This window comes from Bradyrhizobium sp. 613_E4_N2_2, from assembly GCF_052075995.1.
In the GTDB taxonomy this organism is placed as follows: Bacteria; Pseudomonadota; Alphaproteobacteria; order Rhizobiales; family Xanthobacteraceae; genus Bradyrhizobium; species Bradyrhizobium barranii.
This window is the reverse complement of the sequence record NZ_CP197234.1, coordinates 1,078,559-1,531,076: the sequence shown is the minus strand read 5'-3', so window position 1 is coordinate 1,531,076 and position 452,518 is coordinate 1,078,559. Positions and strand designations below refer to the sequence as shown.

Annotated in this window: 423 protein-coding genes, 1 tRNA gene, 1 other RNA gene and 4 pseudogenes (2 of these 429 cut by a window edge); 195 read left to right on the top strand and 234 right to left on the bottom strand. The window is 64.2% G+C overall.

All coding sequences use genetic code 11. The features are described from left to right. The 5 genes from AB7290_RS07190 to AB7290_RS07170 form a co-directional block, all read right to left on the bottom strand. Positions 1 to 337 carry the 5' portion of an SDR family NAD(P)-dependent oxidoreductase gene (locus tag AB7290_RS07190; protein WP_208084725.1) on the bottom strand. The gene continues 320 nt to the left of window position 1, outside the view, so 337 of the gene's 657 nt are visible here — the first part of the coding sequence; its start codon is at positions 335 to 337; the stop codon falls past the left edge of the window. 159 nt (positions 338 to 496) lie between these two features. Next, positions 497 to 1,390, bottom strand: coding sequence for an alpha/beta fold hydrolase (locus tag AB7290_RS07185; protein ID WP_208084724.1), 894 nt, complete (start codon positions 1,388 to 1,390; stop codon positions 497 to 499). A gap of 146 nt (positions 1,391 to 1,536) precedes the next feature. Beyond that, entirely contained in the window at positions 1,537 to 2,400 is an 864-nt protein-coding gene (locus AB7290_RS07180; RefSeq protein WP_354080783.1) for a type 1 glutamine amidotransferase domain-containing protein, read from the bottom strand. 166 nt (positions 2,401 to 2,566) lie between these two features. Then, positions 2,567 to 3,697 (bottom strand): alpha/beta hydrolase, encoded by a 1,131-nt coding sequence (locus AB7290_RS07175; protein ID WP_354080781.1) that lies wholly within the window; start codon positions 3,695 to 3,697, stop codon positions 2,567 to 2,569. Between the two features lie 283 nt (positions 3,698 to 3,980). After that, complete coding sequence (locus tag AB7290_RS07170) at positions 3,981 to 5,015, bottom strand: DUF4331 family protein (protein ID WP_354080779.1); 1,035 nt, start codon at positions 5,013 to 5,015, stop codon at positions 3,981 to 3,983. 707 nt (positions 5,016 to 5,722) lie between these two features. Here AB7290_RS07170 and AB7290_RS07165 point away from each other — a divergent pair. The 6 genes and pseudogenes from AB7290_RS07165 to AB7290_RS07140 all read left to right on the top strand — a co-directional run. Then, entirely contained in the window at positions 5,723 to 8,533 is a 2,811-nt protein-coding gene (locus AB7290_RS07165; protein ID WP_354080777.1) for an ATP-binding protein, read from the top strand. Between the two features lie 301 nt (positions 8,534 to 8,834). After that, complete coding sequence (locus tag AB7290_RS07160; RefSeq protein ID WP_354080775.1) at positions 8,835 to 9,644, top strand: AraC family transcriptional regulator; 810 nt, start codon at positions 8,835 to 8,837, stop codon at positions 9,642 to 9,644. 514 nt (positions 9,645 to 10,158) lie between these two features. Next, positions 10,159 to 10,698, top strand: coding sequence for a hypothetical protein (locus AB7290_RS07155; protein ID WP_354115086.1), 540 nt, complete (start codon positions 10,159 to 10,161; stop codon positions 10,696 to 10,698). A gap of 529 nt (positions 10,699 to 11,227) precedes the next feature. Continuing rightward, positions 11,228 to 11,794: a hypothetical protein gene (locus AB7290_RS07150; RefSeq protein WP_354080771.1), complete on the top strand. Its 567-nt coding sequence runs from the start codon at positions 11,228 to 11,230 to the stop codon at positions 11,792 to 11,794. 1,054 nt (positions 11,795 to 12,848) lie between these two features. Further along, the gene (locus tag AB7290_RS07145; RefSeq protein ID WP_208084717.1) at positions 12,849 to 15,833 is read left to right on the top strand and encodes a WD40/YVTN/BNR-like repeat-containing protein; all 2,985 of its coding nucleotides are present in this window, start codon (positions 12,849 to 12,851) and stop codon (positions 15,831 to 15,833) included. Positions 15,834 to 15,890: 57 nt separating this feature from the next. Then, positions 15,891 to 16,275 (top strand): annotated as a pseudogene (locus AB7290_RS07140) (transposase); the annotation flags it as partial. A 204-nt stretch (positions 16,276 to 16,479) separates the two neighbouring features. On the opposite strand, the pseudogene AB7290_RS07135 reads toward AB7290_RS07140, so the two are convergent. Next, positions 16,480 to 16,809: pseudogene (locus AB7290_RS07135) on the bottom strand (transglutaminase-like domain-containing protein); the annotation flags it as partial. A gap of 521 nt (positions 16,810 to 17,330) precedes the next feature. Between AB7290_RS07135 and AB7290_RS07130 the strand changes: the two are divergent. Further along, positions 17,331 to 17,663: pseudogene (locus tag AB7290_RS07130) on the top strand (ATP-dependent DNA ligase); the annotation flags it as partial. Positions 17,664 to 18,358: 695 nt separating this feature from the next. Here AB7290_RS07130 and AB7290_RS07125 read toward each other — a convergent pair. After that, positions 18,359 to 19,582: an OpgC family protein gene (locus tag AB7290_RS07125; RefSeq protein ID WP_085399135.1), complete on the bottom strand. Its 1,224-nt coding sequence runs from the start codon at positions 19,580 to 19,582 to the stop codon at positions 18,359 to 18,361. An 848-nt stretch (positions 19,583 to 20,430) separates the two neighbouring features. Here AB7290_RS07125 and AB7290_RS07120 point away from each other — a divergent pair. Then, positions 20,431 to 21,408, top strand: coding sequence for an AraC family transcriptional regulator (locus AB7290_RS07120; protein ID WP_085399136.1), 978 nt, complete (start codon positions 20,431 to 20,433; stop codon positions 21,406 to 21,408). A gap of 770 nt (positions 21,409 to 22,178) precedes the next feature. Here the strand turns inward: AB7290_RS07120 and AB7290_RS07115 are convergent. Both AB7290_RS07115 and AB7290_RS07110 read right to left on the bottom strand, forming a co-directional pair. Further along, complete coding sequence (locus tag AB7290_RS07115; protein WP_161495760.1) at positions 22,179 to 22,997, bottom strand: BA14K family protein; 819 nt, start codon at positions 22,995 to 22,997, stop codon at positions 22,179 to 22,181. Positions 22,998 to 23,248: 251 nt separating this feature from the next. Next, positions 23,249 to 24,043: a class I SAM-dependent methyltransferase gene (locus tag AB7290_RS07110; RefSeq protein WP_441253366.1), complete on the bottom strand. Its 795-nt coding sequence runs from the start codon at positions 24,041 to 24,043 to the stop codon at positions 23,249 to 23,251. Between the two features lie 1,107 nt (positions 24,044 to 25,150). Between AB7290_RS07110 and AB7290_RS07105 the strand changes: the two genes are divergently transcribed. From AB7290_RS07105 to AB7290_RS07095, 3 genes are all read left to right on the top strand, one after another. Then, positions 25,151 to 26,164 (top strand): helix-turn-helix transcriptional regulator, encoded by a 1,014-nt coding sequence (locus AB7290_RS07105; protein ID WP_081369135.1) that lies wholly within the window; start codon positions 25,151 to 25,153, stop codon positions 26,162 to 26,164. 169 nt (positions 26,165 to 26,333) lie between these two features. Continuing rightward, entirely contained in the window at positions 26,334 to 26,684 is a 351-nt protein-coding gene (locus AB7290_RS07100) for a hypothetical protein (protein ID WP_144030629.1), read from the top strand. Between the two features lie 36 nt (positions 26,685 to 26,720). After that, complete coding sequence (locus AB7290_RS07095) at positions 26,721 to 27,299, top strand: hypothetical protein (protein WP_085399140.1); 579 nt, start codon at positions 26,721 to 26,723, stop codon at positions 27,297 to 27,299. A 317-nt stretch (positions 27,300 to 27,616) separates the two neighbouring features. Here the strand turns inward: AB7290_RS07095 and AB7290_RS07090 are convergent. The 4 genes from AB7290_RS07090 to mnmA all read right to left on the bottom strand — a co-directional run bounded on the left by AB7290_RS07090 (position 27,617) and on the right by mnmA (position 30,294). Continuing rightward, positions 27,617 to 27,693 (bottom strand) — tRNA-Met (locus AB7290_RS07090). 242 nt (positions 27,694 to 27,935) lie between these two features. Beyond that, positions 27,936 to 28,298 (bottom strand): hypothetical protein, encoded by a 363-nt coding sequence (locus AB7290_RS07085; protein WP_085399141.1) that lies wholly within the window; start codon positions 28,296 to 28,298, stop codon positions 27,936 to 27,938. A gap of 154 nt (positions 28,299 to 28,452) precedes the next feature. Next, on the bottom strand, positions 28,453 to 29,091 hold the full coding sequence (locus tag AB7290_RS07080; protein ID WP_063981205.1) for a class I SAM-dependent methyltransferase: 639 nt from the start codon (positions 29,089 to 29,091) through the stop codon (positions 28,453 to 28,455). 21 nt (positions 29,092 to 29,112) lie between these two features. Further along, positions 29,113 to 30,294: a tRNA 2-thiouridine(34) synthase MnmA gene (mnmA, locus tag AB7290_RS07075; RefSeq protein ID WP_085399142.1), complete on the bottom strand. Its 1,182-nt coding sequence runs from the start codon at positions 30,292 to 30,294 to the stop codon at positions 29,113 to 29,115. A 355-nt stretch (positions 30,295 to 30,649) separates the two neighbouring features. Here mnmA and AB7290_RS07070 point away from each other — a divergent pair, with 355 nt between their 5' ends. From AB7290_RS07070 to AB7290_RS07030, 9 genes are all read left to right on the top strand, one after another. After that, positions 30,650 to 32,215, top strand: coding sequence for a flagellar hook-length control protein FliK (locus tag AB7290_RS07070; protein WP_085399143.1), 1,566 nt, complete (start codon positions 30,650 to 30,652; stop codon positions 32,213 to 32,215). Positions 32,216 to 32,228: 13 nt separating this feature from the next. Continuing rightward, complete coding sequence (locus AB7290_RS07065; protein ID WP_085399144.1) at positions 32,229 to 32,936, top strand: flagellar hook assembly protein FlgD; 708 nt, start codon at positions 32,229 to 32,231, stop codon at positions 32,934 to 32,936. A 389-nt stretch (positions 32,937 to 33,325) separates the two neighbouring features. Continuing rightward, a complete protein-coding gene (gene sciP / locus AB7290_RS07060) occupies positions 33,326 to 33,601 on the top strand; it encodes a CtrA inhibitor SciP (protein ID WP_002714638.1) in 276 nt (91 codons plus the stop codon). A gap of 188 nt (positions 33,602 to 33,789) precedes the next feature. After that, a complete protein-coding gene (gene fliF / locus AB7290_RS07055) occupies positions 33,790 to 35,400 on the top strand; it encodes a flagellar basal-body MS-ring/collar protein FliF (protein ID WP_028153249.1) in 1,611 nt (536 codons plus the stop codon). A gap of 17 nt (positions 35,401 to 35,417) precedes the next feature. Beyond that, positions 35,418 to 36,509, top strand: coding sequence for a flagellar motor switch protein FliG (fliG, locus tag AB7290_RS07050; RefSeq protein WP_028153248.1), 1,092 nt, complete (start codon positions 35,418 to 35,420; stop codon positions 36,507 to 36,509). After that, positions 36,509 to 37,132 carry a FliH/SctL family protein gene (locus tag AB7290_RS07045; protein WP_085399145.1) on the top strand — a complete coding sequence of 208 codons (624 nt, stop codon included), beginning with the start codon at positions 36,509 to 36,511 and terminating at the stop codon, positions 37,130 to 37,132. The genes fliG and AB7290_RS07045 overlap by 1 nt, the downstream gene beginning before the upstream one ends. Before the next feature lie 3 nt (positions 37,133 to 37,135). Further along, complete coding sequence (gene fliN / locus AB7290_RS07040) at positions 37,136 to 37,486, top strand: flagellar motor switch protein FliN (RefSeq protein WP_018318401.1); 351 nt, start codon at positions 37,136 to 37,138, stop codon at positions 37,484 to 37,486. A 51-nt stretch (positions 37,487 to 37,537) separates the two neighbouring features. After that, positions 37,538 to 38,923, top strand: a complete 1,386-nt coding sequence (flbD, locus tag AB7290_RS07035) for a sigma-54-dependent transcriptional regulator FlbD (protein ID WP_085399146.1) — start codon at positions 37,538 to 37,540, stop codon at positions 38,921 to 38,923. A gap of 254 nt (positions 38,924 to 39,177) precedes the next feature. Continuing rightward, positions 39,178 to 40,326 carry a M20 family metallopeptidase gene (locus AB7290_RS07030; RefSeq protein ID WP_085399147.1) on the top strand — a complete coding sequence of 383 codons (1,149 nt, stop codon included), beginning with the start codon at positions 39,178 to 39,180 and terminating at the stop codon, positions 40,324 to 40,326. A gap of 152 nt (positions 40,327 to 40,478) precedes the next feature. Here AB7290_RS07030 and AB7290_RS07025 read toward each other — a convergent pair whose 3' ends face one another. From AB7290_RS07025 to AB7290_RS06985, 9 genes are all read right to left on the bottom strand, one after another. Continuing rightward, positions 40,479 to 40,634, bottom strand: a complete 156-nt coding sequence (locus AB7290_RS07025; protein ID WP_028160973.1) for a hypothetical protein — start codon at positions 40,632 to 40,634, stop codon at positions 40,479 to 40,481. 97 nt (positions 40,635 to 40,731) lie between these two features. Then, a complete protein-coding gene (locus tag AB7290_RS07020) occupies positions 40,732 to 41,313 on the bottom strand; it encodes a flavin reductase family protein (protein WP_354080758.1) in 582 nt (193 codons plus the stop codon). 32 nt (positions 41,314 to 41,345) lie between these two features. Further along, positions 41,346 to 42,182, bottom strand: coding sequence for an ATP-binding cassette domain-containing protein (locus AB7290_RS07015; RefSeq protein ID WP_063981197.1), 837 nt, complete (start codon positions 42,180 to 42,182; stop codon positions 41,346 to 41,348). Between the two features lie 7 nt (positions 42,183 to 42,189). Continuing rightward, a complete protein-coding gene (locus AB7290_RS07010) occupies positions 42,190 to 42,996 on the bottom strand; it encodes an ABC transporter permease subunit (protein ID WP_085399149.1) in 807 nt (268 codons plus the stop codon). After that, positions 42,993 to 44,159, bottom strand: coding sequence for an FMNH2-dependent alkanesulfonate monooxygenase (ssuD, locus tag AB7290_RS07005; protein ID WP_354080754.1), 1,167 nt, complete (start codon positions 44,157 to 44,159; stop codon positions 42,993 to 42,995). Before ssuD ends, AB7290_RS07010 begins: the two co-directional genes overlap by 4 nt. 8 nt (positions 44,160 to 44,167) lie before the next feature. Continuing rightward, on the bottom strand, positions 44,168 to 45,130 hold the full coding sequence (locus tag AB7290_RS07000) for a sulfonate ABC transporter substrate-binding protein (protein WP_085399150.1): 963 nt from the start codon (positions 45,128 to 45,130) through the stop codon (positions 44,168 to 44,170). Between the two features lie 38 nt (positions 45,131 to 45,168). Next, entirely contained in the window at positions 45,169 to 46,119 is a 951-nt protein-coding gene (locus AB7290_RS06995; RefSeq protein WP_085399151.1) for an aliphatic sulfonate ABC transporter substrate-binding protein, read from the bottom strand. A gap of 376 nt (positions 46,120 to 46,495) precedes the next feature. Next, complete coding sequence (locus tag AB7290_RS06990; RefSeq protein WP_245343970.1) at positions 46,496 to 46,954, bottom strand: hypothetical protein; 459 nt, start codon at positions 46,952 to 46,954, stop codon at positions 46,496 to 46,498. 81 nt (positions 46,955 to 47,035) lie between these two features. Continuing rightward, positions 47,036 to 48,202: a cytochrome P450 gene (locus AB7290_RS06985; protein WP_085399152.1), complete on the bottom strand. Its 1,167-nt coding sequence runs from the start codon at positions 48,200 to 48,202 to the stop codon at positions 47,036 to 47,038. A gap of 568 nt (positions 48,203 to 48,770) precedes the next feature. Between AB7290_RS06985 and AB7290_RS06980 the strand changes: the two genes are divergently transcribed. Continuing rightward, positions 48,771 to 49,022, top strand: coding sequence for a hypothetical protein (locus AB7290_RS06980; protein ID WP_085399154.1), 252 nt, complete (start codon positions 48,771 to 48,773; stop codon positions 49,020 to 49,022). Positions 49,023 to 49,405: 383 nt separating this feature from the next. Here AB7290_RS06980 and AB7290_RS06975 read toward each other — a convergent pair whose 3' ends face one another. From AB7290_RS06975 to AB7290_RS06950, 6 genes are all read right to left on the bottom strand, one after another. Then, the gene (locus AB7290_RS06975) at positions 49,406 to 50,287 is read right to left on the bottom strand and encodes a L,D-transpeptidase (RefSeq protein ID WP_085399162.1); all 882 of its coding nucleotides are present in this window, start codon (positions 50,285 to 50,287) and stop codon (positions 49,406 to 49,408) included. 345 nt (positions 50,288 to 50,632) lie between these two features. Further along, positions 50,633 to 51,373 carry a dienelactone hydrolase family protein gene (locus AB7290_RS06970; protein ID WP_354134714.1) on the bottom strand — a complete coding sequence of 247 codons (741 nt, stop codon included), beginning with the start codon at positions 51,371 to 51,373 and terminating at the stop codon, positions 50,633 to 50,635. 331 nt (positions 51,374 to 51,704) lie between these two features. Continuing rightward, a complete protein-coding gene (locus AB7290_RS06965) occupies positions 51,705 to 52,493 on the bottom strand; it encodes a helix-turn-helix transcriptional regulator (protein WP_063981189.1) in 789 nt (262 codons plus the stop codon). Positions 52,494 to 52,762: 269 nt separating this feature from the next. Beyond that, positions 52,763 to 53,968, bottom strand: a complete 1,206-nt coding sequence (locus tag AB7290_RS06960) for an LLM class flavin-dependent oxidoreductase (protein WP_085399156.1) — start codon at positions 53,966 to 53,968, stop codon at positions 52,763 to 52,765. Positions 53,969 to 54,024: 56 nt separating this feature from the next. Beyond that, positions 54,025 to 55,263 (bottom strand): acyltransferase family protein, encoded by a 1,239-nt coding sequence (locus AB7290_RS06955; protein ID WP_085399157.1) that lies wholly within the window; start codon positions 55,261 to 55,263, stop codon positions 54,025 to 54,027. Between the two features lie 125 nt (positions 55,264 to 55,388). Further along, on the bottom strand, positions 55,389 to 56,252 hold the full coding sequence (locus AB7290_RS06950) for a transglutaminase family protein (protein WP_085399158.1): 864 nt from the start codon (positions 56,250 to 56,252) through the stop codon (positions 55,389 to 55,391). Positions 56,253 to 56,581: 329 nt separating this feature from the next. Here AB7290_RS06950 and napE point away from each other — a divergent pair, with 329 nt between their 5' ends. The 6 genes from napE (at position 56,582) to AB7290_RS06920 (ending at position 61,961) form a co-directional block, all read left to right on the top strand. Continuing rightward, entirely contained in the window at positions 56,582 to 56,767 is a 186-nt protein-coding gene (gene napE / locus AB7290_RS06945) for a periplasmic nitrate reductase, NapE protein (RefSeq protein WP_027532529.1), read from the top strand. A gap of 26 nt (positions 56,768 to 56,793) precedes the next feature. Beyond that, complete coding sequence (locus AB7290_RS06940) at positions 56,794 to 57,108, top strand: chaperone NapD (protein WP_354080745.1); 315 nt, start codon at positions 56,794 to 56,796, stop codon at positions 57,106 to 57,108. 17 nt (positions 57,109 to 57,125) lie between these two features. Beyond that, complete coding sequence (gene napA / locus AB7290_RS06935; RefSeq protein WP_354080743.1) at positions 57,126 to 59,639, top strand: nitrate reductase catalytic subunit NapA; 2,514 nt, start codon at positions 57,126 to 57,128, stop codon at positions 59,637 to 59,639. After that, entirely contained in the window at positions 59,636 to 60,106 is a 471-nt protein-coding gene (locus AB7290_RS06930; protein WP_028151035.1) for a nitrate reductase cytochrome c-type subunit, read from the top strand. Before napA ends, AB7290_RS06930 begins: the two co-directional genes overlap by 4 nt. Further along, positions 60,103 to 60,756: a NapC/NirT family cytochrome c gene (locus tag AB7290_RS06925; protein WP_085398940.1), complete on the top strand. Its 654-nt coding sequence runs from the start codon at positions 60,103 to 60,105 to the stop codon at positions 60,754 to 60,756. Before AB7290_RS06930 ends, AB7290_RS06925 begins: the two co-directional genes overlap by 4 nt. A gap of 89 nt (positions 60,757 to 60,845) precedes the next feature. Beyond that, a complete protein-coding gene (locus AB7290_RS06920; protein WP_085398960.1) occupies positions 60,846 to 61,961 on the top strand; it encodes an ATP-dependent DNA helicase in 1,116 nt (371 codons plus the stop codon). Between the two features lie 177 nt (positions 61,962 to 62,138). On the opposite strand, the gene AB7290_RS06915 is transcribed toward AB7290_RS06920, so the two are convergent. Then, positions 62,139 to 63,824, bottom strand: a complete 1,686-nt coding sequence (locus AB7290_RS06915) for a caspase family protein (RefSeq protein WP_354080740.1) — start codon at positions 63,822 to 63,824, stop codon at positions 62,139 to 62,141. Positions 63,825 to 64,068: 244 nt separating this feature from the next. Here AB7290_RS06915 and msrA point away from each other — a divergent pair, with 244 nt between their 5' ends. From msrA to AB7290_RS06895, 4 genes are all read left to right on the top strand, one after another. Next, the gene (gene msrA, locus AB7290_RS06910) at positions 64,069 to 64,773 is read left to right on the top strand and encodes a peptide-methionine (S)-S-oxide reductase MsrA (RefSeq protein ID WP_063981177.1); all 705 of its coding nucleotides are present in this window, start codon (positions 64,069 to 64,071) and stop codon (positions 64,771 to 64,773) included. 45 nt (positions 64,774 to 64,818) lie between these two features. Beyond that, on the top strand, positions 64,819 to 65,238 hold the full coding sequence (gene msrB / locus AB7290_RS06905; protein WP_085398941.1) for a peptide-methionine (R)-S-oxide reductase MsrB: 420 nt from the start codon (positions 64,819 to 64,821) through the stop codon (positions 65,236 to 65,238). A 107-nt stretch (positions 65,239 to 65,345) separates the two neighbouring features. Then, positions 65,346 to 65,510, top strand: coding sequence for a DUF3309 family protein (locus AB7290_RS06900; RefSeq protein ID WP_014492503.1), 165 nt, complete (start codon positions 65,346 to 65,348; stop codon positions 65,508 to 65,510). 214 nt (positions 65,511 to 65,724) lie between these two features. Next, positions 65,725 to 66,018: a hypothetical protein gene (locus AB7290_RS06895; protein WP_063981175.1), complete on the top strand. Its 294-nt coding sequence runs from the start codon at positions 65,725 to 65,727 to the stop codon at positions 66,016 to 66,018. A 127-nt stretch (positions 66,019 to 66,145) separates the two neighbouring features. Here the strand turns inward: AB7290_RS06895 and AB7290_RS06890 are convergent, their stop codons facing one another. Both AB7290_RS06890 and AB7290_RS06885 read right to left on the bottom strand, forming a co-directional pair. After that, on the bottom strand, positions 66,146 to 66,688 hold the full coding sequence (locus AB7290_RS06890; protein ID WP_081369133.1) for a DUF4112 domain-containing protein: 543 nt from the start codon (positions 66,686 to 66,688) through the stop codon (positions 66,146 to 66,148). 67 nt (positions 66,689 to 66,755) lie between these two features. Beyond that, on the bottom strand, positions 66,756 to 67,175 hold the full coding sequence (locus AB7290_RS06885) for a DUF5413 family protein (protein WP_085398942.1): 420 nt from the start codon (positions 67,173 to 67,175) through the stop codon (positions 66,756 to 66,758). A 149-nt stretch (positions 67,176 to 67,324) separates the two neighbouring features. Here AB7290_RS06885 and AB7290_RS06880 point away from each other — a divergent pair, with 149 nt between their 5' ends. The 3 genes from AB7290_RS06880 to AB7290_RS06870 all read left to right on the top strand — a co-directional run bounded on the left by AB7290_RS06880 (position 67,325) and on the right by AB7290_RS06870 (position 68,361). Further along, entirely contained in the window at positions 67,325 to 67,570 is a 246-nt protein-coding gene (locus tag AB7290_RS06880) for a cysteine rich repeat-containing protein (protein ID WP_071909803.1), read from the top strand. A gap of 37 nt (positions 67,571 to 67,607) precedes the next feature. After that, positions 67,608 to 67,838: a hypothetical protein gene (locus AB7290_RS06875; RefSeq protein ID WP_071909802.1), complete on the top strand. Its 231-nt coding sequence runs from the start codon at positions 67,608 to 67,610 to the stop codon at positions 67,836 to 67,838. Positions 67,839 to 68,094: 256 nt separating this feature from the next. After that, positions 68,095 to 68,361, top strand: coding sequence for a hypothetical protein (locus tag AB7290_RS06870; protein WP_245343952.1), 267 nt, complete (start codon positions 68,095 to 68,097; stop codon positions 68,359 to 68,361). Positions 68,362 to 68,546: 185 nt separating this feature from the next. Here the strand turns inward: AB7290_RS06870 and AB7290_RS06865 are convergent, their stop codons facing one another. Beyond that, positions 68,547 to 70,172: a hypothetical protein gene (locus AB7290_RS06865; protein WP_085398943.1), complete on the bottom strand. Its 1,626-nt coding sequence runs from the start codon at positions 70,170 to 70,172 to the stop codon at positions 68,547 to 68,549. A 36-nt stretch (positions 70,173 to 70,208) separates the two neighbouring features. Continuing rightward, a complete protein-coding gene (locus AB7290_RS06860; RefSeq protein WP_085398944.1) occupies positions 70,209 to 71,501 on the bottom strand; it encodes an adenylosuccinate synthase in 1,293 nt (430 codons plus the stop codon). 366 nt (positions 71,502 to 71,867) lie between these two features. Here AB7290_RS06860 and AB7290_RS06855 point away from each other — a divergent pair, with 366 nt between their 5' ends. Then, positions 71,868 to 72,800 carry a DMT family transporter gene (locus AB7290_RS06855; RefSeq protein ID WP_063981169.1) on the top strand — a complete coding sequence of 311 codons (933 nt, stop codon included), beginning with the start codon at positions 71,868 to 71,870 and terminating at the stop codon, positions 72,798 to 72,800. Positions 72,801 to 72,979: 179 nt separating this feature from the next. Here the strand turns inward: AB7290_RS06855 and AB7290_RS06850 are convergent, their stop codons facing one another. Beyond that, positions 72,980 to 73,369 carry a DUF1330 domain-containing protein gene (locus AB7290_RS06850; protein ID WP_201266125.1) on the bottom strand — a complete coding sequence of 130 codons (390 nt, stop codon included), beginning with the start codon at positions 73,367 to 73,369 and terminating at the stop codon, positions 72,980 to 72,982. A 105-nt stretch (positions 73,370 to 73,474) separates the two neighbouring features. On the opposite strand from AB7290_RS06850, the gene AB7290_RS06845 reads away from it, so the two are divergent. Both AB7290_RS06845 and AB7290_RS06840 read left to right on the top strand, forming a co-directional pair. Continuing rightward, the gene (locus AB7290_RS06845; protein WP_085398946.1) at positions 73,475 to 74,410 is read left to right on the top strand and encodes a DMT family transporter; all 936 of its coding nucleotides are present in this window, start codon (positions 73,475 to 73,477) and stop codon (positions 74,408 to 74,410) included. 90 nt (positions 74,411 to 74,500) lie between these two features. Further along, complete coding sequence (locus tag AB7290_RS06840) at positions 74,501 to 75,478, top strand: Bug family tripartite tricarboxylate transporter substrate binding protein (RefSeq protein ID WP_028161006.1); 978 nt, start codon at positions 74,501 to 74,503, stop codon at positions 75,476 to 75,478. Positions 75,479 to 75,693: 215 nt separating this feature from the next. Here AB7290_RS06840 and AB7290_RS06835 read toward each other — a convergent pair whose 3' ends face one another. After that, the gene (locus AB7290_RS06835; RefSeq protein WP_071909796.1) at positions 75,694 to 77,379 is read right to left on the bottom strand and encodes a methyl-accepting chemotaxis protein; all 1,686 of its coding nucleotides are present in this window, start codon (positions 77,377 to 77,379) and stop codon (positions 75,694 to 75,696) included. Between the two features lie 261 nt (positions 77,380 to 77,640). Here AB7290_RS06835 and AB7290_RS06830 point away from each other — a divergent pair, with 261 nt between their 5' ends. The 4 genes from AB7290_RS06830 (at position 77,641) to AB7290_RS06815 (ending at position 82,131) form a co-directional block, all read left to right on the top strand. After that, positions 77,641 to 78,684, top strand: coding sequence for a C-terminal binding protein (locus tag AB7290_RS06830; RefSeq protein WP_028151051.1), 1,044 nt, complete (start codon positions 77,641 to 77,643; stop codon positions 78,682 to 78,684). Between the two features lie 86 nt (positions 78,685 to 78,770). After that, entirely contained in the window at positions 78,771 to 80,114 is a 1,344-nt protein-coding gene (locus AB7290_RS06825; protein ID WP_085398947.1) for an ABC transporter substrate-binding protein, read from the top strand. 168 nt (positions 80,115 to 80,282) lie between these two features. Then, complete coding sequence (locus AB7290_RS06820; RefSeq protein ID WP_063981164.1) at positions 80,283 to 81,239, top strand: carbohydrate ABC transporter permease; 957 nt, start codon at positions 80,283 to 80,285, stop codon at positions 81,237 to 81,239. Further along, positions 81,232 to 82,131, top strand: a complete 900-nt coding sequence (locus AB7290_RS06815) for a carbohydrate ABC transporter permease (protein WP_085398948.1) — start codon at positions 81,232 to 81,234, stop codon at positions 82,129 to 82,131. The genes AB7290_RS06820 and AB7290_RS06815 overlap by 8 nt, the downstream gene beginning before the upstream one ends. 6 nt (positions 82,132 to 82,137) lie before the next feature. On the opposite strand, the gene AB7290_RS06810 is transcribed toward AB7290_RS06815, so the two are convergent. Further along, positions 82,138 to 83,031: a LysR family transcriptional regulator gene (locus AB7290_RS06810; protein ID WP_085398962.1), complete on the bottom strand. Its 894-nt coding sequence runs from the start codon at positions 83,029 to 83,031 to the stop codon at positions 82,138 to 82,140. A 141-nt stretch (positions 83,032 to 83,172) separates the two neighbouring features. Between AB7290_RS06810 and AB7290_RS06805 the strand changes: the two genes are divergently transcribed. From AB7290_RS06805 to AB7290_RS06790, 4 genes are all read left to right on the top strand, one after another. Further along, positions 83,173 to 84,144: an MBL fold metallo-hydrolase gene (locus AB7290_RS06805; RefSeq protein ID WP_085398949.1), complete on the top strand. Its 972-nt coding sequence runs from the start codon at positions 83,173 to 83,175 to the stop codon at positions 84,142 to 84,144. Positions 84,145 to 84,198: 54 nt separating this feature from the next. Then, positions 84,199 to 85,206: an alpha/beta fold hydrolase gene (locus AB7290_RS06800; protein WP_085398950.1), complete on the top strand. Its 1,008-nt coding sequence runs from the start codon at positions 84,199 to 84,201 to the stop codon at positions 85,204 to 85,206. Between the two features lie 19 nt (positions 85,207 to 85,225). Then, complete coding sequence (locus tag AB7290_RS06795) at positions 85,226 to 85,684, top strand: DUF6130 family protein (protein ID WP_085398951.1); 459 nt, start codon at positions 85,226 to 85,228, stop codon at positions 85,682 to 85,684. An 80-nt stretch (positions 85,685 to 85,764) separates the two neighbouring features. Next, a complete protein-coding gene (locus tag AB7290_RS06790) occupies positions 85,765 to 87,120 on the top strand; it encodes an esterase-like activity of phytase family protein (protein WP_085398952.1) in 1,356 nt (451 codons plus the stop codon). A 177-nt stretch (positions 87,121 to 87,297) separates the two neighbouring features. Here the strand turns inward: AB7290_RS06790 and AB7290_RS06785 are convergent, their stop codons facing one another. The 6 genes from AB7290_RS06785 to AB7290_RS06760 form a co-directional block, all read right to left on the bottom strand. Beyond that, positions 87,298 to 88,125 (bottom strand): TonB family protein, encoded by an 828-nt coding sequence (locus AB7290_RS06785; protein ID WP_085398953.1) that lies wholly within the window; start codon positions 88,123 to 88,125, stop codon positions 87,298 to 87,300. Then, a complete protein-coding gene (gene exbD / locus AB7290_RS06780) occupies positions 88,125 to 88,571 on the bottom strand; it encodes a TonB system transport protein ExbD (protein WP_063981157.1) in 447 nt (148 codons plus the stop codon). Before exbD ends, AB7290_RS06785 begins: the two co-directional genes overlap by 1 nt. A gap of 3 nt (positions 88,572 to 88,574) precedes the next feature. Continuing rightward, on the bottom strand, positions 88,575 to 89,351 hold the full coding sequence (exbB, locus tag AB7290_RS06775) for a tonB-system energizer ExbB (RefSeq protein WP_085398954.1): 777 nt from the start codon (positions 89,349 to 89,351) through the stop codon (positions 88,575 to 88,577). A 27-nt stretch (positions 89,352 to 89,378) separates the two neighbouring features. Further along, positions 89,379 to 89,894, bottom strand: coding sequence for a heme utilization cystosolic carrier protein HutX (hutX, locus tag AB7290_RS06770; protein WP_085398955.1), 516 nt, complete (start codon positions 89,892 to 89,894; stop codon positions 89,379 to 89,381). Positions 89,895 to 89,924: 30 nt separating this feature from the next. After that, positions 89,925 to 90,260 carry an antibiotic biosynthesis monooxygenase family protein gene (locus AB7290_RS06765; protein ID WP_028151060.1) on the bottom strand — a complete coding sequence of 112 codons (336 nt, stop codon included), beginning with the start codon at positions 90,258 to 90,260 and terminating at the stop codon, positions 89,925 to 89,927. Between the two features lie 136 nt (positions 90,261 to 90,396). Next, positions 90,397 to 92,793: a TonB-dependent hemoglobin/transferrin/lactoferrin family receptor gene (locus tag AB7290_RS06760; RefSeq protein WP_085398956.1), complete on the bottom strand. Its 2,397-nt coding sequence runs from the start codon at positions 92,791 to 92,793 to the stop codon at positions 90,397 to 90,399. 249 nt (positions 92,794 to 93,042) lie between these two features. Between AB7290_RS06760 and AB7290_RS06755 the strand changes: the two genes are divergently transcribed. Genes AB7290_RS06755 through AB7290_RS06740 form a run of 4 tightly spaced genes read left to right on the top strand, consistent with a single transcriptional unit; the run spans position 93,043 to position 96,109 of the window. Next, a complete protein-coding gene (locus AB7290_RS06755) occupies positions 93,043 to 93,249 on the top strand; it encodes a hemin uptake protein HemP (RefSeq protein ID WP_063981151.1) in 207 nt (68 codons plus the stop codon). A 6-nt stretch (positions 93,250 to 93,255) separates the two neighbouring features. Continuing rightward, positions 93,256 to 94,206, top strand: a complete 951-nt coding sequence (locus AB7290_RS06750; protein ID WP_085398957.1) for a heme/hemin ABC transporter substrate-binding protein — start codon at positions 93,256 to 93,258, stop codon at positions 94,204 to 94,206. Then, complete coding sequence (locus tag AB7290_RS06745; protein ID WP_085398958.1) at positions 94,203 to 95,297, top strand: FecCD family ABC transporter permease; 1,095 nt, start codon at positions 94,203 to 94,205, stop codon at positions 95,295 to 95,297. Before AB7290_RS06750 ends, AB7290_RS06745 begins: the two co-directional genes overlap by 4 nt. After that, positions 95,294 to 96,109, top strand: a complete 816-nt coding sequence (locus tag AB7290_RS06740) for a heme ABC transporter ATP-binding protein (protein ID WP_085398959.1) — start codon at positions 95,294 to 95,296, stop codon at positions 96,107 to 96,109. Before AB7290_RS06745 ends, AB7290_RS06740 begins: the two co-directional genes overlap by 4 nt. 174 nt (positions 96,110 to 96,283) lie before the next feature. On the opposite strand, the gene AB7290_RS06735 is transcribed toward AB7290_RS06740, so the two are convergent. Beyond that, on the bottom strand, positions 96,284 to 97,960 hold the full coding sequence (locus AB7290_RS06735) for a mucoidy inhibitor MuiA family protein (RefSeq protein WP_085400855.1): 1,677 nt from the start codon (positions 97,958 to 97,960) through the stop codon (positions 96,284 to 96,286). A gap of 185 nt (positions 97,961 to 98,145) precedes the next feature. Further along, entirely contained in the window at positions 98,146 to 98,766 is a 621-nt protein-coding gene (locus AB7290_RS06730; protein WP_063986095.1) for a response regulator transcription factor, read from the bottom strand. Between the two features lie 202 nt (positions 98,767 to 98,968). Here AB7290_RS06730 and AB7290_RS06725 point away from each other — a divergent pair, with 202 nt between their 5' ends. Beyond that, the gene (locus AB7290_RS06725; protein WP_085400778.1) at positions 98,969 to 100,006 is read left to right on the top strand and encodes an AraC family transcriptional regulator; all 1,038 of its coding nucleotides are present in this window, start codon (positions 98,969 to 98,971) and stop codon (positions 100,004 to 100,006) included. A 2-nt stretch (positions 100,007 to 100,008) separates the two neighbouring features. Here the strand turns inward: AB7290_RS06725 and AB7290_RS06720 are convergent, their stop codons facing one another. After that, positions 100,009 to 101,220, bottom strand: coding sequence for an NnrS family protein (locus AB7290_RS06720; protein WP_085400780.1), 1,212 nt, complete (start codon positions 101,218 to 101,220; stop codon positions 100,009 to 100,011). Between the two features lie 141 nt (positions 101,221 to 101,361). On the opposite strand from AB7290_RS06720, the gene AB7290_RS06715 reads away from it, so the two are divergent. Then, on the top strand, positions 101,362 to 102,072 hold the full coding sequence (locus AB7290_RS06715; RefSeq protein ID WP_071909780.1) for a Crp/Fnr family transcriptional regulator: 711 nt from the start codon (positions 101,362 to 101,364) through the stop codon (positions 102,070 to 102,072). 86 nt (positions 102,073 to 102,158) lie between these two features. On the opposite strand, the gene AB7290_RS06710 is transcribed toward AB7290_RS06715, so the two are convergent. Both AB7290_RS06710 and hemN read right to left on the bottom strand, forming a co-directional pair. Continuing rightward, complete coding sequence (locus tag AB7290_RS06710) at positions 102,159 to 102,356, bottom strand: DUF1858 domain-containing protein (protein ID WP_074119546.1); 198 nt, start codon at positions 102,354 to 102,356, stop codon at positions 102,159 to 102,161. A 339-nt stretch (positions 102,357 to 102,695) separates the two neighbouring features. Then, positions 102,696 to 104,048: an oxygen-independent coproporphyrinogen III oxidase gene (gene hemN, locus AB7290_RS06705; protein ID WP_085400782.1), complete on the bottom strand. Its 1,353-nt coding sequence runs from the start codon at positions 104,046 to 104,048 to the stop codon at positions 102,696 to 102,698. A gap of 159 nt (positions 104,049 to 104,207) precedes the next feature. On the opposite strand from hemN, the gene AB7290_RS06700 reads away from it, so the two are divergent. From AB7290_RS06700 to AB7290_RS06690, 3 genes are all read left to right on the top strand, one after another. Further along, on the top strand, positions 104,208 to 104,414 hold the full coding sequence (locus AB7290_RS06700) for a hypothetical protein (RefSeq protein ID WP_085400783.1): 207 nt from the start codon (positions 104,208 to 104,210) through the stop codon (positions 104,412 to 104,414). 237 nt (positions 104,415 to 104,651) lie between these two features. Further along, complete coding sequence (gene nirK, locus AB7290_RS06695) at positions 104,652 to 105,749, top strand: copper-containing nitrite reductase (protein WP_063986094.1); 1,098 nt, start codon at positions 104,652 to 104,654, stop codon at positions 105,747 to 105,749. 52 nt (positions 105,750 to 105,801) lie between these two features. After that, positions 105,802 to 106,680, top strand: coding sequence for an SUMF1/EgtB/PvdO family nonheme iron enzyme (locus AB7290_RS06690; RefSeq protein ID WP_085400785.1), 879 nt, complete (start codon positions 105,802 to 105,804; stop codon positions 106,678 to 106,680). A 98-nt stretch (positions 106,681 to 106,778) separates the two neighbouring features. Here the strand turns inward: AB7290_RS06690 and AB7290_RS06685 are convergent, their stop codons facing one another. From AB7290_RS06685 to AB7290_RS06675, 3 genes are read right to left on the bottom strand one after another with little or no spacing between them, the layout of a single operon-like run. Continuing rightward, the gene (locus AB7290_RS06685) at positions 106,779 to 107,414 is read right to left on the bottom strand and encodes a GNAT family N-acetyltransferase (RefSeq protein ID WP_085400787.1); all 636 of its coding nucleotides are present in this window, start codon (positions 107,412 to 107,414) and stop codon (positions 106,779 to 106,781) included. A gap of 22 nt (positions 107,415 to 107,436) precedes the next feature. After that, complete coding sequence (locus AB7290_RS06680; protein ID WP_085400788.1) at positions 107,437 to 108,087, bottom strand: 3-oxoacid CoA-transferase subunit B; 651 nt, start codon at positions 108,085 to 108,087, stop codon at positions 107,437 to 107,439. A 15-nt stretch (positions 108,088 to 108,102) separates the two neighbouring features. Beyond that, on the bottom strand, positions 108,103 to 108,810 hold the full coding sequence (locus tag AB7290_RS06675; RefSeq protein ID WP_028151658.1) for a CoA transferase subunit A: 708 nt from the start codon (positions 108,808 to 108,810) through the stop codon (positions 108,103 to 108,105). 271 nt (positions 108,811 to 109,081) lie between these two features. Between AB7290_RS06675 and AB7290_RS06670 the strand changes: the two genes are divergently transcribed. The 6 genes from AB7290_RS06670 (at position 109,082) to AB7290_RS06645 (ending at position 115,602) form a co-directional block, all read left to right on the top strand. Further along, positions 109,082 to 110,971: an AsmA family protein gene (locus AB7290_RS06670; RefSeq protein WP_085400790.1), complete on the top strand. Its 1,890-nt coding sequence runs from the start codon at positions 109,082 to 109,084 to the stop codon at positions 110,969 to 110,971. A gap of 208 nt (positions 110,972 to 111,179) precedes the next feature. After that, positions 111,180 to 112,565, top strand: a complete 1,386-nt coding sequence (locus AB7290_RS06665) for an ABC transporter substrate-binding protein (protein WP_028151660.1) — start codon at positions 111,180 to 111,182, stop codon at positions 112,563 to 112,565. 97 nt (positions 112,566 to 112,662) lie between these two features. Then, positions 112,663 to 113,535: a carbohydrate ABC transporter permease gene (locus AB7290_RS06660; RefSeq protein ID WP_028151661.1), complete on the top strand. Its 873-nt coding sequence runs from the start codon at positions 112,663 to 112,665 to the stop codon at positions 113,533 to 113,535. Beyond that, the gene (locus tag AB7290_RS06655) at positions 113,532 to 114,398 is read left to right on the top strand and encodes a carbohydrate ABC transporter permease (protein ID WP_028151662.1); all 867 of its coding nucleotides are present in this window, start codon (positions 113,532 to 113,534) and stop codon (positions 114,396 to 114,398) included. Before AB7290_RS06660 ends, AB7290_RS06655 begins: the two co-directional genes overlap by 4 nt. A 211-nt stretch (positions 114,399 to 114,609) precedes the next feature. After that, positions 114,610 to 115,284 (top strand): hypothetical protein, encoded by a 675-nt coding sequence (locus tag AB7290_RS06650; protein ID WP_245344055.1) that lies wholly within the window; start codon positions 114,610 to 114,612, stop codon positions 115,282 to 115,284. 66 nt (positions 115,285 to 115,350) lie between these two features. Beyond that, positions 115,351 to 115,602, top strand: a complete 252-nt coding sequence (locus AB7290_RS06645; protein WP_245344056.1) for a hypothetical protein — start codon at positions 115,351 to 115,353, stop codon at positions 115,600 to 115,602. On the opposite strand, the gene AB7290_RS06640 is transcribed toward AB7290_RS06645, so the two are convergent. From AB7290_RS06640 to AB7290_RS06615, 6 genes are all read right to left on the bottom strand, one after another. Then, complete coding sequence (locus AB7290_RS06640; RefSeq protein WP_085400792.1) at positions 115,603 to 116,100, bottom strand: DUF6622 family protein; 498 nt, start codon at positions 116,098 to 116,100, stop codon at positions 115,603 to 115,605. It abuts the gene before it with no gap. Positions 116,101 to 116,113: 13 nt separating this feature from the next. Continuing rightward, positions 116,114 to 116,926 carry an ABC transporter permease gene (locus AB7290_RS06635; RefSeq protein WP_354078664.1) on the bottom strand — a complete coding sequence of 271 codons (813 nt, stop codon included), beginning with the start codon at positions 116,924 to 116,926 and terminating at the stop codon, positions 116,114 to 116,116. Between the two features lie 4 nt (positions 116,927 to 116,930). Then, on the bottom strand, positions 116,931 to 117,845 hold the full coding sequence (locus tag AB7290_RS06630; protein WP_085400796.1) for an ABC transporter permease: 915 nt from the start codon (positions 117,843 to 117,845) through the stop codon (positions 116,931 to 116,933). Further along, a complete protein-coding gene (locus AB7290_RS06625; protein ID WP_085400798.1) occupies positions 117,842 to 118,999 on the bottom strand; it encodes an ABC transporter ATP-binding protein in 1,158 nt (385 codons plus the stop codon). The genes AB7290_RS06630 and AB7290_RS06625 overlap by 4 nt, the downstream gene beginning before the upstream one ends. Before the next feature lie 75 nt (positions 119,000 to 119,074). Then, positions 119,075 to 120,535, bottom strand: coding sequence for a glycerol-3-phosphate dehydrogenase (locus tag AB7290_RS06620; RefSeq protein ID WP_085400800.1), 1,461 nt, complete (start codon positions 120,533 to 120,535; stop codon positions 119,075 to 119,077). 136 nt (positions 120,536 to 120,671) lie between these two features. Beyond that, a complete protein-coding gene (locus AB7290_RS06615) occupies positions 120,672 to 123,350 on the bottom strand; it encodes a sensor domain-containing protein (protein WP_063981130.1) in 2,679 nt (892 codons plus the stop codon). Positions 123,351 to 123,552: 202 nt separating this feature from the next. Here AB7290_RS06615 and AB7290_RS06610 point away from each other — a divergent pair, with 202 nt between their 5' ends. Next, complete coding sequence (locus AB7290_RS06610) at positions 123,553 to 124,656, top strand: NAD(P)/FAD-dependent oxidoreductase (RefSeq protein ID WP_085400801.1); 1,104 nt, start codon at positions 123,553 to 123,555, stop codon at positions 124,654 to 124,656. 141 nt (positions 124,657 to 124,797) lie between these two features. Here the strand turns inward: AB7290_RS06610 and AB7290_RS06605 are convergent, their stop codons facing one another. After that, positions 124,798 to 124,980, bottom strand: coding sequence for a YdcH family protein (locus tag AB7290_RS06605; RefSeq protein WP_008131172.1), 183 nt, complete (start codon positions 124,978 to 124,980; stop codon positions 124,798 to 124,800). 329 nt (positions 124,981 to 125,309) lie between these two features. On the opposite strand from AB7290_RS06605, the gene AB7290_RS06600 reads away from it, so the two are divergent. The 3 genes from AB7290_RS06600 to AB7290_RS06590 all read left to right on the top strand — a co-directional run bounded on the left by AB7290_RS06600 (position 125,310) and on the right by AB7290_RS06590 (position 126,135). Then, a complete protein-coding gene (locus AB7290_RS06600) occupies positions 125,310 to 125,516 on the top strand; it encodes a YdcH family protein (RefSeq protein WP_063986093.1) in 207 nt (68 codons plus the stop codon). A gap of 127 nt (positions 125,517 to 125,643) precedes the next feature. Then, positions 125,644 to 125,862: a hypothetical protein gene (locus tag AB7290_RS06595; protein ID WP_014492449.1), complete on the top strand. Its 219-nt coding sequence runs from the start codon at positions 125,644 to 125,646 to the stop codon at positions 125,860 to 125,862. Between the two features lie 21 nt (positions 125,863 to 125,883). Next, positions 125,884 to 126,135, top strand: a complete 252-nt coding sequence (locus AB7290_RS06590; protein ID WP_063981128.1) for a hypothetical protein — start codon at positions 125,884 to 125,886, stop codon at positions 126,133 to 126,135. A 62-nt stretch (positions 126,136 to 126,197) separates the two neighbouring features. Here AB7290_RS06590 and AB7290_RS06585 read toward each other — a convergent pair whose 3' ends face one another. Then, positions 126,198 to 126,911 (bottom strand): GGDEF domain-containing protein, encoded by a 714-nt coding sequence (locus tag AB7290_RS06585; protein WP_085400803.1) that lies wholly within the window; start codon positions 126,909 to 126,911, stop codon positions 126,198 to 126,200. Positions 126,912 to 127,052: 141 nt separating this feature from the next. Between AB7290_RS06585 and purE the strand changes: the two genes are divergently transcribed. Next, complete coding sequence (gene purE, locus AB7290_RS06580; protein ID WP_071909766.1) at positions 127,053 to 127,541, top strand: 5-(carboxyamino)imidazole ribonucleotide mutase; 489 nt, start codon at positions 127,053 to 127,055, stop codon at positions 127,539 to 127,541. Then, positions 127,538 to 128,644 carry a 5-(carboxyamino)imidazole ribonucleotide synthase gene (locus tag AB7290_RS06575; protein WP_085400805.1) on the top strand — a complete coding sequence of 369 codons (1,107 nt, stop codon included), beginning with the start codon at positions 127,538 to 127,540 and terminating at the stop codon, positions 128,642 to 128,644. The genes purE and AB7290_RS06575 overlap by 4 nt, the downstream gene beginning before the upstream one ends. A 36-nt stretch (positions 128,645 to 128,680) precedes the next feature. On the opposite strand, the gene aqpZ is transcribed toward AB7290_RS06575, so the two are convergent. Beyond that, a complete protein-coding gene (gene aqpZ / locus AB7290_RS06570; RefSeq protein ID WP_071909765.1) occupies positions 128,681 to 129,403 on the bottom strand; it encodes an aquaporin Z in 723 nt (240 codons plus the stop codon). Positions 129,404 to 129,667: 264 nt separating this feature from the next. Between aqpZ and rpsU the strand changes: the two genes are divergently transcribed. Together rpsU and AB7290_RS06560 are read left to right on the top strand one after the other, a co-directional pair. Further along, the gene (rpsU, locus tag AB7290_RS06565) at positions 129,668 to 129,970 is read left to right on the top strand and encodes a 30S ribosomal protein S21 (RefSeq protein WP_071909764.1); all 303 of its coding nucleotides are present in this window, start codon (positions 129,668 to 129,670) and stop codon (positions 129,968 to 129,970) included. A 144-nt stretch (positions 129,971 to 130,114) separates the two neighbouring features. Further along, positions 130,115 to 130,768, top strand: coding sequence for a tetratricopeptide repeat protein (locus tag AB7290_RS06560; protein WP_085400807.1), 654 nt, complete (start codon positions 130,115 to 130,117; stop codon positions 130,766 to 130,768). A gap of 86 nt (positions 130,769 to 130,854) precedes the next feature. Here the strand turns inward: AB7290_RS06560 and AB7290_RS06555 are convergent, their stop codons facing one another. The 11 genes from AB7290_RS06555 to AB7290_RS06505 form a co-directional block, all read right to left on the bottom strand. Then, the gene (locus AB7290_RS06555) at positions 130,855 to 131,814 is read right to left on the bottom strand and encodes a hypothetical protein (protein WP_085400808.1); all 960 of its coding nucleotides are present in this window, start codon (positions 131,812 to 131,814) and stop codon (positions 130,855 to 130,857) included. A gap of 93 nt (positions 131,815 to 131,907) precedes the next feature. Then, a complete protein-coding gene (locus AB7290_RS06550) occupies positions 131,908 to 132,192 on the bottom strand; it encodes a cupin domain-containing protein (RefSeq protein ID WP_014492439.1) in 285 nt (94 codons plus the stop codon). A 13-nt stretch (positions 132,193 to 132,205) separates the two neighbouring features. Next, positions 132,206 to 133,303 (bottom strand): calcium:proton antiporter, encoded by a 1,098-nt coding sequence (locus AB7290_RS06545; protein WP_063981119.1) that lies wholly within the window; start codon positions 133,301 to 133,303, stop codon positions 132,206 to 132,208. Between the two features lie 60 nt (positions 133,304 to 133,363). Then, on the bottom strand, positions 133,364 to 134,164 hold the full coding sequence (locus AB7290_RS06540) for an alpha/beta hydrolase (protein WP_085400810.1): 801 nt from the start codon (positions 134,162 to 134,164) through the stop codon (positions 133,364 to 133,366). A gap of 21 nt (positions 134,165 to 134,185) precedes the next feature. Next, positions 134,186 to 134,356 carry a hypothetical protein gene (locus tag AB7290_RS06535; RefSeq protein WP_201266166.1) on the bottom strand — a complete coding sequence of 57 codons (171 nt, stop codon included), beginning with the start codon at positions 134,354 to 134,356 and terminating at the stop codon, positions 134,186 to 134,188. Positions 134,357 to 134,376: 20 nt separating this feature from the next. Beyond that, a complete protein-coding gene (locus AB7290_RS06530; RefSeq protein ID WP_085400812.1) occupies positions 134,377 to 135,774 on the bottom strand; it encodes an NAD(P)(+) transhydrogenase (Re/Si-specific) subunit beta in 1,398 nt (465 codons plus the stop codon). Positions 135,775 to 135,813: 39 nt separating this feature from the next. Further along, on the bottom strand, positions 135,814 to 136,131 hold the full coding sequence (locus AB7290_RS06525) for a proton-translocating transhydrogenase family protein (RefSeq protein WP_014492434.1): 318 nt from the start codon (positions 136,129 to 136,131) through the stop codon (positions 135,814 to 135,816). 11 nt (positions 136,132 to 136,142) lie between these two features. Further along, positions 136,143 to 137,270 (bottom strand): Re/Si-specific NAD(P)(+) transhydrogenase subunit alpha, encoded by a 1,128-nt coding sequence (locus AB7290_RS06520; RefSeq protein WP_085400814.1) that lies wholly within the window; start codon positions 137,268 to 137,270, stop codon positions 136,143 to 136,145. 138 nt (positions 137,271 to 137,408) lie between these two features. Then, positions 137,409 to 137,561, bottom strand: coding sequence for an aa3-type cytochrome c oxidase subunit IV (locus AB7290_RS06515; RefSeq protein WP_008136857.1), 153 nt, complete (start codon positions 137,559 to 137,561; stop codon positions 137,409 to 137,411). Between the two features lie 140 nt (positions 137,562 to 137,701). Further along, positions 137,702 to 140,689, bottom strand: a complete 2,988-nt coding sequence (locus AB7290_RS06510) for a cell division protein (protein WP_085400816.1) — start codon at positions 140,687 to 140,689, stop codon at positions 137,702 to 137,704. Between the two features lie 224 nt (positions 140,690 to 140,913). Continuing rightward, positions 140,914 to 142,821, bottom strand: a complete 1,908-nt coding sequence (locus tag AB7290_RS06505; protein ID WP_085400817.1) for a M3 family oligoendopeptidase — start codon at positions 142,819 to 142,821, stop codon at positions 140,914 to 140,916. Between the two features lie 127 nt (positions 142,822 to 142,948). Between AB7290_RS06505 and AB7290_RS06500 the strand changes: the two genes are divergently transcribed. The 4 genes from AB7290_RS06500 to AB7290_RS06485 all read left to right on the top strand — a co-directional run bounded on the left by AB7290_RS06500 (position 142,949) and on the right by AB7290_RS06485 (position 149,840). Beyond that, on the top strand, positions 142,949 to 144,445 hold the full coding sequence (locus AB7290_RS06500) for a sigma-54-dependent transcriptional regulator (protein ID WP_085400819.1): 1,497 nt from the start codon (positions 142,949 to 142,951) through the stop codon (positions 144,443 to 144,445). Between the two features lie 366 nt (positions 144,446 to 144,811). Next, a complete protein-coding gene (locus AB7290_RS06495) occupies positions 144,812 to 147,067 on the top strand; it encodes a L,D-transpeptidase family protein (RefSeq protein ID WP_085400821.1) in 2,256 nt (751 codons plus the stop codon). A 284-nt stretch (positions 147,068 to 147,351) separates the two neighbouring features. Continuing rightward, positions 147,352 to 148,959: a DUF882 domain-containing protein gene (locus AB7290_RS06490; protein WP_245344057.1), complete on the top strand. Its 1,608-nt coding sequence runs from the start codon at positions 147,352 to 147,354 to the stop codon at positions 148,957 to 148,959. Positions 148,960 to 149,306: 347 nt separating this feature from the next. Next, positions 149,307 to 149,840 (top strand): hypothetical protein, encoded by a 534-nt coding sequence (locus AB7290_RS06485; protein WP_084794965.1) that lies wholly within the window; start codon positions 149,307 to 149,309, stop codon positions 149,838 to 149,840. Positions 149,841 to 149,938: 98 nt separating this feature from the next. Here the strand turns inward: AB7290_RS06485 and AB7290_RS06480 are convergent, their stop codons facing one another. The 3 genes from AB7290_RS06480 to AB7290_RS06470 all read right to left on the bottom strand — a co-directional run bounded on the left by AB7290_RS06480 (position 149,939) and on the right by AB7290_RS06470 (position 151,292). Beyond that, positions 149,939 to 150,364: a DUF1801 domain-containing protein gene (locus AB7290_RS06480; RefSeq protein ID WP_085400827.1), complete on the bottom strand. Its 426-nt coding sequence runs from the start codon at positions 150,362 to 150,364 to the stop codon at positions 149,939 to 149,941. A gap of 154 nt (positions 150,365 to 150,518) precedes the next feature. Beyond that, a complete protein-coding gene (locus AB7290_RS06475) occupies positions 150,519 to 150,791 on the bottom strand; it encodes a DUF2312 domain-containing protein (protein ID WP_014492426.1) in 273 nt (90 codons plus the stop codon). 198 nt (positions 150,792 to 150,989) lie between these two features. After that, positions 150,990 to 151,292 carry a DUF1244 domain-containing protein gene (locus tag AB7290_RS06470; RefSeq protein ID WP_085400829.1) on the bottom strand — a complete coding sequence of 101 codons (303 nt, stop codon included), beginning with the start codon at positions 151,290 to 151,292 and terminating at the stop codon, positions 150,990 to 150,992. A gap of 180 nt (positions 151,293 to 151,472) precedes the next feature. Here AB7290_RS06470 and AB7290_RS06465 point away from each other — a divergent pair, with 180 nt between their 5' ends. Together AB7290_RS06465 and pyk are read left to right on the top strand one after the other, a co-directional pair. Continuing rightward, positions 151,473 to 152,072, top strand: a complete 600-nt coding sequence (locus AB7290_RS06465; protein ID WP_085400831.1) for a DUF1036 domain-containing protein — start codon at positions 151,473 to 151,475, stop codon at positions 152,070 to 152,072. Continuing rightward, positions 152,069 to 153,505, top strand: a complete 1,437-nt coding sequence (gene pyk, locus AB7290_RS06460) for a pyruvate kinase (protein ID WP_085400833.1) — start codon at positions 152,069 to 152,071, stop codon at positions 153,503 to 153,505. Before AB7290_RS06465 ends, pyk begins: the two co-directional genes overlap by 4 nt. Positions 153,506 to 153,656: 151 nt before the next feature. Here the strand turns inward: pyk and AB7290_RS06455 are convergent, their stop codons facing one another. Both AB7290_RS06455 and AB7290_RS06450 read right to left on the bottom strand, forming a co-directional pair. Further along, on the bottom strand, positions 153,657 to 154,337 hold the full coding sequence (locus tag AB7290_RS06455; protein ID WP_063981105.1) for a TetR family transcriptional regulator: 681 nt from the start codon (positions 154,335 to 154,337) through the stop codon (positions 153,657 to 153,659). Positions 154,338 to 154,784: 447 nt separating this feature from the next. Next, positions 154,785 to 154,949, bottom strand: a complete 165-nt coding sequence (locus tag AB7290_RS06450; RefSeq protein ID WP_014492421.1) for a Flp family type IVb pilin — start codon at positions 154,947 to 154,949, stop codon at positions 154,785 to 154,787. Positions 154,950 to 155,348: 399 nt separating this feature from the next. Here AB7290_RS06450 and AB7290_RS06445 point away from each other — a divergent pair, with 399 nt between their 5' ends. Next, the gene (locus AB7290_RS06445) at positions 155,349 to 156,836 is read left to right on the top strand and encodes a hypothetical protein (protein ID WP_085400834.1); all 1,488 of its coding nucleotides are present in this window, start codon (positions 155,349 to 155,351) and stop codon (positions 156,834 to 156,836) included. A 237-nt stretch (positions 156,837 to 157,073) separates the two neighbouring features. Next, a complete protein-coding gene (locus tag AB7290_RS06440; protein ID WP_085400836.1) occupies positions 157,074 to 157,352 on the top strand; it encodes a hypothetical protein in 279 nt (92 codons plus the stop codon). Positions 157,353 to 157,586: 234 nt separating this feature from the next. On the opposite strand, the gene AB7290_RS06435 is transcribed toward AB7290_RS06440, so the two are convergent. Together AB7290_RS06435 and AB7290_RS06430 are read right to left on the bottom strand one after the other, a co-directional pair. Beyond that, complete coding sequence (locus tag AB7290_RS06435) at positions 157,587 to 158,234, bottom strand: HAD family hydrolase (protein ID WP_085400838.1); 648 nt, start codon at positions 158,232 to 158,234, stop codon at positions 157,587 to 157,589. A gap of 485 nt (positions 158,235 to 158,719) precedes the next feature. Continuing rightward, complete coding sequence (locus AB7290_RS06430; protein ID WP_441253365.1) at positions 158,720 to 160,108, bottom strand: hypothetical protein; 1,389 nt, start codon at positions 160,106 to 160,108, stop codon at positions 158,720 to 158,722. 413 nt (positions 160,109 to 160,521) lie between these two features. On the opposite strand from AB7290_RS06430, the gene AB7290_RS06425 reads away from it, so the two are divergent. Continuing rightward, positions 160,522 to 161,187 (top strand): CPBP family intramembrane glutamic endopeptidase, encoded by a 666-nt coding sequence (locus AB7290_RS06425; protein WP_085400840.1) that lies wholly within the window; start codon positions 160,522 to 160,524, stop codon positions 161,185 to 161,187. A gap of 193 nt (positions 161,188 to 161,380) precedes the next feature. Here the strand turns inward: AB7290_RS06425 and AB7290_RS06420 are convergent, their stop codons facing one another. Next, positions 161,381 to 161,830 (bottom strand): MaoC/PaaZ C-terminal domain-containing protein, encoded by a 450-nt coding sequence (locus AB7290_RS06420; RefSeq protein ID WP_063981102.1) that lies wholly within the window; start codon positions 161,828 to 161,830, stop codon positions 161,381 to 161,383. Between the two features lie 367 nt (positions 161,831 to 162,197). Between AB7290_RS06420 and AB7290_RS06415 the strand changes: the two genes are divergently transcribed. After that, positions 162,198 to 164,684, top strand: coding sequence for an arylsulfatase (locus AB7290_RS06415; protein WP_201266167.1), 2,487 nt, complete (start codon positions 162,198 to 162,200; stop codon positions 164,682 to 164,684). A gap of 255 nt (positions 164,685 to 164,939) precedes the next feature. Then, positions 164,940 to 166,733, top strand: a complete 1,794-nt coding sequence (locus AB7290_RS06410) for an adenylate/guanylate cyclase domain-containing protein (protein ID WP_354078643.1) — start codon at positions 164,940 to 164,942, stop codon at positions 166,731 to 166,733. A gap of 181 nt (positions 166,734 to 166,914) precedes the next feature. Here AB7290_RS06410 and AB7290_RS06405 read toward each other — a convergent pair whose 3' ends face one another. Then, the gene (locus tag AB7290_RS06405) at positions 166,915 to 167,826 is read right to left on the bottom strand and encodes an alpha/beta fold hydrolase (protein WP_245344058.1); all 912 of its coding nucleotides are present in this window, start codon (positions 167,824 to 167,826) and stop codon (positions 166,915 to 166,917) included. Positions 167,827 to 168,065: 239 nt separating this feature from the next. Between AB7290_RS06405 and AB7290_RS06400 the strand changes: the two genes are divergently transcribed. The 3 genes from AB7290_RS06400 to AB7290_RS06390 all read left to right on the top strand — a co-directional run bounded on the left by AB7290_RS06400 (position 168,066) and on the right by AB7290_RS06390 (position 170,639). Continuing rightward, complete coding sequence (locus AB7290_RS06400) at positions 168,066 to 168,680, top strand: TetR/AcrR family transcriptional regulator (protein ID WP_201266168.1); 615 nt, start codon at positions 168,066 to 168,068, stop codon at positions 168,678 to 168,680. 85 nt (positions 168,681 to 168,765) lie between these two features. Further along, positions 168,766 to 169,626, top strand: coding sequence for a DMT family transporter (locus tag AB7290_RS06395; RefSeq protein WP_085400841.1), 861 nt, complete (start codon positions 168,766 to 168,768; stop codon positions 169,624 to 169,626). Between the two features lie 143 nt (positions 169,627 to 169,769). Further along, complete coding sequence (locus AB7290_RS06390; protein ID WP_085400843.1) at positions 169,770 to 170,639, top strand: alpha/beta fold hydrolase; 870 nt, start codon at positions 169,770 to 169,772, stop codon at positions 170,637 to 170,639. A 487-nt stretch (positions 170,640 to 171,126) separates the two neighbouring features. On the opposite strand, the gene ftsH is transcribed toward AB7290_RS06390, so the two are convergent. The 10 genes from ftsH to tolQ form a co-directional block, all read right to left on the bottom strand. Next, on the bottom strand, positions 171,127 to 173,049 hold the full coding sequence (gene ftsH / locus AB7290_RS06385) for an ATP-dependent zinc metalloprotease FtsH (protein ID WP_071909744.1): 1,923 nt from the start codon (positions 173,047 to 173,049) through the stop codon (positions 171,127 to 171,129). Between the two features lie 259 nt (positions 173,050 to 173,308). Continuing rightward, complete coding sequence (tilS, locus tag AB7290_RS06380) at positions 173,309 to 174,391, bottom strand: tRNA lysidine(34) synthetase TilS (protein ID WP_085400844.1); 1,083 nt, start codon at positions 174,389 to 174,391, stop codon at positions 173,309 to 173,311. 72 nt (positions 174,392 to 174,463) lie between these two features. Next, the gene (ybgF, locus tag AB7290_RS06375; protein WP_085400846.1) at positions 174,464 to 175,495 is read right to left on the bottom strand and encodes a tol-pal system protein YbgF; all 1,032 of its coding nucleotides are present in this window, start codon (positions 175,493 to 175,495) and stop codon (positions 174,464 to 174,466) included. Between the two features lie 184 nt (positions 175,496 to 175,679). Then, positions 175,680 to 176,168 carry a peptidoglycan-associated lipoprotein Pal gene (gene pal / locus AB7290_RS06370; RefSeq protein ID WP_028152222.1) on the bottom strand — a complete coding sequence of 163 codons (489 nt, stop codon included), beginning with the start codon at positions 176,166 to 176,168 and terminating at the stop codon, positions 175,680 to 175,682. A 293-nt stretch (positions 176,169 to 176,461) separates the two neighbouring features. Next, complete coding sequence (locus AB7290_RS06365) at positions 176,462 to 177,187, bottom strand: N-acyl amino acid synthase FeeM domain-containing protein (RefSeq protein ID WP_085400848.1); 726 nt, start codon at positions 177,185 to 177,187, stop codon at positions 176,462 to 176,464. A gap of 199 nt (positions 177,188 to 177,386) precedes the next feature. Then, positions 177,387 to 179,720, bottom strand: a complete 2,334-nt coding sequence (locus AB7290_RS06360; protein ID WP_085400850.1) for a putative bifunctional diguanylate cyclase/phosphodiesterase — start codon at positions 179,718 to 179,720, stop codon at positions 177,387 to 177,389. A 290-nt stretch (positions 179,721 to 180,010) separates the two neighbouring features. After that, entirely contained in the window at positions 180,011 to 181,354 is a 1,344-nt protein-coding gene (gene tolB / locus AB7290_RS06355; protein WP_049807612.1) for a Tol-Pal system beta propeller repeat protein TolB, read from the bottom strand. A gap of 41 nt (positions 181,355 to 181,395) precedes the next feature. After that, positions 181,396 to 182,352 carry a protein TolA gene (locus AB7290_RS06350; protein ID WP_085400852.1) on the bottom strand — a complete coding sequence of 319 codons (957 nt, stop codon included), beginning with the start codon at positions 182,350 to 182,352 and terminating at the stop codon, positions 181,396 to 181,398. 4 nt (positions 182,353 to 182,356) lie between these two features. Next, positions 182,357 to 182,806: a protein TolR gene (tolR, locus tag AB7290_RS06345; RefSeq protein WP_028152217.1), complete on the bottom strand. Its 450-nt coding sequence runs from the start codon at positions 182,804 to 182,806 to the stop codon at positions 182,357 to 182,359. Between the two features lie 43 nt (positions 182,807 to 182,849). Further along, the gene (gene tolQ / locus AB7290_RS06340; protein WP_085400854.1) at positions 182,850 to 183,566 is read right to left on the bottom strand and encodes a protein TolQ; all 717 of its coding nucleotides are present in this window, start codon (positions 183,564 to 183,566) and stop codon (positions 182,850 to 182,852) included. Between the two features lie 711 nt (positions 183,567 to 184,277). Between tolQ and ggt the strand changes: the two genes are divergently transcribed. Then, positions 184,278 to 186,014 carry a gamma-glutamyltransferase gene (gene ggt, locus AB7290_RS06335; protein WP_085401841.1) on the top strand — a complete coding sequence of 579 codons (1,737 nt, stop codon included), beginning with the start codon at positions 184,278 to 184,280 and terminating at the stop codon, positions 186,012 to 186,014. A 213-nt stretch (positions 186,015 to 186,227) separates the two neighbouring features. Here ggt and AB7290_RS06330 read toward each other — a convergent pair whose 3' ends face one another. The 10 genes from AB7290_RS06330 to AB7290_RS06285 form a co-directional block, all read right to left on the bottom strand. After that, positions 186,228 to 186,938, bottom strand: coding sequence for an SDR family NAD(P)-dependent oxidoreductase (locus tag AB7290_RS06330; RefSeq protein WP_354078636.1), 711 nt, complete (start codon positions 186,936 to 186,938; stop codon positions 186,228 to 186,230). Between the two features lie 25 nt (positions 186,939 to 186,963). Further along, positions 186,964 to 187,731, bottom strand: a complete 768-nt coding sequence (locus AB7290_RS06325) for a serine O-acetyltransferase (protein ID WP_085401839.1) — start codon at positions 187,729 to 187,731, stop codon at positions 186,964 to 186,966. A gap of 63 nt (positions 187,732 to 187,794) precedes the next feature. Then, the gene (locus AB7290_RS06320) at positions 187,795 to 187,932 is read right to left on the bottom strand and encodes a hypothetical protein (RefSeq protein WP_201266188.1); all 138 of its coding nucleotides are present in this window, start codon (positions 187,930 to 187,932) and stop codon (positions 187,795 to 187,797) included. Continuing rightward, entirely contained in the window at positions 187,929 to 188,186 is a 258-nt protein-coding gene (locus AB7290_RS06315) for a hypothetical protein (protein ID WP_085401838.1), read from the bottom strand. The genes AB7290_RS06320 and AB7290_RS06315 overlap by 4 nt, the downstream gene beginning before the upstream one ends. A 68-nt stretch (positions 188,187 to 188,254) precedes the next feature. Further along, positions 188,255 to 188,422: a hypothetical protein gene (locus tag AB7290_RS06310; protein ID WP_144030761.1), complete on the bottom strand. Its 168-nt coding sequence runs from the start codon at positions 188,420 to 188,422 to the stop codon at positions 188,255 to 188,257. A gap of 200 nt (positions 188,423 to 188,622) precedes the next feature. After that, complete coding sequence (locus AB7290_RS06305; protein WP_028152211.1) at positions 188,623 to 189,108, bottom strand: DUF2852 domain-containing protein; 486 nt, start codon at positions 189,106 to 189,108, stop codon at positions 188,623 to 188,625. Between the two features lie 120 nt (positions 189,109 to 189,228). Next, complete coding sequence (locus AB7290_RS06300) at positions 189,229 to 189,969, bottom strand: TetR/AcrR family transcriptional regulator (protein ID WP_085401837.1); 741 nt, start codon at positions 189,967 to 189,969, stop codon at positions 189,229 to 189,231. Between the two features lie 170 nt (positions 189,970 to 190,139). After that, on the bottom strand, positions 190,140 to 190,502 hold the full coding sequence (locus tag AB7290_RS06295; RefSeq protein ID WP_063981089.1) for a YciI family protein: 363 nt from the start codon (positions 190,500 to 190,502) through the stop codon (positions 190,140 to 190,142). A gap of 65 nt (positions 190,503 to 190,567) precedes the next feature. Beyond that, on the bottom strand, positions 190,568 to 190,972 hold the full coding sequence (locus tag AB7290_RS06290; protein ID WP_028152208.1) for a YciI family protein: 405 nt from the start codon (positions 190,970 to 190,972) through the stop codon (positions 190,568 to 190,570). A 166-nt stretch (positions 190,973 to 191,138) separates the two neighbouring features. After that, entirely contained in the window at positions 191,139 to 191,504 is a 366-nt protein-coding gene (locus AB7290_RS06285) for a nuclear transport factor 2 family protein (protein WP_085401836.1), read from the bottom strand. 319 nt (positions 191,505 to 191,823) lie between these two features. Here AB7290_RS06285 and AB7290_RS06280 point away from each other — a divergent pair, with 319 nt between their 5' ends. Continuing rightward, the gene (locus AB7290_RS06280; RefSeq protein ID WP_085401835.1) at positions 191,824 to 193,491 is read left to right on the top strand and encodes a methyl-accepting chemotaxis protein; all 1,668 of its coding nucleotides are present in this window, start codon (positions 191,824 to 191,826) and stop codon (positions 193,489 to 193,491) included. A gap of 93 nt (positions 193,492 to 193,584) precedes the next feature. On the opposite strand, the gene AB7290_RS06275 is transcribed toward AB7290_RS06280, so the two are convergent. After that, positions 193,585 to 193,962, bottom strand: a complete 378-nt coding sequence (locus tag AB7290_RS06275; protein ID WP_085401834.1) for a cupin domain-containing protein — start codon at positions 193,960 to 193,962, stop codon at positions 193,585 to 193,587. A gap of 89 nt (positions 193,963 to 194,051) precedes the next feature. On the opposite strand from AB7290_RS06275, the gene AB7290_RS06270 reads away from it, so the two are divergent. The 4 genes from AB7290_RS06270 to AB7290_RS06255 all read left to right on the top strand — a co-directional run bounded on the left by AB7290_RS06270 (position 194,052) and on the right by AB7290_RS06255 (position 196,822). Continuing rightward, a complete protein-coding gene (locus AB7290_RS06270) occupies positions 194,052 to 194,840 on the top strand; it encodes an SDR family NAD(P)-dependent oxidoreductase (protein ID WP_085401833.1) in 789 nt (262 codons plus the stop codon). Between the two features lie 130 nt (positions 194,841 to 194,970). Next, on the top strand, positions 194,971 to 195,399 hold the full coding sequence (locus AB7290_RS06265) for a hypothetical protein (protein WP_425364317.1): 429 nt from the start codon (positions 194,971 to 194,973) through the stop codon (positions 195,397 to 195,399). 287 nt (positions 195,400 to 195,686) lie between these two features. Further along, the gene (locus AB7290_RS06260; protein WP_063986089.1) at positions 195,687 to 196,031 is read left to right on the top strand and encodes a hypothetical protein; all 345 of its coding nucleotides are present in this window, start codon (positions 195,687 to 195,689) and stop codon (positions 196,029 to 196,031) included. Between the two features lie 428 nt (positions 196,032 to 196,459). Then, on the top strand, positions 196,460 to 196,822 hold the full coding sequence (locus tag AB7290_RS06255; RefSeq protein ID WP_085401831.1) for a hypothetical protein: 363 nt from the start codon (positions 196,460 to 196,462) through the stop codon (positions 196,820 to 196,822). A 112-nt stretch (positions 196,823 to 196,934) separates the two neighbouring features. Here the strand turns inward: AB7290_RS06255 and AB7290_RS06250 are convergent, their stop codons facing one another. The 4 genes from AB7290_RS06250 to AB7290_RS06235 all read right to left on the bottom strand — a co-directional run bounded on the left by AB7290_RS06250 (position 196,935) and on the right by AB7290_RS06235 (position 199,693). Continuing rightward, positions 196,935 to 197,348 carry a VOC family protein gene (locus tag AB7290_RS06250; protein ID WP_028161093.1) on the bottom strand — a complete coding sequence of 138 codons (414 nt, stop codon included), beginning with the start codon at positions 197,346 to 197,348 and terminating at the stop codon, positions 196,935 to 196,937. 62 nt (positions 197,349 to 197,410) lie between these two features. Then, a complete protein-coding gene (locus tag AB7290_RS06245) occupies positions 197,411 to 197,947 on the bottom strand; it encodes an SRPBCC family protein (RefSeq protein WP_085401830.1) in 537 nt (178 codons plus the stop codon). Positions 197,948 to 198,026: 79 nt separating this feature from the next. Further along, entirely contained in the window at positions 198,027 to 199,328 is a 1,302-nt protein-coding gene (locus AB7290_RS06240) for an RNA polymerase sigma factor (protein ID WP_085401829.1), read from the bottom strand. Beyond that, positions 199,325 to 199,693: a YciI family protein gene (locus tag AB7290_RS06235; protein ID WP_063981079.1), complete on the bottom strand. Its 369-nt coding sequence runs from the start codon at positions 199,691 to 199,693 to the stop codon at positions 199,325 to 199,327. Before AB7290_RS06235 ends, AB7290_RS06240 begins: the two co-directional genes overlap by 4 nt. A gap of 141 nt (positions 199,694 to 199,834) precedes the next feature. On the opposite strand from AB7290_RS06235, the gene AB7290_RS06230 reads away from it, so the two are divergent. Then, complete coding sequence (locus AB7290_RS06230; protein WP_085401828.1) at positions 199,835 to 200,800, top strand: 2-hydroxyacid dehydrogenase; 966 nt, start codon at positions 199,835 to 199,837, stop codon at positions 200,798 to 200,800. Between the two features lie 187 nt (positions 200,801 to 200,987). On the opposite strand, the gene AB7290_RS06225 is transcribed toward AB7290_RS06230, so the two are convergent. After that, a complete protein-coding gene (locus AB7290_RS06225; protein WP_085401827.1) occupies positions 200,988 to 201,632 on the bottom strand; it encodes a TetR/AcrR family transcriptional regulator in 645 nt (214 codons plus the stop codon). Positions 201,633 to 201,738: 106 nt separating this feature from the next. On the opposite strand from AB7290_RS06225, the gene AB7290_RS06220 reads away from it, so the two are divergent. Next, positions 201,739 to 202,383: a glutathione binding-like protein gene (locus tag AB7290_RS06220; RefSeq protein WP_085401826.1), complete on the top strand. Its 645-nt coding sequence runs from the start codon at positions 201,739 to 201,741 to the stop codon at positions 202,381 to 202,383. Between the two features lie 73 nt (positions 202,384 to 202,456). Here the strand turns inward: AB7290_RS06220 and AB7290_RS06215 are convergent, their stop codons facing one another. The 3 genes from AB7290_RS06215 to AB7290_RS06205 form a co-directional block, all read right to left on the bottom strand. Then, complete coding sequence (locus AB7290_RS06215; RefSeq protein ID WP_085401825.1) at positions 202,457 to 203,224, bottom strand: substrate-binding periplasmic protein; 768 nt, start codon at positions 203,222 to 203,224, stop codon at positions 202,457 to 202,459. A 36-nt stretch (positions 203,225 to 203,260) separates the two neighbouring features. Further along, the gene (locus AB7290_RS06210) at positions 203,261 to 203,602 is read right to left on the bottom strand and encodes a c-type cytochrome (protein WP_135214749.1); all 342 of its coding nucleotides are present in this window, start codon (positions 203,600 to 203,602) and stop codon (positions 203,261 to 203,263) included. An 89-nt stretch (positions 203,603 to 203,691) separates the two neighbouring features. Beyond that, on the bottom strand, positions 203,692 to 205,410 hold the full coding sequence (locus AB7290_RS06205; RefSeq protein ID WP_063981075.1) for a pyrroloquinoline quinone-dependent dehydrogenase: 1,719 nt from the start codon (positions 205,408 to 205,410) through the stop codon (positions 203,692 to 203,694). A 604-nt stretch (positions 205,411 to 206,014) separates the two neighbouring features. Between AB7290_RS06205 and AB7290_RS06200 the strand changes: the two genes are divergently transcribed. After that, positions 206,015 to 207,427, top strand: coding sequence for a DUF4403 family protein (locus AB7290_RS06200; protein WP_354078624.1), 1,413 nt, complete (start codon positions 206,015 to 206,017; stop codon positions 207,425 to 207,427). Positions 207,428 to 207,450: 23 nt separating this feature from the next. Continuing rightward, entirely contained in the window at positions 207,451 to 208,620 is a 1,170-nt protein-coding gene (locus AB7290_RS06195; protein WP_245344107.1) for an alpha/beta fold hydrolase, read from the top strand. A 27-nt stretch (positions 208,621 to 208,647) separates the two neighbouring features. Here AB7290_RS06195 and AB7290_RS06190 read toward each other — a convergent pair whose 3' ends face one another. The 6 genes from AB7290_RS06190 to AB7290_RS06165 all read right to left on the bottom strand — a co-directional run bounded on the left by AB7290_RS06190 (position 208,648) and on the right by AB7290_RS06165 (position 214,610). Then, positions 208,648 to 210,297: a hydantoinase B/oxoprolinase family protein gene (locus AB7290_RS06190; protein ID WP_354078622.1), complete on the bottom strand. Its 1,650-nt coding sequence runs from the start codon at positions 210,295 to 210,297 to the stop codon at positions 208,648 to 208,650. 2 nt (positions 210,298 to 210,299) lie between these two features. Beyond that, positions 210,300 to 212,384 carry a hydantoinase/oxoprolinase family protein gene (locus tag AB7290_RS06185; protein ID WP_085401845.1) on the bottom strand — a complete coding sequence of 695 codons (2,085 nt, stop codon included), beginning with the start codon at positions 212,382 to 212,384 and terminating at the stop codon, positions 210,300 to 210,302. A gap of 133 nt (positions 212,385 to 212,517) precedes the next feature. Further along, positions 212,518 to 213,339, bottom strand: coding sequence for an NAD-dependent protein deacetylase (locus AB7290_RS06180; protein ID WP_085401821.1), 822 nt, complete (start codon positions 213,337 to 213,339; stop codon positions 212,518 to 212,520). Between the two features lie 185 nt (positions 213,340 to 213,524). Beyond that, positions 213,525 to 213,896 (bottom strand): signal transduction histidine kinase, encoded by a 372-nt coding sequence (locus AB7290_RS06175; protein WP_187387922.1) that lies wholly within the window; start codon positions 213,894 to 213,896, stop codon positions 213,525 to 213,527. Positions 213,897 to 213,964: 68 nt separating this feature from the next. Then, a complete protein-coding gene (locus AB7290_RS06170; RefSeq protein ID WP_063981068.1) occupies positions 213,965 to 214,369 on the bottom strand; it encodes a hypothetical protein in 405 nt (134 codons plus the stop codon). 10 nt (positions 214,370 to 214,379) lie between these two features. Next, positions 214,380 to 214,610, bottom strand: a complete 231-nt coding sequence (locus AB7290_RS06165) for a hypothetical protein (protein WP_084794963.1) — start codon at positions 214,608 to 214,610, stop codon at positions 214,380 to 214,382. Between the two features lie 425 nt (positions 214,611 to 215,035). Between AB7290_RS06165 and AB7290_RS06160 the strand changes: the two genes are divergently transcribed. Next, entirely contained in the window at positions 215,036 to 215,296 is a 261-nt protein-coding gene (locus AB7290_RS06160) for a DUF1488 domain-containing protein (protein ID WP_085401819.1), read from the top strand. 52 nt (positions 215,297 to 215,348) lie between these two features. Here the strand turns inward: AB7290_RS06160 and AB7290_RS06155 are convergent, their stop codons facing one another. Both AB7290_RS06155 and AB7290_RS06150 read right to left on the bottom strand, forming a co-directional pair. Further along, positions 215,349 to 216,185 carry an SDR family oxidoreductase gene (locus AB7290_RS06155; protein WP_085401818.1) on the bottom strand — a complete coding sequence of 279 codons (837 nt, stop codon included), beginning with the start codon at positions 216,183 to 216,185 and terminating at the stop codon, positions 215,349 to 215,351. Positions 216,186 to 216,257: 72 nt separating this feature from the next. Next, positions 216,258 to 217,577 carry a solute carrier family 23 protein gene (locus AB7290_RS06150; RefSeq protein ID WP_085401817.1) on the bottom strand — a complete coding sequence of 440 codons (1,320 nt, stop codon included), beginning with the start codon at positions 217,575 to 217,577 and terminating at the stop codon, positions 216,258 to 216,260. 163 nt (positions 217,578 to 217,740) lie between these two features. On the opposite strand from AB7290_RS06150, the gene AB7290_RS06145 reads away from it, so the two are divergent. Beyond that, the gene (locus AB7290_RS06145) at positions 217,741 to 219,075 is read left to right on the top strand and encodes a dicarboxylate/amino acid:cation symporter (RefSeq protein WP_085401816.1); all 1,335 of its coding nucleotides are present in this window, start codon (positions 217,741 to 217,743) and stop codon (positions 219,073 to 219,075) included. Positions 219,076 to 219,225: 150 nt separating this feature from the next. Here AB7290_RS06145 and AB7290_RS06140 read toward each other — a convergent pair whose 3' ends face one another. Continuing rightward, on the bottom strand, positions 219,226 to 220,821 hold the full coding sequence (locus tag AB7290_RS06140) for an ABC-F family ATP-binding cassette domain-containing protein (RefSeq protein ID WP_354115626.1): 1,596 nt from the start codon (positions 220,819 to 220,821) through the stop codon (positions 219,226 to 219,228). Positions 220,822 to 220,844: 23 nt separating this feature from the next. Between AB7290_RS06140 and AB7290_RS06135 the strand changes: the two genes are divergently transcribed. Continuing rightward, a complete protein-coding gene (locus AB7290_RS06135; protein WP_161495845.1) occupies positions 220,845 to 221,012 on the top strand; it encodes a hypothetical protein in 168 nt (55 codons plus the stop codon). A gap of 39 nt (positions 221,013 to 221,051) precedes the next feature. Then, the gene (locus AB7290_RS06130) at positions 221,052 to 221,897 is read left to right on the top strand and encodes a tetratricopeptide repeat protein (RefSeq protein ID WP_085401814.1); all 846 of its coding nucleotides are present in this window, start codon (positions 221,052 to 221,054) and stop codon (positions 221,895 to 221,897) included. On the opposite strand, the gene AB7290_RS06125 is transcribed toward AB7290_RS06130, so the two are convergent. From AB7290_RS06125 to AB7290_RS06080, 10 genes are all read right to left on the bottom strand, one after another. Then, entirely contained in the window at positions 221,887 to 222,606 is a 720-nt protein-coding gene (locus tag AB7290_RS06125) for a hypothetical protein (protein WP_063981063.1), read from the bottom strand. The genes AB7290_RS06130 and AB7290_RS06125 overlap by 11 nt on opposite strands. 135 nt (positions 222,607 to 222,741) lie before the next feature. Then, entirely contained in the window at positions 222,742 to 223,089 is a 348-nt protein-coding gene (locus AB7290_RS06120; protein ID WP_085401813.1) for a RidA family protein, read from the bottom strand. A 12-nt stretch (positions 223,090 to 223,101) separates the two neighbouring features. Next, complete coding sequence (locus AB7290_RS06115) at positions 223,102 to 224,223, bottom strand: NAD(P)/FAD-dependent oxidoreductase (protein WP_085401812.1); 1,122 nt, start codon at positions 224,221 to 224,223, stop codon at positions 223,102 to 223,104. Next, on the bottom strand, positions 224,220 to 225,638 hold the full coding sequence (locus AB7290_RS06110) for an FAD/NAD(P)-dependent oxidoreductase (protein ID WP_085401811.1): 1,419 nt from the start codon (positions 225,636 to 225,638) through the stop codon (positions 224,220 to 224,222). The genes AB7290_RS06115 and AB7290_RS06110 overlap by 4 nt, the downstream gene beginning before the upstream one ends. Next, positions 225,635 to 225,931, bottom strand: a complete 297-nt coding sequence (locus AB7290_RS06105; protein ID WP_063981059.1) for a (2Fe-2S)-binding protein — start codon at positions 225,929 to 225,931, stop codon at positions 225,635 to 225,637. Before AB7290_RS06105 ends, AB7290_RS06110 begins: the two co-directional genes overlap by 4 nt. A gap of 29 nt (positions 225,932 to 225,960) precedes the next feature. Beyond that, complete coding sequence (locus AB7290_RS06100; protein ID WP_085401810.1) at positions 225,961 to 227,097, bottom strand: NAD(P)/FAD-dependent oxidoreductase; 1,137 nt, start codon at positions 227,095 to 227,097, stop codon at positions 225,961 to 225,963. A gap of 8 nt (positions 227,098 to 227,105) precedes the next feature. Beyond that, positions 227,106 to 227,912, bottom strand: coding sequence for an ABC transporter permease (locus AB7290_RS06095; protein ID WP_085401809.1), 807 nt, complete (start codon positions 227,910 to 227,912; stop codon positions 227,106 to 227,108). After that, the gene (locus AB7290_RS06090) at positions 227,909 to 228,784 is read right to left on the bottom strand and encodes an ABC transporter permease (RefSeq protein WP_085401808.1); all 876 of its coding nucleotides are present in this window, start codon (positions 228,782 to 228,784) and stop codon (positions 227,909 to 227,911) included. Before AB7290_RS06090 ends, AB7290_RS06095 begins: the two co-directional genes overlap by 4 nt. Next, entirely contained in the window at positions 228,781 to 229,821 is a 1,041-nt protein-coding gene (locus tag AB7290_RS06085; RefSeq protein WP_085401807.1) for an ABC transporter ATP-binding protein, read from the bottom strand. Before AB7290_RS06085 ends, AB7290_RS06090 begins: the two co-directional genes overlap by 4 nt. 23 nt (positions 229,822 to 229,844) lie before the next feature. After that, complete coding sequence (locus tag AB7290_RS06080; RefSeq protein WP_085401806.1) at positions 229,845 to 230,879, bottom strand: ABC transporter substrate-binding protein; 1,035 nt, start codon at positions 230,877 to 230,879, stop codon at positions 229,845 to 229,847. Positions 230,880 to 231,152: 273 nt separating this feature from the next. Between AB7290_RS06080 and AB7290_RS06075 the strand changes: the two genes are divergently transcribed. Continuing rightward, positions 231,153 to 232,070 carry a LysR substrate-binding domain-containing protein gene (locus tag AB7290_RS06075; protein WP_085401844.1) on the top strand — a complete coding sequence of 306 codons (918 nt, stop codon included), beginning with the start codon at positions 231,153 to 231,155 and terminating at the stop codon, positions 232,068 to 232,070. On the opposite strand, the gene AB7290_RS06070 is transcribed toward AB7290_RS06075, so the two are convergent. From AB7290_RS06070 to AB7290_RS06030, 9 genes are read right to left on the bottom strand one after another with little or no spacing between them, the layout of a single operon-like run. Continuing rightward, complete coding sequence (locus AB7290_RS06070; RefSeq protein ID WP_085401805.1) at positions 232,060 to 233,433, bottom strand: amidohydrolase family protein; 1,374 nt, start codon at positions 233,431 to 233,433, stop codon at positions 232,060 to 232,062. The two genes, AB7290_RS06075 and AB7290_RS06070, sit on opposite strands and share 11 nt — an antisense overlap. Continuing rightward, positions 233,430 to 235,013 carry an ABC transporter substrate-binding protein gene (locus tag AB7290_RS06065; protein WP_085401804.1) on the bottom strand — a complete coding sequence of 528 codons (1,584 nt, stop codon included), beginning with the start codon at positions 235,011 to 235,013 and terminating at the stop codon, positions 233,430 to 233,432. The genes AB7290_RS06070 and AB7290_RS06065 overlap by 4 nt, the downstream gene beginning before the upstream one ends. A gap of 22 nt (positions 235,014 to 235,035) precedes the next feature. Continuing rightward, positions 235,036 to 235,692 (bottom strand): aspartate/glutamate racemase family protein, encoded by a 657-nt coding sequence (locus tag AB7290_RS06060; RefSeq protein ID WP_441253364.1) that lies wholly within the window; start codon positions 235,690 to 235,692, stop codon positions 235,036 to 235,038. An 8-nt stretch (positions 235,693 to 235,700) separates the two neighbouring features. Continuing rightward, on the bottom strand, positions 235,701 to 236,585 hold the full coding sequence (locus AB7290_RS06055; RefSeq protein ID WP_028151441.1) for a polysaccharide deacetylase family protein: 885 nt from the start codon (positions 236,583 to 236,585) through the stop codon (positions 235,701 to 235,703). After that, entirely contained in the window at positions 236,572 to 237,387 is an 816-nt protein-coding gene (locus AB7290_RS06050) for an ABC transporter substrate-binding protein (RefSeq protein WP_085401802.1), read from the bottom strand. The genes AB7290_RS06055 and AB7290_RS06050 overlap by 14 nt, the downstream gene beginning before the upstream one ends. A gap of 15 nt (positions 237,388 to 237,402) precedes the next feature. Further along, positions 237,403 to 238,167, bottom strand: a complete 765-nt coding sequence (locus AB7290_RS06045) for an amino acid ABC transporter ATP-binding protein (protein WP_085401801.1) — start codon at positions 238,165 to 238,167, stop codon at positions 237,403 to 237,405. Next, positions 238,164 to 239,021, bottom strand: coding sequence for an amino acid ABC transporter permease (locus AB7290_RS06040; RefSeq protein ID WP_014492344.1), 858 nt, complete (start codon positions 239,019 to 239,021; stop codon positions 238,164 to 238,166). The genes AB7290_RS06045 and AB7290_RS06040 overlap by 4 nt, the downstream gene beginning before the upstream one ends. Continuing rightward, positions 239,018 to 239,842, bottom strand: coding sequence for an ABC transporter substrate-binding protein (locus AB7290_RS06035; protein WP_085401800.1), 825 nt, complete (start codon positions 239,840 to 239,842; stop codon positions 239,018 to 239,020). The genes AB7290_RS06040 and AB7290_RS06035 overlap by 4 nt, the downstream gene beginning before the upstream one ends. A gap of 53 nt (positions 239,843 to 239,895) precedes the next feature. Continuing rightward, entirely contained in the window at positions 239,896 to 240,852 is a 957-nt protein-coding gene (locus AB7290_RS06030; protein ID WP_085401843.1) for an N-carbamoyl-D-amino-acid hydrolase, read from the bottom strand. Positions 240,853 to 241,003: 151 nt separating this feature from the next. On the opposite strand from AB7290_RS06030, the gene AB7290_RS06025 reads away from it, so the two are divergent. Then, positions 241,004 to 241,930 (top strand): LysR family transcriptional regulator, encoded by a 927-nt coding sequence (locus AB7290_RS06025; RefSeq protein WP_085401799.1) that lies wholly within the window; start codon positions 241,004 to 241,006, stop codon positions 241,928 to 241,930. 29 nt (positions 241,931 to 241,959) lie between these two features. Continuing rightward, positions 241,960 to 242,673 (top strand): type 1 glutamine amidotransferase, encoded by a 714-nt coding sequence (locus tag AB7290_RS06020; RefSeq protein WP_085401798.1) that lies wholly within the window; start codon positions 241,960 to 241,962, stop codon positions 242,671 to 242,673. A 209-nt stretch (positions 242,674 to 242,882) separates the two neighbouring features. Here the strand turns inward: AB7290_RS06020 and AB7290_RS06015 are convergent, their stop codons facing one another. The 8 genes from AB7290_RS06015 to AB7290_RS05980 form a co-directional block, all read right to left on the bottom strand. Further along, the gene (locus tag AB7290_RS06015; RefSeq protein WP_085401797.1) at positions 242,883 to 243,350 is read right to left on the bottom strand and encodes a nuclear transport factor 2 family protein; all 468 of its coding nucleotides are present in this window, start codon (positions 243,348 to 243,350) and stop codon (positions 242,883 to 242,885) included. Between the two features lie 93 nt (positions 243,351 to 243,443). After that, complete coding sequence (gene ybgC / locus AB7290_RS06010) at positions 243,444 to 243,893, bottom strand: tol-pal system-associated acyl-CoA thioesterase (protein ID WP_085401796.1); 450 nt, start codon at positions 243,891 to 243,893, stop codon at positions 243,444 to 243,446. Positions 243,894 to 243,962: 69 nt separating this feature from the next. Next, a complete protein-coding gene (locus AB7290_RS06005) occupies positions 243,963 to 244,877 on the bottom strand; it encodes a metallophosphoesterase (RefSeq protein WP_085401795.1) in 915 nt (304 codons plus the stop codon). 150 nt (positions 244,878 to 245,027) lie between these two features. Next, entirely contained in the window at positions 245,028 to 246,080 is a 1,053-nt protein-coding gene (ruvB, locus tag AB7290_RS06000; protein ID WP_085401794.1) for a Holliday junction branch migration DNA helicase RuvB, read from the bottom strand. After that, positions 246,077 to 246,607 carry a hypothetical protein gene (locus AB7290_RS05995; RefSeq protein WP_071916641.1) on the bottom strand — a complete coding sequence of 177 codons (531 nt, stop codon included), beginning with the start codon at positions 246,605 to 246,607 and terminating at the stop codon, positions 246,077 to 246,079. The genes ruvB and AB7290_RS05995 overlap by 4 nt, the downstream gene beginning before the upstream one ends. Then, positions 246,604 to 247,221 carry a Holliday junction branch migration protein RuvA gene (gene ruvA, locus AB7290_RS05990; protein ID WP_063981036.1) on the bottom strand — a complete coding sequence of 206 codons (618 nt, stop codon included), beginning with the start codon at positions 247,219 to 247,221 and terminating at the stop codon, positions 246,604 to 246,606. The genes AB7290_RS05995 and ruvA overlap by 4 nt, the downstream gene beginning before the upstream one ends. After that, positions 247,218 to 247,745, bottom strand: coding sequence for a crossover junction endodeoxyribonuclease RuvC (ruvC, locus tag AB7290_RS05985; RefSeq protein ID WP_039156321.1), 528 nt, complete (start codon positions 247,743 to 247,745; stop codon positions 247,218 to 247,220). Before ruvC ends, ruvA begins: the two co-directional genes overlap by 4 nt. Positions 247,746 to 247,980: 235 nt before the next feature. Beyond that, on the bottom strand, positions 247,981 to 248,727 hold the full coding sequence (locus tag AB7290_RS05980; protein ID WP_085401793.1) for a YebC/PmpR family DNA-binding transcriptional regulator: 747 nt from the start codon (positions 248,725 to 248,727) through the stop codon (positions 247,981 to 247,983). A gap of 203 nt (positions 248,728 to 248,930) precedes the next feature. Between AB7290_RS05980 and AB7290_RS05975 the strand changes: the two genes are divergently transcribed. From AB7290_RS05975 to AB7290_RS05955, 5 genes are all read left to right on the top strand, one after another. Continuing rightward, positions 248,931 to 250,679 carry a methyl-accepting chemotaxis protein gene (locus AB7290_RS05975; RefSeq protein WP_085401792.1) on the top strand — a complete coding sequence of 583 codons (1,749 nt, stop codon included), beginning with the start codon at positions 248,931 to 248,933 and terminating at the stop codon, positions 250,677 to 250,679. Between the two features lie 108 nt (positions 250,680 to 250,787). Next, positions 250,788 to 252,212: a methyl-accepting chemotaxis protein gene (locus tag AB7290_RS05970; protein ID WP_085401791.1), complete on the top strand. Its 1,425-nt coding sequence runs from the start codon at positions 250,788 to 250,790 to the stop codon at positions 252,210 to 252,212. A 699-nt stretch (positions 252,213 to 252,911) separates the two neighbouring features. Continuing rightward, the gene (locus tag AB7290_RS05965) at positions 252,912 to 253,376 is read left to right on the top strand and encodes a (2Fe-2S)-binding protein (RefSeq protein ID WP_201266187.1); all 465 of its coding nucleotides are present in this window, start codon (positions 252,912 to 252,914) and stop codon (positions 253,374 to 253,376) included. A gap of 8 nt (positions 253,377 to 253,384) precedes the next feature. Then, positions 253,385 to 255,553 (top strand): xanthine dehydrogenase family protein molybdopterin-binding subunit, encoded by a 2,169-nt coding sequence (locus AB7290_RS05960; protein ID WP_085401790.1) that lies wholly within the window; start codon positions 253,385 to 253,387, stop codon positions 255,551 to 255,553. Further along, complete coding sequence (locus tag AB7290_RS05955) at positions 255,550 to 256,893, top strand: c-type cytochrome (protein ID WP_085401789.1); 1,344 nt, start codon at positions 255,550 to 255,552, stop codon at positions 256,891 to 256,893. Before AB7290_RS05960 ends, AB7290_RS05955 begins: the two co-directional genes overlap by 4 nt. Before the next feature lie 269 nt (positions 256,894 to 257,162). On the opposite strand, the gene AB7290_RS05950 is transcribed toward AB7290_RS05955, so the two are convergent. Continuing rightward, a complete protein-coding gene (locus AB7290_RS05950) occupies positions 257,163 to 258,260 on the bottom strand; it encodes a cyclase family protein (RefSeq protein ID WP_085401788.1) in 1,098 nt (365 codons plus the stop codon). A gap of 120 nt (positions 258,261 to 258,380) precedes the next feature. Between AB7290_RS05950 and AB7290_RS05945 the strand changes: the two genes are divergently transcribed. Then, on the top strand, positions 258,381 to 259,448 hold the full coding sequence (locus AB7290_RS05945; protein WP_085401787.1) for a CobW family GTP-binding protein: 1,068 nt from the start codon (positions 258,381 to 258,383) through the stop codon (positions 259,446 to 259,448). Positions 259,449 to 259,660: 212 nt separating this feature from the next. On the opposite strand, the gene AB7290_RS05940 is transcribed toward AB7290_RS05945, so the two are convergent. The 5 genes from AB7290_RS05940 to AB7290_RS05920 all read right to left on the bottom strand — a co-directional run bounded on the left by AB7290_RS05940 (position 259,661) and on the right by AB7290_RS05920 (position 262,170). Further along, entirely contained in the window at positions 259,661 to 260,485 is an 825-nt protein-coding gene (locus AB7290_RS05940) for a TIGR00282 family metallophosphoesterase (protein ID WP_085401786.1), read from the bottom strand. Further along, complete coding sequence (locus AB7290_RS05935; RefSeq protein WP_071916650.1) at positions 260,463 to 261,059, bottom strand: 5-formyltetrahydrofolate cyclo-ligase; 597 nt, start codon at positions 261,057 to 261,059, stop codon at positions 260,463 to 260,465. The genes AB7290_RS05940 and AB7290_RS05935 overlap by 23 nt, the downstream gene beginning before the upstream one ends. Positions 261,060 to 261,249: 190 nt before the next feature. Beyond that, a non-coding RNA gene (gene ssrS, locus AB7290_RS05930) (6S RNA) lies at positions 261,250 to 261,410 on the bottom strand. A gap of 59 nt (positions 261,411 to 261,469) precedes the next feature. Next, a complete protein-coding gene (locus tag AB7290_RS05925; protein WP_028150902.1) occupies positions 261,470 to 261,853 on the bottom strand; it encodes a cell division protein ZapA in 384 nt (127 codons plus the stop codon). Then, on the bottom strand, positions 261,850 to 262,170 hold the full coding sequence (locus AB7290_RS05920) for a DUF4164 domain-containing protein (RefSeq protein WP_020608063.1): 321 nt from the start codon (positions 262,168 to 262,170) through the stop codon (positions 261,850 to 261,852). The genes AB7290_RS05925 and AB7290_RS05920 overlap by 4 nt, the downstream gene beginning before the upstream one ends. A 286-nt stretch (positions 262,171 to 262,456) precedes the next feature. Here AB7290_RS05920 and tkt point away from each other — a divergent pair, with 286 nt between their 5' ends. The 8 genes from tkt (at position 262,457) to AB7290_RS05880 (ending at position 271,979) form a co-directional block, all read left to right on the top strand. Continuing rightward, on the top strand, positions 262,457 to 264,442 hold the full coding sequence (tkt, locus tag AB7290_RS05915; protein ID WP_085401785.1) for a transketolase: 1,986 nt from the start codon (positions 262,457 to 262,459) through the stop codon (positions 264,440 to 264,442). A gap of 168 nt (positions 264,443 to 264,610) precedes the next feature. Continuing rightward, positions 264,611 to 265,618 carry a type I glyceraldehyde-3-phosphate dehydrogenase gene (gene gap, locus AB7290_RS05910; protein ID WP_085401784.1) on the top strand — a complete coding sequence of 336 codons (1,008 nt, stop codon included), beginning with the start codon at positions 264,611 to 264,613 and terminating at the stop codon, positions 265,616 to 265,618. 138 nt (positions 265,619 to 265,756) lie between these two features. Continuing rightward, positions 265,757 to 266,953 (top strand): phosphoglycerate kinase, encoded by a 1,197-nt coding sequence (locus AB7290_RS05905; RefSeq protein ID WP_063981025.1) that lies wholly within the window; start codon positions 265,757 to 265,759, stop codon positions 266,951 to 266,953. Between the two features lie 52 nt (positions 266,954 to 267,005). Continuing rightward, on the top strand, positions 267,006 to 268,073 hold the full coding sequence (fba, locus tag AB7290_RS05900) for a class II fructose-bisphosphate aldolase (protein ID WP_071916654.1): 1,068 nt from the start codon (positions 267,006 to 267,008) through the stop codon (positions 268,071 to 268,073). 241 nt (positions 268,074 to 268,314) lie between these two features. Further along, entirely contained in the window at positions 268,315 to 269,340 is a 1,026-nt protein-coding gene (locus AB7290_RS05895) for a class I fructose-bisphosphate aldolase (protein WP_085401783.1), read from the top strand. 3 nt (positions 269,341 to 269,343) lie between these two features. Then, positions 269,344 to 270,018, top strand: coding sequence for a thiamine phosphate synthase (locus AB7290_RS05890; protein WP_441253363.1), 675 nt, complete (start codon positions 269,344 to 269,346; stop codon positions 270,016 to 270,018). Positions 270,019 to 270,026: 8 nt separating this feature from the next. Further along, the gene (locus tag AB7290_RS05885) at positions 270,027 to 271,109 is read left to right on the top strand and encodes a tetratricopeptide repeat protein (RefSeq protein WP_085401781.1); all 1,083 of its coding nucleotides are present in this window, start codon (positions 270,027 to 270,029) and stop codon (positions 271,107 to 271,109) included. 84 nt (positions 271,110 to 271,193) lie between these two features. Further along, a complete protein-coding gene (locus AB7290_RS05880; RefSeq protein WP_028150910.1) occupies positions 271,194 to 271,979 on the top strand; it encodes an inositol monophosphatase family protein in 786 nt (261 codons plus the stop codon). A gap of 161 nt (positions 271,980 to 272,140) precedes the next feature. On the opposite strand, the gene AB7290_RS05875 is transcribed toward AB7290_RS05880, so the two are convergent. The 4 genes from AB7290_RS05875 to AB7290_RS05860 all read right to left on the bottom strand — a co-directional run bounded on the left by AB7290_RS05875 (position 272,141) and on the right by AB7290_RS05860 (position 278,715). Continuing rightward, positions 272,141 to 275,296, bottom strand: coding sequence for a multidrug efflux RND transporter permease subunit (locus tag AB7290_RS05875; RefSeq protein ID WP_085401780.1), 3,156 nt, complete (start codon positions 275,294 to 275,296; stop codon positions 272,141 to 272,143). Positions 275,297 to 275,302: 6 nt separating this feature from the next. Then, a complete protein-coding gene (locus AB7290_RS05870; RefSeq protein WP_094184113.1) occupies positions 275,303 to 276,496 on the bottom strand; it encodes an efflux RND transporter periplasmic adaptor subunit in 1,194 nt (397 codons plus the stop codon). 327 nt (positions 276,497 to 276,823) lie between these two features. After that, complete coding sequence (locus AB7290_RS05865) at positions 276,824 to 277,387, bottom strand: hemerythrin domain-containing protein (protein ID WP_063981018.1); 564 nt, start codon at positions 277,385 to 277,387, stop codon at positions 276,824 to 276,826. Between the two features lie 302 nt (positions 277,388 to 277,689). Beyond that, the gene (locus tag AB7290_RS05860; protein ID WP_085401779.1) at positions 277,690 to 278,715 is read right to left on the bottom strand and encodes an SAM-dependent methyltransferase; all 1,026 of its coding nucleotides are present in this window, start codon (positions 278,713 to 278,715) and stop codon (positions 277,690 to 277,692) included. Between the two features lie 382 nt (positions 278,716 to 279,097). Here AB7290_RS05860 and AB7290_RS05855 point away from each other — a divergent pair, with 382 nt between their 5' ends. From AB7290_RS05855 to AB7290_RS05840, 4 genes are all read left to right on the top strand, one after another. Continuing rightward, positions 279,098 to 280,123 carry a flagellar motor protein MotA gene (locus AB7290_RS05855; protein ID WP_085401777.1) on the top strand — a complete coding sequence of 342 codons (1,026 nt, stop codon included), beginning with the start codon at positions 279,098 to 279,100 and terminating at the stop codon, positions 280,121 to 280,123. Between the two features lie 152 nt (positions 280,124 to 280,275). Beyond that, complete coding sequence (locus tag AB7290_RS05850) at positions 280,276 to 281,304, top strand: peptidoglycan -binding protein (protein ID WP_085401776.1); 1,029 nt, start codon at positions 280,276 to 280,278, stop codon at positions 281,302 to 281,304. Next, positions 281,304 to 281,750 (top strand): GNAT family N-acetyltransferase, encoded by a 447-nt coding sequence (locus AB7290_RS05845; protein WP_085401775.1) that lies wholly within the window; start codon positions 281,304 to 281,306, stop codon positions 281,748 to 281,750. The genes AB7290_RS05850 and AB7290_RS05845 overlap by 1 nt, the downstream gene beginning before the upstream one ends. A gap of 276 nt (positions 281,751 to 282,026) precedes the next feature. Next, positions 282,027 to 283,202, top strand: coding sequence for an IS481 family transposase (locus AB7290_RS05840; protein ID WP_085398134.1), 1,176 nt, complete (start codon positions 282,027 to 282,029; stop codon positions 283,200 to 283,202). Between the two features lie 49 nt (positions 283,203 to 283,251). Here the strand turns inward: AB7290_RS05840 and AB7290_RS05835 are convergent, their stop codons facing one another. Further along, positions 283,252 to 285,096 (bottom strand): ABC transporter ATP-binding protein/permease, encoded by a 1,845-nt coding sequence (locus AB7290_RS05835; protein WP_085401847.1) that lies wholly within the window; start codon positions 285,094 to 285,096, stop codon positions 283,252 to 283,254. Positions 285,097 to 285,296: 200 nt separating this feature from the next. Here AB7290_RS05835 and rpmE point away from each other — a divergent pair, with 200 nt between their 5' ends. Further along, a complete protein-coding gene (gene rpmE / locus AB7290_RS05830) occupies positions 285,297 to 285,524 on the top strand; it encodes a 50S ribosomal protein L31 (RefSeq protein ID WP_007599895.1) in 228 nt (75 codons plus the stop codon). Between the two features lie 179 nt (positions 285,525 to 285,703). On the opposite strand, the gene rcdA is transcribed toward rpmE, so the two are convergent. Continuing rightward, positions 285,704 to 286,213: a protease adaptor protein RcdA gene (rcdA, locus tag AB7290_RS05825; protein WP_028148425.1), complete on the bottom strand. Its 510-nt coding sequence runs from the start codon at positions 286,211 to 286,213 to the stop codon at positions 285,704 to 285,706. A 626-nt stretch (positions 286,214 to 286,839) separates the two neighbouring features. Then, entirely contained in the window at positions 286,840 to 287,031 is a 192-nt protein-coding gene (locus AB7290_RS05820; RefSeq protein WP_085401848.1) for a DUF1192 domain-containing protein, read from the bottom strand. Positions 287,032 to 287,306: 275 nt separating this feature from the next. Between AB7290_RS05820 and metG the strand changes: the two genes are divergently transcribed. The 3 genes from metG to AB7290_RS05805 all read left to right on the top strand — a co-directional run bounded on the left by metG (position 287,307) and on the right by AB7290_RS05805 (position 293,083). Further along, a complete protein-coding gene (gene metG, locus AB7290_RS05815; RefSeq protein WP_085401849.1) occupies positions 287,307 to 288,986 on the top strand; it encodes a methionine--tRNA ligase in 1,680 nt (559 codons plus the stop codon). Between the two features lie 67 nt (positions 288,987 to 289,053). Continuing rightward, positions 289,054 to 290,052 (top strand): NAD(P)H-quinone oxidoreductase, encoded by a 999-nt coding sequence (locus AB7290_RS05810; protein ID WP_085401850.1) that lies wholly within the window; start codon positions 289,054 to 289,056, stop codon positions 290,050 to 290,052. A gap of 154 nt (positions 290,053 to 290,206) precedes the next feature. Further along, positions 290,207 to 293,083: an EAL domain-containing protein gene (locus AB7290_RS05805; protein WP_085401851.1), complete on the top strand. Its 2,877-nt coding sequence runs from the start codon at positions 290,207 to 290,209 to the stop codon at positions 293,081 to 293,083. Here the strand turns inward: AB7290_RS05805 and AB7290_RS05800 are convergent. The 3 genes from AB7290_RS05800 to AB7290_RS05790 all read right to left on the bottom strand — a co-directional run bounded on the left by AB7290_RS05800 (position 293,080) and on the right by AB7290_RS05790 (position 294,151). Beyond that, positions 293,080 to 293,244 (bottom strand): hypothetical protein, encoded by a 165-nt coding sequence (locus AB7290_RS05800; RefSeq protein WP_161495846.1) that lies wholly within the window; start codon positions 293,242 to 293,244, stop codon positions 293,080 to 293,082. The genes AB7290_RS05805 and AB7290_RS05800 overlap by 4 nt on opposite strands. 389 nt (positions 293,245 to 293,633) lie before the next feature. Then, positions 293,634 to 293,882 carry a hypothetical protein gene (locus AB7290_RS05795; RefSeq protein WP_144030762.1) on the bottom strand — a complete coding sequence of 83 codons (249 nt, stop codon included), beginning with the start codon at positions 293,880 to 293,882 and terminating at the stop codon, positions 293,634 to 293,636. Positions 293,883 to 293,893: 11 nt separating this feature from the next. Beyond that, positions 293,894 to 294,151: a DUF7662 domain-containing protein gene (locus AB7290_RS05790; protein ID WP_028148420.1), complete on the bottom strand. Its 258-nt coding sequence runs from the start codon at positions 294,149 to 294,151 to the stop codon at positions 293,894 to 293,896. Positions 294,152 to 294,288: 137 nt separating this feature from the next. On the opposite strand from AB7290_RS05790, the gene AB7290_RS05785 reads away from it, so the two are divergent. Then, positions 294,289 to 295,785: a sensor domain-containing diguanylate cyclase gene (locus tag AB7290_RS05785; protein ID WP_085401853.1), complete on the top strand. Its 1,497-nt coding sequence runs from the start codon at positions 294,289 to 294,291 to the stop codon at positions 295,783 to 295,785. A 106-nt stretch (positions 295,786 to 295,891) separates the two neighbouring features. On the opposite strand, the gene galU is transcribed toward AB7290_RS05785, so the two are convergent. After that, on the bottom strand, positions 295,892 to 296,767 hold the full coding sequence (galU, locus tag AB7290_RS05780; protein ID WP_014498169.1) for a UTP--glucose-1-phosphate uridylyltransferase GalU: 876 nt from the start codon (positions 296,765 to 296,767) through the stop codon (positions 295,892 to 295,894). 254 nt (positions 296,768 to 297,021) lie between these two features. Between galU and AB7290_RS05775 the strand changes: the two genes are divergently transcribed. Together AB7290_RS05775 and AB7290_RS05770 are read left to right on the top strand one after the other, a co-directional pair. Continuing rightward, positions 297,022 to 298,353 carry a lytic murein transglycosylase gene (locus AB7290_RS05775; protein WP_245344109.1) on the top strand — a complete coding sequence of 444 codons (1,332 nt, stop codon included), beginning with the start codon at positions 297,022 to 297,024 and terminating at the stop codon, positions 298,351 to 298,353. Positions 298,354 to 298,511: 158 nt separating this feature from the next. After that, entirely contained in the window at positions 298,512 to 300,191 is a 1,680-nt protein-coding gene (locus AB7290_RS05770; RefSeq protein ID WP_085401854.1) for an SGNH/GDSL hydrolase family protein, read from the top strand. A gap of 188 nt (positions 300,192 to 300,379) precedes the next feature. On the opposite strand, the gene AB7290_RS05765 is transcribed toward AB7290_RS05770, so the two are convergent. Both AB7290_RS05765 and AB7290_RS05760 read right to left on the bottom strand, forming a co-directional pair. Further along, complete coding sequence (locus AB7290_RS05765; RefSeq protein ID WP_063981006.1) at positions 300,380 to 300,754, bottom strand: CsbD family protein; 375 nt, start codon at positions 300,752 to 300,754, stop codon at positions 300,380 to 300,382. A gap of 73 nt (positions 300,755 to 300,827) precedes the next feature. Then, the gene (locus AB7290_RS05760; protein ID WP_085401898.1) at positions 300,828 to 301,565 is read right to left on the bottom strand and encodes an SDR family NAD(P)-dependent oxidoreductase; all 738 of its coding nucleotides are present in this window, start codon (positions 301,563 to 301,565) and stop codon (positions 300,828 to 300,830) included. A gap of 99 nt (positions 301,566 to 301,664) precedes the next feature. On the opposite strand from AB7290_RS05760, the gene AB7290_RS05755 reads away from it, so the two are divergent. Together AB7290_RS05755 and AB7290_RS05750 are read left to right on the top strand one after the other, a co-directional pair. Next, positions 301,665 to 302,444: an SDR family NAD(P)-dependent oxidoreductase gene (locus tag AB7290_RS05755; RefSeq protein ID WP_085401855.1), complete on the top strand. Its 780-nt coding sequence runs from the start codon at positions 301,665 to 301,667 to the stop codon at positions 302,442 to 302,444. A 113-nt stretch (positions 302,445 to 302,557) separates the two neighbouring features. Continuing rightward, positions 302,558 to 303,445 carry a TauD/TfdA dioxygenase family protein gene (locus tag AB7290_RS05750; RefSeq protein ID WP_085401856.1) on the top strand — a complete coding sequence of 296 codons (888 nt, stop codon included), beginning with the start codon at positions 302,558 to 302,560 and terminating at the stop codon, positions 303,443 to 303,445. A 237-nt stretch (positions 303,446 to 303,682) separates the two neighbouring features. Here the strand turns inward: AB7290_RS05750 and AB7290_RS05745 are convergent, their stop codons facing one another. Then, on the bottom strand, positions 303,683 to 304,327 hold the full coding sequence (locus AB7290_RS05745) for a YqgE/AlgH family protein (protein ID WP_063981003.1): 645 nt from the start codon (positions 304,325 to 304,327) through the stop codon (positions 303,683 to 303,685). A gap of 142 nt (positions 304,328 to 304,469) precedes the next feature. Here AB7290_RS05745 and AB7290_RS05740 point away from each other — a divergent pair, with 142 nt between their 5' ends. From AB7290_RS05740 to AB7290_RS05730, 3 genes are all read left to right on the top strand, one after another. Continuing rightward, positions 304,470 to 305,309, top strand: a complete 840-nt coding sequence (locus AB7290_RS05740) for a protein-disulfide reductase DsbD domain-containing protein (protein WP_085401857.1) — start codon at positions 304,470 to 304,472, stop codon at positions 305,307 to 305,309. Between the two features lie 325 nt (positions 305,310 to 305,634). Beyond that, the gene (locus AB7290_RS05735) at positions 305,635 to 307,002 is read left to right on the top strand and encodes a flippase (protein WP_085401858.1); all 1,368 of its coding nucleotides are present in this window, start codon (positions 305,635 to 305,637) and stop codon (positions 307,000 to 307,002) included. A gap of 189 nt (positions 307,003 to 307,191) precedes the next feature. After that, a complete protein-coding gene (locus AB7290_RS05730; RefSeq protein ID WP_071916674.1) occupies positions 307,192 to 308,016 on the top strand; it encodes a sulfite exporter TauE/SafE family protein in 825 nt (274 codons plus the stop codon). A gap of 125 nt (positions 308,017 to 308,141) precedes the next feature. On the opposite strand, the gene AB7290_RS05725 is transcribed toward AB7290_RS05730, so the two are convergent. The 12 genes from AB7290_RS05725 to cysG all read right to left on the bottom strand — a co-directional run bounded on the left by AB7290_RS05725 (position 308,142) and on the right by cysG (position 319,372). Further along, a complete protein-coding gene (locus tag AB7290_RS05725) occupies positions 308,142 to 308,930 on the bottom strand; it encodes a 3-hydroxybutyrate dehydrogenase (RefSeq protein WP_028157423.1) in 789 nt (262 codons plus the stop codon). Between the two features lies 1 nt (position 308,931). Then, entirely contained in the window at positions 308,932 to 310,107 is a 1,176-nt protein-coding gene (locus AB7290_RS05720; RefSeq protein WP_085401859.1) for a DUF3734 domain-containing protein, read from the bottom strand. A 78-nt stretch (positions 310,108 to 310,185) separates the two neighbouring features. Then, entirely contained in the window at positions 310,186 to 310,689 is a 504-nt protein-coding gene (locus AB7290_RS05715; RefSeq protein ID WP_063980998.1) for a CAP domain-containing protein, read from the bottom strand. 96 nt (positions 310,690 to 310,785) lie between these two features. Next, positions 310,786 to 311,820, bottom strand: coding sequence for a sulfate/molybdate ABC transporter ATP-binding protein (locus AB7290_RS05710; RefSeq protein WP_063980997.1), 1,035 nt, complete (start codon positions 311,818 to 311,820; stop codon positions 310,786 to 310,788). Next, positions 311,810 to 312,721 carry a sulfate ABC transporter permease subunit CysW gene (gene cysW / locus AB7290_RS05705; protein WP_085401860.1) on the bottom strand — a complete coding sequence of 304 codons (912 nt, stop codon included), beginning with the start codon at positions 312,719 to 312,721 and terminating at the stop codon, positions 311,810 to 311,812. Before cysW ends, AB7290_RS05710 begins: the two co-directional genes overlap by 11 nt. A gap of 9 nt (positions 312,722 to 312,730) precedes the next feature. Then, complete coding sequence (gene cysT / locus AB7290_RS05700) at positions 312,731 to 313,567, bottom strand: sulfate ABC transporter permease subunit CysT (protein WP_071916676.1); 837 nt, start codon at positions 313,565 to 313,567, stop codon at positions 312,731 to 312,733. Positions 313,568 to 313,600: 33 nt separating this feature from the next. Further along, on the bottom strand, positions 313,601 to 314,602 hold the full coding sequence (locus AB7290_RS05695) for a sulfate ABC transporter substrate-binding protein (RefSeq protein WP_085401899.1): 1,002 nt from the start codon (positions 314,600 to 314,602) through the stop codon (positions 313,601 to 313,603). Between the two features lie 124 nt (positions 314,603 to 314,726). Beyond that, entirely contained in the window at positions 314,727 to 315,458 is a 732-nt protein-coding gene (locus tag AB7290_RS05690; protein WP_085401861.1) for a phosphoadenylyl-sulfate reductase, read from the bottom strand. Then, on the bottom strand, positions 315,455 to 315,970 hold the full coding sequence (locus tag AB7290_RS05685) for a DUF934 domain-containing protein (RefSeq protein WP_085401862.1): 516 nt from the start codon (positions 315,968 to 315,970) through the stop codon (positions 315,455 to 315,457). The genes AB7290_RS05690 and AB7290_RS05685 overlap by 4 nt, the downstream gene beginning before the upstream one ends. Then, the gene (locus AB7290_RS05680; protein WP_085401863.1) at positions 315,957 to 317,612 is read right to left on the bottom strand and encodes a nitrite/sulfite reductase; all 1,656 of its coding nucleotides are present in this window, start codon (positions 317,610 to 317,612) and stop codon (positions 315,957 to 315,959) included. Before AB7290_RS05680 ends, AB7290_RS05685 begins: the two co-directional genes overlap by 14 nt. A gap of 30 nt (positions 317,613 to 317,642) precedes the next feature. Continuing rightward, complete coding sequence (locus tag AB7290_RS05675) at positions 317,643 to 317,951, bottom strand: DUF2849 domain-containing protein (protein ID WP_071916679.1); 309 nt, start codon at positions 317,949 to 317,951, stop codon at positions 317,643 to 317,645. Further along, positions 317,948 to 319,372, bottom strand: a complete 1,425-nt coding sequence (gene cysG, locus AB7290_RS05670) for a siroheme synthase CysG (RefSeq protein ID WP_085401864.1) — start codon at positions 319,370 to 319,372, stop codon at positions 317,948 to 317,950. The genes AB7290_RS05675 and cysG overlap by 4 nt, the downstream gene beginning before the upstream one ends. A gap of 236 nt (positions 319,373 to 319,608) precedes the next feature. On the opposite strand from cysG, the gene cysD reads away from it, so the two are divergent. The 3 genes from cysD to AB7290_RS05655 all read left to right on the top strand — a co-directional run bounded on the left by cysD (position 319,609) and on the right by AB7290_RS05655 (position 324,803). Next, the gene (gene cysD / locus AB7290_RS05665; protein WP_063980990.1) at positions 319,609 to 320,403 is read left to right on the top strand and encodes a sulfate adenylyltransferase subunit CysD; all 795 of its coding nucleotides are present in this window, start codon (positions 319,609 to 319,611) and stop codon (positions 320,401 to 320,403) included. A gap of 20 nt (positions 320,404 to 320,423) precedes the next feature. Beyond that, positions 320,424 to 322,340 carry an adenylyl-sulfate kinase gene (gene cysC, locus AB7290_RS05660; protein WP_085401865.1) on the top strand — a complete coding sequence of 639 codons (1,917 nt, stop codon included), beginning with the start codon at positions 320,424 to 320,426 and terminating at the stop codon, positions 322,338 to 322,340. A 297-nt stretch (positions 322,341 to 322,637) separates the two neighbouring features. After that, on the top strand, positions 322,638 to 324,803 hold the full coding sequence (locus AB7290_RS05655; RefSeq protein WP_085401866.1) for a malate synthase G: 2,166 nt from the start codon (positions 322,638 to 322,640) through the stop codon (positions 324,801 to 324,803). Between the two features lie 158 nt (positions 324,804 to 324,961). On the opposite strand, the gene AB7290_RS05650 is transcribed toward AB7290_RS05655, so the two are convergent. Beyond that, positions 324,962 to 325,117 (bottom strand): Thivi_2564 family membrane protein, encoded by a 156-nt coding sequence (locus AB7290_RS05650; RefSeq protein ID WP_011084288.1) that lies wholly within the window; start codon positions 325,115 to 325,117, stop codon positions 324,962 to 324,964. Between the two features lie 274 nt (positions 325,118 to 325,391). Between AB7290_RS05650 and AB7290_RS05645 the strand changes: the two genes are divergently transcribed. Then, a complete protein-coding gene (locus tag AB7290_RS05645; RefSeq protein WP_085401867.1) occupies positions 325,392 to 327,485 on the top strand; it encodes a methyl-accepting chemotaxis protein in 2,094 nt (697 codons plus the stop codon). Between the two features lie 225 nt (positions 327,486 to 327,710). Here AB7290_RS05645 and AB7290_RS05640 read toward each other — a convergent pair whose 3' ends face one another. Beyond that, positions 327,711 to 328,364 (bottom strand): DUF2865 domain-containing protein, encoded by a 654-nt coding sequence (locus AB7290_RS05640; RefSeq protein WP_085401868.1) that lies wholly within the window; start codon positions 328,362 to 328,364, stop codon positions 327,711 to 327,713. A 13-nt stretch (positions 328,365 to 328,377) separates the two neighbouring features. Next, entirely contained in the window at positions 328,378 to 329,160 is a 783-nt protein-coding gene (locus tag AB7290_RS05635) for a L,D-transpeptidase (RefSeq protein ID WP_063986079.1), read from the bottom strand. Positions 329,161 to 329,364: 204 nt separating this feature from the next. Between AB7290_RS05635 and AB7290_RS05630 the strand changes: the two genes are divergently transcribed. From AB7290_RS05630 to AB7290_RS05610, 5 genes are all read left to right on the top strand, one after another. Beyond that, the gene (locus tag AB7290_RS05630; protein WP_085401869.1) at positions 329,365 to 330,477 is read left to right on the top strand and encodes an AI-2E family transporter; all 1,113 of its coding nucleotides are present in this window, start codon (positions 329,365 to 329,367) and stop codon (positions 330,475 to 330,477) included. Between the two features lie 75 nt (positions 330,478 to 330,552). After that, positions 330,553 to 330,924 (top strand): DUF883 family protein, encoded by a 372-nt coding sequence (locus AB7290_RS05625; protein ID WP_028148389.1) that lies wholly within the window; start codon positions 330,553 to 330,555, stop codon positions 330,922 to 330,924. Positions 330,925 to 331,006: 82 nt separating this feature from the next. After that, positions 331,007 to 331,462: a hypothetical protein gene (locus AB7290_RS05620; protein ID WP_085401870.1), complete on the top strand. Its 456-nt coding sequence runs from the start codon at positions 331,007 to 331,009 to the stop codon at positions 331,460 to 331,462. A 187-nt stretch (positions 331,463 to 331,649) separates the two neighbouring features. Next, the gene (locus tag AB7290_RS05615; protein WP_085401871.1) at positions 331,650 to 332,792 is read left to right on the top strand and encodes an OpgC domain-containing protein; all 1,143 of its coding nucleotides are present in this window, start codon (positions 331,650 to 331,652) and stop codon (positions 332,790 to 332,792) included. A 182-nt stretch (positions 332,793 to 332,974) separates the two neighbouring features. Further along, positions 332,975 to 333,583 carry a TetR/AcrR family transcriptional regulator gene (locus AB7290_RS05610; RefSeq protein WP_441254515.1) on the top strand — a complete coding sequence of 203 codons (609 nt, stop codon included), beginning with the start codon at positions 332,975 to 332,977 and terminating at the stop codon, positions 333,581 to 333,583. Between the two features lie 73 nt (positions 333,584 to 333,656). On the opposite strand, the gene AB7290_RS05605 is transcribed toward AB7290_RS05610, so the two are convergent. From AB7290_RS05605 to urtA, 15 genes are all read right to left on the bottom strand, one after another. Then, positions 333,657 to 335,315 carry a CHASE domain-containing protein gene (locus tag AB7290_RS05605; RefSeq protein ID WP_014498206.1) on the bottom strand — a complete coding sequence of 553 codons (1,659 nt, stop codon included), beginning with the start codon at positions 335,313 to 335,315 and terminating at the stop codon, positions 333,657 to 333,659. Between the two features lie 299 nt (positions 335,316 to 335,614). Next, on the bottom strand, positions 335,615 to 336,238 hold the full coding sequence (gene ureG / locus AB7290_RS05600) for an urease accessory protein UreG (RefSeq protein WP_063980981.1): 624 nt from the start codon (positions 336,236 to 336,238) through the stop codon (positions 335,615 to 335,617). Positions 336,239 to 336,277: 39 nt separating this feature from the next. Continuing rightward, entirely contained in the window at positions 336,278 to 337,006 is a 729-nt protein-coding gene (locus AB7290_RS05595) for an urease accessory protein UreF (RefSeq protein ID WP_441254513.1), read from the bottom strand. Next, positions 336,987 to 337,598 (bottom strand): urease accessory protein UreE, encoded by a 612-nt coding sequence (locus AB7290_RS05590; protein ID WP_085401873.1) that lies wholly within the window; start codon positions 337,596 to 337,598, stop codon positions 336,987 to 336,989. The genes AB7290_RS05595 and AB7290_RS05590 overlap by 20 nt, the downstream gene beginning before the upstream one ends. Positions 337,599 to 337,610: 12 nt before the next feature. Next, entirely contained in the window at positions 337,611 to 337,910 is a 300-nt protein-coding gene (locus AB7290_RS05585; protein ID WP_014498210.1) for a putative quinol monooxygenase, read from the bottom strand. Positions 337,911 to 338,038: 128 nt separating this feature from the next. Next, positions 338,039 to 339,754: an urease subunit alpha gene (ureC, locus tag AB7290_RS05580; RefSeq protein WP_085401874.1), complete on the bottom strand. Its 1,716-nt coding sequence runs from the start codon at positions 339,752 to 339,754 to the stop codon at positions 338,039 to 338,041. Between the two features lie 34 nt (positions 339,755 to 339,788). Then, positions 339,789 to 340,328: an HD domain-containing protein gene (locus tag AB7290_RS05575; protein ID WP_085401875.1), complete on the bottom strand. Its 540-nt coding sequence runs from the start codon at positions 340,326 to 340,328 to the stop codon at positions 339,789 to 339,791. 3 nt (positions 340,329 to 340,331) lie between these two features. After that, the gene (locus AB7290_RS05570; RefSeq protein WP_085401876.1) at positions 340,332 to 340,637 is read right to left on the bottom strand and encodes an urease subunit beta; all 306 of its coding nucleotides are present in this window, start codon (positions 340,635 to 340,637) and stop codon (positions 340,332 to 340,334) included. A gap of 10 nt (positions 340,638 to 340,647) precedes the next feature. Next, on the bottom strand, positions 340,648 to 340,950 hold the full coding sequence (locus AB7290_RS05565; RefSeq protein WP_085401877.1) for an urease subunit gamma: 303 nt from the start codon (positions 340,948 to 340,950) through the stop codon (positions 340,648 to 340,650). A gap of 39 nt (positions 340,951 to 340,989) precedes the next feature. Next, entirely contained in the window at positions 340,990 to 341,820 is an 831-nt protein-coding gene (locus tag AB7290_RS05560) for an urease accessory protein UreD (protein ID WP_085401878.1), read from the bottom strand. 36 nt (positions 341,821 to 341,856) lie between these two features. Further along, positions 341,857 to 342,552, bottom strand: a complete 696-nt coding sequence (gene urtE / locus AB7290_RS05555; RefSeq protein ID WP_008131878.1) for an urea ABC transporter ATP-binding subunit UrtE — start codon at positions 342,550 to 342,552, stop codon at positions 341,857 to 341,859. Between the two features lie 3 nt (positions 342,553 to 342,555). Continuing rightward, positions 342,556 to 343,317, bottom strand: a complete 762-nt coding sequence (urtD, locus tag AB7290_RS05550; protein ID WP_014498216.1) for an urea ABC transporter ATP-binding protein UrtD — start codon at positions 343,315 to 343,317, stop codon at positions 342,556 to 342,558. 5 nt (positions 343,318 to 343,322) lie between these two features. Next, on the bottom strand, positions 343,323 to 344,489 hold the full coding sequence (gene urtC, locus AB7290_RS05545) for an urea ABC transporter permease subunit UrtC (RefSeq protein WP_085401879.1): 1,167 nt from the start codon (positions 344,487 to 344,489) through the stop codon (positions 343,323 to 343,325). Beyond that, positions 344,486 to 346,093 carry an urea ABC transporter permease subunit UrtB gene (gene urtB / locus AB7290_RS05540; protein WP_441253362.1) on the bottom strand — a complete coding sequence of 536 codons (1,608 nt, stop codon included), beginning with the start codon at positions 346,091 to 346,093 and terminating at the stop codon, positions 344,486 to 344,488. The genes urtC and urtB overlap by 4 nt, the downstream gene beginning before the upstream one ends. An 82-nt stretch (positions 346,094 to 346,175) precedes the next feature. Beyond that, the gene (gene urtA / locus AB7290_RS05535; RefSeq protein ID WP_063980975.1) at positions 346,176 to 347,498 is read right to left on the bottom strand and encodes an urea ABC transporter substrate-binding protein; all 1,323 of its coding nucleotides are present in this window, start codon (positions 347,496 to 347,498) and stop codon (positions 346,176 to 346,178) included. A 507-nt stretch (positions 347,499 to 348,005) separates the two neighbouring features. On the opposite strand from urtA, the gene AB7290_RS05530 reads away from it, so the two are divergent. From AB7290_RS05530 to AB7290_RS05520, 3 genes are all read left to right on the top strand, one after another. Then, the gene (locus tag AB7290_RS05530) at positions 348,006 to 349,577 is read left to right on the top strand and encodes a DEAD/DEAH box helicase (RefSeq protein ID WP_085401881.1); all 1,572 of its coding nucleotides are present in this window, start codon (positions 348,006 to 348,008) and stop codon (positions 349,575 to 349,577) included. A 23-nt stretch (positions 349,578 to 349,600) separates the two neighbouring features. Continuing rightward, entirely contained in the window at positions 349,601 to 349,888 is a 288-nt protein-coding gene (gene infA / locus AB7290_RS05525) for a translation initiation factor IF-1 (protein ID WP_008131890.1), read from the top strand. A 267-nt stretch (positions 349,889 to 350,155) separates the two neighbouring features. Beyond that, entirely contained in the window at positions 350,156 to 350,368 is a 213-nt protein-coding gene (locus AB7290_RS05520; RefSeq protein WP_028148374.1) for a cold-shock protein, read from the top strand. Between the two features lie 203 nt (positions 350,369 to 350,571). Here the strand turns inward: AB7290_RS05520 and AB7290_RS05515 are convergent, their stop codons facing one another. Both AB7290_RS05515 and AB7290_RS05510 read right to left on the bottom strand, forming a co-directional pair. Then, complete coding sequence (locus tag AB7290_RS05515; protein ID WP_063980973.1) at positions 350,572 to 351,069, bottom strand: pilus assembly protein N-terminal domain-containing protein; 498 nt, start codon at positions 351,067 to 351,069, stop codon at positions 350,572 to 350,574. A 157-nt stretch (positions 351,070 to 351,226) separates the two neighbouring features. Continuing rightward, positions 351,227 to 352,054, bottom strand: a complete 828-nt coding sequence (locus AB7290_RS05510) for a sterol desaturase family protein (RefSeq protein WP_085401882.1) — start codon at positions 352,052 to 352,054, stop codon at positions 351,227 to 351,229. 269 nt (positions 352,055 to 352,323) lie between these two features. Here AB7290_RS05510 and AB7290_RS05505 point away from each other — a divergent pair, with 269 nt between their 5' ends. From AB7290_RS05505 to AB7290_RS05460, 10 genes are all read left to right on the top strand, one after another. Then, entirely contained in the window at positions 352,324 to 352,488 is a 165-nt protein-coding gene (locus tag AB7290_RS05505) for a Flp family type IVb pilin (protein ID WP_014498224.1), read from the top strand. Between the two features lie 70 nt (positions 352,489 to 352,558). Further along, the gene (locus AB7290_RS05500; RefSeq protein WP_167768029.1) at positions 352,559 to 352,705 is read left to right on the top strand and encodes a hypothetical protein; all 147 of its coding nucleotides are present in this window, start codon (positions 352,559 to 352,561) and stop codon (positions 352,703 to 352,705) included. A gap of 123 nt (positions 352,706 to 352,828) precedes the next feature. Continuing rightward, positions 352,829 to 353,353 (top strand): A24 family peptidase, encoded by a 525-nt coding sequence (locus AB7290_RS05495; RefSeq protein ID WP_014498226.1) that lies wholly within the window; start codon positions 352,829 to 352,831, stop codon positions 353,351 to 353,353. A 126-nt stretch (positions 353,354 to 353,479) separates the two neighbouring features. Continuing rightward, on the top strand, positions 353,480 to 354,274 hold the full coding sequence (gene cpaB / locus AB7290_RS05490) for a Flp pilus assembly protein CpaB (protein ID WP_063980971.1): 795 nt from the start codon (positions 353,480 to 353,482) through the stop codon (positions 354,272 to 354,274). An 11-nt stretch (positions 354,275 to 354,285) separates the two neighbouring features. Beyond that, positions 354,286 to 355,761: a type II and III secretion system protein family protein gene (locus AB7290_RS05485; RefSeq protein ID WP_085401900.1), complete on the top strand. Its 1,476-nt coding sequence runs from the start codon at positions 354,286 to 354,288 to the stop codon at positions 355,759 to 355,761. A gap of 20 nt (positions 355,762 to 355,781) precedes the next feature. Continuing rightward, entirely contained in the window at positions 355,782 to 356,516 is a 735-nt protein-coding gene (locus tag AB7290_RS05480) for a CpaD family pilus assembly protein (RefSeq protein ID WP_085401884.1), read from the top strand. Continuing rightward, positions 356,513 to 357,778 carry an AAA family ATPase gene (locus AB7290_RS05475; protein WP_085401885.1) on the top strand — a complete coding sequence of 422 codons (1,266 nt, stop codon included), beginning with the start codon at positions 356,513 to 356,515 and terminating at the stop codon, positions 357,776 to 357,778. The genes AB7290_RS05480 and AB7290_RS05475 overlap by 4 nt, the downstream gene beginning before the upstream one ends. 21 nt (positions 357,779 to 357,799) lie before the next feature. Next, positions 357,800 to 359,263, top strand: a complete 1,464-nt coding sequence (locus AB7290_RS05470; protein ID WP_071916702.1) for a CpaF family protein — start codon at positions 357,800 to 357,802, stop codon at positions 359,261 to 359,263. 16 nt (positions 359,264 to 359,279) lie between these two features. Beyond that, complete coding sequence (locus AB7290_RS05465; protein ID WP_063980967.1) at positions 359,280 to 360,257, top strand: type II secretion system F family protein; 978 nt, start codon at positions 359,280 to 359,282, stop codon at positions 360,255 to 360,257. A 9-nt stretch (positions 360,258 to 360,266) separates the two neighbouring features. Next, positions 360,267 to 361,241, top strand: coding sequence for a type II secretion system F family protein (locus AB7290_RS05460; protein ID WP_063980966.1), 975 nt, complete (start codon positions 360,267 to 360,269; stop codon positions 361,239 to 361,241). Between the two features lie 62 nt (positions 361,242 to 361,303). On the opposite strand, the gene AB7290_RS05455 is transcribed toward AB7290_RS05460, so the two are convergent. The 3 genes from AB7290_RS05455 to AB7290_RS05445 all read right to left on the bottom strand — a co-directional run bounded on the left by AB7290_RS05455 (position 361,304) and on the right by AB7290_RS05445 (position 364,174). Then, a complete protein-coding gene (locus AB7290_RS05455; RefSeq protein WP_085401886.1) occupies positions 361,304 to 362,116 on the bottom strand; it encodes a tetratricopeptide repeat protein in 813 nt (270 codons plus the stop codon). Between the two features lie 94 nt (positions 362,117 to 362,210). After that, entirely contained in the window at positions 362,211 to 363,713 is a 1,503-nt protein-coding gene (locus AB7290_RS05450) for a metallophosphoesterase family protein (protein ID WP_085401887.1), read from the bottom strand. 257 nt (positions 363,714 to 363,970) lie between these two features. Further along, positions 363,971 to 364,174, bottom strand: coding sequence for a hypothetical protein (locus AB7290_RS05445; RefSeq protein ID WP_018454690.1), 204 nt, complete (start codon positions 364,172 to 364,174; stop codon positions 363,971 to 363,973). 220 nt (positions 364,175 to 364,394) lie between these two features. Here AB7290_RS05445 and AB7290_RS05440 point away from each other — a divergent pair, with 220 nt between their 5' ends. Both AB7290_RS05440 and AB7290_RS05435 read left to right on the top strand, forming a co-directional pair. After that, positions 364,395 to 365,768 (top strand): leucyl aminopeptidase family protein, encoded by a 1,374-nt coding sequence (locus AB7290_RS05440; protein WP_085401888.1) that lies wholly within the window; start codon positions 364,395 to 364,397, stop codon positions 365,766 to 365,768. After that, positions 365,761 to 366,615, top strand: coding sequence for a C40 family peptidase (locus tag AB7290_RS05435; RefSeq protein ID WP_085401889.1), 855 nt, complete (start codon positions 365,761 to 365,763; stop codon positions 366,613 to 366,615). The genes AB7290_RS05440 and AB7290_RS05435 overlap by 8 nt, the downstream gene beginning before the upstream one ends. Before the next feature lie 88 nt (positions 366,616 to 366,703). Here the strand turns inward: AB7290_RS05435 and AB7290_RS05430 are convergent, their stop codons facing one another. The 6 genes from AB7290_RS05430 to AB7290_RS05405 all read right to left on the bottom strand — a co-directional run bounded on the left by AB7290_RS05430 (position 366,704) and on the right by AB7290_RS05405 (position 375,220). After that, on the bottom strand, positions 366,704 to 368,341 hold the full coding sequence (locus tag AB7290_RS05430) for an ABC transporter ATP-binding protein (RefSeq protein ID WP_085401890.1): 1,638 nt from the start codon (positions 368,339 to 368,341) through the stop codon (positions 366,704 to 366,706). A gap of 7 nt (positions 368,342 to 368,348) precedes the next feature. Beyond that, positions 368,349 to 369,527 (bottom strand): ABC transporter permease, encoded by a 1,179-nt coding sequence (locus AB7290_RS05425; protein WP_085401891.1) that lies wholly within the window; start codon positions 369,525 to 369,527, stop codon positions 368,349 to 368,351. Further along, positions 369,527 to 370,636, bottom strand: a complete 1,110-nt coding sequence (locus tag AB7290_RS05420; RefSeq protein WP_028148358.1) for a microcin C ABC transporter permease YejB — start codon at positions 370,634 to 370,636, stop codon at positions 369,527 to 369,529. Before AB7290_RS05420 ends, AB7290_RS05425 begins: the two co-directional genes overlap by 1 nt. 2 nt (positions 370,637 to 370,638) lie before the next feature. Further along, positions 370,639 to 372,537, bottom strand: coding sequence for an extracellular solute-binding protein (locus tag AB7290_RS05415; protein ID WP_135214688.1), 1,899 nt, complete (start codon positions 372,535 to 372,537; stop codon positions 370,639 to 370,641). A 14-nt stretch (positions 372,538 to 372,551) separates the two neighbouring features. Continuing rightward, the gene (locus AB7290_RS05410) at positions 372,552 to 374,453 is read right to left on the bottom strand and encodes an extracellular solute-binding protein (RefSeq protein WP_085401893.1); all 1,902 of its coding nucleotides are present in this window, start codon (positions 374,451 to 374,453) and stop codon (positions 372,552 to 372,554) included. A 212-nt stretch (positions 374,454 to 374,665) separates the two neighbouring features. Then, the gene (locus AB7290_RS05405) at positions 374,666 to 375,220 is read right to left on the bottom strand and encodes a c-type cytochrome (protein WP_071916710.1); all 555 of its coding nucleotides are present in this window, start codon (positions 375,218 to 375,220) and stop codon (positions 374,666 to 374,668) included. A 219-nt stretch (positions 375,221 to 375,439) separates the two neighbouring features. On the opposite strand from AB7290_RS05405, the gene AB7290_RS05400 reads away from it, so the two are divergent. Both AB7290_RS05400 and AB7290_RS05395 read left to right on the top strand, forming a co-directional pair. Then, entirely contained in the window at positions 375,440 to 376,180 is a 741-nt protein-coding gene (locus tag AB7290_RS05400; RefSeq protein ID WP_014498245.1) for a 3-deoxy-manno-octulosonate cytidylyltransferase, read from the top strand. Positions 376,181 to 376,201: 21 nt separating this feature from the next. Beyond that, positions 376,202 to 377,062: a prephenate dehydratase gene (locus AB7290_RS05395; RefSeq protein ID WP_014498246.1), complete on the top strand. Its 861-nt coding sequence runs from the start codon at positions 376,202 to 376,204 to the stop codon at positions 377,060 to 377,062. A gap of 122 nt (positions 377,063 to 377,184) precedes the next feature. On the opposite strand, the gene AB7290_RS05390 is transcribed toward AB7290_RS05395, so the two are convergent. Then, a complete protein-coding gene (locus AB7290_RS05390; RefSeq protein ID WP_085401894.1) occupies positions 377,185 to 378,198 on the bottom strand; it encodes an LLM class flavin-dependent oxidoreductase in 1,014 nt (337 codons plus the stop codon). 399 nt (positions 378,199 to 378,597) lie between these two features. On the opposite strand from AB7290_RS05390, the gene metF reads away from it, so the two are divergent. The 3 genes from metF (at position 378,598) to AB7290_RS05375 (ending at position 384,880) form a co-directional block, all read left to right on the top strand. Then, positions 378,598 to 379,539: a methylenetetrahydrofolate reductase [NAD(P)H] gene (gene metF / locus AB7290_RS05385; RefSeq protein WP_085401895.1), complete on the top strand. Its 942-nt coding sequence runs from the start codon at positions 378,598 to 378,600 to the stop codon at positions 379,537 to 379,539. A gap of 6 nt (positions 379,540 to 379,545) precedes the next feature. Further along, a complete protein-coding gene (metH, locus tag AB7290_RS05380; protein ID WP_354115631.1) occupies positions 379,546 to 383,394 on the top strand; it encodes a methionine synthase in 3,849 nt (1,282 codons plus the stop codon). 697 nt (positions 383,395 to 384,091) lie between these two features. After that, positions 384,092 to 384,880 (top strand): hypothetical protein, encoded by a 789-nt coding sequence (locus AB7290_RS05375; RefSeq protein ID WP_071916715.1) that lies wholly within the window; start codon positions 384,092 to 384,094, stop codon positions 384,878 to 384,880. Positions 384,881 to 384,892: 12 nt separating this feature from the next. Here AB7290_RS05375 and AB7290_RS05370 read toward each other — a convergent pair whose 3' ends face one another. Further along, positions 384,893 to 385,522, bottom strand: coding sequence for a glutathione S-transferase family protein (locus AB7290_RS05370; protein WP_085403570.1), 630 nt, complete (start codon positions 385,520 to 385,522; stop codon positions 384,893 to 384,895). Between the two features lie 195 nt (positions 385,523 to 385,717). On the opposite strand from AB7290_RS05370, the gene AB7290_RS05365 reads away from it, so the two are divergent. Beyond that, the gene (locus AB7290_RS05365) at positions 385,718 to 386,872 is read left to right on the top strand and encodes a BBP7 family outer membrane beta-barrel protein (protein WP_161495885.1); all 1,155 of its coding nucleotides are present in this window, start codon (positions 385,718 to 385,720) and stop codon (positions 386,870 to 386,872) included. A 17-nt stretch (positions 386,873 to 386,889) separates the two neighbouring features. Here the strand turns inward: AB7290_RS05365 and AB7290_RS05360 are convergent, their stop codons facing one another. From AB7290_RS05360 to AB7290_RS05320, 9 genes and pseudogenes are all read right to left on the bottom strand, one after another. Then, complete coding sequence (locus tag AB7290_RS05360) at positions 386,890 to 387,483, bottom strand: GNAT family N-acetyltransferase (protein WP_085403568.1); 594 nt, start codon at positions 387,481 to 387,483, stop codon at positions 386,890 to 386,892. Positions 387,484 to 387,677: 194 nt separating this feature from the next. After that, positions 387,678 to 390,125, bottom strand: coding sequence for a penicillin acylase family protein (locus AB7290_RS05355; protein ID WP_135214683.1), 2,448 nt, complete (start codon positions 390,123 to 390,125; stop codon positions 387,678 to 387,680). 122 nt (positions 390,126 to 390,247) lie between these two features. After that, the gene (gene glpK / locus AB7290_RS05350; RefSeq protein WP_085403566.1) at positions 390,248 to 391,753 is read right to left on the bottom strand and encodes a glycerol kinase GlpK; all 1,506 of its coding nucleotides are present in this window, start codon (positions 391,751 to 391,753) and stop codon (positions 390,248 to 390,250) included. Positions 391,754 to 392,017: 264 nt separating this feature from the next. Continuing rightward, positions 392,018 to 392,796 (bottom strand): annotated as a pseudogene (locus tag AB7290_RS05345) (SDR family NAD(P)-dependent oxidoreductase). A 155-nt stretch (positions 392,797 to 392,951) separates the two neighbouring features. Next, positions 392,952 to 394,094, bottom strand: a complete 1,143-nt coding sequence (gene pimD, locus AB7290_RS05340; protein ID WP_085403565.1) for a pimeloyl-CoA dehydrogenase small subunit — start codon at positions 394,092 to 394,094, stop codon at positions 392,952 to 392,954. A 163-nt stretch (positions 394,095 to 394,257) separates the two neighbouring features. Beyond that, complete coding sequence (pimC, locus tag AB7290_RS05335) at positions 394,258 to 395,448, bottom strand: pimeloyl-CoA dehydrogenase large subunit (protein WP_085403564.1); 1,191 nt, start codon at positions 395,446 to 395,448, stop codon at positions 394,258 to 394,260. Positions 395,449 to 395,500: 52 nt separating this feature from the next. Further along, a complete protein-coding gene (locus AB7290_RS05330) occupies positions 395,501 to 396,688 on the bottom strand; it encodes an acetyl-CoA C-acyltransferase (protein ID WP_085403563.1) in 1,188 nt (395 codons plus the stop codon). Further along, complete coding sequence (pimA, locus tag AB7290_RS05325; RefSeq protein WP_441253361.1) at positions 396,685 to 398,367, bottom strand: dicarboxylate--CoA ligase PimA; 1,683 nt, start codon at positions 398,365 to 398,367, stop codon at positions 396,685 to 396,687. Before pimA ends, AB7290_RS05330 begins: the two co-directional genes overlap by 4 nt. A gap of 159 nt (positions 398,368 to 398,526) precedes the next feature. Then, on the bottom strand, positions 398,527 to 400,623 hold the full coding sequence (locus AB7290_RS05320; RefSeq protein ID WP_063980943.1) for a 3-hydroxyacyl-CoA dehydrogenase NAD-binding domain-containing protein: 2,097 nt from the start codon (positions 400,621 to 400,623) through the stop codon (positions 398,527 to 398,529). 130 nt (positions 400,624 to 400,753) lie between these two features. Here AB7290_RS05320 and AB7290_RS05315 point away from each other — a divergent pair, with 130 nt between their 5' ends. The 9 genes from AB7290_RS05315 to AB7290_RS05275 all read left to right on the top strand — a co-directional run bounded on the left by AB7290_RS05315 (position 400,754) and on the right by AB7290_RS05275 (position 410,683). Then, on the top strand, positions 400,754 to 401,620 hold the full coding sequence (locus AB7290_RS05315; protein WP_085403561.1) for an IclR family transcriptional regulator: 867 nt from the start codon (positions 400,754 to 400,756) through the stop codon (positions 401,618 to 401,620). 66 nt (positions 401,621 to 401,686) lie between these two features. Continuing rightward, complete coding sequence (locus tag AB7290_RS05310) at positions 401,687 to 402,484, top strand: ABC transporter ATP-binding protein (protein WP_085403560.1); 798 nt, start codon at positions 401,687 to 401,689, stop codon at positions 402,482 to 402,484. Continuing rightward, entirely contained in the window at positions 402,481 to 403,194 is a 714-nt protein-coding gene (locus tag AB7290_RS05305) for an ABC transporter ATP-binding protein (RefSeq protein ID WP_014498266.1), read from the top strand. The genes AB7290_RS05310 and AB7290_RS05305 overlap by 4 nt, the downstream gene beginning before the upstream one ends. A 12-nt stretch (positions 403,195 to 403,206) precedes the next feature. Next, positions 403,207 to 404,085, top strand: a complete 879-nt coding sequence (locus AB7290_RS05300; RefSeq protein WP_063980940.1) for a branched-chain amino acid ABC transporter permease — start codon at positions 403,207 to 403,209, stop codon at positions 404,083 to 404,085. Positions 404,086 to 404,087: 2 nt separating this feature from the next. Next, positions 404,088 to 405,107, top strand: a complete 1,020-nt coding sequence (locus AB7290_RS05295; protein ID WP_028151939.1) for a branched-chain amino acid ABC transporter permease — start codon at positions 404,088 to 404,090, stop codon at positions 405,105 to 405,107. Between the two features lie 40 nt (positions 405,108 to 405,147). Then, positions 405,148 to 406,377, top strand: a complete 1,230-nt coding sequence (locus AB7290_RS05290; protein ID WP_071916729.1) for an ABC transporter substrate-binding protein — start codon at positions 405,148 to 405,150, stop codon at positions 406,375 to 406,377. Positions 406,378 to 406,519: 142 nt separating this feature from the next. After that, on the top strand, positions 406,520 to 407,746 hold the full coding sequence (locus tag AB7290_RS05285) for an ABC transporter substrate-binding protein (protein ID WP_085403582.1): 1,227 nt from the start codon (positions 406,520 to 406,522) through the stop codon (positions 407,744 to 407,746). A gap of 240 nt (positions 407,747 to 407,986) precedes the next feature. Next, positions 407,987 to 409,216, top strand: a complete 1,230-nt coding sequence (locus AB7290_RS05280; protein ID WP_085403559.1) for an ABC transporter substrate-binding protein — start codon at positions 407,987 to 407,989, stop codon at positions 409,214 to 409,216. Positions 409,217 to 409,399: 183 nt separating this feature from the next. Further along, the gene (locus AB7290_RS05275; RefSeq protein ID WP_135214681.1) at positions 409,400 to 410,683 is read left to right on the top strand and encodes a glycerate kinase type-2 family protein; all 1,284 of its coding nucleotides are present in this window, start codon (positions 409,400 to 409,402) and stop codon (positions 410,681 to 410,683) included. 196 nt (positions 410,684 to 410,879) lie between these two features. Here AB7290_RS05275 and AB7290_RS05270 read toward each other — a convergent pair whose 3' ends face one another. Further along, a complete protein-coding gene (locus AB7290_RS05270) occupies positions 410,880 to 411,401 on the bottom strand; it encodes a MarR family winged helix-turn-helix transcriptional regulator (protein WP_071916733.1) in 522 nt (173 codons plus the stop codon). A 177-nt stretch (positions 411,402 to 411,578) separates the two neighbouring features. On the opposite strand from AB7290_RS05270, the gene AB7290_RS05265 reads away from it, so the two are divergent. Genes AB7290_RS05265 through AB7290_RS05255 form a run of 3 tightly spaced genes read left to right on the top strand, consistent with a single transcriptional unit; the run spans position 411,579 to position 415,122 of the window. After that, a complete protein-coding gene (locus AB7290_RS05265) occupies positions 411,579 to 412,619 on the top strand; it encodes a branched-chain amino acid ABC transporter permease (RefSeq protein ID WP_085403557.1) in 1,041 nt (346 codons plus the stop codon). 5 nt (positions 412,620 to 412,624) lie between these two features. Next, complete coding sequence (locus AB7290_RS05260; protein ID WP_085403556.1) at positions 412,625 to 414,394, top strand: branched-chain amino acid ABC transporter ATP-binding protein/permease; 1,770 nt, start codon at positions 412,625 to 412,627, stop codon at positions 414,392 to 414,394. After that, entirely contained in the window at positions 414,391 to 415,122 is a 732-nt protein-coding gene (locus AB7290_RS05255; RefSeq protein WP_063980934.1) for an ABC transporter ATP-binding protein, read from the top strand. The genes AB7290_RS05260 and AB7290_RS05255 overlap by 4 nt, the downstream gene beginning before the upstream one ends. Before the next feature lie 216 nt (positions 415,123 to 415,338). Here AB7290_RS05255 and AB7290_RS05250 read toward each other — a convergent pair whose 3' ends face one another. Continuing rightward, on the bottom strand, positions 415,339 to 415,974 hold the full coding sequence (locus AB7290_RS05250) for a pyridoxamine 5'-phosphate oxidase family protein (RefSeq protein WP_085403555.1): 636 nt from the start codon (positions 415,972 to 415,974) through the stop codon (positions 415,339 to 415,341). A gap of 121 nt (positions 415,975 to 416,095) precedes the next feature. Between AB7290_RS05250 and AB7290_RS05245 the strand changes: the two genes are divergently transcribed. Next, positions 416,096 to 416,980 (top strand): LysR family transcriptional regulator, encoded by an 885-nt coding sequence (locus AB7290_RS05245; protein WP_085403554.1) that lies wholly within the window; start codon positions 416,096 to 416,098, stop codon positions 416,978 to 416,980. Between the two features lie 146 nt (positions 416,981 to 417,126). Here AB7290_RS05245 and AB7290_RS05240 read toward each other — a convergent pair whose 3' ends face one another. Together AB7290_RS05240 and pobA are read right to left on the bottom strand one after the other, a co-directional pair. Further along, positions 417,127 to 417,546 carry a PaaI family thioesterase gene (locus tag AB7290_RS05240; RefSeq protein WP_085403553.1) on the bottom strand — a complete coding sequence of 140 codons (420 nt, stop codon included), beginning with the start codon at positions 417,544 to 417,546 and terminating at the stop codon, positions 417,127 to 417,129. Between the two features lie 316 nt (positions 417,547 to 417,862). Beyond that, entirely contained in the window at positions 417,863 to 419,032 is a 1,170-nt protein-coding gene (pobA, locus tag AB7290_RS05235) for a 4-hydroxybenzoate 3-monooxygenase (RefSeq protein WP_085403552.1), read from the bottom strand. Between the two features lie 260 nt (positions 419,033 to 419,292). On the opposite strand from pobA, the gene AB7290_RS05230 reads away from it, so the two are divergent. From AB7290_RS05230 to AB7290_RS05190, 9 genes are all read left to right on the top strand, one after another. Further along, positions 419,293 to 420,309 (top strand): TRAP transporter substrate-binding protein, encoded by a 1,017-nt coding sequence (locus AB7290_RS05230; RefSeq protein ID WP_135214680.1) that lies wholly within the window; start codon positions 419,293 to 419,295, stop codon positions 420,307 to 420,309. 234 nt (positions 420,310 to 420,543) lie between these two features. Next, entirely contained in the window at positions 420,544 to 421,053 is a 510-nt protein-coding gene (locus AB7290_RS05225; RefSeq protein WP_014498282.1) for a TRAP transporter small permease, read from the top strand. 2 nt (positions 421,054 to 421,055) lie between these two features. Beyond that, positions 421,056 to 422,375, top strand: a complete 1,320-nt coding sequence (locus tag AB7290_RS05220) for a TRAP transporter large permease (protein ID WP_071916741.1) — start codon at positions 421,056 to 421,058, stop codon at positions 422,373 to 422,375. 12 nt (positions 422,376 to 422,387) lie between these two features. Continuing rightward, positions 422,388 to 422,849 carry a DUF3237 domain-containing protein gene (locus tag AB7290_RS05215; RefSeq protein WP_085403550.1) on the top strand — a complete coding sequence of 154 codons (462 nt, stop codon included), beginning with the start codon at positions 422,388 to 422,390 and terminating at the stop codon, positions 422,847 to 422,849. 252 nt (positions 422,850 to 423,101) lie between these two features. Next, positions 423,102 to 423,911 carry a crotonase/enoyl-CoA hydratase family protein gene (locus tag AB7290_RS05210; RefSeq protein ID WP_063980927.1) on the top strand — a complete coding sequence of 270 codons (810 nt, stop codon included), beginning with the start codon at positions 423,102 to 423,104 and terminating at the stop codon, positions 423,909 to 423,911. Further along, positions 423,908 to 425,791 carry a feruloyl-CoA synthase gene (locus AB7290_RS05205; protein ID WP_085403549.1) on the top strand — a complete coding sequence of 628 codons (1,884 nt, stop codon included), beginning with the start codon at positions 423,908 to 423,910 and terminating at the stop codon, positions 425,789 to 425,791. Before AB7290_RS05210 ends, AB7290_RS05205 begins: the two co-directional genes overlap by 4 nt. Positions 425,792 to 425,816: 25 nt before the next feature. Beyond that, positions 425,817 to 426,578, top strand: coding sequence for a 3-hydroxyacyl-CoA dehydrogenase (locus tag AB7290_RS05200; RefSeq protein WP_085403548.1), 762 nt, complete (start codon positions 425,817 to 425,819; stop codon positions 426,576 to 426,578). Between the two features lie 25 nt (positions 426,579 to 426,603). Beyond that, positions 426,604 to 427,023: an acyl-CoA thioesterase gene (locus tag AB7290_RS05195; RefSeq protein ID WP_085403547.1), complete on the top strand. Its 420-nt coding sequence runs from the start codon at positions 426,604 to 426,606 to the stop codon at positions 427,021 to 427,023. Between the two features lie 90 nt (positions 427,024 to 427,113). Next, the gene (locus AB7290_RS05190; RefSeq protein ID WP_028151958.1) at positions 427,114 to 428,265 is read left to right on the top strand and encodes an ABC transporter substrate-binding protein; all 1,152 of its coding nucleotides are present in this window, start codon (positions 427,114 to 427,116) and stop codon (positions 428,263 to 428,265) included. A gap of 255 nt (positions 428,266 to 428,520) precedes the next feature. Here the strand turns inward: AB7290_RS05190 and AB7290_RS05185 are convergent, their stop codons facing one another. Beyond that, complete coding sequence (locus AB7290_RS05185; RefSeq protein WP_085403545.1) at positions 428,521 to 429,249, bottom strand: glutathione S-transferase family protein; 729 nt, start codon at positions 429,247 to 429,249, stop codon at positions 428,521 to 428,523. A 68-nt stretch (positions 429,250 to 429,317) separates the two neighbouring features. Further along, positions 429,318 to 429,590: a hypothetical protein gene (locus AB7290_RS05180; protein ID WP_085403544.1), complete on the bottom strand. Its 273-nt coding sequence runs from the start codon at positions 429,588 to 429,590 to the stop codon at positions 429,318 to 429,320. A gap of 113 nt (positions 429,591 to 429,703) precedes the next feature. Between AB7290_RS05180 and AB7290_RS05175 the strand changes: the two genes are divergently transcribed. Both AB7290_RS05175 and AB7290_RS05170 read left to right on the top strand, forming a co-directional pair. Next, positions 429,704 to 430,402, top strand: coding sequence for a helix-turn-helix transcriptional regulator (locus AB7290_RS05175; protein WP_063980922.1), 699 nt, complete (start codon positions 429,704 to 429,706; stop codon positions 430,400 to 430,402). A gap of 5 nt (positions 430,403 to 430,407) precedes the next feature. Next, positions 430,408 to 430,731, top strand: a complete 324-nt coding sequence (locus tag AB7290_RS05170) for a YkgJ family cysteine cluster protein (protein ID WP_085403543.1) — start codon at positions 430,408 to 430,410, stop codon at positions 430,729 to 430,731. On the opposite strand, the gene AB7290_RS05165 is transcribed toward AB7290_RS05170, so the two are convergent. Beyond that, a complete protein-coding gene (locus tag AB7290_RS05165; RefSeq protein WP_085403542.1) occupies positions 430,728 to 431,141 on the bottom strand; it encodes a hypothetical protein in 414 nt (137 codons plus the stop codon). The genes AB7290_RS05170 and AB7290_RS05165 overlap by 4 nt on opposite strands. Positions 431,142 to 431,519: 378 nt before the next feature. After that, entirely contained in the window at positions 431,520 to 431,867 is a 348-nt protein-coding gene (locus AB7290_RS05160) for a DUF3307 domain-containing protein (RefSeq protein WP_038933545.1), read from the bottom strand. 402 nt (positions 431,868 to 432,269) lie between these two features. On the opposite strand from AB7290_RS05160, the gene AB7290_RS05155 reads away from it, so the two are divergent. The 4 genes from AB7290_RS05155 (at position 432,270) to AB7290_RS05140 (ending at position 436,113) form a co-directional block, all read left to right on the top strand. Continuing rightward, positions 432,270 to 433,715 carry a TAXI family TRAP transporter solute-binding subunit gene (locus tag AB7290_RS05155; protein WP_085403541.1) on the top strand — a complete coding sequence of 482 codons (1,446 nt, stop codon included), beginning with the start codon at positions 432,270 to 432,272 and terminating at the stop codon, positions 433,713 to 433,715. A 124-nt stretch (positions 433,716 to 433,839) separates the two neighbouring features. Further along, complete coding sequence (locus AB7290_RS05150) at positions 433,840 to 434,058, top strand: hypothetical protein (RefSeq protein WP_085403540.1); 219 nt, start codon at positions 433,840 to 433,842, stop codon at positions 434,056 to 434,058. A 147-nt stretch (positions 434,059 to 434,205) separates the two neighbouring features. Then, positions 434,206 to 435,315, top strand: a complete 1,110-nt coding sequence (locus AB7290_RS05145; protein ID WP_085403539.1) for a cyclic nucleotide-gated ion channel — start codon at positions 434,206 to 434,208, stop codon at positions 435,313 to 435,315. A 12-nt stretch (positions 435,316 to 435,327) separates the two neighbouring features. Beyond that, positions 435,328 to 436,113, top strand: a complete 786-nt coding sequence (locus AB7290_RS05140) for an enoyl-CoA hydratase/isomerase family protein (RefSeq protein ID WP_085403538.1) — start codon at positions 435,328 to 435,330, stop codon at positions 436,111 to 436,113. Here the strand turns inward: AB7290_RS05140 and AB7290_RS05135 are convergent, their stop codons facing one another. Both AB7290_RS05135 and AB7290_RS05130 read right to left on the bottom strand, forming a co-directional pair. Next, positions 436,114 to 436,548, bottom strand: coding sequence for a DUF6157 family protein (locus AB7290_RS05135; protein ID WP_085403537.1), 435 nt, complete (start codon positions 436,546 to 436,548; stop codon positions 436,114 to 436,116). A 17-nt stretch (positions 436,549 to 436,565) separates the two neighbouring features. Next, positions 436,566 to 437,210 carry a glutathione S-transferase family protein gene (locus AB7290_RS05130; protein ID WP_085403536.1) on the bottom strand — a complete coding sequence of 215 codons (645 nt, stop codon included), beginning with the start codon at positions 437,208 to 437,210 and terminating at the stop codon, positions 436,566 to 436,568. Positions 437,211 to 437,294: 84 nt separating this feature from the next. Between AB7290_RS05130 and AB7290_RS05125 the strand changes: the two genes are divergently transcribed. Continuing rightward, positions 437,295 to 438,278, top strand: a complete 984-nt coding sequence (locus AB7290_RS05125; RefSeq protein WP_085403535.1) for a helix-turn-helix transcriptional regulator — start codon at positions 437,295 to 437,297, stop codon at positions 438,276 to 438,278. Positions 438,279 to 438,416: 138 nt separating this feature from the next. Next, a complete protein-coding gene (locus AB7290_RS05120) occupies positions 438,417 to 438,650 on the top strand; it encodes a hypothetical protein (protein ID WP_014498305.1) in 234 nt (77 codons plus the stop codon). A gap of 56 nt (positions 438,651 to 438,706) precedes the next feature. On the opposite strand, the gene AB7290_RS05115 is transcribed toward AB7290_RS05120, so the two are convergent. The 3 genes from AB7290_RS05115 to AB7290_RS05105 all read right to left on the bottom strand — a co-directional run bounded on the left by AB7290_RS05115 (position 438,707) and on the right by AB7290_RS05105 (position 441,649). Further along, on the bottom strand, positions 438,707 to 439,654 hold the full coding sequence (locus tag AB7290_RS05115; RefSeq protein ID WP_085403581.1) for a fatty acid desaturase: 948 nt from the start codon (positions 439,652 to 439,654) through the stop codon (positions 438,707 to 438,709). A gap of 15 nt (positions 439,655 to 439,669) precedes the next feature. Then, positions 439,670 to 440,689 (bottom strand): alpha/beta fold hydrolase, encoded by a 1,020-nt coding sequence (locus AB7290_RS05110; RefSeq protein ID WP_085403534.1) that lies wholly within the window; start codon positions 440,687 to 440,689, stop codon positions 439,670 to 439,672. Positions 440,690 to 440,845: 156 nt separating this feature from the next. Beyond that, positions 440,846 to 441,649, bottom strand: coding sequence for an MBL fold metallo-hydrolase (locus AB7290_RS05105; protein ID WP_085403580.1), 804 nt, complete (start codon positions 441,647 to 441,649; stop codon positions 440,846 to 440,848). A 263-nt stretch (positions 441,650 to 441,912) separates the two neighbouring features. On the opposite strand from AB7290_RS05105, the gene AB7290_RS05100 reads away from it, so the two are divergent. After that, positions 441,913 to 442,308, top strand: a complete 396-nt coding sequence (locus tag AB7290_RS05100; protein ID WP_441253360.1) for a hypothetical protein — start codon at positions 441,913 to 441,915, stop codon at positions 442,306 to 442,308. Between the two features lie 69 nt (positions 442,309 to 442,377). Here the strand turns inward: AB7290_RS05100 and AB7290_RS05095 are convergent, their stop codons facing one another. Beyond that, positions 442,378 to 442,518, bottom strand: a complete 141-nt coding sequence (locus AB7290_RS05095) for a hypothetical protein (protein ID WP_244623153.1) — start codon at positions 442,516 to 442,518, stop codon at positions 442,378 to 442,380. Here AB7290_RS05095 and AB7290_RS05090 point away from each other — a divergent pair. Beyond that, positions 442,517 to 443,206, top strand: a complete 690-nt coding sequence (locus AB7290_RS05090; RefSeq protein ID WP_245328533.1) for a helix-turn-helix domain-containing protein — start codon at positions 442,517 to 442,519, stop codon at positions 443,204 to 443,206. The two genes, AB7290_RS05095 and AB7290_RS05090, sit on opposite strands and share 2 nt — an antisense overlap. On the opposite strand, the gene AB7290_RS05085 is transcribed toward AB7290_RS05090, so the two are convergent. The 3 genes from AB7290_RS05085 to AB7290_RS05075 form a co-directional block, all read right to left on the bottom strand. Further along, entirely contained in the window at positions 443,203 to 444,210 is a 1,008-nt protein-coding gene (locus AB7290_RS05085) for a zinc-dependent alcohol dehydrogenase family protein (protein ID WP_085403532.1), read from the bottom strand. The two genes, AB7290_RS05090 and AB7290_RS05085, sit on opposite strands and share 4 nt — an antisense overlap. 16 nt (positions 444,211 to 444,226) lie before the next feature. Continuing rightward, on the bottom strand, positions 444,227 to 445,840 hold the full coding sequence (locus AB7290_RS05080; RefSeq protein WP_085403531.1) for an acyl-CoA synthetase: 1,614 nt from the start codon (positions 445,838 to 445,840) through the stop codon (positions 444,227 to 444,229). Between the two features lie 68 nt (positions 445,841 to 445,908). Beyond that, the gene (locus tag AB7290_RS05075) at positions 445,909 to 446,676 is read right to left on the bottom strand and encodes a FadR/GntR family transcriptional regulator (protein WP_085403530.1); all 768 of its coding nucleotides are present in this window, start codon (positions 446,674 to 446,676) and stop codon (positions 445,909 to 445,911) included. A 166-nt stretch (positions 446,677 to 446,842) separates the two neighbouring features. Here AB7290_RS05075 and AB7290_RS05070 point away from each other — a divergent pair, with 166 nt between their 5' ends. After that, positions 446,843 to 448,048 carry an ABC transporter substrate-binding protein gene (locus AB7290_RS05070; RefSeq protein WP_085403529.1) on the top strand — a complete coding sequence of 402 codons (1,206 nt, stop codon included), beginning with the start codon at positions 446,843 to 446,845 and terminating at the stop codon, positions 448,046 to 448,048. Between the two features lie 45 nt (positions 448,049 to 448,093). Here AB7290_RS05070 and AB7290_RS05065 read toward each other — a convergent pair whose 3' ends face one another. Continuing rightward, positions 448,094 to 449,038, bottom strand: a complete 945-nt coding sequence (locus tag AB7290_RS05065; RefSeq protein ID WP_028148873.1) for a helix-turn-helix domain-containing protein — start codon at positions 449,036 to 449,038, stop codon at positions 448,094 to 448,096. Here AB7290_RS05065 and AB7290_RS05060 point away from each other — a divergent pair. The 3 genes in view from AB7290_RS05060 to AB7290_RS05050 are tightly spaced (at most 41 nt apart) and all read left to right on the top strand, a layout consistent with a single transcriptional unit that may run on beyond the window. Then, positions 448,952 to 451,201, top strand: coding sequence for an AMP-binding protein (locus AB7290_RS05060; RefSeq protein WP_441254512.1), 2,250 nt, complete (start codon positions 448,952 to 448,954; stop codon positions 451,199 to 451,201). The two genes, AB7290_RS05065 and AB7290_RS05060, sit on opposite strands and share 87 nt — an antisense overlap. Before the next feature lie 40 nt (positions 451,202 to 451,241). Then, entirely contained in the window at positions 451,242 to 452,213 is a 972-nt protein-coding gene (locus AB7290_RS05055) for an ABC transporter permease (RefSeq protein WP_085403528.1), read from the top strand. A 41-nt stretch (positions 452,214 to 452,254) separates the two neighbouring features. Next, positions 452,255 to 452,518: the 5' end (the start) of a sugar ABC transporter substrate-binding protein gene (locus tag AB7290_RS05050; protein ID WP_085403527.1), read on the top strand. The gene runs 753 nt beyond the window's last position; 264 of the gene's 1,017 nt are visible here — the first part of the coding sequence; it begins with the start codon at positions 452,255 to 452,257; its stop codon lies off the right edge, out of view.

The window sequence follows — 452,518 nt, the reverse complement described above, 5'->3', positions numbered from 1 at the left end:
CACCACCGATATTGACGGCGAGATCATAGTTGAACGTATCGCGCGGCTGATCTGCCAACGTGGCCTTTCGCAGCGAGGCCGCATTGAAGTGCAGAACATCTATTCCGGTGAACTCGCTTTCAACCTGCGATACGAGCGCTGCGACGCTCGACGGTTCAGCCGCATCGACCGTGCGCACGCCGACCTTATGACCCTTCGCCTCGAGTTGCCCCGCAAGCTCCTTTGTCTTGGTCTCATTCCGAGCGCTCAAGATGACCCGGAATCCTTCGCTGGCAAACCGCTCGGCTGTCGCCAAGCCCATACCCGGACCAGTGCCAATGCTAAGAAACGTCTTCATGATCTACCTCCTCGATAATGGGACAACCCCACGTGTTCATCTTCGGTCGACGCAAGGAAGCGCTCGAGGTGCAACGTTTCAACGCGGCCGGCGAATCGAAACGCCTGCTGACCAAAAGGTTGCGTCGCACTTCGCTGAGCGCGCATTGCCAATTTCACCTCAAGCGGCGGAGCGGGTTGTTGATAGGGTCTCAATGAGAATTCGGACGAATTCTTCCGGACACTCCAGCGAAGCAATATGTCCGGTGTCCTTTAGGACAATCATCTTCGCACGCTTGATCCAAGCCCGGTTCGCTTCGCGCTCGGCCGGGCGTGACCAATCATGATCGCCATAGACAAGCGTCACCGGGACGTCAATTCGACCGTAATACGATCTCGCCGCGACGTAGCTCGGAAGGCCTTTATAAACGCCACGTGCAACGGTGGAATAGCCCGGCCGTCTGCCACCCTTCACTAACTCGTCGATGAAGTCCGGCGGCAGGCTGCGCGGGTCACGAAAGCCGCCTTTCAGGATACCAGCCAGACTGGCCCGGCTCTCCATAGCGGCGAAAATCGGCCCGATGAGGGGCGCGCGAACGTTTTTAATAATGACCGACGCGAGGAGGTTCGCCCGCTCCACGCCCGGCAAATAGTCGTAGGCATTGAAGGCGACGACCTGTTTCACGCGATCACCAAGCACCGCTGCCGTCGTCAATGCCAGTGTGGCGCCCAACGACTCGCCAGCCAGAGTGACGTCGCGCAGGTCGAGCCGTTCGATGAAATTGACGATATGCTCTCGCATCGCCGGTTCTCGATAATCGGCGCTCGGAACGATTTCCGACCAGCCAAATCCCGGATAGTCGAACGCGTATACGGTAAAGTGATCGGTGAGTTTTGGGATCACCCGTTGAAATAAGTCGAGCTGTGTACGGATCGAATGCAGCAGCACCAACGCCGGGCCCTGGCCGGCCCGCAAATAGCGGACCTTTGGACCGGTGGGGGTTAACGACAAAAACTCCGGCTTCTGATCAGGCCACCAGCGGAGCGTATAGTCGAACTCATTTTGACTAACCATGATCGTTCTCGTTCGCTAAGTCTGAAGTCGAGTCGACCGCAGTGCATCATTGTGATCGTTCGCCAAGTACCGCGGCGGGGGAATGCGCTGCTTGAACGGGTAAATGCTGCCGGTCGGCAGGTCCGCGGTCCGCGCATCGTGATCGGTCACGCTGTCCTCGCCTGGAGTACCTCGGCGAATGTGCGGGCAAAGCTATGGGTGTCGCCGGGCCAGCGTGCCGAGACATAATTTTCATCCCGCACCACCCAGGCAGGGCGATCGTTCGTCAACGTGTCGCGCGATGTGCCGCTTGTCTTTCGCTTGAAGTCGGGATCACTCTCGGGAACGTCGATGAAATCCGCAGAACTCGCGAGTGCGCGGGAAACCTCCTGCTGCACGGACATGTATCCTTTGGGTTGCCCCGCCGCCTCAGTGTACGTGCGATAATAGTCGGGGTCCCAGAAACGTCCGACATGAGCGAGAGCACTGCCCTTGCGTTCCAGTGCCCAAGGCAGCGCCGTGGTCTTTCTTCCATACAGCACGGACCGGCCATCGACCCGCTTGCTGCGTGCGGCCAGCAGCACGCCATGACAGATCGCGGCCACCGGCTTTTCATCGGCGAAGAACTCGGCGGTGATCCGCTGAAGAACAGCACTTTCGAGATATTCGCGCATGCCGCGCGCCCGGTGTCCACCGCCGAGCAGCAGAGCGTCGAAGTCCTTGGACGCAACCCGGTCCCAGCGTATCGGGCCGTCGAAGGCCGGATCGCGCAACATCTCGGTATACGCATTCCGGGCATCAGCATTGGCGCTCAGCAGGAGGCCCAGGATACGGATATTGCGGAGCACCGGGATGCCGCTCCAGGGGTCTAGTCCGATACCAGAGAGCATGATCGGGTCGCAGGAGCCCGGCCTGCCGTCGGGCGTCACGAAAACGACCCGATGGCCGTGCTGGGTCAGTATTTTCCAACTCACTGCGACTTCCGTGGGATCGAAATCGCGGCTGGGGATCGGGAGTAGAATGGAGCTCACTACGAGAGTCCTTTCGATGAGAAGCTGTTGGCCACCCGTGGCTTGAGATCGAGTGCTCGCGCTATAAGGCACGGCGCGACATCGACCACGCGGCGCTACGCCATCTCCCGACGACGTGGATCAGGAGCGCGAAGCGGAGCCATCCGCCTCGCTTCCCTGCATTATCTCAATGCCCGATGTGATCGCGGATGCCGTTTGCGACCTGCAGTATCATCGCTTTAGTAGTCGGGAGGTCGGCAAGCGCATTCAGCAGCCCAAAGTCGTGGATTGTTCCGTCGTAGCGCGCAGAGACCGTGGGCACACCGGCGTCCTGAAGACGATGCGCGTAGGCCTCGCCTTCGTCACGCAGAACATCGTTCTCGTCCGTAACCACCAGGGCCGGCGGAAGTCCGTTGAGTTGGTCTAGACTAGCGCGCAATGGTGAAACATAGGGATTGTCCCGTTCGGCCTTGGTGGGAGCATAGAGATCCCAGCCATACTTCATGAAGGCGCGGGTCAAAAAGCGATTGTTGGCAAACCTCTCATAGGAACAGGTATCGACTCCGGCGTCCGTGGCCGGCCACAGTAGCGCCTGATAACTGATCTTTGGTCCCTTCCGATCCTTGGCCATGAGCGTGAGCGCCGCGGTCATATCGCCACCGACCGAATTGCCAGCGACCGCAATGCGGCTTGGATCAGCACCGAGTTCTTCGGCATGTTTGGCCGTCCATTCAAGAGCGGCGTAAGCCTGATTCATTTGAACGGGGTACCTGGCCTCCGGCAGGGTGGTATATTGCAGGAAAACTGCCGGCTGTCCGGACTCGACGACGATATCGCGCAGGAGACGTTTATGGTTCTCGAAGTCCCCGACGATCCAGACGCCGCCGTGCAGAAACAGGATGACGCCGGGATGTCCTTCCAAGTGGTCGGGTTTCATAAGGAACAGCTTGACGTCACGGCCATCGACCGTGAGCAACTGTTCCGTGGTGTTAACGCCAGACATATCGACCTTGGTCTCGTTCTGTAACGCCGTCAGAATGTCCTGCGGCTTGGGCTGCGGCAGCTCCCAGAATGGAGAGGAATTCTTGTTAAGCTTGACGAGGAATTTTCGGACGGCCGGCTCTAGTTCAAGGTCGTCAGCGATATCTGATGTTGCCGGTGTCACGTGCTCCGAGCACGCCTTGGGCTTGAATGGAGCTTTTGCGTTGCCCTCATCCTGGGCGAACGCGGTCGTCATCGCCAGGACAGGCAGCATACATGTCCCAAGCAGCAGATACTTGAGTCGAGCCATCGAAAACCCTTTCTTAGCGACCATCATTGGTCTTGCGCGAGAACCTTAGCTGTCCGTCCGGAGGTGATATTTCGAATACGCGCGCGATTTTTTTAGCGATCGCATTTCGATTTATCAGAGCCAATTACATCGCCGGTTGCGCGCTGGACGTTGCTCGTGGGCTGAGAGATGCGGGCCACTAAATTCTTTATGGTCGCTTTCTCTGTGGGGCGGACGCGCTGGAAGTAGCTCAGAAAGCGGCGGGCTCGCTTCTGTCAAATGACTGATCCGATGACGGACGGTTCGAGACCAATGATCGCGTGGGGGGAAGTCAACTAACCTTTGGAACATATGGGAAGGTTGACGACGGTTTGGATGTGACCGATTCTTTGCCGATACCGAGCCGGATGGGCGTATTCGCAGCGATCGAAAACATGACGTCGGGCGCGTTGTCTATGAGCGACCGCCCATTCCAATCAGCGAATCCGAACACTGCTGACGTTCCGATAACATACGGAAGAATGTTCGGGAAAAGGCGTTGGACAACCATTTCGGCATAGGCGTTCGGGCTCTCGGCAGTGCCGGTGGCGGTCACCGTAGCGGCGATCGCTTTAGCAACAATTTTGCCATAGGTCGCAAAGTCGTCGGCCGGACAACCGGCATTGAGCCGGTTGCCAAGCAACTCGTTGTATTGGGTGAAGAGCGGGTGGATCATTGGCAGGCCCACCCGATTGATCGGACGCCATCCGCCCGCGTCGGTGGCAAGCGTGGCCACGGCCCAGACGCCGATGCGGCGGCGGCCGGGCGCGTCGACGAGCAGCACAGTGTCTGGCACCTCCAGCACGATGGAATAAACGGTATGGCCGGCGAGAAGATTCCTGGCTTGGCTCGGATCCCATCCGGCAAGATTGACCGGGGTGCCGTCCTGAAACGCATGTCCCACGGCGTGAAGCACCTCGGGTTCAATCCAGAAGGGATCGCCGGCATGGCCGGCCCAGATGCGCAACCCCTCTGAGGTCGTGACCATCTCGCCCGTCGTTCCGCGCGCGACGACCGTACCAGCCGCATCAGGATCGGCGGCGTTTGCCCCCCTGAGGCAGCGAAGGACATACGCTTGATTGCCGCGCTCGTCGCGCGCGTCGAATGTTATGCGATAGGTCATATCCTCGACAGCATCGCCGTCGCTGTCGACCTTAAACTCGTACATGCCCTCCGGATGATAGCCCGGTTCCGGTACCGGGCCGGCGATCGAGTGGCAGACGTTAATCACGAAGACGGTGCCGATCTCGCCCCGAAATAGGTACAGATCAGTAATGTCGAGCCGGATGTCCTGTCGCGCAAGCGGCGAATCAAGGTGGTGGGACATGATCTCCTCCTTCATCGTAGCGTGCGCTTCAGCGCGGACCGCCTTGGCCGGTATCGTGTCGGCTTGAATCTCTACCGGTCTTCGTCTGGAGGATTTCAAATCAAAGTGCCGGATTATGAAATTCGCACGATCTCGCCAGGAACGTTCCATTTGAGTAGAAGATCCGGTCGTCCCGGATATTCTCCTGCATGCCAATTTTTGTGCTGAAGAACCAGCCTAGACGATCGAAGGCGACTTACCGGCGATGCGCTCGGCCGGCCGCCTGAGGGGGTGGAGATCCCAATGGCGATACGATGCTGCGGGAAGTCTCTAGGACATTCGGCTCATCGAGCACGATACGCGTCGCCGCTTTGCTCGTCACCTGGCAGCAGATCCTCACCTCGCTCGGCAAGCGCTATCCACTCATCTTGGTGCGCCAAACGGGACGCCGGTCCGATGCTTCGATCGGCAATGGACACAGCTCACTTCACAGTAGCCCTGTTACCCGCAGACGTCGGTATCCCAACCGTCGACGCAGTCTGGGTGGACGAGGCGGCGAACCTCACCGTTGCGCCGGCGCAACCGGGTTGCGAAACTACCAGGTTCCCATCCCGCCACAGAAGCCCCTGGCGGAAAACTGGCGACCTCGCATGGCGGGATGCGCTAGCAGGGTGCAGATCTGCGCCTGGTGGTGCTGCTTCACAATTTCTAAGTCCAGGGGAACGCCGATGACAGGACGCCCGATAAAGGCGCCGCGGTCGAAGCGACGGCAACAAGCTGACGGAAATCGGGGGCGTACCGCGTCACCCGTTCTCTATGGGCGCGAGGACGATATTGCACTTATTGACGCGCTGATCGAGCGGGTCCGTGACGGCGGAGCCGCACTGGCCGTCAGCGGCGAACCAGGTATCGGAAAATCTGCATTGCTTGAAGTTGCGCAGGACCGCGCTCAGTCGCATGGAATGCGCGTACTCCGCCTCTGCGGGGTAACGTCCGAGGCCCATTTGCCCTTTGCGGCGCTTCACCAGGCTGTTGGACCGATGCTGAAGCAGACGAGATCGCTGCCGGCGCGCCAGCGCTCGGCTTTGCAGGCCGCATTCGGCCTGAGCGATGTTATGACCACGCCAGATTTATTCCTCATCGGTCTGGCGACGCTCAATCTTCTGACCGCGAGTGCTGCGCGCAAACCCATCCTGCTGCTCGCGGACGACGTCCAGTGGCTCGACCAGCCCAGCCATGACGTACTCGCGTTCATCTCCCGCCGACTGAGCTCTGATCCAATCGTTCTTCTAATGGCGATTCGGGAAGGCTCGAACAGATCTTTTCCATATTCGGACGAGTCGCGTCATCGACTGTCAAGGCTCAGCATGACCGCGGCCGAACGCCTGCTCGACGCCCAAGCACCCGATCTCTCGCTAGATCTGCGTCGTCGTTTTCTGGACGAGGCGGCAGGCAATCCGCTCGCGCTCGTTGAGTTACCGCGCGGCGAGCGCAGGTCGATGATCGGCGAGACGACGTGGCTGCCGCTTACCGACCGCCTGGAGCGCGCCTTCCTGAGCAGGGTCTCGGGTCTTCCGATAGCCACCCGCACTCTGCTGCTCGTGATCGCAGAGAACGACAGCAGATCGCTGCGCGAGGTATTTGACGCGGGCGAAGTGCTGCTTAACGACAGCGTCGGGCTTGACGCCCTCGCGCCGGCGGTATCAGCGATGCTGATTGAGATCGACAACATTGAAGCGCGATTTCGTCACCCTCTCATTCGTTCAGCGGTGCATCAGTCAGCGGACCCAAAGATGCGCCACGATGTCCATGCCGCACTGGCCCGCGTCATCAAGGACCAATCAGATCGTGCAATTTGGCATCGGATGGCGTCGACCGTCGGACCCGACAATACTCTGGCGGAGCAGCTCGACGAAGCTGCCGCGCGATCGCAACGTCGCGGCGCCTTGGCGATGGCAATACTCGCGCTGGAGAATGCGGCGCGACTGAGCAGCACACGCGTGGCAAGAACCGAACGGCTGCTGCGCGCGGCCGGGTTTGCCGCCGACCTCGGGCAGCCGGAAACGGTGGAGCGCTTGATACACGAGGCGGACCTGGATCAGACGCAGCCGCGCCTGCGGGCGCGGTTTGCCTGGCTCCGAGAGATTGGCCAGCCTCTGCTGGTCAACGACCCTGGGCGGACTCTCGCGCTGGTCCGCTTTGCCGAGGATGCGCGGACGGACGGCGCCAACGGCTTGGCGCTCAATCTGCTGTGGCGTGCTAGTGAGCGCTGCTGGTGGGGCAATGCGAACGATACAGTGCGCACGAGTATCCTCGCGGCCGCGAATGAACTGGGATCTCCACCGACCGATCCGCGCATGATTGCTATCGCCGGCTATGCCGAACCGCTAAAGCACGGGCATCATGTGTATCAGCAGCTTTCGGCGTACGCCCCTGCAGGTGTTGCGAACCCGGTGGCGGCGTGGACTCTGGGTCTTGCGGCCAATACGATCGGCGCGTTCGACTTCGGCGTCAGTTGGCTGACCGAGGCGAGTACTGCGTTGCGTGAGCAGGGACGGCTCGGAGCGCTGGCACGGGTGCTTTTCGCGCGAAGCTTCGCAGAGACCGAGACGGGCGACTGGATGGGCGCATTAAAAAGTTCTGCGGAGTCGATACGGTTGGGGGAGGAAACGGGTCGAACGGCCTGGGTCGTGGCGGCGACGATAGTGCAAGCGAGACTCGCTGCGATGCGGGGCAATCTCGATGCCGCGGAGGCTCTCGCGAAAAACGCGGAGCGGCTAGTGCGGTTGCCGGGCGCCAGTTTTTGGCTGGCAATGTTGCAGAATGTACGCGGTATCGCCGCGCTCGGGGCCGGCCGGCCCGCTGAGGCTTTCGAACACCTACAGCGCGTGCACATGCCCGCGGATCCCGCGTTCAACACTAGCTTGCAGTTTTACTGGCTCGTTGACTACGTCGAGGCTGCCGTGTCATGCGGCCAAGAAGCCGCGGCCGCCGCCGTCATCGATGTGGTTGAGCGACGTGCGGCGCCCATAGCCGTGCCGTGGGTCCGGATGATGCTCGCCCATGGCAAGGCCCTGCTTGCCTCACCGGCCCGCGCGGAGACGTTCTTTCAGGAGGGCCTCGGCGCCATCGGGCAGAACTGGCCGTTTTCGCGCGGGCGATTGCTGCTTGCCTATGGCGAATGGTTGCGGCGTCAGCGGCGCGTCATGGAGGCGCGAGCACCTCTGCGAACAGCGCGCGACATCCTCGATGCGCTGGGAGCGTCGCCCTGGAGCGATCGGGCAAGACGGGAGTTGCGCGCCGCAGGCGAAACCAGTCGCCCCCGGGAAAACCTCATGCTCGACGAGCTGACGCCCCAGGAACTGCAAATTGCGGAACTCGCGGCCGGAGGACTTTCGAACAAGGAAATCGGCACACGGCTCTATTTATCTCATCGGACCGTCGGCTCTCACCTGTACCGGATCTTTCCGAAACTCGGCGTCACGACGCGGTCAGGTCTACAAGCGGCGTTGAACCGCTCTCCTCGATCCACCGCCTGATCGGAGCGGAGCGAGGCCAGTCATCTGGTCAGTCATTCGACTGAGGCGACACCACCCGAACTCCTGCTATCACTTCAAGATCAACCAGAGCACTTGGATAGCAGCTTTGACAAACGACAAGACCCTTCGATTATCCAGCAACGAACGGGCTGAGTCGCCGGCTACGTGGAACACCACGCAGAGGCAATCCCGGATCCTGATTTCGCTAGAGAGGCTCCGGCCCAGTCTCGCCATCATACACCAGGAGACGAGGTGGCGGCTGCCCGACATTTTGGAGGACATGAATCTACGAAACCCGAGATTGGTCATCTCACGTTGGCAAGGGACGAGTCGAAATGAACATTCATTTGAAGTTTCCGGCGAGTATCACATCCTTGCAATTGCTCTTCAGCCTTCACAGCTCTCGCTACAGCTCGGACCAAAACTGTTCCCGCGCCAAGAGATAGTTCCCGGCATGATCCAGATTACGCCGCCAGGACTCCCGGCGCGTGCCGTCTACTCCCAACCTTATGATACCCTCCACCTTCACATTCCGAACATGCTTCTAATGGAGTGCTTCGAGTGGTCTCACGGCAAATGGCCGCGGGATGGAGTTGCTCTCCGAGATCCTCTGCATGCTCGGGACGTACTACTGCAGAAACTCGGAACGACACTAACATCGATTGACGATCTTCCGAACGGCCGTCTGTTTGCTGATTTTTTGAGCCTAGCGATTATTACGCACCTTCTCGGCCTTTACGGCGAGGCCTCACCTTCAAGAACTCGAAGGACCATCGCACTTTCCAAATGGCGGTTGAAACGCGTAGTCGAATTCATTGAGACGCACCTCGACACACCGGTGGCGCTCGCGGATCTCGCTGGCTCCGCCGGCCAAAGCTCCATGCATTTCGCTGCGCAGTTTCGCGCAGCCACTGGCATTCGCCCCCATGAATATCTGCTACGCCGCCGCATCGCGAGGGCGCAGACCATGTTGGCGACAACAGATATGCCTATTGTTGAGCTGGCCTTGACGGTTGGATTCAGTTCTCAGGCGCACTTTACGGTGGTCTTCAAACGTCTCTCCGGTCTAACGCCACTTCGATGGCGCCGCGTTCATTTCGTGCGATCATGAGATCGACTACCTGCTCCGGGAAGTGTATTCGAATCAGACTTGCCTTCATAACTTGTTTGATCAAGGGGCCGGACCCACACTCCGAAAGGAGATGTTGTCGAGACGGTCTGCCTAAACGCTTGATCCAACTTCGAGGCCACGCGGCCTGGGCTATTGCATGACCACGAGGCAGTACGCTCGACTGCTGATACCGAACGGGCGGGATATCCAATGTTATGGAAGACGTCGGCCTTCGGGTGACTAGGCTCGCTCAAGGAGCCGCACACGCAAGCAGCGCAACGTTCGCATTTGTACGATATCGAAGCCATTAATTTGCAAGTGAGCGGAGGTGGCGTCGCCCTCTGCGAGAGAGCTAATCCTCTCAACGGGCTAAAGGCTCGGCTCTATCCTCGGTCAAATGGCCTCGCTTCTCTGCATCGCAACATCGCTGATAACCATGTTTCCGCTTTTAATCTATCTTTAGCGATCTACTAAGAATTCCGGTTTCAAGGTCGTCTCGAATGGGAGGCGACCCATGCCGTTGATCAAATATTTCGGGTTTGTCGGCAGCGCCCTTGTCCTATTGCTGATCGGATTGGGGTGGTGTTTGCCGCAGCAAGTGGCGCAACCTACCGGTGGCTCGACCGACAGGCCAGCCATAAGGATAGCCTCGGCCGAACGGTTGCCCGAGCGGGTCATTATCGACACGAGTTTGCCGACGATTGTCTCGCCGCCGAGCGTACTGGAGTTTGCTGAACGGTGGCCACAAGCACCTGTTGCAGCTGTCGTCCCTCCTCCCAGGACGGCTACTTCGACGCCGGTTGGTAACGGACCGATAAAGCCGAATCTCGCAAACCGAGAACATTCGAAGAAGGTTGCTGTTCATCATGCAGCGTCAAAGACGAATATCGAACCCTCGAGGAACGACAAAGCCACGACTCCACCTGCAGTCGCTGAATTGTCTTTGTTGGACAGCTTGAAGGAAGGGTTGGGGCAAGCGCAGGCAAAACTGATGGCAAGCCTCGAACCCTTGACTACCACTGCTTCGAAGTCCCAGCTCGAGACACGGCGATGATGCTATTCCCCAACTTCATCGTTGTGGCTGACCGCGATCGCACCTGGAAAATGGCGAACACGACTGGTGAGACACCTAGGGAGCGAGTTCTCTTCGAAGGAGATACTGCACCAGCACGAGGCTGCCTTGTCCAGCCTGCGAGCGCACCGATCCTGACGATCTGCCGGAGGGGTTCGTTGTCGAACTGAAGCGCAACGAATGACCGACGGCTGAGGGGCCATTTGGTGATCCGGTCCCCGTCGTCAACAAGGTGGCTGGGAGAGCGGTGAATGGGAGATGCGGCGTCATGCACAATGTTTTCCTTGGCATCACCTTCGCCGGAGCCCTGTTGCTTGTCTTAGCGTCTCTTGTCGCCCTTCAAAGGACAATCGAGTGATCGTCGCCTGACGATCCGTTGCACTGCTCGCGAGGAGCTGCGGGCCTGTCGCGGCTTCTTCCACGTGTGTGAGCCATCTCTCAAAAGATTGGGTCGAGTCTGGCGTAAGGTGCACGTGGAGGTCGTCTTCCGCAAACCATCGTGGAGATCGAAATGGCCAAGAATCCAACAGGCTCAGGGAATGACCGGCTCCCGCATCCGTTCCGCGACTTGCTTGCTACCGCTTCCGTGCCACCGCAAGCCGAGTTCCTCGTGCACAGCGTGAAGGTCGTGTGCGGCAAGCAGACCGAGACGAACTGCTGCTGTACCGCAGGCGCCCGGCCGGGCGTGTACGCGACCGAGGTCAACATTCAAAATATCACCGGTCTGCCGGCGCAGGTCGCGAAATTCTTCGTACCTTTGATCAACGCGGGCGCCGTTATCGGGCGCGAGCCCAAATTCGCCGATCCAGCCAAGGTTTCTCAGAACACTGGCGAGCTCATCACGCTTCCACCGCTGGGGGCGACGATGGACGATTGCTGCCGTATCGCGGAATTGCTGCTCGGCGGCCCCCCAAGCCGAGAGTCAGGGCTCACGATCGGCTACCTCACCATCGGAAGCTTCTTCGACTTAGCCGTCTCAGCGGTCTACACGGCGACCCCCCTGAGCGGGGACGGCATTAGCATTGACGTCGAGTACATTCTGCCGCGGCGCCTGGGACGTGGCCCGGGTCAGGGCTAAAAGCCGCCTGGCAGAAGGACGGTCATTGCGACCCCCGAAGGAGTTCGGCGCCCCTTGCGCACGCACGGGCGGTCTTCCGCCGCCGGCGGCGCAAGCGGGTCCAGAGCTTTGGTGGATTCGATCGCTGATGGATTTGGCTTCTCACGCGAAAGCATTGAGCTTCGTTTGGAGCGCATCCGAGTTGCTGCGCGACCAAGAACAGAGATTCGCAGATCAGATGTTACGGAAGAAGTCGGCCAGTGAACGAGCGACACTCATAATTGGTGTCCCAGTGCACATATGGAAGTCAGAAATGGCGAGCAGATATGACCAGCGGCGAGTGCTGTAGCGCTTCGCCGTGTCACCGCAGAAAATGGCCTACGGTTGATCAGCGAAGCTGTCCTATCACTCGTACTCAGCAACGCAAACGGAATATCTCATCGCTCATCATCAGGTCGGCAGCGTGAATCAGAGATACCGCGATCGAATCCAAAAAGCGATTCAAGCAAAACGCATTTCGTTTTTAGCAAAGCCTGTCTTCAAGGAGCCTCTCGAGCACCACCGTCATGAGAAGGTGTCCAACGCCGTGTAGCGGCGCTCGATGGCTCAACGACCGCTTTGCGACAAAAGCGGCCCGCTTTGACCCCTTGCTGACTTTAACGTCAGCACAGCTTCGCATAGCGGCGGGAACGTGGTTTGAAGTTTTGTTTCGCGAGGTAATCGCACAGTGCGCCGCGATTCTCGCGGGGCGCGATCGCGGCGGGCGCAGAGCGGTAGGGCGAACCGAAATCTCCCGATGGTAATTAGGTATCCGCTCCAGAACTTCGAGATCTCGATGTCGGCGAGCCCGCCTTGCAGTGGGAGCGACAGTGGTCATGACTACTGCGCTAAAATTTGCGGTTGTGTGAGATAGTTCACGTCCATTTATATTGGTTGAGGGTTGCTTTCACTTCCATCTTGCACGCTGGGGTGGAGCGAATGTTCCTCTCCAGGGAAAGTGCCCCCTGCGCCCGGATTTATCGGGCTGTTGCGGGGGCGTTATCGTCCTTAATCCTTCGGGCAAATGGAGGGAAAAATGAAATGCCAGATGTACTCGGCACTTTTCCTTGCAGTTGTAGGATTCGCGCTTCCCGCGCAGTCTCAGCCATCACCAATCGATTGGACACTCGAAGAATTTCAGCCCAACGTACCCTACGGTGGACGAGCCGACACGATCGCGGTCAACCCCTCCGACAACCGCATTATGTTTGTGGCTTCGGAATCGGGTGGCCTCTTCAAGACTACCGACGGCGGAACGCATTGGAGCCATGTGGATACGCTTGGCGCCTATTACACATCGGCCGTCGCGTATGTGACATCAGACATTCTTCTGGCAACAGCGACGGATCGGTTCAGCGTAGGGAACGAAGGAGGCGGCATCTGGCGAAGTTCCGATGGCGGCGTTACTTGGTCGCACATCCCCAGCCCCTCTCTCGGCGGTCCTAGGGATCTCCGCTTTGATGCAAGGGAAATTTCCATTGCACCGGACACTGGCGATATTTTTGTTGCGACGAGCTACGGTGTGGCCAAGAGCAGCGACCAAGGCGCAAGCTGGATTGTCAGGGGCCCCATCAACTTTGCGGCAATCTCTGTGTCGGCCCAATCCGGTAATCTTGTGATTGCTGGCTCAAATGATTCAAGATTCTCCACCAAGGTCGTTCGCTCGGACGATGGTGGCGCAACTTGGGCCGCCACAAATTTTCCGGTCCCTGTCAGTTTTCCGGTCCCTGTCTTCGACTTGCACGCGCTTGCCGCCTCGCCCCTCGACGCCAATACCTTCTACGCCTATGGCGATCCAGACTTTTTCGTCAGTGAGGATGGCGGAGTGAGCTGGTCGAAGATCGTCCCGACGTTTTCACGTGGCCCGCAAGACTTTTGCGGCGGAATTGGATTCGTCAAACCTTTGGCGACGCCCACAGGCCTGACTTTGTGGTTGGGGAACCGCTGCACCGTTGCGAAGCTTGTAGCTCCGCAGATTCCGGGAACATCTCGTTTCGACTATAGCGGCCCGGTGATCCAGTCGACCGCCGATCACTGGGATACGCGCGATATGGCATTTCGCACGCAGGGGCCGGACACGGGCGCGCCGCTTCTACTGGCTACCGATGGAGGCGTGCATCGCACATTGGACGGTGGCGTCAACTGGACGCTCACAGGCTCGGGCCCGAACGGCTACAACGCGTTGCAAATTACTGAAGTGAAAGGTCAATGGATCGATAACCTGGCAAAGTACGATCTCTACATAGCGGTCCAGGACAACGGCATTTGGGCCTCCGGGGATGGAGGCTTGACTTGGCCGCCCCCTAATGCTGGTCCCGAGGGCCTCAACATCGAGATGCAAAAGCACTTCCGGTCGCCGGCCGACAGCGTGGTCACCGTGACTGCGTGTGGTCCTTGCACAAATAAAGTAGGCGGAAGGGTGTTTTCCCAAACATATGGAGCGGCGTTTTCCGGACTGCATCAATGGCCCGATCCTCCCGGCCCGGTCGTTGGACATCCGACCTCTATTTTCAAGTCGTTCCATAACCAGGGGGTCGACGACACACCAGGCAAATTCTTAAAGGGGTTTGCTGCGACTCACGATCTGGGCTCGAGTTGGACCCAATATGCCGTCGTACCGGCAGACCGCCGGGACATTCCGAAGCTCAGCGCGATTCGCGTTGCGCACCGTCAACTGCCGGTGCAGTACCAAGCGATCAGGACCGGATTCGACGCAACCCGAAATTTCGAGATCGTACATCTCGTGAGGTTGACGATGTCCCCCCCAAGCACGATGGCAAGCGTGTATTTCCCGGCAATGAATGGGTTTGGAGGCATTGGCATCTCTCCCCCCGATTGGGACTGGCATCATGTTTTTGGAGTTGACCCTAAAGACAGCCAGCATCTGATTGCGCCCGATGTCATCAATGGAAAGATAATGGAATCGCACGATGGCGGCGACAACTGGAGCGAAATTCCGGGGCTCACGTCTCTTGTAACCGATGCGGGTCGATTCCGGTCTGGCGCGGGGGCCAGCCCGTTCAACGTCGGGATTTTCCCAGCCTTCCCGTTCGACGTTGGGCACTTCCCGTTCGCCTCGCACGTTTCATTCTCCGGCGATGATCCCAACAGCGTTGCCATTGGCACTCAACAGAACGGCCTCTTTGTCTCCAGGGACAGGGGCGCTACTTGGATCAAGGTACCGAATTCGGAGCGCGCTACGGCCATCACCTCCATCGACTGGATGTCCCCGACGGATGCCTTTGTCTCAACCCTGGGCCGTGGCCTTTGGAAGCTGACCGGCAGTCAGGTCGTTACGAGCGTACGCCCGCTTTGCGTCATCCAATCCTGCCGCATTAAATATATCTTTAAAGGTGATCCCTCACCCGATCGATTCAAACGCGGTATTGTTGTGTTCGAAGGAGAGATCATGGGCGCCCGCGTAGAAGCCGGAGCGCTTCGTGAATTGTCAGTTACGCCGCAAACCTCGCTTGCGTTTGTCGGCGCTCCTGTAAAACTCGCCATACGGTACACGAACCAGCGTATCGGAATCATCGGGATAGAAACTAACAAGACCTTTGCACTGCCCTCCGGCAGGTTGCTGACCGGACTTGCGCTGGACGAACGCGGTGGGCTATTTGGAGCGCTTTACACGAGCGGGAGAATTCCGCTCTCTGATAAATCCGCGACGCGACAGGACGTGAGAACCGCTGACGCGCGCTTTGTTCTGCAGCAAAATCGCTCTCCGACCTTATCGAAGCCGTACATTTCGCTTTCGGCGACGGGCAAGGGAATGGACAACGTCGAACCGGAAGATCCGCTGACGCTGACAGGCGAACGAATGCCCAGCGGCGCAGTACTGGAAATCGTTTTGGATGGAAGTGCTATAGGAAAGACCGAGGGCGACCGCAGCGGTTTTCTGAAGACTATTATCAAAGCCCCCCGAGAACTTGGGCCTCACACGCTGATCGTACGTGACGCCAATACGAAGCGAACGATCGACGGAGCGAGTTTCGTCGTCCGTCATCGGGATGCTGAGTGACAATAGTTCCTCCTTTGAAACACATCCAACTCGCCCGACGAGCGCTTTGTTGAAGGATTGGATCGCGGCCAGAGCACACTGTTTCCGGCATCGCTCGACGACTATGTGACCGAGGATAACCCCGGTGCGAGCGGTCGACGTGTTTGTTGACGGTATCGATCTCGACAAGCTCGGATTTTTCGGTGTCCAGCCGCTCGACACCGGCCGACCCAGCTATCACCCCGGTGTTATGCTCAAGCTCTGCATCTACGGCTGCCTCAATCGCGTGCCGTCGAACCGACGCCTGGAGCGAGAATGGCAGCGTAATATCGAGATGATCTGGTTGACTGGGCAGTTGGCGCCGGACTTCAAGACCATCGCAGATTTCTGCAAGGACAATGGCAAGGCCATTCGTGAGGTCTGCCGCGAGTTCGTAGCGCTGCGCCGCAAGCTTGATCTGTTTGTTGCAGCGAGGCGGATTGCTGGAGGCGATGCAGGCCTGAGGCCAGCCTCTGCGTGACCAAATCAGCGCCTACATAAAGCTCCCCGGTTGCCACCCAGGGTGAACACCACTCAAGTGGTTTCAGAAAACCTCAAGTGAAGCGACGGGAAAGGATCGGCTTTACCTAGCTTGTCGTTCCCAAACTCAGGCGTGGCCTCGAATTGCTCAAGCACGTTGCCGTTTGGCAATCTGCTGCGATGCATCGCCATTCGGCTGAAGCGAAACCGCATCGTCGACCAACACTTCTTCAGTCATTACGTTGAAGCGTACCACCTTCGTCGGGCCAAACGCAGTTGAGATAGCGACGTCAGCAGCATCTCTTCCGCGAGCGATGACGATGCGGCCGATGCGGGGATGGTTGTGCCTCGCGTCGAACGTATACCACTTCCCGCCAATGTACGCTTCAAACCAGGCGCTAAAATCCATCGGCGCTGGATTTCGCGGGACGCCAATATCGCCGAGATAGCCTGCACAATAGCGGGCTGGGATGTTCATGCCCGCGCGTTGAGAAGGTCAAGCACGTCGTTCAGATCGAACGTTGGCGTTTCGACTACATGTTCGGTATCGATGAAACGAGCCACCGAACCGGTCCTTATTACGATATCCGACACATTCAGTTTGCAGGGCCTATTCTCGAACCGAAGGGCGTGTTGAAGGCCACTCACGGCGAGGTCATCTGCTTCCCTGACAACCGTCTGATTGGAGCATCAGAGCAGCCGATCCGAAAGTTTGGGGACAGGCTCGGCTCTCGCCTACAACGAAAGCGGCAAGCGATTGAGGAAAATTGAAGTCACCGTGGAAGACCTCTACGGCCTCGACCCCGAAGCGCCTGAGCCAGAACCTCCTTCATCGCCAGTAAAGTCCGGCAAAGTTCTGCCGTTCAAAAAGGGTTAGATCTGCTGATCAGGGCGCCCTTCTGGCAGTTCCGCTGCGGCCCACTCAAGGGTGAGCTTACAGGCAGGGCTCCGGTCGATTGTGCCAGATACCGGGAACTCCACGGCCGGAAGCCGGTCTGGGCCGTGGTGCTTGGCGTGGACGGCGTCTCAGACTTCAACGCCCTGCACTCCCGCCGGCACGATGACGAGGTTCAGCTCTATGCATTCGACAATCTGGCGCTCGGCGGCGAGGATCTGCGCCAGCTGCCGTTGACGATGCGCAAGACCAACCTAACCCGCTTGTTACGTGGCCGTCCGGATGGCATCTTTGTCGCACCGTTTGAGGGCGGGCGAATTGGGCCGGACCTATTCAAGGCAGCCTGTGGCATGGGCCTTGAGGGATTGGTCTCGAAACGTCGCGATCGCCGCTACATCGCGGGCCGCACGAAGGAATGGATCAACGTGAAGAATTGAACCCACCCGGCTAAGTCCAGGGAGTTTTGATACGAATGTCGGATTGGGCAGTCACCAGGTTTTCGCGTGCTGTCCGTATTTAACCACCCGATGTCCTAATTGATTGAATGACGTGAAATAGGCCGCCAATTTATTTTATAGGAGGAGCCCCGCATGTGGACCTTGGTTTTCATCACGGCTTTGGTGGGAGTCCCCCCGACCAACGGAGTTCACTCTACGGTCACAACCTTCAAGTTCGACACGCAAGAACAATGCGATGTTGCGGCTAAACAATTGAACATCCCGAAGCCGTATCTGACTCAGCGGTCTGCGGCGATCATCGTGTCGACTGAGTGCATTGTGGGCGCGAAGTAGGACACTCCACGTTTCAGCTTGGAATGCTGACGCCTAAATACGGACAGTACCTATGGGAAGCGCCAGCTAGGCGATCTCAAGCCGCTTACGAACCGCCTCGACCAGCGCATATCCCGCGGCCGTCAGATGAATGCCATCAGGGAGGAAATAGGCACGCGTCGGAATGCTGCGGGCGCTGAACCACGGCAAGCCGGGGCCGTTCAGGAAGAGGACCGCGCGCGCCTATCGGGTGATCCAGTAGATCTCTACATCCGCCAGACGGTCGCCTCCTCGTGCGTCCACGCTGCGTAGAGTGCGCGGATCGCCTTCAGGCGGTCATGGTAGCCGGGCGGTTACGTCAGCTAAGGGCCAAGAGCTTCCCTGCGCGCTCCATCCGCAACCTGCCAGCTAGAGAATACGGACCCGATCTTCTCGGTCGATTGCGTCCACCCGGGGTAATGACCGCGTCTGACGCTGATCCGGTTCAGCAGCATCGCGACGACGATCATCGCCAGGATTCCAGCAAGACTGAGCACGATCTGCATCGCAGGCCGGTCCGAAATGTCAAGCAGCGTCCGGTGGCTGGCCAGCGCCAGGAGGACGCCGAGACAGTAGATTGGCAGCGAATTCTCGCCACAGCACCTAGCGCAGCGCATGACTGGTGTCGCTAGCCCTCGCCAATCCCGAGGAATGAACCATAGCACCACAGTTGCAATAGCCAAGAAATGCAGCAGCCGGAACGGACTGAGATTCGATTTATCTAGCGGGAAGAGCAGGTTCGTCAAATTTTGCGGGACCAGCGGTTTGCCGCTGCAACTCAGCGTCAGGACCAGGCCAAAAACCAGATAGACAACAGCAAGAGTAAGCGTCGTGCGCGACGTCACCCAGGGCCAGACCCTCTCCCCTCCGATGACGCACCAGGCGCCCAGCACGATCAAAAGCTGCCAAGCCAACGGGTTGAAGAACCAGGCGCCGCTGGGCCAGGCTGGAACGCTCCAGCCGAAGATGTGCACGAGCGCATAAAGCAACAGCGAAACACCAAGCGTAACGTTTGGTGCACGCAGCAGCAGCCACAACAGCGGCGCGAACAACACGTGAAAGATGACGAAAGTCGGCAAGACGTCGGTGTTGACAGGGCGATATTGCAGGATTGCGGCATGCGCAAGCGTCGCGCCCGGATGATCGAGCAGAATCCGCGTATTGCTCTCGTCGGCAAGCCGATCGTTGCCCGCGAGGTAGACGAGGACGGTGCAAGCGAGCGTGAGCAGCAGAAACGCGGCATAGATGTCCCATCCCCGCCGCAGCGAACGACCAATCATGCCGCTCCAGCCCTCGCGCTGACGTGCCCTGCCGTAGGCCAGCGCGCAGGTCACGCCCGAAATGAACATGAATATTTCGGCGGCATCGCAGAAGCCGTAGTTGCGCGGTGTCAGCCAGCTTCCGATGTTGTTGGGAACATGATCAAGAAAGATCCACCATAGCGCGATCCCTCGACAGACATCGATGCGCAGGTCGCGGCCAGCCCCCCGGAACTCCGGCGGAGTTTCGCCGATCAATCGCTTCGAGGTGTGAGTTCGATCGTGCATCTGTTTGACCTGCCGGCGTGCTCGCACATCGGTCGATGAGAGGCTCCGCTGCTCCGGGCTGGGGGTGTTGCCGAGCGGGGTATCCGACCAAACGATGCGGTTACGAGCCTGAGCTACCTGATGGTTGGAGGCTCTTTCGTTCGCCAACCGGCGCTTTGATTGCCTGGGCCGGAAGCTTCGCCGTCCTCCCAAAACGTTTGCAATATGTCGTCGCTGGCAACCGGTATCAGAAGCTGCTTCCGCATTTCGGCGAGGCGGGCACGGCAATACTCACGGTAAAACATCTCGACTAGGGTGGACATGATCGAACCCTCGCTTGATCATCACCATTGACGATAGATTTCGACCATTTCAACCGGCGGTAAATATCAACGGCGCCGGAGTAGTTTGTGTCCGACGAACTCGGATGACGACGATGTGGCCGACGAGGCGCGACACAAAATCGGTATCAGAGAACGTCTAGTGCTGCAGGACAGTCTGTCCGCGGATCGTTGAGTTCGATCAATCGCGAGAATCATAGAAGCGGAGCTTACGGGTTCACCCCGCCAAGGATATCTAAACTAGATCCGATAACGGCAATCAGAAATAGAGCCATCACGACCGCCTCCTCTTAAAGGAGATTTTTTGACGCCACGGCCTTCGCAATCACTATAAACCTAATTTCCGGCCGCTAAGTGAACGAGTTCACATCAGCATTGAACTTAGCTGAGCGAGACTAGCAGGCCAATGGCGTAGCTTCTTGGACTCTTGCGCACAGATCAAACAAGTTCGGTGCGCCAACTGCAAAATGCAGATACCGGTGAGTTTGTCGCATTTGATCCCGATGTCCAACAAGGCTGGAGGTCCCCATGTCTATGGACGCAGCCGAATTTGTATCACATCGTTTCTCGACTCGGGAGTTTCCGGAGCGGATGCGAATCCCGCTATGGTGCGAGGACTTTGGGCGAGGCATAGTCCACGCTGATATTGAGCCGCTATCGAACGCACCGTTTCAGGCCTACGCAACGCTGCAAGCGATCCGAGGTTTGCGCAGGCTCGCGCTCAAAGGCTCCCCTATGCGTTTCAAGCGCTTGCAGGCGAGCATCGCTGATGGTGATGACTCGATCGGAGTCATCCTCTGTTCTCCCGGCAAAAGTCAACTATCGCAGCGCTGTCAAGAAATCGAGCTTCACGCCAGCGACGCCATCGCAATTCTGCATTCCGAACCGGTCACCGTCACCTATGTCGACGGATTGCTATTCGGTCTTGCCGTACCGCGCGACGCGCTTGCACAGCGCGTGACGAACGTCGAAAGCCGCGCCATGCGGCCGATTTCTCACCGAAGTGAAGCGCTCCGACTTCTCATGGCTTATCTCAAGTCGGCATTTACTGAGAGCGTTCTGGCCACCCCGATGCTGCGAGATGCGGTCGTGGCTCACATCCACGATCTCCTGGCGCTCGCAATCGGCGAGTGCGCTCCCTTGGGCGAGAGCAGTGCGAGCGCTGTCGTGACTGCGCGCCACGACGCCGCCCTCGATTACATCGAGACACACTTTCAAGAACCAGGGCTCAGCGTCGAGATGGTAGCTCGTTGCCAAGGCATCTCACCTCGCTATCTGCAGCGCCTGATGGCATCATCAGGATCATCGTTCACCGGGCACGTGAATGAGTTACGCCTCCAACGAGCGCTCAAACTGCTGACCGAGCCCAGCGCCAGCGCGCGGCTGATTTCCGATATCGCCCTAGAGGTCGGCTTCTCGGATGTTTCGCATTTCAATCGCTTGTTCCGAGCTCGCTTCGGCGATTCGCCGCGTGGCGTTCGTTGCGCCCGAAGGGATCCCAGCTGATCCATCTGCCCCAGATTGGCGCGTGCGCGTGACGGTCACCAATGAAGGCCGCCAATTCGTTCGCAGCTTTTGCGCCGCACGATACTGCAGGCTGTCCTCGCCCCGGCAAAGCTGGCTGCTCTCGGGCGCGTCAATGCCCCAGAGCCGGATGCGCGCTCCGTGGATTTCAAGAGTGTCGCCGTCGATGATGCTGGCTTGGCCGATTAGGTCAACAGTGAAAGCTGCGCTCGTACACGCCACGAGCGACAACAAGGCGGCGGCGCAATATCGGAAGGCCGCTAGGCACAAATCCAAATGATCACCAGCGTTATCGGCAGGCTGATACCTAATGTGCCACCAATCATCAACGCGAACGCAGAAAGCAAATTCCCATCAGGCTTTGCTGCTCGGTCGGACATAGCCCGTTACTCCATCGAGCTGCCCCGAGAGGAGGCTGAACGGTTATGGTTAAGGAAAGGTTAATTCGCCTTTTTTCTTAGCGAATGCTGGGGCTTATGCGGCAGCGCGATTTTCCTTATCCTCACCCCGCATCACGATCTTAAGCGTGTTGTCCGGCAATGGCCGCTGCAACGCCTTGGCCTCATCCCACGGCGCGCGCATCCAGACATCGCGTTCCTCATCGGTGGTCAGGATCAGGCCTTCGCATGGATCGACAAGACGACACGTTCGGTGACGTCGTCAGGAAGCCGCAGCAGACGAGTGAGGGCGGCTGCATCTCGCTGCCATAGCGGCAGGTCAGCTAGACTTGTTGCCGAAACACCGCCCCGCACTTATGGGCAGGAACGCCGCCGTCCGTCATAGCCGATGTAAGTCCCGGAAGCCGGATCGTAGGTCTGAAAGTGCTGGCAGCCGTAGCCCCCGCGCGGTTTGTGTTCAACGCGAGCTGATTCGCCTGGTCTAATTGCCGATTTGCTGTTCTCCGTGGCCACGTCCGGTTGACCTGCGGTCTGGGCGGGGTTCACGAAGGCGGCGTAGCTGTTTGCCCAGGCAGGCAAGGAGACACCGGGCCTCTCTTCCACAACGGCAGGTTTCTGTTCCATGGAGCGCCGCGCGTCCGCCAGTTCGGTTGCAAGCGCTTCGGCCCTGTCGTGCTCCTGCTGCAGAGACTGCCACAGTACCGCCGTCGCGCTGTCGACCGCTTGGCTGAACTGGTGCGCCTCGCCGTTGGGCACCGACAGCAGTTTCCCGACGTACCGCCATGCCTTCACAAGTTCTTTTTCGAGCGCCTCAGCCCTGGCGTGCTCTTGCTGCAGAGACTGCCGCAGTTCCGCTGTCGCGCTGTCGACCGCCTGCTTGAGCTGCGCCGCCTCGTCGCCCTTCGAGAATGGCGTCTGTTGCGCCATGACCGGCGGGACGATCGTGATGAGCTTAGATAACTCCTGCTGAGTGGCGTATCGTGCCACATAGGCGACGACGTCGGCGTTGAGACAGAACCCGATGAGTGCCGCCGCGACGAGGGTTCGGGCGATCCAGGAAATTGCAAATCCCCGCCGCGCGTGTGACGCCTCGAGGATGACGACGTTTGGTGCGGTCTTAATCGTATGGCGCATGTAAACCACCGCCGGGTTATCAGGCCATTGCTTCTTCACTTCGCCGGAAGCCTAACCCCACCCGTTGTGCGCCTCAAGTTTGGTGTTACTCCTCGGTGATAGCTCCGGTTGCGCGGCGATGCGCCGCCCCGAGCGGGAGAGGCAAGCCGCTACCGATTGCGGTGGACAACGTGCCGGACACAACGGAGGCCCCCGCGTTGACGCGCTCGCGTCGAGGTCGATGATGGGACGCTTGGTCCACTGCGGATGCGTTTCCCAGGATGGCTGATGGGCACGCAGTGCCGGGTGCGTTATTTTCGAGTTCCAATCGTACAGAGATAGTCGCGCGGCATGGCTAACCCGACCGGCGAGCGGTGCTTCTCATGCATCGCGATGAAGTCTCGCTGAAGTGCCGTGCGCCTTTCAGGGTCGAGCGACGCAGCCAGCGTTTTTGTTGGACCATAGCCAGTCACAAATATGTCCCATACCGTTTGGCCGCTCGGCATGCGGAGTACCGTGGTGCCAGGTTCAAAGGCCAGATCGAATGTATCGTCAAGCAATTCCCGAACGCGGCCTTCCCGGCCCCACGCGAATGGCGAAGGAGGAGGATTGTCAGGCGGTGGCGGCATGTATGGCCGCATTGTCTGGAATATTTCTTCAACCGCGCTGCCAGGCAGCCAAGTGACCAACCCCAGTCGCCCGCCCTTGCGCGTGACACGTGCCAACTCGGCAGCTGCAGCCTCGGGGCGCGAGACAAACATGACACCGAACGTCGAAGTCACACAGTCAAAGCTTTGATCCGGAAATTCCAGCGCTTCGGCATCGCCGACCTTGAAGTCGATCTCCGGTGCAATCAGTTTCGCCGCCTCGATAACGCCTTCACCAATATCGATACCAGTCACCTTTGCGCCTCGATTAGATAACCGCCGCGCAGTCCAGCCCGTGCCTGTCGCAACGTCAAGGATGCGCTCTCCCGGTTGCGGCCAGATTCGATTCACGACGTGATCAATGGCGTCTGCTATACTTTGGCTCACGGTATCGTAGGACGCGCCGCCGGAACCCCAAGTCGCGGCGGGTTTGAGGTTATGAGCAAGAATTTGCGCCATGAAATTTACTCCTCGATCTCGATGGAATAATCAGCTCAGTCGCTTGAGCCCGGCGTGATGAGAACATTGGCACGCAAGACGAACCTCAACCACAGTTTACAAATCGGTTGCGGCACAATGTCTCAGTTCAAGGTAGACCGCCTAGCGCGATGATGAGCGCGCGTCCGAAACAGATGCATGTCCTCTGCAACTGCAACCACGGATTTTCTCGCGCCAGATAATCTCGATAGGTTCGGCCGCACGGTCCCCGCGCTTTTCGTCGCCCTCCATAGGACCCTCGACCATCCTGTCGTGTCCGTGCGATGCACGACGTGGAAGCTATCGCGTCCTGCGAGGACATCAGTTTTGACGCATCCGCTAAATTGGGTCTGGATCGCTGCTACATGCCAAATTGATTATAGCTGCGCACGCGCGCGTCATTGGTTGTGAGGGGTTCAAATCATGACGAAGCACTTTTCGAGGCCATCATGACTGATGTGCTCGTAGTCCTAGTATCTGTAGTGATGATCACGATTGCAGTGACATTTTTGGGCGATCCCATTCGGGCCCGCATCGCTGCTTCTATCCCAACCCCATTCGATCTTGCGATGGTCAAGACACTCGCAACCGCTGAACCGAGCAAACTGAGTCTTCCGCGCGCGCAACCGAGTTGCCGGCTTCGTTCCGCTCCTCTGCAATGGAACGTAGACTGGCTTTTCCGGCCGCCCGCAGCTCGCGGATGATGTGGGCTTGCTAAAGAAGCAAGCCGTCTCGGTTGGCGGCCTTTAGGCACGACGCTTTCTTCACCTTTTGAGGAGTGACGCCAGTCGTATCGGCTGTGGATCACACATGCGCATCCTGAACGTTGCTCACGCAAATTCTTCGTGCCCTTGCGGCATTTCGCGCATCATAGCAACCTCGATGCGAACCGTGTCGGCATCGAAAGCCTGACGGGAAATTCCTCATCATTTTCTTGAGGTCCCTACCTCCATTTGTAATCCACCTCACACCTGCAGCGAAGCTGCGGTCCGATATTGTCTCAGTCTTGGCGTCATTCGAGGAATTTACAGATTTCGTTCGGGCGCTCAGTCGTTCTTGCGTGGTTGGGCACTGAAACGGGAGGCCGGCATGCCAACGTCATCTCCCCTTGTGCGATGGTCGACTGAGATGCTGCCGGAGCGAACAAGGTTCTCCACGTTCCGTGAAGAGTTTACGCGGCTGAACCTCGCCTTGGACGTGATAGATCACAGCGGCGGCCGCCCGCGTATCAATGTCACCTACTTGCCGCTCGGCCCGGTTGGCGTTTGTAGCATTGTCACCACGCCGGTGGAGTTTATCCGTCACAAACGCCACCTCAAGGATAGCCGTGACCAATTCGGACTTAACATCGTCGAAGCTGGCCCGGTCCAATTTGCAAATGCTGGCCAAGAACATGTCTATGATGCCGGCGCCGCTTGTTTGGTTGACCGGGGAAGGCTGCTGCGAGTATTTGGGTCGCGTGGCGCCAGCGTCAAATTCGTGACCGTGCCGGCTGCCGCCCTTAGGTCGCTGGTTGCACAGCCGGAAGATCTATCAGGTCGGCCGGTGCGTCCTGGACCGGCGCTTCGCCTGCTCCACCTCTACCTGCAATCGCTCGCATCCTTCAAAGAACCTCCGTCATCAAAACTCGCCTCCACCGTCGGCACACATCTCCTCGATCTTGTGGCCGCGACGCTCGGGCCGACCGTCGAAGCTGCAAACCTCGTTACGGAGCGTGGTGTGAAGGCCGCCAAGCTGCAGGCGATCCTGGCGGAGGTCGCGCAACGCTTCGGCGATCCCAATGTCGATCTGAACAATGTTGCTGGAGCGCTCGGTATGTCGCGGCGATACGTGCAAAAGTTGCTCGAAGAGACCGGAAAGTCGTTCACCGAGCACCTTGCAGCGTGTCGGCTTGAGCGTGCCTTCGCGATGTTGACTGACCCGCACCATCTGCATTTGGCCATCATCGATATCGCGTTTGCAGTCGGCTTTGGTGATGTTTCTCATTTCAATCGCTCGTTCCGCCGACACTTCGGCGAGACGCCATCAGGCGTGCGCGCCGCATCGATGGTGCGGCAGAAGTCATCCTGCGCCTCCTCACAATGCGCGGGCGAAGGCCGCTGAAAACGCGGACAGTTCGACCTCGCGGGACGGCAGGCAGCGCGCACCGGGCTACAGGGCTGAAAGAGTTCCTTCACCTTGATCTATGGAATACGCGAACTGGCCATAACCGGGACCGCATCGCGTTGAAGAATGAGACCGTCGCTGCTGGGGGCCAAACGGAGACAATCCGATGAACACTCGGACACTTGGTGCAGCGCTCGTGGGAGCAACTCTGTTCGGCCTTACCGCTGCGCAGGCCGCGCCGAAGCCCAAGGCGAAACAGGCGGGCGCGGTCACGGTCACGGTCACCGTGACGAACTCGCGCAAAGCGGATCTAGTCCAGCTGGAGGCGGCCAAGTCCGGGTCGCCAGACTGGAAGGAAGTACTCGGCCCGCTGAAATCCGGCAAGCAAGCGTCGGCTAAACTGCCACAGGCCAGCGATTGCCGCTTCGATCTGCGCGGGACGTTCGACGACGGCCAGTCGACGGATGCCTCCGGCATCAACGTCTGCGCCGATAAGACGCTCAACCTGACCGATTGACACAGGCTCTTTTATCGCGCTCCGCATCAGCACGACGTGGCAGACGGCAGGCGCAAGTGGCTCCGGAGAGAAGAGCACGTCTTTGGTGCTCTCGAGATCAGCCACTATCGACCGAAAGAGCGTCCGAACAGCGTGCGCATCGTCCATCCAAAGAATGACGAGGAAGCCTGGTGGCCGCTTTTCGATGAGACCGGCTCGACCTTGTTCCCGGAGCTGATGGCCGAGCTGAATGAAATCAAGCAGACGACCGTGTCCGGCCTGGTCTTTCGACGCGACCATTCGCACCGGAGGTCACCTACCCCGCTGCCATGGATCACAGCCAAGCAGGATCTTCGCTACCTGCGCGGGGTCGTGAAAAAGATCGTTCACGCTGCCGATCTTCGGGAAGAACTGTCCTTTACATCATTCCGCCACGGCGGGTTCACCGAGGGCGTTGACAGCGATCTGACGGACGCTGAGCTCAGGGCCGCGGGCCGCCATCGCTCATCGCGGCAGTTGCCGACCTATGCAAAGCGCACACGGAAACAGCTAATTTCCGGCACGAAGAAACGGCGTGAAGAAAAGTACAAAGACAGCCGGTTTGTCGGAATAGCCATGACCCGTCTGTCGGAATGACGACCGTGACAAACCCCTAAGCTATTGAAAAGCTTGGTGGGCGCACCACGGCTCGAACCTGGGAATCGGCAGCCGGACAACCACAAAGCATCGCACGGCGCTTCTGTTCCCTGCTCGATCTCACGACAACGATTAGGCGAATCCTTCATGCGCTAGGCGAACGAAAGAGAGCCCGTCCAGCCCGTCGTAGTTGCAGACACCACTTTTCAGCAAGGATTCGATTGCCGTCGGGTCGGGGATGCGTGCTACCGATTTGCTACGAGACCGTTCGCGAGTTTTCTCGCGCAGCCTAACTGCCTGATACTACGATGGAATCGTGGTAGCGGGAGAGGGACTCGAACCCCCGACCCCAGGATTATGATTCCCGTGCTCTAACCAGCTGAGCTACCCCGCCACAGGGTCGCGAGCGGCGGAACGGCCGATCTCGCGAACGCGCGGCATATAAGGAAGGGGGCGGCGGGCTGTCAATCCGCCTTCGCTAAAGCTTTGGCGGGACAAGGCCGTTTGTGCCGAATTTGGCACCAGAATCTGCGATTTTTCGGCACCGGACTCGTGGGGAGTCCCCCTCACCCGGATCGCACCTTCGATGCGCTCCGGCCTCTCCCCGCAAGCGGGAGGGGCGAAGGAAGAATCAGCCTATTTCGGCCTGACCGTCGGGTCGCCGCCGGGGCTGCCGGGGGGCGGGATGACCGGCATGGCACCGTCCGTAGAGGGGGCCGGAGCGTGCATGTCGGGGTCGACGCCGGAGGGCGGGCAGAGCACGCCGTCGGATTTGGCCAGTTTGTCGCCGAGCGGTTCCCGGGACTGGCCGGTGGTGGTGCCGTCGGGCGTGGTGGCGCGGTTCGGGCGGTCCTGCGGCATGCAATTGGCGGCGTGCTGGGCCGACGGCGGCGCGGTCGCTTGCGGCGGCGTTGCAGGTCGCGGCGGGGCCTGCGCGATCGCGGCGCCTGAGGCGGCGATCAGGAGGCTGGCCAGGATGATGTTTGATGTCGTGCGCATGGGAGGGAAACGTCTCCGGCCATGCGGAGGTTCCGGCCGACGCACGGCGAATTGAAGCGCGGGAAGTTGGCTGGCGGTTTCCTCGCGGCCGATCCTTCGAGACGCCTTGCGCGGCAACAGTGCTGGCCGACGGCGCGATCCCGGCAAATCGCTCTCACGATTTGACGTAGCGGATCAGCGAGAAGTGCCCCATCGGCGGCATCGGACGGCGCTCGGCGAGCGTGACGCCGCGGTGCCTGGCGGCCCAGTTGACGAGGCGGTCCCACGGGAATTCCGGGCGCCAGCCGAGGCGGCGGGCGATGGGCGCGAAGGCGAGCTCGAACAGCTTGCGCGGGCCGCTCTCGGCGCCGATGTGGTTGACCAGGATCAGCTCGCCGCCGGGCTTGAGCACGCGTACGAACTCGTCGAGCGTACCTTCGGGATCGGGCACGGCGGTGATGACATATTGCGCGACCACCGCATCGAAAAAGTTTTCGGGGAAGGCGAGATTCTTCGCGTCCATCACCGAGAGCACTTCGACATTGCTAAGCCGCAGCGCGCGCACGCGCGCCTGCGCCTTGCGCAGCATCGGCTCGGAGATGTCGACGCCGCAAATCTTCGTGGTGCGCGAATAATCGGAGAGTGAAAGCCCGGTGCCGACGCCGACGTCGAGGATGCGGCCGCCGATCCGGTCGGCCTCGGCGATGGTCGACTGCCGTCCGGCGTCAAAAACCTTGCCGAACACGAGATCGTAGACCGGCGCCCAGCGGCCATAGGCCTTCTCGACCCCGGCCCGCGAGATGTCTGCTGCCATGCCCCCTGCCCCGGAAATTTTCTAGCCGCGTACCGCTTCCACCAGCGGCCTCGCAGTGCTCGTTGCGACTTTCGCGGCGGCGCTCTGGATGAAGCCGCCGCCGAGCACGCGCGCCTGGCCCGAAGGCGCGTCGTAGAACACGCAGGCCTGGCCGGGCGAGACGCCCTCCTCGCCGGCGACGAGCTCGACTTCGTAATGGCCATTGCCGCCGCGCAGCCAGGCCGGCTGCGGGCTGCGGGTCGAGCGGACGCGCACGAACATCTCGAGGCCGGCGCCGATGGCGCGGTCGATGTCGCCGTCGCCGATCCAGTTGACGTCGCGCAGCACGATGCGGTGCATCTTCAGCGCATCGCGCGGGCCGACGACGACGCGGCGGCCCGGAGCATCCAGCCGCACCACGAACAGCGGCGCGTGAGCGGCGATGCCGAGGCCGCGGCGCTGGCCGACGGTGAAATTGGCGATGCCGTTGTGCCGGCCGAGCACGCGTCCCTCGAGATCGACGATGTCGCCGGGGTCCATCGCGTTCGGACGCAGGCGGGTGATGATGTCGGTGTAGCGGCCGGTCGGCACGAAGCAGATGTCCTGGCTGTCGTGCTTGTCGGCAACCGCAAGACCGAAGCGGCGCGCGAGCTCGCGCGTCTCGGGCTTGGTCATGTCACCGAGCGGGAAGCGCAGGAAGTCGAGCTGCTCCTGCGTGGTCGCGAACAGGAAGTAGCTCTGGTCGCGGTCGCTGTCGGCCGCGCAGACCAGCGCGCGCGAGCCGTCGTCGCGGCGGCGCGAGGCGACGTAATGGCCGGTGGCGAGCGCCTGCGCGCCGAGCTCGCGCGCGGTCTTCAGGAGGTCGCGGAACTTGACCGAGCGGTTGCACTCGATGCACGGCACCGGCGTCTCGCCGAGCGCGTAAGAGTCGGCGAAATTGTCGATGACGGACTCGCGAAAGCGATCCTCGTAGTCGAGCACGTAATGGGGGATGCCGAGCTTGGCGGCGACGTCGCGGGCGTCGTGGATGTCCTGGCCGGCGCAGCAGGCGCCCTTGCGATGGGTCGCCGCGCCATGGTCGTAGAGCTGCAGCGTGATGCCGACGACGTCATAGCCCTCGGCCTTGAGCAGCGCAGCCGTCGTCGAGGAATCGACGCCGCCCGACATGGCAACGACGACCCTGGTGTCCTCAGGACGGCCTTCGAGATCCAGACTGTTCAGCATGGGCCTTAAAGCGTTGTGACGGCGGCGTTCGCGATCCGCGATGACTTGGACATTTCGGCTTCCGGCGGGACATCGACGCTCCCCGGGAACTTTGGTTCCCCCGGGGGCACGACTGCCCGGTCGAAAGCGGCTGAGAGCAGCTCTTTAATATAGGCCGCATTCCGGTGAAGCAATCACGCGGGCGGCCGCTTAGGGCAATTCTTGCCGGGGAGGCAGAAATGGTGGGGCTTTGGCGCCCCTCGCGGCGAGGGCGAAAATCACACAAGATTTTGATTTTACTTGATAAAGAAGCTCTTCAGGAAGCTGGCCCGCTCCTTGCTACCCCTATGCCGAAGATGTTGCCAAGAGGTTTTCCGTGGTCGGTCGGGCGTCAGACGTAGCAGCCAGCGTGCAAGTCCAGAGCGCGCCGCAAAAGCCTGCCCGGTCGCAGAGCTCCAAAGACACGTCCACCAACGACTCCTTCGGCTCGCTGGTCGACAGCAACACCCAGGCGATCAGCAACAACGCGCCGTCGCAGGACACCGCGCCGCGGCGGACCGAGTCGTCGTCATCCGCCCCGGACAAGGGCCCGCGCGATACCGCCGCGACCGACCAGCCCTCGCAGAGCAAGGCGAACGACGACACCGACACATCGGCCCCCACCGCGAGCGACGCGACGGCCGATCCGGCCAAGCCGACCAAGGACAAGTCCGAGGCCTCCGACGCCAAATCGTCGGATAAATCCGACAACACCAAGGGCGACAAGACCGACGGCACCGTTGCCGCCACCGCCGATGCCGCCGTGCAGCCCGACGCAGCGCAGGTCGCTATGCCCGATCCGAACGCCATAGTGGTGGCCCCGCCCGTGGTGCCGGTCGATCCGAACGCAGCCGCGAGCCAGGCCGGCGACGCCGCCGCCTCGCCGCTGACGATTGCGGCCGCCGGCATCGCCGCCAGCGCCTCGACCGCGGCGCAGATCGCAGGCGGCAAGACCGACACCGCCACGGCGAGCGACAAGGGCGCCAAGACCGCGGGTGCCAAGGTCGATGCCGACACCACGACGACGCTGGGCGATGCCGCCACCGGCACGACCGACGGCACCGCGACCGATGCCAAGACCAATGGCGGCTTGGTCACCGCCGTGGACCAGGGCACGCCGAAGCCTTCGTTCAAGGCCGTCGCGACCGCGCAACGCGAGAGCGACGTCTCCAATATCGGCCAGGACGCGGGCAAGGCGAACGCCACGCAAACCGCGGCGACGACCGCGCATGCGCAAGCCGCCAAGCCGCAGGCCGAGGCGAACCCGACCGACGCGAAGGCCGGCGCCTCCGACCGCTCCGATGCGACGCCGGTGACGGCAACCACGCACGCGCATGCGGGCACGCAGGCCGCAGTGCCCACGACCGACACCGGCGCGCAGGCCGCCTCCGCCATCCAGGCGCCGCTGACCAATACGACGTCGGCCGCCACCGCATCGACTGCGACGCTCACCGCGACCGCGGCAAATTCCACACCCGTGCCGATCAGCGGCGTGCCGGTCGAGATCGCGGCGGCCGCGCGGGCCGGCAAGACGCGCTTCGACATCAGCCTCGATCCGATCGACCTCGGCCGCATCGACGTCCGCATCAATGTCGACCGCAACGGCCAGGTCACCTCGCATCTCACCGTCGAGAAGCCGGAGACGCTGCAGATGCTGCGGCAGGACGCACCGCAATTGCAGCGCGCGCTCGACGATGCCGGCCTCAAGACCGGCAGCAACGGGCTGTCCTTCAGCCTGCGCGACCAGAATTCATCGGGCCAGAATTCCGGCCAGAACAACGACAATGGCGGCAATGCCCGCCGGCTGATCATCAGCGAAGACGACACCGTTGCTGCGGCGCCCGTCGGGCGCGGCTACGGCCGCATGCTCGGATCGAGCAGCGGCGTCGACATCAGAGTGTGAGGAGTATTCGAACATGACCACCACGAATGCCGCCACCGCCCCGACGCCCGTCTCCGGGACCACCGACGTCCCGAAGTCGTCCTCGTCGAACTCGCTGAGCTCGAACACGGGCGCGACGCTCGCCGGCAACTTCCAGACCTTCCTGACGCTGCTGACGACGCAGCTGCAGAACCAGAACCCGCTCGATCCGCTCGACACCAACCAGTTCACCCAGCAGCTCGTGCAGTTCGCCGGCGTCGAGCAGCAGCTCAAGACCAACGATTCACTGTCCCAGCTCGTCACCCTGCAACAGACCACGCAGGCGACTCAGGCACTGGGCTTCGTCGGCAAGACCGCGCTGGTCGACGGCTCGACCGCGACCATGACGAACTCGTCGGCGACCTGGCATCTCAACGTGCCGACCGACTCGACCGTGGACATCACCGTTGCCAATTCCACCGGCCAGACGGTGTTCACCGGTAAATATACCGCCGCTGCCGGCACCGACATTCCCTTCACCTGGAGCGGAATGGGCAATGACGGCACGCAATGGCCGGACGGCAAGTACACGATCACGGCGACGGGTAAGGACGTGGCGAACAACAATGTCGGCATCGCCGCGCAGGTGCAGGGCGTGGTGTCGTCCGTCGACCTGACCCAGTCGCCGCCGCTGCTCACCATCGACGGCGCCAGCTACACCCTGAGCCAGGTGAAGAGCATCATCGCCACCAGCAGCAACTAAAGGCGCGCGCCTCGCCACACACGAGATGTGATCCCCGCCTAGTGCGCAACTGCGCACGGCGCGGGGATCCATCACCACAGGACGTCGTTTTCGCGTGAGACCGTAACCCCGAGTCGTCGTCAAACTACTCACTGGGGTTATGGGTCCCGGGCTCGCGCTACGCGCGCCCCGGGACGACAGTTGGGGCTTCGCCGGCTCCATTCGTTAGTAAAGTATTTACGAAGACCCTGCTCGGACGGCTCGGATCATGGTGTCCAGCCCTCCGGGCCGGCTGTGTTCCAGCCATTTTCAACGAGAATTGTATTGAAGCCTTAGGCTTAGCGGATTTTTAAGCCCGCACGCGTAGGGTTACGGCGTGAGTTCAGTGGTTGAGAGTTTGTGAGTACGCCATGACAGAACCCCATCGCCCGAGGGTAAAATACGTCATCGGGCCGGACGGCAGTCCGCTGACGATCGCAGATCTGCCCGCACCCGGCACCAAACGCTGGGTCATCCGCCGCAAGGCCGAAGTCGTCGCCGCTGTGCGTGGCGGACTTCTCTCCCTCGAGGAGGCCTGCAGCCGTTATACCCTGACGGTCGACGAATTCCTCTCCTGGCAGTTTTCCATCGACCAGCACGGTCTGGCGGGTCTTCGCACCACCCGCATCCAGCAATATCGCCAGTAAGCGATCCGGAAATCTGCAGCTTTTGACGAAAATCGGCCTCGCACCGCGAGGCCGATTTTTTTCATGTTTCCTTTTGGCGCGACTTTTGTCCCAGCTCTTAACCTTCGTTAACCATATCGAAACCATCACCTAGGCAATAATTGCCCAGTCGACCGCTCGGTTGCGGGTCGAAGCTTCGGGGCGGTTGCTTGCAAGGTCTTGCGGACTTTTTGAAGGGTATCGGCGCCGCCCGGTTCGGGGCGATGATCGCGGTCACCGCCGCGCTCATCGGCTTCTTCGCGTTCGTCATCATGCGCGTGACCACGCCGCAGATGACGACGCTGTTCACCGACCTCTCGGTCGAGGATTCTTCGGGCATTATCAAGGATTTGGAGCGACAGGGCATCCAGTTCGAGCTGCGCAATGAAGGCAGCATCATCATGGTGCCCAAGGACAAGGTCACCCGCCTGCGGATGAAGCTCGCCGAGGGCGGCCTGCCAAAGGGCGGCGGCGTCGGCTACGAAGTGTTCGACAAGTCGGATGCGCTCGGCACCACCTCTTTCGTCCAGAACATCAATCATCTCCGCGCACTCGAAGGCGAGCTCGCCCGCACCATCCGCGCCATCGACCGCATCCAGGCCGCCCGCGTCCACCTCGTGCTGCCCGAGCGCCCGCTGTTCTCGCGCGAGGCGCCGGAGCCGTCGGCCTCGATCGTGGTGCGGGTCCGCGGCTCGCTCGAGGCCCAGCAGATCCGTGCCATCCGTCACCTCGTCGCCTCCGCCGTCAACGGGCTGAAGCCGCAGCGGGTCTCGATCGTCGACGAGGCCGGCTCGTTGCTCGCCGACGGCGCCGCGACCGATCCGGAGCAGGCGGTCGGCGACGAGCGCCGCACCGCCTTCGAGAAGCGGATGCGCAAGCAGGTCGAGGACATCGTCTCCTCCGTGGTCGGCTCCGGCCGCGCCCGCGTCCAGCTCTCCGCCGATTTCGACTTCAACAAGATCACCCAGACCTCGGACAAGTTCGATCCCGAGGGCCGCGTGCTGCGCTCGAGCCAGACCCGGGAAGAGAGCAGCCTCACCGCCGACAACAACGGCCAGGTCACCGTCAACAACGAGCTGCCCGGCAACCAGCAGAACAGCGGTCCGACGGCGAAGGACCAGAGCAAGAAGACCGAAGAGACCAACAATTACGAGATCTCCCGCACCACCAAGACCGAGGTGACCGAGGCCGGCCGGGTCAACCGCATCTCGGTCGCGGTGCTGGTCGACGGCATCTATTCCAAGAACGACAAGGGCGAGCTCGCCTACACGGACCGCACCAAGGAACAGCTCGACCGCATCGCCACCCTGGTGCGCTCGGCGATCGGCTTCGACCAGAAGCGCGGCGACCAGGTCGAGGTCGTCAACCTGCGCTTTGCCGACGCCCCCTCCACCGCCCCGATCGCCGAGCCCTCCGGTTTCCTTGGCATGCTCCAGTTCACCAAGGACGACGTCATGTACTTCGTCGAGCTCGGCGTGATGATGCTGCTCGGCCTGGTCGTGCTGTTCCTGGTGATCCGGCCGCTGGTCAAGCGCATCCTCGCCTCCGAGGAGGTCGCCGCCGCGATCTCCGGCGCCCTCGCCGGCCCCGCCGCTTCGGAGGAGGCAGCGCCTGCCGGGCAGGCGCTGCTGCCGGGCGGCGCCGCGAGCGCGATCGACGTCGCCACCATTCAGGGCCAGGTCCATGCCCAGTCCGTTCATCGCGTCGGCGAGCTCGCCGAGCGCAACCCCAACGAAACCGTCGCCATCATCCGCCAATGGCTGACCGAACCCGCGAAATAATCGAGAAGTGAACTGACATGGCCGGCAACCTGCAAAACGCCAACTCCAACGACATCACCAGCGTGATCTCGACGCTCGGTGCCCGCCAGGGCAGCCGCGCGGGCGGCAAGACCGAAGCGGTGACGGGACCCAAGCGCGCCGCGATCCTGATGCTGGCGCTGGGCGAGCAATATGGCGGCAAGATCTGGTCGATGCTCGACGACGACGAGGTGCGCCAGCTCTCGCTGGAAATGTCGACGCTCGGCACCGTCGAGGTCGACACGGTCGAGGACATGCTGCTCGAATTCGTCTCGCGCATGTCGGCTTCCGGCGCGCTGATGGGCAATTTCGACGCCACCGAGCGGCTGCTGCAGCAGTACCTGCCGCCGGAGCGCGTCAACGGCATCATGGACGAGATCCGCGGCCCCGCCGGCCGCAACATGTGGGAAAAGCTCTCCAACGTGCAGGAAGAGGTCCTCGCCAACTACCTCAAGAACGAATATCCGCAGACCATCGCAGTCGTGCTGTCGAAGCTGAAGCCGGAACACGCCGCGCGCGTGCTCGGCATCTTCCCCGAGGAGCTCGCGCTCGACGTCGTCAACCGCATGCTGAAGATGGAAGCGGTGCAGAAGGAGGTGATCGAGAGCGTAGAGAAGACGCTGCGCACCGAATTCATGTCCAACCTGTCACAGACCCGCCGCCGCGACGCCCACGAGGTGATGGCGGAAATCTTCAACAATTTCGACCGCCAGACCGAAACCCGCTTCATCACCTCGCTGGAGGAGGACAACCGCGAATCGGCAGAGCGCATCAAGGCGCTGATGTTCACCTTCGACGACCTCGTGAAGCTGGATTCCGGCTCGGCCCAGACCCTGATGCGCAATGTCGACAAGGACAAGCTCGGCGTCGCGCTCAAGAGCGCCAACGAGGACGTCCGCAACTTCTTCTTCGGCAACATGTCCTCGCGCGCGGCCAAGATGCTCCAGGACGACATGGCGGCGATGGGCCCGGTCCGCTTGCGCGACGTCGACGAGGCCCAGGCGCTGCTGGTCAACCTCGCCAAGGACCTCGCCGCCAAGGGCGAGATCATGCTGACCAAGAACCGCGCCGACGACGAGCTGGTGTACTGATGGGCGCCCCGGCAAAATTCCTGTTCGACACCGACTTCGCGGCGCCCGAGCGGTCGCCGCGCGAGAAGGCTGCGACCGCCGCCGAGATCGCCCAGAAGATCGCGGAAGCCGAGGCACGCGCCTATCAGGACGGCTTTGCCGCCGGCCAGCGCGAAGCCAAGGCCGAGAGCGACCGCCGCGTCGCGCTCGCCATGGAAGAGATCAACATCAGTGTCCGCGGCGTCGCCGCCGGCATCGGCAACATCGAGACCAAGATGGAGACCGAGGCGGTCGACGTGGCGGTGGCGGTGGCGCGCAAGCTGTGCGCCGATCTGGTCGCTGCCGAACCGCTCGGCGAGATCATGGCGCTGGTCAAGGACTGCTTCTCGCACCTTGTCGCGACGCCGCATCTCGTCGTGCGCATCAACGACGCGCTCTACGACAGCGCGCGCGAGAAGATGGAGCGGCTCGCCAAGCAGAGCGGCTTCGAGGGCCGGCTGGTGATCCTGGCCGAGCCCGATATCGCCACCGGCGACTGCCGGATCGAATGGGCCGACGGCGGCGTCGTGCTGGAACGCGGCGCCATCGCGGCCAAGATCGACGAAATGGTCGGACGCTATATCGCGTCCCGCAGGGGGAGCTAAGCCATGAGCGACACCGACGGACAGGTCCCGCTGCCCGATCTCAACGGCCCGATGCCGCCGACCGGTACGGACGTCGGCTACAACGAGGACGAATATGCTGCGCGCGCCGCCGCCGACCTCGAGGCCGTGTTCGACGTGCCGGTGCAGGTCTCGGCCGTGCTCGGCCGCTCCAAGATGGACGTCAGCGAGCTGTTGAAGCTCGGGCCCGGCACCGTGCTCGAGCTCGACCGGCGCGTCGGCGAGGCCATCGACATCTACGTCAACAACAAGCTGGTCGCCCGCGGTGAAGTCGTCCTGGTCGAGGACAAGCTCGGCGTGACCATGACCGAAATCATCAAGACCGAACGCAGCTAGTAGCGCAAGGAATGACGCGCGGCAGCGCGACCAGACGGACAGGAGACTGACATGCGGCTTCTCATCGTTGGCACATTGAAGGGCCAGCTCACCACCGCCACCAAGATCGCGATGGAGAACGGCGCCACCGTGACCCATGCCGAGGATCACGAGCAGGCGATGCGCGTGCTGCGCGGCGGCAAGGGCGCCGACCTCCTGCTGGTCGACGTCGCCCTCGACATCCGCGACCTCGTGATGCGGCTCGAGGCCGAGCACATCCACGCGCCGATCGTCGCCTGCGGCATCACCAACGACGCCCGCGCCGCGGTCGCGGCGATCCACGCCGGCGCCAAGGAATACATTCCGCTGCCGCCGGATCCGGAGCTGATCGCCGCGGTGCTGGCCGCGGTCGCCAACGATTCCCGCGAGCTGGTCTATCGCGACGAAGCCATGGCCAAGGTGATCAAGCTCGCCCAGCAGATCGCGGGCTCCGACGCCTCGGTGATGGTCACCGGCGAATCCGGCACCGGCAAGGAAGTGCTGGCCCGCTACGTCCACACCCGCTCGGCCCGCGCCAAGCGTCCCTTCATCTCGATCAACTGCGCCGCGATCCCGGAGCATCTGCTGGAATCCGAACTGTTCGGCCACGAGAAGGGCGCCTTCACCGGCGCGATCGCGCGCCGCATCGGCAAGTTCGAGGAAGCGACCGGCGGCACGCTGCTGCTCGACGAAATCTCGGAGATGGACGTCCGCCTGCAATCAAAACTGCTGCGCGCCATCCAGGAGCGCGTGATCGACCGCGTCGGCGGCACCAAGCCGGTGCCAGTGGACATCCGCATCATCGCGACCTCGAACCGCAACCTGGCGGAAGCCGTGCGCGAAGGCACGTTCCGCGAGGATCTGCTGTTCCGCCTCAACGTCGTGAATTTGAAGATCCCGCCGCTGCGCGAGCGTCCCCTCGACATCCTCGAGCTCGCCCAGCACTTCGTGAAGAAATATGCCGACGCCAACGGCGTACCGGTGCGCCCGATCTCCGCGGACGCGCGCCGCGTGCTCTCCACCAACCGCTGGCAGGGCAACGTCCGCGAGCTCGAAAACACCATGCACCGCTCGGTGCTGATGGCGCAGGGCGACGAGATCGGCCCCGACGCGATCCTCACACCCGACGGCGACCGCCTCGACCTCGCCAAGACCGCGCCGGCCGTGGCGCATGCGACCATGGCCGCCGAGCAGGTGACGCGGGCGCTTGTGGGACGCACCGTCGCTGACGTCGAACGCGACCTGATCCTGGAGACGCTGAAGCACTGCCTCGGCAACCGGACCCATGCCGCCAACATCCTCGGCATCTCGATCCGCACGCTGCGCAACAAGCTCAACGAATATTCCGACGGCGGCATCCCGATCACGCCGGCGGGAACGCCGGGCGAATATCCGCGGATGCCGATGGTGGGGGCGTAAGTCTCTCCCCCTACTGAAAGAATGCAGATGCCCGGGCTGGTCCCGGGCATTTTTTTGGATGCAGGCTGCCAACCTCGTCATTGCGAGCGCAGCGAAGCAATCCAGAATTCCTCCGCGGTGATAGCTGGATTGCTTCGCTACGCTCGCAATGACGGCGTTGAGAGCGCTCCTCGCATAACGGGACCGCGCTAGCCGACTAGGCCATGGCGACGTCAGGCCCTATAACCCCGCGTGAGAACAACGCGAGGATACACATGTCGGAAGCTCAAATCACGGACTGGCTGGCGTCGCAGCGGCAGGCGATGATCGATCTGCTGCGCGATGTCGTGAACATCGATTCCGGATCCTATGACAAGGAAGGCGTCGATGCGGTCGGTGCGCGGTTCGAGCGGCATTTTGCCGAGCACGGCATTTTGTTCCGGCGCGAGAGCAACGCCACCTTCGGCGATGCGATCCATGCCGAGATCGCCAAACCCGGCAGCAACGAGAAGCCGGTGCTGTTGATGGGCCATCGCGACACCGTGTTCGGCAAGGGCGAGGCCGGACGGCGTCCGTTCACGATTGAGGGCAAGCGCGCCTATGGACCCGGCGTTGCCGACATGAAGTCCGGCGTCGTAATGAACATCTTCGTGGCGACCGCCTTCCACAAGTTCGGCGGCAGCCCGCATCCGATCAAGGTGCTGATCACCTCGGACGAGGAGATCGGCTCGCCCTCCTCGCGCCCGGTGATCGAGCGCGAGGGACGCGCCGCACGCGCCGTGTTCAATTCCGAGCCGGGACGGCCGACCGGCAACATCGTCACCGGCCGCAAGGGCGGCATCTTCATGCACTTTGCCATCACCGGCAAAGCCGCGCATTCCGGCGCCAATTTCGCCGCGGGCGTCAGCGCGATCGGCGAGCTCGCGCACAAGATCGTCCATATCCACGCGCTGACCGATCTCGACAAGGGCATCACGCTGAATGTCGGTCTCGTCTCGGGCGGACAGTCGGTGAACACCACGGCGCCCTCAGCCGAGGGCCAGATCGACCTGCGTTACGTCGATCCGGCGGATCGTGCGAGGATCATGGCGGCGATCGAGAAGATCATCGCGACACCTTACGTGCCCGGCACCAGCGCGACGCTGACCGTCAAGGGCGAGTTCGTGCCCGTGGTGCAGAGCGCGGAGTCGAAGGCGCTGTTCGAAGGCTATCAAGCCGCCGCGAAGCAGGTCGGCCTCACCACGCTCCAAGGCGAGTTTTCAGGCGGCTGCGCCGATTCCGGCTTCACGGCGGCAGTCGGCACACCGACCATCTGCGGCCTCGGGCCGGTCGGCGGGCTCGCGCACACGCCGGAGGAATATCTCGAACTCGACAGCATCGTGCCGCGCGCCCAGGCGCTGGCGCTGGCGATTTTGCGGGGGTGAACGAAGGTGCCGTAGGGTGGGCAAAGCGAAGCGTGCCCACCAATTCGGTCGCCGCGGATAGATGGTGGGCACGGCGCAAGAGCGCCTTTGCCCACCCTACGAGACTCGTACGTGGATGGCCGGGTCGAGCCCGGCCATGACGAGGAGAGAGACTACGAATAACTCGGCGCGTCCGGCTTGCGGAAGATGTGGATGGGGTCGCCCGGCACGATCGGCTGGCCGCTGAACATCGCATAGGCGTAGAGCGCGAGGTAGCCGATCGCGAGCGCGCCGATGGCGTAGAAGGCCCAGGTCGCGACGCGCTTCATCGTTCCGCTCCATTGCCGTCCCGGACGGGACGGCTAAGGGCGCTTCTAGAGCGATGACGGGGAAAAGGCCAGCCTGCGGGCCGCCCTAGCGCAGCGATCAAACGCCGCGCAGGCCGCGGGCGGGAACGCTGACCTCGGCGAGCCTCGCCGCGTCTTCGTCCTGGTCGACCGCCACATACTGGCCGTGCCAATAGGCCAATGCAGCATTGCGGGTCGAATTCCTGACGCTGCTGACGCGCCCGATGACGATGCCGTGCGAGTGGCGCTCGACGATCTCCTCGACCTCGCAATCGACCGCGGACAATGCACCGACCAGCAGCGGAACGCCCGAGACCGCGGTGACCCACTGGCTGCCCGCAAAGCGATCGGCCCCCTTCAGCCCGCCCTTGCCGGCAAAACGCTCGGCGACGTCCAGCTGGTCAGCCGCGAGGATGTTGACGCCGAAGGCGCCGTAGCGGCGGATCAGCGGGAAGGACGAGGCATCGCGGTTGATGCTGACCAGCAGCGTCGGCGGTTCGACCGCCAGCGAGGTCACCGAGGTCACCGTCATGCCGGTGATGTCCTTGCCCCGCCCGGCGGTGATGACGCTGACACCGCCGGTGAGGTGGCGCATGGCGCCGCGGAAATCGGCGGACGAGACGGCAGTTTCAGTCATGAGATCGCGAGGCACTACATTCATGGCATGGTCCCCGAAGCGGGGTTCCCCTGTATTTAGGTACGATCGTCCGCCGACAAAAGATGGCTCAGGATCGAGCCTTCGAGGCTTGCGAGCTCGGCGGAGCCGCGTTCGCGCGGCCGGGCGGTGTTAACCGTAACATCGTGGGCAATCCGGCCCTCGTCGATCACCAGGACCCGGTCGGCCAGCGCGACGGCCTCGGCGACGTCATGGGTCACCAGGATCGCGGTAAAGCCCTGGTCGCGCCAGACCCGCTCCAGCAGCCGCTGCATCGAGATCCGGGTAAGCGCGTCCAGCGCGCCGAGCGGCTCGTCGAAGGCGAGCACACGCGGATGGGAGACCAGCGCACGGGCGAGCGCAACGCGCTGCTTTTGGCCGCCCGACAGCACCGACGGCCACTGATCACGCTTGTCGGTCAGCCCAACCTCGGTCAGCGCCTTCTCGGCGCGCGCATGCGCATCACTGGATGAGCGATTACGGCCGAGACCGACCTCGACATTGGAGAGCACCCGCGCCCAGGGCAGCAGCCGTGGCTCCTGGAACATCACGCGGATGTCCTCGGGCTGGACATCCTGGCCGAAGCTGATGCTGCCGGCCTCGAACTTTTCCAGGCCGGCGATCAGCCGCAACAGCGTGCTCTTGCCGCAACCGCTCTTGCCGACGATGGCGACGAACTGGCCGGCGGGAATGTGCAGGTCGATGCCGCGCAGCACCTCGTTGTCGCCGTAGGATTTGCGCAAGCCACGGATGCTGAGCGGCAGGCCTGTCGTCTGCGCCGGGCGCTCCTCGCGCACGACGCGTGCCTGCGGCACGAAATTGGCGCGGCTGGCGAGCTCGGTTTCGGGAAGGGCCGTACGAAGAGCTGTCTGCATGTCACTCTCAGCGTTTCTGGAAGGCGGGGTGCCAGGAGAGCGTCAGGCGCTCCAGCACGCGGGAGGCGCTGTCGGCGAGCTTGCCGAGCAGGGCGTAGATCAGGATCGAGAGCACGACGACGTCGATCAGCATGAACTCGCGCGCCTGCATCGCCATGTAGCCGAGGCCTGAAGACGCCGCGATGGTCTCGGCGACGATCAGGGTGAGCCACATGATGCCGAGCGCAAAGCGGATGCCGACGAAGATCGAGGGCAACGCGCCGGGGAAGATCACGCGGCGGAACAGCTCGCTGTCGGTCATGCCGTAGATGCGGCCCATCTCGATCAGCTGCGGATCGACGGTACGGATGCCGTGCAGCGTGTTGAGGTAGATCGGGAAGAACACGCCGAGCGCCACCAGGAACAGTTTTGCGCTCTCGTCGATGCCGAACCACAGAATGACCAGCGGGATCAGCGCCAGATGCGGCACGTTGCGCACCATCTGTAACGTCGTGTCGGTGAGCTTGGCCGAGAGCTGCGACAGGCCGTTGGCGAGCCCGAACGCGAAACCGATGCCGCCGCCGATCAGGAAGCCGATCGAGGCGCGCCAGAACGACACCCAGATGTTGCGGACGAGCTCGCCGGAGAGCAGCAGCTTCCAGCCGGCGAGCACGACATCGCTCGGCGCCGGCAGCACGCGAACCGGCACGAAGCCGGTGACGCTCGCGACCTGCCAGATCGCGATGATGGCGAGCGGCACGACCCACTGGATCAGGCCGTCAACCCGCGGCAGGCGGAAGCTGCGCGGAAGTGAAACGCTGTCGATCAGGCTCATGACTCGGACACTCGCTGCTGCGGACGGTAATCGCTGCCGACGGTCTCGCCAAAGGGACCGCTATTGAAGTGCAGTTTGGTCACGTTGCTCGGCTGCTCCAGCGAGAGCAGCGGGAACACCAGCTCGGCGAAGCGATAGGCTTCCTCCAGATGCGGATAGCCCGACATGATGAAGGTATCGATGCCGATGTCCTGATACTCCCTGATGCGGGCCGCCACCGTCTGGGCGTCGCCGACCAGCGCCGTGCCGGCGCCGCCGCGCACGAGACCGACACCGGCCCACAGGTTCGGGGCGATCTCGAGCTTGTCGCGCTTGCCGCCATGGAGCTGCGCCATGCGCTGCTGGCCGACGGAGTCCATGCGGGCAAAGTTCTTCTGCGCCAGCGCGATGGTCTCGTCGCTGACATGCCTGATCAGCTCGTTCGCGGCGCGCCAGGCCTCGTCATTGGTCTCGCGGACGATCACATGAAGCCGAATGCCGAAGGAGAGCTTGCGGCCGCGCGCAGCTGCGACCTCCCTCACCTTCGCGATCTTCTCGGCAACCAGAGCCGGCGGCTCACCCCAGGTGAGATATTTGTCGACGGCGTCGACGGCGACGTCGATGCCGGCATCGGACGAACCGCCGAAATAGAGCGGCGGCCGCGGCGACTGCACCGGCGGAAACAGCAACTTGCCACCCTCGACATGGATGTGCTTGCCCTCGACATTGACGGTCTTGCCGGCGAGCAGGTCGCTATAGACGTTGAGGAATTCGCGGGTGACCTCGTAGCGCTCGTCATGGCCGAGGAAGATACCGTCGCCCTTGTTCTCGACGGGATCGCCGCCGGTGACGACGTTGACGAGAAGCCGACCATTGGTGACGCGGTCGAGCGTCGCGGTCATGCGCGCCGCCACGCTCGGCGATTGCAGGCCGGGACGGACAGCCACCAGATAGCGCAGCCGCTCAGTGAACGGCGCGACCGAGGAAGCGACGATCCAGGAATCCTCGCAAGACCGCCCGGTCGGCAGCAGCACGCCGTAATAGCCGAGCTGGTCGGCGGCCTGCGCGATCTGGCGCAGATAGTTGAAGTTGACCTCGCGGCCGCCGATTCCCGTACCGAGATAACGGCCATCGCCGTGGGTCGGCAGGAACCAGAGGATGTTGGCGTTGGACTGCTTACTCATGTGCTTGCTCACGATCCTGGTTTCCGAGCCACGTCGGAAATCTTGATGGATTTGGGGATCAGGTTGAGCGCGAAGAACGCATCCGCAACCTGCTGCTGATCGGCGATGACGGCATCGGTGATCGGCTTGATGCCGTAGGCCTGCCGCTTCAGCGCCACCTCGACCACCGGGACGGACAGGCCGATCGCCGGCGCGAGCTGCTCGGCAACCGCGTGGATGTCGCCCTTGGCCCAATCGTCGACCGAACTCAGCTCAGCCAGCACGGCGTCGACGATCTTCGGGTTGGCTTCGAGGAATTTCTTCGAGGCGAAATAGAACTGGTAGTTGGCGACGATGCCGGTGCCGTCGGCGAGCGTGCGCGCGCCGGTGGCGGCTTCCGCCGCGGCCTGGAACGGATCCCAGATCACCCAGGCATCGACCGCGCCGCGCTCGAAGGCGGCGCGCGCATCGGCCGGCGCCAGGAACACCGGCTCGATCTCGGAATATTTGACGCCCGCCTTCTCCAGCGCCTTGACCAGGAGATAGTGGACGTTGGAGCCCTTGTTGAGCGCGACCTTCTTGCCCTTGAGATCGGCGACCGATTTCAGCGGGCTGTCCTTCGGCACCAGGATCGCCTCGCCCTTCGGCGCTGGCGGCTCGTAGGCGACGTACTGGATCGGCGCGCCGGCGGCCTGCGCGAAGATCGGCGGGGCTTCACCGGTGTTGCCGAAATCGATCGCGCCGACATTGAGCGCTTCGAGCAGCGGCGGGCCGGACGGGAATTCGGTCCACACCACCTTGTACCCGTCGGCGGCGAGCTTCGGCTCCAGCGTGCCCTTGCTCTTGAGCAGCACCAGCTTGCCGTACTTTTGGTAGCCGATGCGGACCACCTTCTCTTGTTTGTCCTGGCCGTAGGACGTGCCGACCGCGGCGGCGACGATGCCGATCGACAGAACGATGGCCGCGATCAGACGCTGAATGATACGCCTCATGTTCAAACCCTTGTGCGTGGGAAGAGTAGTCGGCACGATCAGGCTGCCGGGTTTCGCCAGACGATGTCGCGAATGACGACCGGCTTCGGGATCAGGCCGAGCTTGTAGAAGCGGTCGGCGACGCCCTGCTGGGTCGTGACGATGTCGTCGGTGACGGGGCCAACCACGAAGTTCGCGCGGTCGGCCGCAACCGTCTGGATGTCCAGCGGGACGCCGGTGACGGCGGCGAGCGATCTGGCGACCTCACCGCGGTGCTGTTCGGCCCATTTGCCGGTCGCGGTCGTGACGTCGACGATCTGCTGCAGGATGGAGCCGTAGGTCTTCGCGAACTCGCGGTTGGCGATGTAGAAGGAATTGGTCTTGGTGACTTCGCGCGCATTGATCAGGATGCGGCCGCCCTGCTTGGTCTCACCGATCGCGAAATAGGGATCCCAGATCGCCCAGGCCTCGATGCTGCCATTGGCGAAGGCGGGACCGGCATCGGGCGGCGTCAGATAGACCGGCGTGATGTCGGCATAGGTGAGCCCGGCCTTCTCCAGCGTCTGCACCACGACATTGTGGGCGCTGGACCCCTTGGTGAAACCGATACGCTTGCCCTTCAGGTCGGCGATCGAGCGGATCGGCGAATCCTTCGGCACCAGGATGCCCTGGCCGTTGGTGATGGGCTGGCCCGCGGCATAGACGATCGCGGCACCCGCGGCCTGGGCGAACACCGGCGGGGAATCGCCGACAGAACCGAAGTCGACACTACCGACGTTCATCGCCTCCATCATCGGCGGGCCCGAGGAGAACTCGACCCATTTCACGTCGATGCCTTGCGGATTGAAATGCTTTTCCAAGGAAGCCTGCTGGCGCGTGATAACCAGCACGCCTGTCTTCTGGTAGCCGATACGAATTTCCTTCACCACGCCTTGCGCGTTCGCGCGGGAGGTGAACGCCGCCGCGACTGCGGTTCCAGCGGACAATTTCAAGAAGTCACGACGCTGCATTCCAGACTCCCGGCCACACGCGGCCGTCATTCATTCAGGTCTGGGGAATGATGGTGCGGGGAGGGAAAGGTGTCGAGACGCGCGGGAAAATAGCGATGCGAGCACTACGCGTGTGGCGGAGCGCATGATTAATCTTTCAATCGGCGGAGCGAATGAAGATGGAATTTTTCTGCACGCGGATGTGAAGGCCGCGCGCGTTCGATCTCATGACTGGCGGCCGGAACCAAAAACCGCGAAAACAACCCCATGCACAGTAGCCGGGGCGTGCGAAAATAGTTACTTACGTATTATCCGAAGTTCGTTTGACACGTCGGGCAAAACAGGAGCATGATGGCATCATGGCAGTGTGTGGATCGGGGCCTCCGACAAGGCGCGGTCAGTGCTCGCGCACCCAGGGATCGGACGAGAAATAGCAATTCTCGAGCACCATGCGATCCCTGGCGCGGAAACTGACGCGACATCGACGCCACACCTTTGTCTGATGCTTGCCGTCGTCTGACGTATCGACGTCGGAGATCCACACGATCGGCCGTCGCCAGCGGTAACGTCCGTCCCGATCCCAACCGTCGCAACCGCCGCGGCCGCATGCGATGTGGACACTGGTCATCGTCCCATCTGGCCTGAAGCACCAGGTCCGCGAACCCCACTCCTTGCCGGGCGGCGTCTGGGCGTAAGGCACAAGCGAGGTCTGCGTCCAGCAGCCGGAAATGGAGGACGGTCCGGCGGCGCGCGCCGGCACGACGACCAGCAACGCGATCAGCGCCGACGCGGCAGCCAGAGACGATTCAAGCCACGGCTTGGGCCAGAACTGGATGGACATGACGCCAATGGACATGACGTCATGTGTGTCGCCGGGGAACGATGCGGTTCAATCGTCCGACGACACGAGTTCGCCGTCACGGCGACCGTCGTCTGGTCAGTGCACCCACCTCACCGGCAGGTTCAGCAGGCCGCGGAACGCCCAGCCTCCGATCCGCACAGGCTCATCGTCGGCAAGTTCGAGACGGCTCGCCCTCGCGAACACCGTCGGCAGCGCGACGTCCGCGATCATCGCGCGCGAGGCCCAGGCGCCGGCACAGAAATGCGGGCCGGCGCCGAAGGCGACGCTCTTGGTGGTATCACGCCGCACGTCGAACTCGTCGGCGCGCTCAAAATGCTTCTCGTCGCGATTGGCGGAGCCGAACATCAGGAACACGCGCTCATCTAGCTCGAAAGACACGTCGCGGATCGTCCACGGCTTTGCGATGCGCCGCGGCGACATGCCGATCGGCGAGATCCAGCGGGCATATTCCTCGAACGCCTCGAGCCAGGTCACCTCGCCCTTGCGCACGAGATCGAGTTGCTCGGGATGGGAGAGCAGCGCCCACACCGTGCCGGCGATCGCCTTGCGCGGCTCGTTCTGGCCGCCAGAGATCGCGAGTTTTACATTTGCGCGCACGCTCTCCATCGGCATGCCCGCAGCGAGGAGTACGCCGAGGATACTTTGATCGGGATGCTTGCGCATCACGGGCAGAATGTCGTCGATCGCAGCATCGATGCCCGACGTCGCGGCATGGCAGCGCGCCTCGACGGCGGGATCGCCGCCATAGTTCGCGATCCCCTCGATCATGCCTTGCGACCACGCGTCCATGTCCTGGAAGCCGATGTTGGTGAGGCCGGTGATCGACTTCAGGCATTCGCCGGAAAACGGCAGCGCGAAGTCGCGCATGAAATCGATCCGCCCCGGCTCGATCGCACCGATGATGCGGTCGGCATGGGCCTGGAACAGCGCGGTCCAGTGCGCCTTCACTGTCCTCGGCGACACCGTCGGAAACATCGCGCGCCGCTCGATTTGATGCGCCTCGCCGTCCTTGCGCATCATGTTGTGCCCCATCAGCCGGTTCATCAGGCCGGCGGGCTGGTGCGAGGAGAACACGTCGATCTGCTTCTCGGAGATCGAGATGTCGTCGCGGCTCGTCAGCAGCGTCGAGCCGAGCTGCGGCACGAAGGCGATCGGCGCTTCCTTCCGCATCTTCGCGAGCATCGGATAGGGATCGGCCCAGAACGAAGCAGGGTCGATGTCGATGCGCGGCGCGGTGCTCAAGGCGGTCTCCCCTGGATTCTCGTGTGCTTCAGGACAGACTATCGAAATCTGGCGCCGGCGTCTGTCCCCAGCGATAGGGACAGACGCCATCAGGGCGTGTCGTCACGAGCCGGATGACACGCGGCCGCGATAGCGGAGTCCGCATGGCCCACAACGGCGGACATCGACAAACGCGTGAGCGGACGTTTGTTAAGGGCAATTCCGCCCGTCCGCCGCCGATAGCCCCGAGCAACGATCTATTAATCGTGAGCGCGCGCTTCACGTGCGACTTGATCGATTATCGCTTAGGTTGCAATCGATATGATTGAAAGCTTTGGTGCAAATCGCATGCAAACATACGATTGGGCTGTTGTCCTGTACTACATGTGGCCAGTCATCTTGATACCTGCGGGATGGATCCTGTTAGGGCGATTGTGCCGGGAACGTGCAGCTTCCGGCGCATCGATGATTGAGTTGCGGGAGCAGCACCTCACAGAAACATATCGGACGAGCGCTGCGATGGAGAGGATCGCAGCTGTTCTCGAGAAAAACCGCAGGAACTGATCAGAGTTGCTTTAGGAGGTTGTGGATGACTGTGGTCGATATACTGCTTGCGATGTACTCTTGGTGGCCGTTCATCCTGATAGTGGGTGGATCGACCTTAGCAATGCGTGTGATGCGCCAACGCACTTCGTCGGGCGCCACGATGATTGATCTATATGAGCAGCAGATTGCCGAAACGCGCAGAACGAACGCAGGCTTGGAGCGGATCGCTGCAGCGCTTGAGCTTGGGATTGGCAGAGCACAATCCCAGGTCGATGGAAGTGGCGAAACCGCTTGAATTCGCAAAGTATCGGCGAGACGACATCGATGGTACGGCGGTGAAGCACCCCAATTCAAGGAAGCATCGATCCATTCGGCGACTCTACTGGAGTCCGGATCGCGCGGGCATTGCATGGATGATGGTGTCAGTAGTTGTCGCGGTCACCATCTTTGCGGCAGTTGTAGTTTACTATCCTTTCCTACCACAGCGGAACGCCAGTGCGGGCTTTGGATCCGACTGGGATTGCACACCTCACCCGCGCGGCGAACCCACTTGCATCAAGAAGATCGGTCGGTAAATCAGCTATACCCGCGGCTCGCCTAGGGCCCGCAACTGACTTAAACGCGACGACTTGAATTGCCTCCTTGTCCTCAGTTGCAGACCGGGGACAGAGGACTGACTTACCGAGCTTCGGCGATCTTCGGTCCGGATGACAACATCTGCGCGTTAGCCGCCAGGGGCCGCTTCGACGGCGATGCCGGGTCCGGCAACCGGAAAGCGGCGTCGGCTGGCGCTCCCTGGGAGGGCCTGCGGGCGGCGGTTGCCGGAAGCACGATCACTTTCGCTCCGACTTTCACCCGCTCATAGAGGTCCGTGACGTCGTCATTGGTCAGCCGGATGCAGCCGGACGAAACCTTCTTCCCGATCGTATCGGGGTTGTTGGTGCCGTGAATGCGATATTCGGTCTCGCCGAGATACATCGCCCGGGCGCCGAGCGGATTGCCGGGACCGCCCGCCATGAACCGCGGCAGATAGGGCTGACGCGAGACCATCTCCACAGGCGGATGCCAATCCGGCCATTCTGCCTTACGGGCCACAGTCTGCTCACCGGACCATGTGAAACCCTCGCGGCCGACACCGATGCCGTAGCGCATCGCCTGCCTGTCGTTCAGAACGAAATAGAGGAATGTGTTTCCGGTATCGATGATCACCGTGCCCGGCGCCTGACGGCTGGCGTAGTCAACCACCTGCCGGACAAGTGCTCCGGGAACGCCAGCGTCGGCTTTGGGTGGTTCGACCAGAGGCGCCGGGGCCGGGATCGGAGCCGGGACCGGAATCGCAGCCGGAGCTGGCGCTGATGCACGAACTGGAGTCGACACGTAAACCGGAGTTGACGACGCCTGGGCCTGCTGTGCGGACGGTTTTCGTATCGGTTGCACGTCCGCCGGGCTAGACAGCAAGCTATACCCCACCACGGCGACGGCCACGGCGCCAATCGCAACTCTCGCGGCCATGGGTATTGCGAGGGCCTCTGCCTTCTTACGTTTGGCCCGCTTACTCATGTCGTTCCCCAGGTCACCATGCCCCAGAGAGGTACCCGGCAAGATTTAAGAAACTTCGAAGCGATGTCGCACGGACTGGAACCGTTAGTCGTGGTTAACGCCGAACTCTTGTTCGGCAACATAAAATTGGGCGTACCGCTCGATATTCAGGTCGTGACGAGGACGACGCGCTTCTCATCGCGGAACGAGTCGGGGTCTGAATCGCCGGGCAGAGCGAACGCGCTCCGCTCCTTCATTGACGGCGGCTTCGGGCCACGAGCGGAAGTCGTTCAGGCGGACTTCCCGCATCTATCCGCCGCCATTCGGCCGTCGTCGCATACCTACAGGCTGTGCGACTCCGCGCGGTCAGTTTTCCGCTTTCTTGGCCTCGTTCAACGCACTAATGATTGCCTTGATGGTGCCTTCCGCAGCCGCGGCATTGTATCCGACATGGTAGCCATGGAAAACGTGGATTGGCTCGTGATCTTCGAAGCTGTGGTTCGCCCCCTTCCACAGCACCGTCTTCACGGGAATCGACCGCTTGCTCTCGGCCATCTGGCCGCAGAGGATGGGGCTGGTCGCCTCGTCCTTCTCTGCTAGGAAGAGATGGACCGGGGCGTAGAACTCGACGTTCTTCATCAAATAACAGGACGGCTGCATCGCGAAGCCGCCCGCGAACATGTGCTCGTGCAGGTCGCCGATCGCCCGGTTCATGATGATCAAGGTCGTGGTCGCACCGTTGCTGCGGCCAAGGACGTAGACCCGCTTGGGATCGGCGATCTTCTGTCCGATGAGCCAGTCCAGCGCCGCATACGCATCGTCAGCCCGGCGCCGCGCCCAAGTCAACTGGCTGGGATCCGAGCAGACGCCGTCGGGTCCCAATCCCCGGCTGCCGAAGCTGTCGAGCAGGAGAACACCATAGCCTGCTCCGACCAATCTGCCGCCGTAGTCACCCCCCCATTTCCTCTCGACCCGGCCGAACCCGTCGCAGCCGTGCAGCATGATCACGAAGGGGATTGGTCCCTTGGCGCCCTGCGGCCGCATAATGTCCGCCGACAGTTCGCCCTCGGCCTTTACCTTACCCTTTTCCTCGACGGTGCCGTCCATGAAGTTTTTCGACCTGCCGTCGATGTATTCGTTGCCGGGAATCCAAGGCAAGGACTGCGCTGAAGTATGCCAAGGTATCTTGACCATCTCAGCACGCGCAGATGAGAACGACAAAACAGCGACTATTGAGAGTATGATTTGCCTCATTGGAAATTGCACCTTTGCCCCTTGATTCTGGTCAACACCATATCCGACTTGGGAAAGCGTAAGTATCCTTGAAGAGGATTCGCGCCGCGGATGTCGGCCTTGGGTCAAAAGGCGACGATCCCGGAGGGCCGGCTGCGTGTCGGCTTTGCTCTCGGAAGCAGATATCGAGGATCTAGAGTCCCCTTTAGTTCAGGTGGCCCGGCCCCGAGAGCAAGCCCAGCACGATCGCAAACAACTCGTTCTGCGAGGAGATGCCGAGCCGCTCATAGGCGCGCTTGCGGTAGGTCAGGGTCGAATGCAGGCTGATGCCCAGCGCTTGCGAGATCGCCTCGGAGCTGAAACCGAGCAGGATGCGGCGGCAGACGTCCTGCTCGCGCGGCGTCAGTGCGGAGAGGGGCGCGCGCGTTGCGAACAACGCGGCGAGGTTCTGGTCGGGCGTCGCGGTGGCCGCCTGCTGGAAATGACGCGCAACGCTGGCGCCGATCGCAGGCGCAATAACCTGGAGCCGCGCACGCTCGACGTCGCCAAAGCAGCCCTGGGCGGTGATGCGGTAGAAATTGACATAAAAGCAGGTGTCGCCGACCCAGATCGCCGTCGCATATTTGTCGACGATATCAGAGTCGTTGAAGAAGATTTTCCGGTAGCGCGCGCCATACATGCGCGGCGCGAACGACGGCAGCATGATCGGCGCGCTGCCCTCGCCTTCGAACAGCGCATCACGATTGGGATCGGATTCGTGGAACTGACCGGCATAGGCCGCGCCGAGATCGCTGCCGATCGGGATGTTGCCGGCGTCGAGCAGACAGCTCGCCGCGCCGGTGCGTGTCAGCGCGAACACCATGCAATGGCCGACGCCGGCCTGCCGGCGCAACGTGTCGATCAGGACATTCGGGAAATCAGGTCGGCCGATGGCGAGCACCGCCGGCGCGATGTCGTTCGCCGCTGGAGTTGAGGCCATGCCGTGGGGCCGCATTGGTTCCTCCGCAAAAGTTCTTTTGGCGGAAGATATCAGCAGCCGGGTTTGACCGAAAGTCGGAGACGGCGGCCTATGCCGCTTCCGGGTCCCGGCTCTGCGCAGCAGCGTTGCACTCTGCAGCGCGTCCGGGACACGAGAGTCTTGCTGGCCGATGCGGAAAAGGTCTCGTGCCCCGGACGCAGCGCAGCGTGACATAAGCGCGTTTACGCGCGTCTTCGACGCGCTATGGCGCTGCTAAGCCGGGGCCCATGCCGGATGCAGCTCCCCTACCCCGCGGCGGCCTTCGCCGGCGCGACGTTGATCGCGAGCTTGCCGTAGCGATCCGTAAACGCCTCGGTGTCGATCTCTTCCAGCTTGATCTCGCCGCTCATGACGCCCTGCTTCCACGCCGCCTGGGCCGGATCGTTCTGGAACTCCGGCATCACCTCGCGGCCGAACAGCTCCAGCGATTCGCAGATGTGCTCGTGGCTGTTCTTGCCGGCCTGGTTGAGCAGGATGACCTGGTCGATATGGGAGGACTGGAAGCGCTTCAGCTTCCTGCGGATCGTCTCGGGCGAGCCGATCAGGCCGCCGCGCAGCGCCGCCTCTTGTGCTTCCGGATTGTCGCGCTTCCACTTGTTGTACTCGTCCCACATGTTGACGGTGTAGGGCGCGGGACGCTGGCGATTCTGCGAGGCGCCGTAGAAGCGCAGCGCGAACTGGAAGAAGGTGGCGCCGTCGGCGCGCGCACGCGCCTCCTCGTCGGTCTTGGCGCACATGAAGAACGAGACCAGCGCCATGTTTGGGTTGATCTCGTAGTCGGCGAGCTTGTGCAATCGCTTGGTCATTGCATTGTAATAGGCGTGCACCCAGGCATGCGCGGCATCCGCGCTGACGAACTGAAAGCCCAGGGCGCCAAAGCCGTGGCGTCCGGCGCGTTCGATGGTCGGCAGCTGCGAGCAGGCCATCCACAGCGGCGGATGCGGTTTCTGCACCGGTTTCGGCACAACATTGCGCAAGGGAATGTCGAAATATTTGCCGTGGTGCTCGCTCCCTGCATCCTTGAACATCGGGAAGATCGCCTGCACCGCCTCCTCAAAGACCTCCTTCTTGGTCTCCATGTCGCGGCCGAACGGCGTCAGCTCGGTGATGGAGGCGCTCTCCCCCATGCCGAATTCGCAACGGCCGTTGGAGAGCAGGTCGAGCACCGCGACGCGCTCGGCGACGCGCGCCGGGTGGTTCGTCGTGAGCTGGAGGATACCGTGGCCAAGCCTGATGTTTTTCGTGCGCTGGCTGGCGGCGGCGAGGAACGATTCCGGCGAGGGTGAGTGCGAGTACTCTTCGAGGAAGTGATGCTCGACGACCCAGGCATGGTCGTAACCGAGCCTATCGGCAAGTTCCATCTGCGAGAGCGCGTTCTGGTAGAGCTTCAGCTCGTCGCCGGCCACCCAGGGCCGTGGCAGCTGCAGCTCATAGAAGATGCCGAACTTCATGACGCCTCTCCCGCTTATTCTTGTTGCGCTCATCTTAATGAGCGGGGAGGCGCTGTCTACGCGGTCGCAATTCCGCCGCGCGGGAGAACGCGCTTTTCGGCGCGGCGGCCATTCAGCACCGCGCCGATGAAGGTGAAGCGCACCAGCAGATGATAGCTCGCCAACATCGGGAGAATCGCGACGACGAGAATGATGGCGAACTTGATCGGCCCGGGCCAGTCGAGCTGCGACAGCACGACCTGTAGCGCCATCACGATCGGCATGTGGATCAGATAGAGCCAGTAGGACGCATCGGCGAGGTAGCGCCGGATCGGGCTGAAGCCGGACATGAAGCGAAGTGCGAGGCCGAGGACCGCGAAGGTCGAGATCCATATCGCCGGTGCATACAGGATGGCGGAGACAAGCCTGAGCGTGGCGAAACTAACCGGCAGTTTCGGCGCACCCGGCACGGACATCATCACCCCGACAAGCACGAAACTGATCAGAATGAGGCCGAGCGCCGGCAAGAGATTCCACAGCCAGCGTCGCTCCAAAATCCGCAGTAGATCGGTCTGCCGATGCAGCAACCAACCGAAGCCGAAGGCGGTGCCGAAGCCGACCCACGCCTGGAGGTTCGTGACGAGCGATTGATCCGGCGTCCTCACGCCCATCACATTGATCCATCTTTGATCGAGGCAGAAAGCGATGCCGATCGGGATCGCCAGAACCAGGGGCGCCAGCGGATTTCGCATAATCTGCGCAAAGAGGCGGTCGACAACCGTTCGCAGCGTGCCTGATACATCGAGCCAGACAATTGCGCCGCGCAGCAGGAGCATGGCGACATATAGCTCCAGCAGCACATAGAGAAACCAGAGATGGGTCAGCGGGAAATTCGGCAGCACCGGCGGCCAGCGAGGTGCGCCGGGGATCGGGCCGCCGTTCGGAAAGCCCGCGGCCCATATGACCACCAGGGCCATCGGCGTAAACACGATCGGCCAGCCGACCACTAGCGGCAGTCCGATCCTCTGCAACCTGTCCGTGACGAAGCCCCAGATTCCCCGGCGATGAAAGCTCATGCGAGCGAAGAAACCCGCCATCAGGAAGAAGGTCGTCATCCGGAAGACGTGGATGACGAAGAACAGCAGGCCCAGGGCCAGGCTTTGATGGGTATCCTGTATGATCCAGATCCTGGTCGGGGCCGGCACGAACGACAGGGTTGCGTGCAGGACGATGCCGAGCAACAGGGCAAAACCCCTGACCGCGTCGAGCGCGTGCAGCCGTTCCGATGCGGGGGCGATGGCGGTCGATCGGGACATGGACGGACTCGCTTGCTGGTGAAAGGCTTGTTTCCGGCAATCTGCCCGATCAAGACGGGCGAGGGATCAAGGACACACCGACTGGCCGCCAACCCGCGCTTGCCGTGATCGACCGTGGACTACGATCATGGCGATGCTGGTATTGATATGACTTGCACCGAGACGTTCATCCGGCTGAATGCATCCGCCGGACCATCCCACGTCCCGGAAAGCGGAGAGGCCCTTTCCTGTTCGCGCGTCACGGCGACGGGTATGTGTTCGCTGCCGACGATCTTGTTGTTGGTGGGATCATAGCCGCGCCACCCGGCTCCGGGGATATAGATCTCGGTCCAGGCGTGCGTGGCGCCGTGTTGTCCCTCGGACATCTGGATGTAGCCGGTGACAAAGCGCGCACCAAATCCCCAGTAGCGGGCAGCTTCCATCATGAACACCGCATAGTCGCGACAGGTCCCGCTGCCGAGCCGCAGCGTTTCGTTGGGTGATTGAACCCCGTGAGCCTCGCGGGAAACGTATTTGAACGATCGGTAGATGTGAGTATTCAAATTGTTCAGAAGGTCCAGCGTGCCGATCAACTGACCGGGTTTGTAGAGATCGCGCAACCATTCGAGCAGGGCGGTGGCGTCGTAGAGATAGCTCGGGAGACGATACACCGTCAGCTCAAGCTGCTCCTCCGGGGGATATTGGAAGGGAAATGAACTGGCGAATGGCGCAATCCGCCATTCAATGGGGTCGTCGTGGTAAAGGTCGACGTCGACCTCGCTTGCGATCCTGAGCGTGTCGGATAATTCCAAAAAGGTCACGACTGCGATGGCATTGTCGTAATTGTCGCGCAACCAGCGAACTTCGGCGTTCGGCTCGATATCGACCGACCCTCTCACGATGTGGACGTCATGTCCCTCGCGAGGCCGCATCATGGCTCGATGAGTGCCGAAGGTGACCGGCTGACTGTAAAAATATTCGGTCTTATGAATGATTCGGATTCGCCTCATATGTAGCTCCCGCCAAGTAGCAGCGATGGATGTTGCGGCGCCCGCTACCACTGGTAGTAGGTCGCGGGCATTTCCGAGGCAAGAGAAGATGTATGCGGCCTGACCCCCGAGCCGCAAAGCATCTTCGCTTTTGGGTAACGATCGTTGCCGCTTGCTTCTCTCGCGCGCACGGAGCGCCGCGGCTCGGTCCGTTGGCCGCGCCGCGACATCCGGTCAAGTCGACGGGTTGATCCAGATCAACGCGTTAGCAGCCCTGCTCCATTTAAAGTGCAGCAAGGCAACGGCCCGGATGCCGTCCCGATTCCAGCACCATTTCAGAGAGACCGAATATGTCGGCCCCTGACGACACGACTTCGCGCGTGCGCCGTAAGCGCATGGAGATTTTCGCTTTCCTGTTCCTGACCGCGGTCGTGATGCCCGTCCTCGCGGTCGGAACGGTCGGCTCATACGGGCTCGGCGTCTGGATCTACCAGATGTTCGCCGGCCCTCCCGGCCCGCCACCCTCCCCGCATTGACCTCCGAACAGCGAAAGACAGGCATCATGGCCCAATCCACACTCAACCGCCGCGCATTGATCACCGGCCGGGTGCTCACCGCCGACCGCGTCGTCGCGCCGCCAGGTTGCGAGATCGCCAGCATCATCGTGCAGGCCCGCCCCGAGCGCCTGGACGAACTGGAAGCCGAGATCGCCGCGATGCCCGGCTGCGAGATTCACGGCCGAGACCCGCGCGGAAAACTCGTTGTCGTGACCGAAGCGCCGGATGCCGGCAGCCTCGGCACCCTGCTCAACACCATCCAGTCGCTGCCCAACGTCTATTCCGCGGCGCTGGTCTTCCACGCCATCGAAACCGCCTAACGGCCGGGAGAGCCATCATGACATCGCCGAAGCTCGACCGCCGCCAGATGCTGAAGCTCGAGGCCGCCGCGATCGCGGCCGCCGCCGCAGGCATGCCGGCACCCGCGCTCGCCGCCAATCTCGTCGCCGAGCGCGACAACAGCGAACTGAAATGGGACAAGGCCGCCTGCCGCTTCTGCGGCACCGGCTGCTCCGTGATGGTCGCGACCAAGGACAACCGCGTCGTCGCCACCCACGGCGACATCAAGGCCGAGGTCAATCGCGGCCTCAACTGCGTCAAGGGCTACTTCCTCTCCAAGATCATGTACGGCCACGACCGGCTGACGCAGCCGATGCTGCGCAAGACCGGCGGCAAGTACGACAAGAACGGCGAGTTCACGCCAATCAGCTGGACCGAAGCCTTCGACATCATGGAGGTGAAGTGGAAGGAAACGCTGAAGAAGCGCGGGCCCAACGGTCTCGCCATGTTCGGCTCCGGCCAGTGGACGATCTGGGAAGGTTACGCCGCCTCGAAGCTCTACAAGGCCGGCTTCCGCACCAACAACATCGACCCCAATGCGCGCCACTGCATGGCCTCCGCCGTCGCCGGCATGATGCGCACCTTCGGCATCGACGAGCCGGCCGGCTGCTATGACGACATCGAGGCCACCGACGCCTTCGTGCTGTGGGGCTCCAACATGGCGGAGATGCATCCCATTTTGTGGACGCGGCTGGCCGACCGCCGGCTGTCCGCGCCGCATGTCCGTGTCGCCGTGCTCTCGACCTTCGAGCACCGCTCGTTCGACCTCGCCGACATCGGCATGGTGTTCAAGCCGCAGACCGACCTCTACATCCTCAACGCCATCGCCAACCACATCATCAAGACCGGACGCGTCAACAAGGATTTCGTCGCTGCGCATACGATCTTCCGGCGCGGGCAGACCGACATCGGCTATGGATTGCGGCCCGAGCATCCGCTCCAGAAAAAAGCAACCGGTGCGGCCAAGGCCAACGACTCCACCGACATGAGCTATGACGAATTCGTCAAATTCGTCTCGGACTACACGCTGGAGAAGGCGGCCGAGATGTCCGGCGTGCCGATGAACCGGCTCGAGGCGCTCGCCGAGCTCTACGCCGATCCGAAGACAAAAGTGGTCTCGTTCTGGACCATGGGCTTCAACCAGCACACCCGCGGCGTCTGGTGCAACAACCTCGTCTACAACATCCATCTGCTGACCGGAAAGATCTCCTCGCCCGGCAACAGCCCGTTCTCGCTGACCGGCCAGCCCTCGGCCTGCGGCACCGCGCGCGAGGTCGGCACCTTCTCGCACCGCCTGCCGGCCGACATGGTCGTCACCAACAAGGCGCATCGCGACAAGGCCGAGCATCTCTGGCTGCTGCCGGAAGGCACCATTCCCGACAAGAACGGCGCCCACGCCGTGCTGCAGAGCCGGATGCTGAAGGACGGCCTGATCAACGCCTATTGGGTGCAGGTCAACAACAACCTCCAGGCCGGTCCCAACGCCAACGAGGAGACCTATCCGGGCTTCCGCAATCCCGACAATTTCATCGTGGTCTCGGACGCCTATCCGTCGGTGACGGCGCTGGCCGCCGATCTGATCCTGCCGACCGCGATGTGGGTGGAGAAGGAAGGCGCCTACGGCAATGCCGAGCGGCGCACGCAGTTCTGGCACCAGCTCGTCAACGCGCCCGGCGAGGCCAAGTCCGACCTCTGGCAGCTCATGGAGTTCTCCAAGCGCTTCAAGATCGAGGAAGTCTGGCCGGAGGAGTTGATCGCCAAGAAGCCGGAGGTTCGCGGCAAGACGCTGTTCGACGTGCTCTACAAGAACGGCCAGGTCGACAAGTTTCCGACCTCGGAGATCGAGGAAGGCTACGCCAACACGGAATCCAAGGCGTTCGGCTTCTATGTTCAGAAGGGGCTCTTTGAAGAGTACGCCTCGTTCGGCCGCGGCCACGGTCACGACCTCGCGCCGTTCGAGGCCTATCACCGCGAGCGCGGGCTGCGCTGGCCCGTCGTCAACGGCCAGGAAACCAAATGGCGTTTCCGCGAGGGCAGCGACCCCTATGTCAAGCAGGGCACCGACGTGCAGTTCTACGGCTATCCCGACGGCAGGGCGCGCATCTTCGCCCTGCCCTACGAGCCGCCGGCGGAATCGCCCGACAGCGAATATCCGTTCTGGCTCTCGACCGGCCGCGTGCTGGAGCACTGGCATTCCGGCACCATGACGCGCCGCGTGCCCGAGCTCTACAAGGCGTTCCCCGAGGCGGTCTGCTTCATGCATCCCGACGATGCGTCGGAAGCAAAACTCCGGCGCGGCGACGAGGTGAAGGTGGAATCCCGCCGCGGCTTCATCCGCGCCCGCGTCGAGACGCGCGGCCGCGACCGGCCGCCGCGTGGCCTCGTGTTCGTGCCGTGGTTCGACGAATCCAAGATGATCAACAAGGTGACGCTGGACGCGACCGATCCGATCTCGCTGCAGACCGATTACAAGAAATGCGCCGTGCGCATCGAGCGGGTGAACCTGTCATGATGAAACGATTTGGCATAGCCCTGCTCGCGGTCGCGATCGCAGCGGGCGCGAGCTCTCTCACCGCGCAGACGGTAACGTCAGGCCTGCGCGGACCGGCCCCGCTCAATGACGAGGGCGCGGCGCCGCCAATGCTGCCGAACCGCAATACGTCCGAGAGAGAGGTGCGCAACTATCCGGAGCAGCCGCCGGTGATCCCGCACACCATCGACGGCTACCAGATCGACCTCAACGGCAACAAATGCCTGTCCTGCCATGCGCGGGCACGCATCGCGGAATCGCAGGCGCCGATGGTCTCGATCACGCATTTCATGGACCGCGACGGCCAGTTCCTGGCCTCGATTTCGCCGCGGCGCTTCTTCTGTACGGAATGCCACGTGCCGCAGAACACCGCGACGCCGCCGGTGAGCAACGATTTCATCGACATCGACACGCTGCTCTCGCGCGCCAGCCCCGGTGGCCGCCGATGACGACGGCCGCTGACGAGCCCAAGGGAAAGGTGGAAGCCAAGCGTAGCTTTATGCTGCGCTGCTGGGACTTCGCGCGCGAGCTCTGGCAGGTGCTGATCCGGCCGAGCTCGGTGTTCGGGCTCGGCGTGCTGGTGCTCGCGGGCTTTGCGGCGGGCGTGATCTTCTGGGGTGGCTTCAACACCGCGCTGGAACTGACCAACACCGAGAAGTTCTGCACCGGCTGTCACGAGATGCGCGAAAACGTCTTCGCCGAGCTGAAGTCGACCATCCACTTCACCAACCGCTCCGGCGTGCGCGCGACCTGCCCGGACTGCCACGTCCCGCACAACTGGACCGACAAGATCGCGCGCAAGATGCAGGCCTCCAAGGAGGTCTGGGGCAAGATCTTCGGCACGATCGACACCCGCGAGAAATTCTTGGACCACCGGCTCGAGCTCGCCGCACACGAATGGGCGCGTTTCAAGGCCAACGATTCCCTGGAATGCCGCAACTGCCACAGCGCCGATTCCATGGACATCACCAAGCAGTCGCCACGGGCCTCGGTGGCGCACCAGCGCTTCCTGTTCACGAAGGAAAAGACCTGCATCGACTGCCACAAGGGCATCGCCCACCACCTGCCCGACATGCGCGGCGTTCCCGGCTGGCAATAGGGGCGGCTGGGCCGCTTGAACCCTTGGGCCGAATGGTTAGTTTCGAGGGATGGCGAATCGCCTCGATTCTGCCCTTCCTCAAGACAGACATGGCCACTTTCACCCCGCATCAGGATGCCGCGCTCAAAGCCGTTGCCGACTGGCTCAAGGCAAAACCCGGCCGCAACGGCACGCCGCCGGTGTTCCGCCTGTTTGGCTTTGCCGGCACCGGCAAGACCACGCTGGCGCGGCACATCGCCGAAGGCGTCGACGGCGAGGTGAAGTTCGCCGCCTTCACCGGCAAGGCCGCGCTGGTCATGCGCAACAAGGGTTGCGACGAGGCCTCCACCATTCACTCGCTGATCTACCGCGCCCGCGAATCCGGCGAGGAGCAGCCGAGCTTCGAGCTGTGGGACGACGCGCCGGCCTCCAAGGCCAAGCTGATCGTGATCGACGAATGCTCGATGGTCGACGCCGAATTGGGCCGTGACCTGATGTCGTTCGATTGCCCGCTGCTGGTGCTGGGCGACCCCGCGCAGCTGCCGCCGATCCAGGGCGGCGGCTTCTTCACCAACACCGAGCCGGACGCGATGCTGACCGAAGTGCATCGCCAGGCCCAGGACGATCCGATCGTGCGGATGTCGATGGACGTCCGCGAGGGCCGCGAGCTCGACATCGGCCGTTACGGCGAGAGCGAGGTGGTGTCGCGGAAAGAGCTCGACCCGGACCGCGTCATGGGCGCCGACCAGGTGCTGGTCGGCCGCAACAACACGCGCCGCGCCTACAACATGCGGGTGCGCCAGCGCCAGAACATCGAGGATGTCTTCCCGGTCGCCGGCGACAAGCTGGTGTGCCTGCGCAACAACCGCAAGAAGGGCCTGTTCAACGGCGGCCTGTGGCGCGTGAAGTCGCGCAACACCTCGCGCTCGAAATCGCGCATCCTCAGCATGCGGCTGTCGCCGGATGAAGACTTCGGTCACAAGGTGATAAAGGTCTCGGTGCGCGCCGATTGCTTCGAGGGCGGCGTCGAGGCGATTGCCTGGGAGCAGCGCAAGCCGTATGACGAGTTCGACTACGGCTATGTGCTGACCGTGCACAAATCGCAGGGCTCGCAATGGGACGACGTCGTGCTGTTCGACGAGAGCTTTGCGTTTCAGGATAGCCGGGCGCGGTGGCTGTATACGGGGATTACGCGGGCGGCGAAGCGGTTGAGCATCGTTGTTTGACGCTGCCGTAGGGTGGGCAAAGGCGCAACGCGCCGTGCCCACCATTTCTCCAAACATTCAATAAGAATGGTGGGCACGCTTCCGCCTTCGCTCTTCGAGCTACGGCGGACAAGTCGCTTTTCCCACCCTACGACACGGCGAATGAGGCGCGGCTTTCCCGTCTCACACCGGCAGCCCTCACTTCCCCGCCACGAAATAAAAATCCTCGCGTCCCGGCGGCGAGCCGTATGAAAACGGCTGCTGCTCGTGCTTGGTGGCGGACCAGACGTCATCGCGGACGATGTCGAACAGTTTCCGGATCTCGACCTTCGGCACCTTGATCTCGCGGGCGAGCGCGGTGGCGAAGGGGCTGTCGGCGCCGCCATCACCGTCCAGCGCGGTCTCGCCGTGCTTGGCGGCGTAGACCACCATGAAGCCGGCGCCGGGCTCGATGTTGGAAAAGCCCTTGTCCACCAGCTTGAGCGACAGCGTGCGCTGCATGGCCGGCGCAAAGGGATTGTCGCGGCAGGCATCCAGCATCACCAGACGCACTTTTCTCGCAGCGCCCACCGCTGCGATCACCTGCTCCAGCGCGACCGCCTGGGTCTCGGCGTCCCTGTCGGCGGCAAGCTTGGCGTCAACAGGGACGAGATAGTTGACGCCGCCGATCTCGAAACCGTGGCCGGCGTAATAGACCACCGCCCAATCCGCATTCTCCGCTTCGGTGGCAAACGTCTGCAGCGCCTCGAAGAACTTGTCGCGGGAGAGGTCGCTGACGGAGATCACGGTCTGGAAGCCGACATCGCGCAGCACGTTTGCAATCATTTTCGCGTCGCGCGGCGGATTGGGCAAGGCGTGGACGTTCTTGTAGGCGCCGTTGCCGATCACGAGCGCCACGCGGCGCCCGGTGGACCCGGCCGGCGCCTGCGGGGTCAGTGCGGCCAGGCGCTCCTGCGCGATGGCGCGGGCGCGCGCGACGTCGGGCTCGTCGAACCTCGTCAGCGAATAGGCCGCCGCGCGGTAGTCGGCGCGGGCCTGGGCGAGATCCTTCCTGCGCTCGTAGATCTGGCCGCGGCCGGAATGGGCGCGCACACTGTTCGGATTGAGCTGGATGACCGTGTTGTAGTCCTTCAGCGCGGCGTCGAGGTCGCCCTTCATCACGTTGACCTCGGCGCGATTGTTGATCGCGAAGGTATTCCTGGGCTGCTTCTGGATCAGGCCGTCGCAGTCGGCGAAAGCCTGGTCGTACTTGCCCATCATGCCGTAGGTGATGCAGCGGTTGCCGGCGATCTGCGGCGCGGCCGGGTCGATCTTCTCGGCTGCCGCAAAGTCGGCAATCGCGCCGTCGAAATCCTTGTTCAGCGTGCGCATGCGGGCACGATTGGTCCAGCCGAGCAGGAACGTCGGCGTGTATTTGATCGACAGGTTGAAGTCGTCGAGCGCGCTTTGCAGCGCGCCCCGGCGCAGATGGATGGTGCCGCGATTGTTGTAGGCATAGCCGAAATTCGCGCGCTTCTGGATGGCGAGATTGTAGTCGGCCATGGCGAGATCGTCCTCGCCCTTGCGCTCATGGGAGAGCCCGCGCAGGTTGATGGCGCCGACATTGTCCGGATCGAGATCGATGGCGGACGACAACGCCTCGATGGCGCGGTCATAGTCGCGCTTGTTGATCAGCGCATTGCCACGCACGACGAGCGCGAGCGACTTGTCCTTGCCGCCGAGCTTATCGGCCTTCAACAAATTGTCGCAGGCCGTCGCGCGGACCTGGGCCTCCGCCTGGCGGTCGCGACAGGTGGCGAGGTCCTCGCCGGCTTGCGGCTCGGCCGCGGCGATCGCGGCATTTGAGATCATGATGGCGAGGGTCAGGGGAATGACACGCAGCATGTTGTCAGGTCAGCTCCAGCCACCACATGATTGAGTCGAGCGCGATCGCGCGCGTTCATCTAGCCCGGAGTTCCCGGCCTCGCCAAGCCGCGCCGTCTGAGGCTATTTTTCACAGACTCGTGTCCGTTTCCCCGTAACAATCGCCGTCTGCGCCCGTATCTCAGATGTCCGAAAACGCGGCCAAACAGGCTGTTCGCCCGTCCCCGGCCGCCCTACACTGTCAGACCTTCCGAAGAGGATCGCCATGCGCCGCACCGCCCTCGCCTCGCTGCTCGCCGCCACCACCGCACTGACGCTGGCCTTCGCCGTGCCGTCCAGGGCCGCGGAGGATGCCGTCGTGATCCCCGCGCCCACCGTGGATGCGTCGCCCGCAACCGGGATCCAGACCGCCGTCATCGCCGGCGGCTGCTTCTGGGGCGTCCAGGGCGTCTTCCAGCACACCGCCGGCGTCGTCAACGCAGTCTCCGGCTATGCCGGCGGCACCAAGGCGACGGCCGATTACCAGACGGTCTCGAGCGGCCGGACCGGCCATGCCGAGTCGGTCGAGATCAAGTTCGACCCGAAGAAGATCTCCTACGGCAAGATCCTCCAGATCTACTTCTCGGTGGCCCACGACCCGACCCAGCTCAACCGCCAGGGCCCCGACTCCGGCACGCAATATCGCTCTGCGATCTTCACCACCTCCGACGAGCAGAAGAAGGTGGCGGACGCCTATATCGCCCAGCTCAACGGCGCCAAGGTATTCAGCAAGCCGATCGTGACCAAGGTCGGCGCGCTGGAAGCGTTCTACCCGGCGGAGGCCTATCACCAGGACTATCTGACGCTGCACCCGAACCAGCCCTACATCGCCTACAACGACATTCCGAAGGTCGAGAACCTGAAAAAGCTGTTCGCGGATAACTACATTGAAAAGCCGACGCTGGTGAGCGCCAGCAAGGCCACCAACTGATCGCAAGATCACCGAAAACAAGTTCACCAAACAAACGGGAGACCCATGCCCGACACCAAGACGAAAACCACCGACGACAAGGTCATCAAGAGCGAAGAGCAGTGGCGCAGCGAATTGTCGCCGATGCAGTACGCGGTGCTGCGCGAGAAGGCGACCGAGCGTCCCTTCTCCGGCGAATATGAGCACGACCACCGCGCCGGCACCTATGTCTGCGCCGGCTGCGGCAATGTGCTGTTCGAGTCCGATGCCAAGTTCGATTCCGGCTGCGGGTGGCCGAGCTTCACCCAGCCCGCGGTCGATAGCCATGTCGACGAGGAGCACGATGCCAGCCACGGCATGGTCCGCACCGAGGTGCTGTGCTCCAAGTGCAGCGGCCATCTCGGCCACGTCTTCCCCGACGGCCCCGGCCCGACCGGCCTGCGCTACTGCATCAACTCGGCCGCGCTGAAGCTCGAGCCCAAATAACATTGCGCGCCGCCCGGTTCCGTCATGGAACCCGGCGGCGCGATGTGCTTTTCTCTTCTGGCGGTGCGGCCGATGCGCGCAATCCGGCAGCCGCCAGGGAGGATGCCATGACGCTTGGGACCATCCTGATCATCCTGGTGATCATCTATCTGCTGGGCGGCATGTCCGGCCGGTTCGGTGGTTACGGCTATGGCATGGGCCATTCCGGCATGGGGATCGGCGGCGTCGTGCTGGTGGTCCTGGTCGTGCTGCTGCTGCTTGGCAAACTGTAAACCATCTAACATATTGAAATTATTTGGTTTACGGCGCTCGCGGAGCTGCCATGCGCGGATTCATCATCTCCCATCGCGGGGGTCGCATTTCTGTCAAAACAGCCTATATTAGAGGGCGAAAATGACATGTGCGGCGGGCCCACTCGATGGTGGCCCCTGCCTTTCAAAACCCCACGCGCTTAAAGCCCCAGACAAGATCACGAGGTCTTTGACCATGCGTCCACTGCGTCCGTTCAACTTCAACACTTCTGCCGAGCTCTTCCCCGCCGCGATCCGCAAGAAGAAGCGTGCAGGCTTCACCTATCGCCGGTTCGGCACCGCGGCCGAAGCCGTGCAGTTCGCGATGGAGCAGTTGCCGACGGATTCGCTGAACGGCGCCTATCTTCAGGTCGAGGAAGCGCGCTTCGACCAGAACGGCATCCGCTCGCTCTATGAGAGCGAAGCTTTCCCGCTGCCCCGCCGTCCCCGGCCGGCGCCGGCCCCCGAGACTGACGCCGACGCGGCGTAAGTTTTCGCTCAACCCGATTTGCGTTGAAAGCGCGATGGCCGAAAGGCCGTCGCGCTTTTTGCTTTTTGGAAGCTATGTCTTCTCCCTCTCCCCGCAAGCCGGGAGAGGCGAAGAAAGAAGCGCCACGCTAAATCCGTGGCTGCTTGTCGAGCCAGCGGCGCAGCAGGCGGACATTGCGCATGTTGGCGCGGAACATGACGTCGAAGGCATCGCCCGCGAACGGCACCATGCCGACCACGCCGTCGACCGCGACATTGCCGAGCATGCGCGCGGTGAGATACCACGGCGCGCCCAGCGCGCGGGCCTCGCGCACCAGCCACAGCGAGATCGCGGTGGTGATGATGTCGCCGACGATCGGGATCAGCCCGATCAGGCCGTCGATGCCATAGCGGATATTCGTGCCGGGCAGGATGAAGGCGACATCGAGCAGCTTTGCGATCGCCTCGATCCGCGCCACCCGCTGTTCCCGCGTCAGATCGCCGAACGGGTTTCCCTGGCCGAACTCGAAGCGAAACTCGCGAAACCCCTGCTCCAGTGTTTCGGGACGGATCTCATGGCCGTCCTGGTCGATGATCGGCCCGCGCGCTTCGGTGCCCGAAAAACTCCCGCGCGCGCGGGACCCGGAACGGGGTCTGAGCGGAGCAAGAATATCGTCGTCGGACATGGTCATGGCCTTTGGAGAACGCACTGGTGTGGCGGAAGTTGCCGCGCCGCGCCCGAACGTCGCGCGTTCAGGTCTAAGCCGCAGCCGGCTGCGGCTCCTCGACATATCTATGCACGAGCCAGGATGAAAGCACCGCCGGCACGAATCCGACGAGGCCGTACAGGATGAATTGCACCGTGCCCGAATCCGGCCCGCGCGAGCTGTAGGTCAGCGACGCCAGCACGAAGGCGAACAGGCCGACCAGGATCATCCGCAGCACCGGGCCGATCCGGCGGACATGGATCAGGATGTCGTCGACCGCACCGATCATCAGCGAGGGCAGGAAGCCGAACAGATAGCTGTATTGCAGCGATTTGAAGAACACCGCGAACAGCTTTCCGACCTCGCCGAGATTGGTCTGGGCCCAATAACCGGACTGATAGGTCGTCGTCAGCAGCAGCAGGAACCCGCCGACGAACGGACCGACCAGCGCAAACACCAGATAGCGTTTCATCAAGTATCCTCATCCTTCGCCGCTGTTATAGCAGCGACGCGGGAACCTTGAATAGCGGGGCGCCGGCCCGTCCGGACGGGAACAAGCGGCAAGGCGACGAGTTCAGACAGGACTGAAATTCATACCTGCAGTCAGATTGGAGTTTGTCGATGTCCCGGAAATCCGTCCTTATGGCGACGCTCGCCCTGACAGCCCTGAGCGGCATGTCGATCACGCCTGCTCTCGCGCAGGGCCACATGGGTACGCCGCAGGAGCAGAACGCCTGCTCGCGTGACGCCTCGCGGTTCTGCCGGAAGGACCTCGGCAATGACGGCGCTGTGCAGGCGTGCCTGCAGGCCAACCGGGCCAAGCTGTCGAAGTCCTGCAGCAAGGTGTTTCAGAGCCACGGCATGTAAGGCCGGGAACGATCCCCGGCGCACGGAGAGTGAAGCCATGTTGCGCGAGGAACAGCTCTCGATCCTGCGGGACATCAGCCAGTCGGTCGCCTTTGCCGACGACCGGCACGGCAAGATCGGCGAGCTGATCGCCGACGGCTACGTGATGAAGGACGGCGATCTGTTCGAGCTCACTGCGAAAGGCGTCACGGCCGTCGAGGAACACCCCGCAGCATCAGGCGCGAGCGATGCGGAAGAAGCGAACGCGTCGTCCGATCGGTTGATCTGATCTCGCGCCGCATGCTGCGTGACGGACACGCAACAATTGCGAATTCATTCGAGCGGACCATTGCAGCCCTGTGACAATCGCGCATACTCGAATCGGGCGGCGCAGCACTTTTCGATTCGAACACCACGAGAGATCGAGCGACCACATGCGGGACCAAAGTTCCCGGCGTGAAGGCTGTGACATGCGGCAGATCAAGCCGCGTGCGGCGCCCCAAAACCAAGTGGTTCAAACCACGGAACTCGGGGACGCATTCGTCATGACACACTACACGACCATCGTTTCGCTCTTCGCTTTCGCAACCACCGCCATCGTACTCCAGACATCGCCCGCACTCGCCTTCTCGTCCGAAGCACAGCAGATGTGCACAGGTGATGCGATGCGGCTGTGCTCCAGTGAGATTCCCGACATCTCGCGCGTCAGGGCCTGCATGGTGCAGAAGAAGGCGCAGGTCAGCCCCGGCTGCCGCGCCGTGATGGACCGCGAGCACGCGGCCGCGCGCAAGCGGGAGGCCGCGGCGCAATAGGTCGATTCAATCCCGATCGGATCGCTTGAGAGTTCGATTCACCTCTCTCGTCGGGAGAGGTGAAGATCGGTCACGCGCCGGCCCTAGAGCCTTTCCCGTTCCGATGGAATCGGAACGGGGCTCTAGATTCTTGTTTTGACGCGTTTTCTTGACGCGAACCGGTATCCACTTCGCTCGAAAACGCTCTAGTCGCCCCACTGCGCGAACGCATCGTTGAAGGCGCGCTCGCCGGGTGCGCCCTTCTCGATGGCGATGATGGCGCGGCGCTGGTTGGCGTAGACCAGCGGCACGTCGAACCATGAGCGCTCTTTCAGGAGCTGGACGTTACGGGCGCGGTCGGCGTCGACATTGGAGAGGCCGACCAGGAAGAAGCCGTCGGTGACCTTGACCGCGAGACCCGCGAGCGGCGTGCCGCGCGCCTGCTCGTTCGACTTCATCAGGATGCCCGGCACGTTGGAGATGCTGCCGCCCGGAAAGTCCGGCGGCAGGATGAAGGTCAATTCCGCGGTGTGGCTCGCCGGCAGCGACGAGTCGGTGTTGCGGCGGAACGACATCGTCATCTTGAACTTGCGGTCGGGGATCTCGATGTCGGCGCGCACGGCGACGTCGGCCTTCTGGTTGCCCGAGGCCTTGATCGGCTCGAGCCGCCACACCACCGAGCCGACATATTGCTTGCCCTTCGGGTCGGACGGATCCTCGTCATAGAGCACGACCTTCTGCGCCACCGGCGCGACCGGCTGGTCGCTGGCCGAAGGCTGGCCGACGCGATCCGGAATCTTGGGCTTGCTCTGCGGCTGGGCCGGATCCTTCGGCGCCTCCACCACCTGGGTCGGCGAGGACTTGAACAGACCGCTCACCGTCTGGATCAGCGGCTTGCCCCAGAGGATGCCGGCGCCGACCAGGATGAGCACGATGCCGACGGCGATCGCGCTCTTGAACGGGAAGGCGGAGCCGGTGCGGGCGCGCTTCTTGGCTTCGCGCTCGGGCGCGACGCGCGGACGCGACGATGGCGGCTGCGGCGTGTAGCGCTCGGCCTCCTCGATCGACTCGTCGTAGGAATAGGGCGCGTCCTGCTCGCCGGCGCGGTTTTCCAGGCTCGGCTCCAGCCGGTCGAACTCCGGCGACGGCGAGGGCACATTGGCGTAGGTGCGACGCGCGGCGCGGTTGGCCTGCGCGGCAGCGCCGCCGAGGTCGTTCACGTCGGCGGTGATGTCGCGAAAACCGCGTACGCCCGGTGCCGGCGGCTGAGGCGGTGGCGGCCCGATGTCGGGCGGACGGCGCCCGGGCGGGCGATCACGTCCGGCCGGCGGAGCAGCCGGCGGCTCCGGCATCGGCGGCGCTGCCGGGGGACCCGGCTGGCGCGGTGCGTCGAAACGCGGGGCCCGCGGCGCACGCGGGGCGTCGCCCTGGTCATCGACATTGAAGGACGGTCGGTCGGCACGCGGCGGCGGTGGAGCCGGACGGGTGCGTGGAGCGGCCGGCTGAGACGGCGGCGGGTTGCCCTCGGCGGCGCGGGTGCTGGCCCGGCGGAAGGCGTCCCCGCTGCCGCCGCTGCGGGCGCCGCCACCGGGACCGGGGCGCGAGGCCTCCCGGGCGCGCTGGGCGGCCTCCGATTCGACCTTGCGGACGGCCTCTTCCAGCGACAGCCGTTCGCGGGTGATCTCGGATTCGGAGAGCGGCGGCTGCACGCTGCGGAGCTGCGCGATCAGGGCCGTGCGCGCGCGCTCATAGAGCGCGCGACGGCTTTCGCCGGGAGCGTTGGGGTCCAGGGCGGAAATAGCGCGGGCGATCAGCGGATAGTAATCAGCCATTTCAACTCAACTAGCGCACGTCCCGGTAAGATATCGTTAAGCCTCAAACGGATTTTGCACCAGAATAGTATCCTCGCGTTCCGGGCTGGTGGAAAGCAGTGCGACCGGGCACCCCACCAATTCCTCGATCCGGCGGACATATTTGATGGCCTGGGCCGGCAGGTCCGCCCAGGAGCGGGCATTGGCGGTCGGCTCCTTCCAGCCCTCGATGGTCTCGTAGATCGGCTCGACCCGGGCCTGGGCGCCCTCGCCGGCCGGGAAGTGGTCGATCTCCTTGCCGTCGAGCTTGTAGCCGGTGCAGACCTCGATCGTGTCGAAGCCGTCGAGGATGTCGAGCTTGGTCAGCGCCAGGCCGTTGATGCCGCAGGTCCGGACCGCCTGGCGGACCAGCACGGCGTCGAACCAGCCGCAGCGGCGCGGACGGCCGGTGTTGGTGCCGAACTCGCGGCCACGCTCGCCGATCTTGCGGCCGGTCTCGTTGTCCTGCTCGGTCGGGAACGGGCCCTGGCCGACCCGGGTCGTATAGGCCTTGCACAGGCCGAGCACATAGCCGACCGCACCGGGGCCGAGGCCCGAGCCGGTCGCGGCCTGCGCCGCCACCGTGTTGGACGAGGTGACGTAGGGATAGGTGCCGTGGTCGACGTCGAGCAGCGCGCCTTGTGCGCCCTCGAACAGCATGCGCTTGCCTTCGCGCCGCTTGATGTCGAGCAGCCGCCACACCGTCTCGGCATAAGGCAGCAGCTCCGGCGCCAGCGCGGTCAATTCCTTCAGGATCACCTTGCCGTCGAACTCCGGCAGGTTGAGGCCGCGGCGCAGCGCATTGTGATGCGCCAGCAGCCGGTCGATCTTGTGCGGGAGGGTGTCGAGATCGGCGAGGTCCATCAGGCGGATGGCGCGGCGGCCGACCTTGTCTTCATAGGCAGGTCCGATGCCACGGCGGGTGGTGCCGATCGCGGTTGCCGCATTGGCGGATTCGCGGTGCGCGTCGAGCTCACGGTGCAGCGGCAGGATCAGGGTGACGTTCTCGGCGACGCGAAGATTGTCCGGCGAGATCGCGACGCCCTGCGAGCGCAGCTTGGTGACCTCGTCGAGGAAGGCCTGCGGATCGAACACCACGCCGTTGCCGATCACCGACAGCTTCTGGTCGCGCAGCACACCGGAGGGCAGCAGCGCGAGCTTGTAGGTCTTGCCGTTGATGACGAGCGTGTGGCCGGCGTTATGACCGCCCTGGAAGCGGACGACGATGTCCGCCTGCTCCGACAACCAGTCGACGATCTTGCCCTTCCCTTCGTCGCCCCACTGGGCTCCGACGACGACAACGTTGGCCATTCGCGGGTAATCCTCTGAAGATTTTAGATGCGCCAGCCCAGCTGACGGCCGGAGCCGTTCGCACGCGAGGCAGCCAACCGGATAAAGGAAGCAGCCTCTCTAGGCAAGCAAGAACGGGGCTTTTTCGGGGCTCAAGACGCACTTTAACCCTTTGATATCCCCGTAAAATCCAGAAGCCTTCCATGGCCATTTCGTAAGCTTCGGCCAAAGCGCGAGGCTGATCCGCCGCTGCATGGTCGCGATGCGTCCGCCCCCCGTTGATGCCACTTCGATTTCCGTGTCTTTGGGCATGCCGGGCTATCAGCCGGCCCGAGCTTGCCGGGCCGGTGCCTCGGCGTACTCCACGCGGGGGCCATAACAACCACAATGTCCGCCACCGGCCAGACCACGAGCACCGAATCATCCAGTCACGGCTGGATCGCCAACCAGCCATATCTCCTGCTCAGCATCACCGCGATGTGCTGGGCCGGCAACGCCATTGTCGGGCGGCTGGCCGCCGGCCACATCCCGCCGGTGACGCTGTCGTTCCTGCGCTGGACCTTCGCCTTCCTGCTGGTGCTGCCGTTCGCCTGGAAACATCTCGCCCAGGACTGGCCCGCGATCCGCAGCAGGCTCGGCCTGATGATCGTGCTGTCGATCACCGGCATCGGCGCCTTCAACACGCTGCAATATTGGGCGCTGGAACATACCCAGGCACTCAACACGCTGCTGCTCCAGTCGGCCGCGCCGCTGGTCGTGGCACTGTGGTCGCTGGCGATCCTCGGCGTCCGCCTCACCGCGGCACAGGCGTTCGGCGTGGCCCTCTCGATGTGCGGCGTGCTGACGATCCTGCTGCACGGCGATTTCACCACGCTGTCGAACATCGCGTTCAACAAGGGCGACCTCATCTTCATCGTCGCGCTGATCATCTTCGCGCTGTATTCGGTGCTGACCCTGAAGCGGCCGCCGATGCACGGCCTGTCGTTCCTCGCCTTCACCTTCGGCGCCGGCGCCGCCTGTCTCATCCCGCTCGAGATCTGGGAATTGTCCGCGCGTCCGGTGATGAAGCTCGACGGGCCGAACCTGCTGACGCTGTTCTATGTCGCGGTGTTCCCGTCGACGCTCGCCTATCTCTGCTTCAATCGCGGCGTGCGCCTGATCGGCGCCAACCGCGCCGCGCCGTTCTTCCACGTCGTGCCGGTGTTCGGCTCGATCATGGCGATGGCGTTCCTCGGCGAACACCCGCAGGCGTTCCACTTCATCGGCTTCGCGCTGGTGCTGGCCGGCGTATTCGTGGCGTCGCGGAAGCAGGCGACGTAGCTTCTTCCTTCTCCCCTTGTGGGAGAAGGTGGCGCGAAGCGCCGGATGAGGGGTTGCTCCCGCAGACTCAAATCGAGAGGCGGACTCGCGGAGAGAGACCCCTCACCCGTCTCGCCGCTGTCGCGGCGAGCCACCCTCTCCCACAAGGGGAGAGGGGAAGAGCTTGCCGCGCGACAGCGCTACTTCATCCTGAACTTGCTGTACGCTTCGTTCGTCGCGATGATCACGTGCTCGGCGCAGCCGTTGACGCGATGCGGATCGGCCTGCGTCTCGTAGGCCTCCGACGTCATCATGTCGATGAAAGCCGTAACCGTCGGGTAATAGACCAGCGCGACGAAATCCCAGCCGTTGCCATCGTGCGGGCCGAGCGCGACCGCCTTGGCTTCGCCGGTCCACAGCAGCGTGCCGCCGCGCGCCCTGATCATGGGCACTGTGATCGCACTGTAACGAAGATATGCGTCCCAGCCCGAACCGTCGCCGTCGCGCGAGCGCTGGTGAAAACGCATCAGGTTCAGCATCACCACCGGCGCATTTGCATCGAGCCGCTCCAGGCCCTCGATGTTCAACATATTAACCGCCAATGACACCTCCTCAAGCCATGCCTGCATTGTAGCCTTGCGGCCGCGAGACTTGTGTCACAACAAGAATCCGGCGCAAGGTCGCATCCAACGCCAATGACGATTGCTTCGCCCGCGCCAAAGGCCTCGAATCCGGCCAGTTGGCTCAACAACCAGCCTTACCTGCTGCTCAGCCTGAGCTCGCTGTTCTGGGCGGGCAACATCGTGCTCGCGCGCCATGTCGGCGCGCATGTGCCGCCGCTGACGGTGACCACAATCCGCTGGTTCGGCGTGTTCCTGATCCTGTTGCCGTTCGCCTGGCCGCATCTGAAGCGCGACTGGCCGAATTTGCGCAAAAGCCTGCCGCTGATGCTGTTCCTGTCGCTGGTCGGCTTTGCCTTCAACAACGCGATCTCGTACTGGGCGATGCAATACACGGAGGCGCTGAACGCGCTGCTGATCCAGTCGGCCGGACCGCTGTTCGTGGCGCTGTGGTCGCTGGTGCTGTTCGGCGTGCGGCTGACGGGTGCGCAGCTCGCCGGCATCGCGATCTCGCTTCTCGGCGTGCTGATCATCATCCTGCGCGGCGATCTCGCCGCGCTCGCGAGCATCAGCTTCAACAGGGGCGACATCATGTTCGCCTCTTCGCTGGTGGCGTTCGGGCTCTACTCCGCCTTCATCCCGCGGCGGCCGAAGATCCACCAGCTCTCGTTTCTCTCCTTCACCACCTTCTGTGGCGCGACGATGCTGCTGCCCGCCGCGATCTGGGAAACCCTCAGCGGCCGTGTCCTGCAACTCGACGGGGTGACGCTGGCGACGCTGGGTTATATCCTGATCTTTCCATCGACGCTGGCCTATCTCTTCTTCAACCGCGGCGTGGCGCTGATCGGCCCGAACCGCGCCGCGCCGTTCTTCCATCTGGTCCCGGTGTTCGGCTCGGCGATGGCGATCGTCCTGCTCGGCGAAAAACTCCAGCCGTTTCATTTGATCGGCTATGCGCTCGTGCTCGCCGGCGTCGTGTTCGCCTCGCGCCAGGGTTCTGCGGTGAAATAATTCCGCGAGGTGGGCCGCAAACTCCCGTCTTCCGATTTTTGCGAAGAGAAGCTAGGTTCCCCGCCAACGAAAAAGAGGGAACGTCCAGACATGCTGTCATCACTGATCCGCGCTCTGCGCACGGCCGGCGCAGCCGCACTTTGTCTCGCCGCCGCATCCGCCGCGCAGGCCGACAATTATCCGAGCCGCAACATCACGCTGGTGCTGCCGTTCGCAGCCGGCAGCGGCACCGACACCACGACGCGGCTGATCTCGCAGCATTTGTCGCAGGCACTCGGCGTCGGCATCGTGATCGAGAACAAGGCGGGCGCCAACGGCATGATCGCCGCGACCTATGTCGCGCGCGCCGCCCCCGACGGCTACACGCTGCTGGTGACGACCAACACCACGCATTCGGCCAATCCCTACCTGCTCAAGAGCCTGACCTACGATCCCGTCAAGGATTTTACTCCGATCGCGCGGACCGGCGACCTGCCCTTCATGCTGGTGGTTCATCCGGAGGTGCCGGCCAAGACCGTCGGCGAGCTCGTCGCCTACGGCAAGGCCAATCCGGGCAAGCTGAGCTACGCGTCGGGCTCGTCATCGGCGATCGTGTCGGGTGCGACCTTTGCGCACAATGCCGGGCTCGATCTCCTGCACGTGCCCTACAAGAGCTCGCCGCCGGCGCTCAACGACGTCATGGGCGGCCGCGTCTCGATGATGTTCGTCGACATCCTGACCGGCCTGCCCCACGTCAACGGCAACGCGCTGCGCGCGCTCGCCGTCACCACCAAGGACCGCTCGCCGCTGGTGCCGAACCTGCCCTCGATGCAGGAGGCCGGCGTGCCGGATTTCGACATCTCGTCGTGGCAGGGCTATTTCGGCCCCGCCGGCATGCCCAAGGAGATCGTGACCAGACTCAACGCCGAGATCAGGAAGATCGTCGAGAAGCCGGAGATCAAGGCCCAGCTCGCCACGCTCGGCATGGACGCCTTCTCCGGCACGCCGGAGCAGCTCGGCACGTTCGTGAACGAGCAGCTGGTGCTGTGGGAGAAGCTGATCACGAACGCGAAGATCGAGAAGCAGTAGGGGGTCTAGGAAGGTGTCATCGCCCGCCTTGTGCGCAATTGCGCACTGGGGCGGGCGATCCAGTATTCCGAGACGTTGGTGATTGACCCGATGGGCCGCGGCGTACTGGATGCCCCGCCTTCGCGGGGCATGACAGCCGAACAGTTGAAAAAGCAAAAAGGTGGGCACGGCGCTTGCGCGCCTTTGCCCACCCTACGAATTCCGTGCGTTCGGCTTTACGCCGCGCGGACCTTGGCGAGGAAGCCGTCGACCGCGCTGCGCAGCGCGCCGGACTGGCTGTCCAGCTCGCGGGCGTTGGTGAGCACGTCGGTGGCAGCAGAGCCGGTCGCTTCCGCGGCCGAGGTGACGCTGCCGATATTGGCGTTGATCTCGTTCGAGCCGGCCGCGACCGACTGGATGTTGCGGGCGATCTCGCGGGTCGCTTCGCCCTGCTGCTCGATCGAGGCGGAAATGCCGGCAGTGATCTCGCTCATCTCGGCGATGGTCTGGGTGATGCCGGAGATCGCCGTGACCGCGTCGCTGGTCGAGGTCTGCATCGCCGCGACCTGGGCGGAGATTTCCTCGGTCGCCTTCGCGGTCTGGTTCGCCAGCGCCTTGACCTCGGAGGCCACGACCGCGAAGCCCCGGCCGGACTCGCCGGCGCGCGCCGCTTCGATGGTGGCGTTGAGCGCGAGCAGGTTGGTCTGCGCCGCAATCGAGTGGATCAGCTTGACGACCTCGCCGATCTTCTCGGCGCCGGTCGAGAGCACCTGCACGGTGGCGTTGGTGCGCTCGGCATCGCTGACGGCCCGGCTCGCGACTTCGGTCGAACGCGTGACCTGGCGGGAGATTTCCGCAACCGAGCTCGACAATTCTTCGGCGGCCGCGGCAACCGTGCCGACATTGCCGGAGGCTTTTTGCGAGGCGGCGCCGACCGTCGCCGCACGCGACGAGGCGTCGCTGGCCGTCGCGGTCATCGACTGCGCCGTGCTCTGCATGCCGGCGGCGGCCGAGGAGACCGAGCGGACGATGCCATTGACGCTGCGTTCGAAATCGCTGGCGATGCCCTCCATCGCGCTGCGACGTTCCGCCGCGGCACGCTCCTTGGCATCGGCCTCGGTCTTCTCGAGGCCGCGGATGCGGACCGCGTTGTCCTTGAAGATCTGGACGGTCGAGGCCATCGCGCCGACCTCGTCGCCGCGACCAACCCCGGGAATCTCACCCTCGAGCTTGCCGTCGGCGAGATCCTTCATGCGGGCGCCGAGCAGCTCCAGCGGGCGACTGATGCCGCGGCTGATCAGCCAGGCAACGCCGCCGGCGACGATGACGATGCCGAGCATGGCAAGACCTAGCAGCCAGTAGACCGGGCCCATCTTGGCGTCGATGTCGCTGAGATAGGCGCCGGTGCCGAGATACATGTCGAAACCGGGCACCGCGACGGCGTAACCGATCTTGCTGATCGGCGTCTCCTGGCCGGGCTTCACGTAATCATAATAGAGCAGGATCGAGCCGTTGGCCTTGACGCCGTCCATCAGCTCGACGGAGAGCTTGCGGCCGTTGGTCACGACATCCATGCGGTTGGTGCCGATCTGCTTCGGATCGGGCGCGAGCTGGGTGATGCCGTCATAGGACGTGCCGAACAAATAGCCCGAGCCGTTGTCATAGGTCATCGCGTTGCCGTAGCGGCGAAGGTCGGCCAGCGCCGCATCCTTGGTCAGCTCGCCGGCATCGACGCGTTTCTTCAGCGCCGCGGCGTAGTTGCGACCCAGGTCGACGATCGACTTGGCCTGGTCGATGCGCGCATTCACCATCTCGCGCTTCATCAGATAGCCGGCGAGAACACCGGAGAGGCAAAGGCCGAACAGGGTGACGCCGACAAGGATACCGAGCTTGGGGGCGATCTTCAGATTGCTCAACTTCACGGGACAGCTCCGGCAACAATGGGATACGGGCGCGCAAGGGAATCGATAAATTTGATTCAACTTTTAGTGTGTGACCTCTTATCAACCTGTTACGGGCGGCTCCGTAGAAGCCCGGACGGAAGGCCGAAACAGTCGAATAAATCGCCGCAGCGGCAACCGACGATTGTACGCGACCGCTCCGATTTCGCGTAAAAGACGCAAAGGCCCGCCCACAAGGTGCGGGTCACAACAAGAACCGACAGACCAAATCGGGAGCAGGAAATGCCGAAATACAGGGTGGTGACGCCGAAGGGCGCGAGCTTCACGGTCGCAGGCAGCGACTATTCCTTCGAGCGCGAGGCGCTCGATCCGATCGATGCCGAGATCGTCGAAGCCCCCGCCAATGAGGCCGAGTTCATCGCCGCCGCGAAAAACGCCGATGCCATCTACGCCAAGGGCATCCCCATCACCAAGTCGATCATCGACGCACTTGATAGCTGCAAGGTGATCACGCTCGGCTCGGTCGGCGTCGACAGCGTCGACGTGAAGGCCGCGACCGCCCGCGGCATTCCCGTCACCAACATTCCCGACACCTTCATCGAGGAGGTCGCCGACCACGCCATGATGCTGCTGCTCGCCGGCTTCCGCCGCCTGGTCGAGCAGGACAGGATGGTGCGCGACGGGCGCTGGGCCGAAGGCCGGCCAGCGCTGTTGAAGATCCCACGGCTGATGGGCCAGACGCTCGGCTTCATCTCGTTCGGCCGCGTCGCGCGTGCAGTTGCGAAGCGCGCCGCCCCGTTCGGCCTGCGCATGATGGCCTACGATCCCTTCATCCAGGAAACGCTGATGTACGACCATGGCGTGATCCCGGCGACGCTGAACGAGGTGCTGTCGCAATCGGACTTCGTCTCGATGCACGCCCCGGCAAGGCCCGAGGTGCATCACATGCTCACCGAGAAGCACTTCCGGCAGATGAAGAAAGGCTCGGTCTTCATCAATACCGGCCGCGGCGCCACCGTTGACGAGGAAAGCCTGATCAAGGCGCTCCAGGAGGGCTGGATTGCGCATGCCGCCCTCGACGTGCTGGAGAAGGAGCCGCCGTCGCACAACAATCCCATCCTCAGCATGGAGAACGTGACGCTGACCGCCCATGTCGCCTCGGCCTCGGCACGGTTCGACGAGGCGCGCAAGCGCCGGGTGGGCTACGAATTGTCACTGGTGCTTCAGGGCATGTGGCCGGTAAGCTGCGTCAATCCGTCGGTGCTGCAGAACACCGCGCTTCGCCGCTGGCAACCCGTCAGCATGGATCGCGGACCGAACAGCTAGGCGGCCGGCGCCAAGCGCGCCGGGAATCGGAACGGCCCTTCACCGGCGATCAACGCCGGGAAGGGAGACATCATAGGGAGGAACTGATGAGGAACGACATCACGCGTCGTGATGCCTTGGTGCTGGGCCTATCTGCTACGGCGCTCGCGGCAACCGGTGTTGCAGCGCACGCCCAATCCGCGATCAAGGCCGCGGACGTCCCCGCCCCAAAATTGCCGATCGAGAAGGGCGCGTCCTTGCGCATGCTGCGGCCGGTGCGCTTCGTCCAGGCCGACGAAGACGTATTCCGCGCCAACGCAGCCAAATTCACCAAGGAAACCGGGGTCGAGGTCAAGGTCGACTTCGTCGGCTGGGAAGACATCAACCAGCAGACCGCGGTGACCTCGAATTCCGGCGCCGGCCCCGACATCATCATCGGCTTCTCCGACGCGCCGCACATCTATGTTGACAAGCTGATCGAGCTGACCGACGTCGCCGACTATCTCGGCAAGAAGTATGGCGGCTGGCAGAACCTTGCGAAGGCCTACGGCAAAAAGGCCAAGAGCGATACCTGGATCGGGCTGCCGTTCGGGGCCACCGCCGGTCCCCTGATCTATCGCAAGTCCATCCTCAAATCCGTCGGGTTCGACAAGGCGCCGGACGATCATGCCGGGCTCCTGGACCTCTGCAAGAAGCTGCAGAAGGCCGGCAAGCCCGCTGGCTTTGCGCTGGGCAATGCCGTCGGCGACGGCAACGGCTTTGCGGACTGGATGATGTGGTCGCACAATGCCTCGCTGCTGGATGAGGAAGGCAATGTCACCATCAACAGCAAGGAGACCATCGCGGCGCTGAATTTCGTGAAGGAGCTCTACCCGACCTTCATCGCCGGTACGCCGTCCTGGAACGACGTCAGCAACAATCGCGCCTATTCCTCGCAGGAAATCGGGCTGACGGCGAACGGCGTCTCGCTGTATTTCTCCCTGAAGAACGATCCGGCGACCGCGGCGATCGCCGAGGATTCCGAACATCAGCTGCTGCCGAAGGGCCTTGCACCGATCTCACCGATGTCGGGACTGACGCTGAACGCCATGGTGTTCAAGCACAGCCAGTATCCGAACGCGGCGAAGGCCTTCCTGCAGTTCATGCTGGAGAAGGACCAGTACGAGCCGTGGCTCAACGCCAACAGCGGTTACTGGTCGCAACCGCTTGCGGCTTACGCCGATGCGGCGGTGTGGAAGGGCGATCCCAAGGTCGCGATCTTCAGGGACACCATGAACAGCACGTATTACGCCGGCTACAAGGGTCCGATTTCGACCGCCACAGGTGCGGTGCGTGCGGACTATGTGACGGTGCAGATGTTCGCCTCGGTCGCGACCGGTGCGGCGACGCCCGAAGCCGCGGCTGCGGAAGCGGAACAGCGCTGCAAGCGGTACTTCCGCAGGCAGAGGTAGCGCCGACGACAACGCGGCCGTCATTGCGAGGACCGACGCGACGAAGCAATCCAGACTGCAACTGCGGAGGCAGACTGGATTGCTTCCGCCTTCGCCAAGGCTACGGCGGACAAGTCGCTTCGCTCGCAATGACGGTGTGGTAACAGCCTAGAACAGGACAACGACCCGATGTCCGTGACCACCCTCTCCTCCCCCGTACTGGCGCACCGGCAGCAATCCTGGCTGGTGCGGCTGTTCGACTACAAGCCGTTCCTGATCGTGATGTGCCTCGCGCCTGCGATCGGGCTGCTCGCCGTCTTCCTCACCTACCCGCTCGGTCTCGGCATCTGGCTCGCCTTCACCGACACCACGATCGGCCGACGTGGCGTCTTCGTGGGCCTTGAGAATTTCCAGTATCTGCTCACCGATCCCCTCTGGTGGGGCGCGGTGTTCTACAGCGTGTTCTATACGGCGGTCGCGACCTTCGGAAAGTTCGCGCTCGGCTTCTGGCTCGCGCTGCTGCTCAACAACCATTTTCCGTTCAAGAGCCTGCTCCGCGCCATCGTGCTGCTGCCCTGGATCGTGCCGACGGTGCTCTCGGCGCTGGCGTTCTGGTGGATCTACGATCCGCAATTCTCGATCATCTCCTATTTGCTGGTCGACGTGCTGCATTGGCGCACCACCAACATCGACTTCCTCGGCGCGCCCTGGCCGGCGCGCTTCTCGCTAATCGCGGCGAATATCTGGCGCGGCATTCCCTTCGTCGCGATCTCGCTGCTCGCGGGCCTGCAGACCATTTCGCCCTCGCTCTACGAGGCCGCGATGCTCGACGGCGCCAGCGCCTGGCAGCGCTTCCGCTACATCACCTTCCCGATGATGATGCCGATCCTCGCCATCGTCATGACCTTCTCGATCATCTTCACCTTCACGGACTTCCAGCTCGTCTACGCCATCACCCGCGGCGGCCCGGTGAACTCGACCCATTTGCTGGCGACGCTCGCGTTCCAGCGCGGCATTGCCGGCGGCGAGCTCGGCGAAGGTGCCGCGATCGCGGTGTCGATGATCCCGTTCCTGGTGTTCGCGACGCTGTTCTCATATTTCGGCCTGGCGCGCCGCAAGTGGCAGCAGGGAGAGAGCAATGACTGATACCGTCGCCCAAACTGCCGTGGCCGACGCGAAGGCGGCGCCCGATACCATGGCCTGGGATTCCGGGCTGCGGCGGCTGATGATGATCTACCTGCCGCTCGGCTGCTTCGTGCTGATCCTGCTGTTTCCGTTCTACTGGATGGCGATCACGTCGTTCAAGCCGAACGCCGAGCTGATGAACTTCAAGGATCACAACCCGTTCTGGATCACCTCGCCGACGCTGGCGCACGTCAAGCACCTGCTGTTCGACACCGCCTATCCGCGCTGGCTGTGGACAACGATGATCGTTGCGATCGGCTCGACCACGCTGTCGCTGATCGCGAGCACGCTCGCCGCCTACGCCATCGAGCGGCTGCGCTTCCGCGGCAGTCCCTATGTCGGCCTCGGCATTTATCTCGCCTATCTCGTGCCACCGTCGATCCTGTTCATTCCGCTCGCCACCGTCGTGGTGCAGTTCGGCCTGTTCGACTCACCGATGGCGCTGATCCTGGTCTATCCGACCTTCCTGGTGCCGTTCTGCACCTGGCTCCTGATCGGCTATTTCAAGTCGATTCCCTACGAGCTCGAGGAATGCGCGCTGGTCGACGGCGCGACGCGCCTCCAGATCCTGCGTCGGATCACGCTGCCGCTGGCGGTGCCCGGGCTGATCTCGGCCGGCATCTTCTCCTTCACGCTGTCCTGGAACGAGTTCATCTACGCGCTCGCCTTCATCCAGAGCGGCGCCAACAAGACCGTGCCGGTCGCGATCCTGACCGAGCTCGTCACCGGCGACGTCTACCAGTGGGGCGCGCTGATGGCCGGCTCGCTGCTCGGCTCGCTGCCGGTTGCGATCTTCTATTCGCTGTTCGTCGATTACTACGTGTCCTCGCTGACCGGCGCGGTGAAGGAGTAACACGAGCTAAGCAAGCCGCTCCTTAAGGCGCGGCGTGGCCCAGTCGAGAAAAGATCGGAGCTTGAGCGGCTCGGGCTTGCGCTCCGCATAGACGATATGCACCGGCCATGGCGCCTGTTCGAATGGCTCCAGCATCAAAACGAGCTTTCCTGCGCGCCGTGCGGCTTCCATCTTGTACGACATGACGCGAGTGATGCCGGCACCCGCGATCGCGGCTTCGACCGCAGCCTCGGAGTCGCTCAAAGTCAATCTCGACCGGATCGGCACCGCTACTTCGCGGCCGTCGATGACGAACTTCCAGTTCCGCTGAGCCGCGAGGCTGTCGATACTGATACAGTCATGAGCAGCCAGATCGGCAGGCACCTTCGGTTGGCCGTGCTTGGCAACATAACCGGGACTCGCACAGAGCACGAACCGGACCGAGCCGACTCGGGTCGCGATCAGGTTGCTGTCCGGGAGGTTGCCGATGCGAACCGAAATGTCGATATTCTCCTCGGCCGTGTTGACAATGCGGTCGGTCAGGACGAGCCGCAGCGCGATGTCTGGAAAGGCATCCATGAATTCGAGCGCGATCGGCAACAGGTGCATGTGTCCGAGCCCCCAGGGCGACGTGACCGCGAGATCTCCTTTCGGAATCCTGTACTCGCCGGAGACCTCGCGCTCCGCGTCGTCTACCTGCCCGATAATGCGCTTGCAGGCTTCGATGTAGGATCGTCCGACATCGGTCAGCTTCATCTGGCGCGAGGATCGCTGAAATAGTTGGGCCTTCAACCGCGCCTCCAGCTCGGCGACCGTGCGGCTGACTGTCGCGACCGGCGTGTTGAGGCGCCGCGAAGCGGCTGAAAAGCTTCCTGTCTCAGTGACCGCGACGATCACCGACATTGCCTCCAACCGGTCCATCGGATACGCTTTCCATATCTTGAGAAGGTGCTTCTCAAGCATACCGTCTGCTCCCCACAGCGACAATCGGCTACGCGGTGGATATGCGCAAAGCCGCCGTGCGTTTTGAATGCCGTCGCCCGGCCGTCAATCGAGGACGCTATGGAGTTAGAGACCAGAGCCCTGCTGTCGCGCCGCAATTTCTGTCTCTGCTGCCTGAGCGGTGCGGCGATTGCCGCTACTAACGGTTGGCTTTCGCCGCGGCAGGCCTACGCTGAAGCGCGAGGCCTTGTCAGCCTGATCAAGGACAGTGCGGCGACATCGCCGATCACCACGCACAAACTCCGAGGCAACATAGCCGTGCTCGAAGGCTCCGGCGGAAATGTCGCGGTCCTGACCGGTCCCGACGGCAAGGTTTTAGTCGATGCCGGCATCCGCGTCTCGCGTCCCCAGCTCACCAAAGCGATGGCCGATCTCGGCGCCGATCCCGTCACCCATCTCGTCAACACCCACTGGCATTTCGATCACGCCGATGGCAACGAATGGCTCCATTCCGCTGGCGCCAGGATCATCGCGCAGGAGAACACGCGAAAGTACCTCCTCGAAGTTCAGCGCGTAGAGGACTGGGACTACAATTTCCTTCCGCTGGGACCAGGCGGCATCCCCAGCGACGTATTTTCCAGCTCCTATGAGCTCAGACTCAACGGAACCTCGATCGGCCTGAAATATTACGGGCCCGCGCATACCGACAGCGACATCTCCGTCACCTTTGCAGAAGCCAACGTCGTTCATGTCGGCGATACCTTCTGGAACGGCATCTATCCGTTCATCGATTACTCGACCGGCGGCAGCATCAACGGGATGATCGCGGCTTCCGAAGCCAATCTCGCAGCGACCGGACAGGATACGATCGTGATCTCCGGTCACGGCAAGCCGGTTGGCAACAGAGCCGAACTCCAGGCGTTTCGCGACATGCTGGTGACGATCCGCGACAACGTCGCCCGTCTCAAGAGCCAGGGACGAACGCGGGACGAAGCCGTGGCCGCCAAACCGACCGCGGCCTTCGATGCGATATGGGGGCAGTTCGTGATCGACCCCGGCTTCTTCACCCGGCTTGTCTACCAAGGCGTTTGAAGCCGCGGACGACTGACGTCCGCAAAGCCACCGATTCTGGACAGGGAGATCGACATGAAAAGTGCAGAGGTCATGCCGCCACAAACCCGTATCGATCGTCGTTGCCTGGTCGTTGGATTGTCCGGATTGGCCGTTGCCACTGCTTCACCGGATGCATCGGCGAAACCGCAGCGCGACAGCCGCGGCACCACCGGTTCTTATCCGGTCGTCTACCATCGAACCAAATCCGTCGACGGGATCAAGATCTTCTACCGCGAAGCGGGGCCCAAGGATGCACCGGTGGTGCTACTGCTCCACGGCTTTCCGACCTCCTCGCACATGTTTCGCAACCTGATCCCGGCTCTGGCGGACCGCTATCACGTGATCGCTCCCGACTACCCCGGCTACGGCCAGAGCGACATGCCACCGCGCACATCGTTCAAATACACCTTCGATCGCTTCGGCGAACTCGTTGACGGCCTGCTCGGCCAGCTCGGTGTCACCCGCTATGCGATGTACGTCATGGATTACGGCGCCCCGGTCGGCTGGCGGCTGGCGCTCAAGCATCCCGAGCGCGTCAGCGGCCTGATCGTGCAGAACGGCAACGCCTATGACGAAGGGCTGAAGGAGTTCTGGAATCCGATCAAGCAATACTGGGCCGACGGGTCCGATACCAGCCGACAGGCATTGATGAAGCTGGTCACGCTGGAAACGACGAAATTCCAGTACACCGACGGCATGTCGGACGTGAGTCGGATTTCACCCGACAATTGGGTACAAGATCAGGCGCTGCTCGACCGGCCCGGCAACAGCGATATCCAGATGGACCTGTTCTACGATTACCGGACCAATCTGCCGCTGTATCCCGCGGTGCAAGCCTACTTCCGCAAGTACAAGCCGCCGACGCTGATCGTCTGGGGCAAGAACGATTTCATCTTCCCGGCCGACGGCGCCCATCCCTACAAGCGCGACCTGCCGCAAGTGGAGTTTCACCTGATCAACACCGGTCATTTCGCGCTCGAGGACAGGTTCGACGAGATGGTTCCGCTGATCCGCGACTTCCTCGCCCGCAAGATCGCCTGATAACCTGGAAGGAACGAACATGAACGCGGCCCTCCACGTCGTGGCCGCTCTGGCGGTCTCCACAATGTTTGCGGCAGCCGCCGTCGCCCAAAGCGCCCGCGACGTGCGCGGGCCCTCTCCGCTAGTTGCCATCGACAAGCAGGCGCCCGCCCGCCTGATAGTCGATCCACCGCTGGCCGAACAACTGGCGCAGGGCCTCGTCTTCATCCAGTACACCACGGAAAATCTCCGGATCGTGCCGGTGTTCGGCAAGGGCGCGCTCGACGTGTCGCCGCGCATCGGTCACGTCCACATCACGGTCGATGATGCGCCCTGGCATTTTGTCGATGCCAGTGGCGAGACCGTGATCGTGGTCGGACTGCCTCCGGGCCCGCACAAGGTACTGTTCGAGTTGGCCGATCCCACGCACCGCGTGATCGACAGCAAGACCATCAGCTTCGAGATTCCGGCGCGCTCTCCGGCACCGCCGAAACAATAGCTGCTGCGGCGTTTGGCCCGCTTTCACAAAACTGCAACATGCGATCCGCATAAGGCGTCGTCCACTAACAGGAGACGCACATGCGCGCGACTTTTCTCAGCACCGTCGCAACGATCATTCTCACCGCGAGCACCGCGCTTGCACAGAACGAGGGTGAATTCCCGGCGAAGCTCGCCGGCCACGTGGTGATGCCGGCCGCAACGTTCATCGACGCGCCGGCTGACGCCCCTGCCGATCTCAAGACCTCGGGCAAGTACACCACCGGCAAGCGCGTCGACGCGCTCGGCACCGTGATGGGCAAGTCCTATGAGCGGGCGACCGGCGTCTCGCTGCCCTTCAAGGGCCAGCCGCTGCAGGGCCATTCCGGCATCAAGCACATGTCCGACGGCAGCTACTGGGTCATCACCGACAACGGCATGGGCGCGCGCGCCAACTCGCCGGATTCGATGCTGTACCTGAACCGCTACAAGATGGATTGGGCCAGCGGCAAGATCGAGCGCCAGGAAACCATCTTCCTGCACGATCCCGACAAGAAGGTGCCGTTCCGCATCGTGCATGAGGACACCCAGAAGCGTTATCTCACCGGCTCCGATTTCGACACCGAGGGTTTCCAGATCATCGGCGACACCTTCTGGATCGGCGACGAGTTCGGCCCCTATATCCTGAAGGCCGACAAATCAGGCAAGATCCTCGGCGTGTTCGAGACGGTTGCCGACGGCAAGCCGGTGCGCTCGCCGGACAACTGGGCCGTGGCGACGCCGGGCGCGCCGGGCGCGACCTACACCAACGTCAACCTCCGCCGCTCCAAGGGCTATGAGGGCTTTGCGTCGTCCAAGGACGGCAAGTTCCTCTACGGCCTGCTCGAGGGCCCGCTGTGGGACGCCGACAAGAAGGACTGGGAGAAGGTCGACGGCAAGGAAGCCTCCCGCATCCTCGAATTCGACGTCGCCGCCGAAAAGTTCACCGGCCGCTACTGGCAGTATGTGTTCGAGCAGAACGGCAACGCCATCGGCGACTTCAACATGATCGATCAGGCCTCCGGCCTCATCATCGAGCGCGACAACGGCGAAGGCACCGCCGACAAGGCCTGCCCGCAAGGCACCCGCGGCGAGAACTGCTTCCCCGACATCGCCAAGTTCAAGCGCGTCTACAAGATCGAGCTGACCGACGCCAATGTCGGCAAGCCCGTGCGCAAGATCGGCTATATCGACCTCATGAAGATCCAGGACCCCGACAAGAAGGCGCGCAAGCCGCTCAATGACGGCGTCTACACCCTCCCGTTCTTCACCATCGAGAACGTCGATCGCGTCGACGAGACCCACATCATCGTCGGCAACGACAACAACCTGCCGTTCTCGTCCAGCCGCGATCCCAACAAGGCCGACGACGACGAGTTCATGCTGCTCGAAGTCTCGGATTTCCTGAAGGCGAAGTAAGCCGACGCTCTCTCCTCTCCCTCTTCCCGTTCTTACGGGGAGAGGGCTGGGGTGAGGGGCTCCATCCACGAAGGCGGTGGGAGTGCGACTCGCGGAGAGTCCCCCTCACCCGGAATCCGCGCTTTCAGCGCGCATTCCGACCTCTCCCCGCACGCGGGGCGAGGTAGAAAGAGCGGGCTACCGCACGATAAAGTCCACCGGAACAGTAAAGCTCATCGAGCTGTTCTTGATCTCCGCCGGGATCGGCGGGAACGGCGAGGCCTGGTGGATCATCGACGTGGCCTTGGCATCGAACGCGGCAACGCCGGACGAAGCGATGCGGCTGGACGTGACCTGGCCGTTACGGCCGATCGTGAAACTCACCCGGACCAGCCCGCGCTGACCGTTGCCGCCGGACGGATAGGAGTGAAGGCGCATCAGATGCGCACGGACGCGCTGATTGTAACTCGCAACCAGCGATGCGACCGCGCCCGCGCTCATGGCGGACGCTGCAGGTGCCTCCCGCTCGGCGCGCGGTGGCGCACTGGTGCGAGGCGCGGGGGGCGCCTCTGACGGCTTCTTTGCCTCCGGACGAACTACTTTCGGCTTTTCGGGCGCCGGCTTTTCCTGCGGCACGATTTTCGCGGGCTCCGGCTTGGCCGGTGTCGGCTCGAGCTTCTGCTCCGGCGGCGCCACCACGTCGGGCTTCTCCTGCGGCGGTGTCGGCGCGATGGTCTCCTCGACCGCCTGCCGCTGCATCGGCTCCGGCGGTGAGGCATCGGCCTCCTTCATCACCGGCCCCGGCACGACGTCGTCCGGCGTCGCCTCGGGCGCCGACGTGATCGGCGCCATGTCGATCATGATCGCAGGCAGGGTGACGCCCTGCTCCGGTTGCGACCGCACCCAATTCATCGCGATCACCGCAGCGATGACATGCAACGCCACGATCACCGCGCCCGATGCACCCCAGCGCGCGGTTTCGCGCTCGCCGAGCGGTTCATGCAGGGCAAAAGCGCTCGCCGACATCAGCTGCGTCCGTCAAGGCCGACCAGGGCGACCTTGAGATAGCCGCCATTGCGCAAGGTGTTCATCACTTCCATCAGGTCGCCATAAGAGACAGCCTTGTCTGCGCGCAGATAGATGCGCTCGTCCTTGCGGCCCTTGGTGGCGGCATCGAGCGCCGTGACGAGGCCTTCGCGCGCCATTGTCTCCTCGCCGACGGCCACCGTGAGATCCGGCTTCACCGTCACGAAGGTGGGCTTGTCCGGCCGCGGCGCGGGCTCGGCGGCGGTGGCCGGCAGCTCGACGCCGATGTCGACGGTGGCAAGCGGGGCCGCCACCATGAAGATGATCAGCAGCACCAGCATCACGTCGATGAACGGCGTGACGTTAATCTCATGGGTGACGTCGAGATCGCCGGGGTCGCCGCGCCTCAGCGGCGATCCCCCGCGTGCGCCGAGTTTCGCGGCCATGGCCTACTCCGCCGCCCGCGCCAGGCGGAACTCTCTGTTGTCGCGCTGCCGGCTGACCAACAGCATGAGCTGCGCCGAGGCGTCGCCGAGCAGCGCGCGGTAATTGGCGATGCCGCGGACGAGATGGTTGTAAATCACCACCGCCGGAATAGCCGCGACGAGTCCGAGCGCTGTCGCAAGCAGCGCCTCGGCGATGCCGGGCGCGACCACTGCAAGGCTCGTGGTGTGGCTCTCGGAGATGCCGATGAAGGAATTCATGATGCCCCAGACCGTGCCGAACAGCCCGACGAACGGCGCGGTGGCGCCGATGGTCGCGAGCACGCCGGTGCCGCGCGCGATCTGCCTGGACATCGCCGCCTCGACCCGTTCCAGCCGCAGCGCCACGCGCTCCTGGAGGCCGTCATCGACAATGCCGCCGGAGAGCTCCGCCTCCTTCGCGCAGGACTGGATGAGCTGGGCGACCGCATCATGCGCGTCGCCGGTCCGCTCCGCCGCCTCCGCCAGCTTCATCCTGCCCTCGAGCGCGCGCGTCCGCTGCACGGCGAGCGCGCTCTTGCGGCGCAGCTCGATGGTCTTGGCGAGCCACACCGTCCACGTCACCAGCGAAGCGACGGCGAGCCCGACCATCACCACCTTCACGATGATGTCGGCACCGAGGAACATGCCCCAGGGCGACAGATTGCGCGGCAACAGCGCTTCGTCGATCGCGAAGGCCGGGGCCGGCGCGAGCACCAGCCCAATTGTTAGGATCACATGCCGAAGCCCGAAATTGCTCTGCATCCTGATCTCCCGATCGGCAGAAGGAAATTATGCCACGCCCTGCGCCGCGATCCGGTCCGCCAGCTGACGGAACCGCACGAGCTGATCCGCCCGCAGCGCCCGGGTCTCGTCGCGACCGACAAAGACCTTGAACATGATGCCGCCGTCGGCATTGACGAAGGCGACGAAAGCCGAGGTCTTGCCCATGAAGGGACGCTCGACGAAGGCCAAGGCCGCGCAGCGCTCGTGGCGGAGGTGGCCGTGCAATCCCTTCGGCTGCATCAGGTTGAAATAGCCGCGGCCGACCTCGCCCGCCGGGACCGCGCCCGTGAACTCGAAGATCGCGTCATCCGTGTGCACGATGAGCGTGACCTCGCCCCACGCCGCGATGTCCTGCATGGCGGCGGCGAAATGCTCGCCGCCACCAACGCGCACCATGGACGACGGCAGCGCCTCGATCACCGCGCGCGGAGTGACCTTGCGCTCGCGCGCAACGTCCTCGATCACCGCGCCGGGATTGTCAGCCATATACGCCTTGAGATCGGCGAGATCGGTGCTCAGCATGTCCGGCTCCCTTTCGTGATCCGCCGCGATCTAGGCGGCCGCGTTCGTCTTGCGCTCGGTCATGATGACCTCGAACCCTTCGAACTTGGGATGGCCGAGATAGAGGCTTTCGCCGGTCTTGTTGTCGGCGCGCGCGTGAGCGCGACGGAATTCGTCCGACCGCGTCCAGGCCTCGAACGCCGCCTTGTCGACCCAGACCGTGTGCGAGGAATACAGCGTGTGGTCCTCAAGCAGCGGCCCCTTGAGCAGGTGGAATTCGACGAAGCCGGCCATGCTGCCGAGATAGGATTCGCGGGTGCGCCAGACGGTCTCGAAAGCAGCTTCCGAGCCGAGCTTCACCTGGAAACGATTCATGGCGATGAACATAAGATTTTTCTCCTGTCAGTCTTGTTGATCGGCGAATGCCGAGCGGATGTTTCAGAACGTGCCGAAGCCACGCTGGGACATCAGCGTGGCTCTGGCGGTCAATACGGCGTCCCGTTTGCTGTCGTCGGCGTACTCCTTAGATGCCGCCGAAGTGGTACTTCAGGCCTCCCTTGACCACGAGCCCGGGGCCGGCGCTCGCCCATTTCACGTCGTTTTGCGTATCGCCCGTGCTGCCGACCGGAATGGCGTAAGGCCGGTAGTACTGGTTGAGAAGATTTTCGACCGAGAAGTTCAGCGTGAGATCGGGCCGCGGCTGATACTGGGCGTAGAGGTTGACGAGATCGTACGACGTCGCCGGCGTATAGGTCGGCGGAATGTCGGTGTTCGCGATCACCGACGTCCACATCACCGAGAGGATCAGGGTCCGGTCCAGCAACCGCACGCCGGCGGTCGTCGTGACCTTCTGCGGCGGAACGCTGTACAGGCCAAATCCCGTCTGAAGGTTTTTGCCGTTCTGGTAACTGCCGGAGAGGCCGAAGAACCAGGTGTTCGCGTCGTACATCGCCTCGGCCTCGAGACCCTGGATGCGGGCGGACGCGACGTTCTGATATTGCAGGAACGGAAGCACGGTGATGGAGGGCGCCGGCGGCGGGCCGGTGGGGACCACCAGCGGATTTCCATAGGCGACCTGATCGATGAAGTCGGAGATGTCGTTGCGGAACACGTTGATCTTGCCGCGCAGCGTATCGCCCGCCGTGAACAGATCGTTCTTCTTGATGTTGAAGCCGATCTCCTTGTTCTTGCCGACCTCGGGCCGCAGATTCGGATTCGGGACGAAGCAGAAGGTCGAATCCGCGCCCGGACCCGGCGTGCCCGACGGACAGCGGAAGAACGAGTCGTTGACCGTCGCGCCCGAATGCGGACCGCTGACCAGCGTTTCCGTGATCGACGGCGCGCGATAACCTTCGGCGTAGCTGACATAGGGCGTCACGACCGCCGTGGGAACGAGCCCTACGGTGATCTTCGGCGACAAACGGTCGCCGCCGGACGACGAGGATGCCGAGGAGAGCTGATAATTGTCGTAACGAAGCGCGCCGATCACCTCGAGCATGGAGGTGTAATTGGCCTTCCACTGCACAAAACCGCCGGACACCGTGCGCTGACCGCCAGGCGTCGTCACTTCCGACGTGCCGGTCCTGTCCTGCGTCGACACCTTGTCCTGGAACGCGTCCAGTCCGTAGGTCACCGCGTGACGCCAGCTGCCGGTATCGAAGCGCGTGGTGTTGTACACGTCGACGCCGACCGTATCGAGCAGATATCCGCGGTTGCTGCCGATACAGCCGGACACGGCATTGCCGGGCACGCCGCCGCAGAAGACCGACGGCGTCGTGCTGGTATGCGCGGTCTTGACCTGGTCGTTCTCGGTGCGATTCCAGTAGACCTTCGCATCCCAGTCGAACCACTGGTCATCCGGCTGCGAATATTTCCAGCCGAGCGTCGTGGTGTAGTTCTTGACGTCGGACCTGTAGATCGACGTGCCGCTCAGGTTGTTGGCGCCGTTCGCATTGGTCGAGTTGGGATCGCCGGCACGGCGTGGCGGCTGACCCACGCTGTAGATGTCCTCCTGGAAGATGGTGCCGAGCTTGATCTCGTGCCCGTCGGCCGGGCGCACCGTCAGCTTAGCGATACCGCTGGTGAGCCGGTTGCCGGTATTGGCGACCTCGAAGCCAGTGCCGTCTTTGTAGCTCTCCTGCGTCGAATAGGTGCCGCCCGCGAACACGTCCACATTCGGATTGACGTGAACACCGCCGAAGGCCGAACCGAGCGCGCGTCCGTAATTGCTGCCAAGGATGGTCTTGACGTCGACGCCCCAGCGCTCGCCGGCACGCACGACGTCCTCGATATCCTTGGTGCGGAACGACGCCACGCCGCCGATCGCACCTGAGCCGTAGATGTTGGCGGTCGGACCACGAACGATGTCGATGCCGCTGATCAGCTCGGGGTTGAGAAAGAACGAGCCGTTGGCGAAATGGCCCGTGCGCTGATAGTTCTGCCGCGCGCCGTCGACGACGACGGCGACCCGGCCGAAATCCTGCAGGCCGCGGATATTGATCGAGGTCGACGGCTCGTCACCGCGGTTCTGAACCCATACGCCCGGCACATTATAGATGAGATCGCCGACCGTGCTGGCCTGGCGACTTTGGATCTGCGACGACGTCACGACGCTGACCGGTGCGAGCGCATCGACCGCGCGCTCTTCGGTCTTGGACGCCGCGGCCGTGATGGTGTCGAGCGCCTGGACGCCGACGATCGCCTGCGCGCGCGCATCCCACACGCTGGTGCTGGCCTGCTGCGGCTGAACAGCTTGCGGCTTGGCCGGATTGCGCTTGGCCTGCTTGGGCTTCGCCGGCTTGGATGATTGCGCGGTTTGATCTGCGGTCTGCGCAAAGCTGCTCACCGGCGACACCGCCGCAATTGAAACCACCGACGCGCCCAAAATCAGCGCGCGCGAATACCTAGCCCCGTCAGCCATACACCCAACCCAATCATGATATGTCTTGTTTGGCTGGCGTGCGCTCGCGCGGCGAGCGACTGGCTGGCTATTCTCTGGTGCAGGCCCCCCGGCCCGCATTGTTCCATTTGGTTACGTGGCAACACCCTGACGGTCAATGTCATCGGGTTGCAGTTTATATCGATTGTAAATTGCCGCCGTTGGAATGCGCCTGATGCCGCTTATACAAACAAGACGCATCTGAAATCTCGAAAGCGCATCACACCTACCATGTCAGCAACGTCCGGAGACAATAGCGGCGATGCGGCAGGGCCGACACAAAGCCCTTCTGCAACAACGAGAAGTTTGACCATACGCGGGAGCCGGATCGACAGCCGCGAGCTGTTTGCGGCGGAGCGCGAGATCATCATCGCGCATGGCGAGGACGCCTATCGCCTTCGCCTGACCTCGCAGAACAAGCTGATCCTGACGAAGTAACCTGCAATGACATTTTGTCGCACCCTCGCAAACCTCATGTTCACCGGCACCATCGCGCTCGCCTCGACCGCGCACGCCGCCGGTATCACGGTGCATGATGCGCGCAATCGCGATGTCGCCGTTGCCGACTTCGCCCGCACGGTCTCGATCGGCGGCGCCATCACCGAGATCCTCTATGCGCTCGGGCTGGAGAGCCGCCTGGTCGGCGTCGACACCACGAGCCTCTATCCGGCGGCGGCGCTGCACGACAAACCCAATGTCGGCTACATGCGCCAGATTTCGGCCGAGGGCGTGCTGGGCCTCAACCCGACCCTGATCCTGGCGATCCAGGGATCGGGCCCGCGCGAGACCATGGACCTCCTGGAGACGGCGAAGGTGCCGCTGGTGCTGGTGCCCGAGACCTTCTCGGAGGAAGGCCTGATCGAGAAGATCAAGCTGGTCGGCCATGCCATGGGCGTCGATGCGCGCGCCGAATGCCTGAGCACCGCAGTGGCTACGGATCTTGCGCAGCTGCGCGCACTGCGTGCCAAGGTCACGAAGCCGGTCCGCGTGATGTTCGTGATGTCGCTCCTGAACGGACGGGCGATGGTCGCCGGTCACAAGACCGCCGCCGACGAGATCATCCAGCTTGCAGGCGCCACCAACGCGGTCGAGGATTACGACGGCTACAAGAACATCGGCGACGAGGCGATCGTCGCGGCAAAACCCGACGTCGTGCTGTCGATCGAGCGCGGCAAGGATTCACTGCAGGCCGACGCGGTCTACGCCCATCCCGGCTTCGCCCTGACGCCGGTCGCGGCCAACAAGAGCTTCATCACGATGGACGGGCTCTATCTGCTCGGCTTCGGCCCGCGCACGGCCGCGGCGGCCCGCGATCTCTCCGTCAAACTCTATCCGGCATTGGCTAACGGCGGCGCCTTCACGTCGGCTCTGTCGGCGGCGAACTGCCGGCAATGAGCGTGGCGATCGGGACGGACTCGCGGAGCCCGCGGCGCGCGGGCGCAGGACGGCGATTTACGTCGGTTGCCATTCCCCTGCTCCTGGTGATCCTCGCGGCCACCGCCATCGTCGCGCTGACCGTGGGCGCAGCCGGCATTCCCCTCTCCCGCCTGCCCGCTGCGCTCGGCCTTGCCGGCAACTCCGCCGCCGATGCCATGACGGCGCGCGACCAGCTCGTGCTGTGGTCGATCCGGATTCCCCGGATCGCGGCGACCGCGATGGTCGGCGGCCTGCTCGCCGCGGCCGGCGCCATCATGCAAGGACTGTTTCGTAACCCGCTCGCCGATCCCGCGCTGGTCGGCGTCTCCAGCGGCGGCGCGCTCGCGGCGGCAAGCGCGATCGTGTTCACGGACTCGCGCTTCGGCGAGACGCTGCGTTTCCTTCAAACCGAGCTGTTGCCGCTCGCGGCCTTCGCGGGCTCGCTGGCCACGACCGCGATCCTTTACGGCATCTCCAGCCGCGCGGGGCGGACCTCGATCGCGATCTTCCTGCTCGCCGGCGTCGCCATCACCGCCATCACTAATGCCGGCATCGGGCTTCTGGTGTTCATCGCCGACGACCGCCAGCTTCGCGACATTACATTCTGGCTGCTGGGGTCGATGAGCGGCGCGACCTGGACCAAGGCCGCCGTGCTCGCGCCGATCCTCATCATCGGGCTCGGCGCCTGCGCGTATATTGCGCGCGGCCTCGACCTGCTGGTGCTCGGCGAGGCCGACGCGTTTCACGGCGGCGTCGACGTCGAGCGCCTCAAGCGGATCTCGATCGTCATGGTCTCCGCCATGACCGGGGTCGCGGTGTCGATCAGCGGCGTCATCGGCTTCGTCGGCATCGTCGTACCGCATCTGCTCCGTCTCGTTATTGGACCTGCGCATCGCCTGCTGCTGCCGGCCTCGGTGCTGCTCGGCGCGATCCTGATGGTCGGCGCCGACACGCTGGCGCGCACGATCGTGGCGCCCGCGGAGATGCCGATCGGCATCTTGACCGCCGCGGTCGGCGCGCCTGTCTTCCTCGGCATCCTGCTGCGCCAGCGCGGGCTCGCCTCGCTATGAGCGCCGTGATCGAGGCGCGATCTCTCAGCAAGCGCGCCGGCCGCGCCACGCTGCTCGATGGCGTCGGCCTGTCGGTTGAAGCCGGCGAGATGGTCGCGATCATCGGCCCGAACGGCGCCGGCAAGTCGACGCTGCTGCGGCTGCTCTCCGGCGATCTCCGCCCGAGCGAGGGCGAGGTGCACCTGAAGCAGCGCGACATCAGCAGTTATACGCCGCGCGAGCTTGCCGCGCGCCGCGCGATGCTGTCCCAGCACATCAACGTCACCTTCCCGTTCACGGTCGAGGAGATCGTGCTGATGGGTGCGGGCGACCGCAGCCTGCGCGATGCCGTGTCGCTCGTCGACGCCGCGCTGGACGAGGTTGGCCTCGCACATTTCCGCGCACGGCAATTGCCGACGCTATCGGGCGGCGAGCAGCAGCGCACCCATTTCGCCCGCGTTCTGGTGCAGCTCGCCTGCGGCGAATCGGAACACGGTCCGGGGCTCCTGTTGCTGGACGAGCCGACATCGAGCCTCGATCTGCGTCACCAGATCGACCTCGTCGAAGCCGCGCGCCGCCGCGCCGCAGGCGGCACGGCTGTCATCGCGATCCTGCACGACCTCAACCTCGCGATCCGCTTCGCCGACCGGCTGATCGTCCTGAACGGCGGCAGGCTCGCCGCCGACGGCCCGCGTGCCGATGTCGTTACACGGGAGACCATCCGCGACATCTTCGAGATCGACGCCGTCGTCCATCAGGCCGACGACGGCGTGCCCTACGTGCTGCCGCAATCGATGCGGCCGGCGGCGCGAGCCGAACTGCCTCCGCGGTGAAGCTGCGCTCCCTCGCCCCGCTTGCGGGGAGAGGGTTGGGGTGAGGGGGAGTCTCCGCGGGGACGGTGAAAGTTGAATTCGCGGAGAGTCCCCCTCACCCGGATTGCATCTTCGATGCAATCCGACCTCTCCCCGCAAGCGGGGCGAGGTAAGAGGGCGTCACGCCTCAGGCTCCTAACCCGCCGGCACGATCACCATGCCCTTGTCCTTGGGCCAGCGGACGCGCCAGGCGAACTTGATCTCCTTGATCTCGCCGGGTTTTGCGTCGAACGCCCATTCCAGCACGCCGCGCTTGTCGCGCAGATTGGTGGTCGTGGGCGGCGTGGTCGAGGACAGCATCTCGACGCCAATATCCTCGTTCTCGCTGACCGGAAGTTGATCCTCGATCGCGATGCGGATCGGGAAGTCGTGCCCGTTGCGGACGACGGTGCGGAACGAACGCGTGTCGGTCTTGGAGGACGAGATCACGCCGGCCGTGCCTTCGTTCTGCCTGATGACGGTGCGCTCGATCTTGATCTTGTCGTCGGCGCCGAAGCCGAGCCGGATCGCGTCGTTCCGCGCGGCGGTCGAAAATTTGCTGCGACCGACGAACGTGCCGTCGCGGAAGATCGCGACCTTACCGGGCAGCAGATTGGTATCCTCGGCAAGCTTGAATGACGCCTCGAGGTAAGCGGTGGGATCCGCGACCGGGGCGGCGCGGATGGCGAGGTCGGGCGTCACTGTCATGGAGGAGATGAGCAGGCTCTTGGCGCCCTCATTGGCGCCAAGACTGACGCGGCCGCTGATCTGATACACGGCCTGGAAATCACCGATCTCGGCGTTGGCCTGCTGCTCGTCCGCGCGCTCACGCAGTTCGGGCTCCGCCGCTTTCGCCATCGCCGGAGATTGCGCCTGCCGCGTCATCGGCTGCGCGGGCATCGCCATGTCCGACGCCGCGCCCAATGCCAGCGGCTTCGGCAGTTGCGGATACCTCACCACCAGCGAATTCAGCTCCGGCGCGCTACCGCCGCGGCTGACGCGAACGGTGGAAACGCCGAGGCTGACATTCGACCAGTCTTCGCCGGTCGACTGTGTAACCTCGGCGCGGCGAACCAGCTCGAGCTGCGGCTTGCGGTCCTTGGCACCGGTGTCGAGCCGGGCGTCATACAGCGGCAGCCAGCGCGCATTGCGGACTGCATAAGTCACCCGCAACGTCGCCTTCGTCGCGGCGGCGGAAGCGACATCGATGCGAACCTCGAGCTTGCTCGGCGGCTTGGCCGAACGCTCCGCTTCAAGTTGCGCGAGCTGCCGATCGATCTCGCGCTGCTTTCGCGTGGCGTCGCGGATCGCTGTGTCGGCGGTCGCGATCTCCTCGGCGACCGCGGTAAAGGCTGCGCGCCATTCGGTGATCGGCCGAGCCTCCCCCTTCTCGCCAAGGCCGGCGGGAGAAGCCTCGGCAAAGTGCTGCGCGAATTTGCGCCGGGCGTTGGCCGCGTCGATGTCGCCTTGCAGATCGGCGCGCTGATCCTTCAACGCCTCGATGCGCTTATCGAGCTCGGGCAGATTCGCGGGTTGTGCCGCGCGCGGCGGCCGCGCGTCGATGGTCCCGATGGTCAGTTTTGCGCCCGCCTCGCCCTCGACACGGAGGGAGGACGGATCGAGCGAGAGCGGAAAGTCCTTGGCGACCAGCGTGCTGTCGCCGGAGGCGAGGTCCAGCGCGATGATACGGGTGACGGTGGCGCCGTCCGGATAGACCGTGACGGTGTCGATGGCCGATGTGGCGTCCACATCGGCGGCCCATGATGGCGACGCGGCCGCCATGGTCACCAGAACCAGGCTCGTCGTTGCCAAACATCTTGCGGTGATGCGCATAAAGTCCCTCCTGCCGTATCGCCGCGCCGCCAGCCGGACGCGTGCGATCGAATGCCTCGCCAACATGGTTGGACGCGGCAGGGAAGGAACTGGTTCGATTGGGGTTTCCTTGGGGCGCCGCCGCGGCCGCACCAAGGCCGCGGAACGTGTCGTCGACTCGCGGCGAAGCCGTTAAACCTAGGTCCTTAAACCGGGGTGGGCGAACCCTGGCCGAAGATGCGGCGGAGCAGATCGGTCACGTTGCGGGCGCCGGCCTTCTTCAGGATGCCTGCGCGGTAGCCTTCGACCGTCCGCGCACTCAGATGTATGCGCCGGGCGATCTCCTTGTTGGTCAGGCCGGCAGCAAGGTGCTCGAGCACATCGACTTCGCGCCCGGTCAGGGGCTCGCAGCCGGGCAGCCAGCGTTGCCGGTTTGAACCCGGCTGCGCGAACTCGTCGATGGCAGCATCGATCCGGTCGACGATGTCGCGGGTGCGGAACGGCTTCTCGATGAAGTCGGCCGCGCCGCTCTTGATCGCGTCGACCGCCATGGCGATGCTGCCGTTCGCCGAGGTCACCAGAACCGGCGCCATGCAGTTCTCCTCGCGCAGGCGCTTGAGCACGTCGAGGGCGGAACGATCCGGCGGCATCTCCAGCAGCACGCAGGCCGGCATCCGCGCCTTTGCTTCCGAGAGCAGCGACGCGCCGTCGGCAAAGCAGATTACGTCATAAGCGCTCTGTTGAAGCGCCATTGAAAGTTGTTCGCGGGAGGCCGCGTCAGTTTCAATGACGAATACCTCACCCTTGGAAAGCATGTTTCCCGGCATCATCCCGATCCAGCAATGTCTTGGTCAAATGGCCCGAGACGGCAGCGGGGCTTCGTCGCGCCGCGTCGTCACACGCACGGCATTCACGCCCGTGCTTCGGTTTCCCTTATGTATGTTCCATCCTGTTCCCGGATTTGACGGATCGGGACAGAAACTTTACATTTCGGGACATCTGCGGGAATGGCTGACAGGAACGGGTCGCATGACCGACCTCATGCGCAGCGCAGGCTTGAGCTACTACCCGGATGTCGCCCGGTCGGTCGGACTCGACCCCAAACAGATGATGCGCAAGGTCAGGCTGCCGCTGGCCGTGCTCGACAAGCCCGATACCCCCATTGCCGTGACCAGCCTGCGCCGGCTGCTCGAATTGTCGGCAGAGGCATCGGGTGCCGAAGATTTCGGCTTGCGGCTCGCCGAGCGTGGCGGGCTCACCAATTTCGGCGCGGTCGGTTTGATCGTGCGCGAACAGGCGACCGTCAGCGAGGCGATCGAAGCGTTCTCGCGCTTCATCCACGTTCATCACGACGGCATGAAGCTTGAGGTCACGCGCGACAAGCAGACCGTGACGGTCACGCTGCATCTGCGCGGCCGGCAGCCGACCGCGCCGCGCCAGTCGATCGACATGGCGCTCGGCAGCGTCCACCGCATCATCCAGTCGCTGTTCAGCAGCGATTGGCGGCCGCTCGAGGTGCATCTGCATTATCCGCCGCCACACGACCGCAAGCGCTACCGCGATTTCTTCGGTTGCCGCGTTACCTTCAATGCCGATGACGATGCGATCCTGTTGTCGGCGCATGACATGGAGCGGCGGATCCCGAGCGCGCATCCGCTGATCGCGAGCTATTTGCGCAAACGGATCGAGGCGATCGAGACGCGGCCGGCAAGCTGGGAGGAGAAGGTCAACGAGGTGGTACGCATCCTGCTCGCAAGCGGCGACTGCACGGTCGAGCGCGTGGCTGAGCATCTCGCCTGCACCCGCCGCACCATCCATCGGCACCTCGCCGCATCAGGCACCAGCTTCTCGGCGATCCTCGACGCGCAGCGCGCCGATCTCGTGACCCAGCTGATCGACGACCCCGGCCGGCCGCTGGCCGACATCGCCACCCAGCTCGGCTTCTCCGCGCAGAGCGCGATGGCGCGCTGGTTCCGTGGCCGCTTCGGCTGCACCATCACCGCATGGCGCAAGGGCGTGCGGCCGCTGGCCAAACGCCCCGGCGTTCCCTCGGCGTCCACGGCCTAGGCTCAGCGTGCCGGAGCGGGCACGCCCATGATGGCAAGGGCGCGCCGGGGGCTGCCGGCGAGCAGCGGCCCGAACGCAATCGCAAAGCCGAGGAACGCGACGACCCACCCGCAGGCGGCGATGTGCAGCAGGATATCGCCATGCGCAGGCAACACCACGGCAGCGACCCGCGCCAGCGCCGCGACGATGATCGCAGCGTAAATCCCCTGCGTCGCGGGCGAGGCCGTCAACGCCTGTCCGGTATGCCCGAGGCTCGCGCGCGTCATCACCGCAAGCGTCATGGTTCCGGCCGCGCCAGCCATCCAGGCGTGAATTCCCGCGCTCGGCGGCAGCGCCCCGAAGACAGCCAGGGCATGCAGCAGGAAGCCCAGCGGCACGAAGACATAACCGACATGGAGGATCAGCAGCAGCCGCTCGCGCGTGGTGCGATCGCCAGCCCAGCGCGCGAACCGCACCAAATGAAGCACACCGACGAGCGCCATCACCGCGCCGGTGATCATGTTCAGCGGCGCCACGATCCATGCGATCAGCGCGAGCGCGCTCAATCCGATCACCGCGCCGTCAAAACGCCCGAACGGCACCGGCAGGCGACCGGGATTGAACTTGACCAGCCAGTTGCGGGTGAAGCTCGGGATGATGCGGCCGCCGATCAGCGAGATCAGCAGCACGACCACGCCGATGCCGACGCGGATGCTGACATCGGCCGCGCCCTCGAAGTGCGCTTCGAGATGGAAGGCGACGTTACCGGCGAGCAGCACCAGCACGAGCACCACCACCGGCAGATTGCGCCAATTGCCGCCCGCGATGATCTCGCGCGTGGCCGCAGCAACAACCAATGCCAGGAAGGCGGCATCGACGACGAGCGCGAACGCCCAACCGATATCGGCGGACAGGGTCACTGCAAAACGTCCGGCCAGCCAGACGACCAGCAGCGCGCCCAGCGACGTCCCCTGGATCGGCAGCCGCCCGGTCCAGTTCGGGATCGCCGTGAACAGGAATCCCGTGATCACCGCCGGCAGGAAGCCATAGAGCATTTCGTGGACGTGCCAGTCGCGCGGCGCGAACGCGGAACTGACCGACAATTCGCCGTAGAACATCGGCAGCCACGCCAGGATCGACAGCCCCGCCTGGATCGCGGCGAGCAGGAAAAACGGCCGAAAGCTGTTCGCAAACAGCGGCCAGCCCTCAAAGTTACGGGATCGGGCGCCAGCCATGGGGGCAACTCCTGTGAATTCGGACGGTCACTTGGATCGTCATTTGGAAAAATACTGCCGTCCGGCCGGCCCGTTTTGCGCTATCGCAAACTGCCTGACGAATACAGGTGCCATCACACTCCCTGATGCCAAGGAGGCAGAATGGCCAAGGTCGACACATCGCTGGTTGCGCATTTGCCGCTGTTTTCAGGCGTCAAGCCGGACGACCTCGAGGAAATCCTGCGCGAGGCCCGCTCGGCGCGGTACCCCAGGAACACCGCCATTTTCGAGCAGGGCGCCGACGCGCAATCGTTCTTCCTGCTGCTGCACGGCCACGTCCGCGCGGCCAAGACCACCCCGACCGGCGAGCAGATCGTGGTGCGCTACGTCGCCCCCGGCGAGACCTTCGGGCTCGCGATGGCGATTGGAGCCGCGCACTATCCGGCGACCGCGATGGCGGTCGACGACAGCGTGGTGCTGATCTGGCCGAATTCGGCCTGGCCGCGGCTGATCGAGCGGTTTCCGGCGATTGCCGCCAACACGCTGCAAACCGTCGGCGCGCGGCTGCAGGAGAGCCACACCCGCATCCTCGAAATGTCGACCCAGCAGGTCGAGCAGCGCGTCGCGCATGCGCTGCTGCGGCTCGCAAAACAGTCCGGCAAGAAGCTCGACCACGGCATCGAGATCGACTTCCCGATCAGCCGCCAGGACATCGCGCAGATGACCGGCACCACGCTGCACACCGTCAGCCGCATCCTGAGCGGCTGGGAGAGCCAGGGCCTCGTCGAGAGTGGCCGCCAGCGCATCATCCTGCGCGATCCGCACAAGATAGTCGTACTGGCGGAGCGTACGGCGGACGGCAATTCTGCGTAAGATAGGGGTGAGGGCGCTCCCGCTTACGGCGCAAGCCCGCCCTCACCCGGGAATCCGCACGCGACCCGTGCGAACTCCAACCCGCCTCACGCCGGCACGCATTCGCACAGCGCAGCGAGGAATTTGTCGCGATCGATGCCATGCTCGCGGCAGGCGTCTTCCACGGTATGGAAGGTCGCGATCGGACAGCCGACGCAAGCCATCCTGAAGGCGAGGAACACGCGGATCGTGTGCGGCGCCGTACGCATGATGTCATCGACCAGATCGTCGGATCGGAAGGGCATGGACAACTCCGTTCCGAAGTGACGATAGCGGGGTGGGTCCGAGCTTCTTTGTTGAAGCGCAAGCTGGTGGTTGCTTCTCCCTCTCCCCGCAAGCCGCAGGGCTATCGCATATGAGAAAACGTGGCGGGAAGCTCGCCTGCGGCCATCCTTCGAGACGCCCGCCTCCGGCGGGCCCTCAGGATGAGGACGGAGTACGTGGCCGCTATTTCGACAGGCAAAGCTGCTGCTCAGCCTTATCCTGAAGAGACCGCGGAGCGGTCGTCTCGAAGGACGAGGCGCTCGCTCAGACCCCGCCAAGCTCATATGCAAAATTCCCTGCCGTAGGCGGCGCGAGGTGAATTACACCGCCCTGCTGTGCAACTGCTTCGCCGGGTCCAGATGAGCATCGAACGCCGCGGCGACGCTGCGGACCAGAAAGCGCGAGTCGCTTGCGACCGCGAGACGGTCGCCGTCGAGCCTGACGATGCCGTCCGAGATCAACGGCTTCAGGCGCGCGGCCGACTTCAGCATCGCTTCGGGTTCCGCACCATGGCGCGCACAGATGTCGCCGAGATCGGCGCTGAACTCGCACATGATGCGTTCGATGATGTCGGCGCGGAGCCGGTCGTCGTCGGTGAGCCCGTAGCCCTTCGCGGTGGCGAGGCGGCCGGCGGCGACGCTCTGGGCGTAGGCGCCGATCTGCACCTGGTTCTGCACATAGCCCTGCGGCAGATGCCCGATCGCGCTCGCGCCGAAACCAAGCAGGACTTCGCCCTTGTCGGTGGTGTAGCCTTGGAAATTGCGCCGCAGCGTCCGTTCCTCGAAGGCCACGGCCATCGCGTCGTCGGGGCGCGCGAAATGGTCGAGCCCGATCTGGACGTAGCCGGCCTCCTTCAACGCATTGGCGATCGCGCAGGCCTGGTCATGACGCGCGAGGCCGTCGGGCAGCACGGCCTCGTTGATCATGCGCTGGTGCTTCTTGAAGTCAGGCACGTGCGCATAGCCGAACACCGAGAAACGATCGGGCCCGAGCTCGAGGCTGCGCCGAACAGTGTCCAGGCAGGACGCGACGGTCTGGTGCGGCAGCCCATAGATGAGGTCGAAGTTGATCCCGTTGATGCCGGCGCGATGCAGCCTATCGACGACGGAGGCCGTCTGCTCATAGCTCTGCACGCGATTGATCGCGCGCTGCACGACCGGATCGAAGCTCTGCACGCCCAGGCTGGCGCGGTTGACGCCGGAGAGCCGCATGGCCTCCACCATCTCGGCAGTCAATGTGCGGGGATCGATCTCGACCGCTATCTCGGCCGAGGGCAGCACGAAGAACGAATGGCGCATCGCCGCCATCAACTCGGCAAAAGCCTCCGGCGCCATGATGGTCGGCGTGCCGCCGCCGAAATGGATGTGCTCGACCTTGATGCGGCGGCCGATGGTCTCAGACACCTGCGCGATCTCGCTGCGCAGCGTCCGCTGATAGGATGCGATCAGCCCGTCGCGGCGAACGATCTGGGTATGGCAGCCGCAATACCAGCACATCTCGCGGCAGAACGGCACGTGCAGATAGAGTGACGCGCTGGCGCCTGCCGGGAGCCCGGCGAGCCATTCGGCATAAGTATCCGGGCCGACCGCCGGCGAAAAATGCGGCGCGGTCGGATAGCTCGTGTACCGCGGCAATCTCTCTTCGCCGTAGCTCGCTGCGAGATCGGTCCTCATATCTTACCCATTCGTAAATCGATGCCGCGCGGTGGCGCGGCAAATCCCGGATGGCATTGGATGACCCGTTTTCGGGCGAACCACCTTGCGCTCGCTCAAAGTCCGAGCGCCGGATCGGAGCCAAGATCACGTTCAATCATGACTCACTGGAGATAGGCCATGGCGTCGCTCGCGCTCGATCTCGTTCTCTGGCTCACCGGCGTTCGCGGTCATATCCCGCGCTTCGACGATTTTCGTCCCGTCCCCGCGGCACCCTCCGTCGGCGCAGGTTATCTCGTGCGGGTGCTGGCGATCACGGCCGCCATCTTTGCTGCGCTGTCGCTCGCGGTCTGGGGCACGGTCTGGATTGCGATTCAGCTTCTCTGATCGATAACCAAACATTCACAGTCGAGCGTCGTTGAACATGCGAACGATTTGCCGCTGGCGCAACTGGCGCCGCGCGACGTCGTGCGCTTCGCACGGCCGATACGCGCTTCGGCAAACCTCTTAAGGATTTTACCGGAGGCGAATTCGGCAAAAGCTTGTCGCAGCGCAAACACTCTTGCCGTAACAGGCGCAGACTGCATCCGTCATCAAAACCCTTTCAGATGAAGGATGCTTCCGATGTTCACCCGCAGAGCCGCATTGATCAGCGCCGCCGCGACCGCCCTGATGCTCGCGACACCCACGTTCGCCGCCGGCGACCTCAAGCTGCCGCGACAGAAGGTCGAGCTGGTCGCCCCGCCCTTCGTGCACGCGCACGAGCAAGCGACGACGCAGGGGCCCAAGATCGTCGAGTTCAAGCTCAACATCGAGGAGAAGAAGGTCGTCATCGACGACAAGGGCACCACGTTCCAGGCCATGACCTTCAACGGCTCGATGCCGGGCCCGCTGATGGTCGTGCATGAAGGCGACTACGTCGAGGTGACGCTGGTCAATCCCGCGACCAACACCATGCCGCACAACATCGACTTCCACTCCGCGACCGGCGCCCTCGGCGGCGCTGAGCTCACGCTGGTCAATCCCGGCGAGCAGGTCGTGCTGCGCTGGAAGGCAACGCGGACCGGCGTGTTCGTCTATCACTGCGCCCCGGGCGGCCCGATGATCCCCTGGCATGTCGTCTCCGGCATGAACGGCGCGGTGATGGTGCTGCCGCGCGACGGTCTGAATGACGGCAAGGGCCACGCGCTGAAATACGACAAGGTCTACTATGTCGGCGAGCAGGACATGTATGTGCCGCGCGACGAGAAGGGCAACTTCAAGTCCTATGATTCGCCGGGCGAAGCCTTCACCGAGACCGAAGAGGTGATGAAGAAGCTGATACCCTCCCACGTCGTGTTCAACGGCAAGGTCGGTGCGCTCACCGGCAAGAACGCGCTGACGGCCAAGGTCGGCGAGAACGTGCTGATCGTGCATTCGCAGGCCAATCGCGACAGCCGTCCGCACCTGATCGGTGGCCATGGCGACTATGTCTGGGAGACCGGAAAATTCTCCAACGCGCCGGAGACCGGGCTCGAGACCTGGTTCATCCGCGGCGGCTCGGCGGGCGCTGCGCTCTACAAGTTCCTGCAGCCCGGCATCTACGCCTATGTCACGCATAATCTGATCGAGGCAGCCGACCTCGGCGCCACCGCGCACTTCAAGGTCGAAGGCAAGTGGAACGACGATCTGATGACCCAGGTGAAGGCGCCCGCGGAGATACCGGCTCCCAACACCAATTAGACGCGACAGGGGGCCGGTCATCGCCGGCCCCTTCCTTCTTCGGGGGACGACCATGCTGATCGCATTCAAGCTGAAACTGCTGCTCGCCTGCGCCGCAGGGCTCGCAGGGCCGATCGCGGTGGCGCCGCTGGTCTCGGACATGGCGGTCCATCGCGCGGCGACGGAGCCTGCCATCGTCAGGGTCGCGCCGGGCAATCTCTCCTATCGCGAGGCCGGCGATTTCACCCGCGCGGGGCTGCAGGCCGAAGTGCCGCTGCGCGCGATGCGCTTCAACCGGCCGCTGCAGATCATGCGGCACCAGGTCTCGTCATCCGACTATCAGCTTTGCGTGCAGGATAGCGCGTGCCGCGCGCTCGATCGCGGCGTCGCGATTGCGTCCGATCGTCCCGCGGTCCAGGTGAGCTGGCACGATGCGCAGGCCTATGCGGGCTGGCTGTCGCGCAAGACCGGCCACACCTATCGCCTGCCGAGCGACGCGGAATGGGCCTTTGCGGCCGGCTCCCGGTTCAGGGACGACGGCGCGCCTGTGGACGCAGACGATCCTTCAAAGCGCTGGATCAGCCGTTACGAGCGTGAATCCGAGCGCGACCTCTCCGACACGACGGCCTATCCGTTCGGCAAGTTCGGCACCAACGAGCACGGTATCGAAGATCTCGCCGGCAATGTCTGGGAATGGACCTCGACCTGCTTCGTGCGCTCGCGGATCGACGCAGCCGGCAATGCCGGCCGCCCCACCGTGAATTGCGGCGTGCGCGTCGCCGAGGGTGCGCACCGCGCCTACGTCACCGACTTCATCCGCGACGCCCGCGCCGGTGGCTGCGCACAGGGCGTGCCGCCCGCCAATCTCGGTTTCCGCCTGGTGCGCGAGGAGCCGTCATGGGTCGCAAGCGTGTCGGCGCGGTGGGGCAAGGTGTGGGCGGCAAGGTCGTAGGTATCGCCGAGTAGCCCGGATGGAGCGCAGCGCAATCCGGGATCGGACCATCCACGAGCACCCCGGATTTCGCTACGCTCCATCCGGGCTACGGCGCATCACATCGTTCGCGCGAACATGCGAAATCCGGGCGCGCCGATGATCGCCTCGAACGCGGGATCGCGCTTCTCTTCGGCGAAGACAAATCCTGCCTTGGCGTAGGCGCGTTCGGCCGGCTGATTGCCGATCAGGAACGATATCGTCGCGCGGGCAAATCCGGCCGCTCGTCCCTTATCCAGTGCGTGCGCAAGCAACGCCTGCACGAGGCCGCGACCGCCATAGGCGGGATCGGTCGCGACGTGCTCGATCATCCAGTCGCCCTCGCCACCCTGAACCCAGCAGGCGCGCGTGTAGGTGCCGCGTCGGCGGATGGCTTCCAGCTCCGGCGCGGCCAGCCCGGTCGCGGCACCGACCTCCTCGATGGCTCGCCAGGCCGCAGGTCCCGTGCCGGCCGCCGGCAGTGCGCACAACGCGGCAGCAGGCTTGCCATCGATCTCGGCGATCAGGAATTGCGAGACATGCCACATCGACACCGCGTGTGCGGTCGTGATGCGCGCGATGAAATCGCGGCACTGTGCCTGGGGCCAGCCGAGCGTGACGTCGAACCAACCGCGCGGCCGATAGCCGCGCTGCGACGACAGGATGGTTTGTGCGATGAAATCGGCGTCTTCGGGACGCGCAGACCGTATCGTCATGCGCGCCCCCGTTGCGACGACCTTACGTGTTCTTCAGCGCGACGCGGAATTCGGCCTCGGTCTTGGCCTTGACCTCGTCGAGCGAGACGCCGTCGGCGAGCTCGATCAGCGCCATGCCGCCGTCGCCATGCTTGTCGATGGTGAAGACGGCGAGATCGGTGACGACCATGTCGACCACGCGCTCGCCGGTCAGCGGCAGATTGCACTTCTTCAGCAGCTTCGAGCCGTCCTTGGCCGAATGCTCCATCACGACGACGACGCGCTTGACGCCGGCGACGAGATCCATCGCGCCGCCCATGCCCTTGACCATCTTGCCGGGGATCATCCAATTGGCGAGATCGCCGTTCTGGGCCACCTGCATGGCGCCGAGGATCGACAGGTCCATGTGGCCGCCGCGGATCATCCCGAACGAATCCGCGCTCGAGAAATACGAGGTCGACGGCAGCTCGCTCACGGTCTGCTTGCCGGCATTGATGAGGTCGGCATCCACCTCGTCCTCATAGGGGAACGGGCCCATGCCGAGCATGCCGTTCTCGCTCTGGAGGCTGACATCGACGCCAACGGGGATGAAGTTCGAGACCAGCGTCGGGATGCCGATGCCGAGATTGACGTAGTAGCCGTCGCGCAGTTCCTTGGCGGCGCGCGCAGCCATCTGTTCACGGGTCCAGGCCATCTTAGTCTCCTGATCTCAAGCTGCCGTGCGCGGGCGGGTGTTGCGGAATTCGATGCGCTTCTTGGCCGTGCCGACCTCGACGATGCGCTTCACGAAGATGCCGGGCGTGTGGATGTGGTCGGGATTGAGTTCACCGGCCGGAACCAGATGCTCGACCTCGGCGACCGTGATCTTGGCGGCGGTCGCCATCATCGGATTAAAGTTACGCGCGGTCTTGCGGTAGATGAGGTTGCCGGCGGTGTCGCCCTTCCAGGCGTGCACGATGGCGAGGTCGGCGAACAGGCCGCGCTCCATCAGGTACTTCTCGCCGTCGAACTCCTTCACTTCCTTGCCTTCGGCGATCAGCGTGCCGACGCCGGTCTTGGTGTAGAAGGCCGGGATACCGGCGCCGCCGGCGCGGATGCGCTCGGCCAGCGTGCCCTGCGGATTGAATTCGAGTTCCAGCTCGCCGGCCAGGAATTGCTGGGCGAACAGCTTGTTCTCGCCGACATAGGACGAGATCATCTTCTTGATCTGGCGGGTTTCGAGCAGGCGGCTGAGGCCGATACCGTCGACGCCGGCATTGTTGGAGACGACCGTCAGGCCCTTGACGCCGGACTCGCGGATTGCGTCCGACAGCTCCTCGGCGATGCCGCAGAGGCCGAAGCCGCCCGACATGATCATCATGTTGTCTTTCAGAACGCCTTCGAGAGCCGACTTGGCGTCGGGATAGACCTTGTTCATGCAAATAACCTTCGGGTGAACCTTCGGCTGGCAGGCGTCGCGCCTCATTGGCGGCGATTATTAGGCGAAATCGTCCAAAGCCGTCAATGATACGGGGTTCTCCGTTCCGTCCTCCGGTGATAGAAGCTGCCCACGCCGTGGGCAGACCCGTCCGCGGCCTTGAAAGCGACAAGAAAACCCATCAAGTTGCGGGGGTTGGGCGTGGGCACGCAGGTTTCCGGTCCGCCCTTCTGGCTCCCGCGACCAACCCGATCAGGACATGCCATTGACCATGGCCCAAGGAATGAAGCGCCTCGGGACGCCGATCGCGGCGCTGCTCGGCCTCGCGCTGATCGCCCTGATCGCGACCTCCTGGCTCATCAACCGCGACGCGCTGCGCAAGGCGGTGGAAACGCAGATCCGCGACGTCACCGGGCTCGAGCTCAGCGTGGCAGGCAGCATCGACATTTCGCTGCTGCCGGCGAGCTACATTTCCTTCCATGACGTCGGCCTGAAGGGCGGCGGCACCAGCGATCCCGCGCTCCATGTCGACGTGCTCACCGCCAATCTCCGGCTGCTGCCGCTGCTGCTGCAGCGGTTCGAGATCGCCGACCTGACCCTGCTGCGGCCGCGCATCCATGTCAGCCTGAAGCAGGATGGCGAAAGCAACTGGACGCCCTTCATCCAGACCATTGCGCGCACCATGAAGCCGGGCGCCGAGAACCAGGTGTCGTTCTCCGAGATCAGGATCCAGGACGGTGTGCTCAATTACGAGGACGCCACCACCCACGCCGCCGAGAAGTTCGAGGACATCGACCTGTCGCTGGCCTGGCCCTCGATCTCGCGGTCCTTCGCCGCGACCGGACAATTCGACTGGCGCGGCGAGCGCGTCGACGGTTCGATCAGCTTCGCCGATTTCGTCGCCGCCCTCTCCGGCGACCGCTCCGGGCTGAAGGCGCGGATCGCCAGCGCCCCGCTCAAGCTCGCCTTCGACGGCAGCGTCGCCAACCGCACCAGCCCGATGATGGAAGGCACGCTCACCATCGACAGCCCGTCCTTGCGCAATGCGCTGCGCTGGACCGGTCAGCCGCAGCCCGGCAGCGGCGGCTTCGGCCGCTTCGCGCTGAAGGCGCGCGCCAATGTCGTCGGCGCCTCGATCGCGCTCACCAACGTCAATGTCGAGCTCGACGGCAACACCGCCGAGGGCGTGATGACCTACGCCAATAACGGCCGGCAGACGCTGCAAGCGACGCTTGCCGCCGACGCGCTCGACTTCACACCTTATATCTCGACCTTCCGCCTGCTCGCCAGCGGCGCCCGCGACTGGAACAGGCAGCTGTTCGATCTCAACGGGCTTTCGACCACCGACCTCGACATGCGCCTGTCGGCAGCCAGGCTGACAGTCGGGTCGTCGAAGCTCGGCCGCACCGCGATCGGCGCCAATCTGCGCAACGGCACGCTGGCGCTCTCGGTCGGCGAAGCCCAGGTCTATGGCGGCATCGCCAAGGGCTCGTTCGGGATCGCGCGCTCCGACACCGTCGCCGACGTCAAGGCGCAATTCCAGTTCACCGATGTCGATCTCCAGGCCTGCGCCTCCGAATTGTTCGGCCTCAACAAGCTGTCCGGCCGCGGCAACATCAACGTCTCGCTGCTGGCCTCCGGCTCCAGCCCGTTCGGCCTCGTGCAGTCGCTCGACGGCACTGCCACCGTGACCGGGCACGACGGTGCGATCTCGGGCTTCAACGCCGAGCAGCTCCTGAAGCGGCTGGAGCGGCGGCCGCTGTCGGGTGGCGGCAATTTCCGCAACGGCTCGACCCCTTATGACACTCTCACCGTCGCGGTGAAGTTCTCCGATGGGATCGCCACTGCCGAGGACATCCGCATCGAGGGGCCGGCTGCGAAGATCACGCTGACGGGCACTGCCTCGGTGCCGACGCGCGAATACGACATGAAGGGCGTGGCGAGCCTCAACACGACGTCCGGCTTTCAATTGCCCTTCATGGTGCAGGGTCCCTGGGACGATCCCCTGATCTTCCCCGACCCCGAAAGCCTGATCCGCCAGTCGCCTGCGGCGTCCCCCTTCCTGGACCTCCTGAAGCGGCGCATCACCGGCGAGAAGCACCCTGCACCGACAGATTCGCCGACGGCCGAGAACGCCAAGGGCAACGCGAAGTCCAACTGAGGACGGCGATCGTCCGGCGCTGCCGGACCATCGCGAATTGATCCGGCCGAATTGATGCGGCGATTGGATCGATGCGCGGATTAAGCATCTCCGCTGGCCCGACACCCCACGACCTATGTCTGACAAGATGCCGCTAGATCGGCTGACGGCCATGCGCTAGTGTTTTATACGACCGGTTAAAAACACCGGCCGTTTGAGGGAGAAAAACGTGAGATCCAAGGTTATTGGCGCAGTTTCATTGGCGGTCGCTGCGGTTGGGCTTTTTGCGGCCACTGCACCCGCCTTTGCGCAGCAGAAAACGATCACGGTCTGGTGGGGCAAGGGCTTCTATCGGTCCGAAGACGACGCGCTGATCGAGACGATCAAGAAGTTCGAAGCCAAGACCGGCATCAAGGTCGAATTGTCGCAGTACGCGATCCAGGACATGATTCCGAAGACGGTCGCCGCGCTCGATGCCGGCACCGTGCCCGATGTCGCCTATTCCGATTCCTACGACGTGCAGGCGCAGGGCAAGTGGGCCTATGAGGGCAAGCTCGAGGACCTCACGGACGTCATGGAGCCGATCAAGGGCCGGTTCGTGCAGAACACGCTGGACGCGTCGATCCTCTATAACGACGTCACCAAGAAGAAGGCCTATTACGGCTTCCCGCTGAAGCAGCAGAGCATGCATGTCGAGATCTGGAACGACATGCTGGAGAAGGCCGGCTTCAAGCTGAGCGACATCCCGACCGACTGGGCGGGCTACTGGACGTTCTGGTGCGACAAGGTGCAGCCGGGTATCCGTAAAGCCACCGGCCAGCGCATCTACGGCGTCGGCCAGCCGATGGGCGTGGAATCCACCGACGCCTTCCAGTCGTTCTACACGTTCATGGACGCCTACCACGTCAAGCTGGTCGACGACGACGGCAAGCTCCTGGTCGACGATCCCAAGGTGCGCGAGAATCTGATCAGCGCGCTGAAGGATTACACCGACACCTATATCAAGGGCTGCACGCCGCCCTCTTCCACAACCTGGAAGGACCCCGACAACAACGTCGCCTTCCACAACAAGACCATCGTGATGACCCACAACTTCACGATCTCGATCGCGGCGAAGTGGTTCGAGGACTCGCAGAACCAGGCTCTCACGCAGGAGCAGCGCGACGCCGGCAAGAAGGCCTATGAGCAGGACATCGTCACGGCGTCCTTCCCGAAGGCGCCCGACGGTTCGACCATCCGCTACCGCTCCGACGTCAAGACCGGGCTGGTGTTCACCGCGGCCAAGAACAAGGCCGAGGCCAAGCAGTTCATCAGCTTCCTGCTCCAGGAAGAAAATGTTCGCCCCTATATCGAGGGCGCGCTCGGCCGCTGGTTCCCGGTGACCAAAGAAAGCCAGGCCAGCCCGTTCTGGCAGGCCGACAAGCACCGCAAGGCGGTCTACGCCCAGTTCACCGGCGGCACCGCCGCGTTCGACTTCACCAAGAACTGGAAGTTCACGATCCTCAACAACGAGAACGTCTGGGCCAAGGCGATGAACCGGGTCGTCAGCGAAAAGGTCCCGGTCGACAAGGCCGTCGACGAGCTGATCGTCCGCATCAAGCAGGTTGCAGGCTAAATCTTCTTTCTTCCTCTCCCCGCTGGCGCGGGGAGAGGCGAAACGCTAATACCGGCCGCCTCGTGCGGCCGGAAGTCCTTTCAAAGAGTCCTGAAGAATGGCGATTACGCTCTCTGGCGATCAGTCGATGCCCGCTCCGCCCTTGTCGTCGCGGCTGACCCCGGCGCAGGTCTGGGGCATCGTGCTGCTCGCGCCCTATCTGCTCGTCTTCCTCGCCTTCGTCGTATATCCCGTCTGCTACGGGCTGTGGCTGGCGCGGGCCCCGTCGAATTATGTCGCGCTGTTTCACGATCCGATCTTCGCGCGCGCCGCGGTCAACACGCTCATCTTCCTGGTCATCGGCATCAACATCAAGATGCTGATCGCGTTGTTCCTGTCCGGCTTCTTCGCGCAGCAGCGCACCTGGATCAAATGGCTCTCGGTGATCTTCATCCTGCCCTGGGCGGTGCCGTCGATCCCGACCATCCTGTCGGTGCGCTTCATGTTCAATCCCGAATGGGGCGTGGTCAACCACCTCATCTTCTCCCTCACCGGCGATGACGGCCCGAACTGGCTGAACGACCCCGCCGTGGCGCTGAGCATGGCGATCGGCGTGCACATCTGGAAATCACTGCCGTTCTGGACGCTGATCCTGATCACCGGACGCCTTGCGATCGCGCACGATCTGTTCGAGGCCGCCGAGGTCGATGGTGCGAGCTGGTGGCAGAAATTCCGCTACATCACCTGGCCGTCGATGCAGACGCTCTACATCACCTGCACACTGCTCTCGATGATCTGGACGCTCGGCGATTTCAACAGCGTCTATCTGCTCACCGGCGGTGGCCCGGCTGACCTCACGCACGTGCTGGCGACGCTCGGTATCCGCTATCTCCGGCTCGACCAGCTCTCGCTCGCGATGGCCTCCATCGTCTGCGCGATGCCGTTCGTCCTGCCGCTCGTGTACTTTATGATGAAACGGTTGTCGCGATGAAGCTTCCCGGCGTAAGCGAATTTTCCTGGCGCGACGTCGCGATCGAAGCGCGGCTGCTGCTGATCGGTATTCCTGTCTTCCTGTGGACGATGATTCCGATCTACCACATGTTCCTGTTCGCGATCTCCCCGAAGGAGGACGCGTTCTCGGGCAAGCTGTGGCCGGATCATCCGACGCTCCACAACTTCGAGATCGTGTTCAAGCAGCAGCACTACTTCCTGCGCGACTTCTACATCCAGTTCTGGAACTCGACGGTGATCGCAGTCTCCGTCGGCGTGCTGACGCTGTTCATCGCCACCGCCGCGGCGTTCGCGATCTCGCGATTGAAGGTGCCGGGCGGCCGCACCGTGTTGAACCTCGCGCTCTTCACCTATTTCATCCCCGCGGCGTTCCTCGCCGTGCCGATGTACCGCACCATGGGCAATTACGGCCTGCTCAACAATCACTGGTCGCTGATCCTGGCCATGGTGACGATTGCCAGCCCCTACGCGATCTGGGTGCTCAAGCAGGCCTCCGACAAGCTGCCTGTCGAGCTGGATGAAGCCGCGGTGATGGACGGCGCCACGACGCTCCAGATCTTCCGCCTGGTCTACCTGCCGCTGATGATGCCCTCGCTGGTCGCGATCGGCACCTATGCGGTGCTGCTCGCCTGGAACGAATATCTCTACGCGTTCCTGCTTCTGTCCAACGACCGCGAGATCACCCTCCCCGTCGCGCTCGGCAACTTCCTCGCTGCCGACGATTCGCCCTGGGAGCTGTTGATGACCACCGGCTTCATTTACGCGCTGCCGCCGGCCGCGGTCTACTACGCCTTCCGCCGCTACATGGTGGGCGGGCTCACGGCAGGCGCAGTGAAGTCCTGACAATCGAGAGCCTCGTTCCGATGGAATCGGAACGGGGCTCTCGATTCTTGTTTTGACGCGTTTTCCTTACGCGAACCGGTATCCACCTCGCTCGAAATCGCTCCCGGACGCATCGCGTCGCCGCAAGCAGGGCGTTCGAGCGACGACGTGGACAATTGCGGGTTGTCCACGCCTGCTCTAACCTCGCAGCCCTGTCACGGGGCACGTCACCATGCGCGGCAACGACGCGATCCATCTCGGCCTGATGCTGCTGGCGTTCGCGGCGTCCTATCTGGTGCCGTTCGAGCTACTGCTGCTGGCCTATGTCGTGCTTGGCCCGGCGCACTACTTCACCGAGATCTCGTGGCTGCACGATCGCAGCTATTATCTGCCCCACCGCGGGATCGCGGCGGTCCTCGCGATCATCGCCGTGGTCGCGGCGCTGATCGACAACGCCTCATGGTTCGGCCTTGCGAAGTGGGGCGCGCTGGTCGTCTGCGCCATGCTGGCAGCCACGACCTCCGCGATCGAGAGCATGCTGCTGTTCATGGTGGCGATCGTCCTGTCCGCGATCATGTATTCGAGCGGATCGTCGCTTGCGGTCATCGGCATCCTGATTCCGACCCTGATCCACGTCTCGCTGTTCACGCTGGTCTTCATGGTGCTCGGCGCGCACCGGTCGGGCAGCCGCGTGCAGGCTGCGCTGGTGGTCGTCTATGTGCTTGCGGTCGCCACGATCCTGTTGCTGCCGCCAACGGCCGAAATCCGGATCTCGAGCTTTGCCCGGGTCGGACAGGACTATTTCGGCAATGTCGGTCCAGCGCTGGGCCGGCTGTTCGGAGTCCCCGGCCTCGTCCTCGACACCCGGCTGACGAGCCTGCTCGCTTTCGTCTATACCTACCACTAGCTCAACTGGTTCATCAAAGCCGACGTCATCCGCTGGACTGAGGTGCCCAAACGGCGGCTGGCGGCGATGGCCGCCGCAAGCGCCGCCTCCACCGCGCTGTACTTCTACGACTACGCTTTCGGCTTCACCTTCCTGCTGGCGCTGAGCCTGATCCACATCCTGCTCGAGTTTCCGCTCGACAGCCTCGCGCTGCGGCAGCTCGGTGCCGCGATGCAGGGCGCGGTGCGCGCGCGATACGTGGGGCCCATCTCGGCCTCCGCGACGCGGTCGCGTTCTACGGGCACCAAGGCCGCGAAACGCGCAACCCGGTCACGCTGATCATCTCTCCGCGCTCTTGCGTCGATACGTGACCAGCAGGGCGATCGTCGAGCCGATGAAGTAGCCGGCGGTCGCGCCCGAGATGGCGCGGCCGGCGACGATCGCCAGCGCGCGATCGCCCGCATCGATCGCCGAGATCACGCCGACCGCATATTGCGAGGCGAAGACAATCAGGTTGCGGACCAGACCAAATGGGCTGCCCGGACGGATGATCTGCCCGGTCATGTGATCGACGTCGAACGGGCGCGGCGTCAGCACGCCAAGCGGCAGCAGCACCAGCGCGGCCGCGATCCATGCGACCAGCGGCCAAACGCTGTCTTGGTGGCCGAAGCCGAGCCGCGAAATCCCCCAGACGATGAACACGACCGGCACGATCAGCGCGCGCCAGATCGGCGTCGTGCGCGGCTGCATCGCCTGAACGCCCTGCCACACCAGAAAAGCGAGCAGCATCCAGACCCAGACCGGCGTGTGGATCAGGATCTGGTAGGCGAATGTCATGATTGCTCCTCGCCTACAGCGGCGCCGCGCTCTCGCCCTGCGAGTTCGAGAGTTTCGAGGCAAGCGAGGCGATGACGATAACCACCGCGATCAGGGCGATCACCAGCGTGCAGATCGCGTTGATCTCGGGCTTCACGCCGAGCCGCACCTCCGAGTAGATCCGGATCGGCAGCGTCGCCGAGCCGGGGCCGGTGGTGAAACTCGCGATCACGAGATCGTCGAGCGACAGCGTGAAGGCCAGCATCCAGCCCGCCACGATCGCGGGCGCGATCAGCGGCAGCGTCACGGCGACGAAGGCGCGAGCCGGGTTGCAGCCGAGATCCATCGCCGCCTCCTCCAGCGAACGGTCGAGCGAGCCGAGGCGGGACTGCACGACCACCGCGACGAAGCACATCGTCAGCGTGGTGTGGGCGATCGTCACCGTCCAGAAGCCGCGCTCGGCGTTGAGCGCGACGAACAGCAGCAGCAGCGACAATCCGGTGATCACCTCCGGCATCACCAGCGGCGCGTAGAGCATGCCCGAGAACAGCGTGCGGCCGCGAAAGCGCTCGCCGCGCGACAGCGCAACGGCTGCGAGCGTGCCGAGCAGCGTGGCGATGGTCGCTGAGGAGACCGCGACCCGCAGGCTCATCCAGGCCGCCTCGATCATGGCGCGGTCATTGAAGAACTCGTGGTACCAGCGCAGCGACCAGCCGCCCCACACCGTCACCAGCCGCGAGGCATTGAAGGAGTAGATGACGAGGATGAGGATCGGCAGATAGAGGAATGCCAGGCCCAATGCGAGCGAGGCGATGTTGAAGCGGGACAGGCGGGAGACCTCGCGCATCGCTTCAGCGCCCCTGTTCCAGCTGCCGCTTCTGCAGCCGCTCGTACAGCAGCAGCGGCACCAGCAGCACCACCAGCAGCACGATCGCCGCAGCGGAGGCCACCGGCCAGTCCTTGTTGGTGAAGAATTCGAGCCACAGGGTCTGGCCGATCATCAGCGAATTGGAGCCGGCCAGAAGGTCCGGGATCACGAACTCGCCCACGATGGGGATGAAGCACAGCAGCACGCCCGCGCCGACGCCGGGCAGCGACAGCGGAAAGGTGATGAGCCAGAACACCTGCCAGGGCGGCGCGCCGAGATCAGAGGCCGCCTCCTCCAGCACCGGCTCCATTTTCGCGAGCGTGGCGTAGAGCGGCAGGATCATGAACGGCAGATAGGAATAGACAATGCCGATATACATCGCGGTGTCGGTCGAGAGCCACACCACCGGCTGGCTGACCAGATGCAGCGCGAGCAGGATCTGGTTCAGCAGGCCGTCATGCTGGAGGATGTTGATCCAGGCATAGATGCGGATCAGGAACGAGGTCCAGAACGGCACGATCACCAGCACCATCGCCACCGCTTGCCAGCGCTTCGGCAACCGCGCCATGCCGTAGGCGATGGGATAGCCGATCACGAGCAACAGCGCAGTCGCGGTGACGGCGACGGTGAGGCTGCGCACATAGGCGAACACGTAGATGTCGTCTGAGGCGAGCAGCTTGAAATTGTCGATCGACAGCGCAGCGAACGCTGCCTTGAGCGCCTCCCATCCCGCCATCAGGTCGAACACCGGCTCGTAGGGCGGCTGCGCGATCGCCGTCTGCGACAGGCTGATCTTGAGCACGAAGCCGAACGGCACCAGGAAGAACAGCAGCATCCAGACGTAGGGCGCGATCGCGGCAAAGCGCGCGGGTCTTGCGAAGATGCGGCGCGAGCTCATGATTGCAGCACCACGCAGTCGTCGGGCGTGAACCAGGCGACGACACGCTGGTTCAGGCTGTAGGCGTCGACGTCGAGGCGCGCGCTGTTGGGGACCGACGCCTGCACGATTCCGCCGGCATCGAGCTTCACCTTGTAGGTGGTGGTGCCGCCGAGATAGCAGATGTCGGCGACCACGCCGTCCAGGCTGTTGATCGCCGTCTCACGACCAGCCTCGCTCACCGGCCCGCGGCGCGAGAGCTTGACCTTCTCGGGGCGGATCGCGACCGACAATTTTCCCGCGCCGACGCCTTCGCGCGGCTCGGCCACCACCAGCGCACCCGCATCGCGCGTGCCGATGATCAGACGATGGCCGTCGCGCAATTTGGACTCGCCGTCGAACAGATTGATGTCGCCGACGAACTCCGCGATCCAGCGCGAGCGCGGCGCTTCATAGAGCTCGCGGGGGCTCGCGATCTGGGCGAGCTTGCCGGCCCTCATCACGCCGATCCGGCTCGCCATTGTCATGGCTTCCTCCTGATCGTGGGTGACGATGATAAAAGTCATGCCGAGCCGGCGCTGCAGCTCCATCAGCTCGCCCTGCGTGCTCTCGCGCAGCTTCTTGTCCAGCGCGGCCAGCGGCTCGTCGAGCAGCAGAAGCTGCGGCCGGCGCGCCAATGCACGCGCCAGCGCCACGCGCTGACGCTGACCGCCGGAGAGCTGGTCGGGCCTGCGTTTCTCCAGCCCCTCGAGCTTCACCAGCGCAATCATTTCCGCCACGCGCGTGGCGATGTCGGCGCGCGCCATGCCGGCCCGCTTCAGGCCGAAGGCGATGTTGTCGCGCACGGAGAGATGCGGAAACAGCGCGTAGTTCTGGAACATCATGTTGATCGGCCGCTCATGCGGCAGCGCCTGCGCGATGTCCCGGCTGCCGAGCAGGATGCGCCCCTCGTCCGGCGCCTCGAACCCGGCGAGCATGCGCAGCAGCGTGGTCTTGCCGCAGCCGCTGGGCCCGAGCAGCGCGAAGAACTCGCCGGCCTTGATGTCGAGCGACACGCCGTCCACGGCCCGGAACGTCCCGAACGTCTTGGCGACGCCCTCGATGCGCAGCAGCGGCTGCCCCGCCGCAGGAAGCGCATCCGCGCCGGCGTCTATCTTGGGCAATTCGTCCGTCATGGTCCCTGCCAACCCCGATTCCGCCGCACGCTAGCGGCCGATCGTCCCCAGCTCAACCGGTTCGGGGCGCGTCGTTCACATCACATTCGCCATGAACGCGGCCAGCGCGTCACTGTCCGCCGCGGGTATCGTCAGGCCGAGCTTGGAACGCCGCCACAAGATATCCTCGGGAAAACGGGCCCATTCCCGGGTCATCAGATAGCGCACTTCGGCGCCGGTCAGTTCGGGACCGAAGGCGGGGCCGAGCTCGTCGCGGGCCTTCGCCTCGCCGAGCACGGCCGGCAAGCGCGAGCCATAGGCCGCGACCAGACGCTGAGCCTGCGTCTCCGACAGAAAGCGCCAGCGGTCGCGGGCGAGGTCGACTTCGGTGTCGAAACGATCCCAGGCAAAATCTCCGCCGGGCAGCGCGGCGCCGGCGGTCCAGGGCGGCGACATCGGATAGAACGGCGTCAGCTTCGTCACGGCCCGCTCGGCGCGCAGGCGCGCGGTGGTGACGTCGCCGCCGAACATCGTGATCAGCGGCGCCTTGCGCCGGCGCGCGTGGAACAGCGTCGTCCCGTCGCGCCGCCGCACGGACGCCAGCGTCAGGTTGACGCCGGAGACCGCGCGCACCACGTCGGTGGGCGCGACGCGCTCGCGGAAATAGCGGCTGGCGGCCTCGCAGAGATAGCTGACGTCAGCCCCAGGCATCGCCACGATCGCGGGATCACCGGTGAAATCACGAGTGACCGTACCGATCAGCGTAAAATCGCGCTCAAAGGGACTCGCGAAGATCAGCCGCCCGTCGCTGTTCTGGAAGACGTAGACGTTGTCGGACTCGAACAGCCGCGGCACGATGATCTGGCTCATCTGCATGGCCGCCATGGTGGGCTGCGGCTGGCGCAGCACGGTCTCTGCGACGATCGACGTCCAGCCGCCGGTGGCATTGGCCAGCGCCCGGGCCGTGACCACGCGGCGATGGCCACGATCGACCACCGCGAGGCGCCATGTGTCGGTTCGATCGGCGCGGACACAGCGCGCCCCGGTCCGGATCGCAGCGCCACGTTCGGCGGCGTCCAGCGCCGTCAGCACCACCAGGCGGGAATCATCGACGACGCAGTCCGAATATTCGAAAGCCGTTCCAAACGGGCGCTTCAGCGCGTTGCCGACCGGATGATGCGTGATGTCGAGGGTCGTCGCGGCAGGCAGGCCGCTCCGACCGGTGAGGCCGTCATAGAGGTACAAGCCGGCGCGCAGCAGCCAGGGTGGACGCTCCTCGGAATGGGCCGGGATCACGAAGCGCATCGGCCGGACCAGATGCGGCGCGATGGCAAGCCACGTCCGGCGCTCGGCCAAAGCCCGGCGCACCCGCCAAAAACCGCGGCGTTCCAGCACCGACAGATCGCCATGGATCAGCCGCGGCGTCGCGGATGACGCCGCGCCGCCGAGATCGCCCTGCTCCAGCAGAATGACCCGCAGGCCGCGGCCGGCCGCATCGCGGGCGAGGCTGACACCGTTCAGGCCGCCGCCGATGATCGCAAGGTCGTAATCCGCCATGAAGCCGTCGAATGGGAGCTAGCGCCCGCCATCACTAGAGCCATTTCCATTCCGATGAAATCGGAACGAGGCTTTGGATTCTTGTTTTGACGCGTTTTCTTTGCGCGAACCGGTATCCGCTTGGCTCGATAACGCTCTAGCCGGTCTTGAGCGCAAGCTCCATGGTCTCGGCGCGGCCGACGAGGCCGGCATATTTGCCGATCGGCAGCGGCTTGCCGAGCAGGTAGCCCTGCACGCCGTCGCAGCCCTCCTTGGCAAGAAAGACGAGCTGATCGAGGGTCTCGACGCCCTCGGCGATGATCGACATTTCGAGGCCGTGGCCGAGATCGATCACGGCGCGGACGATAGCCGCCGATTGCGGGTTGCGGCCGAGATTCATGATGAAGGCGCGGTCGATCTTGATCTTGTCGAACGGGAACGCCTGGAGATAGCTCAGCGAAGAGTAACCGCTGCCGAAATCATCCATGGAGATGCGCACGCCGAGCGCCTTCAGCCGGCGCAGCAATGCAAGACCCCGATCAAAGTCCTCGATGAGCACGCCCTCGGTGATTTCCAGCTCGAGCCGGCCGGGTGCGAGGCCCGTCTCGATCAGGATTGAATGGACCAGCCCGACCACGTCGCCGTGCATGAACTGCGCCGGCGACAAATTGACCGCGACCTGGAGCGGCTTCGGCCAGGACGCCGCCTCGCGGCAGGCCTCGCGCAGGATCCACTCGCCCATCTCGACGATCAGGCCGCTCTCCTCCGCGATCGGGATGAACTCGGCCGGCGAGACTTGGCCGCGCACCGGATGCTGCCAGCGCGCCAGCGCTTCGAAGCCGATAATCTCGCTCTCGGCGACGCTGTGGCGCGCGATGCCCTGCGGCTGGAACGCGAGCGACAATTCGCCGTTCTTGATCGCTTTCGACAGGTCCTGGTGCAGCACGCGGCGGTCGCGGATCTGCTGGTCCATCTCCGGCTGGTAAAGGCCGATCGTGCCGCGCGACTTCTGCTTGGCGCGGAACAGCGCCGCGCCGGCATTGGCCAGCAGCGATGCGCCGTCGGCACCATTATGCGGGAAGATCGACATGCCGGTGGTGACGCCGGCGCGGACCGCCCGGCCGTCGATCTGAAATTCCTGGGCAACGGCCTCGCCGAGCTGCTGCGCCAGCGCAAGGCCCGCCTCCGGCTGCTTGCCGTCGATGATGAGGCCGAACTCGTCGCCGGACAGGCGCGCCACCACGCCGCCGCGCGCGGAATCCTGAAGCCGCTGGGCCACCTCGATCAAGAGCTTGTCGCCGAGCGCATGACCGAAGACGTCGTTGACCTCCTTGAGGCCGTCGAGGTCGAGGCAGAGCACGGCGAACTCCTCGCTGGTGCCTTCGCAGGCCTCGATCATCTGGGTCAGCGCCTGGAGGAAGGCGGCGCGGTTCGGCAGATCGGTCAGGCCGTCGTGATAGGCCATGTGCGCCATGCGCGACTCGGTCTGCCGGCGGTCGGTGACGTCTTCGTGGGTCTTGATCAGATATTGCGGCTCGCCGGCATCGCTGAGCACGGTCGCCCGCCGGGTCAGGAACAGCCGCAGGCCGTCCTTGGTGGAGATCGGGTGCTCCTCGGTAATCATCCCGCGCTTCTTGATCGCGGCCTCGTCGCGCGCGATGATCAGCTTGGCTTCCTTGGGATTGAAGATGTCGGAGGCGGTCAGGCCCGTGGCCTCTTCGCGCCGGCGGTTGAGGATCGTCTCCGCGCTGCGATTGGCGAGCAGGTAGCGGCCGTCCTTGACCTGCTCCACGATCAGCGCCACCGGAATGTTGTCGACCACAAGCTCCAGGAACTTCTTCGTGCTCTCCAGCTCCTGCGACAGCGAGCGGCGGTCGGTGATATCCTCGAACACGAGCATCAGGAATTCGGGCTTGTTGCTCTCGTCGCGGACCACGATCCGGATCGAGGCAACCATGCGCCGTTCACCGGCGCGGTCGACCTCGAATTCATTGCGGAACTGGCCGTCCGGCGAATTCAGTGCCGCCTTGTCGGCCGCCTCGATGCTGGCCGTCGAGATGGGCGCGAACAGCTCCCGCGCATTCTTGCCGACGGCGTGGTCGCGCGAGAACCCCCAGAACCGTTCATAGGCGCTGTTGGCGAAGATGTAGCGACCGTCCTCGATATTCTTCGCGGCGACGCAGGCCGGCACGTGGTCCAGCACGGTTTCCAGGAATTGCTTGGTGGAGGCGAGCTGCCGTGACAGCTTGCGCTGATCGCTGACGTCCAGATGCGTCGCGACCGAGCCGCCGTTCGGCAACACGAAATATTTCACCAGGATGGCGCGGCCATCAGGCAGTTCGGTGATCAGGCCGTTGGGGCTCGCCGCCTTCTCGTAGAACTCATCGTCGGAGACACCGCCGAGGACGTCGCGCTTGCGCCTGAGTTCGAGGATGTCGTAGCCGGTCATCCCGGTCCACAGATCCGAGCGCGCCAGGCCGTAGATCTCGAGATAGCGGTCGTTGCAGAACATGATGCGTCGTTGCGCATCCGTCATCACCACGCCCTGGTTGAGATTGTTCATGGCGGAGGAGACGAAGGCGTTGCGCCGCAGCTGCAAGCGCTTGGTGCGGCGCAGCGAGGAATGGATCCACAGCGCGATGGCGGCCAGGAACGCACAGACGACGATGCCGCCGATCAGCGCTTCCCAGACCAAATTGGGATCGAGCTTGCCTGGTGGCGCGAAGCTGTCCGAGAGCGCAAAGGCGCGCGCAGGCGCGACCGCGCTGCCCAGGCACACGACGGCCTGCACAGCAATCGGAAGCGTGCTGCCCACGTGCCAGTTCTTCTCAGCCATCAGCCACCCGCGCTTTCAACGTCGGATTGTCTGGCTTCACGGGTTTGGATCGGGTAAACGCCTGTACGCGCAACAGAAAAATGTGACGCCAAATACGGCAATTGCCCTGACATGATAAATGCTTCCTTAATGGAAAACGGCCCGGTGCCGTGGTTCTCAGGCCTGATGCCACCGATACTTTCAATGGATACACTGCACAACCATGGATAGGGTCGACTGCGTCGTCATCGGAGCCGGCGTGGTCGGGCTCGCGGTGGCTCGAAAGCTTGCCCAGACCGGGCGCGAGGTGATCGTGCTCGAGGAAGCCGAGGCCATCGGCACCATCACCTCCTCGCGCAACAGCGAGGTGATCCATGCCGGGATCTATTACCGCGCCGGGAGCTGGATGGCGCGCATGTGCGTCAGCGGCAAGCATGCGCTGTATCGCTACTGCGGCGAGCGCGGCATCCCGCACAAGAATTGCGGCAAGCTGATCGTCGCGACCAGCGCCAAGGAGACCGAGAAGCTGCAATCGATCAAGGCGCATGCCGAGGCCAATGGCGTGCTCGACATGCAGCTGCTCACTGGCGAGGCCGCGCGCGCGCTGGAGCCGGCGCTCGCCTGCGACGCCGCGCTGCTCTCGCCATCGACCGGCATCATCGACAGCCACGCCTACATGCTCTCGCTGCGCGGCGAGGCCGAGGCAGCCGGCGCGGCCTTTGCATTTCACACCCCGCTGGTCCGCGCCAAGGCAGCCGGCGATGTGATCGAGATCGAGGCCGGCGGCGAAGCGCCGATGACGCTGCAATGCGGCCTGCTCGTCAACGCCGCCGGGCTCTCGGCGACAACGGTCGCACGCCACATCGACGGCATGCCGATCGACCGGATTCCACCGGCCTATCTCGCCAAGGGAAACTATTTCAGCTGCAACGCCAGGGCACCGTTCTCGCACCTGATCTATCCGGTGCCCGAGCCTGGCGGGCTCGGCGTGCACCTGACGCTGGACATGGCCGGGCAGGCACGCTTCGGCCCCGACGTCGAGTGGATCGAGACGATCAATTACGAGGTCGATCCATCACGCGCCGAGCGCTTCTATCCGGCGATCCGGAGATACTGGCCGACGCTGCCCGACGGCGCGCTGATGCCGAGCTATTCAGGCATTCGCCCGAAGATCGTGCCGCCGGCGGTGGCCACGCAGGATTTTCTGATGCAGGGCCCGCGCGATCACGGCGTCGAAGGCCTGATCAACCTGTTCGGCATCGAATCGCCGGGACTGACGTCATCGCTCGCGATCGCGGATCACGTCGCTGAGCTCGCAGGCATCTAGGGGATTTTCCATCGGAGCGGAAAGGCTCCAAGCGCCGCGCAAATAACTTTGCACGCTGCGCACCTTCATGCAGGGATGAGCACAATAGCTCTCACCCCTGCATGAAAGGGTAAGTTCAACTCTACACTGTTACAGGGGTTACTAGTGGAGCGTGTCGCCGGTGTGCTTCAAACGCTCGATCTGGTCCTTGACCATCAACTTCCGTCGCTTCAACTCAACAATTTGCAGGTCGTCTGTTGAAAGGTGCACGAGAGCTTCGTGCAATTCGTTTTCGAGCGTTTTGTGCTTCCGTTCCAATTCAACCAGATGTGCCTGAATTGTCATTCGAAACCTCCTCGGTAGGGGGAAACCTTGGATTCGATCCGGACAAACAAGTGTACATCACCGATTCGTTCTGTCGATATGTATCCGTCGTCGCAGCGTCATTTTTGAAAATTCATATGTAACGAATCGTGAGTAAGGAACCACGCTGGAAAAATCCATGATATCAATGTGCTTGCGCAACGCCGCAACGAATCGTCGAAATATCTTGCGAGAGTTCGGTGAGCGGCGGCCCGAGATCGCTTGCGATCACGGCGCGCAAGGACGATAATTTCCACAGGGCATCCACAGCCTTGAATCTCACGCCCATCGGGTTTTCGGCCACCGCGAACATGACCAATGAAGACGAGCGTGAGCTCGAAGCCGAGCTCACCCGGTTGCAGCAAGAACACCGAGATCTCGACGCCGCGATCGATGCGATGCATCAATCGCCTGCCCCCGACCTGTTGCGGTTACAACGGTTGAAGAAGCGCAAGCTGTTGTTGCGCGACCGTATCGCGTTCATCGAAGACCAGATCACGCCGGACATCATCGCCTGATCCGCGAGGCCCTTTTCGTGGCAGCTCGCCGCATCCGAATCCGCTTGACTCGAAAAGAACAAAATAGGAACATTTGGGCATCCCACCGCCCCAGGAAACGCCCAGGAAACCCCCGAGGACAACGCAGATGTCGGCAACCGCCCTTCTCGACAACAGCCATTATGAACAGGCCTGCGACCAGGCGATCGCGATGTGCGACGGCAATCTGCGCAGCACCATCAAGGCGCTGATCATGGCCAACGAATATCTGGAAGCAGAGCTGGAAGAATTACAGGCGGCGATTTCAGCCGGCTGCATTCCCGAGACCGCACGCAGCAAGGTGCGGAGCAACAGCAGCGCCGCCTGAGTTCAACATCGGAGCAACGCCATGTCGGATGTGACCTACTACGTTGCAATGCCCTTCCTGATCGATGCCGACGGATCGCCTGTCGCGGGCGCCGCGGAGGAATGCCAGAGCTCGGCGGCCGCGTTGCGGCGCGCCGAGATCCTGGCGCACGGTGCCGGCCATATCGGCGCGGTTGCGTTCAGCCGCAGCGGCGATCCCATGACCGGCGAATTCGGCGACGCCACGCTGCTGCGCAAATTCGGCAACGTGCCGGAAGATCTGGCCACGCTGTAAGGGTTGTTGCTTGAGCATGATCTCCGCGCAACGCGGTCCGCATTTGTCGCGAAGATCGTGCCCTAGTTGCTGACCAGCCTGATCAGCGGCTCGTGCCGCCGGTGCGCCTTGCGCACATACATGGCGGCATCAGCCTCCTCCAGCGCGCGGCCTGCATCGGACTGCGCCCCCAGCAGCGCGACACCTGCGGAGGCGCCCGCGGTCACGCGCTGACCGCGAAAGGCAAACGACAATTCGTCGATCGCCTGCTCGAAGGTCGCGGCCTTCGCCTTGGCGTCGGTCTCGCTGAGATTCCAGAGCAGCAGCGCGAACTCGTCGCCGCCAAGCCGGCCGACCACGTCCGAGGCGCGGACCTGCCGCGTCAGGGTGGCCGCAATCGCCTTGAGCACCTCGTCTCCGGCGGCATGGCCGAAGGAATCGTTGATCGGCTTCAGGCGATCGACGTCGAGGACGATCAGCGCGCCGCTGGCGCGGTAGCGCTTCATGTAGGCGATGGCGCGCGCGAGCTCGCGCTCGAAGCCGCGCCGGTTCGGAATCTCGAGCAGGAAATCGGTGTCGGCCGCAGCTTCCAGTTCCACAACCCGCCGCTCCGCCTCCTTGAGCTTGCTCCGCAAGCCGCGGATGGTCGCCCTGGTGTCGTCGGCGGCCGACGCTCCGCGCCGCGCCGGCTTGGCCGAGCGCTTCGCCAGCCGCCTGGGGGCGGCTTTGGAGCGGCTGGCGCTGGCTTTCCGGCCCTTTTTGGCCTTCGCAGCGCTTGCCCTTTTTGGTTTCTTCATGGGCATCCTGCTCAATGAAGGCTTGCGGGGATTCACCAAGACAGGATAGTGCATTCCCTTCTCCTTGCCACCGCCTTGCGAGCCACCGGCCGGAACCGTTAATCTGGCCTATCTTTCTGTTTTCCGAGCACAATTGACGTCATGACCGCGCCGATCGCCATCATCATGGGAAGCCAGTCGGACTGGGAGACGATGCGGCATGCCGCCGACACGCTCGCAGCGCTCGGCGTTGCCGCCGATACCCGCATCGTTTCGGCACACCGCACCCCCGACCGGCTGTTTGCATTCGCCAAGGGTGCCAAGGCGGCAGGCTACAAGGTCATCATCGCCGGCGCGGGTGGCGCTGCGCATCTGCCCGGCATGGCGGCGGCGCTGACGGAACTGCCCGTGTTCGGCGTTCCCGTCGAATCCAGGACGCTCAAGGGCATCGATTCGCTCTATTCGATCGTGCAGATGCCCGCGGGCATCCCGGTCGGCACCCTCGCCATCGGCAAGGCCGGCGCGATCAACGCGGCGCTGCTTGCAGCTTCAGTGCTCGCATTGTCCGACCCGGCCCTGTCCGACCGCCTCGCCGCCTGGCGCAAGGCACAGACCGAGGCGGTTGCGGAGCGCCCGGAGGACAAGGCGTGACTGACGCAAAGCAGGTGAAGCTGAAGCCCGGCGACACCATCGGAATCCTCGGCGGCGGACAATTGGGGCGGATGCTGGCCATGGCTGCGGCGCGACTCGGCCTGCGCTGCCAGGTATTCTCGCCCGATCCGGACTCGCCCGCCTTCGACGTCGTGCTGAACGCGACCTGCGCCGAATATGCCGACGTCGAAGCGCTCGAGCTGTTCGCCAACGACGTCGACGTCATCACCTACGAATTCGAGAACGTGCCGTCTGCCGCCGCGATGGTGCTGGACGCGCGCCGCCCGGTGCTGCCCAACCGCAAGATCCTCGAGACCACCCAGGACCGGCTCGCCGAGAAGGATTTCGTGACGAAGCTCGGCATCGGCACCGCAGCCTATGCCGACGTCACCTCGGTCTCCTCGCTGCGCGAGGCGATCGTCAGGATCGGCCTCCCTGCGGTGCTGAAAACCCGCCGCTTCGGCTACGACGGCAAGGGCCAGGCCATCATCCGCGAGGGCGACGACATCGCCAAGGTGTGGACCAGCCTCGCCACCAAATCGGCGATCCTCGAAGCCTTCATCCCGTACGAGCGCGAGATCTCCGTGATCGCCGCGCGCTCGGCGACGGGCCAGGTCGAGTGCTTCGACGTCACCGAGAACGAGCACCGCGACCACATTCTGAAGATATCCCGCGCCCCCGCACAGATTCCGGATGCGCTCGCGGAAGAAGCGCGCAGCATCGCCGGCAAGATCGCCGGCGCGCTCGATTATGTCGGCGTGCTCGCGGTGGAGATGTTCGTGCTCGCCAACGGCACCGGGCCGAAGGTGCTGGTCAACGAGATCGCCCCGCGCGTGCACAATTCCGGACACTGGACGCTCGACGGCGCCTCGGTCTCGCAGTTCGAGCAGCACATCCGCGCCATTGCCGGCTGGCCGCTCGGCAAGGCCGTGCGCCACGGCGAAATCGTCACCATGACCAATCTGATCGGCGACGAGATCAACGATTACGAGAAGTGGCTGAGCGTGCCGGGCGCGACCGTGCACATCTACGGCAAGGGCGCACCGCGCCCCGGCCGCAAGATGGGCCACGTCACCGAAGTCAGGCCGACGAAGGGCAAGTAGCGGGACCGCGGCGCATGCCGCAATCCCGCCTTTCGATCAGGCCGTCTTCACGCCCGCGACGACGCCAGAGGGCTCCTCGCTGAGCCAGCGATAGAGCACCCCGCCCAGCGCGCCGCCGATCAGCGGCGCGACCCAGAACAGCCAGAGCTGCGCCAGTGCCCAGCCGCCGACGAACAGTGCGGGCCCCGTGCTGCGCGCCGGGTTCACCGACGTATTGGTGACGGGGATGCTGACGAGATGGATCATCACCAGCGCGAGCCCGATCGCGAGCGGGGCGAAGCCTGCGGGCGCGCGGCCATGGGTGGCGCCCATGATGACGAACAGGAACATCATGGTCATCACCACCTCGGTGACGAAGCAGGCGATCAGGCTGTACTGGCCGGGCGAATGCGCGTCGTAGCCGTTCGACGCAAAACCCTTGCTGACGTCGAATCCGGGAGCACCGCTGGCGATTATGTAAAGCAGCTGGGCGGCAACGATCGCGCCGCAGACCTGTGCGATCACGTAAGGCAGGATCTGTCCCGCCGGGAAGCGTCCTCCGGCGGCAAGCCCGACGGTGACGGCCGGGTTGAGGTGGCAGCCCGAGATGTGCCCGATCGCATAGGCCATGGTGACGACGCTTAAGCCGAACGCAAGGGACACGCCGACCAGGCCGATTCCGACCTGCGGAAAGCCGGCGGCGATCACCGCGCTGCCGCAGCCTGCGAATGTGAGCCAGAATGTGCCGATCGCCTCGGCAGCGTATTTCTTCATATCCATGTGACGTCTCCCCTAATTCCAGGAATTTCCGGAGCAAAGCTCCGGGAACTGCCCCACCCTTGGCGCCGAATCACCCAAATCGGGGCCGCACGGAGGTATTTTCGCCTTATTTAATGGCTGAACTTGGCCCGAAAACCTGCTTGGCAGGTGGACATCGCGGGTTTTGTCTGATACATCCGCGCCCTCAAGGTTAAGGGCTTGTGCGTTTCGCCATCCCCTTTGACTTACCAGAATTCAAATCCGATCCACTGAAGAGGATGCCGCGTGCAGGTTCTCGTTCGCGATAACAATGTCGATCAAGCCCTCAAGGCGCTGAAGAAGAAGATGCAGCGCGAGGGAATTTTCCGCGAGATGAAGCTCCGCGGTCATTACGAGAAGCCCTCCGAGAAGAAGGCCCGTGAAAAGGCCGAGGCCGTGCGCCGCGCGCGCAAGCTGGCTCGCAAGAAGCTGCAGCGCGAAGGCCTGCTGCCGATGAAGCCGAAGCCGGTGTTCGGCGCCGGTCCCGGCGGTGATCGTGGCGGCCGCAGCGGCCCGGGTGCAGGTGCAGGTCCGCGCGGACCGCGCTGATTCCGCCTGACTTGCAAGACTTCAGTTTTCCAAGACTTCAGTTTTCGATGACGCGGGCCCTTGGCCCGCGTTATTGTTTTGTGAGCGGTGCCTTCTCTGGGACGGGGGCACTACCGATGCGGCACCAGCGCGAGCGAACCGTAGATGGCCTCCCCTTTCCCCGAACGCCGCTTGGCGCGGCTACGCCAGATCTGGCGACAGCCGTTCGCGCTCGGCTTGATGGGGATCGTGCTGTGCGGCTGCTCCTTCGACCTCGGCTCCATGATGCCCGAGAAGGAGAAGCCGCAGGAGGCGCCCAAGGCGGCTGCGACGGCCGCCGACAGCGCGGTCAGCGCCGGCAATGTCAGCGAGGCCCAGGCTCACACCGCAAAAGGCCAGACCCTGGCAAAGGCGGGGGAGACGGCTGGCGCGCTGGACGAGTTCAACCGGGCCGTCGCACTCGATCCCTACAACGCACAGGCACTTTATGGTCGCGCCCTGATCTATCAGGGCAACAACGAGCATAATTTCGCCATCGCCGATTTCAGCGCCGCCAACGGGCTCAATCCGCAAAAGGTCGAGCCGTTGCTCGGCCGCGCCATCAGCTATCTCGCCATCGGCAAGGTCAAGGAAGCGGCGGCCGATCTCGATGAGGCCTCCGAGGTCGATCCGCACAACGCGCAGGTGTGGACCACGCGCGGACAGGCCTATGAGCGGCTGGGTGACAAGGCCAAGGCGGCCACATCCTACAACAAGGCGGTCGCGCTACGTCCACGCGACGATACCGCCCGCAGCGGTCTCGCCCGCGTCGGCGGCTGACAGCGCGGCTAGAGCTGCTCGTTTTGACGCGTTTTCTTCACGCGAAGCGATGTCCACGTCGCTCGAAGACGCTCCCAGCCACCGCCTTAATCGGGGGTGGCGCTCTTCGGCAGGACGGAGTGGAACATCGACTTCATGCCCGACAGCATCTCGTCGGCGACATTGGTCTTCTTCGGCCGCGGCATGGTCGCGCCGGCATCGGCACGCAGGTCGAGTGGCGGCGCGATCACCGGCACCGGAATGTCGGCCGGCGGCGTCATCCGGTTCGGATCGTCGTTGCCGATCGAGGCGGTGTAGGGCGGATTGACCGGCGACGCGCCGCCATTGCCATAGGCTTCGGACGAAGGCGTCGACACCGTGATCGGCGGCGGCAGCGGACGGAGCGCGGACGGCTCAGCAGGAATGACGCGCGGGGCTTCCGGGGTGCGGGAGGCTTCCCGAACCGCAGGCTCCAGCGATCTCTCGACCGACTTGGTTTCAGCCGGCCGGGCTTCGGAAGGCTTGCTCTCGGAAGACTTGGTTTCGGAAGATCTGGCCTCGGCGGCCTTGCCCTCAGGCGACTTGCGCAGGCGCTCGATCGCGGCGCGCGCGAGATCGTTGGCGTCGGGCGTCGCAGCCGGGGACGCCGGTGCCGAATTGGCCTCGACCACCGGGGTGGTGGCGGGAGCCGTGACAGCCGGAGCGGACTTGGCGGCCGCCTTCTCACGCGCCGGGTTGCGGCCGCGCGGGCCGGCCTCGGCGGGAGCAACGTCCGCGGCCTTGGTCTCGGCCGGGTGTTCGCCGGATTTGTCGGCCGGCTTCTCGGCCGCCGCCTTGTCGGTCACGCTCTTCTCGGAGACGCCTTTGGCCTTGACGCCGGGCGCCGGGAGGTTGGCCACATCGGAGGGCTTGCCGCTCTTGCCGGCATCGGCAGGCGCCACCACGGCCGCGGGGGCATCGGCCGCCGGCTTGGCGTTGATGTAGTGGTTAACGATGTACGCCCCGATGATCGTCGCGAGCACCGAGGGGAGAATATCCATCGAGATTTTAGCGAGGTATTTCAGCATTTCTCGGCCACTCCCCGCGCGATCAGATGCGGGAACTTTGGGGCATTGTAAGGGATCAACTGCGACGGATCGATGGCAAAGGGTTCGCCCGCCTTACGGCTTCAGCTCGATCTCAAGGAACACGATCTCGGTTGAGGTTTCGTTAAGTACGTCGTGTTGGACGCCGGCCTTGCGAAAGTAAGATTTTCCGGCCGCGAGCTGCGCCTTGGAACGCTCGCCGCCGGGCGCCACGATGGTCATCTCGCCGGCGACGACGGGAACAATGACATAGTCCATGCCGTGGGTGTGATGCCCGGTCGCGCTGCCCGGGGCGAGCCGCCACTCGGTCACCCGGACCTGCTCGTTGTCGACCTGAACCTCGGATTTGGCGGCAAGCATCGGGAATTTCCTTCTACGGCACGAAAACCATGAACACGTAGACGGCAAATACCACCATATGGACCAGCCCGAACAGGACATTGGTCCTGCCGGTGCCGAAGGTCAGCATGCTCAACAAGAATGTCAGGAACAGGAGTGCGGTGTTCGCCGGGTTCAGGCCCAGCACGAGCGGCTGGTCGAGCAGGTAGGTGGCGATCCCGACCGCCGGAATGGTCAGGCCGATGGTTGCGAGCGAGGACCCGAGCGCCAGGTTGATGCTCTTCTGGAGGTCGTTCTTGCGCGCCGCCGCAATCGCCGAGACACCCTCCGGCATCAGGATCAGGAGGGCGACGAGGAGGCCCGCGAACGCCGGCGGGGCGCCGATCTGAACGGCGACCGCGTCCACCACCAGCGAGAACTTCTTGGCGAGGAGGACGACCGCCAGCAGCGAGATCAGCAGCAGCACGATGCTGAGCACCAGCATTCTGCCCGACAAATGCGCCTCCCCGCCCTCGCCGTCCGCCCTCTCGTGGACGAAGTAGTCCTTGTGCAGGACGGTCTGGGTGTAGAGGAACACGCCGTAGAGCACGATCGTTGCGAGATCGACGAAGCCGAGCTGGAGCGTCGAATAGATCGGGCCCGGCGTCGTCAGCGTGTAGTTGGGCATGATCAGGGTGATGGTTGCCATCGCAATCAGCACGCTGAGATAGACGTTGGCGCCCGAAACCTGAAAGCCCTGCTCGCGATAGCGCATGCCGCCGATGAAGACGCAGAGGCCGACGAGGCCGTTGCAGACGATCATCACGACGGCGAACACGGTATCGCGGGCGAGCTCCGGAGCCGGCTTGTCGCCCAGCATGATCGTGGTGATCAGCGCGACCTCGATGATGGTCACCGCCAGCGTGAGCAGCAGCGTGCCGTAGGGCTCGCCGATGCGCTCCGCGATCACCTCGGAATGATGAACGGCCGCGAACACGGTGCCGAACAGGATCACCAGCAGCACGATCGCGAACAGGGCTCCGCCCGCCGTTAGCGTAAAGCTGTAGCCGGTCGCGGTCACGATCAGGAACAGCAGCACCGCAAGAGCGGGGAAGATCCAGGACGACCGCGGCATCGGTCCGTGTGCGCTCATGCTGGCGATTCCTTCAAATGGGAGACCGATTATGCGCGAGAAGATCGCGTCCGTCAGCCCTCAGGACCCATTGATGAAGTTTCGCGCGATCTCGATGGCGCCAAAGCTGCCGAGATCGTCGTGCCCGCCGCCGGGAATGCGGACGAACTGCTTCGGCTCGCGGGCCAGCGCAAACAATTTCTCGCCGAATGCGATCGGGATGGTCTGGTCCTGCGCGCCATGCATGATCAGGAGCGGCGCCGTGACGCGTGCGATGCGCTCATCCGAGTGGAAGGGGTCGCGGATCAGGAGGCGAACCGGAGCGAACCAGAAATGCGCGGCGGCGACGTCGGCGATCGACGTATAGGGCGCCTCGAGGATCAGCTTCCCAACCGGATGTTCGGAGGCGATGGCGACTGCAACGCCGGTCCCGAGCGAGAAGCCCCAGGCGACGAGGCGCCGGGCGTCATAACGCGCCGTCGCGAACGCGTACGCAGCCGCGCCATCGCGCAGCAGGCCATCTTCGCCCGGTGCGCCGCTGGAGCCCGCGTAACCGCGATAGGACAGCGCGACAAGACCGGTGCCGTCAGCCGTGATCGCCTTGAAGCGGCCGGCAAGGCCGGCGAGAGAATCGCCGTTGCCGTGGAAGAACAACACCACGGCACGGCCAGGCTTTGGCGGCACGTGCCAGACGATGACCTTCTCGCCGTCAGACGTCGTCAGGACATGCTCTTCGGCGTCTGGAAGTCCCGCGGCAGCGGGCGCCGTGCGCTCGGCCGTCGGTATCGGAAACAGCATGGCGCGCTGTTTGGCAAACAGCAGGACGAGACCGGCGAGGTAGCCGGCCGCAAGGATGGTGGCGGTCCATTTCAGGAATGTCATCGCGGCCCGCCATTCCGGAGTTCAGGACTTGCGGCGGCTCTTGAGCAGCTTGAGGACGTTCGGCCGGATGCCCAAGGGAATCTCGCGGCAGCCGCACGCCGCCGCATGGGCGACGTGCCATGCGACACGCTGCTCGCGTGTCGCCTTCGGTGGCATGCGATGGGACCGGTGCCACTCCTTGTTCAGGGCCACGGTCCGCTCGCCTTCCCGCGCTACATCGCCTTGACGATGTTCTCGGTGACCTTCTTGGCGTCGCCGAGCAGCATCATGGTGTTGTCGCGATAGAACAGCGGATTGTCGATACCGGCATAGCCCGAGGCGAGCGAGCGCTTGATGAACATCACGGTGCCGGCCTTCCAGACCTGGAGGACGGGCATGCCGTAGATCGGCGAGGTCTTGTCCTCTTCGGCCGCCGGGTTGGTGACGTCGTTGGCGCCGATCACGAAGGCGATGTCGGCCTGCGCGAATTCGGAATTGATGTCCTCAAGCTCGAACACCTCGTCGTAGGGGACGTTGGCCTCGGCGAGCAGCACGTTCATGTGGCCGGGCATGCGGCCCGCGACCGGATGAATGGCGTACTTCACCTCGACGCCTTCCTTCTTCAGGATGTCGCCCATTTCGCGCAGCGCGTGCTGGGCCTGCGCCACTGCCATGCCGTAGCCGGGCACGATGATGACCTTCTGCGCGTTCTTCATGATGAAGGCGGCGTCGTCGGCCGAACCGAGCTTGGCGGGCTTCTGCTCGCCGCCGCCAGCGCCGGCCGCGGCGGTCTCGCCGCCGAAGCCGCCGAGGATGACCGAGATGAAGGACCGGTTCATCGCGTGGCACATGATGTAGGACAGGATCGCACCCGACGAGCCGACCAGCGCGCCGGTGATGATCAGCGCGGAATTGCCCAGCGTGAAGCCGATGCCGGCCGCGGCCCAGCCGGAATAGGAGTTCAGCATCGAGATCACGACCGGCATGTCGGCGCCGCCGATCGGGATGATCATGAGCACGCCGAGCGCCAGCGCGATGATGACGATCAGCCAGAAGTCCAGCGCGCTGCCCGACATCACCAGCCCGACGATGAAGACGACGAGCAGAACTGCGAGCACGATATTGATGGCGTGGCGGAACGGCAGGATGATCGGCGCGCCGCTCATGCGCGCGGACAGCTTCAGGAACGCGATCACCGAGCCGGTGAAGGTCAGCGCGCCGATGGCGACGCCGAGCGACATCTCGACCAGGCTCTGCGGATGGATGTTGCCGGGGGTGCCGATGTCGAAGGCTTCCGGCGCGTAGAACGCACCGGCGGCGACCAGCACCGCGGCCATGCCGACCAGCGAGTGGAAGGCGGCGACCAGTTCCGGCATCGAGGTCATCGGCACGCGGCGGGCAATCACCGCACCGATCGCGGCACCGATGGCGATGCCGACGATGACGAGCACCCAGGCGAGGCCGTCTGCCGGCGGATGGTTGGCGAGCGTGGTGGCGACCGCGATCGCCATGCCGATCATGCCGAACAGATTGCCCTGGCGCGACGAAGCCGGGCTCGACAGCCCGCGTAGCGACAGGATGAACAGCACTCCCGCCACGAGATACAAAAATGCAGAGAGGTTGGCGCTCATCTCAGGTCCCCATTGATCCCATCAGCCCGAGGTGGCCGCTTACTTCGACTTCTTCTTGTACATCGCCAGCATGCGCTGGGTGACAAGGAAGCCGCCGAAGATGTTGATGCAGGCGAAGATCAGCGCGACGAAGCCGAAGGCGCGTGCCCAGCCCGAGCCGCTCGAGACATTGGCGACGCCGCCGGCGAGCAGCGCGCCGACCACGATCACCGAGGAGATCGCGTTGGTCACGCTCATCAGCGGCGTGTGCAGCGCCGGCGTCACCGACCACACCACGAAATAACCGACGAAGACGGCGAGGACGAAGATCGACAGCCGAAAGATGAAGGGGTCGACGACCTGTGCTGCATGCTCCATGGCGGCTCTCCTTAAACCTTCGGCTGGAAGTTCGGGTGGATCACCGCGCCGTCCTTGGTCAGGGCGGTGGCCTTGACGAGCTCGTCGTCCCAGTTCACGGCGAGCTTCTTCTCTGTCTTGTCGACCATGGTCTCGATGAAATTGAACAAATTGCGCGCGTAGAGGCTGGAGGCCGAGGCCGCGACGCGGCCGGCGACGTTGGTGTAGCCGACGATCTTGATGCCATCGACGTCGGCGACCTCGCCCGGCCTTGCGCCCTCGACATTGCCGCCGCGCTCGACGGCGAGATCGACCAGCACCGACCCCGGCTTCATCGACTTGACCATTTCAGCACTGATGAGCTTCGGCGCCGGCCGGCCCGGAATGAGCGCAGTGGTGATGACGATGTCCTGCTTCTTGATGTGCTCGGCGGTGAGCGCGGCCTGCTTGGCCTGGTACTCCTTGGACATTTCCTTGGCGTAGCCGCCGGCGGTCTGCGCGTTCTTGAACTCCTCGTCCTCGACGGCGAGGAACTTCGCACCGAGCGATTCCACCTGCTCTTTCGTCGCGGGCCGCACGTCGGTCGCGGTGACGATGGCGCCGAGACGGCGCGCGGTCGCGATCGCCTGGAGGCCGGCAACGCCGACGCCCATCACGAACACCTTTGCGGCGGGCACGGTGCCGGCGGCGGTCATCATCATCGGGAAGGCGCGGCCGAAGGCCTCGGCCCCCTCGATCACGGCGCGGTAGCCGGCAAGGTTCGCCTGCGACGACAGCACGTCCATCACCTGCGCACGGGTGATGCGCGGCATCAGTTCCATCGCGAAGGCGGAGACGCCGGAATCGGCGATCGTCTTCAGCGCGGCCTCGTTGCCGTAGGGGTCCATGATGGCGATGACGAGCGCACCGCGCTTGTACTGTGCGAGCTCGGAGGCTTCGGGACGCTTCACCTTGATGATGATGTCGGCGTCCTTCAGCGCATCGGCGCTGACGGTGGCGCCCACGGCGGTGAATTCGGAATCCGGCAGGCCCGATTTGAGGCCGGCGCCCGGCTCGACGGCGATCTCGGCGCCCAACGCCTTGAACTTCTTCACCGTATCAGGCGAAGCGGCAACACGCGGCTCCGACGGATCGATTTCCTTGGCAACGGCGATCTTCATAGGCCCTCCGGCGACGCGGGACAGCGCGCGCGCAAACTTAAGCGTTACTCCCGCAGCGTTCGATACCGGTTTTGAGACCGGCTTGGATGCAAGTTTTGTAGGCGGCAGCTGCTGCTGACGTGTGCAGCTGCCGATAGGTCAGGTCAGGAAGATCGCCATCAGGATCACGATGAGCGCGACCGAGGCCGTGCCGTACTTCACCAGCTTGATGAAGCCCTCATAGGTCTGCTCGTGGGCAACGTAGTCGTTGCCGTCGGCGGTGGTGTACGCCACTTCGCTATGGTCAGCCATGTATTGTCCCCAGTCGAAAGTCGAATTCTTGGGCTGGGATACCGCAAACCTTCGGGCAGGGCAACGGCACCGATGGCCGGTTTTCGGGCAAATCAGGTGATTTGGAATTCCGATTGCCGGGAATCCGGCTGTCGCGCTGCTCAGCCCTGATCGATCATCGTGGCGGTGACGCTCGCAGTTTGCCGCCGAGGTACCGGAAGACCGAGCGCCTCGCGGACCGCGTCGATCGCCGGCTCGCCCGCTTCAGTGAATCGGGCCATATGCGGATCGACGCCGGCCCCGACCGCGACCGGATTGTCCCCGGACAGGAAACCGTGCGCCATGTGGAAGCCCAGCGCGCGGTAGACCTCGAACTGCTCCTCCGAGAAGAACTGGTCACCCGTGGTCTCGTGCGGGAAGCGGTCGTTTCGCCGCGCGTAGTCCCGGATGTAGTCGTTCTCGTCGCCATTGAGCGACGATTTGACGTAAACGAGATAACCCTGCTCGTCGCCTCCATAGTCGATGGTGCCGATCGCGACGTGGACGTGGTCTCGGGCAATGTCGTCGCGCTCGTCGGCCGCGCCGGGATCACCCGCCTTGTCGGCATTGCGCGCCATCAGCGCACGCGTGCGCTCGCGAATCGGCGTCCATGGCAGGTCGATGCGGACGCCGAGATCGATGCGGGCGTAACGCTGCAACGTCATCAGGGAACCGAAATTCATCGGCGCATCGGCTTCCGCATCGACCGCGATGATCACCTTGCAGCGGCGGCGCAACAGCTCGTAGACGCCGAGATTCTCGATATGACCGCCGTCCGTCAGATAGACGCTGTCGCTGTTCTCGTACAGGCGCCCCGAGATCTCCGACCAGAAATAGATCGGCGTGGAGCGGCGCTGCGGCCGGACACGCTCATCGACGTAACGCGGGTTCTTCAGCCAATAGCCGAGCCGGACGTTGAGGAGCGCAAGCGTGGGCGTCAGCGCCTTGATCGAGCTCGAACCCATGTTCGAGGAGGCCGCGGCTCCGGAAATCGCCATTGCGGTGGCGAGATCGAGACTTTGCTCGTCGTCCTGCACCAGAGCGGTGGGCGCATAGCCCGTCGCCTCGCTGCCGACGTTCAGGGCGGAGAACACGAAGAAGTCCGCGTTGCGTCCGCGCCGGTTGGCAAAGTCGGAGCCTTGAATATTCAGCGCCGTATTGATGAGCTGATAGGGCGCGTGCAGCTTCGGCTTAGCCGGCTGCCCTGGAGTCCGGGCCGTCGCGGCCGGAGCCGCGTAGAGATCCGTCAGCTTCATGCGGTCGAGCGCCTTGAAATCGCGCCCCTGGTCGAGACTGGCTTCGGCGGGCGCGACGCGCCCGTCGGCCGAACGCGTCGGATCGAACAGGAAGGCCTTGCTCAGGCGATCGCGATAGAGCCGGTGCAACGAGTTCGCATTCGGCGTCAGGCAGAACGAGATGGCGAACAGCAGCACGCCGGCGAACGTGTAGAGGATCACCATGTGCAGACTGTAGGAGTAGGCGAGCTCCGAAGCGTTCCCTTGGAACAGGCTGGGAAAACGCACCTGAACCACCTGCCCCGCTTTCTGAGCCAGAAACAGGAGCCAGGCGGGCGTGTGCCAGGTCGGCGTCAACTGCTCGGCATCTGCCACGACCTGCGGTGCGGCTTTCGGCGTGATTTCCGCCGACAAGGTCCCCTTGCTGACATCGAACTGAATCCTGCCTGCGAGGCTTCCGGACGGCGCGTTCGATTTGGCATTGACCAGGCACTCTCGCTGGGAGGTTGCGCCCATGACGGACGGACACCTCTCGAACAGGTCGTTGGCGATGCCCCAATAGGACAGATAGAGGTATGCGACCCAGATGACGAGCGGAAGCGCAAGACCCGCGATCCATAGCGCGACCTTGGCGACGACCGCGAGCACAAGCGAACCCCATTGCGAGGATGCGCTGTTGCCCTTCAGCAATTCCACGAATTGCTGCCTGAACGCGGTGACGAAGACGCCGATTGGCGCAGCCACCGCCGCGAGCGACTTGATCCAGGTGATCGCAACCGCAGCAGCCGGTCCACCGATTGCGCTGCTCTCGGCGACATCGAACATCTGCTCCAGCATGAAGGGTTGAAACTCGAAGAAGGCGATCACCGCCAGCAGCACCAGGAAGGTCGCGCCCATGCTCGGCCAGTGCGAACGGAACTCCTGCCGCTTGCCGGGGCTCGCGAGCGACTGCTTGAGCGCCCATCCGAAGAACAGGACGCCGCCGATGATTGCGATCGACAGGCTCAGCGCAAAATGCTGGACCTTGAGAAACCTCGCGAAGTCGCACGCGACGCCCAGCAACAGCGCGATCCCGCCAATATAGGCGAACACGACACTGGGACCGCTGCCGCGGACCGAGCGGGAGGTGAAATAGGCGAGCCCGCTGCAAGCGAACATCACCAGCGCGACGACCAGGCCGAATGTGCTGAAACCGTAACGATCGATGTCGCTGAAATCATGCAGCTCGCACAACGACCTGTTGTTGAGACTGATGCCGAAGATGTTCGCATCCGTCAGGCAGCTCCGTAGCGGCGTCGACCAGATGGTGACGGCGGCAAGCAGCAGCACGATGGGTAACGTCAACCCGATATTGGCGACCAGTCCCCGCACGACGATCGCAACTCCGGTCAGAAGATCGCGGGCACCGGCGGGGATCAGATAGTTGGAATAGTTGCGCAGGTGTCCGACCGACGGCGTATCGCTGATCTCGGCGGACGTGACGGTTCCGCCGGCGGGTCTCTCGCCGAACACAAAGCGCCGTGCGGTTGTCATGGTGGCGCTGAGCGAGGTGCCGATATAGCCGCCGCCCGACACGGTGGAGAGATAGTCGATCCGGCCGATCAGGTTGTGGTGGTTCAGTGCCTGGAGCACGCCGAGGCAAACGGCCGACGAGCGAATGCCACCGCCGGACAACGCAAGCCCTGTGACGTCGAGCAACTGGCAGGGTTGCAGGCCATCGGCATCGAGGCGCCGTTCCGGCTCGCGGCGGGTGTTGATCGCCTCGATCTCATCGCAGACGATCTGATGGTGCTTCTCGCACCAGGGCGTTTCCTGATCGACGGCGGCAGCATTTCTCGCCATCGGAACCGGCGTGGCGGGCCCTTGATGGAGCATGGGTGCCTCCCCAGGGAGAAACCGATCAATCCACAATCAATAGTAGAAAATCATCTTTCGAGTATCTGTTGAGTTAGTCTTGCGGGCCGCGCGAACGTTCAATCGCACGTAGCAAATTGCCGGCCTCCGCCGCGAAGGTCGCCCGCGCGCATGGATGGAACTGGGGGCCACAAAAACTTGCGACACCCGCATTCCGTGCGCCGGGAAGGAACTCGCGCTTCGCCTCAGCCCATCGCCTCGAGCTCGTCGATCATCCCGGCGATGACCGAGAGACCGCCGTCCCAGAATTTGGGATCCTTGGCATCGAGTCCGAACGGTCGCAGCAGCTCGGAATAATGCTTGGTGCCGCCGGCGGCGAGCATGTCGAGGTAGCGCTCGGCAAAGCCCTCGGCCGCATTCTCGTAGACGGCGTAGAGCGAGTTCACGAGACAATCACCGAAGGCATAGGCGTAGACGTAGAACGGCGAGTGGATGAAGTGCGGGATGTACATCCAGTAGTTCTCGTAGCCCGCCTTGATCTCGATCGCCGGCCCGAGGCTCTCGCCCTGCACCGACAGCCAGATCTCGCCGAGCCGCGTCGCGGTGAGCTCGCCGTTCTTGCGCTCGGTGTGGACCGCGCGCTCGAACGAATAGAACGCGATCTGCCGCACCACGGTGTTGATCATGTCCTCGACCTTGCCGGCGAGCAGCGCCTGGCGCTGCCGGGCGCTCTTGGTCTGCGCCAGCAGCCGCCGGAAGGTCAGCATCTCGCCGAACACGCTCGCGGTCTCGGCCAGCGTCAGCGGCGTCGGCGCCATCAGCGCGCCGTTCTTCGCGGCCAGCACCTGGTGCACGCCATGGCCGAGCTCATGCGCGAGCGTCATCACGTCGCGCGGCTTGCCCTGGTAGTTCATCAGCACGTAAGGATGCGCCGACGGCGTGGTCGGATGCGAGAACGCGCCCGGCGCCTTGCCCGGACGCACCGGCGCGTCGATCCAGCGATCGGTGAAGAAGCGCTCGGCGATATCGGCCATTTTTGGCGAGAAGCCGCGATAGGCCGTCAGCACCATGTTGCGCGCATCGGGCCAGCCGATGACGCCGGTCGCGGCGAACGGCAGCGGCGCGTTGCGGTCCCAATAAGCCAGCCGCTTCTTGCCGAACCACTTCGCCTTCAACGCATAGTAGCGATGCGACAGCTTTGGATAGGCCGCGCGCACCGAGGCGACCAGCGCGTCCACCACCTCGCGCTCGACGCGATTGCTCAGATGCCGAGAATCCGCGACGTCCTTGAACCCGCGCCAATTGTCGGAGATGTCCTTGTCCTTGGCGAGCGTGTTGGTGATCAGCGCAAAGGTGCGTTCATTGGCCTTGAAGGTTTTGGCCAGCGCTTCGGCCGCAGCCTTGCGCTTTGTGCCGTCACGGTCCTGCAGGAAATTGAGCGTCGGCTCGATCGCGAGCTCTTTGGCGCCGACCTTGAAGCGCAGGCCCGAGATGGTCTGATCGAACAGCCGGTTGAAGGCGGAATAGCCGGTTTGCGACTTCTCCAGGAAGAGCTGCTCGAGCTTGTCGTCGAGCTGGTACGGCTTCTCCTTGCGCAGATCCTCGATCCAGGGGCGGTAATGCGCGAGCTCGGCGGCCTGCATCGCGCGGTTCAAAATATCGTCATCGACGCGGTTGAGCTCGAGCGCGAAGAACAGGAGATGCGTGGACGCCGCCGTCAGCCGCTCCGAGACATCGCCGTAAAACTTTGAAATCTTGGGATCAACGCTGTCGCCGGCATGGACGAGGCCGGCATAGGAGCCGAGACGGCCGGCGAGATCGTCGATCGCCTCATAGCGTCGCACCGCCTCGGCGAGCCATTTTCCGCCATCTTCGTTTGCTGTCCCTGTGGCGAGCTTGCCCCTGTAGTCGGTCTCGAACGCGACGCAATCGGCGTCCATCCTTTCGAGATCGCGCGCCACTTCCGGCGCATCGATCCCGGAATAGAGGTCGGCGAGGTTCCACTCCGGAAGCCTGCCGGTCTTGCCCGCAGGCTTTGCGGGCAAAGATTTGGAGGACTTTGCCTTGGCGGCGGATTTCCTGGTGCTTGGCTTGCGGAGAGCGGGCTTGCTGGAGGCAGATTTCTTGAGAGCAGATTTGGAGCGCGAATTCATTGTGTGGGAAACCTGTGTTCAACAAGCGCAACGGCGGGCGGGGGCATCAAGGTTTAAGAGTGCGTTAATCGGCTTCGGCCAGAGTGACCCGATTCGAGACAGATAGTAGTAGCGTGCGGGGAACACCATGGCTGCCTGTATTTTGATCGCCGACGACGACGCAGTAGCCCGCCGGCTGGTCGAGAACATGGTGCAGAAATGCGGCTATGAGACGGTCGTCGTGGACTCCGGCGACGCCGCGATCGCCGCCCTCACCGCCCCCGATGCACCGGCGATCGACGCCGTCATCCTCGATCTCGTGATGCCCGGCCTCGACGGCATGGGCGTGCTGGCGAAAATCCGCGAGGCCGGCCTCGGCGTCCCCGTCATCGTGCAGACCGCCCATGGCGGCATCGACAACGTGATCTCGGCGATGCGCGCGGGCGCGGCCGATTTCGTCGTCAAGCCGGTTGGCTTGGAGCGGCTCCAGGTCTCTCTGCGCAACGCACTCAATGCCTCCGCGCTCAAGGGCGAGTTGCAGCGCATCCGTCACAGCCGCGAGGGCCGGCTGACTTTCTCCGACATCATCACCCGCGCCGAGGCGATGGCGGCCGTGATGCGCGCCGCGCAGAAGGCCGCGGGCTCGTCGATCCCTGTGCTAATCGAGGGCGAGTCCGGCGTCGGCAAGGAGATGTTCGCACGCGCCATCCATGGCAGCGGCGAGCGCAAGGCGAAGCCGTTCGTCGCGGTCAATTGCGGCGCGATCCCCGACAATCTGGTCGAGTCGATCCTGTTCGGCCACGAGAAGGGCGCCTTCACCGGCGCCACCGAACGGCACACCGGCAAGTTCGTCGAGGCTCATGGCGGCACGCTGTTCCTGGACGAGGTCAGCGAGCTGCCGCTCACCGCACAGGTCAAGCTGCTGCGCGCACTTCAGGAAGGCGCGGTCGAAGCGGTCGGCGGACGCAAGCCGTTGAAGGTCGACGTCCGGATCATCTCCGCGACCAACCGCAGGCTGCTGGAGCGGGTGAAGCAGGGCCATTTCCGCGAAGATCTGTTCTATCGCCTCCACGTGCTGCCGCTGACGATCCCCTCGCTGCGGGCGCGGCGTGAGGACATCCCGTATCTGCTCCGGCATTTCCTGGCGCGCTTTGCCGCCGAGGAGAATCGCCTCATCACCGGCATCAGCGGCGAGGCCGTGGCGCACCTCGCCCAGCTCGACTGGCCCGGCAACATCCGCCAGCTCGAAAACGCGGTCTACCGCGCGGTGGTGATGAGCGAGGGCGACCAGCTTGACCTTGCCGACTTCCCCCTGCTCACCTCGCAGCCGCATCTCGAGACCGACATCCCGACCGCGCCGCTGATGCTCGAGCCGATCGCGGCGCCCTCGGTGGTGTCGGGTGGTGAAATACCGATCGCGCCGCTGCCGCTGGCGGGGGCCCTTTCCATGCTGACCCCCACCGGCGACGTCCGCCCGCTGGACGACATGGAGAACGAGATCATCCGCTTCGCGATCTCGCATTATCGGGGGCAGATGTCCGAGGTCGCCCGCCGCCTCAAGATCGGCCGGTCCACGCTCTACCGCAAGCTCGACGAAGCCGGGGTTCCCGGACATGGCGGCAAAAGCGGTGAGGAGACGCCCTGAGCCTCATGCGAACGGAGGTTTGCCTGGCGTCGCGATGACGCCGCAAGCCCTTCGCATTACGGCAAAATCCGGCTGCGGCGTGAACCGTGACTTGGAAGTGACAGACACATGGAAAAGCGTCTGCCAAAGCCGCACAATCCGTTGCAAACGGGCTTTCTTGAAGTCAGTTTGTCGTGAGTTGTCCCGGGTAGCGCTGGCCGCCCAAACGGGGCCTGTATATCGTCTGCGTAGGATTCGTTCGTCCGCGTATGAATTGTTGCGTGCAGGCGTGCAACTTTCGAGCGGCCGGCGCAGTTTAGCCCGAAGCTCATTAGGCGATAATGAAGCTGTTCCACGAGGGACAGTTCACCCGAGGGGTGCGACACAATGCGTGACTGTTTGAACCACCGTGCGGGCTTTGACCGCGTCTTGATGACGGTCGCGGCGACCTTCCTCACGGTATCGGCCAGCTCGGCTCTGGCGCAGGATCAGGCGCGCAGCAGCGCCGCCGAACTCGCGATCGAAGCCGCGATCCCGCGCCCCGAGCCCGCAAACGTCCCGCCCCCGACCGCATCCGATATCAAGCTCGACACCACGGCGACGGTTCAGGACTCCGCAAAGGAGCCGGCCAAGGAACCGGTGAAGGCCGAAGCCGCACCGGCCCCCGACAAGGTCGAGACCAAGCCTTCCGACGTCGCCACCACGCCTGCAGCTGAGGCGCCGAAGAGCGAAACCGCCAAGATCGAGCCCGCCAAGACCGAGCCCGCGAAGTCCGAGGCCGCCAAGTCCGAGGCCGCGAAGACCGAGCCTGCCAAATCCGAACCGGCAAAGGCCGACACCGCGACGGCAACGCCGGCCGCGCCTGCGGCCCCCGCTGCGGCTCCGGCCGCCGAGCCGGTGAAGGCCGCGAGCAACGTTCCCGCCGCCGACCAGCCGGTCGCCGACAAGCTGAAGGACATCATCGGCGCCAAGACCTCGCGCCATTTCGACCGCAAGAACGAGCGCGCCGCGATCGAGAAGTTTTACGGTGCACGCGACTTCGCGCCGGTCTGGACCCAGGCCGGCAGCCTGACCGCTGCGGCCAAGGGCGTGATCACGCGGCTGAAGGATGCGGCCTCCGATGGCCTCAATCCCGCCGACTACCCGGTGCCGGATTTCGCCGCCGCCACGACGCCCGATGCGCTCGCTGATGCCGAGCTGAAGCTCACCGCCAGCATGTTTGACTATGCGCGCCAGGCCCAGAGCGGCCGCATGCACTGGTCGCAGGTCAGCGGCGACATCCTCTATCCCGAGCATCCGGTCGATCCGAGCGAGGTGCTCGCCAAGGTCACGACCGCAGCCGACGCCTCCGCAGCGCTCGACGGCTACAACCCGCCGCAGAAGCTCTACAAGGAGCTGAAGGCCAAGCTCGCCGAGCTGCGCGGCCAGGGCAGCGGCCCGGTGATCGAGATCGCCGACGGTCCGGCGCTGAAATACACCCCGGCCGGCAAGAAGCAGGCTGAAATCGTCGTTGACGATCCGCGCGTGCCGCAGCTCCGCGCCAAGCTCGGTCTCGCCGAGAACGCCAGCGACACCCGCTATGACGCCACCGTCGCCGAAGCCGTGCGCAAATTCCAGAGCGGCGCCGAAATGAAGGTAACAGGCATCCTCGACGACAAGACCGTCAAGGCGATCAACACGCCGAAGCGCGACAAGCAGATCGACGTTGTGCTGGTGAACATGGAGCGCTGGCGCTGGCTGCCGCGCGACCTCGGCGTCCCCTCGCTGGGCGATGCCTATGTCATCCTCAATATTCCTGACTACACACTGAAGGTGATGCAGCGTGGCCAGCAGGTCTGGACCACTCGCGTCGTCACCGGCAAGCCGGGCACGCATGCGACCCCGCTGCTCACCGAGACGATGAAATACATCACGGTCAATCCGACCTGGAACGTGCCGCCGTCGATCGTCTACAACGAATACCTGCCGGCGCTTCAGCAGGACCCGACCGTGCTCCAGCGCATGGGCCTCAAGCTCGAGCAGAACCGCGACGGCTCCGTGCACATCTCGCAGCCGCCCGGTGAAGCCAACGCGCTCGGCCGCATCCGCTTCAACTTCCCGAACAAGTTCCTGGTCTATCAGCACGACACGCCGGACAAGAACCTGTTCGCCAGGGACGATCGCGCCTTCAGCCATGGCTGCATGCGCGTGCAGAATCCGGATCAGTACGCCTCCGTGCTGCTCAACATCGCCATGCCGAACGAGAAGTACACGCCGGAGCGCGTGCGCAGCATGTACGGCAAGAGCGAGATCGACCTGAAATTCCCGACGCCGATCCCGGTCAACATCACCTATCAGACCGCGTTCGTGGACGATGGCGGCAAGCTGCAAATCCGCAAGGACGTCTATGGCCGTGACGCGACCATGATCAACATCCTGAAGAACAGCCGCGGCAAGGATCTCGAGAACGTCGTCGCACACTCCCAGCCGAGCTATTCGCGCCCGGCGACGACGCTGCCCTCGGGCGTTGCGGTCGCCAACAACGGTGGCAGCAGCTTCGGCTCGTCGGGTCCGAACTTCTTCGAGCGCCTGTTCGGGGCCCCGACTCCGCCGCCGGCTCCGGTCGGCCGCCGGCCGCAGCAGCAGCGGGTGTTTACCCGCTGAGGCCTCCCGACAGGGCTTTGCCGGAAATTCTCTAGTAAGATCAGCGACCTCATCCCCCTGGATGGGGTCGTTTAACGTTAACCATTCTCCACCCGAACTCCGGCAGCGGGCGTTTTTTTGCCACACTGAACCGCTTAGGTTCGTATTGTGACTTGGTTTGGGGTCGGGAAGGTCAACCTCGAATTAACCTTCTCGCTTTAAGAAAGCGTTCATCCTCTTTCGCGCGCTAACGGGGTTGCCGGGAGAGTCCATTTTGAACGCTCGTCGACTGGGTGGGCTCATTCGTGCTGACTGGTCTCGCACGCAAATTCGCAGTGCTGTCGTTGTCCCATGCGGGAGTGAAGGCCGGATCCCGGATCGGCCTCGCTTCCGCACTGCTGCTTGCTGCCGCGGGCTCGGTCCATGACGCCGCTGCGCTGAACGAGACCAAGACGCTCTCGTTCCACCACACCCATTCCGGCGAAGACCTCACCGTCACCTTCAAGCGCGACGGCCGCTTCGACGAGGCCGCGCTGAAGCAGCTCAACCACTTCCTGCGCGACTGGCGGACCCAGGACGAGACGGTCATGGACCGCCGCCTGTTCGACATCCTCTGGGAAGTCTATCGCGACGTCGACGGCAAGCAGCCGATCCAGATCATCTCCTCCTACCGCTCCCCCGCCACCAACGCGATGCTCCGCCGCCGCTCTTCGGGTGTGGCGCGCTTCAGCCAGCACATGCTGGGGCATGCGATGGACTTCCACATTCCGGGCGTGCCGCTGGAGCAGATCCGCTTCGCCGGCCTGCGCCTGCAGCGCGGCGGCGTCGGCTTCTATCCGACCTCCGGCTCGCCCTTCGTCCATCTGGATACCGGCAGCATCCGGCACTGGCCGCGCATGACGCATGACCAGCTCGCCCGCGTGTTCCCGGATGGCCGCACGGTCCACGTTCCGACCGACGGCACGCCGCTGAAGGGCTATGAGCTGGCCAAGGCCGACATCGAGCGCCGCGGCACCGGCGACGATTCCGGCAGCAAGCCGAGTTTCTTTGCCGCTCTGTTCAAGAGCAAGTCGGCTCCCGCCGCCACGAGCAGCGACGAGGATGACGAGGGCGCGCCCGCCCCGGCCGCGAAGCCTGTTGCGCCGACCGTGGTTGCCGCCGCGGCCAAACCGGCCGATCCGGTGCCGACACCGCGCGCCAAGCCGCAGATCGCCGCTGCGATCCAGCTCGCTTCGGCCGATGCGCAGCTCGTTGCACCGCCCAAGCCGAAGCCCGCGCCCGTGGCTGACAAGCCGGCAGCCGGCAAGCCCGAGACCCCGGCCGACATCATCAATGCCCGCGGCTTCTGGGATACCCCTGCGACCCCGCAGCAGGCGACGCCAGCTCAAGTGGCTGCGCTGAAGGCCCGCCAGGCGCTCGCCGCCGCCACCGAGCCGCAAGCGACCGCGAGCGTCTCCAGCGCGGCCTATCAGGCGCTGGCCTATGCGCCGGCGTCCGCCTCCCCGGTCGACCGCGCCAACGTCGTCGCCGCCTCCGCGCCGATCCCGCGCACAGGCCGCCCCGTTGCCGCGACGCGCGGCCTTGCGCCCGCGACCGAGATCAACACGGTGGTCGGCAAGAGCATCGACGGCAGGATCGCAACCGCGACCCGCCTCTCCGCCGCCAGGGGCGAGAGCATCTGGCTCAAGATCGTGATGCTGTCGCCGAGCGCCAGCCGCGCGATGTCGGTGACGCTGATGGGCGAGCTCGATACCGTTGCCCTGCGCGGCTATTTCGTCAAACCGCAGGCCGTAATCGCGATGGGCTTTGCCGACGATCCGATGCAGGGCCTGTCCTGCGACAGTTTTACGGGCAGCGCGACCGCGAAGCTCGAGACGACGTCGTTCGTGGTGCGCACCGCCGCGCTGCGCTGAGATCTTTCCCCTCACGCCGTTCGGTAGTCCCGCAAGCCGGGATGAAGCCAACGGGTCGGCGCGAAGCGCCGCCCGATGACAGGCTCCGCGCAATCCTGGGGCACGACAGCGCCACACGCTCAAGTGTCGTCCCGGCCTGGTGCGCATCTGCACTAAGGGAGATTCCCCCACTTCCAACGGGTAATCCACCCGGTATCGCTACGCATTCCAAACGCGCATTGTGGCAATGCGCCCAGAACGGACGCGATGACAAAGTCCGAGGACGCGATTGCGTTAGCCTTGGTGTTCCGCGTTTCCGCAGCGGCGCCGCATAAAGGGAAGTCGCCACAGCGAAGTAGGAGCATGCGATGTCAGTTCCATGCAAGTCTGAGCTCAGCCTTCTGAACCACGACGAGCGCGAAGTCATATTGAGTACGCACCATCCCGTGGTCGGAGAGATGGAGCGCGATGGACTTGAGAGCCTTCGCGCCCGACTTCGGGATCTGCGCGACAGGGAGCGTACATTGTCGCGGCATCGACGCCGCGAAACAAAGGGAACAGCCGACCCGCGCGGCAAGAGTTTCTCCGGCACGGCAGAGCATGCAAACCGGCGCCAATCGGTTTTCGCTGCCGCCATCAAGCGCGTCAAGAACGAGCTGAGGCGCATCCGGAAGTTTGAAGCACGACGGGAGCTCGGCGAAGCGGCGCGACGGGCGTTAGCACTCCGTCGGGCGCGTCAGTTTTCTCGCCCGCAGACGACCCCAACTTCGCATGACGGCATGCGGTCCATCCCAAGCCGTCGCCGGCTCAAGAAACTCCCACCGGAAAAAATCGGAAGAGTCTCGCAGGCCAACAAGCGGGCGCAGGCCCGACGAGACGCCAAACGCGGACGCGGCAATTGAGACCGAGACCGACAATCTTGCGGATCGAGGCTGCGTGCCGGACCGGCGCAATGGCGTCCTCGCCACTTCCAAGACTACAGTGTCGAAGCCTGCAGCTTCTATCTCGCTTTCCTGACCCGCCGATCCAGATGATATGTCAACGCCAGCGAGAGGCAGACGGTGAGCTCCTGCTTCGGCAGCGCGCCGGATAGGGGCAACAGCAAAGCCCTGGTCTGCCGATATTCGAACTCATCGGGAAAGCGCTCGCGGAACGTATCGACCAGCGTCGTCTTGCAGTTGAACAAAATGGCGGCGTGCTCGGAGTCCTTGAGGCGGCCGAGCCGGATCGTGCTGCCGCTGCCGGTCTCATCGGTCAGGTAAGCCGGCTCGCCCCATTTCAGGGTCTCGGTGAGCTTGCCGACATCGTGATGTGCCGCAGCGGTCGCGAAGATCAGCTCACGTACCTGGAGCAAGCGCTTGCCGATCGGCGCCGGAAGGGCGCGGAAGGCACGGTCCACCTCGCGCGGCAGCGGCGGCGCAGTCACAGCGGTCTCCGTTCACAAACGAAGTGCAACACGCCACGCTTGTAGCCCGGATGGAGCGAAAGCGTAATCCGGGGAATGCTTCCATACTGCGAGAACCCGGATTTCGCTGCGCTCCATCCGGGCTACGGCAGCAGTGCTTGAGGCGCAAGACGCCTCAGAGCATTCCCAGCGCCTGCATATAGGTCTCGAGGATCGTCTCGGCCTCGGCGCGCTCGTTCGGGTCCTGCTTGCGCATGCGCACGATGGTGCGCAGCGCCTTGACGTCGTAGCCATTGCCCTTGCTCTCGGCATAGACGTCGCGGATGTCGTCGGAGATCGCCTTCTTCTCTTCCTCCAGCCGCTCGATGCGCTCGATGATGGATTTGAGCTGGTCCTTGGCAAATTTCGTCGCGGGCTCGTCGTCGCGGACGGCGGCGGAGGTGGCCATCTTGGTACTCCCAATGGAACTGGCAAAACGAGGTGACGCCGGCATCCTCACCGCGCGTGCTGGTTGACCCTTAGGGTTCGCCGCTCTCGCGTTCAAGGCAGCATCGCGCTCGTCCACAGCGCGCCCACACCTTCCTGCGGCGAGGCCAAGAAAGAAGTTGTGTGGTGCGACTCACCGCCAGACTGCCGGCGAGGCCGTTCAGTGCCCGGGATGGACCTTCTTCATCGCCTCGATCTGCTCGGGCGTGGCCGTGCCCTGGTGCTTCGCCTTCCAGGTCTCGTAGGGCATGCCGTAGACGGCCTCGCGGCTCTCGTCCTTGCTTAAGCTCACGCCCTGGGCGTCGGCGGCGTCCTTGAGCCAGTTGGACAGGCAGTTGCGGCAGAAGCCGGCCAGATTCATCAGATCGATGTTCTGGACGTCGGTCCGCGTCTTCAGATGATCGACCAGGCGCCGGAAAGCGGCCGCCTCGAGCTCCGTTCTGGTTTTGTCGTCGATTGCCATGGCTGGATCCCTTCGGCCTGAATTGGTTCTGCCCCCGATGGGGGTCACCCTTACGGGATCAGGTGGGCCCTTGTCACAGATTTTGCCATATCACGGCGCAAACGGCGCCAGAGCCAACCCGAAGGCCGGTTCCCCGGCCCTACGCCAAATCGTCAATCATCTGGTATACGTTCCGCGACAATGATCGCCGAATCTCCCCGCGTCCCCCTTCGCCTGCTCGCCCGGTTGGTCCCGGTGCTGGTGGTTGGCCTGCTGTGCCTGTGGGCCAGCCCGGCCTCCGCCGACTTCCGGCTTTGCAACAACACCTCGAGCCGGGTCGGCATTGCGCTCGGCTACAAGGACGCCGAGGGCTGGACCACCGAGGGCTGGTGGAACATCTCGTCCCGCTCCTGCGAGACCCTGCTGCGGGGAACGCTGGTCGCCCGCTACTATTACATCTACGCGATCGACTACGACCGCGGCGGCGAATGGTCGGGCCAGGCCTTCATGTGCTCGCGCGACAAGGAATTCACCATCCGCGGCACCGAGGATTGCCTCGCGCGCGGCTACGACCGGACCGGCTATTTCGAGGTCGATACCGGCGAGCAGCGGGCCTGGACGGTTCAGCTCACCGACGCCAACGAGCAGCCGTCACAGCAGCAGCGCGTGCCCGGCCTGCCGGGCCCGGTCGGCCCGGGTGGCGGCGTTCCGGGTTTGCCCAATAGTCCGCCCGGTGGTACGCCCCCCGCCGCGCCTGGCCTTCCGCCAGCCCCCTCGCCACCGTCTGGAAATAAGCCATGAGGCGTCTTCGCCGTATCAAGATTCTCGCGACCCTGGGACCTGCCTCTTCGGACCTCGCGATGATCCGCCGCCTGTTCGAGGCCGGCGCCGATCTGTTCCGCATCAATATGAGCCACACCCCGCATGACAAGATGCGGGAGCTGGTCGCGACGATCCGCAACGTCGAGAGCAGTTATGGCCGGCCGATCGGCATCCTGGTCGATCTCCAGGGCCCGAAGCTCAGGCTCGGCGCCTTCGCGGAAGGCGCGGTCCAGCTCCAGAACGGCCAGATCTTCACGCTCGATTCCAACAAGGCGCCGGGCGATGCCACGCGCGTCAATCTCCCGCATCCGGAGATCCTGGCAGCACTCAGGCCCGGCCATGCGCTGCTGCTCGACGACGGCAAGGTGCGGCTGATGGCCGAAGAGACCTCGAAAGAGCACGCGGTGACCCGCGTCGTGGTCGGCGGCCGGATGTCCGACCGCAAGGGCGTCAGCCTGCCGGATACGGACCTGCCGGTCTCGGCGATGACGCCGAAGGACCGCGCCGACCTCGAGGCCGCGCTGGTCACCGGCGTCGACTGGATCGCTCTATCTTTCGTGCAGCGCGCCGACGACGTCATCGAGGCCAAGAAGATGATCCGCGGCCGCGCCGCCGTGATGGCCAAGATCGAGAAGCCGCAGGCGATCGACCGCCTCGCCGAGATCATCGAGGCCTCCGACGCGCTGATGGTGGCGCGCGGCGATCTCGGCGTCGAGCTGCCGCTGGAGCGTGTGCCGAGCCTCCAGAAGCAGATGACGCGCATGGCGCGCCGCGCCGGCAAGCCGGTGGTGATCGCAACCCAAATGCTGGAATCGATGATCCAGTCGCCGGTGCCGACCCGCGCCGAAGTCTCGGACGTCGCCACCGCCGTCTATGAAGGCGCCGACGCCATCATGCTGTCGGCGGAATCGGCGGCCGGCAAATTCCCGGTCGAGGCGGTCTCGACCATGAACCGCATCGGCGAAGAGGTCGAGCGCGACCCGATTTATCGTTCCGTGCTCACCGCGCAGCGCCCCGCGCCAGAATCCACCGCCGGCGACGCCATCGCGGACGCCGCCCGCCAGATCGCCGAGACGCTCGATCTGCCGGCCCTGATCTGCTGGACCAGCTCGGGCTCGACCGCGGTGCGCGTCGCGCGCGAGCGGCCGAAGCCGCCGATCGTGGCGATCACGCCCAACATCGCGGCCGGACGCCGGCTGGCGGTGGTCTGGGGCGTGCATTGTGTGGTGGCGGAAGACGCGCGCGACCAGGACGACATGGTAAGCCGCGCCGGCCAGATCGCCTTCCGCGACGGTTTTGTCCGCGCCGGCCAGCGCGTGATCATCGTCGCCGGCGTGCCGCTCGGCATTCCCGGCACCACCAACATGGTACGCATCGCCTCGGTCGGCCCTGAGGGCGGCGCGGATATCTAGTCCGCGGGAGCCCGGCAAACAAAAAAAGACGAAAACAACCCCATGCACAGTAGCCGGCGTTGCCGGCGAAGGTGCTCGGGTTTTGTGGAAAGGCGCGCTCGGGCAATGACCTGAGCGGAATCAGGTCTCGGCCCCGGCCGCGACCTGCTCTTCAGGCCCCGACCAGCGCTTTCGCGGTCGGCAGCAGCGTCTGCTGCACCACCAGACCGCGGGCGCGGGCGTCCATCACACCGACTGCGCGCAGGGCCAGCAGCGTCACGGTCTGCACCGCATCGCGCATCCTGGCGGGATCGTCGAGATTATCGGGCGCGAGCGGCCCGACCAGAGCCTCATGCAGCGCCCCCAACAGCGCGGTGGCGGCCAGCGCGGTATCCTGCGCAGGCAAATGGCCGGCCCGCACGGCGGCGTCGATCCGCGCGGCCATCTCGCCGGCGATCTCGCGGCGGCTGGCGAGGCGGGACGCGCTGACATCGACGTCGACCGGCTCGGCCAGGATGCCCCAGGCCAACCTGCGCTGCGACAGCGTGTGGACCGCCACGGTGGTGACGGCCGCCGCCAGCGCCGAGGATGGGCCGGGCGCGGCATCGGCCGCCCGGCGGATCGCCGCGAGCTCGTCGCGCGACACCTCGGCTATCAATTCGGAGATCAGCTCGGACTTGGACGGGAAGTAGCGGTAGACCGTTCCGGCCGCGACACTGGCCCGGACAGCAACCGGCGCGATCTGCACCGCAGCCATCCCGCCTTCCGCCGCAGCTTCCCGCGCCGCAGCAAGGATCGCACTGCGCCTGGCCGCAAGGCGCTTCACCACTTGATGCGTTCGCCGATAAACCATGGCGCGCTTCCTGTCCCACACGCCAGCCGCACGCCCCGCGCGGCCGAACGCGTCGTCCCTGCAATAGATGCAAATCGTCCCGCAAGGACTGAACAACTATTCAAAGTGAATGACAAGATGCAAATGCGTAGAACGTCACGCCGGACGGACGGGAGCCCCAGCCTGGTGACGCCGGCTGGAGGGCTTTGAAGAAGAACGTGCGGGGAAGCTTGCCTGCGGGCCCATCCTTCGAGACGCCCGCCTACGGCGTGCCCTCAGGATGAGGTCGCGTTTCGCGGCAAGATATCAGACCCTCTTGGTGAGGAGCCCACCAAAGCGGGCATCTCCGGACGATGCTCCGCATCGCCGGGCGAACCATGCAGGCCGAGCAGCCTCCGGCTCACCACCCCGCAAAAGAAAAGAGCCCCGTCCGGGACGGGGCTCTCGAAACTCTCAGATCGTCCGGTCTTACTTGAGGCTGGACGAGATCGAGCCGAACTTGGTGTTCAGCGAGCTGCCGAGGTTGTTGACGACGGTGATGATCGCGAGCGCGATGCCGGCAGCGATCAGGCCGTATTCAATGGCGGTGGCGCCGGATTCGTCCTTCACGAAACGCGAAACGAGGTTCTTCATAGACTGCTCCCAAAGAGTACACGTGGCTTACAAATGGTCTGGTCTTCTCGGCTTCCCAGCGCCGCCCGACCATGGAACCGAACCTAGAGGCAAAGAATTGCGCCGCAGTTAATTCGACTGCGGAAACACGAAGCGGATTGCACGTATTCGACGATGGTAAAGGAGAATTGAAAACAATCCGTTAAATCGCAGCTATCCGCGGCAATGCCGCGGAGGCGCGATTTACCCGAAGTTATGACCGCGCATGGTCCAATGCCGCCCGCTCGGCCTGAAGCACGACGAGATGAATCGTTCATCGCGCTTCAGGTTATTGTTTGAGCATGATCTTCTCGGAAAACCGCTACACACTTTTCCGGATCATGCTCCGGCCGACAAGAACAAGCAGGACGACGAGGCGGCATGTCACTTTCCTTTGCCAACAGCATTGCGGTGCAGAGCCGCGCGCGAGCACTGCTGCCGCTCTGCGTCGGTGCCGGCACCTATCTGTTCTTCCTCTTCGTCGGCGACACGCTGCTTCAGGACTCCGACTCGTTCTGGCAGATCAGGATCGGGCAATGGATCCTCGATCACGGCGCCCTGCCCTACACCGACTTCTATTCCTTCACGCGCCCAGGAGAATCCTGGATCTCGACGTCGTGGCTGTCGCAGGTGCTGTTCGCTTTCTCCTACGCGCAATGGGGCTGGGCAGGTCCGGTCATCCTCACCGCGACCGGGATGGCGCTCACCGCTGCAGTCTTCGTCTATCTGCTCGACGCGCAGATCGAGGCGCCGCGCGCGGTGCTGTTCGCGATGCTGGCGTTGCTGCTGTCGATCCATCACGTGCTGGCGCGTCCGCATATTCTGGCGCTGCCCGTCATGGTGGCGTGGGTCGGCCTGCTGATGGCGGCTGCCGACCGCAGAAGCGCGCCGTCCTGGACTTGGCTGCCGCTGATAGCGCTCTGGGCGAATTTACATGGCGGCTTCGTGCTGGGCCTCGCACTGATCGGTCCGATCTCGCTCGAAGCGGTCGAGCATGCCGAGAAGGGACAGCGGCTGAAGCTGTTCATGCGCTGGGTGCTGTTCGGCGTCGGCGCGCTGATCGCTGCCTGCTGCACGCCGTACGGCTGGCGGACGCTGATGGGCGCAACCAACATCCTCAGCCTCGGCGAATTGCTGTCACTGATCTTCGAATGGATGCCGGCGAACTTTGCCACCTTCACCGGGTTCGAAGGCGCACTGCTCGGCCTGATCGCGCTCGGCTATTATCGCGGCCTCGTGCTGTCGGCGCCGCGGATCTTCCTGATCCTGTTCCTGACCTGGAGCGCGCTGACCCATGTCAGGAATATCGAGGCCTTCGCCTTCCTGGTGCCGCTGGTGCTGGCAAAGCCGCTCGGCGAGATGTTCGCGCGCCCGCCAGCGGACACAGCCGGCGCCGACCGCTGGCCGGCCCGCTATGTCACCGCGCTCGGTGCGCTCATGATCGTGGCCGCGAGTTGGACCTCGACCTCGCTCTACATGGGACACCATCGCTTCACGTTCACGATGGCCCAGACGCCGGTTGCGGCGGTCGACCTGCTCGAAAAACTCAGGGTGCAGCGCATCTTCAACGCCTATCAGTTCGGCGGCTATCTGATCTCGCGCGACGTCCCTGTTTACGTCGACGGCCGCGCCGAGCTCTATGGCGAAAAGTTCGTCATGGACTTCTTCAAGGCGACGGAAGGCAAGAAGCCCGAGCTGCTGCCGCGCCTGCTCGACCAGTACAAGATCGACGCGACGCTATTGGTCGCCGATGCGCCGGGCCCGCAAATCCTCGACCAGCTCAAGGGCTGGAAGCGGATCTATACGGATGACATCGCGGTGATCCATGTGCGGGACAATGCTGACGGAGCTGCGGTGCCGTCGAAGTGAGGACGTAGCTTCAGGCGTGTCCTCTCAGATGCGACGTTCGCTAAAAGATGTGAAGCGGACTTAGGCACGCACTCCGGCCATTTCGCCGTTTGACCCAAGGCGGTCGTCAAGCGGCAATGTCAATTGCTGTTATTCGACTGATGCGCCCGGAGTCAAGATAGCAGCGATGACAAAGGCTCGCGCGGTTCTCGTGTGAGTTTCAACCATCTGCCTCGTGTCAACGACCAAGAGCCATTCATGTTCGACAATCTGATGACCCTCTTGGTTATTCTGTCCTTCGGCTTTCCCGCCGTGCCGTGGTTTTTGGGTGCGCGATGGGGGTCGAGAGGAGTTTGGCTCAGTACAGGATTTGCCGTAGTCATCCTGCTATGTTTGTTTCCAATATTGTTTTGGGTTGCATGCGGTGCCTGTGGGCAGGGCGCGATAGCCATCTTTGTGCTGGGGCCGATCTGGATCGCCTCGGCATTGCTTACGGTCACTTCGGCGGCGTTCGCTTACTACAAATTCGCGCGCTGATTTCCGCAAGACCGCGAAGGCGCCGGGGGTAACGATACCGCCCACGCTGGGCATCGCAGATGAAGTGATTGAGTAAAGCATCAGCGATGTCAGCTTGTGGCCCATCAGCGAAATGGCGACACCTTTCATTGAGGTCCGCTTGGTGGCGTAGAGCGGACTGACTTTACTCACTCTGCGTTCTTCGCATTTTGACCCAAGGCGGAAAAACCGCACAGTTTGGGATCGCCTGATGGTTCAATTCGTTTGTTGCAGCAAACTCGGAAGTTCACTCATCCGATGAAAGGTTTTCCCGCAGACCCCGCGCAATTCGATTTCAGCGCTCGGATCGCCGCCGGTAAAGCCCAGAACTTGCATTCCCGCAGCCTTTGCTGCGTAAGCCCCCGACAAACCGTCTTCGATGACGATGCAGCGTGACGGATGAACGTTCAAGGTTTGCGCCGCATGAAGGAATAAGCCCGGCTCTGGCTTCCATGAACCCACTTCGTACGCGCTGAATATACGTCCCTCGAAATGATCTAGGAGCTTCGTCAATCCGAGCGTGTGTGTCAGCTTTGACATGGGCCCGTTAGACGCCACACAGGTAGGAATAGCTATTTCAGCTAACGCCGCATGAATTCCTTCGACGGGCTTCAGTTCGGCATCAAATGCTGACGCCGTAGCTCGTCTAAGGTCCGCAACGAAGGTGTCCGAAACGCTGCGACCTAACCTGCGCTCAATTTCATGCACGCAGTCGGCCATTTTTCGCCCGCGGAAAAGCTTGATTGCTTCCTCCACGCCAATCCCAGCTCCTTCCTGCGATGCTGCGCGGGCTAAGACGGCCAGCGCGATTGTTTCACTATCGACCAAGACGCCATCCGCGTCGAAAATGATGAGTTCAATCACGGTGGGGTCATTAGAAGCACGATCACGTTAGGAACGGACGTAGTTAGGTTAGAAGCTTACCCGTTCCGACGATACAGAGGGAGCACTTTGTCTGCTTCTGGCCCGTATGAGACCTGGCGAGGGGTACTAAAGATGTCCGCTCACTGGGGCTGACCGGAAGTCGTCTCGGGAGAACCAAACCGACGCGATTGACCCAAAGCCGACCTCTGCTGAGATCCGCTATTGCGCCGCTATCAGGGGCACAGCGGACCTCATACGCGCCCTGACTGCCGGGCGTTCTGCGAGTACAAGCCTCGGTGCGCCTCGTGAAACCGGCTCAAGAACCTTCAGCCGTTTCGCTGCGCGGCTGGCGGATGGTTTCCTCGGGCGTGCCGATCCTCGGCCATGATGCCGGCATTCATGAAGCCGACGCAGGTCGAGACATCGGAAGAAGGCCATCTCGTGCGTGACCAGCATGATGATGCCTTCGGCGCTTCTGGCCCCGGTCACCCCTTGGCAGCAACGTACCCATAAAAATTCATAAGAAAGTCCCGAACGGCGAGGGGCTTGACGGCACCGGTTTTTTCCTGCGGATGCGGTATCACGTAGTCTCCATCGCCATATGAGAAGACCTTCGCCTTCACGTACCCGTTCATCACTTGTATCTTCTCGCGCAGCACGACCCAGTGCATTGTAAACGCGGAGCCTTTATCGGACTGGTCGTCATAGTCGATCATATTGGCGCTTATGAAAAGACATACGCGATATCCGCTGTCGAGCAGCCGGTTGGCTTCGTTTACATCGTCGATGTCTTTGTTGTATCGCGAAATGTTGGTATTCTCCCGCACGTCCCGGTATCCTGCCTTGCGAAACCATTGCTCCATTTCGCTCGGCAGGGTGACACCCGCAAGATCGCTGATCTTGCCTGTGTCGTCGAAATCGAGGAACCAGTTCTCCGAATCGCGTATGGAGGCGCATGTCAGCCAATCGACGTGGTCCAGCGACCAGGGTGGCGTGAAGTTCCTCACATCCTTTCCCGGCTTGATCAGCAGGCGGCCAAGGTTCGCCTGCCCCTTCTGATAGAGATCGATCGCGAACCGCGCGTAAGACCCTGGCTTGTCGGACGCGTAGCCGAACATCAGGGCGGATGGCCCGCACAGACTTCCCTGATCTTGATTGATGAGGCTCGGCTTCGCAATGCGCCTGAGAATACCTATGCCGACGCGGTGTGGGTCGAGCTTCGGAAAGAACGTCGTCCTCGTGTTTTTCAGGAAATCGCAGACCATTTCCGCGGCTAGTTTTTTCTGGTCGGAATTGAGGTCGTACGGTCCGATCCCGCGCTTCTCCTTGTATTCTTCTCCGACGAAGAGCGTGATGAGCTTTTTCGAGGTGGGGGAGAGCGTTCTGGAGGTGTTCGCAATGGTGGTCAGGTCGTCCAGCTCGAATGCGGTGACCATGCCGTCTGCGACGGTAGCCCGGATGATGTCAACGATCTCTGCGTAGTCCAGCTTTGAATCGTCGATGAGGCCTTTGCGAAGTGCAGCATCGACGGAAGGAGTCGCGATTGCGTCCCATTGGCCCTTTGGCAGGGTGGGCTTGGCAGCCGCCTTCGTCGACAGTTCAACGAGCCGACTGAATGTCGGGCCGGCAGGCCGAACATAGCCGTCAGGCGTGCCGGGAAAGTTCTTCTTTTGGAAGTACAGAATCGAGTTGTAAAGGCCGTCGCTGGCGTAACCGGTCACGACCATCTGTGGTTTAAGCGTGTTCTCGGCGCCGCCGTCGGAAATGGCGATCTTGTTGAGCAGCGAAATGACCAGCTCCTGATCCTTTTTCCAGTTTTGGCAGCTGCGCCCTGTCGTCGCGAACCGTCCGACCTTGTCTTTCAACTGCAGCATATCGCGCCTCCCCGGAACGGGAATGCTGCCTCGAACGTCCTGACATGCAGCCGAGGCAGGCGCTGTGGCAAGTCTTCCCGCTGTAGGGTTGGTCGCCCCTGCCGTCCCTTGTGTTCATTCGCAAGGACAGCGGTCGCCCTGTGGCGAGGTTCACGAATGCGTTATGTCTGCCTATCGGGGTAGACCGGAATTCGTCGGCGCACCGCTAGAATGTCGCGAATGGCCCATCAGCGAAGTGGCGACACCTTTCATTGAGGTCCGCTTGGTGGCGTAGAGCGGACTGACTTTACTCACTCTGCGTTCTTCGCATTTTGACCCTAAGCGGTCATCAGAGGCGGACAACCAACGATACCGGCATGGACGCTTCGTTCCAACTGTCTTAGGTTCAAGCCGCAGGTAATCTACAGGCGAGCATGGAAGAACGCTCCTCCGGCAATTCTAAAGAGCGCGCGAATAATCGCTCCATTACGCAACCGTTAATATGGTGGTTCGTTCTAGCCCTTATGGCGCTAGTTGCGTCACAAGTCATGCGGCTGCATCAACATCAAGCGCTAAGTTGGCTTCTCTGGGACTATGCGGGTCGGATCACTGCTCTCACCATTTTGGCGGCAGTGCCTTCTGCTCGAATCGCTGCATTTCCAACAGGTGAACGTCAAATTTCACTTTTTGAGATTGTCCTTTGGATCGTCGGAATTTGCTTGCTAGATCGCTTTGTCCAGTTGCCGCAATCTCTCCTCAATGCGGCATTCCCTACAACCGTTCTCGGCGCATATCCGCACCCGACCGGATGGCTAAAAGCGTTCGATCTTTTTTTTGGCTTAGCCTTGGTAGCTATCAGCGAAGAAGTCATATTTCGCCGATACATCCGGCTAGCATTCCGGCCTTATCTGGGTGACGGCATCCTTGCCGTTCTCACTACGTCAGTTTTGTTCGGCGCAATTCATTGGTGGGCCGGCCTTGGTAATGTCCTTTCTGCGGCTACTGTTGGCCTTTTCCTCATGTTAATGCTGCGGCGGTCGGGTGTGCTATGGCCGGTGGCACTCGCGCATTACCTGCTAGATTTGATCAATTTCGCCTAACGCGCCTTGCAGGTTCGGAAGTCTTACGACTGCTCCTGGCCCATCAGCGAAGTGGCGACACCTCTCATTGGGGTCCGCTTGGTGGGGTAGAGCGGACTGACTTTGCTCACTCTGCGTTCTTCGCATTTTGACCCATAGCGGACGTGAACATTTTGCGTTGGCAAGCGCCGCCAAGACGGACGGTGGCTCGTTGCTATGGACCCGCTCGTCTCGCAACGAGAATATTGGCTATACACTGCAAGACGATTTCGTTTTGTTGATTGCGCACTCGGATTTGGTTGCGCACGATGCCTCGATCAGGTTTCGACTTAGACTCCCGCTTCTCCAGAACAATCATTTCAAGATCGAGTTCATCTCCTGGGCGTACCGGGTTCGGCAGCCTTAACTCATCCCAACCCATTCCGGCGAGGACATGGAGCCGAGGCTGGAGCTTCGGCGTGAGCGAGATGAAGATCGAAAACGTATGGGCGCTCGATGCGGTTAGTCCTCCAAAAATTGAACGTGCTGCTGCCTCCTCATCGAGGTGACGGGGCGCTGGATCATATTGCTTGGCGAACTGGACGATCTCTTCCTTCGAGACCAGATAAGGACCAGCCTTGCTAGTCATACCAATTTCGGCATCTTCAAAATACAGCTGGGTCATGGCTTCGTCCTCTGCGGATGAAGTAAATCAGGCACGGCTCAACGCGGCGGGATTATAACCCTTTTCAAGCATCAATTTCTGTTCTTGTCCGGCTAACCCGCACGTCGTTCAGGCCATTCGCACCAATTTCCAAGGCAGACTTTCCCGGATGAGCAAACACTAAAGGTCATCATCCGAAAATCAGCTTGTGGCCCATCAGCGAAATGGCGACACCTTTCATTGAGGTCCGCTTGGTGGCGTAGAGCGGACTGACTTTGCTCGCTCTGCGTTCTTCGCATTCTGACCCGTAGCGGTCTTCCATTGATCTAGATCAACGTGAGGTACATCCAGGAAGTTTGGTTCAATCGTCGAACAAGAGAGGACGCTTATGAGCGATCATCCAGAAGACGGTCCCCCGAACGAATCCTCCTCAAACGCATTCGAAAAAAAGAGGCGCGGCAATGACGGCATGCAACGACGCGACCTTTTGCTGGGTGGTTCGTCGCTCGCTGCGATGACGGCTTTGGCGGCGACGGCGCCAGCGACCGCTCAAGTGCAACAGGCTGCACCGGCACCTGCAGCGGCACCCGCATCGACGGGGCCGAAGCTTGGCGAGATCCTGCCGTTTCCGCAGCCGCCGCGTCCTGTCATCACCGAGCCGGATTGGCGCAAGGTGCCGCAGCCGAAGCCAGTGTCGATCCGGCCGCCGAAGGGCGCCCCCAACATCCTGGTCATTCTTCAAGACCAGACTTCCTATGCGGACCCATCGACCTTCGGCGGACCGATCAACTTCCCGACCATGGATCGTCTCGCCAAAGAGGGGCTGACCTACACGAACTTTCACGTCAACAGTCTGTGTTCGCCGAGCCGCACCGCGCTATTGACCGGACGCAATCAACATCAAAATAGCCAAGCCGCTGTAGTTGACGGTGCGACCTCATATCCCGGCGACACCGGCATGCGGCCAAAGAGCGTTGCGCCCATCGCTGAAATTCTTCGACAGTGGGGCTATTGCACGTCGATGTTCGGCAAAAGCCACGAGACGCCGCCGTGGGAAACCAGCATGAGCGGCCCGTTCGACCGCTGGCCAGCGCGACAGGGCTTTGAAAAATTCTATGGCTTCATTGGCGGCGAGAAGAACTTGTTCCGGCCCTACCTCGTGGATGGCACTACCGAACTCGGCGTGCCGCGCGACCCAAACTATCATTTCAACGTCGATATCACGGACAAGGCGATAGGCTGGATACGTGGTACGCGCTCGCTGACCCCGGATCGTCCGTTCTTTATGTATTACGCCACGGGCGGCGCGCATCCGCCTCACACGCCGCCGAAAGAATGGCTCGATGTCTACAAGGGGAAATTTGATCAGGGGTGGGACAAGCTACGCGGGGAAATTCTTGCGCGTCAGATAAAGATGGGCCTGATGCCTCCGGGCACCAAGATTGCTGAAAACCCTCCTGAAATTCCAAAATGGGACGCCCTTTCGGACGACGCGAAGAAGGTGCTTTCGCGACAAATGGAAGTCTATGCAGGCTATGCCGAGCATACCGACCGCGAGATCGGGCGTTTGATCGATGCCATCGGGGATCTCGGCGAACTCGACAACACCATCGTGATCTATATCGCCGGCGACAATGGCGGCACCGCGATCGGTGGTCTAAACGGAACCTACAATGAATGGTCCAACCTCAACGACGCCCCCGAAGACATCCCGTATCTCAAGACCCGAATGGACGAGTATGGCGGACCGAACTCTTACCCCAACTATTCGGTGGCCTGGGCAATGGCCGGCTCCACGCCGGCAACCTGGTGCATCAATGCCTGTCAGGGCGGCGGCCAGAATCAGGGCATGGTCATTCGCTGGCCCGGCGGCATCAAATCGAAAGGGGAAATCCGCAGGCAATATACCCACCTGATCGACGTTGGCCCCACCATCCTTGAAGCCGTCGGCATCCCCGAGCCAAAGATAGTCAACGGCGTCGAGCAAATTCCGATGGCCGGCACCAGCATGATCTACTCGTTCGACGATGCGGCGGCAAAGGATCGCCACACCGTCCAGTACAATGAGTGCAGCGGCAATCGCAGCATCTACAAGGACGGCTGGATGGCCTGCGTGATGCACCGCGCGCCATGGGAGAGCAGCCCCCGCGTCGATGACTACGCCAAGGACAAATGGGAGCTTTACAATGTGGCCGTGGACTTCGGACAGGCCACCGACCTCGCCGCGCAAAATCCCGCGAAGCTGAAAGAACTGCAGGATCTATTCCATCAGGAGGCGATCAAGTTCGGCGTTTATCCGATGGATGACCGCTCCTTCGCACGGTTGAATGCGACCAATGCCGGACGGCCCGACATCATGGCTGGCCGTACCGAGGTGACCTACTACGCCGGGATGACCGGCATGGCTGAAAATGTCTTCATCGACACGCTCAGCCGTTCCTATGTTGTCACCGCCGACCTGGTCATTCCCAAAGGCGGCGCCAACGGCGTCGTGGTCTCGCAGGGTGGCCTGTTCGGCGGCTGGAGTCTTTACGTCAAGGATGGAAGACCCAAGCTCGCCTACAACTGGCTGGCGCGGGAGAAATACTTCATCGAAGGCAAGGAGGCTCTACCGGAAGGCAAGGTCACGCTGGTCTATGATTTCACCTATGACGGCGGCGGCCTGCACAAGGGCGGCACCGGCGTGCTGTCGATCAACGGCAGGAAAGTCGGCGAAGGCCGCATCAATAAGACGCAGGGTGCGGTGTGGTCGCTGGCCGGTGAGACCGCCGACATCGGCATGGATGCCTACTCCCCAGTGTGCGATGACTACGATCCTTGGGAAAACGCCTTCACCGGCACCATCAACACCGTGAAGATCAAACACAAGGCTTGAGCGCAAGACTTGGCCTTTCCCCGTTACGCGAGGAGGGCTCTCTTTGTGTCCCGCGCCAACACCAGTCCGCTCCTGGCCCATCAGCGAAGTGGCGACACCTTTCATTGAGGTCCGCTTGGTGGGGTGGAGCGGACTGACTTTGCCCGCTCTGAGTTCTTCGCATTTTGACCCTGACCTGACATTGACCCTAGCCCAAAAGGAACACCCTGTGCTTTGATACGTGGGACGGAATCTACCGATCTCGCGGGGGCCGTTTTGGCCGACAATTGCGTGGAACGGAGGCTTGCGGCAATTCTGGCGGCGGATGTTGCCGGATACAGCCGCATGATGGGTATGGACGAAGAAGACGTGCTGGCTCGCCTCAAGGCCGCCAGAAAGTCTCTTTTCGATCCCTCCATCGCCGCGCATCGCGGACGGATCGTCAAGACGACCGGCGACGGCATGCTGGTCGAGTTCGCCAGCGCCGTCGATGCAGCGCGATGCGCCATCGAGGTGCAGCGCGGCATGGTTGAGCGAAATGCCGCGGTGCCGCAGGCCAAGCGGATCGAATTTCGCGTCGGCATCCACGTCGGCGACATCATAAGCGACGAAAATGATATCTTCGGGGACGGCGTCAATATCGCCGCCCGCCTTGAAGGCATCGCGCAACCCGGCGGCATCTGCATCTCCGAGGACACGCAACGTCAAATCCGCGGCAAGATCGATATCGCCTTCGAGGACATGGGTCCGCAGAACCTGAAGAACATTGTTGAGCCGATGCGCGCGTGGCGATTGAGAATAAACGCGGACGGTTCTGCGGCAATCTCGAAAAGGTCGCCTGTCGAGACCACCCAGGCTCTGGCGCTGCCCGACAAGCCGTCAATCGCCGTGCTGCCGTTCCAGAACATGTCGGGCGATCCCGAACAGGAATACTTCGCGGACGGAATAGCGGAGGACATCATCACCGCGCTGTCCCGTTTCAAGGCGCTGTTCGTCATCGCCCGCAATTCGAGCTTCACGTACAAGGGACGCGCTGTCGACATCAAGCAAGTGGGGCGCGAGCTTGGCGTGCGCTATGTGCTGGAAGGAAGCGTTCGCAAGGCGGCAAACCGGGTGCGCATCACGGGACAGCTCGTCGATACCCCTACGGGAGGACATCTCTGGGCAGACCGGTTTGACGGTGGACTCACCGACATCTTCGACCTGCAGGACCAGGTCACCGAGAGCATAGTCGGAGCGATCGCACCGGCGGTTGAAAAAGCCGAGATCGAGCGCGCCAAACGCAAGCCTACCGAGAGTCTTGATGCCTATGATCACTACTTACGCGGTTTGGCCAGCTCTTATCAGTTTGCTAACCGGCAAGCGAACGAAGAGGCGTTACGCCTATTCAACAAGGCGATCAAGCTCGACCCAGGTTTTGCGTCGGCTTACGGTCGTGCCGCCCTTTGCTACACCTTTGCCAAGACCAATGGCTGGATTTCAGTCACACCGAGCGAGACTGCCAAAGTAGAAAAGCTCGTTCAGAGAGCGGTTGAGCTAGGAAAAGACGACGTGATCGCCCTCGCGGCGAGCGGATATGTATCAGCGTTTGTTTTACTCGATCTCGGGGGAGGCGCCGCCTTGATTGATCGCGCGCTCGTGTTCAATTCCAATTGGGCCGAGGCATGGTTTTGGGGTGGCTGGGTGAAGAACTGGCTAGGCGAGCCGGAAACGGCAATCGAGCGCTTCGCCCGTGCCATCCGCCTCAACCCGCTTGATCCGTTTATGAGCGGGGTGCGAACTGGGACCTCGCATGCCCATTTCTTCCTGGGCCACTATGGCGACGCGGCATCGTGGGCGGCAATGGCGTTGCAGGACAATCCGGACTTTCAACCTGCGTTACGTATGGACGCCGCAAGCAAGGCAATGGCCGGACGACTGAAGCAGGCACAAAAGGCGGTGGCCCGGCTGCGGCAATTGAATCCTTCGGTGCGTGTCTCCAATCTCAAAAGCGTGCTCGGCCCCTATCGGCGCGCCGAAGATCTCGCTCGATACGAGGAAGGGTTGCGGCGAGCCGGGCTGCCCGAATGACCTCTACGGCCACGGTGCGGCAAGAGAGTGAGAGCCGCAACTTCCGCTCTTGGCCCATCAGCGAAGTGGCGACACCTTTCATTGAGGTCCGCTTGGTGGGGTAGAGCGGACTGACTTTGCCCGCTCTGAGTCCTTCGCATTCCAAAGCGGACATTCCCATCGGGACGATGGGAGACCGAAATCACGCCGTTGCTGCCGCATCGTTGGCAACGATCGCCAATATTTCGGCGGCGTGTGAACTCGCGATAAAGTGCCCGCCATCAGCGACTTCGTGCCATACCGCTCCAGGCATCCGCTCACCCAGCGGTTTGTTGACTGCGTAAGGCACAAACGTATCGGCGCTGCCTTGCCACAGATGAACCGGCCTATGGATCGCCGTGACGTCGAATGACCACTGTTGATAGAGCATCTGCGCATCGGTCACGAGACCGTCAACGCCTTGCCGGAAACACTCGCGTCCAGACTCCACGATGGCACTCAACACATCGTCATCAGCAAGCGCCGCGAGGTCAGCGGGGCAGCTCGCCTTCAGCAATGCCTTCTTGTACTGCTCCGGAAACCGCGTCGCAGCGAGATCGATCAGGTCATACATCAGCTGGAAACCCGGCCGGAAATGCAGTGCAAGGAACCCGCCCATGGCGTCGGTCGAGGACAGATCCTTCGCCGCCCAATTCGTACCGAATGCGCCGTAGGATCCGGGAGCGATGCTGGTCACGTGTATCAGCCTCGCGGGATCGAGATACGCCGCTGCCGCGAGCGCCCAAGGACCACCCTCAGACCAGCCTGTGACCGCAAAGCGATTGGTCTCAAAAGCGTTGGCAATCGCTTCCAGGTCCGCGGCCCAGCCTGCGAAGGTGCGACCGTGTTGAGGATCTGATTTGCCTTGGCCTGGACGGTCCACGCACACAAATCTCAAACCAAGTTTGAGCGCGTGAGACGCAAAAACCTTGGCTTCGAGCCGGCTCGATGGTCCGCCATGATTGTGAAGTACGAGCGGACCGTTCGGGTCGCCGACCTGAAGGTAAGCCAGTGATCGACCGCCGATCTGGACTGCACCTTCGCCAAGGCACGCAGCGTTGCTTGAATTTCTCAAATATATGCCCTCCGTCGGGCCTCGATGACTCGTCGATCTCGCGGAGCCTTTGTCTCAGCCAACCATCTCCTTTTTGGAATTTCTCGATCGTAGGCCGCAACAACGGCCGCCATGGTCACACGGCTGTCGGATGTCTGCAACTGGCCCTCGGTAGCCATTTCCGCGTTCAAAGCTGACGCCGGCTTTCGCCCCGATGCGGGCACTTGCGATTTAAAGACCGATCGGTCTATATAACGGTCATGAGCCGCCAAGCCCCAGTGCAGTCGCCCCGTGGCCGCCCCCGAAGCTTCGACGTGGACGCCGCGGTCGAACGCGCGATGGGGGTGTTCTGGTCGCGCGGCTATCACGCCACGGCGCTGCCGGACCTGCTTCGGGCCACGAAACTCTCGCGTGGCAGCCTTTACGCCGCGTTCGGCGACAAGCACTCGCTCTTCCTGCGCGCGCTCGATCGCTACATTGCCGATGCCGTGACGCGGATGGATGTCGAGCTCGCCCCCCGCAGGGAGCCGATCGACGCCCTGCGGGCCTATCTTGCCGGCTATGTCGACCGCACCAGTGGCGCCAACGGCCGGCGCGGCTGCCTGCTGGTGGCCACGGCCATGGAGCTGGCCGGCCAGGATGCCGAGATTGGTCGTCGCGTCGCGGGCTTCTTCAGGGCCATGGAGGCCCGCCTGGCCGATGCGCTGTCCCGTGCGAAGGTGGCGGGCAAGCTGGCCGACGGTGTCGATCCCGCGAGTGCCGCCAAGATTCTGGTCTGTTTCGTCGAGGGCCTGCGCGTGGTCGGCAAGACGGCGCCGGCGCGGGCCACATCGCAAGCCACCGCTGACGCTCTGCTCGATCGGTTCGTCAGGTAGCAACCCAATCAGGTCAAAAAACCCCGGACGCCTCCGCACTTTGTGCGTCAATATCTGGACTGATCGGTCTTGAAAGGAAGATGCCATGACTGCCATCCAGATCGTCTGCGCGGTGGCCGTTCCCCTGCTCTGGGGCTATCAGTTCGTGGCCATCAAGGTCGGCGTTTCGGAGTTTCCGCCGCTGTTCTTCCTCGCGCTGCGCTTCCTCGCGATCGCACTGCTGCTCGTTCCGTTCGTCAAACGGCCGACGCGCGAGCAGTTCGGCCCTGTCGTCGCGATTTCGATCTTCCTTGGTGGCCTGAACTTCGGCCTGTTCTATGTCGGACTCGGGCTCGGCTCGGGAAGCCTGTCGGCCGTCGCGTATCAGCTCGCGACGCCCTTCACCGTCCTGCTGGCCTGGCCGCTGCTCGCCGAGCGGCCGTCTCTCACCACGTCCGCCGGAGTGCTGCTCGCATTCGCCGGCGTTGTCGTGCTGGCAGCGGAGCCTGGCCTGTCGGCCAACGGGCTTCCGCTGCTGCTGGTGGTCGGGGCGGCCTTCGCATTCGCGGTGTCCAACGTCCTGACGAAACGCTACGGCCCTTTCGATCCCCTGATGTTGATGGGGTGGTCGTCGCTGTTCACAGTGCCGCAGGTCATGTTGATGTCGCTGCTGCTCGAATACGGACAACTGGCGAGCCTCGTCACGGCGGATGGACGCGGCTGGCTGGCGCTCGCCTACACGATTTTCATCGGCGGAATTGTCGGGTTCGGCCTCTGGTTCTGGCTGATCGCCCGCTGCTCCATGGGCCGCGTCGCGCCCTTCGGCCTGCTGCTTCCGGTGTTCGCCTTGACGTCGAGCGTGCTGTTCCTTGGCGAGCGCATGACCCCGAAGTTGATCGCCGGCGGGCTGCTTGCGATCGCAGGCGTTGCGATGACACAAGTCAGACCGAGCGCGCGCCCCATTTGAGCCCGGACGTTGCGTTGTGGCATCGATGTCGTCTGCCCGGCAACGGAGATCACGAGGCTTCACGTCTCGGTGGTGGACCGTGTTGCGACGTGACGCCCACAACTTGCCGTGCGCTAATATCCGGTCGAACAGGAGGGCGTATCATGATGTTTCGCAATCTTCTCGCCGCGCTTGTCGTCACGGTCGCGATCAGCGCGGCACATGCGGCACCGCAATGGCTGAACCTGCCGCCGACGCCGACACTGCCCAGGGCGACACAGAGCGGCTTCGCGCCCGTCAACGGCATCAAGGTCTGGTACGCAATTTTCGGCCGCGGCGAGCCCGTCCTGTTGCTGCATGGCGGCCTCGCCAACGCCAACTATTGGGGCCGCCAGGTCCGCGCGCTGCAACGGCACTATCAGGTCATCGTCATGGACAGCCGCGGACATGGGCGCAGCAGCCGCAATCAGGAGCCCTATGGCTACGATCTGATGGCCTCGGACGTGGTCGCCCTGCTCGATCACTTGGGGATCAGGAAAGCTGCGATCGTCGGCTGGAGCGACGGCGCGATCATCGGCCTCGACATTGCGATGAAGCACCCGGAGCGCGTGAGCAAGCTGTTCGCCTTCGCCGCGAATTCGGATCCGTCAGGCGTTGCGGACATCGCGTCGAGCGACGTCTTCAACGCCTACATCGCGAGAGCCGGCGAGGAGTACAAGCGCCTCTCGCCGACCCCGACCGAGTACCAGAGCTTCGTCGCCGAGATTACCAAAATGTGGGAGAGCCAGCCGAAATGGACGGCGTCGGATCTCGCGACGATCAAGGTCCCGACCTGGATCGTGGACGGCGACCACGACGAGGCGATCAAGCGCGAGAACACCGAGTTCATGGCGGCGAACATTCCGGGCGCCGGCCTGCTGATCCAGCCGGAGGTCAGTCATTTCTCGTTCCTGCAGGATCCCGAGCAGTTCAGCGACGACGTGCTGCATTTTCTGGAGCGTGGCGGTGAGAGGCCCGGAGCGGCAGCGAAGTGAGATATCGTAGGGTGGGCAAAGCGAAGCGTGCCCACCGCGTCTATCGCAATTGCCGAGAGATGGTGGGCACGGCGCTACGCGCCTTTGCCCACCCTACGAGACCGGTGCAGAGCCATTACGAGCCCAACTGCATCCACGCCGTCATTGCGAGGAGCGAAGCGACGAAGCAATCCAGACTGCTGCCATGGAAACATTCTGGATTGCTTCGCTGCGCTCGCAATGACGGAGTTTGCGGGCCGGGGACGCGCACCTCTCTTGTGTCCCGGACGCGCTGCTGCGTGCAACGCTGCTGCGCTGAGCCGGGACCCAGAAGGCTACACGGCAAGATGCGGAGACATGGGCCCCGGTTCTGCAGCGCACCGGCGAAGGGGCGCTGCGCTGCGTTCAGGGCACGAGACCGGAGTTTGAAGCGCAGCTGCATCAACATCGGCCAACAAAAAACGCGGCGTTTCCGCCGCGTTTTTCGATTCGATCTGCCGCTTCTCGATTACGCCTGCGGCTGCGGCTCCAGGCCGGGATCCGGATCGGGCCGCGGACGCGACTTGCCGGCCGGGGGCACGGCGGAGGCGCGCGGCGTGGTCGGCTCGAGCACGGACTCGCGGTTCGGCTTCTTGCCCTTGAGCAGGTCGATGATCTCGTCGCCGGAGAGCGTCTCGAACTCGAGCAGGCCCTTGGCGAGAGCTTCGAGGTCGGCACGCTTCTCGGTGAGAATGCGGGTCGCTTCGTTGTAGCCTTCTTCCACGAAACGCCGGATCTCGGTGTCGATCTTCTGGACCGTCGCCTCCGATGCGTTCTGGGTGCGCGACACCGACATGCCCAGGAACACCTCGTCCTGGTTTTCGCCATAGGACACGGTGCCGAGCGCCTCCGAGAGGCCCCAGCGCGTGACCATCATGCGGGCCAGACGCGTCGCCTGCTCGATGTCGGAGGATGCACCCGAGGTCACCTTCTCACGGCCGAAGATCAGCTCTTCGGCGACGCGGCCACCCATCATGATGGCGAGGCGCGAGGTCATCTGCTCCAGCGACATCGACAGCTTGTCGCGCTCAGGCAGCTGCATCACCATGCCCAGCGCACGGCCGCGCGGAATGATGGTCGCCTTGTGGATCGGATCGGTCGCGACGACGTTGAGGCCGACGATGGCGTGGCCGCCCTCGTGGTAGGCCGTCAGCAGCTTCTCTTCCTCGGTCATGACCAGCGACTTGCGCTCGGCGCCCATCATCACCTTGTCCTTGGCCTCTTCGAACTCGGCCTGCGTCACCATCCGCTTGTTGCGGCGGGCGGCGGTCAGGGCGGCTTCGTTGACGAGGTTCATCAGGTCGGCGCCGGAGAAGCCCGGGGTGCCGCGCGCGATGGTCTTGAGGTTGATATCCGGCGCCAGCGGCACCTTGCGGACGTGAACCTTGAGGATCTGCTCGCGGCCGACGACGTCCGGATTGGGCACCACGACCTGACGGTCGAAGCGGCCCGGACGCAGCAGCGCGGGATCGAGCACGTCGGGACGGTTGGTCGCGGCGATCAGGATCACGCCCTCGTTGGCCTCGAAGCCGTCCATCTCGACCAGCAACTGGTTCAGCGTCTGCTCGCGCTCGTCATTGCCGCCGCCGAGACCGGCGCCACGGTGACGACCGACGGCGTCGATTTCGTCGATGAAGATGATGCAGGGCGCATTCTTCTTGGCCTGCTCGAACATGTCGCGGACGCGGGAAGCACCGACGCCGACGAACATTTCGACGAAATCGGAACCCGAGATGGTGAAGAACGGCACGTTGGCTTCGCCCGCGACCGCACGCGCGATCAGGGTCTTACCGGTGCCGGGAGGGCCGACCAGCAGCACGCCGCGCGGAATCCGGCCGCCGAGGCGCTGGAATTTGCCGGGGTCGCGGAGGAATTCGACGATCTCCTGCAGGTCCTGCTTGGCTTCGTCCACGCCGGCGACGTCCTCGAAGGTGACGCGGCCATGGGCCTCCGTCAGCATCTTGGCCCGCGACTTGCCGAAGCCCATCGCCTTGCCGGCGCCGCCCTGCATCTGACGCGACAGGAAGATCCACACGCCGATCAGCGCGATGAAGGGCAGCCAGGAGACCAGCAGCGAGACGAACCACGGCACGTTGTCGCCGGGCGGCTTCGCGGTGATCTGGACCTTGCTATCATAGAGGCGCTTCACCAGCGTCGGATCGTTCGGCGCATAGGTCTGGAAGCTTGAGCCATTGGTGAAGGTGCCGTGGATATCCGGCCCCTGGATCACGACATCGCGCACATTGCCGCGGTCAACTTCGCTCAAGAGCTGGGAGAAGGCGATGTCCTGCGAGGAGGCGCGCTGACCCGGATTCTGGAAGAGCGTGAACAACGCCAACAGCAGCAAGACAATGATGACCCAGAGGGCGAAATTGCGCAGATTGGCGTTCATCGATCTTCCTTCATGGTCGCGCGGATCGCGGCCTGATCCTTGGGCGGTAGCAGTTACTTTGTCAGTGCGAGGAAATCCCCAAGGAATCCTCTTGGTTAGACGGATACAATTTAGGTGCCGCCCCGGTCGCTGCCAAGGGAACGAGATGGGACTATTTATCCCATCTTAGAGCGATTCCCGCTGAAATAATGGCGATCTGCCCGGGGTTTTTCCTGCCTGGTTAAGGTGTCCTGACGGCGCGCGGCGGAAACGGCCGGTGTCATGATCCGCCCTGATCCGCCCTCGTCCGTCCCTTGGACCGCCGGGCCGGCGCCGGTGCGATGTGGATACGCCCCCCGGCAAGGCTGATCAAGGCTCCCGCAAGGGTCTGCTTCAGGACCGGCCGGCCATTTGCGGCTGCGCGGGGGCTTGCAGCTATGGCCTGATCGAGCGCGGCCAGGAGAGTCTCGACCTTGCCGAGTTCCGCCGGCCCCTCATGACCGAGGGCATTGACGGCCCGCAGCAGGAGCCGCAGCCGGACCTCCTCCGGCAGATTGGCGAATGCCGAGGCCTCGAAGCTGCGACCGCCCGCCTGCGGCGCATCGCCGCGCGCCCGAAGCTGAAGGAAGCGTTCCGCACCATCGACCAGCACGTCGACCGCCGCATTGGCGCGCGCCAGCCTGCCTGCGAGCCGCGCCAGGCTCCTGCTGTCGCCCCCCTCGGCCGCGAGCTGCTGCAGCAGCGCGCGCAGCCGCGGCCGGGTGAAGGCGGTGTCGCGATTGGTGGGATCATCGGCAAAGCCGATCTTCGCCCGCCTCAAGGTCGCGATCAGCTGCGACTTCGGGACATCGAGCAGCGGGCGCACCAGCACCACGCCGTCGCGCTCCGTGAGGCGCGCCATCGCCGACAGCCCGGCGAGCCCGCTGCCGCGGACAAGGCGCATCAACAGGGTCTCGGCCTGGTCGTCGCGGGTGTGGGCGGTCAGCACATGGCTCGCGCCGGCGTTGCGCGCGGCCTGCGCAAGCAGGCGGTAGCGGGCTTCGCGTGCAGCGGCAGGCAGTCCCGTGTTCGGCTTCGCGCCACGCCAGCGCAGGGTCCGGTGTGCCAGCCCGAGTTCGGCCGCCAGCCGCTTGACCTCGCGCGCCTCGCGCGCCGCCTCCGGGCGCAGGCCGTGATCGACGGTGACGACGGTCAATTGCGGACCGCGTGCCAGGCCGCGCTTCCAGCGCGCGGCGAGCCACATCAGCGCGACCGAGTCAGGTCCGCCGGAGACCGCGAGCACCAGCGCCGGCGCACTTCTGAGCTCGGCGAAGAGTTGCTTCGCCGCGCGCGCCGAGATCGGTGAGTTGTCGTCGTCTGACATGACGCTGCCCAGGCCATCACCAGACTATTTAGCGCAGCGCCATCCGCATTGTCAGGGCGCAAATGCCGCGCGTCAGCACTTCACCCGCTTCTGCTCGCGATCGACGGCGGATTTGACGCCGGCGGAGGCGCGCGGATATTTGCGGCCGACCTCACCGAAGGCGGCGCAGGCGGCCTCTTTCTCCTTCAGCGCGGCCAGCGACTGGCCGAGCCGCAGCAGGGCATCCGGCGCCTTGGCGGACTTGTCGTATTTGGTGGTGACGGCGAGGAAGGCTTCCGCGGAGTCGCGATATTGCTGGCGCTGGAAATAGCTTTCGCCGAGCCAGTATTGCGCGTCGCCGAGCAGCGGATCGCTCGGATGTTTCTGCGCAAAATTCTTCATGGTCTGCTCGGCGAGCGCATAGTCCTTGCGCTGCATGTAGCCGATGCCGAGGTCGAACTCGTCGCGCGGCGTAGCCGAGGGCGGCAGGGTCGTCAGACCGGTGCCACCCGATGGCGCCGGATAGCCCGATTGTGCCGGCGGGTAGCCGGGCTGGGCTGCCGGCGGCACGCCTTGCTGGTAGCGCGGGCTGGTGTTGGCGAGATCGAGCGGCTCGCCGGCAGCGCGCCCGCCGCCAGGGGCGCCTGCCGCCATCGGCTGCTGCCCGCCACCAAGCGCGCGCGGCGCGCCGGGCGCATTCGGGTTCTGGTTCGGATCGAAGGAATCACCGCGGCGGCGCACGCCGGGCGCACCGGGCGCTGGCTGCTCCTGAACGATCGGCGCGGGAGCCGCGATCTGCGGCTGCTCGTAATTCGGCTGAGCCTGTTGCTGCTGGCGATAGGCCGGCGCGGACTGCGCAGGCGGTACGGCTGCGACCGAGGGCTGGACCGGCGCCTGTCCGGGCGCGGCCTGCGCGCCACCCTCGAGCGCCCGCAGCCGCTCCTCGAGCTGGCGGTTGCGGTATTGCAGCTCCTCGTTCTGGCCGGTGAGCTGGCGCAGCTGGTTCTCCAGCCGCTCGATCCGCATCTCGGGATCATCGTCCGACTGCGCCAGTGCGGGCGAGCACAAAGAGAACAGCGCGGCGATCGCCACGGTGCCGGTAAAGACCTTGGATCTGGATGACATCTTGCCCTGACGACGAAAACGAAATCTGCGACGGAACCTGCGACGCGCCACACATTGAAAGGCAGTACGCCAAAAATGTGACTGGCACCACGGGGTTTCGGTCACAGATGGCTGAAACAAAACCGGCGCCCGAGAGGGCGCCGGCATAATCGGTTCCTGAAGATGAACGGCGCCTGACTGATCGTCAGGAGCTCGCGTTCAGCACGGTGACGGCGCGACGGTTCTGCGACCAGCAGGAAATATCGTTACAGACAGCGACCGGCCGCTCCTTGCCGTAGGAGATCGTGCGCATGCGGTTCGGATCGATGCCGCGCGAGGCGAGGAACGAACGCACCGACTGGGCGCGGCGGGCGCCGAGTGCGATGTTGTATTCGCGGGTACCGCGCTCGTCGGCATGCCCCTCGATGGTGAAGCTGTACTGCCGATAGTTCTGGAGCCACTGCGCCTGCTTCTCCAGGGTCACGATCGCCTGCGGCGTCAGATCGGTCTGGTCGCTCTCGAAGAACACGCGGTCGCCCACGTTAACGACGAAATCCTGCTGGCTGCCAGGCGTCGCAGCATTGGCCATCGCATCCGTCGCTGCGTTCTTGTTCGCGCATGCGCCCATCGACAGCGCGATCGCAACCACCGCAGCCAGCTTCAATCCCTGGAGGATACGCATAGGGTATTTCATTCCGGAGCCTCCACGCTCACGTTCGTCCACTGCTGTCCGGTCTACAGGGGGTTGGTTAAGCGAACGTTCCGTCAACCTTGATGGAACCTTGCTTCAGCCGGTCAAATGCCCCCAAACCGCGAAAAGCAACCGTCATGGTTAATGGGTTCTAAATGTGGCGCGAGGGTGAAGCAACCTGCAGCAACCGGCAAAAGTGCAGGTTTTTGCTGGAATTTTGGGCTCGGACGATGATGGGGATGAACGGAGCTCCGGCCGAAAGGCGCGCGGCGGCTCAAGGCGGTGACGGCAGGCAATCAGACGTGAACGGCTTCCGGGACCAGTGACGACCGCTGCGGGATCTCGCGCTGCCCGCCGCGCCCGAACAGCATCCGCCGCTCGAAGGCGGTGGAGCGCATGATCGGATAACGCTCGAACACCTTCTTCCGGAAGGTCGGGAAATCCGCCGCCATCAGTCCGAACGGCTTGGTGAGGCCAGGAACCAGGCGGGGCTCGGCGATCGTCTCGTGCAGGAACACCCGCCGGTAGAAGGCCTGATGCTCGGGACGCACGATGGCGAGGCCGAGATCGGCATTGAAGTGCTCGCACGCCATGTAGGCGAGCCGGGTCGTCAGATAGGGCAATTCCGGAACCCGCTTCACCTGGTCGGGATCGGCGACAAAACGGGTCGGGTCGATCATGACCTCGCCGCGATCGAGCCGCGGCAGCAGGATGTCGGGGAAGACGTCGGCCGAGGTGGACTCGCGCCATTCCGAGGTCAGCACGCTGATGCGCACAGAGCTGCAGAGCTGGCCACGGAGATAGACGCCGAAGGTCCACGCGTTCGGCAGCTCGTCGTAGCGGTCGGTGACGCGGGCTTCCGCGGATTCCCTGACGGCACCCTCGCGCAGATAGGCGCGGTAGCGGAGGTTGTAGATTTGCTCCTTTTCCGCGTCCGTCGCCGCGAGATGATAGTCGACGTCGGTCAGAAGCTCCGCTCCCCGTCCAACAGCCGAAATGACAGATCTGGCTGAGGACTGCATTCGAACTCCTTACCCACCACCAACAACACCACCACGCGAACCTGGGCCATTTGCCGCTGAACAACTTGCGCGCGCGTGACGATTTATTAACACCTCCTTAACGACGATGCAAAGCAATCGACGCGATAGGGTTAACCTCCGTAGCACTACGGTCGGTTCAGCAACTGCCTGAAACGACGTGCAATTTCTGGATGTGGACTCAGGCGAAGGAGCGTGAGCTGACAACCTGGAGCAGGCCCTCGCCGCGCCGTCCATGCGAGGCGTTGAGGAGCTGGCGCATCCGCACGGCGGGCACCGGACGGCTGAACAGATAGCCTTGCGCCTCGGAGACGGTGCCGTCTGCGCTGATCAGCTCGAGCTGCTCATTGGTCTCGATGCCCTCGACCACCACGGCCATGCCGAGGTCGGCCGACAGCCGCGCCACGCCACGCAGCAGCGTCAGCGGCCGGTCGGTGTCGATGCCCTCGAGGAAGGAGCGGTCGATCTTCACCTTCTGCATCGGGAAATTGTGCAGATAGCTGAGGCTGGAATAGCCGGTGCCGAAATCGTCGAGCGAGATGCGCACGCCGAGCGCATGCAGTTGCGACAGCGTGTCGTGGGTGAGCTGGGTGTTACGAAGCAGCGAGGACTCCGTGATCTCGATCTCCAGCCGATGGGCCGGCAGCCCCGAGACCTCGAGCGCGTAGCGGATTTCGCTGAGCACGTCGCGCTGGTGGAATTGCTGCGGCGAGAAGTTGACGGCGACGCTGACGCCGTCGGGCCACTTCATGCATTCCATGCAGGCGCGGCGCAGGATCCAGCGGCCGAGATCGACGATCAGCCCCATGTCTTCGGCGACCGGGATGATGTCGACCGGCGAGACCGTGCCGCGCACCGGATGATTCCAGCGCAGCAGCGCCTCGCAGGTGGTGATCTTGCCGGACTTCAGATTGACCAGCGGCTGGTAGAACAGCTCGAACTCCTCGTTGGCCAGCGCCTTGCGCAGGTCGAGCTCGAGGATGCGGCGGGCCTCGACGGTGGCCGCCATCTCGTCGCGGAAGAAGCAGAAGGTGCCGCGGCCGTCGGCCTTGGCGCGGTAGAGCGCCATGTCGGCGTTCTTGAGCAGCGTGTCGGCCCTGACGTCGCCGTCCGGCGAGGTCAGCGCGATGCCGACGCTGGCGCCGATCTCGACCAGATGATTGTCGATTCGGTAGCGCTCGCTCAGGCGTTCGACGATGCGGCGGGCGAGGCTCGCGGCATCCTCGGCCGAGCTGATGTTCTGCTGGAACACGACGAACTCGTCGCCGCCGAAGCGGGCGACGAAATCCTCAGGACGCAGCATCTCGCGCAGGCGGTTGGCGACCGCGCACAGGAGCTGGTCGCCGCAGGGATGGCCGAGCGTGTCGTTGACCTGCTTGAACTGGTCGAGGTCGACGAACAGCAGCGCCGAGAGGCGCTCGGCGTCGTGCGAGATCGCCAGCAACCGTTCGATCTCGTCGCGGAAGGAGACCCGGTTGGGCAGCGCCGTGAGCTCGTCATAGCGGGCGAGATGGGTGATCCGGGCTTCCGCGTTGGTACGTTCGGTGATGTCTTCCAGCAGCAGCACCGTGCCGCCGCCGGTCATCGGCTGGAACGTCCAGGCGAGCGCGCGGCCGCGCGAGGAATCCGGATCGGCGGTGACGATCTCGCAGATCCGCGCATGCTCGATCTCGGCCAGGATCTGCTTGCCGCTCTCCGCCGAGATGGAGCCGGCGGCGATACAGGCCGATACGATGTCGGCAGCGGTGGCGCCACGCTTGACCAGATCTTCGGGCAACGCCATCAGCTCGCCGAAGCGATGGTTCATCACCGCAAGGCGGCCGTCGGCGCGAAACATGCACAGGCCATGCGGCATGTTGTTGAGCGCGGTGTCGAACTGGCTTGCCAGCGCGGACTCACGAAAGCTCGAGGTCAGCGCCTTGACGAAGATCGCATGCAGGCTGAGATTGATGTTCTTCAGCCCGACGAAGAAGAACACGAGCAGGACGGCGAGCCCGATGTGGTAGAAGCCGCCATGCAGCAGCAGCGCGAGCGACATCGGTGCGCAGGCGAGCGCGACGTGCCACTGGATCACCCGGGGCTGGCCGTAATTGCGGGCGGCGCCGCCCGCGGTGTAGCCGATGCCGATGGCGACACAGAGCATGTCGGCAATCGGATCGTCATTGTTGTAGATGACGACGAAGGACCACAGGCCGAGCACCGCCGCATAGCTGAGCGCGCCGAGCCAGTAGCGCGGCTCCAGGTGCTTGGCTTCCTCGAACGAGAGTGGGTGCGTGCGGTTTTCGTATCCGCGCATCTGGAACGCGCGCGCGGTGCCGATCGCGATCAGCAGAAATGCGAGCGGCCACAGCCAGACATCGCCTGTCTTCAGCGCAGTCATGACCGCGGCCACGGCCGCGGAGGCCGAGCCCAGGAAAATCGCCCAGAAATTCTGCACCATAGAGTTGATGAGAGCGGCGTAGAGTATTGGCTCCAGCTCGTCTCGATCGCTCTGCTTCTGGTCGGCCAGCTGCATCGGCTTGTTACGCGTCCTGTTTGGCGCGTACTTTTACCCAGACCTGATGAAGCCTTTCTGAGGGAACATCGTTAAAGTCGAGTTGTTTTTCGGCAATAGCGAACAAGTTTCCGCTGAAATATCAAGCAACTAGGCAAGCGTTGCCGGGCACAAGGTGAAGGAAAGCTTGCGTCCTGCACCAAACCCCGAAAAAATCGGCATGTTTTTTCGAAAACATCGCGCGTCTGAACGCGCAATGTCTTAGCCCCGATGTTTCACGCGAACCTGTATCCACTTCGCTCGCAGGCGCTCTAGCCGGGTGTCGAGGACAGCAGCGGCGACCATGCCGGGTCGGAGGCGAAGCCCGGCGTCGGCACCTTGAGCTCGTTGCGGCCGGAGATGTCGACGGAGAACAGCGACGGCCCGCCGCTGCCGCCAGGATCGCGGAAGAACATCAGCACGCGGCCGTTCGGCGAGAAGGTCGGGCCTTCGTTGTGATAGCCTGAGGTGAGCAGACGCTCGCCGGAGCCGTCCGGCTTCATGACGCCGATCGAGAACTGCCCGCCGCCTTGCCTGGTGAAGGCGATGTAATCGCCGCGCGGCGACCACACCGGCGTCGAATAGGTGGCGTTGGTGTCGTCCTTGGAGAAGGAGATGCGCTGCGCCTGTCCGCCGCCCGCGGCCATCACATAGATCTGCGACCTGCCGCCGCGATCGGATTCGAAGCAGATGCGGGTGCCGTCCGGTGAGTAAGACGGAGAGGTGTCGATCGCCGGCGTATCGGTGAGCCGCGTGGTCGAGCGCGAGCGCAGATCCATCACGAACAGGTTCGAATTGCCACCCTGCTGCAGGCTCATGATGACGCGCTGGCCGTCCGGCGAGAAGCGCGGCGCGAAGGTCATGCCGGGGAAATTGCCGACGATCTCGCGCTGGCCGGTCTCGATGTTGAAGAGATAGACCTTCGGATCGCCCTGGCCGAACTCCATGTAGGTGATCTCTTGCGAGTTCGGCGAGAAGCGCGGCGTCAGCACGAGGTCGGAGCCGCGGGTCAGATAGCGCACATTGGCACCGTCCTGGTCCATCATCGCGAGCCGCTTGACGCGACGCTCCTTTGGACCGGTCTCGTCCACGAACACCACGCGGCTGTCGAAATAGCCCTTTTCGCCGGTCATCTGCTCATAGATCTGGTCGGAGATGATGTGGGCGATGCGGCGCCAATATTCCGGCGAGGTGAAATATTGCTGGCCCGCAAGCTGCTGGCCCGTGATGACGTCCCACAGGCGGAATTCCGCCTTGAGCCTTCCGTCCTGCCCCCGCGTCATGCGGCCGGTGACAAGGGCCTGGGCGTTGATGGTCTTCCAGTTCTGGAATTGCGGCGCGACGTCGATGTTGCTGATGCGCTCGATGAAAGCGGCCTGGTCGATCGGTGCGAACAGGCCCGACCGCTTCAGATTGTTGGTGATGACCTGGGTGACGCCGTTGCTGACGTCGCCGTCGGCGGGCGAGCCCGGCACGAAGTTGGAGATCGCGATCGGGATCGGCCGAAACTCCGTTGGATTGAGTTCGAGCCGCTTTTGGCCCTGGGCCAGGGCATGTCCGCCCCCGAGCGTCGCGAGCGCCGATCCTGTCAGCGTCATGAAGCGGCGGCGGTTCATCGATAGGACGTCATTCATCGCAAAATTCTTTTGTTCGGATGTCACAACATATCTTTCAGGCCGAAGCGCATTGGAATGGTCTTCCAAGTGTCATACTGCTGCTTCGGCAGGAACGAATAGACCTGACACTGCACGATGGCGCGCTTGGCGCTCTCCGCCACCGCCTGAGCAATCGACCGAGACGGGCCGCGAACCGCGACGATAATCGGCTCGGACGCAAGTGAGCCATCGATTTTCATCGGGATATCGATGTCAGCCTCGTATTGCTCGGCGTCTTGCCCGTTATAGGTGGGCGTGAAGCAGCGCCGGACCGCATTCGTGAACGCGCCTCCCCACGTCGCAACGTTGTTGGCAGCAGTCCCGGTTGTCGATCCCAGCGCAGCCGACGCATTCAGCGCCGCGCCGGAGAGCTCGTGCCGGGTCGCCGCGCGCTTGTCGAGGTCGCGCTGGATCTGCGCGGGATCGAAGCTGCGCTCCTTGGGCTTCGGTTGCTGTTGCGGCTGCACCGCCGCGACCTTCTGCTCGACGGGCTTCGGCGGAGACTTCTTGGTCTCCAGCTTCTTCTGGAGCTCGGCGATCGGATCTTCCTTCGCCGGATCAGGTTTCTTTTCCTGCGGCTTCGGTTCTTCCTTCGGCTTCGCCTCGGCGACAGGCTTCGGCGGCTCGGGCTTCTTCTCGACCGGCTTTTCGACGGGTTTCGGCGGCGGCTCGGGCGTCGAGTTGGTCTTGATCAGCTCTTTCTTCTCGGTGACCTTGCCGACGGCGTCTTCCTCGGGCTTGGCTTCCGCGATCTTCTCGACCTTGGGCTTCGGCTCTTCCTTTTTGCCGGTCTTCTGCCCCGACATCATCTGCGCAAGCTGATCGGTGGAGATGATGTCGATCGGAAGCGACTCTTCCGCGACAAAGGCCTTGCTGCTAAAGGTGACCAGTCCCCATCCAAGCACGAGGACGTGGAGGGCAATCGACGCAACGAGTGTCTTGTCGACGTTCACCTTCACCGGTTTACCCCTGATCCGCCTCGGTCACGAGCGCCAGCTTCTTGAAGCCCGCGCCGGACAACAGGCCCATGACCTTGGCCACCGTTCCGTAATCCGCCTTCTTGTCGGCGCGCAGATAGATGCGCTCCTCGAGCCCGCCGCGCGCGTCCGTGATCGCCTTCAGCTTCGGGATCAACTCGTTGATCGCGATCTCGGCGTCGTTGATGAACACCTTGCCCTTGATGTCGACCGACATCTGGATCGGCTTCTGGTCGTTGTTTTCGAGGCTCTTGGCCTGGGTCTGAGGCAGGTCGAGCGGCACGCCGACCGTCAACATCGGAGCCGACACCATGAAGATGATGAGCAGCACCAGCATCACGTCCACCATCGGCGTGACGTTGATCTCGGCCACGACGGGCTTGCGCCGGCCACGGCGCCCGCCGCCTCCGGACGAACTAGCTACGTTCATCGCCATGATCGAGTGCCCAAATTGCCCCTCACACTATACATGCCGTCCGTCAGCCCCGCTCGTCGATCTGACGCGACAGAATGGCGGAAAATTCATCGGCGAAACCTTCGAGCCGCTGGGCCTGCCGGTTCACCTCGGAAGTGAACTTATTGTAGAAAATAGTGGCAGGAATGGCGGCGATAAGGCCGACGGCGGTCGCAAACAGCGCTTCCGCGATGCCCGGCGCGACCACCGCCAGGGAGGTATTTTTGGATGCCGCGATCGACTGGAAGCTCGACATGATGCCCCAGACCGTGCCGAACAGGCCGACAAAGGGGCCGGCGGAGCCGACGGTAGCGAGCACCAGCAGCCGGCGTTCCAGCCGCTCGACCTCGCGGGCGATCGAGACGTTCATCACCTTGTCGATGCGCATCTGAAGGCCCGCGACCGAGCGAGCGTGGCTCTCGAACGAGCGCTTCCACTCGCGCATGGCGGCGACGAAGCAGGCTGCCATGGAATGCGTCGGCTTGGCCGAGAGCGTGCGATAGAGCTCCTCGATCGACTCGCCGGACCAGAAGGCCTGCTCGAACCGGTCCATCGAGCGGCGGGTGCGCGCGTAAAGAAAGATCTTGTCGATCGCGATGGCCCAGACCCAGACCGAGCAGGCGAGAAGCCCCAGCATCACCGCTTTCACGATCCAGTGAGCCTGCAAGAACAGCGCAATCAGCGACACGTCCGCGGAAGCGGCAACCGGAAGGGCTGACTGAGCCACGTCGGCCGGATTCATAAGCAGTATCCTCTCAAGGCGATCATTTACCTGACCTCTCCGGCCAGCAAATGGCTGCCGGTTCCCCAACAGCCGCGCTAGCACCGGCGCGGCCGGCAAGCCCGCTCAAAGCCTTGTCTTTCTGGGGTGCAGGGGCTCGTCCAAAGCCGGCCGTCTGCATTCCCTGCCAAGATGTCAAAACTATGGGCCTTGAGCACGGCTCCGGGCACGACTGTCCGCAATTACCAGAGCCCGCCGATGGTTAACGTGCGGTTACCACGGCCGAATTTGGCTGCCGGAAAGGTAGGCAGCGCAGGCGGTTGGCCGCTTTGCCGCGGGACATGGCGGCGACGGATCGGAGCCGGGTCCACTGGCGAGGTCGGTTCCCTCCCCCCCTTGCGGGGGAGGCTAGGGAGAGGGGTACCACACGGGGGCTCCCACCGAAATCGAACACACGCAACGAGCACCTTTTCCTGGGCGACCCCTCTCCCCCGCCCTCCCCAGCAAGGGGGGAGCGCAGTGGGACTCGTGGCGCTACGACACCGGGCGCAACGGACGCCCCTTCTGGAACCCCCGCCCCTGCCCAGCCCGAAATCGCAGGGAGCGTCGCGTGCGCCACAGCTACACCACGTCCACATGCTCCATCTCGCATCTCACGGCGGGCACGAGCCGATAGGCTGCGCTCGCTGACAATAACGTGCCGGCATCACCGGCCAGCCCGAGGAGCGTCCCATGCCGAAACCACAAGCAAATCAGCGGTGGATCGTCGCCGCGATCATATCGGTCAGCCTCGTCACATCCGGCGCCGCGCGCGCGGCGTCGGTCGCGCCGGTCGCCGCGCAAAACGGCATGGTGGTGTCCGCGCAGCATCTGGCGACCCAAGTGGGTGTCGACGTGCTGAAGCGCGGCGGCAATGCCGTCGATGCCGCTGTGGCCGTCGGCTATGCCTTGGCCGTCGTCTATCCGGCCGCCGGCAATCTCGGTGGTGGCGGCTTCATGACGATCCAGCTCGCCGACGGCCGCAAGACCTTCCTCGATTTCCGCGAGACCGCGCCCAAGGCGGCGACGGCCAATATGTATCTCGACAAGGACGGCAACGTCATCAAGGGCATCTCGACCAAGGGGCATCTGGCTGTGGGTGTGCCAGGCTCCGTCTCGGGCATGGAATATGCGCGCGAAAAATACGGCACCATGAAGCGCGCCGACCTGCTCGCTCCCGCGATCCAGTTCGCCGAACAGGGATTTGTGCTCGACCAGGGCGACATCGACCTGCTGCGCACGGCAACCGACGATTTCAAGGACGATCCGGCATCGAGCGCCATCTTCCTCAACAACGGCCAGCCGTTCGGCGTGGGCGATCGACTGCTGCAATCCGAACTGGCGAAAACCCTGCGCGAGATCAGCAGCAAAGGCACCGACGGCTTCTATAAGGGGTGGGTCGGCAGCGCCATCGTGGCATCGAGCCAGGCCGGCAAGGGCCTGCTGACGCAGGACGACCTCGACGGCTACAAGACGCGCGAGCTCGCACCTGTCGAATGCGACTATCGCGGCTATCACGTGATTTCCGCGCCGCCACCGAGCTCGGGCGGCGTCGTCATCTGCGAGATCCTGAATATCCTGGAGGGCTACCCTCTGAAGGAGCTGGGCTACCATTCCGCGCAGGCCGTGCACGTGCAGATCGAGGCCATGCGGCATGCTTACGTGGACCGCAACAGCTATCTCGGCGATCCGGATTTCGTGAAGAATCCGCTCGACCGCCTGCTCGACAAGAATTACGCGACCAAGATCCGCGCCGTGATCGATCCGAACAAGGCCGCAATCTCCAAGGACATCAAGCCGGGCGTCGCGCCGCACGAGGGCAGCAACACCACGCACTATTCAATCGCGGACAAGGACGGCAACGCGGTATCGGTGACGTACACGCTGAACGATTGGTTCGGCGCCAAGGTGACGGCGGCCAAGACCGGCGTGCTGCTGAACGACGAAATGGACGACTTCACGGCCAAGGTCGGGGTGCCGAACCTGTATGGCCTGGTGCAGGGCGAGGCGAATTCCATCGCTCCGGGCAAGCGACCGCTGTCCTCGATGAGCCCGACCATCGTCACCAAGGACGGCAAGACCGTCATGGTGGTGGGCACGCCCGGCGGCAGCCGCATCATCACGGCGGTCCTGCAGACCATGATCAATGCGATCGACTACGGCATGAACGCGCAGGAAGCCGTCGACATGCCGCGCATCCACCAGCAATGGCTGCCTGATATGACCAATGTCGAGGACTATGCGCTGTCACCGGACACGCGCAAGATCCTGGAAGGCATGGGCCACAAATTCGGGCCGCCGCAGCCGGCCAACCATCTCGCGGTCATCATCGTCGGCGCGCCGTCACTGAATGGCGAGCAAGTCGGCAACAACCGTTACTACGGTGCGAACGATCCACGCCGAAACTCGGGATTGGCCGCCGGGTATTGATCTACGCCACCCTTACGACTGTCATCCCCCGCGACCCGGCTACGCCAAGGCTTCGCCGGGGCTGCGGTCCAGGGGCGCCGAAGCTTTAGCGTAGGCGTCAAGCGGGGTATCCAGTACGCTGCGGCTCCTCCGCATCTCAATGCTGTCTCTGGAATACTGGATTGCCCGCCTTCGCGGGCAATGACGGCGGTAGAAATGGTCGAGGACCGCCCCTCACCATTTCTCCTTCGAGGTCCGCACATCGAGCTCGAACGACCAGGCGCGCTCGGGCTGGCGATAGAGGAAGGCGAAGGCATCGACGATGCCATCGATGTCGATCAGGCTGTCCTCGCGGCCGGCCGCATCCGGGAATCGTGAAAAGATCTTGTCGCCGGCGATCGCGCCATCGACCACGACATGGCCGACATGGATGCCGTCGCTCGCGTATTCCTTGGCCATCGCCTGCGCCAGCGTGCGCAGGCCGGCCTTGGACGAGTTGAAGGCGCCGTAGCCGGAGCGTCCGCGCAGCGAGGCACTGGCGCCGGTGAACAGCAGCGTGCCGGTCTTCTTCGGCACCATCCGCCGCACCGCCTCGCGGCCGAACAGGAAGCCGCCGAAGCAGACCACGCGCCAGGCATTCTCGAAATAGTCGGCCTCCATCTCGATGATCTTGCCGGGCGTGTTGTTGCCGGCGTTGTAGATGGCGAGGTCGAGGTTGTCGCCGGCGGCATCGAACAGCGCGACGATGTCCCCCTCCCTGGTCGCATCAGCAACGAAGGGTACGGCTGCGCCGCCCGCCTTCGTGATGTCGTCGACAACGGCCTGCAAGGCAGACAGCGTCCGGCCCGCGACGATCACCTTGAGCCCATCGGCCGCAAGGCGCTTGCAAAGCCGGGCTCCGAGCCCGCGGTCCGGACCAACGCCGATCACGATTGCCGTCTTCATTGCAACTCTCCGAAGGTTGATGGGGTCAAGCCGCCGAGGCAGGTTCGGGGCAATTGGTCAATCGCGCGGGATTGCCGATCGCGGTGCAGCCAGCGGGCACGTCACCGGTCACAACAGCGCCGGCACCGATCTTTGCGAAATCACCGATATTGATGTCACCGAGAATGGTCGCGCCGCCACCGATGTAGACGCCGCGGCCGATGCGCGGCGAACGCGTCGGCAATTCACCGCGACGGCCGATGCTGACGCTCTGGAGGATGGTGACCTCGTCGCCGATCACCACATTCGCACCAATCACGATGCCGGTGGCGTGGTCGAGATAGACGGACAATCCAATGGATGCGGCCGGATGAATGCTGATCTGCAGCAGGTTGGACGCCTCGTTCTGAAACAGCAGCGCCGCGTCGCGATGGTCATGACGCCAGAGCCAGTTCGAGACGCGCCAGGCTTGCAGCGCAACGTAGCCCTTGTAATGCAGCAGCGGCGGCAGCAGGTCGGTGATGGCGGGATCGCGCAATGCGATGGCCTGCAGATCTCGGTTGGCGGTTTCGATCAGGTCTGGCTCGCCTTGAAAGGCGTCGCGGGAATAGGACGTGAAGCGCGTGCGCCCGGTGGTGCCACTGCCGAGCCGCTGCCCGATCAAATCGGCTAAGGCGGCGGCAAAATCATCATGAGCGAGAATGGTACGCGCAAGGGCCGTACCGAACACGGGGTCGGCATCAGCCGCGCGCTGCGCCTCGCTGCGGACCTGTTGCCAGAGGCCGTCGCTCGCCGTGATCGCAGCTTCCGCCATTGTCGCCTCCGGTCCGCCCACTCTTGTGAAGGCGAATATAGGCGGTCCGGGTCGGGGCGCCAGTCACGCCGTCGGGACGCGCTTGCTTTCGCCCTCAAGATCGGTCCGGGCCCGCTTGCGCAGGCTGAGCGTGTAGAGCCAGCCGCCCGCCGCGATCAGGATCGGCAGGACGAAGAGCGCGAAATCGCGGAGCAGGATCATGGGGCGATACTCCCCTTCGCAAACGAGACCGCGCGGCTGAGTGCGAACGAGGCGAACCAATAGAGATAAAGGCTGAGAAAGAACCGCCAGGATTCGCCGAGCTGCCACTGCGGATAGAGCTGGACTTCCGTCGGCCATCCATTGAGGAACGCGATCGCCACCGGCACGATGTTTCCGAACCGGTCGAACAGCGCCGAGGCGCGCTCAAGGAGCGCGATGCGCTGGCTGATCTCTTTGCGTTCGGCGTTGGTCATGGTCGGGCCCGTTGGCGCCGCGGGAGATGCGCCGTCGGGGCTTGGTCGGGCGTGGTGCGGATCGGGTTCTACCGGTCCTGCACATGTACGTGATCAACGCCGCAGAACGCACGCCCACCGGCGCAGAGGCGAAAATGGCAATCGGGATCAGACGCGCAGCTGCCATAGACCAAGCCAATGTAGCCCAGCACCGCCAGGGCGGTCACGGCAAGCAGCAGGCGGGTGTAGAGGTCCATGATGCGCGTCGTCCAGCAGCGCGGCGGATTGAGGTGGCACGCGCAAGTCTTGGTGTCGGATCGTCGGCGGTTGGTTCGGGTCCCCAAAAACCAAACCGCCCGCCTGCGGGTTGCGCAGGCGGGCGGCTCGGGGCCATCAGGACTTTGGGGGCATGCGCCTGAAGGCTTTGAGAGGCAGACCTCGGATCAGCCGTTTTAGATCAGCCCTGCGGCTGGTCGGTCGGCGGCGGGGTCGGACGCGTCTTGTGCTGCGCCATGAACTGGTCGAACTCTTCCTTGTCCTTGGCGTGACGCAGACGGTCGAGGAAGTTCCTGAACTCGACCTGCTCTTCCTCAAGCCGCTGCAACGTCTCGGTGCGGTATTCGTCGAAGGCACGGTTGCCGCTCGAGGGCGGGCCGAAGCCGAAGCCGAAACCACGGCGCTCCATGCGGCCGCGCATGCGGTCCATCTTGTACTGCATCCGCTCCATCTTGTTCTGCCAGCGATCCTGATGGCTCCAGCAACCCATTTTTCTGCTCCCGAGTGTGAAAAAGAGAAGGGCAAGTCCGATCGGCCACCAGATGATGAAGCCGAGGATGGTCACGGCGATCCAGCCGGGATGCCAGGGCGTATCGAGCATGTGGGGGCGCTCATAGCGTTCGTCAGAGGAACCGCGCCATCGATTGACATCAGCGGTGTAGGCCATTTCCATCTCCATCACGGCACCAGCGCCGTTGTGAATGTAAATAACATTTACATAGCTAGACCATCCCGCGATTTTGTCAAGCCGGCCGCCTGACAGGGTCGCCGAATTATTTGCGCAATTTTATTTCGGCTTGCCCCAGGGGCCGCCGGGCGGCAGGCCAGAACCGGAGGATGCCTCCGGTGGCACCGGCGGCGGCTCGGTGCTTCTCGCCGGCGGACGGCGGTCGGTCGGGAAGCCGAGGCCGCGGAGATAGATCAGCACCTCGGCTTCGAGCAGGTCATCCGGCGACATCGGCAGTTTTCGCCGCGCGGCGTCGCCGCGTGAGAACAGCGAGGCCACGCCATGCGCCATCGACCAGATGTGCAGCGCCATCATCATGGCCGGTGGCCGCGGCGTGCCGGGCGGCGCCAACGCCGCAAGCCGTTCGGCGGCGGCGCGAATGATGTTGAAGGCGCGTTCACTGGCAGCCTGCAGGGCCGGATTTGAATCGACCGGCACGCCTGATTCGAACATCGCGTTGTAGAAGGCAGGCTCTTCGCGGGCAAAGGCGAGATAGGCCTTGCCGACGCGCTCGAACGCCGAGACCGTATCCGGGCGCCCGTCGTCCCAGGCCGCGGTCAGGCGCTGCTCGAACTGCTCGAAGCCGCGCTGCGCGATCGAGGACAGCAACTCCTCGCGGTCGCGGAAATGCCGGTAGGGCGCCGCTGCGCTGACGCCAGCCATGCGCGCGGCATCGGCAAAGGTGAAGCCGGCCGCGCCCTTCTCGGCGATCAGCCCGAGGGCAGCCTGCAACAGGGCTTCCTTCAGATTGCCGTGGTGATAGCCGCGCTCGGTGCGGCCCTGGTCCTTACGCCAGCTCATGTGAACAGCTTTTACATGAGCCGGGCGTGAAGTCACTAGCGCAGGCCGGATTTGATTAACCGGCCAACTCGTCATTCCGGGGGCGGCTCGACCCGGGGCTGCTCGACGAGCCGAACCCGGAATCTCGAGATTTCCGGGCTCGCGTGTGCGCGCCCCCGGAATGACACGGCCTAGCCGCCGGGAATCGGCAGCACCGGCATGATCTCGACGCGTTCGCCGGGGAAGATCGCGAAGTGCGGGTGGTTCTCGAACATCTTGGCTGCGGCCTCATGGGACGCGGCGCGAACCACGGTGAAGGCGCCCATCTCGTTGGCGATGTCGGCGACGCCCTTGCCGTCGACCTTCTTGGTCTTGCCGAGAGGGCCGCCCATGGCCTGGATCGCGCCTTGATGCTTCTCGACCCAGCCTTTCCAGGCCGCCATGCCCTCCTGCTCCTTCGCCTTCCGCGCGGTCTCGGACATCGCGTTCCATGCGGCCCATTGCGGGCTGGTCTTGCTGCCGAGGAAAACGGCGAGATAGGTATCGGTGCTCATTGGTTCTCTCCTTTGTTGATGGATGATGGATTGACGAGCCGCGAGTTGATCCGCGGCCGTCTCGGCTACGTCTTCAGATCGTCGAAACCGGCGGCGGCTGCCTGCACCTCCGGCGGAAAGTCGGCCATCTCCTGTACCTGCCGGATCTCGATGACTTCATTGGCGGAGGCCGGGCACTTCTTCGCCCAGGCGATCGCCTCCTCGCGCGAGGCAACCTCGATCATCCAGTAGCCGCCAAGGACTTCCTTGGCTTCGGCGAAGGGGCCGTCGGTCACGATGGGCTCGCCGGTCGCGAACGAGACGCGCGCGCCCATCGACGGCGGGTGCAGGCCGTCGAGCGTAATCAGCACGCCGGCATCCTTCAGCGCCTCGTTGTAGCGCATCATCGCGGCGACGCGTTCGGGATCGAGTTGCACGTCCGGCGGCGCGGTCTCGTAGCCGAGCGGAATCATCAGCATCATGAATCGCATGAGCAGTCCTTGTTTGCTTTGTCGTTTCGGGTTTGCGCGGCGCGGCGCCACCCCCGGAAGGACGGGAGCGGCGGCCCGGGCCGCCCACCCTTACCTCTAAGACGAACCAACCTTTACGGAACCGACAGGGTGATGAAAATTATTCCGGAGGTCATTGCGCCGACCGCTAGCGCGGCTGTGGCAGGAAACGCCCATCCTTTCGGGCAGCGCCGAAATAGACGTCGATGCGGCGGACCTTGCCACCCGAAAAGGTGAAGAACTCCGTGTTGCGAAAGCTCCTGCCATCTTTCGCCAGACAGAGATAGGTGACGAAGGCCTCGTCGCCCCGGACGAAAACCCGCTCGATGTCGTGCCGCGCGATCCAGCCGGTGTCCTTCCAGCAGCGCTCGAAATAGGCCGCCTTGTCGAGGTCGTCGTCGAACGGACTGGTGAAGCGGAAATCGTCGGCCAATGCGTCGGCGACCCGTTGCCGGTCGTTGCCGAGATAGGCTGCGAAGAGGTCTCGAATCAGGCGCTCGCGGTCGTCAGGCATTGATGGTCTCCGCAGAGAAGATCCTCTTGAAGACGATGCACGAACGCGTGCCCCGACATCGCTTGCCGAATTTCAACAGAGACGATGCGAAAATATCGCGAGGCGGGTCCGTACGATTACGGACCGACTATGTCCACCGCCGTGCATATAGGACAAGAATCTTCGAAAGCAGAACAACATGGCCGGCGCACGCGGAACTACGGAGACCGCGCAACTTGCTGCAAGGGTTTACAGTTGATCAACGCGTGCATGCAACTTTTTCGGGAAGGCCAATTGCAGCTGGGCCGACGCATAGTTGAACCATTCCGGGGATCTTCAAGTGTTCAATTTCAACAGCAAGGCCAGGATCCAGCACGCGCTCGCGGAAGTCGACGCCCTCGATCGCTCGCAGGCCGTCATCGAATTCGATCTCGATGGCACCATCCTCGATGCCAACGAGAACCTTCTGAAGATGAGCGGCTATTCGCTCGCCGAGATCAAGGGCAAGCATCACAGCATCTTCGTCAGCCCGGCCGAACGCGAGAGCGCCCGCTACCGCGACTTCTGGGCCAGCCTGAACCGCGGCGAATTCCAGACCACGCAATACAAGCGCTTCGGCAAGAACGGCAAGGAAGTCTGGGTTCATGCCTCCTACGCCCCGTTGCTGGACAAGAACGGCAAGGTGGTCAGCTTCATCAAGTTCGCCACCGACATCACGGCGTACAAGATCAAGACCATGGAAGACTCCGGCAAGATCGCCGCGATCAACCGCGCGCAGGCCGTGATCGAGTTCAACATGGACGGCACCATCGTCACCGCCAACGAGAACTTCCTGGGCGCGATGGGCTATTCGCTCGACGAGATCAGGGGCAAGCATCACAGCATGTTCGTGACGCCCGAGGACCGCGCGAGTTCGGCCTATGCCGCGTTCTGGGCCAGGCTGAACCGCGGCGAGTTCGAGGCGGCCGAGTACAAGCGGCTCGGCAAGGGGGCTAAGGAGATCTGGATACTCGCGACCTACAACCCGATCCTCGACGAGACCGGCAAGCCGTTCAAGGTGGTGAAGTTCGCAACCGACATCACCGCGCAGAAGATGAAGGCCGCCGACAATGACGGCCAGCTCGCTGCGATCCAGAAGTCGCAGGCGGTGATCGAGTTCAACATGGACGGCACGATCCGCACCGCCAACGAGAATTTTCTCAAGGCGGTGGGCTATTCGCTGGCCGAGATCAAGGGCCAGCACCATTCCATGTTCGTCGAGCCGAGCGAGAGGAATTCGGCGGCCTACCGCCATTTCTGGGAGATGCTCAACCGCGGCGAATACCAGGCCGCCGAATACAGGCGGATCGCCAAGGGCGGCCGCGAGATCTGGATCCAGGCGTCCTACAATCCGATTCTGGACCTCAACGGAAAACCTTACAAGGTGGTGAAATACGCCACCGACATCACCGCGCAGGCGATCGGCCGCAAGAAGGCCGACAATGCGCGCGGGCTGATCGAGGCGGTCGCGGCCGGCAGCGAGCAGATGAGCGCCTCGATCCGCGAGATCTCCGCGACCATGGCGAAATCGCGCGAGACCTCCAAGGTCGCGACCACCAGGGTCGAGTCCGCGGACGGTCAGGCTCAGAAGTTGACTGCAGCGGCCCAGGCCATGAGCGGCATCGTCGAGATGATTTCGGGCATCACCAGTCAGATCAACCTGCTTGCGCTCAACGCCACGATCGAATCGGCGCGGGCGGGCGAAGCGGGCCGCGGCTTTGCCGTCGTCGCCTCCGAGGTGAAGAACCTCGCCAGCCAGGCCAAGCAGGCCACCGACACGATTACCTCCGAAATCGACGCGCTGAACACCATCTCGGGCGACGTTGCGAGCTCGCTCACCGCGATCAAGGCCGCGATCGCCGGCGTCAACGAGTTCATCGCCTCCACCGCGGCCGCGGTCGAGGAGCAGAGCATCGTGACCTCCGACATGTCGTCGAACATGCAGCGCGCATCGGCGGAGCTGGCGTAAGCTCTCGCTTTATCACGATCCCCGTCATCCTTCGAGGGCCGCTGAAGAAGCGGCCACCCTGGGGTGACGGTGAGAGAGACCGACGCCCTTACCCTACCGCTCCCAGCGTCGCGTCGCTTCACTCGCCCCTTCCGGCAGCATCTCGAAGACCGGCGAGGCCAACACCGCATGCACATGCAGCATGGTCGCTCCCGAATTGCGAAAACCGTGCTTGCGGCCGGCGGGAACCAGCAGCACCTGTCCGGCCGTCATCGTGATACGCCGGGCTTCGACCCACATCTCCGCCTCGCCCGCCCGCACGGTGAGCACCTCCTCGACCGTGTGGCTGTGCGTCGGCGCGCCGGCGCCGGGATCGACCCATTGCTCGAAGATGCAGAGCGCGGTCGCGCCGTTGCGCGCGGATGTGACCATGCGGGTCTTCACACCTGGCCGCCATTCCTCGAGCGGGATCGTGCTGGGATCGATGAGCATGGCCTGGAGCCCTTCTTGCCGGGACGAAAGCGAAGTAAAAGGAGCCGGCGCTCGTGCGCGCCCCTTTCGAACACAGGACAGATTAGCAAATGCCGCAGGCCCCACAAAACGTCGCCCTCGTCACCGGAGCCGCGCGAGGTATCGGGCTGGCGACGGCCAAGAAATTCCTGGCCGAAGGGTGGCGCGTCGCGCTGCTCGATATCGAGGGGGAGCTGCAGGCAGGCGCGACGGCGGCCCTGAAGAATCCCGATAACACGCTGGCAATCACCTGCGACGTGTCCGATGCAGCCGCCGTAGGAGCTGCAATGGTGGCGGTCATGAGCCGCTTCGGTCGGCTCGATGCTCTCGTCAACAACGCCGGCGTCGCCGTGTTCGCGCCAGTGCTGGAGACCAGCGACGCCGACTGGAACAGGATCATGGCGGTCAATCTCACCGGCCCGTTCCTGTGCACCAAGGCGGCCGCGCCGCTGATGCGCGAGCAAGGCGGCGGCGCCATCGTCAACGTCACCTCGATCTCGGCGGTGCGCGCCTCGACCCTGCGTTCGGCCTATGGCACCAGCAAGGCGGGCCTTGCGCACCTGACCAAGCAGCTCGCGGTCGAGCTCGCCTCGCTCAACATCCGCGTCAACGCAGTCGCGCCGGGGCCGGTCGACACCGCGATGGCGAAGCAGGTGCACAGCAGGGAGATCCGCGCCGACTATCACGACGCCATTCCGCTCAACCGCTACGGCCTGGAGGAGGAACTCGCCGAAGCGATCTATTTCCTGTGCTCGGAACGATCGAGCTACATCACCGGCCAAATTTTGGCCGTCGATGGCGGCTTCGATGCGGCTGGCATCGGCCTGCCGACGCTGCGCGGCGAACGGCGGAACGGGTGAACGTCGTAGGGTGGGCAAAGGCGCGCAAGCGCCGCGCCCACCTTCCCTCCAGATTTGCGATGCCATTGGTGGGCGCGCTACGCTTTGCCCACCCTACGGGATCGAGTTAGTGGAGTGCTCCATGCGACGCATGTTCTTTGTGGGTGCCTGGATGCTCGCATCTGCGCTCTTTACCACCACCCCCGCCATGGCCGAAATCCGCATCATCCAGTCGCCGGGCGGAGAGGTCGGGCCGTTCCTCGACCTGTTCGAGCAGGTGCGCGAGAGCGGCGAGCGCGTGGTGATCGACGGTCCGTGCCTGTCCGCCTGCACGCTGGTGCTCAGCATCGTGCCGGGCGAGCGCATCTGCGTCACCAAGCGCGCGGTACTCGGCTTCCACGCGGCGCGTTCGGTCGACCGGCGCGGGCGCTTTTATGCCGAGCCCGAAGCCTCCGACGCGGTGCTGCAGGCCTATCCCGGCCCGGTGCGCGACTGGATCAGCCGGCACGGTGGCCTCTCGTCCAGATTGCTTTTGCTGAAGGGCCGCGACCTTGCGGCGATTTATCCGCGCTGCCGCTGAGCAACAGGCGGCCGCCAGCGATGCGACCGGGTTGCATCCGCCGCTGTCCGGCGATTAGGCAGTTTTGCAAAATTCCGACGATCCGGACACGAATCCGCTCAACCGCTTGGCAATGCCTGCCCAATTTACCCGGTTTGCGGCCTTTCCCGACCGTCTATGATGGTCCCGTCCAGATTGAGGCCGCTCGGGTCACGATGGCTGCAGGGCCGTCATAATCGCAGCAATGGTCACAGACTAGGATGGTTCCGCTTTTTCAAGATTACTCATTTTCAAACCGGTCGCAGGCCGTGCAGCCCATCGATTTTCACTACCGCCTGTCGGACCAGGGACGCATTGTCCTTGGCCAGTTGAGCTCCCAGGAAACCGTCGAATTCGAATTGCTGTCGCGGCGCCACCGCGAGGGCCTGATGGACCTGCCGTCCGAGCTGCGGCTGCTCGAGCTCTATGTGAAATATATCGGCTCGGGCGCAGAGGCTGCGCTCGCGCCGTCGGAGCTCGCATGGCAGGCGAGCGAGCCACTCCAGCGGCGGAGACCGCCGCGTGCGCGAACGGCGCGGCCGCGCAACTACATCCTCTCGATGATCGTGATCGCGAGCGTCAGCTTCACGCTCATCGCGTTGCTGGTGAGCTAGCAGGCAAGCGCGACGGCGAAATTGCGCCGGTCACGCATTTCGTCGGGCCTAGTAAAGCCTCTGGATGGTCTGCGCCAATTCCAAGGTCGCGCAGATGAGCATACCCCAAAGTGCAAAATTGATTTGTAGCGCCGCTGCCATCGGTCGCTCCCTTCCCAAGTTACGCCCACCCCAGTTTGTAGAATTTATGAAGAAATTATTAGCGATTCTGTCGTGGAGTTTACAGCCTAATATTTCGCCAGTTGTTGTGCGATGCGATCCGCATGATTTCACGAAGCGGCCTCACTGCTCTCGCAATGTGATGCGAGAGCACGATTCCATATTGGGCCATGGCGGCCACGTCGTTTCCCTTAGGTTCCATTTAACCGGCGCGATGCAAGGCTCCGCATGCGGAGTTTGCGTGTCGCGTACCGCACCAAGGGTCCGGCATGCTGCGTCACGGCTTCGTCTTGCTCACTTTTTGCGCAGCGCTCCTCGGATGCGCGGCGGCGTCGGCGCAGGAGCGCCGACCGATCGCATGGGACGGCCTCGGCCGGGATCCGAACCAGGCCCCTCACCGCTCCTCTGTCACAAAGCGGCGCGCCGCGAACCCGGCGCCTGCGCAGGACAATCCCAATCAGGAGCGGGAAAGAGTGCTCGGCACGTTGCGCCCGTTCTCCGAGGCGTGGTGGGTGGTCCATGACGAAATCGAGGCGGAGAACGACAGGCAGCTTGGCACGAAACTCGTGATCTGCCCTCGCTGCGTTGAATCGCCGCCGCCAAGCGATGACGCGACCGGATCGCTCCGGTGAGCGAGCACGCGGCGATCAGCCGTGTGACATGACGACGGCATGAGTGACAGTGACCCACTCCCGTAACAACGGGAGTGGGATCGCGGCTTGGCGTGTCAGGCCGACGCGCCCGTCACATGCCCTCGGCCGGGCAGTTCACCATCCAGGGAATGCCGAACTTGTCGACGCACATGCCAAAGCCCTTGGCCCAGAACGTCTTGCTGAAGGGCATGGTGACGGTGCCGCCGTCGGCGAGCGCGTTGAACTTGCGTTCGCCATCCGCGGGGTCCGTGACCGTGAGCGAGACCGAAAAGCCCTGGGCTTTCTGAAAATGCTCGGGTGGCGCGTCGGAGGCCATCAGCACGCTGCCGTCGGGCAGCGACATCCGCGCATGCATGATCATCTTCTCGCGGCCGGGCGCGGCGGGCATGTCCGGCGGCGCTTCCGATGAGCGCATCATGGCGTCGATCTTGCCGCCCAGAACCTTGGCATAGAAGTTGAACGCCGCTTCGCAGGTGTCCTGATAGAACAGATAGGCATTGATCATCGTTTCTCTCCTCTTCGTTTTCTTGTCGGTTCCTTGGCTGCTCCTTGGGGCAGCAAGCCTTGCTACTTCTCGGTGAGCTTCTTCAGGCTGGCGAGGCCGGCCTCGAAGTCCTTGCCGATCATGTTGTCCATATTGATGAACACCTGCATCACCTTGGACATGAACGGCGCCGGACCGTACATCGCCCATGTGACCAGTGTGGCATCGCCTTGCGGCACAAAGGTGAACTCGGCGGTGTTGTGGCCTTCGAACGGGCGCTCGAAATCGAGCTTGATCCGAAGCTTCGACGGCGTGCTTGCCTCGAGGATCTCCATATGCCCGGCGCCGACATTATTGTTGCCGTCCCAGGCATAGGTCGCGCCCTTGCCTGACGCGGTTCTGCCGAAGGTCCGCTTCATGCCGGGGTCGCGATCCTCATAGGGCGACCAGCTCATCCAGAAATGGAAATCGGCAACGTGCGGATAAATCGCATCGGCCGGCGCCTTCACGGCGAGCGAGCGCTCGACGCGGAACGTGTCGGGTTTTGTCAAGGCGAAGACGAGGACCGCGGCTATGCCGACGACGAGCACGACGGCGATGATGGCAATGGCTTTCAGCATGAGTGGGCTCCCTGGATATGGAATTAAGACGAAGGGGAACGGCGGGAGCCGACAATTGGCGGGACGAAATTTTTGGCCGTCACTTTGCCTTTGCGCCCTGCCTGGCGCCGCCATTGGCGCCCTTCGGCTGGCTGTCCCGGATCAGGCGATCAATATGCATGCGGATATGGGCGGCTTCCGCCGAAGTATTGGCGAGTGCGATGGCGTGGTCGAAGGCGATGCGGGCTTCGTCGTTACGGCCGAGCTGCATCAGGAAGGCACCACGCACGCCGTGGAAATGAAAGTAGTTGGCGAGTTTCGGCGCCAGCGGCTCGATCAGCTCGAGCGCCGCTTGCGGCCCGCGCACCTTGGAGACCGCAACCGCCCGGTTGAGCGTCACCACCGGCGAAGGCTGCATCAGTTCGAGCGCGCCGTAGAGCAGGTCGATCTGCGTCCAGTCGGTTTCCTCGGGCGTCGACGCGCGCGCATGCAGCGCGGCGATCGCGGCCTGGACCTGATAGGGGCCGCTGCGGCGATGGCGCATCGCCTTGTCGATCAGCGCCAGGCCTTCCGCGATCATGTTGCCGTTCCACAGCGTACGATCCTGGTCGTCGAGCAGGATCACCGCGCCGTCCGCGGCAAAGCGCGCGGCGCTGCGCGCATGCTGCAACAGCAGCAGCGCCGCGAGCCCCATGATCTCCGGCTCGCTCTGGAACAGCCGCAGCAGCAACCGCGCCAGCCGGATCGCTTCCTCGCACAGCGGCTTTCGGATCTCCGCCGTGTCGCCGCTGGCCGAATAGCCTTCGTTGAAGATCAGGTAGATCATTGCGGCAACGCCGGCGAGCCGCTCGGAGCGTTCGACCGCGCCAGGCGTTTCGAACGGCGCCCCGGCCTCGGCGACCTTCGCCTTGGCACGGGTGATGCGCTGCTCCATCGCCGCTTCCGAGACCAGGAAGGCGCGCGCGATCTGTTTCACGGTGAGACCGGAGACGATGCGCAGCGCCAGCGCGATCTGCTGCGTCGCCGGCAGCTGCGGATGGCAGCAGATGAACATCAAACGCAGGATGTCGTCGCGGTAGTGCGAACCGTCGAGCCGCTCGGCGAGCGCGCCCTCGGCGTCGTCGAGATCGGAGATGGCCTGGTCGTCCTCGGGCAGCGGCTGCTGTTTGCGGGCGCGACGGACCTCGTCGATGGCGACGTTGCGGCCGACCATGATCAGCCAGGCCGCGGGATCGCGCGGCGGCCCGTTCTGCGGCCAGGTCTTGAGCGCGCGCAGGCAGGCGTTCTGGAAGGCCTCTTCGGCGGTGTCGAGATCGCGGAAATAGCGCAGCAGCGCGCCGACCGCCTGGGGTCGCGCCGAGGTCAGCGCGGTCTCGATCCAGGCGGTGTCGGCCTCGCTCACGTCGAAATTCCTCCGGGCCGGAATACGCCGACGGGGCGCACCTCATAGGCGCCGCCGGGATTGGCCGCGCCGAGGTCGCGCGCGACGTCGAGGGCCTCGTCGAGGTTCTTGCAATCGACGATGTAGAAGCCGAGCAATTGCTCCTTGGTCTCCGCATAGGGGCCGTCGAGCACCAGCGGCGGGTCTTCCTTGCGCAGCGTCGCCGCCGCCGTGGTCGGCAACAGCCGCGCCACCGGACCGAGCCGGCCCTGCTGTGTGAGCTTGTCCTGCACCACGGCGAGCTTCTTCATCACGGCCTCGTCCTGGTCCTTGCTCCAGGAGCCGACGAAGTCCTCGTCGTGATAGCAGAGGATCGCATAAAGCATGGGCAGCACCTTCCTGAACGCTTGTTTTTAAGACGATCCAATATGCCCCGCCCCGACAGGGCTGCGGAAAAAATTTGCGAGAAAAATCCATCGGATCGTGCCAAGGAGGGTTTTCAAAACGGAACCGACGAGGCACTTCGAATGAGCATGGGCACACTGGCCGTCCTGATCAACAGCACGCAGCAGAACTGGCTGCCGGAGCGCTGGAAGGCCCGGTTCGACGCGGTCTGCGGCGGCCGCCGCGTGGTGCTGCTGCCCGACGCCGGGCTCGATCCGGCCGAGGTGCACTATGCCGCGGTGTGGAAGCCGGTGCCGGGCGACCTCAGCTCTTTCCCCAATCTGCGTGCGATCTTCAATCTGGGCGCCGGCGTCGACGCGCTGATGGCCGACAAGAGCCTGCCCGACGTGCCGCTGGTGCGCGTCGCCGTGCCTGATCTCACCAATCGCATGACCGAATATGTCGTGCTGCACGTGCTGATGCACCACCGCCAGGAGCTGTACTTGCGGGACTCGCAGCGCGCAAAACGCTGGGAGCCGCAATATCAGTGGCCGGCGAGCGCCGTCACCGTCGGCGTGATGGGGCTTGGCACGCTGGGTGCCGATGCCGCCGACGTGCTGCGCCGGCTCGGCTTCCGCGTTGCCGGCTGGAGCCGCAGCCCGCGCACGATCGAGGGCGTCGAATGCTTCCATGGCGCCGCGCAGATCGATGCATTCCTGCGCAAGACCGACATCCTGGTCTGCCTGTTGCCGCTGACGCCTGATACGCACGGCATCCTCAACCGCGACGTCTTCACCAAGCTCAACCGCAGCAGCCCGCTCGGCGCGCCCGTGCTGATCAATGCGGGTCGCGGCGGCTTGCAGAACGAGGCCGACATCCTGGCCTGCCTCGACGACGGCACGCTTGGCGCGGCCTCGCTCGACGTTTTCGTGCAGGAGCCGCAGCCTGCGGACAGCCGGTTCTGGACCCACCCCAAGGTGCTGCTGACCCCGCACAACGCGGCCGACACCGACGCGGATGCAATCTCGGCCTATGTCGCCGAGCAAATCGCAAAGTTCGAGGCCGGCGGTGCGCTGGAGAACGTGGTGGACCGGGCACGGGGATATTAGACGCTTCGGCAGGCTGAGAGAGGCACGCATGCGCCCCACCCTCGCTGTCGTCCCCGCGTACGCGGGGACCCATACCGCGTGATTTATCGTTGCGGATGGTCGCAGTACCGAACGACCAGTCGTCGCCAAACGCCTCCCTGGGGTTACGGGTCCCGGGCTCGCGCTACGCGCGCCCCGGGGCGACGGCCTAACTTTTGGCCCCCACCATCACGTCAATCGCGCCCTTCACGATCGCCTCGAGCTCCTTGCGCGACACGCGGGCGCGGGAGCGGATGGCGATCGAATGCACGGTTGCGGAGGCGAGTTGCGCCAGCACGACCGGGTCGGCGCTCTCCGGCAGTTCGCCCTTCTCCTTGGCGCGGCGGAAGCAACTAGCAAAGGCCTTGTCGAGCTCGGTCAGCCCATCCAGCACCATGGCACGGATCTCGGGATCGCCGACGGCTTCGGACGCCGCGGTCACCACCGTGAAGCAGCCGCGCGGACCGGTCTCGCCGGAGAGATAGATGTTCAGCGCGGACGCGAAGATGCGCTCGAGCCGCTGGCGCACCGGCATCTCCTGGCGAAAGATCTCCACCATCGAGGCGCGCGCGTCCTCGCGGTAGCGCTGGTAGCTCTTGATGTAGAGCTCGCGCTTGTCGCCGAAGGCGCCGTAGAGGCTCGGCCGGTTCATGCCGGTCGCTTCGCTGAGATCGTCCAGCGATGTCGCCGCAAAACCCTGCCGGCGGAACAGGTCGAGCGCCTTGCCGAGCGCGACGTCGGGCTCGTAGGCGCGCGGACGGCCACGCCGCTTCGGTTCATTGGCAGCAGCTGGCGGCTTCGATTTTTGTACCATTTCGCAAATTAATCCTTGACCGCTGCGATATTATACAAGATGGTACAAAAATCAATCTGGCCAGGTTGAGCGACACCCAAAGAGGAATTGCCCAAGGAGGCCCAAGATGGATCTTTATTTCTCGCCGCTCGCCTGTTCGATGGCGACCCGCGTCGCGCTGTATGAAGCCGGCGCCGAAGCGAATTATCTCGAAGTCGATCCGCCGACCAAGACAGTGCTGAACGACGGCACCGACTTCCGCACAATCAACCCGATCGGGCTCGTGCCGACGCTGCGCACCGACGAGGGCGTGGTGCTGACCGAGAACGCCGCGATCCTGCAATATGTCGCGGATCGGTTCCCGCAATCCGGCCTCGGTGCGGCCCAGGGCATCGATCGCACCCGGCTGCATCAATGGCTCTGCTTCATCGGCACCGAGCTGCACAAGGGCCTGTTCATCCCCCTGCTCGACCGCAAGGCGCCGCAGGAAACCAAGGCCTATGCGCTGGAGAAGAACCTGTCGCGGCTCGACTATCTCGACAACTACCTGAAGGGGCGCGACTTCCTGCTCGACCATTTCAGCGTGGCCGACGCCTATCTCGTCACGGTCATCAACTGGACCATGGCGACCCCGCCGGTCGAGCTCGCCAAATGGCCGAACGTGAAGGCGTATCACGACCGCCTGCGCCAGCGGCCGTCGGTCGCGAAGGCGATCGCCGAAGAGTTCGAGCTGTACAAGGCCGAGCAGGCGCGGAAGAAGGCGGCGGCTTAAGGCCAAAGCGATATCTTCGCAAAGCGACGTCGTCCTGGCCAAACCGGGACGGCGTCGTTCTTTCGGCAATCGGCTACCTCGGCGCTTGCAGCACGATCCCATAGCGACCGTAGATCCGATCGATCGTGCCGTCGTTGCGCAGCCGTTCCAGCGCTCCGTCGATCGCCTCGCGCAACGCATCATCCGGGCGGACCATGCCGACGGCGACATTCCAGTTGAGGTCGGCCACGCCCTCGTCGCGATCCAGGATCCGGAGTGCCTTGTCGGGATGCGTCAGATTGAAATAGCCCGCCGCGGTGGGCGTGACCGCAGCCGCATCGATCTCCTTGTTTGATACGGCGTCGAGGCTGTCGGTCTCGAAGCCGAAGATCGATATGGGCACGTGCCGTTGACCGATGATCATGGCGGCGACAGAGCCGACCTGCACGCCCACCTTGGTATGCTCGCTAAGGCTCTTGAACGATGTGAGGGAGCTGGATGACGGCACCGCGAGCGCGACGCCCGTGCGATAGTACGGTTTCGAGATCCTCAAGCGGGTCTCGCCTTGCGCTTCGCGATCGGCGATGACATCCAGGAGAACGTCACAATTGGCGCTGCGCATTTGATACTGCGTGATGATCCAGTCGAGCCGCAGCGAGACACCGAGCTCGCGTGCCAGCACCTGTCCCAACTCGACCTGAAAGCCGGGCGGATCGCCGCCCTTGCGCGCGAAAGGAAGCGAGTTGGGATGCGCGCATAGTCCGAGCGCGCCACTCGCGCGGATCGCCTCCAGGGTTCGCGCCTGCGCCGGTCCGGACAGCCCGATGGCGGCACCGACGATAATCAGGACAATTGCCTTCATGCCGCGTCTCATCTGGATGGATCAGGTCCCGGCGGGTCAGCCCTCGCGCGGCTTCAAGGCGCGGATATATTTGACGATCTGGTCGATCTGCGCGTCACTGAAGCTCTCGCCGAATGCCGGCATCGCACCTTGCTTGCCGATCTTGATACGGTTGTGCAGAAATTCGTCGTCTCGTTGCGAATTCATCAGTTGCGGTCCCCTGCCAGCAGCCCGGCCGCCGTCGGAGTGGCAAAAGCCGCAGGTGCCTGCGAACAACTGCTCGACGTCCAGTGACCCGTTGTCCGGCGCCGGCGTGGCAGATTGAGCTCGAGCCACCACAACGCACAGCAACGAAGCGCCCAGCACCGCCGGAAGCGACTTCAAATGCAGTTTCAACACGTCCGCTCCATTCCTGAATCACGCCCGGCCGCTGCAATCGACCGAGGAGCGGGTTTGCACCCGCTCCTCGGCAGATCGTTTGAGACAGACTATTTCAAGCTGAAGACGACGAGGGCGCCGTCGTCACGCGGCATGCTCTTGTAGACGCCGCCGAAGTTTGGCGCATATTCGTCCGCCAGCATGCCGCCGAAGCCGGCCGCCACGGCGATATATTGCTTGCCGCCGACGGAGTAGCTGACGATACCGCCCTGGTGGCCGGTGCCGTTGTTGTGCTTCCACAACTCGGCCCCGGTTTCGGCATCGTAGGCGTGAAGGATGCCACGGGAGTCGGGTACGAACACAAGATTACCCCCGGTCGACAAAACGCTCCCAAGCGGCGGCTCGGGAAAGCGAACCTCCCATTTTTTCGCGCCCGTTATCGGGTCGCGCGCGTCGAGATGTCCGTAGATCTCGCCGCTCGGAGGCGGCACCATCTTGAAGTCGGCGCCGATGTTGAGCTGGACCTGGGGCGCGGTGACCGGCGTCGTCTTCTGAATATCCAGCGTCATGCACCATTCCTGGCCGATCTTGTAATAAAGACCGGTCTTCGGGTTGTACGAGCCGGCATTCCAGCTGATGCCGCCGCCAATGAAGGGACACAGCGGTACTTCAGTGACTTTCCCGACAGGGAAATCGCGACGGCCGATCAGCGCGCCGGTCTTGGGATCGATATCCTTGACGAAGTTGATGTTCTCAACCAGCCGCCAGACGTTCTTCACGCCAAGATTACGGTCGTAGACGAAGACGAAGCCGCCCTTGTTCGGATGAACCACGTATTTCTGGCCATCGCGCTCAAGCATCACGAACTCGCCGACGGCGCTGTCGAAGTCCCAGGCGTCGTGAGGCAGTTCCTGATGGTAGGATTTCAGCTTTCCGGTATCGATATCGAGAGCGATGACCGAACTCGTATAGAGATTGTCGCCGGGACGCGCACCTTGCGTCTTGTAATCAGCGCCCGACCAATCGTAGAGCGGCGCCGGGTTCGCGGTGCCCCACAGGACGGAGTTGGTCTCGGAGTCGTAGGTGCCCGGCATCCAGCCGCCGCCACCGCCCGTGCGCCAGGAATCGTTGCCCCAGGTCTTCATGGCCTCGTCGGTGCCCGCGACCGTCAGGAACTCCCACTTCTTCTTGCCGGTGGTGGCATCGACAGCGAAGATCGGGCCACGGCCCGGCCATTCACCCCCCTGCGAGCCGATGATGACGCTTCCCTTCGCGTAAAGCGGCGCGCCAGTGAAGCCGACCGTGAGCTTCTGCGAGTCGATCAGCCTGGTTTCCCAGAGCACCTTTCCCGACTTCGCATCGAGCCCGAACAGACGACCATCCATCGTACCGACGAAGACCTTGCCTTCACCAAGGGCTACACCGCGGTTGTAGGGCGAGTGGGTCTGTCGGCTGATGAGCGCCTCATCGAGTTCCGGAAAGAACGACCAGATGACCTCGCCGGTCGCGCCGTTCAGCGCAAAGACCCGGCTGTACGAACCCGAATAATAGAGCACGCCGTCGGCCACGAGCGGCATTGACTGCAGGCCGCGCGTCGATCGTCCGGGAATGTGCGTCCAGGCTACGCCCAGATTGCCGATGTTGCTCGCATTGATCTGCGCGAGCGGGCTGTAGTGATGGGATTTGTATGAACCATGATAGGTGAGCCAATCGTTCTGACCGGCGTTCTCGATCCGGGCAGTATCCACGGATTGGGCCAACGCCGCCGACGCCGCAAGTGTCGCGCCGACAACAAGAGGTAGACCAGAATTACACCAACGCTTCTTCATCCGTTCCTCCCGCTTTTGTGTTTTGTTGAACTCGCGTCTCGCAGACGCTGCGAGGGATGTTTGCAGCTCGCTAAGTGTCGGTTCTTCTCCATCGCATATGAGCTGCCAACAGCTCTCGATCTCTCTCGGCGGACATCGCCAAAAGGAGCTACGTTTCCTGGGCTGGTTGCTGTTGCACTCCTGCTCGCTCTCACAGAGTACGCCGGATGAGGGAGGGCGCAAAGATGGAATGCGCGAGCGGCGCGAATTTAACGCGCAGCACGAATTTGAAACGTCAGCTGCGCTGACCGTTTCGTCTTGGCCGCAGATCTCGGACTCAAAAATCGCAGCGCCCACGGAGAAGCTTCATCGCGTGATCATTTGGACGGGGGCGGCGTCAATCTCTTTTGAGCAATTCAAGAACGGCCATCATAACGGAGCGATATACAAAGCCTTGCTCAAAGCGCGACGCCGCGCCATACAAGTGCCGCGATACGCGACCATTGAATACAAGCAATAGTTGATCAACTGACCGCCCTCTCCTTCCGCGATTTTGCTCTGAAGACCGAACGGCACCGCTGCCGGCGGCCTGGGCGCGAAGCAGGGCCAAGCTGGAATAAAAAGAATGCCCGTTTCCTTGCGAATTGTTCGTTCGACGAAACGTGCCGGGCTTGTTGCGCTCGCCCTCACCGCACTCGCGCAAGCCGCGCACGCCGCCGACAAGCCGCCGCTCGCTCCCGATCCGCCGGCGCCGCTCGCCACGACCTCGCGGGTGTCCGCAACCATCGAGTTCGGTCTGCCGGCGCTCGCCAAGGCGATCGAGCAGGATATCCCCAAGCGGCTTGCCACCATCGACGAGCGCGTCAACTGCGTGCACCGCCGCGTACTGATGTTCCGTGTCAACGCCAATTGCGACGTGTTTGGCTTCGCCAATCGCACCAGCGGCGTCTCGCTCTATGGCCGCGGCGACCGCGTCTATGGTGCAGTCTCGATCTACGGCGCGGCCGAAGGCCAGGGCGCCAACCGCTTCACCGCGCGCATCCGCGGCCAGACCGAAGCGCGCGCGACGATCGAGGCCGAGGCACGGCCCGCGCTGCGCAAGGACTGGTCGCTCGACCTGAATTTCAGCGACTCCTTCCACTGGAGCGAAGCACCTTATTTGCACGTGCTCGGCCGCGAGTTCGATCTTGCGCCCTACGTCGAGCCGCGCATCCGTACGCAGCTCGCGCGCGTGCGATCACGTGCGCTGGCCGCGGCAAGGAAACTCAATCTGCGGGACAAGGCGGCCGCTGCCTGGACGCATGCGTTCGAGCCGATGAAGCTCACCGACGAGCCGCCGGTCTGGCTGCAAGTGACGCCGCAAGCTGCCGCATTTGCCGGCGTGCGGGCCAACGACAAGGTGTTGTCCGGCTCGCTCGAACTCTCCGGCAGCGCCGTGACGTCGATTGGGCAGCAGGGTGCGAGCGTCACCCCGACATCGCTGCCGCCGCTTGGCAACGACGTGACCGCGCCGGGAACGTTCGACGTCATCCTTCCGGTCCGGCTCGGCTATGACGCGATCAAGGACAAGATCAGCCAGGCGATCGCCGCGCTGCCGGCGCAAGACAGCGCGTTGCGCGAGGTTCAGGTCTATCCGTCGGCGGGCAAGCTTGTGATCGGCCTGCGTCTTGCGAAGACGTCGGACAGCGACCCCAATGCAGGCCAATGGAGCTATCTCTCCGGCGCACTGAAGGTGGACGATACCAGCAAGAGCGTCGCGCTCGCCGATCTCGATCTCGCCGCGCAGGACGGAGAGGCAAACCCTGGCTTGCAGTCGATCGTCGCGCAATTGAAGCAGGCCGTGAACATTGACTATGGCGTCTCCTACCAGAACCTGCTGATGGCGGCGAACCAGCGGCTGACGCGTCCGCTCAAGGACGGCTTCCGTATGGAAGGCAAGCTCTCCTCGGTGCAGTTCGACAAGGCCTTGCTGCTTGCCGACGGGATCACACTCGCGCTGCGCGCGAGCGGCGAGCTGAAAATCCTGTACGGGATGTGATCGTGCGCTGGAGCGGATCGCAAATGCTTGTCGCCGCCCGCGCTCTGATGGCCGTACTCGTCATGTTCGCCGCCGGCATCGTGACTGCCCACGCGCAATCGGCATTTTACGACGCGCCGGCATCGCTCGCTGATGGCCCGCCCGGCAGCCTGGTGCGACAGGAGCCGATGGATGGCGCGCCGCTCGGCGCCTCGAGCTACCGCGTGCTCTACCGATCGACCGGATTGAAGGGTGAACCCATTCTCGTCTCGGGCGTCGTCATCGTGCCGCAAGGACCGCCGCCACCGGGCGGCCGCTCGATCGTCGCCTGGGCGCATCCGACGTCAGGCATTGTGCCGCGCTGCGCGCCGTCGCTCGCGATCTTCCTGTTCCAGCAGATCCAGGGACTGCGCTCGATGGTGGCGCGTGGCTACATCGTCGCGGCAACCGACTATCCCGGGCTCGGCACGCCGGGTCCGCATCCTTATCTCGTCGGCGAGAGCGAGGGCCGCGCCGTGCTCGACATCGTGCGCGTCGCGCGCGATCTGCCGGGCGCCGGCGGGACTAAGGATTTTACCTTGTGGGGACACTCGCAGGGCGGACAGGCTGTGCTGTTTGCCGGGCAGCTGGCGCCGACCTATGCGCCCGATCTCCATCTGCTCGGCGTTGCCGCTGCGGCGCCCGCGACGGATCTCGCCACGCTGATGAGCGACGACATCAACTCCGTCGGTGGCAAGAACATCACGGCGATGACGCTATGGTCGTGGCATCGCGTCTACGGCGCCGCGCTCGACGGCGTCCTCGATCCGCGCGCGCTGCCGGTGATCGACCGGCTGGCACGCGAATGCATCGAAGGTCCCTTCGATATCTTCATCCGGCAGCGGACCGAGCGGCCGCTCCAGGAATATTTTCTGACCGTGCCGGATCCGACCAAGCGCGAGCCCTGGCGCTCGCTGCTGGAGAAGAACAGCGCCGGCACGTTGGCCGCCGGCATGCCAGTGTTCCTCGCTCAAGGGACTGTCGACCAGATCATCCGGCCCGCGGTGACGCGCGCCTATATGAGCCGGCTGTGCAAGGCGGGCAGCCCCGTGAAAATGGTCACCCTTCCCAACATCGGACACGGCCGCGCCGCACAGGCGAGCACGATGGCCGCTGTGAACTGGATGACCGACCGCTTTGCCGGGAAGCCGGCGCCGAACGACTGCGGCGGGTAATCGCCGCAGTCGTTGCCGGAGCGTTAGCTACCCATAAACGGCAACAGCGTTGTCAGCCGACACGAGACCGCTCTCAACGTCATCCTTGATCGCTGCACGATCGCGCTCCTTGGGGTCACCGATACCGGCGCCGCCCGGCGTCATCACCACCAGCCGGTCATCCGGTGGAATGGTCTGAAAGCCCTTGCCACGCATCTTCTGGCCGGACTTCAATCCGACATAGCCGGCCTCGCCGTTCTTGCCGCCGTCGCGACCGCGCGGCGGATGGTCGATGCGGTCGAATGCAGCGAGGATGTCGAAGGGCGCATCGATGCCGCTGCCGACCTCGATGATCTGGCCGAGACCGCCGCGGGTGCGCCCGGCGCCGCCGGAATCCGGGCGAAGCTCCTTGCGCCAGAAGATCAGCGGCGTTTGCGTCTCAGCGATCTCGACCGGCGTGCCGCGCACGCCGCTGGGATAGGCGGTCGCGGACAGCCCGTCCTTCGCAAAGCGCGCGCCGGTACCGCCATTCGAAGTTACCGCCATCGAGAACCCGTAATTGCCGCCGGCACCCGAGCGGGTCTGGCCGCGCACGTTGAGATTCCACAGGCAGGAGGTGCCTTCCGCCGGTACGCGCTCCGGAATGATCTGGCGCAGGCAACCGAACACGACATCGGGCAGCATCTGCCCGACGATGTGACGCGAAGCGACCGGCGCCGGCTTCGGCGCGTTGAGGATTGCACCAGGGGGAGCCGACACCGTCAGCGGCGAGAGCGAGCCGGCATTGTTCGGGATCTGCGAGGCGACGACGCAGCCGAGGCCGAACACGGTGTAGGCCGTGGTGTAGGACAGCGGCACATTGATGCCGAACTTCGAGGCGGCCGAGGTGCCGTCGAAATCGACATGGATGCCCGTCTCGGAGATCGTCAGCGTCGCCGCGAGCGTCACCGGCGCATCGTAGCCGTCGACGACCATGGTGTTGCGCCAGCTGCCCTTCGGCAGTTTTGCGATCTCGGCCAGCACGGCCTCGCGCGAGCGGTCGCAGATGTAGTCGCCGAGCTCATCGAGCGTGTCGATCTCGAACTCGGTCATCATCTCGACCAGGCGTTCGCAGCCGACGTCGTTGCAGCCGGCCAGCGAATAGGTGTCACCCTCGGTGTCGATCGGCAGCCGCGTGTTGGTGCGGATCATCGCCATCAGCGTCTCGTTGACGACGCCCTGGTCGATCAGTTTGAGCATGGGGATGTAGAGCCCCTCCATGAACACGTCGGTGGCGTCAGGGCCAAACCCGATGCCGCCGATGTCCATGAGGTGGCTGGTGCAGGAGAACAGCGCGACCGGCTTGCCGTCCTTGAAGCAGGGCGTGGTGACGACGAAGTCGTTGAGATGACCTGTGCCCATCCAGGGATCGTTGGTGATGTAGGCGTCGCCTTCCTTCATCGTCTCGATCGGGAAATGCGCAATGAAGTGCTTGACCGATTCCGCCATCGAGTTGACATGGCCGGGCGTGCCGGTCACCGCCTGCGCCAGCATCCGTCCCCGGAGGTCGAACACGCCGGCGGAAAGGTCGCCGCATTCGCGCACGATCGGGCTGAAGGCGGTGCGGAGCAGCACCTGCGCCTGCTCCTCGACCACGGCGATCAGCCGGTGCCACATGATTTGAAGGTCGATCAGGCTCGCGCCATTTGCCTTGCTCATGATCAGGCCGCCTTTCGTTCCATGACGATGCTGCCGGCACCGTCGATATGGGCGTCAAAACTGTTGGAGACGAAGGTGGACGTCTCGTCCTCGGCGATCACGGCGGGACCCGCAATGGTCGCGCCCGGTGCCATGTCCTCGCGGCGATAGAGCGGGATCTCGATCACTTCCCCCGCGCGTCCGTCGAAGAATTTGCGGCTGCCCGAGGCCTTGCCGGCGGGCTTGCGCGCAACGGAAGCGACGACAGAGGGATTGTGCGCATCGGTGGTCGCGAGCACCGACCAGCTCAGAACCTCGATCGCGGCGCCCGGGATCGGCCGCTCGAACATCGCCGAATAGTCGGCCTCGAACTTCTGGCGCAGGCCGGCGAGATCGGCCGATGTCAGCCGCCGGTTCGGCAGCTCGACCGAGATCTCGTGGCCCTGGCCGACATAGCGCATGAAGGCTGCACGGCGCTCGCGCACCGGCGCACCGGCCGCGCCCGGCTCCACCAGCGCGCGCGCTTCAGTCACCATCTCCTGGAGCAGCTCCGAGACCCCCTCCGTGTCGAAATCATCGAGGCGGACATGGCGGCTGCGCACCAGCTCATAGGCAATGGGAGTAGCCAGGAAGCCGACGGCCGAGCCGACGCCGGCATTCGAGGGCACGATGACCCGCGAGACGCCGATCTTCTCGGCGACGCGCGCCGCATGCAGCGGCGCGGCACCACCGAAGGCGATCAGCGTGTGCTGGCCGACAATCTCGCCGCGCTCGACCGCGTGCACGCGCGCCGCACTCGCCATGTTCTCGCAGACGACCTCGTGCACGGCATAGGCCGCGGTTTCCGCCGACAGCCCCAGCGGCTCACCGACGGCGCGCAACAGCGCCTCCTTTGAAAGTTCCGGGTTGAGCTTGATCGTGCCGCCCGCAAAGGCATCAGGATCGATCATACCGAGGGCTACGTCCGCGTCCGTCACGGCCGGACGCTGGCCGCCGCGGCCGTAGCAGGCAGGCCCCGGCTCCGACGAGGCGCTCTCGGGGCCGACAGTGACACGCTTCATCGCATCGACATGCGCGATCGAGCCGCCGCCGGCGCCGATCTCGACCATCTCGATCACGGGGATGCGCACCGGCAGGCCGGAGCCCTTCAGGAAGCGCGCCGCGCGATCGACCTCGAACACGCGCGAGGTCTCGGGCTGGTATTTTTCGATCAGGCAGATTTTTGCGGTCGTGCCGCCCATGTCGAAGGACAGCACCTTGCTCTCGCCGAGCCGCGCTGCGATCTGCGCCGCGAAGATCGCGCCCCCGGCAGGACCGGATTCGACGAGCCGCACCGGAAAGCGCCGCGCCGTCTCGATCGAGGTGACGCCGCCGCCGGAGGTGACGAGATAGATCGCGCCGCGGAACTGCTCAACCTGCAAGGCATCCGCCATGCGAGCGAGATAGCCGTCGATCAGGGGTTGCACATAGGCGTTGGCGACCGCGGTGGAGGTGCGCTCGTATTCGCGGATCTCCGGACACACCGCAGAGGACACGGTCACGGAGATGCCGGGCATCTCCTCGCCGAGGATCGCGGCCGTGCGGCGCTCGTGCTCGGGATTGGCGTAGGAGTGCAGGAAGGCGATCGCGACGCTCTCGACGTTCAGCGCGCGCAATTTTGGCGCGAGTGCACGTACTGCCGCCTCGTCCAGCGGGAGGCGAACGGCGCCGTGTGCGTCGATCCGCTCCGGCACGGTGAAGCGGAGCGACCGCGGCGCCAATGGCCTCGGCTTGTCGATGCTGAGATCGTACTGGTCATAGCGGCTCTCGGTGCCGATATCGAGCACGTCGCGAAAGCCGTCGGTCGCAATCAGCGCGGTCTTGGCGCCGCGGCGCTCGATGATCGCATTGGTCGCGAGCGTCGTGCCGTGAATGAAGACGTCGATGTCGCTCATATGCGCACGCGCGTCAGTGAGAATGAGACGCATGCCATCCAGCACCGCCTGCTCCGGCCGCTGCGGCGTCGTCAGCACCTTGCGCGTCTTGCGATCCTGCCCCACGTCCAGCACGATGTCGGTGAACGTGCCACCGATATCAACGGCAAGCCGCACCTCGGCTCCCTCAAGCATTCCAAATTCTCCGTGCTGATCGACAAACTGCGCGAAAACCGCAGCAATTTTCATACCAGCGACAACGCCCGGGGTGAAGCGTCCGAGCCGCTTTGCGTGGCACCTATGCGGTAGAAGGGTGCGGCCCACGCGCTCAGAGCAGGAATGCAAGCGCCGCCTCGCAGCGCTCCTCGACCTTGAGCGTGAGGAGATCGTCGGCGCGGGTGCGTCCGAGATTGACCGCGGCGATCGGGATCTGCCGGTTCGCGGCAGACTGCACGAAGCGGAATCCGGAATAGACCATCAGCGAGGAGCCGACGATCAGCATGGCGTCGGCCTGCGCCAGATGATCCTGCGCGGTGGCAACCACGTCGCGCGGAACGTTCTCGCCGAAGAACACGACGTCGGGCTTGAGGATGCCGCCGCAGGCTTCGCAGGCGGGCACCTCGAACGACGAGAAATCCGCATGCTCGAGATCGGCGTCACCATCAGGCGCATCGGCGGCGTCGAGCGTCAGCCATTCCGCATTGGCACGGCCGAGCCTGTCCTGGAATTCGTTGCGCGGGGTCTTCGCCCCGCAGCCCATGCAGCGGACCAGATCGAGCCGGCCATGCAAATCGATCACCTGCCGGTGGCCGGCGGACTGATGCAGCCGGTCGACGTTCTGGGTCAGCAGCATCTCGCAGCGCCCGCTCGCCTCGAGCCGGGCAAGCGCATGATGCGCATCGTTCGGCCTCGCCCGGCCGAACCGCCGCCAGCCGATCAGGCTGCGCGCCCAATAGCGCTGGCGCGTAGGCTCTTCCGACATGAAGGCCTGGAAATTGACCGGCTGGGTCCGCTTCCAATTGCCATGGCTGTCGCGATAATCGGGAATGCCCGAATTGGTGCTGCAGCCGGCGCCGGTCAGCACGAACAGACGTTCGTGCCGGCCGACGAAATCTTCGAGCGAACGGTTTGCCTGCGGAGGGTTTGCCATGGCGCAGATGTAGTTCACGCCGTGTCGTTTTGCCAGATCACTCCCGCGCCAGCAGCTCGAAGCCGGCGATCAGTTTTTGGCCTGCGTCAGCCCGAGCAGGTCGGCCAGAGCCTCCACGCCTCCCATCTTCATGACGGGGCACATTGGCAAACCAGTGACCGCTACCGGGCGGCGTTCCAATCGGATCAGGCGCGCCGGTGAAATGCCGGCGGCAACGGCTCACGCACCAGTTCGCTGAGATTCAAGGTCTCCCCGCTTTCCGCGATGTCCGAGAACAACACCTCGACAAACGGATGCTGACGGTTGAACGCGGTGCCCCGCTGGTATTTGGCGCTCACGATGCGCTCAAGCGCGGCAAAGTTCCGTTTCCCAAGCGCGCTGTATTGCTTCCGGAACAAACTCTGACGTCCGCCACTGTGCTCGATCGATTCGGCCCAAACGTCCATCACCTTGCGACTGACGAACGCCTCGACTTCTCTCGTGCCTTCCTGGGCAAGAAGCCGCAGACCGTCCATGGCATGCGGCTGTTCATCGATACGGAATTTTGTCAGTGCCATCTGGATCCTCCTGTTGTTTGCGTCCATATGCTTCGCGAACCGCGCCTCTCGCTCAGCCCCTGAACATGTCAGATCTTGGCGGGATCGGCGTCGTGCCTATGCTTGTGAAGAAACCGGGCAATCTGCCCACGGAGCGCCGCCGTATCCAGCAATGTCCCAACCGATCCGGCGGTATCGAAGATCTCCCGCTGGAGCGTCGTCGGCAATGAATTCCATTGCATGATGACGGCCGCACCGAGACAGCGCAAAACGCGCTCTTCCTCCGCCGCGAGGGCTGCGCCGCGCAGTCGCTCCGTCCCCCCGGCATTGACTGCATCCACGTATTGGTCCGCGAGCATCTGCTCGTTGTCCGCGCGCGATGTGTGGCTATCCTGCAGTTGTTCGAATTTGCGCGTATCGGCTTTGCCGGGCGAATTCCTCGCCAGTTCGCCATACGCGGCCGCTTTTGCACGATACTGCAGAAATTTAAACATGCGGGCTCCTTCAACAGCGATCCTTCGCCGCCGAGAAATACGTGAGGATTTCAGCGGCATTTCCGAGAATCGCTGCCCGGCGCATTGCCACCGTGCGCTTGTCTCCCGACGGCATCTTGCGGGCAAGGTCGAGGGCGTTGATCGCCCTGGCGCTCAACTCGCAAGCCAAAGAGGCCGGGATCGATTCTGACGAGCTGCTTGCTTGAGCCGATGGCGAAGGCACGCCAAGACCGGCTACCATTGTATGAGCATCGCTGCGGCGATCAACACCACGAAGAAAACCGGTAGCAAGACCGGAGGTACGAGCCACTCGCGAAGGCTGAATCTAGGGGAATCCGACATACTGACCGCCTGTTGGTTCTGGCGGGAGCGCAATGCTCTCAGTCACCGATGACAGCCGAGGGGCGCGCGGTGATAAACTGTATGTAGTGATCCCTTCGCCGAATAGCGAGGCTTATCAAGAAACTATTTGTCGCGATCGGCATTGAATCGGATTGCTGCCCTGTTGCCAAATCTTCATTTGAGAGAGGCGCAACCGGCGCGTCTTCGTCTGGACGGAACGTCCGTGTTCCTGACGTACGCGGGCCGAGCGTCGGCCACCCGGCGAGCCCCGACTCAAACGGCGAAAGGCTGGCGCGCGGCACCTGCAACCTGATCGGCCTGACCATGATCGACTTTCCAAATCACAGCCGCTCGTATGACCGGACGCGGCATGCCGTGCGGTTCTGGGGACACGACAGCGCCATCGAGGCCTCGTTCTTCATCGACGAAGACGCATTGAAGCGGATTCAACCGGGTACCCATTCCAGCGAATCGGGATTTCTGATTGCGTTCGATTCCAACCGCGACTTGATATGTGCCGCTGCGGCCAAAAAGTATGTCCGCGGCAGCCGGGGCTCCTACGACCTGCTCGCGGGAGATTTTTGAAGCGGTCGGCACGGGGTGATGAGTTCGTGGCTTCGGTCGTGAATCCACGTTTCTAGCTCGCCCAGTTCTCGCGAAACTCGGGGAACAGCGTCAGGCCTCCGCAGGCGTAAATGGTCTGGCCCGTAATGTAACTGGCGTCATCCGAGGCGAGGAAGGCGAACACAGCGGCGATCTCTTCCGGGGTGCCGACCCGTCCCAGCGGAATGTGGCTGGTGACGACGCCGCGCTTGGCGGGATCACCCGTCCACGCCGCGTTGATCGGCGTATCGATCGCGCCCGGGCCGACCGCATTGACGCGAATCCCGCGGCCGGCGAATTCCAGCGCCAGCGTGCGTGTCAGATTGGCGATGCCGCCCTTGCTGATCGAATAAGCGAGATAGCCCGGCTTCGGGATGATCTGGTGGACGCTGGAGCAGTTGATGATGCTGCCGCCTCCGCCGCGCGCGACGAAATGGGCGAGCGCCTTCTGCGCGCAGAGCACGGCGCCGTTGAGATTGACGTCGATGATGCGGCGGTAGGTGTCGATGTCGAGCGCCTCGCTCGGCGACTCCCGCTGGAAGCCGGCATTGTTGACGAGGCAGTCGAGCCGCTTCCAGCGCGAAAGCACCGTCTCGAACATCGCGGCGACCTCCTGCTCATTGCTGACATCGGCCTTGACGACGACATGATCGAGCTTGCCGTGGCCGCGGTCAGCCGATCCTGTCCTTGCAAGCGCGAGCGTCTCCTCGGCCCTCTCGGGGTGATCGACATAGTTGATGGCGACGGTCGCGCCCTCCTGCGCGAGCCGGATGGCGACGGCGCGGCCGATGCCTTGCGAGGCACCGGTCACCAGCGCGTATTGGTCGACGAGGCGGGAGGAAAACGGGGTCGAGCGATCGGTCTGCGGCATGTGTTCTCTCCGGAATGTCTCATCATCGACGGACGGCGCGTTTTGTTCCATCCTTCCGTGCATCCTTGGGATTCATTCCGCGCGCCGCGCCAGCGGCGAGGTCAGGATCTGATAAAGGATGATGGCGCCAAAAGTCGCCGTGCCGATCCCGCCGATCGTAAACGCGCCGAATTTGAACGTGAGGTCGCCGGCGCCCGCGGTCAGCGCCACGGCGACGGTGATCAGGTTCGCGGGATTGGCGAAGTCGACCTTGTTCTCGACCCAGATCCGTCCGGCCATCGCGGCGATCAATCCAAACAGCACGATCGAGAGGCCGCCGATGACGGGACCGGGAATCGACAGGATCAGTGCGCCGAATTTCGGCGAGAAGCCGAGCAGGATCGAGACCGTGGCCGCGAATGCAAACAACAGTGTCGAATAGACTTTCGTCGCCGCCATGACGCCGATGTTCTCGGCATAGGTGGTGACGCCGGTGCCGCCGCCGCAGGCTGCCACGATGGTCGCGAGGCTGTCGGCGAACAGGGCGCGGCCGAGATAGGCATCGAGGCTCCGGCCCGTCATGGCGCCAACGGCTTTGATGTGACCGAGGTTCTCGGCGACGAGAATGACCGCAACCGGCGCGATCAGAAAGATTGCATCGGCCTGGAAGGTCGGCGTGGTAAAGCTCGGCATGCCCAACCACGGCGCGGCCGCGAGTTGCGCGAAGTCGATCGGCTTGCCGAAGCCAAGGCCGTTCGCGAACAGCAGGTACAACAGATATCCGCCCACCGCGCCGAGGATGATCGGCAGGCGGCGCCACAGGCCTGGAGCGGCAACGGCCACTATGCCAATGATCAGCACCGTCGCGAGCCCGATCCAGGTGTCGAACGCGTTGACGCTCACCGCCTTGACCGCCACGGGCGCGAGATTGAGGCCGATCGCGGCGACCACGGCGCCGGTGACGGCCGGCGGCATCAGGCGCTCGACCCAGCCAACGCCCGACCACATCACGATCAACGCGATCACGCCGTAGAGCACGCCGGCGCCAACGATGCCGCCGAGCGCGACGGAGAGGTTTGGATTCGGCCCCTGCCCGGCATAGCCGGTGGCGGCGATGACGACGGCGATGAACGCGAAGCTCGAACCGAGATAGCTCGGCACGCGCCCGGCGACGATGACGAAGAAGATCAGCGTGCCGATGCCGGAGAACAGGACCGCAACATTGGGATCGAACCCCATCAGCAGCGGCGCGATGATCGTCGAGCCCGACATTGCGACGCAATGCTGAAGACCGGAGACGACGGTCTGGCCCCATGACAGCCGCTCCTCCGGCATGATCACGCCCGAGGCCTTGAATTTCCAGCGCGGAAAATAGCTTTGCGGCTGCTCGTCCGAGCCCATCGTGGTTGTCATATTCCCCCCGTTGCGGTGCAGCGACCGATCTTCGTGCGATCCGACAAAAATGTGATTGTCGCTTCTGCGGCGACCATCACATGATGCGAGTCATGCAAGATTCAAAGCTTGCAAAAGCCAGATCTTGCAGAATCAAAAATCAATGCGTTCCGGGGCACACACTATGACAGAAGTCGCGATCCAGCCAGCCGTCCATCGCCGGCATCAACCCTGGTACAAGATCCTCTACATCCAGGTTCTGATCGCGATCGCGCTCGGGGTGCTCATCGGCTATTTCTATCCCGATCTCGGCAAGGAGCTGAAGCCGCTCGGCGACGGCTTCATCGCGCTGATCAAGATGATGATCGCGCCTGTCATCTTCTGCACCGTGGTGCACGGCATTTCCTCGATGGGCGACCTCAAGCGCGTCGGCCGGGTCGGGCTGAAGTCGCTGATCTATTTCGAGACGGTCTCGACCGTCGCGCTCGCCATCGGCCTGCTGGTCGGCGAGATTCTCCAGCCCGGGCACGGCTTCAACATCGATCCCGCCACGATCGATCCGAAATCGGTGGCGACCTACGTCACCAAGGCCAAGGAAGAGGGCATCGTCGCCCATCTGATGGCGATCATTCCCGACAGCTATGTGGGCGCGATCGCGCGCGGCGACCTGCTTCAGGTGCTGCTGATCTCGATCCTGTCGGGCTTCGCCATCGCCTTCCTCGGCAAGGCCGGCGAGCCGATCGCGGAGGCGATCGACAAGGCCGCGAAAATGTTCTTCGGCATCATCCGCATCATCGTGCGCGTGGCGCCGATCGGCGCGTTCGGCGCGATGGCGTTCACTGTCGGCGCCTACGGCCTCGGCTCGCTGCTCAACCTCGCGGCCCTGATCGGCACGTTCTATCTCACCAGCATCCTGTTCGTGTTGATCGTGCTGGGCTCGATCGCGCGGCTCTCCGGCTTCTCGATCCTGCGCTTCATCGCCTACATCAAGGACGAACTCTTGATCGTGCTCGGCACCTCCTCGTCGGAAACGGTGCTACCGCAGATGATCCAGAAGATGGAGCATCTCGGCGCCTCACGCTCGGTGGTCGGCCTCGTCATTCCGACCGGCTACAGCTTCAACCTCGACGGCACCAACATCTACATGACGCTGGCGACGCTGTTTCTGGCGCAGGCGACCAACACCCATCTGACGATCTGGCAGGAGCTCGGCATTCTCGGCATCGCCATGATCACCTCGAAGGGCGCCTCGGGCGTGACCGGCGCCGGGTTCATCACGCTTGCCGCGACGCTCTCGATCGTTCCCGACATCCCGATCCAGTCGATCGCGATCCTGGTCGGGATCGACAAGTTCATGAGCGAGTGCCGCGCGCTGACCAACCTGATCGGCAACGGTATCGCCTGCGTCGTCATCAGCATCTCCGAAGGCGAGCTCGATCGCGAGGCTCTGCACGAGACCATGGCTCATCCGCTGGAGATGGGCGAGGCGCTGGAACCGGGCGGCAGCGCGGCCTCGTAGGCCGCGCCACGCAGCCGGTAGTCTCCCGGACTGGAGAATTGGCAAGGCACGCGTCACAACAATGGCGTTGGGTTCACCGATTGATAGTCTATCTTTCCACCCGACGCGCTGGGGGCAGGGCGTCGGGTATTTGTTGTCGACCAATGAGCCTTAGAAGGCCGAGCTGGCGACCAGCTCGACCCTGCGCGTGATATCGATCGCCTGCAGGAACGCTTCGTCGTGACTGACCACGAGCAGCGCGCCGTCATAGGCCCTCAAGCCTGCCTCGATGGCTTCGATGGACTCGATGTCGAGATGATTGGTCGGCTCGTCCAGGATGAGCAGGGACGGCGGCGCCGCCCCGCCTAGAACGCAGGCGAGGCCCGCACGAAACAGCTGTCCGCCACTCAGGCTCCCCACGATCTGCGCGGCGGCATCGGCGCGAAACGCGAACCGGGCCAGGGCCGCATGGCACTCGTTCGCGCTCGCTTTCGGATTGAGACGCCCGAAATTGTCCAGGATGGAGATCGCGGGATCGAGCAGGCTGACCTTCTGGTCGAACAGCGCGAAGTCCGGCCTGACCCGCACGGTGCCCGCGAACGGGCGCAACTCGCCTGTGACGAGCTTGAGTAACGTTGTCTTGCCGGAACCATTCGGCCCGACGACCCCGACGCGCTCCGGGCCGACGAGCGTGAGTGAGAGATCGCGCAGGACCGGCTGCTCCGGCTGATAGCCGGCGTTGACGCGATCGAGCCATACCACCTCCCTGCCCGCCGGCAGGCCGGTCGGGGGCAGCTTGACCGACAGCGGCTGGCGAATCTCGACGCGCCGGCGAGCCGTGTCGACGGCCTCGAGCGCCTCCGCACGCCGCCGCTCGGCGATCTGCGTGGTCTTGCCGCCGGAGTCCTCGCTGCGATCCTTGCGCGCGCCGGCCAGGATGCGCGGCATGTCGCCCTTGGCGCGTTTCTTCCTGCCGCCGCTGTCCTTGCGCGCCTTGCGTTCCGCTGCCTCCTGCGCCTTGCCGTCGATCTCGGCGAGATGCTTCTCGGCATGCGCAAGGTCGTGCCTGACGGCAGCGAGCTCGATGGCCTTCTGCTCGCGGTAACTGCTCCAATTGCCGCCGTACCGTCTTGCCCCGAGCGATGTCATCTCGACGATGGCATCCATGGTCTCGAGCAGGTCGCGGTCGTGACTGACGACGATCGCCCCGCCCCGCCAGCCTGCGAGCAGGTCGACCACTGACTTACGTCCATCCCGATCGAGATTGTTGGTGGGCTCATCGAGCAGCAGGAAGTCCGGCTCGGCGAAGACCAGCGCGGCCAGACGGATCCGCGTGATCTGCCCGCCCGACAAACGATCCAGCTCCGTGTCGGTATCAGGATCGAACCCGACACGCGCGAGCGCGGACGCAAGCCGCGCTTCAAGCGTCCAGTCGACGTCGGTGACTTCGTCGGCGAATGCATCGCCCCGCTCGGCACGGCGAAGCAGCTCCAGCGCTGCGCGCGCGCCGAACAGATCGATCACCGCGGCGCCCGCAGGAAGCTGGACGTCCTGGCGGAGCATTCCCACGGTTCCGCTCAGGAGAACGCGTCCCGCTTGGGGAATGTGCTCTCCGGTGATCGCAGCAAGCAGCGTTGTCTTGCCGACGCCGTTGCGGCCGACGAGACCAGCCCGTTCGGCACCAAATGTCAGCTTGAGGTCGGAAAGGAGAGGACGGCCGTCAGGCGTGGACAGCGAGAGGTTCGACAGAATGATCGATGCAGGCATGGAATTCCCCGTGAGCAAGGCGGATGGGCGTTGCGGTCGGGGTGAAATCCATGGATGCGAAACTCCTGATTGATGTCTCGCTGATAATCCCGCCGGGCGCCGAGATCAAGGCGCATTCCGTGCGAAGCGTCCGGGCCAATCAGCAAAGCATCACGAAGCTGTTGATGGACGCTGCATGGGGCATGCGGTAAGGGGCAAAAAACAACGTGTCTCAACCAAGAGGCCATCTCTTGAGCGGCAAGCCGAATAGCCCCCTCGCCCAACTGCTTCAGCAAGCCTTTCTGGCGCTACGTGCAAAGCAGTTCGACATTGCAAGGCAGCTTGCGACCGAAGCCCTGAAATCAAATCGCACCGACCGGAATGCCGTGCTGATCCTCGCCCATGCCCTGCTCGGCCAGGAGCGCGCGGAGGAGGCGATTGCGCCGCTGGAGAAAGCCGCGAAGCGCAATAGCGATCCCGAAATCGAGACGCTGCTCGGCCATGTGCTGTGTGCCGCGCGGCGCAGAAGCGATGGACTGGCGCAACTGCGGCGAACCGCAGCACGCCGTCCGCCCTATCTGCCCGCGTTCCAGGAGCTGGCGGGCCAGCTTGCGAACGCCGGCGAGGTTGGCGAGGCGGTCGGGATGATCGAGCAAGCCCTCGCGCTCGCCCCGGCCAGCGTCGATCTGCAACTCGACCTTGGCCGCATGCATGTCCGGAATAACAATCGCGCCAAAGCGCGTACCGTGCTGACCGCGGCGCGCGCGATCGGGCCGGGACGCACCGATATCCTGACCGAACTTGCCTGGGCCGAGCTTCTCGACGGCGCCTATGCGGAGGCCGCCGACACCTACCGTCACGCGCTCGGGCTTCGCCCGGACGACGCTCTCTCCCGCGCCAATCTCGCGATCTGCCTGATGGAGATGGGCGAACGCGATGGCGGCGAGGCGGCGCTGCGGTCCGTGTATGGCGGACGGCCGCAGATGCTCAGCCGCGCCGCCCTCACACTCGCCGCCTCGTCGCACGGCCGCTTCTTCTTCCGCCCGAGCGCCGCGGCGAAATTCCTGGGAGCCAGGCCCGAGCGGGCTACGCCCTGAATTTCCGCCGGTACAGACCCGGCTCGCGCTTCAGCGCGGCGCGCAGGGCGTGGACCTTCTGCGCTTCATCCTCGGTGAAGGCCGAGGTCTGCCGCGTCCAATCCTCACGCTTGACCGGAATGCATTGCGCGATCGGTGTGCCCTTGGGCAGCACGCCGCGAAAGCCCGTATTGTGCCAATGCGCCGGAAAGTGGATCCAGCTGTCGCGATAGCGATCGCAATCGACGAGGCCGCTCAGCGTGATGAACGGCAGGTCGAAGCGATTGACCGGATGGGTGAAGAACAGCGAATAGCCTTCCGGCGCCTCGATGGTCCAGAGATTGTGAAACTTGATGACGAAGCGATCGGCCTCGAACAGCGGCGAGCCGGTGAGCTGGCCCTGATCGTGAAAGCTGATCGGCGAGCGCGGAAAATCGATCTCACCGCCGGGCGGGATGTCGTTGTCCCAGCTGATCTCGCCATCCTCGACCCTGATATCGCAGATTAGCGGGATCAGGAAACCGCATGTCATCGCGTCGATGAACGGCGGGCAACGCTTGACCGTCTCGTCATCCTGCTGATTGAGGGCACTGAAGGCCGTGGTCGGCATCGCCTTGAGCCAGTCGGGAACGCCGAGATTCGCCGGCACCGGCTGCGGCAGCAGGCCTTCGAGTTCTCCGGGGCAGCGAAATTTGATCGCGAGCTTGTTGTTATTATTCTGCGAGGACATTGGGCATTCCAGCCGAGTCCCCTACTGATAAACGGAAACTGCGGCGCGTCAAAGCGCCGCAGCTAATCCAGACCATTACATCTTCGTCATGTTCGGATCGACGGCTCTCTTCACGGGCCCGTGAGAAGAGCGCAATCAGCCCTTGAGTGCGGTCACCACCACCTCGATCAGAGCACCGCCGCCGAGATCGGCGACACCGACCGTGGCGCGCGTCGGCAGGTTGTCGCCGAAGAACTCGGTCCAGGCCGCGTCCATCTCCTTCTTCTTGGAGAGATCCGTGACGAAGATCGAGGTGCTGACGACGCGCGACTTGTCGGTGCCGGCTTCCTTCAGATAGCCGGCGATCTTGCCGAGGATGTTGCGGGTCTGATCGCCCATCGAGACCGAGGTGTCGTCGGCGATGGTGCCGCCGACGAAGACGAAGCCGTTGGCCTCGACGGCGCGGTGCATGATGGGCGTGCGGATGCTGCGGGTGATGCTCATGATGTCCTCTTCTTAGAGCGTGGAAGGATGGAAACGGTCGATGCCGAGATCGCCGATTCGGGTCTGGGTGCCGCCATTGACGATCAGCTCGGCCATCACGGCGCCGGCGCCGGGGCCGAGCTGGAAGCCGTGCAGGGAGAAGCCGAACTGGTGATAGAGGCCCTTGTGGCGGCTGCTCGGTCCGAACACAGGGATATCGTCCTTCATCTTCGCCTCGATGCCGGCCCAGGCGCGGACGATCGTCGCGCTGCGCATCACCGGGAACAGCTCGAACACGGTGCGCGCGCTGATCGCGAGGCTCTTCCAGTCCAGCACGGTCTCGTTGCGATCCTGATAGGGCGTCGCCAGGTGGCCGCCGCCAATCAGCACGGTGCCGTTGGAGAATTGCTTGAAGGAGAGCTTGCGCCCGCGCAGGATCACGACGGGGTCGATGAAGTGCGGCACGCGCGAGGTGATCATCAGCATCGGCGCCACGGTCTCGACCGGAACGGGCTCGCCGAGCGCGGCCGCAATGTTTCCGGCCCAGGCGCCGGCGGCATTGACGAGCACCGGCGCGGCATAAGTCTCGGTGCCGACATCGACATACCAGAGGCCGTCGCTGTAGCGGATGTTGCTGGCCGCCACGCCCTCGCGCACGGTCGCGCCGAGCTGCTCCGCCTTGCGCCGGAACGCCGTCGTCGTCTGCGCCGGATTGGCGGCCCCATCGCGGCGCGACACCACGCCGCCCGGACATGTCTCAGCCACGGCCGGCACGAGGCGCCGCAATTCAGTCGCGTCGATCAGCTCTTCATGGGTGAAGCCAAGCGCGTTCAGCTCGGCGACACGCGCGCGGCAGACCGCGAGCTCCTCCTCGTTCTCCGCGACGAGAACCTGACCGTAACTCTCAAAGCTGCAATCGTCGTCGAGGAGATCGGTGATCTTCTCCCAGATCCCCATCGAGCGGATCGAGAGCGGGATTTCGGGCATGTGCCGCGCGAGCTGGCGGACGCCGCCGGCATTGACGCCGGAAGCATGGCGGCCGGCGTAGTCTTTCTCGATCAGCACCGGCTTCATGCCGGCGAGGCACAGATGCAGCGCGGTCGAGCATCCGTGGATGCCGCCGCCGACGACGATCGCATCCACGTTTTGGGTCATCCGCGTACCACCGCCTTGACGTCGGCCTCGCTCTTCGGGACGGAGGCGAGCTCGGCGAGCGTGATCGGCTTGACCGGCGCGCGCAGCCGGTAATAGCCGATCTCCTGTGCCGTCTTGCCCCGCGCCTGCGCCATCAACTCGGTGACCGTGAGGCCGCAGAGCCGGCCCTGGCACGGCCCCATGCCGGTGCGGCGATAGGCCTTGAGCTGGTTCGGCCCGGTCGCGCCGATGGCAACGGCATCGAGAATGTCCTTCGCGGTGACTTCCTCGCAGCGGCAGACGATGGTGTCGCCCGTGGGAATGCGGAACTGCGGCGCCGGGCGGAACAGCGTGTCGAGAAAGACGCGGCCGCGCTCGGCCTTGGCGAGATCGGCGCGGAGCGTCGCCATCGGCGCAAGCTTTGTCGCAACCGCAGGCGCCAATGCCTCCACTGCCGCGCGCGCCGCGATGCGGCCACGGACCACAGCCGCATTGGCACCACCGATACCGGCGCCGTCACCAGCGATCGCGATGCCCGCTACCGACGAATTGCCGCTCGCGTCTAACACCGGCGACCAGCACAATTGCAGATCATCCCAGCGATGCTCGATACCGGCGGCCATCGCCAGATTGACATTGGGCACGACGCCCTGATGCAGCAGCAACAGGTCCGCCGGAATCGTCTCACGCTTGCCGCCGGCGACATAGCTCACATTCGCGAGCTGGCCATCACCGGATGCTGAGAGCTCGGTCACACCTGAGACGACCTGCGCCTTCGCTTTCACCTCGCGCATCATCGACAGCCCCTTGGTGAAATAGGGCGAGGTCAGGAAGGCGAAGGCGTGCGGCAACGCGGCGAAGTAATTGCCGCGCTCGGTGGTGTCGAGGATGCGATCGATGCGGCCGCCCAGCCGCAAGATCTGCGCGGCGAGCAGCCAGAGCAGAGGCCCCTGCCCCGCGATCACGGTGCGGCCGTCCGGCACCAGGGCCGATGATTTCAGCATCGTCTGCGCCGCGCCCGCGGTCATCACGCCCGGCAAGGTCCAGCCGGGAATCGGGAACGGCCGCTCCAGCGCGCCGGTCGCGAGGATCACGCGCTGCGCCTTGAGGAAAGCGGAGGCACCGCCGATCGAGACGGCGATCTCGAGATTGCGGTCGAGGCTCCAGACGGTGGCGCGATGGATAATCTCGGCGCGGCTCGCGCGGAGCGACTGAACGAGATCGGCACCGACCCAATAGTCGGCGCCAAGCTGGTTGCGGTCGGTCACGGGCGTGGACGAGATGGCACGAAACACCTGGCCGCCGGGGCCGATGTTCTCGTCGAGCAGCAGCGTCGACAGGCCGGCTTCGGCGGATGTCGCAGCGGCCGCGAGGCCGGCGGGCCCGGCCCCGATCACCACGACGTCATAAGCTTCGCGCTTGGGAGCCACAGTCATTTTCCGATCTCCCGCTTGCCCTTCTGAATCTCGATCTGCATGCCCTCGGCGACGGGCACGAGGCAGCCCTGGCGGTTACCGACGCCGTCGATGGTGACGAGGCAGTCGAAGCACACCCCCATCATGCAATAGGGCAGACGCGGCGCGCCGCTCACTGCGGTGGAACGGCGCGCATCACAGCCGGAGGCCAGCAGTGCGGCGGAGACGGTGTCGCCCTGGCGCGCCGCGATGGCCGTGCCATCCACGAAGATCTGGACCTGCGGTCGCTTGTCCTGTTCGGATCGTCTAAACATGGGATGCCTCTTGGCTCCTTGAGATATCTCTAATAGCCGCTGTTGTTCGCAGCACCGGCGACGCCGAAACGGCTGGCCGAGAACGCGCCGACCAGCTCCGGCTCGAGCGCGCCAGCTGCGACCATGCGCGCGATCTCGAAAGCGTGGTTGGAGGCGAGCGTCACGCCGGAATGGCAACAGGCCACGAAGGCGCCGGGATGCGTCTCCGACTGGTCGTAGATCGGAAAGCCGTCCTGCGGCATGACGCGGATGCCGGCCCAGCTCCTGACCACGTTGAGCCGCGCCAGATGCGGAAACATCCTTTGCGCGCGATCGGCCATCACGGCGCTGACGGAATGCTTCAGGGTGCGATCGTCGAGCTCGTCCTCCTTGCTGTCGCCGATCATCACGGTGCCCTCGTCGGTCTGGCGGATCGTGGTCAGCGGGTGCGGCAGGAACGGCATGGTGCGCTCGGTCACCACGATCTGGCCGCGGGTCGGGCCCATCGGCGCGTGGAGGCCGACCATCGGTGCCAGCGTCTGGTTGGCATTGCCGGCCGCGAGCACGATCTTGGCGGCGCGCAGTTCGCCCTTCGGCGTGGTCAGGCGGAATTCGCCACCGCTCTTGCTGATCGCCGAGACCGGGCGCTCCGGAAAATAGTCGATGCCGAATGCCTTGAAGCCGGTGTGGAAGGCGCGGAAGGTCCGCAGCGAATTGACGTGGCCGTCGAGCGGACAATAGCTGCCGCCGGACACTTCCGGCCCGATCAGCGGCAACGACTTCTTCACCTCGGAGGCGGAGAGCATCTCCATCTTGTAGTCGGCAGCGCCGGTCTGGTTGTGCATGCGCTTGACCAGCTCGGTGCGCTGGCCGAACTCGTCATCGCCAAGCGTGAGATGAAAGCCGCCATTCTGCTGAAGCGAGACGTCGAGGCCTGTCTGCTGCTTCAGCTCGGAGGCGAGCCGGCCCCACGCTTGCGACGCCTGCACGGTCCAGACAGTATAGGCCGGCATGCCGAGCCCTTTGCTCTGAACCCAGACCAGCGCAAAGTTCGCGCGCGAGGCGCGCTTGGTGATATCGCCTTCGTCGAGAACGGCCACGCTCTTGCCTAGCCGGCCTAGACCCCAAGCAATCGCGGAGCCGAGCAATCCGCCGCCGACGACGGCGACGTCATAATCCCTGGACATGGGTTCTCCTATCGTCCCGTATCGCCCTTGCCGGCGAGCACACGGTCGAGCCCGTAGAAGCGGTCGAGCAGAATGAGGGCGGTCATGGTAACAGCGATCACGCAGGCCGAGACCGACGTCACCAGCGGATCGATGTTGTCCTGGATATAAAGGAACATGCGCACCGGCAACGTCTCGGTGCCGGGTGCCGCAAGAAAGACGGTCATGGTGAGATCGTCGAAGGACTGGATGAAGGCGAGCGCCCAGCCGCTGATGACGCCGGGCAGGATCAGCGGCAACGTCACGCGGCGAAACAAAGTCCAGCCGTTGGCGCCGAGCGAGACTGCCGCCATCTCGACCGAGAGGTCCATGCCGGTCGCCGCTGCCAGGGTCAGCCGCAGCGCGAACGGAAACACGATGATGACATGCGCGATGATCAGCGCGGCAAAGCTGCCGCCGAGGCCGGCCGAGGTGAAGAAGCGCAGGAAGGCGATGCCGAGCACGACATGCGGGATCATCAGCGGCGACAGGAACAGCGCCGCGAGCGCATCGCGGCCGCGGAAGCGATAGCGCGCGATCGCGAGCGCCGCCGGCACCGCGAACAGCAGCGCCACGAAGGATGAGAGCGCACCGAGCCCCAGGCTGACCCAGAAGGCATGGATGAATTCGGGATAGTTGGCGATCGCCCTGAACCAGCGCAGCGAAAAACCGTTGGTCGGCAGCGACAGAAAGCCTTCCGGCGTGAAAGCAACGAGGCAGACCACCAGGATCGGCGCGACCATGACGATGACGAAGATGGTGTGGAAGATCAACGCGAGCGGGCCGTTCCGGCTCATCGGAACACCTCCGCGTAGCGGCGCTCGATCAGCGCGTTGCTGCCGACGACGATCAGCACCAGCGCGACCAGCAGCAGCGTTGCGACCGCTGCACCGAGCGGCCAGTTCAGCGTGTTGAGGAATTCGTCATAGGCCAGCGTCGCCGCGACCTTGAGCCGGCGGCCGCCGATGATCGCCGGCGTCGCGAAGGCGCTGGCCGAGAGCGAAAACACGATGATCGCCCCCGACAGCACGCCCGGCATGATCTGCGGCATGATGATGCGGCGGATGATGGTCACGGGTCCCGCGCCGAGCGACATCGCGGCGTTCTCGATCTGCGGGTTGAGCCGCTGGAGCGCGGCCCACACCGACAGCACCATGAACGGCATCATCACATGGGCGAGCGCAACCACCATCCCTGTCTCGGTGAACATGAAGGGAATGGGCGAGCGGATCACTCCGAGCGACATCAGCAGCTTGTTGACGAGCCCGTTGTTGCCGCCGAACAGCAGCGCCCAGCCGAGCGTCCGCGCCACCACGGAGATCAAGAGCGGCCCGAGGATGACGAGCAGAAAAAGACTCTTCCAGCGCCCGCTCATGCGGTTGAGGATGTAGGCTTCCGGCGCACCAAGCACGGCGGTGAGCAGCGTTGTCAGGATCGCGATGCGAAACGTTCGCCAGAACATTTCGGCGTAATAGGGATCGGTCGCGATCTCATGCCAGTTCTTCAGGATGAAGACGGGCTCGATGCCCTTGTACTGACCCCAGTCGTGGAACGACAGCATCACCGTCATCGCCAGCGGGATCAACAGCACGCCGACGAACAGCATCAAAGCCGGCGCCGTCAGTGCCCATGGCGCGCGTGCGCTGCGCTCCTCGGCGGCCGTGCTCATGCGACACCCCTCGCGCGCACGCTCATGTCCTCGGGCCGCCAGACGAGGCGAACCGCCTCGCCCTCTGCCGGCGGCGCCGTCCCGTCATTCTGGCGGATCACGATCGCGGGCCCGCATTCGCTGTCGCACTGGAACAGCCAGTGATTGCCCTGGAAGATACGCGTGACGATCTTTGCGCCGAGCCCCGTATCGCCAAAGCCGATCCGTTCAGGGCGAATGCTGACAGTGACGGGGCCACTGAGCCCGGCCGGCGCCGGCGCGTTCCAGGAGCCAGCCACCACCCGCACCGGCGTCGCGGCCCGATCAATCGTCGCCGCAAAATCGTTGGTCTTGCCGAGGAACTGCGAGACGAAGGCCGAGGCCGGCTTCTCATAGGTCTCCTGCGGCGAGCCGATCTGCTCGATGCGGCCCTGGCTCATCACCACGATGCGGTCGGACAGCGACATCGCCTCGTTCTGGTCGTGGGTGACCAGGATCGTCGTGGTGCCGATGGTGCGCTGGATCTGGCGCAGCTCGATCTGCATCTCCTCGCGCAGCTTGGCGTCGAGATTGGACAGCGGCTCGTCGAGCAAGAGCACGCTCGGCTTGATCACCAGCGCGCGCGCCAGGGCCACGCGCTGCTGCTGACCGCCGGACATGCGGCGCGGATGGCGGTCCTCGTAGCCGGCAAGCCCGACCATCGCGAGCGCGGCGCGGACGCGCTCGGCTCTTTCGGCGCGCGGCACGTTGCGCATCTCGAGGCCGAACGCGACGTTCTCCGCCGCCGTCATGTGCGGAAACAGCGCGTAGCTCTGGAACACGATGCCGAGCCCGCGCTTCGCGGGATGGATCGCGGTGAGGTCCTTGCCCTCCAGGCGGATCGCGCCGCGTGTGGGATCGAGGAAACCCGCGATCATCTGCAAGGTCGTGGTCTTGCCGCAGCCGGACGGGCCGAGGAAGGAGATGAACTCCCCCTTCCCCACCGACAGACTGAAGTCATCGACCACAGTCTGCGCGCCGAACTGCTTTGCGACCCGATCGAGCTCGAGATAGGCCATGCGCTGTCTCCGCAACGATCAGATCAACGCTCGACCTCGCGATTCCAGCGCTTGGTCCACTCCTCGCGCTTCTCGTTGATCACAGTCCAGTCCGGATTATAGAGCTTTGCCGCGCGCTCGCCGATCGGCGCCATCTTGCCGAGCTCCAGCGGTACCACCAGTGATTTCAGCACCGGGCCGTAGCCGTAGTCCTTCAGCAGCACGAGCTGGATCTTTGGGTCGAGCAGCATCTTGATGAAGCTGGAGGCCAGCGGCGAGGCATTCGGCTTGGTGATCGGACACGCCGTCGTCAGCAGCGTCGCCGCGCCTTCCTTGGGATAGACGAAGTCGACGGGGAAGCCGGTGTTGGCAAAACTCTGCACGCGGCCGGTGCCCCACACCGCGATCACGGCCTGGCCGGATTGGAACAGCTCGGTCATCTTGCCCGGCGACGGCTCATAGGCGAGCACGTTCGGATTGATCTGCTCCTTGAAGATCTTGAAGCCGGAATCGACGTTGGTCTCGCCGCCGCCGTTCATCTTCGACAGCATCACCAGCGCTTCGAGGCCGTAGGTGTTGTTGATCGGCGGGATCACGAGCTGTTTGGCGTATTTCGTGTCCTTCAGATCGTTCCAGGAGGTCGGCGGCGCCCAGCCTTTCTCGGCGAACACCTTGGTGTTGTACATCAGGCCGGTCGCGACGATGCCGATCGCAACGGCGCGATCGTCCTTGAAGCGGGCGGTGTCATAGAGATCGGCCGGCAGACCGTCGAGCTTGCCGCAGAAGCCGAGCTGAATCGCCTGGTACATCGGGCCGTCGTCGACGATGGCGACGTCGATCTGCTGATTGCCCTTCTGCGCCTGGAGCTTGGCCAGCGTGTCCGTGGAGTTGCCGGCGACGTATTCGACCTTGACGCCGTTCTCCTTCTCGAAGGCCGGGATCACCTCGTCGCGGATGGTCTTCTCGAACGAGCCGCCGTAGCCGGCGACGTAGAGCGTTTTCTGCTGGGCCGAGGCGGCCGACGGGACGGCGATGAGCGCTGCGATGCTGACCGCGGTCAGAAGGCTGAGAGTCTTCATATGGACCGATCTCCAATACCGGGATGAGGTGACGTGCCGAAAAATCTCTGACTGAGGCGCCTTCCGCATTTCCTTCCGCGCCAACCCTCTCCGGACAGGGCTCCGGCCCCTGTTCGCGAGGTTTTGGCGCGATTCGGAGGTTTGAACCCCTCCAATCTGCCGAAAAAGCGGGCTGTCTCCAGTCCTGATGAAAAAGATCGCAAACCCTGGCTTCCATCGTCCAATGAATAATGGCACCCTCTGCATGCCTAAATGTTATGGATGGAATTGGAGATGGCGCGGATCAATTCGCGGCAGGTGGAGGCCTTCCGCGCGACGATGCTGACCGGCAGCGTGACTGAGGCGGCGGCGCTGATGACCGTGACGCAGCCGGCCGTAAGCCGGCTGCTGCGCGACCTCCAGGCGCTGCTGAAAATGGAGCTGTTCGAGCGGCGCGGGACTGGCCTCGTGCCGACCGCCGCGGCGATGGCGCTCTATACCGAAGTGGAGCGCTCCTTCGTCGGGCTCGAACGCATCACGGCGGCGGCGGAAGAAATCCGCGGCCGTCGCACCGGGTCGCTGCGGATCGCAGCTCTGCCGGCGCTGTCGAACGGCTATCTGCCGCGGCTCGCCGGACATTTCCTGAAGGAGCGGCCCAACCTCAACCTCGCCTTCTTCGGCGTGATCTCACCGATCGTGGTCGATTGGGTGCTCAACAATCAATGCGACATCGGCTTTGCCGAGGTGCCGATCGCCCATTCCGGCCTGCCGAGCCAGCGGCTGCCCGCGTTGGCGCGCGTCGCGGTGCTGCCGACCGGTCACCGCCTCGCGGAGAAGGAGGTGCTGGAGCCGCGCGATTTCGGGGGCGAGACATTCATCTCGCTGTCGGCGGGATCGTCGAGCCGGCACCTCGTCGACCAGGTCTTCCATCGCCACGACGTCCGCCGCGTGCTCAGGGTCGAGACCACGCTGTCGGAGATCATGTGCGGCATGGTGTCATCAGGGCTCGGCGTCGCAATCTGCGATCCCTTCACCGCGCAGGAATTCTCCACCCGCGGCATCGTCGTGCGCCGCTTCCTGCCGCGCATCGACTTCGAATTCTCCGCGGTCTTTCCGGCGCAGCGCAGCCCCTCGCCCGTGGCGCTCGATCTGGTCGAGACCATGCGCAAGGCGCTGGTTGAATTCGAGGACGACGCAACACTCAGCCGTTGAACGCGGCCTGCGCCTCCGGCAGGTCCCAGATCTTGCAGATCGCAGCGGTACCAGCCGCCGTGATCGCCGCTTCGTCGGCGCCGAGATAGCATCCCTCATCGACTAGCATGCGGCCGTCGACCATGACCTGATCGATGTTGGCGCGGTTGGCAAGCGCGATCAGCGCGCGGCGCGGATCGAACAGCGGCTGAAGATGCGGATGGGTGAGATCGACGACGGTGAGATCGGCCGTCGCGCCCGGCTCGATCCGGCCGAGATCAGGCCGCTTGATGACGTCGGCGGCCACGGCCGTGTTGGCCTCGATCAGCTCCGGCGAATTGGCGACATCGGCGCGCTGCGACGTGACCTTGGAGATCAGCGACGCCGCATTGAGTTCGCCAAGCAGGTCCATGTTGTAGCCGTCGGTGCCGACCACGGTGCGGACGCCGTGCTCCGCGAACCGGCTGAACGCCGCGGTGACGCCGGCGCGCGCGAATACGCGCGGGCAATTCAGCACGGTCATGCCGCAGGCGGCCATCAGCTTGAGATCGTCGTCGGTGCTGAACATGCAGTGCGCGGCCATGAGGTCGGGCGCGAGCAGGCCTAGCCAGTCCAGATATTGCGCCGGCGTGCGGCCACCATAGCGCTTGCCGATGGTCTCGACCTCGGCGCGGCTCTGCGCCATGTGCGTCGTGATGGGCACGCCAAGCTCGCGCGCCCGTGCGGCGCAGGCTTTCAGCAGATCGGGACCGCAGGTGTCCGTGGCGTGCGGGCTCATCGCAAGACTGATGCGGCCGTCGCCGCGATTGTTCCAGCGCTGATAGAGCGCGTCCCAGGTTGCCATGTCGGCGGTGCCATCGTCGCCGGAATAGCGGACCACGCCGTCAGGACCCGCCTTGGCATCTGATGTCGAGAACAGATAGGGCGCGCCGTAGAAGCGGATGCCCATCTCCTCGGCCGCATCAAACATCTCGGGGATCGAGTTGCGGAACGGCTCCATCACGGTGGTGGCGCCGCCCTTCAGAAGTTGAAGGATGCCCAGCCGTGCGACGGCCATGCGCTCTTCCGCCGACAACAGATCGGCGCCGCGCTTGGTCAGCGGCAAGAGCACCGTATAGACGATGCTCTGGTTGTTACGGCGTCCGTTGCCGTCCTCGGTGTGGCTGCGCGCCACCGCCTCGGAGAAGCAATGATTGTGCAGGTTCAAAAGACCAGGCAGCACGAAGCGGCCGGGACGATCATAGACCTGATCCGCGCTCGGCCTGTCGCGCGTGATTGCCGCGATCTTCTTGCCTTCGACCAAGACCCAATGGTCGCGCAACACGTCCTGCGCGCCGTCCTTGCGTGACAGCACATAGCTGCCGAAAATTGCTGTGGTGCTCATGCGGGGCGTACGTTCCAGAAGACGGCGGTGCCGTCGAGAATGCCGGTGATGGCTTTGCGATAGGCGGTCGGCTGCTTGTACAGGCCGATCGGAATATAGGGGATTTCGTCGAACGCGACCGCCTGGATCTCGCGGCAGATGCGCTGCTGCTCGGCGAGCTCGGAGGCCGCCAGCCACTGGCTGCGCAAGGGCCCCATCTTCTCGCTCGCGTACCAGCCGGCGACCTTGCCTTCGCCGCGGATGTTGGTGTTGCCGGCCGGATTGAGCCAGTCGATGCCCTGCCAGTTGCCGACCGCGGCGCTCCAGCCGCCCTGCCCGATCGGGTCTTTCTTCAACTGGCGCTGCAGGACGACGGCGAAATCGAGCCCGGCATATTCGACGTTCATGCCGGCCTTGCGCAAGCTGTCGACCGCGATCTCGCCGAGTGGCTTCTGCGCCAGCGAATTGGTGGGGACCAGCACCACGATCTTCTCGCCATTGTAGCCCGCGGCCTTCAGCTCGGCCTTGACCTTGGCGTAGTCGCGCGGGCCGCGGAACACGTCGAGGCCGACGTCGCTCGCCATCGGGGTATCAGGCGCGAAATAGCCGATCGGCGAGACCTGGAAGGCCGGATCGGTGCCAGCCACGGCCGTCATGAACGCGGATTGATCGATCGCACCCAGCAGCGCGCGGCGCACGGCAGGATTGTCGAACGGCGGCTGCAGATGATTGAGGCGCAGCATGCAGGCGTAGCCTCTGGGGTCAAGGATGCGCGTCTCGATATCGCCGGCGGCCTTGATGATCGGCAGCAGATCGTGCGGCGTGGTCTCCTGCCAGTCCTGCTCGCCGGTCTGGAGCGCGGCGACGCCGGTGCCGGCATCGGGCGTTGTGGTCCAGACCACGCGATCGTAGTGCACGATCTTCGGTCCCGCGGTCCAGTCCGGCTTGCCGTCGGTGCGCGGCTGGTAGCGCTCGAATTTGGCATAGGCGTTGCGCGCGCCCTGCACGCGCTCGTCGGCGAGATAGCGGAACGGGCCGCTGCCGATGACTTCGGTCAGCGGCTTGAACGGGTCCTGGCTCGCCAGCCGCTCCGGCATCATGAAGCAGGGATTGATCGCGGCCTTGCCGAGCGCCGGCGGCAGCAGCGGGAACGGACGCTTGAGGCGGAAGCGGATGGTGCGGTCGTCGGCAGCCGAGAGCTCGGCGGTCGCCTCCAGCAGCTCGCCGCCAAAGCCGTCGCGCGCCGCCCAGCGGCGGATGCTGGCGACGCAGTCGCGCGCCAGCACACGTTCGCCATCGTGCCAGAACAGGCCATCGCGCAAGCTGAGGTCCCACTGCAGCAAGTCAGCGGAGATGGCGTGGCCCGACAACATCTGCGGCGAGACCTGGAGCGAGGAGCTCATGCCGTAGAGCGTGTCGTAGACCATGAAACCATGGTTTCGCGACACCTGCGCGGTCGAATAGATGGGGTCGACGAAGGCGAGGTCGATGACGGGAATGAAGCGCAAGGTGCTCTGCGCTTCGGCGCGTACGATGCCCGGCAGTGAAAGCGCGGGCACTGTTGCGGCAGCCTTGAGGAGCGAGCGGCGGGAGATCGGCATGACAAAAGGCTCCTGAAGGATCTTACGTATTCAACAAGACCGCGCCGATTGCAGCGGCGACAGCCTGCTGCGCCGGCTCGATCACGGGCACGCCGATCGCATCCACAATCGCCGCGCGGTGCGAGGCCATGCCGGCGCACCCCATCACCACGACGTCGGCGCGGCATTGGGTGACCAGCGCGCGGCCGGCTTCGATCAAGCGGCCGCGGATATCGGCGCCTGCCGTTTCCGCCGCACTCGCACCCACCGACCAGCTTCCGGCGTAACGGCCATCGACGCCCATTACCCGCGCCATGCGTTGCTGGCGGCGGATGCTCGATGGCGACAGCGCGATGATGCCGAAGCGTTCGCCCAGCATCAGCGCGCGAAAGATGCCGCATTCGGCGATGCCCAGCACCGGACGGCGGCCTGCCGCCTCGCGCACGGCATGCAGGCCGGGATCGCTGAAGCAGGCGAGCACGAAGGCATCGGCATCAGCGCGCGTGACGCGGTTGACCAGCGGCATGACCACGCTATCGGCATCGCGCTGCGAGCTGATGCCTGGCGGTCCCTCGGCGAGGCCAACCACCTCGATGTCAGGCCCGCCGGCAATGCGCAGCGGCGCGACCGCCTCGTCGATCGCCCCCGTCACCGACGCCGAGGAGTTGGGGTTGATGACGAGGATGCGACGACGGGTCATGGCACTGCTCAGCGGTTACCGGCTTCGTGGCGCAGGAAGTTCTCCGCGATCTTCTCGCCGGTCGTGATCCAGACGTCCGGGCACGACTTTGCGTAGGTCAGGAACTCGCGCAGCAGGCGCAGCCGCATGGGGCGGCCGCTGCACTGGGGATGCAGCACGGTCGTGACCATGGCGCCCCAGTCCCTGGTTTCGTCGAGCTCGTCCTTCCAGATCGAGAGCACGTGCTCCTTGGGGAAGATCGAGCGCGGGCTGAAGCGGGCAGAGAGGCCGTGCATCCAGTCGTCATAGCTCGCTGTGACCGGCAGCTCGATCGTGCCGGGCTTGCCGTCGGCGAGACGATGGCGATAGGGCCGCACGTCGTCGCGGAACGAGGACGTGTAGACGATGCCGTGACGTACGAGTGCTGCGCGCAGCTCCTCGGTGAACTCGCCATAGGGCGCGCGGTAGCCGGTCGGCCTGACGCCGAGCCGGCGCTTTAGCGCCTCAAAGCCGCGCTCCAGCTCCTCCTCGATCCAGGGATCGCCGGGATCGGGCAGCAGATGGTGATAGCCGTGATGGCCGATCTCGTGGCCGGCCTTGAGGATCGACTCGGCCATCGCCGGATGCGCGTCGACCGACCATCCCGTGACGAAGAAGGTCGCCTTGAGATCGAGCTGGTCGAGCAGCTCCAGCAGTTTTGGCGTGCCGACGCGCGCCTCATAGCCGCCATAGCTCATGGTGATGAGCCGCTGCGCGTGCACCGCGTCCTTGCTGGTCCACGCGCTCTCCGCGTCCACGTCGAACGACAGGAACATCGCCGAAGTGTAGGGTTTCGGCCAGGGATATTCCGGCGCGGGATCGGCGGTGTTGGCCGGAACGAGCGGGATGCTCTTGAGTGCCTTACTGTCCAGCATTGATGGTCGCCTTCTCTAATCCGTTGTCGTTCAGTTTCCACTTGGCAAGCAGGGTCTTGTAGGTGCCGTCGGCGATCAACCCATCGACCGCTTCGAGAATGGCCTGCTGAAGTGCCTTTTCCTTGACCGGCAGGGCAATGCCGGTGAATTGCTGCGCGATGGGCTCGCCCACGGACGCATAGGCGCCGGGCTCGAGGTCCATGATGTAGGGCAGCGTCTCGTTGCCTTGGGCGGCGGCATCGATGCGGCCCTGCCTGAGCTGGGTGCGGGCGTCGGCCGAGCCGTCGGTGCCGATGAACTGGATCGGATTGCTGCCGCAATTCTTCTCGCTCCACGCCGCGATCTGCGCCGGGAACATGGTGCGGCGGCTGGCGCCGACCTTCTTGCCGCAGAGCGATGCCGCGTCCTTGAACTCCGCCTTGCGCGACTGCTGCACGAAGAACTGCGGGCCGCTCCTGAGATAATCGACGAAGGACGCGATGTCGTGACGGCTCGCGTAGTCCGTGAAGCCGGACAGAATGGCGTCCACGCGCCCGGTCGAGATCGACGGCATGAACTCGGCAAAGCTCGTCTCCTGCCATTCGATCTTGACGCCGAGCTTGCGGCCGATGGCTTCGCCGAGATCGATGTCGAAGCCGGACAGCGCGTTGGTGGCGGGATCGCGGAATTCCATCGGCGGATAGTTCGGGACCAGCGCCACCTTGAGACTGCCGCGCTTGGCGATCTCCGCCGGCAGCTCGATGGACAAGGCCGAAACGGTCATGGCGCCGAAAAGCGCCGCCGCAACCCAAAGTCTCTTCATCAACACGCCCCCATTTCAGATCACAGCCGAAAGAAATGCCTTGGTGCGCTCCTCGCGCGGCGCACCCAATACGTCCGAGGCGCGCCCCTGCTCGACGATCGCGCCCTGGTCCATGTAGACGACGCGGTCGGCGACCTCGCGCGCGAAGCCGAGCTCGTGCGTCACCACCATCATGGTCATGCCGCTCTTCGCCAGCTCCTTCATGACCGCGAGAACCTCGCCGACGAGTTCCGGATCGAGCGCACTGGTCGGCTCGTCGAACAGCATCAGCATCGGCTTCATGGCGAGCGCGCGCGCGATCGCCACGCGCTGCTGCTGGCCGCCGGAAAGCTGCGCGGGATACCAGTCCGCCTTGGCGGACAATCCGACGCGCCGGAGCAGTTCGAGCGCCTCCGCGCGCACCTCGTCGGACTTGCGCCCCTGCACCTGAAGTGGACCTTCGGTGATATTCTCTAGCGCGGTCTTGTGCGGAAACAGGTTGAAGCGCTGGAACACCATGCCGGTCTTCAGCCGCTGCCGCCCGATCTCCCGCTCGCTGAGGCGATAGAGCCGCCCGCTTTGCTCGCGCACGCCAAGCAGCTCGCCGTCGAGCCAGATGCCGCCAGCATCGATCATGGCGAGCTGGTTGATGCAGCGGAGCAGCGTGGTCTTGCCGGAGCCGGAGGCGCCGATCAGGCACATCACCTCGCCGGGCCAGACGTCGAGCGAGACGCTTCTGAGAGCCTGGAATTCGCCAAAGCTCTTGCTGACGGAGCGGATCGCGACGAGGGGTTTTGTCATCGCGCCAGCCGCAATGTGCCGCGGGCAAAACGGCGTTCGAGCAGCATCTGGAGCGGCGTCAGGATCGAGACCACGAGCAGATACCAGAGCCCGGCGACGATCAGGAGCTCGATCACGCGCGAATTGGCGTAGTAGATGTTTTCGGCGTTGTGCAGCAGTTCCGGATACTGGATGACGCTCGCGAGCGAGGTCGCCTTCACCATGCCGATGAACTCGTTGCCGAGCGGCGGGATCACCACGCGCATCGCCTGCGGCAGGATGATCCGGCGCAGCGCGCGCAGCCGGCCCATGCCGATCGCCTGCGCCGCCTCGTATTGCCCGATGTCGACCGACAGCATGCCGGCGCGCATCACCTCGGACGTATAGGCGCCCTGGTTGATGCCGAGCCCGAGCAGCGCGGCGAGGAACGGCGTCATGACGTCGACCGCGCGCGCAGACCACAGGCCGGGAATGCCGATGGTCGGAAACACCAGCGCGAGGTTGAACCACAACAGCAGTTGCAGGATCAGCGGCGTGCCACGGAACAGCCAGGTGTAGCCGGCCGCGACCGTCTTCAGCACCGGATTGGGCGACAGCCGCATGACCGCGACGACAACGCCGAGGACAATGCCGAGCGCCATGGCCAGCACCGCCATCACCATCGTGTTGACGATGCCTTCGAGAATGACTTTTGCGGTCAGGAAGCGACTGACATAGGACCATTCGATCTGGCCGCCGGCGAAGGCGCGCACGATCGCCGCCAGCACGAGGACGATCAGGGCCGCGCTGAGCCAGCGAAACCAGTGCGGCTCGCGCGCGATCCGCATCCCCGACAGATCAGGGAAACCCTCCGCGAGTGCCGGCACCGGCTTCATTGCGGCGCCGCATTCAGCATGGGCTGGGCCACCGCGTTGGCCCCCAGGCCCCATTTGTCGAGGACGGCCTTGTAGGCGCCGTCGGCGATCATTGCCGTGAGCTTCTCCGTGACTACTTCGCGCAAGGCCGCGTCGTCCTTGCGGAACATGATGCCCTGATAGCCTTTGGCGAAGGGCTCGCCGACGACGCGATATTTGCCGGGCTCCTGCGTCTGCGCGTAAGGCAGCGTCTCGCTGCCCTGCACGGCGGCGTCGATGCGGCCCTGCTTGAGCTGGTTGCGGACGTCGATCGAGTTTTCGCCGGGGACGTACTGAATGGCCGGCTTGCCGGCCGGCTCGCAGTTCTGCTTGCTCCACTTCTCGATCTCGACCGGGAAGCTGGTGCTGCGGGTGGTGCCGACCTTCTTGCCGCAGAGATCTGTCGCGTCCTTGGCCGCATTGTCCGCCATCACGAAGAACTGCGGGCCGGTCGCGAGGTAGTCGACGAAATCGGCGGTCTCGCGCCGCGAGGCGCGGTCGGAGATGCCGGAGATGATGAAGTCCGCGCGCCTGGTCTGGAGCGACGGGATCAGCTCGGCGAACGGCGTCTCGCTCCAGACGATCTTGACGCCAAGCCGCTTGGCAAGTTCGTTGGCCAGATCGATGTCGAGCCCGACGAGCTCGTTGGTGGCGGGATCGCGATATTCCATCGGCGCGTAGGTGGAGTTGACCGTGAGTTTTACCACGCCCGCCTGCTTGATCTCCGCCGGAAGCTCTGCCGCTTGCGCTGACGTTACGGTAGCCAGTACTGCGAGACCGAGAGAGAGCGAGAGGCGTATCATGTCAGCTCCTTTGCCAACGTTTTGCTTTGAGTCCTTTGCCAGCGCCGTGCCAGTCAGTCCGCGTCGAGAACGGCCGGCTCGATGACGCCGGCGCGTTCGGTGATCACCCTGTATTGCTCCGGCCGCCGGTGGGCGGCGAAGTTGAACATCTTGTCCTTGCCCTGGCGGCAGAGATCGAGATCGATATCGGCGACGATTACCTCGTCGGCCAAAGTCTGGGCTTGCGCGACGATGCGGCCGTTGGGATCGACGATGCAGGAGCCGCCGATCAACCCGGAGCCGTCCTCCTCACCCGCCTTCGCCACCGAGATCGCCCAGGTCGCGTTCATGTAGGCGTTGGCCTGTGTCACCAGTGTCGAGTGGAAGGTGCGCAAGGACGCGTCTTCGGTGATGCCGCCGTTGGGGTCATAGGCCGCCGAATTGTAACCGATGCAGACCAGCTCGACGCCTTGCAGGCCGAGCACGCGCCAGGATTCCGGCCAGCGGCGGTCGTTGCAGATCATCATGCCCATGATGGCGTGGGCCCAGGCCGATCCGGCGCGGAAGGCGGGGAAGCCGAGGTCGCCATATTCGAAATAGCGCTTCTCGAGCTGCTGGTAGCGCGCGCCTTCGCGCGGCTCGACCGAGCCCGGCAGATGCACCTTGCGATAGCGGCCGAGGATCTCGCCATCGCGATCGACCAGGATCGCGCAATTATAACGTCGACCGTCCGGCGTCAGCTCGGCATAGCCGACATAGAAGCCGACACGCAGCGCGCGCGCACGGTCGAACAGCTTTGCCACCGCCGGGTTCGGCATGCCGCGCTCGAAGTAATGGTCGAGCGCGTCGCCTTCGAGCAGCCAGCGCGGGAAGAAGGTGGTGAAGGCAAGCTCGGGAAACACCACGAGGCTGGCGCCGCGACCGGCGGCCTGCTCCAGCAAGTCGAGCATACGCGCCAGCGTATGCTCGCGCGTATCGGCTTTTTGCGTCGGCCCCATCTGTGCGGCGGCGGCGCGAAGGACACGAACCAAGATTGCCTCCAATATGTGCGCAGTGCTGCCTCAATGGGCGAATGAACCCTTTGATGCGACGTGCAAATCCGCGACCATTACGCGGAAGCGGGGCTGCAAAATCAATTCGTTCTGCTATGATGTTTTGGCCCAGAGTATAATCGGCAGTGATATGAACCTGCGTCAGCTCGAGATCCTGCGTGCCGTCATCCGCCATCGCACCACGGTGGCGGCGGCGGACGAGCTGGCGCTGTCGCAGCCGGCGGTCAGCAACGCGCTGAAGACGATGGAGGCGCAGGCGGGCTTTGCGCTGTTCGAGCGCGTCAACAACCGGCTGTTTCCGACCGCGGAGGCGATGGCGCTCTACAAGGAGAGCGAAGCGATCTTCGCGCTGCACGCCAAGCTCGAGAACCGCGTCCGCGATCTGCGCGAGAACCGCTCCGGGCATCTCGCGCTCGTCGCGACGCCGCCGCTGGCCTACAGCATCATCCCGTCGGCGCTCTCAAGCTTCCTTCGCCGCCGCCCTGAGACGCGCGTGTTCTTCGACGTGCGGCGCTATGAGGGCATCATCGAGGGCGTGCTCAGCCGCGTCGCCGAGCTCGGTTTCGCGCTGGGGCTGACGCATCATCCCGGCATCGCGCATGAGGTGGTGCACACCGGCGAGATGGTCTGTGTGCTGCCGCCGCGGCATCCGCTTGCCGACAAGCCGGTGATCTCGGCCGCCGATCTCTCCGGCATGCCCTTCATCGGGCTCGAGCGCGGTACGCGCCTCGGTGAGGCCGTGCGCGACAGCTTTGCCCGCGCCGGTGCGCCGTTCCAGCCGACCGTCGAGGTCCGCTACTGCAACACGGCTTGCGTGCTCGCCGCCGCCGGCGTCGGCGCCGCCGTGGTCGATCCGTTCTCGCCGCGACAGAACGGCGGCAGCGGCCTCGTGGTGCGGCCGTTCACGCCCACGACGCACGCCGTCGCCTATATGCTATGGTCGGAAGCCGAGCCGCTGTCGCGCCTGGCCAAGGCGTTTCTCAACGAGGTCCGGAAAGAGAGCGCACTGCTGGCGCGCCCAGCGCCACACCAGCAACATGGGGCAGAAAGCGACTGAGCTTCGCAACCTTTTGACCCGGGGGGCACATGGCACGCATCACCATCATCGAGACCGGACAGGTCCCGCAGAAGTACCGCGAGCAGCACGGCTCGTTTCCCGACATGTTCGAGCGCATGGTCCGCGCCGAGGATCCGACCGCCACGGTGGACGTCGTCAGCATCCCCAATGGCGACGCACTCCCCGACCCGAGCAAGCTCGAGGCCGTGCTGATCACCGGTGCTGCCGCCGGTGTCTATGACGGGCTCGACTGGATCGCGCCGCTGGAAGATTTCGTGCGCACGGCTTACGCCAACAAGACGCCGATGGTCGGTGTCTGCTTCGGCCATCAGCTGATCGCGCAGGCGCTCGGCGGCACCGTGCAGAAGTCGGAGAAGGGCTGGGGCATCGGCCGCCACGTCTATCAGGTGCTGCCGGAGAACGGCGTCGTCGACGGCAAAGCGGTTGCGATCGCCGCCTCGCATCAGGACCAGGTGGTCGAGCCGCCCAGCGATGCGCTGACGATCCTCTCGTCCGAATTCACCCCGCATGCCGGCCTGCTCTACGCCAACGGCACCACGCTGACCGTGCAGCCGCATCCGGAATTCGACGTGGAGTTTGCGCAAGTGTGCTGCGAGCTCCGCGACGGCAAGGCGCCGGAGGATGTCGTTGCGACCGCGAGGGAGTCGCTGGCGGAGCCGATGGACAACGCGAAGCTGGGTGCGGCAATCACGCGGTTTTTGGCGCGGCGCGCGGCGCCTTAATTCAAGGTCCTCGCCACGCGCACCTCTTCCCTTCTCCCCTTGCGGGAGAAGGTGGCGCGAAGCGCCGGATGAGGGGTTGCCTCAGCGCACTCAATAAGAGTCGGACTCGCGGAGGGAGACCCCTCACCCGTCTCGCCGCTGCGCGGCGAGCCACCCTCTCCCACGGGGGGAGAGGGTGCAGCGTGCTCGCTGCACTATCTCCGCAAGCCTCAGAACGGATCCGTCCCCAGCCCCGGCACATCCGCCGGCCGCGGTCCCGGCGCCGGCCAGTGAAACCGGCGGTCCTTCTCGGCAATCGCGATATCGTTGATCGACGCCTCGCGCCGCCGCATCAGCCCGTGCTCGTCGAACTCCCACTGCTCGTTGCCGTAGGAGCGATACCACTGGCCGCCCGCATCGTGCCATTCGTACTGGAAGCGTACCGCGATGTGGTTGCCGTCGAAGGCCCAGAGGTCCTTGATCAGGCGGTAGTCGTGCTCCTTCTCCCATTTGCGGGTGAGGAACGCGACGATGGCCTCCCGGCCCTGAAAGACCTCGGAGCGGTTGCGCCAGCGGCTGTCCTCGGTATAGGCGAGCGAGACTTTCACCGGATCGCGCGAATTCCACGCGTCCTCGGCCATGCGCGCCTTTTGCGCGGCGGTCTCACGGGTGAAGGGTGGAAGTGGCGGGCGCGACATGGTGGCCTCATCGGTTGGTCCGGGCCGCAATCTATCGCTGCAATTGCTGGAGTCGATAGGCCATCACCTATCGGCCGATCACTTATCGGGTGATCAGGAAATCAGATCGGCCCTCATCAATGACCGGATCGATTTCGGGATCGGCTGGGCGCGGCCGCCGCTGATGAAGGCGACGCGCACCTCGGCCTTCACCAGCACGTCCTCGGCTCGCCGCACCTCCTGCGCCAGCATGATGGAGGCGCCCTTCACCGCAACCGGCCACGTCACGACGTCGAGCACGTCGTCCATCCGCGCGGGCTTCAGAAAGTCCAGATGCATCGAGCGCACCACGAAGGCAAAGCCCGCGCCCTCTGTTTCGACCTGGTCGAACAGCGCCTGCTGCTCGGCGCCCATCAGCCGCAGATGGTTGGTGCGCCCGCGCTCCATGTATCGGAGATAATTGGCGTGATAGACGATGCCGGAGAAGTCCGTATCCTCGTAGTAGACGCGGACCTGCATGTGATGGCGGCCGTCGCGGATCTCGCCGTCGAGATGGGCTGTCACGTCGCGAGCCTCTTCGCTTTTTGCAACCGGTCCGTTTTGCGCAAAAACAGCCGGCCGCGCAAGCGCAGGTTATGCCACGGCCGGCGTCCTTCCCAGCGTCACCTCGACGATTTCCGGCGGCACGCCGACGCGGACCGGCATGATGCTGCAACCGAGGCCGCCGGAGACGATGACGTCGCATTTCAGCCGGAAGTGACCATAGGCGAGCCGCAGGCCGTGCTGAGGCGAAACAGCCGGCGACCAGCCGAACAGGCGGACCTGGCCGCCATGGGTATGGCCGGACAGTTGCAGCGCGACGCGCGCGGGTACGAGCGGCGCGATATTGGGCTCGTGCGCGAGCAAGATGACCGGCGCATCGTCGGTGACCTTCGCCAGCGTACCCGCGAGATCGTCGGCGCCAAGCCGGTGCACGCGGCCATAGCGCTTCGCGGGATAGTAGGCGAGCTGATCGCCGAGGCCCGCGAGCCAGAAGGAGCGTCCGTCCTTGGTGAGACGCACGACGTCGTTCTCGTAGACGGGAATACCGGCCGCCTCCAGCGCGCGATGGGCGGCTGTCGGCCCGTGCCCGGCCTGCTGCACGGCCCTGTCCACCCAATAGTCGTGATTGCCCATGACGGCATGGACGCCGAGCGGTGCCTTGAGGCCCGCGAGCACCTTGGCCCATTCGCTCGACGGAATGATGCGCGTGACCTGGTGAACACCCGCGACATAGTCGCCGAGCAACACGATGACATCGGCGTTGAGCGCATTGGTGCGATCGACGATGCCCTCGATCCGCTCCAGCGACATCCAGGGATCGCAGGCATGAATGTCGGTGACGATGGCGATCTTGAGCGGAAAATCCGCCGGCCATTGCCGCGGGGTCGGGTGATAACGGGTGACGCGGAGCCGCAGCGGCTCGATGCCGACGCCATAGGCCGCGGTCGAGACGCCGAGCGCGGACAGGCCGCCGATGGAACGGATGAGATGACGACGCGTGATCATGGAAGCCCGATGGTGATGCAGCTTTGTGATGCGGTCCGATTGGAGCGGAATTGGGGTCCGCTCGTGCAGACGGCCTGCATTCGCGTGCAGACCGTTTGCACAAAGGTTACCGGAAGTTCATGACAACCGACGCACCTTGCATCAACGCAATCAGTCGTCGCTCTCGTCCGTGCCGAACAGGCCGAACTGTGCCGCGGCATCGCGCGAGGGCTCGGCGATGCCGAGATGGCGGAAGGCGTGCGAGGTGAGCAGGCGGCCGCGCGGGGTGCGCTGGAGATAGCCGCACTGAATGAGATAAGGCTCGATGATGTCCTCGATCGCATCGCGCGGCTCGGACAGCGCGGCGGCCATCGTCTCGACGCCGACCGGGCCGCCGCCATAGTTCTGCGCGATGGTCGTGAGGTAGCGGCGGTCCATGGCGTCAAGGCCCGCGGCGTCGACCTCGAGCGCGCTCAGCGCGTGGTCGGCGATCTTGCGGTCGATCGAGGCGGCATCGGCGGCGGAGGCGAAATCGCGCACGCGCCGCAACAGGCGGCCGGCGATGCGCGGCGTGCCGCGGGCGCGGCGCGCGATCTCGTTGGCACCGTCGGCGCTCATGCCGACATTGAGCACGCGCGCGCCGCGGGTGACGATGCTTTCCAGCTCTTCGATGGTGTAAAAATTGAGCCGGACCGGGATGCCGAAGCGGTCGCGCAAGGGATTGGTGAGGAGGCCGGCGCGCGTGGTAGCGCCGACGAGCGTGAATTTCGACAGCTCGATCTTCACCGAGCGTGCCGCCGGGCCCTCGCCGATGATCAGGTCGAGCTGAAAGTCCTCCATCGCGGGATAGAGCACCTCTTCCACCGCCGGGCTCAGGCGATGGATCTCGTCGATGAAGAGCACGTCGCGCTCTTCGAGGTTGGTGAGGAGTGCGGCGAGATCGCCGGCCTTGGCGATCACCGGACCCGAGGTGGCGCGAAAGCCGACGCCGAGCTCCTTGGCGACGATCTGCGCCAGCGTGGTCTTGCCGAGGCCAGGGGGGCCTACGAACAGCACGTGATCCAGCGCCTCGCCGCGCTTGCGCGCCGCCTCGATGAAGATCGAGAGGTTCTTGCGCGCCTGCTGCTGGCCGACGAAGTCGGACAGCGATTGCGGACGTAGCGCGGTGTCGCCGACGTCATCGGAGCGGCGCTCGGGCGTGACGATGCGTGGGGGAGTGGTCATGCGGGCAGGATAACACGATGCAGCGGTTTCGCGAGCCACCAGCACAGGCTGGCCGGAATGACGGCGACGACGGCGAGCATCGCCGAAAGCTTCAGCGCCTCGGGCGCGGAACGGACACTCGGCACGATCACCGCCGAGGTTTCGGAGGGCACGACGAACATGCCAACCATGACGAAGCCGGCCGCGCCCACGGCCGCGGCGAGCCACGCCATCCAGATCATGTTGAGATCGGCGTAGACCGCCGCCAACGCAAATATCAGGCCGGCGACGACTGCAGGAAGGAACGAGGCGAGAATCGTGACGATGGCCAACAGCACGACCGCGATCGAAACCAGAGCACGCAGTGCTTCCAGTTCGAGGAACACGAGAAACATCTGCAGCACCGCGGCGCCGAGCGCCGTTACCGTCACAGCAACCAACGCGGCGGTCGTCAGCGGCCCGACAATGGAGAAAATCACGACGATACCGGCCACGCGCGAAAGGCGACGAAACAGGGCGGCGACGGGATTGGCGTGGGCCGCGCTCACTTCGACAGCTCCTTCAGGCCTAGCCGGATGAGTTGCGCGGTCTCGGCGCTCTCGCCCGCGCTGCGCGATGCGGATGCAATAGCGGCAGCCGCCTGCGGCTGGCCGTAGCCGAGATTGACCAGCGCAGAGATCGCATCTGCCACCGGGCGCGGCGCGCGCTGGTCGTCGACGGCGCCGGCGAGATGCACGACGGCGGGATCGACATTGGCGAAAGCAGGCGCCTTGTCCTTCAGCTCGGTAACGATGCGCTCGGCAACCTTGGGGCCGACGCCCGGCGTGCGTGCCACCGCGGCCTTGTCGCGCAGCGCAATCGCGTTGGCGAGGTCGGAAGGCGCCAGCGTGCCGAGCACGGCGAGCGCGACCTTGGCGCCGACGCCCTGCACGGTCTGGAGCAGGCGAAACCATTCGCGCTCCTGGTCGGTGCGGAAGCCGAACAGCTTTATCTGGTCCTCGCGGACGTAAGTCTCGATCGACAGCACCGCGGCCTCGCCGGGCGAGGGCAGATGCTGCAGCGTGCGGGCCGAGCAATGCACCTGATAGCCGACCCCGCCGACGTCGAGGAGCACATAATCCTCGCCGTAGGAATCGATCAGGCCCTTGAGCTTGCCGATCATAAGCCCGCCACCTTCAGCCTGAGCGCCGTGCTTTGGCGATGATGGGCGTGGGTAATGGCGATGGCGAGCGCGTCGGCGGCGTCCGCTGACGGCGGCTCGGCTTTCGGCAGCAAAATCTTCAGCATCATCGCGATCTGGTGCTTGTCGGCGTGGCCGGCGCCGACCACCGTCTTCTTGACTTGGTTCGGCGCGTATTCGGCGACAGTAATGCCGAACATCGCGGGCGCCAGCATGGCGACGCCGCGGGCCTGGCCGAGCTTCAGCGTCGCGACGCCGTCCTTGTTCACAAAGGTCTGCTCGACCGCGGCTTCCATCGGCTTGTGACCGGACAGGACAGCGGCAAGCCCCTCATGGATCGCGAGCAGCCGGCTCGCCAGCGGCAAATCGTCCGGCGGTTCCACCGAGCCGCAGGCGACGTAGATCAGGCGATTGCCCTCGGCCTCGATCACGCCCCAGCCGGTGCGGCGCAGGCCGGGGTCGATGCCGATGATGCGAACGGGGCCACGAATCGGGAGCGCAGTCATGGGCCAGTGATAGCGGCTGGCTGCGGTGGGGGAAACAGAAACAGAACGGAAGTAACAGGGGAAGTGGGGTGTCGCGATTGGGCGCCCGCGATGACGACCACAAGGCACGCGGTCATACCCCGCGAAAGCGGGGTATCCAGTACGCCGCGGCTTCTCCGTATCCTTCTGGCGTCTCTGGAATACTGGGTCGCCCGGTCAAGCCGGGCGACGACAGCGGAGATTGGGATTAGCGACCTCAGCCGCCCATCTTCGCCAACAGCGCGTCCGACATCTCGAAATTGGCGTAGACGTGCTGGACGTCGTCGTGCTCGTTGAGCAGATCCATCAGCTTCAGGAGCTTCTCGCCGGTCTCGTCGTCGACCGCGACCGTATTCTGCGGCTTCCAGATCAGCGCAGCCTTGCGCGGCTCGCCGAACTTGGCTTCCAGCGCCTTGGCGACGTCGCGATAGCCTTCGGTCGAGGCGTAGATCTCGTGTCCGCCTTCGCTCGATACCACGTCGTCGGCGCCGGCCTCGATCGCGGCATCCAGCACCGCGTCGTCGGAGGCGACGCTGCGGTCGTATTCGATGATGCCGGTGCGGTCGAACATGAAGGAGACCGAGCCGGTTTCGCCGAGATTGCCGCCCGATTTGGTGAAGAAGGAGCGGATGTCGGAGGCGGCGCGGTTGCGGTTGTCGGTCAGCGCCTCGACGATGACGGCGACGCCGCCGGGGCCGTAACCCTCGTAGCGGATCTCGTCATAGTTCTCGCCCTCATTGCCGAGCGCCTTCTTGACGGCGCGCTCGATATTGTCCTTCGGCATGTTCTCCTGGCGCGCCGCGATGATGGCGGCGCGCAGGCGCGGGTTCATGTTGGGGTCGGGCGTGCCCAGCTTGGCCGCGACGGTGATTTCCCGCGCCAGCTTGCCGAACAGCTTCGACTTCTGGGCATCCTGCCGCCCCTTGCGGTGCATGATGTTCTTGAATTGGGAATGTCCGGCCATGCGTGTCTCGTAAGGAATCGTGCGCCAAAGGTGAGCGTGGGAAGCGCGGCCTTATAGGCCGCCAACCCACCGGAATGAAAGAGGCTCTACGACTTTAAGGTAATACCGTAGTGCCCCGTGCCTAGGAGCCAGGCACCGTTAACCCTGATTTCATTCCGGCCTGCGAAAATAGCAACCGCCCGTTCCCCGACAAGAGTGACCTGATGGCGTTCGCATTGTTTCGGAAGCGTCTGCCCGACTTGTCCGCGCCCGTGGCACCCCCGCAGGCCGCGCCGTCGCCGGTCGATCCCGCGCCTGCCCTGTCGGCCGAGGGCGATTCCGCCAGGGAAATCCTGGAACTGCTGGAACTCGAGCTCGGCGCCATGATCCGCCAGCTCGAGCGGGCCGCCAACTCGGTCGCCGGCGGCGCGGAGGCGACCGCGGCAACGCTCGCGGATATTCGCGAGCGCACCGACGCCCTCACCGGTCGCACCAATGCGGCGCAGTCGAACGCCTCAACCTTCGCCCATGCCGCCGACAAGTTCACCCAGTCCGCGCAAGGCATCGGCGCGCAGGTGCGCGAGGCCGCCAAGCTCGCCGACGAAGCCAGCGCCGCAGCGCAGGAAGCCCGCGCCAACGTTGACCGCCTGCGTGAATCCTCCGCCGCCATCGGCAACGTCGTCAATCTGATCGCGCAGATCGCGCGGCAGACGACGCTGCTCGCGCTCAACTCCACCATCGAGGCCGCGCGTGCGGGTGCGGCCGGCAAGGGCTTTGCGGTCGTAGCCACCGAAGTGAAGGCGCTCGCGGTGCAGACCCAGGGCGCGACGGAGGAGATCACCAGGAAGATCGACGCGCTCCAGCGCGACGCCGCCGGCTCGGCCGACGCCGTGCATCGCATCGCGCAGGCGATCGAGGCGATCCGCCCGGTGTTCGACACCGTCAACGGCGCGGTCGCCGAGCAGAATGCCACCACCAGCGAGGTGTCCGGCAACGCGGCCAGCGCATCGCAGTTCATCATCTCGGTCGGCGAGAGCGCGGCCGAGATCGACGCCGCGACCAAGGCGGCCGAGACCCACGGCGAGAACGTCGCCAGCGCCGGCAAGGCCGTCACCACCTTCGCGCGCAAGCTGAAATCGCGCTGTGCGGTGCTGCTGCGCCAGAGCGAGCACGACGACCGCCGCAAGACCGAGCGGCTGCCCTGCCATCTCAAGTTCGAAGCCGCGCGCGGCGTGTTGCAGGTCTACGAGATCGCGATGGATGGCGTGCTGATCGGCGGCGCGGAGGCGGCGAAGCTTGCCACGCAGGCCGTCGTCGACGGTACCCTCGAAGGCGTCGGTGCCTGCCGCCTGCGCGTGATCGAGCAGTCCAAGGCCGGCGCCCGCGCGCAATTCGTCAGCCCGAACGCCGATCTCAGCGAGAAGATCGAAGACAGGCTCTGGTCGATCCACGAGGAGAGCACCGAGTTCGTCACCCGCGCCATGGAAGCCGGCACCGCGCTGACCCGGATTTTCGAGCAGGCGGTCGCGCGCGGCGAGGTCAAGATCGACGACCTCTTCGACACCGATTATGCGGAGATCGCCGGCACCAATCCGCAGCAATACCGCACCAGATATCTGGACTGGGCCGACCGCGCGCTGCAGCCGTTCCAGGAAGCCTTTCTCGCCAAGGAACCGCGCATGGCGTTCTGCGCCATGGTCGACCGCAACGGCTTCCTGCCGGTGCACAACAAGATCTATTCGCATCCGCAGCGGCCGGGCGACACCGCCTGGAACACTGCCAACAGCCGCAACCGGCGGATCTTCAACGATCCGGCGGGGCTCGCCGCCGCGCGCAACCTGCGCTCGTACCTGGTCCAGAGCTATGCGCGCGACATGGGCAACGGCAACACCGTGATGATGCGCGAGATCGACGTTCCGATCCGCGTCCAGGGCCGGCACTGGGGCGGATTCCGCACGGCTTACAAGCTGTAGTGCACGCTCAGGCAAGACGCCGGCCGCGAATCATCCTTTAAGGCTGGAATTGGAATGGGAATGCCGCGGAGGGCCGGCGAACGGCTCTGACTGGAGGACTCTCAAAACATGTCCGTCGCACAACTTGCAGTCCTGGACACCGGCTCCAACCGGACACTTGCCGAACGTCTGATCGACCAGCTCGCCGACCGCATCGGCGGCCTCGGCGTCGAGCTCGCCGACATCGCCGGCAACGTCCAGGAAGTCGCAAACCGCGTCGCGAACCAGTCCGAACGGTTCCATCATCTCCAGGAGACGGCCGAGACCATGGTCTCGGCCAATCACGATATCGCCAACGCATCGCAGGCGGTGCAATCGACCGCATCGGCGGCGGTCGGCGAGATCGCGCAGTCGCGCGGCGCGGTCGACACCGCGGTCAGCCACATCTCCGAGCTCGTCGCAGCCGTGGAGCGGATCGAGGCGCGCTTGAGCGCCGTCGGCTCGGCGCTGGCGCAGGTGGCAAAAGTGTCCGGCTCGATCGAGGCGATCGCCAAGCAGACCAACTTGCTCGCGCTCAACGCCACCATCGAAGCGGCCCGCGCCGGCAATGCCGGCCGCGGATTTGCGGTGGTGGCAAGCGAGGTCAAGAATCTCGCGGAGGCTACCCGTGCGGCCACGCATCAGATCTCCGACACCGTGCGCGATCTCGACGGCCAGATCGAAGGCCTGATCGGCGAGAGCAGCGACGCCTCGCAACGCGCCAAGACTGCCGGCGAAGGCGCCCAGCAGATCTCCGGCATCATCTCGCGGGTCCAGCAGGGTTTTGCCTCGGTGGAGGCGGAGATCGACAGCGTCACGCGCGCCGCGACCTCCAATCTCGGCCATTGCGACACGGTCATCAGCGAGCTCAACGAGCTCGCCAAGGGCGTCGACCTGTCCTCGCGCGATCTCAAGAACGCCGATCAGCGCGTGACAAAACTGCTCGACACGTCCGAAGCGCTGATCGCGATGATCGCCGACAGCGGCGTGGAGACATCGGATGCGCCGCTGATCCGCGTCGTCGTCGCGACCGCAAAGCGGATCTCGGACGAGTTCGAGGCCGCAATCGACCGCGGCGAGATCACGCTCGACCAGCTCATGGACGAGACCTACCGGGAAATCCCCGGCACCGATCCCAAGCAATACAAGACCAACTACGTCGACTTCACCGACCGCGTGCTGCCCGCCATCCAGGACCCGATCCAGAAGTCAGACCCCCGCATCGTGTTCTGCGTCGCCTGGGCCAAGGGCGGCTATCTGCCGACCCACAACCCGAACTACCGCCTGCCGCAGGGCAAGGACCCCGTCTGGAACAACGCCAATTGCCGCAACCGCCGCCTGTTCAGCGACCGCGCGGTGAAGAAGGTCGCGGCCAACACAAAACCGTTCCTGCTCCAGACCTATCGCCGCGACATGGGCGGCGGGCAGTTCGTGCTGATGAAGGATTTGTCCTCGCCGATCGTGATCCGCGGCAAGCACTGGGGCGCCTTCCGGATGGGTTTTCGGCAGAGCTGACGCCCGCCGCGCCTACGACCCTGAATCAAAAATCTGGAAAACAACCCCATGCACAGTAACCGGGGCGTGGGGAATCAATGGCTTACGCCGGCAGGCCAGGACGCAGTTTGAGACGCAGTTTGACTCGTCGGGCAAAACAGGCGCACAATACTACTATTCCGAAATTCCCATCTCCTCCTCTTCCCTTCTCCCCTTGTGGGAGAAGGTGGCGCGAAGCGCCGCATGAGGGGTCTCTATCGGCGGACGAGGCTGCTTCGGAATGAGAGAGCATCATACGCGGAGACGGACCCCTCACCCGATTGAGTCTGCGTCTACCGGCGTCGCTGCCCTCTCCCACAAGGGGAGAGGGCACAGCAATGAGCCGCTGGGACTGATCCCGCCAGACTCGTCGTCCGACTTTCCCAATCGCACGAATTTCGTCATCGCATGATTTTCCGCATTCGCACGATCATCTGCGGCGATCAACGATGCGTACGACGAAAATGCGTCACAACATGACGATTATCATATCAATTAGCCCAATTCCGCTGCAGCGATCGCCGCACAAATTCGTGAACGTCATGGCCTGACGCGTCGCCAGCGCAAATATGCATCGCCGGAAATTCTGGCGCTTCATCGTTTCGCATCAGTATGATTATTGTCGCGCACGAATTCGCCGACGAGATCGCCGCAAGCGATCAAGCGAGCAAGGGGATGCTTATGGCAACAACTCTCACCATCAACGGCGAAACCAAATCGTTCGACGCGCCGCCGGAAATGCCGCTGCTGTGGGTGCTGCGCGACATCCTCGGAATGACGGGCACGAAATTCGGCTGCGGCATCGCGCAATGCGGTGCCTGCACGGTGCATGTGGACGGCAAGGCCGTGCGCTCCTGCGTCCTGCCGGTCAGCGCGGTTGCGAACCGCGCCATCACCACCATCGAACATGTCGGCAATACGCCCGCAGGCGCGAAGGTGCAGAAAGCCTGGCTCGATCTCGAGGTGGTCCAGTGCGGCTATTGCCAATCCGGCCAGATCATGGCGGCCGCCGCTCTACTGGCAACCACCTCTCATCCGGATGATTCCGACATCGACGCCGCGATGGCTGGCAACATCTGCCGCTGCGGCACCTATGTCCGCATCCGCGAGGCCATCAAGCAGGCGGCCTCCGGCCGGCAGTCGTGAGGTCCGCCATGAATGCACACAACAGCCTCTCCCGCCGCACGCTTCTGACCAGCGGTCTCGCGACCGGTTTCCTGCTCGCCTTTCACCTGCCCCTGCGGGCCGCCGTCAACGAGCCGGAGCAGCCGAGGGATACGACCGACGGCAAGTTCGCGCCCAACGCCTTCATCCGTATCGACGAGACCGGCCAGACCACGCTGATCATGCCGCAGGTGGAGATGGGTCAGGGCATCTACACCTCGATCTCGATGGTTCTGGCCGAAGAGCTCGACGCCGATTGGGCAAAGGTCGGGGCGTTGCACGCGCCGCCAAACGACAAGTTCTACGCCAATCCCGCCTTCGGACTGCAGGCGACGGGTGGTTCGACGTCGATCCGCGCCTGGTGGAAGCCGCTACGCGAAGCGGGTGCCAGCGCGCGCGCGATGCTGGTGCAGGCCGCCGCCGCGCAATGGCAGGTCGAGCCAGCGAGTTGCACGACGTCCAAGGGCGAAGTCATCCATGCGGCAAGCGGCCGCAAGCTCGGCTATGGTGAGCTCGCGCTGGCGGCACAGAGCCAGACACCTCCGAAGGATGTCCCGGTCAAGGACCCCAAGGACTTCGTCCTCATAGGCCAACCGCTGAAGCGGCTGGATACACCGGACAAGGTCAACGGCAAAGTCGTCTACGGCATCGACGCGATCCTGCCCAACATGAAGATTGCCGCGATCGCCAATTGCCCGGTGTTCGGCGGCAAGGTCGGCAAGGTCGATGACAGCGCAGCGATGAAAGTCGCCGGCGTGCGCAAGGTCGTCGTGCTCGACGACGCCGTCGCCGTGATCGGCGATCACATGTGGGCGGCCAAGAAGGGTCTCGAAGCGCTCAAGATCGAGTGGAACGAAGGACCGAACGCCAAGATCTCCACCAAGGACATCTGGGACGATTTACGCAAGGCCAGCGAGAAGGATGGCGCGATCGCGAAATCCGTCGGCGACATCGCCAAGGGGCTTGCCAGCGGAGACAAGTTCGAGGCGAGCTTCGAACTGCCGTTCCTCGCGCATGCCTCGATGGAGCCGATCAACGCCACCGTTCACGTCAGGCCGGATGCCTGCGAGATCTGGACCGGCACACAAATCATGACGCGCGTGCAGTCGGAGGCGGCGAAGGCCGCCGGCCTTCCCGTCGAGAAGGTGATCGTCAACCAGCACCTGCTCGGCGGCGGTTTCGGCCGCAAGCTCGAACCCGACATGGTGGTTGCGGCGGTCAAGATCGCCAAGCAGGTCGACTATCCCGTCAAGGTGATATGGACCCGCGAGGAGGACATCCAGCACGACGTCTACCGCCCGGTCTATCGCGACCAGGTCAATGCGACCCTGGTCGACGGCAAGGTGGCGGCCTGGAAGTACAAGATCGCAGGTTCTGCGGTGATTGCCCGCTGGCTGCCGCCAGCGTTCCAGAAGGGCGTCGATATCGACGCGGTCGACGCCGCCGTGGAGACGCCCTACGACTTTCCCAACTTCCACGTCGAATATGTCCGTGCCGAGCCACCGGCTGTGCCGACCGGCTTCTGGCGCGGTGTCGGCCCGAACAACAATGTGTTCGCGTTCGAATGCGCGCTGGACGAACTTGCGCGCAAGGCCGGCAAGGATCCGGTCGAATTCCGAAGGTCGATGCTGACCAAGACTCCGCGTGCGCTCGCGGTGCTCAACCTTGCCGCGGAGAAATCCGGCTGGGGCCAACCGCTGCCGGCCCGCGTTGGACGTGGCGTCTGCCTGCAGCCATCGTTTGCGAGCTTCCTCGCAACTGTTGTGGAAGCCGAGATCGACGACATCGGCGAGATCACGCTGCGCCGCATCACCTCGGTGGTCGACACCGGCATTGCGGTCAACCCCGATACGGTGAAGGCGCAGATCGAGGGCGGGCTGATCTTCGGCCTCACGGCCGCGCTCTATGGCGAGATCACCATCGACAAGGGCCGCGTGCAGCAGTCGAACTTCCACGACTACCGCATGATGCGCATCAACGAGACGCCGAAGATCGAGGTCATCGTGGTCAAGAGCGGCGAAGCGCCCGGCGGCATCGGCGAAGCCGGCGTCAATGCCGGACCACCGGCGCTGCGCAACGCGATCTACGCCGCAACCGGCGTGGCGCTGCGGCGCCTGCCGATCGACCGGAAACTTCTGGCTGTGGGGAAGAAGGCATGAGCGGCAAGATGCGTATCCTCACAAGCCTGGTCGTGATCGCCATCGTGGTGGCGGCGCTCGGCGTCTGGATCATCCGCGGGCCCGGTCCGCTCGACTTCGCCGGCGGCACCAAAGTGGCGCTGGCGGATTATCGCGCCGGCAAGCCGACCGGCGTACCGGCCAAGCTGGAGAAAGCGAGTGTGGTCGAGCGCGGCGAGTATCTCGCGAAGGCGGCCGACTGCATGGTCTGCCACACCAAGCCCGGGGAGAAGGAATATTCCGGCGGGCTCGGCTTCAAGCTACCGTTCGGCACGCTCTATTCGACCAACATCACGCCGGACAAGGACACCGGCATCGGCAATTACAGCGACCAGGATTTCCTCAACGCTGTCCAGCGCGGCACGCGTCATGACGGCGCGCGGCTCTATCCGGCCATGCCCTACACGTCCTACACCTACATGACGGACGAGGACGTGCTGGCGGTGAAGGCGTATCTGTTCAGCCTGCCGGCAGTGCGCGCGAAAGCGCCCGACAACACGCTGTCGTTCCCGTTCAACCAGCGCTGGGCGATGATCTTCTGGTCGGCCGTGTTCAATCCGGACACGCGCTTTACGCCGGATACCTCGAAGAGCCCGGAGTGGAACAGAGGTGCGTATCTCGCCGAAGCGCTGGCGCATTGCGGCGAGTGCCACACGCCGCGCAATCTCGGCTTTGCGCTCGACAACCGCAAGAAGTTCGGCGGCGCGATCACGGCCGGCTGGCGCGCTTTCAACATCTCCTCCGACAAGGCCACCGGCCTCGGCAATTGGCGCGACGAGGACCTGATCTCGTATCTCTCGCTCGGCCACGCGCCGGGCCACGGCTCGGCCTCGGGTCCGATGGGCGAAGCGGTCGATCGCAGCTTCAGCCAGTTCGCTCCCGAAGACATCCGCGCGGTCGTCGCCTATCTGCGTAGCGTGCCGCCGGTGGCCTCGCCCGACCTGCCTGCGACCACGGCGCCGGTCGCGCCCGCCTCGCACAAGGACGGCGTCACGGCCGACGCACGCGGCAAGATGGTGTTCGCCAGCGCCTGCGCCAGCTGCCACGGCTGGAGCGGCGAGAGCCCGGTCTCGCCGATGGCGACGCTGACCGGCACCTGGGCCGTCAACGACCCGGCCGCCACCAACGTCGCCCAGATCGTACTCTCGGGCACCAAGCGGCATACGCCGGATGGCGCTCTCTCGATGCCGGCATTCGGCGATGCGTATAGCGACGACGAGATCGCGGCGGTGGCGAACTACGTCACGGCACGGTTCGGCACCAAGGGCTCGAAGCTGACGGCGAAGGATGTTGCGGAGCTGCGGGAGCAGACGGCGGAGTAGTGTACGACGAGATTGACGCGTGATCGCGCGCCAATCTCCGCCGTCGTCCCGGACAAGCGAAGCGCAGATCCGGGACCCATACCCACAGGGCGGGATTTGGCGAAGATTCGGTGTGGGAGCTGTGCCCCACACCACTCCCTGGGGTTATGGGTCCCCGCCCCCCGTGCGCAATTGCGCACTAGGCGGGGACGACACCGAGGATGTGGCAACGCTTTCAGCCCAACCAAAACATCGGCGTGGGCTTCCCTCACCCACGCCGATGCGTATCGTCACGTAATCGCAATCGGGCAGCCGTTGCTTCCCGTCGCGCCCTTGATGGGCGCCGGGGTGAACGAATAGACGAACTGATACTTCTTCTCGGCGATCAGATCGTCGAAGATCAGATTCTCATGGTTGTGGATGCCGTACTTGGTCTGCAGCTCGGCGTGGACCACGAAAGCGAGCGACTTGTCGGGATTGGGCACCACCTCGACCGCCCAGGTGTCGGCGCCGGTCAGCGCAAGATCCTTTTCGACCACCCACTTCGCAGCATCGAGGCCGATGCCCGGCTCGCCGCTGTTGAAGCGATCGTTGTTCTTCATCCACAGCGAGCCCCAGCCGGTGTGGAACATGATCGCGTCGCCAGGCTTGATGTCGCTCTCGGGGATGTTCTGCTTCGCCAGCGCCGCCTTGATGTCAGCCGAGGTGATCTCCTGCCCCGCATCCATCATGCCGCCCTTGAGCGCGACCATGTCGAGCAGATGCGCGCGGGTGAAGATCGGCTTAAGCTTCTCGACGCCAAGCTTCTTGAGCCCGTATGCGTCGCTAATTTCTGCGGCTGTGAAGCCATTGTAGAATCGCATCTCGCTCTTGTCGCCGTCCTTGCCCATCTGGATGCCGATATGGCCGAGGCCGTCGAACTGCGTACCGGTCTGGCCGATCTCGGTGGCCAGGAATTCGTCGTGATAGACCATCTTGTTGTCACCGAACGGGCCGCCGGTCGGGCTGCCGGGAATGCGCAGTGCGAATATGCGCGCACCAAACAGCGGCATGGCGGCTTCGTAGACGCGGCCGATCTTGTAGATCTTGCCGTCCTTGATCCATTTCGCCGCGTCGAGGACCTTCGCCGGGGTGATGTGGTTGGATGCGCCGGACTCGTCATCCTTACCCCATTTCGATGGCCACCAGGGCTTGTCGGTGCCCTTGGGCATGGAGGTTGCAGTCTGCGCCTGGGCCTCACTGATCGGTGCAAGCGCGAACTTGCCGTGCATCGAGCCGGCGAGCGCGGCTCCAGCAACGCCGGCGATGCCCGCGGTGCGGAGCAGGGTCCGGCGATCCGTCGTGGAGCCGCCGCCGTCTTGATCTACGTTATTGATCTCGTTAGACATTCCACCCTCCCAGGTTGTGGTCAGAACAATGTCTGACTCTAAAATTGTTTCCGCTAGCCTCCTCCTCCGCTACGCTATTGTCCAGCGACAAAAATAAGACGGCCGACGCGAGAGCTTCCCATGGGCCTGTTCGAAAGCGATAAATCCGCGCAGCGACTTCCGGTCTCGCTGATCACCGGCTTTCTCGGCAGCGGCAAGACCACGCTGCTCAATCGCCTGCTGCGCCACGACGACATGAAGGACAGCGCCGTCATCATCAACGAGTACGGCGAAGTCAGCCTCGACCATCTCCTGGTCGAACGCGTCGACGGCGAAGTCGCCGTGCTTGCGAGCGGATGCATCTGCTGCACCATCCGCAGCGACCTGGAGCAGACGCTGCGAGACCTTCTGGTGAAGCGGGACCGCGGCGAGATTCCGCCGTTCCGCCGTATCCTGGTCGAGACCACCGGGCTCGCCGACCCCGCGCCGATCGTGCAGCTCCTGCTCAACAATCCGCTCGTCTCGCACTTCCTGCGGCTCGACACGGTCGTGACCACGGTCGATGCGGTCAACGCGCCGCATCAGCTAGACCGGCAGTATGAGGCGGTGAAACAGGTCGCGTTGGCCGACCGGCTGTTGATCACCAAGAGTGACCTGGTCGAGGACATCGCGGCGCTTGAGCTGCGTCTGCGGCGGCTCAATCCCGGCGCCAGAATCGAAAGCGTCAGTTATGGCGAGATCGATCCCGCGCAGCTATTCGGCGCCGGCCTGATCGATCCCGAGCTGAAAAGGATAGACGTCGAGCGCTGGCTCAACGAGCGGGCCTTCGCGGAACCAGATGCGCACGCCGGCCATGCGCATCACGATCATCACGCGCACCATGATCATGGCCATCATGATCACGATGCGTCGATCGCGAGCTTCATGCTGGCGTTCGACGAGCCGCTCGACTGGATGGCCGTGACGCACTGGCTTGCGCATTTACGCAACGCGCGCGGCCAGGATCTGCTGCGGGTGAAGGGGATCCTCAATCTTCGTGACGAACCGACGCCGATCGTGATCCATGGCGTGCATCACGTCTTCCATCCGCCGGTCGCGCTTAGCGGCTGGCCCGACAGCGATCGCCGCTCGCGCATCGTGTTCATCACGCGCGGGATCTTGCGTGCGGACGTGCTTGAGCTCTGGCAGGCGGTTCGCGCCGCGGCGTGAGGCGATTGATGCGCAGTTGCGCGCGTCAATTTCAACTGTCGTCCCGGACAAGCGAAGCGCAGATCCGGGACCCATACCCACAGGAAGCAGTTTTGCGAAGACTCGGAGTGGCCAGTCTAGCACCACAACTACTCCCTGGGGTTATGGGTCCCCGCGCCCCGTGCGCAATTGCGCACTAGGCGGGGACGACACCGAGGGTGTGGCGGCGTACTTCAGCTCAACCAGAATTTCGGCGTCGCCGGCTCCAGCCGGCCGCCCACGCGCACAGGCGCAATCCGCAGCGCGAGGCCCGTCGCATCATCCGTCTCGACCGCCACGCCGCTCAGCGTCGCGACGCCAGCCGCCGGCTCGAACCGGCCGGAGGGAATCCCCGACGTGAAGCGCCGCAGCGGTTCTTCCTTCTGCATGCCGATGATGGAATCGTAGTCACCGGTCATGCCGGCGTCGGTCATGTAGGCCGTGCCGCCCGACAGGATCTGGTGGTCGGCGGTCGGCACATGGGTGTGGGTGCCGACGACGAGGCTGGCGCGGCCGTCGCAGAAGAAGCCGATGCCCTGCTTCTCGCTGGTCGCCTCGCAATGGAAGTCGACGACGATGGCGTCGGCGGCAACGCCGAGCGGACAGGCGCCAAGCTCGCGCTCGAGCGCGGCAAAGGGATCGTCGAACGGGGTCATGAAGACCCGGCCGAGCGCGTTGACGACGAGCGCATGCTTGCCGTTCTTGGTCTCCACCAGCGCGGCGCCGCGGCCGGGCGTGCCGCGCGGGTAGTTCGTCGGCCGCACCAGGCGTTCGGCGCGCTCGATGAACACCAGGGCTTCACGCTGGTCCCAGGAGTGATTGCCGAGCGTCACCGCGTCGGCCCCGGCATCGAGAAACTCCTGATAGATCGCTTCCGTGATGCCGAAGCCGCCGGCGGAATTCTCACCGTTGACGACGACGAAATCGAGCGACCAGTCCTTGACCATGCCGGGCAGATATTCGGCGATGGCGTTGCGGCCGCTACGGCCGACGACATCACCCACGAAGAGAATGCGCAACTTCAGAACTCCGGAAATCGAACACGTCCGATTCCGTTAGCACATAATCCAGCGCGACGTCGTGCGATAGTGCCGGAACCGCCTTGATCTCCTGGGCTGCAAAAGCAAGCCCGATACCGACGATCTGCTTGGTCTTGCGCAGATGCGCGAAGGTGTGGTCGTAGTGCCCCGCGCCATAGCCGATGCGATGGCCGAGACGGTCGAAGGCCGCGAGCGGCGTCAGCATGATGTCGGGGATGACTTCGGCCGCGGCCGGCGACGGCTCGGGAATGCCGAGCGGGCCGAGCATCAGGCGGTCGTTCGGATGGAAGATGCGGAAGATCAGCGACTGGCCGCGGGCGGTGACGCAGGGCAGCGCGAGCTTTGCGCCCGCCTCGGCGAGTGCCTTCATCAGCGGCAGCGGATCGATCTCGCTGCGGATCGGGGAATAGCCGGAGACGATGCTGCCGGGCAAAAGCGGGAACGGCAGCCCGCGCTTGGCGAGCTTTGCGGCGGCGGCGGTGCGCTTCTTCTCGCTCAGCGCGTCACGCGCCGCGAGGGCTTTGGCACGGAGTTCGGCTTTCGAATTGGACATGCGCTTTGGTCCCCCACGTCATCACCCACCTTGTGCGCCCTTGCGCACCGGGGCGGGTGATCCAGTATTCCAGAGGCGGTGGTGATTCACACAGAGGCCGCGGCGTACTGAATGCCCCGGGCGAGCCGGAGCACGACATCTACCGAACTGGCCGCAGTCGTTTCGACAAGCACAAACCAAGCAAAAAAAGTGCGAAGCCGCGAACGCCGTTGAAGCACTCGATCCCGGAGTTCCCTACGAAAGTAGGTGGGCACCATATGTCCGAGCCCACGGGCCCGGCCAGGGACAGTTCCCTAAAGGATCGATAAGGCCCCGGGGATATATGGCTCCTGACGCACGTCGCAGCCTCGCCCGCGCAATGTAACAACGATACTGACGAACCGCCAGCCCAACGGGCGGTCCGCCCAAAATCAGCCGATCGCGATGCCGTTGCCCACCGTCCGGTTCAGGACCTGGGTCGACTTCTCGATGCGCTCGGCGGCGGCGTTGAGCGCATTCACCACGGCGGTCTGGGTCATCCGGGCGCGCTCGACGGCGGCGTTGCGGAAATCCCTGAGCTCAGTCAGCTCCTGCTCCATGGTGCGGACGCGGTTGCCGACGTCGACCAGCTCGTCGCAGACGGTCAGCGCCGCCATCACGGTGAGCCTGGCATCACCGATCTCGCCGAATTTTCCGCGCAGCGACTGAATTCGCGTCTCCAGGCTTTCGGCGAGCTTGAGCAGCCGCACCTCCTGGCCCTCCTCGCAGGCCATGCGGTATTGCCGGCCGTTGATGGTGACGTTGATGTGGCTCATCCGTCCTCTCCGGTATCGAGCACCGAGCGTATCGTGACGATTGCGGAATCCAGCCGATCGGAGATTTCGCGATTGGTGCGCTCGAGCTTGCGCGCCTTCACCAGCGCGCCGTCGAGCTCATCGGCAAGCCGCGAGCGATCCGCGCCCAGTGCCTGGATTCGTGCCGCGAGCTCGTTCTCGTCGCGATCGGCATCGCGCCGCCGCTCCACCGCGCTTTCGAGCGCGTCGAGCGCCGCCATGAGTCTGCGGGTCGCGATCTCGATCTCGACGGCCGAGGACTCCGTCATGGCAGAGCTGTTGGAAACGCGATCGTTCATGCAGTCAGCGGCGGAACCTGTGGCCTTGCCCGTGGGGCTTGCCGTCCGGCAAAAGACTCGGTTCGGCAAACGGTTAGAAGCAGAAATTTACGTGGCAAGCTAGCGGAGCGCAACGCCGCCGCGAAACTATGCACTGCTAAGCAACTTTTACGGCCAAACCGACGTTTGATTGCCTTGGACTCCCGGAACCGAGGTGCTATCCCAGCCCAACCTTCCGTGGCCGCCAGGCTCCCCCCCACGCGGCCCGCACCACTGCCAAGCGCCTCATTTCAGACGGATTTCAGACATGACGCAAGTCGACCACAACCGCATGGCCAACGCGATCCGTGGCCTCTCGATGGACGCTGTCGAGAAGGCGAAATCGGGCCATCCCGGCCTGCCGATGGGCGCCGCCGACGTCGCCACGGTGCTGTTCACGCAATTCCTGAAATTCGACGCCACTGCCACCGACTGGCCCGACCGCGACCGCTTCGTGCTCTCGGCCGGCCACGGTTCGATGCTGCTCTATTCGCTGCTGTATCTGACCGGCAATGCCGACATGACGCTGGATCAGCTCAAGCAGTTCCGCCAGCTCGGCGGCTTGACCCCGGGGCATCCCGAGAACTTCCACACCAAGGGCATCGAGACCACTACCGGTCCGCTCGGCCAGGGGATCTCGACCGCGGTCGGCATGGCGCTCGCCGAGAAGATGCTGGCCGCCGAATTCGGCAAGAAGATCGTCGACCACCACACCTATGTGCTCGCCTCCGACGGCGACCTGATGGAAGGCGTGTCGCAGGAAGCGATCGCGATGGCCGGGCACTGGAAGCTCGGCAAGCTGATCGTGCTCTACGACGACAACGGCATCTCGATCGACGGGCCGACCTCGATCTCCGATTCCGTCGACCAGGTAAAGCGCTTCAAGTCCGCGGGCTGGGCCGCCGAAAAGATCGACGGCCATGACCAGGCCGCCATCACTGCTGCGATCACCCGCGCGCAAAAATCCAACAAGCCGACGCTGATCGCCTGCCGCACCACCATCGGCTTCGGCGCGCCGCACAAGGCCGGCACCGCGAAGGCGCATGGCGAGGCGCTCGGCGCCGACGAGCTCAAGGCCGCCAAGGAAAATCTCGGCATCTCGCTCGAGCCGTTCTCGGTGCCGGATGACGTGCTGAAGGCCTGGCGCGCCGCCGGCAGCCGCGGCGCGGCGGCACGGCAGGAATGGGAGGGACGGCTCGGTGGGCTCGGCAGCCGCAAGCGCGCCGAGTTCGAGCGCCGTCTGCGTCATGAGCGTCCGGCCTCGCTCGCGAAGGCCGTGCGCGCGTACAAGAAGGAGCTGCTGGAAAAGCCGATGACCGCGGCGACCCGCAAATCCTCGGAAGCGGTGATCGAAGTCATCGCCGGCGCGATGCCGATGGAATTCCTCGCAGGCTCCGCCGACCTCACCGGCTCCAACAACAACAAGGCGAAGTCGGCCACAGCTTTCTCGGCCAAGACGCCAAAAGGCCGCTTCATCCATTACGGCATCCGCGAGCACGGCATGGCGGCTGCAATGAACGGCATCTTCCTGCATGGCGGCTTCGCGCCGAACGGTGCGACCTTCCTGGTGTTCACCGACTATGCGCGTCCCGCGATGCGCCTTGCCGCGTTGATGGGCGCCGGTGTCGTCTACGTGATGACGCACGACTCCATCGGCCTCGGCGAAGACGGCCCGACCCACCAGCCGGTCGAGCATCTCGCCGCACTTCGCGCCATTCCGAACATGCGCGTGTTCCGCCCGGCTGACTCCATCGAGGTCGCCGAGTGCTGGGAGCTTGCGCTCAATCGTATCGACGGGCCGACCGTGCTGGCGCTGACGCGTCAGAACCTGCCGCAGCTCCGCACCAATGCGCCGAACGACATTCCTTGCGCGGCCGGCGCCTACGAGCTGGTCGCCGCCCAGGGCGAAGCCAAGGCAACGCTGTTCGCTTCCGGCTCCGAGGTCGAGATCGCGGTCGCCGCCCAGAAGCAGCTCGCCGAGCGCGGCATCGCGTCACGGGTGGTCTCGGTGCCCTCGCTCGAGCTTTTGTTAGCGCAACCAGAAGCCAAGCGTGCCGAGATCATCGGCAACGCGCCGGTGAAGGTCGCGATCGAGGCCGCAGTGCGCTGGGGCTGGGATGCCGTGATCGGCCAGGATGGCGATTTTATCGGCATGCATTCGTTCGGCGCGAGCGCGCCGGCGAAGGATCTTTACAAGCATTTCGGCATTACCGCCGAGGCTGCGGTTAACGCTGTGCTGAAGCGCGTTAGCTGAGAGTTGAGCTTGCCAAAAAAAAGGACTACGTAGTCTCTCATATGATCAAGCATCGCCCGGCCGAACCGGGCGTCCGCCCTAAAAAACCCTCGCAGGCGCGCTAAGCGCGTTGTGCGGGATGATCGGGGTTATCGAACACGTCATTGAACGGTCATAAGGAGATGAAACATGGCAGTCCGCGTCGGAATTAACGGTTTTGGCCGCATCGGCCGCAACATCCTGCGGGCTATTGCCGAGTCCGGCCGCAAGGACATCGAGGTCGTCGGCATCAACGACCTCGGCCCGGTCGAGACCAACGCGCACCTCCTTCGCTTCGACAGCGTCCATGGCCGCTTCCCCGGCACCGTGACCGTCGATGGCGACTCCATCAACCTCGGCGGCGGCAAGATCAAGGTGACCGCCGAGCGCGATCCCTCGAAGCTGCCCTGGAAGGATCTCGGCGTTGACATCGCGATGGAATGCACCGGCATCTTCACCGCGAAGGACAAGGCGTCCGCGCATCTCACCGCCGGCGCCAAGCGCGTTCTCGTTTCCGCGCCCGCCGACGGCGCCGACGCCACCATCGTCTACGGCGTCAACCACGACACGCTGACCAAGGATCACCTGGTCGTCTCCAACGGCTCCTGCACCACCAACTGCCTCGCGCCGGTCGCCAAGGTGCTGAACGACCTGGTCGGCATCGAGACCGGCTTCATGACCACGATCCACGCCTACACCGGCGACCAGCCGACGCTGGACACGCTACACAAGGATCTCTACCGCGGCCGTGCGGCGGCGATGTCGATGATCCCGACCTCGACCGGCGCGGCGAAGGCAATCGGCCTCGTGCTCCCGGAACTCAAGGGCAAGCTCGACGGCGTCTCGATCCGCGTGCCGTCCCCGAACGTCTCGGTCATCGACCTCAAGATCGTCGCCAAGCGCGCCACCGACGCCAAGGAAATCAACGCGGCGATGAAGCGTGCCTCCGAGCAGCAGCTCAAGGGCATTCTCGGCTATACCAATCAGCCGAACGTCTCGATCGACTTCAACCACGATCCGCACTCCTCGACCTTCCACGAGGACCAGACCAAGGTGCAGAACGGCACGCTGGTGCGTGTGATGTCCTGGTACGACAACGAGTGGGGCTTCTCGAACCGCATGGCGGACACCGCCGTCGCGTTCGCGAAGGTGATCTAACTCCGCTCTCGTGTCCCGGACGCGATGCAGCGTGAAACGCTGCGTCGCAGATCCGGGACCCATGTCCCTCCAGCGTAGGTCCCGGTTCTGCACGGCGGCACTCCGCGCCGCTTTGCGCCCGGGACAAGAGAGTGTCCGATGACCAACAAATTCCGCACCCTCGACGACGTCGATGTGAAGGGCAAGCGCGTGCTGCTGCGCGTCGATCTCAACGTGCCCATGGACAACGGGCGCGTCAGCGACGCAACCCGGCTCGAGCGCGTTGCGCCGACCATCACCGAAATCTCGGACAAGGGCGGCAAGGTCATCCTGCTCGCGCATTTCGGCCGACCGAAGGGACGCGACCCCAAGGAGTCGCTCAAGCCGGTTGCTGAAGCGCTGTCGAAGGTCGTGAACAGGCCCGTCGCCTTCGCGGACGACTGCGTCGGCGAGCCCGCGGCCACGGCCGTAGCGGCGTTGAAGGATGGCGACATCCTGTGCCTGGAAAATACCCGCTTCCACAAGGAAGAGGAAAAGAACGATCCCGCCTTCGTCGCCGAGTTGGCGAAACTCGGGGACATCTGGGTCAATGACGCCTTCTCGGCCGCGCACCGCGCCCATGCCACGACCGAAGGCCTCGGCCACAAGCTGCCGGCCTATGCCGGCCGCACCATGCAGGCCGAGCTCGTCGCGCTGGAGAAGGCGCTGGGCTCGCCGACCAAGCCCGTCATCGCGATCATCGGCGGCGCCAAGGTCTCGACCAAGATCGATCTGCTCGAAAACCTCGTCACCAAGGTCGACGCGCTCGTGATCGGCGGCGGCATGGCCAACACCTTCCTGCACGCCCAGGGCGTTGGGATCGGCAAGTCGCTGGCCGAGAAGGATCTTGCCGCGACGGCGATCCGCATCATGGAGAAGGCGGAAGCCGCCAATTGCGCGATCATCCTGCCGGTCGACGCCACCGTCGCCTATCATTTCGCGGCGAACGCGCCCTCGCATGCCTACGGGCTCGATGCGATCCCGGCCGACGGCATGATCCTCGACGTCGGCCCGCAATCGATCGCGCGTGTCCACGCCGCCATCGACGACGCCGCCACGCTGGTCTGGAACGGACCGCTCGGCGCCTTCGAGATGCAGCCGTTCGACCGCGGAACCGTGTCGGCCGCCAAGCATGCCGCCGAGCGCACCAAGGCCAAGAAGCTGATCTCGATCGCGGGCGGCGGCGACACGGTCGCGGCCCTCAACCAGGCCCATGTGGCCGGTCAATTCACCTATGTCTCGACCGCCGGTGGCGCATTTCTTGAATGGATGGAAGGCAAGCCCCTTCCCGGCGTCGAAGTTCTGCGCACCAAGTAATCAGTCGGCCTTTTAAGTCGGCCTTGCAGGCCCAAACCGGAGAAAAAGACAGATGGCTCGGATCACGTTACGTCAATTGCTCGACCATGCAGCGGAGAACGATTACGGCGTACCGGCCTTCAACATCAACAACATGGAGCAGGCGCTGGCGATCATGGACGCGGCCAACACGGTCGACGCGCCCGTCATCATCCAGGCCTCGCGCGGTGCGCGCTCCTACGCCAACGACATCATGCTCAAGCACATGATGGACGCGGTGACCGAGATCTATCCGCACATTCCGGTCTGCGTGCATCTCGACCACGGCAACGAGGCCGCGACCTGCATGACCGCGATCCAGGCCGGCTTCACCTCGGTCATGATGGACGGCTCGCTCAAGGCCGACGGCAAGAGCCCGGCCGACTGGACTTACAATGTCGGCGTCACCAAGACCGTGACCGACATGGCCCATCTCGGCGGCATCTCGGTCGAGGGTGAGCTCGGCGTGCTCGGCTCGCTCGAAACAGGCATGGGCGACAAGGAAGACGGCCACGGCGCCGAAGGCAAGCTGAGCCACGACCAGCTCCTGACCAATCCGGACGAGGCCGTGAAGTTCGTCCAGGAGACCAAGGTGGACGCGCTCGCGATCGCGATGGGCACCTCGCATGGCGCCTACAAATTCACCCGCAAGCCCGACGGCGACATCCTCGCCATGAAGGTGATCGAGGAGATCCACCGCAAGCTGCCGAACACGCATCTCGTGATGCACGGCTCCTCGTCGGTGCCGCAGGACCTCCAGGACATCATCAACGAGTTCGGCGGCAAGATGAAGCCGACCTGGGGCGTTCCGGTCGCCGAGATCCAGCGCGGCATCAAGAACGGCGTGCGCAAGATCAACATCGACACCGACAACCGCATGGCCATGACCGGCCAGATCCGCAAGGTGTTCAAGGAGCACCCGGAAGAGTTCGACCCGCGCAAGTACCTGAAGCCGGCGATGGAAGCGATGACCAAGCTGTGCAAGCAGCGGCTCCAGGAGTTCAATACCGCAGGCCAGGCCTCCAAGTTCAAGAAGGTCCTGACCCCCGCCGAGATGGCCAAGCGCTACGCCAAGGGCGAGCTGGATCCGAAGGTGGCGTAAGGCCTTCAGCCACATCCTCCCGTCATTCCGGGACACGCGAAGCGTGGGCTATGATGCGCAATTGCGCATCTGAGAATCCATAACCACAGCCTGGGGTTATGGATTCCGGGCCTGCGCCTTTCGGCGCATCCCGGAAGGACAGAGGGCCCCCTTTACCCTGCGACGAACGTTAACTCGGCAATTGCCCGAGAACGGTCTATTTTCACAGGCAAGGGCAGCATCGTTTTGGGAGGACCTCTCGATGAATCTGACTGAGCTCAACAGGATCGCGACCGCCATGGTCGCGCCCGGCAAGGGCATCCTTGCCGCCGACGAATCCTCCGGCACCATCAAGAAGCGATTTGACGCGATCGGGGTGGAATCGACGGAAGGCAATCGCCGCGACTATCGCGAGATGCTGTTCCGCTCCAGGGAGGCCATGAGCCAGTACATCTCCGGCGTGATCCTCTATGACGAGACGATCTGGCAAGACGCGAAGGACGGCACGCCACTGGTCAAGCTGATCGAACAGAGCGGCGCCATCCCCGGCATCAAGGTCGACGAGGGCACGCAAGCCCTGCCGATGTGCCCGGGCGAGCTCGTCACCGTCGGGCTCGACAAGCTCGCCGAGCGCCTGAAGAAATATTACGAGCGCGGCGCGCGCTTCGCCAAATGGCGCGCCGTGATCGATATCGGCAGCGGCATTCCGTCGATGACCGCGATCGGCGTCAACGCCCATGCGCTGGCCCGCTACGCAGCGCTGTGCCAGGCCGCGCAGATCGTGCCGATCGTCGAGCCGGAAGTGCTGATGGACGGCGATCACGACATCGACCGCTGCTATGAAGTGACGACCCGCGTGCTCAACAAGACCTTCCAGGAATTGCGCGTGCAGCGCGTTGCGCTCGAAGGCATGGTGCTGAAGCCGAACATGGCGATCTCGGGCAAGAAGTGCGCGAAGCAGGCTCCCGTCGAGGAAGTCGCGGAGAAGACAATTCGGCTGCTGAAGGCCTGCGTGCCCGCGGCCGTGCCCGGTATCGCCTTCCTCTCCGGCGGCCAGTCGGGCGAAGAGGCGACGGCGCATCTCAACGCCATGCACAAGCTTGGCCCGCTGCCCTGGGGCCTGACCTTCTCCTACGGCCGCGCGCTGCAGGCCGCGCCGCAGAAGGCCTGGTCCGGCAAGGCCGAGAATGTCGCAGCCGGCCAAAGTGCATTCAGCCATCGCGCCCGGATGAATGGTCTGGCGTCCAAGGGCGAATGGCAAAGCAGCCTGGAAAAGAAAGCAGCCTAGATCTTGTCGAACAAATCGCCTCCGCCGCGCCCGGCGCCGCGTCTCTATCTCGCGACGCCTGCCATCGATGATCCCGCTGCGTTCGTCGCCGAGCTGCCGGGCCTGCTCGCTGCCGCCGACGTCGCGGCCGTGCTGCTGCGGCTGAAGGAGACCGACCAGCGCAACATGATCACGCGCATCAAGGCGCTGGCCCCGCCGGTCCAGAAGGCGGGCGCCGCGCTGCTCGTTGAAGGTCATGCCGAACTGGTCGCACGTGGCGGCGCCGACGGCGCGCACCTGCCCGGCATCGCCGCGCTGAAAGAGGCGCTGCCATCGCTCAAGCCCGATCGCATCGCCGGCGTCGGCGGGCTGACGACGCGGCACCATTCCATGGATGCGGGCGAGATAGGCGCGGACTACGTGCTGTTCGGCGAACCTGATGCAAAGGGCCAACGCCCGTCGTCCCAGGCGATCGCCGAGCGGCTGGACTGGTGGGCCGAGCTGTTCGAGCCGCCCTGCGTCGGCTTTGCCACCTCGCTCGAAGAGGCGCACGACTTCGCCGCCAGCGGCGCCGATTTCGTGCTGGTCGGCGAATTCGTCTGGTCCGATCCGCGCGGTCCCAAGGCCGCGCTGATCGAGGTCGACGCTGAGATCAAGAAGGCCCATGCGGCCGCGCTTGCGGGTCAGGAGCACGGCTAGCGCCCGACATGAAGCTCCCGCGCATCACCATCCTGGCCACGCTGCTGCTGACGGCGCCCGCGGCCGCGCAGCTCCAGATCACGCCGCCGGTGGCCACGCCGAGCGCCGTGCCTGAGAAAGAGAAGCCCAAGCCGCCTCCGGCCGCCAAGAAGAAGGAGGCCGCGCCGGCGCCAAAACCTTCGGCCTCGCCCAAGCCGGCCGCCTCGCCCAAGCCGGCGCTGCCCGCAACCGTGATCCCCGCACCGGCAACCGACAATCCCAATGTCGACCTGGTGTTCGGCGCCTATCAGCGCGGCCAGTACAAGACGGCGTTCGATCTCGCCACCGCCCGCGCACAAGCGGGCGACCCCAAGGCGATGACCATGCTCGGCGAGCTCTATTCCAACGCCATGGGCATCCGCCGCGACTACGCCAAGGCGCTGGAATGGTACAAGCGCGCCTCCGATGCCGGCGACCGCGAGGCGATGTTCGCGCTCGCCATGCTGCGAATTTCCGGCCGCGGCGGCTCGGTCGACAAAAGCGAGGCGGTGAAGCTGATGGCTTCCGCCGCCAAGCTCGGCGAGCCCAAGGCGGCCTATAACCTCGCGCTGCTTTACCTCGACGGCCAGACCCTGCCGCAGGACGTCAAGCGGTCCGCCGAGCTGCTGCGTCAGGCCGCCGACGCCGGCCTGCCCGAGGCGCAATACGCGCTGGCGACCTTCTACAAGGAAGGCACCGGCGTGCCGAAGGACCCGGAACGCGCGGTGCGGCTGCTCCAGGCGGCTTCACTGGCGGACAATGTCGATGCCGAGGTCGAATATGCCATCGCCATGTTCAACGGCACCGGCACGGTGAAGAACCAGCCGGCCGCCGTCGCGTTGCTCCGCAAGGCCTCCCGCCAGGGCAGCGCGATCGCGCAGAACCGCCTGGCCTGGGTGCTGATCAACGGCATGGGCACGTCCGTGGACAAGGTCGAGGGCTTTAAATGGCACCTGGTGGCGAAAACCTCCGGCAAGGGCGATCCGGAGCTCGACAAGCAATTGTCCGACCTGCCGGCCGAGGACCGGGGCAAGGCCGAGGCCGCCGCCAGAAAATGGCTCGGGACCAAATGACTTGACGCAAAGGCCCTCGCAGGGCACCCCATCCTTCAAACAGGCGCGATTTCGCGCCATTTCCCCCGATCAAGACCAGAGCACATGCTGTATTCCGCCACTATCAACGTCATGGTCAAGGCCGCGCGCCGCGCCGGCCGCAGCCTCAAGCGCGATCTCGGCGAGATCGAGCATCTCCAGGTCTCGCTGAAGGGGCCGGCCAATTTCGTCTCGCTCGCCGACAAGCGCGCCGAGGAGATCCTCTACCAGGACCTCGCCAAGGCCCGCCCCGGCTACGGCTTCATCGGCGAGGAAGGCGGCACCCGCGAAGGCAGCGACAAGAGCCACACCTGGATCGTCGACCCGCTCGACGGCACCACCAACTTCCTGCACGGCATCCCGCAATTCGCGATCTCGATCGGCCTCGTGCGCGAGGGCACGATCATTGCGGGCGTGATCTACAACCCCGCCAATGACGAGCTCTACATCGCCGAGCGCGGCAAGGGCGCCTTCCTCAACGACCAGCGCCTGCGCGTGGCCGGCCGCCGCCAGCTCAACGAATGCGTGGTGGCCTGTGGCCTGCCGCATATCGGCCGCGGCGACCACGAGGAATTCCGCCGCGAGATGACCGCGATCCAGGACCGCGTCGCGGGCCTCCGCCGTTTCGGCGCCGCCTCGCTCGACCTGGCCTTCGTCGCCGCCGGCCGCCTCGACGGCTACTGGGAGCGCAACCTGCAATCCTGGGACATCGCCGCCGGCATGATCATGGTGCGCGAGGCGGGCGGCACGGTGAGCGACATCGCAACGCCGGGCGACGCGCTGGTGACCGGGCATGTCGTGTGCGGCAACGAGTTCGTGCACGGGGAGCTGGTGAAGATTTTGCGGAAGTAGGCGTAAGGCGAAGCCCTGCGCTTCACACTCCGCCGTCATCACCCGCCTTGTGCGCACTTGCGCACTGGAGCGGGTGATCCAGTATTCCAGAGACGTTTGTTGGATACGGAAGGGCCGCGGCGTACTGGATGCCCCGCCTGCGCGGGGCATGACAGCTCGCCTTATGGCTTCACCGGCGCGGGCGGCCCGTACGCCTCGCCGTCCTTCGCCGCAGCCGGCTCCCGATCTCCCGCGAGCACGCGCTGCACCGAGACGAAGAACACCGGCACCATCAGCAGCGCCAGGATCACCACCGCGATCATGCCGCCCATCACGATGCTGCCGAGCGCCTGCTGGCTGGCGCCGCCGGCGCCGTGCGCAATCGCCATCGGCAGCACGCCGCAGATGAAGGCAAGGCCGGTCATCAGGATCGGGCGGAAGCGCAGGCGGCAGGCTTCGATGGTGGCGTCCACCAGCGGCTTGCCTTCCTTGCGCAGGTCCTTGGCGAACTCGATGATCAGAATCGCGTCCTTTGCCGCGAGGCCGATGATGGTGATCAGGCCGACGGTGAAATAGACGTCGTTGGGCAGGCCGCGCAGCATCGCCGCGGCCACCGCGCCGACGATGCCGAGCGGCACCGTGAGCAGCACCGCGAGCGGAATGGTCCAGCTCTCGTAGAGCGCGGCAAGACACAGGAACACCACGAACACCGACAGTGCCAGCAGGAACGGCGCCTGCGAGCCCGACAGTTTTTCCTGGAGCGACTGTCCGGTCCATTCATAGCCGAAGCCGCGCGGCAATTTGCCGGCAAGCCGCTCCATCTCGGCGATCGCGTCGCCCGAGGTGAAGCCGGGTTTCGCCTCGCCGGAGATGCGCACTGCCGGATAATAATTGAAGCCCGCGATCTGCGTCGGGCCGCGCGCCCATTCGACCGTGGCGAAGGACGAGAACGGCACGAGCTGGCCACGGCTGTTCTTGACGTTGTAGTTGAGGATGTCCTCGGTCCGCATGCGGTCGCGGGCATCGGCCTGCACCACGACGCGCTGCATGCGGCCGCGGTTCGGGAAGTCGTTGATGTAGTTCGAGCCGAGATTGGTCGAGATCGTGTTGTTGATGTCCTCGAAGGTGACACCGAAGGCGCCGGCCTTCTCGCGGTCGATCACGAGATTGACCACGCCGGCCTCGGGCAGGCCCTCGATATAGACCTTCTGAAGCACCGGGCTCGCATTGGCCTCCGCGATCAGCTGGTCGGCGGCGCGCATCAATGCCGGATAGCCTTTCTGGCCGCGGTCCTGGAGGCGGAACGAGAAGCCCGAGGAGTTGCCGAGATTGTCGATCGGCGGCGGCTGGAGCGCAGAGATCTTTGCATCGCGGATCGACGACGACAGATCGCGGTTGATGTCGTTGACGATCGCCGCGGCAGAGTCCTTCGGCCCGCGCTCCGACCAGTCCTTCAGCGTGATGAAGGCCTGCGCGGTGTTCATGCCCTGGCCAGAGAAGCTGAAGCCGGTGAGGAAGGTGACATCCTTCACACCCGGCCGCTCGGCGAGATATTTCTCGACCTTCTCGATGACGGCCTCGGTGCGGGGATACGACGAATCCGACGGCGTCTGCACGTCGGTGGTGACGAAGCCCTGGTCGTCGATCGGCAGGAAGCCGCCGGGCAGGCTGACGAAGGCCCAGGAGAGACCAGCCAGCAGCGCGACATAGACCAGCATCAGGCGGCCGGTCCGCTTCAGCGAGAAGCCGACGGTGCGGGAATAGCCCTCCTTGCCGCCTTCGAGCATGCGGTTGAACCAGCCGAACACGCCCCGCTTCGCATGGCCGTGGCCGGCCGCGACGGGCTTCAGAATCGTCGCGCACAGCGCCGGCGTCAGCGACAGCGCGAGGAAGGCGGAGAAGCCGATCGCGGCGACCATGGTCACCGAGAACTGGCGGTAGATGATGCCGACCGAGCCTGGGAAGAACGCCATCGGCACGAACACCGCCATCAGCACCAGCGTGATGCCGATGATGGCGCCCGATATCTGCGCCATCGCCTTGCGCGTCGCTTCCTTCGGCGGCAGGCCTTCCTCGGACATGATGCGTTCGACGTTCTCGACCACGACGATGGCGTCGTCGACGAGGATGCCGACCGCGAGCACCATGCCGAACATCGAGAGCATGTTGATGGAATAGCCGGCGAGCAGCAGCGTGGTACACGCGCCCAGCAGCGCCACGGGCACCACGATGGTCGGGATGATGGTGTAGCGGATGTTCTGCAGGAACAGGAACATCACCACGAATACCAGCACCACGGCTTCGACCAGCGTCGTCAGCACCTTCTTGATCGAGGCCTCGACCACGGGCGTGATGTTGTAGGGGATCTCGTAGGAGATGTTGGCCGGGAAGAAGCGCGACAGCTCCTTCATCTTCTCCTCGACCGCGCTCGCGGTCGCCAGCGCGTTGCCGGTCGGCGACATCAGCACGGAGAGGCCCGCGGTCGGCTTGCCGTTCAGGCGCGTGTTGAACTGGTAGCTGAGGCCGCCGACCTCGATGCGTGCGACGTCGCGCAACCGCACGGTCGAACCGTCGGCATTGGCGCGCAGGATGATGGAACCGAATTCGTCCGGCGACGAGAGCTGGCCCTTGACCAGCACCAGCGAGGAGGTGCGCTGGCTCGAGGTCGACGGCTCGGCGCCGATGCTGCCCGAAGCGACCTGTGCGTTCTGCGCGGCGATCGCCTTGTTGACGTCGTCCGCGGTCAGCCCGTAGCCGACCAGCTTTGCCGGATCGACCCAGACGCGCAAGCTACGTTCGGTCGAATAGAGCGTGGCCCGGCCGACGCCGGGGATGCGGCGGATCTCGCCGAGCACGTTGCGGATCATGAAGTCGCCGAGGCCGACTTCGTCGAGGCTGCCGTCGGTCGAGTTCAGCGTGATGATCTGGAGCACGGCGCTCGAGGCTTCCTCGATCAGGATGCCCTGCTGGATCACCGCACGCGGCAGCCGCGCTTCGACGCGCTTGATGCGGTTCTGCACCTCGACGGAGGCGGCGCTGGTATCGGTGCCCGGCTGGAAATTGGCGATGATCTCGACCTGGCCGAGCGAGTCGCTGGTCGATTCGAAATTGAGGATGCCGGAGGCGCCGTTGAGCTCCTCCTCGATCAGCCGGGTGACGCTGTTGTAGAGGTTTTCGGGCGAGGCGCCGGGATAGCTGGTCGAGATCGAGATCGAGGGCGGCGCGATGATCGGATATTGCGCGATCGGCAGCAGCGGGACCGCGATCGCGCCGATCAAGCAGATGAACAGCGCGACCACCCAGGCGAAGATCGGCCTGTCGATGAAGAAACTCGCCATGGCGCGTTACCGCGTCAGCTTCTGGGCGTGCCGATTGTCCGCGGTGGCGTCCGCTTCCGACCAGGATTGCGGCTTCACCTTGTCGCCGGCCGCGAACTTCTGGAAGCCTTCGACCACGACCTTGTCGCCGGCCTTCAGGCCCTCGGTCACGAACCAGAGTCCGTCCTGCACCGAGCCCGTGCGCACCGGCTGCACGGCGATGTGGTTGTCGTCCTTGACGACGAACACCTCGCTGCCGCCGCCGCCGTTGCGCTGGATCGCCTGCTGCGGCACCGCGATTGCGTCGCTGTCGAGTCCCTGGTCGATCCGGACGCGGACATACATGCCCGGCAGCAGCTCGCGCTTGGGATTGCGGAATTCGCCGCGCAGGGTCACCTGGCCGGTATGGGCATCGACCTTGGCGTCCGAGAACAGCAGCTTGCCGTCGAGCGAATAAAGGGTGTTGTCGTCGAGCACGAGGCGCACCTTGGCGGCATCGGCGGCGATGCGCTCGAGGTCGCCGCTCTCGAAGGCGCGGCGGAGCTGGTTGAGCTCGGTCACCGACTGGGTGAAGTCGGCATAGATCGGATCGAGCTGCTGGATGCTGGCGAGGTTGGTCTCGTTCTGCACCGCGAGCGCACCCTCGCTGACCAGCGCCGCACCGACGACGCCGTCGATCGGCGCGCGCACGGTGGCGTAGTCGAGATTGAGTTTGGCGCGCGCGAGTTCCGCCTTGCGGCCTTCGACCTCGGCATGGGCCTGACGCTCGGCCGCGATCGCCTTCTCGTTCTCGGCTTCTGGGGCAGCGCGATCCTTGGTGAGGGTGGCGATGCGGTGCGCCTGCTGTCTCGCCTGCATCAACCCGGCCTCGGCCTTGGCGACGGCCGCCTCGGTGGCCATCACCTCGACCTCGAACGGACGCGGATCGATGCGATAGAGCGCATCGCCGGCCTTCACTTCGCTGCCCTGACGGAACAGGCGCTCGACCACGATGCCGGAGATGCGCGGCCGCACGTCGGAGACGCGCGTCGGCGCGATGCGGCCCGGCAGCTCGCGCACCACGGCGCGCGGCTGCGGCTTGACGATGACGATGCTGACGTCAGGATCGGCGGGCTGGGCAGCGGACACCGCAGAGACGGATTCGTCGCAGCCCGCGAGCAGCGGCGTAAGGGCCGCGAGCATCATTGCAACGCATGCCGATCGCGCGCGAAGTCCTGACATGAAGTTAAGTGCCCCGATGTTGTTGAAACTGAAATCACGCTCCGCGCGAACCCGTTCTGGGCGATTCCATGCGGCTGATGCCGTCAAGATAGAAGGTACTTGCTGCGACGCAACGCATTGCGCGGGCGGCTCAATGCCACATGACCTATCATGCTGAGTTCAGGGCGCTTTTCGGGACTCACCGGATTGTGAGTCGGGTTCCATCACCGCGAGCTGCGACAGAAGATCGCAACGGAACGTTACGAGGGTGTGTACCCATAAAGACGATCAAAGCGTTATGCGCGTGATCCGAAGCCGACGTCACCCGCGAGAGCAACGCTCGCTCGACTAATGTCGGCCGGCTTCAGCCTCCTGCTCTAACTGCAAGATCCGTGCTCGTAGCGTGTCAAAGGTTTCTTCGGCAGCCTCGCTAAACAGCGGGTCCTCATGATTGATTGAAGCAGAAGCGATCTCGGTCCAATCCTGAGGCTCTAAAGCCTTGAGGGCGGCAGGAAAGAAATCACGATCTTCCATCATGATGTGACGCCGCTCGCTCTCTATGAAATCGCGAACGACCTTGTCCACATTTTGCCGCAGGATTTCACGATCCGCGAGGACGTAATCGACCGCTTGAGCGACGCGGCGCAAACGCTCGGTCCCCTTCTGGTGCTCAAGTGTGAGGTTACCGATCTTTGCAGCCGCAGCGGGATCGCGACGTTTTAGCTTGGCGAAGACCAGCTCCTCAAGAGGATGATGGTACATCTCGGGATAGAGTTCGAAATAGCTGATAACCGCGCGAATAACTTCGTAGTCAGGGCGGTCCCCGCGATCGAAAATTTCCAGCTCGCGCTCGAGGACGGCGAGCAGTGTCTCGATATTGCGATGTTCTCGGGACAAGCGCTCAATGATCATTGCAGCCTCCAATGAAGTCATTGAGAAAAAATTACATTAGCGTGAAAACATCTCAGCGCTTTGCGCTAGATCAAACCCGGGCCGGAAAGGGAAAAGACGTTATGTCATTGACCAGGGGTCAGTGGGTCACAATGGCTTTCCTGAGGCATTCAGATGTGTTGGCGCCGCGCAGCCTCATCACATTCACCCGCCTTTTGGACCCAACCCGGACCTCTGGCGAGGTCCGCTATCGCGCCTATCAGGGGCGCCGCGAACCTCATACCCTTCCCTGATCTTCGGCGCGAAATTGACGTGTACTCGCCCTAACCCGCCTTCATCCGGTAGTGGCTGACACCCCATTCGCTGCCATCGGCGTAGCCGAACAGCCCTGATGTCGCGAGGAAGAACCAGCGCCAGCGTCGCATCCACAAAGCGGTCTCCTCGCCATGGACGCTGCGCAGGGACGCTTCGATCGTGTCGCGATGCGCATCGAAATTGGCGAGCCAGTCGTTCGCGGTGCGCTGATAGTGTGTACCGCTCCAGCACCATTCCTTCTCGATCCTGAAGACGTCGCCGAATTGCCTGACGAGGTGATGGCTCGGCATCAATCCATCCATGAAGACATGCTGCGCGATCCAGTCCTCGCGATTGGCGCGGTCGAACAGATGAGAGCCGGAACGATGGGTGACGATGTGCATGAAGAAGCGCCCGTCAGGCGCGAGCCAGGACCGCACGCGCGTCATCAGCTTGCGCCAGTTCATCATCTGCTCGAACATCTCGACCGAGACGATGCGGTCGAACTCCCCATCGGGCGCGAACACGTTCATGTCCGCGGCGACCACGCGCAGGTTCAACAGCCCGCGCAGCCGCGCCTGCTCCTCGACATAGGCGCGCTGGGCCTGCGAGTTCGACACCGCCGTCACCTTCGCATGCGGGAACCGCCGCGCCATCCACAGCGACAGCGAGCCCCAGCCGCAGCCGAGCTCGAGGATGGTCTGGCCGTCGGCGAGACCGGCGTGCTCGACGGTCTGGCGCAGCGCCTCCTCCTCCGCCTCCTGCAGGGTGCTCGCATCGGACTTGTAGAAGCAGGACGAATAATTGCGGTTGGGGCCGAGCACCTCCGCAAAGAACGCCGCGGGCACCTCGTCATGCCCGGCATTGACGGCATCCGCGTCCCCGGCGATCGGCCGCAGGATCATCCGCCCGGCGAAGGCGGCATCGTCGGCCGCGCCCAACGCGGACATGCGCGTCGCCGTGCGCGAGCACAGGCGCTGGATCGCGGCGCGGATCACGACGTCCGGCAGCGGCACGCGTTCGGCAGTCCCGAAGATCGCGGAAACGACGCTCATGCGATCACTCCGTTGATCAGGTCTCGTTGTGGCGGCGGCGGAAGGAACGGGCAGGTTCGGGCGTTGCCACCGGCCCGGCGGGCTCTGAGGTCCAGACAGGATCGACCGCGCCGCAGATGCTGCCGCGCCACCCAGGCGAGCGCCATCCGGACCGCGAGCAAGAGCGCGATGACGGCCACTCCCCAGGATTCGTCACCATGCAAAAAATCCGACCTAAGCCTGCGGAATGCCGAAGTTTTGCAAATTGCGCCTCTATCAAAGCGCGGTTTCAGCTTTGGGTTCCGAGAGCTCTCCACGAAATCGGCACATCCGGCGCTTTTTTTGGGCTGCCGCTGTGCCATAGTGCGCCCCGCAAGCAAGTTCGTAACGGATGATACCGGCCATGCCGCCAGGCGCCTCGCCCCGCTCCCCCATCGATATCGAATATACCAAGCTATCCTCGCCCAGCGTTTTCCTGGTGCGGATGCTGGTCTTTCTGGTGCTGTGCACCCTGGTCGGCGTGGTGCTCTACAAGCAGATCATCCTGGCCTTCTTCGCCAATCCCGGCCTCAATGCCCTGATCGGCGGCGTGCTGTTCATCGGCATCATCCTGGCCTTCCGCCAGGTGATCCGGCTCTACCCCGAAGTCTCCTGGGTCAACAATTTCCGCATCGCCGATCCCGGCCTGGCGCCGTCCCGGCACCCGAAACTGCTGGCGCCGATGGCCATGATCCTCGGCGGCGAGCGCACCGGGCGGATGACGATCACCCAGACCACCATGCGGCACCTGCTCGATTCGATCGCGACCCGCCTGGACGAGGCCCGGGACATCTCCCGCTACATGACCGGCTTGCTGGTCTTCCTCGGCCTGCTCGGCACCTTCTGGGGCCTGATCGAGACGGTCGGTTCGGTCGGCAAGGTGATCGACGGGCTCAAGGTCGGGGGCGATTCCGGCGCCCTGTTCGACACGCTGAAGGAGGGCCTCGCCGCCCCGCTCGGCGGCATGGGCATCTCGTTCTCGAGCTCGCTGTTCGGCCTCGCCGGCTCGCTGATCCTCGGCTTCCTCGATCTGCAATCGAGCCAGGCCCAGAACCGCTTCTACACCGACCTCGAAGACTGGCTCGCCACTACCGTGCGCGAATATGGCCACGGCGAGGTTGCGGTCGCAGCCGCCGGTGGCAGCGGCGGCGTTGCCAGCGGCGAGCTCCAGGCCGCCGTCGAGCGCTTACGCTCCGTGCTCGAGGAAGGCAGCGCCAGCCGCGGCACCACGGCGGCAATGGCGAGCCTTGCCGAAGCCATCCAGGCGCTGGTCTCGCACATGCGGACCGAGCAGCAGATGATCCGCGAATGGGCCGACGGCCAGGGCGAGCAGAACCGCGAGATCCGCCGCCTGCTGGAGCGCATCGCGCGCCAGCCCGAGAAGGGCTGAGCCGCGCAAGAAGTATCGTGCGCCGGACGCAGCGCAGCACGCAGTGATGCGCTGCTGAGCCGGGGCCCAGAGAAACAAGGAATGGGTCCCGGCTCTGCGCAGCAGCGTTGCACGCTGCAGCGCGTCCGGGACACGAGAGAACGGAGACGACAATGGCTCTAGCCCGCGGCCGCCGCAGCGAAGCCGGCTTCAACTACTGGCCCGGATTCGTCGACGCGCTGTCGACGCTGGTGCTGTCGATCGTGTTCCTGCTGTCGGTGTTCCTGGTCGTGCAGTTCTTCCTGTCGCAGGAGGTCACCGGCAAGGACAAGGCGCTGGAGCAGCTCAACGCCAAGATCGCCCAGCTCAACGAGCTCTTGTCGCTGGAGAAGCTCGGCAAGCTCACGCTGGACGACCAGGTCTCGCAATTGAAAGCGGGCCTCGCCTCGGCCGAGACCGAGCGAGATCGCATCAAGGGCCTCTATGACGGCCTCGCCGCTGCCGGCAACGACGCCCAGGGCAAGACCACCGAGCTCGGCAAGGCGCTGGACTCGGAGAAGGCGGTCTCGGCGCGGGCGCTGGCGCAGATCGAGGTGCTGAACCAGCAGATCAGCGCGCTGCGCCGGCAACTGGCCGCGCTGGAGGAGGCGCTCGACGCCAGCGAGAAGCGCGACAAGGAATCGCAGAACCGCATCGCCGATCTCGGGTCTCGCCTGAATGTCGCGCTGGCGCAGCGCGTGCAGGAATTGTCGCGTTATCGCTCGGAGTTCTTCGGCCGCCTGCGCACCATTCTGGGCAATCGCCCTGACATCCGCATCGTCGGCGACCGCTTCGTGTTCCAGTCCGAAGTGTTCTTCGACACCGGCCAGGCGACACTTCTGCCCGAGGGCCGCGCCGAGCTCGACACATTGGCGACCGCGCTGATCGATCTCGACAAGAAGATCCCGAGCGAAATCCCCTGGGTGCTGCGCGTCGACGGCCACACCGACATACGCCCGGTCAGCGGCGCGAATTTCAAATCGAACTGGGACCTGTCCGCGGCGCGCTCGATCTCGGTGGTGCAATATCTGATCTCGCTCGGCGTGCCCGCCCAGCGCCTCGTCGCAGCCGGCTTCGGCGAATTCCAGCCGCTCGACACCGCCAACACGGAAGAGGCCTACAAGCGCAACCGCCGCATCGAGCTGAAGCTGACGGAGCGGTAGTGAGCGCCCTCCGCCTCCGCCCCTACCGCCCCGAGGACGAAACCGCCTCGATCGACCTCTGGCATCGCACCTGGCAGCAAGCCTATCCGCAGATCGATTTCGCCGCGCGGCTGGACTGGTGGCGCGAGCGCTGGCGCAAGGATCTGGTGCCGAAAGCCTCGATCGTGGTCGCAGAAGCGGACGGCGTTCTGACCGGCTTCGTCACCATCGACGGCGAAGGCTATCTCGACCAGCTCGTGGTCGATCCCGCGCACTGGGGCTCGGATGCGGCCAGGCTGCTGGTGGATGAGGCCAAGCGCCTGTCACCGTCGGGCGTCACGCTGCTCGTCAACAAGGACAATGCCCGCGCCATCCGATTCTACGAGCGCAACGGCTTTGCCCATGCCGGAGACGATTTGAACCCGACCTCGGGACGGCCGGTGCTGAAGATGACATGGCGGGCGTGACGAGGTTTGCTGCCGCCCCCCTCCGCTGTCATGCCCCGGCTTGCCGCCTTCGCTGAAGCTTCGGCGTGCCGAGCGCTCGTGTGGGCCTCGGCGTAGCCTTGGCGGAGCCGGGACCGAGACATCCAGTACGCCGCGACTTCTCCGAATCCCACTACTGTCTCTGGAATACTGGATCACCCGCTTTCTTGTTTAGCCCGGACAGATCACTGACGGGTGTTCGGAGACATAGCTGACACATCAACATTGGCTGGATTGGTCCGATTCGGGAGGCCGTCCATGCCTTGGAGCGAGGTGTCAGTGATGGATCAGCGCCACGAGTTTGTGCGGCTGGCTTTGCAGGAGGGCGCCAACCGGCGCGAACTGTGCCGTCGGTTCAACATCAGTCCTGACGTCGGCTACAAGTGGCTGGCGCGCTGGCAGGCCGGCGATCGGGAGCTGGCCGACTGTTCCCGGCGCCCGCATGCGATGCCCAAGCGGAGTGAGGCTGCGGTCGAGGCAGAAGTCCTGGCTGTACGCGACAAGCATCCGGCTTGGGGAGCACGGAAGATTGCCCATTGCCTGAAGCGGGGCGGGCAGACGGTGCCTGTGCCATCAACGGTGCACCAGATCCTGTGTCGGAACGACCGGATCAAACCGAGTGAGAATGCGCCGCCCAATCCGGGCCACCGGTTCGAGAAGGAAGCTCCCAACCTGCTGTGGCAGATGGACTTCAAGGGTCACCTGCCGCTCGCCAATGGGACGCGGTGCCATCCGCTAACGATCGTCGACGATCACTCGCGCTACGTGCTGTGCCTGAAGGCATGTGCCGACGAGCAGCGCCTCACCGTGCAGAATCACCTGTCGACGACGTTCCGCTGCTATGGCCTGCCGGAGGCCTTCTACACCGACAATGGCTCACCCTGGGGCGATACGTCCGGCATTCGTTGGACCGGACTGAAGGTGTGGCTGCTCAAGCTTGGCGTCAGGGTGGTGCACGCAAGGCCATGCCACCCACAGGCCCGCGGCAAGAACGAACGCTTCCATCGCACCCTGAAGGCCGAGGTGTTTGCAATGCGCCGCTTCCGAACTCTCCCGGAAGTCCAGCGCGCCTTCGACGCCTGGCGGCCGGTCTACAATCTGGAGCGGCCTCACCAAGGCCTCGATATGCAGGTCCCTGCCGATCGCTTCCGGCCAAGTGCTCGCCCCATGCCGGCCCGCGTTCCGAACGTCGAATACGACAGCGGCGAGATCGTGCGCAGGGTCTCATCGACAAGACCCTACATCTCCTTCAAGGGACACTTCTGGAAAGTTCCCCAGGCCTTCGCCCGCGAACGCCTTGCCATCCGGCCGCTGGATCGTGACGGCCACTACGGAATCTTCTTCGCCAGCTGGCAGGTCGCATCGATCGACTTGACCAATGGCCAACCTGTCAGTGATGTGTCCGAACAGGTGTCAGCCATGTCTCCGGGCTAAACATTTCGCGGGTGATGACACCGTCAGTGAGGCGACAGTCAGGAGCCCCTCACGCCCCCTCGAACTGCAACCTCGCGAGCCTCGCATAGAGCCCGTTCTTGGCGACGAGCTCCGCGTGCGTGCCCTGCTCGACGATCTTGCCCTGGTCCATCACCAGGATGCGGTCGCAGGAGAGGACGGTGGCGAGACGATGGGCGATCACCAGCGTGGTGCGGTGTCGCATCAGCTCTTCCAGCGCGGTCTGCACCAGCGTCTCGCTTTCGGCATCGAGCGCGGAGGTCGCTTCATCGAGCAGCAAGAGCGGCGCATCGCGCAGGATCGCGCGCGCGATGGCGATGCGCTGGCGCTGGCCGCCGGAGAGCGTGACGCCGCGTTCGCCGAGCGGGGCCTCGAAACCTTCGGGCAGGCGGCGGATGAACTCGGCGGCATGCGCGAGTTCGGCGGCACGCTCGACCTCGGCATCGGTCGCATCGGGCCGGCCGAAGCGGATGTTCTCGCGGGCGCTCGCGGCAAACACGTTGGATTCCTGCGGCACCAGTGCGATGCGCAAGCGGAAATCGCGCGGGTCGGCGGATTTGACCGGCACGCCGTCGAGGGAGATCGCGCCGCCCCGCGGGTCGTAGAAGCGCAGCAGGAGATGAAAGATGGTGCTCTTGCCGGCGCCTGAGGGCCCGACGATCGCGACCTTCTCGCCGGGGCGCACGGTGAACGACACGGCATCGAGCACATTGACGTGAGGCCGCGCCGGATAAGCGAAGCTGACCTGGTCGAAGCCGACCTCGCCGCGCGCCGGCACGGGCAGCGCGCGCGGTGACGCCGGCGCGGTGATCTCGGGCCGCACATGCAGGATCTCGAACAGCCGCTCGGCGGCGCCGGAGGCGGCCGAGACTTCGCCCCAGACCTCGCTGAGCTGGCCGAGGCCGGCCGCGGCAAACGCCGCATAGAGCACGAACTGGCCGAGCCGGCCCGGCGAGATCGTGCCGATCAGGACGTCATGCGAGCCGATCCAGAGGATCGCGACCACGCTTGCGAACACGATGAAGATGATGATGGCGGTGAGCACGGCGCGGGCCTGCGTGGAGGTGCGCGCGGCTTCATAGGCCTGCTCGACCTCGCCGCCAAAACGCTTCTCGGCGAGCCCTTCGCTGGTATAGGCCTGCACGGTGCGGATGGCGCCGACCAACTCGCCCGCATAGGCGGAGGCATCGGCCAGCGTGTCCTGCGCATTGCGCGACAGACGCCGCACCCAGCGCCCGAACGCGACCAGCGGCAGCACGATCAGGGGAATGGCGAGCAGCACGAAGCCGGAGAGGCGCGGGCTGGTGATCACCATCATCGCCGCCGCACCGAAGAACATCATGAGATTGCGCAGCGCGATCGAGACGGAGGCACCGACCGCGGACTTGATCTGGGTGGTGTCGGCCGTGAGCCGCGACACCAGCTCACCGCTGCGCGCGGAATCGAAGAAGGCCGGCGAGAGCGAGAGCAGATGCGCGAAGACGTCGCGCCGGAGGTCGGCGACGATGCGCTCGCCGATCGTCATCACGAGGTAGTATCGCGAGGCGCTGGCAAGCGCGAGCACGGCGACGACCGCGATCATCACGGAGAAGTAGCTGTTGATCAGCGCGATGCCTTCCGGCGTCAGGCCGAAATCGATCATCCGCCTCACAGCGATCGGCACCAGTAGCGTCGTCAGCGCCGCGACCGTGAGCGCGACGAAGGCGAGTGCCGCGCGGCCGCGATAGCGGGCCACATAGGGCGCGAGCGCCAGCAGCGGCCGCAGCTTCGCGCGGCCCTTCGCCGGCGTCTCGATCAACTCGGCTTCGATCGACGGGGCCTCAGGCCCGGCGCGCTCGTCGCGGTACTGGTCGTCAAGCCGTTCCACAGCGCTCATGAGATCGGACCCAAGGAGACATATTAGCTCCACATAGGCCGCTGCGGGGGGAGTGGCAAATCCGGGATGTCCCTTAGGGGACGGCCCGGTTCTCCTTTGCCCACAATGGCTTGTTTTAAAGGGGCCTGTGGGGTATAGACCCCGCCAAATCCGTCATTCGATAGCCACTCAAGACAGGCGCCGGGCGCCGAGGAATTGCCATGAAAGCCGAAATTCATCCGAATTATCATACGATTAAGGTCGTGATGACCGACGGAACCGAGTACCTGACCCGCTCCACCTGGGGCAAGGAAGGCGACACGCTGAACCTCGACATCGACCCGAAGTCGCACCCGGCCTGGACCGGCGGCAACGCCCAGCTGATGGATCGCGGCGGCCGTGTCTCGCGCTTCCAGAAGAAGTTTTCGGGCTTTCTCAAAAAGGATTGATCCCGCCCGCAAGGCTGGACACGAAAAACGCCCCCGGTCAGACCGGGGGCGTTTTTGTTTTGCCGTCATTCCGGGGCGCGACGAAGTCGCGAGAATCCATACTCCCGATCGTGGTTATGGATTCCGGGCCCGCGCCAAGAGGCGCGTCCCGGAATGACGACCGTGATTGTTGATAGACCTTACCGCTCGAACGCGGCCTTCAGCGCGTTGAGCTGCGGCACCAGCGGGTTGCCGATCGCCACGTATTCGACCGGCGGGGTGTGGATGGTGGTGTCGAGGCGGCGCACGCGGGTCTGAAGGCTCATCGAGCGATGGATCAGATCCTGCAGCTGCGAGGGCAGCTTCTCGACGGTATCGGACGGGCCGGGATCGGCGGCGCTGAGCTTGACCTTGGTCTTCTCGCGATTGGCCTGGCTCAGCGTCATCTCGCCTTCCTTCACCGCGCGGTGCAGCAGCAGCCATGAGGCAAGCTGCATCAGGCGGGTGGTCAGGCGCATGCTCTCGGTCGCATAGGTGAGGCTGACGGCGCGATCGAGCGCCTTGGCCTCGGTGCGGCCGGCGCCATCGAGATAGGCGGCCGTCTCTTCCACCAGGTCCATGCCCTCACGGAACAGGACGCCGAACGCCGCAGAATTGGTGAACCGCTCGCTGAGTTGAACGAGAGCACCTTCGGCTTGCAAACGTTCCATGGTTAACGCCCCTTACGCAACTGTCTGACTGTCCGGCTTTGGCGCCGGCTTATGATGAACAAATCATTGCGCGAGCCGGACGCGGAGTCCAGCGACAAGCGCGGATATGGTTTCCGCGCGTCTTTCCTCGGAATTCAACCGGAACGGGACCCAAAAAGGCAAAAAAAGAGCCGCCGGAGACCGGCGGCTTTGAAAGTTGATAACAGGGAGGCGTCAAACAGAGTGGACAGGAGCCACTCGGTGTCCAAACGAGGACAGCTCCAGTCATAAACCCGAAAGCTTAATTGGAAGTAAACGAGCTAATTTTTTGAGAGTTCGTTAGCCATGTCGGTCACTGGCCGAGGGGGCGGCGGAACAAACTCGGCACTCGTCATTCCGGGGCGCCACGAAGTCGCGAGCTTTGATGCGCAATTGCGCATCTGAGAATCCATAGCCACAGGCGGATGCGGTGGCCCGGCTCAGCCTGCCCGTTTCAACTGCCCGTGATTATGGATTCCGGGCTCGGCGCTGCACGCCGCCCCGGAATGACGACGCGAGATAGTTTTGCGCGAAGCATGGGTCCCGTCTCTGCGGAGCAGCGCTACGCGCTGCACCGCGTCCGGGACACGAGAGGTGAGCGCTGGGCCCTACTTCTTGAAAAAACTATCCGCCGCATTGCGCGAGGCTCGCTTCTTGGTGGCGGCTTCCTCGAGCCTTGCGATCTCGGTGTTGAGCAGCGCCACGCGCTCGGTCAGTTCTTCCACTGACAGGAGTGAGAGATCCTGTCCGATTTCATGGCTGACCTTCTTGCGCGGCTTGTCGTCGTCCTCGATGGCCATGTGTCCTCCCGGGCAGTCCTGTCCTGAACGACGCCGATCTGGCGCTTTCCGAGCCGAAATGGTATCGCTTCTGCACAAGGAGAATTTGCAGTGACTTTCGCGAGCGCGCAACACCTGACGCGAATGCCCCGGCCCGACCGCAAGGAGGTTGACCGGACGGGATAAGCGCGCGTCCACGCGCGTGAGGCATGAGCCGACCCCAAGCCCTTCCGATCATGCGGGAGGGCTTTTGATTTTTCGTCGGTCGGCATCACCAAACGCGAAAGACCGCAGTCATGACCAAAATTCTCATCACCAGCGCCCTTCCCTACGTGAACGGCGTCAAGCATCTCGGCAATCTCATAGGCTCGCTCCTCCCTGCCGATGTCCATGCCCGCTTCAGGCGGCAGATCGGCGACGACGTGCTCTTCATCTGCGCCACCGACGAGCACGGCACGCCGGCCGAGCTCGGCGCCGTTCGCGCCGGACAGGATGTCCGCACTTTCTGCGACGCGCAGCACGCAATCCAGGCCGACATCTACCGCCGGTTCGGCCTCTCCTTCGACCATTTCGGGCGAACCAGCTCGCCACAGAACAGCGCTCTGACGCAGCACTTCTATCGCAGGCTCGACGATGCCGGATTGATCGAGGAACGTAAGTTGCCGCAGGTCTGGTCACCCACGGACGGCCGCTTCCTGCCGGACCGCTACGTGCTCGGCACCTGCCCGCATTGCGGCGACCCGTCCGCGCGCGGTGATCAATGTGACCAGTGTGGCGCGCTGCTCGATCCGCCCGAACTGATCGACCCGCGGTCTGCGCTGTCGGGCGACCGGGCGCTGGAGGTCCGAGAAAGCCGCCATCTGTTCCTGCGCCAGTCGCAACTTGTCGGAGCGTTGAGCGCGTGGATCGATAGCCGCTCCGGCTGGCCCTCCTTCGTGGTATCGACCGCGAAAGGCTGGCTGACAGCCGATCTGCGCGATCGCTGCATCACGCGCGATCTGGCCTGGGGCATCCCGGTTCCGCGACAGGGATTCGCCGACAAGGTCTTCTATGTCTGGTTCGACGCGCCGATCGGTTACATCGCCGCCACCCAGGAATGGGCCGCCGCCGCGCCGAGCCGCGACTGGCGAAAATGGTGGTGGCAGGCCGATGACGTCCGCTACGTCCAGTTCCTCGGCAAGGACAACATCCCATTCCACACCGTGAGCTTCCCGGCGACGCTGATCGGCTCGAACGAGCCGTGGAAGAGCGTGGACGTGATCAAGGGATTCCACTGGCTCAATTACGAGGGCGGCAAGTTCTCGACCAGCCGCAATCGGGGCATCTTTACCGACCAGGCCCTGGAGGAATTGCCCGCCGATCTCTGGCGCTGGTGGCTGGTCGCCAACGCGCCCGAGAGCGCCGACACCGATTTCAACGTTGCCAGGTTCGTCGCCGACGTGAACAAGGATCTCGCCGACATCTTCGGCAACCTCGTCAATCGCATTGTCAGCTTTGCCCATCGGGCCTTCGACGGCCGGATTCCGGAAGGCGGCGCTCCTGACGAGGCCGAGCACCTGCTCGCACGGGAACTGGAGCAGCGTATCGCGACGCTGCGACGCCACCACGAGGCGCTCGAGTTTCGTGCCGCGGCCGCCGCAACGCGTGCGATCTGGGATGTGGCGAACGCTTACCTGCAGCATGCCGCGCCGTGGACGGCCATCAAGTCCGATCGGCTTCGCGCGGCGATCGTGACGCGAACAGCCCTCAATCTGGTCCGCACCTGCGCCGTGCTGGCGTGGAGTATCGTGCCCAGCCTGTCGGAAAATGTGCTGCACGCCTTCGGTGGCGAAGATGCCGCGCCACGCTGGCCCCGTGGCCCAATTGCGGACCTGCTCGACGGCGGCGCCGGCACAGCGATCGCGCCGATCGGTCCACTGGTCGAAAAAATCTCTCCCGAAAGAGCAAGCCATCTGGCGGCGCGGTTCGGGCCTTAATGTCGTTTCACTTCGGCGGAAAAAGGCGATATGCCATTCGCCGAATTCATTCATCCAAGGACACATCATGGACAAGCTGCCCGCGCAAATGACCGTGGTCGCCATCTCCAAGCCCGGCGGACCGGAGGTGCTGGTGCCGGAACAACGTGCCGTTCCGCAGCCCGGTCCCGACGAGATCCTGGTCAAGGTGCAGGCCGCGGGCGTCAACCGGCCCGACGTGGCGCAGCGCTCCGGCGCCTATCCGCCGCCGCCCGGCGCCAGCGACCTGCCGGGGCTCGAGATCGCCGGCGAAGTGGTGGCGGTCGGCAGCAACGCCAAACGGCACAAGATCGGCGACAAGGTGATGTCGCTGGTCGCCGGCGGCGGTTATGCGCAGTACTGCATCGCGCAGGACGCCCAGGCGATGAGCGTGCCGCCGGCGCTGTCGATCAAGGAAGCCGGCGCGCTGCCGGAAACCCTGATGACGGTCTGGCACAACCTGTTCGAGCGCGGCGGCCTGAAGGCCGGCGAGACGCTGCTGATCCATGGCGGCTCCTCCGGCATCGGCACCATGGCGATCCAGCTTGCGAAAGCCTTTGGCGCGAAAGTGTTCGTCACCGTGGGATCGCAGGACAAGATCGATGCCTGCCTCAAGTTAGGTGCCGACCGCGCCATCAACTACAAGACCGAGGACTTCGTCGCCGTGGTCAAGGCGGAGACCAATAATACCGGCGCCAACCTGATCCTCGACATGGTGGCCGGCGAGTATGTCGACCGCAACTATGATGCCGCGGCGGTCGACGGCCGCATCGTGCAGATCGCAACCCTCAACGGCCCCAAGGTCAGCGTCAACATCGCCAAGGTGATGGTGAAGCGCCTGACCCATACCGGCTCGACCCTGCGCCCCCGTAGTAATGCGGACAAGGCGGCCATGGTGGCCGCAATCGAGGCGAAAGTGATGCCGCTGTTGCGCGAAGGCCGCGTCAAGCCGCTGATGGACAGCAGTTTCCCGCTGGAAAAGGCATCCGATGCGCACCGGCGCATGGAGACCTCGGCACATATTGGCAAAATTGTGTTGGAGGTCTAGGCCAACGGCCCATCAGGCAAGGCGGAAACCCTTTGATTTTCCTCGCTTTCGTGGCATCTATCGCGACGCGCCGAACCATCTTGCTCCGTTCGGAAAACGCCTTGCACTGACCATCTTGCACTGAAGAGTTTGCGTCGAACGCGGAGAACCGACCTTGCGTCTGATCAGGTGCCTCGCGCCCATAGCGCTGGGCCTCATGATTCTCGTCGCCGCATCCCAGGCGCGCGCGCTGGATGCCGTCAGCGTCCGCGGCGACGCGCCCGCGATCGACCTCACCGGCGTGCTCGAGCATCAGCGCAGTGACGCCGATCGCATCCAGGTCTCCACCGCACCCGGCACCGACGGCATCGTCCGCCGCATCGAGGTGCGCGCCCGCGAGGGCGGCCAGAACTGGGTGGTGTTCGCGCTCGCCAACAACACCGACGACCAGCTCGACCGCCTGATCGTCGCCCCGCATTACCGCATCGTCTCGTCGGGCCTGCTGTGGCCCGACCTCGGGCTGTCGCGCATCGCGACCATCACGCCCTCGATCGGCGACCGCCCGGAGCGCCAGGAGAGCGCGACGGCCGACGTGTTCCGCATCACGCTCGATCCCGGCGCCGTCGTCACCTTTGTCGCGGAACTGCGCACCGACAAGCTGCCGCAGCTCTATCTGTGGGAGCCCGAGTCCTACAAGGACAAGGTCAATTCCTTCACGCTCTACCAGGGCATCGTGATCGGCATCTCCGGGCTTTTGGCGCTCGTGCTCACCATTCTGTTCGTGGTGAAGGGCAGCATCATGTTCCCGGCCGCCGCGGCGCTGGCCTGGGCGGTGCTGGTCTATATCGGCGTCGATTTCGGCTTCTGGGGCAAGGTGCTCGATATGTCGAACAACGCCGAGCGCATCTGGCGCGCGGCGGGTGAAGCGATATTGGCGGCGACGCTGCTGGTGTTCCTGTTCGCCTATCTCAACCTCAGTCGATGGCACGTGCGCTATTCGCACATTACGGTGCTCTGGCTTGCCTTCCTGGGTTCGCTGGTGGCGCTGGCCTTGTTCGACCCGGCGGTGGCTTCCGGCATCGCCCGCATGTCGCTGGTGCTGATCGCCTTCGCTGGCTTCGCGCTGATCGTCTACCTCTCCACACATGGCTTCGACCGCGCGGTGCTCTTGATCCCGACCTGGTTCCTGCTGGTGGTCTGGGTGGTCGCGGCCGGCATGACGGTCGCGGGCTCCGTCACCAACGACATCGTCGGCCCGGCTCTGCTCGGCGGCCTCGTGCTGATCGTGATGCTGATCGGCTTCACGGTGATGCAGCACGCCTTTGCCGGCGGCAGCGCCAGCACCGGCGTCGTCTCCGACATCGAGCGGCGGGCGCTGGCGCTGGCCGGCTCCGGCGATCTGATCTGGGACTGGGACGTCTCCGCCGACAAGGTGTTCACCAGCCCGGAGACCGAAGCCCTGCTCGGCCTCAAGCGCGGCACGCTGGAAGGCCCGGCCGCCTCATGGCTTGAGGTGCTGCATCCGCTCGACCAGGACCGGTTCCGCGCCGCGCTCGACAGCGTGCTCGACCAGCGCCGCGGCCGCCTGGTGCAGGATTTCCGGCTGCGCACGCCGGACGGTCATTTCATGTGGTTCGCGCTGAAGGCGCGCCCGGTGGTCGGCTCGGACGGCGAGGTCTCGCGCGTGGTCGGCACGCTGACCGACGTCACCGAGCTGCGCAACGCCGAGGAGCGCCTGCTGCACGATTCCGTGCATGACAACCTCACCGGCCTGCCCAACCGCAAACTGTTCATGGACCGGCTGGGTGCGGTCGCGCATTTCGCCAAGACCATGCCGACGCTGCGGCCGACGCTGATGGTGATCGACCTCGACCGCTTCAAGCAGGTCAACGATTCCGTCGGCATCGCGGTCGGCGACTCGATCCTGCTGACGCTGGCCCGCCGCCTCACCCGCATCCTGAAGCCGCAGGACACGCTGGCGCGGCTCGCCGGCGACCAGTTCGGCCTGATCCTGCTCTCGGAGCAGGACCCTGCCCGCATCACCGCCTTCGCCGAAACCATCCGCAAGACCATCCGCGCCCCGATCGCCTTCAACGACCGCGAGATTTTTCTCACCGCCTCGATCGGGCTGGCGCTGTCCGATCCGCAGACACAATTGACGGACGAGATCATCAAGGACGCCGAGCTTGCGATGTATCATTCCAAGCGCATCGGCGGCGACCGCATCGACGTCTACAAGCCGGCGATGCGCGCGCGAAAGACCGACCGCCTGACGCTGGAGAGCGAGCTGCGCCGCGCCATCGAGCGGCAGGAGCTCACGATCCTGTACCAGCCGATCGTGCGGCTGGAGGATCGTTCGATCGCCGGCTTCGAGGCGCTGGTGCGCTGGGATCATCCGAAGCTCGGACGCATGGCGCCGTCGGAATTCATCAGCATCGCGGAAGAGACCGGCCTGATCGTCGACCTCGGCATGTTCGTGCTCGACCAGACCGCAAAGCAGCTTTCGGTGTGGCAACGCGCGATGCGCTCGCGCGAGCCGATCTTCGCCTCCGTCAACGTCTCCTCGCGGCAGCTCTTGCGCCACGACCTGATCCACGACATCCGCACCGTGCTGTCGCGCTCCTCTGTGGCGCGCGGCACGCTGAAGCTGGAATTGACGGAATCGCTGGTGATGGAGAACCCGGAGCACGCAGCCCAGATGCTGACGCGCATCCGCGAGCTCGGCACCGGGCTGTCGCTCGACGATTTCGGCACCGGCCATTCCTCGCTCGCCTATCTCCAGCGCTTCCCGTTCGACACCATCAAGATCGACCAGTCGTTCGTGCGCACCACCAACCGCGGCACCCGTCCGGTGATCCTGAAGTCGATCATCGCGCTCGCGCATGACCTCGGCATGGACGTGGTCGCGGAAGGCGCCGAGACAGACTCCGACGCGGTCGAGCTCTACCAGATGGGCTGCGAATACGCGCAGGGCTTCGCCTTCGGCGAGCCGATGGACGCGGACGCGGCGATGCGTCTGCTCACGGAAGTGCGGCTGGAAGCGGCGAGTTAGCGCTTATCTTCTTCCGCTCTCCTCCCGGAAAGGGTCGCTCGCAAAGCGAGCGTGGGGTGCCGCACCGGCGCGCTCATGCCGGGCTTGATCCAGATCAATGGGCCCTGCTCGACCACCATGAAAGATGGCACGCAGCATTCGATCCAGAACGGCTTCGTCATCGAGGTCACTGGGCTCGCAGCTGTCGTTCTCAGAATGAGCAGACCACGCGTCTTTCTCAGGAGTCACGGATGACTCGGCACCTTTTCTACGCGATGACCCTCATCGGCACCGGAGTGTTCCTCGCCTCATCGGCCGAAGCAGTGACAGCCGCACGATGCGAGGATCGAGGCGCAAATTGCCTCGGCACATGTGCCGACTACACCGGCGGGGCCGGTGACGTTCGAGGGCGCCAGAACACATGCGTGCGCGTCTGCGACCGGCAGACAACCAGATGCCTGATACGAGCCCATGACGAACGCTGGCCCCATAATCGCCAATGAAGGCCGTGGTTCTACACTTGGGCTAACGCCCCCCGTCTCGCGCTTGCGGCGCACCGCGTCCAGCTGACCTACCCTGGCTTGCGTCGTAGCCCCGCGACCAAACAAAATCCCACCACCAGCGAGATCGCGGCAAGACCGCCCCAGACCATTCCCGCCTGTTCGAGATAAACATCCTGCGTTACCGGGTCGTAGCAGCGGCCGAGCTCGTTGAAGCAGTCGCGCCAGCGCCAGTAGCGGGCCTCGAAGGCGAGCGCGAACAGCACGCCTGTTGCAATCAGGGCTGCGCCAACAATCCCCCTTAGCCAGCGCAAAATCATGCAGCGTCAGCTCACCTGCGCTGCTTCTTCTTGGTGAAGCGCACGCTCTGGCCGTCCGGCATCCGCGTCGCGACGAACCCCGCGGCGAGGCAGGCTTCGCGCTGGGGCATCTGGATGTCGGGGCTGCGGAGGCTGTCCCACCATGAGGCGCGATTCGCCGCCCGCGGCAGGGCCGAGCCGATGATCTCCTCGATCTGCTCGAAACTCAGCACGAATTCCGTTTGCTTCTGCCGCATCAGGTAATCCCGCAGCGCGTCGTAATCGTTCACAATCGTCCTCTCGTCCCAGCTCCGCTGCCCAAAAGCGATGCCCGCGGAAACCAATTCTTAACTCATTGTGGCAGCGCCGTCCCGGCTTAAACACTACGCAAGATTTCGGGCGCATCCACTAGTGTTGGGAGCACTCGATGCAGTCTGGATGGCGCGACGTCACGACCCGCCGGCCGTGGCGGATTTCGGCGAAGCTGCTGATCATATCGTCCGTCGTGACGGTGATCGGCTTTTCCGCCATTTGCGTCAACGTCATGCTGGACATGCGCCGCGGCGAGGAGGCCCTCGCGCGCCAGACGCTGGACAATCTGGCCACCTCCATCGAAGCAGATATCAGCCGCAACATCGAGATCTACGATCTCTCCCTGAAGGCGGTCGCCAGCAACATGCTGCTGCCGGAGATCAACGCGGTCTCGAAGCCGATCCGTCACCTGATCCTGTTCGATCACGCCACCACGGCGCGGCACTTCGGCGCCATCCAGGTGTTCGATGCCGAGGGCAGGCTGACCATCGACGCCTCCACGCTCGATCCCCTGCCGGAGAACCGGAGCGAGGAGGACTACTTCAGGGTTCATCGCGACGATCCCGACGCCGGCCTCTTCATCAGCCGTCCGATGCTGTTCCGCGGCGCCTATTCCATCGTGCTGAGCCGGCGCATCAGCGATACCGACGGCGGCTTCTTGGGGGTCGTCACCGGCTCGATCCGTTTCAGCTATTTCCACGAATTGTTCGAGCGCCTGAACCTCGATCCCGACGATACCATCACCGTGCTGACGCGCGATCGCACCATCATGATGCGGCGGCCGTTCGATCTCGACGTCATCGGCAAGAATCTGGGGACGCGGCAGAGCTGGAAGGCCGACAATCTCAAGGCCGGCGGGTCCTATGCGGGCCAGGGCCCGGTGGACGCGACGCCGCGCCTCTATGTCCGCAGCACCGGCCCGGGTCCGCTGTTCGTGGTGGCAGGCAAGCCGCTCGCCGCCGTGTTCGAGCTCTGGCAGAAGGAAGCCTACCGCATCGGCGCGGTAGTCCTGGCGCTCATCCTGTTCATGCTGGCCTCGACGCTGGTGCTCGCCCGCGAGATCGGCCGGCGTGCCGAAGCCGAGCGCAAGCTCGAGGAGATGGCGACGACGGATGCGCTCACCGGCCTGAAGAACCGCCGCAAGTTCGATCAGGTCATCGACGTCGAATGGCGCCGCGCGATGCGCCAGAAGACGCCGGTCGCGCTGCTGATGATCGATGCCGATCACTTCAAGGCCTACAACGACACGTTCGGCCATCAGGCCGGCGACCAGGTGCTGGTCGGCATCGCCATCTGCATTTCCGATTCGGTGCGGCGGTCCGGCGACTGCGCCGCGCGCTATGGCGGCGAGGAATTCGCGGTGCTACTGCCGAACACTTCGGCCGCCGAGGCCTTCAATGTCGCCGAGACGATCCGCGGCAAGGTGCAGGGTTGGTCCGACGACCAGGCGATGTCGACGGTCTCCTGCGGGATTGCGGGCCTGGTCCCTACCACCGGCCTGGACTGGCCGGTCCTGGTCGCCGCCGCCGACAAGGCGCTCTATGCGGCGAAAGCCGGCGGCCGCAACCAGTCCGTGGTCGCGAGCCTTCCGAAGCTATCGCTGGTGGCGTGAGGGGCCCCCTCCGTCATTGCGAGCGAAGCGAAGCAATCCAGACTGTCTCCGCGGAGGCAGCCTGGATTGCTTCGTCGCTTCGCTCCTCGCAATGACGAGTGGAGCGCTACTGCCCCAGATACTTCTTCATCTCCGCGATGAGCCCATCGCGCAGTTCCGGCCGCTTCAGGCCGTAGGCGATGTTGGCGCGGAGGAAGCCGGGCTTGGAGCCGCAATCATGGCGCTCGCCCTCGAACTCGACGCCGTAGAATTTCTGCGACTTGGCGAGGCCGATCATGGCGTCGGTGAGCTGGATCTCGCCGCCGGCGCCGCGCTCCTGGGTCTCCAGGATCTTGAAGATCTCCGGCTGAAGGATGTAGCGGCCGGTGATGGAGAGGTTGGAGGGCGCGGTGCCCTTGGCCGGCTTCTCGACCATGCCGTCGACCTCGAACATCTTGCCGGTGCGCTTGCCGACGCCGCAGATGCCGTATTGATGGGTAAGATGGTCGGGCACCGCCTCGACCGCGATGACGTTGGATTTTTCGCCGAGCGTTGAAGCCGTCTCGATCATCTGCTTCAGGCAGCCGGTCGTGTTGAGCACGAGCTCATCGGGCAGCACGACCGCGAACGGCTCGTTGCCGACGATGTCGCGCGCGCACCAGACCGCGTGGCCGAGACCGAGCGGCGCCTGCTGGCGGGTGAAGCTGACGGCGCCGGCCTCCGGCTGGTTCTGCGCCAGGATGTCCTGCTCGGCCTTCTTGCCGCGCGCGGCGAGCGTCGCGTCGAGCTCGAACATCTTGTCGAAATGATCTTCGATGACGTTTTTGTTGCGGCCGGTGACGAAGATGAAGTGCTCGATGCCGGCTTCCCTCGCCTCGTCATAGACGTACTGGATCAGCGGCTTGTCGACGATGGTCAGCATTTCCTTCGGCATCGCCTTGGTGGCGGGCAGGACGCGGGTGCCGAGGCCGGCGACGGGGAATACGGCTTTGCGAATTTTCATGGGACAGATCGAATACCTGAGGACGTGAAGGGAGCAATGGTATCTTGCTAGCTTGTTTGCAGCCGCTAACAAAGGCGGATGTGGGGCCTCGCGCTCACAGAGTTGAGAAAAAGGCCGACACCAAAATTTCACCTTTGTTAAGCTATTGGCAACCGGTACCGGGCCTCCTGAAGGCGGATTTTCGGCCGGACAGGTAGGGTATGATGCAATCAGTGGCAGGGCTGGCAAAACGTGCTGGATTTGTGACCGGCGCAATGATGCTTGCGGCCGCTGTGCTGCTGCCTGTCAGCGCGCGCGCCCAGGCGCAGAACGGCTTGTCGAACCTGTTCGGCGGTATTTTCTCCGGCTCGAATCCAGCGCCCTCTCAGCCGGCGCCCGGCCCCGGCGGCGCCTTGCCATGGACCGGCGAGGACGGCGCCTCCGGCCACCCGTTGATGACGGCCGCCGCGATCCGCGAAGCGGCCTCCAACTTCAACAATTGCGTGGCGGGGATGTGGCCCGATGCCGCACGGCGCAACATCACGCAGGAGAATTTCCAGCGCTTCACGGCCGGGCTGTCGCCCGACCTGCGCATCATGGATCTGATGGATTCGCAGCCGGAGTTCACCAAGTCGATCTGGGACTATCTCGACATCCTCGTGAACGACAACCGCCTCGCCACGGGCCGCGAGGTCCTCGCCAAATACAAGGCGCAGTTCGACGCCACCGAAAAGGCTACCGGCGTCGACCGCTACATCATCGCCTCGATCTGGGGCATCGAGTCCAATTACTCGACGCAGATGGGCGACCGCAGCGTGCTGCAATCGACCGCGACGCTCGCCTGCATCGGCCGCCGCCAGGCCTATTTCAAGGACGAGTTTCTCTCCGCGCTGGAGATCCTCAACCGCGGCGATCTCAGGCCTGAGCAAATGCGCGGCTCCTGGGCCGGCGCCTTCGGCCCGACCCAGTTCATGCCGACTGCGTTCAAGCGCTTTGCCGTGGATGGCGATGGCGACGGACGGCGCGACGTCGTCGACAATCCCACCGATCTGATCGCCTCGACCGCCAACAATCTGAAGAAGGACGGCTGGCAGGCCGGCCAGACCTGGGGCTACGAGGTCGTGGTGCCCCAGGGCTTCAACTACATGCTGGCCGATCGCGCCAAGGCGATGACGATCCCGCAGTGGGAGAAGCTCGGGCTCAAGCGCCCGGCCAACCACCCCTTCCCGCATCCGGCCGAGAAAGCCTATCTGCTGGCGCCCGCCGGGGCGCAGGGCCCGGGCTTCCTGATGCTGCAGAATTACCGCGTCATCATGAAGTACAACCCGGCCGAGGCTTATGCGCTGGCGATCGGCCATTTCGCCGACCGCCTGCGCGGCGGCCAGCCCTTCGTGCAGCCCTGGCCGCGGCAGGAGCGCGAGCTGTCCCGCACTGAACGGCTGGAACTCCAGCAGCTCTTGGCCCAGCGCGGCTTCTACAAGGGCACCCCGGACGGCCAGTTCGGCGGCCAGACCCGGGAGGCGCTGCGCAATTTCCAAGCCTCGATCGGGGTCCCCGCCGACGGATTTGCCTCCTCGGACGTGCTGGATCGCCTCCGCGGGCGGTAAAACCGCCCCGAAAGTAACCCTGAACAGGGAAATTGCCCGATCGCCTTGACGGGGACGGCGGTTCCCCGGTGTATGGCAGAAGAATCTGCCCGTTTGGCGCCTGATTCCGCTATTATATCGAGCCTGTCCCAATCCCCATTGCGCGTGCCTGAGATCGCATGTCGAAGAAGTCCCTGTTCAAGGCGCTGACCGAGACCGGCCCGCTGATCGCGCTGGGGACGGCGCTTGCGATCCTGGTCTCCGTTGCGGGACCCGCCTCGGCGCAGTTCTTCAACTTCCCCGGCTTCGGCGGCCCGCCGCAGCGGCAGGCCCCGCCACCGCGAAACGGTGGAGGCGGCGGCTGGTTCGGTGGCGACTTCTTCGCGCCATTCCAGCAGCAGCAGCAGCAGGCGCCGCGCCAGGATTTTTCGCGCGCGCCGGCACCAGCCAAGCGCGACACCACGCCCGACAAGAACGTGCTGGTGATCGGCGACGCCATGGCCGACTGGCTCGCCTACGGCCTCGAAGACGCCTACACCGAGCAGCCCGACATGGGCGTGATCCGCAAGCACAAGACCACGTCCGGCCTGATCAAGTACCAGCCGAAGGGTGAGCCCGCAGACTGGGCGGCGGCAGCGAAGGGCATCCTCGAGACCGAGAAGCCTGATGTGATCGTCGTCATGCTCGGCCTCAACGACCGCATCTCGATCCGCGAGGCCGCGCCCGACAAGGCGACGGACAAGGACAAGAAGAACGACAAGGGCGCGCGCGCCAAGCCACCGGCCAAGCCGGGCGATGCTAAACCCGACACGGCCGCCAAGCCGGACGACAAGCCCGCCGACGCCGACCTGCCGCAGGACGATGCCGACAACGCCGACACGCCGGCGGTCGCAGCGCCGGAGAAGACCGCGCGCAACCCGAACGGCCTCTACGAATTCCGCGACGAGCGCTGGGTCGAACTCTACAGCAAGAAGATCGAGGAGCTGGCCAACGTTCTCAAGTCCAAGGGCGTTCCGGTGCTCTGGGTCGGCCTGCCCGCGATCCGCGGCCCCAAGGGCACCGCGGACATGCTGTTCCTGGATTCGCTCTACCGCGAAGGCGCGGCCAAGGCCGGCATCACCTATGTCGATGTCTGGGACGGCTTTGTCGACGAAGCCGGCCGCTTCCTCCAGAAGGGCCCGGACTTCGAGGGCCAGATCCGCCAGCTCCGCAGCTATGACGGCGTCTATTTCACGAAACCCGGCGCACGCAAGCTCGCCCACTATGTCGAGCGCGAGATCACGCGCCTGCTCGCCGGACGCTCCGGCCCGATTGCGCTGCCGAGCGAGCCTGCGACCCCCGACACCAGCGCCGAGCCCGGCAAGCCCGCGCCGCGGCCGCTGGCGGGACCGATCGTGCCGCTGGTTGCGGCCTCGATCTCGGCCGATCAATTGCTGGGCGGACCGGGTTCGCGTCCCGCTGCCGTCGATGCGCTCGCCGCGAAGACGATGGTGAAGGGTGAGCCGCTGGCCGCGCCCGCCGGCCGTGCCGATGATTATGCCTGGCCGCGCCGCGAAGTCGGCCGCGAGCAGGCCAAGGGCGATACGCCGATGGCTGCGACGACGCCGGATGGTGCTGCTGCTGCTCCCGGTACGCCAAGCGCTGCCGCCGCGATCGCGCCGCCCAGACTCGCGCCGAAGAAGCCGCCGGTGCAGCAGCCGCAGCAGCCGGCCCAGGCAACGCCGGCATTCCGCGATTTCTTCGGCTTCGGCTCTCCGCAGCCACCGCCGCGTCAATTCGCACCAGCGCCGCGTAATCCCAATCCCGCGATCCCGCGCCCGCCTGGTAACGTCGGGCGATCGGCGGAGATGTTCCGGTAGTTTTTCTGAATTGAGATCTCGTGTCCCGGACGCGCTGCAGCGTGTAACGCTGCTGCGCAGAGCCGGGACCCAGCACTGCGACATTCACAAAGAATGGGCCCCGGCTCAGCAAAGCGGCGTTGCCGGACGATGCCTACGCATCGCCTAGTCCGCATTGCGTCCGGGGCACGAGAGACGGGGGCTTTGGCTCAGCCGTAATAGCGCCAGCGCGGCGGCGGGCGACGGGCGGGACGCGACATCAGAAGCGCGAGTGCGAAGCCGATCCCGCCGGCGATCAGCAGCGCACCGAGCGGATTGTCCTGCACCTTCTTGGCAATCGCCTGCGAACCGTCGCGCAAGGTCTCGGCCGGCTTGTCGTAGGCATCCTTGGCGTAGCCGGCCGCAGTCTCGCCGGCGTCGCGCACGGCGTCCTTGGCCTGGCCGTAGAGATTCTGCACGGTGCCGGCGGCTTCCCGCGCCTTGCCTGACGCCTGCGTCTGCGCATCGCCAGCGAGATCACCGACGGCGCCTTCTGCGCGCCCAGCGAATTCCTTGGCCGATCCGACGATCCGATCCTTGTCCATGTTGCTCCTCCTCGGGGGTCAACCCAAGTAACCGATCAGGAGCAGCGCAGTTCCAATCGCCTCGCGCAATCGCCTAAAGAATAAGCCCCCCATCGACGACCAATGTCTGTCCGATGATGTAGGACGACAGCGGCGAGGCGAGGAACAGCGCCGCGCCCGCCATGTCAGCCGGCGTGCCCAATCGCCGCAGCGGAATGCGTGACAGCGCGCCTTCGAGCCGCTTGGGATTGTCGGTGGTCACCTTCGTCATCTTGGTGTCGACGAGGCCGGGCGCGATACCGTTGACGCGGATGCCATCCTCGGCCCAGGCCTCGCCCAGCGTCCGCGTCAATCCGACTGCGCCGGTCTTCGAGGCGTTGTAGGCGGGATTGCCCATGGTGGAATGATAGGCTGCGGTCGAGGACACCATGATCAGCGCGCCCTTGCTATCGCGCAGCATGGAGTGAAAGCGCGTCGCGCAGGCCATCAGGCTCATCAGATTGACCTCGACGACCTTGCGGAAGCCGGCCATCTCGAACTCGCCGCGGCGATAGAGCACCGCGCCCTGCGCGAGCACGAGCACATCGAGACGGTCGAAGGACGGCTTGAACGCTTCCACCGCGCCGGCGTTGCCGACGTCGAGCTGCGCATAGGAAAGACCCGTGAGATCGGAGCCTTCTTGCGCCGAATATTCCGCGGGATGAGCACGCGTGCCGCAGACTGCAACTTGCGCGCCCCTGGTGCGAAAGGCTTGCGCGATGCCGTTGCCGATACCGCTGGAACCGCCGACCACCAGCACCTGCTTGCCTGAGAAATCGAGCTCGTTCGCCATCGCGGCCTCCCCTTTTGTTTTGCTTGTTTGACCTGTCTGCGGATCGATGCCAGCCTTGTCCCATCTCATAACAAGAAACAAGAGACGCGAGGAAACGGCATGTCCGAATTCAAGGAGCTCAGCCGGTCGGTGAAGGGCCTGACCGTTCTCGTCACGGGTGCGGCGAGCGGCATGGGGCGCGCCACCGCGCGCGTGTTCGCCGCTGAAGGCGCGAACGTCGCCGTTACCGACTTTGACGAGCAGGGCGCGCTGTCCGTTGCCAAGGAGATTGCCGCGAACGCCGGATCCGCGAAGGCGTGGAAGCTCGATGTCGCCGATGGCGGCGAGATCAAGCGCGTGGTTGGCGATGTCGCGGCGCATTTCGGCGGGCTCGACATCGTCGTCAACAATGCCGGCATCTCCGTGCGCGTCGCGATCGACGACGAGGCTTACGAAGACGCCTGGGCCAAGGGCATCGCCGTGATGCTGACGGCGCATCCGCGCATCATCCGCGCCGCGCTGCCGCACCTGCGCAAGTCGAAGAGCCCGCGCATCGTCAACATCGCCTCGACCGAGGCGCTCGGCGCCACCGCATTGCACAGCCCCTATTCGGCGGCGAAGGGCGGCGTGGCGAGCCTCACGCGCTCGCTCGCCGTCGAGCTCGGCCGCGAAGGCATCACCGTCAACTGCATCTGCCCGGGCCCGATCCGCACCGCCATCACCGACCGGATCTCCGAAGAGCACAAGACCATCTACGCCAAGCGCCGCACTGCACTCGGCCGTTACGGCGACCCCGAGGAGGTCGCGCATACGACGCTGAGCCTGTGCCTGCCGGCTGCGTCTTTCCTCACCGGCGCGGTGATCCCTGTCGACGGCGGCCTGATGGCGCGCAACGCGTGAGAGCCATGACGCTTAAGAGATATGCACGCCGAGCGTTGACAAGTCCGGTCGCGGGAGTAGCTTTTTCACCGGCAGAGCGGGACCAACCGCTCGCGGCTCGCGGGAGAAACACCATGACGATCGCCATCCAGCAGCTTCAGAAACATTTTGCCGGCGAGGTTTCCGGCCTCGATCTGCGAAAGCCTCTCACCGAGGCCGAGGCGCGCGAGGTCGAGGCAGCCATGGACAAATATGCGGTGCTGGTCTTCCACGACCAGGACATCACCGACGAGCAGCAGATGGCCTTCGCGCTGAATTTCGGCCAGCGCGAGGACGCGCGCGGCGGCACTGTGACCAAGGAAAAGGACTACCGGCTCCAATCGGGCCTCAACGACGTCTCCAATCTCGGCAAGGATGGCAAGCCGCTGGCGAAGGACAGCCGCGCGCATCTGTTCAATCTCGGCAACTGCCTGTGGCATTCCGACAGCTCGTTTCGCCCGATCCCCGCAAAATTCTCGCTGCTGTCGGCGCGGGTGGTGAACCCGAAGGGCGGCAATACCGAGTTCGCCGACATGCGCGCGGCCTATGACGCGCTCGATGACGACACCAAGGCCGAGATCGAGGATCTGGTCTGCGAGCACTCGCTGATGTATTCGCGCGGATCGCTCGGCTTCACCGAGTACACCGACGACGAAAAGCAGATGTTCAAGCCGGTGCTGCAACGCCTGGTGCGCACCCATCCGGTGCATCGCCGCAAGTCGCTGTACCTCTCATCGCATGCCGGCAAGATCGTCAGCATGAGCGTCCCCGAAGGCCGGCTGCTGCTGCGCGATCTGAACGAGCATGCGACGAACGCAGAGTTCGTCTATGTCCACAAATGGAAGCTGCATGATCTCGTGATGTGGGACAACCGCCAGACCATGCATCGCGTCCGCCGCTACGACCAGTCCCAGCCCCGCGACATGCGCCGCGCGACGGTGGCGGGGACAGAGCCGACGGTACAGCAGCAGGCGGCGGAATAGGCGGCATTGGAGTAGCCACAAATTCCGCCGTCGTCCCGGACAAGCGTAGCAAAGCGAAGCGCAGATCCGGGACCTATAACCACAGGCCGTGGTTTGGCGAAGACTAGTGGTGACCAGCCCGCTTCAACAACGACTTCCTGGGATTATGGGTCCCGGATCTGCGCTCCGTTCTGGACAACGCTACGCGTTGCCAGAAGCTCCGCTTGTCCGGGACGACAGCGGAGGTTGGCGCAACAGCTACGCGTGTCCCGCATCGTTCGAGAGCATGCCGGGATCGATGCCGATCTTGCGCAGCGCGCGGCCGTACTTCTCGTCGACATCGTCGCCGAAGATCAAATCCGAATCCGCATCGCAGTGCAGCCAGCCATTGCTCTGGATTTCGGTCTCGAGCTGGCCCGGCGCCCAGCCGGCATAACCAAGCGCGAGGATGGCGTGCTTCGGGCCGGAGCCGTTGGCGATCGCCCGCAGGATATCGACGGTCGCGGTGAGGCAGACGCCGTCGTCGATCCGGAGCGTCGCGTTCTCGATGTAGAAATCGCTGGAATGCAGCACGAAGCCGCGGCCGGTATCGACCGGCCCGCCACGCAGCACCTTCATGCTTTCGGCGTTCTCCGGCAGCTTGATGTGCTCGCCCTTCTTGATGATGCCGAGCTGCTGCAACAGCTCGGGGAAGTCGATGCTGCCGGCGGGATGATTGACGATGATGCCCATCGCGCCCTCGGCGGAATGCGCACAGAGATAGATCACCGAGCGCTCGAAGCGCTCATCGCCCATCACGGGCATCGCGATCAGGAGCTGGCCGTCGAGATAGCCGGCCGAGCTGGGAAGCGCGGGGGCCGCGCTGCGGGTGCTTTCGCCCGTCCTTTTGCCTGTGGGAGCCATCGGTGAAGCACTCCGGTTTCGATTCCTATCCTGATGTCGGGCCGGGCTGCTGTCAAATCAAGGCTTGCATAGACTTGATTCAGGTGCATCCATCACAAGCAATTCAATGGTTTGCCCAGGGGCGACCCTGTAAAGACGTGCCATGCTGACAAGAGTTCCCCTGCATGCGGCGTTTGGCGTCGCAACAACCCTGCTTGCGTCGTCGATGACGCTTGCTGCCCGCGCCGACGACGCTTCGCCCTGGCAGCGCGACGGCCATTCCGCAGTGCGATTGCTGGCGGGATCGCGCAGCGGCGCCGTCCTGCTCGGCGGTATCGCCTTCCAGCTCCAGCAGGGATGGAAGACCTACTGGCGCATCCCCGGCGATTCCGGCGTTCCGCCGCGGTTCGATTTCTCCAAATCGGACAATGTCGAAGCGGTGACGGTGATGTGGCCGGCGCCGCTGAAATTCGATGACGGCGCGGGCGGGCATTCGATCGGCTATCACGGCCAGATCGTGCTGCCTCTGCGCATCGTGCCCAAGGCGCCCGACAAGCCGGTGACGCTGCGTGCCGAGATCAACTACGCCGTGTGCGAGAAGCTCTGCGTTCCCGTCGAGGCCAATGTCGAGCTCGGCTTCAACAACGTCGCCTCGACCGAGGACGCCAATCTGCGTGCCGCGCTCGACACCGTGCCGAAGCCTGCCACGATCGGTGATCCCAATCCGCTGACCATCCGCGACGTCAAACGTGACGGTCCCAAGAATGTCGTGGTCGACGTGGTCGTGCCCGATAGCCGCGGCGTCAATTTGTTCGTGGAAGGGCCGACGCTCGATTGGGCGTTGCCGATTCCGGCGCCGGTCGAGCGCAGCCCACCCGGTGTGCAGCGATTTTCATTCGAGCTCGACGGACTGCCGCCGGGCGCCAAGCCCGACGGGGCGGCGCTGAAGTTCACGCTCGTCGCGCCTGAGAAATCGTACGAGTTCAATACGAATTTGGAGTGAGCCGGAGCTGAGTTGCGCTGCCAGCGCCCCATATTCAGCTGTCGTCCCGGGGCGCGCGCAGCGCGAGCCCGGGACCCATAACCACAGGGAGTGGTTTGGCGAAGACTCGGAGTTACCAGCCAGCGCAACGATTTCTCGCTGGGGTTATGGGTCCCCGCCTCCCGTGCGCAATTGCGCACTAGGCGGGGACGACGCCGGTGGCTGGAGCGGCAGCATGCCTCACCCAACCCAATCTTAACGAATGGTTGCTAATCCCCAAGGGCTACCGCATCGGGCCTGCCGCAGCATGCGGGACGCCTGATACGGACGCCCTGGGGATCTCGAATTGGCCGTGATGGATGCAGAACCCGCTACGACCGGACCTGCCGGCCTCATCGCGCGGCTGCGCGCGAAGCTGACGGGCGGGTCGAACGAAGCGTCGCTGACGCGGCGGTTGGCCGGCACCATCTTCATCATCCGGGTGATCAGCGCGGGCCTCGCCTATTTCTCGCAAGTTCTGCTCGCGCGCTGGATGGGGACGTCCGACTACGGCATCTATGTCTACGTCTGGACCTGGGTGCTGCTGCTCGGCAGCATGATGGACTTCGGCATCTCGGCCTCCGCGCAAAAGATCATTCCCGAGTATCGCACCAGCGGCGAGCATGCGCTGCTGCGCGGCTTTCTCTCCGGCAGCCGCTGGCTGACCTTTGCCGCGTCCACGCTGGTGTCGCTGGGGCTCGCCGGTATCGTCAAGCTGCTCTCCCCCTGGATCGATCCGGCCGAGGTGCTGCCGCTCTATATCGGCTGCATGACGCTGCCCGCCTTCGTCGTCGCCAACACCCAGGACGGCATCGCGCGCTCGCATGACTGGATGCAGCTTGGCCTGATGCCGCAATTCATCATCCGCCAGGCGCTGATCATCGGCATCACGGCCGCTGCCTTCCTGCTCGGCTATCACCTCGGCGCAGTCGCCGCGATGGTCGCGAGCGCCGGCGCGGTGTGGATCGCGATGACCGGGCAGATGGTGGTGCTGAACCGCAAGCTCGCCGATCACATCGAGCCGGGCCCCAAGACCTACGACATCGGTGGCTGGCTCGCCGTCTCGCTGCCGATCCTGCTGGTCGAGAGCTTTTACCTGCTGCTGTCCTATACCGACGTGCTGGTGCTTCAGCAGTTCCGCCCATCGGACGAGGTCGGTGTCTATTTCGCGGTGGTGAAGACGCTCGCCCTGGTCTCGTTCATCCACTACGCGATGTCGGCGACCACAGCGCATCGCTTCGCCGAGTACAACGCGCTCGGCGACAAGGCGCGCCTGTCGGCCTATGTCGCGCATGCCATCAACTGGACGTTCTGGCCGTCGCTGGCAGCGACCATCGTGCTGCTTGCGCTCGGCAAGCCGCTGCTCTGGCTGTTCGGCCCGCAATTCACGGTCGGCTACGACATCATGTTCGTCGCCGCGATCGGCCTCGTGGTGCGCGCCGCGATCGGACCGGTCGAGCGCCTGCTCAACATGCTCGGCCAGCAGAAGATCTGCGCGCTGGCCTACGCGCTGGCCTTCGTGATGAACCTCGTGCTCTGCATCGCGCTGGTGCCGCGCTTCGGTGGCCACGGCGCCGCGGCCGCGACCTCGATCTCGCTGACATTCGAGACGGTGCTGCTGTTCTGGATCGTGCGCCAGCGGCTCGGCCTGCACGTGCTGGCGTTTGGCAAATAGGCGCTGCCACCCGGTTGCCGGCCTGGAGAATGGCTGTTTCGCGCCTTGCGCGGCGGCGACTGAAACCCCCTACCCGCCAGCCGTCCGTAGCAAGATTTTTCTTATTCAATCGAAGCGATTGCGCTTCAGGGAAATTTTATTCTACGTCATATTGCTCAACCGACGAGATAAACCTAAGATTCCCCAGACATGATTGATCCGCTCTATGTCGCCTCCGGATTTGGCGTCGGCCTGCTTGTCGGGATGACCGGCGTGGGTGGCGGCTCGCTGATGACGCCGCTGCTGATCCTGCTGTTCGGCATCCACCCCTCCACCGCCGTCGGCACTGACCTGCTCTATGCCGCCGCCACCAAGACCGGCGGCAGCGTGGTGCATGGCTGGTCGCGGAGCGTGCACTGGCCCGCCGTGCTGCGGCTCGCCTGCGGCAGCATCCCGGCGAGCGCGCTGACGCTGCTCGTGCTGTGGAAGCTCGACCTCAGGAGCGATTCCGAGCGCAGCCTGGTCAATCTGGTGCTGTGCTTTGCACTGCTGCTGACCGCGACCTCGCTGATCTTCCGCAAGGCCCTCATGGAGCGCTATCGGAAGCGCCTCGAGCAGGTCAATGAGCGCACCACCGCGATCGCGACCGTCGTCACCGGCATCGTGCTCGGCGTGCTGGTGTCGATCTCGTCCGTCGGTGCCGGCGCGGTCGGCGTCACCGTGCTGCTGCTGCTCTATCCGCGCCTGCCGATGGCGACCATCGTCGGCTCGGACATCGCGCATGCGGTGCCGCTGACGCTGGTCGCGGGCATCGGACATTGGGCGCTTGGCGACGTCGATTGGGCCCTGATGGGCGTGCTGCTGCTGGGCTCGCTGCCCGGCATCATCGTCGGCAGCCTCAGTGCGACGCGCGTCCCCGAGACGGTGCTGCGCCTGACGCTTGCCTGCGTGCTGTTCGTGGTCGCCGGCAAGATCATGTTCGCGGAGCTGAACCTGTCGTCGGCGATCGTGACGGCGCTGGCCTGGACGCATTGAACGAAGACTAAGCGCAGCTCTCGTAGGGTGGGCAAAGCGAAGTGCGCCCACCGCTTTTCATCAATCGGAGAAGAATGGTGGGCACGGCGCTGACGCGCCTTTGCCCACCCTACGGCATCGCGTGATTACTCCGCCGTCCAGCCGCCGTCGATCGACAGGTTGGTGCCGGTGATCTGCGCGGCATCGTCGCCGCACAGGAACAGCGCGAGGGCTGCGACCTGCTCGGAGGTGACGAACTCCTTGGTCGGCTGCGCGTCGAGCAGCACGTCGTTGATGACCTGCTCGCGCGTGAGGTTGCGCGCCTTCATCGTGTCGGGGATCTGCTTCTCCACCAGCGGCGTCCAGACATAGCCGGGGCTGATGCAGTTGCAGGTGATCTTGTGGGTCGCGACCTCGAGCGCCACGGTCTTGGTCAGTCCGGCGATGCCGTGCTTGGCCGACACATAGGCGGACTTGAAGGGCGAGGCGACCAGCGAGTGCGCCGACGCCGTGTTGATGATACGGCCCCAGCCCTTCTTCTTCATGCCGGGCACCGCCGCGCGGATGGCATGGAAAGCCGAGGACAGGTTGATCGCGATGATCTGGTCCCACTTCTCGACCGGGAATTCCTCGATCGGCGAGACGAACTGGATGCCGGCATTGTTGACGAGGATGTCGACCGAGCCGAACGACTTCTCGCCGAGCGCGATCATCCCGGCGATCTCGGCGGGCTTGGTCATGTCGGCCGGCGAATACACCGCCTTCACGCCGAAGTCGGACTCGATCTTGGCGCGCTCCTTCTCGATATCTTCCGGCGAGCCGAAGCCGTTGATGACGACATTGGCGCCGGCGGCGGCGAAGGCGCGCGCGTAGGCGAGCCCGATGCCGCTGGTCGAACCGGTCACGACGGCGTTCTTGCCTGACAGACTACCCATGTTATTCGCTCCTTTTTGGCGGGGGCGCGGTGACGTCCCCCGTGAGATCGTAGGTCACCATGGTCTCGCCGGACTGCGGCCGCTCGAGCCAGTCCTTATGGCGCATCGACAGATGCACGTCGCGCACCCCGGCTTCCCAATGCTCGACCATGGCGACATGCGAGAAGTCGTAATCCTTCGACGAGGATTCGTAGTTCTTGCTGCGATAGATCAGGTGCACCACGGTGACGGTGCTTTCGCGCGACACCTTCGCGAGGAATTCGACGGAAGGATCATTCTTCAGATAATCGGGCAATTTGGAAATCAGATCGCGCACGGCCCGGCGCGCATTATGGATCTGCTTGTTCTTGTCGGTGTTCATCCGCGTTCGGCTGGAGAAGCGGATGTCCTTCTCGCGCTCGGTCGCCTCGAGCAGCGAATTCGGCAGATCGCCGCGGGCGCTGAACAGATCGACCTGGAAGATCAGCATGTCGCGAGCGACCTCGGCATCGAGTACGTAGTCGAGCGGCGTGTTGGAGGCGATGCCGCCGTCCCAATAATGCTCGCCTTCGATCACGACGGACGGAAAGCCCGGCGGCAGCGCGCCGGAGGCCATGATGTGCTCGGGGCCGATGGTCTTGCCGAGCTTCTTGAACTCGTAATTGTCGAAATATTTGAAGTTGCCCGAGGTGACGCCGACGGCGCCGACCGACAGGCGCGTCTTCAGATCGTTGATGCGGTCAAAATCGACCAGGCGCTCCAGCGTCTTCTTCAGCGGCGCGGTGTCGTAATAACTCTCGGCCTGCTTGCTGCCGGGCGGCCAGAGCGGCGCGGGCGGAATGCGCGGCGTGAAGAAACCGGGCACGCCGAAGGTCGCGATCAATGCGGCACTGGTCGAATTGAACAGCTCGCGGCTGTGATCGCTCTTGCCGATCGGCTTCCACGGCACCGGCGCCGACACCATCTCCCAGAATTCCTTGAGCCGCTTGACGCGGGTCTGTCCCTCGTTGCCGGCGATGATGGCGGCGTTGACCGCGCCGATCGAGATGCCGGCGACCCATTCCGGCTCGAAGTCGAAATGGCACAGCGACTGGTAGGCGCCGGCCTGATAGGAGCCGAGCGCGCCGCCGCCCTGGAGGACCAGGACGCGCTGCGCCTTCGCGGGGACTGTTGCGACTTCCGGGCTATGATCTGTCATCTGGGAACAATAGCAAAAGGCGAGCCACCGTGGCGACAGTCCGCCGCGGCGTCAATGCATCCCGGGATCAAGTCTGGCTTATCGGGGGTCCGTCGAGGCCAGGATCATGGTCCAGAACACCTTGTATTTGGTGCCGGGAGCATAGCCCGCCGCGATGCCCAGTTTTGTGACACCGCTCTTGAGCATGTTGGCGCGGTGCGGAGGCGAGTCGCGCCAGCCGGAAAACGCTTCCGCCAGCGTATGATAGCCGGCCGAGACGTTCTCGACCGCCACCGTCGCCGGATAGCCGCCCGCGCTGAGGCGCTTGGCCAGCGGTGCGCGGACGTCATGGTCCATCTTGTTGGCCGCCGCCATGGCCTGGGACTGGGATTCGGCGAGCCGCATCAGATCGGGGTCGATCACGACGGTGCCGAGGGCGTTGTTCTGGCGGTATTGCGAGATCATGATCGCTGCCGCCTGCGCATCGAGCTTGGTGCCCGGGACCGACATGTCGGCATACATCGACGGCTGCTGGACCGGTGCTTCGTTGCCGGCGCAGCCGGCGAGAAGCAAAGTGATGAGTATTGCGGCCGCAGCGCGCATGTTCAGGGGCCCCCAAATGAGGGGCCGTTGTTGCATACCAACCGTGGCTGAAAGGTGAATATTGAGGAAGATTTGAGCTTTCGGCCGAGGCGCCTGCTAGCCCGCAAATATCCGGTAGCGGCGCGGTTCGAGGCCGATCGTGTCGCCGGCGCGCAGTTCCCTGTCGCGGGGGGCGTCGATCTCGATGGTCTCGCCGCCGGATAGCGCCACCTCGGCCCGCTGCACGGGGCCGAAATTCCGGACGTGCTGCACAGCGCCCTCGAAGGCACCGCTTCCGGGCGGGCCGACCAGCATATCATGTCGCCGCACGAACAGTTTTGACGCGCCAGACACCAAGCCGTCTGCTGCAAGATTGAGTGGGCGGTCGCCGAGCCTGATGACGCCGCCTTCGACCTGGACCGGCAGCTCGATGGATTCGCCGATGAAGCCGTGGACGAAGGCGGTCGCCGGGCTTTCATAGACGTCGTCGGGCGAGCCGATCTGCTCGATCCTACCCTTGTCCATCACCACGACGCGGTTGGCGACTTCGAGCGCCTCCTCCTGGTCGTGGGTGACGAAGATCGAGGTGACGTTGATCTCCTGGTGCAGCGAGCGCAGCCATCGGCGCAGCTCCTTGCGCACCTTAGCATCGAGCGCGCCGAAGGGCTCGTCGAGCAGGAGGATGCGCGGCTCGATCGCGAGCGCGCGGGCGAGTGCGATGCGCTGGCGCTGGCCGCCGGAGAGCTGGCTCGGATAGCGGTCGGCGAGCCAATCGAGCTGCACGAGATCGAGCAGCTCCTTGACGCGCGCACGAATGGTGGACTCATCCTTGCGGCTGGCGCGCGGCTGCACGCGCAGGCCGAAGGCGACGTTCTCGAACACCGTCATGTGGCGGAACAGCGCGTAGTGCTGGAACACGAAGCCGACGTTCCGTTCGCGCGCGCCCCGCGCCAGCGCATCCTCGCCATTGAAGGAAACCTCGCCGGAATCAGGCCAGTCGAGGCCGGCGATGATGCGCAGCAGCGTGGTCTTGCCGGAGCCGGACGGACCGAGCAGCGCCAGCAGCTCGCCATTGTCGACCTTGAGATCGACGCCATCGAGGGCTTTGAAGCTACCGAACTGCTTGACGAGATTCCTGACTTCAATGGTCACTTGCGTCGTGTCCTTCGTCGAGGTGACGTTCCAGAACGGTCTTGGCGATCAGCGTGATCAGGGCCAGCATCGCCAGCAGCGAGGCGATCGCAAACGCAGCGACGAACTGGTACTCGTTGTAGAGAATCTCGACCAGCAGCGGCATGGTGTTGGTCTCGCCGCGGATGTGTCCTGATACCACCGACACGGCGCCGAATTCGCCCATCGCGCGCGCGTTGCAGAGCAGCACGCCGTAGAGCACGCCCCATTTGATGTTGGGCAGGGTGACGCGGAAGAAGGTTTGCAGGCCGGAGGCGCCGAGCGAGATCGCGGCCTCCTCCTCCTGCGTGCCCTGCTCCTGCATCAGGGGGATCAGCGCGCGCGCCACGAACGGGAAGGTCACGAAGGTGGTGGCGAGCGCGATGCCGGGCACCGCGAACAGGATCTGGATATCATGATCCCTAAGCCAGCTGCCGAAATAGCCCTGCGCGCCGAACAGCAGCACGAAGACGAGGCCCGAGATCACCGGGCTCACCGAGAACGGCAGGTCGATCAGCGTGATCAGGAAGGTCTTGCCGCGAAACTCGAACTTGGCGATGGCCCATGCCGCGACGAGGCCGAATACGAGATTGAGGCCGACCGAGATCGCCGCCACGATCAACGTCAGCTTGATCGCAGCCAGCGCTTCAGGCTCGGCAAGCGCAGAGAAATAAGCGAGAACGCCTCTCGAAAAGGCCTGCGCGAACACCAGAACCAGCGGCAGCACGACGAAGACGCTGAGGAAGATCACCGCCAGAGCGATGATGGCGATACGTATTGCGGGTGGCTCGGTGCGGAGGCTGTCGCGTGCCGCAGCGGCGTGCGCACGTGCGCGCGCATCGGTCGAAGGCAGCGAGACGGAATCTGCGATCTGCATCGTCATGATCTGCCCTCAGCGCGCCGGAATCCGGCTCTGCGCCCAGCGCTGGAGCCGGTTGACGGCGAAGATGATGACGAAGGAGACGACGAGCATGACCACGGCGATGGCGGTCGCGTCGGCATAGCGGAATTCGGACAGCCGGATCACGATCAGGAGCGGCGCGATCTCGGAGACATTAGGCAGATTGCCGGCGATGAAGATCACCGAGCCGTATTCGCCGACCGCGCGGGCGAAGGCGAGCGCGAGGCCGGTGAGCAGCGCCGGTCCGAGCGAGGGCAGGATCACGCGGATGATGGTCTGCCAGCGGCTGGCGCCGAGGCTGCCGGCGGCCTCCTCGATCTCGGGGTCGAGGTCCTGGAGCACCGGCTGCACGGTGCGCACCACGAAGGGGATGCCGATGAAGATCATGGCGACGAAGATGCCGATCGGCGTGAATGCCACCTTGATACCGAGCGCGGCGAGCGGCGCACCCAGCCAGCCCGTCTCGGCAAACAGCGCGGTCAGCGCGACGCCGGCGACCGCCGTCGGCAGCGCGAACGGCACGTCGACGATAGCGTCGAACAACCGGCGCCCGGGGAAGCGGTAACGCACCAGCGCCCAGACGATGATGCTGCCCATGACGAGATTGACGCAGGCCGCCGCAAAGGCGAGGCCGAAGGAGACGCGCAAGGCGTTGAGGGTGCGGCGGCTGGACAGGATGTTCCAGAATTGCTCGGGGCTAAGCTCCAGCGATTTCAGGAACAGCCCGGCGAGCGGAATCAGGATGATGATGGAGAGCCAGGAAAGCGTCAGTCCCATCGTGAGACCGAAGCCCGGCAATGTCCGTCGTCGTGCTGCAACTGCGCTCACCAGGCCCCCTGCTACTCCTAAGACGGCGCCCGATCAGTTCTTGTAGATCTGATCAAAGACGCCGCCGTCGGCAAAATGTTCCTTCTGCGCCTTGGTCCAGCCGCCGAAAACGTCGTCGATCGTGAACAGTTCGACCTTGGCGAAGGAGTTTTCGTACTTCTTGGCAATCTCGGCGTCGCGCGGACGGTAGAAATTGCGCGCGGCGATTTCTTGACCTTCCTTGGTATACCAATACTGGAGGTAGGCATCGGCCGCGTTGCGGGTGCCTTTTTTATCGGCAACCTTGTCGACGATCGCGACCGGCGGCTCGGCGAGGATCGATTGCGGCGGCGCCACGATCTCGAACTTCTGCGCACCAAACTCCTTCAGGGCGAGATAGGCCTCGTTCTCCCAGGCCAGCAGCACGTCGCCGACGCCGCGCTCGACGAAGGTCACGGTGGCGCCGCGCGCACCGGTGTCGAGCACCGGCACCTGCTGGTAGAGCTTTCCGATGAAGTCCTTGGCCTTGTCGGCCGAGCCGTATTTCTTTTGGGCAAAGCCCCAGGCGGCGAGATAATTCCAGCGCGCCCCGCCGGAGGTCTTCGGGTTCGGCGTGATCACCGAGACACCGGTCTTGAGCAGATCGTCCCAGTCCTTGATGCCCTTCGGATTGCCCTTGCGCACCAGAAACACGATGGTCGAGGTATAGGGCGATGAATTCTGCGGCAGACGCTTCTGCCAGTCGGTCGCGGTGAGGCCCTTGTTCGCGACGGCGTCGATGTCATAGGCGAGCGCGAGCGTCACCACATCGGCCTGCAATCCGTCGATCACGGCACGCGCCTGCGAGCCGCTGCCGCCATGCGACTGCTTGATCTCGACGCTCTTGCCGGTTTCCTTCTGATAGGCATTCGCGAACGCCTTGTTGAACTCGGCATAGAGCTCACGCGTCGGATCGTACGACACGTTCAAGAGATTGATGTCAGCGGCGAGAGCCGAGCTTACCAACAATCCAGTCAAGAGCAGCCCTGCCGCGAGCGGAACGATACGGCGCATCATGTCCATCTCCATTTACCTCGACGACGTCATCGTCATCGATGGCACGCGGGCATAACTCGGGGCGAAACGCTCTCAAGTCAACGGAACCGGATTTTCTTGTTCGTAGCCGGACAGCTCGACTGTGCTACGAAGTCTTCATCGTGTGGATGCCGCATTCTGTCTTGGCTCGGCCGCGCCAGCGACCGGCGCGTGCATCCTCGCCCTCGGCCGTTCTGCTGGTGCAAGGCATACACCCAACCGACAGGAAACCGGACTCCACCAGCGGATGACGCGGCAATTTGGCGCGGACGAAAATGGCTTCGAGTTCCTCGCGCGAGACATTGGCGAAGGGGTTGAACTTCAACCGCGCGCCATCATCCTCGACCACCGGAATGTCGGTGCGCGCATTGCCCTGAAAGCGCTTGCGGCCATTGAGCCACGCATCGAACGGCTTCAGCGCACGCGCCAGCGGCTCGACCTTGCGGATGCGGCAGCAGGCGTCTGGATCGGAGAACCAGAGGTCGCGGTCGGGATCTTCGCGCGACAGCGTCTCCTCGGCAGGCTTGATCGAGCGGACGTCCTTCAAGCCGAGTTCCGCGATCAGCGTATCGCGATAGGCCAGCGTCTCCTCGAACAGCCAGCCGGTGTCGAGGAAGATCACGGGGATCGCCGGATCGACGTCGGCCATGACCTTCAGCAGCGTCGCCGATTCCGTGCCGAAGGACGACACCAGCGCAAGCTTCTCGCGCCCGACCGCCTTCAACGCCGCGGCGATGACCTCCGCGGGCGAAGCATCGCGCAGCGCACGATCGAGCTCCTCCGCCGAGGGCAGCGCAGACACGGACACTGAAGCGACCTGGGGCGCGATTGCGTTCACGTGCCGACACCTTCGGAGTGACGCAGCTGCATTCGCCTGTGCAGCGCGGTGATGCGGCCGTCGCCGGTCGGCTGATAGAACACCGAATAGCGCTTCGCGGTCTGCATGAAGGCTTCCGCGTCGGCCTGCTTCTTGACCTCGAAGGAATCGAAGCCGGCGCGCAGCATGAACACGAACTGGTCGCGCAGCACCTGGCCGGTGGCACGCAAATCGCCGCGATAATTATAGCGCTCGCGCAGCAGGCGCGCCTGGCTGTAGGCGCGGCCATCGCGGAAGCTCGGGAACACCAATGCGACGACGGCGATCTTGCCGAGATAGGGCACGAGCTCGGCGATATCGCGATTGTTCGGCCAGATCACGCCGACCTTGCCGCCGCGCTTGAGCAGCGCGTCCGCATCGCTGAGGAAGCGCTCGGCCGGCACCAGGATGTCGCCGCCCTCGGGCAGCGGCGTGTCGACGGCAAGCTTGGCGAAGCTGTCGTCGGCGATTTTTCCGCCGTTAACGAGTGGCATAGACGCGCTCCTTGAAGGGTTCGACGCCGAGGCGCTTCACCGTGTCGACGAACAGCTCCTCCGGCCGCTCGCGCAGCGCCAGATAGGCTTCCACGATGTCCTCGACGACGTCAGCGACCTCGTCAAACTTGACGCCGGGGCCGATCAGATTGCCAAGCGCGGCGCTCTCGTCGGCACGGCCGCCGATGGTGATCTGGTAGACCTCCTCGCCGTTCTTCTCGACACCGAGAATGCCGATATGGCCAACATGATGATGGCCGCAGGCATTGATGCAGCCGGAGATGTTGATATGCAGCCGCCCGATCAGATTGGCGAGCTCATGGTTGGCAAAGCGCCGCGTCAGCTCCTGCGCGATCGGGATCGAGCGCGCATTGGCCAACGAGCAATAGTCGAGCCCCGGGCAGGCGATGATGTCGGTGATCAGGTTGACGTTCGGCGTCGCCAGCCCAAGCTTGTCGAGCGCCTTCCACAGCGCCGGCAGGTCGCGCTTGGCAACATGCGGCAGCGCCAAATTCTGCTCATGACCGACGCGGATCTCGCCGAAGGAATATTTGTCGGCGAGATCGGCCAGCGCATCCATCTGCTCGGCGGTGGCATCGCCCGGAGGCGCGCCGATCGGCTTCAGCGAGATCGTGACGATGGAGTAGCCCGGGTTCTTGTGCGCGGCGACCGAGTTCTTGCGCCACGCCTCGAAATCGGGATCGGCCGCGGCCTGGCGCAGCTCGTCCGGCATGTGCGGCAGCTTCTCATAAGCCGGATAGATGAAGCGCGAGCGGATGTCCTCGATCACCTCGTCGTCGATCTGAAGCGAGGAGTTGCGGATATGCTGCCACTCCTCCTCGACCTCGCGGGAGAACTTCTCGATGCCGAGCTCGTGCACCAGGATCTTGATGCGCGCCTTGTAGATATTGTCGCGGCGTCCGTACTGGTTGTAGACGCGCAGGATCGCCTCGATATAGCTCAGGAGATCGCGGCCGTGGACGAAGTGCTTGATGGTCTTGCCGATGAACGGCGTGCGGCCGAGACCGCCGCCGACCAGCACCTCGAAGCCGGTTTCGCCCTTCTCGTTCTTGATCAGCCGCAGGCCGATGTCGTGGACCTTGATCGCAGCGCGGTCGTGATCCGAAGCGGTGATCGCGATCTTGAACTTGCGCGGCAGGAACGAGAATTCCGGATGCAACGTAGTGTGCTGGCGGATCAGCTCCGACCAGATGCGGGGATCCTCGATCTCGCCCGGCGCGACGCCGGCCCACTGATCCGAGGTTACGTTGCGCATGTTGTTGCCGGAGGTCTGCATCGCGTGGATGCCGACGTCGGCAAGATCGGCCAGCGCATCCGGCAGGTCCGAAAGCTTGATCCAGTTGAACTGGATGTTCTGGCGCGTGGTGAAATGGCCGTAGCCGCGGTCATATTTGCGCGCGACATGGGCAAGCTGCCGCAACTGGTTCGACGCCAGCGTTCCGTAGGGAATCGCGACGCGGAACATGTAGGCGTGCAGTTGCAGATAGACGCCGTTCTGCAAGCGCAGCATCTTGAATTCGTCCTCGGTCAACTCGCCCGAGAGACGGCGTTGCACCTGGTCGCGGAATTCCGAGACGCGCTCGTTGACCAGCGTGCGATCGATTTCGTCGTAAGCGTACATGATTAAAGTGCCTTACAGCCCGACCTGCGATTAAACCGGCAAGTCGATGGTCACGCCATCGCGGCGGATCTGCTCGCGCAGATTTCCGGGCACGATCTTGCCGTCCTCGCCGATCTGGACCGGAGCGATATAGGGACCAATCGCGCCGACGTCATCGGCCACGGCCTCGGCGAGCAACGCTTTCGCCTCATCGGAGTTTCGCACGATCGCGGCGTCTGCGAGGTCAGCCGACCAGCCCTTGGCAGCAGTGCGGTAGACCACGACGCCATCCCAGGTACGGTTAGCGGTCACGACGGAGGAATCGCTGATTTTAAGTTTCTTTTGCAAGGGAGAGGTCATTCGGCAGCATCCAGGAGGTCAGAGATGATTTGTTTGGGTGTTTCGCGGCGAAGTGAACCGGTATGCCGGACCACGTCGCCGATGATGAGGATGGCGGGACCGCCATGGGTCCGCCGCACGAGCTCGGGCAGGTCGCGCAGCGTGCCGATCGCGCCTTGTGCGTCCGGCCGCGTGACGCGGGCGAACACGCCGACGGGCGTCTCGGGCGAACGGCCGGCCGCGAACAAGCCTTCGCGGATCGCGGGGGCCGCGGTCATGCCCATGTAGACCACGACGGTCATTTTGGTGTCGGTCAGCGTCGACCAGTCCACGTTCTCGGCATCGCGCGCCTTGTGCGCGGTGAGGAAGGTGATGCGGGTCGCTTCATGACGGTAGGTGAGCGGCACCTCGAAATCGGCGGCGCCGCCGAGCCCGGCAGTGATGCCGGGAATAATCGAATAGGCGATACCAGCGGCGCGCAGCGCTTCGACCTCTTCGCCGCCGCGGCCGAACACGAAGGGGTCGCCGCCCTTCAGCCGCACCACGCGCTGGCCGGATTGCGCGGCCTCGATCATGCGCTTGTTGATGGCGTCCTGGCCGATGCCGGGCTTGCCGACGCGGCGGCCGACCGGAACGCGCGTGGTGTCGCGGCGGATGCGGTCGAGAATTTCAGGGGAGACCAGTTCGTCATGGAAGACGATGTCGGCATCCTGGAGCGCGCGCAGCGCCTTGATGGTGAGAAGGTCGGGATCGCCGGGCCCAGCGCCGACCAGCGCGACGGAGCCTTCCGGCTTGTCGGCACGCGCGAACGCGGACGGATCGGAAATCGCCCTGATCGCGGCGTCGGCCTCGCCCTTGCGGCCCGCGAGCACAGACGCGCCGATCGGACCGTCGATGACGCGCTCCCAGAAGCGGCGGCGCAGCGGAAACTCGGCGATGCGCTCGTTGATGGATTTGCGGAAGCCGCCGATGAACTCGGCGAGCTCACCGATGCGGGCCGGCAGCAGCGCCTCGATCTTCTCGCGCACGCGCCGCGCCACCACCGGCGAGGTGCCGCCGGTGCCGATCGCGACCACGACATCACCGCGATCGACGATCGCCGGGAAGATGAAGCTGGAATGTTCGAGATCGTCCATGACGTTGACGGGCAGGCCGAGCGCCTTGGCGCGCGCCGACATGGCAACGCCGACATCGCCCGCGCCGGCGCAAACGATGGCAATGACGCCCGAGAGATCGGCGGTGAGCGGATCGCCAGTGGCGATTTCAACCCGCGCAGCGTCTTCGGAACTGAGGCTCAGGTCCTGATTGCCGTCGATCGCATGCACGCGGATGCGCGCACCGGCAGCAGCGAGCACGCGCAGCTTGGCGCGCAAAAGCTCACCCGCGCCGATGAGGACCACCGGACCGGCCTTGAGATCGAGGAACACCGGCAAGAACCGCATGCGATACTCGCTTCCCCCACATCCGGGGTTGACTGGAATTATTTTCTATATATGTGTCGTTTCGAGCGTGCAAAGAGAAAATTTTTTCTTCTCTTCTGCACCGCAACTATAGAAAATTCGCCTCCAAACGCAAAGTGGCAGAGATGCATCTTCTCAGGACCGATTCCGGTGCAGATGGACGGGACTTCCGGGCTCCCGTTTCCGAGCAAATTCCCGTCGGGCTGACCGCCCCCAGCATGGACCATTTGGACCAGCTTGAGGCGCAGAGCATCTACATTTTCCGCGAGGCCTTCGGCCGCCTGAAGAAGATCGCCCTGCTGTGGTCGCTCGGCAAGGACTCCAACGTCATGATCTGGCTGGCGCGCAAGGCGTTCTTCGGCCGGCTGCCGTTCCCGGCCCTCCACGTCGATACCGGCAAGAAGTTTCCGGAGATGTATCGCTTCCGCGATCACTACGGGAAAGAGTGGGAGCTCGACCTGCGCGTCGAACCCTGCCCGCCGATCGATGCCGTCGACCCAACGCTGCCGCCGGCGGCCCGTTCCGCTGCGCGCAAGACCGAAGGTCTGAAGATGGCGCTCGCCAAATTCGGCTTTGACGGCCTGATCGCCGGCATCCGCCGCGACGAAGAGGCGACGCGCGCCAAGGAGCGCGTGTTCTCGCCGCGCGGGCTCGAAGGCAATTGGGACGTGCGCGATCAGCCGCCGGAGTTCTGGGACCATTTCAACGCCTCGCCGCCGCAAGGCGCGCATTTGCGCATCCATCCGATCCTGCATTGGACCGAGGCCGACATCTGGGCCTACACCAAGCGCGAGAACATTCCGATCATCCCGCTGTATCTCGCCAAGGACGGCAAGCGCTATCGCTCGCTGGGCGATCAGGACATCACCAATCCGGTCGCGTCGACCGCGTCGACCATCGACGAGATCCTGGTCGAGCTCGAGCAGACCAAGGTGCCGGAGCGCGCCGGCCGTGCGCTCGACCACGAGACCGAGGACGCCTTCGAGCGTCTGCGCGTCGCCGGCTATCTCTGATTCAAGGACGCAACGCGGCTATGAACATGATCGTCACCCCCGCTTCGCCCGCCACTCCGAACGGCACCACGCGTCCGCAGGTCCGCATCGTCATCGTCGGCCATGTCGATCACGGCAAGTCGACGCTGGTCGGGCGCCTGCTGCACGAGACCGGCAGCCTGCCCGACGGCAAGCTCGAGATGCTGAAAGCCGTCAGCGCGCGGCGCGGCATGCCGTTCGAATGGTCGTTTCTGCTCGACGCGCTCCAGACCGAGCGCGACCAGGGCATCACCATCGACACCACGCAGATCCGCTTCCGCACCAATTCGCGCGACATCGTGCTGATCGACGCGCCGGGCCATGCCGAATTCCTGCGCAACATGATCACCGGCGCCTCGCAGGCTGACGGCGCGGTGCTGATCATCGATGCGCTCGAAGGCGTGCGCGACCAGACCCGGCGGCACGGCTATCTGCTGCACCTGCTTGGCGTGAAGCAGGTCGCGATCGTCGTCAACAAGATGGACCGCGTCGATTTCAGCGCCGAGCGCTTCAAAGAAATCAGCGACGAGATCTCGGCGCATTTGCAGGGCCTCGGCGTGACGCCGACGGCCGTGATCCCGATCTCGGCCCGCGACGGCGACGGCGTCGCGGAGCGCACCGACCGCATCAGCTGGTACAAGGGTCCGACCGTGGTCGAGGCGCTGGACCAGCTCGAGCCGGCGCGTCCGCTGGAAGCCCTCGCCCTGCGCCTGCCGGTGCAGGCGATCTACAAGTTCGACGACCGCCGCATCGTCGCGGGCCGCATCGAATCCGGCAGCCTCATTGCCGGCGACGAGATCGTGATCATGCCGGCCGGCAAGATCGCCAGGATCAAGACGGTCGAAAGCTGGCCGGTAACGCCGGTCGCGGGACGGCAGGGCGCGGGCCGCTCGGTCGGCATCACGCTCGACCGCGAATTGTTCATCGAGCGCGGCGACATCGTCGCGCATGTCGGCTCCGCACCGCGCGAGACCCGCCGTCTGCGCGCGCGCATCTTCTGGCTGCACGACAAGCCGCTCGCCAAGGGCGACCAGCTGCTGGTCCGCTGCGGCCCGAAGGAGAGCCGCGCCACCGTCGTCGCCATCGAGAAGGCGGTCGATCCCGGCGAGCTGTCGAGCGTCGAGAACAAGGCGATCGGCCGCAACCATGTCGGCGAGATCGACATTTCCCTTTCGAGCCCGATTGCCGCCGATCCCTACACCGAGAATCCGCGGACCGGCCGTCTCGTGATCGAGGTTTCGGGGCGCATCGCCGGCGGTGGTCTCGTGCTGTCGGTCGATGCCGGCCAGCGCGCCGTGCCGGTCGACATCGTGCCGGTGGAATCGGCGCTGCGGCCCGACGAACGCTCCGCGCGCTACCGCCACAACGGCGCGGTGGTCTGGCTCACCGGCCTGCCGGCGTCCGGCAAATCGACGTTGGCAAAGGCGCTGGAACGTCGGCTGTTCACCAATGGCGGCTCGCCGATCCTGCTCGACGGCGACACGTTGCGCGCCGGGCTCAACAACGATCTCGGCTTCTCCGCCGCCGACCGCAGCGAGAACATCCGCCGCCTCGCGGAGGTCGCGACCCATCTCGCCCGCAACGGCCACATTGCGATCGTCGCCGCCGTCTCGCCGGCCCGCGAGGACCGCGCGACCGCGCGACGCATCGCCGACACCGCGTTCCGCGAGATCCACGTCGCGACGCCGGCAGAGGTCTGCGAGGATCGCGATCCCAAGGGCCATTACAAGAAGGCCCGCGCCGGCGCGCTGGCGTCGTTCACCGGCATCGGCAACGACTACGAGCGACCCGAGGCTGCCGAGCTCGTGATCGACACGTCGGCCCGCACGGTTGCGGACGCTGCTGACGAGATCGAACGGATGCTGAAGACCACCGGCGTGCTGTTCGACGAGCTCGTGGACCTCGCCGCGAATATTTGAGGCCGTCCTATTTTCCCCGGCTGTCGTCGCCCGGCTTGACCGGGCGACCCAGTATTCCAGAAACAGCGTTGGGTCACGGAGAAGCCGCGGCGTACTGGATTCCCCGCCTTCGCGGGGAATGACAACGGTGCGTCGGGCCGCACACCTCGCCTTGACATTTTGACAACTTTTGGAGGCCTTCTCACGGCCCCGATTTTGAGGCTAATAGGCCCTGAAAGCCGCCCCCTATGGGCGCATTTTGCTGCTGTCGGGTCAAAAGCAGCCAAAAAACAGCCATTTCCAACAAGAAAGCCCATCATGAAACGCGTCGACGCCCACGGATTGAAGATCGCTCCCGTCCTGTTTGACTTCATCGCCAAGGAAGCGGCCCCGAAAACGGCGATCGCGCCGGATGCGTTCTGGGCCGGGGTCGCCGCCATCATCAAGGATCTGGGGCCGAAGAACCGCGCGCTGCTCGCCGTGCGCGACACGCTGCAGGCCAAGATCGACGACTGGCACCGTGCCAACAAGGGCAAGGCGTTCGACCTCGATGCCTATACCGCGTTCCTGAAGGAGATCGGCTATCTCGTCCCCGAGCCGGCGACGCAGAAGGTCGAGACCGCCAATGTGGACGAAGAGATCGGCAAGATCTGCGGCCCGCAGCTCGTCGTGCCCCTCACCAACGCGCGCTATGCGCTGAACGCGGCGAACGCGCGCTGGGGCTCGCTCTATGACGCCTTCTACGGCACCGACGCGATTCCGCACGATCCTTCCGAGAGCGGCAAGGGCTACAACAAGGCGCGCGGCGACAAGGTGATCGCCAAGGCCAAGGCGTTCCTCGATGCCGCCGTGCCGCTGGCGACCGGCAGCCACACCGACGTCACCGCCTACAGCGTCGTCGCGGGCCAGCTCGCGGTGAAGCTGAAGAGCGGCAACGCAACGGCGCTGAAGAACGCCGCGCAATTCGCGGGCTTCCAGGGTGATGCCGCCGCGCCGTCCGCCGTGCTCCTCACCAACAACGGCCTGCACGTCGAGGTCAAGATCGACCGCAGCAGCACGATCGGCAAGGACGACCCGGCCGGCGTCGCCGACATGATCATGGAATCCGCAGTCTCGACCATCCTCGACATGGAGGACTCGGTCGCCGCGGTCGACGCCGAGGACAAGGTGCTGGTCTATCGCAACACGCTCGGCCTGATGAACGGCACGCTCTCGGCCGATTTCGAGAAGGGCGGCAAAACGCTGACCCGTTCGCTCAATGCCGACCGCAGCTACAAGACGCCTGACGGCAAGGGCGAGGTCAAGCTGCACGGCCGCAGCCTGCTGCTGATGCGCAATTGCGGTCACCACATGTTCACCGACGCCGTGCTGGACGAGAAGGGCGAGGAGATTCCGGAAGGCCTGCTCGACGCTGCCGTCTCAGGGCTTCTTGCCATTCACGACATCAAGGGCAACTCCAAGGTCAAGAACAGCCGCACCGGATCTGCCTATATCGTCAAGCCGAAGATGCATGGCCCGGACGAGGTGTCGCTGACCTGCGAGATCTTTGACCGCGTCGAGAAGATGCTCTCGCTGCCCGAGAACACGCTCAAGGTCGGCATCATGGACGAGGAGCGGCGCACCACCGTCAACCTCAAGGCCTGCATCCAGCGCGCCTCCAAGCGCATCATGTTCATCAACACCGGCTTCCTCGACCGCACCGGCGACGAGATCCACACCTCGATGGAAGCGGGCCCGATGATCCGCAAGAACGAGATGAAGGCGCAGGCCTGGATCAAGGCCTATGAGGACTGGAACGTCGACATGGGCCTGATCGACGGCCTGCCCGGCCACGCCCAGATCGGCAAAGGCATGTGGGCCGCGCCCGACAAGATGGCGGACATGCTGCAACAGAAGCTCGCGCATCCGCAGGCCGGCGCCACCACCGCCTGGGTGCCGTCGCCGACCGCTGCGACGCTGCACGCCCTGCACTATCACCAGGTCAACGTCACCGCGCGCCAGCAGGAACTCACCAAAGGCGGTCCGCGCGCGAAGCTGTCCGACATCCTCACCATTCCGGTGTCGAAGTCGAACTGGGCGCCCGACGACGTCAAGCAGGAGATCGACAACAACTGCCAGGGCATTCTCGGTTACGTCGTGCGCTGGATCGACCAGGGCGTCGGCTGCTCCAAGGTGCCTGACATCCACGATGTCGGCCTGATGGAAGACCGCGCCACCTTGCGCATCTCGAGCCAGCATCTCGCCAACTGGCTGCACCAGGGTGTCATCACCGAGGCGCAGGTGATGGAATCGCTCAAGCGCATGGCCGTCGTCGTCGACAAGCAGAACGCGGGCGACGCGATCTACAAGCCGATGGCGCCCGCCTTCGACGGGGTCGCCTTCAAGGCCGCCTGCGACCTCATCTTCAAGGGCCGCACGCAGCCGAACGGCTACACCGAATACATCCTCACCGCGCGCCGCCGCGAGGCCAAGGCTGCGGGCTAAAGCCCGATCATTCAAACACCTAAGCCCCGGCTCGCGCCGGGGCTTTTTTGTTTTCGGGCCGTAGCCCGGATGGAGCGCAGCGCAATCCGGGACCGGCGTTGCTTGGGGCAGGCCCCCGGATTTCGCTGCGCTCCATCCGGGCTACACGCCCCATCCCGCTAAAACACCGTCAGATATTTCAACAGCGACACGACGCCGATGATGATGACGACCACGCGCGCGATCTGCTTGGCGCGACCGTCCATGGGCAGCATGTTGATGAGATAGAGCACGAGAATGACGACGAGAAAGGTGACGAGTACGCCGACCAGCATCGCAAGGACCCCCCTTCAGGCAAATTGTCTGACGGTGTTCTAACGCCCATCTCCCGCGCAGGTTCCATCACCGCAACCCACTGCAACTTCTAGTAAATACGTACTTCTACGATCAGCCGGCCTGCCTAAAACTTTACCCTTTTCGTTTCAGATGCAGAAACCGTTTGGGTGATGCGCCGCAAACGGCATGCGATTGCCGATCTGCCTGCCCCTCCGTTTTGATGTTGCCGGGGCGTCTTGACGAACTTTGCAATGGGAATTTTGGGGGGCTTCGATGCTGAATCGTCTGACCGTGTCCGCGCTGCTGAAGGCGGTGATCGCCATCACGTCGGTCTGTGTGGTGATTGCACTCTCGCTCACCGCCTACGCCTCCTGGGACCGCCTCAAGACCGCCAACCGCATCTCGCAGATCGCCGACGCCTCCGCCGATCTGTTCAAGGCGATGCACAATCTGCGCACCGACCGCTCGACCACGTCCCGGCTGCTGAACGCGACCGAGCCGATGGACTCCGAGATCGAGAGATATCTGCGCGCGCTGCGCGATGCCCAGATGCCGGCGATGGCCCGCGCGCTCGAGCTGCTGCCGAGCATCGACTTCCCGCAATCGGGCGCGCTGGTGCCTGAGCTCGCGCGGCTCTACAAGCTGCTGGGCGAAGAGCAGAAGCAGTTCTGGGAGGATGTTGCCAAACCGAAGGACCAGCGCCGCGCCGGCCTGACCAAGGAATACATGGAGACGACGCAGGGGCTGCTCGACGTGCTCGACAAGCTCTCGGGCGTCCTCGCCGCCACCGTCAACCACCAGGATGCCGTGATCGACCAGCTGCTGTCGATCAAGCAGAGCGCCTGGCTGCTCCGCAACACCGCGGGCGAGGCCTCACTGATCGTCTCGACCGGACTTGCGGCCGGCAAGATCTCGCCGGAGGGCCGCTACAACTATACCCAATTTGTCGGCGGTACGGCCGCGATGTGGAAAGCGCTGGAATTGTCGACCTCGGGCATGCAATTGCCGCCCGCGCTCGCATCCGCCATGACCACGGCCAAGACCGCTTATTTCGAGCCGCAATATCTCACCCTGCGCGACCGTCTCGCGGACACCCTGGTCAAGGGTGAGAAGGCCGAGCTGACGGCCAACCAGTGGAGCCCGCTCACGGTCGGCCGTATGGCCAGTGCGGTCGCGGTGGCCGAAGCCGCGCTCGACGCCGCCCGGAGCTACACGCAGGAGCAGCGCAGTACCGCACAGCGCGCGCTGATCGTGCAGCTTGCACTCCTGGCGCTCGCCATCGGCCTCGCCGTCGGCGCGGTCATGCTGGTCAGCCGCCGCGTCATCCATCCCCTCAACACCATCCGCGACGCCATGCTCAAGGTCGCCGGCGGCGACCTTGCCGTCGACAGCGGCTATCTCGACCGCCAGGACGAGATCGGCGCGCTTGCCGGCGCGCTGGAAACCTTCAAGCAGCAGGCGACCGAGAAGCTCAAGATCGAAGAGCATGAGCGCGAGCGCAATGTCGGCGCGGCCGCGCGCCAGCGCGCCGTCGAGACTTATGTCGGCGAGTTCGAGGGCGCGGTGCGCAAGACGCTCGGCGAACTGAGCGAAGCGTCCGGCGAGATGCGCAAGACCTCGGGCGACCTCTCCGCGGTGTCGCGCCAGACCAACGACCGCGTCCAGGTCGCCGGCAAGGCCTCCAACGACGCCTCCATGAGCGTCGACAGCGTCGCCGCCGCGGCCGAGGAGCTGTCTGCCTCGATCAACGACATCAGCCAGCAGGCGGCGCACGCCGCGGGCATTGCCAGCCGCGCCGTCAACCAGGCCCGCGAGACCGACGGCACGGTGCAAGGGCTGGCGCAGTCCGCAGGACGCATCGGCGAGGTCGTCGGCCTGATCAACACCATCGCGGCGCAGACCAATCTGCTCGCGCTCAACGCCACGATCGAGGCCGCACGTGCGGGCGAAGCCGGGCGCGGTTTCGCGGTCGTCGCCTCCGAGGTGAAATCGCTGGCCAGCCAGACCGCAAAAGCCACCGAGGAAATCTCCGGGCAGATCGCCGACATTCAGAGGGTGGCGAGCGACGCCATCAACGCGATCCAGACCATCGGTGGCATCATCGGCGAAGTGAACGAGGTCGCGACCGCGATTGCCGCCGCCGTGCAGGAGCAGGGCGCGGCGACCCAGGAGATCACGCGCAGCACGCAATTTGCGGCGCAGGGCACCAGGAACGTCTCGGACAACATCACCGGCGTGAAGGCCGACGCGGATGCTGCCGCCGGTGCGGCGGACAACGTCAAGCAGGCCTCGGAAACGCTGGAGACGCAGAGCCGCCAGCTCGGCCAGCAGGTCAGCGACTTCCTGGGGAAGATCCGCGCGGCGTAGGACTTGCGGATTGGATAGAAAGCTGCCGCTACACCTTCAGTGTCGTCCCGGCGAACGCCGGGACCCATAACCACAGGGAGAAGTTGTCGCGCGCGAGCTGCTAACCACGTGCCTTCGTCAAACCGCTTCCTGTGGTTATGGATCCCGGATCTGCGCTCCGCTTGTCCGGGACGACACTGGAGATCGAGGCGCTAGCGCCGCAACCTACTTGAGGCCGCACCGCCCCTACTCCTTCGCGACCACCGGCACCTGGCGGAACCTGGCGCGCACCGAATCCGGCAGCGGCGAAAAATTCATCGCGACGCCGCGGCGGTCGTTGGCGTTGCGGTTGGCGACCACCAGGCCATCGCTGCCCGCGACGATGTCACCCTTGCGCAAGGTCGGATCGTCCTCGACCTTGACCTGGGCAAGTCCGACCGGATCCTTGCCGTTGCACGTGCAGCCCGCGACGATCTCGTTGCGGAAGCGGAACGCGTTGGGCAGGTCGGAATAGGATTTTCCCTTGTCCGTCGTGGCGTCGTCGATGTTGCTGCCATAGACCAGCGAGGTTTCCGACGTCGGGCAGAAGCTCTTGCAGGATTTCGCCTTGCTTTCGGCGTCGTTTCCTTGCGCCGGGAAGTAGCGGCCATCGCAGCTGCGCACGCAATAGGCGATGCCGCCGCCATAAGAGGTCCGCTGGCGCGGCGTGTCGTAGCGCGGCATGTCATCGGTCGGGAACGGCATGCGGATCTCCGGCGCGGAGCGCGCGCGGAAGCCGCCGAACAGCGCCGAGAAGAAGTCTTCCGCATGCGCCGACGGCGTCAACGCGAGGCCGAGCGAGGCGACGGCGAAGCACGCCGCCGCGCCGCCGGCCAGTTTGCCGATCGAACGTCTGTTCATATGACCTCGCCCATCAGTTCACTGCCGACGTCGTGATGTTCAGCGCCTGCCGTCCCGAAGGCAGCGTCGTCACCGGCGGGCGCTTGCGTACCGGGTCGCCGCCCTTGTCGTACCCCTTGGCCATCAGCGGGGCGTTCTTCGGCAGCACCACCACCTTGGCGCCGACATTGACGCGGCTGAACAGGTCCGTGACGTCCTCGTTGGTCATGCGAATGCAACCAGAGGACACGAACTTGCCGATCGTGGTGGGATCGTTGGTGCCGTGGATGCGGTATTCGCTCGAACCGAGATACATCGCGCGTGCGCCGAGCGGATTGCCGGGACCGCCGGCGACGAAGCGCGGTAGATAAGGCTGACGCGCGATCATCTCGGCCGGCGGATGCCAGTCCGGCCACTCGGCCTTGCGACTGACGCTCTGCACGCCGGCCCAGGTGAAACCTTGTCGGCCGACGCCGACGCCGTAACGGATCGCGCGGCCATTGCCGAGCACGTAATAGAGGTAAGTGTTGCCGGTATCGATGACGATGGTCCCGGCCGGCTCGTTCCGGTCGAAGCTGACGATCTGCTTGCGCAGCCGGTCGGGCAGCGCGGCATCCTCGTCGGCGGCCTGCGGCGCCGCGTTGACATAACCCCGCGAATAGCTCGGGTCCTGCGGATATCCCTGCGGCTGCATCGGCGCGTAGCCGAGCGTCTGGGCCTGTGCCGCGAAGGGCACGGTCAGCAATGCTGTCGCGAAGGCAATGGCGGTGGTGGCGCGCAGCGAGAAGCGGCGACGGACTGGAGAGAACCTTGTCATGTGCTGCCCCGTTGGATGTGCATCAGGTGATGCGGCTCCCAACAAACGCAGCTGGACCGACTCAAGTTCCACCGCTCGTTGCGGCAGCGAGGTCACAGTCAAGCGAGCAAAACTTCACGAAACCGCGATGGAACCGGAACGTCCGCCCGGACGTTCTACTGCCAACAATGGGCGCGCGGAGGCTTCCGTGCGGGAGGAGATATTGTGCGCGTCCTTCCCACTGAACGTCTGATTTCCGGCAACAACGAGGGCGACCCGCTTCCCGACAGCCATGTCGAGCTGCCGCCGGTGATCCGCCGCACCGAGTTTGTCGCCTTTACGCTCGCCGGTCTGTTTCTGATTGCCGTGGTCGCGGTGCTCTACGTCGCCAGGGCGTTCTTCCTCCCGGTCGTGATGGCGGTCGTCGCCGGCACCATGTTGTCGCCGGCCGCCAGCTTTCTCGAGCGGCGGCATGTGCCGCGCGCCCTCGGCGCCGTGCTGATCGTGATCGCGGTGACGACGGTGGTCGCCTTCGTCGTCGCGCTGATTGCCGTGCCAGCGATGGAGTGGAGCTCGCGCCTGCCGGAATTGGGCGCGCAGTTGAAGGAGAAGATGCACGTCTTCGACCGGCCGCTGGCGCTGTGGAAGGAGTTGCAGACGATGGTGGGCGGCTCCGAGGGGCTGCCAAGCCTTCCGCTGCCGAAAGCCGAATGGGTGCAACCGACGCTGGAATTCCTGTCGCCGACCTTCGCCGAATTCCTACTGTTCTTCGCCACCCTGATCCTGTTCATCGCGAGCTGGCGCGACCTGCGGCGGGCGCTGATCATGAATTTCGGCGATCGCGATGCGCGGCTGCGCACGCTGCGGATCCTCAACGAGATCGAGGTCCATCTCGGCAACTATCTTTTGACGGTGACACTGATCAACGTCGGCGTGGGCATCGCAACCGGTCTCATCTGCGCCATCACCGGCATGCCCAATCCGGCCGGGCTCGGCGCGCTTGCGGCGGCGCTCAACTTCATCCCGATCATCGGACCGGTCGCGATGTTCGTCATTCTGGTCGTGGTGGGGCTCGTCGCCTTCCCGACCATCGGCGGCGGACTGATGGCGGGGCTCGCCTTCGGCGGCATCACCTTCCTGGAAGGGCACTTCGTCACGCCGACCATCATCGGGCGCAGGCTTTCCCTGAACGCGCTTGCCGTCTTCATCGCGCTGGCCTTCTGGACCTGGCTGTGGGGGCCGATGGGCGCATTCCTGTCGTCGCCGCTCCTGATCGTCGGGCTGATCCTGAAGGAGCATCTGCTGCCGGAGAATTCGCCGCAGCTGCCGCAGGCATGACCGGTTTCCCGAACGGAACTTACCCGGGCACGAAACGTTTTCCGGCTATCTCAGCCGCCAACAGCTTTGGAGCTCCTGATGTCAACCAATGGCGAAACCGGGATGAGAGACTGGACCGACAAAGCCACCAGAGAACGCCTCGAGAAGGATGTAGCAGCCGTGAAAAGCGATATCGCCGCCCTCACCGATCAGATCACCGACGCGCTCAACACCTTTGCCAATTCCACCAGCAAGCAGGCCCGCCGCGGCTATCGCCAGGCCCGCGAGAGCGTGGATTCCGCGGTCGACGACATGTCGGATCGCGGCAGCGCCATGATGGAAGCTGCGCAAGACGCCTACGGCTCGATCGAGGAAACGCTGGAAGATGCCATCACGCAGCGGCCGCTCGCGACCGTCGGACTCGCGCTCGGCATCGGCTTCCTGATCGGCGTCGCCTGGCGCCGGTAGCGTGGGCGCAAAACCTTGACGTTGTTACGGCGGCGCTGTTGCGCCGTCGCTGCCGGCTTGCGGGGATCTGAGGAGCAAGGCCATGTTACAGCGCATCATCGACGGCATCAGCGCATCGACGGGCACGACCGTCCGCCTGACATCGCTCGCCGCGGGCGCGGCACTCGCGCTCTTCATCACCACGGGCTTTCTCTGCGCGGCCGCCTTCATCTCGGTCCTTCAGACCTACGGACCGGTGCAGGCCTGCCTCGCCGGCGCCGGCATCTTCTTCCTGCTGACGCTTGCCGCGGCGGGGAGCTATTGGGGCTACAAGCGGGAGATGCGGAAGCGCGCCCGGATCGCCGCCGAGCGCGCCGCGAAGTCGGCCGCTTCGAGCATGCTCGCCGACCCCATGCTGCTCGCGACGGGCCTCCAGATCGTTCGCGCCATCGGAATCAAGCGGCTGCTGCCGATCCTGGCGATCGGCGGCGTCGCCCTTGGAATCATGGCGAGTCGCGCCGGCGCATCCGACGACGCCTCGGCTGAACCGGCCGAATAGCGGTCGAAGCGCTAAGATAATTTCGTCGTCGGCGGAACGAGCGAGCTTGCGGGAATTCCATCCGGCGATCATGCGCAATTTTGCGCCAGATTGGACAATTCCAGCCCCCCTCACGCAAACGCTACTCGGATAGGCGGGCGGTTGCCGCTAAAAGCAGCGCCCGTGATTCTAAAAGTCATTTTCCGCGATGAAACCGTCCGTCAAGGCGAACCTCGCCGCATTCCATCACGATGCCAGATTGTATTTGACGCTCGGCATTGCCAACTGGTCGGTGTTCGTCGACCACATCCCGAACAACGTCGTTAATCTCCTGACGCTCCGAAATTTCGGCTTCAGCGGCGCCGCTGACCTGTTCGTGTTCGTGGTGGGTTATGGCGTCGCCATCATTCACGGCAGGATGGCGCTGGAGCGCGGTTACGTCGTCGCGGCGACGCGCATCTTCCGCCGCGTCTGGCGGCTCTACGCTGCCTATGTCGTGCTCTTCGTGATCTATATCGACACCATCGCCTATGTCGCCTCGCAATCGATGGCGCCGGAGATCATCCACGAATACAACATCTCGGGCATTCTCGATCATCCGCTGCGCATCCTGGTCCGCGGCCTCGTGCTCCAGGAAGAGCCGCTGAACCTCGACCTCCTGCAACTGATGATCCCGCTGATGGCGTTCTTTCCGTTTGCGCTATGGGGTTTGTTGCGGCGGCCGAACCTGACGCTGGCGGCATCGGTCGCGCTATACGTTGCGGCGCGCTGGTTCGAATGGAATTTCCGGGTCTATCCGGACCAGGACTGGACCTTCAATCCGCTGTGCTGGCAGATGCTGATGGTCCTGGGCGGCTGGTTCGCCGTAACAGGCGCCTCCGGACGCGCGTTGCACGGCATGTCCTGGCTGCGGATCCTCGCGGGTGCCTATCTCATCTTCGCGATGGCCGTCACCTTGATGCGGCATTCGCCCGCGCTGGCCGTCTATTTGCCGGACTTCGTCGTCAACAGCATCGCGCCGACAGACAAGGAAAACCTCGCGCCCTATCGCGTGATCCATTTCCTCGCGCTCGCCTTCCTCGCGACCCATCTCATTCCGGCCGACCACCCCGGCCTGAAGTTGCGGCCGCTTCAGGCGGTGATCACATGCGGCGAGGAATGGCTCGCGGTGTTCTGCGTTGCCGTGTTCCTGTCCTTCGCCGGCCATCTCATCCTGATCACCGGACCGAACCTCGTGGTGATGCAGATCGCGGTAAGCCTCGTTGGCTTCGCGGCGATGACGGCTGTGGCCTATTACATCTCGTGGTCGAGGCGGCAGGACCTTCCGGCCGCCCTGCGGCAGCAGGCCTAGAGCTCCGTTCCGATCCAATCGGAACGGAGCTCTGGATTCCTGTCTTGACGCGTTTTCTTCACGCGGACCGGTATCCACTTCGCTCGAAAACGCTCTAGCCAAATAATCGTGCGATTCTGCTAGGCCGAGACCTGTGGCTGCGCTATGCGGGGAGCCTCTGCGTGAGGGGACCGGGCGTGGCGATGGCAAAGGGCGGGGGTGATGAGGCTGACAGCGCGCCCCGGCGCGGCCGGCCGCGATCGATCGAGACCACCAACGCCATTCTCGAAAGCGCCTATGCGCTGATGGCCGCCACCGGCCTTGCCGCCACCTCCATCGACACCGTCGCACGCCACTCCAGCGTCTCCAAGATGACGATCTACAAATGGTGGCCGTCGCGGGAAGCGCTGCTGATCGACGCCTTCCTTCATCATGCCGCGCAGATGCTGCCGCTGCCGCCTGCGAGCTCCGGCAGCCCCGCGGCGCGCGCACGCCGCCATGCCGCGGCCTATGCCGAGGCGCTCCAGGGCGAGTTCGGCAAGGTGCAGCTCGCCGTCGTCTCCGAATGCATTTCCAAGACCGGCTCGGCGGAGCTGTTCTATGCCCGCTACCTGCAATTCCGCCGCGACGCACTGGTCGAGATGATCGCCGCGGGCCAGACGGATGGCAGCATCCTGGCGGAGGGAGCGCCCGAGGATCTCTACGACGCCATCTATGGCAGCCTGTTCTACCGCTACGTCTTCGGCATTGCACCGATCACGCCGGCCTACGCGCGCAATCTGGTCGACCTGGTGCTGCGGCCGAAGGGTTAGAGCATGATCCGGAAAAGTGTGAAGCGGTTTTCCGAAAAGATCATGCTCAAAACAACAATCTGAAGCGCGACCTCTATCGCACCGGCCTGACCGGCGCCGAGATCTTGTCCGTGCGGTCGCGCTCGGACATGTCGACCACCGTCTCCATCGGCGCCGTCAATTCATAGACGTAGGAGGCGTCGGTGAAGTAGCGCTTGGCGGTGCCGCCGAGCGCTTCGGGCGCGACACGGTCGAGCAGGATCAGGCCGAAATCGGAATCCGGGCGGCGCGTCGCCTCGCTGGTGTTGAACTCCTCCCAGCGGAAATGGAAGACCTCGTCGGTCCCCTCGCCCGTCACCGTCCAATTCGCGGTGATGTGCGGATGCTTTCCGACCAGCGACAGACCTTCGTCGGAGTGCGAGGCGAGCTCGAAGAACAGGAGCGACAGGCTCTGCGCGGCGCGTGCGCTGACCGCGATGTCGGGGCCGGTGACGGCGATGCGGTCGGCATGCGGGATGGCGCGCGCCTCGAACAGGCCCTTCAGCTTGACGCCCTGCCACTGGCTCTCGCTGAGCAGCGAGACCACGTTGGACATGGCGTGGATGCGGCCGATCAGCAGTTCACGCGCAACGTCGATGTCCGAGCCGTGGCGCAGCGTGCGCGTCACGATCGACTGGATCACCGCCAGGATGTTCTTGACCCGGTGGTTGAGCTCGTCGATGACGGCGGTCAGCCGGCGCTCGAAGCCGATCCGCACCTGGATTTCCCGGCTGAGCCGCAGATTGTTGTAGGCGACATAGCCGAACAGGCCGCACACCATCGCGGTGATGGCAAAACCGATCGCCGCCACGATGATCGCCGTCTGCTCGGCGCGCCGCGCCGAATTGGTCTTGGCGTAGTAGCCGAGATGCCAGTCGCGCCCGCCAAAGCTCACCGTGCGCGTCGCCGACGGCGCCGGCCCGTCCGCGGCCGTCATGCGTGACGAGACCACGCCCTGGTCGTTGGCAACGAGCTCGCCACCTTCCCTGCGCGGATCCTTCAGCGCGACAGAGAACAACGACATGTCGTCATTGGTCAGCATCAGGGAGGCGAGCTCGTAGGAAAATGTGACGAAGCCGGCCGGCTCGGTCGCACCCTCGGGAATGACGGGCGCGGCCACGATGATGCCGATGGGCCCGCCGCCCCGCAGCAACTGAACCGGGTCCGAGGCGACCGACCTCTTCTCGACACGCGCACGCGTCAGCATGGCGCTGCGCACCTGATCCTGCTCGTAGCTGCGGCCGGGCAGCGCCTTGGTCTCGTTGCTGCGCGGCTCGAGGTCCATCAGCACGTCGATCGGCTGGGTGACCTTCGCAAGATCGATCGGCTTGTCGTCATACGAGCGGATCTGCGGATTGGGGAAGCCGGCGCTCGCGATCGCGTCCTCCGCCGGCAGAAGCTCGTTCGGCTTCAGCCGGGCGACCCACCCGGCGACCACGAAATCGGTCTTGAAGGCGTAGATGGCCGAGCGCAGCGGCTCCAGCATGTTCGGCTTGATGACCGACGGCGCACGGAACAAGCCTGAGGCGACACGCGCGAGCAGCTCGCGCTCGGTCAGCCGGTCCTGGACCAGGCTCGCATGGACGTCGATCGCGCGCGCCAGCGCGATCCGGTCCAGTGCCAGCTCCTGGTCGTGGACGCGATAGGCCGCGAGCCCGGAGAGCAGGGCTCCGAGCAGGGCGATGAAACCGATGATAAAACCCAGCCGGACCACTTCGACTACTCAGGCGAAAACAGCAGGTCGGCAATAAACACGGAGCATATCAACGCCGCTCGAACGGCCATGTGCCGAAACAGAGTGGACCCCAGTAACGGAGATAATGAAGGAGGAGGCATCAGTACGCAACTTCGGTCGCCTGAAAAGCTTAATTCGCCCGGCCGATGGTCTGGCCATGAAGGCTTTGCTCCGGGCACCGGAGGTAGTTAATCGCCGTGTCCGAAATTTGTTCCGCGGATGCGGCTTTTGCCCCAGACGTTAACGGCGGAAAACGCCTGCGCCACGTCGTCGCGCCGTCAGCCCGCCCGTTTCAGGCCGCCTTTGGCCTCGATGAAGCCGACGATCTGGTCGAGCCCCTCGCTCTTTTTCAGGTTGGTCATGACGAAGGGGCGCGCGCCGCGCATGCGCCTGGCGTCCGTCTCCATCTTCTCCAGGGAGGCGCCGACATGGGGCGCGAGGTCGATCTTGTTGATGACCAGGAGGTCGGAGCGGGTGATGCCGGGGCCGCCCTTGGACGGGATCTTGTCGCCGGCCGCCACGTCGATGACGTAGATGGTGAGGTCGGCGAGCTCCGGGGAAAAAGTGGCAGCCAGATTGTCGCCGCCGGACTCGATCAGCACGAGGTCGAGCCCGGGGAATTTTGCGCGCATGTCGGCGACCGCGGCCAGGTTCATCGAAGCGTCCTCGCGGATCGCGGTGTGCGGGCAGCCGCCGGTCTCGACGCCGGCGATACGGTCCGGCGTCAGCGAGCCCGAGCGCACGAGGAATTCCGCATCCCATTTGGTGTAGATGTCGTTGGTGATCGCCGCGATGTCATAGCGCTCGCGCATAGTCTTGCAGAGCAGGTCCATCAGCGCGGTCTTGCCCGATCCGACCGGGCCGCCTATTCCGACACGCAAGGGGCCGTGAGATTTCGACATGTCACTCGCTCTCTCTTGATGGATTAAAGGCCGCACCGCTCACGAGCGAAACAGCCGCGTATATTGCGTCTCGTGCCGCAGACTGGCGAGATCGGCGCGGAAGGTCGCGCTGCCGAGGTCGTTCAATGTCGCATTCAACGCACGATTGGCGGTCGCAGCAACGGCGGCTTCCAGCTTCACCAGCACCCGCTGGCTGTCGGTCTGGCCGAGCGGAATGAGGCGGCTCGCCGCCGAAATCCAGTTCGAAACCAGCGCATGCAGGAAGGCATGCAGCGTCGGCGCCAGCGGCACGCCGTGCACCGCGGCGACCACACCGACGGCGACAGGATAGACCAGTGCCGTGCGACATGCCGCAACCATGGCATCCAGCCCGTTGGCGTCCCACGCGGCACGGGAGATGTCGATGAAGGCGCGGCCCTGCGAGGTCGTCTCGAGCTGCCGCTCGCGCGACGGCACGAAGGCGGCGGCGAGCTCCGCGATATCGTTCAAGGTGGTGTCTTCGCCCAACTCAGTGGCGCGATAGGCGTGGACCAGGAACGTCGCATCGCAAAAGCCGGAACCATCGCCCAGCATGGCGTCGAGCCAGTCGGCCAGCGTCGCGGTGTCGGTGATGTCGCCCGCCTCGACCGCCCATTCGATGCCGCTGGAATAGGAGAAGCCGCCGACCGGAAAGGCCGGCGACAGCCACGTCATCAGCCGGTACAGCGCCGCCGCCTCGCGCTCGGCGAGGTCACTGGCACTCACCGGCTCATTTGTGGTCATGAGCATGCTTGTGGCCGTGGTGGTGGTCGGGGTGGTCGCAATGCTCGTCGTGGTGATGGTCGTGGCCGTGGTCATGCGCGGCATGATCGTGGTTATCGTGGCCATGATCGTGGTGGTGATGGCCGTGATCGTGATGCGCATGGTCGTCGTGGCCATGTGCATGGCCGGCATCGGCGTAAGCGCCGCCTTCGGGATCGAACGGCGCCTCGATCTCGATCACGCGCGCACCGAGGCCCTTCACCATGGCCTCGATGACATGGTCGCGGCGGATGCGCAGGCCCTTGGCCATGATCTGCGTCGGCAAATGACGATTGCCGAGATGCCAGCCGACGCGAATGAGGTGGTGCGGATCGCGACCGCGGATCTCCAGCAGCGGCTCGGGCGCCGCGACCACTTCGACCAGCCGGCCGTCCTCCAGCACTAACGCATCACCGCCGCGCAGCGCGACGGCATTCTCCAGGTCGAGCAGGAATTCGAGGCCCCGCGTCCCCGTCATCGCCATGCGGCGGCGGTGCCGGTCGTCGAAATCGAGCACCACCGTATCCGCCGGCGTCTCCGTGAAGCCGTGCTGTCCCTTAACCTGCGTCGCCCGGATCATGCTTTTACCCCGTTACCGTGTCTCGACCTTCTCGGGCGTGATCACTTCAATCTTCGGCGGCGCCGTAAAACACTTCACCGCGACGCGACCGAACGTCTTCATGTGCTCCATGGCGCGATGCGGCACCAGCGCCTCGGCGCTCTCCCACTGCTCGACGAATACCATCTTGGCGGGATCGGTGACGCTCTCGTGCAAATCATAGGCGATATTGCCGGGCTCCTTCCGCGTCTCCTTGATGCAGGCGGTGGCGGCCGCAATGAATTCGGCGCGCGTCTCGGGCTTGATGGTCAAGGTGGCAACGACGTAAATCACGAGAAATCCTCCCGGCTTTTCTTCTAAGGTAAGATACCGGGCGGGACCTTAGACCAGGCGGGGTCGAACGCAAAACCGGAAAAGCCGCCCCCCGGGCCTGCGCCGGGGGCATGCGTCCAGGCGCTATTTCAGTACATGAAATATCGCTGCGCCATCGGCAGCACCTCGGCGGGCGCGCAGGTGAGCAGTTCGCCGTCGGCGCGCACCTCGTAGGTCTCGGGATCGACCTCGATATTGGGCGTGGCGTCGTTGTGGATCATGCTCTTCTTCGAGATTTTTCCGCGGGTGTTCTGCACCGCATAGAGCTTCTTGTCGATGCCGAGCTTTCGCGCGAGGCCGCCGGTGACCGCCGCCTTCGAGGTGAACACCACGGACGACGTGGTGCGCGCCTTGCCGAAGGCACCGAACATCGGCTGATAGTGCACCGGCTGCGGCGTCGGGATCGAGGCGTTGGGATCGCCCATGGGGGCGGCGACGATCGAGCCGCCCTTGATGATGCAGTCCGGCTTGACGCCGAAGAAGGCCGGCGACCACAGCACGAGATCGGCGAGCTTGCCCTTCTCGACCGATCCGATCAGCTTCGACACGCCGTGCGCGATCGCAGGATTGATCGTGTACTTGGCGATGTAGCGCTTGACGCGGAAATTGTCGTTGTCCTTGCCTTTGTCCTGGTCGAGCGACCCGCGCTGCTTCTTCATCTTGTCCGCGGTCTGCCACGTCCGGATGATGACCTCGCCGAGTCGGCCCATGGCCTGCGAGTCCGAGGACATCATCGAGAGCGCGCCGAGATCGTGCAGGATATCCTCGGCCGCGATGGTCTCCTTGCGGATGCGGCTCTCCGCAAACGCGAGGTCTTCCGCGATCGAGGGATCGAGATGGTGGCACACCATCAGCATGTCCAGATGCTCGTCGATGGTGTTGCGGGTGAAGGGCCGCGTCGGGTTGGTCGAGGACGGCAGCACATTCTTCAGCCCCGCGACCTTGATGATGTCTGGGGCGTGACCGCCGCCGGCGCCCTCGGTGTGGAAGGCGTGGATGGTACGGCCCTTGAAGGCCTTGATCGTATCCTCGACGAAGCCGGATTCGTTCAGCGTGTCGGAATGCAGCATGACCTGGACGTCGTAATCGTCGGCCACCGACAGGCAGTTGTCGATCGCAGCCGGCGTGGTGCCCCAGTCCTCGTGCAGCTTCAGCGCGCAGGCGCCGCCCTTGATCATCTCGACCAGGGCGGCAGGCCGCGACGCGTTACCCTTGCCGGAGATGCCGAGATTGACCGGGAAGGCGTCGAACGACTGGATCATCCGCCCCATGTGCCACGGTCCCGGCGTGCAGGTGGTGGCGAACGTGCCGTGCGAGGGACCGGTGCCGCCGCCGAGCATCGAGGTGACGCCAGACATCAGCGCGTGCTCGATCTGCTGCGGACAGATGAAATGGATGTGGCTGTCGAAGCCGCCTGCAGTGAGGATTTTTCCTTCGCCCGCGATCACGTCGGTGCCGGGGCCGACGATGATGGTGACGCCCGGCTGGATGTCGGGATTGCCAGCCTTGCCGATCGCCGAAATCATGCCGTCCTTGATCGCAACGTCGGCCTTCACGATGCCCCAGTGGTCGACGATCAGCGCATTAGTGATGACGGTGTCGGCCGCGCCCTGCTTGTTGGTGACCTGCGACTGCCCCATGCCGTCGCGGATCACCTTGCCGCCGCCGAACTTCACCTCCTCGCCGTAGGTGGTAAAATCCTTCTCGACCTCGATGATGAGATCGGTGTCGGCCAACCGCACCTTGTCGCCGGTGGTCGGGCCGAACATGTCGGCATAGACGGAACGCTTTATTTTGACGGACATCACAAGCCCCGTTTGCGTTTGAATTTTTGGTTGTTCACAGCGAAGCCCTCGCTGCGCTTACGGCATCGTCGAATTTTGCATCGAGCCACGAATTGCCGCCACGGCATCCGGCGACGACTTGCTCAGCCCAGCCCGTGTAGTCGGCGAGATCGTCGCGCTCTTCGGCGGACGGGTCGGAATGAATGCGCGCGCCGATATTGCTGATCTTGTCGGCGATCTTGATCAGCTTGGCGCCGGCCGATTTCTTCGGTGCATCGACGATCTGCCGGCGTCGCCGCTCTGGCTTGGGCAGGCTCATGTCGTCGGTGCATTCAACGACGAGAGAGGCGACGCGATCAGAGAATTTCTGTGCGAGCTCCTCGCGAGTGGTGTCGGTGTCCTCGATCACGTCGTGCAGCCACCCGGCCGCGACCAGCTCGGCATCCGCGCCATCGGTCGCCGTCGCCAGCAGGTTCGCGACCTCCGCGAGATGATTGATGTAAGGCTCGTTCCCCCGCCCCTTGCGCGCCATGCCATTGTGCCGGCGCGCGGCCAGCTCAGCGGCTTCCGAGATAAGGCGGATGGCGGGAAGCATGACTCACAGCTTCCCCATCACGTCGCCACGAAAACCGTAGATCGTCTTCTTCCCCGCCACCGCGACGAGCTGGACGTCGCGGGTCTGGCCGGGTTCGAAGCGGACGGCGGTGCCGGCGGCGATGTCGAGGCGCATGCCGCGGGCTTTCTTGCGATTGAATTTCAGCGCCGGGTTGGTCTCGAAGAAGTGGTAGTGCGAGCCGACCTGGATCGGGCGGTCGCCGGTGTTGGCGACCGTCAGCGTCACGGTCTTGCGGCCGGCATTGAGCTCGATCTCGCCGTCCTGGATGAAGAGTTCGCCGGGGATCATGCTCTCGCTCCTACCTGATCGGCTCGTGCACGGTGACAAGCTTGGTGCCGTCCGGAAAGGTCGCCTCGACCTGGATGTCGTGGATCATTTCGGGAATGCCCGGCATCACCTGGTCGCGGGTGAGGACCTGCGCGCCGGATTGCATCAGCTCGGCGACGGTGCGGCCGTCGCGCGCGCCTTCGAGGATGAAGTCGGAGATGATCGCGATCGCCTCGGGATAGTTGAGCTTGACGCCGCGATCCAGCCGGCGGCGGGCGACGATGGCCGCCATCGAGATCAGGAGCTTGTCCTTTTCGCGGGGAGACAGGTTCATGCAGCATCTCTTCCGTTCAATGCATCAATTCAGCAGCCATCAACTCAGCCACAGCCGCGGCAGCGCCGCGCCGGTCCGCGCCAGCACCGCCATCATGTCGGCGCGCAAGCGCGCGGCATCTTGGGCACAGAACCGCGCCATTGCAAAGCCATTCCAGGCGGAGATTCCGACCTCGCCGGCGAATGACTCCGAGGCCTCGCGGATACGCTCGATCAGCCGCTCGTCGCCGGGAACGATCAGCGCCGTGCCGATCGCGGCACCGCCCTTGGCCACCGCCGATCGCCCAAGTTTTGCACCGATATTGCCGTCGAGCCTGACGGTTTCGGCGAACACCAGCTTGCCCCCACGACGCAGCCGCCAGCGATCAAAGAACTCGCCCTGCTCCATCCGCTCGCCCATGGCGGTGCGGCCGAACACGACGATCTCGCAAAGCAGAAGCGAGGCGGCCTCGTCGAGTTCGATGTCGAAACGACGATGGACCCGGGCGCGATCGAACAGGATCGTCTCCTGGGGCAGCCAGCCGAGATGCGCGCCTGCGGCGACCTTCAAGGCGATATTGAGCTGCGCCGCCGCCCCTGGCGCGCGATAGACCTTCTCGGCCGCAGCGGTGGTCAATGTCAGGCGCGACCCCTGCCCTGCCGCGATCTCGATGTCAAAACTATCTCCGCCGGCAACACCGCCAGCCGTGTTGACGAACACGCCGGAGAGCCCCTCGCCCTCCGGCGAGGGAAAGCGCACGCGCAGGGAGCCGGACTCATGCAAGACGCCACGCCGCGTCACGCCATCGCGCGCATGGACGTCGAAGCGCACCGCGCCGCGGGCGCGGTTCGCCTCGAAAACCGAAGATGTCGTCAAAGCGTCGCTGCGCATCCGTCTCCCCAGCCGGCCGCGGCAGAAATTTTCGGATTACAGCGCCATCTGGCGGCTGATTTCGGCCGGATCGAGATTGGATCGGTCGCAGGAGAACTTCACCGCGCCGCGATCCATCACCGCGAAACTGTCGCCGAGTTCGCAGGCAAAGTCGAGATATTGTTCGACCAGCACGATGGCGATGTTGCCGAGGTTACGCAGGTAGGAGATGGCACGGCCGATGTCCTTGATGATCGACGGCTGGATGCCTTCGGTCGGCTCGTCGAGCAGCAGCAGCTTTGGCCGCATCACCAGCGCACGCCCGATCGCGAGCTGCTGCTGCTGGCCGCCGGAGAGGTCGCCGCCCCGCCGGCCGAGCATGGACTGCAGCACCGGGAACAGCGAGAACACGTCGTCCGGGATGTGCTTGTCCTCGCGCTTGAGCGGGCCGAAGCCGGTCTTGAGATTCTCCTCGACCGTCAACAGCGGAAATATCTCGCGGCCCTGCGGCACGAAGCCGATGCCCTTGCGCGCCCGCTCATAGGGCTTCAGGCCCGTGATGTCGCTGCCGTCGAGCACGATCGCGCCGGAGGAGATCGGATACTGGCCGACCATGGCGCGCAACAGCGAGGTCTTGCCGACGCCGTTGCGCCCGAGCACGCACGTGACCTTGCCGGGCTCTGCGGCGATGGAGACGCCGCGCAGCGCCTGCGCCGCGCCGTAGAACAGGTTGATGTCCTTGACCTCAAGCATCGCTCAGCGCCCCAGATAGACTTCGATGACCCGCTCGTTGGACGAGACCTGGTCGATGGTTCCTTCCGCAAGCACGGTGCCTTCATGCAGGCAGGTGACCTTGACGCCGAGCTCGCGCACGAACGTCATGTCGTGCTCGACGACCATCACGGTGTGGGTCTTGTTGATCTCTTTCAGCAGCTCGGCGGTGAGATGGGTCTCGACGTCGGTCATGCCCGCGACGGGCTCGTCGACGAGCAGCAGCTTCGGATCCTGCGCCAGCAGCATGCCGATCTCGAGCCACTGCTTCTGACCGTGGCTGAGGCTGCCGGCGAGCCGGTTGCGGGCGTCGGTGAGGCGGATCGTCTCCAGCACCTTGTCGATGCGCTCCGATTCCGCCCTGCTGCCGCGCCAGAACAGCGTGCCCTTGACGCTGTGGTCGACATTGAGCGCGAGCAGGAGGTTGTCCTGCACGGTCTGGCTCTCGAACACGGTCGGCTTCTGGAATTTGCGGCCGATGCCGAGCTCGGCGATGCGGGTCTCGTCCAGACGCGTCAAATCGGTGACGCCGTCGAACAGCACCGTGCCCTCGTCGGGCTTGGTCTTGCCGGTGATGATGTCCATCATCGTGGTCTTGCCGGCGCCGTTCGGGCCGATGATGGCGCGCATCTCGCCGGGCGCGAGCGTCAGCGACAGATTGTTGATGGCGTGGAAGCCGTCGAACGAGACGTGCACGCCGTCGAGATAGAGCATCGCGGAGGTCGCGCGGGTATCCATGACGTTCATTGCGCCTACTCCGCCATCTTGGGTTCGGTGACGCCATCTTCGGCCGCGGCGCTCGCGCTGGCTGCGGTGCGTTTTTCTTTTGACGACTCCCACCAGGCATTGAAGGTGCCGACGATGCCCTTCGGCAGCAGCAGCGTCACCAGGATGAACAGCGCGCCCAGCATGAACAGCCAGTAGGGCGCGAGCATGCCCGAGGTGAAGAACGTTTTTGCGTAGTTGACGACGACGGCGCCGAGTGCAGCGCCGATCAGCGTACCGCGGCCGCCGACCGCGACCCAGATCACCGCCTCGATCGAATTGCCGGGTGCAAATTCGCTCGGGTTGATGATGCCGACCTGGGGCACGTAGAGCGCACCGGCAACGCCGGCCATGCAGGCCGACAACGTGAACACGAACAGCTTGTAGGATTCGACGCGGTAACCGAGGAACCGGCTACGCGATTCCGCGTCGCGGATTGCGATCAGAACCTTGCCGAGCTTGGAGGACACGACGGAGCGGCAGATCAGGAAGCTCAGGATCAGCGCCAGGCAGCTCAGCGCAAACAGCGCGGCACGGGTGCCCTCGGCCTGCACGTTGAAGCCGAGGATGTCCTTGAAGTCGGTCAGGCCGTTGTTGCCGCCGAAGCCGAAATCATTGCGGAAGAAGGCGAGCAGCAGTGCATAGGTCATCGCCTGCGTGATGATCGACAGGTACACGCCGGTGACGCGGGAGCGGAAGGCGAGCCAGCCGAAGCAGAAGGCGAGCAGGCCGGGGACGACCAGCACCATCAGCGCCGCGAACCAGAACATGTCGAAGCCGTACCAGTACCAGGGCAGCTTCGAATAGTTCAGGAAGACCATGAAGTCGGGCAGGATCGGGTTGCCGTAGACGCCGCGGGTGCCGATCTGCCGCATCAGGTACATGCCCATCGCGTAGCCGCCGAGCGCGAAGAAGGCGCCGTGGCCGAGCGAGAGGATGCCGCAATAGCCCCAGATCAGGTCAATCGAGAGCGCGAGGATCGCGTAGCAGACATATTTGCCCCAGAGCGCGACCAGATAGGTCGGCACCTGCAGGAACGAGCCCGCGGGCAGCAGCAGGTTGGAGAGCGGGATGAGGATGCCGCAGGCCGCGACGATGGCGAGAAAGATCGTCGCGCCGCGGTCCAGCGACCTGGTCAGCATGTGGGGGGTCATGCTTCCACCGCACGGCCCTTGAGCGCGAACAGGCCGCGCGGCCGCTTTTGAATGAACAGGATGATGAGAACGAGGATCGCGATCTTGCCGAGCACGGCGCCGGCGACCGGCTCCAGGAACTTGTTGGCGATGCCAAGCGTGAAGGCGCCGACCAGCGTGCCCCAGAGATTGCCGACGCCGCCGAACACCACGACCATGAAGCTGTCGATGATGTAGCTCTGGCCGAGATTGGGGCTGACATTGTCGATCTGCGACAGCGCCACGCCCGCGATGCCGGCAATACCGGAGCCGAGACCGAAGGTCAGCGCGTCGACGCGCGAGGTGGCGATGCCCATCGAGGCCGCCATGCGGCGGTTCTGCGTCACCGCGCGCATCTCGAGGCCGAGCGCGGTGTAGCGCAGCATCGCGAGCAGGATCGCGAACACTGCGAGCGTGAAGACGAGGATCCAGAGCCGGTTATAGGTGATGGTGATCTGGCCGAGTTCGAACGCGCCGCTCATCCAGGAGGGATTGCCGACCTCGCGGTTGGTCGGGCCGAACATGGTGCGCACCGCCTGCTGCAGCACCAGCGACAGGCCCCAGGTTGCCAGCAGCGTCTCCAGCGGACGGCCGTAGAGGAAACGGATGATGCTGCGCTCGATCAGCACGCCGATGCCGCCGGCGACGAGGAAGGCGAGCGGCACGGCGATCAAGAGCGAATAATCGAAGAGTGCGGGATAGCGGGTGCGGATCACCTCCTGCACCACGAAGGTGGTGTAGGCGCCGATCATCACCATCTCGCCATGGGCCATGTTGATGACGCCCATCACGCCGAAGGTGATGGCGAGCCCGATCGCGGCGAGCAGCAGCACCGAGCCGAGCGAGAGGCCGTACCAGGCATTCTGCACCGTGGACCAGACCGCGAGCGAGCCCTGGATCGAGCTGATTGCGCTCGCAGCGGCCTTGGTCACCGAGGCCGGCTGATCGCCCATGCCTGTCAGCAGCGCCATCGCCTCCTGGTCGCCGCGCACCTTGAGGGTCGCGACCGCCTCGAGCTTCTCGACCTCGGTGGCATCGGACTTGAACAGCAGGATCGCGGCGCGGGCATCGCCGAGTGCGGCCTTGACCGATTTGCTGGTTTCCTTGGCGAGCGCGGCATCGACCGGCTCGAGCGCGGTCTCCTCGTGCGACTTGAAGACGGATTGCGCCGCCTGGAGGCGCGTTCCGACATCCGGCGACTGGAGCGTCAGGCTGCCGATCGCAGCGTCGACGCTGCGGCGCAGGCGGTTGTTGAGGCGCACCGCGCTGGCGCTATCGGGAACGCTGGCGACGGGCTCGCCGGTCGCAGCATCGATCGACTTGCCGTCGGCACTGGTGACGTAAACCTTCTTGCTATCAGGGTCGGCCATGAGGCGACCGTCCTGGAGCGCGCTGATGATGGGGAAAGCCAGCTTGTTGCCGCTGCTCGCGACGACGCCTATCGCCTCATCGGTGTCGGAGAAATCGTCATTGGCGAATTTGGCGACCGCATCCTCGAACGGACCGGCAAAGGCCGGCAGTGCGAACGCGATCAGAAACAACGAGAGGACAAAGGTACAGAGACGAGCGGACAAATTGGTTGGCACTTTGAATCACCCCGGCAGAAGTGGGGAGAAGGCGGCGGAATAGCCGCCTCCTCCCGTCGTGCAATGAACCGACAGATCGGGATCAGGAGCCCGAGCCGAGGCACTTGTTGGTCTTGGTGTTGAAGTTGCCGCACTTCTTGCCGACCCAGTCGCCGACTAGGTCCTTGGAGCCATCGAGCTCCTTCGACCAGGCGTCGCCTGCGACAAGACCCGGGGTCTTCCACACCACGTCGAACTGGCCGTTGGCTTTGATTTCGCCAATGAACACCGGCTTGGTGATGTGATGGTTCGGAAGCATCTTGGAGGTGCCGCCGGTCAGGTTCTTGGCTTCGATGCCGGGCAGCGCGTCGATCACCTTGTCCGGATCGGTCGACTTCACCTTCTCGACCGCCTTGACCCACATGTCGAAACCGATGACGTGCGCTTCCATCGGATCGTTGGTCACGCGCTTCGGGTTCTTGGTGTAGGTCTGCCAGGCCTTGATGAACTTCTCGTTCTCGGGCGACTTGATCGACTGGAAGTAGTTCCAGGCGGCAAGATGACCGAGCAGCGGCTTGGTGTCGATGCCGGCGAGCTCTTCCTCACCCACCGAGAACGCGACCACCGGGATGTCCTTGGCCTTGATGCCCTGGTTGCCGAGCTCCTTGTAGAAGGGAACGTTGGCGTCGCCGTTGATGGTCGAAACCACCGCGGTCTTCTTGCCGGCCGAGCCGAACTTCTTGATGTCGGCCACGATCGTCTGCCAGTCGGAGTGACCGAACGGCGTGTAGTTGATCATGATGTCTTCCTGGGCGACACCCTTCGACTTCAGGTAGGCTTCCAGGATCTTGTTGGTGGTGCGCGGATAGACGTAGTCGGTGCCCGCGAGCACCCAGCGCTTCACCTTCTCGTCCTTCATCAGATAGTCGACGGCGGGGATCGCCTGCTGGTTCGGCGCAGCACCCGTGTAGAACACGTTGCGCTCGCTCTCCTCGCCCTCGTACTGCACGGGGTAGAACAGGATGCTGTTCAGCTCCTTGAAGACCGGGAGCACGGACTTGCGCGACACCGAGGTCCAGCAGCCGAACACGACCGCGACCTTGTCCTTGGTGATCAGCTCGCGCGCCTTTTCGGCGAACAGCGGCCAGTTCGAGGCAGGATCGACCACGACGGCTTCGAGCTTCTTGCCGTTGACGCCGCCCTTCTTGTTCTGCTCGTCGATGAGGAAGAGGATGGTGTCCTTCAGCGTGGTTTCGCTGATGGCCATGGTGCCGGAGAGAGAATGAAGGACGCCGACCTTGATGGTGTCGTCCGCGGCCTTTGCGCCGGTCAATGAAGCCAGACCCATCATCAGTCCGGCGGTCGCGGCGAGAACGCCACGGCGGCTAAATGACGCCGCTATATCGTGAGTGGATTTGTTAAGCATGGATGTATCATCTCCCTGACGCAGACGTGAAAAAGACGCTGCGAAACGGCCCCACGGCCGCCTGCGATTAACGGAATCGCAAGAACCATGCCATGGGCTGGGCACATGCCAACCTATTGGTCAGATTATATAATTTCGCTGCAATCCAACTTTCGCCGCAGTCCAATTGCCCAAATCTTAGGCGAGTAAAATGTATGCCAATGCGGCAGACAGGTTATTTTTTAAGCAAAACAGCAACCCTGTCTAAATTTCCGGCATAACTATTTCTGCACTGCAATCGCGGTTTGAGGCCGCGTTGCCTTGAAACCGTCCCCTGAATGTTCCATATGGAGGTTCGAGACCTCTTGCGAATCAAGGGGTCGTAGCGAGCCGCGTGTTCTTAAGCCCTTTCCGGGCCTCTGGCTTGCCCCATCCCATCAAGCCATCCGACACCCCAAACACGCAGGTGTCCATTCGACACCCTTATTGCGCGTGCCCCGCTGATTGCGCTGGGCGCCCGCTTTCGACATGGAAAGAACCCATCTTTTGACTTCCTTTCAGGACTTCGGCCTTGCCGAACCCATCGCGCGTGCTCTCGCCGAAGAGAATTACGTCACCCCCACCCCCATCCAGGCCCAGACGATTCCCACGGCGCTGACCGGCCGCGACGTCGTCGGCATCGCCCAGACCGGCACCGGCAAGACCGCGTCCTTCGCGCTGCCGATCCTGCACCGCCTGCTCGAGAACCGCATCAAGCCGCAGCCGAAGACCTGCCGGGTGCTGGTGCTCTCGCCCACCCGCGAGCTGTCCGGCCAGATCCTCGATAGCTTCAACGCCTACGGCCGCCACATCCGGCTGTCCTCGACACTCGCCATCGGCGGCGTGCCGATGGGCCGCCAGGTTCGCGCGCTGATGCCTGGCCTCGAGGTTTTGGTGGCGACCCCCGGCCGGCTGCTCGACCTCGTGCAGAGCAACGGACTGAAGCTTGGAAGCGTCGAATTCCTCGTGCTCGACGAGGCCGATCGCATGCTCGACATGGGCTTCATCAACGATATCCGCAAAATCGTCGCCAAGCTGCCGATCAGGCGGCAGACGCTGTTCTTCTCGGCCACCATGCCGAAGGACATCGCCGAGCTCGCCGACGCGATGCTGCGGGACCCCGCCCGCGTTGCGGTGACCCCGGTGTCCTCGACCGCCGAGCGGATCAACCAGCGCATCATCCAGGTCGATTTCTCCGCCAAGCCCGCCTTCCTGACCAAGCTCCTGAAGGACGAGCCGGTCAATCGCGCGCTGGTCTTCACCCGCACCAAGCATGGTGCCGACAAGGTCGTGAAGACACTTGAGAAGGCTGGCATCGCCGCCAGCGCCATCCATGGCAACAAGTCACAGAACCATCGCGAGCGGACGCTCGCCCAGTTCCGTTCCGGCGAAATCCGCACCCTGGTCGCCACCGACATCGCGGCCCGCGGTATCGATGTCGACGGCATCAGCCACGTCATCAATTTCGACCTGCCGAACGTGCCGGAGACCTATGTGCACCGCATCGGGCGCACCGCGCGTGCCGGTGCCGAAGGCACCGCGATCTCGCTGGTCGCCGGCGGCGAGGAACTGAGCTATCTCCGCGACATCGAGCGGCTGATCAAGGTAACGCTATCGCGTGAGGATCACCGCACCGATGCCGGGCGCCGCGATGCGGGCCCGCCCCCGCCGCAGCAACGACAGGGCCGGCCGGGCCGCCCGGGCCAGCGCCCGCAAGGCGCAAGGCATGGTGAGGGACGTCACACTGACGGACGACGCAGCGACGAAAGGCATGCCGACGGACGCCACCATAGCGCCGGCAAGCATGGCGACGGAAGGCCCGGCGAAGGTCGGCACGGTGACGGAAGGCATGTTGACGGACGTCCCGGTGGTAGCCAGAAGGTCTCGAAGGGGTCTCGCCGCCAACGGTCCGGTGGTAAGACGCATTCTTCCCCAACCGAGCGCCCGGAACAGCGTTCCGCGCATAGCGCCGGCAAGCCCGATGGGATACAAGGCGTGGCCTTTTTACGCCGCGAGAGTCGGCCGATGGGCCAACCGACCCGCAAACCCTATTCGCACTAGCCGTCCACGACCTGGAGAAATTCATGGCTAAGGAAGAGCTGATCCAGTTCGAAGGACTGGTCACCGAAATCCTCCCCGACGCGCGCTACCGCGTGCAGCTCGACGCCGGGCACGAGATCGTCGCCTACACCGCCGGCAAGATGAAGAAGAACCGCATCAAGACGCTGGCGGGTGACCGCGTGACTGTGGAAATGTCGCCCTACGACCTCGAGAAGGGCCGGCTGATTTTCCGCCACAAGGACGAACGTCCGAGTGGCGTGGGCGGGCCTCCCCGTCCCGGACAGCGCGGTGGCCAGTTCCGCCGCCGTTGATCCGCTTCCAGCACATCGGTCGCGGAACTAAAATTCTGACCTGTATGCTGATCCGCCGTGTCGATCGCGGCGGATCAAAAAATCGTGCACGTCAGGATTGTTTTGGTGCCTTAATTCCAATAAAATCACTCATCGATTTTCGGCCGGACGACATTGGCATCCACCGGTACAGCCGGTTCAGACACGCTGACGACCCTTCCAGAAACTCGATCTAACCCGCCTGCGAAAGTAGGCTTCGACACTGCACATCTGAGAAGGAACTACCCCGTGAGCATGGGAACCGTGAAGTGGTTTAACGCGACCAAGGGCTTTGGCTTCATCCAGCCCGACGATGGCGGCCAGGACGTCTTCGTACACATCAGCGCCGTCGAGCGCGCCGGTCTCGGCACGCTGCGTGAAGGTCAGAAGGTCTCTTACGAGATCGTGGCCGACCGTCGTTCCGGCAAGTCGGCAGCGGACAACCTCCGCGCCGCCGGTTGAGCCCACGGGCCTTTGGCCCGGACGGCTCTAGCGAGCAAGCAACAGGAAAAGGCCGTGCGCAACGCACGGCCTTTTTTCATGTCCGAAAGAGCGGATGGACTCAGCAGGTCGTACCGGCCGCATCCGCGCTGTCGTAGACGCAACTGGACGACGCGTCGGTCTTGCCAGTTCGTCTTGCCAGTTCGTCTTGCGAGTTCGTCCTGCTAGTTCGTTTTGGCGGCCGCGCCAGCATTGCCGCTGGCGTTGTTGCTCAACGAACCGGCCTGGCTCATCGTGTTGTTGAAATAGTTGTCGCTGTCGCCGAGCGTCACGCGGCGCTGGCACAGCGGCATGCAGCTGTAGGATTCGCGCTCGACCCCGCGATAGACGGTGACGAGCCGGTCGCTCGGACCTTCGACCTGGATCTGACGGTCGACCAGGATCTCACCGCCTCGGTCGAGCGCGATGAAATTGGTGGCACCGTAGCCCTTCCCGGTCACGACGATCATGCCGCCGGGCTGGAGCGTGACGTCGGCGATCAGGGGATTGCCGACCACGATGGTCGCCACCTTGCCGGGCAGCCGGACCAGCTTGGCCTGGTCGACATTGACGGCGATGGTGTCGGCGGTCGCCTCGGCAAGGCTGGCGGCCGGCGATGCCAGCACCGCAGCCGCAACCAGAAGACAAACGCGCGCATGACGGCGCAGCAACTCTTTACGCATATTCTTACCCCCGGGACGTCACAAACCGGCAGAAGCGATTCGATACACAGCGGAGCCGGTGCCCGACCCGGCTAACCTGCCCTTAATTCGTGAACGTTCCGCAAACTCGCCGACTATTGTTTGAACGGACTGGCGCTTTGCTGCCTCAGAAGATCCCTTACTGGCGGAACGGATAGGCGAGCTGGCCCCCGATCTCCTTCGGCATGGTCGCTTCGTCCTTGCCGTAGTCCTGCGGCAGTTTCCCCTCCGGCATGCGGAAGGTGCCGAACAGCACGTCCCAGATCGGAAACGTCCCGGCAAAATTGGTGTCACCGCCCTCTTCGAGCGCGGTGTGGTGCCAGCGGTGGAACACCGGCGTCGCCAGCACATATTTGAACGGCCCGAAGGTCCAGTTCAGGTTGGCGTGCACGAAGGCCGAATGGAAGGTGGTGAACGGACCGAGCCAGATCATGACGTTCGGGGAGATGCCGGCCATCAGCAGCACGACGTCGACGCCGATCGTCCCGAGCATGAGATTGACGGGATGAAAGCGGGCCGCGGAAATCCACCCGATCTCCTCCGACGAATGATGGATGGCGTGGTACTTCCAGAATCCGCCGTCGTGGAACAGCCGGTGCAGCCAGTACAACATGAAGTCAGACAGCACCAGGAACAGTATGCCCTGTACCCACAGCGGCAACTGCGCCAGCGGGCCATGGCCGTTGTCGTAGAAGGCGATCAGGTCGTCGGCATCGTGGATGTTGAAGACGGCACCGGCACCGACGATCAATAGTCCGATCCGCATGGTGCGGGCGAACACCGGAACGAAGAACCAGTAGCAGATGTCGGTGAGGATCTCGCGCTTGCGCCACCACGGCGCGCCGGGATTGCAGGCCCAGAAATGCTCGAGCACGGTGAAGACCGCCGCGAGCACGAAGGTGACGGGGACCATCTTCTGGATGGTCTCGCCGAGCATCAAGGCAACTTGCATGGGCAGGCTCGACATCGTCGCCTCTCTTCCAAACTTCTGATCCCGCTTAGGCCTACTCCCCGAAATTTAAGGGAGGGTGAAGTCCACGGCGCGCTTGGGGCGCATTTGGAACAGGAAGAATTTCGATTGCGTCCTTAAGGCCAAATTCACTCTGGGCAAAAGCATCGGGCTGGAAGCGGGTTTGCCCGATCGAATTAACTCTACCGAAAGAGCTCGGATCTCATGTTTATCGCGTCAAGCACAGCGCCGAACGAGGCGATCACACCCCAGACGGAGTTTAGTTCATGAAGAACCTGATTGCGCGTTTCGCGAAGGATGAATCCGGCGCCACCGCCATCGAATACGGCCTGATTGCCGCCGGCATCGCACTGGCCATCATCACCGTCGTCAACAACCTCGGCAGCTCGCTGAACACCAAGTTCGGCTCGATCAGCTCCTCGCTGAAGTAAGCAACCGATCAACGACGGCAAAAGCCCCGGACCTCCGGGGCCTTTGTTTTTCTGAATGCGGCGAGTTCCAGTGGCGTTACGCGAGTACAGAACCGAAGCCGCGGTTGCGGCGAGCGAGGCGGAGGCGGCCGAGACCTCTTCGCCGGCGTACTGGGTTTGCCTTGCGCTGCTGCTCGCGACGGCCGTCCTCGCCGCGCGCATTGCCAGCATCTGGTGAGTGCGTCTCCGGCAGGTCCCTGCTCGCAGCGCCGCTGCCGCCGTTGTCGGTTTGTTTAGCACTGCCGGCTAGCATGCGGCGACACCCCGATCCCGCGATGAACCCAAGCTCAAGACGCCGCCCATGATCCTCGACCTTGCGCGCCTTCTGCTCTTCCCGGCCCTGATGGCCTTCGCCGCCGCGAGCGATCTCTTCACGATGACCATCTCGAACCGCGTGTCGCTGGCGCTGATCGCGGGCTTCTTCGTGCTCGCGTTCGCCGGTGGCATGGCACCTTACGAGATGCTGAGCCATGTCGGCGCCGGCGCACTGCTCCTCGTCGTGGCCTTCGGCTGCTTTGCGATGGGCTGGATGGGCGGCGGCGACGCCAAGGTTGCGGCTTCGGTCGCGCTCTGGTTCGGCTTCGCGCAATTGATGGATTTCCTGCTCTACGCCTCGCTGTTCGGCGGAGCCCTGACGCTGCTCCTGCTCCAGTTCCGGCAATGGCCATTGCCTTACGGGCTGGCGGGCCAGGCCTGGCTGGCACGGCTGCACGACAAGGAGAGCGGCATTCCTTACGGCATCGCGCTCACGCTCGGCGCGCTGATGGTCTATCCGGAGACCGAATGGGTGAAGGCGATCGACCTCGCTCACCTCGCACTGCGCTGAACGCACCGGGTAAGCCGGCGTTAAGCCGATTTAGATACGCCTCATTAACCATGCTTTGACGAATAGCTGGTCAACTGCCGATTACGGCGGCGGCTGCGTCGCTGCGTTTTGTGGAAAGTGAAGCGTATGAATAGGGCACGCATTGTCGTCCTGACGGTCGCCATCTGCGCCGGCGGTGTCGCCGCGTACCTGGCGAGCGGCTCGGACTCTGCGCCGCCACCGGCGGCTCCGGTCGCACAGCTTCCGACCGTCGACGTCCTGGTCGCCAAGAACGACATCGGCCTCGGCCAGACCGTGAAGCCGGAAGACGTGCAATGGCAGACCTGGCCGGCTGCGACCGCCAGCTCCACCTTCATCCGCCGCAACGAGCGCCCCGAGGGCGCAACCCAGGTCATCGGCTCGATCGCCCGCGCGCCCTTCATCCAGGGTGAGCCGATCCGCGACCAGAAGCTGGTCAGGGCCGAGGGCTCCGGCTTCATGGCGGCGATCCTGCCGACCGGCATGCGCGCGATCTCGACCGAGATCTCGCCGGAGACCGGCGCGGGCGGCTTCATCCTGCCCAACGACCGCGTCGACGTGCTTCTGACGCGCCGCCTCAAGAACGCCGACCAGGGCGCCGGCGCCCAGGACATCGTCACGTCCGAGATCATCCTGGCCAACGTCCGCGTGCTGGCCATCGACCAGGCGCCGAAGGAAAAGGACGGCCAGAACGCCGTGGTGGGCAAGACTGTCACGCTCGAGCTCAATCCCGCGCAGACGGCGACGCTCTCCGCGGCCCGGCAGAGCGGCACGCTGTCGCTGGCGCTGCGCAGCATCGCCGACGTCAAGATGAGCGAGATCACGCTCGATGATTCCGCGAAGCGCGATGGCGTTTCGATCATTCGCTACGGCATCCCAAGCGCGACGGCGAAGGCACGATGAGGACTGTCGATATGAAATGCAGGGCAGATTTGGCGACGATGCGAACCTCAATGGTCCGCGCCCTGTCGTTATCGGCCGCCTTCGCGCTGACCCTCAACCCGGTGCTCACCCCGGCGATCGCCGCCGACTACCGCCCCGTGGCGCAGGTCGCGGCCGACGGTCAGATGAACGCACGCTTCCTCTCGCTCGGCGTCGGCAAGTCGATCGTGATCGATCTGCCGCGCGACATCAAGGACGTGCTCGTCGCCGATCCCAAGATCGCCAATGCGGTGGTCCGCTCGTCGCAGCGCGCCTACATCATCGGCGCCTCGGTCGGCCAGACCAACATCGTGTTCTTCGATTCCGCCGGCCAGCAGATCGCGGCCTATGACATCGCGGTCAAGCGCGACCTCAACGGCCTGCGCGCAGCGCTCAAGCAGGTCCTGCCCAATTCCGACATCCAGATCGACGGCCTCGGCGACGGTGTCGTCCTGACCGGCTCGGCGGCGAACCCGCTGGAAGCGCAGCAGGCCAATGATCTCGCCGCGCGCCTCGCCGGCGGTGCCGAAAAGGTGGTGAACTCGATCGTGGTCCGCGGCCGCGACCAGGTCATGCTGAAGGTGACCGTCGCCGAAGTCGCGCGCACCATCATCAAGCAGCTTGGCATCGATCTCACCGCGAACCTGAACTACGGCACCTCAGTGGTGAGCTTCACCAACTCCAACCCCTTCACGGCTCTCGGCAAGAACCTGGTGGACGGCAACGCCCTGACCACGAAGTTCGGCGCGACGCCGTCGGTGCAGGCGACCCTGCGCGCGATGGAGAGCGCCGGCGTCATCCGGACGCTGGCCGAGCCGAACCTGACCGCGATCTCCGGTGAGTCCGCGACCTTCATCGCCGGCGGCGAATTCCCGGTACCAGCGGGCTATGCGTGCGATCCCACCACGCATGTCTGTACCACCCAGATCAGCTTCAAGAAGTTCGGTATCTCGCTCAACTTCACCCCCATCGTGCTGAGCGAGGGCAAGATCAGCCTGCGCGTGATGACCGAGGTCTCGGAACTGTCGAACGAAAATTCGATCACGCTGTCGCAGGCTGTGACCTCGAACTCGGTGAACTCGCTGACGGTGCCCTCGATCAAGACCCGCCGCGCCGAAACCTCGCTCGAAATTCCCTCCGGCGGCGCGATGGCCATGGCCGGCCTGATCCAGCAGCAGACCAAGCAGGCGGTCAGCGGGTTGCCGGGACTGATGCAGCTCCCGATCCTCGGTACGCTGTTCCGCAGCCGTGACTTCGTCAACAACGCGACCGAGCTGGTGGTGATCGTGACACCTTATGTCGTTCGCGCCGCGTCGCCAAAGGACCTGTCGCGGCCGGATGACGGCTTCGCCGCGCCTGCAGACCCGCAGGCCGAGCTGCTCGGCAATATCAACCGCATCTACGGCGTGCCCGGCCGGACCGAACCGGCCAAGAACTACCGCGGCACCTACGGCTTCATTACCGACTGAGGCGGAACGGGGATTTCACGATGATCACAGCACCACCCCAGATTCGCAAACGCGCCATCCGTTTCGGTGGCGCGCTCGTCGGCATGGCGCTCGCCCTCGGCGGCTGCCAGCACAACGAAGCGGTCACGGCCTCCATCCCCGACGATTACAAGCAGCGCCATCCGATCGCGATCGAGGAGCAGAACCGCTCGATCGTTGTCTTCGTCGGCCACGCCCGCGGCGGATTGACCGCCGCCCAGCGCGCCGACGTGATGGGCGTCGCCTCGGCCTGGCTGCACGAAGGCACCGGCGCCATCCGCATCGACGTGCCGTCCGGTACGCCCAACGCGCGTCCGGTCGCGGACACGATGCGCGAGATCCAGGCGATGCTGGCGGGTGCGGGCGTTCCGCCGCGCGGCGTCAACATTCGCCCCTACCAGCCGGAAGACAGGCGCTTCCTGCCGCCGATCCGGCTCACCTATTCCAAGATCGCCGCGGTCGCCGGTCCCTGTGGCCTGTGGCCGGACGACATCGGCCCCTCGATGAAGAACAAGAGCTGGTTCGAGAACAAGGACTATTACAATTACGGCTGCGCCTATCAGCGCAACATGGCGGCGATGATCGACAATCCGTCGGACCTCGAGCAGCCGCGGCCTGAAACGCCGTCCTATACGGCGCGTCGCACCACGGCCTTCGAGAAGTATCGCAAGGGAACGACGACGGCGACCACCTATCCTGAGGCCGAGAAGGCCAAACTCAGCGACACCGGCAAATGATCAGCTACGCTCGCCAGACTCAACAAGAGCAGCCCGAGGCGCCGACGCCGGTCGAGGAGCATATTGCTCCCTCGCCGCGCGTGTCGGTCCAGGCTTTCTGCGAGACCGTCGAGACCGCTGCCGCGGTGCAGTCGGCCGGCGAGGACCGTCGTCTCGGCAAGGCCCATCTGAAGATCCAGATGGGCGGCATGGCGGCGGCGATCGAAGCCTACCGCTCGGCGCCGACGCCGAACGTGATCGTGCTTGAGAGCGACGGCCGCAACGATCTTCTGACCGGCCTCGACCATCTCGCCACGGTCTGCGACGCCGGCACCCGCGTGGTCGTGATCGGCCGCATCAACGACGTCACGCTCTACCGCGAGCTGGTGCGCCGCGGCGTCAGCGACTACGTGCTCGCGCCGGTCGGCGCGATCGACGTCGTGCGCTCGATCTGCAACCTGTTCTCGGCGCCCGAAGCCAAGGCGGTCGGCCGCATCATCGCCGTGGTCGGCGCCAAGGGCGGCGTCGGTGCGTCCACCATCTCCCACAACGTCGCCTGGGCGATCGCGCGCGACCTCGCAATGGACTCGGTCGTCGCCGATCTCGACCTCGCCTTCGGCACCGCCGGGCTCGACTACAACCAGGACCCGCCGCAAGGTATCGCGGATGCTGTGTTCTCGCCGGATCGCGTCGACACCGCCTTCATCGACCGCCTGCTATCGAAATGCACCGACCATCTCAGCCTGCTGGCGGCGCCGGCGACGCTCGACCGGGTCTATGATTTCGGCACCGACGCCTTCGACGCCGTGTTCGACACGCTGCGCTCCACCATGCCCTGCATCGTACTCGACGTTCCGCATCAATGGTCGGGCTGGACCAAGCGCGCCCTGATCGGGGCGGACGACATCCTGATCGTGGCGGCGCCTGATCTCGCCAATTTGCGCAACACCAAGAACCTGTTCGATCTGCTGAAGGCCTCGCGGCCCAACGATCGGCCTCCGCTCTACTGCCTGAACCAGGTCGGCGTCCCGAAACGGCCCGAAATTGCCGCCGCCGAGTTCGCCAAGGCGATCGAGAGCCAGCCGGTCGTCTCGATCCCGTTCGAGCCGCAGATCTTCGGCTCGGCCGCCAATAACGGCCAGATGATCGCGGAGATCTCCGCCAACCACAAGTCGATCGAGATGTTCCTTCAGATCGCCCAGCGCCTGACCGGCCGCAGCGAGACGAAGAAGCAAAAGTCTTCCTTGCTTTCACCGCTGATTGACAAGTTGCGGGGAAAATAAGCCGCCGCATGGAGTTGTTAAGTGTTCGGTAAGCGTAGCGGAACAGACACCGATACTCGGGCTCCCAAGCCCGGCGCCGTGTCGCCAGAGCCTGCCCAGGCTCCGGCGCCTGCGGTGTCGCGCGCGCCGCCCCCGCCGGCCGTCGCCTCGCCGCCGCTTGCCCCCGCACGGCCGGCGCCGGCCATGGAATCCCGCCGCTCGGACAATTACTACGAGGTCAAGGCGACGATCTTCGGTGCGCTGATCGAGGCCATCGACCTCGCCCAGCTCGCCAAGCTCGACTCCGAGTCCGCGCGCGAGGAAATCCGCGACATCGTCAACGAGATCATCGCGATCAAGAATATCGTGATGTCGATCGCCGAGCAGGAAGAGCTGCTCGACGATATCTGCAACGACGTTCTCGGCTACGGCCCGCTGGAGCCTCTGCTGTCGCGCGACGACATCGCCGACATCATGGTCAACGGCGCCGACACCGTCTACATCGAAGTCGCCGGCAAGATCCAGCGCACCGGCATCCGCTTCCGCGACAACCAGCAGCTCCTCAACATCTGCCAGCGCATCGTCAGCCAGGTCGGCCGGCGCGTCGACGAATCCTCGCCGATCTGCGACGCGCGCCTCGCCGACGGCTCCCGCGTCAACGCCATCGTGCCGCCGCTCTCGATCGACGGGCCCACGCTCACCATTCGAAAATTCAGGAAGGACAAGCTGACGCTGGATCAGCTGGTCAGGTTCGGCGCGATCTCGCCGGAGGGCGCGGAAATCCTCCAGATCATCGGCCGCGTCCGCTGCAACGTGCTGATCTCCGGCGGCACCGGCTCCGGCAAGACCACGCTGCTCAACTGCCTGACCAACTACATCGAGCACGACGAGCGCATCATCACCTGCGAAGACGCGGCCGAGCTCCAGCTCCAGCAGCCGCACGTGGTACGACTGGAAACCCGTCCGCCCAACATCGAGGGCGAAGGCCAGGTCACCATGCGCGAATTGGTGCGCAACTGCCTGCGTATGCGCCCCGAACGCATCATCGTCGGCGAAGTCCGCGGACCCGAGGCGTTCGACCTGCTCCAGGCCATGAACACCGGCCATGACGGCTCGATGGGCACGCTCCACGCCAACAATCCGCGCGAAGCACTGTCGCGCTGCGAATCCATGATCACGATGGGCGGCTTCTCACTGCCCTCGCGCACCATCCGCGAGATGATCTGCGCTTCGATCGACGTCATCGTCCAGGCCGCGCGCCTGCGCGACGGCTCGCGCCGCATCACGCACATCACCGAGGTGATGGGCATGGAAGGCGACACCATCATCACCCAGGACATCTTCCTCTACGACATGGTCGGCGAGGACGCCAACGGCAAGATCATCGGCCGGCACCGCTCGACCGGCATCGGCCGCCCGAAATTCTGGGAGCGTGCGCGCTATTACGGCGACGAGAAGCGCCTTGCCGCCGCGCTCGATGCGGCGGAAGTCGCGCCGAAGACATGAGCAGATCGGCGCAGCCATGAACATGCAGGTCCTTGCCCTCGCCTTCCTAGCCACCGCCGCCGTCGGCGGCATCGCCTGGGTGTTCCTTTATCCGCTCCTGTCCGGAGAACGGAAGGCGGAAAACCGCCGTGCCTCGATCGCGCGCGCCGATGCGCCCGCGGCCAAGCAGACCGAAAAGAGCCAGCGGTCGCGCCGCGAGCAGGTCGAGACGTCGCTCAAGGATCTCGAGGCGCGGCGCCAGCAGGAGAAGAGCGTTCCGCTCGGTGTTCGCCTGTCGCAGGCAGGGCTCGACTGGACGCCACAGAAATTCTGGATCGTGTCCGCCGTCGTGGCGGGAGTGCTGTTCGCGGCCGCCATGTTCGTCGGCGGCGGCCTGCTTGGCGCCGCCGGCCTTGCCTTTGCCGGCGGCTTCGGCCTGCCGCGCTGGGCGCTGGGCTTCCTGAAGAAGCGACGCGAAAACAAATTCCTGGCAGCGCTGCCCGATGCGGTCGACGTGATCGTTCGCGGCATCAAGGCGGGCCTGCCGCTGTTCGAGTCGATCAAGGTCGTCGCCGCCGACTCGCCCGAGCCGCTGCGCAGCGAGTTCCTGGCCATCATCGAGACCCAGGCGATCGGCATGCCGCTCGGCGAGGCCTGCTCGCGTCTGTACGAGCGCATGCCGCTGCCGGAAGCCAACTTCTTCGGCATCGTCATCTCGATCCAGCAAAAATCCGGCGGCAACCTCTCCGAAGCGCTCGGCAACCTCTCCAAGGTGCTGCGCGACCGCAAGAAGATGAAGGAAAAGATCCAGGCGATGTCGATGGAGGCCAAGGCCTCGGCCGGCATCATCGGTTCGCTGCCGCCGATCGTGATGTTCCTCGTCTATCTCACGACTCCGCACTACATCTCGCTGCTTTGGACCCATCCGACCGGCCAGCTCATGCTGGTCGGCTGCGTCGTCTGGATGTCGATCGGCATCATGGTGATGAAGAAGATGATCAATTTCGATTTCTGATGGTGCCGTATGGTCGAATTCCTCGTTTCGAAACTGCATGACGTCCGCTTCATGACCATGCTGCTGGCGGCCATCGCCGCCAGCGCCACCGTCTATACGCTGGTGATGCCGCTTTTCGCCGGCGAAGGCCTCGCCAAGCGCATGAAGGCGGTGGCGAGCGAGCGCGAGCGCATCCGCCAGCGCGAGCGCGAGCGCCTCAACAAGAGCGAGAAGGTCTCGCTGCGCCAAACGCCGAAGCAGGTCGTCTCCCGGGTCGTCGAGGACTTCAACCTCACCAAATGGCTCGCGCAGGAAGCCGCGCGCGACAAGCTGATCATGGCGGGCTATCGCGGCCAGGCGCCCTACATCACCTTCCTCTTCGCCCGCATGGTGGCTCCGCTCGTGCTGTTCGTCGGCTCGATCATCTACGTGTTCCTGATCGCGCATATGCAGCAGTCGATGCCGATCAAGATCGGCATCTGCATCGGCGCGGCCTATCTCGGCCTTCAGGCGCCCATGCTGTTCCTCAAGAATGCGATCTCCAAGCGCCAGCTATCGATCAAGCGCGCCTTCCCCGATGCGCTCGACCTGCTCCTGATCTGCATCGAATCCGGCATGTCGGTCGAAATGGCGTTCCGCAAGGTCGCTACCGAAATCGTGGGCCAGTCGATCGCGCTGTCCGAGGAGTTCACCCTGACCACGGCCGAGCTGTCCTATTTGCAGGATCGCAAGGTCGCCTATGAGAACCTGGCGCGGCGCACCGGGCTCGAGGGCGTCAAGTCGGTGTGTCTCGCGCTTCAGCAGGCGGAGCGCTACGGCACCCCGCTCGGGCATTCCTTGCGCGTCATGGCGCAGGAAAACCGCGACATGCGCATGAACGAGGCCGAGAAGAAGGCCGCCGCGCTGCCGCCGAAGTTGACGGTGCCGATGATCCTGTTCTTCCTGCCGGTGCTGTTCGTCGTCATTCTCGGACCGACCGGCATCAAGATCAGCGAGCTGCACTGACGTCGAGACGCGGACCGCGCGCGGTCCGCCGGCAGCTTCAGGATTGCAAGATCAGGTTCTGATCAGTCGGGCTGGCTGAGCGAGGCGACCGGCGTCCGCTTCGGTGCACCGCGCGGAGCGTCGCTGCGGCTCAGCATTTCCTTGAGGTAAGCGACATTGGCCGCGGCTTGGTCCGGCGGCAGGTCGGCCTTCACGATCGTCTCGGCTTCGGCAAAGCGGCCCTGGAGACCGACGACGAGGCCGAGATTCTGCCGCACCCGGGTACTGGCGCGCGGCGAGGCGTAGGCCTGCCGCAACGCCTCTTCGGCCTTCGGCAGGTCCTTCGACAACATGTAGGACAGGCCGAGATTGGAGAGCACGCCGGGATCGCCCGGCGCGATCCTCAGCGCGCTCGCATAATAGGAACGCGCCTCGTCGTGGCGGCCCATCTGATCGAGCGCGGTGCCCTGCACCGAGAGCAGGCGCCAGTCCGGATTGTCGGGCGAGTGCGCCTTCGACAGCACGTCGAAGGCCTGCTGAAAATTGCCGTTGTCGGCGAGCGCGCGGCCATACTGCGCGAGCAGCGCCTTGTTGCCGGGATTGGCGATGGTCGCCTGCTCGAGCACGGCGGCGGCCTGGGCGCGCTGGCCGTTGGCGCGCAAGGCCTGGCCGTAGCCGAGCGCCGCGTCGGCGTCCTTGGGATTGGCACGGTAGCGCTCGCCATAGACGTCGACGGCGCGCGCGGGATCGGCGGGGGCGGCTTCCGTCCGCGGCCCGACAGAGCCTGTGACGTCGGAGAGTTTCGACATGGCCGTGCAGCCGCCGAGGCCCATGGCCACTGCCGCCACCAGCGAAGTGGACGCGAGAAGCCGGGCAAGACTGAACCGTTGACGCATGACGCTTTTGACTCACGAGCCGATTGATCGAGCCGAACGCGCCAGCAATAGACTGTTAACCCTAACGGCGGGTTAACGTCAGCCTGGCTGCCCCTCACGGCGGTGTCTGCGGCGGCGGCTCGCCACCGAGTGCCAGATCGAGACCGAGCACCCTCACCGGCTCGTTCAGGTCGTGCAGCAGCAATTGCAGCCGCCGCCGCGCCTGAGAAACATCGACGCCTGCGCTCGGCATCCCGGGCCATTCGCGCCGGAAGTCGTCGCGGTTGACCAGCCGCTTCGCAAGCAGCTCGTCGAGCTGAACATCGTCAATGCCGAGCACGTCGGCGCAGTGCTCGATCAAGCGGCGCAGCAACAACTTCACCGCGGCCAGCGCCTCGGCGTCATCTCTACGCTCCGATCTCGCGAACTTGCCCCCGATATCGGCCCAGACCCATGAGGTGACGAGATAGGCGTGGAGCGCGCTCGGCCAATCCACCTCGCCGTCGGCATAGAAAGCGCGGCGCATCAGGAGCCGGCGGGCCTGTGCGACAACTTGATCACGCTTCAGCATCGCACATGAGGCGATCTCGATGGCCGACTGGACGGCGGGATCGCGGGAAAAATCCCGTCCTGCCGGCAACCTGATGACGCCGTCCGGCAGGTTCGAGTCGAGCAGCCCGAAGGTGCCGTCGTTGCGCGGCCGCGAATAGCGCGTGATCGCGAACTGGTGCTCCGTGCGGCCGGCCTGGGACGATGCGCCAAAATGAATGATGTTGAAGCCGGCATCGTCACCGGCCTGCCCGGTCGAGGACGGACAGGAGAGCACGTAGATCGTACGCCAGAAGGCTTCACCGCTCGCGCTCCGCGTGGCACGCGGATCCGGGATCGAATAGCGGGTGAGCCCCTCGACATGCCGGTGTCCGTGCAGGACCAGATTGACGTTGAGCGACGTCGCCGCTTCGAGGAAAGTTGCGGGCGCCGCGAGATACATCAGCGGTTCGTCGGGCACGCCGAGAAACCGCTTTCCTTCGCCGGTCGCCTGCGGCAGCGGATGATGATGCAACGCCAGTACGCGCACCAGGTTTTCCGCCGACTCGGCATAGTCGGCGCGTCCCACGGATCCCATGCTGCCCGCGAGCTCGACGCTCAGCCGGGCGGAATCCGCGACAAGCGCGCTGTAGGCGCTCTCGTCGATATTGCCGCTCGCGAGCGTCGAGAGGCTCGCGCGGTTGGAGTCGAGCAGCACCAGATCAAGCCCAGCCTGGCGGTAATAGACGCTCTTCGAGCTCCGCGGCAGATGCAAATAATCATAGACGTCGTGGCGGCCCGCGCGCTGTTTCGGGCGCTTGACGTCGTGATTGCCCGCGACCGCCTGGATGTCGGTGAACAGCCCGGTCTGCCGGAAGGACGCGATGACGGCGAGCGCTTCGTCCAGCGCACGCGGCGTCGGGTCGTCCACGAGATCACCGGTGATCAGCAGAATGCGATCGGGAACGTCCGCGAAGTCCGCCATCGCCTCACGGATTGCGGCACTGAGCGCCTCGGTCGTCGCCAGCAGCCGGCCTGACCCGTCCAGATGCAGGTCGGAAATCTGCGCAATAACGAACGCTCTATCCATTTTGCGCCGCTCATTTGCGAATGCTGCGCCGCCCAAACGATGAGAAGAATGCTTTCGACGAACAGGTTTGGCCGGATATCAAGCCGGCCCGCCGCGTTGCTGCGCAAGATGCCAGCAGAACCGCACGGCACAATCTAAAATATCCGTCAATAATGCCACAACCGCGGCGCTAGTAAAGCCCCGCGGCCGCGCTCTCGTGAACGGCAGTTCTCAGCCTGTGATACGAGATCCGCCCGGCGATTGTTTCGCTCACCCGATCAATATTCGATGGCCAGCCGCTTGCGGATTTCGTCGATGCGCTTGTCGAGCGCATCGAACCGCGCGTGGACGGAGCGGTCGTGGAGATAGAAGACGTAGCCGCCGGCAAGGAATGCGAAGATCCAGTGATGATGCTCGACATAACCAAAAATCGCCTCGACGGCCTGGCCGATGAATGTGACCACGCTCCACACAAATTCCATTGCAGTTTCCTCCCGGCAGGCCTCGTCTTCGGCCGCCGGTCATCTCCTGCACACTTTTCCCAGTCGATCCGGCGGCCGTTGCCGGAACCTAGCATGGGCCCCCTGCGGCGAGTAGCGGGTCGCTGAACGGTGACAGCAAAGCCGATTGCAGCCGCGGCGAAACTCTGCGAAGTCTCGTCCGTTCGCATGACCTGCTTGATCTGACGATCCGGACCCGCCAATGCCTTCTGTCTTCGAGACATCGCCCACCGCCATCCCGATCACCTTTGTCACCAAGTCGAGCTGGGATCAGGTCGCCGAGAAATTGCCGCCGGTGCAACGCCAGTTCGCCACCGCGAGCGCCTTTGCCGCCAAGCCGGGCGGCTATCTCGCGCTGCCCGCGCCGGACGGCGCGATCGCGCAAGTGCTGTTCGGACTCGAGGACGAGGGCGCGAGATCACGCGACCTGTTCCGGCCGGGCGCCCTGCCCGGCCTGCTGCCGCCGGGCATCTATCGCTTTGCCAATGCCCCCCACGATGCGCGGTTGGCGTCGCTCGCCTTTGCACTCGGCAGCTATCGCTTCGCCCGATACCGCAAGGCTGACCGCCCCGCCGTCCGACTGGTACCGCCCGATGGCGTGGACGCGGCCGAGATCAATCGCATGGCGGACGCCGCGATGCTGGCGCGCGACCTCATCAACACGCCGTCCAACGACATGGGCCCGGAAGAGCTCGCTGCGGCCGCGCAAGCGCTCGCCACGGAATTCGGTGCCAGCTTTGCCTGCACCATCGGCGAGGACCTGAAGACGAATTTTCCACTGATCCACGCCGTCGGCATGGCCTCGGACCGCGCGCCGCGGCTGATCGACATCGGCTGGGGCGATCCTGATCATCCCAAGGTGACGCTGGTCGGCAAGGGCGTCTGCTTCGACACCGGCGGGCTCGACCTCAAGCCGTCGAGCGGCATGCTGATCATGAAGAAGGACATGGGCGGCGCCGCCAACGTGCTGGCGCTCGCGCGCATGGTGATGGATGCGAAGCTCAAGGTCCGCCTGCGCGTGCTGATTCCGGCGGTAGAAAATGCCGTCTCCAGCAATGCCTTCCGGCCGCTCGACATCTTCACCTCGCGCAAGGGCATCACGGTCGAGATCGGCAACACCGACGCGGAGGGCCGGCTCGTGCTCGCCGACGCGCTGGCACTGGCCGACGAGGAGAAGCCGGACCTTCTGATCGATCTGGGCACGCTGACCGGCGCGGCGCGCGTCGCGCTGGGGCCGGATTTACCGCCCTTTTACACCAATGATGAGACGCTGGCCGCCGACGTCGCGCGTTGCGCGGCGAAGGAGAACGATCCCTTGTGGCGCATGCCGCTGTGGCCGCCTTACGATGCGTGGCTGGACTCCAAGACCGCCACCATCACCAACGCACCCTCAGGCGGCTTTGCCGGCTCGATCACCTGCGCGCTGTTCCTGCAACGGTTCGTCGAGCAGGCGAAGAGCTGGCTTCATGTCGACATCTACGGCTGGACCCCGTCGGCAAAGCCGGCGCGGCCCGAAGGCGGCGAATGCCAGGCCGCGCGCGCCATCTACACATTGCTGAGCGAGCGCTATGCATGATCCAGGACACGATCCAAGGCTGACACCGGCGCGCGGCGACCTCGCCGCGAAATATCTCGAAGGCAAGGTGGAAGCCGACCGCTTCGTCACGGGCGAGGAATTCGAGGTGTTCGAGGCGATCACACCCGTGCGCGAGCAGCCGTCGTCGAACGCGATGCTGATGACGGAGGCGCTGCGCGGCGAACGCGTCACGGTCTACGATCGCAACGGCGAAGGCTGGGCCTGGGGCCAGCTTGGCGGCGATGGTTATGTCGGCTGGCTGCCTGATGCAGCGCTGATGAAGCCATCGGCCGCCCCGACCCACAAGGTGAGCGCGCTCCGGACATTCGCCTTCCCCGGTCCCTCGATCAAGCTGCCGCCGGCCGGCACGCTCGCGCTGGGCTCGAAGGTTGCGGTGGTGCACGAGGACGGCAGCTTCGCCGTGACGCGCGACGGACAATATCTGCCGAAGGCCCATATCGCCCCGCTCGATCACCGCGAGCCGGACTTCGTCGCGGTCGCCGAACGCTTCGTCGGCACGCCCTATCTCTGGGGCGGCAAGAGCAGCCTCGGCATCGACTGCTCCGGCCTCGTGCAGGTCTCGCTGACAGCAGCAGGCATCGGCTGCCCGCGCGACAGCGACATGCAGCAGGCAGGGCTCGGCCGCGCGCTGGAGACGCATGAGCGGACCAAGCTGCAACGCGGCGATCTCATTTTCTGGAAGGGCCATGTCGCCATCGTCCGCGATGGCGGCACCATGGTTCACGCCAACGCGCATCACATGGCAACCGTGATCGAGGCGACCGAGCCGGCGATCGCGCGGATCAAGGCGGCAGGCAGCGAAATCGTCGCGATCAAGCGGCTGTAGCGCGACTTCGTGGGATGGGTAGAGCGCAGCGAAACCCATCATTCTCACCACGCGCCGTTTCGCTTCGCTCTACCCATCCGACTGAAGACTACGTCGCCACCGCCCCGTTCCCCGCCGTCTCCAGCCGGAACGCCGCCGCGAACAGCGCGCGTGTGTAATCCGTCTTCGGGCTCTTGAACAGTTCGGCGGCCTGTCCCTCCTCGACCACCTTCCCCCCGCGCATCACGATGAGATGGCTGGCGAGCGAGGCGACGACGCGCAGATCGTGCGAGATGAACATGTAGGTGAGATCGCGCCTGCGCTGGAGCTCCCGCAAGAGGTCGACCATCTGCGCTTGAATCAGCATGTCGAGTGCGCTGGTCGGCTCGTCCAGCACCACGAAATCCGGCTCCAGCACCACCGCCCGCGCGATGCTGATGCGCTGGCGCTGGCCGCCGGAGAACTCATGCGGATAGCGATAGCGGGTGTCTGCCTTCAACCCGACGTCCTCGAGCGCCTTGACGACGCGCTCCTCACGCTCCTCGCGCGACAGCTTTGGCTGGTGCACGGTGAGGCCCTCGGCGATGATGTCGGCGACCGACATGCGCGGACTGAGCGAGCCGAACGGATCCTGGAACACGATCTGCATGTCGCGCCGGAACGGTCGCATCTCCTTGAAGCGCAGGCCCTGGATGTCCTTGCCGAGGAACACGATGCGGCCATTGGAGGAGATCAGCCGCATCAGCGCCAGCCCGAGCGTGGTCTTGCCCGAGCCGGACTCGCCGACGACGCCGAGCGTCTCGCCCTTGCGTACGGCAATGCTGACGCCATCGACCGCCTTGATGTGGCCAACCGTCTTGCGCATCAAGCCGCGCTTGATCGGAAACCAGACCTTCAAATCATCGGCGGACATCACCACCGGTGCATTCGGCTGCGGCGGCGCCGGATCGGGCTTCGGCTCCGCCGCGAGCAGGTCGCGCGTATAGGGATGGTTCGGGGTCCTGAAGACCTGCTCGACCGGCCCCTGCTCGACGATCTCACCGCCCTTCATGACACAGACATGGTCGGCGATGCGGCGCACGATGCCGAGATCGTGGGTGATGAAGAGCAGGCTCATGCCGAGCCGGGAGCGGATCTCGGCGAGCAGCGCCAGGATCTGCGCCTGCACGGTGACGTCGAGCGCCGTGGTCGGCTCGTCCGCGATCAGGAGGTCCGGTTCGTTGGCGAGCGCCATCGCGATCATGACGCGCTGACGCTGGCCGCCGGAGAGCTGGTGCGGATAGCTGTTGAGCCGCGTTTCGGGCTCGGGGATGCCGACCTGCGTCAGCAGTTCCAGCGTCCGCTTGCGCGCTTCGGCATTGCTGGTCGGATTGTGGAGCTGGATGATCTCGCCGATCTGCGCCTCGATCGTGTGCAGCGGATTGAGCGAGGTCATCGGCTCCTGGAAGATGATGGAGATATCGCTGCCGCGAATCTCCCGCATCTGCTGCTCGGACTGGTCGATCAGCTCCCGCCCCTTGAAGCGGATGCTGCCCGAGGGATGCGAGGCATTCGGATAGGGCAGAAGCTTCAGGATCGAGAGCGCGCTGACCGACTTGCCGGAGCCGGACTCGCCGACTAGCGCGACGCATTCGCCGCGCTTGATCTGGAACGAGACCTTGTCGACCGCGAGCGTCGTCGCGCCGCCCTGGTGGAAGGCCACCGAGAGGTCGCGGACGGCAAGCAGGGGCTGGTTGATCGCGTCCATCACGCCCTCACTTGAACGTCTTGCGCGGATCGAAGGCGTCGCGCACGGCTTCGCCGATGAAGATCAAGAGCGACAGCATGATCGCGACCGAGAAGAAGCCGGAGAAACCCAGCCAGGGCGCCTGCACGTTGGATTTGCCCTGCGACAGCAGTTCGCCGAGCGACGGCGAGCCGGGCGGCAGCCCGAAGCCGAGGAAATCGAGGGCCGTGAGCGTCATGACCGACGAGGAGACGATGAACGGAAGGAACGTCATCGTCGCGACCATCGCGTTCGGCAGCAAATGCTTGAACATGATCACGGCGTTCGACACGCCCAGCGCGCGCGCGGCCTGGATGTACTCGAAATTGCGCCCGCGCAGGAATTCCGCGCGCACGAGTCCGACCAGCGACACCCAGGAAAACAGGAGCAGGATGCCGAGCAGCACGAAGAAGCCGGGCACGAGCACCGACGAGAGGATCAGCAAGAGGTAGAGCGAAGGGATCGCAGTCCATATCTCGATGAAACGCTGGAACAACAGATCGACCCAGCCGCCGAAATAGCCCTGCACCGCGCCGGCCGCGATGCCGACGACGGAGGAGACAATGGTTAGGCACAGGCCGAACAGCACCGAGATGCGGAAACCGTAGATCAGGCGCGCAACCACGTCGCGGCCCTGATCGTCGGTGCCGAGCCAGTTGTATTCGAGGTCGCGGCAGCTCTTGAGGCCCTTCTTCTCGACGACAGGCTTGCACTGCGCCTCCGTCAGCATCCAGGTCGGCGGCGACGGCGCCGGTGTCGGCAGGTCGAGATTGTGGGTGTCGTAGGAATAGCGGATCAGCGGCCAGACGATGCTGCCGCCCTTGTCCTTGATCAGCTTCTGCAAATAGGGATCGCGGTAGTCGGCCGCCGTCTCGAAGTCGCCACCGAAGGTCGTCTCGGAATAGGTGACGAAGGCCGGCCAGTAGAGATGGCCGTCGTACTTGATCAGGAACGGCCGGTCATTGGCGATCAGCTCGGCAAACAGCGACACCACGAACAGGATCATGAAGATCCAGAACGACCAGTAACCGCGCCGGTTCGCCCTAAAATTCTGCCAGCGCCGCCGGTTGAGCGGCGATGGCACGAACGGCTTGCGCGTGATCGGCACGGCATCGCCGAGCGGCGACTTTGCGGTGGTTTCGATCGGGGTCGGGGCGGCCAGTGTCATCAGACCTCCCGCGCCTCGAAATCGATCCGCGGATCGATCCACATATAGGTGAGGTCAGAGATGAGGTTGATCACGAGGCCGACGAGCGAAAAGATGAAGAGCGTGCCGAACACCACGGGATAGTCGCGGTTGAGAACGCTCTCGAAACTGAGCAGTCCGAGCCCATCCAGTGAGAAGATGGTCTCGATCAGAAGCGAGCCCGAGAAGAAAGCGTGAATGAAGGTGCTGGGAAAGCCCGCGATCACGATGAGCATCGCGTTGCGGAAGACGTGGCCATAGAGCACCCGATTCTCGCTGCAGCCCTTCGCGCGCGCAGTCATCACGTATTGCTTGCGAATCTCATCCAGAAACGAGTTCTTGGTCAGGAACGTCATGGTGGTGAACGCGCCGAGCCCCATGGCGATCAGCGGCAGCGTCAAATGCCAGAAGTAATCGATGATCTTCCAGTACCAGGGAAATTGCGACCAGCCGTCTGACGTCAGTCCGCGCAATGGGAACCAGTTGAAGAACGAGCCTCCGGCGAACAGGATGATCAGGAGGATCGCGAACAGGAAGCCGGGAATCGCGTAGCCGAGCACGAGTACGCTCGACGTCCAGGTGTCGAAGCGCGTTCCGTCCTTGACCGCCTTGCGGATGCCGAGCGGAATCGAGATCAAGTAGGTCAGCAGCGTCAGCCAGATGCCAAGCGAGATCGAGACCGGGAGCTTTTCCTTGATCAGCTGGAGCACGCTGACATCGCGAAAATAGCTGTTGCCGAAATCGAAGCGGGCGAAATTCCACACCATCAGCGCGAAGCGTTCGGGGGCCGGCTTGTCGAAGCCGAATTGCTTCTCCAGCTTCTTGATGAAGTCGGGGTCCAGGCCCTGCGCGCCGCGATATTTCGAATTGATGGCATCGCCACCAGCGCCCAGCTGACCGGGCGCGCGCTGAGCGAAATCACCGCCGCCCGAGATGCGCGAGCTGCCGCCGGTGTCAGCGCCCGAGAGCTGCGCGATGACGCGCTCGACCGGGCCGCCCGGCGCGAACTGCACGACGACGAAGGAGACGAAGAGGATCCCGAGCAGCGTCGGGATCATCAGGAGGATGCGGCGGGCGATATAGGCGCTCATGATTATTTCGCCTGCTCGAGCTTGGCCGCCTTGGCGCGGTCATACCACCACAAGGTCCGCTCACCGACGCCGCTTGCATAGTCGGAGATCGCGTAACGCGGCAGGTTCGCGGGATGGCTGAACTGGTCCCAATAAGCCAGCCGGTGGCTGGTATTGTACCATTGCGGCACCCAGTAGCGGCCGGCGCGGAAGACACGATCGATCGCGCGGCACGCGATCGTCAGCTCATTGCGTGTTTCCGCCGCCATGGCCTTCTCGACCAGCGCGTCGAGCGCAGGACTGCCGGCGCCGGCATAGTTGTAAGACCCCTTGGTCGCCGCAGCTTGCGAGGTGAAGTACGTCCGCAAGCTATCGCCGGGCGTCGCCGACATCGTGAGGCGCTGTATTGCAAAGTCGAAATCGAAGGACTCGAGCCGCGCACGATATTGCACGGCGTCGATGAGACGCAGATTGGCCTCGATACCAAGCACGCCGAGATTCTTGAGGAACGAGGCATGGTGCGGCTGGAACGAGGCCTCGTCTGTCAGGAATTCGACGGCGAAGACTTCGCCATTCGGCAGCAGCCGTTTGCCATCCTTGACCGGAAACTGTGCCTCCTGGAGCAATTGCTGGGCCCTGCGCAAGAGCGCACGATCCTGGCCGGAGCCGTCCGACACCGGCGGCACGAACGGCTCACCGAACACGTCGTCGGGCACCTGGCCGCGGAAGGGCTCGAGCAGCTTCAACTCCTCGGGCGACGGCAGGCCCTCCGCGACGAGGTCCGAATTCTGGAACGGCGAGCGCGTGCGCGCATAGGCGCCGTACATGATGGTCTTGTTGGTCCATTCGAAGTCGAACGCGCAGTTCAGCGCTTCGCGCACCTTCGGGTTCTTAAACTTGTCCCGCCGCGTGTTGATGAACCAGCCCTGGCCGCCCGACGGAGTCTGATCCGGCACCTGCTCGCGCTTGACGCGGCCGTCCCTGATCGCCGGGAAGTCGTAACGCGTGGCCCAGATGCGCGAGGTGAACTCCTCGCGATACAAATAATTCTTGCCGGTAAAGCCTTCAAAGGCGACGTCGCGGTCGCGATAGAATTCGTAGCGGATCACGTCGAAATTGTTGCTGCCGCGGCAGACCGGCAGGTCCGCGCCCCACCAGTCCTTGACACGTTCGAACTCGATGAATCGATTGATCTCGAACTTGCCCACCTTGTAGGGACCGGAGCCCAGCGGCGTCTCGGTCGTGGTTTCTTCGAACGACCGGTTGGCGTAGTAGGCCTTCGAGAAGATCGGCAAACCCGCGACATAGAGCGGCACGTCACGTGCCCGCTTCTCGGCGAAGGTCACGACCACGGTGGCGTCGTCCAGTGCTTCGGCGCCCTTGACGTCGCGCATCTGGATCTGGATCAGCGGATGCCCCTTCTCCTTCAGCACATTGATCGAGAACGCGACGTCATGCGCGGTCAGTTTCGAGCCATCGTGAAACCGTGCCTCGGGCCGCATCGTGAACCGATAGGCGAGCTTGTCAGCCGAGAGCTGCACTGATTTCGCGGCGAAGCCATACATCGCGTCGGGCTCGTCGCCGGCATGCGCCATCAGCGTGACGAAGGTCAGATCCATGCCCTGCGCGCCCTCGCCCTTCAGAATGAAGGCATTGAGCGAATTGAAGGTCTGGAACGACTGGTTGTAGCCTTTCGTTGATGGAATGAGCGAGAACGTGCCGCCCTTCGGCGCATCGAGATTGACATAGTCGAAATGGTGGAAGTCGGCGGAATATTTGAGATCGCCGAACGCCGAGATGCCGTGCGCCTCGATCCCCGCCTCCGATGCGCGTGCGCCGGGCAACATCAGCGCGCCGAGGGACGCACTGAGAGTGCCGCCGACACCCAAGACCAGCACATGGCGGCGTGACATCTGCGTCATGCGGGGGATGTCCTTCACGACTTCTTTGCGATCCGTGCCGCCTTGTCTGCGTCGTACCACCAGATGAACGGGAAGCCGGACTGACCGTATTTGGGCAATTCCGCCGGCCGGCCGAAGCGATCCCAGCGCGCGGTGCGGATCTTCGAATAGGTCCATTGCGGAACGACGTAGTTATTCCACAGCAGCACGCGGTCGAGCGCTTTGGTTGCCGCGACGAGATCGTCGCGGCCCGTGGCGTAGATCAGCCGCTCGATCAGCTTGTCGACCGCCGGATTCTTGATGCCGGCAATATTGCGCGAACCAGCGATGTCGGCCGTCTTGGACGACCAGAACTCGCGCTGCTCGTTGCCCGGCGACTGCGACTCGCCCCATGAGTTGGTGACGACGTCGAAATCCCAGTCCCGCGTCCTGTTCTCGTATTGAGTCGGGTCGACCGTGCGCACGCTGACCGCGATGCCGAGCCGTTCCAGAGACGGCTTGTAGAACAGCGTGACCCGCTCGAAGCTCGGATCCTGGTTCAGCAGCTCCAGGGTGAACTGCGCACCGGTCTTGACGTCGACCAGCTTGCGGTCGCGCACCTCGTAACCGGCCTCCTTGAACAGGCGCAGCGCCTCGCGAAGATTGTCGCGCACGGCTTCCGGACTGCCGCCGACCGGATTGGTGTAGGCCGTCGTGAACACTTCCGGCGGGACCTCGGCGCGGACGGTCTCGAGGATCTCGAGCTCTTTCCCTTGCGGCAACCCGGTCGCCATGAGCTCGTCGATGCCATCGAAATAGCTGCTGACGCGCTTGTATTGACCGTAGAAGATCTGCTTGTTCATCTCCTCGAAGTCGAACGCATAGTTGAGCGCACGACGCACGCGCGGATCTTTGAATTTGGCGCGGCGCAGGTTCGGCACGAAAGCCTGCATCACACCCGAGCTGCGATTGGCGAACTCCTCGAGGATCACCCGCTTTTCGGTCACGGCCGGGAAGTCGTAGGCTGTCGCCCAGTTCTTCGCACTGTTCTCGGTGCGCCAGTCCACCTGATCGGCCTTGAAAGCCTCGATCGCCACGGTGGCATCGCGGAAATACTCGTAGCGCATCTCGTCGAAATTGTTGCGGCCCACATTGGTGGCGAAATCGCGCCCCCAATAATCCTTGACGCGCTCCAGCGCGATCGACCGTCCCGCCACGAATTCCTTGACCATGTAGGGGCCGGAACCGAGCGGTATTTCGAGCGTGGTCGCGGAGACATCGCGCTTGCGGCCCTGCGCGTCGGTCCCCTCCCACCAATGCTTCGGCAAAACCGTGAGCTGCCCGACGATCTGCGGCAGCTCGCGGTTGCCCGGTGCGTCGAACACGAACTTCACCTCGCGCTCACCGACCTTCTCGGCCTTCACCACATGGCTGTAATAGGCCGAGTACATCGGGTGATGCTTCTTGAAGGCATCCAGCGAGAAGATCACGTCGTCCGCAGTGACCGGCTTGCCGTCATGCCATTTGGCCTGCGGCCGCAAACGATAGGTGACGAAGGAAAAGTCGGCCGGGTGGCTGACGGCCTCGGCCAGCGCGCCGTATTCGGTCGAGACTTCGTCGAGCGACGGCGTCGTGAGGGATTCGTAGATGAACGCGACGGCACCGGCGACCTGCCCCTTCACTCCCGCCACTACGATATTGAAATTATCGAAAGTGCCGACGGCGATCTGGCGCGCGACACCGCCTTTGGGCGCTTCCGGATTGACGTAATCGAAGCGCTTGAAGTCGGCGGGATATTTGACCTGTCCGAACAGCGACAGCGCGTGGCGCCAGGGCGCCTCACTGGCGGATTGCGCCGCGGCCGTGCCGATGACGGGAAGGCCCCCTACGGAACCGAGGGCGGGGAGCGCTACGGCAGCAGTGCCGGTGAGCAGGAGATCGCGTCGGGTAATGGCCAAATCAACATTCCTGATCTTGAAGGAGGTTACCCCTTTAAGTGCTCAATATAGGCGAGGTTTCGACGGAATATGTTGCTTTTTCCTCATGTTGGAAGCCCCGGCGGCCTGTCGGATGCGGCCAAACGCCCCGATAAACTCACCGCGAGGCCCGGATAAGCAAACGGCCAGGCTTTTCAGCCTGGCCGCACATTCAAGATTGGCTTTTGACGGCCTTACTTCGACGCCGTCGGGATCGGCTGAGGATGCTCTGACAGCGAATTCAGATAGGCGATGACGTCGGCGCGCTCGGAGTCCTTCGGGATGCCGGCAAAGCCCATCGCGGTGCCCGGGATGAAGCCCTTCGGGTTTGCAATGAACTTGTTGAGGTCGTCGAACGACCAGGTGCCGCCCTTGGCCTTCATGGCGGCCGAGAAGTTGAAGCCGTTGCGGCCCTCGCCCCTGGCTTCGCCGACGACGCCATAGAGGTTCGGACCGACGCGATTCGGGCCGCCCTTCTCGAAGGTGTGGCAGGCGCCGCACTTCTTGGCAGCCGAAGCGCCCTTTTCGACGGAAGCGGTCTGGAGCAGCTTTTCGATCGGCTCGGAGGGCGCAGCAGCGGCGCCACCTTCCTTGCCGTGGCCAGCATCTTCCTTCACGGCGATCTCGAAACCAGGCTTCGCCAGCGGCTTCGGTGTGAACAGCGCCTGGGCGGCAAAGCTCGTCACAAGCAGAATGAGACAGGTGCCAAGCACGGCACCGAGGATCTTGTTCAGTTCGAAAGAGTCCATTTCCGGCCAGGCCCCACACCACAGTAAGGAAATAGCGGCCGAGCGGCCGCCAGGACGAGCCTCGGGAGAATCAAACGTTCCTTGTTGTTTCCCCGAGTTTTGCCATTGAGATATCGGTTTGCCCGGGGTCTGGCAACCCGTATAAGCGACCCGGCTTTCAGCCCGTCCCCACCCCATTTCTCGACGCGGAAAACCTCTCGTTTCCAGGCCCTTGACCCGATGATCGATCCCCGCATCCTGGTGCTGATCCCGGCCCGCATGGCCGCCACCCGCCTGCCCGGCAAGCCGCTCGCAGACATCGCGGGCCTGCCGATGATCGTGCATGTGATGCGGCGGGCAGAGGCCGCCGGCATCGGCCGGGTCGCGGTCGCAACCGATACGGACGAGATCGCCTCCGTGGTCACCGCCCATGGCGGCGAAGCCGTGATGACCCGCCCGGAGCACCCCTCTGGCTCGGACCGCATCCACGAGGCGATGCAGAAGCTCGATCCCTCAGGCAAGGCCGAGATCGTGGTCAATCTCCAGGGCGATTTCCCGACCATCACGATCGACAACATCCGCGAGGTGCTGCCGCCGCTGCAAGATCCGGCCGTGGACATCGCGACGCTGGCCTCGCAGATCCATACCGAGGAGGAGGACCTCGCGCCGAGCGTCGTAAAGGCGATCGGAACCTCGCTGGGCGGGAAACGCATGCGCGCACTTTATTTCACTCGCGCGACCGCGCCGACCGGCGACGGACCGCGCTACCACCATATCGGCCTCTACGCCTATCGCCGCGCCGCGTTGGAGCGCTACGTCTCGCTGCCGCCATCCCCGCTGGAATTGCAGGAGAAGCTCGAGCAGCTCCGGGCGCTGGAAGCCGGGATGCGGATCGACTTCACCATCGTCGACACCGTGCCCCGCGGGGTCGACACGCCGGCGGACCTGGAGACCGCCCGCAGCATCCTTTCCAAATCCTGAGCCGCTGTTACAAGGCCGATCATGAGCAAGCTGAAAATCGCATTCCAGGGCGAGCCTGGGGCCAACTCCCACATCGCCATCGTCGAGGCCTATCCCGACGCCGAGCCGATGCCCTGCGCCACCTTCGAGGACGCGCTGTCGGCGATCTCGTCGGGCGAGGCCGACCTCGGCATGATCCCGATCGAGAATTCGGTCGCAGGCCGCGTCGCCGACATCCATCATCTGCTGCCGGCCTCCGGCCTCTTCATCATCGGCGAATGGTTTCTGCCGGTCCGCCATCAGCTGATGGCGGTGAAGGGGACGAAGCTTGAGGACATCAAGAGCGTCGAGAGCCACGTGCATGCGCTCGGCCAGTGCCGGCGCATCATCCGCAAACTCGGAATCAAGCCGATCGTGCACGCCGACACCGCCGGCAGCGCCCGCGATATCTCCGAGCGCAACGACAAGGCCGTCGCCGCGATCGCCTCGCGGCTTGCGGCAAAGATCTACGGCCTCGACATCCTGGCCGAGGACATCGAGGACGAGGCGCACAACACCACGCGCTTCGTGGTGCTGGCGCGCGAGCCGAAATGGGCGGCGCAGGGCTCGGGGCCGCTGGTCACGACTTTTGTATTTCGCGTGCGCAACTTGCCCGCCGCGCTCTACAAGGCGCTCGGTGGCTTCGCCACCAACGGCGTCAACATGACCAAGCTCGAAAGCTACATGGTCGACGGCAATTTCTTCGCCACGCAGTTTTATGCCGACGTCGACGGCCACCCTGAAGACAAGGGCCTGGCGTTCGCGATCGAGGAGCTGAAATTCTTCTCGCGCGAATTCCGCATCGTCGGCGTGTATCCGGGGCACCCCTTCCGCGCGACGTTCAGCGAAACGCAACAGGATTGATTGAGTGTCCCGGACGCGCGGAGCGCGAGCCGGGACCCTGGGGCCACGATACCCGGAGCGCGATGGGCCCCGGCTCTGCAGCGCACCGCTTCGCGCTGCGCCGCGTCCGGGACACGAGAGCTTTACGCGGCCGCTCTCAGCCCGAACGCCTCCGCCAGCAGCGAATACGACTTCTTCCGTGCGTCGTGGTCGTACACGGCCGTAATCACCATCAACTCGTCCGGTTTGCTCGCATCGATCAACGGCTGCAGCTTCTTCTGCACCGTCGCCGGATTGCCGACGAAGAGGCGTGAACGGTTGCGCGAGATCGAAATGCGCTCGGCGTCCGTATAGGGATAGGCCAGCGCCTCCTCGACACTCGGCAGCGGCAGATATTGCCCGCGGTCGCGGCGCAGGCGGTTGAGATCGAACGAGGTGGCGAGCTTTTCGGCCTCCTCATCCGTGTCGGCCGCGATGACGGCGACCGCGAGGATCGCGCGCGGGCTCGCGCTCCAGGCCGAGGGCTGGAAACGGTTGCGGTAATGCACCATCGCATCGATCGCGTCATGGGATGCGAAATGATGGGCGAAGGCGAAGCCCATGCCGACCTGCGCGGCGAGCTCCGAGGAATAATCGCTGGAGCCGAGCAGCCAGATCGGCGGCAGCTTGGTGTCGTCGGGCATCGCGACCACGTTGTTGTAGGGGTGCCCTGCGGGAAATTCGCGGGTCTCCCACAGAATCAGTTCGTGCAGCCGCTCCAGGAAGTCGTCGCCCTCGCGGCGGTCGAGACGGCTGCGCAGGGCGTAGGCCGTGGCGCCATCGGTACCGGGGGCGCGGCCGAGACCGAGATCGATGCGGCCGGGAAACAGCGCCTCCAGCATCTTGAAGCGCTCGGCCACCACGAGCGGGGCGTGGTTGGGCAGCATCACCCCGCCAGAGCCGACGCGGATGTGCTTCGTCACCGCTGCGATCTGCCCGATCATCACGTCGGGCGCCGGGCTCGCCACCGAGGCGAGGTTGTGATGCTCGGCGAGCCAGTAGCGGACATAGCCAAGCCCATCGACATGGCGCGCCAGATCGATGCTGTTGCGCAGCGCCGCGGCGGGTTTTGTACTTGTGGTGACGACGGAGAGGTCGAGGACTGAGAGCGGGATCATGGCGCGCTAAGGTAGTGAAGGCCGGCGCGGCGGCAATGGGCAGACTGCGCAGGTCTGGCGTGTGCGGGCCGCGAACCCGCACGGCAGCGCCAGTTGAGGCGATGGGACAAGATTTGTCGCGGCAACACCATCTTCACACTGCCCACACCCCATATTTGCTCCTGCCCGTCGCCAAAACTGTTGCAATTTGTTGATTTATATAACATTTTATTACACCTACGCACTTCCCACTCACACCCTCTTCCGTTCAATATTTCCACCGGTACCGGTGAAAGTGGGCCACTTCCCATCCCCGATGGGCTGTCGAGTGCGACCGCTTTGGCTTATCTTGCCCACATCCAATCGAGACCTGACTGCCGGCCGCCAAAAACCGGACGAGCCCTTGGAGTGAGTGGTGCCATGACTGATCTGACGACACCTGCCCGAGCCGAAGGGCAAGACGGGCACCTCCAAAACGGGCACCTCTCCTCGAAGCGGCCTGCAATCTCCTTCGAGTTCTTTCCGCCCAAGACGGAAGAGATGGAGCGCAATCTCTGGGAGACCATCAACCGGCTCGCCCCGCTCGACCCGAAATTCGTCTCCGTGACCTACGGGGCCGGCGGCTCGACCCGCGAGCGCACCCATTCGACCATCACCCGCATCCTCAGGGAAACCGCGCTGCTGCCGGCCGCACATTTGACCTGCGTCGGCGCCTCGCGCGGGGAGATCGACGAGATCGTCGACCGCTATCACGAGGTCGGCGTCCGCCACATCGTCGGCCTGCGCGGCGATCCCGCCGGCGGCATCGGCGCGCCCTATTCCAGCCATCCCGACGGCTACCAGAGTTCCGCCGACCTCGTTGCGGGCATCAAGAAGCGGCACGGCGACATCGAAGTCTCCGTGTCCGCCTATCCCGAGAAGCACCCTGAAGCGCGCGACTTCGACGCCGACATCGACACCCTGAAGGCCAAGGTCGATGCGGGTGCGACGCGCGCGATCACGCAGGTGTTCTTCGATAACGACCTCTACTTCCGCTATCTCGACCGCGTCCGTGCCCGAGGCATCGACATCCCGATCGTGCCCGGCATCATGCCCATGCACAATTTCAAGCAGGCCCGCAATTTCGTCACCCGCGCCGGCACCTCCGTGCCGGATTGGCTGGCGGAGAAATTCGACGGCCTCGACGACGACGCCGAGACCCGCAAGCTGGTGGCCGCGACGGTTGCCGCCGGCCAGGTGCAGAAGCTGGCGAAGCGCGGCGTCGACACCTTTCATTTCTACACCATGAACCGCGCCGATCTCGTGTTCGCGATCAGCCATTTGCTCGGCATCCGCGCCAAGAGCGCGCAGAAGGCGGCTTAAGATAAAATGACCACTCCCGTTTCTCCCAAGCGAACTGCCCTGCTCAATGCCGCGCGCGAGCGCATCCTCGTGCTCGACGGCGCCATGGGCACGATGATCCAGAACCTCCAGTTCGACGAGGCCGCCTTCCGCGGCGAGCGCTTCAAGAATTTTCATCGCGACCTGCGCGGCAACAACGATCTGTTGATCTTGACCCAGCCGCAGGCGATCGAGGACATCCACGCCGCCTATTTGCGTGCCGGCGCCGACATCGTCGCGACCAACACCTTCTCGACGACCTCGATCGCGCAGGCGGATTACGATCTCACCGACATCGTCTACGAGATGGCGCGCGAAGGCGCCCGCCTCGCCGGCAACGCCGCAAGGCGCGTCGAGGCCGAGGACGGCAAGCCCCGCTTCGTTGCGGGTGCCATCGGCCCGACCAACCGCACCGCCTCGATCTCGCCCGACGTTTCCAACCCCGGCTACCGGGCCGTCACGTTCGACGATTTGCGCAAATCCTATGGCGAGCAGATCAACGGCATGCTCGACGGCGGTGTCGATCTGCTGCTGGTCGAGACCATCTTCGACACGCTGAACGCCAAGGCGGCGCTGTATGCGATCGCCGAAATCACCGAAGAGCGCGGCATCGACGTGCCCGTGATGGTGTCGGGCACCATCACCGACAAATCCGGCCGCCTGCTGTCGGGCCAGATGCCGGAGGCATTCTGGAATTCGGTGCGACACGCAAAGCCCGTCACCATCGGCTTCAACTGCGCGCTCGGCGCGGAAGATCTGCGCGCCCACATCGCCGACATCGGCCGCGTCGCCGACACGCTGGTGTGCGCCTATCCGAACGCCGGCCTGCCCAACGAATTCGGCCAGTACGACGAGACCCCGGAGTACATGGCGCGCCTGGTCGGCGAATTCGCGCGCGACGGCCTCATCAACATCGTCGGCGGCTGCTGCGGCACCACGCCGGACCATATCGCGGCGATTGCGGCGGCCGTCGCCCCGCACAAGCCGCGCATCGTGCCGGAAATCGAACCGCGGCTGCGCCTCTCCGGTCTCGAGCCATTCATCCTGACGGACGCCATCCCGTTCGTGAACGTCGGCGAGCGCACCAACGTCACCGGCTCCGCTCGCTTCCGCAAGCTGATCACCGCCGGCGACTACACCGCCGCGCTGCAGGTCGCCCGCGACCAGGTCGAGAACGGCGCGCAGATCATCGACGTCAACATGGACGAAGGGCTTCTGGATTCGGAAGCCGCGATGGTGACCTTCCTCAACCTCGTCGCCGCCGAGCCCGACATCGCCCGGGTCCCCGTGATGGTCGATTCCTCGAAATTCTCGGTGATCGAAGCCGGCCTGAAATGCGTGCAGGGCAAGCCGGTCGTCAACTCGATCTCGATGAAGGAAGGCGAGGAGAAGTTCATTCACGAGGCGAAGATCGCCCGGCGCCACGGCGCAGCCGTGGTGGTGATGGCGTTCGACGAAGTCGGCCAGGCCGATACGTTCGCGCGCAAGACCGAGATCTGCAAGCGCGCCTACGACATCCTGGTGGACCGCGTCGGCTTCCCGCCTGAGGACATCATCTTCGATCCGAACATCTTTGCGATCGCGACCGGCATCGAGGAGCACAACAATTACGGCGTCGACTTCATCGAGGCGACGCGCTGGATCCGCCAGAACCTGCCGCACGCGCATATTTCCGGCGGCGTCTCCAATCTGTCGTTCTCGTTCCGCGGCAACGAGCCGGTGCGCGAGGCGATGCACTCGGTGTTCCTGTATCACGCCATCAAGGCGGGCATGGACATGGGCATCGTCAATGCCGGGCAGATGATCGTGTATGACGACATCGATGCCGAGCTGCGCCAGGTATGCGAGGACGTCATCCTCAATCGCGACCCCGGTGCGTCCGAGCGCCTGCTGGCGCTCGCGGAGAAATTCCGCGGCAACAAGACCCAGACCAAAGAAGCCGACCTCGCCTGGCGCGAATGGCCGGTGGCGAAGCGGCTGTCGCATTCGCTGGTGCATGGGATCACCGAGTTCATCGAAGTGGACACTGAGGAGGCCCGCAAGGCATCCAAGCGTCCGCTCGACGTGATCGAGGGCCCCTTGATGGCCGGCATGAACGTGGTCGGCGACCTCTTCGGCGACGGCAAGATGTTCCTGCCGCAGGTGGTGAAGTCCGCGCGCGTGATGAAGCAGGCGGTGGCGTGGCTGATGCCGTTCATGGAGGAAGAGAAGGCGCGCAACCTCGCCAACGGCATCGGCACCGAAGGCTCCTCGTCCGCCGGCAAGATCGTGCTCGCGACCGTCAAGGGCGACGTCCACGACATCGGCAAGAACATCGTCGGCATCGTGCTCCAGTGCAACAATTTCGAGGTCATCGACCTCGGCGTGATGGTGCCGGCCGCAAAAATCGTCGAGACCGTGAAGGCGGAGAAGGCCGACATCGTCGGGCTATCAGGCCTGATCACGCCCTCACTCGACGAGATGGCGTTCTTCGCCGGCGAATTGCAGCGCGAAGGTTTGAAGCTGCCGCTGCTGATCGGCGGCGCCACCACGAGCCGTGTGCACACGGCCGTCAAGATCGACCCGAGCTATCGCGCCGGTCCCGTCGTGCATGTGAATGACGCCAGCCGCGCCGTCGGCGTTGCCTCCTCGCTGCTCTCGCCGGAGAAGCGCGAGGCTTACGCCGCCGAGGTGCGTGCCGAATACGCAAAAATCTCGGACGCGCATCTGCGCGCGCAGGCGGACAAGAAGCGCCTGAAGCTCGCGGCCGCGCGCGCCAACCGCGTGCCGGTCGACTTTGCCAAGAACAAGCCGGTGAAGCCGACCTTCTTGGGCATCCGCAGCTTTGACGAATACGATCTCGCCGAGCTCGTGCCCTATATCGACTGGACGCCGTTCTTCCAGACCTGGGAGCTTGCCGGCCGCTTCCCCGCCATCCTTGACGATTCCAAGGTCGGCGAAGTCGCACGCTCGCTCTACGACGACGCGCGCAAGATGCTCGATCTGATCGTCAAGGAAAAGTGGTTCAGGGCGCGCGCCACCGTCGGCTTCTGGCCGGCGAATGCGCAAGGCGACGACATCGTGCTCTATGCCGACGAAAGCCGGACCAAGCAGATCGCGACGCTGCACACGCTGCGCCAGCAGCTCGAGAAGCGCGAGGGCCGGTTCAACGCCGCGCTCGCCGACTTCGTCGCGCCCGCCGGCGTCCCCGATTATGTCGGCGGCTTCGTCGTCACAGCCGGCATCGGCGAGGACGTGGTCGCCGACCGCTTCAAGATGGCCAATGACGACTACTCCTCGATCCTGTGCAAGGCGCTGGCCGACCGCCTCGCCGAGGCCTTTGCGGAACGCATGCACGCCCGCGCGCGCCGCGAGTTCTGGGCCTACGCGCCGGACGAAGCACTCTCCTGCGACGATCTGATCCTCGAAAAGTACCAGGGCATCCGTCCAGCGCCGGGCTATCCCGCGCAACCCGATCACACCGAGAAGGCGACGCTGTTCGAGCTGCTCGACGCGGAAGCGACTGCCGGCGTGAAGCTGACCGAGAGCTTTGCGATGTGGCCGGGCTCTTCCGTGTCCGGGCTCTATTTCGCGAACCCCGAGAGCTATTATTTCGGCGTCGGCAAGATCGAGCGTGACCAGGTCGAGGACTATGCCGCACGCAAGGGAATGACGGTGGCGGAAACCGAGCGCTGGCTCGCGCCGGTCTTGAACTACATCCCGTCGCAGCAGACCGACAAGGCCTTCGTGGCAACGCCCGCGAACGATGAGACGTCGAAGGACCTCGCCTCGCATCCGCCCGGCTGCACCTGCGCGGTGCATCTCGTTTGGCAGAAGAAGCGCGCGGGGGCGGGGTAGGCCCGCCTTCGCTTCCCAAGACGAAAAAAGTGAAAAACAACCCCATGCACAGTAGAGGTGGGGTTGAAAGGGTTGAGGAATTTCGGTCTTACCGAAACGACTTGCTCCGTCGGGCAAAACACCGGTAATATTCCATCATCGCCTGCCATGCCGATGGTTGCCACACGTGCGGTCCCCATCCTCCCCTGGAGGGCGAGAATCGGTTCGCATGCAGCGAAGCGGAATGCGGACCGAGGTGGCGTGACGGTCTCTCCGCGTTGAACACTACCCGTGTTGAGAGGTCTCCCCACCCCGCTCGCGCTGCGCGCGAACGACCCTCCCCCTCCAGGGGAGGGTAGAGACCTCGCTCCTTCGGCGGCGCCGGCGGCTGCACGATCTCCCTGGACGGCGCCTGCGCCTCGCAACAACCGGCAGTGCGCGACGCAAAGAGCGGCCTGCTCCTTTCTGACACACCACCAGGACGAGCCGCGGTCCGGAATTCGGCTCACCGGCAATTTCGCGCAGGAACCGGGCGGTGTGAACTCGTTCACTTGTCCGCTCAACCTTGATTCGATACTCTGTCGGTCTACTACCTTCAAACCGATGGTTTGCTTGGGATCGAGCATATGAACCAGTTCATTGCACTGTTCGTCGCCGCGATCGCCCTTGTCGTGCTGCCTACGATTGCCGCGGCTGACTGTCCGAAAGGCTACGTGCCATGCGGCGAACGAAACCAGTTGTGCTGCCCGCGAAAGTAGCAAGTCGCAAATGGCTTTGGCTTGGTAGCCTCGTCTTTGTCGCGATCGGCCTGGTGATGGTTGCAGCCTGGGTCGGGTTCCCGCGAAAGAAACAGACGATCACGGCCATCCTCTCCGAGACCGGATATTTCGAGGTGGTCCCGCCGAGCACGTTCGGCGGTCCCGGCACCATCAACACGATCGAATATCTGAGCAATGGCCGGCTGGAGCTGCATCCGACCTGCGATATCGACCCCGCGCTGCTGGCCGACAAGATCCGGAAATCACCGACCGTGGATCGGGACCTGAAGCAGTCGCTCGAGAAGAATCTCGACGTGTCCGCGCAGGTCAGGGACAAGCTGTCGGCGGTCGCCGGAATGCAGCAGGTTGATTCAATTCACCTCAAGCTCGAGAACGCCAACATTCTCCTGATTTCCGACGAGTCGCTGATATCGACCCGCAATGCATTGCTGAAGGCCGAATGCGAGGACGCGATCGCCCTGAACCTTTCGAGCGGCGGAGTCGTCTGCCAGACGCGGTCCGTACTGGAGGCCGACGTCGTCTACGAGATCAAATATCACAACACGATTTCGATGGAGGAGCGGGCCAAGCTGACATCCGAGATCGCAGCGAAGCTCGAGCTGGACGCCCACCAGGGATCGGACGACAAGGTGTCCGGCTCTCAATTGTTCTTTGGCATAAGACTGTCGCCAAATCCGATCGTCCTGAAGTCCGCGGCGGGTGAGATCAAGCCCTGCAACAGGCGATAGGACGCCGCGCTTTCACCCCTTCGGCGGGGTCAGCGGCTGCACGATCTCCTTGAACGGTGCCAGCGCCTCGCAGCGTTCGGCATGTGCCGACAGCGCCGGATAGCGCGATGGCTCGAACAGAAGCGGATGCGCTTCACGGGTGAAGCGCACGACGCAGGCAACCGCAATGTCGGCGTGGCCGATCCGGCCGGCCAGCCAATACGGCGTCGTCACCCCGGCGCGTTCGGCCTCCAGCACGCCGAGCACGTCGGCGATCTGCGCCTGGCAGCGCTCGACCCACAACGCAAGCTGCTCCTTCCGCAGCACGCGCTCATAGAGCAGGCTCACCGCCTTGTCGCCGAGACCGGTGGCGAGTGCGCAGATGCGCAAATGCTTTCGTCGCTCGGCGCCGCCGCGCGGCAGCATCGCCTTCTCCGGCCCGACGAGCTCATCGAGATAATCGAGAATGATCGTGCTCTCGATCAGCGCCTCGCCGTCGTCGAGCACCAGGGTCGGCACGCGGCGCAGCGGATTATACGGCGCGATCTTGTCGGCGTCGCCGAAGGTGGACCATGGCCGGTGCTCAAAGGCGAGGCCGTAGAGCCGCAGCGCGATCGCGACACGGCGGACGAAGGGAGAATCGTATTGGCCAATCAGGAACATGGTTCTCGCTCACTAGTCAGTGCCGGGGCTCGAAGCCGGCCATTCACCTTCTTCACAAGGCTATTATCGAACGACACAGCCAGCGAGCGGTGCCCAACGGCAACAGCTACACATTTTCGTCTCGGCACCGCCTCAACTCCAGCTTGCCGAACAAATTGTCGCATGGTTCATTCCGCGGACCCAGAGGGAAGCCAAATGAATCGGCGGGCATTGAGAGCGGCAGCGGTCGGCCTGGCTCTTACGGCGATCGTGCCCGACGTCACGTCAGCAGCCGATCTGCCGATGAAGGCGCCGCCCAAACCTGCCGACTTCAATCCGTTCTGGGCCGAGGCCGACTACCTTGCCTGGAGCGTGACGGGCGACAAGCTGCCGGCGCTGGTGACCACGAGCCCGGTCGGCACGCCGCTGGGAGTTGTCGGCGTGCTCGGCCAGCCCACGACGACCGTGCTGTTCGGCAATTCCAGTGTGAACAACGACTGGCGTTCGGGCGGGCGCATCACCGCCGGCTACTGGTTCGATCCGCAGCGCAGCCGCGGCATTGAAGCCTCGTTCTTCGGGCTGGAGAATCTCTCGACCGGATTTGCGACCGACACCAATGCCAATCCGATCCTGGCACGGCCATTCACCAATGCGCTGACGGGATTTCCCGACGCGCTGATCGCGGGATTTCCGGGGCTGGCCACCGGCAGCGCCAGCGCGAGCGAAACCTCGCGCCTGCTCGGCGCCGGCGCGCTCTATCGCTGGGATCTCGGCGCGTGGAGCGGACAGCGCGTCAGCGCGCTGGTTGGCTATCGCTATCTGCGGTCGACCGACACGCTGACGATCTCCAATACCGCGACCATTCTTGCCTTCGGCACCTTCAGCCCCACCGACAATTTCAAGGCGTCGAGCAATTTCCACGGCCTCGATCTCGGCCTTACCGGCGACTGGCGCAATGGCCCGTGGTCGCTGGAGTGGCGCGGCAAGGTGGCGCTCGGCGCCAATCTCAACAGTGCCGACATTTCGGGCTCGACCGCCTCGACCGTGGCCGGCGTCACCACGACGGCCCCCGGCGGCTTCCTCGCGCTGTCGAGCAATATAGGCCATTACGACCAAACCCGCTTCGCCGTGGTGCCGGAGCTGTCGTTGAAGGCGGGATATCAGGTTGCGCCCGGCTGGCGGCTGATCGCCGGCTACGACGTGATGTACTGGACCGGCGTACAGCGCGCCGGCGGGCTGATCGACACCACCGTCAATCCGAACCTCGCGCCACCGCCGGCCGGCGGCGGGCCGAACCGGCCCGCGCCGGTGCTCAACACGACGAACCTGCTTGCGCAGGGGTTCAGCTTTGGCGTGCGGTATAATTATTGAGGGCGCGTAGCCCGGCATTACTCAATGATCGGCACATGCCTCGCCGCCGTCGGCGATGCCGTTCCATCGAGGCGCGGATCATCGGCCACCTCGATCTGGCGACGGAACGCACGAAATCCCGAGCGCTGATAGAACGTAACGGCGGACGGATGATCAAAGGTGCAGGTGTGCACCCAGACGCGGCGTAGCTCGCGCGACCAGGCAGTCTCCAGCGCACGGTTCATCAGGAAGCGAGCGGCGCCCGTCCCGATCAATCCGGCGGTGACGCCGAAATAGACCAGCTCGCACTGACCGGCCTCGCGAAAATCCAGCTCCAGCAGGCCTTCGTCGCGGCCGTCCACGACCAGGGCATAGACCTCGACGCCCGGCGCGTGGACGATCGCGGCAAGCTCCCTGTCATTCAGGCGCGCACGCGAGAACCACAGCCACTCCTCGCCGACACGGCGATGGAGGTCGCGATACCAATGAAGCGCGGGCGCGTCGACCTTGCGCAAGGACCAGCGGCCTGGAGGATCGTCGCGGCGCGCGGGAGGCGCGGTCATCTCCAGATGGGTGACGACCGCGGCGATCTTGCCAGCGGGGATGTCGGAATAGCCGTCGGGGATGATCATGGGGCCTCTCGGAAAGACATGGCGAACAGCTCGCTTGCGGCCCCATCCTTCGAGACGCCCGCCTATGGCGGGCCCTCAGGATGAGGCCGCGTTTCGCGGCGAGATATCAGACCCTCATGGTGAGGAGCCCGCCTAAGCGGGCGTCTCGAACCATGCAGGCCGCGCTCTTCCGCACTCTCCAGCCAACAAGTCGCTCATCGCGGCGTCAAGATGATCGCTTCCGCGGTCGCGGCTTCGACGGCCGGGCGGCTGTAGAGCAGCGGGACATATTGGCCCGTCGCCCAGAGCGGCGCGAGGTCGCGGTAATGGGCGCTGAAGGGATCGCCGGATTGGCCGGGCGTGTTGATGGTGCGGCTCGCATCCCAATTACCGACGTCGAGCACCATGCGGAACGATGCGCCGGCGAACAGCTGGTAATCGGCGCGGCGGTAGGTGGCCGCGCGCGGCACATTGGCGGCGCCGCCATAGGCGAGCGGGCCGACCGAGAGCTGTGCGGCGGTCGCCTTGTCGGCGAGCGGCATCAGCGCATGGTCGAATTTCGCGACATGCAGCCGGCCCCAGCGCCAGGTCGAGGCATCAGCCCCGAGCTTGCCCGTGACGTCGGCCACTGCGGCGCCGAGGCTGTCGCGCAGGATCTGGTCGCGCGCGGCAGCGGGATCGGAGCCGAACGACGCATCGGGAGATTCCAGATAGGCGACCAGCGCCGAAATGCTCGACGCCTCCGGCGCGATCAGATCGGCGGCCTTGGGAGCCGTGGTTTTCAGCAGCACCGGCCCAAGATGATTGGCGATCCAGACCTCGAACACGGCCGCCGCCGCGCTGTCGGCGGCATCGCGCGCGTCCCATGGCTTGAGCAGCTCGAGACCCTTCTTCACATTGGGATCGTCGGAGGTGAGCGGCTGCAACAGCTTGACGAGGCGTCGCCCCAGCATCGCGGTGTCGTCGTTCTGCAAATCCATGGCGTCGGCGAGCGTCACCTTGCTGTTGGCCGCGAGCACCTCGGTGATGCGTTGCCAGCGCGCGCTGTCGGACCATTCGAATCCGACCTTGCGTTCGGCTATCGGGTAATCGGCCGGCAGGTTCATCTGGTTGGCGGTGGCGAGAAAGCCCTGCTTGGGCTGATAGGCTTTCGGCAATTCGTCGAGCGAGAGAAAGCCCTGCCACTCATAGCGGCCGTCGCCGGGCACCGGCATCAGGCCGTCGAAGTTGGCGCGCCGCGGCGTCTTGCCGGCGGCGACCCAGCCGATATTGCCGCGGGTGTCGGCATAGACCTGGTTCTCCGACGGCGCGCCCCAGCGCCGCATGGCGGCGAGGAAGCCGTTCCAGTCCTTCGCGGTCATGTAGTCGGACGAGCCGAAATAGGCTGACGTGCCGGGCTCGAACCAGATCGAGCGCACGGCGAAGGCGCGCTTGTTCGCATCGTCGACGAAGATGACGGGACCGTGCCGGGTGAACTTCAGCTCGAGGTCGCGATCGGCCTCGCCTTTGACCTGCTCGGTCTCGTGGACGACGCGCATGTCTTCCCAGCCATTGCCATAGCGGTACTGGTTGGGGTTTTGCGGATTGAGCTCGTAGACGTAGAGGTCTTCCTGGTCGACGTTGAAGATGGTGAGGCCGAAGGCGATGGTGCCGTTGTGGCCGATCGAGATGCCGGGCAGCGCCGGCTCGCCGGCGCCGATCACCGAGAGGCCGGGCGCATTGAGGCCGACGATGTAGCGCAGCGAGGGCACGCTGTGCTCGCGATGCGGATCGTTGGCGAGGATCGGGCGGCCCGTCGCCGTGCGCGAGGCCGCGATCACCCAATTGTTGGAGCCGATGGTGTCGCGCTGCTGGTCGGCCTCGGTGAGGTATTTGTCGGGATCATGCGCGAGTGCGGCCTGCTTGTCCTTCGGTGCGGCAAAGGCCACCGGGCGCGTCGCGAGATCGTAGGCCGCGAGCACGGCCTTCGGCACGCTGCAGGGGTCGAGACCATCGGGGACTTTCGTGGTCCATGCCGGCTCGAGCTTGACGCGGAAACGATCGGCATCGAGGCCGGCCGCGCAGGCGACCAGCGAGCGTTTGACCTCGGAGGCGACATTGCGCGTCAGGCCGTGGCTGCGGATGCGGACGACGTCGTCCGCCGTCCACGGATCAGGCATCGTGCCGGCGATCCTGAACTCGATCGGCAGCGGACGCTTGCCCGCGCGCACATCGGCGACATAGGCATTGACGCCTGCGACGAACGCGTCCGCATAGGTCTTCGCCTTGGGGCCGTAGGCCACCCACTCTGCATTCATGTCGCCGCGATAGAGGAACAGCCGCAGCGCCTTGTCCTGCTCGGCATAGGCCGAGCCGAAATCCTTTGCGAGCAGGCCGAGCCCGCGCTTGCGCCAGAGATCGATCTGCCAGAGCCGGTCGCGCGCGGCGTTGAAACCCTGCAGGAAGAACAGGTCGTGCTCGTTGCCGGCATAGATGTGCGGGATGCCCCAGACGTCGACCAGGATCTGGGCGGGGGCGTCGAGGCCTGCGACGTCGGTCTTGAGCTGCCGCGCGCTTCCGAGCGGGTTCGCCTTCTCGCGCGCGATGGCTGTCGAGGTCAGCAGCGCGGCGCAGATGGCCGCGCCGCAGAGTTTTTGGATGACCCGGTTGAGATCCGTGTTCATTGTCGTCTCCCGTTGTTGTTATTTTAGCCCGTAGCCCGGATGGAGCGAAGCGTAATCCGGGAATCTTACTCGCGGAGAAAACCCCGGATTGCGCTTCGCTCCATCCGGGCTACGACATCCGCCTATCCCTCTCCTTCGTCGCTCGCGAGCACGCCCTTCACCGCGCGCGCCCAGCCCGCGAGCTTCCGCTCCCGCGTCGCCTGGCTCATGTTCGGCTTGAAGCGATGCTCGAGGCGCCAATTGTCGGCGAACTTCGTCGGCTCGGGATAGACGCCGGCCTGGAGGCCGGCGAGATAGGCCGCGCCCAACGCGGTCGTTTCCTGGATCACGGGGCGATCGACTGGTGCGTCCAAGAGATCGGCGAGGCGCTGCATGGTCCAGTCGGAGGCGGTCATGCCGCCGTCGACGCGCAGCACGACGCTCGCGACTTCCGAGCTCGGCCAGTCCGCGCGCATCGCGGCCCAGAGGTCGAAGGTCTGGTAACACACGCTCTCCAGCGCGGCGTGCGCGAGCTCGGCCGGGCCGGTGTTGCGGGTGAGGCCGAACAGCGCGCCGCGCACGCGCGGATTCCAGTAGGGCGCCCCCATGCCGACGAAGGCCGGGACCAGATAGACGCTCTGCATGGAATCGGACTGATCAGCGAGCGGGCCGGTCTCGGCGGCGTGCTTGATGATGCCGAGGCCGTCGCGCAGCCACTGCACCGCCGAGCCTGCGACGAAGATCGAGCCTTCGAGCGCGTAGGTGCGCTTGCCGTCGAGCTGATAGGCGACGGTTGTGAGCAGCTTGTTCTTGGAGACGACCGGCGTGGTGCCGGTGTTGAGCAGGGCAAAACAGCCGGTGCCGTAGGTCGACTTCATCATGCCCGGGCGGAAGCAGGCTTGGCCGATGGTCGCGGCCTGCTGGTCACCCGCGATGCCTGAGATCGCGATCGCGCCGCCGAACAGGTCCGGCGTGCTCTCGCCGAAGCGGGCGGAGGAATCCTTCACCTCGGGCAGCATCGAGCGCGGCACGCCGATGATCTCCAAGAGCTCGTCGTCCCACTGGCCGGTGTGGATGTTGAACAGCAGCGTGCGCGAGGCGTTGGTGGCGTCGGTGGCGTGCACCTTGCCGCCGGTGAGGCGCCAGAGCAGATAGCAGTCGACGGTGCCGAACATCAGCTCGCCGCGCGCGGCACGCGCCCGTGCGCCGGGGACGTGGTCCAGGATCCAGGCGACCTTGGTGCCAGAGAAATAGGGATCGATGATCAGGCCGGTCTTTTGCGAGATCACGGGCTCGCGGCCTTCTGCTTTCAATTTTGCGCAGATGTCGGCGGTGCGGCGGTCCTGCCAGACGATGGCGCGGTGCACGGCCTGGCCGGTGGCGCGGTCCCACACCACGGTGGTCTCGCGCTGATTGGTGATGCCGATCGCGGCGATGCCCTTGGGCCCGATGCCGGCCTGCTCGATCGCGTCGCGGCAGACCATCACGGTCGAGGTCCAGATGTCCTCCGGCTCGTGCTCGACCCAGCCCGAGGCCGGAAAATGCTGCGGAAACTCCTGCTGCGCGCGGGCGGCAATCGAGATGTCACTGCGAAAAACGATGGCGCGCGACGAGGTGGTGCCCTGGTCGATGGCGAGGACGAAAGACATGGAAGCTACCTTGGCGTTTCCCTGAGAGGGGGTCATTGTGTCGCGCCAAAGGGAGCGGATTAGGGCGGCAAGGTCAAGATTGGATCAACGCGCGCGGCTCCCCTTCCTTCTCCCCTTGCGGGAGAAGGTGGCGCGAAGCGCCGGATGAGGGGTATGCTTTAGCGAATTCAGCGGTAAGAGGGTTGCACATGGAGAGAAACCCCTCACCCGTCTCGCCGCTACGCGGCGAGCCACCCTCTCCCGCAAGGGGAGAGGGGAAGAAGGCTACACCGCCGCCGTCGTCACGCCGCCGTCGATGACGATGGTCTGGCCGGTCATGAAGCTTGAGGCGTCGGAGGCGAGGTAGGCGACGGCGCCGGCGATCTCGTCGGGCTCGCCGATGCGGCGGAGCGGCGTGGTGGCAGTGCGGCGCTTGAGGTTGGCTTCGTCTTCCCACAGCGCGCGGGCGAAATCGGTCTTGACGAGGCCGGGCGCGATGCAGTTGACGCGGACGCCTTTCGGGCCCCATTCGCCGGCGAGCGAGCGGCACAGCGCGAAATCGGCGGCCTTGGAGATGCCGTAGGCGCCGATCACGGTCGAGCCGCGCAGGCCCCCGATCGAGGAGATGATGACGACGGAGCCGTTGCCGCGCTCGGCCATTTGCGGGATCGCCAGCGCGGAGAGCCAGATGTTGCTCTTGACGTTGCTGCCCATGATCTTGTCGAAGGCCTCGTCGGTGATGTCGAGCAGCGGACCGTAATACGGGTTCACGGCGGCGTTGCAGACGAGGATGTCGATCTTGCCGTAGTGCTTGATCGTGCCCGAGATCAGCGCCTCGACCTCGGCCTTGCGCGCGATGTTGCAGGGAATGACGATGGCATCGCCACCGGCCGCGATGATGCCGTCGGCGACTTCCTTGCAGGCGTCCGCTTTCCGTGATGACACCACGACCTTGGCGCCGAGCTTTGCGAGCAGCTCCGCCGAGGAGCGGCCGATGCCGCGGCTGGAGCCGGTGACGATTGCGATGCGACCTTGCCGGTGAGATCGAACGGGGTGTTTTTCATTTTAGTGGCTCCCTCTTCTTTGCATCGTCAAACTCGCCGTCATGGCCGGGCTTGTCCCGGCCATCCACGTTCTTCCCTTGCCGCCAAGACGTGGATGCCCGGGACAAGCCCGGGCATGACGATCTCTGTGCGGCTACCGCCTCGCGATACGGTGACTAGATCAACCCGCTCCCATCCGCGACGCGGCGCTGGTGGTAGTCGGTATCACCAAAGCTGTTCTCGATCATGGTGAGGCGCTTGAAGTAGTGGCCGATCTTCGCCTCCATGGTCATGCCGATGCCGCCGTGGAGCTGGATCGCCTGCTGTCCCACGAACTTCAGCGACTTGCCGATCTGCACCTTGGCGGCGGCGATGGCGTTGGAACGCTCCTTGGCGTCCTCGAAATCCCCGGCCATGGTCGCGAACATCGACATCGATCGCGCCTGCTCGGCGGCGACGAACATGTCGGAGGCGCGGTGCTGCAACGACTGGAACGAGCCGATCGCAACGCCAAACTGCTTGCGCGTCTTGATGTACTCGACCGTGGTCTTGAGCGACTCGTCCATCAGGCCGACGGCCTCGGCGCAGAGCGCGATGCGGGCTTCGTCGACGACGCGCTCGATCAGCGCGAGCGAGTCGTCGGGATTGCCGATCGCGGCGTCCGCGCCCACTTCAACACCGGTGAAGGTGATGTCGGCGGCATGCAGGCCGTCCTGCGTCGGGTACGACTTCTTCGTCACGCCCTTGGCGCCCGCCGGCACCAGGAACACGCCGATGCCGGTCTTGTCGCGGCGGTCGCCCTTGGTGCGGGCGGTGACGATCAGGGTCTCGGCGTTCTCGCCGTTCAGAACGACGAACTTCTCGCCGTCGATCACCCAGCCGTCGCCCTTCTTCTTCGCCGTCGTCGAGACGTCGAAGAGATCGTAGCGCGAGTTCTTCTCGAGCTGGGCGAACGCCAGCGTCTTGCTGCCGTCGATGATCCCGGACACGTGCGCGGCCTTCTGCGCATCGGAGCCGGCGTGGCGCAGGAAGCCACCGCCGATCACGACGGTGGCCAGATAAGGCTCGAGCACCAGCGCCTTGCCGAGCGCTTCCATCACGATCATGGTCTCGACACCGCCGCCGCCGAAGCCGCCATCGGCCTCCGCGAAGGGCAGGCCAAGCAGGCCCTGCTCGGCGAGCTTGCCCCAGACGGCCTGGCTCCAGCCGCCCTTCTCCTTCATGTACTTCTTGCGGCTCTCGAAATCGTAGGAATCGGTCAGCAGGCCGTCGATGCTGTCCTTGAGAAGCCGCTGCTCCTCGTTCAGATCAAAATCCATGTTTCTCTCCAAATCGGCGGGAATTGCCCTGCCGTCGCCTTACCCTCAGACGTCATCCCCGCGAAGGCGGGGATCCAGTAAACGCAGCCGCCTGCCGTACTCGCGACCGCCGCGGCGTACTGGGTCCCCCGCCTTCGCGGGGGACGACACCGTCATTGTTGACTCACAGCCCCAGCACCGCCTTGGCGATGATGTTGCGCTGGATCTCGTTGGAGCCGCCGTAGATCGAGACCTTGCGGTTGTTGAAGTAGCTCGGCGCGATCTGGGCGGTCCACTCCATGGCTTCGTTCGAGCCGTCGTCGCCGTGCACGTCGTAGGGTGCTGCGAACGGACCGATCACTTCCATCAAGAGCTCGGTGGTGGTCTGCTGGATCTCGGAGCCCTTGATCTTCAGCACCGAGGACGCCGGATTGGGCTTGCCCTTGCCGTGCTTGCCCTCGTCGGCGACGACGCGCAGTTGCGTCAGCTCGAGCGCCTTCAGCTCGATCTCGCAGGCCGCCAGCTTCTCGCGGAAGGCGGCGTCCTGGATGATCGGCTTGCCGCCGGATTCGACCTTGGAGGCCAAGTCGCGGATGCGGCGCAGCCGCTCCTTGGACACGCCGACCCGGGCGATGCCGGTACGCTCATTGCCGAGCAGGAATTTGGCGTAATCCCAGCCCTTGTTCTCTTCGCCGATCAGGTTCTCGATGGGCACCTCGACGTCGTCGAAGAACACCTCGTTGACCTCGACGCCGCCGTCGATGGTCTGGATCGGACGCACGGTGACGCCCTTCGACTTCATGCTGAAGACGATGAAGGAGATGCCCATCTGCTTCTTGGCGGAGGGGTCGGTGCGGCAGAGGCAGAATATCATGTCGGCGTGCTGGGCGAGCGTGGTCCAGGTCTTCTGGCCGTTGATGATCCACTTGTCGCCCTTGCGCTCGGCCTTGGTCTTGAGCGAGGCAAGGTCGGAGCCGGAGCCGGGCTCGGAGAAGCCTTGGCACCACCAGTCGTCGACATTGGCGATGCGCGGCAGATACTGCTTCTTCTGCTCTTCGTTGCCGAAGGTGTAGATCACGGGGCCGACCATGCTGACGCCGAAGGCGAGCGGCTGCGGCGCCGGATAGGACTGCAGCTCCTCGTTGAAGATGTAGTGCTGCACGGAGGTCCAGCCGGTGCCACCATACTGCTTCGGCCAGTGGCTGACGCCCCAGCCCTTCTTGTTGAGGATGCGCCACCACGTCACCATCTCGTCCTTCGAGAGGTGGCGGCCCTCGACCAGCTTGCGCCGCGTATCCGGCGGTACGTTGTCGCGGAAGAATGATCGCACTTCCTCGCGAAACGCCTGCTCTTCCCTAGTGAATGCGAGATCCATCGGATCCTCCTGTGAGCTTCTTTGTTTCGTCGTCGTCAGGACGACGGTGAAATTACTGCAACACCTCGAACAGCCCGGCCGCGCCCATGCCGCCGCCGACGCACATGGTGACGACCGCATACTTCGCCTTGCGGCGGCGGCCCTCGATCAGGGCGTGACCGGTCAGGCGCGCGCCCGACATGCCGTAGGGATGGCCGACCGAGATCGCGCCGCCGTCGACGTTGATCTTCTCGGGGTCGATGCCGAGCTTGTCGCGGCAATACAGCACCTGCACCGCGAAGGCTTCGTTCAGCTCCCAGAGGCCGATGTCGTCGACGGTGAGGCCGTGGCGCTTGAGCAGGCGCGGCACGGCGAAGACCGGGCCGATGCCCATCTCGTCCGGCTCGCAGCCGGCGGAGACGAAGCCGCGGAAGATGCCGAGCGGCTTGAGGCCGCGCTTTGAGGCTTCCTTGTCGCTCATGATGACGGAGGCGCTGGCGCCGTCGGAGAGCTGGCTGGCATTGCCGGCGGTGATCGAAAAGCCTTCGCCGCGCACCGGCTTGAGGCCGGCAAGGCCTTCAGCCGTGGTCTCGGGGCGCGGGCCTTCGTCCTGCGACAAGGTCACCTCCTTGAACGAGACGGCGCCGGTCGCCTTGTCGGTGACCGCCATCTGCGTCGTGATCGGCGCGAGCTCGTCCTTGAACTTGCCGCCCTGCTGGGCCGCGGCGGTGCGGCGCTGGCTCTCCAGCGAATATTCATCCTGCTTCTCGCGCGAGATGCCGTAGCGCTTGGCGACGACTTCGGCGGTGTCGATCATGGGCATGTAGACCTCGCCCTTGATCTTGAGCAGCGCCGGGTCCTGGGCATGGAAGCCGTTCATCTTGTCGTTCTGCACGAGGCTGATCGACTCGCCGCCACCGCCGACAGCGATCTCGACGCCGTCGAAGATCACCGAGCGCGCGGCGAGCGCGATCGCCTGGAGGCCCGAGGCGCATTGCCGGTCGATGGTGGTGCCGGCGACGGTCACGGGGAGACCTGCGCGGAGCAGCGCCTTGCGCGCGATGTTGCCGCCGGTCGCGCCCTGCTGCAGCGCCGCGCCCATCACGACGTCCTCGACCTCCTTTAGATCGACCTTGGCGCGGGCGACGGCCTCGCCGATGGCGTGGCCGAGCAGCGTTGCGCCCTCGGTGGCGTTGAGCATGCCGCGATAGGCCTTGCCGATCGGGGTGCGGGCGGTGGAAACGATGACGGCGTCGGTCAAGAGCGACCTCCTGATGGGTGTTGGGTGGATTGTGATGGTTTCTGCTGCTGGCGCAATTCGTGGCGCGACAATTTTCCGACCGGCGTGCGCGGCAGATCGTCGACGAACTCGACCGCTGCCGGCAGTTCGTGCTTGCCGACCTTGCCGGCGAGTTGCGCGCGCAGCTCGTCGAGCGAAAACGGCTTGGCGTCCGGCTTGAGCTTGATGAAAGCCTTGGCGGCCTCGCCGCGATACTGGTCGGGAATGCCGAGCACGATCACCTCGTGCACGCCTGGAATGGTGTAGATCGCCTGCTCGATCATCTGCGGATAGACGTTGAAGCCGCCGGAGATGATCATGTCCTTCTTGCGGTCCACCAGGAAGAAGTAGCCGTCGGTGTCGACATAGCCGATGTCGCCGGTGAGGAAGCGGCCGTCTGAAAACGACTCCGCGGACTCCTTCGCCTTGTTCCAGTAGCCCTTGGTGACGTTCGGGCCCTTGATGCGGATCTCGCCGACTTCGCCCGGCGGCAGAACTTTTGTCGGATCATCCAGCGAGACCACGTCCATCTCGATGCCGGGCAGCATCAGGCCGATCGACCCCGGCTTGTCCGGTCCCGTCGGCGGGTGGCCGGTGCCGGGCGAGCAGGTCTCGGTCATGCCCCAGCCGCTGCGCAGCTTCTTGCCGACCTTGCGCTCGAAGAAGTTCGCGATCTCCACCGGCAGCGGCGCGCCGCCGGAGCCGATGACGGCGAGCGAGGAGAAGTCGCGCTTATCGAGATCGGGCAGTGCCGCGATCGCGATCCACATCGTCGGCACGCCCGGGAAGTACGTCGCGCGCTTGATTTCGATGTCGCGCATCACCGCCTCGACATCGAAGCGCTGGTGGAGCGAGATCAGATTGCCACGGCTGAGCGAGGACAGCAGCACGACGGTGAGCGCATAGATGTGGAACAGCGGCAGCACGCAGATCACGCGCTCGACGACGTCGCCGCGCGCCGCACGCGACGGCTTGCCCCAGACATCGTAGATCGACACCGCGGAGGTGAGATTGCCGTGGGTGAGCATCGCGCCCTTGGGCAGGCCGGTGGTGCCGCCGGTATATTGCAGCAGCGCGACGTCGTCGGCCGTTACGGACGGCCACTCAGCCGGCGCGGTCGCGCCCTCGACGAAGCTCTTGAAGGTGACGACGCGGGGATCATCGGGGATCGGCGCCTGCGGCGTGCCGACCTTGCCCCAATCGTCGTCCTCGCAGACGACGAGGCGATCGATCAGGCCCTTCTCCAAGAACTTCAGCGCGGTCGGCAGCAGCGCCGCGAGGTTGGAGGTGACGAGCAGGCGCGAGCCGGAATCCGAGACCTTGTGCGTCAGAGCGATCTCGCCGTCGAGCGGGGAGAGATGCGCGACGCGGGCACCGGCCTTGAGCGCGCCGAAGAAATTGACCGGATGGTCCGGCGTATTGCCGAGGAACAGCGCCACGGAGCTGTTCTTGCCGCAGCCGGCACGCAGGAACGCCGCTGCCGCGCACTCGGCCATGGCGGCGAGCTCGGTATAGCTGATCGGACGATCGCGGAATTCCAGCGCGGTCCGCGGGCCGAAGTCGGCGGCGGCGTTCGACAAGAGGTCAGGCAGCGAGCCCTGGACGATGGTGTCGTCCCAACGCACGCCCTCGGGATAAAACTGTTCGCCGGGATGGGTCATTATTCTTGATTGGTTGAGCGAGCAACTAACAGAGACCGTCATTCCGGGGCGCGACAAAGTCGCGAGCCCGGAATCCATAACCACCAGCTGGGGTTATGGATTCCGGGCCTGCGCCTTGCGGCGCATCCCGGAATGACGAGGGTTGAGATGAAGCGGCCATCACGCCGCCTTCGACGCCGCGGCCAGCGACGCGAACGTCTTGCCTTCGGCCGCGAGCTTCTTCAGCAAGGGCGCGGGCTCGAGGCTCGGGTCGTTGGTCTCCTTGGCGTAGAAGGAGAGACGATCAGCGATGTGCTTGAGGCCGACGGTGTCGGCCCAGAACATCGGGCCGCCGCGGTAGATCGGCCAACCGTAGCCGTAGAGCCAGACCACGTCGATGTCGGAAGGACGCGCCGCGATGCCCTCTTCGAGGATCTTCGCGCCCTCGTTGATCATCGGGTACATCATACGCTCGAGGATCTCCTCGTCGCTGACGACGCGCTTCTTGCGGCCGAGACGGAGCAGCGTCTCGTCGATCAGCTTTTCGACCTCCGGATCGGGCAGCGCGGAGCGACTTCCTGCTTCATACTTGTAGTAGCCCTTGCCGGTCTTCTGGCCGAAGCGGCCGGCTTCGCAGAGTGCGTCCGCGATCTCCGACTTGATGCCGCGGTCCTTGCGCGAGCGCCAGCCGATGTCGAGGCCGGCGAGGTCGCCCATCGCGAACGGCCCCATCGGCATGCCGAATTTGGTAACCACGGCATCGACCTGCTGCGGCAAGGCACCTTCGAACAGCAGCTTCTCCGATTGCTTGCCACGCTGCGCCAGCATGCGGTTGCCGACGAAGCCGTCGCAGACGCCGACCACGGCCGGCACCTTCGCGATCTTGCGCGCGATGGTCACGGCGGTGACCAGCGCATCCGGCGCGGTCTTGTCGGCGCGCACGATCTCGCACAGCTTCATGACGTTGGCGGGCGAGAAGAAGTGCATGCCGAGAACGTCCTGCGGCCGCTTGGTCGACTTCGCGATCTCGTCGATGTTGAGGTAGGAGGTGTTGGAGGCGAGTACGGCACCGGGCTTGACGTATTGGTCGAGCTTGCCGAACACTTCCTTCTTCACCGCCATGGTCTCGAACACGGCCTCGATCACCAGGTCAGCATCGCCGACGTTCTCGATGCCGACAACGCCGTTGATCAGCGCCATGCGCTTGGCGGGCGCGTCGGCCGGGATGCCGCCGCGCGCGGCGGTCGCTTCCCAGTTCTTCTGCATGATGCCCATGCCGCGCTTGAGCTGCTCCTCGCCGGTCTCGATCAGGGTGACTGGCACGCCGGCATTGGCAAAGGACATCGCGATGCCGCCGCCCATGGTGCCGGCACCGAGGATGGCGACGCGGTTCACGGGCCGCGACTTGGTGCCTTCAGGGACGCCGGCGATCTTGCTGGCCTCGCGCTCGGCGAAGAAGGCATAACGCTGCGCCTTGGACTGGTCGCTGGAGACGAGCTTGAGGAAGCCCTCGCGCTCCTTCTTCAGCCCCTCGTCGAACGGCAGGTCGATGGCGTAGCCGACGGCGTCGGCGGCGGCGAACGGCGCTTCCAGGCCGCGCGACTTCTTGGTCATGGCGGCGACCGCATTGGTGAAGATCGAGCGGTCGGCCTTGGCCGCGGCGAGCTTGGAATCGTCGTCGCGCAGGCGCCGCAGCGGACGCTTCTCGGCGAGCAGCTTGCGCACGAAGGCTTCGCCGCCGGAGGCCGGACCTTCGACGATCTCCTCGATCAGGCCATTCTTGAGCGCTTCGGCAGCACCGATCGGATCACCGCCGACGATCATCTTGACCGCGAGTTCCGGCCCGACCGCGCGCGGCAGACGCTGGGTGCCGCCGGCGCCCGGCAGCAGGCCGAGCTTCACCTCGGGCAGGCCGAGCTTGGCTTCCTTCACGGCCACGCGGAAATGACAGGCCAGCGCGACCTCGAGGCCGCCGCCGAGCGCGGTGCCGTGGATCGCGGCGACGACCGGCTTGGGCGAGTTCTCGATCTCGGCCAGGACGTCGTTGAGGGCGGGCGGCTTCGGCGGCTTGCCGAATTCGGTGATGTCGGCGCCGGCGATAAAGGTGCGGCCGGCGCAGGTCAGGACGATGCCCTTGATCGCGGGATCGGCGATCGCGGCCTTGATGCATTCGAGAATGCCGCCGCGCACTGCGGCACTCAGCGCATTGACCGGAGGACTGTTGACCGTGACGATCCCGACTTCGTCATGACGCTCAAGCTTGACCACTTCGCTCACGGCTTCCCTCCTTGGTGGGGATTTACTTTTGTTCGATTTCGCGGTGCGGAATTTAATTCCGCATCTTGACGGCAGGGTTATTTTGAAGCACGGACGTTGTCAACGACTCCGCGCAAGAAGCAGATCAGGGATGAAGCGTACAGGCAAGAAGACTGCGATCGATCGGAATTTCGTCGTCGCGCTTTCCCGCGGACTAGATGTATTGCGCGCATTCCAACCCAGCGACGGACTTCTCGGCAACCAGGAGATCGCCGCGCGGACGAACCTGCCCAAGCCGACCGTTTCGCGCCTGACCTACACGTTGACGAAGCTCGGTTATCTGACACCGGTTCCCCGTTTCGAGAAGTATCAGCTCGCGCCCGCCGCGATGGCGCTCGGTTATGCGGCGTTATCCAATCTCGGCGTTCGGCATTTGTCCGAGCCATTTCGCGAGGAATTGATGCGCGCGACCGGCGGCGCCGTCGCAATCGGCGGCCGCGACCGTCACAGCATGATCTATTTCGGGCAAAGTCGCGGCAGCGAGACGGTCGGCGTTCAACTTGACGTCGGCTCCCGCGTGCCGATTGCAACCAGCGCGATGGGCCGTGCCTATTTCTGGGCGCTCGACGAAGAAGGTCGCGCCGAGGTGTCCCGCATCCTGCGCGAACATTACGGCAGCCGCTGGCCGAAGATGCGCGACGGACTGGAACGTTCAGGCGAGACCGTTGCGAAATACGGTTTCGCGATGTCCGTCGGCGACTGGCACGACGACATCGGCGCCGCCGGCGTCGCGCTCAAGCTCAACGACGGAACCGGACCTTACGCATTCAATTGCGGCGCGCCCGCATTCCGCTTCACGGAAGAGCGTTTGATCAACGACATTGGACCGCGTCTGCTGGCGATGGTAAGGAACATTGAAGCGGCACTCGGGGGACTGATGCCGCAATCCAAAAAAGAAGTCAGCAAAAAGCTGAAATCAGGAGGAAAAGTTGCGCGTGTGGCCGAGGGGTTCAGATAGCCTTTGTCATCACCGGGAGCGGTTCGCATCGCCCCTTCGCCCACTGACGTATGTGGGCGAGACGAGATGACGCAGGCACAGCTCGCGCGGGGGACATCGCCCCTGCTCGCGGTTCGCGACGTCAGCGTCGTGTTCGGCGGCATCATTGCGCTCAACGGCGTGTCCTTTGACATGCACAAGGGCCAGATCCTCGGATTGATCGGCCCCAACGGCGCCGGCAAGACCACGCTCTTCAACTGCCTCTCGCGGCTCTATCAGCCGTCGTCGGGCGACATCCTGATGGAAGGCGCGAGCATCCTGTCGCGGCCTCCGCACCGGATCGCCGAGATCGGCATCGGCCGCACCTTCCAGAACGTGGCGCTGTTTCCGAACCTCTCGGTGATGGACAACGTCCGCGTCGGCGCCCATTCGAAGACCTCCAGCGACATCATCAGCGACTCGCTTCGGCTCGCCTGGGTCCGGCGCAGCGAGACCGAGGTCAACAAGAAGGTGCAGGAGATCCTCGCCTATCTCAAGCTCGAGGACGTCGCCCACACCATCGTGTCCGGCCTGCCCTTCGGCACGCAGAAACGCGTCGAGCTGGCGCGCGCGCTCGCGGCAGACCCGAAGATCCTGCTGCTCGACGAGCCGGCCGGCGGCCTCAACCACGAGGAAGTCTATCTGCTCGGCGACCTCATCCGCCGCATCCGCGACGACCGCCACATGACCGTGCTGCTGGTCGAGCACCACATGGGCCTCGTGATGTCGATCGCCGACCACGTCGTCGCGCTGAATTTCGGCAAGAAGCTCGCGGAAGGCACGCCGGCCCAGGTGCAGGCGGACCCCGACGTCATCAAGGCCTATCTCGGGAGCAAGGACCAATGACGACGCTGCTCAACGTCAAGGACCTGCGCGCCTATTACGGCCAGGTCCAGGCGCTCCATGGCCTGTCCTTCTCGCTCAACGAGGGATCGTTGACGACGCTGCTCGGCGCCAATGGCGCCGGCAAGACCACCACCCTGCGCGCGATCTGCAACATGGTGCGTTCCACCGGCGCGATCGAGTTCGAAGGCAAGCCGCTCAGCAACCGCTCCACCGAGAGCATCGTGCGGTTCGGCATCGCCCACGTGCCGCAGGGCCGCGGCACCTTCACGACCATGACGGTCGAGGAGAACCTCCAGCTCGGGGCCATCACCCGCAAGGACAGCGCCGGCATCGTTTCCGACATCGAGCGCATGTACGCGCATTTCCCGGTGCTCAAGCAGCGCCACACCCAGCAGGCCGGCACGCTCTCGGGCGGCGAGCAGCAGATGCTCGCGGTCGCCCGTGCGCTGATGCTGCGGCCGCGCCTGATGCTACTCGACGAGCCGTCCTTCGGACTGGCGCCGCTGGTCGTGCGCGACCTGTTCGGCATCCTCGGCAAGATCAATCGCGAGGACAAGGTGTCGATCCTGGTGGTCGAGCAGAACGCCCAGCTCGCGCTCGAGCTCGCCGACCAGGCCTATGTGATCGAGACCGGACGCATCGTGATGTCGGGCAATGCCAAGGACATCGCGAACAACGAAGAAATCCGCAAATCCTATCTGGGTTACTGAGGAGCCGGCACGATGGAGCTGTTCACCAACCAAGTGCTGGCCGGCATCGCCACGGGCGCGATCTACGCCTGCATGGCGCTCGCCGTGGTCATGATCTACCAGGCGATCGACCATCTCAACTTCGCGCAGGGCGAGATGGCGATGTTCTCGACCTTCATCTCCTGGCAGCTGATGCAGTGGGGCGTGCCTTACTGGGCCGCCTTCATCCTCACGCTGGCGCTCTCCTTCGTCGCCGGTATCGCGATCGAGCGCATCCTGTTCAAGCCGCTGGCGAAAGCGCCGGTGCTGACCAACGTCGCCGGCTTCATCGCCCTGTTTGCGATCATCAACTCCTCGGCCGGCCTGATCTGGGACTTCACCATCAAGCAGTACCCGACCCCGTTCGGCTCCGCGCCGTTCCTGGGAAGCCAGCTGATCTCGACCCACCAGGCCGGCATGATCGGCGTCACGGTGCTGCTGCTGCTCGGCCTCTACTTCTTCTTCCAGTACACGCGCATCGGCCTGGCCATGCGCGCGGCCGCCTCGGTGCCTGAATCGGCCCGCCTCGTCGGCATCAACACGTCCTGGATGATCGCGCTCGGCTGGGGCATGGCGACCGCGATCGGCGCAATCGCCGGCATGCTGATCGCCCCTGTCGTGTTCCTCGAGCCCAACATGATGGGCGGCGTGCTGATCTACGGCTTTGCCGCCGCGGTGCTCGGCGGTCTCACCAGCCCGTTCGGCGCCGTGGTCGGCGGCTTCCTGGTCGGGATCTTCGAGAACCTCGCCGGCACCTACATCCCCGGCGTCGGCAATGAGCTGAAGCTCCCGATCGCGCTCGCGCTGATCATCTCCGTCCTGGTCGTCAAACCCGCTGGCCTGTTCGGCCGGCACATCGTCAAGCGAGTTTGATCATGAGCGCTGCAGAAGAAGTCGTTGCAGAAGGCCACGAGGCGGTCGAGGCTGTTCCGAAGCGGGCCATGACGCTGGGCACCGGCACCTCGCTGGTGGTGCTCGCGGCACTGCTGATCGCACCCGTTTTCGTCAAGAACTTCATCATCTTCCAGATGACGATGCTCCTGATCTACGGGCTCGCGGTGCTGGCGCTGAACATCCTGACCGGCGGAAGCGGCCAATTCTCGCTCGGCCAGAGCGCGTTCTACGCGGTCGGTGCCTATACGACAGCGGTGCTGATGGAGCACTTCAACGTCAATTACGCGCTGACGCTGCCGATCGCCGGCGTCGTCTGTTTCGGCTTCGGCTTCCTGTTCGGGCAGCCGGCGCTGCGGCTCTCCGGCGTCTACCTCGCGCTTGCGACCTTCGCGCTCGCCACCGCCATGCCGCAGCTCCTCAAGCTGAACTTCCTCGAGCACTGGACCGGCGGCGTGCAGGGCCTCGTCGTCACCAAGCCGGACGCGCCGTTCGGGCTGCCGATGTCGCAGGACATGTGGCTGTATTACTTCACGCTCGTGGTCGTGATTGCGATCTACATCTTCTCGGTGAACCTGCTGCGTTCCCGCTCGGGCCGCGCCTTCATGGCGATCCGCGACAACGAGATCGCGGCCTCCGCGATGGGCGTCGACGTCGCGCTGTACAAGACGCTGGCCTTCGGCGTCTCCGCCGCCATCACCGGCATCGCCGGCTCGCTCGGCGCCATCGCGGTGCAATTCGTCGCGCCCGACAGCTACACCATCACGCTCGCGATCTCGCTGTTCCTCGGCATGGTCGTCGGCGGCGTCGGCTGGCTGCCCGGCTCGATCGTCGGCGCTGCCTTCATCATCTTCGTGCCGAACATCGCGGAGGGCATCTCCAAGGGCCTCTCCGGCGCGGTGTTCGGCGTGCTCCTGTTCCTCGTCATCTACCTCGTGCCGCATGGCGCAAGGCAAGTCGCGATCCTGGGCCAGCAACTCGCCGGTCGGCTCAGGAAGAACTGAAACGTCCATCCAGACTGTTGTTTTAACCAAGGAGACCCAATTGCTTTTCGGAAGAATACTGCGAACCACCGCACTCGTAACGGCGGTCGCGACCCTCACCTCCGGCGCAGCACTTGCCCAGAAGAAATACGACACCGGCGCGTCCGATACCGAGATCAAGATCGGCAACATCATGCCGTACAGCGGTCCGGCGTCGGCCTATGGCATCATCGGCAAGACCGAAGAAGCCTATTTCAAGATGATCAACGACAAAGGCGGCATCAACGGCCGCAAGATCAACTTCGTCACCTATGACGACGCCTATTCGCCGCCGAAGGCCGTCGAGCAGGTCCGCAAGCTGGTCGAGAGCGACGAAGTGCTGGCCGTGTACAATCCGCTCGGCACGCCCTCGAACACGGCGATCCAGAAGTACCTGAACGCCAAGAAGATCCCGCAGCTGTTCGTCGCCACCGGCGCCACCAAGTGGAACGACGCGAAGAACTTCCCCTGGACCATCGGCTGGCAGCCCTCCTACCAGAGCGAAGCGCAGATCTACGCGAAATGGCTGATGAAGGAAAAGCCGAACGCCAAGGTCGCGATCCTCTACCAGAACGACGATTTCGGCAAAGACTACCTCAAGGGCACCAAGGACGGTCTCGGCGCCAAGGGCGCGTCCATGATCATCATGGAAGAGAGCTACGAGATCTCCGAGCCGTCGATCGACGGCCACATCGTCAAGATCAAGGCCGCCAATCCCGACGTGCTGCTGATCTACGCGACGCCGAAGTTCGCGGCCCAGACCATCAAGAAGACCGCCGAGCTCAGCTGGAAGCCGCTCCAGATCCTCACCAACGTGTCGATCTCGGTCGGCAGCGTGATGAAGCCGGCCGGCTTCGAGGCCTCGCAGGACGTGCTGTCGGCGGCCTATGCCAAGGATTCCACCGACCCGCAGTGGAACAACGATCCCGGCATGAAGAAGTGGAACGAGTTCGTCGACAAGTACATGCCCGGCGCCGACAAGACCGACACCGGCATGGTCTACGGCTACGGCGCGGCGTCGACCCTGGTCAAGACGCTGGAGATGTGCGGTGACGACCTCACCCGCGCCAACCTGATGAAGCAGGCCGCTTCCTTGAAGGATTTTGCACCGGACACGCTGCTGCCCGGCGTCAAGATCAACACCAGCGCCACCGACTTCGCCCCGATTTCGCAGCTCCAGATGCAGCGCTTCAAGGGCGAGAAGTGGGAACTGTTCGGCGAGATCATCAGCGGCGACGTCGCCTCCGAGTGACGCTGACGCAATAGTCCAAGTCTGGTCAGTTCAAGTCTAGTCAAATCTGACAAAGCCCCCGCGGGCGACCGCGGGGGCTTTTTGTTGACGTCAGGCGTCAATCTTGTTCAATGCGGCGCCGATCCATTCCGGGTGGAGAAAGATGACTGTCGTTCGATTTCAGGTTGCGGCCGTTTCGGCCGCGCTCGCGTTGTGCACTGCGGTGAGCAGCCCGGCACTGGCGCAAAAGAAATACGACAGCGGCGCTTCCGATACCGAGATCAAGATCGGCAACATCATGCCCTATAGCGGGCCGGCCTCCGCCTATGCCGCGATCGGCAAGGCCGAGGAAGCCTATTTCAACAAGATCAATGCCGAGGGTGGCATCAACGGCCGCAAGATCAAGTTCATCTCCTACGACGACGGCTATTCGCCGCCGAAGACGGTGGAGCAGGCGCGCAGGCTGGTCGAGAGCGACGGCGTGCTGCTGATCTTCGGCTCGCTCGGCACCTCCACCAACGGCGCCATCCGCAAATACATGAACGAGAAGAAGGTGCCGCAGCTGTTCGTGGCGAGCGGCGCCTCCAAGTGGAACGATCCGAAGCAATATCCGTGGACCATGGGCTGGCAGCCGAGCTACGCCAGCGAGGCGCGCATCTACGCCAAATACATCATGAAGGAGAAGCCGGACGCGAAGATCGGCGTGCTCTACCAGAACGACGATTTCGGCAAGGACTATCTGAGAGGGCTGAAGGACGGCTTAGGGGCCAAGGCGTCGATGATCGTGCTCGAAGACGGCTACGACACGTCGGAGCCTGCGATCGACGAGCACGTCGTGAAGCTGAAGGCCTCGGGCGCCGACGTCTTCCTCAGCATCACCACGCCGAAATTCGCCGCGCAGGCGATCAAGAAGGCGGCCGAGATCAACTGGCATCCGGTCCACATCATCTCCAACGTCTCGGCGTCGGTCGGCGGCGTGCTCGAGCCCGCGGGCATGGAGATCTCGCAAGGCATCCTGTCGGCGAGCTACACCAAGGACGGCTCCGACCCGCAATGGAATGCCGATGACGGCATGAAGAAGTTCTATAGCTTCCTCGCGCAGTACGACCCCAAGGCCAACAAGCTCGATGCCGGCGTGGTGTTCGGCTATGCCGCGGCCCAGACCATGGTGAAGGTGCTGCAGATGTGCGGCGACGAGCTCACCCATGAGAACGTCATGAAGCAGGCCGCTTCCTTGAAGGATTTCGAGCCCGACACGCTGCTGCCCGGCATCAAGATCAACACCTCCGCCGATAATTTCGCCCCGATCGAGCAGCTCCAGATGATGCGGTTCAAGGGCAGGAAATGGGAGCTGTTCGGCGACATCATCTCGAGCGAGCTCGGCCACTGAAGCCGCGCAACTCAAAATCGCCTCCGACTGGTTAATCAACTCAAGACAGCGGCGCCGTCTCGCAGTCGCACACGAGCGCGCGCCGGTCCTTGACTACTAAAGGAGCAGCCCCTGCGACACAGCCGCGGGGGCTTTCTGTTGAAGGCTCCCGGTAAATCGTATTGAATTGCCTCCGCGCCGCCAAAAATCATCAAGCCAAGAAAAGGGACGCACACACACCAAGAAAATAGGGAGATAGGAATGCCCGCTGTCACCGGCAAACTTGCGGCCGCGTCACTGGCGCTTGCGCTCATTGCGGCCTCGGCCTCCACTGCATCGGCCCAGAAGAAATACGATACCGGCGCGACCGACACCGAAATCAAGATCGGCAACATCATGCCCTACAGCGGACCGGCCTCCGCCTACGGCATCATCGGGCGGACCGAAGCCGCCTACTTCAAGAAGATCAACGACGAGGGCGGCATCAACGGCCGCAAGATCAATTACATCTCCTATGACGACGCCTACTCGCCGCCGAAGACGGTGGAGCAGGCTCGCAAGCTGGTCGAGAGCGACGAGGTGCTGTTCATCTTCAACTCGCTCGGCACGCCGCCGAACTCGGCGATCCACAAATACATGAACTCGAAGAAGGTGCCGCAGCTGTTCGTCGCGACCGGCGCCACCAAGTGGAACGATCCGCAGAACTTCCCCTGGACGATGGGCTGGCAGCCCAATTACCAGAGCGAGACGCAGATCTATGCGAAGTGGCTGCTGAAGAACAAGCCGGACGCCAAGATCGCCGTGCTGTTCCAGAACGACGATTACGGCAAGGACTATCTCAAGGGCCTGAAGGATGGCCTCGGCTCGAAAGCCGCCTCGATGATCATCATCGAAGAGAGCTACGAGACCTCCGAGCCGACCATCGACAACCACATCGTCAAGCTGAAGTCGACCGGCGCCGACGTCTTCATGAACATCACGACGCCGAAATTCGCCGCGCAAGCGATCAAGAAGAATTCCGAGATCGGCTGGAAGCCGCTGCACTTCCTCAACAACGTCTCGGCCTCCGTCGGCAGCGTGATGAAGCCGGCCGGCTTCGAGAACGGCCAGGACATCATCTCGGCCGACTATCTCAAGGACGTGTCGGATCCCGCGTGGAACAACGATCCCGGCATGAAGGAGTTTCTGGCGTTCATGACCAAATACTTCCCCGAGGGCGACAAGCTCGATAAGGGCACGATCGTCGGCTATGCCGTGGCGCAGACACTGGTCCAGGTCTTGAAGCAGTGCGGTGACAATCTCACGCGCGAGAACATCATGAAGCAGGCGGCGAACCTGAAGGACTTCCGCACCGAGGCGCTGCTGCCGGGCGTGAAGGTCAACACCTCGCCGACCGATTTCGCGCCGATCAGCCAGCTTCAACTCGAGAAGTTCAAGGGCGAGAAGTGGGAGCTGTTCGGAGACGTGATCAGCGCCGACGTCGGCGGCTAACCCCAAACGACAGAGAGCCCCCTGCGCGGCCATCGCAGGGGGCTTTTGCTTGCGCGCGGATTATGATCACGCGATTGCACAATCGAATGATGGTAAAGCCCGCTTACGCTTTGGCGCCTGATGCGGTAGGCAGGGAGCCGGCGATTTTGTCGCCATCATTTCAGTTCGCTGAAGGCCTTCGCCATGACCGACCGACGTCCCCTGCTCCGCGCGCTCTACGACGCCGCCGTTGCCGCCGCCCATCCCAGCACGATTCTGGCGCCGCATCTGCGGCCCGCGCCGAAAGGGCGTGTGATCTGCCTCGCCGCCGGCAAGGGCGCGGGTGCGATGGCCGCGGCAGCCGAGCGGCATTATCTCGACACGCTCAAGCTCGCGCCGGAGCGCCTCGTCGGCATCGCCACCACGCGCCATGGCTACGGCGTGCCGACCCGCCGCATCCGCGTGGTCGAGGCCGGCCATCCCGTTCCCGATGAAGCCGGCCTGAAGGGCGCCGCCGATACGCTCGCGCTCGCGAGCGAGGCCGGGCCCGACGATCTGCTGCTGGTGCTGCTCACCGGCGGCGGCTCGGCGAACTGGATCGCGCCGGTGGACGGCATCAGCTTCGCGCAGAAGCAGGCGGTCAACAAGGCGCTGCTCCGCTCGGGCGCGCCGATCGGCGAGATGAACACGGTCCGGAAACATTTGTCGCGGATCAAGGGCGGCCGGCTGGCGCGCGCCGGCAAGAATGCCGCCGAGATCGTGACGCTCGCGATTTCCGACGTGCCGCACGACGATCCGTCCGCCATTGCCTCCGGCCCCACCGTGCCCGATCCGACCACGCTGGCGGATGCGCGCGCGATCGTCGCGAAGTACAAGCTCGTCATCGACGACGCCGTCCGCCGCGCGCTCGACGATCCCGCCAACGAAAGCGCTAAGCCTGACGATACCGCCTTTGCCCGCGCGCATTTCGAGCTGATCGCGCGGCCCAAGCAATCGCTCGACGCCGCGGTGAAGCTCGCCAAGGAAGCTGGCTACGAGACCATCGATCTCGGCGCCGATCTCGAAGGCGAGGCGCGCGAGGTCGCAGCCGATCACGCCAGGCTCGCGCTTCAGGCGCGCGCGCAAGGCAAGCGCCTCGCGATCCTCTCCGGCGGCGAACTCACCGTTACCGTGCGCGGCAATGGGCGCGGCGGCCCCAACCAGGAATACGCGCTGGCGCTCACCGGCCTGTTGAAGGACACGCCTGATGTTTCCGCTCTCGCCGGCGACACCGACGGCGCCGATGGCGGCGCCGGCCATCCCACCGATCCCGCGGGCGCGCTGATTGATGCTGCGACGTTCGCCAAGATGAAGGCGCTGGCGCTTCAGCCGCAGGCGTACCTGGACAACAACGACGCGACGACGTTCTTCGAGGCAACCGGCGATTTGCTGATGCCGGGACCGACACTGACGAACGTGAACGATATCAGGGTGATCTTGGTGGATTGAGGCGCCTGCCCAGGTCTCACTGTCATTCCCCGCGACCCGGCTACGCCAAGGCTTCGCCGGGGTTGAGGTCCAGGGGCGCCGAAGCTTTAGCGTAGGCGGCAGGCGGGGAATCCAGTACGCCGCGGCCTATCGGTTCGATCACAAACGTCTCGGAGTACTGGATCGCCCGGTCAAGCCGGGCGATGACAGCCGGGCCTCAAAACTCGTTCGCGATCTTCGAGAGCATCCCGATCAGGGCTTCGCGGTTGGCCTGCCCGAGCAGCTCGTTCAGCCGGGACTCGTGCTTGGTGGCGACGAGCTTTTTCGCCCGGGTCAGCACGGCCTTGCCCTTGTCGGTCAGCACCAGGATGTGCGAGCGGCGGTCGTTGGTGGAGCGGATCCGCGCGCAGAGGTCGCGGCTCTCCAGATTGTCGAGCATCGCCACGAAGTTCGGGCGCAGGATGCCCAGCGTCGAGGCGATCTCGGTCTGGTTACGGCCCGGATTCTTCTCGACCAGCAGCAGCACGGAGAACTGCGCGGGCGTGAGCTGGAGCGAGGCCATGCAGCGCAAAAAGTTCTCGAACACCTTGAGCTGCGCCCGCTTCAGCACGTAGCCGAGCTGTTCGGAGAGCTCGCCAAGCTGGAGGGCTTCAGGCTGGGCCTCGGCCGCGTCCTTGCGGCCCTTGGCCGCGTCGCCGGGCTTTTCAGAAGACTTTTCAGCGGTTTTGGAAACGGTCATCGCCTCGTGCTCGTGATCCCGCTAAATTCGGGGCGGGTCGTCCGCCCCACCCTTGAAGTTATATTTGATAATTGTTATGGACCATATCAAATATCGTCAGCGTTTCAATGGCTGTGAGCGGACCGTCCACCGCAATTGCGGAGCCCGGTCCCGATCTTTGAGGGGGAGCGTCCGGTCTTGAATACCACCATCATGCTGTTCCTGGTACAGGACGGCATCACCAATGGCGCGATCTATGCGCTGCTCGGCCTGGCGCTGGTGCTGGTGTTCGCCGTCACGCGCGTCATCCTCATTCCCCAGGGCGAATTCGTCACCTACGGCGCGCTGACCTATGCCTCGCTGGCCGCGGGCCAGATGCCGGGCACGGCAAAGCTCGCGCTGGCGCTGGGCATCGGCGCCTTCGTGTTCGACCTGTTCGTGGCGCGCAAGGCGCTGCACGGCCGCCTGATCGTGCGCAGCCTCGTCACCAACGTCGTGCTGCCGGCCATCGTGCTGGCGCTGACCATCTACTTCGCCGCCCAGAAGCCGCCGGTGGCGGTCTGCATCGCGCTGTCGCTGGTGATCGTGGCGATGATCGGCCTCTACCTCTACCGCATCGCGTTCCAGCCGCTGGCGCACACCTCCGTGCTGGTGCTGCTGATCGCATCGGTGGGCGTCCACCTGGCGCTGCAGGGCCTCGGCCTGCTGTTCTTCGGCGCCGAAGGCCAGCGCGGACCTGCCGTGCTATCAGGCTCCTTCACCGCCGGTGCACTGCGCTTCACCGGCCAGAGCATCACCGTCTACGGCATCACCATCGCCTTCATCGTCGGGCTCTGGCTGTTTTTCGGGCTGACGCTCTACGGCAAGGCGCTGCGCGCGACCGCCGTGAACCGGCTCGGCGCCCGCCTTGCCGGCATCCGCACCACGCTGTCCGGCCAGATCGCCTTCCTGCTGGCGTCCGTCATCGGCGCGCTGTCGGGCATCATGATCGTGCCGATCACGACGCTCTATTACGACTCCGGGTTCCTGATCGGCCTGAAGGGCTTCGTTGCCGCGATCATCGGCGGCCTCGTCAGCTATCCGCTCACCGCCGTCGCGGCGCTGGTCGTCGGCATCGTCGAGGCGTTCTCGTCCTTCTACGCCTCCAACTACAAGGAAGTGATCGTCTTCATGCTGCTGATCCCCGTGCTGCTGCTGCGCTCGCTCGCCGCGCCCGCGGTCGAGGAAGAGAAGGACTGACGCGCATGCAGAGCCGGCTTCCCATCCTCGTCTTCGCGCTTCTCATGGCGGCGATCCCGCATCTCCCGGGCATGCCGCCGTTCTGGATCGTGCTGCTCGACAATATCGGCCTTGCCGCCCTCGTCGCGATGGGCCTCGTGCTGCTCACCGGCGTCGGCGGCCTGACCTCGTTTGGCCAGGCGGCTTTCGTCGGCTTCGGCGCCTACACCACCGCGGTGCTGTCGACGGCCTATGGCCTGTCGCCGTGGCTGACCTTGCCGCTGTCGCTGCTGGTCAGCGGATCGTTGGCGGTGCTGCTCGGGCTGGTGACCGTCCGTCTCTCCGGGCACTATCTGCCCCTCGGCACGCTCGCCTGGGGGCTGGGCCTGTTCTATCTCTTCAGCAAGCTGGAATTCTTGGGAAGAAACGACGGCATCTCGGCGATCCCGCCCCTGTCGATCGGCTCGTTCAAGATGCTCTCGCCCGGCTCGATCTATTACGCGATCTGGGTTGCCGTGATCCTCTCGGCCCTGCTCACGATGAACCTGCTGGATTCCCGCACCGGCCGCGCCATCCGCGCGCTGCGGCGCGGACACGTCGCGGCCGAAGCGTTCGGCGTGCACACGCCGCGCGCAAAGCTGCTGGTGTTCATCCATGCCGCGGTGCTCGCCGGCCTCTCCGGCTGGCTCTACGCGCATCTCCAGCGCGCGGTGAACCCGACGCCGTTCGGCGCACAGGCCGGTATCGAATATCTCTTCATCGCGGTGGTCGGCGGCGCCGGCTATGTCTGGGGCGGCGTGCTGGGCGCGGCCATCGTCGTGGTCCTGAAGGAGGTGCTGCAAAGCTATTTGCCGCTGATCCTGCCCGGCTCCGGACAGGTCGAGACCATCGTGTTCGGCATCATGCTGGTGGCGCTGCTCCAGCTTGCGCCCGGCGGCGTCTGGCCCTGGCTGATGTCGTTCCTGCCCGAGCGAACCCGCGGCAAGAAGCCGGACACCTCGCTGAAACTGGAGCAGCGCACCCGCGCGGCCGGCCAGTCCGGGGTCCTGCTCCAGGTCGAGAAGGCGCGAAAGCAGTTCGGTGGCGTGATCGCGGTCAACAACGTCTCCTTCGACGTGCAGGCCCGCGAGATCGTCGCGTTGATCGGACCGAACGGCGCCGGCAAGAGCACGACATTCAACCTGATCACCGGCGTTCTGTCGGCAACATCGGGCTCGATCTCGGTGCTCGGCAAGAAGGTCGACAGGGCGCCTCCGCAGGAGATCGTCAAGCTCGGCATCTCCCGCACCTTCCAGCATGTGAAGCTCGTCCCTGACATGACCGTGCTGGAGAATGTCGCGATCGGCGCGCATCTGCGCGGCCATTCGGGACCGATCTCCTCGATGCTGCGGCTCGACCGCGCCGATGAAGCGAGGCTGCTCGCGGAGGCCGCCCGCCAGATCGAGCGCGTGGGCCTCGCCGAGCAGATGCATCAGCTCGCAGGCTCGCTCTCGCTCGGCCAGCAGCGCATCGTCGAGATCGCGCGTGCGCTGTGCGTCGATCCGATGCTGCTGCTGCTCGACGAGCCGGCCGCCGGCCTGCGCCACATGGAGAAGCAGCGCCTTGCCGCGCTGCTGCGCGAATTGCGCGACGGCGGCATGAGCGTGCTTCTTGTCGAGCACGACATGGGCTTCGTGATGAACCTCGCCGACCGCATCGTGGTGCTCGATTTCGGCACCAAGATCGCGGAAGGCACGCCCGCCACGATCAAGACCAATCCCGAAGTGATCAAGGCCTATCTCGGAGTGGCGGCATGAGCGCGCTGTTGTCCGTCGCCGACGCACATGTCGCCTATGGCAAGGTCGAGGCCGTGCGTTCGGTCTCGCTCGAGGTCGGCGCCAACCAGATCGTCACCATCGTCGGGGCCAATGGCGCCGGCAAGACCACGCTGCTCTCCGCCATCATGGGCATTCTGCCGCTGAAAGGCCGCGTCGCCTTCGCAGGGCAGGATCTGTCACGGCTCGACATCGAGGACCGCGTCGCGATGGGGCTCGGCCTCGTCCCCGAGCACCGCGAATTGTTCGTGACCATGAATGTCGAGGACAATCTCGAGCTCGGGGCCTTCCGCATCGAGCGCAGCAAGGCGAAAACCTCGATGGAGCGCGTCTACACGCTGTTTCCGCGGCTGAAGGAGCGGCGCAAGCAGCTCGCGGGCACCCTCTCCGGCGGCGAGCAGCAGATGCTCGCGATGGGCCGCGCACTGATGGGCGAGCCGAAGCTCTTGATGCTGGACGAGCCGAGCCTCGGCCTCGCCCCGATCATCGTCGCCGACATCTTCCGCATCGTCACTGAGCTGCGCGCCAGCGGCGTCTCCGTGCTTCTGGTCGAGCAGAACGCACAAGCCGCGCTGAAGATCGCGGACCAGGCCTATGTGATGGAGCTCGGCGAGTTTGTGCTCAGCGGCAAGGCGAGCGATGTCGCGGCGAACGAGCGCGTCGCGGCCAGCTATCTCGGCTTCCAGCACGAAGGCGCGAGTGTGATCTGATTTCTTGGCTAGGTCCGCTTCCCTTCGCGGCCTTCGGCCGCCGTTCTTAAGAACGCCGATGCTTCGCATCGGCGGCTATCGCGCCTGATGAGGGGCTCTCTCCGCCAATTGCGACGTGGGACCATCGCAGGCGGAGAGAAACCCCTCACCCGTCTCGTCGCTACGCGACGAGCCACCCTCTCCCGCAAGGGGAGAGGGTACACCGTGCGAGCCGGACTAGCTTTCGCTTGAAGGCAGACTCGCTTTTCCCTTCAACGCCGCGACCTCCGCTTCCAGCTCCGCGATCCTCGCATCCCTCGCCGCCAGCGCTGCCGCGACATCCGGCGCATCGAACTTCTGCGGAATGTGCTGCGGGCAGTTGGTGTCCCACGCTGCGATCTTGAACAGGATCACCTGCTCCGGGCGCGCGCGGTAGCCCTTGGGCATCAGCGACGTCGTCAGCGCCTCGTCGTCCTCGACGACGCGCGCCTCGCCCCAGATCTTGACGCGGCGGCGATGGGCGTAGTCCATCACGAAGATATAGGCCTTGGGATTCTCGGACAGGTTTCCCTGCGTGATGTATTGCCGGTTGCCGGCGTAGTCCGTGAAAGCCAGCGTCTGCTTGTCCAGCACCTTCAGAAACCCCTTCGGGCCGCCGCGGTGCTGGATGTAGGGCTGGCCATCGGCCGAGGCGGTGGCGAAATAGAAGCTGCTGGCGTCAGCCAGGAACGCCGCGAGGTTCTCATCGACCTCGGTGCGCCATCCGCGCTGCTCGGCATGAGCATAGCCTTCGCGTGATCCCTTTCGGGTCTGGATCGATTTCACCGCCGGCGTGAACGCGACGTCGCTGGCGTAGGTGTGAGTTGCCGTCATCGGAACATCTCCTGAAATCCCGGCGCATCCCTGCGTCTTTCGCTGTCTAAGATGGACCTTCCGGCGGGCAAAACAATCTGGCCACTTGACACTTAATCATTGCGATATATGCAATAATACCATGGACCGCCTCGAAGCCATGCACGTCTTCGTCACCGTCGCCGATCTGCGCGGCTTTGCGCCGGCGGCGCGCAAGCTGCAGCTGTCGCCGTCGGCCGTGACGCGGCTGATCGCGGCGCTGGAGGAGCATCTCGGCGCGCGGCTGCTGCAGCGCACCACCCGGCAGGTGAGATTGACCGATGTCGGCACGCGCTATCTGGAGCGCGCGCGGCGCATCCTCGCCGATGTCGAGGAGGCCGACGGCTCCGCGCGCGAGGAGCGCAACCGGCCGAGCGGCCGTCTGGTGGTGTCGGCGCCCCTCGGCTTCGGGCGGCTGCATGTCTCGCCGGTCATGACCGATTATCTCAAGCGCTATCCGGAGGTCACGGCCGAGCTCAGGCTCTCGGACAACCTCGTCAATCTCGTCGAGGACGCAGTCGATGCCGCGGTGCGGATCGGCCATCTCGCCGATTCTTCGCTGGTCGCACGCCAGGTCGGCGAGATGCGGCGGATCACGGTGGCGACGCCGGGCTACCTGAAGCGCCACGGCGAGCCGAAGACGCCCCAGGAATTGCTCGCGCACCAGACCATCGCGTTCGGCCCCTACGCCAATTGGCACTTCGTGCAGGACGGCCGCGATATCGAGTGGACGCCGACGCCACGTTTTACCAGCAACAGCGCCGACGCCGCCCTGCAATATGCAGAAGCCGGCGGGGGCATCACGCGGGTGCTGGCCTATCAGGCCGCGGAGGGGTTGAAGCGCGGGCGGCTAAAAATCGTGCTGGCGAAATACGAGCAGCCGGCGCTGCCGATCCACATCGTCTATCCGACCTCGCGTTTGCTGTCGGCCAAGGTGCGGGCGTTCGTCGATCTCGTGGTGGAGACGGCGGAGTGGCGGTTTGGGTGATGGTCTCGTGTCCCGGACGCGCTGCAACGCGTAGCGTTGCTGCGCAGAGCCGGGCCCCAGAAGGCCAGAGCAAGGGCCGCGGATGGATGGGCCCCGGCTCTGCGGAGCGGCACTTCGCGCCGCACCGCGTCCGGGGCACGAGGGCCTTACCCCTTCTTCGGAACCACCCGAAATGTCCCGCTGGCGCGCGCGATCACGGTGTCGTCCGCCTTCACCAGACATTGCGCGAAACAGATCGTCTTGCCGGTCCGGATCACGTCGCTCTCGATCGCGAGCCACTGACCGATCTCGGCGGAGCCGACGAAATCGACCGTGAGCGAGATCGTGACGAACGAGATGGTCCAGTTCGTCATCTGCGCGCAGCTATAGCCCATGGCGTTGTCCGCGAGTGCGGCGATGAGGCCGCCATGGATCAGGCCGCGGCCGTTGGTGTGCGGCCTGGCGAGACGCAGGCCGATGATCACGGCCTTGTCGGTTTTCTTCGCGTAGAGCGGCTCCCACGGCTCGGTGAGCGGACTCTTGCGGGAAAGCGGCTCGAAGCCGTCGGGGATGTCGGTGTCGGTCATAGCGTGTCTCGCGTTGCTGGCTGGCGCCATTGAACGCGATGGACGTGACGGACGCATCACCTACAAAGTTTTAAACGGAATTTGCGCGGGTGTTTGAAATGGGCACTCCCGTCATTGCGAGGAGCGAAGCGACGAAGCAATCCAGACTTTCTCCGCGGAAACAGTCTGGATTGCTTCGCTTCGCTCGCAATGACGATGTGGAGAAAACACGCGATGCCGTAGGGTGGGCAAAGGCGCATCGCGCCGTGCCCACCATCTCATAGCAAACGCAAAAGCTGGTGGGCACGCTGCGTTTTGCCCACCCTACGGCACCCTCCTAAAACGGCAGCCCCACATAGTTCTCCGACAGCGACGTCACCGCGGCCTGCGACTGCGTGACGTAGTCGAGCTCGGCGAGCTGGATGCGCCCGCCGATGGTGCCGGTGTCGGGGAATTTGTGCAGCATCGAGGTCATCCACCAGGAGAAGCGCACCGCTTTCCAGACCCGCGCCAGCGCCGTGGCGGAATAGGCGTCGATGCCGGCGTTGGATTTCTCGTCGTAGAATTCGCGCAGTGCGTTCGACAGATAATGCGCATCGCTGGCAGCTAAGTTCAGCCCCTTCGCACCGGTCGGCGGCACGATGTGGGCGGCGTCGCCGCACAGGAACATCTTGCCGAACCGCATCGGCTCGGCGACGAAGCTGCGCAGCGGCGCAATGCTCTTCTCGATCGAGGGGCCCGTGACCAGACTGTCGGCCGCCTCCTGGTCGAGCCGGCGCTTCAATTCGTCCCAGAAGCGGTCGTCCGGCCATTGGTCGACATGGTCGTCGAGCGCGCACTGCACGTAGTAGCGGCTGCGCTTGGTCGAGCGCATGGTGCAGAGCGCAAAGCCGCGGGCGTGGTTGGAATAGATCAGCTCGTGGCTGACAGGGGGCGTCTCCGAGAGGATGCCGAGCCAGCCGAACGGATAGATCCGCTCGAACTCCTCAATCGCCGTGGCCGGGACGCTGGCGCGGCTGACGCCGTGAAAGCCATCGCAGCCGGCGATGAAGTCGCAATCGATCGTGTGGGTGACCCCGTCCTTGACATAGGTGACGCGCGGCCGACTGCCGTCGAAATCATGCGGCTGCACGTCCTTGGCCTCGTAGACCGAGGTGAGACCCGCGGCCTTGCGCGCATTCATCAGGTCGAGCGTGACCTCGGTCTGGCCATAGATCATGACCGTCTTGCCGGTCGCGGCCTTCATGTCGATGCGGTGACGGCGGCCGGAAAAGGCGAGCTCGATGCCTTCATGCACCAGGCCTTCGGCATGCGCCCGCGCGCTGGCGCCGATCTGGTCGAGCAGCGCGACGGTTCCCTCCTCGAGGAGGCCGGCACGGATGCGGCCCAGCACGTAGTCCGGGCTCTGCCGCTCCAGAATCACATTGTCGATGCCGTATTGGTGCAGCAGTTGCCCAAGCAACAATCCGGCCGGCCCGGCCCCGATGATTGCGACTTTTGTCCGCAATACTTGCTCCTCCCGATCCTGTAGGTTTTCGCCGCGGCTCGCTTGTCGCGTCGGTCCGCGCAAGATAATTATATCATATAATCGTTGGGCAAAAGGGGAGTGCGCCCGAGCAGCGACAAATCCATGCAACATGGCTGACGTAGATGACGCGGCGGCACGCCGCGCCAGTTCCGGCTTGAACGCGCCGGCAAATTAGATAACATGTTAATTAATGAGACCGGGCCATCGAAGCCCGCCGTCGAAACAGGGAGAGACGACCGATGAGGAAAGCCTGTCTGGCGTTGCTGCTGGCAGCAAGCGTGAGCCCCGCGTTCGCGCAGGACAAGACCTTCGACCTGAAGGTTTCGCACTGGGTGCCGGCCTCGCATCCGCTGCAGAAGTCCCTGGAAGACTGGGTGGCCGCGGTGAATAAGGATTCCGGCGGCACCATCACGGGCAAGGTGTTTCCCGCCCAGCAACTCGGCAAGGCATTCGACCATTACGACATGGCGCGCGACGGCATCGCCGACGTCACCTACGTCAATCCCGGCTATCAGCCCGGCCGCTTCCCGATCGTCGGCGCCGGCGAATTGCCGTTCCTGATCTCGGACGCCAAGGGCGGCTCGATGGGCCTGGATGCCTGGTATCGCAAATATGCCGAGAAGGAGATGAAGGACGTCAAATACTGCCTCGCCTTCGTCCACTCGCCTTCGTCGTTCCATTCCAAGACGAAGAAGATCGTGATGCCGGAGGACGTGAAGGGCCTGAAGATCCGTCCCGCGCACGCCACCATGGCGAATTTCGTCACCTCACTCGGCGGCACCAATGTGCAGTCCTCCGCACCTGAGGTCCGCGACATCATCGAGCGCGGCGTTGCCGACGGCGTCACCTTCCCCTGGGGCTCGCTGGTGCTGTTCGGCATCGACAAGGTGACCAAGTACGACATGGAGGCGCCGCTCTACACCACGACCTTCGTGTTCGTGATCAACAAGGACAAGTACAACGCGATGTCCGACAAGCAGAAGGCCGCGGTCGACAAGAACTGCTCGACCGAGATGGCCGGCGTGGTCGGCGAGCACTGGGGCAAGTTCGAGGACGCCGGCGTCGACAAGGTGAAGGCGGAAGCCGGCCACGAGGTCTACAAGCTGACGCCGGAACAGACCGCCGCCTGGAAGAAGGCCGCCGATCCCTTGGTCAAGACCTGGGGAGAAGGCGCCAAGAAGGCCGGCGCCGATCCCGACGCGGCGCTTAGCGAGCTCAAGGCGTCGCTGAAGAAGTACAACGCGCTGGCGGAGTGACGCCAAGCTGCGGCCGCGGCCGGCTCTCTTCTTCCCCCCCTCCCCGTTCTTACGGGGACAGGGTTGGGGTGAGGGGCTGCTTCCGCAGAGACGGTGACAGCTCGATTCGCGGAGAGTCCCCCTCACCCGAATTCGAGCGACGCTCGAATTCGACCTCTCCCCGCAAGCGGGGCGAGGTGAAGTGCGCGGCGAGACCGAGATCAAACAATGACAGCACACGACGTGACACCTCCCATGAAGCGCTCCTGGATGGACCGCATCATCGACACGATCGAATGGATCGCGGCCGGCTTCGTCGGCATCGTCGCGCTCGACATCTTCCTGTCGGTGCTGCTGCGCAACACACTGAATTACTCGATCCCCGATTCGTTCGATATCGGCCGCATGCTGCTCGGCATTCTCATCTTCTGGGGCATCGCGGCGACGTCCTATCGCGGCACCCACATCACGGTCGACCTTGTCTGGGGCAATGTTGGGCCGCGCTATCAGCGCTGGATCGACGTGTTCGCAACGCTGGTGCTGCTGTTCGTCGTCACCGTGCAGACCTGGACGCTGTTCGACAAGGTGCGCGGCACCTACAACGACAATGTCCAGACCTTCGACATGCACATGCCGACCTGGCCGTTCTTCGCGGTCGCGTGGATCGGTGATGCCGCGGCCGTGCTGCTGATCGCGATCCGCACCTACCGCCTGATCTTCCATCCCGAAGACATGCACGATCCCAAATTGAAGGCGACGGAGTAATCATGAGCACCGATGCCGTCGCCTTAATCGGCTTCGTTTCCCTGTTCGTCCTGATGCTGCTGCGCGTGCCCGTCGGCATGGCCATGGGCCTCGTCGGCGTGACCGGCTTCGCCTATCTCGTCAACGGCACTGCGGCGCTGAAACTGGTCGGCCAGACCTCGATGCGTACGGTCACCGACTACACGTTCGGCGTCATCCCGATGTTCCTGCTGATGGGCTCCTTCGTCAGCAATTCCGGCATGAGCCGCGAGCTGTTCCGCGCCGCCAACGGTTTCGTCGGGCATCTGCGCGGCGGGCTCGGCATCGCCACCGTCGGCGCCTGCGGCGGCTTTGCCGCGATCTGCGGCTCCTCCGTCGCGACCGCCGCGACCTTCTCCGCGGTCGCCTATCCCGAGATGCGCCGCTTCGGCTATCCGCAATCGTTCGCCACCGGCGTGATCGCCGCCGGCGGCACGCTGGGCGCGATGCTGCCGCCGTCCACCGTGCTCGCGGTCTACGGCATCATCACCGAGCAGGACATCGGAAAGCTCTTCATCGCCGGCATCATTCCGGGCCTCCTGGCGATGACCATGTACATGATCACGATCTTCCTGATCGGTCATTTCCGCCCGGACTTCCTGCCCAAGGGCAAGGTGCTGCCGTGGCGCGAGCGCTTTGCGGGCCTGAAGGACATCTGGGCGCCGGTCTTGCTGTTCGTGTTCGTGATCGGCGGCCTCTACGGCCTGCCGTTCCTGCCGCGCTTCACGCCGACCGAAGCCGGCGGCGTCGGCGCCGCGGGCGCCTTCATCATCGGCGTGGTCACGGGGCGGCTCGACCGCGAGAAGATCCTGGCCTCGCTGCTGCAGGCGACGCGCACCGCGGCCGCCGTGTTCACCGTGCTGATCGGCGCGTTGATCTTCGGCTATTTCCTCACGGTGACGCAGACGCCGCAGAAGGTCACCGAATTCCTCACCGGTCTCGGTCTCGGCCCCTACGGCGTGCTGGCGCTGATCATGGTGATGTATCTCGTGCTCGGCTGCCTGATGGACGCCATGGCGATGATCATCCTCACCGTGCCGATCATCTTTCCCGTCATCACGCATCTCGGATTTGATCCGATCTGGTTCGGCGTCATCATCGTGATGACCGTCGAGCTCGGCCTGATCCATCCGCCGGTCGGGATGAACGTCTTTGTCATCAAGAGCGTGGTGAAGGACGTTTCCTTCTCCACGATCTTCAAGGGCGTGATCCCGTTCGTGGCGACGGATCTGGTGCGGCTGGTGATTTTGATCGCGTTCCCGCTGCTCGCGACCTGGCTGCCGACACGGATGATGGCGCACTGACGAGGTGAAGCGATGACCACACCGGCGCTCGAGACCAAATACGTCTTCACCGTCACCGCTGAGATCGGCGACGTCGTCACGGCCGGCGAGACCGGCATTGGGGTCCGCCGCATCATTCCGATTATCGGCGGCGAGGTGACCGGCACGATCACCGGCAAGGTGCTGCCGTTCGGCGCCGACTTCCAGACCATCCGCCCCAACGAGCTGATCGATCTCGAAGCGAAATACGCCTTCGAGACCGATGACGGCGCTATCGTCTATGTCGAGAACAAGGGCATGCGCTTCGGCCCGGTCGAGCTGCTGCAAAAGCTCAAGCGCGGCGAGCCGGTCGATCCGAAGCTGATCTATTTCCGCACAGTCCCGAAGTTCGAGACGGGGCACGAAAAATATCGCTGGCTGATGGAGCACGTTTTTGTCGGCTCAGCCGCACGCCATGCCGATCGCGTGGTGATCGACGTGCATCAGGTGCTGTGAGAAAGCTGCCACCTCGTCATTGCAAGCGCAGCGAAGCAATCCAGCATCTTTCCGCGGAGAGACTCTGGATTGCTTCGCTGCGCTCGCAATGACGGAGGATGTGGCAACAGCAGCGTATCACGAGGCCGTAGAGACCCCTGACCGCCGGATGAGACCCAGGCAATTCAATCCCCGCCAGGGGTGATATCCTCCCGCCCTCCTTGACTCCCCCAGAATTCGTTATACAACATAACTATTCTGACAAGGACGCAAATGACACAGGGAAACGCCGAGACCGCTGACGCGGGCGCCTCCGGGCTTTTGAGGATCGAGCGGGCGGACCGGGTTCTGACCGTGGGCCTGAACCGGCCGGCCAAGCGCAATGCGCTCAATGACGGCATTATCCTCGAAATCGGCGAGTGCTTTGCCTCCCTGCCCGAGGATATCGGCGCGGTCGTCATCCACGGCATCGGCGATCATTTCTCCTCCGGTCTCGACCTCTCCGAGCTTCAGGACCACGACGCGACCGGCGGCCTCCTGCATTCCCAGATGTGGCACCGGGTGTTCGACCGCATCCAGTACAGCCGCGTGCCTGTGATCGCTGCGCTGCGGGGCGCGGTGATCGGCGGCGGGCTGGAGCTTGCCTGCGCCGCCCATATCCGCGTCGCCGAGCCCTCGACCTATTTCGCCCTGCCGGAAGGGCAGCGCGGCATCTTCGTCGGCGGCGGCGGCTCGGTGCGGCTGCCGCGGCTGATCGGCGTTGCCAGGATGATGGACATGATGCTGACCGGCCGCGTCTATAGCGCGACCGAAGGCGCCTCCTACGGCTTTACACAATATGTGACGGAGGCCGGCAACGGGCTCGGCAAGGCGCTGGAGCTTGCGACCAAGGTCGCCTCCAACGCGCCGCTGACGAACTTCGCCGTGCTCCAGGCGCTGCCGATGATCGCGGAGGCCAATCCGCAGGCCGGCCTGCTGATGGAATCGCTGATGGCAACGGTTGCGCAGAGCGACAAAGAGGCAAAACGCAGGATTCGCGAATTCCTCGAACACAAGACCGCAAAGGTGAAGCCGAAGTCATGAGCGGGCAGCCGTCCTCTTCCAGCATGGAGCGCGGCGCGAGCACCTCCCCGCTGCGGCCCATTTCGTTCGGCGATCCCGTCGTCAACATCGAGCGGCGCGACGACGGCACGATTTATCTGCGGCCCAAACAGCCGCTCGGCGACTATCCGGTCCGCCTCACCGACCGCCTGCATCATTGGGCGACGACGACGCCGGACCGCGTCTTCATGGCCGAGCGCGAAGGCGGCCGCGGTTGGCGCAAGATCACTTACGCCGAGCTGCTCGCCGCCAGCCGGCACATTGCCTCCGGCTTGATTGCGCGCGGCCTGTCGGCGGAGCGGCCAGTCGTCATCCTCTCAGGCAATTCGATCGACCACGCGCTGCTGGCGTTCGGCGCGTTCTATGCCGGCATTCCGTTCTGCCCGGTTTCGCCGGCCTATTCGCTGGTGTCGAAGGATTACGGCAAGCTCTCTTACCTGATGAAGCTGCTGACGCCCGGCCTCGTCTTCGCCGAGGACGCCAGCAAGTTCGCGGATGCGCTCGCCGCCAATGTCACGCTCGGCACCGAGATCGCCGCGTCCTGGGGCAGCGTGCCGGGCCGCGACGTCACCCTGCTCGCCGACCTCATGGCGACGCCGCTCCACGGCGATCTCGACGCGATACACGACAAAATCGGCCCCGACACGATCGCAAAGTTCTTGCTGACCTCGGGCTCGACCGGCAATCCCAAGGCCGTCATCAACACCCAGCGCATGATCTGCGCCAACCAGGTGATGCTGCGCGAGACGCTCGCCTTCCTCAAGGACGAGCCGCCCGTCATCATCGACTGGCTGCCCTGGAATCATACGTTTGGCGGCAACCACAATATCGGGCTGACGCTCTACAATGGCGGCTCGATGTATCTCGACGCCGGCAAGCCGGTGCCGGGCGGCATCGAGGAGACCGTGCGCAATCTCCAGGAGATTTCACCGACGGTCTATTTCAACGTTCCCAAGGGCTATGAATCGCTGCTGCCGTATTTGCGCGACGACCAGGGCCTGCGCGCAAAGTTCTTCGACCGGCTGCACGCGATGTTCTTCTCGGGCGCCGCGCTGTCGCCGTTCGTCTGGAACAGCCTCGACGAGCTCGCGGTGAAGGAGAAGGGCTACCGCGTGCCGATGCTGACCGGCCTTGGCGCCACCGAGACCGCGCCGTTCTTCATGTCGGTCAATCCGCGCACCAGCCGTTCCGGCCATGTCGGGTTGCCCGTGTCGGGCAATGACGCCAAGCTGGTGCCGAACAACGGCAAGATGGAAGTGCGTGCCAAGGGGCCGAACGTGATGCCCGGCTATTGGCGCCAACCCGACATCACCGCGAAATCCTTCGACGAGGAAGGATTCTACAAGATGGGCGACGCGCTCAAGCCCGTCGATCCCGATGATCTCAACGCCGGCTTCGATTTCGACGGCCGCGTCAGCGAAGACTTCAAGCTCGGCAGCGGAACCTGGGTCAGTGTCGGCCCGCTGCGTGCGCGCTTCGTCGCCGCCTGCGCGCCGCTGGTGCGCGACGTCGTCATCGCCGGCATCAACCGCGACGAAATCTCCGCGCTGGTGCTGCTCGATCTCGACGGTTGCCGGCTGATCAACCCGACGCTGCCGGCCGACGATCTCACCGTCACCGCCCGCGACCGGCTGGTGCGCGAGGCCTTCCGCGAGCGCCTGACGGGCTTTCTGTCTTCGGCCACCGGTTCCTCGACGCGGATCACGCGCGCGATCCTGCTGGATACGCCGCTTTCGATCGACAAGGGTGAAGTCACCGACAAGGGCTCGATCAACCAGCGCGCGGTGCTGGAACATCGCGACGCGCTGATCGAGGAGCTCTACGCTGCCAATCCATCGGACCGTGTGATATCGGTCGGCTAAGAAACCATCGCCAAAGGAGAACGCCATGTTGTTGAAGGATCAGGCAGTCATCGTTACCGGCGGTGCATCGGGACTGGGCGCGGCGACCGCGCGAAAGCTGGCGGCGCAGGGTGCCAAGGTCGCGGTGTTCGACCTCAATGCCAAGCTTGCGGAGACCGTCGCCGCCGAGCTCAAGGGCGTCGCCGTGACCTGCGACGTCTCCGATGCCACCTCGGCTGAGGCCGCGATCACGCAGGCGACCAAGGCGCATGGACCCGCGCGCGTGCTGGTCAATTGCGCCGGCATCGGCGTCGCCAAGCGCGTGGTCGGCCGCGACGGGCCGATGGCGCTTGCCGATTTCGACAAGGTGATCAAGGTCAACCTCATCGGCACCTTCAACATGCTGCGCCTCGCCGCGACCGAGATGTCCAAGCTCGAGCCGCAGGCGACCGGCGAGCGCGGCGTCATCATCAATACGGCGTCCGTTGCCGCCTATGACGGCCAGATCGGCCAGTCGGCCTATTCCGCCTCCAAGGGCGGCATCGTCGGCATGACGCTGCCGATCGCACGCGAGCTCGCGCAGTTCGGCGTCCGCGTGCTGACGATCGCGCCCGGCCTGTTCCTGACGCCGCTGCTCGCCAACCTGCCGCAGGAAGCCCAGGACTCGCTCGCCGCCGCGATCCCGTTCCCGCGCCGGCTCGGCCACGCCGACGAGTTCGCCGCGCTCGCGCTGCACATGGTCGAGAATTCGTACCTGAACGGCGAAGTGGTGCGCCTCGACGGCTCGCTGCGCATGGCGCCGAAGTAAGGCGCAACGAAAGCAGGGCCATCGCATGTTCGTGAACCGGCGCGACGTCCAGATCCAGTGGGGCGACTGCGACCCCGCCAACATCGTCTATTACCCGCGCTATTTCGCGATGTTCGACGATTCGACGTCGACCCTGTTCGAGGTCGCCGGATTCTCAAAGCAGGATTTGGTCCGCAAATACGGCCTGGTGGGCATCCCCATGGTCGACACGCGGTCCAAGTTCTACATCCCCTCGACCTATGGCGACTGGATTACCATCGAGACGAAGATCGAGAGCATCAAGCGCTCGAGCTTCGAGGTGAAGCACAACGTCTACAAGGGCGAGGCGCTGGCGATTGAGGGTTTTGAGACCCGCGTCCTGGTCCGCCGCGATCCCGTTAACCCCGACAAGCTGAAATCGGCACCGTTTCCGGCCGAAATGGTAGCCAAATTCACGGGGAGCTAGGTCTGGAGCTAAATCGCCGCATCACCAAAAGAGGGGGCTGAATTACCCCCCGATTTCTGCTTTCAAAGAAACACGTCAAGGGAGGAATAGATGAAACGCTTTTACCTGACCGCCGCCATCGCCGCGGCGACGCTTGCCCTGCCGGCTCTGCCTGCGCTGGCCCAGACTAGCGAAATCACCATCGGCATCACCACCACCACGACCGGCCCGGGCGCGGCGCTCGGCATTCCCGAGCGCAACGCGCTGGAATTCGTGCCGAAGGAGATCGGCGGCGTGCCGCTGAAGGTGATCGTGCTCGACGACGGCGGCGATCCCACCACGGCGACCACCAACGCCCGCCGCTTCGTGACCGAATCCAAGGCCGACATCATCATGGGCTCGGCGCTGACGCCGCCGACCATCGCCGTCTCCAACGTCGCTAACGAGGCCGGCATTCCGCATTTCGGCCTGGCGCCGTTCCCGATCACGCCTGAGCGCATGAAGTGGTCGGTGGCGATGCCGCAGCCGATCCCGATCGTGGGCAAGGTGCTGTACGACCACATGAAGTCGAAGGGTGTGAAGACCGTCGGCTATATCGGCTATTCCGACTCCTATGGCGACCTCTGGTTCAACGACCTGAAGGCCCAGGCCGTGCCGATGGGCATCACCATCGCCGATGAGGAGCGCTTCGCCCGCCCTGATACCTCGGTGACCGGACAGGTGCTGAAGCTCGTCGCCGCCAACCCCGACGCGATCCTGGTCGGCGCCTCCGGTACCGCGGCCGCGCTGCCGCAGACCGAGCTGCGCGAGCGCGGCTATCAGGGCCTGATCTACCAGACCCATGGCGCCGCCAGCATGGACTTCATCCGCATCGCCGGCAAAGCAGCGGAAGGCGTGCTGATGGCCTCCGGTCCCGTCATGGACCCCGAGGACCAGCCCGACGAGGCCGCCACCAAGAAGCCGGGCCTGGCGCTCAACACCGCCTATGAGGCCAAGTACGGCCCGAACAGCCGCAGCCAGTTCGCCGGTCATTCCTACGATGCGTTCGAGATCCTCAAGCGCATCATTCCGACGGCGCTGAAAACCGCAAAGCCCGGCACGCCGGAATTCCGCGAGGCGATCCGCCAGGCGCTGCTGTCGGAGAAGGAGCTGGCAGCGAGCCAGGGCGTCTACAACTTCACCGAAAAGGACCGCTACGGCCTCGACGAGCGCTCGCGCATCCTGCTCACGGTGAAGAACGGCAAGTACACGCTCGTGAGGTAAGGCGCGACAAGAGTTTTGAGACGACGAGAGCCGGCCCGTTGGGCCGGCTCTTTTGTTTTTCTTCTGGGGCGAATTGCCTACCGAGGTCGTCATGCCCGGGCTTGTCCCGCCTGCGCGGCCGAAGCCGCTTCGGCGAGGCGAAGGCCCGGGCATCCACGTTCTTTGCACCGTACCGCAAGGCGTGGATGGCCGGGACAAGCCCGGCCATGACGGTGTGGAGAGTTCAGCGCCTCGAGAACTACGGTCTTGTGAGCGCTAAGCCGCCTGCCGCAGCGGGGTCCAGGCGAACTCCGGATAATAATCGTCCATCATGCGGTCGACATAGGCGGTGAGGTTTGCAAATCCCTCGGCGCGCTGACGCAGGCCGGATTCGAAGAAGGGCGTCAAAATTCCGGCGAGCGCGCCGAAGGCGGTGGCATCGACACCGCCGGGCTTGTTGCCCATCAGGTAGGCCTTGTCGCCGAGCTGGACCGAGAGCGCGAACAGCGAACGTACCGCGAGATCGACATCGTCATCGGGCGCGTGGCGGCCGAGGCCCGAGAGCAGATAGTTCTCGGCGACACGGAATTGCGCATCCTCGCGCAACTTTTCGCGATTGTGCTCCGGCGCGCCGTCGAAGAAATGCGCGGGCCCCTTGGCGAAGTTGACCGGATCGACCCAGCGCGCCCCGACCAGCGCCCAGTAGACGTGATGCTCGATCATCCGCTCGAACGCCCAGGCCTGCGCCCGCTCGGCCAGCGACAGCCCGGCGTCGAAATCGAAGCCATAGCGGCGCTCGATATGGGCGCGAATGAAGGTGGAATCGGCCACCGCCTCGCCGCCATCGTCGATGAACGGCAGCTGCCCCTTGGGCGAGGCCGGCGGCATCGCCCGCTCCTTCCGGTAGGGCAGTCCCGCCATCTTGAGCTGCACCTCGGTCTTGGTGACGAAGGGGCTGATTTCCGGCAGGCCGAAGCCGGCGCCAAAGCCATAAAGCGTGATCATGCGAACTCTCTCCTGGACCTGCGAAATTTGGGCTTGCGAAATTTGGACTTGCGAAACTTTGAGGGAACCTAGTGACCGGCTGCTGCCACCATGGTGGCAGCAGCCGTGATATCTTCTGCGAAACGGGCCCCCCGCCAGGCGCGGGCCATGACACTACGAACGACATGGCGGGCCAGCGCGTCCGCAGCCTGGGTCAGCAAGCGTGCCATCACGCTTGCGAGAGCAAATCGGAGGTCGACGGCCATGAGATCGAGCGAAACGAGACGGCTGAGCGCCCAGGCGGACCAGACCTGTGCCCGCAACATCGGAATCGCCGGGCCAAAATGGGTTGGAATGATCATGGACAAATCCTCTTCAGTCGATGTGTTGTCCCGGTATAGACACCCCCTGCTGCCAACATCCTGTCAGCAGCAGCGCGCCATTTTCTGATCCGTCCCCCGATAAGAGAATTGCCATGAGACGCGCCGACCGGCTGTTTCAGATCATCCAGGTGCTGAGGCGCACGCGTAAGCCGCTGACCGCGGACGCGATCGCGGCCGAGCTCGAGACCTCGAAGCGCACCATCTATCGCGACATCGCAACCTTGATCGGCCAGCGCGTGCCGATCCGCGGCGAAGCCGGGATGGGCTATATCCTCGAGAAGGGTTTCGACCTGCCGCCCTTGATGCTGACACCCGACGAGATCGAGGCGGCGGTGCTGGGCGCGCAATGGGTCGCGGGCCATGCCGATTCCGCGCTGGCACGCGCGGCCGAAGATTTGATGGCCAAGATCGCCGACACCGTGCCTGAGCGCTTGCGTCCCTTCGTGCTGGAGCCGGCAAGCCGCGCGCGGCCGAGCTGGAACAGGGAGCCGGATCGCCTCGACATGGCGCGCACGCGCACCCAGATCCACGAAGGCAGGAAGATCATGCTGCGCTACCGCGACGAGCAGGGCCGCCCCAGCGAGCGCATGATCTGGCCGATCTCGGTCGGCTATCTCGAAGCCGTGCGCCTGCTTGCGGCCTGGTGCGAGCTGCGCGGCGACTTCCGCAGCTTCCGCACCGACCGCGTCGTGGATGCGAACTATCTCGACGATAAATATCCGGAGCGGCGCGACGTGCTGCGCGCAAGATGGCGGCAGAGCCTGGTCTGGGGCCCGCCAAAGGACACGTGAGCGCGATGGAAGAGATCTCCCCCGTCGACCTGTCGAGCTGGTGCCAGAGCTGCGGCGCCTGCTGTGGCTATTCGGAGAACTGGCCGCGCTTCTCGATCGAGAGCGACGAGGAGCTTGCCGCAATTCCCGAAACGCTCGTCAACGCGCGCCAATCCGGCATGCGCTGCGAGGGCGATCGCTGTTCGGCGTTGCGGGGGGAGATCGGAAAGCAGACGGCCTGCGGCATTTACGAGGTGCGGCCGGAGGTGTGCCGCACCTGCATGCCGGGAGACGCCGAATGCGCGATGGCACGGCGGAAATTCGGACTGCCGGCAATCGAGGTCGCTTAGGCTGGAACGGCTGCAGCTGGAACGGCTTCGCTGACCTCGTCGTCGAACCCGTCCTCAAGCGGTGCAAGCACCGAGAGCGGCTTGGTCGACAGCGTGATCGGCTTGCGGCCCCCCGACAGCGACGGCGACGATTTGACCGTGCTTTCGCGCGACAGCGCGTAGAGCGTCGAGCCGACGCGGCCGCCGTTGTCGATCAGGTCACGCTCGTTGCAGCTGGCTGCGATCGCGACCGCCAGCGAGTGCAGATGGCTGCGGCGATAGCAGAACAGCGCCAGCCTGGCGCGCGCGTCAGGGGAAACACTCTCAACCAGCCTCGGCAGGCCACTCTCGCTGGCGCGATACATCTCACCAAGGAGCTCGTCGCGGACCGGGCAGAAATCGCTTTCATATGCGTCGCGGCTTGAAAACATTGCGGTTCTCCTCGTTGCCGAAGATGCAGCGCAATTCTCTAATGAAAGGTTAACCACGCCGCCCGGTAGTCACCCGGGGTCCTTGCGCCCTGGTCGCGAATCGGAGGCGCCCGAATGGGGGTCGGGCCACCACATCTGAGCCGATAAGTCGGGACGCCAATGCCTCCACGGCGTCATGGCCGGGCATAGCCGTCCGAAGGACGGCGTCGCTTCCGCTCGCCTTTGTCCTGGCCATCCACGGCTGGCCACGCGGCACGAAGAACGTGGATGCCCGGCCTTCGCGGCGCCGAAGCGGCTTCGGCCGCGCAGGCGGGACAAGCCCGGGCATGACGACCTCTTGTGAGTGCCGATCGACGACTATCCGCAGGCCCGCCGGCCTCAGTTCGCCGCCATGAAGATGGAAAGGCCGAAGCCGGTCAAATGATGCAGGGCCTGGTCGACGCCGATCAGGGTCCAGAACCAGGGATGCGCCAGGTCGACACCGAAATTGGCGGAGACGAACCCCTTGGCGCGGTCGATGGTGATGTGGATCGCGAAGTCGATGAACGCGACGAACCAGAATCGCGGCGCCACCAACAGGATCAGCGGCAGCGCAACCGCGAGGTGAATCAGGCAATGCACCAGAAGCGGCAAAGCCCAGCCGTGCTTCTGGTCCTTGCCGTGCGCCATCCAGGCGGTCTGGAGCACGAAATCGGCGATGATGTGCTTGAAGGTGAGCAGCAACATCCAGCCAATGAGCGCTTCGACCGGAACCGCCGATGACATGGGTGGAAACGACAAGCTGACGCCCTCATTGACGTGACAAGAAAGATCGGAGCGTTAGCGCAACTTCTTTTTGGACCGGTCAAATCGCCGGGACGTGTGATTTATGACATCTCCCGCGACGGAATGCAGCCGGGGGGAACTGGAAAATCGCCAACTGTGGCTAACTGGTGATAGGATGACCAATCGCCGCGGCCAGATCGAGTAAGGTTACCTCCGGCTCGAATTTTGCATTCCGGTACCGGCGCGCTATCATTGTCGGCAGAGAATATCGTTCTTTTTTCAAACGTTTAGGAATTGCAGGGCGCCCGCCGCGATCGCATCCGCGAGCCGCCCGCCACTCAGGAATAAGGCCGGAGTGCTGACATGAGTACTGAAGGCCCGACCTCGCCACCGACCGAACCGCCGCCGCGGCGCCCCAAGGTGATCAAGACCAATCAGCAGCAAGTCCTCCTCTACGTCGTGCTGACCCTGCTGCTGTCGCTCGCCACCGTCTGGGGCGGCCGCGCCATGCTGCACAATTCGGAGACGCTGACCTTTGCCGTCGGCACCCCCAACAGCGACGAGGCGCTGTTCGCCGCCAAGCTCGCCACGCTGCTGAAGAACAACGCCTCGCGCTTCCGGATCAAGATCGTCAACAACGCAGACAATGCCAAGGCGCTCGCACAGTTCGACCGCAAGCAGGCCGACCTCGCCGTCCTTCGCACCGACGCCAAGGTGCCGCTGCGGGCGCGCACGCTCGCGATCCTCGAGCACGATCTGGTGCTCCTGCTCGGTCCCGGCAACAAGAAGATCAAGTCGCTCGCCGAGTTGAAGAAGAAGAAAGTTGCGGTCCTCGCCGAGAACGAATCCTCGCTCGCCTTCGTCCGCAGCATCCTCGACATCCCCGATGGTCCGGATGCTGCCAGGATCCAGATGGCGCCGCAGGGTGCAACGCTCGACAAGCTGTTTGCGCCGGCGAGCGGCTTTGGCGCGGTGATCGCCATCGTCCATGCCTCCAGGGCGGTGCGGGACAAGGCCTATGAGCAGGTCGCCAAGCGCGGCGGCTTCACGCTGAACGCGATCGACGAGGCCAAGGCGCTGGCGCGCAAGATTCCCGGCATTTCCAGCGAAACGCTGACTGCGGGCACGCTGTCCGCATCGCCGGAAATCCCCGACGACGACCTCGACACGATCGGGCTCGAATGGCTGCTGGTCGCGCAATCCAGGATGTCGGCGAGCACGGCGGGCGAGCTCGCGCGCGTCGTCTATGAGAACAAGTCCGCGCTCGGGCTCGACAACGGCTTCGCCAGCCGAATCGAGCCGGCCTCCGTCGAGAAGGATGCCTACGTGATGGCGCATCAGGGGGCGGCCGACTACATCAACGACGACACCAAGTCGTTCATGGATAAGTACAGCGACCTGATGTATCTGGGCGCCGCCGCGCTCAGCGTGATCGGCTCGATCTTCGCCGCGATCTACGCCAAGATCACCCGGATCGCGCCGGAGAAGGCTGGCGAGCTTTCCACCGCCGTCCTCGACATCGGCGAACGCATCGAGCACGCCCATTCGCTGGACCAGCTCGAATGTCTCCAGGACGAGCTGGAGGGCATTCTGCGCGGCGCGGTCATAGGTCTCAGGGACGGCACGATCAGTACCGACGGGCTCGACACCTTCAAGCTCGGCTACGAGTTCGTCCGCGACGAGATCGGCATGCGCCGCGACTATCTCAAACGCCACTGCGGCGAGGCCGACAAGGTCGCCCAGGATACGGCCCCTCCCCAGCAGGACGAGAGCAAGATCGTCGTGGTGAAGACAGCTCAGAGTGCCTGACCTATCGATTTGACGGCTTTCGCAGCGGCGTCTTGCCGGCATTTCCCGCGAATCCCCGGGCAGAATCCGGGAACCGTCCCCCGTCCGCAACCGTTTGCTCCCGGATACAACCGGAGCACGCGCCATGCGTACACTCCTCGTCATCATCCTTCTGGGCATGCTGGTGGCGGCTGGATATTTCGCCTATTCCGCCATGGCGATCGAGGGCCAGCCGATCCCGACGGAAGGCTATGTGGCGTTGGCGCTGGGAGCGGGTTTCGCCATCGTCGTCGGCATCGGCCTGATGATGCTGCTTTTTTTCAGCAGCCGCCGTGGCTACGACGAGCCGCCGCATTTCAGGTAGCGCCCCCTGATCCACCACGGCACCGGGCTCACCGCACACCTGCGGGCAGTCCCCTGCCCGTCGTTGACGGCTCCTGCCCGGGCGGGCACTTTGGCGGTGGCGTCCCAGCCGGGACCGCAAGAGACACGACCGAGCCCGCCTTCCCGCATGTCCAAGCCGCTGATCCCCGCACTGGCCCAGTTCGTGGCCGCCACGGCCGGCCGCAACATGACCAAGGCGGCCTATGTGGCGGTCGGCCTCGGCGTGCTCAGCATGGTGCTGCTGACGGTCAACCCGGCCTACGAGACGGTGCACCGCTGGGTCGACGCCCTGCTATGGGCCTGCCTCGTCTATTTCGTGTTCGAATGGGTGGTCCGGCTGCGCCACATGGCACAAACGGGGCGCCTGTCGCTCTACATGACCTCCTCGGCCGGAGTGGTCGATGCTCTGGGCGCGCTGGCCGTGCCGGTCGCGCTCCTGATCGGCATCGAGCCGAAGACGGCGTGGCTGCTCAGCGTGCTCTGGGTATTGAAGGTGGTGCCGGGCATTCCGGGCCTGCGGCAGCTGCGCCGGGTGCTGGTGCTGGAATCGGGGCCGCTGGTCAGCGTGCTCGTGATCTTCCTGATGGTGGTGTTCCTCGCTTCCGTCGCCGAATATTTCCTGGAGCGGGACGTGCAGCCGCAGACTTTCGGCAGCGTCCCCGCCGCGCTGTGGTGGGCTGTCGTCACGCTGACGACGACGGGCTATGGCGACGTCGTGCCGGTGACGCCGCTCGGGCGCATCGTGGCGGCGATGGTGATGATCTCCGGCCTCGGCGTGTTCGGACTGTGGACCGGTATCCTGGCGACCGGCTTTGCCGCCGAGACCCGCCGCGACAACTTCCTCAAGACCTGGGAATCCGTCAGCAAGGTGCCGTTCTTCGCAGCGCTCGGCCCTGCCGCCATCGCCGACGTCACCCACATGCTGCGCACCATGGAGCTGCCGGCGCGCACCATGATCATCCGCAAGGGCACGCAGGGCGACTGCATGTATTTCATCGCCGCCGGCGAGGTCGAGGTCGACCTGCCCGGCAAGAAGGTCCAGCTCGGCGAGGGCGCGTTCTTCGGCGAGATGGCGCTGCTCGGCAACAACAAGCGCGGCGCCAATGTCTCGACCACGAAGGTGTCGCGGCTGCTGGTGCTCGACCTCGTCGATTTCCGCGTGCTGATGGCGCGGCATCCCGATCTCGCCGAGACCATCGATGCGGAAGCCAAGCGCCGCACACTCGAAAACAAATAAATGGAGACAAGAATGTCGGACACAGCCGACGCAGCCTCAGGCCCCGTGCTCGAACGCAACGGCGCACGCGCCACCATCCGCCTCAACCGGCCCAAACATCTCAACCGGCTCCAGGCCGAGGATCTCGGCGAGCTGGTCAGGCTTTTCGACCGGATCGAGGCCGATCCTGATATCCGCGTGCTGGTGCTGACCGGCACGGGGCGGGCCTTCTCGGCGGGCTATGACCTCAACTCGGTTGCCGAGCGCGCGGTCAGCGCCAACGAGCAGCAGAGCGCGGGCTCGGCGTTCGAGGTCGTCGTCAACCGGCTGGAGGATCTCGGCGTGCCGACGATCTGCCGGCTCAATGGCGGCGTCTATGGCGGCTCGACCGACCTCGCGCTCGCCTGCGATTTCCGCATCGGCGTTGACACCGCCGAGATGTTCATGCCGGCGGCACGGCTCGGGCTGCATTACTACAGAAACGGCATCAAGCGTTACGTGACGCGGCTCGGCGTCGACAATGCGAAAAAGCTGTTCCTCACCGCGCAGAAGATCAGCGCGCCGGAGATGCTGCGGATCGGCTATCTCACCGCCATGGTGCCGGTGGAATTCCTGGACGAGGAGGTCGACAAGCTCGCCACGGTTCTCGCCGGCAACGCGCCGCAGGCAATGGCCGGCATGAAGCGCGCCATCAACGAATTCGCCCGCGGCGAATTGGACGAAGCGGCCGCCGATCAGCGCCACCGCGACAGCATGCGCGGCGACGAGATCAAGGAGGGTATCAAGGCGTTCGCGGAAAAACGGCCGCCAAAATTCTGATCACGCCCGCTGCGACCGCATCGCGCGCACCTGCGTGAGCTTGGGATCGCGGACGAGCGCCTGGTAGCGCTTGCTGTCGACGGCGTAAATCGCGATCCGGCCCTCATTGTCGGCATGAACGCCCCAGCCGAAGCGCTTGCCCAGGCTCGACGCCCTCATGCACGCCTGCCCCCGGGAGAAGAACGCTTCACGGGCCGCATGCCTCTCCGTCTTCGGAGCCTTCGCATCGAGCTCGCGTCCCGGCGCAGACGTCGCGAAGATCACGTCGTCGGACGTGTGCTTGTAGGGCGCCTTGGCGATCATCTCGTATTGCAGGCATGCCACCGTCGGCTTTCCCGCGCGCAGCGACGGCTCCTCGCCAGTATGCGCGGGACAGTCTTCAGCGACCCGGATGAAGGTGTTGAAGCAGTTGGTCGTGTGGATCGACTTTGTCATCTGCAACCCTGGATCATTCAACCACCAGCAGCCGCGGCGTGCTGCGCCGCCATCTCATCGTCGGCGGCATTGATCCGCTGGAACGCAGGCCGCGAGGTCATGCGTTCGGCATAGCGAACGAATACATCTTTTTTCGGCACGATGCCAAACATCATGGTCCAGCTGAACGCGACGCCCCACAACACATCCGCCGCCGTCATGCGCTCGCCGAGCAGATACGGCCCCTTTGACAATTGCGCCTCGATCGCGCCCAGCATGGTGTCGTAATCGGCATAGGGTGACTGCATGATCGGTGCCGGCTCGCGCTGCATGAACTTGTCGATCAGGGCCGGCTCGAACGATGCGCCGTAATAGGCGATCCAGCGCAGGTAGGGACCGCGCAGCGGATCGTTCAGCGCGGGCGTCAGCCCCGCCTGCGGAAACAGATCGGCGAGATAGATGGTGATCGCGACCTGCTCGGTCACCAGCGCCTCGCCGTGGCGGACCGCCGGCACCTTGCCGAGCGGATTGAGGGCGAGATAGGCGGGCTTGCGCTGCTCGCCGGCCTTCATGTTGAGGACGTGGAGATCGTAGGGCGCGCCCAGCTCCTCCAGCAGCACCCGCGTGCCGGTGGCGCGGCTTTGCGGCGAATAATACAGGGTGATGCGGTTCTGATCGGTCATAACAGGGCTCCATCTGGCCGGCTGGCGATGGCGCTTGTAGCGGACCATACCTGACATCCTGTGTCAGGTATGGTTTAAGGGATCATGCGCGCGAGCAGAATGCTGTCGATCCTCACCACCCTGCAGGCCAGGGGGCAGGTCACTGCGCCCGAGCTTGCGGAAGCCTGCGAGGTCTCGGTGCGCACGATCTATCGCGACATCGACGCGCTCGCGGCGTCCGGCGTCCCCGTTTACGCCGACCGCGGCGCGGAGGGCGGCTATCGCCTGCTCGACGGTTATCGCGTGCGTTTGAACGGCCTGTCGCAGAACGAGGCGGAGGCCCTGTTCCTTGCGGGACTGCCGGGACCGGCCGCGGCGCTCGGGCTGGACGCAGCGATGATCGCCGCGCAGAACAAGCTGATGGCGGCCTTGCCTGCCAATCTTCGCGAAGACGCCGGGCGGATGCAGGAGCGTTTTCACCTGGACGCACCCGGCTGGTTCGGTGAGACGGAAGAACCCAAACATCTGCGCACCATTGCCGGCGCGGCTCTGCGCGGGACGTTGATCAAGATCCGCTACCAGAGCTGGCGCGCGGAGAAGCAGCGCCGCGTTGCACCGCTCGGGCTCGTGCTGAAGGGCGGCAGCTGGTATCTCGCCGGTCACGTCGACGGCAGCACGCGCACCTATCGCATCGCGCGCGTGCTGGACTGTACCGCGCTCGACGATCGCTTCGATCGTCCCGCCGCGTTCGATCTCGCCGGCTATTGGCAGGCCGCGACGCTTCGCCTCGAAGCCGAGATGCATCCCAATGTCGCGATCGTGCGGCTGTCGCCGTTCGGCGTCAAACTGCTCGACGCGCTGAGCCAGCCTTACGTCAAGGCGCGCACCCAGCTTGAAGAGAGCGCGGATGCGGACGGCTGGCGCATCGCGCGCGTTCCGACCGGCAAGACGTCATGGCACGCGGCATCCGAATTGTTGCGGCTGGGGTCCGAAGCCGAAGTGCTGGAGCCCGCCGATCTCCGCGAGAAGATGGCGGAGATGACGCAGGCGATGGCTGCGCGCTATCGCGCAGCGGCGCGAAAAGCCTGACAGCGGCGCATTTCACCGAAGCTCACGAAACATTCCTGAAACACGATTCCTGCCTCGCGCCCTGAACGCGTTCGCGTCTCAGCCCGACGGAGAAGCAGGGACACAACAACGGCCTTAGCGCCACACTGGAGAATGAAAATGTTTCGTAAGCTTGCTCTTGGTCTGATCGCTGCTGGTTCGCTCGGTGCTGCCGCTCTCGCGCCCACCGCGGCTTCGGCCCACGGCTTCCATCATCACTGGGGTCCCGGCTGGGGCTTTGGCGGCGTCTACGTCAACACCGGCGTCAGCAATTGCTACCAGGAGCGCGTCGTCAGGACCCGCCATGGCCTGCGCGTCCGCGTCGTGAATGTCTGCGCCTACGGGATCTACTGATATCTGATGCCCTCGACAAAGCTCCGGTCGCACTGCGGCCGGAGTTTTGCATTGGGTTAACCAATCTGCCGATGCCGGCGAAACCAGGCCCAGGTCTCCCGCGTCGTCCTGATATAGCCGCGGCCGCGATGAACGATCTCGTCGTCGACGATCTCGTTCAGCTTCGGCAGCGCGTGAAACGGGATCGAGGGATAGGCGTGGTGCTCGACGTGGTAGGGCATATTCCACGCGAACCATTTGACGATCGCGCCGGTATAGGTGGTGCGGGTGTTCTGGAAGGCGCTGCGGGTGCGGTCGCAGCCGGTGTGCTCGGCATAGAGATAGGGCCGCAGGAAGAACTGCCCGATCATCAGCGGGACGATCCAGACCCAGAGCAGCAACGCTGAGGAAAACCACAGCGAGAGTGCGAGCAGAAGCGCATAGAGCCCAGCATAGGCGCGCGCCTCGCGCACGATGACGGCGCGCTTGTTTTCGGGAATCCAGGGCACGGTGACCTTGCCCGTGACGGCGTGGCCGAGCATCAACCGGAGGCGGCCGGCGACCTGAAGCAGGCCGCTATAGGCGAGCGCGAGCTGCGTGTCGGATTTCGGCTTCACGCCGACGATCAGCTCCGGGTCCTTGTCCGGATCCTGGGTGTAGCGGTGATGGTCCCAGTGAAACAGGCAGTAATATTCGTAAGGTTGTCCGATGATGAGGGCCGAGGGATAGCCGACCGCAAGGTTGAGGCCACGGCTCCTGAACGCGGTCTTGTGCGCGGTCTCGTGCAGCGCCATGAACAGGAAGGCGACGAAATAGCCCTGCACCGCCATCAGCGGGAGCGCCCACAACACGCCCCAGGCTGAAGAGACCTTCCAGACCAGCGTGCCGACCAGCACGACCAGGCCGTAATGGCTGAGACTTTTCGCGGCCCCCCTGAGATTGGAGCGCACCGACAATTCGCGCAGCATGGCCGGGCTCAGCGGCTTCAGACGATGGCCGGGCTCTGAAACGGTCGCGTCAGTCATCATCGAAGGCTCGCCCTACTTGCTGAGAAGCTCTGCGACCTCGGCCTTGAGGAAGGCCTGATCGCGCGGATTGTTGACGGGGTTGCCGGCGCGATGGCCGTGCAGCGACGGGATCGGATGCAGCACCGCCGATTTTGCGTTGACCAGCCTGCCGAGTTCGTCCTCATTGTCGCGGACGTCGAAATAGCGGTCGGTCGCACCCGGCATCAGCAGCATATGCGCCTTGATCGCGGCCAGCGCCCGATCGAGGTCGCCATCGAATGAAGCGCAACGACTGATGTCACCGCGCTGCCAGATCCCGGCCTGCGCGAGGAGATCGTTGGCATCACGCCGGGCAAAGGTCGCGTCCCAGTTCCGAACCAGATAGTCCTCGAGCGAGGTGAAGCCCGCCTCGCGCCAGAGCTCGTCACGATAGAAGCCGTGCGACATCGCCCACCCGGCATAGACGCGTCCCATGGCGCGATAGCCGGCAACGGGCTTCTCGACGAAGCGGCCGTCGCGGAAGGCGGGATCACCGGTCAGCGCAGCCTTCACGCTTTCGAGGAAGACGTAATTATATGGCGCGCAGCGCGCACTGCCGCAGACCACCGCGGCCCGCGCCACCATGTCAGGATGCAGCGCCGCCCAATGATAGGTCTGCATGCCGCCCATCGACCAGCCATAGACCAGCGCGAGTTTTGTGATGCTGAAACGCTCGGTCAGCAGCCGGTGCTGGATCGCGATGGCGTCGTGATAGGTGATTTGGGGGAATGGCGCCTCGCCGGAATTCGACGGCGAGGACGACAGGCCGTTGCCGAACAGGTTCGGGATGATGATGAAGTAGCGCGTAGGGTCGAGCACGCCATCGGGCCCGATCAGCCATTCCGTGTCGTAGTGTTGGGCGCTGAACGAGGTCGGGTAGAGGATGACGTTGTCCCTGGCGGGGTTGAGGGTGCCGTAGGTCTTGTAGGCGAGCTTCATCGCGGGGAAGACGGCGCCGGACTGAAGCGTGACGTCGCCGGCCTCAAATATCTCGTAGTCGCGCTGCCCGGTCATGCGTCCAACTCCCGCTCACGCGGCCGCAGCATGCGCCCGCCGAGACAACGATGCATTGTTCGTGCCGGACCGGCAAACGCATCATTGCGTCGCGCTTAATATCTGTACTTATAGTACAGTTATTAGATCGGAACAAGGGGGTTTGGTCGTCACGCGTCAGGCGATGGCCGCGATGTATCGCTGCACGGACGCCGCGAATGCGGCCTTGGCGCCGGAGGCGATGTTGCGGCCCCACCAGGCGCCGTAGATGCGGTCAAAGGCGAGCGGCTCCACAGCGGCCGCGATCCGCCGCACCGCGGCGGCGTTGAGCGGCATGTAGTTCGGATAGGAGTACATGAAGCTGACGAAGCGCCGGTCCATCGTCACCTGCGCGATATCGCCGGTGAGCAGCGCGCCCTTGCCCTCCGCACCGCGCACATGGTGCAGCATGGTGGCGCCCGCGAAATGACCGCCGGTGCGCAGCAGCAGCACATCGTCGGAGATGCGCTGCTGATCGCCGGTCCAGTGCACGATGGCGGGATGCGGCCGCATCACCCACTGGCGGTCATCAGCATGCAGATAGACCGGCACGCCGCCGAACGCCTCGCTCCAGTCGGCAAACGCGCCGTAGAAGTGTGGATGCGAGATCGCGATCGCCTTCAGCCCGCCGAGCGAGCGCACATGCGCGATGGCTTCCGGCGTCGCCAGCGGGACGCAGTCCCACATCAGACAGCCGTCGCCGAGCGGCACCAACAGCGCGCGCTGGCCGATGGCGAAGCTCGGCTCGGACCCGATGCCGTTGAGGCCGAGATCATCCCGCCAGGCAAGGCGGTGCCGTTCCGCCAACGCTTCGCGTGTGAGGAAGGTTTGGCCCTTCCAGTTCACGAACTGCCGCTCGTCCTCGCAGATCGGACAGGATGCGGGCGGTTTTTCGCTTTCAGGAAATTGGGCGCCGCAGGTTTCGCAGGTCCAGAGGGGCATGGCCGTGATCCAGAAGAAGAAGAAGGGGACACCCACGAGATGACGCCGTGGCCCTCCCATCGCAAGTGCGGAGGAACCAACCCGCTAGCACATGTTACTTTCCGGTCCGCCCCGGCGCCAGTTGGCCGGTCATGTCAGCCCGTCTTGTCAGCCCTGCGTGTGCAAGACCGTCTCCGCCGGCAGTCGCTCAACGTCTCGATGGCATCGCGCTCCGCTCCCCGCCTCTGTCGGGCTATCTCGGCTACAAGTTCGGCTATGTCGCCGTGTTCGTGCTGGCGGCCGCGTTCGGCGTCATCGCAATCGCCTGCGTGCTGATGATCCCCGCAAAGGCGATCGACGATCGCGCCTCGCGCGGCTGCAACGAGGATGACCCCGACAGCGCGCCGGATGCGTTCACCATGCTGCTCAAGCACCGGACGCTGCTCGTGCTGGCGCTCGCGCTCGCGCTTTTTCATCTCGGCAACGCCGGGCTGCGGCACCAGGTCGCGGTCACAGCGCGTCATTGCGAGTGGCTTATCACGCAATCCGGCGCTTTTGCGGTTGCGGAGCACCGGCCTGACGATACAACCTGCCGTAAATCGCCAACTAACCTGCCCTTCCCGATCGATGATCCAGCCTCAACTCTCATTCGATGGCGACCCGAATGGCCAGGCCTATGAAAGATGGCGCGAGCAGTTTTGCCGCCAGGTCGCCGACGTCGATTTCGTTCCGATCGGGGAAGGACGTGTTCACCGGACCATTTCGCCGGCCATCCTTCCGCGCCTCCGACTCTCGGCCTCGTTCGGCACGCCGATGTCCTTCGTATCGCTGGGGACGAACGACGAATTGGTGATCACGATGTCGCCGAATTCGGCGCTGAGCGGGGTCATGGGACGACGTCCGCTGGAGGTCGCCGCCGGCGACGTCACGATCGGCGACCCCTCGATCAAGGGCGCCCATATCACCCAGACGACGCACGGCAACTTCCAGACCGCGCTGCTGCCGCGCAAGGCGCTGCTGCGCGCGTGCCCGAATGCCGAGGACCTGATCGCGCAGTCGATCCCCGGCGCCAATCCGATCACGTCGATGTTCCTGCGATATTATGACCTCGCGCACACTTATGCCGACAAGCTCGCGCCCGCGGAGCTCGATGCGGTCTCGCAGCATTTGTTCGACCTCTCCGTGCTGATGATCGGAGCGCGTGGCGATGTCGCCGAGCAAGCTCGCATGCGCGGCCTTGCGGCGGCGCGTCTCGAAACCCTCAAATCCGACATCCTGGCCCAGCTCGACAACCCCGCGCTGTCGCTCACCGTCCTTTCAGCCGCGCACCGGATCAGCCCGCGCACGATTCAGTTGATGTTCGAGCAGGCCGGCATCACCTACAGCGGCTTCGTGCTGGAGCAGCGGCTACTGCGCGCCGAGCGGTTGCTTCGAAATCCAAACCTGCGCGCGCGCAAGATCATCGAGATCGCGCACCTCGCCGGCTTTCACGACGTTTCCTACTTCCACCGCGCATTCCGCCGCCGCTTCGGACGGACGCCCGACGACGTCAGGAAGCTTTCTGGCGAGATGGGCTAAGGAAACTCAACCACGATCTTGCCGAAGTGACCGCCCTGCTGCATCAGCCGCAACGCGTCCGGCACGGCATCGAAGCCGAACGCACGGTCGATGACTGGCTTCATGCCGTTACGGCCTATCGCGGCCGTCATCCCCTCGAACATCCGACGGCTGCCGACTGACAGGCCGATGACGTGCAGGTTCTTGGAGAACAGGCTCGGTATCGCGATCTGCTGCGAGAAGCCGGTGAGCACGCCGATCACCAGAATGTTGCCACCGACCCTGATAGCCTCGAGCGACTGCGCAAAGGTATCCTTGCCGCCGACCTCGACGACGTGGTCGACGCCGCCGCCGGTCCAGTCGGCCGCCGCCTTGCCCCATTCCGGCACCGAACGATAGTTGATGGTGTGGTCGGCGCCGAGCGTTTTGGCACGTTCGAGCTTCTCGTCGCTCGACGACGTCACGATCACGCTCGCGCCGGCGAGCTTTGCGAATTGCAACGCGAAGATCGAGACACCGCCGGTGCCCTGCACCAGCACAGTGTCACCGGGTTTCACCCTGGCCTCCTCGAACAGCGCGCGCCACGCCGTGAGCCCGGCGCAGGGCAGCGTCGCCGCTTCCAGGAATGAAAGGTGCGATGGAATGCGGCTGACGCCCTCGGCATCGAGCAGCATCACCTCCTGCAACACGCCCGGCCGCGTACCGCCGAGCGCATAGCGGCGGCTTGTCGCCGACACCTTTCCGTCGATCCAGGACTGGAAGAACATCGGACAGACGCGATCGCCAACCGCGACGCGGGCAACGCCGTCGCCGACCGCGATGACTTCGCCGGCACCATCCGAGAACGGGATCAGCGGCAATCGTGAGACGCCGCCCTTGCCCTGCACCGTGAGCAGATCACGATAGTTGAGCGATGCCGCCTTCATCCGCACCGCGACCTGGCCCGGACCAGGCGCGGGCTCGGGCAGATCGGCCAGCTCCATCCCCTCGATCGACCAGTCGCGCGCGACCTGCCAGACCTTCATGGCGACCGCTCCATGCTTACGTCCCAAAATTCTTCTGGATCGCCTTGTCGAGCGTCTCGCCGCCGACGAAGCGCTGGCGCAGCTCGCGCTTGAGCAGCTTGCCGCTCGGGTTCTTCGGCAGGCTGTCGACGAAGATGACGCGCTTGGGCACCTTGAAATGCGCCATCTGGCCGGCGCAGTGCTTGATGACCGCGTCCTCATCCAGCGTCTCGCCGGTCTTGACCACGACGATCGCGGTGACCGCCTCGATCCAGCGCGGATCGGGCAGCCCGACCACGGCAACCTCGGAGACCGCAGGGATGCGGTAGACCATCTCCTCGACCTCGCGGCTGGCGACATTCTCGCCGCCGGTCTTGATCATGTCCTTGACGCGGTCGACCACCGTGATGTGGCCCTCGGCATCGACGGTGGCGAGATCGCCGGAGTGAAACCAGCCGCCGGAGAACGCCGCCGCGGTCTTCACGGGGTCATTGTAATAGCCGGAGAGCAGATGCGGCGAGCGATGCACGATCTCCCCGACCTCGCCGACTTTCACGTCTTCCATCGCCGTGTTGACCACGCGCGTCTCGACATTGAGCACGGGCTTGCCGGCCGAGCCGGCCTTGCGCAGCTGGTCCTCGGGCCGCAGTACGGTCGCGAGTGGCGCGATCTCGGTCTGGCCGTAGAAATTCCAGAATTTGACATTGGGCAGGCGGCGCTGCAGCTCGAGCAGCACCTCCACGGGCATGATCGAGGCGCCGTAATAGCCCTTCTGAAGCGTCGACAGATCGGTCTTGTCGAAATTCGGCGAGCGCAGCATCGCGATCCAGATCGTCGGCGGCGCGAAGAAGGACGTGATCTTGTGCGCCTGGATCAGCGCCAGGATACTGTCGGCGGTCGGCTTGCCCGTGATCACGCCGGAGGCGCCGAGATAGATCTGCGGCCCCAGGAAGACGTCGAGCTGGGCGCAATGATAGAGCGGCAGCGCGTGCAGGAACTTGTCGTCCGCGCTCATGCCGCCGTCGATGATGCAGCTCACGTACTGCCACATCACGGCTTCATGGGTCAGCATCGCGCCCTTGGGCAGCGATTCGGTGCCGCTGGTGTAGACGATCTGGGCGAGATCGCGGCTGTCGACCGAGGCCTCCAGGAACGACCCGTCGGGGCTGAGGAGATCGTCGAAAGTGGTGAGACCCGCGGGCGCCGTGGCCGGATCCTCGCCCGGCAGCCAGATCATCTTTTCGACCGCGCAATCCCTGGCGCTTGCGGCCTTTGCCGGCTCGACGAAATCGGGACCGGTCGCAAGCAGCTTCGCGCCGGAGCTTTTCAGGATGAAATTGATCTCATCCGGGTTGAGCATGAAATTGATCGGCACCAGCACCGCACCGATCCGCGCCAGCGCGAAGCGCAACGCCGCAAACGCATGCGAATTGCGCGAGAGCACGGCAACGCGATCGCCCTTGCTGACGCCGAGCCCGAGCAGACCGCGGCCGAGCCGGTTGCAGATCGCGTCCATCTCGGCGAACGTCCAGTTCACATCGCCGCAGCTCACTGCGAGCTTGTTCGGCTCGCGCCCCGCCGAGCGGCGCAAGAGGTCGCCGATGGAATGCTCGCGCGCTTTCGAGATGGTGGCCGCGATGTCGCCGGTCATGTGCTCCTCCGTGTGATGTCTTTGTTTGTTGGATTTCTTGACTGAAATCTTGCGTCTTCATCAGGCGCCTATCTGCGCCGGGCCGCCTGGGCGTGCTCCATGTACATGTGCTCGACCGACCGATCGAGCGAGGCGATTTTCTCGAAACCGCGCCGCCAGTCCTGCAAGTGCCGGCGCGTCCAGAGCACGCCCGCCTCGCGGTCGCGGCGGCGGATCGCCTCGATCAGATGGCGGTGCGCGGCGACGAGGCGTGGGCCGCCTTCGGCAACGCCGGTCACGATCATCTCGGTGGTCGGATAGAACAGCTGCGCCGCCGGCTCGCGTGCGAGCTGGAGCACGCGGTTCTGCGAGGCCTTGGCGACCAGCACGTGGAATTCGGCATCGCATTCGGCGAGCGTGGCGGGATCGCCGACCACGGCCTCGCTGCGCACGAGATTGTTGGTGAGCTCGGCGAGGTTCTCTTCGGTCGCGCGCTCCACCGCGCCTTCGATGCTCGCCACCTCCAGCGTCATCGAGGCCTCGTAGAGCTCGCGGAACGTCACCTCGTGCAGCACCAGTGCGCGGCTCAGGCGGCTTGCGAGCTTGGTGTAGCGCGGCAGGCAGGCGTGCAGACGGCGCGAGGAATCGCGGCTGATCAAGCCGCCCTCCTCCAGCACACGGATGCCTTCGCGAATGGTCGAGCGGTTGACGCCGAACTGGCGCACCAGATCATGCTCGGTGCCGATGGGATCGCCGGGCTTGATACGCCCATTGACGATCTCGCGCTCGATGGCGTCGGCGACTTTCTGATAGGCCGGCGCGACATCGATCGGACGGAAGAGCGGCGAAATCGGCACGATAGCCCCCAATGGCGATTGTCCGACAAATTATAGGATCGCCCCGAAGACGCGTCAAACTGCCGTCATTCATGCCGCAGATGCAGCAAATTGACTCCTGGGGAACCTCCCTCTAACTTTGTCGGACAAAGGGACAGAATAGTCCCGTACAAGAGGAAACGTATCCATGAGACCTATCGCAGCACTCGTGTCTGCGGCCGGCTTGCTGTCGGCTGCCCTGATCGTCCCCGCCTCCGCCCAGCAGACCCCGCTCAAGATCGGCGTGCTCTCCGACTTCTCCTCGGTCTATTCCGACATCGGCGGCCAGGGGAATGTCGAAGCCACCAAGATGGCGATCGAGGATTTTGGCGGGCAGATGTTCGGCAAGCCGATCGAGATGGTCGCAGCCGACGTGCTCAACAAGCCCGACGTCGCCTCTACCATCGCCCGCAAATGGTGGGAGACCGAGGGCGTCGACATGATCATCGACCTGCCGACCTCGGCCACCGCGCTCGCGGTGATGGAGCTGTCCAAGCAGTACGAGAAGGTGATGATCGTGACCGATGCGGCAAGCTCCGACATCACCGGAAAATCCTGCTCGCCCTACACCGCGCACTGGACCTACGACACCTATTCCAACGCCCACACCGTCGGCAGCGCCATCGTCAAGAACGGCGGCGACAGCTGGTTCTTCCTCACCGCGGACTACGTGTTCGGTCATTCGATCGAGCGCGACACCGGCGACGTGGTAAAGGCAGCCGGCGGCAAGGTGCTCGGCAGCGTCAAGCATCCGCTCAACACGGCCGATTTCTCGTCATTCCTGCTTCAGGCCCAGGCCTCCAAGGCCAAGATCATCGGGCTCGCCAATGGCGGCGGCGACACCATCAACGCGATCAAGCAGGCCGGCGAGTTCGGCATCGTCGCCGGCGGCCAGAACCTGGCTGCGATCGTGATGTTCATCTCCGACGTGCACAGCCTGGGACTCAAGCTCGCGCAGGGCCTGATCATCACCGAGGCCTACTACTGGGACCTCAATGACAAGACCCGCGCCTTCGGCAAGCGTTTCCAGGAGCGCATCAAGCGCATGCCGACGATGAACCAGGCCGCGACCTACAGCGCTACGCTGCACTACCTCAAGGCCGTGCAGGCCGCCGGCACCAAGGACACCAAGACCGTGATGGCCAAGATGCGCGAGTTGCCGGTGAAGGATGCCTTCACCGACAACGGCATCCTGCGCGAGGACGGCCGCATGGTGCACAGCATGTTCCTGTTCCAGGTGAAGAAGCCCGAGGAATCCAAGGGCCCGTGGGACTATTACAAGCTGCTCGCGGAAGTGCCCGCCGATCAGGCCTTCCGTCCGCTGAAGGACGGCGGCTGCCCGCTGGTGAAGTAACGCTGACGATGACGGACCTGCATCGCCGCGCGCGGTGCAGGTTCTCTAGCGCCGTCGCAGGTCAGACGGGCTGTGGCCGAACTTCCTGCGGAACACCGTGCTGAAATAGGACGAACTGCTGAAGCCCAGCTGATAGGCGACCTCGGTGATCGACAGCGACCGCAGTTCCGGCCGCGTCAGCACGTCGTAGCAGCGCTGCAGCCGGCGATCCAGAATCCATTCGGACACCGAGACATCGGTCAGCCGAAAGAGATAATGCAGATGCCTGAGCGAGACGCCATTGCTCTTCGCAATCTTCTCCAGCGACAGATCCGCATCAGTGAGGTGCGCCTCGATCCAGGCCTTGACCGAGCGCAGGCGGGCCTGCGCAGCGCTCGCATCCTCGGAGAATTCGTCCCGCTCGCCCATGTCGAGCGCGAGCGCCAGCACGTCCATCAGCTCACCGCCCAATCGCGTTCTCGCGGTCTCGTCGAGCGGCGCGCCCTCCGCGGCGAGCGTCGCACAGAACTCGGCGGCAATCCGGCCAAGGCCGCGGCTCGTGGCCATCGTAGTGACGACCGGCAGCCGCCCCTCGCTGAAGCGCGCCGAGAATTCCGCGCGCGGAATCTCGAGATAGAGCGATCGCACCTTGCCGACGCATTCGAGATCATAGGCCTCGGACGCCGAGAAGATCGCGCTCACGCCGGGATTCGACAGCAGGGTCTGGCCGGCCTGGAGCACGTTGACCCGGCCCTGCTGGACGAATTCGACGTAGTAGCAATCCTTGTCGAGCTTCGCGATATGCCGTTCGCGACGCGAGATGCGCTGCTCCGACAGCAGGACGTCGGTCATCGTCACGGCGCCGAACCGCGCCTCGCGGATGAAGCCGTGATAGTCGGACCGCTCCTCCGCGTTCACGTCGACATGGACGTAGACGTCGCAGATCGCGCCTTGCCACGCGGCGTAGCGTTTGGACGGCTCCAGATCGTCTGTCGAAAACACCAGGTTCATCGTCCGCCCATCCGTTGCGCCGCCATGATGAACGTCGTTTGTGCATCGCACAAGCTGGCCACGCGTCGAGATTCTAGAGGGCCGCCGCCTACACGCAAGACCGTTTGCGCGGAGAAGCAAAAGCTTTGCGCTCCGGAGCAAGCCGCGCTCCGGCATGTGGCCTATGAAGAACAAAAAGCAGTCCACAAAATAGGCGGGAAACGTTCGCTTGCGTCAGGTCCAGTCAACTGCTGCACAGCTTGCCGTGCCGCCCGAATGGCGATGCCCGTGAGCAGCGCCTTGTCATCGCAAATCACAACGCGGTTCACGCAGCCGGTCAAAACCATCGCCGATATCGAGGCGTTGGAGCAGCGGCCTTACGATTCGCTGGTCCCTTCCCGCAATCTGCTCGATCTCTTCGAAGCCACGGCGCACCTGCATCCCGATCGGCCCGCACTAACGGTGCTGACCAAAGGCTCGCGCGAGCCGGGCGACGCGACGCTGACGCACCGGCAATTGCTTGCGGAGATCATCCGCGCGGCCAATCTGTTCCGGTCGCACGGGATCGGCGAGAGCGGCGGGACCGCCGCGTTCCTCTGTCCAATCCTGCCGCCGCTGTTCCCCGCATTGCTCGGCGCCCAGGTCGCGGGCGTCGCCAGCTCGATCAACTATCTCCTGAACGAAGACGCAATCGCCGACCTGCTCGAGGCGCAGAACGCGACTGTGCTGGTGATCCCGGCCGAAGCGGCCGATCCCGCGATCTGGGCCAAGGCGGCCAATGTCGCGAAACGCGTCCCGTCGCTGAAGACCATTTTTGTGATGGGCGCGAACGGTCCGCTGCCTGGAGGATTTCTAAACTTCAATGAGACGGCCGCGAGCGCGCGCGGCACACTGGACTTCGCACCTTCGACCGATCGCAATGCGATCTGCGCCCTCTTCCACACCGGCGGGACCACCGGACGACCTAAGTTGGTTCGGCTGACACATGGCAACCAGATCCATGCGGCCTGGAGCTTTGCGCAGGTCCACGGACTGGATGAGCTGGATGCCGCCGTGAACGGTTTTCCGCTGTTTCACGTCGGCGGCACCATGACGCTCGGCCTGTCGATTCTCGCTGCCGGCGGTCATGTGATCATCCCCTCACCGTACAGCCTCAGAAGCCCCGACGCGATCCGCGACTATTGGCACACCGTGGAGCGGTTTCGCGCGACCATCGTGAGCGGAGTGCCGACTTCGATTGCCGCTCTTGCCGAGGTGCCGATCGGGTCCTCCGATGTCAGCACCGTTCGCATGGCGCTCACCGGCGGGGCCGTGGCTCCCAAGGCGGTCAGCGACAGGTTTCAGGCGCGGACCGGGATTACCTTGTTCGAGACCTACGGGATGACAGAAACCGCGGCCGCGATCGCTTTCAATCCCGGCCGTGGCACTCCCGTGCAAGGCAGCGTCGGCTTCAGGGCGCCGTTCGCAAAGACCAAAATCGTCGCTCTGGCTGATGCCGATTTGCGAGAGGAGTGCCCGCCGCTCTCCAGTGGCCTCGTCCTCGTCAGCGGACCGCAAGTGTTTCCCGGATACGTCGATTCCCAGCACAATAAGGGCGTGCTCACCGACGACCACTGGATCGTCACCGGCGACGTGGGCTATCTCACCCCGGATCAACGCCTCGTGCTGACGGGGCGCGAGAAGGACCTCATTGTACGAAGCGGTCACAACATCGACCCTGCCGCAATCGAGGACGTCGCGAACGCCTTCCCCGGTGTCCAGATGAGCTCGGCCGTCGGCATGCCCGACGCCTACGCGGGAGAGGTTCCAGTTCTCTTCGTGGTGCCCTCCCCCGGACAGACAATCGATCTGGCGCAATTGCGCGAGCATCTCGAACACAACGTCAATGAGCCGCCTGCGAGGCCAAAGCGCGTCGTCCTGCTCGAAGCTCTTCCGGTTACCGCCGTCGGGAAGATCTTCAAGCCCACGCTTCGCGATCTCGCCGTCCGGGAAAAGGTCAGGACCGAGATCGATCGCATCTTCGGCCCCGACACCGCGGCAGATATCCTCGTCGAGAAAGACGAGAAGCTCAATACAGTCGTCAGCATCTCGGTCCATTCCGGTGATCTGGATCGAACAAAGATGCTCGTCGAAAGCCTTGCAACGCTTCCACAAACCTATCGCATCGAGAACCGATCGTCCTGACGGTCGCGCAACAGCCGGGTCGAAGAAAGGCAAGACGGGGATGAAGCGCTTTCGTTTCAATCAGCAAGAGATCGTCTTCGCAGTCTTTGCGCTGCTGTTCCTTGTGTTTTCGATCTTCCTGCGCGGCTTTCTGACGCCGGACAACATGCTGACGCTGCTCCAGAACGTGGCAGTGCTCGGCATCCTCGGCCTTGCCATGGCGATCGTCGTGATCGGACGCGGCATCGACATTTCGCTGATCGCAGCCCTTGCGGTGCCGCCGGGACTGGTGCTCCAGATGGTGCAGAACGGTCATTCGCTACCGGCCTCGCTGCTGACCGCCGTCCTGCTCACGATTGCCTTTGGCCTCGTCAACGGCTGGCTGATCGCCTATGCCGAAGTCCCTTCGCTGTTTGCGACGCTGGCGTCAGGCCTGTTGCTGGCCGGGCTCGGGCAGACCGCACTGTTCCAGCTCGACGTCGTGCAATGGAGCCCGGGCATGGACGGCTTCGAGCGGCTCGGACAGGGCACCATTCTCGGCATTCCGACGTCGATCTGGATGTTCGCAATCGCCTGCGTCGTGGTCGCGTTCCTGCTGCGCCAGACGCGCTGGGGCGCCTATATCTATGCGATCGGCGACAACCCCTACGCCGCGCGTGTCACCGGCATTCCCTCTCGCCCGATCATCGTCCTGCAATATGTGATCACCGCCCTGATCGGCTGCTTTGCCGGCCTCGTGATGGCGGCATCCGTCAACTCGATGCCGACCCGCATCTTCAACTCGACGCTTATCTATGACGTCATCCTGGTCGTCGTACTTGGCGGCATCGGGCTGTCAGGCGGCCGTGGCGGCGTGCTCAACGTCGTCATCGGCACGCTCGTTATCGGAACGATGCTCAACGGCATGACCATCATGGACATCTCCTACGCCGGGCAGAATCTCATCAAGGGCGTGGTGCTGCTGCTCGCCGTCATCACGGATTCCTTCCTGAATCCGCGCAACGAGGAAACGGCACAACAGGGCGACATCTAAGCGATCCAACAATAACGACGACCACAACCAAGGAGGAAGCAATGAAGCATTTCGGCAGCCCGACAAAGACAATCGTTGCCGCACTGGGTCTTGCGGCGATGACCGCCCCGGCCCTGGCCCAGCAGGGCCTCGACGAGCCATTCCAGAAGCCGTTCAAGGAGGCACTGGCCGGCAAGACCGTGGCCTATGTGCCGGTCGCCATGAATTTCGACCTCACCGAGGGCTGGTATGCCGGACTAAAGAAGGAGCTCGAGCCGTTCGGCGTCAAGTTCGTGATCCGCGACGCCAACTGGAACACCAATGCC

Bases quoted from the DNA above. Each gene is read 5' to 3' on its own strand.
- AB7290_RS05560 (WP_085401878.1), bottom strand. From the start codon at position 341,820: ATGCGCAGCGACGCTTTGACGACATCTTCGGTTTTCGAGGCGAACCGC.
- galU (WP_014498169.1), bottom strand. From the start codon at position 296,767: ATGAAAATTCGCAAAGCCGTATTCCCCGTCGCCGGCCTCGGCACCCGC.
- AB7290_RS06125 (WP_063981063.1), bottom strand. From the start codon at position 222,606: ATGTCCTCGCAGAATAATAACAACAAGCTCGCGATCAAATTTCGCTGC.
- AB7290_RS06185 (WP_085401845.1), bottom strand. From the start codon at position 212,384: ATGCTTGAGGGAGCCGAGGTGCGGCTTGCCGTTGATATCGGTGGCACG.
- AB7290_RS05975 (WP_085401792.1), top strand. From the start codon at position 248,931: ATGGCGTTCGCATTGTTTCGGAAGCGTCTGCCCGACTTGTCCGCGCCC.
- AB7290_RS05595 (WP_441254513.1), bottom strand. From the start codon at position 337,006: ATGCTCATGACCACAAATGAGCCGGTGAGTGCCAGTGACCTCGCCGAG.
- AB7290_RS07155 (WP_354115086.1), top strand. From the start codon at position 10,159: ATGCCGTTGATCAAATATTTCGGGTTTGTCGGCAGCGCCCTTGTCCTA.
- AB7290_RS05180 (WP_085403544.1), bottom strand. From the start codon at position 429,590: ATGATCATTCCAACCCATTTTGGCCCGGCGATTCCGATGTTGCGGGCA.
- AB7290_RS05685 (WP_085401862.1), bottom strand. From the start codon at position 315,970: ATGCCACTCGTTAACGGCGGAAAAATCGCCGACGACAGCTTCGCCAAG.
- AB7290_RS05070 (WP_085403529.1), top strand. From the start codon at position 446,843: ATGAGACCTATCGCAGCACTCGTGTCTGCGGCCGGCTTGCTGTCGGCT.
- AB7290_RS06740 (WP_085398959.1), top strand. From the start codon at position 95,294: ATGAGCGCCGTGATCGAGGCGCGATCTCTCAGCAAGCGCGCCGGCCGC.
- AB7290_RS06735 (WP_085400855.1), bottom strand. From the start codon at position 97,960: ATGCGCATCACCGCAAGATGTTTGGCAACGACGAGCCTGGTTCTGGTG.
- AB7290_RS05795 (WP_144030762.1), bottom strand. From the start codon at position 293,882: ATGATTTTGCGCTGGCTAAGGGGGATTGTTGGCGCAGCCCTGATTGCA.
- AB7290_RS06610 (WP_085400801.1), top strand. From the start codon at position 123,553: ATGGATAGGGTCGACTGCGTCGTCATCGGAGCCGGCGTGGTCGGGCTC.
- AB7290_RS06320 (WP_201266188.1), bottom strand. From the start codon at position 187,932: ATGATCCTGCTCCGCGATTTCGCGCTCTTCGTCCTGCCGATCCTGATC.
- AB7290_RS06685 (WP_085400787.1), bottom strand. From the start codon at position 107,414: ATGACGATACGGTCTGCGCGTCCCGAAGACGCCGATTTCATCGCACAA.
- cysC (WP_085401865.1), top strand. From the start codon at position 320,424: ATGAACATGATCGTCACCCCCGCTTCGCCCGCCACTCCGAACGGCACC.
- ureC (WP_085401874.1), bottom strand. From the start codon at position 339,754: ATGTCCGTCAAAATAAAGCGTTCCGTCTATGCCGACATGTTCGGCCCG.
- AB7290_RS06965 (WP_063981189.1), bottom strand. From the start codon at position 52,493: ATGCGGCCCCACGGCATGGCCTCAACTCCAGCGGCGAACGACATCGCG.
- AB7290_RS05760 (WP_085401898.1), bottom strand. From the start codon at position 301,565: ATGGCGAACGAGCTCGATTTCTCAGGCAAGCAGGTGCTGGTGGTCGGC.
- AB7290_RS05425 (WP_085401891.1), bottom strand. From the start codon at position 369,527: ATGACACTGGCCGCCCCGACCCCGATCGAAACCACCGCAAAGTCGCCG.
- AB7290_RS06815 (WP_085398948.1), top strand. From the start codon at position 81,232: ATGACTGATACCGTCGCCCAAACTGCCGTGGCCGACGCGAAGGCGGCG.
- hutX (WP_085398955.1), bottom strand. From the start codon at position 89,894: ATGCTGAGCACCGATCTCGCCGATCTCAAGGCGTATATGGCTGACAAT.
- AB7290_RS06895 (WP_063981175.1), top strand. From the start codon at position 65,725: ATGCGTCCACTGCGTCCGTTCAACTTCAACACTTCTGCCGAGCTCTTC.
- AB7290_RS05615 (WP_085401871.1), top strand. From the start codon at position 331,650: ATGAAACCGTCCGTCAAGGCGAACCTCGCCGCATTCCATCACGATGCC.
- cysG (WP_085401864.1), bottom strand. From the start codon at position 319,372: ATGCGGTTCTTGCCGGTGTTCCTCGATCTCAAGGCCGGTCCGGTGGTC.
- AB7290_RS06810 (WP_085398962.1), bottom strand. From the start codon at position 83,031: ATGGACCGGTTGGAGGCAATGTCGGTGATCGTCGCGGTCACTGAGACA.
- AB7290_RS05115 (WP_085403581.1), bottom strand. From the start codon at position 439,654: ATGACTGACGCGACCGTTTCAGAGCCCGGCCATCGTCTGAAGCCGCTG.
- AB7290_RS06545 (WP_063981119.1), bottom strand. From the start codon at position 133,303: ATGAGCGCACACGGACCGATGCCGCGGTCGTCCTGGATCTTCCCCGCT.
- tkt (WP_085401785.1), top strand. From the start codon at position 262,457: ATGACGCAAGTCGACCACAACCGCATGGCCAACGCGATCCGTGGCCTC.
- AB7290_RS06600 (WP_063986093.1), top strand. From the start codon at position 125,310: ATGACCAATGAAGACGAGCGTGAGCTCGAAGCCGAGCTCACCCGGTTG.
- AB7290_RS06415 (WP_201266167.1), top strand. From the start codon at position 162,198: ATGAGCGATCATCCAGAAGACGGTCCCCCGAACGAATCCTCCTCAAAC.
- AB7290_RS05255 (WP_063980934.1), top strand. From the start codon at position 414,391: ATGAGCGCGCTGTTGTCCGTCGCCGACGCACATGTCGCCTATGGCAAG.
- infA (WP_008131890.1), top strand. From the start codon at position 349,601: ATGGCTAAGGAAGAGCTGATCCAGTTCGAAGGACTGGTCACCGAAATC.
- AB7290_RS06225 (WP_085401827.1), bottom strand. From the start codon at position 201,632: ATGGTACAAAAATCGAAGCCGCCAGCTGCTGCCAATGAACCGAAGCGG.
- AB7290_RS06825 (WP_085398947.1), top strand. From the start codon at position 78,771: ATGAGGAACGACATCACGCGTCGTGATGCCTTGGTGCTGGGCCTATCT.
- AB7290_RS05295 (WP_028151939.1), top strand. From the start codon at position 404,088: ATGAGCGCTGCAGAAGAAGTCGTTGCAGAAGGCCACGAGGCGGTCGAG.
- AB7290_RS06715 (WP_071909780.1), top strand. From the start codon at position 101,362: ATGGCCAAGGTCGACACATCGCTGGTTGCGCATTTGCCGCTGTTTTCA.
- AB7290_RS06960 (WP_085399156.1), bottom strand. From the start codon at position 53,968: ATGAAGTTCGGCATCTTCTATGAGCTGCAGCTGCCACGGCCCTGGGTG.
- urtA (WP_063980975.1), bottom strand. From the start codon at position 347,498: ATGCTTAACAAATCCACTCACGATATAGCGGCGTCATTTAGCCGCCGT.
- cysD (WP_063980990.1), top strand. From the start codon at position 319,609: ATGGACCATTTGGACCAGCTTGAGGCGCAGAGCATCTACATTTTCCGC.
- AB7290_RS05375 (WP_071916715.1), top strand. From the start codon at position 384,092: ATGCGGCGAACGAAACCAGTTGTGCTGCCCGCGAAAGTAGCAAGTCGC.
- AB7290_RS06680 (WP_085400788.1), bottom strand. From the start codon at position 108,087: ATGGCCTGGACCCGTGAACAGATGGCTGCGCGCGCCGCCAAGGAACTG.
- AB7290_RS05955 (WP_085401789.1), top strand. From the start codon at position 255,550: ATGAGCGGCAAGATGCGTATCCTCACAAGCCTGGTCGTGATCGCCATC.
- AB7290_RS06470 (WP_085400829.1), bottom strand. From the start codon at position 151,292: ATGGCAATCGACGACAAAACCAGAACGGAGCTCGAGGCGGCCGCTTTC.
- AB7290_RS06315 (WP_085401838.1), bottom strand. From the start codon at position 188,186: ATGACCAACGCCGAACGCAAAGAGATCAGCCAGCGCATCGCGCTCCTT.
- AB7290_RS07045 (WP_085399145.1), top strand. From the start codon at position 36,509: ATGGGCGCCCCGGCAAAATTCCTGTTCGACACCGACTTCGCGGCGCCC.
- AB7290_RS06140 (WP_354115626.1), bottom strand. From the start codon at position 220,821: ATGCCTGCATCGATCATTCTGTCGAACCTCTCGCTGTCCACGCCTGAC.
- AB7290_RS05980 (WP_085401793.1), bottom strand. From the start codon at position 248,727: ATGGCCGGACATTCCCAATTCAAGAACATCATGCACCGCAAGGGGCGG.
- AB7290_RS07010 (WP_085399149.1), bottom strand. From the start codon at position 42,996: ATGAGCCTGATCGACAGCGTTTCACTTCCGCGCAGCTTCCGCCTGCCG.
- AB7290_RS06170 (WP_063981068.1), bottom strand. From the start codon at position 214,369: ATGTTTAAATTTCTGCAGTATCGTGCAAAAGCGGCCGCGTATGGCGAA.
- AB7290_RS05650 (WP_011084288.1), bottom strand. From the start codon at position 325,117: ATGCTGGTCGGCGTACTCGTCACCTTTCTCGTCGTCATTCTCGTGCTC.
- AB7290_RS06015 (WP_085401797.1), bottom strand. From the start codon at position 243,350: ATGTCGCGCCCGCCACTTCCACCCTTCACCCGTGAGACCGCCGCGCAA.
- AB7290_RS06650 (WP_245344055.1), top strand. From the start codon at position 114,610: ATGCGCGGCAACGACGCGATCCATCTCGGCCTGATGCTGCTGGCGTTC.
- AB7290_RS06005 (WP_085401795.1), bottom strand. From the start codon at position 244,877: ATGATCACGCGTCGTCATCTCATCCGTTCCATCGGCGGCCTGTCCGCG.
- AB7290_RS05635 (WP_063986079.1), bottom strand. From the start codon at position 329,160: ATGACAAGGTTCTCTCCAGTCCGTCGCCGCTTCTCGCTGCGCGCCACC.
- ruvC (WP_039156321.1), bottom strand. From the start codon at position 247,745: ATGACTGCGCTCCCGATTCGTGGCCCCGTTCGCATCATCGGCATCGAC.
- AB7290_RS06675 (WP_028151658.1), bottom strand. From the start codon at position 108,810: ATGAACAAGGTCTATCCCGACGCCAAGTCGGCTCTCGAAGGCGTTCTG.
- AB7290_RS06540 (WP_085400810.1), bottom strand. From the start codon at position 134,164: ATGACATTCCTGAAATGGACCGCCACCATCCTTGCGGCCGGCTACCTC.
- AB7290_RS06105 (WP_063981059.1), bottom strand. From the start codon at position 225,931: ATGTTTAGACGATCCGAACAGGACAAGCGACCGCAGGTCCAGATCTTC.
- AB7290_RS07020 (WP_354080758.1), bottom strand. From the start codon at position 41,313: ATGAATGTAGTGCCTCGCGATCTCATGACTGAAACTGCCGTCTCGTCC.
- AB7290_RS06525 (WP_014492434.1), bottom strand. From the start codon at position 136,131: ATGGAGCATGCAGCACAGGTCGTCGACCCCTTCATCTTTCGGCTGTCG.
- msrB (WP_085398941.1), top strand. From the start codon at position 64,819: ATGCCCGACACCAAGACGAAAACCACCGACGACAAGGTCATCAAGAGC.
- AB7290_RS06625 (WP_085400798.1), bottom strand. From the start codon at position 118,999: ATGACGGACGAATTGCCCAAGATAGACGCCGGCGCGGATGCGCTTCCT.
- AB7290_RS06765 (WP_028151060.1), bottom strand. From the start codon at position 90,260: ATGTTCATCGCCATGAATCGTTTCCAGGTGAAGCTCGGCTCGGAAGCT.
- AB7290_RS05145 (WP_085403539.1), top strand. From the start codon at position 434,206: ATGTCCAAGCCGCTGATCCCCGCACTGGCCCAGTTCGTGGCCGCCACG.
- AB7290_RS05610 (WP_441254515.1), top strand. From the start codon at position 332,975: ATGGCAAAGGGCGGGGGTGATGAGGCTGACAGCGCGCCCCGGCGCGGC.
- AB7290_RS06425 (WP_085400840.1), top strand. From the start codon at position 160,522: ATGGAAGAACGCTCCTCCGGCAATTCTAAAGAGCGCGCGAATAATCGC.
- AB7290_RS06155 (WP_085401818.1), bottom strand. From the start codon at position 216,185: ATGCCGCAGACCGATCGCTCGACCCCGTTTTCCTCCCGCCTCGTCGAC.
- AB7290_RS06065 (WP_085401804.1), bottom strand. From the start codon at position 235,013: ATGCCGATCTCCCGCCGCTCGCTCCTCAAGGCTGCCGCAACAGTGCCC.
- AB7290_RS06630 (WP_085400796.1), bottom strand. From the start codon at position 117,845: ATGAGCTCGCGCCGCATCTTCGCAAGACCCGCGCGCTTTGCCGCGATC.
- tolQ (WP_085400854.1), bottom strand. From the start codon at position 183,566: ATGAATCCGGCCGACGTGGCTCAGTCAGCCCTTCCGGTTGCCGCTTCC.
- AB7290_RS05220 (WP_071916741.1), top strand. From the start codon at position 421,056: ATGAGCACCGATGCCGTCGCCTTAATCGGCTTCGTTTCCCTGTTCGTC.
- AB7290_RS05450 (WP_085401887.1), bottom strand. From the start codon at position 363,713: ATGGATAGAGCGTTCGTTATTGCGCAGATTTCCGACCTGCATCTGGAC.
- pimC (WP_085403564.1), bottom strand. From the start codon at position 395,448: ATGGATCTCGCATTCACTAGGGAAGAGCAGGCGTTTCGCGAGGAAGTG.
- AB7290_RS06840 (WP_028161006.1), top strand. From the start codon at position 74,501: ATGCTGTCATCACTGATCCGCGCTCTGCGCACGGCCGGCGCAGCCGCA.
- AB7290_RS06720 (WP_085400780.1), bottom strand. From the start codon at position 101,220: ATGGCTGGCGCCCGATCCCGTAACTTTGAGGGCTGGCCGCTGTTTGCG.
- AB7290_RS06085 (WP_085401807.1), bottom strand. From the start codon at position 229,821: ATGGCCTATCTCGAGCTCGATCGGGTCGCAAAGCAGTTCGGCGCGCAG.
- AB7290_RS07015 (WP_063981197.1), bottom strand. From the start codon at position 42,182: ATGCAGACAGCTCTTCGTACGGCCCTTCCCGAAACCGAGCTCGCCAGC.
- AB7290_RS05090 (WP_245328533.1), top strand. From the start codon at position 442,517: ATGGGACGACGTCCGCTGGAGGTCGCCGCCGGCGACGTCACGATCGGC.
- AB7290_RS06790 (WP_085398952.1), top strand. From the start codon at position 85,765: ATGCGCGCGACTTTTCTCAGCACCGTCGCAACGATCATTCTCACCGCG.
- AB7290_RS06760 (WP_085398956.1), bottom strand. From the start codon at position 92,793: ATGGCTGACGGGGCTAGGTATTCGCGCGCGCTGATTTTGGGCGCGTCG.
- AB7290_RS06180 (WP_085401821.1), bottom strand. From the start codon at position 213,339: ATGGCAAACCCTCCGCAGGCAAACCGTTCGCTCGAAGATTTCGTCGGC.
- AB7290_RS05750 (WP_085401856.1), top strand. From the start codon at position 302,558: ATGACGATCGCCATCCAGCAGCTTCAGAAACATTTTGCCGGCGAGGTT.
- AB7290_RS06465 (WP_085400831.1), top strand. From the start codon at position 151,473: ATGATCGCCGAATCTCCCCGCGTCCCCCTTCGCCTGCTCGCCCGGTTG.
- AB7290_RS05945 (WP_085401787.1), top strand. From the start codon at position 258,381: ATGGGCCTGTTCGAAAGCGATAAATCCGCGCAGCGACTTCCGGTCTCG.
- AB7290_RS06955 (WP_085399157.1), bottom strand. From the start codon at position 55,263: ATGTCCCGATCGACCGCCATCGCCCCCGCATCGGAACGGCTGCACGCG.
- AB7290_RS06505 (WP_085400817.1), bottom strand. From the start codon at position 142,821: ATGAATTCGCGCTCCAAATCTGCTCTCAAGAAATCTGCCTCCAGCAAG.
- AB7290_RS06690 (WP_085400785.1), top strand. From the start codon at position 105,802: ATGCTGATCGCATTCAAGCTGAAACTGCTGCTCGCCTGCGCCGCAGGG.
- AB7290_RS05055 (WP_085403528.1), top strand. From the start codon at position 451,242: ATGAAGCGCTTTCGTTTCAATCAGCAAGAGATCGTCTTCGCAGTCTTT.
- AB7290_RS05530 (WP_085401881.1), top strand. From the start codon at position 348,006: ATGGAAAGAACCCATCTTTTGACTTCCTTTCAGGACTTCGGCCTTGCC.
- AB7290_RS06495 (WP_085400821.1), top strand. From the start codon at position 144,812: ATGCGTGACTGTTTGAACCACCGTGCGGGCTTTGACCGCGTCTTGATG.
- AB7290_RS05590 (WP_085401873.1), bottom strand. From the start codon at position 337,598: ATGATCCGGGCGACGCAGGTTAAGGGACAGCACGGCTTCACGGAGACG.
- AB7290_RS06670 (WP_085400790.1), top strand. From the start codon at position 109,082: ATGGCCCAAGGAATGAAGCGCCTCGGGACGCCGATCGCGGCGCTGCTC.
- AB7290_RS07120 (WP_085399136.1), top strand. From the start codon at position 20,431: ATGTCTATGGACGCAGCCGAATTTGTATCACATCGTTTCTCGACTCGG.
- AB7290_RS05150 (WP_085403540.1), top strand. From the start codon at position 433,840: ATGCGTACACTCCTCGTCATCATCCTTCTGGGCATGCTGGTGGCGGCT.
- AB7290_RS06285 (WP_085401836.1), bottom strand. From the start codon at position 191,504: ATGCCTGACGACCGCGAGCGCCTGATTCGAGACCTCTTCGCAGCCTAT.
- AB7290_RS05165 (WP_085403542.1), bottom strand. From the start codon at position 431,141: ATGTTTTCAAGCCGCGACGCATATGAAAGCGATTTCTGCCCGGTCCGC.
- AB7290_RS06420 (WP_063981102.1), bottom strand. From the start codon at position 161,830: ATGACCCAGCTGTATTTTGAAGATGCCGAAATTGGTATGACTAGCAAG.
- AB7290_RS05765 (WP_063981006.1), bottom strand. From the start codon at position 300,754: ATGGACAAGGATCGGATCGTCGGATCGGCCAAGGAATTCGCTGGGCGC.
- AB7290_RS06555 (WP_085400808.1), bottom strand. From the start codon at position 131,814: ATGCTGAAATACCTCGCTAAAATCTCGATGGATATTCTCCCCTCGGTG.
- AB7290_RS06510 (WP_085400816.1), bottom strand. From the start codon at position 140,689: ATGCTCCATCAAGGGCCCGCCACGCCGGTTCCGATGGCGAGAAATGCT.
- AB7290_RS05655 (WP_085401866.1), top strand. From the start codon at position 322,638: ATGAAACGCGTCGACGCCCACGGATTGAAGATCGCTCCCGTCCTGTTT.
- AB7290_RS06500 (WP_085400819.1), top strand. From the start codon at position 142,949: ATGGCTGCCTGTATTTTGATCGCCGACGACGACGCAGTAGCCCGCCGG.
- AB7290_RS05270 (WP_071916733.1), bottom strand. From the start codon at position 411,401: ATGACCGTTTCCAAAACCGCTGAAAAGTCTTCTGAAAAGCCCGGCGAC.
- AB7290_RS06060 (WP_441253364.1), bottom strand. From the start codon at position 235,692: ATGACCCGTCGTCGCATCCTCGTCATCAACCCCAACTCCTCGGCGTCG.
- AB7290_RS06310 (WP_144030761.1), bottom strand. From the start codon at position 188,422: ATGGACCTCTACACCCGCCTGCTGCTTGCCGTGACCGCCCTGGCGGTG.
- AB7290_RS06360 (WP_085400850.1), bottom strand. From the start codon at position 179,720: ATGCAGCTGGCCGACCAGAAGCAGAGCGATCGAGACGAGCTGGAGCCA.
- AB7290_RS05695 (WP_085401899.1), bottom strand. From the start codon at position 314,602: ATGATGCGCCGTATCGTTCCGCTCGCGGCAGGGCTGCTCTTGACTGGA.
- AB7290_RS06025 (WP_085401799.1), top strand. From the start codon at position 241,004: ATGAACCTGCGTCAGCTCGAGATCCTGCGTGCCGTCATCCGCCATCGC.
- AB7290_RS05640 (WP_085401868.1), bottom strand. From the start codon at position 328,364: ATGAACAGACGTTCGATCGGCAAACTGGCCGGCGGCGCGGCGGCGTGC.
- AB7290_RS05675 (WP_071916679.1), bottom strand. From the start codon at position 317,951: ATGACCTCTCCCTTGCAAAAGAAACTTAAAATCAGCGATTCCTCCGTC.
- AB7290_RS06620 (WP_085400800.1), bottom strand. From the start codon at position 120,535: ATGGCGGATTACGACCTTGCGATCATCGGCGGCGGCCTGAACGGTGTC.
- AB7290_RS06865 (WP_085398943.1), bottom strand. From the start codon at position 70,172: ATGGCTGATTACTATCCGCTGATCGCCCGCGCTATTTCCGCCCTGGAC.
- AB7290_RS06430 (WP_441253365.1), bottom strand. From the start codon at position 160,108: ATGCTGCAGTTGAAAGACAAGGTCGGACGGTTCGCGACGACAGGGCGC.
- AB7290_RS06980 (WP_085399154.1), top strand. From the start codon at position 48,771: ATGACTGTGGTCGATATACTGCTTGCGATGTACTCTTGGTGGCCGTTC.
- AB7290_RS06950 (WP_085399158.1), bottom strand. From the start codon at position 56,252: ATGAGGCGAATCCGAATCATTCATAAGACCGAATATTTTTACAGTCAG.
- AB7290_RS06145 (WP_085401816.1), top strand. From the start codon at position 217,741: ATGACAGAAGTCGCGATCCAGCCAGCCGTCCATCGCCGGCATCAACCC.
- AB7290_RS06485 (WP_084794965.1), top strand. From the start codon at position 149,307: ATGTCAGTTCCATGCAAGTCTGAGCTCAGCCTTCTGAACCACGACGAG.
- AB7290_RS05740 (WP_085401857.1), top strand. From the start codon at position 304,470: ATGCTGACAAGAGTTCCCCTGCATGCGGCGTTTGGCGTCGCAACAACC.
- AB7290_RS06110 (WP_085401811.1), bottom strand. From the start codon at position 225,638: ATGACTGTGGCTCCCAAGCGCGAAGCTTATGACGTCGTGGTGATCGGG.
- AB7290_RS06805 (WP_085398949.1), top strand. From the start codon at position 83,173: ATGGAGTTAGAGACCAGAGCCCTGCTGTCGCGCCGCAATTTCTGTCTC.
- AB7290_RS06195 (WP_245344107.1), top strand. From the start codon at position 207,451: ATGCTTGTCGCCGCCCGCGCTCTGATGGCCGTACTCGTCATGTTCGCC.
- AB7290_RS06165 (WP_084794963.1), bottom strand. From the start codon at position 214,610: ATGGTAGCCGGTCTTGGCGTGCCTTCGCCATCGGCTCAAGCAAGCAGC.
- AB7290_RS05935 (WP_071916650.1), bottom strand. From the start codon at position 261,059: ATGTCCAATTCGAAAGCCGAACTCCGTGCCAAAGCCCTCGCGGCGCGT.
- AB7290_RS05965 (WP_201266187.1), top strand. From the start codon at position 252,912: ATGGCAACAACTCTCACCATCAACGGCGAAACCAAATCGTTCGACGCG.
- AB7290_RS06330 (WP_354078636.1), bottom strand. From the start codon at position 186,938: ATGAAGACGGCAATCGTGATCGGCGTTGGTCCGGACCGCGGGCTCGGA.
- AB7290_RS05950 (WP_085401788.1), bottom strand. From the start codon at position 258,260: ATGTCTAACGAGATCAATAACGTAGATCAAGACGGCGGCGGCTCCACG.
- AB7290_RS06550 (WP_014492439.1), bottom strand. From the start codon at position 132,192: ATGCTTGCCGCCAAATCCGAGGTTCAGGTCGACAACGAGCAGGTCCGG.
- AB7290_RS06050 (WP_085401802.1), bottom strand. From the start codon at position 237,387: ATGAAGAGACTTTGGGTTGCGGCGGCGCTTTTCGGCGCCATGACCGTT.
- AB7290_RS06245 (WP_085401830.1), bottom strand. From the start codon at position 197,947: ATGCTGAAAGCCATTGCCATCATCGCCGTCGTGCTCGTCGTCGGCATA.
- ybgF (WP_085400846.1), bottom strand. From the start codon at position 175,495: ATGTCATCCAGATCCAAGGTCTTTACCGGCACCGTGGCGATCGCCGCG.
- AB7290_RS06300 (WP_085401837.1), bottom strand. From the start codon at position 189,969: ATGAGCTGGCGTAAGGACCAGGGCCGCACCGAGCGCGGCTATCACCAC.
- rpmE (WP_007599895.1), top strand. From the start codon at position 285,297: ATGAAAGCCGAAATTCATCCGAATTATCATACGATTAAGGTCGTGATG.
- AB7290_RS05225 (WP_014498282.1), top strand. From the start codon at position 420,544: ATGAAGCGCTCCTGGATGGACCGCATCATCGACACGATCGAATGGATC.
- cysW (WP_085401860.1), bottom strand. From the start codon at position 312,721: ATGACGATGCAGATCGCAGATTCCGTCTCGCTGCCTTCGACCGATGCG.
- AB7290_RS07175 (WP_354080781.1), bottom strand. From the start codon at position 3,697: ATGATGGTCGCTAAGAAAGGGTTTTCGATGGCTCGACTCAAGTATCTG.
- AB7290_RS06800 (WP_085398950.1), top strand. From the start codon at position 84,199: ATGAAAAGTGCAGAGGTCATGCCGCCACAAACCCGTATCGATCGTCGT.
- AB7290_RS05105 (WP_085403580.1), bottom strand. From the start codon at position 441,649: ATGCCCCTCTGGACCTGCGAAACCTGCGGCGCCCAATTTCCTGAAAGC.
- AB7290_RS05175 (WP_063980922.1), top strand. From the start codon at position 429,704: ATGAGACGCGCCGACCGGCTGTTTCAGATCATCCAGGTGCTGAGGCGC.
- AB7290_RS06230 (WP_085401828.1), top strand. From the start codon at position 199,835: ATGAGCATGGGCACACTGGCCGTCCTGATCAACAGCACGCAGCAGAAC.
- exbD (WP_063981157.1), bottom strand. From the start codon at position 88,571: ATGGCCGCGAAACTCGGCGCACGCGGGGGATCGCCGCTGAGGCGCGGC.
- pyk (WP_085400833.1), top strand. From the start codon at position 152,069: ATGAGGCGTCTTCGCCGTATCAAGATTCTCGCGACCCTGGGACCTGCC.
- AB7290_RS06115 (WP_085401812.1), bottom strand. From the start codon at position 224,223: ATGACCCAAAACGTGGATGCGATCGTCGTCGGCGGCGGCATCCACGGA.
- cpaB (WP_063980971.1), top strand. From the start codon at position 353,480: ATGAATAGGGCACGCATTGTCGTCCTGACGGTCGCCATCTGCGCCGGC.
- AB7290_RS06645 (WP_245344056.1), top strand. From the start codon at position 115,351: ATGGCCGCCGCAAGCGCCGCCTCCACCGCGCTGTACTTCTACGACTAC.
- AB7290_RS05080 (WP_085403531.1), bottom strand. From the start codon at position 445,840: ATGACCGGCGACATCGCGGCCACCATCTCGAAAGCGCGCGAGCATTCC.
- AB7290_RS05725 (WP_028157423.1), bottom strand. From the start codon at position 308,930: ATGGGTAGTCTGTCAGGCAAGAACGCCGTCGTGACCGGTTCGACCAGC.
- AB7290_RS06590 (WP_063981128.1), top strand. From the start codon at position 125,884: ATGTCGGATGTGACCTACTACGTTGCAATGCCCTTCCTGATCGATGCC.
- AB7290_RS07125 (WP_085399135.1), bottom strand. From the start codon at position 19,582: ATGCACGATCGAACTCACACCTCGAAGCGATTGATCGGCGAAACTCCG.
- AB7290_RS06940 (WP_354080745.1), top strand. From the start codon at position 56,794: ATGGCCCAATCCACACTCAACCGCCGCGCATTGATCACCGGCCGGGTG.
- AB7290_RS05645 (WP_085401867.1), top strand. From the start codon at position 325,392: ATGCTGAATCGTCTGACCGTGTCCGCGCTGCTGAAGGCGGTGATCGCC.
- AB7290_RS06785 (WP_085398953.1), bottom strand. From the start codon at position 88,125: ATGTCGGCGAGCGCTTTTGCCCTGCATGAACCGCTCGGCGAGCGCGAA.
- AB7290_RS05110 (WP_085403534.1), bottom strand. From the start codon at position 440,689: ATGACCGGGCAGCGCGACTACGAGATATTTGAGGCCGGCGACGTCACG.
- AB7290_RS05920 (WP_020608063.1), bottom strand. From the start codon at position 262,170: ATGAACGATCGCGTTTCCAACAGCTCTGCCATGACGGAGTCCTCGGCC.
- AB7290_RS07000 (WP_085399150.1), bottom strand. From the start codon at position 45,130: ATGAGGCGTATCATTCAGCGTCTGATCGCGGCCATCGTTCTGTCGATC.
- AB7290_RS06870 (WP_245343952.1), top strand. From the start codon at position 68,095: ATGACACACTACACGACCATCGTTTCGCTCTTCGCTTTCGCAACCACC.
- AB7290_RS06450 (WP_014492421.1), bottom strand. From the start codon at position 154,949: ATGAAGAACCTCGTTTCGCGTTTCGTGAAGGACGAATCCGGCGCCACC.
- AB7290_RS05260 (WP_085403556.1), top strand. From the start codon at position 412,625: ATGCAGAGCCGGCTTCCCATCCTCGTCTTCGCGCTTCTCATGGCGGCG.
- fba (WP_071916654.1), top strand. From the start codon at position 267,006: ATGGCTCGGATCACGTTACGTCAATTGCTCGACCATGCAGCGGAGAAC.
- AB7290_RS05245 (WP_085403554.1), top strand. From the start codon at position 416,096: ATGGACCGCCTCGAAGCCATGCACGTCTTCGTCACCGTCGCCGATCTG.
- AB7290_RS05855 (WP_085401777.1), top strand. From the start codon at position 279,098: ATGCCGCCAGGCGCCTCGCCCCGCTCCCCCATCGATATCGAATATACC.
- AB7290_RS05390 (WP_085401894.1), bottom strand. From the start codon at position 378,198: ATGATCCCGCTCTCAGTCCTCGACCTCTCCGTCGTCACCACAAGTACA.
- AB7290_RS06585 (WP_085400803.1), bottom strand. From the start codon at position 126,911: ATGAAGAAACCAAAAAGGGCAAGCGCTGCGAAGGCCAAAAAGGGCCGG.
- AB7290_RS06120 (WP_085401813.1), bottom strand. From the start codon at position 223,089: ATGAGCATCACCCGCAGCATCCGCACGCCCATCATGCACCGCGCCGTC.
- AB7290_RS07185 (WP_208084724.1), bottom strand. From the start codon at position 1,390: ATGGTTAGTCAAAATGAGTTCGACTATACGCTCCGCTGGTGGCCTGAT.
- pal (WP_028152222.1), bottom strand. From the start codon at position 176,168: ATGAAATACCCTATGCGTATCCTCCAGGGATTGAAGCTGGCTGCGGTG.
- ssuD (WP_354080754.1), bottom strand. From the start codon at position 44,159: ATGAGTAAGCAGTCCAACGCCAACATCCTCTGGTTCCTGCCGACCCAC.
- AB7290_RS06850 (WP_201266125.1), bottom strand. From the start codon at position 73,369: ATGTTGAACATCGAGGGCCTGGAGCGGCTCGATGCAAATGCGCCGGTG.
- AB7290_RS05140 (WP_085403538.1), top strand. From the start codon at position 435,328: ATGTCGGACACAGCCGACGCAGCCTCAGGCCCCGTGCTCGAACGCAAC.
- nirK (WP_063986094.1), top strand. From the start codon at position 104,652: ATGTTCACCCGCAGAGCCGCATTGATCAGCGCCGCCGCGACCGCCCTG.
- AB7290_RS05835 (WP_085401847.1), bottom strand. From the start codon at position 285,096: ATGAGCGCTGTGGAACGGCTTGACGACCAGTACCGCGACGAGCGCGCC.
- AB7290_RS05135 (WP_085403537.1), bottom strand. From the start codon at position 436,548: ATGACAAAGTCGATCCACACGACCAACTGCTTCAACACCTTCATCCGG.
- ggt (WP_085401841.1), top strand. From the start codon at position 184,278: ATGCCGAAACCACAAGCAAATCAGCGGTGGATCGTCGCCGCGATCATA.
- AB7290_RS05570 (WP_085401876.1), bottom strand. From the start codon at position 340,637: ATGATCCCCGGCGAACTCTTCATCCAGGACGGCGAGATCGAGCTCAAT.
- AB7290_RS07105 (WP_081369135.1), top strand. From the start codon at position 25,151: ATGCCAACGTCATCTCCCCTTGTGCGATGGTCGACTGAGATGCTGCCG.
- AB7290_RS06845 (WP_085398946.1), top strand. From the start codon at position 73,475: ATGACGATTGCTTCGCCCGCGCCAAAGGCCTCGAATCCGGCCAGTTGG.
- sciP (WP_002714638.1), top strand. From the start codon at position 33,326: ATGACAGAACCCCATCGCCCGAGGGTAAAATACGTCATCGGGCCGGAC.
- AB7290_RS05460 (WP_063980966.1), top strand. From the start codon at position 360,267: ATGGTCGAATTCCTCGTTTCGAAACTGCATGACGTCCGCTTCATGACC.
- AB7290_RS06075 (WP_085401844.1), top strand. From the start codon at position 231,153: ATGGCGCGGATCAATTCGCGGCAGGTGGAGGCCTTCCGCGCGACGATG.
- AB7290_RS06560 (WP_085400807.1), top strand. From the start codon at position 130,115: ATGGCCTCCCCTTTCCCCGAACGCCGCTTGGCGCGGCTACGCCAGATC.
- metH (WP_354115631.1), top strand. From the start codon at position 379,546: ATGACCACTCCCGTTTCTCCCAAGCGAACTGCCCTGCTCAATGCCGCG.
- AB7290_RS07065 (WP_085399144.1), top strand. From the start codon at position 32,229: ATGACCACCACGAATGCCGCCACCGCCCCGACGCCCGTCTCCGGGACC.
- AB7290_RS06090 (WP_085401808.1), bottom strand. From the start codon at position 228,784: ATGAGCACGGCCGCCGAGGAGCGCAGCGCACGCGCGCCATGGGCACTG.
- AB7290_RS05195 (WP_085403547.1), top strand. From the start codon at position 426,604: ATGTTCGTGAACCGGCGCGACGTCCAGATCCAGTGGGGCGACTGCGAC.
- AB7290_RS05360 (WP_085403568.1), bottom strand. From the start codon at position 387,483: ATGATCATCCCCGACGGCTATTCCGACATCCCCGCTGGCAAGATCGCC.
- AB7290_RS05865 (WP_063981018.1), bottom strand. From the start codon at position 277,387: ATGATCATTGAGCGCTTGTCCCGAGAACATCGCAATATCGAGACACTG.
- AB7290_RS05720 (WP_085401859.1), bottom strand. From the start codon at position 310,107: ATGACAGATCATAGCCCGGAAGTCGCAACAGTCCCCGCGAAGGCGCAG.
- fliN (WP_018318401.1), top strand. From the start codon at position 37,136: ATGAGCGACACCGACGGACAGGTCCCGCTGCCCGATCTCAACGGCCCG.
- AB7290_RS05400 (WP_014498245.1), top strand. From the start codon at position 375,440: ATGATCGATCCCCGCATCCTGGTGCTGATCCCGGCCCGCATGGCCGCC.
- AB7290_RS05575 (WP_085401875.1), bottom strand. From the start codon at position 340,328: ATGCTTCCCGCCATCCGCCTTATCTCGGAAGCCGCTGAGCTGGCCGCG.
- AB7290_RS06365 (WP_085400848.1), bottom strand. From the start codon at position 177,187: ATGCAGTCCTCAGCCAGATCTGTCATTTCGGCTGTTGGACGGGGAGCG.
- AB7290_RS05440 (WP_085401888.1), top strand. From the start codon at position 364,395: ATGCCTTCTGTCTTCGAGACATCGCCCACCGCCATCCCGATCACCTTT.
- AB7290_RS05415 (WP_135214688.1), bottom strand. From the start codon at position 372,537: ATGACGCAGATGTCACGCCGCCATGTGCTGGTCTTGGGTGTCGGCGGC.
- AB7290_RS06265 (WP_425364317.1), top strand. From the start codon at position 194,971: ATGTTCTTTGTGGGTGCCTGGATGCTCGCATCTGCGCTCTTTACCACC.
- AB7290_RS05875 (WP_085401780.1), bottom strand. From the start codon at position 275,296: ATGGCGAGTTTCTTCATCGACAGGCCGATCTTCGCCTGGGTGGTCGCG.
- AB7290_RS05240 (WP_085403553.1), bottom strand. From the start codon at position 417,546: ATGACCGACACCGACATCCCCGACGGCTTCGAGCCGCTTTCCCGCAAG.
- AB7290_RS05755 (WP_085401855.1), top strand. From the start codon at position 301,665: ATGTCCGAATTCAAGGAGCTCAGCCGGTCGGTGAAGGGCCTGACCGTT.
- AB7290_RS06820 (WP_063981164.1), top strand. From the start codon at position 80,283: ATGTCCGTGACCACCCTCTCCTCCCCCGTACTGGCGCACCGGCAGCAA.
- AB7290_RS05275 (WP_135214681.1), top strand. From the start codon at position 409,400: ATGACCGACCGACGTCCCCTGCTCCGCGCGCTCTACGACGCCGCCGTT.
- AB7290_RS05355 (WP_135214683.1), bottom strand. From the start codon at position 390,125: ATGAACACGGATCTCAACCGGGTCATCCAAAAACTCTGCGGCGCGGCC.
- AB7290_RS06660 (WP_028151661.1), top strand. From the start codon at position 112,663: ATGGCGATTACGCTCTCTGGCGATCAGTCGATGCCCGCTCCGCCCTTG.
- AB7290_RS06860 (WP_085398944.1), bottom strand. From the start codon at position 71,501: ATGGCCAACGTTGTCGTCGTCGGAGCCCAGTGGGGCGACGAAGGGAAG.
- AB7290_RS05775 (WP_245344109.1), top strand. From the start codon at position 297,022: ATGATGCTTGCGGCCGCTGTGCTGCTGCCTGTCAGCGCGCGCGCCCAG.
- urtD (WP_014498216.1), bottom strand. From the start codon at position 343,317: ATGAACGTCATGGATACCCGCGCGACCTCCGCGATGCTCTATCTCGAC.
- AB7290_RS05430 (WP_085401890.1), bottom strand. From the start codon at position 368,341: ATGGACGCGATCAACCAGCCCCTGCTTGCCGTCCGCGACCTCTCGGTG.
- AB7290_RS05925 (WP_028150902.1), bottom strand. From the start codon at position 261,853: ATGAGCCACATCAACGTCACCATCAACGGCCGGCAATACCGCATGGCC.
- AB7290_RS07080 (WP_063981205.1), bottom strand. From the start codon at position 29,091: ATGGCAGCAGACATCTCGCGGGCCGGGGTCGAGAAGGCCTATGGCCGC.
- AB7290_RS06730 (WP_063986095.1), bottom strand. From the start codon at position 98,766: ATGCCGGGAAACATGCTTTCCAAGGGTGAGGTATTCGTCATTGAAACT.
- AB7290_RS05745 (WP_063981003.1), bottom strand. From the start codon at position 304,327: ATGGCTCCCACAGGCAAAAGGACGGGCGAAAGCACCCGCAGCGCGGCC.
- AB7290_RS05730 (WP_071916674.1), top strand. From the start codon at position 307,192: ATGATTGATCCGCTCTATGTCGCCTCCGGATTTGGCGTCGGCCTGCTT.
- AB7290_RS06855 (WP_063981169.1), top strand. From the start codon at position 71,868: ATGTCCGCCACCGGCCAGACCACGAGCACCGAATCATCCAGTCACGGC.
- AB7290_RS06250 (WP_028161093.1), bottom strand. From the start codon at position 197,348: ATGATCAATGCCTATCTGTTCTATCAGGACACCTGCGAAGCGGCGTTC.
- AB7290_RS05315 (WP_085403561.1), top strand. From the start codon at position 400,754: ATGAAGCGTACAGGCAAGAAGACTGCGATCGATCGGAATTTCGTCGTC.
- AB7290_RS06515 (WP_008136857.1), bottom strand. From the start codon at position 137,561: ATGGCTGACCATAGCGAAGTGGCGTACACCACCGCCGACGGCAACGAC.
- AB7290_RS06055 (WP_028151441.1), bottom strand. From the start codon at position 236,585: ATGCTGGACAGTAAGGCACTCAAGAGCATCCCGCTCGTTCCGGCCAAC.
- pimA (WP_441253361.1), bottom strand. From the start codon at position 398,367: ATGACCCATCCCGGCGAACAGTTTTATCCCGAGGGCGTGCGTTGGGAC.
- AB7290_RS05285 (WP_085403582.1), top strand. From the start codon at position 406,520: ATGACTGTCGTTCGATTTCAGGTTGCGGCCGTTTCGGCCGCGCTCGCG.
- AB7290_RS05065 (WP_028148873.1), bottom strand. From the start codon at position 449,038: ATGAACCTGGTGTTTTCGACAGACGATCTGGAGCCGTCCAAACGCTAC.
- AB7290_RS06290 (WP_028152208.1), bottom strand. From the start codon at position 190,972: ATGCGATTCATGATGCTGATGATTCCGCTCGGCTACGAGACCGCGCCG.
- AB7290_RS05505 (WP_014498224.1), top strand. From the start codon at position 352,324: ATGAAGAACCTGATTGCGCGTTTCGCGAAGGATGAATCCGGCGCCACC.
- AB7290_RS06605 (WP_008131172.1), bottom strand. From the start codon at position 124,980: ATGACAATTCAGGCACATCTGGTTGAATTGGAACGGAAGCACAAAACG.
- AB7290_RS05515 (WP_063980973.1), bottom strand. From the start codon at position 351,069: ATGCGTAAAGAGTTGCTGCGCCGTCATGCGCGCGTTTGTCTTCTGGTT.
- AB7290_RS05230 (WP_135214680.1), top strand. From the start codon at position 419,293: ATGAGGAAAGCCTGTCTGGCGTTGCTGCTGGCAGCAAGCGTGAGCCCC.
- AB7290_RS06890 (WP_081369133.1), bottom strand. From the start codon at position 66,688: ATGACCATGTCCGACGACGATATTCTTGCTCCGCTCAGACCCCGTTCC.
- AB7290_RS06900 (WP_014492503.1), top strand. From the start codon at position 65,346: ATGACGCTTGGGACCATCCTGATCATCCTGGTGATCATCTATCTGCTG.
- AB7290_RS05185 (WP_085403545.1), bottom strand. From the start codon at position 429,249: ATGATCACGCTTTATGGCTTTGGCGCCGGCTTCGGCCTGCCGGAAATC.
- glpK (WP_085403566.1), bottom strand. From the start codon at position 391,753: ATGTCTTTCGTCCTCGCCATCGACCAGGGCACCACCTCGTCGCGCGCC.
- AB7290_RS06710 (WP_074119546.1), bottom strand. From the start codon at position 102,356: ATGCCCTTCCGATCCGACGATCTGGTCGATGACATCATGCGTACGGCG.
- AB7290_RS07150 (WP_354080771.1), top strand. From the start codon at position 11,228: ATGGCCAAGAATCCAACAGGCTCAGGGAATGACCGGCTCCCGCATCCG.
- AB7290_RS07100 (WP_144030629.1), top strand. From the start codon at position 26,334: ATGAACACTCGGACACTTGGTGCAGCGCTCGTGGGAGCAACTCTGTTC.
- urtE (WP_008131878.1), bottom strand. From the start codon at position 342,552: ATGCTTGAGGTCAAGGACATCAACCTGTTCTACGGCGCGGCGCAGGCG.
- AB7290_RS05365 (WP_161495885.1), top strand. From the start codon at position 385,718: ATGAATCGGCGGGCATTGAGAGCGGCAGCGGTCGGCCTGGCTCTTACG.
- AB7290_RS06925 (WP_085398940.1), top strand. From the start codon at position 60,103: ATGACGACGGCCGCTGACGAGCCCAAGGGAAAGGTGGAAGCCAAGCGT.
- AB7290_RS06725 (WP_085400778.1), top strand. From the start codon at position 98,969: ATGACCGACCTCATGCGCAGCGCAGGCTTGAGCTACTACCCGGATGTC.
- AB7290_RS06640 (WP_085400792.1), bottom strand. From the start codon at position 116,100: ATGACATTCGCCTACCAGATCCTGATCCACACGCCGGTCTGGGTCTGG.
- AB7290_RS06270 (WP_085401833.1), top strand. From the start codon at position 194,052: ATGCCGCAGGCCCCACAAAACGTCGCCCTCGTCACCGGAGCCGCGCGA.
- AB7290_RS05960 (WP_085401790.1), top strand. From the start codon at position 253,385: ATGAATGCACACAACAGCCTCTCCCGCCGCACGCTTCTGACCAGCGGT.
- AB7290_RS06795 (WP_085398951.1), top strand. From the start codon at position 85,226: ATGAACGCGGCCCTCCACGTCGTGGCCGCTCTGGCGGTCTCCACAATG.
- tolR (WP_028152217.1), bottom strand. From the start codon at position 182,806: ATGGCGATGAACGTAGCTAGTTCGTCCGGAGGCGGCGGGCGCCGTGGC.
- AB7290_RS06020 (WP_085401798.1), top strand. From the start codon at position 241,960: ATGGCACGCATCACCATCATCGAGACCGGACAGGTCCCGCAGAAGTAC.
- AB7290_RS06615 (WP_063981130.1), bottom strand. From the start codon at position 123,350: ATGGCTGAGAAGAACTGGCACGTGGGCAGCACGCTTCCGATTGCTGTG.
- AB7290_RS06915 (WP_354080740.1), bottom strand. From the start codon at position 63,824: ATGCTGCGTGTCATTCCCCTGACCCTCGCCATCATGATCTCAAATGCC.
- AB7290_RS06220 (WP_085401826.1), top strand. From the start codon at position 201,739: ATGGATCTTTATTTCTCGCCGCTCGCCTGTTCGATGGCGACCCGCGTC.
- AB7290_RS06235 (WP_063981079.1), bottom strand. From the start codon at position 199,693: ATGCTTTATGCGATCCTCTGCTATCACGACGAGGACTTCGTCGGCTCC.
- AB7290_RS05880 (WP_028150910.1), top strand. From the start codon at position 271,194: ATGCTGTATTCCGCCACTATCAACGTCATGGTCAAGGCCGCGCGCCGC.
- AB7290_RS06520 (WP_085400814.1), bottom strand. From the start codon at position 137,270: ATGAAGATCGCCGTTGCCAAGGAAATCGATCCGTCGGAGCCGCGTGTT.
- AB7290_RS05715 (WP_063980998.1), bottom strand. From the start codon at position 310,689: ATGCGCGCTGCGGCCGCAATACTCATCACTTTGCTTCTCGCCGGCTGC.
- AB7290_RS06885 (WP_085398942.1), bottom strand. From the start codon at position 67,175: ATGAAACGCTATCTGGTGTTTGCGCTGGTCGGTCCGTTCGTCGGCGGG.
- AB7290_RS06990 (WP_245343970.1), bottom strand. From the start codon at position 46,954: ATGTCCATTGGCGTCATGTCCATCCAGTTCTGGCCCAAGCCGTGGCTT.
- AB7290_RS07165 (WP_354080777.1), top strand. From the start codon at position 5,723: ATGACAGGACGCCCGATAAAGGCGCCGCGGTCGAAGCGACGGCAACAA.
- AB7290_RS06325 (WP_085401839.1), bottom strand. From the start codon at position 187,731: ATGGCGGAAGCTGCGATCACGGCGAGCGACGGCCTCTGGCAACAGGTC.
- AB7290_RS06400 (WP_201266168.1), top strand. From the start codon at position 168,066: ATGAGCCGCCAAGCCCCAGTGCAGTCGCCCCGTGGCCGCCCCCGAAGC.
- AB7290_RS05480 (WP_085401884.1), top strand. From the start codon at position 355,782: ATGATCACAGCACCACCCCAGATTCGCAAACGCGCCATCCGTTTCGGT.
- AB7290_RS07145 (WP_208084717.1), top strand. From the start codon at position 12,849: ATGAAATGCCAGATGTACTCGGCACTTTTCCTTGCAGTTGTAGGATTC.
- AB7290_RS05810 (WP_085401850.1), top strand. From the start codon at position 289,054: ATGGACAAGCTGCCCGCGCAAATGACCGTGGTCGCCATCTCCAAGCCC.
- AB7290_RS05905 (WP_063981025.1), top strand. From the start codon at position 265,757: ATGACCAACAAATTCCGCACCCTCGACGACGTCGATGTGAAGGGCAAG.
- AB7290_RS07030 (WP_085399147.1), top strand. From the start codon at position 39,178: ATGTCGGAAGCTCAAATCACGGACTGGCTGGCGTCGCAGCGGCAGGCG.
- AB7290_RS05215 (WP_085403550.1), top strand. From the start codon at position 422,388: ATGACCACACCGGCGCTCGAGACCAAATACGTCTTCACCGTCACCGCT.
- gap (WP_085401784.1), top strand. From the start codon at position 264,611: ATGGCAGTCCGCGTCGGAATTAACGGTTTTGGCCGCATCGGCCGCAAC.
- AB7290_RS06970 (WP_354134714.1), bottom strand. From the start codon at position 51,373: ATGGACGGCACCGTCGAGGAAAAGGGTAAGGTAAAGGCCGAGGGCGAA.
- AB7290_RS06200 (WP_354078624.1), top strand. From the start codon at position 206,015: ATGCCCGTTTCCTTGCGAATTGTTCGTTCGACGAAACGTGCCGGGCTT.
- AB7290_RS05495 (WP_014498226.1), top strand. From the start codon at position 352,829: ATGATCCTCGACCTTGCGCGCCTTCTGCTCTTCCCGGCCCTGATGGCC.
- aqpZ (WP_071909765.1), bottom strand. From the start codon at position 129,403: ATGGATATGAAGAAATACGCTGCCGAGGCGATCGGCACATTCTGGCTC.
- AB7290_RS07085 (WP_085399141.1), bottom strand. From the start codon at position 28,298: ATGCGCACGACATCAAACATCATCCTGGCCAGCCTCCTGATCGCCGCC.
- AB7290_RS05300 (WP_063980940.1), top strand. From the start codon at position 403,207: ATGGAGCTGTTCACCAACCAAGTGCTGGCCGGCATCGCCACGGGCGCG.
- pimD (WP_085403565.1), bottom strand. From the start codon at position 394,094: ATGGATTTTGATCTGAACGAGGAGCAGCGGCTTCTCAAGGACAGCATC.
- AB7290_RS05395 (WP_014498246.1), top strand. From the start codon at position 376,202: ATGAGCAAGCTGAAAATCGCATTCCAGGGCGAGCCTGGGGCCAACTCC.
- AB7290_RS05160 (WP_038933545.1), bottom strand. From the start codon at position 431,867: ATGTTGCTGCTCACCTTCAAGCACATCATCGCCGATTTCGTGCTCCAG.
- AB7290_RS05680 (WP_085401863.1), bottom strand. From the start codon at position 317,612: ATGTACGCTTACGACGAAATCGATCGCACGCTGGTCAACGAGCGCGTC.
- AB7290_RS05125 (WP_085403535.1), top strand. From the start codon at position 437,295: ATGCGCGCGAGCAGAATGCTGTCGATCCTCACCACCCTGCAGGCCAGG.
- AB7290_RS06205 (WP_063981075.1), bottom strand. From the start codon at position 205,410: ATGAAGAAGCGTTGGTGTAATTCTGGTCTACCTCTTGTTGTCGGCGCG.
- AB7290_RS06745 (WP_085398958.1), top strand. From the start codon at position 94,203: ATGAGCGTGGCGATCGGGACGGACTCGCGGAGCCCGCGGCGCGCGGGC.
- AB7290_RS05895 (WP_085401783.1), top strand. From the start codon at position 268,315: ATGAATCTGACTGAGCTCAACAGGATCGCGACCGCCATGGTCGCGCCC.
- AB7290_RS05485 (WP_085401900.1), top strand. From the start codon at position 354,286: ATGAAATGCAGGGCAGATTTGGCGACGATGCGAACCTCAATGGTCCGC.
- purE (WP_071909766.1), top strand. From the start codon at position 127,053: ATGACCGCGCCGATCGCCATCATCATGGGAAGCCAGTCGGACTGGGAG.
- metG (WP_085401849.1), top strand. From the start codon at position 287,307: ATGACCAAAATTCTCATCACCAGCGCCCTTCCCTACGTGAACGGCGTC.
- ftsH (WP_071909744.1), bottom strand. From the start codon at position 173,049: ATGAACGCCAATCTGCGCAATTTCGCCCTCTGGGTCATCATTGTCTTG.
- AB7290_RS05170 (WP_085403543.1), top strand. From the start codon at position 430,408: ATGGAAGAGATCTCCCCCGTCGACCTGTCGAGCTGGTGCCAGAGCTGC.
- AB7290_RS05620 (WP_085401870.1), top strand. From the start codon at position 331,007: ATGTTACAGCGCATCATCGACGGCATCAGCGCATCGACGGGCACGACC.
- AB7290_RS05200 (WP_085403548.1), top strand. From the start codon at position 425,817: ATGTTGTTGAAGGATCAGGCAGTCATCGTTACCGGCGGTGCATCGGGA.
- AB7290_RS05405 (WP_071916710.1), bottom strand. From the start codon at position 375,220: ATGGACTCTTTCGAACTGAACAAGATCCTCGGTGCCGTGCTTGGCACC.
- AB7290_RS05210 (WP_063980927.1), top strand. From the start codon at position 423,102: ATGACACAGGGAAACGCCGAGACCGCTGACGCGGGCGCCTCCGGGCTT.
- metF (WP_085401895.1), top strand. From the start codon at position 378,598: ATGACTGATCTGACGACACCTGCCCGAGCCGAAGGGCAAGACGGGCAC.
- AB7290_RS05970 (WP_085401791.1), top strand. From the start codon at position 250,788: ATGTCCGTCGCACAACTTGCAGTCCTGGACACCGGCTCCAACCGGACA.
- AB7290_RS05420 (WP_028148358.1), bottom strand. From the start codon at position 370,636: ATGAGCGCCTATATCGCCCGCCGCATCCTCCTGATGATCCCGACGCTG.
- ruvB (WP_085401794.1), bottom strand. From the start codon at position 246,080: ATGACCACTCCCCCACGCATCGTCACGCCCGAGCGCCGCTCCGATGAC.
- AB7290_RS06875 (WP_071909802.1), top strand. From the start codon at position 67,608: ATGTTGCGCGAGGAACAGCTCTCGATCCTGCGGGACATCAGCCAGTCG.
- AB7290_RS06920 (WP_085398960.1), top strand. From the start codon at position 60,846: ATGGCCACTTTCACCCCGCATCAGGATGCCGCGCTCAAAGCCGTTGCC.
- AB7290_RS06595 (WP_014492449.1), top strand. From the start codon at position 125,644: ATGTCGGCAACCGCCCTTCTCGACAACAGCCATTATGAACAGGCCTGC.
- urtC (WP_085401879.1), bottom strand. From the start codon at position 344,489: ATGACCCCCCACATGCTGACCAGGTCGCTGGACCGCGGCGCGACGATC.
- AB7290_RS07025 (WP_028160973.1), bottom strand. From the start codon at position 40,634: ATGAAGCGCGTCGCGACCTGGGCCTTCTACGCCATCGGCGCGCTCGCG.
- AB7290_RS05870 (WP_094184113.1), bottom strand. From the start codon at position 276,496: ATGTCAGGACTTCGCGCGCGATCGGCATGCGTTGCAATGATGCTCGCG.
- fliG (WP_028153248.1), top strand. From the start codon at position 35,418: ATGGCCGGCAACCTGCAAAACGCCAACTCCAACGACATCACCAGCGTG.
- AB7290_RS05190 (WP_028151958.1), top strand. From the start codon at position 427,114: ATGAAACGCTTTTACCTGACCGCCGCCATCGCCGCGGCGACGCTTGCC.
- AB7290_RS06455 (WP_063981105.1), bottom strand. From the start codon at position 154,337: ATGGTTTATCGGCGAACGCATCAAGTGGTGAAGCGCCTTGCGGCCAGG.
- AB7290_RS06275 (WP_085401834.1), bottom strand. From the start codon at position 193,962: ATGCTCATCGATCCCAGCACGATCCCGCTCGAGGAATGGCGGCCAGGT.
- flbD (WP_085399146.1), top strand. From the start codon at position 37,538: ATGCGGCTTCTCATCGTTGGCACATTGAAGGGCCAGCTCACCACCGCC.
- AB7290_RS06830 (WP_028151051.1), top strand. From the start codon at position 77,641: ATGCCGAAATACAGGGTGGTGACGCCGAAGGGCGCGAGCTTCACGGTC.
- AB7290_RS06035 (WP_085401800.1), bottom strand. From the start codon at position 239,842: ATGATACGCCTCTCGCTCTCTCTCGGTCTCGCAGTACTGGCTACCGTA.
- AB7290_RS06150 (WP_085401817.1), bottom strand. From the start codon at position 217,577: ATGACAACCACGATGGGCTCGGACGAGCAGCCGCAAAGCTATTTTCCG.
- AB7290_RS06995 (WP_085399151.1), bottom strand. From the start codon at position 46,119: ATGCAGCGTCGTGACTTCTTGAAATTGTCCGCTGGAACCGCAGTCGCG.
- AB7290_RS06160 (WP_085401819.1), top strand. From the start codon at position 215,036: ATGATCGACTTTCCAAATCACAGCCGCTCGTATGACCGGACGCGGCAT.
- AB7290_RS05095 (WP_244623153.1), bottom strand. From the start codon at position 442,518: ATGACCCCGCTCAGCGCCGAATTCGGCGACATCGTGATCACCAATTCG.
- AB7290_RS06975 (WP_085399162.1), bottom strand. From the start codon at position 50,287: ATGAGTAAGCGGGCCAAACGTAAGAAGGCAGAGGCCCTCGCAATACCC.
- AB7290_RS05885 (WP_085401781.1), top strand. From the start codon at position 270,027: ATGAAGCTCCCGCGCATCACCATCCTGGCCACGCTGCTGCTGACGGCG.
- AB7290_RS06100 (WP_085401810.1), bottom strand. From the start codon at position 227,097: ATGTCCAGGGATTATGACGTCGCCGTCGTCGGCGGCGGATTGCTCGGC.
- AB7290_RS06135 (WP_161495845.1), top strand. From the start codon at position 220,845: ATGGGCGTTGCGGTCGGGGTGAAATCCATGGATGCGAAACTCCTGATT.
- AB7290_RS06040 (WP_014492344.1), bottom strand. From the start codon at position 239,021: ATGAAGCCGGTGCCGGCACTCGCGGAGGGTTTCCCTGATCTGTCGGGG.
- AB7290_RS05445 (WP_018454690.1), bottom strand. From the start codon at position 364,174: ATGGAATTTGTGTGGAGCGTGGTCACATTCATCGGCCAGGCCGTCGAG.
- AB7290_RS06095 (WP_085401809.1), bottom strand. From the start codon at position 227,912: ATGAGCCGGAACGGCCCGCTCGCGTTGATCTTCCACACCATCTTCGTC.
- AB7290_RS06175 (WP_187387922.1), bottom strand. From the start codon at position 213,896: ATGGCACTGACAAAATTCCGTATCGATGAACAGCCGCATGCCATGGAC.
- AB7290_RS05120 (WP_014498305.1), top strand. From the start codon at position 438,417: ATGTTTCGTAAGCTTGCTCTTGGTCTGATCGCTGCTGGTTCGCTCGGT.
- exbB (WP_085398954.1), bottom strand. From the start codon at position 89,351: ATGCAGAGCAATTTCGGGCTTCGGCATGTGATCCTAACAATTGGGCTG.
- AB7290_RS05785 (WP_085401853.1), top strand. From the start codon at position 294,289: ATGCAGTCTGGATGGCGCGACGTCACGACCCGCCGGCCGTGGCGGATT.
- AB7290_RS07110 (WP_441253366.1), bottom strand. From the start codon at position 24,043: ATGGCGCAAATTCTTGCTCATAACCTCAAACCCGCCGCGACTTGGGGT.
- AB7290_RS06475 (WP_014492426.1), bottom strand. From the start codon at position 150,791: ATGGCCACCTCCGCCGCCGTCCGCGACGACGAGCCCGCGACGAAATTT.
- AB7290_RS06750 (WP_085398957.1), top strand. From the start codon at position 93,256: ATGACATTTTGTCGCACCCTCGCAAACCTCATGTTCACCGGCACCATC.
- AB7290_RS05800 (WP_161495846.1), bottom strand. From the start codon at position 293,244: ATGACGAAGCCGTTCTGGATCGAATGCTGCGTGCCATCTTTCATGGTG.
- AB7290_RS05435 (WP_085401889.1), top strand. From the start codon at position 365,761: ATGCATGATCCAGGACACGATCCAAGGCTGACACCGGCGCGCGGCGAC.
- AB7290_RS05860 (WP_085401779.1), bottom strand. From the start codon at position 278,715: ATGAGCGTCGTTTCCGCGATCTTCGGGACTGCCGAACGCGTGCCGCTG.
- AB7290_RS06070 (WP_085401805.1), bottom strand. From the start codon at position 233,433: ATGAGCACCACAGCAATTTTCGGCAGCTATGTGCTGTCACGCAAGGAC.
- AB7290_RS06880 (WP_071909803.1), top strand. From the start codon at position 67,325: ATGTCCCGGAAATCCGTCCTTATGGCGACGCTCGCCCTGACAGCCCTG.
- AB7290_RS05085 (WP_085403532.1), bottom strand. From the start codon at position 444,210: ATGAAGGTCTGGCAGGTCGCGCGCGACTGGTCGATCGAGGGGATGGAG.
- tolB (WP_049807612.1), bottom strand. From the start codon at position 181,354: ATGAACCGCCGCCGCTTCATGACGCTGACAGGATCGGCGCTCGCGACG.
- AB7290_RS06255 (WP_085401831.1), top strand. From the start codon at position 196,460: ATGCTGCGTCACGGCTTCGTCTTGCTCACTTTTTGCGCAGCGCTCCTC.
- AB7290_RS05475 (WP_085401885.1), top strand. From the start codon at position 356,513: ATGATCAGCTACGCTCGCCAGACTCAACAAGAGCAGCCCGAGGCGCCG.
- AB7290_RS06700 (WP_085400783.1), top strand. From the start codon at position 104,208: ATGGCGTCGCTCGCGCTCGATCTCGTTCTCTGGCTCACCGGCGTTCGC.
- AB7290_RS05510 (WP_085401882.1), bottom strand. From the start codon at position 352,054: ATGTCGAGCCTGCCCATGCAAGTTGCCTTGATGCTCGGCGAGACCATC.
- napE (WP_027532529.1), top strand. From the start codon at position 56,582: ATGTCGGCCCCTGACGACACGACTTCGCGCGTGCGCCGTAAGCGCATG.
- mnmA (WP_085399142.1), bottom strand. From the start codon at position 30,294: ATGCTGAACAGTCTGGATCTCGAAGGCCGTCCTGAGGACACCAGGGTC.
- ureG (WP_063980981.1), bottom strand. From the start codon at position 336,238: ATGTCGAAATCTCACGGCCCCTTGCGTGTCGGAATAGGCGGCCCGGTC.
- AB7290_RS06190 (WP_354078622.1), bottom strand. From the start codon at position 210,297: ATGAGCAAGGCAAATGGCGCGAGCCTGATCGACCTTCAAATCATGTGG.
- AB7290_RS06755 (WP_063981151.1), top strand. From the start codon at position 93,043: ATGTCAGCAACGTCCGGAGACAATAGCGGCGATGCGGCAGGGCCGACA.
- AB7290_RS05310 (WP_085403560.1), top strand. From the start codon at position 401,687: ATGACGCAGGCACAGCTCGCGCGGGGGACATCGCCCCTGCTCGCGGTT.
- AB7290_RS05060 (WP_441254512.1), top strand. From the start codon at position 448,952: ATGGACGTAGACGTCGCAGATCGCGCCTTGCCACGCGGCGTAGCGTTT.
- AB7290_RS05770 (WP_085401854.1), top strand. From the start codon at position 298,512: ATGTCGAAGAAGTCCCTGTTCAAGGCGCTGACCGAGACCGGCCCGCTG.
- AB7290_RS05370 (WP_085403570.1), bottom strand. From the start codon at position 385,522: ATGTTCCTGATTGGCCAATACGATTCTCCCTTCGTCCGCCGTGTCGCG.
- AB7290_RS05130 (WP_085403536.1), bottom strand. From the start codon at position 437,210: ATGACCGATCAGAACCGCATCACCCTGTATTATTCGCCGCAAAGCCGC.
- AB7290_RS05465 (WP_063980967.1), top strand. From the start codon at position 359,280: ATGAACATGCAGGTCCTTGCCCTCGCCTTCCTAGCCACCGCCGCCGTC.
- msrA (WP_063981177.1), top strand. From the start codon at position 64,069: ATGCGCCGCACCGCCCTCGCCTCGCTGCTCGCCGCCACCACCGCACTG.
- AB7290_RS06445 (WP_085400834.1), top strand. From the start codon at position 155,349: ATGTCACTTTCCTTTGCCAACAGCATTGCGGTGCAGAGCCGCGCGCGA.
- AB7290_RS05155 (WP_085403541.1), top strand. From the start codon at position 432,270: ATGAGTACTGAAGGCCCGACCTCGCCACCGACCGAACCGCCGCCGCGG.
- AB7290_RS05565 (WP_085401877.1), bottom strand. From the start codon at position 340,950: ATGAACCTGTCTCCCCGCGAAAAGGACAAGCTCCTGATCTCGATGGCG.
- rcdA (WP_028148425.1), bottom strand. From the start codon at position 286,213: ATGGAACGTTTGCAAGCCGAAGGTGCTCTCGTTCAACTCAGCGAGCGG.
- AB7290_RS05305 (WP_014498266.1), top strand. From the start codon at position 402,481: ATGACGACGCTGCTCAACGTCAAGGACCTGCGCGCCTATTACGGCCAG.
- AB7290_RS06530 (WP_085400812.1), bottom strand. From the start codon at position 135,774: ATGAGCGCCAACCTCTCTGCATTTTTGTATCTCGTGGCGGGAGTGCTG.
- AB7290_RS05280 (WP_085403559.1), top strand. From the start codon at position 407,987: ATGCCCGCTGTCACCGGCAAACTTGCGGCCGCGTCACTGGCGCTTGCG.
- AB7290_RS06390 (WP_085400843.1), top strand. From the start codon at position 169,770: ATGATGTTTCGCAATCTTCTCGCCGCGCTTGTCGTCACGGTCGCGATC.
- napA (WP_354080743.1), top strand. From the start codon at position 57,126: ATGACATCGCCGAAGCTCGACCGCCGCCAGATGCTGAAGCTCGAGGCC.
- ruvA (WP_063981036.1), bottom strand. From the start codon at position 247,221: ATGATCGGCAAGCTCAAGGGCCTGATCGATTCCTACGGCGAGGATTAT.
- AB7290_RS06395 (WP_085400841.1), top strand. From the start codon at position 168,766: ATGACTGCCATCCAGATCGTCTGCGCGGTGGCCGTTCCCCTGCTCTGG.
- AB7290_RS06305 (WP_028152211.1), bottom strand. From the start codon at position 189,108: ATGGCCTACACCGCTGATGTCAATCGATGGCGCGGTTCCTCTGACGAA.
- AB7290_RS05820 (WP_085401848.1), bottom strand. From the start codon at position 287,031: ATGGCCATCGAGGACGACGACAAGCCGCGCAAGAAGGTCAGCCATGAA.
- AB7290_RS06655 (WP_028151662.1), top strand. From the start codon at position 113,532: ATGAAGCTTCCCGGCGTAAGCGAATTTTCCTGGCGCGACGTCGCGATC.
- hemN (WP_085400782.1), bottom strand. From the start codon at position 104,048: ATGAGGACCGATCTCGCAGCGAGCTACGGCGAAGAGAGATTGCCGCGG.
- AB7290_RS06080 (WP_085401806.1), bottom strand. From the start codon at position 230,879: ATGAAGACTCTCAGCCTTCTGACCGCGGTCAGCATCGCAGCGCTCATC.
- AB7290_RS06295 (WP_063981089.1), bottom strand. From the start codon at position 190,502: ATGAGCACCGATACCTATCTCGCCGTTTTCCTCGGCAGCAAGACCAGC.
- AB7290_RS05455 (WP_085401886.1), bottom strand. From the start codon at position 362,116: ATGCGTCAACGGTTCAGTCTTGCCCGGCTTCTCGCGTCCACTTCGCTG.
- AB7290_RS06635 (WP_354078664.1), bottom strand. From the start codon at position 116,926: ATGCGCGAGGTCTCCCGCCTGTCCCGCTTCAACATCGCCTCGCTCGCA.
- AB7290_RS05850 (WP_085401776.1), top strand. From the start codon at position 280,276: ATGGCTCTAGCCCGCGGCCGCCGCAGCGAAGCCGGCTTCAACTACTGG.
- AB7290_RS06440 (WP_085400836.1), top strand. From the start codon at position 157,074: ATGTTCGACAATCTGATGACCCTCTTGGTTATTCTGTCCTTCGGCTTT.
- AB7290_RS05840 (WP_085398134.1), top strand. From the start codon at position 282,027: ATGCCTTGGAGCGAGGTGTCAGTGATGGATCAGCGCCACGAGTTTGTG.
- AB7290_RS07170 (WP_354080779.1), bottom strand. From the start codon at position 5,015: ATGTCCCACCACCTTGATTCGCCGCTTGCGCGACAGGACATCCGGCTC.
- AB7290_RS06215 (WP_085401825.1), bottom strand. From the start codon at position 203,224: ATGAAGGCAATTGTCCTGATTATCGTCGGTGCCGCCATCGGGCTGTCC.
- AB7290_RS06930 (WP_028151035.1), top strand. From the start codon at position 59,636: ATGATGAAACGATTTGGCATAGCCCTGCTCGCGGTCGCGATCGCAGCG.
- AB7290_RS05205 (WP_085403549.1), top strand. From the start codon at position 423,908: ATGAGCGGGCAGCCGTCCTCTTCCAGCATGGAGCGCGGCGCGAGCACC.
- AB7290_RS06045 (WP_085401801.1), bottom strand. From the start codon at position 238,167: ATGACAAAACCCCTCGTCGCGATCCGCTCCGTCAGCAAGAGCTTTGGC.
- tilS (WP_085400844.1), bottom strand. From the start codon at position 174,391: ATGTCAGACGACGACAACTCACCGATCTCGGCGCGCGCGGCGAAGCAA.
- AB7290_RS05250 (WP_085403555.1), bottom strand. From the start codon at position 415,974: ATGACGGCAACTCACACCTACGCCAGCGACGTCGCGTTCACGCCGGCG.